The 446,448-nt window shown below is 68.2% G+C and carries 426 protein-coding genes, 2 tRNA genes, 1 other RNA gene and 1 pseudogene (2 of these 430 only partly in view); 225 read left to right on the plus strand and 205 right to left on the minus strand.

Annotated features, from left to right (window positions below; all coding sequences use genetic code 11):
• From GFK26_RS29925 to GFK26_RS29935, 3 genes are all read left to right on the plus strand, one after another.
• On the plus strand, positions 1-1,203 hold the 3' portion of the coding sequence (locus GFK26_RS29925) for a PrkA family serine protein kinase (RefSeq protein WP_153285155.1). The gene continues 720 nt to the left of window position 1, outside the view; only the last 1,203 of its 1,923 coding nucleotides appear in the window; its start codon lies off the left edge, out of view; the stop codon is at positions 1,201-1,203.
• Between the two features lie 81 nt (positions 1,204-1,284).
• Positions 1,285-2,577: a YeaH/YhbH family protein gene (locus tag GFK26_RS29930; RefSeq protein WP_153285156.1), complete on the plus strand. Its 1,293-nt coding sequence runs from the start codon at positions 1,285-1,287 to the stop codon at positions 2,575-2,577.
• Entirely contained in the window at positions 2,574-4,157 is a 1,584-nt protein-coding gene (locus tag GFK26_RS29935) for a SpoVR family protein (protein WP_228121807.1), read from the plus strand. The genes GFK26_RS29930 and GFK26_RS29935 overlap by 4 nt, the downstream gene beginning before the upstream one ends.
• An 8-nt stretch (positions 4,158-4,165) precedes the next feature.
• On the opposite strand, the gene aroQ is transcribed toward GFK26_RS29935, so the two are convergent.
• Both aroQ and GFK26_RS29945 read right to left on the minus strand, forming a co-directional pair.
• Positions 4,166-4,606, minus strand: a complete 441-nt coding sequence (gene aroQ / locus GFK26_RS29940) for a type II 3-dehydroquinate dehydratase (RefSeq protein ID WP_056582929.1) — start codon at positions 4,604-4,606, stop codon at positions 4,166-4,168.
• Between the two features lie 46 nt (positions 4,607-4,652).
• Entirely contained in the window at positions 4,653-5,651 is a 999-nt protein-coding gene (locus tag GFK26_RS29945; RefSeq protein ID WP_153286150.1) for a LysR family transcriptional regulator, read from the minus strand.
• 172 nt (positions 5,652-5,823) lie between these two features.
• Between GFK26_RS29945 and GFK26_RS29950 the strand changes: the two genes are divergently transcribed.
• Genes GFK26_RS29950 through GFK26_RS29995 form a run of 10 tightly spaced genes read left to right on the plus strand, consistent with a single transcriptional unit; the run spans position 5,824 to position 12,986 of the window.
• On the plus strand, positions 5,824-6,507 hold the full coding sequence (locus tag GFK26_RS29950) for a Rieske (2Fe-2S) protein (RefSeq protein WP_153285157.1): 684 nt from the start codon (positions 5,824-5,826) through the stop codon (positions 6,505-6,507).
• A gap of 18 nt (positions 6,508-6,525) precedes the next feature.
• Entirely contained in the window at positions 6,526-7,371 is an 846-nt protein-coding gene (locus tag GFK26_RS29955; RefSeq protein WP_153285158.1) for an aromatic ring-hydroxylating oxygenase subunit alpha, read from the plus strand.
• 53 nt (positions 7,372-7,424) lie between these two features.
• Positions 7,425-8,015 carry a glutathione S-transferase family protein gene (locus tag GFK26_RS29960; protein WP_416222577.1) on the plus strand — a complete coding sequence of 197 codons (591 nt, stop codon included), beginning with the start codon at positions 7,425-7,427 and terminating at the stop codon, positions 8,013-8,015.
• A gap of 52 nt (positions 8,016-8,067) precedes the next feature.
• A complete protein-coding gene (locus tag GFK26_RS29965; RefSeq protein WP_101492101.1) occupies positions 8,068-9,174 on the plus strand; it encodes an S-(hydroxymethyl)glutathione dehydrogenase/class III alcohol dehydrogenase in 1,107 nt (368 codons plus the stop codon).
• A gap of 19 nt (positions 9,175-9,193) precedes the next feature.
• On the plus strand, positions 9,194-10,126 hold the full coding sequence (locus GFK26_RS29970) for an alpha/beta fold hydrolase (RefSeq protein WP_153285160.1): 933 nt from the start codon (positions 9,194-9,196) through the stop codon (positions 10,124-10,126).
• On the plus strand, positions 10,123-11,007 hold the full coding sequence (gene fghA, locus GFK26_RS29975; RefSeq protein WP_153285161.1) for an S-formylglutathione hydrolase: 885 nt from the start codon (positions 10,123-10,125) through the stop codon (positions 11,005-11,007). Before GFK26_RS29970 ends, fghA begins: the two co-directional genes overlap by 4 nt.
• Before the next feature lie 37 nt (positions 11,008-11,044).
• A complete protein-coding gene (locus GFK26_RS29980; protein WP_153285162.1) occupies positions 11,045-11,548 on the plus strand; it encodes a GNAT family N-acetyltransferase in 504 nt (167 codons plus the stop codon).
• A 27-nt stretch (positions 11,549-11,575) separates the two neighbouring features.
• Entirely contained in the window at positions 11,576-11,971 is a 396-nt protein-coding gene (locus tag GFK26_RS29985) for a VOC family protein (protein ID WP_228121808.1), read from the plus strand.
• A complete protein-coding gene (locus tag GFK26_RS29990; RefSeq protein ID WP_153285163.1) occupies positions 11,968-12,360 on the plus strand; it encodes a TfoX/Sxy family protein in 393 nt (130 codons plus the stop codon). The genes GFK26_RS29985 and GFK26_RS29990 overlap by 4 nt, the downstream gene beginning before the upstream one ends.
• Positions 12,357-12,986, plus strand: a complete 630-nt coding sequence (locus GFK26_RS29995) for a 3'-5' exonuclease (RefSeq protein ID WP_153285164.1) — start codon at positions 12,357-12,359, stop codon at positions 12,984-12,986. Before GFK26_RS29990 ends, GFK26_RS29995 begins: the two co-directional genes overlap by 4 nt.
• A gap of 18 nt (positions 12,987-13,004) precedes the next feature.
• On the opposite strand, the gene GFK26_RS30000 is transcribed toward GFK26_RS29995, so the two are convergent.
• A complete protein-coding gene (locus GFK26_RS30000) occupies positions 13,005-13,733 on the minus strand; it encodes an alpha/beta fold hydrolase (RefSeq protein WP_153285165.1) in 729 nt (242 codons plus the stop codon).
• A gap of 167 nt (positions 13,734-13,900) precedes the next feature.
• On the opposite strand from GFK26_RS30000, the gene GFK26_RS30005 reads away from it, so the two are divergent.
• The 6 genes from GFK26_RS30005 to GFK26_RS30030 all read left to right on the plus strand — a co-directional run bounded on the left by GFK26_RS30005 (position 13,901) and on the right by GFK26_RS30030 (position 19,329).
• Positions 13,901-14,227, plus strand: coding sequence for an ArsR/SmtB family transcription factor (locus tag GFK26_RS30005; RefSeq protein ID WP_153285166.1), 327 nt, complete (start codon positions 13,901-13,903; stop codon positions 14,225-14,227).
• A gap of 308 nt (positions 14,228-14,535) precedes the next feature.
• Positions 14,536-15,822, plus strand: coding sequence for an arsenic transporter (locus GFK26_RS30010; protein WP_153285167.1), 1,287 nt, complete (start codon positions 14,536-14,538; stop codon positions 15,820-15,822).
• Between the two features lie 42 nt (positions 15,823-15,864).
• Positions 15,865-16,296 carry an arsenate reductase (glutaredoxin) gene (gene arsC, locus GFK26_RS30015; RefSeq protein WP_153285168.1) on the plus strand — a complete coding sequence of 144 codons (432 nt, stop codon included), beginning with the start codon at positions 15,865-15,867 and terminating at the stop codon, positions 16,294-16,296.
• Positions 16,280-16,999: an arsenical resistance protein ArsH gene (gene arsH / locus GFK26_RS30020; RefSeq protein ID WP_153285169.1), complete on the plus strand. Its 720-nt coding sequence runs from the start codon at positions 16,280-16,282 to the stop codon at positions 16,997-16,999. The genes arsC and arsH overlap by 17 nt, the downstream gene beginning before the upstream one ends.
• A 149-nt stretch (positions 17,000-17,148) precedes the next feature.
• The gene (locus GFK26_RS30025) at positions 17,149-18,174 is read left to right on the plus strand and encodes an AraC family transcriptional regulator (RefSeq protein WP_153285170.1); all 1,026 of its coding nucleotides are present in this window, start codon (positions 17,149-17,151) and stop codon (positions 18,172-18,174) included.
• 63 nt (positions 18,175-18,237) lie between these two features.
• Positions 18,238-19,329 (plus strand): hypothetical protein, encoded by a 1,092-nt coding sequence (locus GFK26_RS30030; protein WP_153285171.1) that lies wholly within the window; start codon positions 18,238-18,240, stop codon positions 19,327-19,329.
• Between the two features lie 26 nt (positions 19,330-19,355).
• On the opposite strand, the gene GFK26_RS30035 is transcribed toward GFK26_RS30030, so the two are convergent.
• Positions 19,356-20,552: an ABC transporter substrate-binding protein gene (locus tag GFK26_RS30035; protein ID WP_153285172.1), complete on the minus strand. Its 1,197-nt coding sequence runs from the start codon at positions 20,550-20,552 to the stop codon at positions 19,356-19,358.
• Between the two features lie 187 nt (positions 20,553-20,739).
• Between GFK26_RS30035 and GFK26_RS30040 the strand changes: the two genes are divergently transcribed.
• From GFK26_RS30040 to GFK26_RS30065, 6 genes are read left to right on the plus strand one after another with little or no spacing between them, the layout of a single operon-like run.
• Positions 20,740-22,002, plus strand: coding sequence for a dienelactone hydrolase family protein (locus GFK26_RS30040; RefSeq protein ID WP_153285173.1), 1,263 nt, complete (start codon positions 20,740-20,742; stop codon positions 22,000-22,002).
• Positions 21,999-22,964, plus strand: a complete 966-nt coding sequence (locus tag GFK26_RS30045; RefSeq protein ID WP_153285174.1) for a PDR/VanB family oxidoreductase — start codon at positions 21,999-22,001, stop codon at positions 22,962-22,964. The genes GFK26_RS30040 and GFK26_RS30045 overlap by 4 nt, the downstream gene beginning before the upstream one ends.
• A gap of 24 nt (positions 22,965-22,988) precedes the next feature.
• Entirely contained in the window at positions 22,989-24,356 is a 1,368-nt protein-coding gene (locus GFK26_RS30050; RefSeq protein WP_153285175.1) for an aromatic ring-hydroxylating dioxygenase subunit alpha, read from the plus strand.
• Complete coding sequence (locus GFK26_RS30055; RefSeq protein WP_153285176.1) at positions 24,353-24,841, plus strand: aromatic-ring-hydroxylating dioxygenase subunit beta; 489 nt, start codon at positions 24,353-24,355, stop codon at positions 24,839-24,841. Before GFK26_RS30050 ends, GFK26_RS30055 begins: the two co-directional genes overlap by 4 nt.
• Positions 24,838-25,431 carry a cysteine hydrolase family protein gene (locus GFK26_RS30060; RefSeq protein ID WP_153285177.1) on the plus strand — a complete coding sequence of 198 codons (594 nt, stop codon included), beginning with the start codon at positions 24,838-24,840 and terminating at the stop codon, positions 25,429-25,431. Before GFK26_RS30055 ends, GFK26_RS30060 begins: the two co-directional genes overlap by 4 nt.
• Positions 25,428-26,213 carry an SDR family oxidoreductase gene (locus GFK26_RS30065; protein ID WP_153285178.1) on the plus strand — a complete coding sequence of 262 codons (786 nt, stop codon included), beginning with the start codon at positions 25,428-25,430 and terminating at the stop codon, positions 26,211-26,213. The genes GFK26_RS30060 and GFK26_RS30065 overlap by 4 nt, the downstream gene beginning before the upstream one ends.
• A 7-nt stretch (positions 26,214-26,220) precedes the next feature.
• Here the strand turns inward: GFK26_RS30065 and GFK26_RS30070 are convergent, their stop codons facing one another.
• Positions 26,221-27,198 (minus strand): helix-turn-helix domain-containing protein, encoded by a 978-nt coding sequence (locus tag GFK26_RS30070; protein WP_153285179.1) that lies wholly within the window; start codon positions 27,196-27,198, stop codon positions 26,221-26,223.
• Between the two features lie 146 nt (positions 27,199-27,344).
• On the opposite strand from GFK26_RS30070, the gene gnd reads away from it, so the two are divergent.
• Positions 27,345-28,769 (plus strand): decarboxylating NADP(+)-dependent phosphogluconate dehydrogenase, encoded by a 1,425-nt coding sequence (gnd, locus tag GFK26_RS30075; RefSeq protein WP_153285180.1) that lies wholly within the window; start codon positions 27,345-27,347, stop codon positions 28,767-28,769.
• Positions 28,770-28,811: 42 nt separating this feature from the next.
• Here the strand turns inward: gnd and GFK26_RS30080 are convergent, their stop codons facing one another.
• Complete coding sequence (locus GFK26_RS30080; RefSeq protein ID WP_194273977.1) at positions 28,812-29,486, minus strand: response regulator transcription factor; 675 nt, start codon at positions 29,484-29,486, stop codon at positions 28,812-28,814.
• Positions 29,487-29,937: 451 nt separating this feature from the next.
• On the opposite strand from GFK26_RS30080, the gene GFK26_RS30085 reads away from it, so the two are divergent.
• From GFK26_RS30085 to GFK26_RS30105, 5 genes are all read left to right on the plus strand, one after another.
• A complete protein-coding gene (locus GFK26_RS30085; protein WP_153285182.1) occupies positions 29,938-35,565 on the plus strand; it encodes a DUF5801 repeats-in-toxin domain-containing protein in 5,628 nt (1,875 codons plus the stop codon).
• Positions 35,566-35,648: 83 nt separating this feature from the next.
• Positions 35,649-37,457, plus strand: coding sequence for a type I secretion system permease/ATPase (locus tag GFK26_RS30090; protein WP_153285183.1), 1,809 nt, complete (start codon positions 35,649-35,651; stop codon positions 37,455-37,457).
• Entirely contained in the window at positions 37,454-39,178 is a 1,725-nt protein-coding gene (locus GFK26_RS30095; protein ID WP_153285184.1) for a type I secretion system permease/ATPase, read from the plus strand. Before GFK26_RS30090 ends, GFK26_RS30095 begins: the two co-directional genes overlap by 4 nt.
• A 27-nt stretch (positions 39,179-39,205) precedes the next feature.
• A complete protein-coding gene (locus tag GFK26_RS30100; protein ID WP_153285185.1) occupies positions 39,206-40,579 on the plus strand; it encodes an HlyD family type I secretion periplasmic adaptor subunit in 1,374 nt (457 codons plus the stop codon).
• A 3-nt stretch (positions 40,580-40,582) separates the two neighbouring features.
• Positions 40,583-41,923 carry a TolC family outer membrane protein gene (locus GFK26_RS30105; protein ID WP_153285186.1) on the plus strand — a complete coding sequence of 447 codons (1,341 nt, stop codon included), beginning with the start codon at positions 40,583-40,585 and terminating at the stop codon, positions 41,921-41,923.
• A 7-nt stretch (positions 41,924-41,930) separates the two neighbouring features.
• Here the strand turns inward: GFK26_RS30105 and GFK26_RS30110 are convergent, their stop codons facing one another.
• Positions 41,931-43,025 (minus strand): PA0069 family radical SAM protein, encoded by a 1,095-nt coding sequence (locus tag GFK26_RS30110; RefSeq protein ID WP_153285187.1) that lies wholly within the window; start codon positions 43,023-43,025, stop codon positions 41,931-41,933.
• A 134-nt stretch (positions 43,026-43,159) separates the two neighbouring features.
• On the opposite strand from GFK26_RS30110, the gene GFK26_RS30115 reads away from it, so the two are divergent.
• From GFK26_RS30115 to GFK26_RS30135, 5 genes are all read left to right on the plus strand, one after another.
• Positions 43,160-43,753, plus strand: a complete 594-nt coding sequence (locus tag GFK26_RS30115) for a GbsR/MarR family transcriptional regulator (RefSeq protein WP_153285188.1) — start codon at positions 43,160-43,162, stop codon at positions 43,751-43,753.
• 68 nt (positions 43,754-43,821) lie between these two features.
• A complete protein-coding gene (locus GFK26_RS30120) occupies positions 43,822-44,253 on the plus strand; it encodes a thiol-disulfide oxidoreductase DCC family protein (RefSeq protein WP_153285189.1) in 432 nt (143 codons plus the stop codon).
• Positions 44,254-44,282: 29 nt separating this feature from the next.
• Positions 44,283-45,239 carry an SAM-dependent methyltransferase gene (locus GFK26_RS30125; RefSeq protein ID WP_153285190.1) on the plus strand — a complete coding sequence of 319 codons (957 nt, stop codon included), beginning with the start codon at positions 44,283-44,285 and terminating at the stop codon, positions 45,237-45,239.
• A complete protein-coding gene (locus tag GFK26_RS30130; RefSeq protein WP_153285191.1) occupies positions 45,236-45,853 on the plus strand; it encodes a DUF4166 domain-containing protein in 618 nt (205 codons plus the stop codon). The genes GFK26_RS30125 and GFK26_RS30130 overlap by 4 nt, the downstream gene beginning before the upstream one ends.
• A 7-nt stretch (positions 45,854-45,860) precedes the next feature.
• Positions 45,861-46,205, plus strand: a complete 345-nt coding sequence (locus GFK26_RS30135) for a DOPA 4,5-dioxygenase family protein (RefSeq protein WP_153285192.1) — start codon at positions 45,861-45,863, stop codon at positions 46,203-46,205.
• Here GFK26_RS30135 and GFK26_RS30140 read toward each other — a convergent pair.
• Positions 46,202-47,551 (minus strand): aromatic ring-hydroxylating dioxygenase subunit alpha, encoded by a 1,350-nt coding sequence (locus GFK26_RS30140; RefSeq protein WP_153285193.1) that lies wholly within the window; start codon positions 47,549-47,551, stop codon positions 46,202-46,204. The genes GFK26_RS30135 and GFK26_RS30140 overlap by 4 nt on opposite strands.
• A 25-nt stretch (positions 47,552-47,576) precedes the next feature.
• Complete coding sequence (locus GFK26_RS30145) at positions 47,577-48,512, minus strand: Bug family tripartite tricarboxylate transporter substrate binding protein (RefSeq protein ID WP_228121809.1); 936 nt, start codon at positions 48,510-48,512, stop codon at positions 47,577-47,579.
• A 162-nt stretch (positions 48,513-48,674) separates the two neighbouring features.
• On the opposite strand from GFK26_RS30145, the gene GFK26_RS30150 reads away from it, so the two are divergent.
• Positions 48,675-49,502, plus strand: a complete 828-nt coding sequence (locus tag GFK26_RS30150) for a helix-turn-helix domain-containing protein (protein WP_153285195.1) — start codon at positions 48,675-48,677, stop codon at positions 49,500-49,502.
• Positions 49,503-49,512: 10 nt separating this feature from the next.
• On the opposite strand, the gene GFK26_RS30155 is transcribed toward GFK26_RS30150, so the two are convergent.
• Positions 49,513-50,169 carry a glutathione S-transferase gene (locus tag GFK26_RS30155; RefSeq protein ID WP_153285196.1) on the minus strand — a complete coding sequence of 219 codons (657 nt, stop codon included), beginning with the start codon at positions 50,167-50,169 and terminating at the stop codon, positions 49,513-49,515.
• 91 nt (positions 50,170-50,260) lie between these two features.
• Here GFK26_RS30155 and GFK26_RS30160 point away from each other — a divergent pair, with 91 nt between their 5' ends.
• The 3 genes from GFK26_RS30160 to GFK26_RS30165 all read left to right on the plus strand — a co-directional run bounded on the left by GFK26_RS30160 (position 50,261) and on the right by GFK26_RS30165 (position 52,579).
• A complete protein-coding gene (locus GFK26_RS30160) occupies positions 50,261-51,481 on the plus strand; it encodes a polyhydroxyalkanoate depolymerase (protein WP_153285197.1) in 1,221 nt (406 codons plus the stop codon).
• Positions 51,482-51,554: 73 nt separating this feature from the next.
• Positions 51,555-51,680: a hypothetical protein gene (locus GFK26_RS34515; RefSeq protein ID WP_257214726.1), complete on the plus strand. Its 126-nt coding sequence runs from the start codon at positions 51,555-51,557 to the stop codon at positions 51,678-51,680.
• A 251-nt stretch (positions 51,681-51,931) separates the two neighbouring features.
• Positions 51,932-52,579 carry a GNAT family N-acetyltransferase gene (locus tag GFK26_RS30165; RefSeq protein ID WP_153285198.1) on the plus strand — a complete coding sequence of 216 codons (648 nt, stop codon included), beginning with the start codon at positions 51,932-51,934 and terminating at the stop codon, positions 52,577-52,579.
• Here the strand turns inward: GFK26_RS30165 and GFK26_RS30170 are convergent.
• Complete coding sequence (locus GFK26_RS30170; protein ID WP_153285199.1) at positions 52,576-53,478, minus strand: LysR family transcriptional regulator; 903 nt, start codon at positions 53,476-53,478, stop codon at positions 52,576-52,578. The two genes, GFK26_RS30165 and GFK26_RS30170, sit on opposite strands and share 4 nt — an antisense overlap.
• A gap of 85 nt (positions 53,479-53,563) precedes the next feature.
• On the opposite strand from GFK26_RS30170, the gene GFK26_RS30175 reads away from it, so the two are divergent.
• Both GFK26_RS30175 and GFK26_RS30180 read left to right on the plus strand, forming a co-directional pair.
• Complete coding sequence (locus GFK26_RS30175; RefSeq protein ID WP_228121810.1) at positions 53,564-54,676, plus strand: adenosine deaminase family protein; 1,113 nt, start codon at positions 53,564-53,566, stop codon at positions 54,674-54,676.
• Between the two features lie 8 nt (positions 54,677-54,684).
• Entirely contained in the window at positions 54,685-55,668 is a 984-nt protein-coding gene (locus tag GFK26_RS30180; RefSeq protein ID WP_153285201.1) for a Bug family tripartite tricarboxylate transporter substrate binding protein, read from the plus strand.
• 31 nt (positions 55,669-55,699) lie between these two features.
• Here the strand turns inward: GFK26_RS30180 and GFK26_RS30185 are convergent, their stop codons facing one another.
• Complete coding sequence (locus GFK26_RS30185; RefSeq protein WP_153285202.1) at positions 55,700-56,158, minus strand: CBS domain-containing protein; 459 nt, start codon at positions 56,156-56,158, stop codon at positions 55,700-55,702.
• A gap of 148 nt (positions 56,159-56,306) precedes the next feature.
• On the opposite strand from GFK26_RS30185, the gene GFK26_RS30190 reads away from it, so the two are divergent.
• Together GFK26_RS30190 and GFK26_RS30195 are read left to right on the plus strand one after the other, a co-directional pair.
• The gene (locus tag GFK26_RS30190; RefSeq protein ID WP_153285203.1) at positions 56,307-57,617 is read left to right on the plus strand and encodes an O-acetylhomoserine aminocarboxypropyltransferase; all 1,311 of its coding nucleotides are present in this window, start codon (positions 56,307-56,309) and stop codon (positions 57,615-57,617) included.
• Between the two features lies 1 nt (position 57,618).
• Positions 57,619-58,425, plus strand: coding sequence for an alpha/beta fold hydrolase (locus tag GFK26_RS30195; protein ID WP_153285204.1), 807 nt, complete (start codon positions 57,619-57,621; stop codon positions 58,423-58,425).
• Between the two features lie 28 nt (positions 58,426-58,453).
• Here GFK26_RS30195 and GFK26_RS30200 read toward each other — a convergent pair whose 3' ends face one another.
• Entirely contained in the window at positions 58,454-59,119 is a 666-nt protein-coding gene (locus GFK26_RS30200) for an NAD-dependent epimerase/dehydratase family protein (RefSeq protein WP_153285205.1), read from the minus strand.
• A 21-nt stretch (positions 59,120-59,140) separates the two neighbouring features.
• Entirely contained in the window at positions 59,141-59,533 is a 393-nt protein-coding gene (locus GFK26_RS30205) for a thioredoxin family protein (RefSeq protein WP_373696548.1), read from the minus strand.
• Between the two features lie 89 nt (positions 59,534-59,622).
• Between GFK26_RS30205 and GFK26_RS30210 the strand changes: the two genes are divergently transcribed.
• Positions 59,623-59,991, plus strand: coding sequence for an Mpo1-like protein (locus tag GFK26_RS30210; RefSeq protein ID WP_153285206.1), 369 nt, complete (start codon positions 59,623-59,625; stop codon positions 59,989-59,991).
• A 13-nt stretch (positions 59,992-60,004) separates the two neighbouring features.
• Here the strand turns inward: GFK26_RS30210 and GFK26_RS30215 are convergent, their stop codons facing one another.
• Positions 60,005-61,204 (minus strand): YihY family inner membrane protein, encoded by a 1,200-nt coding sequence (locus GFK26_RS30215; protein ID WP_153285207.1) that lies wholly within the window; start codon positions 61,202-61,204, stop codon positions 60,005-60,007.
• Positions 61,205-61,280: 76 nt separating this feature from the next.
• Between GFK26_RS30215 and GFK26_RS30220 the strand changes: the two genes are divergently transcribed.
• On the plus strand, positions 61,281-61,703 hold the full coding sequence (locus GFK26_RS30220; RefSeq protein ID WP_153285208.1) for a DUF2069 domain-containing protein: 423 nt from the start codon (positions 61,281-61,283) through the stop codon (positions 61,701-61,703).
• Positions 61,700-63,136: an FAD-binding oxidoreductase gene (locus GFK26_RS30225; RefSeq protein ID WP_153285209.1), complete on the plus strand. Its 1,437-nt coding sequence runs from the start codon at positions 61,700-61,702 to the stop codon at positions 63,134-63,136. Before GFK26_RS30220 ends, GFK26_RS30225 begins: the two co-directional genes overlap by 4 nt.
• 140 nt (positions 63,137-63,276) lie before the next feature.
• On the opposite strand, the gene GFK26_RS30230 is transcribed toward GFK26_RS30225, so the two are convergent.
• The 3 genes from GFK26_RS30230 to nthA are packed head-to-tail and all read right to left on the minus strand — an operon-like array spanning position 63,277 to position 64,969.
• On the minus strand, positions 63,277-63,654 hold the full coding sequence (locus GFK26_RS30230; protein WP_153285210.1) for a nitrile hydratase accessory protein: 378 nt from the start codon (positions 63,652-63,654) through the stop codon (positions 63,277-63,279).
• The gene (gene nthB, locus GFK26_RS30235) at positions 63,651-64,316 is read right to left on the minus strand and encodes a nitrile hydratase subunit beta (RefSeq protein WP_153285211.1); all 666 of its coding nucleotides are present in this window, start codon (positions 64,314-64,316) and stop codon (positions 63,651-63,653) included. Before nthB ends, GFK26_RS30230 begins: the two co-directional genes overlap by 4 nt.
• Positions 64,313-64,969 carry a nitrile hydratase subunit alpha gene (gene nthA / locus GFK26_RS30240; RefSeq protein ID WP_153285212.1) on the minus strand — a complete coding sequence of 219 codons (657 nt, stop codon included), beginning with the start codon at positions 64,967-64,969 and terminating at the stop codon, positions 64,313-64,315. The genes nthB and nthA overlap by 4 nt, the downstream gene beginning before the upstream one ends.
• Positions 64,970-65,005: 36 nt before the next feature.
• Between nthA and GFK26_RS30245 the strand changes: the two genes are divergently transcribed.
• The 4 genes from GFK26_RS30245 to GFK26_RS30260 all read left to right on the plus strand — a co-directional run bounded on the left by GFK26_RS30245 (position 65,006) and on the right by GFK26_RS30260 (position 67,897).
• Complete coding sequence (locus tag GFK26_RS30245) at positions 65,006-65,845, plus strand: thymidylate synthase (RefSeq protein ID WP_153285213.1); 840 nt, start codon at positions 65,006-65,008, stop codon at positions 65,843-65,845.
• Between the two features lie 5 nt (positions 65,846-65,850).
• Positions 65,851-66,369: a dihydrofolate reductase gene (locus GFK26_RS30250; RefSeq protein ID WP_153285214.1), complete on the plus strand. Its 519-nt coding sequence runs from the start codon at positions 65,851-65,853 to the stop codon at positions 66,367-66,369.
• Positions 66,366-67,493 (plus strand): phosphatidate phosphatase App1 family protein, encoded by a 1,128-nt coding sequence (locus GFK26_RS30255; RefSeq protein ID WP_153285215.1) that lies wholly within the window; start codon positions 66,366-66,368, stop codon positions 67,491-67,493. Before GFK26_RS30250 ends, GFK26_RS30255 begins: the two co-directional genes overlap by 4 nt.
• Before the next feature lie 164 nt (positions 67,494-67,657).
• Complete coding sequence (locus tag GFK26_RS30260) at positions 67,658-67,897, plus strand: hypothetical protein (protein WP_119557875.1); 240 nt, start codon at positions 67,658-67,660, stop codon at positions 67,895-67,897.
• A 23-nt stretch (positions 67,898-67,920) separates the two neighbouring features.
• Here the strand turns inward: GFK26_RS30260 and gdhA are convergent, their stop codons facing one another.
• From gdhA to GFK26_RS30275, 3 genes are all read right to left on the minus strand, one after another.
• The gene (gene gdhA / locus GFK26_RS30265; RefSeq protein WP_153285216.1) at positions 67,921-69,264 is read right to left on the minus strand and encodes an NADP-specific glutamate dehydrogenase; all 1,344 of its coding nucleotides are present in this window, start codon (positions 69,262-69,264) and stop codon (positions 67,921-67,923) included.
• 206 nt (positions 69,265-69,470) lie between these two features.
• On the minus strand, positions 69,471-70,490 hold the full coding sequence (locus GFK26_RS30270) for a TRAP transporter substrate-binding protein (protein WP_153285217.1): 1,020 nt from the start codon (positions 70,488-70,490) through the stop codon (positions 69,471-69,473).
• Positions 70,491-70,537: 47 nt separating this feature from the next.
• Positions 70,538-71,320: an IclR family transcriptional regulator gene (locus GFK26_RS30275; RefSeq protein ID WP_099796050.1), complete on the minus strand. Its 783-nt coding sequence runs from the start codon at positions 71,318-71,320 to the stop codon at positions 70,538-70,540.
• On the opposite strand from GFK26_RS30275, the gene GFK26_RS30280 reads away from it, so the two are divergent.
• Genes GFK26_RS30280 through GFK26_RS30305 form a run of 6 tightly spaced genes read left to right on the plus strand, consistent with a single transcriptional unit; the run spans position 71,319 to position 76,279 of the window.
• Positions 71,319-71,513: a hypothetical protein gene (locus GFK26_RS30280; RefSeq protein WP_153285218.1), complete on the plus strand. Its 195-nt coding sequence runs from the start codon at positions 71,319-71,321 to the stop codon at positions 71,511-71,513. The two genes, GFK26_RS30275 and GFK26_RS30280, sit on opposite strands and share 2 nt — an antisense overlap.
• Before the next feature lie 24 nt (positions 71,514-71,537).
• Positions 71,538-72,521 (plus strand): TRAP transporter substrate-binding protein, encoded by a 984-nt coding sequence (locus tag GFK26_RS30285; RefSeq protein ID WP_153286153.1) that lies wholly within the window; start codon positions 71,538-71,540, stop codon positions 72,519-72,521.
• 36 nt (positions 72,522-72,557) lie between these two features.
• Positions 72,558-73,019 (plus strand): type II 3-dehydroquinate dehydratase, encoded by a 462-nt coding sequence (locus tag GFK26_RS30290; protein ID WP_153285219.1) that lies wholly within the window; start codon positions 72,558-72,560, stop codon positions 73,017-73,019.
• Entirely contained in the window at positions 73,016-73,582 is a 567-nt protein-coding gene (locus GFK26_RS30295; RefSeq protein ID WP_153285220.1) for a TRAP transporter small permease, read from the plus strand. The genes GFK26_RS30290 and GFK26_RS30295 overlap by 4 nt, the downstream gene beginning before the upstream one ends.
• Complete coding sequence (locus tag GFK26_RS30300) at positions 73,579-74,859, plus strand: TRAP transporter large permease (RefSeq protein ID WP_153285221.1); 1,281 nt, start codon at positions 73,579-73,581, stop codon at positions 74,857-74,859. Before GFK26_RS30295 ends, GFK26_RS30300 begins: the two co-directional genes overlap by 4 nt.
• Positions 74,860-74,863: 4 nt before the next feature.
• A complete protein-coding gene (locus GFK26_RS30305; RefSeq protein ID WP_153285222.1) occupies positions 74,864-76,279 on the plus strand; it encodes an ELWxxDGT repeat protein in 1,416 nt (471 codons plus the stop codon).
• Here the strand turns inward: GFK26_RS30305 and GFK26_RS30310 are convergent.
• The 9 genes from GFK26_RS30310 to GFK26_RS30350 form a co-directional block, all read right to left on the minus strand.
• Complete coding sequence (locus GFK26_RS30310; protein WP_153285223.1) at positions 76,260-77,192, minus strand: alpha/beta fold hydrolase; 933 nt, start codon at positions 77,190-77,192, stop codon at positions 76,260-76,262. The genes GFK26_RS30305 and GFK26_RS30310 overlap by 20 nt on opposite strands.
• A 14-nt stretch (positions 77,193-77,206) precedes the next feature.
• Entirely contained in the window at positions 77,207-78,376 is a 1,170-nt protein-coding gene (gene pqqE, locus GFK26_RS30315; protein WP_153285224.1) for a pyrroloquinoline quinone biosynthesis protein PqqE, read from the minus strand.
• Entirely contained in the window at positions 78,354-78,623 is a 270-nt protein-coding gene (gene pqqD, locus GFK26_RS30320; RefSeq protein WP_153285225.1) for a pyrroloquinoline quinone biosynthesis peptide chaperone PqqD, read from the minus strand. Before pqqD ends, pqqE begins: the two co-directional genes overlap by 23 nt.
• A complete protein-coding gene (pqqC, locus tag GFK26_RS30325) occupies positions 78,620-79,297 on the minus strand; it encodes a pyrroloquinoline-quinone synthase PqqC (protein ID WP_416222578.1) in 678 nt (225 codons plus the stop codon). Before pqqC ends, pqqD begins: the two co-directional genes overlap by 4 nt.
• 73 nt (positions 79,298-79,370) lie before the next feature.
• Entirely contained in the window at positions 79,371-80,291 is a 921-nt protein-coding gene (gene pqqB / locus GFK26_RS30330) for a pyrroloquinoline quinone biosynthesis protein PqqB (protein ID WP_153285227.1), read from the minus strand.
• A 57-nt stretch (positions 80,292-80,348) separates the two neighbouring features.
• Positions 80,349-80,423 carry a pyrroloquinoline quinone precursor peptide PqqA gene (pqqA, locus tag GFK26_RS34730; RefSeq protein WP_013539171.1) on the minus strand — a complete coding sequence of 25 codons (75 nt, stop codon included), beginning with the start codon at positions 80,421-80,423 and terminating at the stop codon, positions 80,349-80,351.
• A gap of 36 nt (positions 80,424-80,459) precedes the next feature.
• On the minus strand, positions 80,460-82,685 hold the full coding sequence (locus tag GFK26_RS30340; RefSeq protein ID WP_153285228.1) for a PQQ-binding-like beta-propeller repeat protein: 2,226 nt from the start codon (positions 82,683-82,685) through the stop codon (positions 80,460-80,462).
• 91 nt (positions 82,686-82,776) lie between these two features.
• Positions 82,777-83,838: a ThuA domain-containing protein gene (locus GFK26_RS30345; RefSeq protein ID WP_153285229.1), complete on the minus strand. Its 1,062-nt coding sequence runs from the start codon at positions 83,836-83,838 to the stop codon at positions 82,777-82,779.
• Between the two features lie 159 nt (positions 83,839-83,997).
• Positions 83,998-85,005, minus strand: a complete 1,008-nt coding sequence (locus GFK26_RS30350; protein ID WP_153285230.1) for a TRAP transporter substrate-binding protein — start codon at positions 85,003-85,005, stop codon at positions 83,998-84,000.
• A 141-nt stretch (positions 85,006-85,146) separates the two neighbouring features.
• Here GFK26_RS30350 and GFK26_RS30355 point away from each other — a divergent pair, with 141 nt between their 5' ends.
• Entirely contained in the window at positions 85,147-85,929 is a 783-nt protein-coding gene (locus tag GFK26_RS30355) for an IclR family transcriptional regulator (RefSeq protein WP_153285231.1), read from the plus strand.
• A gap of 110 nt (positions 85,930-86,039) precedes the next feature.
• On the opposite strand, the gene GFK26_RS30360 is transcribed toward GFK26_RS30355, so the two are convergent.
• From GFK26_RS30360 to GFK26_RS30425, 14 genes are all read right to left on the minus strand, one after another.
• Positions 86,040-86,753, minus strand: coding sequence for a response regulator transcription factor (locus GFK26_RS30360; RefSeq protein ID WP_194273979.1), 714 nt, complete (start codon positions 86,751-86,753; stop codon positions 86,040-86,042).
• Positions 86,754-86,985: 232 nt separating this feature from the next.
• Positions 86,986-87,216 carry a hypothetical protein gene (locus GFK26_RS30365; protein WP_153285233.1) on the minus strand — a complete coding sequence of 77 codons (231 nt, stop codon included), beginning with the start codon at positions 87,214-87,216 and terminating at the stop codon, positions 86,986-86,988.
• Between the two features lie 74 nt (positions 87,217-87,290).
• Entirely contained in the window at positions 87,291-88,154 is an 864-nt protein-coding gene (locus tag GFK26_RS30370) for an intradiol ring-cleavage dioxygenase (protein ID WP_153285234.1), read from the minus strand.
• Positions 88,138-89,187, minus strand: coding sequence for a branched-chain amino acid ABC transporter permease (locus tag GFK26_RS30375; protein ID WP_153285235.1), 1,050 nt, complete (start codon positions 89,185-89,187; stop codon positions 88,138-88,140). Before GFK26_RS30375 ends, GFK26_RS30370 begins: the two co-directional genes overlap by 17 nt.
• Before the next feature lie 23 nt (positions 89,188-89,210).
• Positions 89,211-90,074 carry a branched-chain amino acid ABC transporter permease gene (locus GFK26_RS30380; protein ID WP_153285236.1) on the minus strand — a complete coding sequence of 288 codons (864 nt, stop codon included), beginning with the start codon at positions 90,072-90,074 and terminating at the stop codon, positions 89,211-89,213.
• Positions 90,067-90,792, minus strand: coding sequence for an ABC transporter ATP-binding protein (locus tag GFK26_RS30385; RefSeq protein WP_153285237.1), 726 nt, complete (start codon positions 90,790-90,792; stop codon positions 90,067-90,069). The genes GFK26_RS30380 and GFK26_RS30385 overlap by 8 nt, the downstream gene beginning before the upstream one ends.
• A 157-nt stretch (positions 90,793-90,949) precedes the next feature.
• Positions 90,950-91,669, minus strand: coding sequence for an ABC transporter ATP-binding protein (locus tag GFK26_RS30390; RefSeq protein ID WP_153285238.1), 720 nt, complete (start codon positions 91,667-91,669; stop codon positions 90,950-90,952).
• 12 nt (positions 91,670-91,681) lie between these two features.
• Positions 91,682-92,935, minus strand: a complete 1,254-nt coding sequence (locus GFK26_RS30395) for an ABC transporter substrate-binding protein (protein ID WP_153285239.1) — start codon at positions 92,933-92,935, stop codon at positions 91,682-91,684.
• A gap of 48 nt (positions 92,936-92,983) precedes the next feature.
• Positions 92,984-94,051: a maleylacetate reductase gene (locus GFK26_RS30400; RefSeq protein ID WP_153285240.1), complete on the minus strand. Its 1,068-nt coding sequence runs from the start codon at positions 94,049-94,051 to the stop codon at positions 92,984-92,986.
• A gap of 20 nt (positions 94,052-94,071) precedes the next feature.
• Positions 94,072-95,046, minus strand: a complete 975-nt coding sequence (locus tag GFK26_RS30405) for a tripartite tricarboxylate transporter substrate binding protein (RefSeq protein ID WP_153285241.1) — start codon at positions 95,044-95,046, stop codon at positions 94,072-94,074.
• 32 nt (positions 95,047-95,078) lie between these two features.
• Complete coding sequence (locus GFK26_RS30410; protein WP_153286154.1) at positions 95,079-96,542, minus strand: aldehyde dehydrogenase family protein; 1,464 nt, start codon at positions 96,540-96,542, stop codon at positions 95,079-95,081.
• A gap of 157 nt (positions 96,543-96,699) precedes the next feature.
• Positions 96,700-97,707 (minus strand): hydroxyquinol 1,2-dioxygenase, encoded by a 1,008-nt coding sequence (locus tag GFK26_RS30415; protein ID WP_153285242.1) that lies wholly within the window; start codon positions 97,705-97,707, stop codon positions 96,700-96,702.
• Positions 97,708-97,734: 27 nt separating this feature from the next.
• The gene (locus GFK26_RS30420; RefSeq protein ID WP_153285243.1) at positions 97,735-98,244 is read right to left on the minus strand and encodes a hydroxyquinol 1,2-dioxygenase; all 510 of its coding nucleotides are present in this window, start codon (positions 98,242-98,244) and stop codon (positions 97,735-97,737) included.
• 156 nt (positions 98,245-98,400) lie between these two features.
• A complete protein-coding gene (locus GFK26_RS30425) occupies positions 98,401-99,351 on the minus strand; it encodes a LysR family transcriptional regulator (protein WP_153285244.1) in 951 nt (316 codons plus the stop codon).
• 204 nt (positions 99,352-99,555) lie between these two features.
• Between GFK26_RS30425 and GFK26_RS34080 the strand changes: the two genes are divergently transcribed.
• From GFK26_RS34080 to GFK26_RS30435, 3 genes are read left to right on the plus strand one after another with little or no spacing between them, the layout of a single operon-like run.
• Positions 99,556-99,732, plus strand: a complete 177-nt coding sequence (locus GFK26_RS34080) for a hypothetical protein (RefSeq protein ID WP_194273980.1) — start codon at positions 99,556-99,558, stop codon at positions 99,730-99,732.
• Between the two features lie 9 nt (positions 99,733-99,741).
• A complete protein-coding gene (locus GFK26_RS30430; RefSeq protein ID WP_153285245.1) occupies positions 99,742-99,987 on the plus strand; it encodes a hypothetical protein in 246 nt (81 codons plus the stop codon).
• Between the two features lie 10 nt (positions 99,988-99,997).
• Positions 99,998-100,249 (plus strand): general secretion pathway protein GspL, encoded by a 252-nt coding sequence (locus tag GFK26_RS30435; RefSeq protein WP_153285246.1) that lies wholly within the window; start codon positions 99,998-100,000, stop codon positions 100,247-100,249.
• 12 nt (positions 100,250-100,261) lie between these two features.
• Here the strand turns inward: GFK26_RS30435 and GFK26_RS30440 are convergent, their stop codons facing one another.
• Genes GFK26_RS30440 through GFK26_RS30450 form a run of 3 tightly spaced genes read right to left on the minus strand, consistent with a single transcriptional unit; the run spans position 100,262 to position 103,882 of the window.
• Positions 100,262-102,022: a cytochrome c biogenesis protein DipZ gene (locus GFK26_RS30440; protein ID WP_153285247.1), complete on the minus strand. Its 1,761-nt coding sequence runs from the start codon at positions 102,020-102,022 to the stop codon at positions 100,262-100,264.
• Between the two features lie 27 nt (positions 102,023-102,049).
• Positions 102,050-103,414, minus strand: coding sequence for an ATP-binding protein (locus GFK26_RS30445; RefSeq protein ID WP_153285248.1), 1,365 nt, complete (start codon positions 103,412-103,414; stop codon positions 102,050-102,052).
• A 48-nt stretch (positions 103,415-103,462) separates the two neighbouring features.
• A complete protein-coding gene (locus GFK26_RS30450; protein WP_153285249.1) occupies positions 103,463-103,882 on the minus strand; it encodes an organic hydroperoxide resistance protein in 420 nt (139 codons plus the stop codon).
• A 193-nt stretch (positions 103,883-104,075) separates the two neighbouring features.
• Here GFK26_RS30450 and GFK26_RS30455 point away from each other — a divergent pair, with 193 nt between their 5' ends.
• A complete protein-coding gene (locus GFK26_RS30455) occupies positions 104,076-104,816 on the plus strand; it encodes a response regulator (protein ID WP_153285250.1) in 741 nt (246 codons plus the stop codon).
• 372 nt (positions 104,817-105,188) lie between these two features.
• Positions 105,189-106,211, plus strand: a complete 1,023-nt coding sequence (locus GFK26_RS30460) for an alpha/beta fold hydrolase (protein WP_153285251.1) — start codon at positions 105,189-105,191, stop codon at positions 106,209-106,211.
• A gap of 14 nt (positions 106,212-106,225) precedes the next feature.
• On the opposite strand, the gene GFK26_RS30465 is transcribed toward GFK26_RS30460, so the two are convergent.
• Positions 106,226-107,164 carry a formate dehydrogenase accessory sulfurtransferase FdhD gene (locus tag GFK26_RS30465; RefSeq protein ID WP_194273981.1) on the minus strand — a complete coding sequence of 313 codons (939 nt, stop codon included), beginning with the start codon at positions 107,162-107,164 and terminating at the stop codon, positions 106,226-106,228.
• Between the two features lie 106 nt (positions 107,165-107,270).
• Between GFK26_RS30465 and GFK26_RS30470 the strand changes: the two genes are divergently transcribed.
• From GFK26_RS30470 to GFK26_RS30545, 16 genes are all read left to right on the plus strand, one after another.
• A complete protein-coding gene (locus GFK26_RS30470; RefSeq protein ID WP_153285252.1) occupies positions 107,271-107,867 on the plus strand; it encodes a DUF3305 domain-containing protein in 597 nt (198 codons plus the stop codon).
• The gene (locus tag GFK26_RS30475) at positions 107,860-108,495 is read left to right on the plus strand and encodes a DUF3306 domain-containing protein (RefSeq protein WP_153285253.1); all 636 of its coding nucleotides are present in this window, start codon (positions 107,860-107,862) and stop codon (positions 108,493-108,495) included. Before GFK26_RS30470 ends, GFK26_RS30475 begins: the two co-directional genes overlap by 8 nt.
• Positions 108,455-110,530 carry a 4Fe-4S dicluster domain-containing protein gene (locus GFK26_RS30480; protein WP_153286156.1) on the plus strand — a complete coding sequence of 692 codons (2,076 nt, stop codon included), beginning with the start codon at positions 108,455-108,457 and terminating at the stop codon, positions 110,528-110,530. The genes GFK26_RS30475 and GFK26_RS30480 overlap by 41 nt, the downstream gene beginning before the upstream one ends.
• The gene (locus GFK26_RS30485; RefSeq protein WP_153285254.1) at positions 110,527-111,144 is read left to right on the plus strand and encodes a TorD/DmsD family molecular chaperone; all 618 of its coding nucleotides are present in this window, start codon (positions 110,527-110,529) and stop codon (positions 111,142-111,144) included. The genes GFK26_RS30480 and GFK26_RS30485 overlap by 4 nt, the downstream gene beginning before the upstream one ends.
• A gap of 123 nt (positions 111,145-111,267) precedes the next feature.
• Positions 111,268-111,492 (plus strand): formate dehydrogenase, encoded by a 225-nt coding sequence (locus GFK26_RS30490; protein WP_153285255.1) that lies wholly within the window; start codon positions 111,268-111,270, stop codon positions 111,490-111,492.
• A gap of 9 nt (positions 111,493-111,501) precedes the next feature.
• A complete protein-coding gene (locus tag GFK26_RS30495) occupies positions 111,502-114,477 on the plus strand; it encodes a formate dehydrogenase subunit alpha (protein ID WP_153285256.1) in 2,976 nt (991 codons plus the stop codon).
• 9 nt (positions 114,478-114,486) lie between these two features.
• A complete protein-coding gene (gene fdh3B / locus GFK26_RS30500; protein WP_062470938.1) occupies positions 114,487-115,107 on the plus strand; it encodes a formate dehydrogenase FDH3 subunit beta in 621 nt (206 codons plus the stop codon).
• A gap of 14 nt (positions 115,108-115,121) precedes the next feature.
• Positions 115,122-115,355, plus strand: coding sequence for a hypothetical protein (locus GFK26_RS30505; RefSeq protein WP_153286157.1), 234 nt, complete (start codon positions 115,122-115,124; stop codon positions 115,353-115,355).
• A 12-nt stretch (positions 115,356-115,367) separates the two neighbouring features.
• Positions 115,368-116,636: a formate dehydrogenase subunit gamma gene (locus GFK26_RS30510; protein ID WP_153285257.1), complete on the plus strand. Its 1,269-nt coding sequence runs from the start codon at positions 115,368-115,370 to the stop codon at positions 116,634-116,636.
• On the plus strand, positions 116,633-117,016 hold the full coding sequence (locus tag GFK26_RS30515; RefSeq protein WP_153285258.1) for a hypothetical protein: 384 nt from the start codon (positions 116,633-116,635) through the stop codon (positions 117,014-117,016). Before GFK26_RS30510 ends, GFK26_RS30515 begins: the two co-directional genes overlap by 4 nt.
• Positions 117,017-117,166: 150 nt before the next feature.
• The gene (gene glp / locus GFK26_RS30520) at positions 117,167-118,420 is read left to right on the plus strand and encodes a gephyrin-like molybdotransferase Glp (RefSeq protein ID WP_153285259.1); all 1,254 of its coding nucleotides are present in this window, start codon (positions 117,167-117,169) and stop codon (positions 118,418-118,420) included.
• Entirely contained in the window at positions 118,417-120,339 is a 1,923-nt protein-coding gene (locus GFK26_RS30525; protein WP_153285260.1) for a molybdopterin biosynthesis protein, read from the plus strand. The genes glp and GFK26_RS30525 overlap by 4 nt, the downstream gene beginning before the upstream one ends.
• A gap of 38 nt (positions 120,340-120,377) precedes the next feature.
• Positions 120,378-121,208 carry a substrate-binding domain-containing protein gene (locus tag GFK26_RS30530; RefSeq protein WP_153285261.1) on the plus strand — a complete coding sequence of 277 codons (831 nt, stop codon included), beginning with the start codon at positions 120,378-120,380 and terminating at the stop codon, positions 121,206-121,208.
• Positions 121,209-121,278: 70 nt separating this feature from the next.
• Positions 121,279-122,772, plus strand: a complete 1,494-nt coding sequence (locus GFK26_RS34735) for an ABC transporter permease (RefSeq protein WP_153285262.1) — start codon at positions 121,279-121,281, stop codon at positions 122,770-122,772.
• A 215-nt stretch (positions 122,773-122,987) separates the two neighbouring features.
• The gene (gene xth, locus GFK26_RS30540) at positions 122,988-123,773 is read left to right on the plus strand and encodes an exodeoxyribonuclease III (protein WP_153285263.1); all 786 of its coding nucleotides are present in this window, start codon (positions 122,988-122,990) and stop codon (positions 123,771-123,773) included.
• 5 nt (positions 123,774-123,778) lie between these two features.
• Positions 123,779-124,306, plus strand: coding sequence for a hypothetical protein (locus tag GFK26_RS30545; RefSeq protein ID WP_153285264.1), 528 nt, complete (start codon positions 123,779-123,781; stop codon positions 124,304-124,306).
• Positions 124,307-124,462: 156 nt separating this feature from the next.
• Here the strand turns inward: GFK26_RS30545 and ntrC are convergent, their stop codons facing one another.
• From ntrC to GFK26_RS30605, 12 genes are all read right to left on the minus strand, one after another.
• On the minus strand, positions 124,463-125,992 hold the full coding sequence (gene ntrC, locus GFK26_RS30550; protein ID WP_153285265.1) for a nitrogen regulation protein NR(I): 1,530 nt from the start codon (positions 125,990-125,992) through the stop codon (positions 124,463-124,465).
• Between the two features lie 26 nt (positions 125,993-126,018).
• Positions 126,019-127,098: a nitrogen regulation protein NR(II) gene (gene glnL / locus GFK26_RS30555; RefSeq protein ID WP_101491999.1), complete on the minus strand. Its 1,080-nt coding sequence runs from the start codon at positions 127,096-127,098 to the stop codon at positions 126,019-126,021.
• An 11-nt stretch (positions 127,099-127,109) separates the two neighbouring features.
• On the minus strand, positions 127,110-127,634 hold the full coding sequence (locus GFK26_RS30560; protein ID WP_153285266.1) for a hypothetical protein: 525 nt from the start codon (positions 127,632-127,634) through the stop codon (positions 127,110-127,112).
• 146 nt (positions 127,635-127,780) lie between these two features.
• Positions 127,781-129,196, minus strand: coding sequence for a type I glutamate--ammonia ligase (gene glnA, locus GFK26_RS30565; protein WP_153285267.1), 1,416 nt, complete (start codon positions 129,194-129,196; stop codon positions 127,781-127,783).
• A 147-nt stretch (positions 129,197-129,343) separates the two neighbouring features.
• Positions 129,344-130,144 carry a competence/damage-inducible protein A gene (locus GFK26_RS30570; protein WP_194273982.1) on the minus strand — a complete coding sequence of 267 codons (801 nt, stop codon included), beginning with the start codon at positions 130,142-130,144 and terminating at the stop codon, positions 129,344-129,346.
• Entirely contained in the window at positions 130,141-131,040 is a 900-nt protein-coding gene (locus tag GFK26_RS30575; RefSeq protein ID WP_153285269.1) for an EI24 domain-containing protein, read from the minus strand. Before GFK26_RS30575 ends, GFK26_RS30570 begins: the two co-directional genes overlap by 4 nt.
• 54 nt (positions 131,041-131,094) lie before the next feature.
• Entirely contained in the window at positions 131,095-132,069 is a 975-nt protein-coding gene (locus GFK26_RS30580; RefSeq protein ID WP_153285270.1) for a sterol desaturase family protein, read from the minus strand.
• A 22-nt stretch (positions 132,070-132,091) separates the two neighbouring features.
• Positions 132,092-132,910, minus strand: a complete 819-nt coding sequence (locus GFK26_RS30585; protein WP_153285271.1) for a polysaccharide deacetylase family protein — start codon at positions 132,908-132,910, stop codon at positions 132,092-132,094.
• Positions 132,894-133,901, minus strand: a complete 1,008-nt coding sequence (locus tag GFK26_RS30590) for a YncE family protein (RefSeq protein WP_153285272.1) — start codon at positions 133,899-133,901, stop codon at positions 132,894-132,896. The genes GFK26_RS30585 and GFK26_RS30590 overlap by 17 nt, the downstream gene beginning before the upstream one ends.
• A gap of 105 nt (positions 133,902-134,006) precedes the next feature.
• A complete protein-coding gene (locus tag GFK26_RS30595; RefSeq protein WP_153285273.1) occupies positions 134,007-134,750 on the minus strand; it encodes a pseudouridine synthase in 744 nt (247 codons plus the stop codon).
• 61 nt (positions 134,751-134,811) lie between these two features.
• On the minus strand, positions 134,812-136,548 hold the full coding sequence (ggt, locus tag GFK26_RS30600; RefSeq protein ID WP_153285274.1) for a gamma-glutamyltransferase: 1,737 nt from the start codon (positions 136,546-136,548) through the stop codon (positions 134,812-134,814).
• A 59-nt stretch (positions 136,549-136,607) separates the two neighbouring features.
• Positions 136,608-138,203, minus strand: a complete 1,596-nt coding sequence (locus GFK26_RS30605; RefSeq protein WP_153285275.1) for a class I SAM-dependent methyltransferase — start codon at positions 138,201-138,203, stop codon at positions 136,608-136,610.
• A gap of 144 nt (positions 138,204-138,347) precedes the next feature.
• Between GFK26_RS30605 and GFK26_RS30610 the strand changes: the two genes are divergently transcribed.
• The gene (locus GFK26_RS30610) at positions 138,348-138,554 is read left to right on the plus strand and encodes a hypothetical protein (protein ID WP_056573549.1); all 207 of its coding nucleotides are present in this window, start codon (positions 138,348-138,350) and stop codon (positions 138,552-138,554) included.
• Between the two features lie 47 nt (positions 138,555-138,601).
• Here GFK26_RS30610 and GFK26_RS30615 read toward each other — a convergent pair whose 3' ends face one another.
• From GFK26_RS30615 to GFK26_RS30625, 3 genes are all read right to left on the minus strand, one after another.
• On the minus strand, positions 138,602-139,096 hold the full coding sequence (locus tag GFK26_RS30615) for a CBS domain-containing protein (protein WP_153285276.1): 495 nt from the start codon (positions 139,094-139,096) through the stop codon (positions 138,602-138,604).
• 153 nt (positions 139,097-139,249) lie between these two features.
• Positions 139,250-139,687 (minus strand): PPC domain-containing DNA-binding protein, encoded by a 438-nt coding sequence (locus GFK26_RS30620; protein ID WP_153285277.1) that lies wholly within the window; start codon positions 139,685-139,687, stop codon positions 139,250-139,252.
• A gap of 28 nt (positions 139,688-139,715) precedes the next feature.
• Positions 139,716-140,054, minus strand: coding sequence for a hypothetical protein (locus GFK26_RS30625; RefSeq protein ID WP_153285278.1), 339 nt, complete (start codon positions 140,052-140,054; stop codon positions 139,716-139,718).
• Positions 140,055-140,267: 213 nt separating this feature from the next.
• On the opposite strand from GFK26_RS30625, the gene GFK26_RS30630 reads away from it, so the two are divergent.
• Entirely contained in the window at positions 140,268-141,050 is a 783-nt protein-coding gene (locus GFK26_RS30630) for a glutaredoxin family protein (protein ID WP_228121811.1), read from the plus strand.
• Between the two features lie 15 nt (positions 141,051-141,065).
• On the opposite strand, the gene GFK26_RS30635 is transcribed toward GFK26_RS30630, so the two are convergent.
• From GFK26_RS30635 to GFK26_RS30655, 5 genes are all read right to left on the minus strand, one after another.
• Positions 141,066-144,467, minus strand: a complete 3,402-nt coding sequence (locus GFK26_RS30635; RefSeq protein WP_153285279.1) for an efflux transporter outer membrane subunit — start codon at positions 144,465-144,467, stop codon at positions 141,066-141,068.
• Positions 144,455-145,780, minus strand: a complete 1,326-nt coding sequence (locus GFK26_RS30640; protein ID WP_153285280.1) for a hypothetical protein — start codon at positions 145,778-145,780, stop codon at positions 144,455-144,457. Before GFK26_RS30640 ends, GFK26_RS30635 begins: the two co-directional genes overlap by 13 nt.
• Before the next feature lie 22 nt (positions 145,781-145,802).
• On the minus strand, positions 145,803-147,092 hold the full coding sequence (locus GFK26_RS30645) for an HlyD family efflux transporter periplasmic adaptor subunit (RefSeq protein ID WP_153285281.1): 1,290 nt from the start codon (positions 147,090-147,092) through the stop codon (positions 145,803-145,805).
• Positions 147,093-147,609: 517 nt separating this feature from the next.
• Complete coding sequence (locus GFK26_RS30650; RefSeq protein WP_228121812.1) at positions 147,610-148,164, minus strand: ureidoglycolate lyase; 555 nt, start codon at positions 148,162-148,164, stop codon at positions 147,610-147,612.
• 107 nt (positions 148,165-148,271) lie between these two features.
• Entirely contained in the window at positions 148,272-149,138 is an 867-nt protein-coding gene (locus tag GFK26_RS30655) for a c-type cytochrome (protein WP_153285282.1), read from the minus strand.
• Positions 149,139-149,212: 74 nt separating this feature from the next.
• Between GFK26_RS30655 and GFK26_RS30660 the strand changes: the two genes are divergently transcribed.
• From GFK26_RS30660 to ctaD, 3 genes are read left to right on the plus strand one after another with little or no spacing between them, the layout of a single operon-like run.
• Complete coding sequence (locus GFK26_RS30660) at positions 149,213-149,635, plus strand: c-type cytochrome (RefSeq protein ID WP_153285283.1); 423 nt, start codon at positions 149,213-149,215, stop codon at positions 149,633-149,635.
• On the plus strand, positions 149,632-150,573 hold the full coding sequence (locus GFK26_RS30665) for a cytochrome c oxidase subunit II (RefSeq protein ID WP_153285284.1): 942 nt from the start codon (positions 149,632-149,634) through the stop codon (positions 150,571-150,573). Before GFK26_RS30660 ends, GFK26_RS30665 begins: the two co-directional genes overlap by 4 nt.
• Positions 150,570-153,077: a cytochrome c oxidase subunit I gene (gene ctaD, locus GFK26_RS30670; RefSeq protein ID WP_153285285.1), complete on the plus strand. Its 2,508-nt coding sequence runs from the start codon at positions 150,570-150,572 to the stop codon at positions 153,075-153,077. Before GFK26_RS30665 ends, ctaD begins: the two co-directional genes overlap by 4 nt.
• A gap of 6 nt (positions 153,078-153,083) precedes the next feature.
• On the opposite strand, the gene GFK26_RS30675 is transcribed toward ctaD, so the two are convergent.
• Both GFK26_RS30675 and GFK26_RS30680 read right to left on the minus strand, forming a co-directional pair.
• On the minus strand, positions 153,084-153,746 hold the full coding sequence (locus GFK26_RS30675) for a UdgX family uracil-DNA binding protein (protein ID WP_153285286.1): 663 nt from the start codon (positions 153,744-153,746) through the stop codon (positions 153,084-153,086).
• Positions 153,743-154,243: a DUF421 domain-containing protein gene (locus GFK26_RS30680; protein ID WP_153285287.1), complete on the minus strand. Its 501-nt coding sequence runs from the start codon at positions 154,241-154,243 to the stop codon at positions 153,743-153,745. The genes GFK26_RS30675 and GFK26_RS30680 overlap by 4 nt, the downstream gene beginning before the upstream one ends.
• A gap of 186 nt (positions 154,244-154,429) precedes the next feature.
• On the opposite strand from GFK26_RS30680, the gene GFK26_RS30685 reads away from it, so the two are divergent.
• Positions 154,430-156,211: a thiamine pyrophosphate-requiring protein gene (locus GFK26_RS30685; protein ID WP_153285288.1), complete on the plus strand. Its 1,782-nt coding sequence runs from the start codon at positions 154,430-154,432 to the stop codon at positions 156,209-156,211.
• Between the two features lie 36 nt (positions 156,212-156,247).
• On the opposite strand, the gene GFK26_RS30690 is transcribed toward GFK26_RS30685, so the two are convergent.
• On the minus strand, positions 156,248-156,739 hold the full coding sequence (locus tag GFK26_RS30690) for a hemerythrin domain-containing protein (RefSeq protein ID WP_153285289.1): 492 nt from the start codon (positions 156,737-156,739) through the stop codon (positions 156,248-156,250).
• 323 nt (positions 156,740-157,062) lie between these two features.
• Here GFK26_RS30690 and GFK26_RS30695 point away from each other — a divergent pair, with 323 nt between their 5' ends.
• On the plus strand, positions 157,063-157,215 hold the full coding sequence (locus tag GFK26_RS30695; protein WP_153285290.1) for a hypothetical protein: 153 nt from the start codon (positions 157,063-157,065) through the stop codon (positions 157,213-157,215).
• 16 nt (positions 157,216-157,231) lie between these two features.
• On the plus strand, positions 157,232-158,434 hold the full coding sequence (gene clsB, locus GFK26_RS30700; protein WP_153285291.1) for a cardiolipin synthase ClsB: 1,203 nt from the start codon (positions 157,232-157,234) through the stop codon (positions 158,432-158,434).
• A gap of 34 nt (positions 158,435-158,468) precedes the next feature.
• On the opposite strand, the gene GFK26_RS30705 is transcribed toward clsB, so the two are convergent.
• Genes GFK26_RS30705 through GFK26_RS30715 form a run of 3 tightly spaced genes read right to left on the minus strand, consistent with a single transcriptional unit; the run spans position 158,469 to position 159,960 of the window.
• Entirely contained in the window at positions 158,469-158,786 is a 318-nt protein-coding gene (locus tag GFK26_RS30705) for a hypothetical protein (protein WP_153285292.1), read from the minus strand.
• The gene (locus GFK26_RS30710) at positions 158,783-159,739 is read right to left on the minus strand and encodes an alpha/beta fold hydrolase (protein ID WP_153285293.1); all 957 of its coding nucleotides are present in this window, start codon (positions 159,737-159,739) and stop codon (positions 158,783-158,785) included. The genes GFK26_RS30705 and GFK26_RS30710 overlap by 4 nt, the downstream gene beginning before the upstream one ends.
• Complete coding sequence (locus GFK26_RS30715; RefSeq protein WP_153285294.1) at positions 159,736-159,960, minus strand: hypothetical protein; 225 nt, start codon at positions 159,958-159,960, stop codon at positions 159,736-159,738. Before GFK26_RS30715 ends, GFK26_RS30710 begins: the two co-directional genes overlap by 4 nt.
• Positions 159,961-160,256: 296 nt before the next feature.
• Here GFK26_RS30715 and GFK26_RS30720 point away from each other — a divergent pair, with 296 nt between their 5' ends.
• Entirely contained in the window at positions 160,257-160,571 is a 315-nt protein-coding gene (locus GFK26_RS30720) for a proteophosphoglycan ppg4 (RefSeq protein WP_153285295.1), read from the plus strand.
• Positions 160,572-160,602: 31 nt separating this feature from the next.
• Positions 160,603-161,241 (plus strand): L,D-transpeptidase, encoded by a 639-nt coding sequence (locus tag GFK26_RS30725; RefSeq protein WP_153286160.1) that lies wholly within the window; start codon positions 160,603-160,605, stop codon positions 161,239-161,241.
• A gap of 18 nt (positions 161,242-161,259) precedes the next feature.
• Here the strand turns inward: GFK26_RS30725 and GFK26_RS30730 are convergent, their stop codons facing one another.
• Positions 161,260-162,036, minus strand: a complete 777-nt coding sequence (locus tag GFK26_RS30730) for a metallophosphoesterase family protein (RefSeq protein ID WP_153285296.1) — start codon at positions 162,034-162,036, stop codon at positions 161,260-161,262.
• 161 nt (positions 162,037-162,197) lie between these two features.
• Here GFK26_RS30730 and GFK26_RS30735 point away from each other — a divergent pair, with 161 nt between their 5' ends.
• From GFK26_RS30735 to GFK26_RS30755, 5 genes are all read left to right on the plus strand, one after another.
• Entirely contained in the window at positions 162,198-163,097 is a 900-nt protein-coding gene (locus GFK26_RS30735) for a nucleotidyltransferase (RefSeq protein WP_153285297.1), read from the plus strand.
• Positions 163,087-163,431 (plus strand): nuclear transport factor 2 family protein, encoded by a 345-nt coding sequence (locus GFK26_RS30740; protein ID WP_153285298.1) that lies wholly within the window; start codon positions 163,087-163,089, stop codon positions 163,429-163,431. The genes GFK26_RS30735 and GFK26_RS30740 overlap by 11 nt, the downstream gene beginning before the upstream one ends.
• Positions 163,432-163,645: 214 nt before the next feature.
• Complete coding sequence (locus tag GFK26_RS30745; protein WP_153285299.1) at positions 163,646-164,071, plus strand: CBS domain-containing protein; 426 nt, start codon at positions 163,646-163,648, stop codon at positions 164,069-164,071.
• A 58-nt stretch (positions 164,072-164,129) separates the two neighbouring features.
• The gene (locus GFK26_RS30750) at positions 164,130-164,714 is read left to right on the plus strand and encodes a YSC84-related protein (protein ID WP_153285300.1); all 585 of its coding nucleotides are present in this window, start codon (positions 164,130-164,132) and stop codon (positions 164,712-164,714) included.
• Positions 164,711-165,622 (plus strand): arginase family protein, encoded by a 912-nt coding sequence (locus tag GFK26_RS30755; RefSeq protein ID WP_228121813.1) that lies wholly within the window; start codon positions 164,711-164,713, stop codon positions 165,620-165,622. The genes GFK26_RS30750 and GFK26_RS30755 overlap by 4 nt, the downstream gene beginning before the upstream one ends.
• A gap of 46 nt (positions 165,623-165,668) precedes the next feature.
• Here GFK26_RS30755 and mrdA read toward each other — a convergent pair whose 3' ends face one another.
• The 16 genes from mrdA to GFK26_RS30835 all read right to left on the minus strand — a co-directional run bounded on the left by mrdA (position 165,669) and on the right by GFK26_RS30835 (position 184,765).
• Entirely contained in the window at positions 165,669-167,645 is a 1,977-nt protein-coding gene (gene mrdA, locus GFK26_RS30760; RefSeq protein WP_153285301.1) for a penicillin-binding protein 2, read from the minus strand.
• A gap of 186 nt (positions 167,646-167,831) precedes the next feature.
• The gene (locus GFK26_RS30765; protein ID WP_153285302.1) at positions 167,832-168,557 is read right to left on the minus strand and encodes a GntR family transcriptional regulator; all 726 of its coding nucleotides are present in this window, start codon (positions 168,555-168,557) and stop codon (positions 167,832-167,834) included.
• Between the two features lie 58 nt (positions 168,558-168,615).
• A complete protein-coding gene (locus GFK26_RS30770) occupies positions 168,616-169,377 on the minus strand; it encodes an aspartate/glutamate racemase family protein (RefSeq protein WP_153285303.1) in 762 nt (253 codons plus the stop codon).
• Positions 169,378-169,400: 23 nt separating this feature from the next.
• Positions 169,401-170,828 carry a dihydropyrimidinase gene (hydA, locus tag GFK26_RS30775; RefSeq protein WP_153285304.1) on the minus strand — a complete coding sequence of 476 codons (1,428 nt, stop codon included), beginning with the start codon at positions 170,826-170,828 and terminating at the stop codon, positions 169,401-169,403.
• Positions 170,829-170,874: 46 nt separating this feature from the next.
• Positions 170,875-171,603 (minus strand): aspartate/glutamate racemase family protein, encoded by a 729-nt coding sequence (locus GFK26_RS30780; RefSeq protein ID WP_153285305.1) that lies wholly within the window; start codon positions 171,601-171,603, stop codon positions 170,875-170,877.
• Between the two features lie 19 nt (positions 171,604-171,622).
• On the minus strand, positions 171,623-172,948 hold the full coding sequence (locus GFK26_RS30785; RefSeq protein WP_416222524.1) for an MFS transporter: 1,326 nt from the start codon (positions 172,946-172,948) through the stop codon (positions 171,623-171,625).
• Between the two features lie 221 nt (positions 172,949-173,169).
• Positions 173,170-174,396, minus strand: coding sequence for a pyridoxal-phosphate-dependent aminotransferase family protein (locus tag GFK26_RS30790; RefSeq protein ID WP_153285306.1), 1,227 nt, complete (start codon positions 174,394-174,396; stop codon positions 173,170-173,172).
• 45 nt (positions 174,397-174,441) lie between these two features.
• Complete coding sequence (locus tag GFK26_RS30795; RefSeq protein ID WP_153285307.1) at positions 174,442-175,212, minus strand: fumarylacetoacetate hydrolase family protein; 771 nt, start codon at positions 175,210-175,212, stop codon at positions 174,442-174,444.
• A gap of 42 nt (positions 175,213-175,254) precedes the next feature.
• A complete protein-coding gene (locus GFK26_RS30800; protein WP_228121814.1) occupies positions 175,255-176,049 on the minus strand; it encodes a 2-keto-4-pentenoate hydratase in 795 nt (264 codons plus the stop codon).
• Positions 176,025-177,410 carry an amidase gene (locus GFK26_RS30805; protein ID WP_153285308.1) on the minus strand — a complete coding sequence of 462 codons (1,386 nt, stop codon included), beginning with the start codon at positions 177,408-177,410 and terminating at the stop codon, positions 176,025-176,027. Before GFK26_RS30805 ends, GFK26_RS30800 begins: the two co-directional genes overlap by 25 nt.
• Before the next feature lie 11 nt (positions 177,411-177,421).
• Complete coding sequence (locus GFK26_RS30810; protein WP_153285309.1) at positions 177,422-178,714, minus strand: TRAP transporter large permease; 1,293 nt, start codon at positions 178,712-178,714, stop codon at positions 177,422-177,424.
• A complete protein-coding gene (locus tag GFK26_RS30815) occupies positions 178,711-179,364 on the minus strand; it encodes a TRAP transporter small permease subunit (RefSeq protein ID WP_153285310.1) in 654 nt (217 codons plus the stop codon). The genes GFK26_RS30810 and GFK26_RS30815 overlap by 4 nt, the downstream gene beginning before the upstream one ends.
• Positions 179,361-180,416: a TRAP transporter substrate-binding protein gene (locus tag GFK26_RS30820; RefSeq protein ID WP_153285311.1), complete on the minus strand. Its 1,056-nt coding sequence runs from the start codon at positions 180,414-180,416 to the stop codon at positions 179,361-179,363. Before GFK26_RS30820 ends, GFK26_RS30815 begins: the two co-directional genes overlap by 4 nt.
• A 184-nt stretch (positions 180,417-180,600) precedes the next feature.
• On the minus strand, positions 180,601-181,422 hold the full coding sequence (locus GFK26_RS30825) for an IclR family transcriptional regulator (RefSeq protein ID WP_153285312.1): 822 nt from the start codon (positions 181,420-181,422) through the stop codon (positions 180,601-180,603).
• A 260-nt stretch (positions 181,423-181,682) separates the two neighbouring features.
• Entirely contained in the window at positions 181,683-182,972 is a 1,290-nt protein-coding gene (locus GFK26_RS30830; RefSeq protein WP_228121815.1) for a putative bifunctional diguanylate cyclase/phosphodiesterase, read from the minus strand.
• 260 nt (positions 182,973-183,232) lie between these two features.
• Entirely contained in the window at positions 183,233-184,765 is a 1,533-nt protein-coding gene (locus tag GFK26_RS30835) for a sensor domain-containing diguanylate cyclase (RefSeq protein ID WP_153285314.1), read from the minus strand.
• A 210-nt stretch (positions 184,766-184,975) separates the two neighbouring features.
• Between GFK26_RS30835 and GFK26_RS30840 the strand changes: the two genes are divergently transcribed.
• From GFK26_RS30840 to GFK26_RS30855, 4 genes and pseudogenes are all read left to right on the plus strand, one after another.
• Positions 184,976-186,025: an SAM-dependent methyltransferase gene (locus tag GFK26_RS30840; protein WP_153285315.1), complete on the plus strand. Its 1,050-nt coding sequence runs from the start codon at positions 184,976-184,978 to the stop codon at positions 186,023-186,025.
• Between the two features lie 113 nt (positions 186,026-186,138).
• Positions 186,139-186,815, plus strand: a pseudogene (locus tag GFK26_RS30845) (DUF1295 domain-containing protein).
• A complete protein-coding gene (locus GFK26_RS30850) occupies positions 186,812-187,432 on the plus strand; it encodes a DUF6134 family protein (protein ID WP_194273983.1) in 621 nt (206 codons plus the stop codon). Before GFK26_RS30845 ends, GFK26_RS30850 begins: the two are co-directional and overlap by 4 nt.
• Positions 187,429-187,860 carry a DUF2177 family protein gene (locus GFK26_RS30855; protein ID WP_153285316.1) on the plus strand — a complete coding sequence of 144 codons (432 nt, stop codon included), beginning with the start codon at positions 187,429-187,431 and terminating at the stop codon, positions 187,858-187,860. Before GFK26_RS30850 ends, GFK26_RS30855 begins: the two co-directional genes overlap by 4 nt.
• Here the strand turns inward: GFK26_RS30855 and GFK26_RS30860 are convergent.
• Positions 187,823-188,479, minus strand: a complete 657-nt coding sequence (locus GFK26_RS30860) for a ChrR family anti-sigma-E factor (protein WP_153285317.1) — start codon at positions 188,477-188,479, stop codon at positions 187,823-187,825. The two genes, GFK26_RS30855 and GFK26_RS30860, sit on opposite strands and share 38 nt — an antisense overlap.
• Before the next feature lie 2 nt (positions 188,480-188,481).
• The gene (locus GFK26_RS30865) at positions 188,482-189,066 is read right to left on the minus strand and encodes a sigma-70 family RNA polymerase sigma factor (RefSeq protein ID WP_153285318.1); all 585 of its coding nucleotides are present in this window, start codon (positions 189,064-189,066) and stop codon (positions 188,482-188,484) included.
• Between the two features lie 179 nt (positions 189,067-189,245).
• On the opposite strand from GFK26_RS30865, the gene GFK26_RS30870 reads away from it, so the two are divergent.
• The 6 genes from GFK26_RS30870 to GFK26_RS30895 all read left to right on the plus strand — a co-directional run bounded on the left by GFK26_RS30870 (position 189,246) and on the right by GFK26_RS30895 (position 196,928).
• Positions 189,246-190,640 carry an NAD(P)/FAD-dependent oxidoreductase gene (locus GFK26_RS30870; RefSeq protein WP_416222525.1) on the plus strand — a complete coding sequence of 465 codons (1,395 nt, stop codon included), beginning with the start codon at positions 189,246-189,248 and terminating at the stop codon, positions 190,638-190,640.
• The gene (locus tag GFK26_RS30875) at positions 190,637-191,431 is read left to right on the plus strand and encodes a DUF1365 domain-containing protein (protein WP_153285319.1); all 795 of its coding nucleotides are present in this window, start codon (positions 190,637-190,639) and stop codon (positions 191,429-191,431) included. Before GFK26_RS30870 ends, GFK26_RS30875 begins: the two co-directional genes overlap by 4 nt.
• Positions 191,428-192,654 (plus strand): SAM-dependent methyltransferase, encoded by a 1,227-nt coding sequence (locus GFK26_RS30880; RefSeq protein ID WP_153285320.1) that lies wholly within the window; start codon positions 191,428-191,430, stop codon positions 192,652-192,654. The genes GFK26_RS30875 and GFK26_RS30880 overlap by 4 nt, the downstream gene beginning before the upstream one ends.
• 133 nt (positions 192,655-192,787) lie before the next feature.
• A complete protein-coding gene (locus GFK26_RS30885) occupies positions 192,788-193,300 on the plus strand; it encodes a sigma-70 family RNA polymerase sigma factor (protein WP_153285321.1) in 513 nt (170 codons plus the stop codon).
• Complete coding sequence (locus GFK26_RS30890; protein ID WP_194273984.1) at positions 193,293-194,282, plus strand: FecR family protein; 990 nt, start codon at positions 193,293-193,295, stop codon at positions 194,280-194,282. Before GFK26_RS30885 ends, GFK26_RS30890 begins: the two co-directional genes overlap by 8 nt.
• A 99-nt stretch (positions 194,283-194,381) precedes the next feature.
• Positions 194,382-196,928: a TonB-dependent siderophore receptor gene (locus tag GFK26_RS30895; RefSeq protein WP_228121816.1), complete on the plus strand. Its 2,547-nt coding sequence runs from the start codon at positions 194,382-194,384 to the stop codon at positions 196,926-196,928.
• A gap of 181 nt (positions 196,929-197,109) precedes the next feature.
• On the opposite strand, the gene GFK26_RS30900 is transcribed toward GFK26_RS30895, so the two are convergent.
• The 5 genes from GFK26_RS30900 to ompA form a co-directional block, all read right to left on the minus strand.
• Positions 197,110-200,361, minus strand: coding sequence for an EAL and GGDEF domain-containing protein (locus tag GFK26_RS30900; RefSeq protein WP_153285323.1), 3,252 nt, complete (start codon positions 200,359-200,361; stop codon positions 197,110-197,112).
• Positions 200,362-200,626: 265 nt separating this feature from the next.
• Positions 200,627-201,011: a transfer-messenger RNA gene (gene ssrA, locus GFK26_RS30905) on the minus strand.
• A 12-nt stretch (positions 201,012-201,023) separates the two neighbouring features.
• Positions 201,024-201,695, minus strand: a complete 672-nt coding sequence (locus GFK26_RS30910; protein WP_153285324.1) for an HAD-IA family hydrolase — start codon at positions 201,693-201,695, stop codon at positions 201,024-201,026.
• Positions 201,692-202,420, minus strand: a complete 729-nt coding sequence (ubiG, locus tag GFK26_RS30915; RefSeq protein ID WP_153285325.1) for a bifunctional 2-polyprenyl-6-hydroxyphenol methylase/3-demethylubiquinol 3-O-methyltransferase UbiG — start codon at positions 202,418-202,420, stop codon at positions 201,692-201,694. The genes GFK26_RS30910 and ubiG overlap by 4 nt, the downstream gene beginning before the upstream one ends.
• A gap of 129 nt (positions 202,421-202,549) precedes the next feature.
• Positions 202,550-203,200, minus strand: coding sequence for an outer membrane protein OmpA (ompA, locus tag GFK26_RS30920; RefSeq protein ID WP_101492498.1), 651 nt, complete (start codon positions 203,198-203,200; stop codon positions 202,550-202,552).
• Positions 203,201-203,424: 224 nt separating this feature from the next.
• On the opposite strand from ompA, the gene gyrA reads away from it, so the two are divergent.
• The 21 genes from gyrA to mnhG all read left to right on the plus strand — a co-directional run bounded on the left by gyrA (position 203,425) and on the right by mnhG (position 225,832).
• Positions 203,425-206,070 carry a DNA gyrase subunit A gene (gyrA, locus tag GFK26_RS30925; protein ID WP_153285326.1) on the plus strand — a complete coding sequence of 882 codons (2,646 nt, stop codon included), beginning with the start codon at positions 203,425-203,427 and terminating at the stop codon, positions 206,068-206,070.
• Positions 206,067-206,654 (plus strand): DUF2059 domain-containing protein, encoded by a 588-nt coding sequence (locus GFK26_RS30930; protein ID WP_228121817.1) that lies wholly within the window; start codon positions 206,067-206,069, stop codon positions 206,652-206,654. The genes gyrA and GFK26_RS30930 overlap by 4 nt, the downstream gene beginning before the upstream one ends.
• A gap of 6 nt (positions 206,655-206,660) precedes the next feature.
• Complete coding sequence (gene serC, locus GFK26_RS30935; RefSeq protein ID WP_153285327.1) at positions 206,661-207,791, plus strand: 3-phosphoserine/phosphohydroxythreonine transaminase; 1,131 nt, start codon at positions 206,661-206,663, stop codon at positions 207,789-207,791.
• Positions 207,792-207,815: 24 nt separating this feature from the next.
• On the plus strand, positions 207,816-208,937 hold the full coding sequence (gene pheA, locus GFK26_RS30940; protein WP_153285328.1) for a prephenate dehydratase: 1,122 nt from the start codon (positions 207,816-207,818) through the stop codon (positions 208,935-208,937).
• An 18-nt stretch (positions 208,938-208,955) separates the two neighbouring features.
• Positions 208,956-209,849 (plus strand): prephenate dehydrogenase, encoded by an 894-nt coding sequence (locus GFK26_RS30945; protein ID WP_153285329.1) that lies wholly within the window; start codon positions 208,956-208,958, stop codon positions 209,847-209,849.
• A 1-nt stretch (position 209,850) separates the two neighbouring features.
• Positions 209,851-211,869 carry a bifunctional 3-phosphoshikimate 1-carboxyvinyltransferase/cytidylate kinase gene (locus GFK26_RS30950; protein WP_153285330.1) on the plus strand — a complete coding sequence of 673 codons (2,019 nt, stop codon included), beginning with the start codon at positions 209,851-209,853 and terminating at the stop codon, positions 211,867-211,869.
• Positions 211,870-212,101: 232 nt separating this feature from the next.
• Complete coding sequence (gene rpsA / locus GFK26_RS30955; protein WP_056582667.1) at positions 212,102-213,790, plus strand: 30S ribosomal protein S1; 1,689 nt, start codon at positions 212,102-212,104, stop codon at positions 213,788-213,790.
• A gap of 81 nt (positions 213,791-213,871) precedes the next feature.
• Positions 213,872-214,198, plus strand: coding sequence for an integration host factor subunit beta (locus tag GFK26_RS30960; protein WP_056582668.1), 327 nt, complete (start codon positions 213,872-213,874; stop codon positions 214,196-214,198).
• Positions 214,199-214,255: 57 nt separating this feature from the next.
• Positions 214,256-214,591, plus strand: a complete 336-nt coding sequence (locus tag GFK26_RS30965; RefSeq protein WP_153285331.1) for a LapA family protein — start codon at positions 214,256-214,258, stop codon at positions 214,589-214,591.
• The gene (lapB, locus tag GFK26_RS30970) at positions 214,581-215,768 is read left to right on the plus strand and encodes a lipopolysaccharide assembly protein LapB (RefSeq protein WP_153285332.1); all 1,188 of its coding nucleotides are present in this window, start codon (positions 214,581-214,583) and stop codon (positions 215,766-215,768) included. The genes GFK26_RS30965 and lapB overlap by 11 nt, the downstream gene beginning before the upstream one ends.
• Before the next feature lie 137 nt (positions 215,769-215,905).
• A complete protein-coding gene (locus GFK26_RS30975) occupies positions 215,906-216,238 on the plus strand; it encodes a ComEA family DNA-binding protein (RefSeq protein WP_153285333.1) in 333 nt (110 codons plus the stop codon).
• Positions 216,239-216,400: 162 nt separating this feature from the next.
• Complete coding sequence (locus GFK26_RS30980; protein WP_153285334.1) at positions 216,401-217,369, plus strand: TRAP transporter substrate-binding protein; 969 nt, start codon at positions 216,401-216,403, stop codon at positions 217,367-217,369.
• A gap of 25 nt (positions 217,370-217,394) precedes the next feature.
• On the plus strand, positions 217,395-217,904 hold the full coding sequence (locus tag GFK26_RS30985; RefSeq protein WP_153285335.1) for a TRAP transporter small permease: 510 nt from the start codon (positions 217,395-217,397) through the stop codon (positions 217,902-217,904).
• Entirely contained in the window at positions 217,897-219,198 is a 1,302-nt protein-coding gene (locus GFK26_RS30990) for a TRAP transporter large permease (RefSeq protein WP_153285336.1), read from the plus strand. The genes GFK26_RS30985 and GFK26_RS30990 overlap by 8 nt, the downstream gene beginning before the upstream one ends.
• 34 nt (positions 219,199-219,232) lie before the next feature.
• Entirely contained in the window at positions 219,233-219,613 is a 381-nt protein-coding gene (gene crcB, locus GFK26_RS30995) for a fluoride efflux transporter CrcB (RefSeq protein WP_194273985.1), read from the plus strand.
• A gap of 77 nt (positions 219,614-219,690) precedes the next feature.
• Positions 219,691-222,669: a monovalent cation/H+ antiporter subunit A gene (locus GFK26_RS31000; RefSeq protein WP_153285337.1), complete on the plus strand. Its 2,979-nt coding sequence runs from the start codon at positions 219,691-219,693 to the stop codon at positions 222,667-222,669.
• Complete coding sequence (locus GFK26_RS31005; RefSeq protein ID WP_056582686.1) at positions 222,669-223,019, plus strand: Na+/H+ antiporter subunit C; 351 nt, start codon at positions 222,669-222,671, stop codon at positions 223,017-223,019. Before GFK26_RS31000 ends, GFK26_RS31005 begins: the two co-directional genes overlap by 1 nt.
• Positions 223,016-224,722 (plus strand): monovalent cation/H+ antiporter subunit D, encoded by a 1,707-nt coding sequence (locus GFK26_RS31010; RefSeq protein WP_153285338.1) that lies wholly within the window; start codon positions 223,016-223,018, stop codon positions 224,720-224,722. Before GFK26_RS31005 ends, GFK26_RS31010 begins: the two co-directional genes overlap by 4 nt.
• Positions 224,719-225,210 (plus strand): Na+/H+ antiporter subunit E, encoded by a 492-nt coding sequence (locus GFK26_RS31015; protein ID WP_153285339.1) that lies wholly within the window; start codon positions 224,719-224,721, stop codon positions 225,208-225,210. Before GFK26_RS31010 ends, GFK26_RS31015 begins: the two co-directional genes overlap by 4 nt.
• Positions 225,207-225,485 carry a K+/H+ antiporter subunit F gene (locus tag GFK26_RS31020; protein WP_153285340.1) on the plus strand — a complete coding sequence of 93 codons (279 nt, stop codon included), beginning with the start codon at positions 225,207-225,209 and terminating at the stop codon, positions 225,483-225,485. Before GFK26_RS31015 ends, GFK26_RS31020 begins: the two co-directional genes overlap by 4 nt.
• On the plus strand, positions 225,482-225,832 hold the full coding sequence (mnhG, locus tag GFK26_RS31025; protein WP_153285341.1) for a monovalent cation/H(+) antiporter subunit G: 351 nt from the start codon (positions 225,482-225,484) through the stop codon (positions 225,830-225,832). The genes GFK26_RS31020 and mnhG overlap by 4 nt, the downstream gene beginning before the upstream one ends.
• An 18-nt stretch (positions 225,833-225,850) precedes the next feature.
• On the opposite strand, the gene GFK26_RS31030 is transcribed toward mnhG, so the two are convergent.
• The gene (locus GFK26_RS31030) at positions 225,851-226,846 is read right to left on the minus strand and encodes an ABC transporter substrate-binding protein (RefSeq protein WP_194273986.1); all 996 of its coding nucleotides are present in this window, start codon (positions 226,844-226,846) and stop codon (positions 225,851-225,853) included.
• Between the two features lie 119 nt (positions 226,847-226,965).
• On the opposite strand from GFK26_RS31030, the gene GFK26_RS31035 reads away from it, so the two are divergent.
• From GFK26_RS31035 to GFK26_RS31060, 6 genes are all read left to right on the plus strand, one after another.
• Positions 226,966-227,646, plus strand: coding sequence for a TetR family transcriptional regulator (locus GFK26_RS31035; RefSeq protein WP_099795911.1), 681 nt, complete (start codon positions 226,966-226,968; stop codon positions 227,644-227,646).
• Positions 227,647-227,726: 80 nt separating this feature from the next.
• Positions 227,727-228,539, plus strand: coding sequence for an ABC transporter permease (locus GFK26_RS31040; protein WP_153285342.1), 813 nt, complete (start codon positions 227,727-227,729; stop codon positions 228,537-228,539).
• The gene (locus GFK26_RS31045) at positions 228,536-229,585 is read left to right on the plus strand and encodes an NAD-dependent epimerase/dehydratase family protein (protein WP_153285343.1); all 1,050 of its coding nucleotides are present in this window, start codon (positions 228,536-228,538) and stop codon (positions 229,583-229,585) included. Before GFK26_RS31040 ends, GFK26_RS31045 begins: the two co-directional genes overlap by 4 nt.
• A gap of 10 nt (positions 229,586-229,595) precedes the next feature.
• Entirely contained in the window at positions 229,596-230,426 is an 831-nt protein-coding gene (locus GFK26_RS31050; RefSeq protein ID WP_228121818.1) for a GNAT family N-acetyltransferase, read from the plus strand.
• Positions 230,427-230,438: 12 nt separating this feature from the next.
• Entirely contained in the window at positions 230,439-231,506 is a 1,068-nt protein-coding gene (locus GFK26_RS31055) for a dihydrodipicolinate synthase family protein (RefSeq protein ID WP_153285345.1), read from the plus strand.
• Positions 231,503-232,294 carry an ABC transporter ATP-binding protein gene (locus GFK26_RS31060; protein ID WP_153285346.1) on the plus strand — a complete coding sequence of 264 codons (792 nt, stop codon included), beginning with the start codon at positions 231,503-231,505 and terminating at the stop codon, positions 232,292-232,294. The genes GFK26_RS31055 and GFK26_RS31060 overlap by 4 nt, the downstream gene beginning before the upstream one ends.
• 21 nt (positions 232,295-232,315) lie before the next feature.
• On the opposite strand, the gene GFK26_RS31065 is transcribed toward GFK26_RS31060, so the two are convergent.
• The 7 genes from GFK26_RS31065 to GFK26_RS31095 form a co-directional block, all read right to left on the minus strand.
• A complete protein-coding gene (locus tag GFK26_RS31065) occupies positions 232,316-233,338 on the minus strand; it encodes an XdhC family protein (RefSeq protein ID WP_153285347.1) in 1,023 nt (340 codons plus the stop codon).
• A 16-nt stretch (positions 233,339-233,354) separates the two neighbouring features.
• Positions 233,355-234,050, minus strand: coding sequence for a CoxG family protein (locus tag GFK26_RS31070; RefSeq protein ID WP_153285348.1), 696 nt, complete (start codon positions 234,048-234,050; stop codon positions 233,355-233,357).
• A gap of 33 nt (positions 234,051-234,083) precedes the next feature.
• Complete coding sequence (locus GFK26_RS31075; protein WP_153285349.1) at positions 234,084-235,298, minus strand: vWA domain-containing protein; 1,215 nt, start codon at positions 235,296-235,298, stop codon at positions 234,084-234,086.
• 177 nt (positions 235,299-235,475) lie between these two features.
• Positions 235,476-236,378 (minus strand): AAA family ATPase, encoded by a 903-nt coding sequence (locus GFK26_RS31080; protein WP_153285350.1) that lies wholly within the window; start codon positions 236,376-236,378, stop codon positions 235,476-235,478.
• A gap of 58 nt (positions 236,379-236,436) precedes the next feature.
• A complete protein-coding gene (locus tag GFK26_RS31085; RefSeq protein ID WP_153285351.1) occupies positions 236,437-237,228 on the minus strand; it encodes an FAD binding domain-containing protein in 792 nt (263 codons plus the stop codon).
• Between the two features lie 25 nt (positions 237,229-237,253).
• Entirely contained in the window at positions 237,254-239,692 is a 2,439-nt protein-coding gene (locus tag GFK26_RS31090) for a xanthine dehydrogenase family protein molybdopterin-binding subunit (RefSeq protein WP_153285352.1), read from the minus strand.
• Between the two features lie 14 nt (positions 239,693-239,706).
• Positions 239,707-240,204 (minus strand): (2Fe-2S)-binding protein, encoded by a 498-nt coding sequence (locus GFK26_RS31095; protein ID WP_153285353.1) that lies wholly within the window; start codon positions 240,202-240,204, stop codon positions 239,707-239,709.
• A gap of 191 nt (positions 240,205-240,395) precedes the next feature.
• Here GFK26_RS31095 and GFK26_RS31100 point away from each other — a divergent pair, with 191 nt between their 5' ends.
• Complete coding sequence (locus GFK26_RS31100) at positions 240,396-241,559, plus strand: helix-turn-helix domain-containing protein (RefSeq protein WP_153286169.1); 1,164 nt, start codon at positions 240,396-240,398, stop codon at positions 241,557-241,559.
• A gap of 13 nt (positions 241,560-241,572) precedes the next feature.
• Here GFK26_RS31100 and GFK26_RS31105 read toward each other — a convergent pair whose 3' ends face one another.
• The 8 genes from GFK26_RS31105 to GFK26_RS31140 all read right to left on the minus strand — a co-directional run bounded on the left by GFK26_RS31105 (position 241,573) and on the right by GFK26_RS31140 (position 249,593).
• Positions 241,573-241,950 (minus strand): nuclear transport factor 2 family protein, encoded by a 378-nt coding sequence (locus GFK26_RS31105; RefSeq protein ID WP_153285354.1) that lies wholly within the window; start codon positions 241,948-241,950, stop codon positions 241,573-241,575.
• A 91-nt stretch (positions 241,951-242,041) separates the two neighbouring features.
• Positions 242,042-243,535, minus strand: a complete 1,494-nt coding sequence (locus GFK26_RS31110; RefSeq protein ID WP_153285355.1) for a M81 family metallopeptidase — start codon at positions 243,533-243,535, stop codon at positions 242,042-242,044.
• On the minus strand, positions 243,532-244,812 hold the full coding sequence (locus GFK26_RS31115; protein ID WP_153285356.1) for a Zn-dependent hydrolase: 1,281 nt from the start codon (positions 244,810-244,812) through the stop codon (positions 243,532-243,534). Before GFK26_RS31115 ends, GFK26_RS31110 begins: the two co-directional genes overlap by 4 nt.
• 28 nt (positions 244,813-244,840) lie before the next feature.
• On the minus strand, positions 244,841-245,548 hold the full coding sequence (locus tag GFK26_RS31120; protein ID WP_153285357.1) for an ABC transporter ATP-binding protein: 708 nt from the start codon (positions 245,546-245,548) through the stop codon (positions 244,841-244,843).
• Positions 245,549-245,705: 157 nt separating this feature from the next.
• Complete coding sequence (locus GFK26_RS31125) at positions 245,706-246,473, minus strand: ABC transporter ATP-binding protein (RefSeq protein WP_101492529.1); 768 nt, start codon at positions 246,471-246,473, stop codon at positions 245,706-245,708.
• Entirely contained in the window at positions 246,470-247,441 is a 972-nt protein-coding gene (locus GFK26_RS31130; RefSeq protein WP_153285358.1) for a branched-chain amino acid ABC transporter permease, read from the minus strand. The genes GFK26_RS31125 and GFK26_RS31130 overlap by 4 nt, the downstream gene beginning before the upstream one ends.
• On the minus strand, positions 247,438-248,298 hold the full coding sequence (locus GFK26_RS31135) for a branched-chain amino acid ABC transporter permease (protein ID WP_099795893.1): 861 nt from the start codon (positions 248,296-248,298) through the stop codon (positions 247,438-247,440). The genes GFK26_RS31130 and GFK26_RS31135 overlap by 4 nt, the downstream gene beginning before the upstream one ends.
• An 89-nt stretch (positions 248,299-248,387) precedes the next feature.
• Positions 248,388-249,593, minus strand: coding sequence for an ABC transporter substrate-binding protein (locus tag GFK26_RS31140; RefSeq protein WP_153285359.1), 1,206 nt, complete (start codon positions 249,591-249,593; stop codon positions 248,388-248,390).
• 218 nt (positions 249,594-249,811) lie between these two features.
• Here GFK26_RS31140 and GFK26_RS31145 point away from each other — a divergent pair, with 218 nt between their 5' ends.
• Positions 249,812-250,576 carry a FadR/GntR family transcriptional regulator gene (locus GFK26_RS31145; protein ID WP_099795891.1) on the plus strand — a complete coding sequence of 255 codons (765 nt, stop codon included), beginning with the start codon at positions 249,812-249,814 and terminating at the stop codon, positions 250,574-250,576.
• 12 nt (positions 250,577-250,588) lie between these two features.
• Here the strand turns inward: GFK26_RS31145 and GFK26_RS31150 are convergent, their stop codons facing one another.
• Both GFK26_RS31150 and GFK26_RS31155 read right to left on the minus strand, forming a co-directional pair.
• On the minus strand, positions 250,589-251,068 hold the full coding sequence (locus GFK26_RS31150) for a GNAT family N-acetyltransferase (RefSeq protein ID WP_228121819.1): 480 nt from the start codon (positions 251,066-251,068) through the stop codon (positions 250,589-250,591).
• On the minus strand, positions 251,068-252,051 hold the full coding sequence (locus tag GFK26_RS31155; protein ID WP_153285360.1) for a LysR family transcriptional regulator: 984 nt from the start codon (positions 252,049-252,051) through the stop codon (positions 251,068-251,070). Before GFK26_RS31155 ends, GFK26_RS31150 begins: the two co-directional genes overlap by 1 nt.
• Before the next feature lie 106 nt (positions 252,052-252,157).
• Between GFK26_RS31155 and GFK26_RS31160 the strand changes: the two genes are divergently transcribed.
• Both GFK26_RS31160 and GFK26_RS31165 read left to right on the plus strand, forming a co-directional pair.
• The gene (locus tag GFK26_RS31160) at positions 252,158-253,513 is read left to right on the plus strand and encodes an aspartate aminotransferase family protein (RefSeq protein WP_153285361.1); all 1,356 of its coding nucleotides are present in this window, start codon (positions 252,158-252,160) and stop codon (positions 253,511-253,513) included.
• A 22-nt stretch (positions 253,514-253,535) separates the two neighbouring features.
• Positions 253,536-255,053 (plus strand): CoA-acylating methylmalonate-semialdehyde dehydrogenase, encoded by a 1,518-nt coding sequence (locus tag GFK26_RS31165; RefSeq protein ID WP_153285362.1) that lies wholly within the window; start codon positions 253,536-253,538, stop codon positions 255,051-255,053.
• Positions 255,054-255,072: 19 nt separating this feature from the next.
• On the opposite strand, the gene GFK26_RS31170 is transcribed toward GFK26_RS31165, so the two are convergent.
• Genes GFK26_RS31170 through GFK26_RS31190 form a run of 5 tightly spaced genes read right to left on the minus strand, consistent with a single transcriptional unit; the run spans position 255,073 to position 260,492 of the window.
• Entirely contained in the window at positions 255,073-256,461 is a 1,389-nt protein-coding gene (locus GFK26_RS31170) for an FAD-dependent oxidoreductase (RefSeq protein ID WP_153285363.1), read from the minus strand.
• 9 nt (positions 256,462-256,470) lie between these two features.
• On the minus strand, positions 256,471-257,040 hold the full coding sequence (locus tag GFK26_RS31175) for a phosphonate degradation HD-domain oxygenase (RefSeq protein WP_153285364.1): 570 nt from the start codon (positions 257,038-257,040) through the stop codon (positions 256,471-256,473).
• Positions 257,041-257,042: 2 nt separating this feature from the next.
• Positions 257,043-258,491, minus strand: a complete 1,449-nt coding sequence (gene phnY, locus GFK26_RS31180; protein WP_153285365.1) for a phosphonoacetaldehyde dehydrogenase — start codon at positions 258,489-258,491, stop codon at positions 257,043-257,045.
• Between the two features lie 26 nt (positions 258,492-258,517).
• Positions 258,518-259,744, minus strand: coding sequence for a phosphonoacetate hydrolase (gene phnA, locus GFK26_RS31185; protein WP_153285366.1), 1,227 nt, complete (start codon positions 259,742-259,744; stop codon positions 258,518-258,520).
• A gap of 1 nt (position 259,745) precedes the next feature.
• Positions 259,746-260,492 (minus strand): phosphonate utilization associated transcriptional regulator, encoded by a 747-nt coding sequence (locus tag GFK26_RS31190; RefSeq protein ID WP_153285367.1) that lies wholly within the window; start codon positions 260,490-260,492, stop codon positions 259,746-259,748.
• 164 nt (positions 260,493-260,656) lie between these two features.
• Between GFK26_RS31190 and GFK26_RS31195 the strand changes: the two genes are divergently transcribed.
• From GFK26_RS31195 to GFK26_RS31230, 8 genes are all read left to right on the plus strand, one after another.
• Complete coding sequence (locus tag GFK26_RS31195) at positions 260,657-261,694, plus strand: putative 2-aminoethylphosphonate ABC transporter substrate-binding protein (protein ID WP_153285368.1); 1,038 nt, start codon at positions 260,657-260,659, stop codon at positions 261,692-261,694.
• 77 nt (positions 261,695-261,771) lie between these two features.
• Positions 261,772-262,914 carry a putative 2-aminoethylphosphonate ABC transporter ATP-binding protein gene (locus GFK26_RS31200; RefSeq protein ID WP_153285369.1) on the plus strand — a complete coding sequence of 381 codons (1,143 nt, stop codon included), beginning with the start codon at positions 261,772-261,774 and terminating at the stop codon, positions 262,912-262,914.
• On the plus strand, positions 262,911-264,635 hold the full coding sequence (locus GFK26_RS31205) for a putative 2-aminoethylphosphonate ABC transporter permease subunit (protein ID WP_153285370.1): 1,725 nt from the start codon (positions 262,911-262,913) through the stop codon (positions 264,633-264,635). Before GFK26_RS31200 ends, GFK26_RS31205 begins: the two co-directional genes overlap by 4 nt.
• 52 nt (positions 264,636-264,687) lie before the next feature.
• A complete protein-coding gene (locus GFK26_RS31210) occupies positions 264,688-265,818 on the plus strand; it encodes a 2-aminoethylphosphonate--pyruvate transaminase (protein ID WP_153285371.1) in 1,131 nt (376 codons plus the stop codon).
• Positions 265,819-265,857: 39 nt separating this feature from the next.
• A complete protein-coding gene (locus GFK26_RS31215) occupies positions 265,858-266,649 on the plus strand; it encodes a helix-turn-helix domain-containing protein (protein ID WP_153285372.1) in 792 nt (263 codons plus the stop codon).
• Between the two features lie 144 nt (positions 266,650-266,793).
• Complete coding sequence (locus GFK26_RS31220) at positions 266,794-267,540, plus strand: hypothetical protein (protein WP_153285373.1); 747 nt, start codon at positions 266,794-266,796, stop codon at positions 267,538-267,540.
• A 40-nt stretch (positions 267,541-267,580) separates the two neighbouring features.
• The gene (locus GFK26_RS31225; RefSeq protein ID WP_153285374.1) at positions 267,581-269,305 is read left to right on the plus strand and encodes a pectin acetylesterase-family hydrolase; all 1,725 of its coding nucleotides are present in this window, start codon (positions 267,581-267,583) and stop codon (positions 269,303-269,305) included.
• Between the two features lie 106 nt (positions 269,306-269,411).
• The gene (locus GFK26_RS31230; RefSeq protein ID WP_153285375.1) at positions 269,412-270,854 is read left to right on the plus strand and encodes an MFS transporter; all 1,443 of its coding nucleotides are present in this window, start codon (positions 269,412-269,414) and stop codon (positions 270,852-270,854) included.
• A gap of 7 nt (positions 270,855-270,861) precedes the next feature.
• Here GFK26_RS31230 and GFK26_RS31235 read toward each other — a convergent pair whose 3' ends face one another.
• A complete protein-coding gene (locus GFK26_RS31235) occupies positions 270,862-272,151 on the minus strand; it encodes an SUMF1/EgtB/PvdO family nonheme iron enzyme (protein WP_153285376.1) in 1,290 nt (429 codons plus the stop codon).
• A gap of 162 nt (positions 272,152-272,313) precedes the next feature.
• Between GFK26_RS31235 and GFK26_RS31240 the strand changes: the two genes are divergently transcribed.
• Positions 272,314-272,925: a TRAP transporter small permease subunit gene (locus tag GFK26_RS31240; protein ID WP_153285377.1), complete on the plus strand. Its 612-nt coding sequence runs from the start codon at positions 272,314-272,316 to the stop codon at positions 272,923-272,925.
• A gap of 23 nt (positions 272,926-272,948) precedes the next feature.
• Positions 272,949-274,802 (plus strand): TRAP transporter large permease, encoded by a 1,854-nt coding sequence (locus GFK26_RS31245; RefSeq protein ID WP_153285378.1) that lies wholly within the window; start codon positions 272,949-272,951, stop codon positions 274,800-274,802.
• Positions 274,803-274,944: 142 nt separating this feature from the next.
• On the opposite strand, the gene GFK26_RS31250 is transcribed toward GFK26_RS31245, so the two are convergent.
• The 4 genes from GFK26_RS31250 to xseB all read right to left on the minus strand — a co-directional run bounded on the left by GFK26_RS31250 (position 274,945) and on the right by xseB (position 279,217).
• Complete coding sequence (locus tag GFK26_RS31250; protein WP_153285379.1) at positions 274,945-276,027, minus strand: TRAP transporter substrate-binding protein; 1,083 nt, start codon at positions 276,025-276,027, stop codon at positions 274,945-274,947.
• Between the two features lie 130 nt (positions 276,028-276,157).
• On the minus strand, positions 276,158-278,002 hold the full coding sequence (dxs, locus tag GFK26_RS31255; protein ID WP_153285380.1) for a 1-deoxy-D-xylulose-5-phosphate synthase: 1,845 nt from the start codon (positions 278,000-278,002) through the stop codon (positions 276,158-276,160).
• A 22-nt stretch (positions 278,003-278,024) separates the two neighbouring features.
• Complete coding sequence (locus tag GFK26_RS31260) at positions 278,025-278,939, minus strand: polyprenyl synthetase family protein (RefSeq protein ID WP_153285381.1); 915 nt, start codon at positions 278,937-278,939, stop codon at positions 278,025-278,027.
• A gap of 11 nt (positions 278,940-278,950) precedes the next feature.
• Positions 278,951-279,217 carry an exodeoxyribonuclease VII small subunit gene (gene xseB / locus GFK26_RS31265; RefSeq protein ID WP_153285382.1) on the minus strand — a complete coding sequence of 89 codons (267 nt, stop codon included), beginning with the start codon at positions 279,215-279,217 and terminating at the stop codon, positions 278,951-278,953.
• Positions 279,218-279,487: 270 nt separating this feature from the next.
• Between xseB and GFK26_RS31270 the strand changes: the two genes are divergently transcribed.
• From GFK26_RS31270 to GFK26_RS31305, 8 genes are all read left to right on the plus strand, one after another.
• Positions 279,488-280,633: an aromatic ring-hydroxylating oxygenase subunit alpha gene (locus GFK26_RS31270; protein ID WP_153285383.1), complete on the plus strand. Its 1,146-nt coding sequence runs from the start codon at positions 279,488-279,490 to the stop codon at positions 280,631-280,633.
• Positions 280,634-280,695: 62 nt separating this feature from the next.
• Complete coding sequence (locus tag GFK26_RS31275) at positions 280,696-281,628, plus strand: DMT family transporter (RefSeq protein WP_228121820.1); 933 nt, start codon at positions 280,696-280,698, stop codon at positions 281,626-281,628.
• 53 nt (positions 281,629-281,681) lie between these two features.
• The gene (locus GFK26_RS31280; protein WP_153285384.1) at positions 281,682-282,590 is read left to right on the plus strand and encodes a sulfurtransferase; all 909 of its coding nucleotides are present in this window, start codon (positions 281,682-281,684) and stop codon (positions 282,588-282,590) included.
• Positions 282,587-283,168 carry a DUF2796 domain-containing protein gene (locus tag GFK26_RS31285; protein WP_153285385.1) on the plus strand — a complete coding sequence of 194 codons (582 nt, stop codon included), beginning with the start codon at positions 282,587-282,589 and terminating at the stop codon, positions 283,166-283,168. Before GFK26_RS31280 ends, GFK26_RS31285 begins: the two co-directional genes overlap by 4 nt.
• A 4-nt stretch (positions 283,169-283,172) precedes the next feature.
• Positions 283,173-283,922, plus strand: a complete 750-nt coding sequence (locus tag GFK26_RS31290) for an ABC transporter ATP-binding protein (protein ID WP_153285386.1) — start codon at positions 283,173-283,175, stop codon at positions 283,920-283,922.
• A complete protein-coding gene (locus GFK26_RS31295) occupies positions 283,919-285,181 on the plus strand; it encodes an ABC transporter permease (protein WP_153285387.1) in 1,263 nt (420 codons plus the stop codon). Before GFK26_RS31290 ends, GFK26_RS31295 begins: the two co-directional genes overlap by 4 nt.
• 2 nt (positions 285,182-285,183) lie before the next feature.
• Positions 285,184-285,810 (plus strand): DUF3299 domain-containing protein, encoded by a 627-nt coding sequence (locus GFK26_RS31300; protein ID WP_153285388.1) that lies wholly within the window; start codon positions 285,184-285,186, stop codon positions 285,808-285,810.
• A gap of 159 nt (positions 285,811-285,969) precedes the next feature.
• A complete protein-coding gene (locus tag GFK26_RS31305; RefSeq protein ID WP_153285389.1) occupies positions 285,970-288,372 on the plus strand; it encodes a DUF3300 domain-containing protein in 2,403 nt (800 codons plus the stop codon).
• A gap of 37 nt (positions 288,373-288,409) precedes the next feature.
• Here GFK26_RS31305 and GFK26_RS31310 read toward each other — a convergent pair whose 3' ends face one another.
• Both GFK26_RS31310 and GFK26_RS31315 read right to left on the minus strand, forming a co-directional pair.
• Positions 288,410-289,681 (minus strand): glutamate carboxypeptidase, encoded by a 1,272-nt coding sequence (locus tag GFK26_RS31310; protein ID WP_153285390.1) that lies wholly within the window; start codon positions 289,679-289,681, stop codon positions 288,410-288,412.
• Positions 289,682-289,828: 147 nt separating this feature from the next.
• A complete protein-coding gene (locus tag GFK26_RS31315) occupies positions 289,829-290,737 on the minus strand; it encodes a sulfite exporter TauE/SafE family protein (RefSeq protein ID WP_153285391.1) in 909 nt (302 codons plus the stop codon).
• Positions 290,738-290,751: 14 nt separating this feature from the next.
• On the opposite strand from GFK26_RS31315, the gene GFK26_RS31320 reads away from it, so the two are divergent.
• The 4 genes from GFK26_RS31320 to GFK26_RS31335 all read left to right on the plus strand — a co-directional run bounded on the left by GFK26_RS31320 (position 290,752) and on the right by GFK26_RS31335 (position 293,386).
• Complete coding sequence (locus GFK26_RS31320) at positions 290,752-291,516, plus strand: AraC family transcriptional regulator (RefSeq protein WP_153285392.1); 765 nt, start codon at positions 290,752-290,754, stop codon at positions 291,514-291,516.
• A gap of 140 nt (positions 291,517-291,656) precedes the next feature.
• Positions 291,657-291,956: a hypothetical protein gene (locus GFK26_RS31325; RefSeq protein WP_153285393.1), complete on the plus strand. Its 300-nt coding sequence runs from the start codon at positions 291,657-291,659 to the stop codon at positions 291,954-291,956.
• A 4-nt stretch (positions 291,957-291,960) separates the two neighbouring features.
• Positions 291,961-292,335: a DUF2845 domain-containing protein gene (locus GFK26_RS31330; protein WP_153285394.1), complete on the plus strand. Its 375-nt coding sequence runs from the start codon at positions 291,961-291,963 to the stop codon at positions 292,333-292,335.
• A 235-nt stretch (positions 292,336-292,570) separates the two neighbouring features.
• Complete coding sequence (locus GFK26_RS31335; protein WP_153285395.1) at positions 292,571-293,386, plus strand: class I SAM-dependent methyltransferase; 816 nt, start codon at positions 292,571-292,573, stop codon at positions 293,384-293,386.
• 7 nt (positions 293,387-293,393) lie between these two features.
• On the opposite strand, the gene GFK26_RS31340 is transcribed toward GFK26_RS31335, so the two are convergent.
• Genes GFK26_RS31340 through GFK26_RS31350 form a run of 3 tightly spaced genes read right to left on the minus strand, consistent with a single transcriptional unit; the run spans position 293,394 to position 294,829 of the window.
• Positions 293,394-293,744, minus strand: a complete 351-nt coding sequence (locus GFK26_RS31340; protein WP_153285396.1) for a DUF2200 domain-containing protein — start codon at positions 293,742-293,744, stop codon at positions 293,394-293,396.
• Between the two features lie 54 nt (positions 293,745-293,798).
• The gene (locus GFK26_RS31345) at positions 293,799-294,119 is read right to left on the minus strand and encodes a hypothetical protein (protein WP_153285397.1); all 321 of its coding nucleotides are present in this window, start codon (positions 294,117-294,119) and stop codon (positions 293,799-293,801) included.
• Positions 294,116-294,829 (minus strand): helix-turn-helix domain-containing protein, encoded by a 714-nt coding sequence (locus tag GFK26_RS31350; RefSeq protein ID WP_153285398.1) that lies wholly within the window; start codon positions 294,827-294,829, stop codon positions 294,116-294,118. The genes GFK26_RS31345 and GFK26_RS31350 overlap by 4 nt, the downstream gene beginning before the upstream one ends.
• A 203-nt stretch (positions 294,830-295,032) precedes the next feature.
• Here GFK26_RS31350 and GFK26_RS31355 point away from each other — a divergent pair, with 203 nt between their 5' ends.
• From GFK26_RS31355 to GFK26_RS31420, 14 genes are all read left to right on the plus strand, one after another.
• Complete coding sequence (locus tag GFK26_RS31355) at positions 295,033-296,187, plus strand: NAD(P)/FAD-dependent oxidoreductase (RefSeq protein WP_153285399.1); 1,155 nt, start codon at positions 295,033-295,035, stop codon at positions 296,185-296,187.
• Positions 296,188-296,231: 44 nt separating this feature from the next.
• Positions 296,232-297,683 (plus strand): M81 family metallopeptidase, encoded by a 1,452-nt coding sequence (locus tag GFK26_RS31360; protein ID WP_153285400.1) that lies wholly within the window; start codon positions 296,232-296,234, stop codon positions 297,681-297,683.
• A 38-nt stretch (positions 297,684-297,721) separates the two neighbouring features.
• Positions 297,722-299,302 carry an ABC transporter substrate-binding protein gene (locus GFK26_RS31365; RefSeq protein ID WP_153285401.1) on the plus strand — a complete coding sequence of 527 codons (1,581 nt, stop codon included), beginning with the start codon at positions 297,722-297,724 and terminating at the stop codon, positions 299,300-299,302.
• A 15-nt stretch (positions 299,303-299,317) separates the two neighbouring features.
• On the plus strand, positions 299,318-300,253 hold the full coding sequence (locus GFK26_RS31370; protein WP_153285402.1) for an ABC transporter permease: 936 nt from the start codon (positions 299,318-299,320) through the stop codon (positions 300,251-300,253).
• 25 nt (positions 300,254-300,278) lie between these two features.
• Positions 300,279-301,196, plus strand: coding sequence for an ABC transporter permease (locus GFK26_RS31375; protein WP_194273988.1), 918 nt, complete (start codon positions 300,279-300,281; stop codon positions 301,194-301,196).
• A 16-nt stretch (positions 301,197-301,212) separates the two neighbouring features.
• On the plus strand, positions 301,213-302,247 hold the full coding sequence (locus GFK26_RS31380) for an ABC transporter ATP-binding protein (protein ID WP_153285403.1): 1,035 nt from the start codon (positions 301,213-301,215) through the stop codon (positions 302,245-302,247).
• Positions 302,244-303,245, plus strand: coding sequence for an ABC transporter ATP-binding protein (locus tag GFK26_RS31385; RefSeq protein WP_153285404.1), 1,002 nt, complete (start codon positions 302,244-302,246; stop codon positions 303,243-303,245). The genes GFK26_RS31380 and GFK26_RS31385 overlap by 4 nt, the downstream gene beginning before the upstream one ends.
• A gap of 313 nt (positions 303,246-303,558) precedes the next feature.
• The gene (locus GFK26_RS31390) at positions 303,559-305,013 is read left to right on the plus strand and encodes an N-acyl-D-amino-acid deacylase family protein (RefSeq protein WP_153285405.1); all 1,455 of its coding nucleotides are present in this window, start codon (positions 303,559-303,561) and stop codon (positions 305,011-305,013) included.
• Between the two features lie 234 nt (positions 305,014-305,247).
• On the plus strand, positions 305,248-305,787 hold the full coding sequence (locus tag GFK26_RS31395; protein WP_153285406.1) for a MarR family winged helix-turn-helix transcriptional regulator: 540 nt from the start codon (positions 305,248-305,250) through the stop codon (positions 305,785-305,787).
• Between the two features lie 6 nt (positions 305,788-305,793).
• Positions 305,794-307,386, plus strand: a complete 1,593-nt coding sequence (locus GFK26_RS31400) for an ABC transporter substrate-binding protein (RefSeq protein WP_153285407.1) — start codon at positions 305,794-305,796, stop codon at positions 307,384-307,386.
• 130 nt (positions 307,387-307,516) lie between these two features.
• On the plus strand, positions 307,517-308,458 hold the full coding sequence (locus tag GFK26_RS31405) for an ABC transporter permease (protein ID WP_153285408.1): 942 nt from the start codon (positions 307,517-307,519) through the stop codon (positions 308,456-308,458).
• Positions 308,459-308,489: 31 nt separating this feature from the next.
• Complete coding sequence (locus tag GFK26_RS31410; protein WP_153285409.1) at positions 308,490-309,440, plus strand: ABC transporter permease; 951 nt, start codon at positions 308,490-308,492, stop codon at positions 309,438-309,440.
• Positions 309,441-309,442: 2 nt separating this feature from the next.
• The gene (locus tag GFK26_RS31415) at positions 309,443-311,074 is read left to right on the plus strand and encodes a dipeptide ABC transporter ATP-binding protein (RefSeq protein ID WP_153285410.1); all 1,632 of its coding nucleotides are present in this window, start codon (positions 309,443-309,445) and stop codon (positions 311,072-311,074) included.
• A 67-nt stretch (positions 311,075-311,141) separates the two neighbouring features.
• Entirely contained in the window at positions 311,142-312,527 is a 1,386-nt protein-coding gene (locus GFK26_RS31420) for an amidase (RefSeq protein WP_153285411.1), read from the plus strand.
• Between the two features lie 10 nt (positions 312,528-312,537).
• On the opposite strand, the gene GFK26_RS31425 is transcribed toward GFK26_RS31420, so the two are convergent.
• The 5 genes from GFK26_RS31425 to GFK26_RS31445 form a co-directional block, all read right to left on the minus strand.
• The gene (locus GFK26_RS31425; protein ID WP_153285412.1) at positions 312,538-312,756 is read right to left on the minus strand and encodes a hypothetical protein; all 219 of its coding nucleotides are present in this window, start codon (positions 312,754-312,756) and stop codon (positions 312,538-312,540) included.
• Between the two features lie 130 nt (positions 312,757-312,886).
• Positions 312,887-313,792 (minus strand): ZIP family metal transporter, encoded by a 906-nt coding sequence (locus tag GFK26_RS31430; RefSeq protein ID WP_153285413.1) that lies wholly within the window; start codon positions 313,790-313,792, stop codon positions 312,887-312,889.
• A 113-nt stretch (positions 313,793-313,905) separates the two neighbouring features.
• Complete coding sequence (locus GFK26_RS31435; RefSeq protein WP_153285414.1) at positions 313,906-314,805, minus strand: dienelactone hydrolase family protein; 900 nt, start codon at positions 314,803-314,805, stop codon at positions 313,906-313,908.
• Between the two features lie 102 nt (positions 314,806-314,907).
• Complete coding sequence (locus tag GFK26_RS31440; protein ID WP_153285415.1) at positions 314,908-315,663, minus strand: aspartate/glutamate racemase family protein; 756 nt, start codon at positions 315,661-315,663, stop codon at positions 314,908-314,910.
• A 21-nt stretch (positions 315,664-315,684) separates the two neighbouring features.
• Positions 315,685-316,575 carry a transporter substrate-binding domain-containing protein gene (locus GFK26_RS31445; protein ID WP_153285416.1) on the minus strand — a complete coding sequence of 297 codons (891 nt, stop codon included), beginning with the start codon at positions 316,573-316,575 and terminating at the stop codon, positions 315,685-315,687.
• 202 nt (positions 316,576-316,777) lie between these two features.
• Here GFK26_RS31445 and GFK26_RS31450 point away from each other — a divergent pair, with 202 nt between their 5' ends.
• Positions 316,778-318,004, plus strand: coding sequence for a D-amino acid dehydrogenase (locus tag GFK26_RS31450; protein WP_153285417.1), 1,227 nt, complete (start codon positions 316,778-316,780; stop codon positions 318,002-318,004).
• Here GFK26_RS31450 and GFK26_RS31455 read toward each other — a convergent pair.
• The 6 genes from GFK26_RS31455 to polA all read right to left on the minus strand — a co-directional run bounded on the left by GFK26_RS31455 (position 317,937) and on the right by polA (position 327,287).
• Positions 317,937-319,511 carry a PepSY domain-containing protein gene (locus tag GFK26_RS31455; RefSeq protein ID WP_153285418.1) on the minus strand — a complete coding sequence of 525 codons (1,575 nt, stop codon included), beginning with the start codon at positions 319,509-319,511 and terminating at the stop codon, positions 317,937-317,939. The two genes, GFK26_RS31450 and GFK26_RS31455, sit on opposite strands and share 68 nt — an antisense overlap.
• Before the next feature lies 1 nt (position 319,512).
• Entirely contained in the window at positions 319,513-321,678 is a 2,166-nt protein-coding gene (locus GFK26_RS31460) for a TonB-dependent receptor (RefSeq protein ID WP_153285419.1), read from the minus strand.
• A 117-nt stretch (positions 321,679-321,795) separates the two neighbouring features.
• Positions 321,796-322,155, minus strand: a complete 360-nt coding sequence (locus GFK26_RS31465; protein ID WP_153285420.1) for a DUF2946 family protein — start codon at positions 322,153-322,155, stop codon at positions 321,796-321,798.
• A gap of 42 nt (positions 322,156-322,197) precedes the next feature.
• The gene (locus GFK26_RS31470; RefSeq protein ID WP_153285421.1) at positions 322,198-323,100 is read right to left on the minus strand and encodes a LysR family transcriptional regulator; all 903 of its coding nucleotides are present in this window, start codon (positions 323,098-323,100) and stop codon (positions 322,198-322,200) included.
• Between the two features lie 22 nt (positions 323,101-323,122).
• Positions 323,123-324,409, minus strand: coding sequence for a M20/M25/M40 family metallo-hydrolase (locus tag GFK26_RS31475; RefSeq protein ID WP_153285422.1), 1,287 nt, complete (start codon positions 324,407-324,409; stop codon positions 323,123-323,125).
• A 55-nt stretch (positions 324,410-324,464) separates the two neighbouring features.
• Positions 324,465-327,287, minus strand: coding sequence for a DNA polymerase I (polA, locus tag GFK26_RS31480; RefSeq protein WP_153285423.1), 2,823 nt, complete (start codon positions 327,285-327,287; stop codon positions 324,465-324,467).
• 97 nt (positions 327,288-327,384) lie between these two features.
• Between polA and GFK26_RS31485 the strand changes: the two genes are divergently transcribed.
• The 3 genes from GFK26_RS31485 to GFK26_RS31495 all read left to right on the plus strand — a co-directional run bounded on the left by GFK26_RS31485 (position 327,385) and on the right by GFK26_RS31495 (position 329,722).
• Positions 327,385-327,759, plus strand: a complete 375-nt coding sequence (locus GFK26_RS31485) for a hypothetical protein (RefSeq protein WP_153285424.1) — start codon at positions 327,385-327,387, stop codon at positions 327,757-327,759.
• Between the two features lie 73 nt (positions 327,760-327,832).
• A complete protein-coding gene (locus GFK26_RS31490; protein ID WP_153285425.1) occupies positions 327,833-328,882 on the plus strand; it encodes a homoserine kinase in 1,050 nt (349 codons plus the stop codon).
• A gap of 9 nt (positions 328,883-328,891) precedes the next feature.
• Positions 328,892-329,722 (plus strand): BPSS1780 family membrane protein, encoded by an 831-nt coding sequence (locus tag GFK26_RS31495; RefSeq protein ID WP_101492597.1) that lies wholly within the window; start codon positions 328,892-328,894, stop codon positions 329,720-329,722.
• A 37-nt stretch (positions 329,723-329,759) separates the two neighbouring features.
• Here GFK26_RS31495 and GFK26_RS31500 read toward each other — a convergent pair whose 3' ends face one another.
• Complete coding sequence (locus GFK26_RS31500) at positions 329,760-332,213, minus strand: UvrD-helicase domain-containing protein (RefSeq protein ID WP_153285426.1); 2,454 nt, start codon at positions 332,211-332,213, stop codon at positions 329,760-329,762.
• A gap of 204 nt (positions 332,214-332,417) precedes the next feature.
• Between GFK26_RS31500 and GFK26_RS31505 the strand changes: the two genes are divergently transcribed.
• Positions 332,418-333,071, plus strand: coding sequence for an OmpW/AlkL family protein (locus GFK26_RS31505; RefSeq protein ID WP_153285427.1), 654 nt, complete (start codon positions 332,418-332,420; stop codon positions 333,069-333,071).
• 220 nt (positions 333,072-333,291) lie between these two features.
• Positions 333,292-334,269, plus strand: coding sequence for a GMP reductase (locus GFK26_RS31510; protein WP_153285428.1), 978 nt, complete (start codon positions 333,292-333,294; stop codon positions 334,267-334,269).
• A gap of 45 nt (positions 334,270-334,314) precedes the next feature.
• On the opposite strand, the gene GFK26_RS31515 is transcribed toward GFK26_RS31510, so the two are convergent.
• Positions 334,315-335,181 carry an alpha/beta hydrolase gene (locus GFK26_RS31515; RefSeq protein WP_153285429.1) on the minus strand — a complete coding sequence of 289 codons (867 nt, stop codon included), beginning with the start codon at positions 335,179-335,181 and terminating at the stop codon, positions 334,315-334,317.
• Between the two features lie 88 nt (positions 335,182-335,269).
• Here GFK26_RS31515 and GFK26_RS31520 point away from each other — a divergent pair.
• A tRNA-Ala gene (locus GFK26_RS31520) sits at positions 335,270-335,345 on the plus strand.
• 75 nt (positions 335,346-335,420) lie between these two features.
• Here the strand turns inward: GFK26_RS31520 and GFK26_RS31525 are convergent.
• The gene (locus GFK26_RS31525) at positions 335,421-336,128 is read right to left on the minus strand and encodes an SDR family NAD(P)-dependent oxidoreductase (protein ID WP_153285430.1); all 708 of its coding nucleotides are present in this window, start codon (positions 336,126-336,128) and stop codon (positions 335,421-335,423) included.
• Positions 336,129-336,278: 150 nt separating this feature from the next.
• Here GFK26_RS31525 and GFK26_RS31530 point away from each other — a divergent pair.
• A tRNA-Lys gene (locus tag GFK26_RS31530) sits at positions 336,279-336,354 on the plus strand.
• 124 nt (positions 336,355-336,478) lie between these two features.
• The gene (locus tag GFK26_RS31535; protein WP_153285431.1) at positions 336,479-336,766 is read left to right on the plus strand and encodes a hypothetical protein; all 288 of its coding nucleotides are present in this window, start codon (positions 336,479-336,481) and stop codon (positions 336,764-336,766) included.
• A gap of 5 nt (positions 336,767-336,771) precedes the next feature.
• On the opposite strand, the gene GFK26_RS31540 is transcribed toward GFK26_RS31535, so the two are convergent.
• Positions 336,772-337,773: an alpha/beta hydrolase gene (locus GFK26_RS31540; protein WP_153285432.1), complete on the minus strand. Its 1,002-nt coding sequence runs from the start codon at positions 337,771-337,773 to the stop codon at positions 336,772-336,774.
• 90 nt (positions 337,774-337,863) lie between these two features.
• On the opposite strand from GFK26_RS31540, the gene GFK26_RS31545 reads away from it, so the two are divergent.
• Positions 337,864-338,901, plus strand: coding sequence for a DUF2272 domain-containing protein (locus GFK26_RS31545; RefSeq protein WP_228121821.1), 1,038 nt, complete (start codon positions 337,864-337,866; stop codon positions 338,899-338,901).
• 24 nt (positions 338,902-338,925) lie between these two features.
• On the opposite strand, the gene GFK26_RS31550 is transcribed toward GFK26_RS31545, so the two are convergent.
• The 3 genes from GFK26_RS31550 to GFK26_RS31560 all read right to left on the minus strand — a co-directional run bounded on the left by GFK26_RS31550 (position 338,926) and on the right by GFK26_RS31560 (position 340,225).
• Positions 338,926-339,180 carry a DUF3297 family protein gene (locus GFK26_RS31550; protein WP_153285433.1) on the minus strand — a complete coding sequence of 85 codons (255 nt, stop codon included), beginning with the start codon at positions 339,178-339,180 and terminating at the stop codon, positions 338,926-338,928.
• A 64-nt stretch (positions 339,181-339,244) separates the two neighbouring features.
• A complete protein-coding gene (locus tag GFK26_RS31555; protein WP_153285434.1) occupies positions 339,245-339,709 on the minus strand; it encodes a ribonuclease HI family protein in 465 nt (154 codons plus the stop codon).
• A gap of 48 nt (positions 339,710-339,757) precedes the next feature.
• Positions 339,758-340,225, minus strand: coding sequence for a DUF4124 domain-containing protein (locus GFK26_RS31560; protein ID WP_153285435.1), 468 nt, complete (start codon positions 340,223-340,225; stop codon positions 339,758-339,760).
• Between the two features lie 162 nt (positions 340,226-340,387).
• Between GFK26_RS31560 and GFK26_RS31565 the strand changes: the two genes are divergently transcribed.
• Positions 340,388-341,338: a hypothetical protein gene (locus GFK26_RS31565; RefSeq protein WP_153285436.1), complete on the plus strand. Its 951-nt coding sequence runs from the start codon at positions 340,388-340,390 to the stop codon at positions 341,336-341,338.
• Between the two features lie 182 nt (positions 341,339-341,520).
• Positions 341,521-341,904 carry a GFA family protein gene (locus tag GFK26_RS31570; RefSeq protein ID WP_416222526.1) on the plus strand — a complete coding sequence of 128 codons (384 nt, stop codon included), beginning with the start codon at positions 341,521-341,523 and terminating at the stop codon, positions 341,902-341,904.
• A gap of 19 nt (positions 341,905-341,923) precedes the next feature.
• Here GFK26_RS31570 and GFK26_RS31575 read toward each other — a convergent pair whose 3' ends face one another.
• Positions 341,924-342,193, minus strand: a complete 270-nt coding sequence (locus GFK26_RS31575) for a hypothetical protein (RefSeq protein ID WP_228121822.1) — start codon at positions 342,191-342,193, stop codon at positions 341,924-341,926.
• 54 nt (positions 342,194-342,247) lie between these two features.
• Complete coding sequence (locus GFK26_RS31580; RefSeq protein ID WP_153285438.1) at positions 342,248-343,147, minus strand: LysR family transcriptional regulator; 900 nt, start codon at positions 343,145-343,147, stop codon at positions 342,248-342,250.
• A gap of 105 nt (positions 343,148-343,252) precedes the next feature.
• Here GFK26_RS31580 and GFK26_RS31585 point away from each other — a divergent pair, with 105 nt between their 5' ends.
• Together GFK26_RS31585 and GFK26_RS31590 are read left to right on the plus strand one after the other, a co-directional pair.
• Complete coding sequence (locus tag GFK26_RS31585; protein WP_153285439.1) at positions 343,253-344,419, plus strand: mandelate racemase/muconate lactonizing enzyme family protein; 1,167 nt, start codon at positions 343,253-343,255, stop codon at positions 344,417-344,419.
• A 30-nt stretch (positions 344,420-344,449) separates the two neighbouring features.
• Positions 344,450-345,439, plus strand: a complete 990-nt coding sequence (locus GFK26_RS31590) for a tripartite tricarboxylate transporter substrate-binding protein (RefSeq protein WP_153285440.1) — start codon at positions 344,450-344,452, stop codon at positions 345,437-345,439.
• Between the two features lie 46 nt (positions 345,440-345,485).
• On the opposite strand, the gene GFK26_RS31595 is transcribed toward GFK26_RS31590, so the two are convergent.
• The 4 genes from GFK26_RS31595 to GFK26_RS31610 all read right to left on the minus strand — a co-directional run bounded on the left by GFK26_RS31595 (position 345,486) and on the right by GFK26_RS31610 (position 348,442).
• On the minus strand, positions 345,486-345,812 hold the full coding sequence (locus GFK26_RS31595) for a DMT family transporter (RefSeq protein ID WP_228121823.1): 327 nt from the start codon (positions 345,810-345,812) through the stop codon (positions 345,486-345,488).
• Between the two features lie 152 nt (positions 345,813-345,964).
• Entirely contained in the window at positions 345,965-347,032 is a 1,068-nt protein-coding gene (locus GFK26_RS31600; RefSeq protein ID WP_153285441.1) for an ABC transporter substrate-binding protein, read from the minus strand.
• A gap of 91 nt (positions 347,033-347,123) precedes the next feature.
• Positions 347,124-347,516, minus strand: a complete 393-nt coding sequence (locus GFK26_RS31605; protein WP_153285442.1) for a hypothetical protein — start codon at positions 347,514-347,516, stop codon at positions 347,124-347,126.
• Positions 347,513-348,442, minus strand: a complete 930-nt coding sequence (locus GFK26_RS31610; protein ID WP_153285443.1) for a ParA family protein — start codon at positions 348,440-348,442, stop codon at positions 347,513-347,515. The genes GFK26_RS31605 and GFK26_RS31610 overlap by 4 nt, the downstream gene beginning before the upstream one ends.
• Before the next feature lie 303 nt (positions 348,443-348,745).
• Between GFK26_RS31610 and GFK26_RS31615 the strand changes: the two genes are divergently transcribed.
• Positions 348,746-349,030, plus strand: coding sequence for a helix-turn-helix domain-containing protein (locus GFK26_RS31615; RefSeq protein ID WP_153285444.1), 285 nt, complete (start codon positions 348,746-348,748; stop codon positions 349,028-349,030).
• Here GFK26_RS31615 and GFK26_RS31620 read toward each other — a convergent pair.
• A complete protein-coding gene (locus GFK26_RS31620) occupies positions 349,027-349,311 on the minus strand; it encodes a hypothetical protein (protein ID WP_228121824.1) in 285 nt (94 codons plus the stop codon). The two genes, GFK26_RS31615 and GFK26_RS31620, sit on opposite strands and share 4 nt — an antisense overlap.
• A 172-nt stretch (positions 349,312-349,483) precedes the next feature.
• Between GFK26_RS31620 and GFK26_RS31625 the strand changes: the two genes are divergently transcribed.
• Positions 349,484-350,482 carry a LysR family transcriptional regulator gene (locus GFK26_RS31625; RefSeq protein WP_153285445.1) on the plus strand — a complete coding sequence of 333 codons (999 nt, stop codon included), beginning with the start codon at positions 349,484-349,486 and terminating at the stop codon, positions 350,480-350,482.
• Positions 350,479-350,943, plus strand: coding sequence for a GNAT family N-acetyltransferase (locus tag GFK26_RS31630; RefSeq protein ID WP_153285446.1), 465 nt, complete (start codon positions 350,479-350,481; stop codon positions 350,941-350,943). The genes GFK26_RS31625 and GFK26_RS31630 overlap by 4 nt, the downstream gene beginning before the upstream one ends.
• 14 nt (positions 350,944-350,957) lie before the next feature.
• On the opposite strand, the gene GFK26_RS31635 is transcribed toward GFK26_RS31630, so the two are convergent.
• Positions 350,958-351,302 (minus strand): hypothetical protein, encoded by a 345-nt coding sequence (locus GFK26_RS31635; protein ID WP_153285447.1) that lies wholly within the window; start codon positions 351,300-351,302, stop codon positions 350,958-350,960.
• A gap of 87 nt (positions 351,303-351,389) precedes the next feature.
• Positions 351,390-351,875: a DUF2165 family protein gene (locus GFK26_RS31640; RefSeq protein WP_153285448.1), complete on the minus strand. Its 486-nt coding sequence runs from the start codon at positions 351,873-351,875 to the stop codon at positions 351,390-351,392.
• Positions 351,876-351,970: 95 nt separating this feature from the next.
• On the opposite strand from GFK26_RS31640, the gene GFK26_RS31645 reads away from it, so the two are divergent.
• Positions 351,971-352,324: a hypothetical protein gene (locus GFK26_RS31645; RefSeq protein WP_153285449.1), complete on the plus strand. Its 354-nt coding sequence runs from the start codon at positions 351,971-351,973 to the stop codon at positions 352,322-352,324.
• A gap of 6 nt (positions 352,325-352,330) precedes the next feature.
• Here GFK26_RS31645 and GFK26_RS31650 read toward each other — a convergent pair whose 3' ends face one another.
• The 6 genes from GFK26_RS31650 to GFK26_RS31675 all read right to left on the minus strand — a co-directional run bounded on the left by GFK26_RS31650 (position 352,331) and on the right by GFK26_RS31675 (position 358,113).
• Positions 352,331-352,963 (minus strand): FABP family protein, encoded by a 633-nt coding sequence (locus tag GFK26_RS31650; protein WP_153285450.1) that lies wholly within the window; start codon positions 352,961-352,963, stop codon positions 352,331-352,333.
• A gap of 79 nt (positions 352,964-353,042) precedes the next feature.
• Positions 353,043-353,468 (minus strand): hypothetical protein, encoded by a 426-nt coding sequence (locus GFK26_RS31655; RefSeq protein WP_153285451.1) that lies wholly within the window; start codon positions 353,466-353,468, stop codon positions 353,043-353,045.
• An 18-nt stretch (positions 353,469-353,486) separates the two neighbouring features.
• Positions 353,487-354,815, minus strand: coding sequence for an adenylosuccinate synthetase (locus GFK26_RS31660; RefSeq protein ID WP_228121825.1), 1,329 nt, complete (start codon positions 354,813-354,815; stop codon positions 353,487-353,489).
• Between the two features lie 10 nt (positions 354,816-354,825).
• The gene (locus tag GFK26_RS31665) at positions 354,826-355,797 is read right to left on the minus strand and encodes a VWA domain-containing protein (protein WP_153285452.1); all 972 of its coding nucleotides are present in this window, start codon (positions 355,795-355,797) and stop codon (positions 354,826-354,828) included.
• A gap of 44 nt (positions 355,798-355,841) precedes the next feature.
• The gene (locus GFK26_RS31670) at positions 355,842-356,786 is read right to left on the minus strand and encodes a protein kinase family protein (protein WP_153285453.1); all 945 of its coding nucleotides are present in this window, start codon (positions 356,784-356,786) and stop codon (positions 355,842-355,844) included.
• Positions 356,787-356,802: 16 nt separating this feature from the next.
• Positions 356,803-358,113: a hemolysin family protein gene (locus tag GFK26_RS31675; RefSeq protein ID WP_153285454.1), complete on the minus strand. Its 1,311-nt coding sequence runs from the start codon at positions 358,111-358,113 to the stop codon at positions 356,803-356,805.
• A 23-nt stretch (positions 358,114-358,136) separates the two neighbouring features.
• On the opposite strand from GFK26_RS31675, the gene GFK26_RS31680 reads away from it, so the two are divergent.
• The gene (locus tag GFK26_RS31680; RefSeq protein WP_153285455.1) at positions 358,137-358,988 is read left to right on the plus strand and encodes a symmetrical bis(5'-nucleosyl)-tetraphosphatase; all 852 of its coding nucleotides are present in this window, start codon (positions 358,137-358,139) and stop codon (positions 358,986-358,988) included.
• A 22-nt stretch (positions 358,989-359,010) separates the two neighbouring features.
• Here the strand turns inward: GFK26_RS31680 and GFK26_RS31685 are convergent, their stop codons facing one another.
• The gene (locus tag GFK26_RS31685) at positions 359,011-360,564 is read right to left on the minus strand and encodes a M20/M25/M40 family metallo-hydrolase (protein ID WP_153285456.1); all 1,554 of its coding nucleotides are present in this window, start codon (positions 360,562-360,564) and stop codon (positions 359,011-359,013) included.
• A 138-nt stretch (positions 360,565-360,702) separates the two neighbouring features.
• On the opposite strand from GFK26_RS31685, the gene GFK26_RS31690 reads away from it, so the two are divergent.
• Complete coding sequence (locus GFK26_RS31690; protein WP_153285457.1) at positions 360,703-361,674, plus strand: LysR family transcriptional regulator; 972 nt, start codon at positions 360,703-360,705, stop codon at positions 361,672-361,674.
• 33 nt (positions 361,675-361,707) lie between these two features.
• Here GFK26_RS31690 and GFK26_RS31695 read toward each other — a convergent pair whose 3' ends face one another.
• On the minus strand, positions 361,708-362,223 hold the full coding sequence (locus GFK26_RS31695; protein WP_228121826.1) for a response regulator transcription factor: 516 nt from the start codon (positions 362,221-362,223) through the stop codon (positions 361,708-361,710).
• A gap of 234 nt (positions 362,224-362,457) precedes the next feature.
• Between GFK26_RS31695 and GFK26_RS31700 the strand changes: the two genes are divergently transcribed.
• Positions 362,458-363,495, plus strand: a complete 1,038-nt coding sequence (locus GFK26_RS31700; RefSeq protein WP_153285458.1) for an AraC family transcriptional regulator — start codon at positions 362,458-362,460, stop codon at positions 363,493-363,495.
• Here GFK26_RS31700 and GFK26_RS31705 read toward each other — a convergent pair.
• From GFK26_RS31705 to GFK26_RS31735, 7 genes are all read right to left on the minus strand, one after another.
• Positions 363,492-364,457, minus strand: coding sequence for an ABC transporter substrate-binding protein (locus GFK26_RS31705; RefSeq protein WP_153285459.1), 966 nt, complete (start codon positions 364,455-364,457; stop codon positions 363,492-363,494). The two genes, GFK26_RS31700 and GFK26_RS31705, sit on opposite strands and share 4 nt — an antisense overlap.
• Before the next feature lie 36 nt (positions 364,458-364,493).
• The gene (locus GFK26_RS31710; RefSeq protein ID WP_153285460.1) at positions 364,494-365,636 is read right to left on the minus strand and encodes a c-type cytochrome; all 1,143 of its coding nucleotides are present in this window, start codon (positions 365,634-365,636) and stop codon (positions 364,494-364,496) included.
• 1 nt (position 365,637) lies between these two features.
• Entirely contained in the window at positions 365,638-366,426 is a 789-nt protein-coding gene (locus GFK26_RS31715; RefSeq protein ID WP_153285461.1) for an ABC transporter ATP-binding protein, read from the minus strand.
• Positions 366,420-367,487 carry an ABC transporter permease gene (locus tag GFK26_RS31720; protein WP_153285462.1) on the minus strand — a complete coding sequence of 356 codons (1,068 nt, stop codon included), beginning with the start codon at positions 367,485-367,487 and terminating at the stop codon, positions 366,420-366,422. Before GFK26_RS31720 ends, GFK26_RS31715 begins: the two co-directional genes overlap by 7 nt.
• Entirely contained in the window at positions 367,484-368,488 is a 1,005-nt protein-coding gene (locus tag GFK26_RS31725; RefSeq protein WP_153285463.1) for an ABC transporter substrate-binding protein, read from the minus strand. The genes GFK26_RS31720 and GFK26_RS31725 overlap by 4 nt, the downstream gene beginning before the upstream one ends.
• A gap of 28 nt (positions 368,489-368,516) precedes the next feature.
• Positions 368,517-369,341, minus strand: a complete 825-nt coding sequence (locus GFK26_RS31730) for a class II aldolase/adducin family protein (RefSeq protein ID WP_153285464.1) — start codon at positions 369,339-369,341, stop codon at positions 368,517-368,519.
• A gap of 153 nt (positions 369,342-369,494) precedes the next feature.
• On the minus strand, positions 369,495-370,604 hold the full coding sequence (locus GFK26_RS31735) for an LLM class flavin-dependent oxidoreductase (RefSeq protein WP_153285465.1): 1,110 nt from the start codon (positions 370,602-370,604) through the stop codon (positions 369,495-369,497).
• Positions 370,605-370,628: 24 nt separating this feature from the next.
• Between GFK26_RS31735 and GFK26_RS31740 the strand changes: the two genes are divergently transcribed.
• The 5 genes from GFK26_RS31740 to GFK26_RS31760 are packed head-to-tail and all read left to right on the plus strand — an operon-like array spanning position 370,629 to position 375,256.
• Positions 370,629-370,826: a hypothetical protein gene (locus GFK26_RS31740; RefSeq protein WP_153285466.1), complete on the plus strand. Its 198-nt coding sequence runs from the start codon at positions 370,629-370,631 to the stop codon at positions 370,824-370,826.
• On the plus strand, positions 370,823-372,055 hold the full coding sequence (locus GFK26_RS31745) for an acyl-CoA dehydrogenase family protein (RefSeq protein ID WP_153285467.1): 1,233 nt from the start codon (positions 370,823-370,825) through the stop codon (positions 372,053-372,055). The genes GFK26_RS31740 and GFK26_RS31745 overlap by 4 nt, the downstream gene beginning before the upstream one ends.
• A complete protein-coding gene (locus GFK26_RS31750; RefSeq protein WP_153285468.1) occupies positions 372,052-373,023 on the plus strand; it encodes an ABC transporter substrate-binding protein in 972 nt (323 codons plus the stop codon). The genes GFK26_RS31745 and GFK26_RS31750 overlap by 4 nt, the downstream gene beginning before the upstream one ends.
• Positions 373,020-373,619 (plus strand): cysteine dioxygenase, encoded by a 600-nt coding sequence (locus tag GFK26_RS31755; RefSeq protein ID WP_153285469.1) that lies wholly within the window; start codon positions 373,020-373,022, stop codon positions 373,617-373,619. Before GFK26_RS31750 ends, GFK26_RS31755 begins: the two co-directional genes overlap by 4 nt.
• Positions 373,616-375,256, plus strand: a complete 1,641-nt coding sequence (locus GFK26_RS31760; protein WP_153285470.1) for a rhodanese-related sulfurtransferase — start codon at positions 373,616-373,618, stop codon at positions 375,254-375,256. The genes GFK26_RS31755 and GFK26_RS31760 overlap by 4 nt, the downstream gene beginning before the upstream one ends.
• 70 nt (positions 375,257-375,326) lie before the next feature.
• Here GFK26_RS31760 and GFK26_RS31765 read toward each other — a convergent pair whose 3' ends face one another.
• From GFK26_RS31765 to GFK26_RS31800, 8 genes are all read right to left on the minus strand, one after another.
• A complete protein-coding gene (locus GFK26_RS31765) occupies positions 375,327-376,802 on the minus strand; it encodes a DEAD/DEAH box helicase (protein WP_153285471.1) in 1,476 nt (491 codons plus the stop codon).
• 130 nt (positions 376,803-376,932) lie between these two features.
• Positions 376,933-377,826, minus strand: coding sequence for a neutral zinc metallopeptidase (locus tag GFK26_RS31770; protein WP_153285472.1), 894 nt, complete (start codon positions 377,824-377,826; stop codon positions 376,933-376,935).
• 122 nt (positions 377,827-377,948) lie between these two features.
• Entirely contained in the window at positions 377,949-378,515 is a 567-nt protein-coding gene (gene dcd, locus GFK26_RS31775; protein ID WP_153285473.1) for a dCTP deaminase, read from the minus strand.
• Positions 378,516-378,595: 80 nt separating this feature from the next.
• Complete coding sequence (gene guaD, locus GFK26_RS31780; RefSeq protein ID WP_153285474.1) at positions 378,596-379,882, minus strand: guanine deaminase; 1,287 nt, start codon at positions 379,880-379,882, stop codon at positions 378,596-378,598.
• Positions 379,883-379,987: 105 nt separating this feature from the next.
• Complete coding sequence (locus tag GFK26_RS31785; RefSeq protein WP_153285475.1) at positions 379,988-381,103, minus strand: BMP family ABC transporter substrate-binding protein; 1,116 nt, start codon at positions 381,101-381,103, stop codon at positions 379,988-379,990.
• Positions 381,104-381,211: 108 nt separating this feature from the next.
• Positions 381,212-383,749, minus strand: coding sequence for a penicillin acylase family protein (locus GFK26_RS31790; protein WP_153285476.1), 2,538 nt, complete (start codon positions 383,747-383,749; stop codon positions 381,212-381,214).
• A gap of 95 nt (positions 383,750-383,844) precedes the next feature.
• A complete protein-coding gene (locus GFK26_RS31795) occupies positions 383,845-384,654 on the minus strand; it encodes a helix-turn-helix domain-containing protein (protein WP_153285477.1) in 810 nt (269 codons plus the stop codon).
• A 94-nt stretch (positions 384,655-384,748) separates the two neighbouring features.
• The gene (locus GFK26_RS31800; protein WP_153285478.1) at positions 384,749-385,702 is read right to left on the minus strand and encodes a LysR substrate-binding domain-containing protein; all 954 of its coding nucleotides are present in this window, start codon (positions 385,700-385,702) and stop codon (positions 384,749-384,751) included.
• 104 nt (positions 385,703-385,806) lie between these two features.
• On the opposite strand from GFK26_RS31800, the gene GFK26_RS31805 reads away from it, so the two are divergent.
• Complete coding sequence (locus GFK26_RS31805; RefSeq protein WP_153285479.1) at positions 385,807-387,099, plus strand: MFS transporter; 1,293 nt, start codon at positions 385,807-385,809, stop codon at positions 387,097-387,099.
• Here GFK26_RS31805 and GFK26_RS31810 read toward each other — a convergent pair.
• On the minus strand, positions 387,060-388,127 hold the full coding sequence (locus GFK26_RS31810) for an adenosine deaminase (protein WP_153285480.1): 1,068 nt from the start codon (positions 388,125-388,127) through the stop codon (positions 387,060-387,062). The genes GFK26_RS31805 and GFK26_RS31810 overlap by 40 nt on opposite strands.
• A gap of 232 nt (positions 388,128-388,359) precedes the next feature.
• Between GFK26_RS31810 and fabA the strand changes: the two genes are divergently transcribed.
• The 3 genes from fabA (at position 388,360) to GFK26_RS31825 (ending at position 390,612) form a co-directional block, all read left to right on the plus strand.
• Positions 388,360-388,875, plus strand: a complete 516-nt coding sequence (gene fabA / locus GFK26_RS31815; protein ID WP_056574156.1) for a 3-hydroxyacyl-[acyl-carrier-protein] dehydratase FabA — start codon at positions 388,360-388,362, stop codon at positions 388,873-388,875.
• Between the two features lie 10 nt (positions 388,876-388,885).
• Positions 388,886-390,106 carry a beta-ketoacyl-ACP synthase I gene (gene fabB, locus GFK26_RS31820; protein ID WP_153285481.1) on the plus strand — a complete coding sequence of 407 codons (1,221 nt, stop codon included), beginning with the start codon at positions 388,886-388,888 and terminating at the stop codon, positions 390,104-390,106.
• 104 nt (positions 390,107-390,210) lie between these two features.
• Positions 390,211-390,612 carry a nuclear transport factor 2 family protein gene (locus GFK26_RS31825; protein ID WP_153285482.1) on the plus strand — a complete coding sequence of 134 codons (402 nt, stop codon included), beginning with the start codon at positions 390,211-390,213 and terminating at the stop codon, positions 390,610-390,612.
• A gap of 6 nt (positions 390,613-390,618) precedes the next feature.
• On the opposite strand, the gene GFK26_RS31830 is transcribed toward GFK26_RS31825, so the two are convergent.
• The 11 genes from GFK26_RS31830 to GFK26_RS31880 all read right to left on the minus strand — a co-directional run bounded on the left by GFK26_RS31830 (position 390,619) and on the right by GFK26_RS31880 (position 404,945).
• Positions 390,619-390,996, minus strand: a complete 378-nt coding sequence (locus GFK26_RS31830) for a hypothetical protein (protein WP_153285483.1) — start codon at positions 390,994-390,996, stop codon at positions 390,619-390,621.
• 85 nt (positions 390,997-391,081) lie between these two features.
• A complete protein-coding gene (locus GFK26_RS31835; RefSeq protein ID WP_101492674.1) occupies positions 391,082-392,251 on the minus strand; it encodes a BMP family ABC transporter substrate-binding protein in 1,170 nt (389 codons plus the stop codon).
• Between the two features lie 53 nt (positions 392,252-392,304).
• The gene (locus GFK26_RS31840; RefSeq protein ID WP_056574139.1) at positions 392,305-393,225 is read right to left on the minus strand and encodes an ABC transporter permease; all 921 of its coding nucleotides are present in this window, start codon (positions 393,223-393,225) and stop codon (positions 392,305-392,307) included.
• Between the two features lie 2 nt (positions 393,226-393,227).
• Positions 393,228-394,388: an ABC transporter permease gene (locus tag GFK26_RS31845; RefSeq protein ID WP_153285484.1), complete on the minus strand. Its 1,161-nt coding sequence runs from the start codon at positions 394,386-394,388 to the stop codon at positions 393,228-393,230.
• Positions 394,375-395,922 carry an ABC transporter ATP-binding protein gene (locus tag GFK26_RS31850; protein ID WP_153285485.1) on the minus strand — a complete coding sequence of 516 codons (1,548 nt, stop codon included), beginning with the start codon at positions 395,920-395,922 and terminating at the stop codon, positions 394,375-394,377. Before GFK26_RS31850 ends, GFK26_RS31845 begins: the two co-directional genes overlap by 14 nt.
• Before the next feature lie 99 nt (positions 395,923-396,021).
• Positions 396,022-397,419 (minus strand): NCS2 family permease, encoded by a 1,398-nt coding sequence (locus GFK26_RS31855; RefSeq protein ID WP_153285486.1) that lies wholly within the window; start codon positions 397,417-397,419, stop codon positions 396,022-396,024.
• A gap of 77 nt (positions 397,420-397,496) precedes the next feature.
• A complete protein-coding gene (locus GFK26_RS31860) occupies positions 397,497-398,492 on the minus strand; it encodes a LysR family transcriptional regulator (RefSeq protein WP_153285487.1) in 996 nt (331 codons plus the stop codon).
• 94 nt (positions 398,493-398,586) lie between these two features.
• Positions 398,587-401,046, minus strand: coding sequence for a xanthine dehydrogenase molybdopterin binding subunit (xdhB, locus tag GFK26_RS31865; protein WP_153285488.1), 2,460 nt, complete (start codon positions 401,044-401,046; stop codon positions 398,587-398,589).
• A gap of 2 nt (positions 401,047-401,048) precedes the next feature.
• Positions 401,049-402,665 carry a xanthine dehydrogenase small subunit gene (gene xdhA, locus GFK26_RS31870; RefSeq protein ID WP_153285489.1) on the minus strand — a complete coding sequence of 539 codons (1,617 nt, stop codon included), beginning with the start codon at positions 402,663-402,665 and terminating at the stop codon, positions 401,049-401,051.
• Between the two features lie 187 nt (positions 402,666-402,852).
• Positions 402,853-403,632 carry a sulfite exporter TauE/SafE family protein gene (locus tag GFK26_RS31875; protein ID WP_153285490.1) on the minus strand — a complete coding sequence of 260 codons (780 nt, stop codon included), beginning with the start codon at positions 403,630-403,632 and terminating at the stop codon, positions 402,853-402,855.
• Between the two features lie 401 nt (positions 403,633-404,033).
• Entirely contained in the window at positions 404,034-404,945 is a 912-nt protein-coding gene (locus GFK26_RS31880) for a LysR family transcriptional regulator (RefSeq protein WP_153285491.1), read from the minus strand.
• An 87-nt stretch (positions 404,946-405,032) separates the two neighbouring features.
• On the opposite strand from GFK26_RS31880, the gene GFK26_RS31885 reads away from it, so the two are divergent.
• From GFK26_RS31885 to GFK26_RS31925, 9 genes are all read left to right on the plus strand, one after another.
• Positions 405,033-407,192: an indolepyruvate ferredoxin oxidoreductase subunit alpha gene (locus tag GFK26_RS31885; protein WP_153285492.1), complete on the plus strand. Its 2,160-nt coding sequence runs from the start codon at positions 405,033-405,035 to the stop codon at positions 407,190-407,192.
• Positions 407,193-407,209: 17 nt separating this feature from the next.
• Complete coding sequence (locus tag GFK26_RS31890) at positions 407,210-408,841, plus strand: indolepyruvate oxidoreductase subunit beta family protein (protein WP_153285493.1); 1,632 nt, start codon at positions 407,210-407,212, stop codon at positions 408,839-408,841.
• 14 nt (positions 408,842-408,855) lie between these two features.
• Complete coding sequence (locus GFK26_RS31895) at positions 408,856-409,854, plus strand: Bug family tripartite tricarboxylate transporter substrate binding protein (protein ID WP_153285494.1); 999 nt, start codon at positions 408,856-408,858, stop codon at positions 409,852-409,854.
• 21 nt (positions 409,855-409,875) lie between these two features.
• Positions 409,876-410,322, plus strand: coding sequence for an acyl-CoA thioesterase (locus GFK26_RS31900; protein WP_153285495.1), 447 nt, complete (start codon positions 409,876-409,878; stop codon positions 410,320-410,322).
• A 208-nt stretch (positions 410,323-410,530) separates the two neighbouring features.
• Positions 410,531-410,809, plus strand: a complete 279-nt coding sequence (locus tag GFK26_RS31905) for a hypothetical protein (RefSeq protein ID WP_194273990.1) — start codon at positions 410,531-410,533, stop codon at positions 410,807-410,809.
• Positions 410,810-411,098: 289 nt separating this feature from the next.
• On the plus strand, positions 411,099-411,314 hold the full coding sequence (locus tag GFK26_RS31910) for a hypothetical protein (RefSeq protein WP_153285496.1): 216 nt from the start codon (positions 411,099-411,101) through the stop codon (positions 411,312-411,314).
• Positions 411,315-411,641: 327 nt separating this feature from the next.
• Positions 411,642-412,274 carry a hypothetical protein gene (locus tag GFK26_RS31915; RefSeq protein ID WP_153285497.1) on the plus strand — a complete coding sequence of 211 codons (633 nt, stop codon included), beginning with the start codon at positions 411,642-411,644 and terminating at the stop codon, positions 412,272-412,274.
• Between the two features lie 24 nt (positions 412,275-412,298).
• The gene (gene mgtA, locus GFK26_RS31920; protein WP_153285498.1) at positions 412,299-415,064 is read left to right on the plus strand and encodes a magnesium-translocating P-type ATPase; all 2,766 of its coding nucleotides are present in this window, start codon (positions 412,299-412,301) and stop codon (positions 415,062-415,064) included.
• Positions 415,065-415,153: 89 nt separating this feature from the next.
• On the plus strand, positions 415,154-415,870 hold the full coding sequence (locus tag GFK26_RS31925) for an MgtC/SapB family protein (protein WP_153285499.1): 717 nt from the start codon (positions 415,154-415,156) through the stop codon (positions 415,868-415,870).
• Here the strand turns inward: GFK26_RS31925 and GFK26_RS31930 are convergent, their stop codons facing one another.
• The 4 genes from GFK26_RS31930 to xdhC all read right to left on the minus strand — a co-directional run bounded on the left by GFK26_RS31930 (position 415,871) and on the right by xdhC (position 421,266).
• Positions 415,871-417,313, minus strand: a complete 1,443-nt coding sequence (locus GFK26_RS31930; RefSeq protein ID WP_153285500.1) for an NAD-dependent succinate-semialdehyde dehydrogenase — start codon at positions 417,311-417,313, stop codon at positions 415,871-415,873.
• Positions 417,314-417,488: 175 nt separating this feature from the next.
• Positions 417,489-418,835 (minus strand): glycerate kinase type-2 family protein, encoded by a 1,347-nt coding sequence (locus tag GFK26_RS31935; protein ID WP_153285501.1) that lies wholly within the window; start codon positions 418,833-418,835, stop codon positions 417,489-417,491.
• Positions 418,836-418,905: 70 nt separating this feature from the next.
• A complete protein-coding gene (locus GFK26_RS31940) occupies positions 418,906-420,117 on the minus strand; it encodes a urate hydroxylase PuuD (RefSeq protein WP_153285502.1) in 1,212 nt (403 codons plus the stop codon).
• A 342-nt stretch (positions 420,118-420,459) separates the two neighbouring features.
• Complete coding sequence (gene xdhC, locus GFK26_RS31945; RefSeq protein WP_153285503.1) at positions 420,460-421,266, minus strand: xanthine dehydrogenase accessory protein XdhC; 807 nt, start codon at positions 421,264-421,266, stop codon at positions 420,460-420,462.
• Between the two features lie 53 nt (positions 421,267-421,319).
• Here xdhC and GFK26_RS31950 point away from each other — a divergent pair, with 53 nt between their 5' ends.
• The gene (locus GFK26_RS31950) at positions 421,320-421,823 is read left to right on the plus strand and encodes a hypothetical protein (RefSeq protein WP_153285504.1); all 504 of its coding nucleotides are present in this window, start codon (positions 421,320-421,322) and stop codon (positions 421,821-421,823) included.
• Between the two features lie 2 nt (positions 421,824-421,825).
• On the opposite strand, the gene uraH is transcribed toward GFK26_RS31950, so the two are convergent.
• Positions 421,826-422,176, minus strand: coding sequence for a hydroxyisourate hydrolase (gene uraH, locus GFK26_RS31955; RefSeq protein WP_070061690.1), 351 nt, complete (start codon positions 422,174-422,176; stop codon positions 421,826-421,828).
• Between the two features lie 107 nt (positions 422,177-422,283).
• Between uraH and GFK26_RS31960 the strand changes: the two genes are divergently transcribed.
• From GFK26_RS31960 to GFK26_RS31980, 5 genes are all read left to right on the plus strand, one after another.
• Positions 422,284-422,958, plus strand: coding sequence for a GntR family transcriptional regulator (locus GFK26_RS31960; RefSeq protein ID WP_056574067.1), 675 nt, complete (start codon positions 422,284-422,286; stop codon positions 422,956-422,958).
• An 8-nt stretch (positions 422,959-422,966) separates the two neighbouring features.
• On the plus strand, positions 422,967-423,929 hold the full coding sequence (gene puuE, locus GFK26_RS31965; protein ID WP_153285505.1) for an allantoinase PuuE: 963 nt from the start codon (positions 422,967-422,969) through the stop codon (positions 423,927-423,929).
• Complete coding sequence (uraD, locus tag GFK26_RS31970) at positions 423,926-425,713, plus strand: 2-oxo-4-hydroxy-4-carboxy-5-ureidoimidazoline decarboxylase (RefSeq protein ID WP_153285506.1); 1,788 nt, start codon at positions 423,926-423,928, stop codon at positions 425,711-425,713. The genes puuE and uraD overlap by 4 nt, the downstream gene beginning before the upstream one ends.
• A gap of 23 nt (positions 425,714-425,736) precedes the next feature.
• Positions 425,737-426,963 carry a M20 family metallopeptidase gene (locus GFK26_RS31975; RefSeq protein ID WP_153285507.1) on the plus strand — a complete coding sequence of 409 codons (1,227 nt, stop codon included), beginning with the start codon at positions 425,737-425,739 and terminating at the stop codon, positions 426,961-426,963.
• Between the two features lie 185 nt (positions 426,964-427,148).
• Positions 427,149-428,849 (plus strand): S-layer protein, encoded by a 1,701-nt coding sequence (locus GFK26_RS31980; RefSeq protein WP_153285508.1) that lies wholly within the window; start codon positions 427,149-427,151, stop codon positions 428,847-428,849.
• Between the two features lie 26 nt (positions 428,850-428,875).
• Here the strand turns inward: GFK26_RS31980 and GFK26_RS31985 are convergent, their stop codons facing one another.
• The 5 genes from GFK26_RS31985 to GFK26_RS32005 form a co-directional block, all read right to left on the minus strand.
• A complete protein-coding gene (locus tag GFK26_RS31985; protein ID WP_153285509.1) occupies positions 428,876-430,384 on the minus strand; it encodes a PepSY-associated TM helix domain-containing protein in 1,509 nt (502 codons plus the stop codon).
• A complete protein-coding gene (locus tag GFK26_RS31990; RefSeq protein ID WP_416222527.1) occupies positions 430,381-430,677 on the minus strand; it encodes a DUF3649 domain-containing protein in 297 nt (98 codons plus the stop codon). Before GFK26_RS31990 ends, GFK26_RS31985 begins: the two co-directional genes overlap by 4 nt.
• Positions 430,678-430,682: 5 nt before the next feature.
• Entirely contained in the window at positions 430,683-433,160 is a 2,478-nt protein-coding gene (locus GFK26_RS31995) for a TonB-dependent siderophore receptor (RefSeq protein WP_228121827.1), read from the minus strand.
• A gap of 154 nt (positions 433,161-433,314) precedes the next feature.
• Positions 433,315-434,292, minus strand: a complete 978-nt coding sequence (locus tag GFK26_RS32000) for a FecR domain-containing protein (protein WP_153285511.1) — start codon at positions 434,290-434,292, stop codon at positions 433,315-433,317.
• Between the two features lie 21 nt (positions 434,293-434,313).
• Positions 434,314-434,817, minus strand: coding sequence for a sigma-70 family RNA polymerase sigma factor (locus GFK26_RS32005; RefSeq protein WP_153285512.1), 504 nt, complete (start codon positions 434,815-434,817; stop codon positions 434,314-434,316).
• Positions 434,818-435,069: 252 nt separating this feature from the next.
• Here GFK26_RS32005 and GFK26_RS32010 point away from each other — a divergent pair, with 252 nt between their 5' ends.
• The 3 genes from GFK26_RS32010 to GFK26_RS32020 are packed head-to-tail and all read left to right on the plus strand — an operon-like array spanning position 435,070 to position 438,101.
• Positions 435,070-436,563 (plus strand): NCS1 family nucleobase:cation symporter-1, encoded by a 1,494-nt coding sequence (locus tag GFK26_RS32010; protein ID WP_153285513.1) that lies wholly within the window; start codon positions 435,070-435,072, stop codon positions 436,561-436,563.
• A 27-nt stretch (positions 436,564-436,590) separates the two neighbouring features.
• On the plus strand, positions 436,591-437,328 hold the full coding sequence (locus GFK26_RS32015) for an aspartate/glutamate racemase family protein (RefSeq protein ID WP_153285514.1): 738 nt from the start codon (positions 436,591-436,593) through the stop codon (positions 437,326-437,328).
• 14 nt (positions 437,329-437,342) lie between these two features.
• Positions 437,343-438,101 carry a GntR family transcriptional regulator gene (locus GFK26_RS32020; protein ID WP_153285515.1) on the plus strand — a complete coding sequence of 253 codons (759 nt, stop codon included), beginning with the start codon at positions 437,343-437,345 and terminating at the stop codon, positions 438,099-438,101.
• An 18-nt stretch (positions 438,102-438,119) separates the two neighbouring features.
• Here GFK26_RS32020 and GFK26_RS32025 read toward each other — a convergent pair whose 3' ends face one another.
• Complete coding sequence (locus tag GFK26_RS32025) at positions 438,120-438,911, minus strand: TetR/AcrR family transcriptional regulator (protein WP_228121828.1); 792 nt, start codon at positions 438,909-438,911, stop codon at positions 438,120-438,122.
• 62 nt (positions 438,912-438,973) lie between these two features.
• Between GFK26_RS32025 and GFK26_RS32030 the strand changes: the two genes are divergently transcribed.
• The 3 genes from GFK26_RS32030 to GFK26_RS32040 all read left to right on the plus strand — a co-directional run bounded on the left by GFK26_RS32030 (position 438,974) and on the right by GFK26_RS32040 (position 442,922).
• Positions 438,974-440,032, plus strand: coding sequence for an SDR family oxidoreductase (locus tag GFK26_RS32030; protein ID WP_153285516.1), 1,059 nt, complete (start codon positions 438,974-438,976; stop codon positions 440,030-440,032).
• Positions 440,033-440,048: 16 nt separating this feature from the next.
• The gene (locus GFK26_RS32035) at positions 440,049-441,305 is read left to right on the plus strand and encodes an alpha/beta hydrolase family protein (protein WP_153285517.1); all 1,257 of its coding nucleotides are present in this window, start codon (positions 440,049-440,051) and stop codon (positions 441,303-441,305) included.
• Positions 441,306-441,431: 126 nt separating this feature from the next.
• A complete protein-coding gene (locus GFK26_RS32040; protein WP_153285518.1) occupies positions 441,432-442,922 on the plus strand; it encodes a nucleobase:cation symporter-2 family protein in 1,491 nt (496 codons plus the stop codon).
• A 5-nt stretch (positions 442,923-442,927) separates the two neighbouring features.
• Here GFK26_RS32040 and GFK26_RS32045 read toward each other — a convergent pair whose 3' ends face one another.
• Entirely contained in the window at positions 442,928-443,785 is an 858-nt protein-coding gene (locus GFK26_RS32045; protein WP_153285519.1) for an aldo/keto reductase, read from the minus strand.
• Between the two features lie 272 nt (positions 443,786-444,057).
• Between GFK26_RS32045 and GFK26_RS32050 the strand changes: the two genes are divergently transcribed.
• From GFK26_RS32050 to GFK26_RS32060, 3 genes are all read left to right on the plus strand, one after another.
• Positions 444,058-445,149 carry a tartrate dehydrogenase gene (locus GFK26_RS32050; RefSeq protein WP_153285520.1) on the plus strand — a complete coding sequence of 364 codons (1,092 nt, stop codon included), beginning with the start codon at positions 444,058-444,060 and terminating at the stop codon, positions 445,147-445,149.
• Between the two features lie 182 nt (positions 445,150-445,331).
• Entirely contained in the window at positions 445,332-446,282 is a 951-nt protein-coding gene (locus GFK26_RS32055; protein WP_153285521.1) for an ABC transporter permease, read from the plus strand.
• Positions 446,279-446,448 carry the 5' portion of an ABC transporter permease gene (locus tag GFK26_RS32060; protein WP_153285522.1) on the plus strand. It continues 715 nt past the right edge of the window, so 170 of the gene's 885 nt are visible here — the first part of the coding sequence; the start codon lies at positions 446,279-446,281; the stop codon falls past the right edge of the window. Before GFK26_RS32055 ends, GFK26_RS32060 begins: the two co-directional genes overlap by 4 nt.

Raw genomic sequence — 446,448 nt, forward strand, 5'->3', positions numbered from 1 at the left:
TACGCCTACTCCGGCGGCCTGTGCCTGGCCAACCAGGGCCTGCTCGAGTTCGTGGAAATGTTCAAGGCGCCCATCAAGGTGCTGCACCCGCTGCTCACGGCCACGCAGGAAAGCAACTTCAAGGGCACCGAAGGCTTCGGCGCCATTCCCTTCGACGGCATCGTGCTGGCGCACAGCAACGAGAGCGAGTGGAAGGCGTTCCGCAACAACAAGAACAACGAGGCTTTCCTCGACCGGATCTACATCGTCAAGGTGCCGTACTGCCTGCGCGCCTCTGAAGAGATCAAGATCTACGAGAAGCTGGTGCGCAACTCCTCGCTGGCCAAGGCCCCGTGCGCGCCCGGCACCTTGCGCATGATGGCGCAGCTGTCGGTGCTCACGCGCCTGAAGGAGCCCGAGAATTCCAGCACCTTCAGCAAGATGCAGGTGTACGACGGCGAGAACCTGAAAGACACCGACCCCAAGGCCAAGTCGATCCAGGAGTACCGCGACTACGCGGGCGTCGACGAAGGCATGAGCGGTGTGTCGACGCGTTTCGCCTTCAAGATCATCTCCAAGGTGTTCAACTTCGACAGCACCGAGGTGGCCGCCAACCCGGTGCACCTGATGTATGTGCTCGAGCAGCAGATCGAGCGCGAGCAGTTTCCGCCGGAAACCGAGCAGAAGTACATCAGCTACATCAAGGAGCTGCTGGCGCCGCGCTATGCCGAGTTCATCGGCAAAGAGATCCAGACCGCCTACCTGGAAAGCTACAGCGAGTACGGCCAGAACATCTTCGACCGCTACGTGACCTACGCCGACTACTGGATCCAGGACCAGGAGTTCCGCGACGTGGACACCGGCGAAGTGTTCGACCGCGCCTCGCTCAACGCCGAACTCGAGAAGATCGAGCGGCCCGCCGGCATCGGCAACCCGAAGGACTTCCGCAACGAGATCGTCAACTTCGTGCTGCGCGCACGGGCCGGCAACGCGGGGCGCAACCCGGCGTGGACCAGCTACGAGAAGCTGCGCGCAGTCATCGAGAAGAAGATGTTCTCGAACACCGAAGAGCTGCTGCCGGTGATCAGTTTCAACACCAAGAGCAGCGCCGACGAGCAGAAGAAGCACGAAGACTTCGTGACCCGCATGGTCGAGAAGGGCTACACGGCCAAGCAGGTGCGCCTGCTCTGCGAGTGGTACCTGCGCGTACGCAAGAGTTCGTAGCGGACAGCGGGAACAACGGGCGCGTGCGACGGACCTAACCATCGCACCGCCCACCGTTTTGCAAGGAGCTTTGAAAACATCGTGGCCATCCTGCAGCAGATCATCGATCGTCGGCTCTCGGGCAAGAACAAGTCCATCGGCAACCGCGAGCGCTTTCTTCGGCGCTACAAGGGGCAGATCCAGGAGGCGGTGCGGCGCGCGGTCAGTGGGCGCAACATCCGCGAACTGGAGCAAGGCGAAGACGTGACCCTGCCGCGCCACGATGTCTCGGAGCCGGTGTTCGGCCATGCGCGCGGCGGCGACCGCGAGTATGTGCACCCCGGCAACCAGGAGTACCTCAAGGGCGACCGCATCGCGCGCCCGGAGGGCCAAGGCGGCGGCGGCTCGGGCAGCGGCGAAGCGAGCGACAGTGGCGAAGGCGAGGACGACTTCGTCTTTCGCCTCACGCGCGAGGAGTTCATGCGCGTCTTTTTCGACGACCTGGCGCTGCCGCACCTCGTTCGCACCCAGATCGCCGAAGTGCCCGAGTGGAAGAGCCATCGCGCCGGCTTCACGAGCGACGGCACGCCCAACAACCTGCACGTGGTGCGCTCCATGCGCGGCGCGCTCGCGCGACGCATTGCGCTGGGCGGCGAACCGCGCAAGGAGCTCAAGCGCCTGGAGGCGCACCTGCTGGTGCTGAAGGCGCATCCGCAGGCCGAGACGGCGCTGATCCAGAAGGAAATCCGCGAGACCGAGGAGCTCATCGCCGAGCTGCGCCGCACCATGCGGCACGTGCCCTACATCGACCCGATCGACCTGCGCTACCGCAACCGCGTGAAGACGCCCGTGCCCAGCGCCAAGGCCGTGATGTTCTGCCTCATGGACGTGTCGGGCTCGATGGACGAGGCGCGCAAGGACATGGCCAAGCGCTTCTTCATGCTGCTGTACCTGTTTCTCACGCGGCACTACGAGCGCATCGACCTCGTGTTCCTGCGCCACCACACGCAGGCACAAGAGGTGACCGAGGAAGAGTTCTTTCACGCGACCGAAACCGGCGGCACCGTGGTGTCGAGCGCGCTGGTGCTCATGGACGAGATCATCAAGGCCCGCTACGCCAGCGGCGAGTGGAACGTGTACGGCGCCCAGGCCAGCGACGGCGACAACTGGCACCAGGACAGCGGCCGCTGCCGCGAGCTGCTGGTCGACAACATCCTGCCCGTGGTGCGCTACTACGCCTACGTGCAGGTGGCCGAGACCGAGCAGAACCTGTGGCAGGAGTACCAGCAGCTCGAGGGCGTCGCGCCCAACTTCGCGATGCGCAAGGTGTCGGACGCACAAGACATCTACCCGGTGTTCCGCGACCTGTTCAAGAAGGAAGGGGTGCCCGCATGATCACCACCACCGAACGCCCTCCCGGTGCCCCCGTCCTGCCGCGCAGCACCGACCTACCCACCTCCCGCCTGGAGCGCCTGCCCAGCCCGTCCGACTGGACCTTCGAGCTCATCGAGACGTACCACACCGAGATCGCGAAGACCGCGAGGAGCTTCGGCCTGGACACCTACCCGAACCAGCTCGAGGTGATCACGGCCGAGCAGATGATGGACGCCTACGCCAGCGTGGGCATGCCCATGATCTACAGGCACTGGTCGTACGGCAAGCAGTTCATCTCCACCGAGAAGAACTACAAGCGCGGCCACATGGGACTGGCCTACGAGATCGTCATCAACTCCGATCCGTGCATTGCCTACCTCATGGAAGAAAACACCATGGCCATGCAGGCCCTGGTGATTGCGCATGCGGCCTACGGGCACAACAGCTTCTTCAAGGGCAACTACCTGTTCCGCATGTGGACCGACGCGTCGTCGATCATCGACTACCTCGTCTACGCGCGGCACTACATCGCCGAGTGCGAGGAGCGCCACGGCCTCGATGCCGTGGAAGACCTGCTCGACTCCTGCCATGCGCTCATGAACTACGGCGTCGACCGCTACCGCCGTCCGCAGAAGCGCTCGCTGGCCCAGGAAAGCGCGCAGCGCGCCGACCGCGAGCGCCACATGCAGCAGCAGGTGAACGACCTGTGGCGCACGCTACCTCGCAAGAGCGAACAGGCCACCGAGTCGGAAGCCGAAGCCGCACGCCGCTTTCCGTCGGAGCCGCAGGAGAACCTGCTCTATTTCATCGAGAAGAACGCCGCCCTGCTCGAACCGTGGCAGCGCGAGGTGGTGCGCATCGTGCGCAAGATCGCGCAGTACTTCTACCCGCAGCGCCAGACCCAGGTCATGAACGAAGGCTGGGCCACCTTCTGGCACTACACGCTGCTCAACACCATGTACGACCGCGGCCAGCTGGACGACGGCTTCATGATGGAATGGCTCAGCTCGCACACGAGCGTGGTGTTCCAGCCGCCCGTGGGCCACCGTGCGTACAGCGGCATCAACCCGTATGCGCTGGGCTTCAAGATGTTCACCGACCTGCGCCGCGTCTGCGAGAAGCCGACCGAAGAAGACCGCCGCTGGTTCCCCGACTACGCGGGCACCGACTGGGTGAAGACGCTCGACTACGCCATGCGCAACTTCAAGGACGAGAGCTTCGTCGGCCAGTTCCTGAGCCCGAAGACGATGCGCGATTTCCGCCTGTTCGCCATCCGCGACTACCAGAGCGAATCGGAGCTCGAGGTGTCGGCCATCCACGACGACAGCGGCTACCAGGCGCTGCGCGAATCGCTGTCACGCCAGTACGACATCGGCAACCGCGAGCCCGACATCCAGGTCTGGAGCGTCGCCACGCGCGGCGACCGCTCGCTCACGCTGCGCCACACGCAGCGCAACAACCTGCCGCTGAACGACAGCGCCGAAGAAGTGCTGAAGCACGTCGCAAGGCTCTGGGGCTTCGACGTGCACCTGGAAAGCGTCGACAGCGGCGGCCGGGTCAGCCGCAGCTGGAAGGCTGCTGCGCCCAAGCAGAACTACTGAGGAAAGGGTCAGGGCACCAGCGCGGCGATGGCCAGCGTGTAGCCCTTCACCCCCAGCCCCACGATGATCCCGCGCGCCGCGGGCGAGATGTACGACTTGTGGCGAAACTCTTCGCGTGCATGCACGTTCGAGATGTGCAGCTCGATCAGCGGCACGCTCGCGCCCTTGATGGCGTCGTGCAGCGCGATCGACGTGTGGGTGTAGGCACCCGGGTTCATCACCACGCCCAGCATGTTGCCGGCGGCCACCTCGCGGCCTGCCTCCTGCACCCAGTCGATCAGCACGCCTTCGTGGTTCGACTGGCGGCATTCGATTGCCACGCCGAGCTTGGCACCCGTTTCATGGCACAGCCGCTCCACGTCGGCGAGCGTGTCGCGGCCGTACTGTTCGGGCTCGCGCGTGCCGAGCAGGTTGAGGTTGGGGCCGTTGAGAACGAGGATTTTCTTCATGATGGATCGGTGAAGGAAGCAACCGGATGCCGGCAGATGGCCAAGATTATGGGCGCGCCGCCGGCCGCGCCCGCCGTGCCGAAGGCGACACCGCAGCAGTCGAGCCCACGTAGTGGTTGTACGAGCCGATGTCCGCCACGCAGCGCGCCATCAGGTCGACGAACGCGCGCAGCTTCTGCCCCATGTAGCGCTGCCGCTGGTAGGCGCAGTACAGCCGCCGCGCCTCCGGCGGCCACTGCGGCAGCACCGGCACCAGCACGCCCTGCGCCACTTCGGGGCCCGCAAAGAACACCGGCAGCGGCGCAATGCCCAGGCCGTCGATGCAGAAGGTCTTCATCACCCAGTGGTCGTTGGTCTCGAAGGCCGGCTCCGTGCGCACCACATGGCGGCCCGAGGCCTGCTGCGACACCAGCCGCAGCGGCGACGGTGGCCCCGACGGCTCGCGCATCGCGATCATCCGGTGCTGCGCCAGCGCCTCGGGCGTCTGCGGCGTGCCGTGCCGCGCCAGGTACTGCGGGCTCGCGTACAGACCGTAGGCCAGCCGGCCCAGCAGCTTGGCGACCAGGTCCGGCAAATCGGGTGGCGCCGAGCCGACATAGCAATCGACCTCGCCGATCTGCGGGGCCTGCACCCCGTTCGCCACGTCGAGCTGGCAGCGCACGTTCGGGTGCGATTCGAGAAAGATCCGCACCACATGGCAGACGAAGGAGGTGCTGAACTGCGTGTCGGACAGCAGCGTGAGCCGCCCCGACACCCCGCCCGTGAGCTCCTGCACCTCGGTGCGCGCCGTTTCCAGCCGGCCGCTCACCTCCCCGAGCAGCCCCTCGCAACGTGCGAAGAACGCACGCCCGGCCTCCGTCGGCGCGATGCGGCGCGAGCTGCGCAGCAGCAGCTGGGCGCCCAGCAGTTCCTCCAGCCGTGTGAGCTGGCGGCTCAGCGTCGCCTTCGACACGCCCGACAGGCTCTCGGCCTTGGTGAGGCTGCCGCTCTTCATCACGAGCACGAAGGCCTCGACCAGCGCGAGGTCGATGCGCCCGGCGCTCATGAATGCCACCGCGGTGGGCGTCGTCGTTGCAGGAATGAAAAGGAGCGTCTTGGCATGGGGCTTTCATCGGTGCGGCGGACACGCTACGGTAGGCGGCACCGCCGACAAGGGCATGGCCGATGCTATGCCGGTTTGCGGCACCCTTTCTCGCTGCCCCCACGATCAAAGACCCATGAATCCTTCCGCCGTATCACAGGCCTGGCACCCCGTCGCTCCCTCCGCCGAGGTGCGCGCCGGCGCCAACATCGTCGCCGGCTTTGCGCAAGGCCAGGAGCTCGCGCTGTGGCGCGCGGCCGATGGCTCACCCCAGGCCTGGGAGAACCGCTGCCCGCACCGCAGCGTGCGCTTCACGCTCGGCCAGGTGACCGGCGGCGACCGCCTGGCCTGCGCGTACCACGGCTGGCAGTACGAGGCCGGCAGCGGCGCGTGCGTGCGCATCCCGGCACACCCGGCCATGCAGGCGCCGCGCAATGTCTGCGCCAAGGTGTTCGCCACGGCGGATGCCGCGGGCATGCTGTGGGTGCGCCTTGCAGCCGATGGCCCGCCGGCGCCGGCTGAACTGGCCGATGTCGTTCCCGCCGACTGGCACCTCGCCCGCACGCTGACGCTGCGCGTGGCCGCGTCCGAGGTGCGCGATGCGCTGGCGCAGCACGGCTTCACATCGGCAGCAACGCCCGATGCATGGCAAGGCACGCTGGGCGAATCGCCCGTCGCCGCGCTGCTGCTCGACGCCCAGCCGCAGTTGAGCTTCCTGCACCTGTGGACCGACGCAGCCCCCGGCTCCGACGCAATGGCCCGGGTGCACCTCGCAGCGCGCCAGCTGCGCAGCGCCATCGAAGCCGCGTCATCGCACTGAAAAGAAGAAAGAAAAAACATGCCCTTCGTCACCGACGATCCCAACATGCTCGACGACTGGCTCGTCGTCGGCCCCGCCGGCGGCTTGCCCCGCACGACACGGCTGCTCGGCGAAACCCTGCACCTGCACGCCGATGCCGACGGCACGCCACACGCCCTTCTCGGCAACGACGCGCTGACCGTTCAATCGCGCTACGGCTTCCTCTGGGTCTGTCCCAGCGGCCGCCCCGCACGGCCGCTGTTCGCCTTCCCCGAGCACGAAGAGCCCGGTCGCCGCCTCGTCGATTGCGGCGGACTCGGCGTGGCCGTGTCGGGCCTGCGCGTGATCGAGAACTTCCTGGACATGGCGCACTTTCCCTTCGTGCACCCCGACTACCTCGGCAAGGTGCCGCACACCGAAGTCGCCAAGTACAACGTCGAGGTCGATGCCGCCACCGACGAGATCTGGGCCACCGACTGCCGCTTCTGGCAGCCGCGCGCCTCGGCCGCCCACGACACGGGCAGCGAGGTGTTCTACAAGTACCGCGTGATGCAGCCCTTCTCGGCCATGCTCTACAAGTCGAGCCACCGGCCCGACAAGCTCGACGCCATCGGCCTGTTCCTGCAGCCCGTGGACGACGAGCACGTCATCGCCCACACGCTGCTCGCCTATTTCGACGACGTGTCGACCGACGCCGAGCTCATCGCGTTCCAGCACACGATCTTCGGGCAGGACAAGCCCATTCTGGAGAACCACGCCTTCAAGCGCATGCCGCTCGAAGGCCGCGCCGAAACGCCCACGCGCGGCGACACCACCTCCGTCACTTACCGCCGCTGGCTGCGCGAGCGCGGCATGCGCTTCGGCACCGCGAGGGCCGCCGCGTGACCATCAAGCTCTACGACTACCCGCTTTCAGGCAACTGCTTCAAGGTGCGCCAGATGCTGCTGTGGCTCGGCGTGGACCACGCGAGCGTGCCGGTCGACTTCCATCCCGGTCGCGAGCACAGGTCCGCAAGATTTCTCGAGCAGATCAACCCGCTCGGCCAGCTCCCGGTGATCGACGACGAAGGCTTCGTTCTGCGCGATGCACAAGCCATCCTGGTTTACCTCGCGAGCCGCTACGACGCATCGCAGCGCTGGTACCCCGCCGACCCGAAGCTGCGCGGCCAGGTCGCGATGTGGCTCGCCATGGCCGACGAGATCACGCGCACCGCCTCGGCCGCCCGGCTGCACGACGCGCTGGGCTACACGCACCTGGACATCGACGCCTGCCGGCGGGGCGCGCGCGCGGCCTTCCGCGTGCTCGACGACCACCTCGCCGAGCAGCATGCCGCCACCGGCCTGCGCTGGCTCGCCGCCGCGCCCGAGCCGACCATTGCCGACCTCGCCTGCTTTCCGTACGTGGCGCTGGCGGGCGAAGGCGGCCTCTCGCTCGACGAGTTTCCCGCGCTGCGCCGCTGGGTCTGGGATTTCCGTCACCTGCCCGGTTTTGTGGGCATGTCGGGTATCTTCCCCGCTGGCCCCGCCTGAAGGCGCGCCTGAGTATCCTTGACCCCTTCCGCTCTCTGAAGAACCGAATCCCATGAAAACCAAAGCCGCCGTCGCCTGGCAAGCAGGCCAACCCCTCACCATCGAAACCGTGGACCTCCAGGGCCCGAAGTTCGGTGAAGTGCTGGTCGAGATCAAGGCCACCGGCATCTGCCACACCGACTACTACACGCTCTCGGGCGCCGACCCCGAAGGCATCTTTCCTGCCATCCTGGGCCATGAAGGCGCGGGCATCGTGGTCGACGTCGGCCCCGGCGTCACCACGCTGAAAAAGGGCGACCACGTCATTCCGCTGTACACGCCCGAATGCCGCCAGTGCAAGTTCTGCCTGAGCCGCAAGACCAACCTGTGCCAGCTGATCCGCGGCACGCAGGGCAAGGGCCTCATGCCCGACGCCACCTCGCGCTTCAGCCTCGACGGCAAGCCCATCTTTCACTACATGGGCACCAGCACTTTCAGCAACTACACGGTCGCGCCCGAAATCTCGCTGGCCAAGATCCGCGAAGACGCGCCCTTCGACAAGGTCTGCTACATCGGCTGCGGCGTGACCACCGGCATCGGTGCGGTGCTCTTCACGGCCAAGGTCGAAGCCGGTGCGAACGTCGTGGTGTTCGGCCTGGGCGGCATCGGCCTGAACGTGATCCAGGGCGCCAAGATGGTGGGCGCCGACAAGATCATCGGCGTCGACCTCAACCCCGAGCGCGAAGCCATGGCCCGCAAGTTCGGCATGACGCACTTCATCAACCCCAAGACCACCGAGAACGTGGTCGACGCCATCGTGCAGCTGACCGACGGCGGCGCCGACTACAGCTTCGAGTGCATCGGCAACACGCAGGTGATGCGCCAGGCGCTGGAATGCACGCACAAGGGCTGGGGCCGCAGCATCATCATCGGCGTGGCCGAGGCCGGCGCCGAGATCAGCACGCGCCCGTTCCAGCTGGTCACCGGCCGCAAGTGGGAAGGCTCGGCCTTCGGCGGCGCGCGCGGTCGCACCGACGTGCCGAAGATCGTCGACTGGTACATGGAAGGCAAGATCAACATCGACGACCTGATCACGCACACCATGCCGCTCGAAGACATCAACAAGGGCTTCGATCTGATGAAGCGCGGCGAGTCGATCCGCGGCGTCGTTCTTTACTAAAGCCGAGGAGGCGCCCGCCATGAACCGCATGGAACCCTTGCGCACCATTGAAGCGGGCGTCCTCGAAGTCGCCTATTACGAAACCGGCCCCGCCGACGGCCCGCCCGTGCTGCTGATGCATGGCTTTCCGTACGACATCCACACGTACGCAGAGGTCGCGCCGATGCTGGCCGCGCAAGGCTGCCGCGTCGTCGTGCCGTACATGCGCGGCTACGGCGGCACGCGCTTCCTGAGCGACGCCACGCCGCGCTCGGGCGAACAGGCGGCGTTCGGCGCCGACCTGCTCGCGCTGCTCGATGCGCTGAAGATCGAGCGCGCCGTGCTCGCCGGCTACGACTGGGGCGGTCGCGCCGCCTGCGTGGTCGCAGCGCTGTGGCCCGAGCGCTGCGCAGGGCTGGTCTCGCTCAACAGCTACAACATCCAGAACATTGCGAAGGCGATGGAGCCGGACACCGCCGAGAACGAGCACAGCCTCTGGTACCAGTACTACTTTCACAGCGAACGCGGCCGCGCCGGCCTTGCGAAGGACCGCAACGCGATCGCGAAACTGCTCTGGCAGCTGTGGTCGCCGACGTGGCAATTCGACGACGCCACCTTCGCGCGCAGTGCCGCCGCCTTCGACCACCCCGACTTCGTCGACGTGGTGATCCATTCGTACCGCCACCGCTTCGGCCTCGTGCCCGGCGACCCGGCCTATGCGGACATCGAGCGCCGCCTCGCCGCACAGCCGACGATCACCGTGCCCGCCATCACCTTCGACGGCATCGACGACGGCGTGCGACCGCCCGCCGATGCCTCGGCCCATGCGCACCGCTTCAGCGGGCCGCGTTCGCACCGCCTCGTGCCCGGCGCGGGCCACAACCTGCCGCAGGAAGCACCCCGCACCTTCGCCGATGCCGTGCTTGAACTCGTGCCCGCACTGATGCGCAGCCAGACGACCTCTTCTTCATGACCGACACCACCCCGACACTCCTTTCCGAACACCACGCCTTCGGCGGCGTGCAGCGCTTCTTCGAGCACCGCTCGCACGAAATCGGCCTGCCGATGCGCTTCTCGGTCTACCTGCCGCCGCAGGCCTTGACTGCCGGCAAGCCCGTGCCCGCCCTGCTCTACCTCGCGGGCCTGACCTGCAACGAGGAAACCTTCGCGGTGAAGGCCGGCGCGCAACGCATGGCCGCGAGCCTGGGCCTGGCGCTCGTCGCACCCGACACCAGCCCGCGCGGCGCCGGGCCCGAAGGCCTGCCGGGCGCGAAAGACAGCTGGGACTTCGGCATCGGCGCCGGCTTCTATCTCGACGCCACCGCCGAGCCATGGGCCACGCACTGGCGCATGGAAAGCTGGATCGTCCACGAGCTGCTGCCGCTCGTGACCCAACACCTGCCCATCGACGGCCAGCGCCTGGGCATCTTCGGCCACTCGATGGGCGGCCACGGCGCGCTCACGCTGGCGCTGCGGCACCCGGGGCGCTTCCTGTCGCTCTCGGCCTTCGCACCGATCTGCGCGCCCACCCAGTGCCCGTGGGGCCAGAAGGCCTTCGCCGGCTACCTGGGCGAGCCCAGCGACGACCGCGCGCAGTGGCTCGCGCACGACGCCAGCGCGCTGATGCAGTCGCAGACCGTGGCGCCCTATCCGCAGGGCGTCCTCATCGACCAGGGCCTGGCCGACAAATTCCTCGCCGAGCAGCTGCACCCCGAAGTCTTCGAGGCCGCCTGCTTCGCCGCCGGCCAACCGCTCACGCTGCGCCGCCATGCGGGCTACGACCACGGCTACTACTTCATCCAGAGCTTCATGGCCGACCACATCGCGCACCACGCGCAGACGCTGAACGGCTGAACGCAAAGGGGTGCGGTTCGCACCCGGCGTGGCTATCATGGTCCGCATGTCTGCCGCCGAGATTCCCGCCTTCGAGTTGCGCTCGCGCGATGGCGGCGCCGAAGAGAACATGGTGCTCGCCGGCATCTGGCGCCGCGCCTGGGTGTCGGCCAACCGGGGCGCCGCCCACGTCGAGCCCATCGGCCACTGGCTGCGCCGCGTTCAGACCGAATTCATCCCGCCCGCCGACGTGGTGCTCGCCGAGCGCGACGGCCAGGTGCTGGCCTTCATGGTGCTGCTCACGGCGCGCGAGTACGTGGCCCAGTTGTTCGTCGAACCGCACCTGCGCAGCCAGGGCCTGGGCAAGGCGCTGCTCGACGAGGCCTGCGTGCGCATGCCGCACGGCTGGCGGCTGCACGTGGCCGTCACCAACACCGAGGCGCAGCGCTTCTACGAACGCTACGGCCTCGTGCGCGGCGTGGTCGACCGGCACCCGGGCAGCGGGCGCGAACGCATCGCCTACCATTGGTCGCCTGCCCGCGCGCCCTGGCGCACGGGCTGACACCGCCCTCTTCCTTCTTCTTTCCTCATGCGCATCCGCATCGATCACATCGCCCTCTGGACCACCGATCTCGAACGCTGCAAGCGCTTCTACGTCGACTACTTCGGCGCCACCGCCGGCGCGGGGTATGTCAACCCGACCAAGGGCTTCGCCTCGTGCTTCCTGAGCCTGGGCGACGGCGCGCGCATCGAGGCCATGACCACGAGCACCCTGTCGCCCGTGGTCGCCGAGCCTGGCGCGCAACGCATGGGCTGGACGCACCTCGCGATCTCGGTCGGCTCCGACGCCGAAGTCGATGCGCTCACGCAGCGGCTCAAGGCCGACGGCTACCCGCTGCTCGACGGCCCGCGCCGCACCGGCGACGGCTACTACGAGAGCGTGGTGCTCGACCCGGACGGCAACCGCATCGAGATCACTTCATGAGTGTCTTTGTCCAGAGCCTGCACGAGACCTTCGAACGCCTCGGCCGCATCGAAACCCGCCGCATGTTCGGGGGCCATGGCGTGTGGCACGAGGGCCGCATGATCGCGCTCGTCGCCAAGGACACGCTGTACCTCAAGTCCGATGCCGGCAGCGCCGCGCACTTCGACGCGCTGAACCTGCCGCCCTTCACCTACGTGCGCGCGGGCAAGGAGATGCCGATGTCGTACCGGCTGGCGCCGGCCGACCTGTTCGAAGACCGCGAGGAAGCCGCCCGCTGGGGCCGCCTCGCCTACGAAGCCGCGCTGCGTTCGGGCCAGCCGCCGAAGCAGAAGAAGACCAAACCCCAACCCAAGACAACCCCCAAGGCCGCGAAAGCGAAGACCCGGTGAACGAACAGAACAACGACAACAACCCCAGCCACCGGCTCCCTCCGCTGCCTGAGCGCGAACAGATCGCGCTGCTCGACCCCTTCGACAGCCTCGAACTGAAAGACATCGTGGTCGTATCTTCGCTGGCCGAGGCCGAACGCGCCGCAGACGAATTGCTCACGGCCGGCGTGGCCGGCTTCGACACCGAGTCGCGCCCCACCTTCGCCAAGAACGAAGTGTCGACCGGCCCGCACGTGGTGCAGTTCGCGACGCGCGACACGGCCTGGCTGTTCCAGCTGCACCGCGACGAGTGCAACCACGTGGTCGCGGGCCTGCTCGCCTCCACCGAGCTGCGCAAGGTCGGCTTCGGGCTCTCGAGCGACCTGTCGATGATCCGCCTGCGCCTGGCCATTGCGCCGCAGGCCGTGTTCGACATCGACGACGAGTTCCGCCGGCGCGGCTACCGCCGGTCGGTCGGTGTGAAGACGGCGGTGGCGCTCATGTTCAACCAGCGCTTCGCCAAGTCGCGCAAGGCGACCACGTCGAACTGGGCGCACAAACAGCTCAGCGAATCGCAGATCCGCTATGCGGCCAACGACGCCTATGCGTCGCTGCGCGTGTTCGACGCGCTCTTTCCGAACGGCTGACCGAGCGCGCGGCGTCCGTCAGTCGCGCCCCGCTTCGAGGATCGCCTGCGCCAGCCGCAGCGGGTTCGAGAAGAACATCTCGTGGCTGCCCGGGCACTCCACGAGCCGGAACAACCCGAGCCGCTCCGACAGCCGCGGATGCCACGGCAGGCTGTGCGGCAGCGCCGTGTCCTGCAGGCAATTGACGTACGACTTGCCCAGCGCCAGCGCCGCCAGCGGCTGCTGCAGCCGGATCTTGTCGGTGAAGGTGCGGTACGGGTGCGGATTGAGCTGGTCGTAGGCGGACTGCGCCAGCGCCAGGTCGGCGTCGTTGATGAAGGCCTCGCGCCAGATCTCGAACGGCAACGTCACCGCGTTGTCGTTGGCTGCCGCCACCGCGTCGAACATGCTCACGTAGTGCGGCGGCACCATGTCGTTGAGCGCTTCGCCATCGAGCGGCACGAAGGCGTTGATGTAGACCAGCCGCCGCAGCCGCGCCGCGATGCGGTCGGCCACACCCGAAATCACCATGCCGCCGTAGCTGTGGCCCACGAGGCGCACCTGCGTGAGGTCCTTGCCCTCGATGTAGCGCACCACCGACGCGATGGCGTCCTCGAGGCTGGTGCTCGTGCGGCTGTCGCCGGGGTTGTTGCCTGCCACGGTGGGGCAATGCACGGTGTGGCCGGCCGCGCGCAGGCCGTCGGCCACGGCCTCCATTTCGGCGCCGGTGTGCCAGGCGCCGTGAACCAGAACATAGATGTCGGACATGGGTGTCTCCTTCGTTGGATACGTCGGTGGGTGAGGGGCCGACGCGACTGTAGAAAAAACGGTGCATCGCGGATGGCCGCTGCCTGCCACCCTGATGGCCGATTCGCGCCACCGGCCTTTTGACTTCGTGGGTTGCCTCGATTCAATAATTCAAAGATACTTGAATAATGGAAGAAAACGATGTGGTTCGCGCCTTGGGTGCACTCGCGCAACCCGTGCGCTTGCGGGTGTTTCGTGCCTTGGTGGTGGCGGGGCCCGACGGGCTGACGCCGGGTGCGCTGACTGAAGCGCTGGCGGTTTCGGCCACGGGCCTGTCTTTTCACCTCAAGGAGCTGGTGAACGCGAGCCTGGTCTCGCAGGAGCGCCAAGGGCGCAACCTCATCTACCGCGCGTCGTTCGAGCGGATGAACGGCCTGCTCGGCTACCTCACCGAGAACTGCTGTCAGGGGGAAGCCTGCCTTCCGGCGACTGCTACTCAGGCCTGCGACTGTTGACATGAAAACTTGGGCTGTTGCACGCCGCGTGCGTGCGCTCTGGCGTGCTCCCGCCGACGGGGCACCTTGCTCCGCGAATGTCCTCCGCCCTTCGGGCTCCCCCTTGATTTCGCTGCGCAAGGCACCCCATCGACGTGAGCGTTGTTCGCAACGTTCGTTGATGGGCGAGCACCAGCAGCGTGCCCCTGTGCACAGGGCACTGGGTGCTTCCCGCAGCGAAATCAAGGAGGAGCCGAAGGCGGGGGACATTCGCGGAGGGAAGCACCCGGTGGCCTGTGCACGCGCCCTGAACAACAACAAGAACTGACATGACCACAGCCCTCCTCATCTTCGCCTGCACCTTGGTGCTGGTCATCTGGCAGCCCCGCGGCCTCGGCATCGGCTGGAGCGCCATGCTGGGCGCCATCATCGCCCTGCTCTTCGGTGTCGTTCAGCTGGCCGACATCCCCGTGGTGTGGGGCATCGTCTGGAACGCCACCGCGACCTTCATCGCGGTCATCATCATCAGCCTGCTGCTGGACGAAGCCGGGTTCTTCGAATGGGCCGCCCTGCACGTGGCGCGCTGGGGGCGCGGCAACGGCCGCCGGCTGTTCGCCTTCATCGTGCTGCTGGGTGCCGCGGTGTCGGCACTCTTTGCGAACGACGGTGCGGCGCTGATCCTCACGCCCATCGTGATGGCGATGCTGGTGGCGCTCGGCTTCCGGCCCGCCGCCACGCTTGCCTTCGTCATGGCCGCGGGCTTCATTGCCGACACGGCCAGCCTGCCGTTGATCGTGTCGAACCTCGTGAACATTGTGTCGGCCGACTTCTTCAAGATCGGCTTCAACGCGTATGCCTCGGTGATGGTGCCCGTGAACCTGGTGGCCGTGCTCGCGAGCCTGGGCGTGCTGCTGTGGTGCTTCCGGCGCGACATTCCCGCGCGCTACGACATGGCCCGCCTCAAGAACCCCGCCGATGCCATTCGCGACCGCGACACCTTCCGCGCCGGCTGGGTCGTGCTCGCGCTGCTGCTCGTGGGCTTTTTCGGCCTGGAGCCACTGGGCGTGCCGGTGAGCGCCGTGGCCGCCTTCGGTGCGGTGATCCTGCTCGCGGTGGCGGCACGCGGCCCGGTGATCGGCACACGCCAGGTGCTGCGCGGCGCGCCCTGGCAGATCGTCGTCTTCTCGCTGGGCATGTACCTCGTGGTCTACGGCCTGCGCAACGCGGGGCTGACCGGCCAGATCGCCACGCTGCTGAACCTGTTCGCACAAGGCGGCGTCTGGGGCGCGGCGATGGGCACCGGCTTTCTCGCGGCAGTGCTTTCCTCGGTGATGAACAACATGCCGACCGTGCTGGTCGGTGCACTGTCGATCGAAGCCTCGGGCGCGGTCGGCATCGTGAAAGAGGCCATGGTCTATGCCAACGTGATCGGCTGCGACCTCGGCCCGAAGATCACGCCCATCGGCAGCCTCGCCACGCTGCTGTGGCTGCACGTGCTCGCCAGGAAGGGCATGACCATCACCTGGGGCCACTACTTCCGCATCGGCATCGTGCTGACCCTGCCCGTGCTGGCCGCGACACTCGCCGCGCTGGCATTGCGCCTCAGCCTCGGCTGACCCCTTTCATTTTTCTCTCTTCTTTTCTCCAACGAGCCAGCCATGAGCGACATCACGATCTATCACAACCCCGCCTGCGGCACGTCGCGCAACGTGCTCGCGCTGATCCGCAACACGGGCGACGAACCCACCGTCGTCGAGTACCTGAAGACCCCGCCCGACCGCGCCACGCTCACGCAGTTGATCGCAGCGATGGGCGTGCCCGTGCGCGACGTGCTGCGCCAGAAAGGCACGCCCTACGACGAACTGGGCCTTGGCGATCCGCCCTGGAGCGACGAACAGCTCATCGACTTCATGTTGCAGCACCCGATCCTCATCAACCGCCCCATCGTCGTTACGCCACTGGGCACGCGCCTGTGCCGGCCGTCCGAAGAAGTGCTCGACATCCTGCCGAAGCCGCAGCAAGGCGCGTTCGCCAAGGAAGACGGCGAAGCCGTGATCGACGCGAAAGGCCAGCGTGTCGCCAAGCCCTGACCTCCCCCAGCTCGACGCCGATGCGTTCCGCGTTCCCCGCCTGCAGGAGCTGCTGCCCGCGGCACGCGCCACGCATGCGCCGCGCATCCTGCTGCTGTACGGTTCGCTGCGCGAGCGCTCCTACAGCCGCCTGCTGACCGAAGAGGCCGCGCGCCTGCTGCGCGCGATGGGCGCCGAGCCCCGCATCTACGACCCACGCGGCCTGCCCCTGCCCGACGGCGAACCCGAAGACCATCCGAAGGTGCAGGAGCTGCGCGACCTCGCACAGTGGGCCGAGGGCATGGTGTGGACCTCGCCCGAACGCCACGGCGCCATGACCGGGATCATGAAGGCGCAGATCGACTGGATTCCGCTGGCCGTCGGCTCCGTGCGGCCCACGCAGGGCAAGACGCTCGCGGTGATGGAGGTGTCGGGCGGCTCGCAGTCGTTCAACGCGGTGAACCAGCTGCGCGTGCTGGGCCGGTGGATGCGCATGATCACCATCCCCAACCAGTCGTCGGTGGCCAAGGCCTTTCTCGAGTTCGACGACGCGGGCCGCATGAAGCCCTCGCCGTACTACGAGCGCGTGGTCGACGTGATGGAAGAGCTGGTGAAGTTCACGCTGCTCACGCGCGACTGCGCGGACCACCTGGTCGACCGCTACAGCGAGCGGCGTGAGAGCGCCGAGGCGCTGTCCAAGCGCGTCAACCTGCGCAGTATTTAGATACAAGCCCGGCAAGCTTCTTGCAACGGGGACGCCCGTTGCCCGGGCAATTCCCATGGCGGCGCGCGGCGCACCGACGTAGATTCCGGCGTAGAACTTGAGCGTCCGTCGCCGTCGCTTTCCCCCACTTTGGCCCCGCAGGAGTGTCCATGGACGCATGGTCGAGTCAGCAACTGTCCCCGCTGTACAGGCGCGAGGTCTTCCGCTCGCGCGAGGCCGAAGAGACCGACGCGCGCGTGGCCCGCGAACTGAAGCCGCACCGCAGCGCATGGGGCGCAGGCGATGTCGATGCCATCTTCTGCCGCGCCGAGATGAGCGCACTGTCGCTGTGCATCCTGCGCTACGGCTGCGACGTCGACATCGAGCCCGACGCGCTCGGCAAGTTCGTGCTGGTGCAGATGCCGCTGCGCGGCCGTGCCGACATCCACACCGGCGGGCAGACGCTGCAGATCCATCCCGGCCAGGGCGCCATCATTTCCGCCCACAAGCCGGTGCGCCTGCGCTGGCATGCCGACTGCGAACAGCTGATGCTGAAGATCGAACTCAGCCGCCTGCAAGAGGTGGCGCGCCACGCCTTTGCGCTGCGCGGCACCGACACCGTGGGCGAGATCGATTTCGACATGCCCCTGCGGCTCGACGACGCGGCCGGCACGCAGTGGTGCCGCATGGTCGCGAGCCTGGCTTCGCTGCTGCCGCCGACGGAGTTCGAGCGCTACGACCCGCGCTGGCTCGCGCACTGCGAAGACAACCTCATGCTCTACCTGCTGTGCCACCGGCCCAACTCGGTGCTGCAGCAACATGCCGACGCGCAGCGCGGCACCGAAGAGACCAGCCTGCGGCAGCTGCGCCTGGCCGAAGAGTTCATGCGCGAGCGGCTCGACGCGCTGTTGTCGCTCGAAGACGTGGCCCAGGCCGCGGGCGTCACGCGCCGCGGCCTCGCCCTGCTCTTCCGACGCTACCGCGACCTCTCGCCCGGCGAGGTGCTGCGCAACATGCGCCTCGATGCCGCGCATGCGCAACTGGCGCGGCACGACGGCGCCAGCGTCACCGAGGTGGCGCTGAACTGCGGCTTCTCGCACCTGAGCCGCTTTGCCGCCTGCTACCGCGAGCGCTTCGGGCAGCTGCCGCGCGACACCGTGCAAGGCACTTCGCGCCTTTCCGTTTCGAGGCATTGAGCGGAGGCGGGACGCGCCGCAGTCCTGCACCGCAGGGCGCGCGATGTCTGGTAGAAAACCCTCATGACCGGCTCACTCGCGGCTTCCCTTATCGACCTCGCGCTCGGACTGAAGCTCTCAGCGGCCGACAAGGCCGCCAGCAACCGCTTCTCGCTGGAAGGCGCGAGCTGCCAGCCGGGACCGGACGGTGGACTCGAGATCCGGATACAGCGCATCGAGGCCACCGCACTGCAGCTTGCGTCCGGGCCGTTCGTGCTGGAGATCGGCCGCATCGCCGTCCACGACCTCGTGGCGCAGATACGAACCGACGCCGGCGCGGCGCGCCTGGATGCCGTGCAGGCGCGCGAAGTCGAATGTGCGGGCTTGAAGCTGCAGGGCCCCTTGATCCTGGCGCCGCACGTGCGCAAGGCAGACGACGCCTCGCTGACGCCAGACGACGCATGGCGCCTCGACCCGCTCGGCCAGGCCGAAGGCACGGTCCGCGCACAGATCGCCGATGCGCACCTGCTCTTCGACGCCGACGTGACGGTGCCGATCCGGCACGGGCAGATCGACTTCAACGATGCGACCGTCGAACACGTCGGCCCCGACTCGCGCATGGGCATCAGCCGGCTGGGACTGTATGTCGATGCGCCCAACGGGCGCAGCTACCTGTACCAGTTCGCGTCGGCGCCGCTCGCCGGTGTGGAGTTCGAGCACCGCGGCGCGCTGCTGGGCTCGTGGGTCTCCGGGCGCGGCAAGCTGCAACTGCAGGCATTTGTCGAATCTGCGCTGCGACAAGGCCGCGACAACCTCGACCCGGGCTTGACCACGCAGGCGCGCCTGTTGATGGCCCGCACCGGGCTCTCGGGCGAGGTCCGGCTCGGCGATGGGCTGCTCGCCATGCCAGGCCTGCAGGTGCATCTGCAGGGGCGCGCTGAAGGGGCCAATGCCATCGCGCTGCACTCGAAGTCCGCCGGCCGCGGCTTGACTGCGGACATTGCTTCGCTGTCGGCGCGCGACGCCGCAACGACATGGAAAGGCGCGCAACTCGGCTTCGACGCGTTGACGGGAAAGCTCAAGGTGCAGCTGCTGGTCGAAGGGCCGCCCATGCGCTTCGTGCTCGAACTGGAAAACGGCAAGCTCACGACGCCTCGATTTGCGTCGCCGCACTGAGCGGCGGGCCACGCCGATCGCGCGCCTCAGGACTTCATCGCGCACTGCACGGCCGTGCGGTCCTGGTAGCGCTCCAGCACGGTGCCGATCACCTTGTTGGCGATGCGCCCGCTCGCGTCCTTGGCGATCACGCGCAGGTAGTAGTTCTGGATCGGGAAGTTGTTCGACCCGTAGCGGAAGTCGCCGCGCACCGACTTGTAGTTCGCCGCCTTTATCGCCTTGAGCAGCGCGGGCTTGTCGGCCACCTTGCCGCCGACGTCGCGCACGGCCGCATCCATCGCCATGAGCACGTCGTAGGCCTGACCGGCATAGAACGACGGGTTACGCCCATTGTTCTGCTGACGGAACGCGGTCACGAAGCGCTGGTTGGCGGCGTTGTCGAGGTCGAACGACCAGTGCGCGGTGTTGAACAGCCCCAGCATCGGCTCACCGACGGCGGGGATCATGTCTTCGTCGGCCGAGAAGGCGGTGGAGATCAGCGCCACGTCTTTCGACAGCCCGGCACCGACGAACTGCTTGATGAAGCTCACGCCCATGGCGCCGGGTAAAAAGAAGTACAGCGCGTCGGGCTTCGATGCGCGAATCTGCGCCAGCTCGGCCGAGTAGTCGAGCTGCCCGAGCTTGGTGTACAGCTCGTCGCCCACGCCGCCCTTGAAGGTGTGCTTGAAGCCGTTGATGGCGTCCTTGCCGCCTGGGTAGCTGGGCGCGATCATCGCGACCTTCTTGAAGCCCTTGTCCGAGGCGAACTTGCCGGCCGACTCGTAGTACGCGTCGTTCGGGTACGAGGCGCCGAAGAAGTACGGGTTGCAGCGCGCGCCCGAGTAGTCGCTCGGACCGGTGTTGCTCGACAGGTAGGGCACCTTGGCCGCGAAGAGCGGCGGGCCGACGGCCAGCGCGACCGACGAGCCGACCGGCCCGGTGAACAGGTCGATCTTGTCGCGCAGCAGCATGCGCTCGACCACCTGGCGCGCCATCTCGGGGTTGCCTGCCGTGTCGGCCTCGACGAACTCCACCGGCACGCCGCCGAGCTTGCCGCCCAGCTGCTTCATCGCGACCGCGAAGCCGGCCTTGGCCTCGGCACCGCCGACGGCGAAGGGGCCGGACAGGTCCATCGCCAGGCCGACTTTCACGGGCTGCGCGGTCTGGGCCTGTGAGGGCAATGCCAGCGCGCCCACCAGGACGGTGAGCGCGCACAAGACGGATCGGGGCGTGGCCTGCGACATGAAAGATCTCCTCGGAGTGAGTTCGTTGAACGTGGGGGCAGCAGAAATTCAGGCCGCAGTCTCTGTGCGGCGGTGATGCCCCGCTATCCGTTTCGTGCGGCGCAAACCGCTGCACGAAATGGACAGACAACGCCCCGGCGCGCTCCCCAGAATCGCCGCCGACCCCACCACTTCGAGAGACGAACCGATGAGCGACACCATCGACATTCCCACCGGCGACGGCACCCAGACCTTTCGCGGCTACCTGGCCCTGCCGGCCTCGGGGCGCGGCCCCGGCATCGTGCTCTGCCAGGAGATCTTCGGCATCAACGACTACGTGCGCGAGGTGGCCGACCTCTACGCCGAAGAGGGCTACGTGGTGCTCGCGCCCGACCTGTTCTGGCGCATGGAGCCCGGCGTCGAGCTGGGCTACTCGCCCGAAGACTGGCAGCGCGCCTTCGGCTTCTTCCAGAAGTTCGACATCGAAGCCGGCGTGGCCGACGTCACGGCCAGCGTGAAGGCGCTGCGCGCGCACCCGGCCTGCACCGGCAAGGTCGGCGCGCTGGGCTTCTGCCTCGGCGGCAAGCTGGCCTACCTGGCCGCCGCGCACTCGGGCGTGGACGCGGCCGTGGGCTACTACGGCGTGGGCATCGAAGGCGCGCTCGACCTCGTGCCGAAAATCGAATGCCCGATCGCCCTGCACTTTGCGGAGCTCGACCAGTTCTGCCCGCCCGAGGCCCGCGCCCAGGTGCTCGAAGCCTTCGCCGGCAAGCCCGATGCGCAGATGTACGTCTACCCCGGCGTCGACCATGCGTTTGCGCGCACCGGCGGTGACCATTTCGACAAGCCCTCCACGCTCATGGCGCACCAGCGCTCGATGGCGCTGTTCAAAGACGCGATCGGCCCGGTGTACGACCTCTCGGCGCTGTGGGACAAGCACTGCGAGTACGAGTTCGCCACGCGCGACGTGGTCGCCACCATGGCCACGATGGTGAGCGAGCCCTACGTGAACCACATCCCGACCATGACCGGCGGCGTGGGCGCCAAGGAACTGTCGCGCTTCTACAAGCACCACTTCATTCCGAGCACGCCGCCCGACACGCGGCTCACACCCATTTCGCGCACCGTGGGTGCGACGCAGATCGTGGACGAGATGCTGTTCAGCTTCACCCACACGGTCGAGATCGACTGGCTGCTGCCGGGCATCGCGCCCACCGGCAAGCCGGTGGAAATTCCGCTCGTGGCCATCGTGAAGTTCCGCGGCGACAAGCTGTACCACGAGCACATCTACTGGGACCAGGCCAGCGTGCTGGTGCAGATCGGCCTGCTCGATCCGAAGGGCCTGCCCGTGGCCGGCGCCGAGACCGCACGCAAGCTGGTCGACGAAACGCAGCCGTCGAACACGCTGATGCCGCGCTGGGAAAAATCGACCGGGCTTACCATCGCCGACCCGGCGCTGCCCTTGGGATGAGCGGCGACTCCGACATGCTGGCGCTGGTCGTGGACGCGGTCACGCCGCTCACGCCGACCATCAAGGCCTTCGTGCTGCGTTCGGCCAACGGCGAGCCCCTGCCGCCGTTCGCGCCGGGCGCGCACCTGGGCGTGCAGGTGGTGCAGACCAACGGCCACGCGGGGCAGCGCGCCTACTCGCTCGCCAAGCCGCACGACGGCTCGGACCGCTGCGAGATCGCGGTGCTGTGCGAGCCCCAAGGCGCAGGCGGTTCGACCTGGATGCACGCGCTGCAACCCGGCGCCGCGCTGGCCGCGCACGCGCCGCGCAACGACTTCGCGCTGCACGCGGGCAACACGCCGCCGCTGCTCCTTGCGGGCGGCATCGGCATCACGCCGCTGCTGTGCATGGCGCGCTCGCTGGCGGCCGACGATCGCCCCTTCGAATTCGTCTATGCCACGCGCAGCGAGGACGCCACGGCCTACCTGCACGAGGTGCGCGCGCTCGGTGGCACGGTGGTGCACGACGGCGGCGACCCCGCGCGCGGCCTCGATCTGCGTGCCCTGCTGGCCGCGCCCGTGCCCGGCCGCCATCTGCACGTGTGCGGTCCGCGCGGCATGGTGCAGGCCGTGGTCGACACCGCCCGCGCGCTCGGCTGGCCCGACGACCACGTGCACTTCGAACTCTTCGCCGGTGCCATCGAACAGGCGGGCGATGCGCCCTTCGAGGTGCGCACGCTGCGCTCGGGCAAGACACTCACCGTGCTGCCCGACCAGAGCCTGCTCGACGTGCTCATCGCCGCGGGCCTGGACCCGCTGTACGACTGCCGCCAGGGCGACTGCGGCGTGTGCGTGGTCGACGTGGTCGAGGGCGTGCCCGACCACCGCGACCACAACCTCAGTCCGCGCGAGAAGGCGGACGGCAAGACCCTGTGCACCTGCGTGTCGCGCGCGAAGACGCCGCTCCTGGTGCTCGACATCTGATGACGTTTCAGGAGACCCCACCCGATGAATTCCGTGATCCCCATCATCCCCATCGCGGCGACAGACCCGATCGACATCCAGTCGCTCGTGCAGCCCGACCGCGTGCACAAGCGCGTCTACACCGACCCCGCCATCTTCGAGCTGGAGATGGACCGCGTGTTCGGCCAGGCCTGGATCTACATCGGCCACGAAAGCCAGGTGCCCAAGCCCGGCGACTACTTCACCACGCGCCTGGGCCGCGAGCCCGTGGTGATGGTGCGGCACACCGACGGCCAGGTGCATGTGATGTTCAATCGCTGCCCGCACAAGGGCGCCAAGCTCGTGCCCGACGGCAGCGGCAGCGCCGGCAAGTTCCTGCGCTGCCTGTACCACGGCTGGACCTTCAAGTGCGACGGCAGCCTGCTGTCGGTGCCGCTGCGCAGCGGCTACGAATGCACCGCGCTCGACCTGAAAGACCCGCAGTACGGCGTGCGCAAGGTGGCGCGCGTGGCCACGCACCGCGGCTTCGTGTTCGCCAGCCTGTCGGAAGACGGGCCGGAGTTGAAAGAATTTCTGGGCGGCGTGGCCACGTCGCTCGACAACTTCTGCGACCGCGCGCCCGAGGGCGAAGTGGAAGTGGCGGGCGGCGTGCAGCGCGTGGTCCAGCGCAACAACTGGAAGATCTTCTTCGAGAACCTGCACGACACCATCCACGCCGTGGCCACGCACGAGTCGTCGTGGCGTGCGGCCAAGGAAGAGCACGAATCGATGCCCGCCGGCACGCCCAAGCCCTTCGAGGTGGTGATCGTCGACGGCAACGGCGAACCGCTGGAGTTCTGGGAGAAGCTGGAGCTCAAGGGCTACGACCACGGCCACGGTTTCATGGAAGGCATCTTCGTGCCGCCGACCGACCCGGTGAGCCTGGCCTACGTGGCCTCGCTCGAAGCTGCGAAGGGTGCCGAGCGTGCCGACGAGATCCTGCGCGTGAACCGGCACAACACCATCGTGTACCCGAGCTGCTCGCCGCACACCTCGTTCCAGCAGATTCGCGTGATCCGGCCGCTGTCGGTGGACCGCACGCTGGTCGAGATCTTCAGCTTCCGGCTCAAGGGCGCGCCCGAGGCCACCTTCCAGCGCACGCTCAAGTACACCAACATCGTCAACGCGCCCTCGTCGAACGTGATGTCCGACGACCTGGAGGCCTACAACCGCGTGCAGGAAGGCCTGGGCTCCGACGGCGGCGACTGGGTCAGCATGCACCGCGCGGCCGGGCGCGACCAGCCGCTGCCGGGCGGGCGCGCATCCAACGGCAACAGCGAGATGCCCTCGCGCAACATGTTCGCGGCGTGGGCCGGGTACATGGGTGTCGACACGGGTGTCGAGACGAACGAACAGACCGGGAGCGCCGAATGAACTTCCGCGACTGGAACGAACAGCAGGACCTCACGCAGTTCCTGCACCACGAGGCACGCCTGCTCGACGAGCACCGCTGGGACGAGTGGCAGAAGCTCTTCACGCCCGACGGCCTGTACTGGGTGCCGTTGGTGCACGGCCAGGTCGACCACCTCAACCATGCGTCGCTGTTCTGCGAGGACGCGCTGCTGCGCTCGATGCGCGCGCGGCGGCTCGAGCAGGCGCGCGCCTATTCGCAGCAGCCGCCCACACGCACCGTGCACGTGCTGGGCAACATCGCGCTCGAGTCGCGCGACGACGATGCGGTCTGCACCGTGCGCTCGACCTTCCTGCTGCTGGAGTGGCGCAAGACCGAACAGCGCACCTTCGGCGGCAGCGTGCGGCACACGCTGCGCCGCGCCGACGACGGCTGGCGCATCCAGACCAAGCGCATCGACCTCGTCAACTGCGACGCGCCGCACGAAGCCCTGCAGGTGTTCCTGTGAAGGCCGCGCTGCTGGCGATGCATTACCAGAACGACGTGCTACACGTCGACGGCAAGGTGCGCGTGGGCGTGGCCGCCGACGACCCCGCGCGCCCGCGCCTCATCGCCTCGGCCGCGCGGCTCATCGCCGGTGCGCGCGCGAACGGCGTGCCGGTGATCTTCGTGCGCATCGCCTTCGCACTCGACTACGCCGACTGCCTGCGCAACTGCATGCTGTTCCGGCGCGTGGCCGAGAGCGGCGCGGTGCAGGAAGGCAGCTGGGGCGCCGGCTTCTACGACGAACTCGCGCCGCTGCCGGGCGAAGCCGTCGTCACCCACAAGCGCAACAACCCCTTCTGGGCCAGCGGGCTCGAAGAGGCGGTGCGTGCCACCGGTGCCAGCCGCTTGTACGTGGCCGGCATCGCGACCAACCACGTCGTCGAGCACGGTGCGCGCCACGCGAGCGACCTGGGCTACGACGTGGCGGTGGTCGCCGACGCCTGCAGCACCGCGCAGGCGCACCTGCAGGCAGCGAGCCTCGAAACCCTGGCGATGCTCGCGGACGTCGTGCGCGTGGACGATGCGGTCGCGCAGATGGGAGGCCGGCCATGACGACACTGCAAGGCAAGGTCGCGATCGTGACGGGCGCCGCCGCGCTGCTGGGCAGTGCCATCGTGCGCGCCTTCGCGCAAGCCGGTGCGCGCGTGGTGGCGGTTGACATCGACACGGCGCGCGGCGCGGCGCTGGCGGCCGACGTGGGCGCGGGCTGCCGTTTCGTCGCCTGCGACATCGCCTCGGACGACGCGCTCGATGCGCTCGTGGCCGGCACGCTGCGCACCGAAGGCCGCATCGACTTCCTCATCAACAACGCGGTGGTTTACGGCGACGCGGGATTGAATGCCACGCGCGCCGACTGGCTGGGCGCGCTGAACGTCAACCTGGTCTCTGGCGCGATGCTGGTGCAGAAGACCGCCGACGCGCTGGCCGCGCACGGCGGCGCCATCGTGAACATGGGCAGCGTCGGCGGCAAGTTCGGCGCGGCGGGCCGGGCGCTGTACCCGGCGGCCAAGGCGGCCACCCTGCAGCTCACGCGCAACCAGGCCGCCACGCTGGCGCCGCGGGGCGTGCGCGTGAACTCGGTGTCGCCGGGCTGGACCTGGTCGGACGCGCTGTCGCGCATGACGAACGGCGACCGTGCACGCGCCGACCGCGTCGGCGCGCCGATGCACCCGCTGGGCCGCGTAGGCGACGGCGACGACGTGGCGCAGGTGGTGCTGTTCCTGTGCTCGGACGCGGCGCGCTTCGTCACCGGTGCGGACATCCCGGTCGATGGCGGCTTCTCGATGCTGGGGCCAGACCAGGGGCGGTCGGCGCGGGACTGGTTCGAGGCGTAGCAGCGGTTCAGCCGCGCGACTGCCGCAGCGCGCCCGGCGTGCCGCCCAGGTGGCGGCGGCACAGGCGCACGAAGTGCGACGCATCGGCCAAGCCGACGCGCAGGCCGATCTGCGCCACGCTCAGGCGATCGAAGCGCGCATCGGCCAGCATGCGCTGCGCCACCTGCATGCGGCAGGCGGCCAATGCGTTCGCGAAGGTGGTGGCGCCTTCCCCTGCTCCACCGCCTTCCGCGAGGCAGCGGTGCAGGCTGCGCTCCGAAATACCGAGCCCCTGCGCCACGGCCGCGGCCGTGAGGCCCGGCTCGGCGTGGCGCTCGCGCGTGGCGTCGCGCACACGCTGGCGCAAGGCCGCGCGGCCACAGGCGTCGGGCACCGCCACGCCAGGACCGAGTGCCAAGGCCAGCAACCCACCGAGCTGGTCGGCCAGCAACGCCGCCGGCAGCGGCGGCCGCAGGGCCACTTCAGGCGACAGCGCCCGGGCAAAGCTGCTGAGCGCCGCGCCCCAGCCGCTGTGCCCGTCGATGCGGCGCGCCACGTGATCGCCGGCATCGGGCAGCCACGACTCGACCCACGCGGTCGACAACTCGATCGACACGGTGTCGGCCGACTGCTGCAGGTGGAAGGCGTAGCAGCGCCGCGAATCGACCAGCACCGCGTCGCCGGGCAGCAGGCGCGCCGAGCGTTCCTCCTGCACCGCGACCCAGGGCGAGTCGGCCTTGCACAGCAGGTAGTAGTAGTTCTGGCGGCTGTGGGCGATGGCGCGGCGCGTGCGGTACACGTCTTGCGCGCTGCCGCGCACCCGGTTCACGTGCAGCGGCCCGAGCGGTGCGGATTCGAGCGAGGCGCCGAAGCCGCCGCTCACCGGGCTGCTCACGTCCATCTCGAGAAAGCCCTCGCAGACCGCGCCGATCCAGTAGTCCAGCCGCTGCGGCGGCGGCACCGCGTCGGTCGACCAGGTGTGGATCGCGGCAGGGGTTGCGGGCATGGCGGCGGAAGTCATTCCGCCAACATAGCCAGCCCCGACCCGTTTGCCAAGCGGGTATAGACGCCCTCCGACGCCGCGCCGCGCGGGCGCCCGGCACAATCACCGGCTACTTTTTCCAACTGCACATGCACGAAGGGCCCGCACACATGAGCAAGCAGCAAAGCGATTTCGGATTGATCGGCCTGGCCGTGATGGGACAGAACCTGGTGCTGAACGTGGAAAGCCGCGGCTTCCAGGTCAGCGTCTACAACCGCACCGAGGCCACCACCGAGGCCTTCATTGCACAGAACCCGGGCAAGAAGCTCGTGGGCGCCAAGACGCTCGAGGAGTTCGTTCAAAGCCTGGCCAAGCCCCGCAAGATCCAGATCATGGTGAAGGCCGGCGCGCCGGTCGACCAGGTGATCGAGCAACTGATTCCCCTGCTCGAGAAAGACGACATCGTCATCGACGGCGGCAACAGCCTGTACACCGACACCGAACGCCGCGACGCCTACCTGGCGACCAAGGGCCTGCGCTTCATCGGCGCGGGCGTGTCGGGCGGCGAAGAAGGCGCGCGCAAGGGGCCGTCGATCATGCCGGGCGGGCCGCTCTCGACCTGGGAGGTGATGAAGCCGATCTTCGAGAGCATCGCGGCCAAGGTGGACGGCGAGCCCTGCGTGATCCACATCGGTCCGGGCGGCGCGGGCCACTACGTGAAGATGGTGCACAACGGCATCGAGTACGGCGACATGCAGCTGATCTGCGAGGCCTACAGCCTGTTCAAGGCCGCGGGATTCACGACCGACGAGATGGCCGCGATCTTCAACGAATGGAACGAGGGCGAGCTGCAGAGCTACCTGATCCAGATCACCGCCAAGGCGCTCGAACAGAAAGACCCGGAAACCGGCCAGCCGGTGGTCGACGTCATTCTCGACAAGGCAGGCCAGAAGGGCACGGGCCAGTGGACGCTGCTGAATGCGGCCGAGAACGCGGTGGTCATCAGCACCATCAACGCCGCGGTCGAGGCGCGCGTGCTGTCGTCGCAGAAGAAGGCGCGCGTGGCGGCCAGCCAGCTGCTGCACGGGCCGGTGCCCGCGCTGTCGCTCGAGAAGCAGGCCCTCGTGGCCAAGGTGCACGATGCGCTCTATGCCTCGAAGGTCATCAGCTACACGCAGGGCTTCGACCTCATCCAGACAATGGGCGAAAAGAAGGGCTGGAAGCTCGACCTCGCGGGCATCGCGTCGATCTGGCGCGGCGGCTGCATCATCCGCGCGCGCTTTCTGAACCGCATCACCGACGCCTTCCGCACCGACCCGGCGCTGGGCAACCTGATGCTCGACCCGTTCTTTCAGGACCTGCTGAACCGCACGCAGCAGAACTGGCGCGAGGTGGTGGCACTGGCGGTGAGCAATGGCATCCCGGTGCCGGCCTTCAGCGCCTCGCTGGCCTACTACGACAGCTACCGCACGGCACGGCTGAGCGCGAACCTGCTGCAGGCGCAGCGCGACTTCTTCGGAGCGCACACGTACGAGCGCGTGGACAAGCCTGAAGGCCAGTTCTTCCACACGGACTGGCCCGAAGTCATCGAGTAAGCAGCGCCCTTCCCCGGCACCGGCACTGGTGCCTGCGGCGGATCAGGCGAGATGCCAGCGCCGGCTGTGCGGCCCCTGCTTCGCGAACACGTGCGCGAGATGCTTCTTGACCGTGTTGACGCTGATGCCGAGCCGCTCGGCGATCTGCTTGTTGGTCATGTCCCGGTGCATCAGCGACAGCACCTCCTCTTCCCGCGCGGTCAGCCGGACGGCCGGCGTGGTCCCACCGGACGCCCGCCGTCCGCCGCTGGCCTTCGATCGCAGCAGGGACAGGTACAGCGCCTGCAGCACCGGACCCGGAAAACCCAGCGCGCCTGCCAGCACGGCATCCAACGAGTGTGCGAGCTGCTCTGCGCTCGCGGCCCACTCGATGCTGCCGCGCGCCTGGCTCCGGATCGCCGCGTCCAGGCCCAGCAGCGAGGGCGCCTCCCAGCCGAGGAGCCAGTCGGTGGCTGCAAAGCGGCGGCGCAGATCGCCCAGCCGGTTGACGCTCTCCGGCGAAATCAACGCGATGTCCACCAGCAGCAGACGAGGTGCCTGCGGCCGGCAGAGGACTTCCAGTTCGGCGAGGCTGTTCATCTGCGCGTACGCGACCTCGTACATCCGCCCGACCCGGTGCCGCGAGGCCAGCAGGCCCAACCCGAACAGCGGGGGTGCGCGGCTGGGGCCGGTGGCGACGAGCACCGGCACGCGGACGTCGGCCGACGGGCGTGGCATGTCGAAGAAGGCGGGTTGAAAACGCTCCGATGCCCAAAGCTCGGATGGCGCGGATGGCGCCGGGGGAGCGAATGGCGACAGGGGACGCAAGCCTTGCATGACCGCCAGCGGATCGGCGTTCCAAGTGGGTGGCCCAACAGACGACAGTGGGACTTGTTCCATGGTTTCCCTCCGCGGTGCTCATGGGGAAGGCAGGCGGATCGTAATGATAAAGACCACAACTTTTTGAGGACAGGTCCGCGGCGCTCGCAAGGTATCAAAGGGTAAGGACGTGCGGCCGGCACGGCGCATCACCCTGTGGGTGACAACTTTTATCCTATGGACGGGGCGCGGCCCTGAGGTTCAGCATCCTTGTCTGCTGATAAGTGAACGTGGTTGATCGCCAGCGAGCGCACGTCAATTCGGGAAGCACAGACTCCTATCGGCGCCCTTTTCCAAACAAGGAGTTCCTATGGCTGCGCTAAACCTGACGACGGGCTCGACCGTCACCCTCGATGAATCCGCCAACTTGCAGAACCTTGCCGCTACTCCCGCTGCGCCCGGCGACAGTAACGACAATGACATCTCCGCAAGTTCGCTGCCCACCGCCTTCAGCACCCGCCTGACCGCCCAAGGCGCAGGCACGGCCATCAACGCGGCGTTGAGCGGCTACAACGGGACCAACACCGGCACCAACGCCTTCACGTTCACCGTGACGGGCACGGTCACCGACATGTCGTTCACGGACGCCAACGGCGCACCGCTCAATGGCCAGGACAGCGGCCTCAACACCGCCGACGGCGAAGACATCTTCCTGTACACCGACACGACCAACAACAACGTCGTCTACGGAAAGACCGCCCTCAATGTCGTCGTGTTCGCCGCCTACCTCGAGGAGACGGGAACCCCGGTGAGTGGCGCCAAGATCTGGACCGTTCAATACGAAGCGATATCGAACCCCGATGCGACCAACGCCGACGACCCGGTCGACCTGACGGACAAGATCTTCGTCAGCGTGAGCAAGGACACGGAGTTCAACCTCGCGGACGCGCCCTCCGGCCAGAACCTGTTCCTGATGTTCACGACGGACACGCCGACGATTGTCGATGGCCGGATCACCAACGTGTCGATCATCGCGACCGGCAGGGACCCCGCCAACCAGTCCGGTGCCAACTTCAACAGCACCGCCGACGACATCAACATCAACACCGGCGACACGATCAACACCAGCAAGGCCGGTGGGCCGACCACGTTCGGCACCAACAGCCAGATGATCACCGAGCAGGAAGGCATCCGCTTCACCTTCGTGACCGGCGCCAGGGCGGACGTCACCATTCCGAACCTGGACCAGAACGAGGCCGACCTGGAGTCGAACATCGACTTCACCGGCATGTTCGGCGCGACGACGGCCGACTTCGACGTGGTGCAGCTGCAAGGCGGCAAGAGTGCCCAGGTCAGGATCTCCGCCTTCAGCACGGCGGTGGAGTCGGGCAACAGCTTCGTCGAGGGCTACGCGAACGACACGATGATTTCGATCACGAGCGTGCGCGTGCTCGACTCCGCCGGGAACGTGCTCGAAACCTACTCGGCCGGTGCCGAGGGCGCACTGAGTTCGACCCTTGCCATCAGCATCACCGGCGGCATCGCGACCATCACCGGCGTCGTGGCCGGCCAGTCGATCGAATACACGACGACAGCGAACCACAACCGCGTGCTCATCGAAAACGGGGCGGCCCTCGATGCGTCGGGCAACACCCACGCGGACTTCGACATCGGGGGATTCCGGCTGCTGAGGTCGTCCACCGCCACGGCGGAGATCGGCTCGCAGATGATCTTCGAAGACGACGGGCCGAGCATCGCGGTGGCCGATACGGCGCCCCCTGACGCCTTGACCGTCGACGAGACGGTTCTGGCGACCAATGCCTCGGCCAACTTTGCCGACAACTTCTCCAGCACGCCGAGCTACGGTGCAGACGGCGCGGGCACGGTCACCAGCGCCTTCGCACTGAGCCTGAAGACCAGCGGCGCAGACTCCGGCCTGGACGACGTGGCCACCGGCAACAGCGTGTTCCTGTTCCTCAACGCCTCGGGCGTGGTCGAGGGGCGCCAGGGCACGGACGCCGTCGCAGCGGCCACAGGCGACATCGTCTTCACCGTGAGCGTGAGTGCCACCGGCACGGTCACGCTCGACCAGGTGCGCGCCATCGTGCATCCGAACACCAGCAATCCGGACGATTCGAAGACGCTCGCCGCGGCCGACCTGATCGTGCTGACGCGCACCGACACCATCACCGACCAGGACGGCGACCAGGCGATGAGCTCGGACTTCCTGAACATCGGCCAGGCCCTGAACTTCGAGGATGACGGGCCGAGCATCGGGGTGGCCGACACCGCACCTCCTGACGCACTGACGGTGGACGAAACCATCCTGGCCACCAACGCCTCGGCCAACTTTGCCGACAACTTCTCCAGCACGCCGAGCTACGGCGCGGACGGCGCAGGCACGGTCACCAGCGCCTACGCACTGAGCGTCAAGAGCGCGGGCGTCGCCTCGGGCCTGGTCGACACCCTGACCAACCAGAGCGTGGTGCTGACCCTCACCGCCGGCGGCGTGGTCGAGGGACGTACCGCCATCAGCGGTGCGCTGGTCTTCACCGTGAGCGTCAGCGCCACCGGCACGGTCACGCTCGACCAGCAGCGTGCGATCGTGCATCCGGACACCAACAACCCGGACGATTCGAAGACGCTGTCTGCGGCCGACCTGATCGTGCTGACGCGCACCGACACCATCACCGACAAGGACGGTGACCAGGCCATGGGCTCGGACTTCCTGAACATCGGACAGGCCCTGAACTTCGAGGACGATGGGCCGAGCATCGTGGTGGCCGACATCGCACCTCCTGACGCGTTGACGGTGGACGAAACCATCCTCGCCACCAATGCGTCAGCCAGCTTCGCCGACAACTTCTCGAGCTCGCCGAGCTACGGCGCGGACGGTGCGGGCACGGTCACCAGCGCCTACGCACTGACCCTGAAGACCAGCGGCGCGGACTCCGGCCTGGACGACGTGGCCACCGGCAACAGCGTGTTCCTGTTCCTCAACGCCTCGGGCGTCGTCGAGGGGCGCCAAGGCACGGACGCCGTGACAGCCGCCACAGGCAGCATCGTCTTCACGGTGAGCGTCAGCGCGACCGGCACGGTCACGCTCGACCAGCAGCGTGCCATCTTGCACCCGGACACCAACAACCCGGACGATTCGAAGACGCTCGCCGCAGCCGACCTGATCGTGCTGACGCGCACCGACACCATCACCGACAAGGATGGCGACCAGGCCACGGGTTCGGACTCGCTGAACATCGGACAGGCCCTGAACTTCGAGGACGACGGGCCGAGCATCGGGGTGGCCGATATCGCGGCGCCTGACGCATTGACGGTGGACGAAACCATCCTCGCCACCAACGCCTCGGCCAACTTCGCCGACAACTTCTCCAGCACGCCGAGCTACGGCGCGGACGGCGCAGGCACGGTCACCAGCGCCTATGCGCTCAGCGTCAAGAGCGCGGGCGTCGCTTCGGGCCTGGTCGACACGCAGACCAACCAGAGCGTGGTGTTGACGCTGACCGCCGGCGGCGTGGTCGAAGGGCGTACCGCCATCAGCGGTGCGCTGGTCTTCACCGTGAGCGTCAGTGCTGCGGGCCTTGTCACGCTGGACCAGCAGCGTGCCATCGTGCATCCGGACACCACCAACCCGGACGACTCGAAGACGCTGTCTGCGGCCGACCTGATCGTGCTGACGCGCACCGACACCATCACCGACAGGGACGGCGACCAGGCCATGGCCTCGGACTTCCTGAACATCGGACAGGCCCTGAACTTCGAGGATGACGGGCCGAGCATCGGGGTGGCCGACACCGCGCCTCCTGACGCCCTGACGGTGGACGAAACCATCCTCGCCACCAACGCGTCGGCCAGCTTCGCCGACAACTTCTCCAGCACGCCGAGCTACGGCGCGGACGGCGCAGGCACGGTCACCAGCGCGTACACGCTGGGCGTCAAGAGCGCGGGCGTCGCCTCGGGTCTGGTCGACACCCTGACCAACCAGAGCGTGGTGCTGACCCTCACCGCCGGGGGCGTGGTCGAAGGGCGTACCGCCATCAGCGGTGCGCTGGTCTTCACCGTGAGCGTCAGTGCTGCGGGCCTTGTCACGCTCGACCAGCAGCGTGCGATCGTGCACCCGGACGCCACCAACCCGGACGATTCGACGACGCTGTCTGCGGCCGACCTGATCGTGCTGACGCGCACGGACACCATCACCGACAAGGACGGCGACCAGGCCATGGGCGCGGACTTCCTGAACATCGGCCAGGCCCTGAACTTCGAGGACGACGGGCCGACCATCGTGGCCCGCACCGACCTCATCTATTCGAACACCAGCAACCCGGCGCCCGGCGGCACGGGCGTCTTCGACTACGAGATCGGCGCCGACGCACGGTCGAGCTACAGCCTCACCAACTCCGACTTTTCAGCGATCACGTTGACCGGCACGGTGGGCAGTGCGGCGATCGGCAGCCCGACGGTGACCTGGACCTCCGAGACGGCGACGGGCGCCTCGTTCGCCGTGAGCTTCAGCTACAAGCCGGACCCCAGTTCAGCCACCACCACCAACGCCACCGGCACGCTGAGCTTCGACAAGGTGAACGGCACCTACTCGCTCACGCTGAATGCGCCCATCGCGGGCTTCAACACCGTCTCGACCGGCCAGGCCCTGGGCTTCACCGGCTACACGCTGGGGACATCGACGGTCGACCAGACGCAGCCCGACGTGTCGGTGGCCCAGTTGAGCAGCAACTTCTTCGTGCAGTTCACCGGCTACAACGAGCCGGGCGGCGGCACCGGTGCCAAGAACATCCAGGCGATCGCGCCGGCAGCCCCGTTGGGCACGGCCAATGGAACCGCGTTTGCGAACGGCGAACTGTTCAAGCAGGAAGGGACGTGGGTGAGCGTGTCCAACCAGGCCAACGGCGTGGCGAGCGACACGATCCAGCAGGGCGAGGTGCTGGACCTCGACTTCTTCGCCGCGAACCCGTTCGGCTTCGCGACCACGACGCCGACCACGCAGGCGGCCGGCATGTTCCTGAAGTTCGACGGCATCGGCAGCGAGGACCTGGTGCTCGTGCTCAAGCTGGTGGACCCGGACGACGGCAGCCGCACGACGAAGGCCATCATCATCGACAACGCCGACATCATCAAATTCGGCGGCACCATTCCGGCCCCGTACAGCATCGTGCTCGACAACAACGATGGCGCCATCATCATCGAGTCGAACGACTTCAACACCGGCACCGAAAACTACGTCATCGAAGGTGCGCAACTGCTGGTGTCGACCGAAGACGTGACGGGCACGGCCATCAACCTCAACCCACTGACCGGGGCCGGCGGCGGCAGCACCACGTTCCAGGAATTTTCGGGAACGCCTGGCACGGCCAATCCCGAAGCGGCCACGACCGACAACGACGTCATCAAGATCTCGGACATCGGGTTCGTCACGCTCAACAGCGGCCAGCTCGACGCCAGCCTGCAGTTCTCGCTGGCGGTCCAGGACGCCGATGGCGACGCCACCGCGACGCAGGTGCTGGACGTCGGCATCGTCGGCGGCACCGTCTTCACCGGCGGTGCGGACAACGAGTCGATCCAGGGCAGCGCGGGCAACGACACGCTCAACGGCGGCGCCGGCAACGACACGCTGACCGGTGGACTGGGCAAGGACGCGCTCACCGGCGGCGACGGCAACGACGTGTACGACTTCAATGCCGTGGCCGAGAGTCCGGCGGGTGCCAACAAGGACGTGGTCTCCGGCTTCACGAGCGGCGCGGACACGATCGACCTGTCGGGCATCGACGCCATTTCGGGCAACGCGAACGCGAACGATGCGTTCAGCTACCTGGCCGGTGCGGCGTTCACCAACGTGGCCGGGCAGCTGAGGTTCGACGTCGCCACCCAGACGCTTCAGGCCGATGTCGACGGCAACGGCGGCGCCGACTTCGAAGTGCAGCTGGTCGGTGTCGTGGCGCCGCCACCGCTGGGCGACCTCGTCGTGTAGGCCCAGGCAATGCGTTGAAGCGAGGGCGGCCATCATGCCAACCGCCCTCGTCCCCGTGATCGAAGTCGAATGAGCGAGGTGGTATGAAGCCTCCGGAAAAATCGGGCGAATTGCGGCAAGCGGTGACGGCGCTGCGCCCCTACGTCGTGCGGGCGGCCTGGTTCAGCGTGTGCGCCGGCCTTCTGCTGCTGGCGCCGAGCGCGTACATGCTGGAGGTGTACGGGCGCGTGCTGAACAGCCGCAACGCGTTCACGCTGGCCATGCTGACGCTGCTGGTGCTGGCTGCCTACGGCCTCATGGAAGTGCTCGACTGGGCCCGCGCGCAGGTGATGTACCAGGCCGCGCAGGCCCTAGACCAGGCGATGCGCAACCGCGTGTTCGTCGCCGTCTTCGACGCGGGTCTCATGCGGGTGCCGGGCGGAACGGTGCAGCCGCTCAACGACCTTCGGACCTTGCGCGAATTCCTGTACGCGCCGCCGTTGCTGGCGCTCATGGAAGCGCCGGTGTCGCTGGTCTTCGTGGGGCTGATGTTCGCCATCAGCCCGGTGCTGGGATGGTCCGCTGTTGTCGGCTCGCTGCTGCAGGTGTTTGTCGGCTGGCTCAACGACCGCCGCACACGCCCGCCGCTGGTGGCGGCCAACCGGTGCGCGATCGATGCGCAGCAGTACGCCGATGCCGTGTTGAGAAACTCGCAGGTCATCGAGTCGATGGGCATGCAGCAGGACGTCCATCGCCGCTGGATGGGCAAGCGACGCGATTTCCTGCAGCGCGAGGCCGTGGCCTCGGACCACGCCGGCACCTCGCAGGCCGTCAGCAAGTTCCTGCAGGTCACCACGGGTTCGCTGTTGCTCGGACTGGGTGCCTGGCTGCTGCTGAAGAACCAGCTCAACGGCAACGCCGGAATGATGGTGGTCGGATCGATCCTGGGCGGCCGGGCCCTCGCGCCACTGGTGCAGCTCGTGACGCAATGGCGCGTGGTGGTCAACGCCGGCGATGCATGGCGGCGCCTGGACAGCCTGTTGGGCGCGATCGCCCCGAAACCGGACACGATGCCGCTGCCGCCGCCCAAGGGCGCGCTGCAGGTCGAAAGCCTCGTGGCCGGCGCGCCCCCGGGCAACGGCCCGGCCCTCCTGAAGAACGTGGCCTTCAGCCTGGCGCCCGGCGAGGTGCTGGCCGTCGTCGGTCCGTCTGCCGCGGGGAAAACGACGTTGGCGCGCCTGCTCGTCGGCCTGTGGCCCGCGGCGAGCGGCAAGGTGCGGCTGGACGGCGCCGACGTGTTCGCGTGGGACAAGCGCGAACTCGGCCCGCACATCGGCTACCTGCCCCAGGACGTGGAATTGCTCGACGGCACGCTGGCCGAGAACATCGCGCGCTTCGGGGAGGTGCGGCCGGCGAAGGTCAAGGCAGCGGCATTGGCCGTCGACCTGCACGCCAGCATCACGGGCCTTCCGCTCGGCTACGACAGCCCGGTCGGGCCCGAAGGCACCGTGCTGTCGGGCGGGCAGCGGCAGCGCGTGGCATTGGCCCGCGCGATCTATGGCGAGCCCGCGCTGGTGGTGCTCGACGAACCGAACTCGAGCCTCGACGACGCGGGCGACGCCGCCCTGGCAGCCGCCATCCTGACCCTCAAGGCGCGCGGCACGACCTTCGTCGTCATGACGCACCGCACCAGCGTGCTGGCCGTGGCGGACAAGATGCTGGTGCTGAGCGACGGCGTCATGCAGGCCTTCGGCCCGCGCGACGAGATCCTGGCGGCGCTGCGGCAGGCCGGCGACCAGGCGGCGGACCGGACACGCAAGGCAGCCCACAGCGCGGCATCGCGGCATCGCGATGCCGTCGCTTCGCCCGGCAACGCCGCGAGCATCGCGCTTCAGGCGCACCCACGGCCATGAAAACCCCTGCGTTCTTCCACCGCAGCGAGCTGGGGCGCGCGCTTTGGGGATTCCGACGGGAGTTCCTGCTCGTCGGCGCGTTGAGCTTCCTGACCAACCTGCTCATGCTCGCGCCGACCCTCTACATGCTGCAGATCTTCGACCGCGTGCTGTCCAGCCAAAGCGAGATGACCTTGCTTGCGGTGTCCCTGATCACGCTGCTGCTTTTCGGCGCACTGGCCTTGTCGGAATGGCTGCGCTCGCGCCTGCTGGTGCGGGCCAGCCTGCGCTTCGACCGGCAGCTGAGCACGCGGGTGTTCAACGGGAGCTTCCGCGCCTACCTTGGGCAGTCGGCGTCCGTCGCGCCCCGGCCGTTCGCCGACCTGAGCCAGATCCGCCAGTTCCTGACCGGCCAAGGCATCTTTGCGCTCTTCGATGCCCCCTGGACGCCGATCTACATCGCGGTGATCTTCTTTCTTCATCCCTGGCTCGGCATGCTGGCGCTGGCGTTCGCGCTGGTCCAGGCCGCCCTGGCGTGGTTCGGACAGCGGCGGACCGTTGCGCCGTCGGAAGCGGTCCTGCAAGCCACGGGCGAGACGATGAGCGAGCTGCAGGGCAAGCTTCGCAACGTCGAGGTGCTCGAGTCGATGGGCATGGTGGGCGCGCTGCAGACGCGCTGGAACCGCCAGCATGCGGCCAGCATGGACAAGAGCACTCGCGCGCAGGGCCTGGTGCATCGCGTCGCCGGCTGGAGCAAGTTCATCCGCTACAGCCAGCAGTCGCTCGCGCTGGGCGCGGGTGCGCTGCTGGTGATCGATGGCCAGTTGTCGCCGGGCGCCATGATCGCGGCGAACGTGCTGATGGGCCGCGCCCTGGCGCCGATCGACCAGCTGCTCGGCGCGTGGCGGGGCTTCGTCTCCTGCCGCTGCGCGTTCCAGCGTCTCGACAGGCTGCTGGCCGACTTCCCCGAGCAGCCCCCTGCCCCCTCCCGCGCCACACCGACCGGCCAGATCAGCCTGCAAGGCGTCTTTGCAGGGGCTGCGGGGCGCGCAACGCCCATCCTGAAGAACATCTCGTTTGCGATCCCCGCAGGCACCGTGGTCGCGGTGCTGGGGCCGTCGGGCTCGGGCAAGTCCACGCTGGTGAAGGTCATGGTGGGCATCTGGGCCGCATCGCGTGGCGCGGTGCTGCTCGATGGTGTGCCGATCGGCGGCTGGAACCGCTTCGAACTGGGTCCGCACCTGGGCTATCTGCCGCAGGACGTTGAACTGTTCGGCGGCTCCATTGCCGAGAACATCGCGCGGCTCGGCGAGGTCGACTCGCGCAAGGTCATCGAGGCGGCCAGCAGCGCCGGCCTGCACGAGACGATCCTGCACTTTCCCAAGGGCTACGACACCCCCATCGGGGACGCGGGCCACCTGCTGTCCGGCGGGCAGAGGCAGCGCATCGGACTGGCGCGGGCGCTCTATGGCGACCCGTCGCTCGTTGTTCTGGATGAACCGAATGCCAACCTCGACGACGCCGGCGAAGCCGCGCTGCTGCGCGCCATCCGGGAGTTGAAGGCCAAGGGAAAAACGGTGCTGCTGGTGACGCACCGCCAGGGCGCGGTGGGCGTGGCCGACCGCCTCATGGTGCTGAGCGACGGCGAACTGACGGCCGACGGACCGCGCGATGCCGTGCTCGCGTCGCTTCGCCGACCTCCGCCTGCGGTGCGGCCGGCGGCCCTGGTGCAGTCGGCTTGACTCGATTCATCCCGGAGGGAGTTCCACATGGCCCAACCCAACCTTCTCAGAGACGTGACGTCCGCCCCCTCGCCGGCCGCAGACGAGCGATCGAAGAATGCCGATGTCCAAGGCCTCGGCACCGAGTTCGGACGCGCAGGACGGATCGGCGTGTGGGCCTTGGCCGCCGGGTTCGGCGGCTTTCTGTTGTGGGCTGCGTTTGCGCCGCTCGACGAGGGCGTGCCGAGCCAGGGGCTGGTCTCCATCGACACGAAGCGCAAGGCAGTGCAGCACCAGATCGGCGGCATCCTCAAGGAGGTGCGGGTCGGCGAAGGCGACCAGGTGCAAGAGGGCCAGTTGCTGTTCAAGCTCGACGACGCCGCGGCCAGGGCGAGCTTCGAAACCGTGCGGCAGCGCTACCTCGGGTTTCGCGCCATCCAGAGTCGCCTGCTGGCCGAACAGGGCGGGCTGGACACCATCGACTTCCATCCCGACTTGCAGGCCGCGGCCAAGGACCCGCTGATCCGCCAGCAGATGTTCAACCAGGAACAGCTGCTCCGGTCGCGCCGCGCCGCCTTGCGCGCCGACCTGCAATCGATCGAGGAAAACATCCAGGGCCAGCAGGCCTTGTCGCAGGCCTACACCAGCATGCTGGGCAGCCGCCGGACCCAGCTGTCGCTGCTCGGCGAGGAACTGACCCAGACGCGCAAGATGGTCGCCGAAGGGTATGCGCCGCGCAATCGCCAGCTGGAGATGGAACGCCAGCTCGCGGAATCGAGCACCTCCATTGCCGAGCTCATCGGCAACACGGGCCGGGCCCGGCGCTCGGTCGCCGAGCTTCGCCAGCGTGCCATTGCGAGGCAGCAGGAGTACCACAAGGAAGTGGAAACGCAGCAGGCGGAAGTCAGCCGCGAGGTGCTGGGCGACTTCGAGAAGTTCGTCGCCTTGCGCGACGAACTGGGCCGCACCGAGATCCGCTCGCCCGCTTCAGGCCAGGTGGTGGCGCTGGTGGCGCAGACCGTGGGCGGCGTGATCGCACCGGGACAGAAGCTGATGGACGTGGTGCCCGCCAACGAGCCCCTGCTGCTTGAAACGAGGGTGCCCCCGCACCTGATCGACCGCATCCACGCCGGCATTCCGGTGGACGTGCGCTTCACGAGCTTCGCCCATTCCCCGCAGCTCGTGGTGCAGGGCCAGCTGGTGTCGGTCTCGGGCGACTTGTTGACCGACCCCCAGACCAACGCGAGCTACTACCTGGCGCGGGTGGCGGTGACGCAGGAGGGCCTGAAGAAGCTGGGCAAGCGCTCGCTGCAGCCGGGCATGCCGGTCGAGGTGGTGTTCAAGACCGGCGAGCGCTCGCTGCTCGTGTATTTGCTGCATCCGCTCACCAAGCGCATCGCCGCCTCCATGACGGAAGAATGACCCGTGAAAAAGAACGCGCGGGCATTCACCGCTGTTGCCGCTGCTGCCGGCCTTCTCTGCGGGCCGGCCTGGTCGATCGACCTGTCGCAGGCGTATGGCGAAGCACTGGCCCAGGACGCGACGATCCGGTCGGTGCGGGCCGCCACGGACGCCCGGCGCGAGCGCCTGCCGCAGGCCCGCGCGCAACTGCTTCCCAACCTGTCGGCCAGCGTCTCGCGCCATCGGAACTGGCTGGACAGGACCTCGCCTGACGCCTCGGGGCAGCTCGTCACGTCCAACCTGCGCTACACCAGCAGCAGCGAGGCGCTGACCTTGAGGCAGCCCCTTTTCCGCATGTACCAGATGGCCGACTACCGCCAGGCGCAGGCGCAGGTCGACGATGCCGAGGCCATTCTGGAGCGCGAACTGCAGAACGTCGGCGTGCGGGTGAGCGGCGCTTACTTCGAAGCTTTGCTGGCCGAGGAGCATCTCGCGCTGGTGCTCTCGCAGAAGACGGCCTACACGACCCAGTTCGATGCCGCGCAGAAGCGGCTCGGCGCGGGTTTCGGCACGCGCACCGACATCGATGAAGCGCGCGCGGCACTGGACCTCAACGTGGCGCAGGAACTGGAGGCGCGCCAGAATCTGGACTTCACGCGCAGGCAACTCCAGAGCCTGGTCAATCGCCCGATCGACGGGCTCGCGCCGCTGGACCCGTCGAGGATGCAGCTCGTTCGGCCCACACCCGACCGGGTGGAAGACTGGATCGCGCAGGCCGAGCTCACCAGCCCGGAGCTTCAGTCGCTCGCTGCCCAGGTGGAAGCCGCAAAGCATGAGCTGGACAAGGCGCAGGCGGGCCACTACCCGACCCTGGACGCCGTCGCCCAGTGGTCCCGCAACGACAGCGACACGATCACCAGCATCAAGACCCGCTACACCAACCGGTCGATCGGCGTGCAGCTCACCATTCCGCTGTACTCGGGCGGCTACGTGAGTTCCACCGTGAGGCAGGCACTCGCAAACCAGCAGCGGGCCGAAGAGACCCTCGAAGCCTTGCGCCGCGACCTGGGGGTGCGGCTGCACCGCGAGTTCCGCGGCGTGACCGAAGGCGTGTTGAGGGTCAAGGCCCTGGAGCAGGCGGTGCGCTCCGCGGAGCAGGTCGTCCTGTCGAACCAGCGCTCGTTCGAGGCCGGCAGCCGCACCTTGCCTGACGTGCTGAACGCGGACCAGCTGAAGGTCTCCGCCCAGCGTGATCTGGCGCAGGCCCGTTTCGTCTACCTGCTGTCGCGGATACGGTTGCAGGCCCTCGCGGGCGGCGCCAAAGCCGACGTCATCGACGAGATCAACGGCTGGCTTACGCGCTGACCTGCCCTCAGAACAGATTGCCCTGCCCTTGTGCGCCCGGCGGCCGGAAGGCCGAGGTGTCGAGTGCAATCCGCTCGCGGTTGAAGCCCAGCCGGTTCGTCGCCTTCTGGAAGCGCTGATGAATCAGGTCGGCCCACAGGCCGCTGCCCTTCATGCGCGTGGCGAAGTCGGCGTCGTAGTCCTTGCCGCCGCGCATCTCGTGGATGCGCGCCATGACGCGCTCGGCGCGCTGCGGGTAGTGCAGCGCGAGCCATTCCTTGAAGAGCGGCGCCACCTCCCACGGCAGGCGCACCACGGTGTAGAAGGCGCTGCGCGCGCCGGCCTCCCAGGCGGCTTCGAGCACCTGCTCCATGTCTTCGGTGATGAACGGAATCTGCGGTGCCAGGCTCACGCCCACCGGCACGCCGGCCTCGGCCAGCGTGCGGATGGTGCGCAGCCGCCGGTGCGGCGCGGCGGCGCGCGGCTCGAGCTTGCGCGCCAGCTCGCCGTCGAGCGTGGTGACCGTGACGTACACGGCCGCAAGCCGGTCGGCCGCCATCGGCGCGATCAGGTCGAGGTCGCGCTCCACGGCGCTCGACTTGGTGACCAGCGCAAACGGATGCCGCACTTCGCTCAGCAGCTCGATCACGCCGCGCGTGAGCCGCAGTTCGCGCTCGATGGGCTGGTAGCAATCGGTCGCGGTGCCGATGGCGAGGTTGCTGGGGCGGTAGCTCTTGCGCCCGAGTTCGGCGCGCAGCACCTCGACGAGGTTGCGCTTGGCGATGAGCTTGGTCTCGAAGTCGAGGCCGGGCGAGAGGTTCAGGTAGCTGTGCGTGGGCCGCGCAAAGCAGTAGATGCAGCCATGCTCGCAGCCGCGGTAGGGGTTGAGCGAGCGGTCGAACGGAATGTCGGGCGACTCGTTGCTGCTGAGCACCGACTTCACGTCTTCGAAGCGCACCTCGGTGGCCAGCGGCAGCAGTTCGGCGGCCTCGGCCTCGCCCTCTTCGAGCGTGCCCCAGCCGTCGTCGAAGGCGTCGCGCTCGTCTTTGGAGAACCGGTGCGCGAGCCGCGTGGCCGCGCCACGGCCTTTGACGATGTGGATGGGAATCTGGGCGGCGGGCATGGCGAATCCTTGGAAGGAGGCAGGAAACAAGTTGAATAACTGTTTATTCATACAGTATTTCACTTTTGACCCGACCATGCCGAGTTTTTTGTTTCTGTCTTGACAGAAATTAAGGAATTCCTAAACTCGACGCCATGGAACTCACCGACATTCAACGCAAGTTCGTTCTGCACTGGGGCGAGATGGGCTCCATGTGGGGCGTGAACCGCACGGTCTCTCAGATCCACGCCCTGCTGTTCGCGCACGGCAAGCCGATGCACGCCGAAGAGCTGTCGGAAACGCTGGGCGTGGCCCGCTCCAACGTCAGCAACAGCCTGAAGGAATTGCAGGCCTGGAACCTCGTGCGCATCACCCACACGCTGGGCGACCGGCGCGACTACTTCGAGACCAGCGTCGATGTGTGGGAGCTGTTCCGTACGGTGGTGCGCGAGCGCAAGGAGCGCGAGTTCGACCCCACCATCCGCGTGCTGCGCGAGATCGTTGCCAGCCCCGATTTCCAGAAGGAGCCGCCCGACGCGCAAGACCGCATCCGCTCCACCATGGACCTCATGACCAAGCTCGCCACCTGGGCCGACGAGATGCTGCGGCTGTCGCCCGGCACGCTCGACAAGGTGCTCACGCTCGGCGCCAGCGTGCAGAAGTTCGTGCGCGGCGACAGCGCACCGCCACCGCCCCCCGACAAGGGCGACGACCCCGATGCGCACCACGCCAGCCTGCCGATGATCTGAGAAAGGCCGAGTCCTTTTTTTGCCTTCTTATTTCTGTTTTGACTGAAATATCGAGAACCAAGAACGCCATGGCCCGCTTCGCCCCCGCCACCTACCCGCTCACGGTTTATTTCGACGCCACCTGCCCGCTGTGCACGGCCGAGATGGGCGCCATGCAGGCGCGCGACAGCGCCGGCCGGCTGCATCTGGTCGACTGCTCGTCCGCCGGTTTCGCGGACGGCCCGGCGCCACGGGACGCGCTGATGCGTTCGCTGCACGCGGTCGATGCCGCAGGCCAACTGCGCGTGGGCGTCGACGCCATCCGCGCCTGCCGCGCGGCGGTGGGCCTGCCGGCCGGCGGCGCCGTGCTCGACCTGCCGGTCGTCGGCCGGCTGGCCGACCGCGCCTACGCGGTGCTGGCCCGCAACCGCTACCGGCTGCCGCGCTGGCTGGTGCTGCGGCTCGCGGGGCACGGTGCGATCGCGCCAACCACCTGCGCCGACGACCACTGCAAGCTCTGAAAAAACGCACATCGCCTGAAGGAGTTTCGATGCCCGACGTCTTCCAGCCCGACTTCCGCCTGCCCGGCACCGCGCGCACCACGCCGCCCGCGGTCGAAGGCCACGTGAGCCGCGAGGACACGCAGGACTACTTCACCGAGGTCGCCGACGACTACCGCGCCTGGAGCCCCAGCTACAACATGCACTTCGGCTTCTGGCGCCTGGGCCTGAACCCGCTGCGGCGTGAAGGCATGCTGATCGAGATGAACCGCACCGTCGGTCGCGCACTGCGACTCGACATGGCCACCACCGGACCGCGCTGCGTGCTCGACCTCGGCTGCGGCGCTGGCGCCACCTCGCGCACGCTGGTCGGCGACGACCCTGCGCTGCATGCGGTCACCGTGACCAACGTGCCGGTGCAGAACGGCATCGCCGCGCGGCTCGACGCGCGGGCCGGCGTGGCCGATCGCGTCGCGCACGTCGAAGCCGACTACACCCGCACCGGCCTGCCCACCGCCCAGGCCGATGGCGCCTGGGCGCTCGAAAGCGCCTGCTACGCCGAAGGCACCGCCAAGGCCGACTTCGTGCGCGAGGCGGCGCGGCTGCTCAAGCCCGGCGCGCGGCTGGTGGTGGTCGACGGCTTCCTGCTGCGCCGTCAGCCGGGCCGCCTCGCAGGCTGGCTGCACCGCCTGTGGGCCGACAGCTGGGCCGTGCCCACGCTGGCCGTGCGCGAAGACTTCATTGCGGCGCTGCGCGCCCACGGCTTCGAGGACATCGAAGTGAAGTCGCTGCGCTGGCGCGTCGCGCCCAGCGCGCTGCACATTCCCGTGCTGGCCACGCGCTTCACGCTGGCCGAGCTGTGGAAGGCGCGCGGCAAGCTCAGCCCGTGGCGCCGCAAGCACATCGTGGCCAGCTACTGCGCGCTTGCGCTGGGCATGTTCTGGCGCGACTTCGACTACGCCATGGTGAGCGCCACGCGCAAGGCCGACGAAAGCGCCGCTGCATGAGCGCCACGCCGCTGATCCAACAAGCGCTCGGCCCCGCATGGGCGCACCTCGGCGACGTGATCCGACGGCACTACGCGATGACGCCGTTGTCGGCCGAGCATGTGTGCGTGCGCGGCGCCATGCACGAGGTGCACCACGCGCCGTGGGCCGCGCTGCTGATGCCCTTCGGCCGCCTCGTCGGCGCGCTGGTGCCGCACACCGGCACCGACGTGCCGATCGAGGTGCACTACCGCTGCCGCGCCGACGACCCGCACCTGTACTGGGACCGCATCTTTCACTTCGCGGGTCGTGCGCCCTTTCACTTCCGTTCGCACATGGAAGCCGCGCCTTCGCAAGGCGGCGAGGTGATCGAGTTCGTGCGCTTCGGCATCGGCATGCGGCTGGCGGTGAGCGCCGAAGACGGCGCACTGGTGTTCCGCGACAAGGGCTACATCTGGCGCCTTGCGGGGCTGCGCATTCCGCTGCCGCTGGGCCTCTTTCTCGGCACCGCCTATGTCGAGGAGCGGCCCGATCCGTCCGACCCCGACCACTTCACGATGAAGATGCTGCTGCGCCATCGCTGGTTTGGCGACGTGTTTCGCTACAGCGGCCGCTTCCGCCTCGGTTCACAATGAACGCACCATGCGCCGCCCCGAAAACCTCTACGCCCAGTACCACGCCCACATCTACTTCGCGCCCGACACGCTGGCGCAGGCGCGCGAACTCAGCGAGCGCGCCGGCCGCGAGCTGATGGTGGTGGTCGGCCGCGTGCACGAACGCCTCGTCGGCCCGCACCCGCACTGGAGCTGCCAGCTGGCCTTCGACGCCGCCGAGTTCGACGAGGTCATCGGCTGGCTGGACGCCCACCGCAATGGCCTCGATGTGTTCGTGCACGGCGTGACCGGCGACGACTTCGCGGACCACACGACGCATGCGATGTGGCTGGGCGAAGAGAGCGCGCTCGACCTGCGGATGTTCCGGCGCTAGGCCGCATCGCGGCAGGCCGCGTTCTGCGTTTCAATTTCGGCGTCCGACGCGCCGCCGTGCACCTTGAAGAACTGCGCGCCCTCGACCTTCTGCCCGATGGCCTTCTCATACGCCGCGCGCACATCGTCAGGCTGCCCGGCCTGCCCGAAGAAGTCCTTCAGGTACGGCCCCAGCAGCGGATGCGCAGCCAGTTCGGCGCGCGGCAGGCCATGCAGCATCTCCTCACGGCAGGCCGACGGCAGGCACACGTCGCGGTTCTTTTCGGGGTCGCGAATCAGCCCCTTGGGCTCGTGCGACGGATCGGCCTGCATTGATTCGAGTTCTTCAAAAAAGCGCCGACGCATCATCACGATGCCCTTGTCGCTCTGGCCCAGCTTCTCGCGCGTGCGGTCGGTCACGGTGCCCTGCCCCACCCACACCACGAAGTCCTGGTTGGCGACATGGCTGGTGATCCAGCGGCCCGTGACCGGGTCCTTGATGGGGCCGTACCACGAGGGAATGCGCTCCTGCACATAGGGCTCCTGCTCGTTGGGCACGCGGCTGAGCACCCACAGCACGCTCAGCGTGTGGTGGTCGTCGATGGGCACGCGCCATTCGAAGTGATGGCCGAGGAAGAAGCCGTTGGGCCACAGCGTGACGCGGCCGGTGGTCCACATCACGTTGTCTTCGCGCTCGCCGCCACGCAGGCGCTTGTAGACGAAGCCGTGCTCGAACTCCTCGAAGGCCAGCTTCAGGTGCGTGGGCACGTAGGGGCCTTCGTCGCCCTGCAGCCGCGTGGTCCAGTTGTTGTGCGTCCACTCGAAGTGCACGGGGTCGATGGAGTTCTCCTGGCACTGGAACCAGTTGCAGGGAATCTCGGCGAACACGGCCTGCGCGAAACCGTTCCTGCAGTTGAAGAGTTCCCAGTCGGGCAAGAGCGGCGCGGGCTGCGGGCCCATGTAGGCCCACAGCAGGCCGGCCTTTTCCTGCACGGGGTAGGCCTTGATCTTCGTGTTCTTGCGCATGCGCGCGTCGGGGTCCAGCGTTTCTTCAAAGGGCTGGTGGATGCACTGGCCGCTCGTGTCGTACTGCCAGCCGTGGTAGCTGCAGCGCAGGCCGCACTTCTCCACGTAGCCGTACGACATGTCGGCGTTGCGGTGCGGGCAGCGGCGGTCGACCAGGCCGTAGTTGCCGCTCAGGTCCTTGTAGAGCACCAGGTCCTCGCCGAGGATGCGCAGCGGCTTCACGGCCTTGTCGTCGAACTCGCTGGCACCGGCAATCGGGTGCCAGTAGCGGCGCAGGTAGTCGCCCATGGGCTTGCCCGGACCGACTTCGGTCAGCACGCGGTTCTTTTCTTCGCTCAACATGCTTCGTCTCCTTGTCTGTCTGTCGTCAATCGGCGCGGATGCCGAACTCGCGCACCAGCCTGCCGAAGCGCTGGTCGTCGTCGCTGATCTGCTGTGCCAGCACGGACGGCGCGCCGCCCACGGGCTCGATGCCCAGCGCGGCCATGCGGGCCTGCACGTCGGGCATCTTCAGGATCTCGTTGAAGTGGCGGTTGAGCGTCTGCACGACCTCGGCCGGCATCGCCTTCGGCCCGAGCAGGCCCATCCAGGCGCTCACGTCCATGTCGCGATAGCCCAGCTCAAGAAACGTGGGCACGTTGGGCATCAGCTTCGTGCGCTGGCGCTCGGCCACGGCCAGCGGCACGAGCTTGCCGGCGGTGATGTGCCCCGCCACCGCGCCCGGCGTGATCCAGCCCACGCTCACGTGGCCGCCCAGCGTGTCGTTGACCACCGGCGCCACGCCGCGGTACGGCGCATGCGCGACGGCAATGCCGGCGTCCTTGTTGAAGAGCTCGCCCGCGATGTGCATCGGCGAGCCCGCACCCGGCGTGCCGTAGGTGAAGGTCTTGCCGGCCTTGGCACCGGCGACGAGCTGCGCCACGTTCTGGATGCCGCTCGTGGGCGCGGTGACCATCAGCACCGGGATGTTGCCGGTCTTCACGATGGGGGTGAAGTCTTTCACCACGTCGTGCGCCACGCCGGGGCCGGCCTTCAGCACGTGCTGCGCGATGGGAAAGGTGCTGGGCGTGAACAGCAGCGTGTAGCCGTCGGCCGGTGCCTTCGCGACCCAGGCGTTGCCGATCATGCCGCTCGCGCCGGGGCGGTTGTCGATCAGCACCGGCTGGCCGACGCGCTGCGCGAGCTTCTCGGCATAGGCGCGCGCGATGGCGTCGGTGTCGCCGCCGGCCGGGTAGGCGACGACGATGGTGATCGGCTTCGCGGGCCACGACTGTGCCAGGGACGCCGTGGCGGCACACAGCAAAAGAATGGCTCCTGCAGCGGCACGGAGCGCGTTTCGGTGGTGAAAAATGAGGTGGTTTTCCTTCTCGATGGGACGACGTGGGGTGTCATCGGACTGTAGGAATGCCATCGCGCTGCCAGAAGATATAGTTTCACTGAGTGAACCTTTTTCTTTGGAGGCGGCATGTCAGACACCACCGGTGCGCAGAGCGTGAAGTCGATCGACGCACTGCGCCGCGGGCTCGACGTGATGCTGGCGATCCAGCGTGCATCGGCCGTCACGCTGCAGGAGCTGCACCGGCAGACCGGTTTGTCGAAGGCCACGCTGCTGCGCATCCTGAAGACGCTGCAGCAGGCCGGCTGGGTGGAGCGCAACGAGTTGGAGAAGCGCTACGTGCCCACCTCGGCCACCGGCCAGTCGGGCGCCGCAGCGGCGTGGCGCACGCGGCTCACGGCCCTGGCCGCATCGCCGCGTGCCACGCTGCAGCGGCTGGTGCCGTGGCCGATCGACCTCGGCGTGCGCGACGGCACCGCCATGCTGATCCTCGACACCGACCGGCCACGCAACGGCCTCGCGGTGAACTACCGCGCGCTGGGCTTTCGCCCGCCGATGCTGCTGTCGTCGCTCGGGCGTTGCTACCTTGCGTTCTGTCCCGAAGACGAGCGGCGAGAAATCCTCGCCGCACTGGCGCGTTCACCGAACGATTTCGACCGCGGTGCGCGGCGCCCCGACAGCATCCGCCGCATGGTGGCGCATGCGCGCGACCAGGGCTACGCGGCGCGCGACCCCACGTCCACCAGCCTCGATTCGCCCGACCGCTTCGGCGCGGTGTCGGTGCCGGTGCGGCTGGGCGATCAGGTGGTGGGTTGCCTCAGCTGCGCGTGGCTGCCGACGGTGAAGAGCGAGCGCGAGATCGTGACGGCGCACCTGGGCGACCTGCAGCAGGCCGCGCAGAGCATCGAGCGCCGGCTGCGACAGGACGGGCTCGGCCTGCCGCCCGCGAGCCCCTGAAGAAGAAGCGTCAGAACTCGGCCTCGAGCTCGTCGATCTCGTCGGGCTCCTGCAGCGCGGCGGCCACCCACTCCGTCATGGCGGGCAGTTCCATCACGCGCTTGCAGTACGCGGCGCAGGTGCTGTCGAGCGCCACGTCGTAGCTCAGGAAGCGCGTGACCACGGGCGCGTACATCGCGTCGGCCATGCCGGGCTGCTTGCCGAACAGGAAGGGGCCGCCGTAGGCCTTGAGGCACTCGCGCCAGATGGCGACGATGCGGTCGATGTCGCCCTGCGCGCGCGACCACACCTTGAAGTTCTTGAAGCGGGCCTTGATGTTCATCGGCAATGCGCCGCGCATTGAGGCAAAGCCCGAGTGCATCTCGCCGCAGATGGCGCGGCAGTGCGCGCGTGCCGCGGCGTCGGCGGGCAGCAGGCCGGCCTTCGGCTTGATCTCGTGCAGGTACTCGCCGATGGCCAGCGTGTCCCACACCTTGATGCCGCCGTGCTGCAGCGAGGGCACCAGCATCGACGACGACAGCAGCAGCATCTCGGCCTTCATGGCCGGATCGTCGGGCGGAATGACCTTCTCGCTGAAGTCCAGCCCCGCGAGCCTGCACATCAGCCAGCCGCGCAGCGACCACGCGCCGTAGTTCTTGCTGCTGATCGTGAGAACGGGTTTGGCCATCGCGACACTCCTTGGACGATGCCAAGTGTGTGCAAGCGCCGTGCCATGAGATGCAATGCTTGTTGGCCCACAACTTGCCTGCAACCGAAGCATGCTGTACCGCGCTTACCAGAACCAGACCGACCTGCTCTCGCCATGGCGACTCACCGCGCAGTACCTGGGCCGCGCACTCTGGCAGGACGACACCGATCGCACCGCGCTGCGGCGCATGGCCGCACGCTGCGAGGTCTTCTCGCGCATGCGGCTCACCCACACGCGGCCCGACTACGGCATCGACTCGGTCATGGTCGACGGCACTGAGGTGCCCGTGCATGAAGAGGTCGCGCTGGTTTCGCCGTTCGGCACCTTGCTGCACTTTCGCAAAGCGCACACCGATGCGGTGCACCCGCGCGTGCTGCTGGTCGCACCACTGTCGGGCCATTTCGCGACCTTGCTGCGCGAAACCGTGCGCACCCTGCTGCGCGACCACGACGTGTACCTGACCGACTGGCACAACGCGCGCGACGTGCCGCTGTGGCAGGGCGGCTTCGGGCTCGACGACTACACGCTGCAGCTGGTGCGCTTCGTCGAGGCCATGGGCCCGGGCGCGCATATGGTGGCCGTGTGCCAGCCCTGCGTGGCCGCGCTGGCCGCGACCGCGCTCATGGCGGAAGACGACCACCCGGCCACGCCGCGCAGCCTCACGCTGATGGCGGGGCCGGTCGACTGCCGCATCAACCCGACCGGCGTGAACGTGCTCGCAACCAGCAAGCCCATCGAGTGGTTCCGCCGCAACCTCATCAGCCATGTGCCGTGGCCGCATGCGGGCGCGATGCGGCGCGTGTACCCGGGATTTTTGCAGCTCACGGCCTTCATGAGCATGAACCCCGAGCGCCACAAGAAGCAGTTCGAGGACATGGAGCGCCTGCTCGTCGAAGGCGAGCTCGACAAGGCCCGCACCATCGCCGACTTCTACGACGAGTACCTGGCGGTGAACGACCTGCCGGCCGAGTTCTACCTGGAGACCGTCGAGCGCGTGTTCCAGACCTACGACCTGCCGCGCGGCGTGCTCACCGTGGGCGGGCGCACCGTGAACCCCGCGGCGATCCGGCGCACCGCACTGCTCACGGTGGAAGGCGAGCGTGACGACATCTGCGCGGTCGGCCAGACCGTGGCCGCGCAGGACCTGTGCACCGGCATCCGCCCGTACCTGAAAACGCACCACCTGCAGGCCGGCGTCGGGCACTACGGCGTGTTCAGCGGCAGCAAATGGAACACGCAGATCTACCCGCGCGTGCGCGAGACGATCCACGCGGCCGACGAACTCCACTGAACGCAACCCAATCTGGCAAAGACCGCGGGGGCTTTGGTTGCCCGAACGCCCCCGGCTTCCTACAATCGACCCTATGAACGTCATGGTTTTCATTGCCGGTTTCGATCGCACGGCGGCCTGCGCGGCCCCGGGCGATGCGCGCGTGCGCGCGCCCGCCGCAATGACGGCGAGGTCGCAGCAGACCCTCGCACATCCCTGAGCCCGGCGGTCAGCCTCCTTTTTTCTTCAGCGCACATCGACCGTCGGGCACCTGCCCCCCGCGGTCGCGCGCCCCGGCCCTGATCGACTGATCAGCCTGGGCGACGCACCACTTCCCCAGCGTCCGACCTTCTTTCCCGCCTTCGGCCCCGTGCCGCGTGGAAGAGCCTCGTCCGCTTCGTCGTCGTGTTTCGTCGTGAGGATTTCCCCGTGGTGGCTCTTGCCTGCTCCCCTTTTGTTTCTTCGCCCGCCTTGCCGCCCTGGCCCGCGTGGCTCTCGTTCGACGCGCTGCGCCGCCACTTCCTGCGCCCGGCCGAGCTGCGCATCGACGTCGACCCGAAGAAGGGTCGCCCGAGCGAGCCGCTGACACCCGTGTACGAGCGCATGCGCGCCATGGGCGACCGCGTGCAGGACCTGCCCGCGCTGCGCCTGGACGACCCCGACCTGCGCGCGCGCTTTCGCGAGGCCGACGGCGAGACCTACGTGTACATCGAGGACGTGCGCCACCAGCGGCTGGTCGGCTACACGGTGTTCAACCGCCTCATCGAACTCGACCGCCGCGCCGACCGCCACCTCCGCGCGCCGCATTCGCAGTACGACCCCGCCTACCAGCGGCGCGGGCTGGCCACGGCCGTGTACCGCTGGGCGCTCGGCAGCGGCATGTGCCTGATGAGCGGCGCGCGCCAGTCGCCGGGCGCGCATGCGCTGTGGCTGCGCCTGGGGCGCGACTACACGACGGGTTTTGTCGACCTGCGCGAGAAACGCCTGAGTTATCTCGGCAACGAGGTGGACGGCGACACGCTGTCGCAACTGCACACGCGCATGTTCATGCTCGGCGAAGGCTGGACGCTGGAACGCTTCAGCAGCGAAACGCGCATGGCGATGCTCGAAGCGGCCTAAGCCTGCGGCAGCCGCTCACGCAGGAACCCGATGAGCTCCTGCGCCGCCACATTGCGCATCGGCCCCGGCAGGTAGGCCAGCACCACGCGCCGCTCGATGCGTGGCGCCGACAGCGGCACCACGGCCAGCTCGGGGTCGCGCAGCGACGAGGTGTACAGCCGCGGCATCAGCCCCAGCGCCTGCCCGCTGCGCACCAGCGCGTAGAGCGTTTCGGAATAGCTCACGCGGTACGGCTGCGCGCCCTGCGCAAACTGCGCGCGCGCCGGGTCGCCCAGCGCCGGCATGCTGCCGCTTTCGAACAGTACGAGGCGCTCGCTGCCGATGGCCTCCCAGCGCGCCTCGCCGGCCGCGGCCAGTGCATGGTTGCGCCGCACCACCAGCACCAGCGGGTCGCGGAACAGGTCGATGCATGCCAGCCCGCCCGGCGGTTCGGTGATCGCGGCCACGGCCATGTCGAGCTGGCCGCTGCGCAGCTCGGCCAGCAGCACCGTGGAAGGCGCGTCGCGCCAGGCCAGCTCCACCTCGCCGCGCTGCTGCAGGAAGTCGGCCGCCGCCGCCGCGACGCGCGCGCTGGCCGAGGGGATCACGCCCACGCGCACGTAAGCCCGGCCGCGCTGCACCGTGCTTTCGATGTCGCGCAGCGCCACCTCGAAGGTGTGGACGAGAAAGTCGGTGCGCGCCAGCACCTCGGCGCCGACGGGCGTGAGTTCGAGCCGGTGGGTGGAGCGGGTCAGCAGCTCGGCGCCGAGCAGCTTTTCCATCTGCTTGATCGCGTTGCTCAGCGCGGGCTGCGTGATGGCGAGCCGGCGCGCCGCGCGTCCGAAGTGCCCTTCCTCGACCAGCACCGAGAAACACTGCAGCTGGCGCAGCGTGAGCGCACGCAGGGGCAAGGCGGCCATGGGCGTCCTGGTTATCGATTCAATGAATCAAATTATAGAAATTCAAAATTTTCCTTATGAGCACGCACTGCCTAGACTGCGCCGCATGACCCTTGCCGCGCCCACGCCCGCCTCCGCTCCTTTCGCGCTCGAAGCGATGCTGCGCGAGATTCCCAAGGTGGAGCTGCACTGCCACCTCTTCGGCACCGTGCGCCACGCCACCTTCCGCCAGCTCAACCAGCGCGCCGGCGCGCCGCTGGCCGACGCGGAAATCGACGGCTTCTACACGCGCGGCGAGAAGCCCGTGGGCGTGTTGCGCGTTCTGCGCGCACTCGACGCCCAGCTGGTGCGCAGCCCCGGCGACCTGTACCAGCTCACGCGCGAATACCTGCAGGACGCGGCCTCGCACCAGGTGCGCTACGCCGAGTTCTTCTGGAACCCGACCGGCACGGTGCACGGCTCGGGCATTGCGTACCCGCTCGCGCAGGGCGCCATCGTCCGCGCGATCCAGGACGCACAGCAGGAGTTCGGCATCACCGGGCGGCTCATCGCCGCCATCGACCGCGAAGCCAGTGCCGAAGCGGCCGTGGAGATGGTCGAGTGGGTCAAGGCCCACCGCTGCGACGAAGTGATCGGCATCGGCATCGACTACCGCGAGAACGACCGCCCGCCCGAGCTGTTCGCTCGTGCGTATGCCGATGCGAAGAAGGCCGGCCTCAAGACCACCGCGCACGCCGGCGAGTTCGGCATGCCCTGGACCAATGTGCGCACGGCGGTCGAGTTGCTGCAGGTCGACCGCATCGACCATGGCTACACGGTGGTCGACCAGCCCGACTTTGCGCGCCAGTGCGCCGAGCGCGGCGTGATCTTCACGGTCGTGCCGACCAACTCGTACTACCTGCGCACGCTGCCGCCCGAACGTTGGGCTATTGACCACCCCATCCGCCGCATGCCCGGCCTGGGCCTGCGCATCCATCCGAACACCGACGACCCGACGCTGCACCAGGTCACGCCCACGGGCGCCTGGCTGATGATGGTGCGCGACTTCGGCTTCGGCCTGGACGACCTGCGCGGCTTCATGCACAACGGCCTGGACGGTGCGTGGATCGACGACACGCAGCGCCGCCAGTGGCGCGCCGAATGGAGCGCCGCCTTCGACGCGCTGCGCGCCCGCCTGCCCTCCGAACCCACGCCTTCCGCCACTCCTTTCCCCGGATGAACCCCGCCATGACCACGAACCGCCGCCTGATCCTTGCTGCCGCCGCACTCTGCGCCGCCCTGCCCACGGGCGCCTTCGCCCAGCAGGCCTGGCCCGCTGCCAAGCCCCTCACGCTGATCGTTCCCTACACGGCCGGCGGCAGCGTGGACGTCAACGCCCGCCTCGTGGCGCAGCGTTTGGGCGAGCGGCTCAAGCAGTCGGTGGTGATCGAGAACGTGAGCGGCGCGGGCGGCGCCATCGGCGTGGCCAAGGCCGTGAACGCGGCGCCCGACGGCTACACGCTGGTGGTCGGCCCCGACAGCGCCATCGCCATCGGCCGGCTGGTCAACCCCTCGGCCTTCCGCTTCGATCCGCTCAAAGACCTGGCGCCCGTCGGCCTGCTCAACACCGCGCCGATGGTGCTGGTGGCGCGCCCCGGCCTCGACGTGCGCAGCTACGCCGACTTCGTGAAGCTCGCCAAGGCGCAACCGGGCCACTACAACTACGCCACCTCGGGCGTGGGCACCGTGCTGCAGCTGGCGATGGAACTGCTCAAGGAGCGCAGCGGCATCTTCGTGACGCACGTGCCCTACCGCGGCGGTGCGCAGATTGCCACCGACGTCATCGGTGACCAGGTCGACCTCGCGATGCTGGTGAGCACCAGCGCCATTCCGCATGTGAACGGCAAGCGCCTGAAGGCATTGGGCATCACCGGCAGCCAGCGCCTGCCGGCGCTGTCGCAGGTGCCCACCTTCAACGAGATGCCCGGCCTCAAGGGCTACGACATGGTGAGCTGGACCGGCATCTTCGCGCCCGCGAAAACGCCGCCGGCCGTGGTGGCGCGGCTCAACCAGGAACTGAATGCGGTGCTGCAGGAGGAAGGCGTGCGTGCCAAGCTGGCGGAGCAAGGCGCGTTGCCGGGCAGCGGAACGCCGGAGGCGTTCGGGAAGTTCGTGCAGTCGGAGTTCGCACGAAACAAGAAAATCGTCGAGACCGCCAACATCAAAGAGTAGCGGTCAATCGGCCGGCGGCTGACTGTAAGGCTCAGCCGGCCTTTTCGTTGCTCTCGTCTTCCGGCCAGTCGCGGATGTAGGCCTTGAGCATCTTGTTCTCGAAGTTCTGCGCGTCAACCACGGCCTTGGCCACGTCGTAGAAGCTGATCACGCCCATGAGCATGCGCTTGTCCATCACGGGCATGTAGCGCGCGTGACGCTCCAGCATGATGCGGCGGATTTCGTCGAGGTCGGTTTCCAGGGTGCAGGTGACCGGCGCATCGTCCATGGCCTTGCGCACCAGCGTGGTCCCGACCTGGCCGCCGTTTTTGACGACGGCCATGATCACTTCACGGAACGTGAGCATGCCGACCAGGTCGCCGTGCTCCATGACCACCAGCGAACCGATGTCCTTCTCCGCCATGGTCTGGGCGGCTTCCGCCAGCGGGTCGTCGGGCGTGATGGTGAAGAGCGTGTTGCCCTTGACGCGAAGAATGTCGCTGACTTTCATGGTGGTGCTCCTCTCGGGGATTCGTCGTTCTCGGCGTCGTGCCAATTTGAATATAGCCCACAATCGACGCCGACCCGAACGCCCCTGTCGCCTGTGCATGCATTGCACGCGTAACGGGGCATTGCGAAGAGACAACAGAAAGGCCTTCATGCCCGGTTATTCCGACCCCGGTTTCGACACCCTCGCGCTGCACGCCGGCGCCGCCCCCGACCCCACCACCGGTGCGCGGGCCGTTCCCATCCACCTGACGACTTCGTTCGTCTTCGAATCCAGCGACCACGCGGCTGCGCTCTTCAACCTGGAGCGCGCGGGCCACGTGTATTCGCGCATCAGCAACCCGACCAACGCGGTGCTGGAGCAGCGCGTGTCGGCGCTCGAAGGCGGCATCGGCGCCATTGCCACGGCCAGCGGCCAGGCCGCGCTGCACCTGTCGGTGGCCACGCTGATGGGCGCGGGCTCGCACATCGTCGCCAGCACCGCCTTGTATGGCGGCTCGCAGAACCTGCTGCACTACACGATGCGCCGCTTCGGCATCGACACCACCTTCGTGAAGCCCGGCGACCTCGATGGCTGGCGCGCCGCGGTGCGGCCCGAGACCAAGCTCTTCTTCGGCGAAACCGTGGGCAACCCGGGCCTCGATGTGCTCGACATTCCCGCCGTGAGCGACATCGCCCACGAAGCCGGCGTGCCGCTGCTGGTCGACTCCACGCTCACCTCGCCCTACCTCATCAAGCCCTTCGACTGGGGCGCCGACCTGGTCTACCACTCGGCCACCAAGTTCCTGTCGGGCCACGGCACCGTGATCGGCGGCGTGGTGGTCGACGGCGGCAGCTTCGACTGGGAGAAATCGGGCAAGTTCGCCGAGCTCACGCAGGCCTACGACGGCTTCCACAACATGGTGTTCAGCGAGGAAAGCACCGTCGGCGCCTTCCTGCTGCGCGCGCGCCGCGAAGGCCTGCGCGACTTTGGCGCGTCGATGAGCCCCCACACGGCGTGGCTCATCCTGCAGGGCATCGAGACGCTGCCGCTGCGCATGGAGCGCCACATCGACAACACGCAGAAGGTGGTCGAGTTCCTGGCCACGCACCCGTTCGTGTCGCGCGTGGGGCACCCGCTGATCGAATCGCACCCGAGCCACGCGCTCGCGCAGAAGCTGCTGCGCCACGGCGCGCGCGGCGCCGGCGCGGTGTTCAGCTTCGACATCAAGGGCAGCCGCGCGCAGGGCAAGGCCTTCATCGAGGCGCTCAAGCTGTTCAGCCACCTGGCCAACGTGGGCGACTGCCGCAGCCTGGTGATCCATCCGGCCAGCACCACGCACTTCCGCATGACCGACGAGGCGCTCGCGGGCGCGGGCATTTCGCAGGGCACGATCCGCCTGTCGATCGGCCTTGAAGACCCGGCCGACCTGATCGACGACCTGAAGCGCGCGCTGAAGGCCGCGGAAAAGGCGGGGGCCTGAGATGCACTACACCGTCAACGGCCACGCCACCTACTGCTACACCGCCGGCAAGCCCTTCGATGCGGCCAAGCCCACGGTGGTGTTCATCCACGGCGTGCTCAACGACCACAGCGTGTGGATTTTGCAAAGCCGCTGGTTCGCCAACCACGGCTGGAACGTGCTGGCGGTCGACCTGCCGGGCCACTGCAAGAGCGCCGGCGCGCCGCCGGCCAGCGTGGAAGACGCGGCGCAGTTCGTCATCGCGCTGCTCGACGCGGCGGGCGTGCAGAAGGCCGCGCTCATCGGCCACAGCTTCGGCTCGCTGATCGCGCTCGAAACCGCGGCGCGCGCGCCCGAGCGCATCACGCAGCTCGCGATGGTCGGCACGGCCTACCCGATGGTGGTGTCGCCCGCGCTGCTCGAAAGCTCGGTGAGCGACCCGCAGCGCGCCATTGCCATGGTCAACACCTTCTCGCACTCGCTGCTGGCGCCGCCGCCGTCGTCGCTCGGCCCAGGCACGTGGCTGTACGGCAGCTCGCGCGCGCTGATGCGCCGCGTGCTCGCGAGCAACCGCGAGGCCAATGTATTCCACATCGGCTTCAAGGCCTGCAACGACTACGCGAACGGCGAAGCCGCGATCGAGAAGGTGCAGTGCCCGGTGCTGTTCCTGCTCGGCGACGCCGACCAGATGACGCCGCCGCGCGCCACCAAGGCATTGGTGAGCAAGGCGCGCAATCCCAAGGTGGTGACGGTGCACGCCGGCCATGCGCTGATGAGCGAGGCGCCGGACGAGGTGCTGTTCGCGCTGCGCGACTTCGTCGCGGGCTGAAGAACGGCGAAGAACGCTGGGCGGTGTTTCAGCTGCCCAGCGCGTTGATGTCCGCCGGGTCGAGCAGCACCTTGCGCGCGCCTTTACGCGCCACCGTGAGCATCGCGCGGCCCACCTTCTCGGTGGTGGTCACGCGGTCGGGCCACCAGCGGTGGGCCAGCCCGAGCACGGGCTTGAGTACGACGATCGCGGCCTGGTACAGCGGCGTCTTAGAACGCACGCCGTGCAGCGGCTGGATCATCCCGGGCCGGAACATGTAGGACGCGCGAAACGGCAGGCGCATCAGCGCGTTCTCGGTCGCGCCCTTCACGCGCGCCCACATGCGTTCGCCGCGCTCGCTGCTGTCGGTGCCCGCGCCGGTCACGTAGGTGAAGGTCATGCCCGGGTTGAGGCGCGCCAGCACGGTGGCCGCGGCCATCGTCAGGTCGTAGGTGATGCGCTTGTACTCGGGCTCCTTCATGCCCACCGACGACACGCCCAGACAGAAGAAACAGGCATCGAAGCCCGTCAGCTGCGGCTCGATGGCGCGGTAGTCGTACATGTCGGTGTGCACCAGGTCCTGCAGCTTGGGATGCTGCTGCCCGGTGGCGCTGCGCCCCACGGCCACCACGCGTTCCACGTCGGGCGCCAGCAGGCACTCGCGCAGCACGCCCTGCCCCACCATGCCGGTGGCGCCAAAGATCAGGATGTTCATGGGAGGGAGGCTCCGAAGGGGTCAGACCGCGAAGGCCGCGGGCTTTTTCTCGAGCACGGCCAGCAGCAGGTCGACGTCGAGGCTGGAAGGTTGCGGCGGCTGCAGCGCGCCCAGCAGGCGCGACAGCGTCTCGATGTGCGGCAGCAGCGGGCCCAGAAAGCGCGTGCCGTCGGCACCCGCTACCAGCAGGGTCGGAAAGGTCTCGACGTCGAAGGCGTCGGCGATCTCGGCGTGGTCCTCGATGTCGACCCAGGCGAAGCGGAACTGCGGGTGCGCCTTCGCCAGCTCGGCCAGCAGCGGCCGGTAGTCGCGGCAGGTGCCGCACCATTCGGCGCAGAGGCAGACGACCCACAGCGCGTTGGCATCGGCGGAAGAAGCGGCGGGGACGGCGGGAACAGCGCTCAAAGTGGACACGGTGAAGGTGGGATGGCGAACCCGGGTGGTGCGTCCGCAGGCTCGTGGCTATTATCAACAAAGCCCCTGCGGGGCGCAGGAGACACGCGATGAACACTTCCACCCCTGCCGCGCCGGTTGCGCCGGACGCGCCGGACGCGCCGGCCACGGTCGATCCGCGCCGCTTCACAAGCTTTGCCGAGTTCTATCCCTTCTATCTGACCGAGCACGCCAACGTCACCTGCCGGCGGCTGCATTTCGCGGGCTCGACGATTTCGCTGCTATGCCTCGTGGCCCTGGTAGTCACGCTGAATCCGTGGTGGCTGCTGGCCGGGCTCGTGGCGGGCTACGGCTTCGCCTGGGTCGGGCATTTCGGCTTCGAGAAGAACAGGCCGGCCTCGTTCAAGCGCCCGCTGTATTCCTTCATGGGCGACTGGGCGATGTACCGGGACATCTGGGCCGGGCGCGTCAAGATCTGACGTTCCTGGATTTCTAGATCAGCAGCACGTCGCCCAGCCGCAACGTGTGCAGTGGGCCCTTCTGCCACAGGTCTTCGAGCGGCTCGGCGCGCGGCATCAGCAGCTCGCGCAGCAGCGGCTCGATGGGCGTCGACGGGTCGGCCAGCAGCACGTAGCGCGGGTCTTCGTTGGCGGACTCCTCCGCCAGCGGCGCGATCCAGTCGAGCCGCACCAGCGTGTCGATCACCGGCACCAATTGCAGCCCGTCGACCCGCATGCGCGCCAGCAGCTCGCTCGCGCCCATGCCCTTGGCGGGCGAGGCCTGCGCGCGCGCCAGGTGCTGCAGCACTTCCATCGCGAGCTGCATCGGCCAGCCCGCCGCGCCGCCCCGGCGCGCCACGCCCACCAGCAGGCTCGGCAGGTAGGCCGCGATGACGGCGCCCAGCAGCACGATCACCCACGCCACGTAGATCCACACCAGCAGGATCGGGAAGGTGGCAAAGGCGCCGTACAGCACCGAATAGGTCGGCACCAGGCTCAGGTAGTAGCCCAGCACGCGCTTGGCGATCTCGATGGCGGCCGCCACGAAGAGGCCGCCGGCCCAGGCGTGCGACCAGCGCACCGTGGTGTTCGGCACGTAGTGGTACAGCGCGGCCATGCCGGCCGCGAGCAGCACGAATTCGAAGGTGTCGAAGACCAGCTTGACGATGCTCACGCCCACCACGCCGCGCGAGGCGGTGAACACGTACGAGGTGGTCGACAGGCTCACCGCAAGGATCAGCGGCCCGAGCGTGATGGTGGCCCAGTAGATGAGCACCCGCTGCGCGAACGGCCGCGGCGTGCGCACGCGCCAGATGTTGTTGAGCGTCTTGTCGACAGTGAGGATCAGCGCAATGGCGGTGATCAGCAGCACCACCAGGCCCGCGATGCCCAGGCCGCCGGCCTTGCTCGCGAACTGGTTCAGGTAGCCCAGCACCTGGCGCGCGATGTTGTCGGGAATCAGGCTCTCGATCAGCCAGCGCTGCAGGCGGCCCTGCATGGTGGCGAACATCGGGAACACGGTGAACAGCGCGAGCGCCACCGTGAAGAACGGCACCATCGCGATGGTCGTGGTGAAGGTCAGGCTGCTGGCCGTGAGGCCCAGGCGGTCTTCGCGGAAACGCTCGCCCAATACCGCTGCGGTGTTGCGCCAAGGAAAGCGCGAAAGATCCCTCCAAAGCTGCCTGCGATTCATGGCCTTATCATGCCATCCGCTCTTCCAGAGGCGCGCTGTACGCGATGCGCCTCCCCTTCTCTCTTTCGCCGCCACCGTGTCCGACACCCCGCTTCCTCCCTCTTCCGTCCGCGCCACCCGTTGGTTTGCCGTGGGCAGCCTCGTCGGCCTGATCGTGCTGGGCCTGGCCTGGGAGCTGTGGCTGGCGCCGCTGCGCCCGGGCGGCTCGCTGCTTGCGCTCAAGGTGCTGCCGCTGGTCATTCCGCTCGCGGGGCTTTACAAGAACCGCATGTACACCTACCGCTGGGTCAGCCTGATGATCTGGCTCTACTTCACCGAGGGCGTGGTGCGCGCCTGGAGCGACACCAACGGCGTGGGGCAAATCCTTGCGCTCATCGAGGTGCTGCTGTGCCTCGTGCTCTTCGCGGCCTGCGCGTGGCATGTGCGCCTTCGCCTGCGTCACGCCAAGGCCGCTGCTGCCGCTGCATCTGCCCGTCAACTGGAAGCTTCCGCCCAATGACTTCTTCTGCCACCCCCACCGCGTTGATCGACCAACTGCGCGCCATCGTCGGCGCCTCGCACGTGCTGAACGAGGGCGACCTCACCGCCTACGAGCAGGACTGGCGCAAGCGCGCGCGCGGCAAGTCGCTGGCCGTGGTGCGCCCGGCCAATGCACAGCAGGTGGCCGACGTGGTCAAGGCCTGCGCCGCAGCCGGCACGGCCGTCATTCCGCAGGGCGGCAACACCGGCCTGGCGGTCGGCTCCATTCCCGACGACAGCGGCACGCAGGTGGTGCTGAGCCTGCAGCGCCTGAACGCGATCCGCAGCATCGACGCCGCCAACCTCACGATGACCGTCGAGGCCGGCTGCATCCTGCAGACGCTGCAAGAGACGGCCGAGAAAGCCGGCTACCTGTTTCCGCTGAGCCTCGCGGCCGAGGGCAGCTGCACCATCGGCGGCAACCTCGCGACCAACGCCGGCGGCACGCAGGTCGTGCGCTACGGCAACACGCGCGACCTGTGCCTGGGCCTGGAAGTGGTCACGCCGCAGGGCGAGATCTGGGAAGGCACGAGCGGCCTGCGCAAGGACAACACCGGCTACGACCTGCGCGACCTGATCGTCGGCAGCGAGGGCACGCTGGGCATCATCACCGCCGCGACCATGAAGCTGTACCCGTTGCCCGCCGCGCAACTCACGGCCTGGGCGGCCGTACCTTCGCTGGACCACGCGGTCACGCTGCTGGGCCTGGCGCATAAGCACCTGGGCTCGGGCCTCACGGGCTTCGAGGTGATGGGCAAGTTTGCGCTGAGCCTGGTCGACAAGCACATGCCGCAACTCCGCGTGCCCTTCATCAAGGACGAGGGCGTGCCTTACTGCGTGCTGCTCGAGAATTCCGACAGCGAGTCCGAAGACCACGCCCGCGCGCGCTTCGAGGCGCTGCTCGAAACCGCGTTCGAAGACGGCTGCGTGAGCGACGCGGTGGTGGCCGAGAACCTCACGCAGGCGCACCAGCTCTGGCACATCCGCGAGAGCATTCCGCTGGCGCAGGCCGAGGAAGGCCTGAACATCAAGCACGACATCTCGATCCCGGTGTCGCGCATTCCGGCCTTCGTGGAAGCGACCGACGCGCTGCTCCAGCGCGAGATCGCCGGCGTGCGGCTGGTCAACTTCGGCCACCTGGGCGACGGCAACCTGCACTACAACGTGCAGGCGCCGGAGAACATCGACACCAAGGCCTTCCTGAAGAACGAGGAAGAGCGCATCAACACGCTGGTCTACGACGCGGTCGAGCAGTTCGGCGGCTCGTTCTCGGCCGAGCATGGCGTGGGCTCGCTCAAGGTCGACAAGCTCGAGAAGCACAAGTCGCCGGTGGCGCTGGAGATGATGCGGGCGATCAAGCGTGGGCTTGATCCGAAGAACATCCTCAACCCCGGGCGCGTCATTCGCGTTTAAGGCTTCCGGGTATTTCTCCCTCCCCTCCCGGGGGAGGGCCGGGGTGGGGGCACGCGGCGCTCGATTTGGCACTGTGCCGAATACGGGGGCAGCCCCCATCCCAACCTTCCCCCAGCGGGGGAAGGAGCAACACCCGACACTCAGCCCGGAAAGTCTTCGCCGCGCAGCTCGATCGGCTGCCCATGCGGCGTGCGCTCCGCCGCGTGATCCCACGCGTGGCGATAGCGGGCCAGCTCGTCGTCGGAACTCGCACCCTTGCGGGCCACAAGCCCTTCAAGCGCGGCGAGCCAGTGGCGGTAGTAGGTGTCGCCCGTGTCCGGGTCGCCCGCGGCTTGCGCGGCAGCAATCTGCGTGGCCAGCGCCTCGGCCCACTCGATCCAGCTGAACAGCCCGCGCTCATGCAACGCCAGCGTCATCGCGAAGGCTTGCGCCTCCCATGGCTCCCTGAACACCGGCCCGTCGGCGTCGCGCGGCATGCCCGGGGCGAGTGCGAGCGGCGGCATGTCGTTCGCCTTCATGCCGCAGGCTCCAGGTAGCTTTCCCACGCATCGACCGACACGGCGAGGTTCTGGCGCGGTGCGTCGGCGCCCCACAGTTCGGCTTCGTCGAAGACCACGGTGTAGAGCCATTGCGGCTGCTCGCCCAGGCCCTGCGCATTCGCATCGGCGAACACGTGTGCGCCGTGGATGTGTTCGATCATGCCGCGCTTGCCCTGCACGTAGCCCGGCAGGCGCGTGTGGTGGTCGATGCGGCCGAGGTGCATGCGCACGGCCTGGCCAACCGCAAAGCGTGCGGGCGCCGGTGCGGGGCGTTCGGTGGCGGAGCCCTTGGCGAGCACGGCGGGCACGTTCGCGGCCTGCAGCACGCGGGCGACCGGTGCGGGCGGATGCCTCATCTCGCCGGACGCGATCTCGTCCGGGAAGACCTGGCCGCGCTGCAGCATCAGCTGCTCCAGCGCGCCGAGCCAGATCTGGTAGTAGCTCAGGTCACGGTAGTTCGGCAGCGTCTCGCGCACGGCACGGCTCGCATCGATGTTCCAGGAGCCGGTCGCGCCCATGGCCAGCGTGAGGGCCAGCGCGCGCGGCTCCCAGGCGCCATGGAACAGCTCGCCCTCGGGTTCGGGCGTGACGGGGCCGAAACCGGGTTGCCCGCCGAGGTCGGCGTGGGTCGTGTAGGTCATGCAGTACTCCTTGCAGACGGCGCCTCGACCACGCGCGTGCCGATCATCGAATCGCGCGAAACCAGCGCGGCCAACTCGTCCTCGCTCCAGCCCTCGGTGCCGGCCGGGCGCTGCGGGATCACGAGGTAGCGCACCTCGGCGGTCGAGTCCCAGACGCGGATGCGGGTGTTCTCGAGCAGCGTGGTGCCGAAGTCGGCCAGCACGCCGCGCGGGTCTTTCACGGCGCGCGAGCGGTACGGCGCGCTCTTGTACCAGGTGGGCGGCAGGCCGAGCACGGGCCAGGGGTAACAGCTGCAGAGGGTGCAAACGACCATGTGGTGCTGGTCGTCGGTGTTCGCCACCGCGACCATGTGCTCGCCCTGGCGGCCCGTGTAGCCGAGCGAGGCGATCGCCGCCGTGGCATCGGCCATCAGCCAGTCGTGAAACTTCTGGTCGACCCACGCCCGCGCCACCACCCGTGCCCCGTTGCGCGGCCCGATGCGGGTCTGGTAGGTGTCGATCAGCGCATCGAGCGCGGCGGGATCGATGTAGCCCTTTTGGGTGAGCACGCTTTCGAGGGCGCGCACACGCAGGTCCATCTCGCCGAGTTCGCTGTGGTCGTGAGAGTGGTCGTGGGAGTCGTGGGAGTCGTGGGAGTGGTCATGGCCGGTCATCGGCCGATGCTAGCGCCGCCCCGTAAAATTCCCAACATGACCTCGTCCACCCGCCCCATCCGCTCCCAGTACGAAGACTTCATGCGCCATGTCGACACCCATGGCGTCTTCAAGAGCGACCGCACGGGCACGGGCACCAAGAGCGTGTTCGGCCACCAGATGCGCTTCGACCTGAACGAGGGCTTTCCGCTGGTGACCACGAAGAAGGTGCACCTCAAATCCATCATCCAGGAACTGCTGTGGTTCCTGACCGGCTCGAGCAACAACAACTGGCTCAAGGAACGCGGCGTCACCATCTGGGACGAATGGGCGCGCGAAGACGGTGACCTGGGCCCGGTGTACGGCGTGCAGTGGCGCAGCTGGCCCACGCCCGACGGCGGCCACATCGACCAGATTTCCGACGTCATCAAGACCCTGAAGACCAACCCCGATTCGCGCCGCATCATCGTGAGCGCCTGGAACGTGGCCGAGCTGTCGAAGATGGCGCTCATGCCCTGCCACGCCTTCTTCCAGTTCTACGTGGCGCCGCCGCAGGCCGAAGGCGAGCGCGGCAAGCTCAGCTGCCAGCTCTACCAGCGCAGCGCCGACATCTTCCTGGGCGTGCCCTTCAACATCGCCAGCTACGCGCTGCTCACGCACATGGTGGCGCAGCAGTGCGACCTCGACGTGGGCGACTTCATCTGGACCGGCGGCGACTGCCACATCTACAGCAACCACGCCGAGCAGGTGAAGCTGCAGCTCAGCCGCGACCCGTACCCCTACCCCACGCTGAACATCAAGCGCAAGCCGGATTCGATCTTCGACTACCAGTACGAAGACTTCGAAGTGCTCGATTACAAGCACGGCGATCCGATCAAGGCGCCGGTGGCGGTGTGAGCGCCATGAGTGCCGCCACACCCCGCATCCACCTGATCTTCGCGCGCGCCGCCAACGGCGTGATCGGCGCGAACAACACCATTCCCTGGCACCTGCCCGAGGACATGGCGCACTTCAAGCAGCAGACGCTGGGTGCGCCGGTGATCATGGGCCGCAAGACCTGGGACTCGCTGCCGCCGCGCTTTCGTCCGTTGCCGGGCCGCCAGAACATCGTGATCACGCGGCAGGCCGACTGGGCCGCCGATGGCGCGCAGCGTGTGGGCAGCGTGCAGGAAGCGATCGCGTTGTGCGAAGCGCTGGAGCTGCCCGATGCCTGGGTGATCGGCGGCGCACAGATCTACGCCGAAGCCGAACCGCTGGCTCAGCGCGCCGTGGTCACCGAGATCGCACGCGACTACGAAGGCGATGCGCACGCCCCCGTGCTCGACGCCGCCGTGTGGCGCGAGACGCAGCGCGAATCGCACGTCTCGGCCAAGGACGGCCTGCCCTTCAGCTTCGTGACCTACGAACGCATCGCGGCATGACGACGCCGCCTCGCAGGTCCGGCAGCTCGCCGCGGCTCTCGCGGCGCACCGTGCTGGCCGGTGCCGCCCTGCTCGCCGGCCTCGCGCCGCTGCAGGCCCTGCATGCCGCCGGACCATTGGAGTCCGACGAAGAGGCGCTCTTCATGCCCGGCACCGCGCGCCCCACCGCCGACGGCCGGATCGAGGTCGATGTGCATGCCTGGGTGTTCGAGCGCGAACAGCGCTGGGGCCTGGACGCCGCGCTCGCGCGCTACCTCGGCATGAACCTGAAGAAGCTCACGCCGGCCGCGCGGCTGCGCTTCAGCCAGCGCACCGCGCTGTTCCATGCCGAGTCGGAAGAAGACAAGGTGATCGACGTCGTCTTCGACGGCTCGGCCACGCGCCTCACGATGCCGCCCACGGGCGCCGACGGCCGCAGCAACCTGCGCGCGGTCCTCGAGGCCTCGCACATCCCGGCGTCGCAGGAGTGGCTGCCTTTCCACGGCGTGACCGGCCCGGGCGAGCTGCTGCCGCGCTTTCGCGGCCGCGCGCAGATCGTGCCGGCGCAAGGCGTGTCGGTCATCTCGGACATCGACGACACCATCAAGCGCACGCAGGTGCGCGACCGGCGCGAGATGCTGCTGAACACCTTCGCGCGCCGCTTCGAGGCCGCGCCGGGCATGGCGGCGTACTACCGCGCGCTGGCGCAGGCGCCCGGCACGCGCTTTCACTACCTCTCGGGCAGCCCGATCCAGCTGTACCCCGCACTCACCGATTTCATTCGCGACGCCGACTTTCCCGCCGGCAGCATGCACCTGCGCGAGAGCACGACCTGGCGCACGCTCATTCCCAGCGGCGAAGAATCGCGCGCGCACAAGCTCGGCGCGATCGAGCGGCTGCTGGCCGAATTTCCGCAGCGCCGCTTCGTGCTCGTGGGCGATTCGGGCGAGGCCGATCCCGAGATCTATGCGCAGGTGTTCCGCGCGCATGCGCAGCGCATCGACGGCATCGTGATCCGCGACGTGACCGACGAGAACCGGCTGTCCGATCGCTACCGCGCGACCTTTGAAGGCATCGATCCGGTGGCCTGGCATCTGCTGCAGGCCGACACCACGGCATGGCCGATGCAGGCGGCCCTGCGGTAGCCGGACACGCCAGAAACAAAGCGGCACACCGCCACCGTTTGCGCTTGCAAAAAGAACACTTCGGTACACGCAAAAAGGCATGCCCGGCGCAGGGTTTACACAGCGCTGATTGTTTGTGCGCACAATGGTCGAACCGCCCTCCCCTCAACCCAAGGAGACGACCCATGTCCATGGAATTTCTTCGGACCATCGCCGAGCAGAAATTGCCATACGTCCTCCACACGCCCGCTGACATCGACAGGCTGCGCGTGCTGCGTGCCGCCGAACTCGTGACTGCCTTCATTCCGCCGTCGGAGCACGCGCCCGACGAGCGCGCGATCCGTCAGCTGGCCCAGGTGGAATCCATCACCGCGAAGGGCCGCCTGGCACTGAACAAGGCGACCTCTTCGTTCATCGAGCTCTGAGCGCCCGGGCCTGAACGCTCAGGTCAGACGACGCCCTGCGCCAGCATCGCATCCGCCACGCGCACGAAGCCGGCGATGTTCGCGCCGTCCACGTAACTCACGCTGCCGTCGGCACGCGAACCGTAGTGCAGGCACGACTCGTGGATGCCCTGCATGATCTGCAGCAGGCGCGCATCGACCTCGTCACGCGTCCACACCAGCCGAGCCGCGTTCTGGCTCATCTCCAGGCCCGACGTGGCCACGCCGCCCGCGTTGCTCGCCTTGCCCGGCGCATACAGCACGCCGTGGCCTTCGAGCACCTTCACAGCCTCGATGGTCGAGGGCATGTTGGCGCCTTCGGCCACGCACACCACGCCGTTCTTCACCAGCGTGCGCGCGTCTTCCTCGTTGAGCTCGTTCTGCGTGGCGCTGGGCAGCGCCACGTCGACCGGCACGTGCCACGGCGTCGCGCCGGCCACGAAGCGGGTGCCGGTGCGCTCGGCATAGTCGCTCACGCGGCCGTAGAGGTGGTTCTTCACGTCCATCAGCACGGCGAGTTTTTCGGGCGTGAAGCCGTCCTCGTCGACCACGGTGCCGCTCGAGTCCGACACGGTGACCACCTTGGCGCCCAGCGCCATGGCCTTCTCGATGGTGTACTGCGCCACGTTGCCCGCGCCCGAGACGCTCACGCGCAGGCCGTCGAAGCTGCGACCCTTGCGCTTGAGCATTTCCTGCGCGAAGTAGACGTTGCCGTAGCCGGTGGCTTCGGGGCGAATGAGCGAGCCGCCGAAGCTCAGGCCCTTGCCGGTGAACACGCAGTCGGCGCGGTTGGTGAGCTTCTTGACCATGCCGGCCATGAAGCCGACCTCGCGCCCGCCCACGCCCACGTCGCCGGCCGGCACGTCGGTGTCGGCGCCCACGTGGCGGAACAGCTCGGTCACCAGCGCCTGGCAGAAGCGCATCACCTCGCCCTGGCTCTTGCCCTTGGGGTCGAAGTCGGCGCCGCCCTTGCCGCCGCCCATGGGCAGCGTGGTCAGCGCGTTCTTGAAGGTCTGCTCGAAGGCGAGGAATTTCAGGATCGACAGGTTCACCGACGGGTGAAAGCGCATGCCGCCCTTGTACGGGCCGATGGCCAGGCTGTGCTGGATGCGGAAACCGCGGTTGACCTGCACTTCGCCGTGGTCGTCCACCCAGGAGATGCGGAACATGATCACGCGCTCGGGTTCGACCAGCCGTTCCAGCAGGCTGTGGCTCGTGTACTTGGGGTGCTTTTCGATGTACGGCCAGAGGCTTTCCATGACTTCGGTCACGGCCTGCAGGTACTCGGGCTGTCCGGGGTTGCGTTGTGCGACGTGTGCGAGGAACCCCCCGGCGGATGCGTGCTTCATTCCAATCCTCTGTTTTCCAAAACGGTGCATAACCTTATGCGAATCCTGCATTTTGCCGGATTGGAGAACCAGATTGAGGCGAAAAGCCCTCAGAAGGTGCGTCGATTGGGCGGCGGGCGCAGCGACGCCCCAATTTGAAACACAGCGGGGCCGGGCGACACACCTGTCACCCGGCCCCCGCATCTGCGCTCGGTGCGTTTTTGCTGCTACTTGCGCGCCTTCTCGATCTCCGCCATCAGCTCCTTGACGGTGGCCTCGCCGACCGACGCGGTGTACTTGTCGATCACCGGCTTCACTTTGGCGCGCAGCTTCGTCATCTCTTCGGGCGGCAGCTCGGAGACGGTCATGCCGGCCTTCTTGAGCGCGTCGAGCGCGCTGTCGGCGGCGCCGCGCGAGGCCTGGCGCTGGAACACGGTCGCTTCGGCGGCGGCCTCGTTGACGATCTTCTTCTCGTCGGCGCTCATGCCGTCCCAGGTCTTGCGGCTGATCAGCAGCGCCTGCGGGTTGTAGATGTGGCGGGTCTGGGTGATGTACTTCTGCACTTCCGCGAACTTGGACGACAGGATGGTCGTGTTCGGGTTCTCCTGGCCGTCGACCGCCTTCTGGTCGAGCGCGGGGTACAGCTCGGGGAACGGCAGCGGCGTGGCGTTGGCGCCCAGCGCGTTGAACATGTCGATGTAGATCGGCGACTGGATCACGCGGATCTTCAGGCCCGCGATGTCGTCGGCCTTGACGATCGGGCGCTTGCTGTTCGTCAGGTTGCGAAAGCCCAGGTCCCAGTAGCCCAGGCCGTGCAGCGCCTTGTCTTCGAGCTTGGCCATCATCTTCTGGCCGAAGGGGCCATCGGTGACCACGTCGGCTTCCTTGCCGCTGTTGAAGAGGAACGGGAAGTCGAAGGCCGCGAACTCCTTCACCTGCGCCGACAGGATGCCGGCGTTGAGCACCGTCATCTCCACCGTGCCGCCCTGCAGCGCCGACACGGTCTGCAGATCGCCGCCGAGCGTGCCGCCGGGGAACAGCTTCACGGTGATCTTGCCGCCCGACTTCGCGGCCACGAGGTCGGCGAACTTCTGTGCGCCCTGCGCCTGCGGATGGCCGGCCTGGTTCTGGAACGCGAACTTGATGGTGCGCTCCTTGAGCTGCGCGAACGCGCCGGGAGCGGCGAACGCGAGGGTCGCCGCCACGGCGGCCAGCAGCAAGGTGCGCTTCGAATGCTTCGTCTTCATGGTGATGTCTCCTTCTCTTTTCTGGGGGGTGGTGAAACCGGCAGGGCCTACGCCCTCTTCTTGAACAACGCCGAGGCCCCGCTGGCGCGCGCCACCTCTTCGGCGGCCTGGCACAGCGCCGGCCCGAGCGCTTCCATGCGTTGCGGCGTGAGCCGCACCGACGGGCCCGCGATGGTGACGACCCCGATCGCCGTGCCGTCGGCGCCGAACACGGGCGCGGCCATGGCGGTCATCGCGGGGGCGAACACCTCGTTGATCATGCTGAAGCCGCGCTGGCGCGCCGCCTTCACGAAAGCCATCACGGCCTTGAGCGACGTGGGCGCCTTGGGGCCGAAGTCTTCGGGCTTGCCCAGCCCCTTCTTGGCAACCAGCGCCATGGCGTCGTCCTCGCCCATGGTCGACAGCCACGCGTGCCCGGCCGCGCTGCACGAAAGCGCGACCGACAGGCCCATGTCGGGGTCGTAGCGCAGGCCGTGCGTGGCGCCCTGCGCCTTGGCGACGAAGGTCAGGTCTTCGCCGTCGACCACCGCCAGGCGCACGAGCTCGCCCGAGGTCGAGGCCAACTGGTCGAGCAGCGGCTGCGCGATGTCGACGATGCCCGATCGGCTGAGGAACGACAGGCTGATCGACACCAGCTTGATCGTCAGCACGTAGTGGCCGTCGCGCGCCTCCTGCCGCACGTAGCCGCAGCGGATGAGCTCCGCGAGTAATCGGTGCGATGCACTCAAGGGAATCTGCAATTCGCTGGCCAACGCCGACAGCGCGCACCCCTCGGGATGCTCCGCCAGATGTTCCAGCACCTTGAAGCTGCGTTCCAGTATTCCGCTCATGTCGTCCTCCGGGTGTCGTCTCGTCAACGCGGGCGATGAGGCCCGCCGCTCGTGGGTCGCCAGCGTAGCAGAACTCGGGGAAGGGATTTCCATTATGGAAATTCTTTCCAACAAAAATACGATCGCCTCCATCCTGCGTTTTTTCTTCACCTCTGTTCCCTCTTTCTTCCCCTTTTTCTTCCTTCCCGCCTGAGGACCCTTCGTGAAACTTCTTCGTATGCTTGCCGTGGCCGGCCTGTGCGCCGGCCTCACCGCCCCGTCGTGGGCGCAGCAGGAGCGCGTGATCCGCTTCGGCCACCTCAACAACGCCGACCATCCCGTGAGCTTCGGCGTCAAGCGCTTCGCCGAGCTGCTCTCGGCCAAGAGCGGCGGCAAGATGAAGGTGCAGGAGTTCCCCGCCTCGCAGCTGGGCAACGAGATGCAGCAGCAGTCGGCGCTGCAAGGCGGCGTGCAGCAGATGTCGGCACCGGCCACCACCTCGCTGGCCGGCATCGTCAAGGAGTTCGGCCTCGTCGACTTCCCCTTCTCGGTGAACAACTTCGCGCAGGCCGATGCACTGCTCGACGGGCCGCTGGGCCAGGCATTGATCGCCAAGCTCCCCGAGAAGGGCCTCGTTGCTCTGGGCTACTGGGACTTGGGCTTTCGCAACGTGACGAACAGCAAGCGCCCGATCGCCAAGCCTGAAGACCTCGAGGGTTTGAAGATCCGCGTGATCCCCAACCCCGTGTTCCTCGAGACCTTCAAGGCCTTCAAGGCCAACCCGGTGCCGATGCCTTTCGCCGAGCTGTACGGTGCGCTGGAAGCCAAGGCGGTCGATGGGCAAGAGAACCCGTATGCGGTGATCCTGTCGAACAAGTTCTACGAAGTGCAGAAGTTCGTGAGCGCCACGAACCACGTCTACGCCGCCAACATCGTGCTGGTGAGCAAGAAGTTCTGGGACTCGCTCACGCCGGCCGAGCAGAAGATGATGAACGACGCGGCCAACGAGGCACGCGGTTATCAGCGGCAAGTCAGCCGTGCGGCTGCACAGAAGTCCGTCGGCGAACTGCAGGCCAAGGGCGCGCAGTTCAACGAACTCAGCACGCCCGAGCAGAAGCGCATGCGCGAGATCGCCAAGCCCGTCGTCGACAAGTTCGCCGCCCAGTACGACCCCGCCATCGTCAAGCTCTACAACGACGAGCTCGTACGCATCCGCAAGTAAACAAGCAAGCCAGTCAGTCCCTCACCGAAGCTCCCCATGAAGATCCTCGTTCTCCACGGCCCCAACCTCAACCTGTTCGGTCGCCGCGAACCCCACATCTACGGCAAGACCACGCTCGCCGAAATCAACGCGCAGCTGCAGGCGCTCGCCGTCGAACTCGGCGTGACGCTCGAAACCATCCAGTCGAACCACGAAGGCGACCTGATCGACTTCCTGCACGCCCACATCGACGATGCGCAAGGTGCGCTGGTGAACCCCGCCGGCCTCACGCAGCACGGCGTGCCGCTGCATGACGCGATCAAGGCGATGCCGTTCCCGACCATCGAGGTCCACATGTCCAACATCGCCGCGCGCGAGGCATGGCGTGCGCATTCGATCATCTCGCCGGCGGTGAAGGGCACGGTCCAGGGCCTGGGTCCGCTGTCGTACCTGGCCGCGCTGCGCGCGCTGGTCGACATGCAGCGCCAGGCGCAAGCGCAAGCACAGGCCTCCGCATGACCCGCTGGCTCGACCGGTGCTGCACCGGCATCGAGGCGCTGATCGCGGCCGCGCTCGCGGTCATGGTCGTGCTCGTGTTCGGCAACGTGGTGCTGCGCTACGGCTTCAACTCGGGCATCACGGTGTCCGAGGAAATCTCGCGCTGGCTCTTCATCTGGATGACCTTCCTGGGCGCCGTGGTGGCGCTGAAGGAGCACGGCCACCTGGGTGTCGACATGGTGGTGCAGAAGCTGCCGCCCATCGGCAAGAAGATCTGCCTGGCCGTCGGCCATGCGGTGATGCTCTACATCGTCTGGCTGCTGCTGCAGGGCAGCATCGCGCAGGCGCGCATCAACTGGGACGTGACGGCGCCCGTCACCGGTGCGTCGATGGCCATCGTCTACGCCGCGGGCATCGTGTTCTCGGTGCTCGCCGGGCTCATCCTGGCGCTCGACCTGCTGCGCCTGCTCACGGGCCGCATCGCCGACCATGAGCTGGTGATGGTGCAGGAGTCGGAAGAAGCGGTGCAACTGCAGCAGATCCTGGGGTCGCAGGGCGCCAAGGAACCGGGGGCACGGCCATGACCATCCTCGTCTTCGTCGGCTCGCTGCTGCTCGCCATGGCGATGGGCATTCCCATTGCCTTCTCGCTGCTGGCCAGCGGTGTCGCGCTGATGTGGCACCTCGACCTGTTCGACGCGCAGATCCTCACGCAGAACGTGATCGGCGGCGCCGACAGCTTTCCGCTGCTGGCCGTGCCCTTCTTCATGCTCGCGGGCGAGATCATGAACGTGGGCGGGCTGTCCAAGCGCATCGTCGACTTCGCGCTCGCGCTCGTCGGCCACGTGAAGGGCGGCCTGGGCTACGTGACCATCATGGCCGGCTGCCTGCTGTCGGCGCTCTCGGGATCGGCCGTGGCCGACGCCGCCGCGCTCACCGCGCTGCTGCTGCCGATGATGGTGCGCGCGGGCCACGACAAGCCGCGCGCGGCCGGCCTCATTGCGGCCACCGGCGTGATCGGCCCCGTGATCCCGCCGAGCATCGGCCTCGTGATCTTCGGCGTGGCGGCCAACGTGTCGATCTCCAAGCTGTTTCTCGCGGCCATCGTGCCCGGGCTGCTGATCGGCGGCGCGCTGTGGATCACCTGGGCCTGGCTGGTGCGGCGCGAAAAGATCGTGCCGCCGCCGCGCAAGTCGTCGGCCGAGATTGCCGCCGCCTTCCGCAACGCGCTGTGGGCGCTGATGCTGCCGGTGATCATCCTCGTGGGCCTGCGCATGGGCGTGTTCACGCCCACCGAGGCCGCGGTGGTGGCCGCCGTGTATGCGCTCTTCGTGTCGACGGTGGTGTACCGCGAGATCACCTGGAAAGACCTGTACGCCATCTTCGTGAACGCGGCCAAGACCAGCGCCATCGTGATGTTCCTGATCGCCGCGGCCATGGTGAGCGCCTGGCTCATCACGGTGGCCGACCTGCCCTCGAAGATCGTGGGCATGCTGCAGCCGTTCATGGACAACCGGATGCTGCTCATGATCGCGATCATGGTGCTCGTGATGGTGGTGGGCACGGCCATGGACATGACGCCGACCATCCTCATCCTCACGCCCGTGCTCATGCCCGTGGTGAAGGCGGCCGGCATCGACCCCGTGTACTTCGGCGTGCTGTTCATCATCAACAACTCGATCGGCCTGGTCACGCCGCCGGTGGGCACGGTGCTCAACGTGGTGGCGGGCGTGGGCAAGATCTCGATGGACGACGTCACGCGCGGCGTGGTGCCGTTCATGCTGGCCGAGTTCGCGATCCTGTTCCTGATGGTGGCGTTTCCGCAGCTGGTGATCGTGCCGGCGCGGTGGTTCGGGGGCTGAGCCGATGCGCGCCCTCTGCCTCGCCGCGCTCGCGCTGTTCGCGAGCCTGCCCATCGCCGCCCAAGACCTTGCGCAAGACCCCGAGCGCGAGGTGCTGCCCGAGCAGCGTCAGCGGCTGGCCTTCATCGCGCCCTCCGGCCTCGCGCCGCTGAGAAGCGGCAAGGCGGTGTTCAGCGCCTTTCACGTGACGATCGGCCAGGAGCTGTGGGTCACCGACGGCAGCAACGCGGGCACCACGCTGCTGAAGGACATCCGCCCGGGCTTCCGCGGCTCGTTCCCCGCCGGACAGGTCGCGTTCAAAGGCCACGTCTACACCACGGCCACCGACGGCGCGAGCGGGCTCGAACTGTGGCGCACCGACGGCACCGCCGCCGGCACGGCGCAGGTGATCGACCTGCGCCCCGGCGGGGAAGGCGCGATGCCCAACGAGCTGACCGTGTTCCGCGACGCGCTCTACTTCGTGGCCGACGACGGCCAGACCGGCTTCCAGGTGTGGAAGACCACGGGCGATGCGAAGGGCACCACGCGCGTCTCCGCCGTCGACGCCGGGCCGCGCGCCCTCACCCGCCAGCTCACCGTGGCCGGGTCGCGCCTGTTCTTCACCGCGACCACGCGCACGCAGGGCCACGAGCTCTGGGTGACCGACGGCACGCCCGAGCACACGCGCCTCGTGAAAGACATCCGCCCGGGCCTGGAGGACGCGGGCATCCAGAACCTCACGGCCGTGGGCAACGACGTGTACTTCACCGCGCACGACGGCGAACACGGCGTCGAGCTGTGGAAGAGCGATGGCACCGAACACGGCACCCAGCTCGTGAAAGACTTGCGCCCCGGCGCCGCGCCCTCGCGGCCCGCGCATCTCGCGGCTGTGGGCCGCACGCTGTACTTCTCGGCCGACGACGGCGTGCACGGCATCGAGCTGTGGAAGACCGACGGCACCGCGAAGGGCTCGGTGCTGGTGAAGGACATCCGGCCGGGCCCGAGCGGCTCCGTGTCGAGCGCGATCGCCGTGATGGGCGGCAAGCTCTACTTCGCGGCGACCGACGGCGTGTCGGGCGCGGAGCTGTGGCGCAGCGACGGCTCGGCCGCGGGCACGGTGCGCGTGAAGGACATTGCACCGGGCGCGGAGAACGGCTCGCCGGCGCGCCTTGCCGTCATCGGCACGCGCCTGTGGTTTGCGGCGAACGGCGGCGGTGGCCGTGGCGTCGAGCCGTGGACCAGCGACGGCACGACGGCCGGCACGCGCGCCGTGGCCGACCTCGCCGCGGGCGAACGCCACGCCATGCCACTGGGCTTTCGTGCGCTCGGCGACGCGGTGCTCTTCGTCGCTGACGACGGCTATGGCAACGACCGACTGTGGTCCCATCGCAAGGACAAGGTGACGTTGATCGGCGACTCGCTCAAGGCGCGGCTGCGCTGATGCCGAAGGCCTGCGTGGCTGCGTAGTCACGCAAGGCCTGCTGCATGGCCGCCGCGATGGCCGGGTGCGTCGGATCGTGGCCCGCGGCCTGCGCCCACTGCAGCGGCGCGCCCAACACCTGCGCCAATGCCTGCGCGCCCTCGGGCGGACACAGCGCATCGTGCGTGCCATGCACGATCAGCGTGGGAACAGCAGGCAATGCGGCGCAGCGCTGCAGCAGCGTGGGCGCATCGAGCCAGCAGCCATGCCGCAAATAGTGGCTCTGCACGCGGTAACGCGCGACGAGCCGCGGCAGCATCGCCTCGTCGAGCGGCGGTGCGACACCGCCGGTGGCGAGGCGCTGTTCCCAGTCGAACCATTGACGCGTCAGCTCGCACTGCCGCGCCCAGGTGCCATGCGCGAAGACCTCGGCGATCGGCACCGTCACCGGGCACCGCCGTTGCTCGGCCTCGTCCCACAGCGCGCGCCATGCAGGGCCGTCGTGCTGCAGGGCGCCAGCGAAGAGCGCGAGGATGTCGCTCTCTCGCGCGAGGAACACGTTGCGCAGCAGCAGGCCCGCGACGGCCTCGGGTGCATCGAGCGCATGCATCAGCGCCAGCGTGGCGCCCCACGAGCCGCCCACCACCAGCCATCGGTCGATGCGCAGGTGCGCGCGCAGCAGCTTCAGATCAGCCAGAAGATCGGCGAGCGTGTTGTGTTCGATCGATCCTGCGGGGGTGCTGAGGCCCGAACCGCGCTGGTCGGGGCAGACGATGCGGTAGTGCGCCGGATCGAAGTCCCGGCGCAACAGCGGCGAGCAGCCCGAGCCCGGCCCGCCATGCAGCACCACCACGGGCAGGCCTGCGCGGTTGCCGTGCTCCTCGACATGCATCACATGCCCGCCGCCCAGAGGCAGGCGATGAGTGATCGTCATCGGCGCGTGCCTGCTCAAGCTGACGCGTTCGCGTCGGTGCGAAAGACGAGTTCGCCCGCGCGCCGTGCGCCCGGCACGAAGCGGATCGGCGTGCCGACGTCGCGCGGATCACCCGCCGCCTTGACCATCGCCTCGACCTCGTCATGCCGCGGACTCTTCGGGCACACCGGGTCCGTGGCCGCCGCGTCGCCGGTCAGCAGGAAGGCCTGGCAGCGACAGCCGCCGTGGTCCTTCTCCTTCTCGTCGCAGCTCTGGCAGGTGCTGCTCATCCAGCCCGTGCCGCGGTAGGCGCCGAAGGCCGGGCTCTCCTGCCAGATGCTGCGGATGCTGTGCTCGCGCACATTGGGAAAGTCGAGCCCGGGCAGCATGCGCGCGCTGTGGCACGGCAACGCCACGCCGTCGGGCGCGACCACGAGGAACACGCTGCCCCACCCCGCCATGCAGGGCTTGGGCTTGCCCTCGGCGTAGTCGGGCACGACCCAGAGGATCTTCATGCGGCCGTCCAGGCGCGGGCGATGGGTTTCGACCACCGCCTCGGCCGTGACCAGCATGTCGCGCGAGGGCATCAGCATCTCGCGGTTGCGCCAGGCCCAGCCGTAGTACTGCACGTTGGCGAGTTCGAGAAAGTCGGCTTCCATCGCCTCGGCCATCTCGATGATGCGGCCCACGTGCGGCAGGTTGTAGCGGTGCATCACGCAGTTCAGCACCATCGGGTAGCCGAGGTCCTTGATGGTGCGGGCCACGCGCTGCTTGAGGTCGAAGGTCTTCGTGGAGCTGAGGAAGTCGTTGAGCTCGCGGCTCGAATCCTGGAATGACAGCTGGATGTGGTCCAGCCCTGCTTGCTTCAACGTTTCGGCGCGCTGCGGCGTGAGGCCCACGCCCGAGGTGATCAGGTTGGTATAGAAGCCGAGCGCGTGCGCCGCCGCGACCAGCTCGGGCAGGTCGTCGCGCAGCAGCGGCTCGCCGCCCGAAAAGCCCAGCTGCACCGCACCCATTGCACGTGCCTCGCGGAACACGCGGATCCATTCGTCCGTGCCCAGCTCTTCGCGGTAGCGCGTGTAGTCGACCGGGTTGGAGCAGAAGGCGCAGTGCAGCGGACAGCGGTACGTCAGCTCGGCCAGCAGCCACAGCGGCGGCTTGGCCGCGACGCTGGACTGCAACTCAGCGGATCCAGTGGCGTCCATGGGCCTGCTCCAGAAATTCGAGCACGTCGGCATGCAGGTCGCTCTCGCCGAAGGTGTGCTCCAGGTCGGCCACGAGCGCGGCCACCGAAGTCTTGCCGTCGCAGCGCTGCAGGATCTCGGCCGCCGGCCCGTTGAGCTTGATCATGCCTTCGGGGAACAGCAGCACGTGGCACTGCTGCGCCTCTTCCCACTGCATGCGGTACATCGAGGTGAGCGCCGGCTGGGCATCGTCGGTCCATGCGGTCATGGCTGCTGTTCTTTCGGAAGGTCGTCGGGGTAGGCCTTCTCGATCGCGTCGAGCATGGCCCAGAGGATGTCGAGCTTGAAGCCCAGGATGTGCAGCGCGCGCTGCTGCCGCTCGCGCGTGGTGCACCACTGCATCGCCACTTCGAGGCCGTGCTCGACGTCGCGGTCGGCCAGCGGAATGCGGCTGCGAAAGTAGTCCAGGCCCGAGGTGTCGATCCACGGGTAGTGCGTGGGCCAGCCCGCGAGCCGGTCTTTATGGATGCGCGGCGCGAACATCTCGGTGAGCGACGAAATCACCGCCTCCTGCCACGGCGCCGTGCGCGCGAAGTTGACGTAGGCATCGACCGCGAAGCGCACGCCGGGCACGACGAGCGCGTGCGACTCGAGCACCTCGCGCGCCAGGCCCGTGGCAATGCCCAGCCGGGTCCAGATCTCGATGCCGCCCGCGTTGGCGCCTTCATGGTCGCCGTGCCCGTCGTGGTCGAGCATGCGCACCACCCAGCGCCGGCGCGTGGCGCGGTCGTCGCAGTTCGAAAGAACGGCCGCATCCTTCACCGGAATGCGGCACTGGTAGTAGAAGCGGTTCGCCACCCAGCCGCGCACTTGGAAAGGCTGCAGCTCGCCCGCATTGAGCCGGCGGTTGAAGGGATGGTGGCTGTGATAGCGCGACTCCATGGCGCGCAGCCTCGCTTCGAATTCCTGCGGGGACCATGGGTCTTGCTGCTCTTGTTTGTCTGCTGTCACGTGTTCAGATCTCCAGCGTCATGCCGTCGAACGCGACCTCGATGCCGCGCTGCACGAGCTGCGCGCGCTCCGGGCCGTCTTCGTCGAGGATGGGATTGCTGTTGTTGATGTGGATGAGCACCTTGCGTTGTGCAGCGCAGGCGTCGAGTGCTTTCAGCATGCCGGGGCCGTGCGGCCCATCGCACTGTGGCAGGTGGCCCATGTCGGCCGCGTGCTTCTTGCCGAGGCCGGCCGCCACCATTTCGTCCTCGGTCCAGAAGGTGCCGTCGACGAGCACGCAGTCGCAGGCGTCGAGGCTGCGGCGCTCGGCCTCGCCGACCTGCGCCAGGCCCGGCGCATAGAGCACGCGCTTGCCGGTGGCGGGGTCTTCGATGAGCACTGCGGCGTTCTCGCTGCGCGCCTCGGTCTGGCGGCGCGGCGAATACGGCGGCGCCTTGCCGGGCACGGGCAGCGCCTGCAGCCGCAGGCCGGCGATGTCGTGCCAGGCGCCACCGCCGGGCTCGAGCGACAACGGGTGCCAGGTCACGCCGCAGTAGCTGTCGAGCGTGCGCAGCAGCGGCAGGCTGCCGGTGAGGTCGTCGTGCGCCTCGGGCGTGCAGTACAGCTGCAGCCGCTGCCCTTCACGCAGGCTCAGCAGGCCTGCGACGTGGTCGATTTGAGAGTCCATCAGCACCACCGCCTCGATCGGCGAATGGCGCAGTCCGTGGCGCGGCCACAGGGCCGGCGAGGCGCGCAGTTGCGCGCCGAGGTCGGGGGACGCGTTCAGCAAGATCCAGCGTTCGCCATCGGCCGACACCGCAATCGAACTCTGCGTGCGGGGCGTGGCCCGCACCTGTCCGCTTCGCTGGCCGGCGCACAGGCGGCAATTGCAATTCCATTGAGGGAAGCCACCGCCCGCTCCCGAACCCAGCACCAGAATCTTCATGGGGGCCCAACAAAAAAACGGCACCGGCGCAAGGCCGGTGCCGTGTGGGGGCCGCGCTCAGCGCGCGGAAATGTACATCGTGATTTCGAAACCGAAACGCATTTCTTCAAACTCAGGCTTGCACCACTTCATCGCATTGCTCCTTCAGGGTTGGGGTTGAGGGACATTTCAATAAACGACGATCTTTCCCGTCGGGCGCGGGCTATGGCAGTCGTTGTAAAAGTATTCGCCCGGCGTGTCAAAGGTGTGGGTCTGCGACTGGCCCGGGGACAGCCTCAGATTGAACCTTCCTTCGAAGAACTGCGTGGCGCAATGGGTGTTGGCGTTGGTGGCCGGATTCGTGAAGGTCACGACGGTGTTCACCGGCACGCGCATGAAGGTCGGCGTCATCGCATTCACGGCCGTCGACTCGGTCGCGCCGGGTTCGTTCGTCGGCGTCTGCACGCGCGCCAGGAACACGGTGTTCGGGGTCGGCAGTGCCGCGCCCTCCACCGCCTGGCCCGACACGGGCCGCCGCACCATGGGCGGTGTCGGCGTGGCGGCCGCGGTCACCGCGCCGCCGACCTTGAAGGCCCACAGCCGGTCGCCGCGCGGTGCCGAGTCGCCGTACGGAATGCCCGTGCCGCCCGAGAACACCGCGATGTACTGCTCGCCGTCGATCTCGTAGGAGACCGGGCTCGCGCTGATCGCCGCGCCGGTCTGGAAGCGCCACAGCTCGGTGCCGTCCTGCGCATCGAGCGCCAGCAGGTTGCCGTCGGGCTGGCCGATGAACAGCAGGTCGGAGGCCGTGCTCAGGATGCCGTTGCCGTGCGCCACCGAGTACGGCAGCGGCTTCTTCCACTTGACGAGGTTGGTGCTCGGGTCGACCGCCACGACCGCGCCGGTCATGTAGGTGCCCGGCGGACGCAGGCCGTTGCTCGACTCGCTGAGCGAGTGCGCCGCCGACACGTAGCCCATGCCCGTGTAGACCAGGCCCGTGCGCTGGCTGAACGACTGGTGGTTCCAGTTGGCACCGCCGCCGTGGCCCGGGATGGAGAGGATCGGCACGTCCCAGTGCGCGTCGTACAGGCAGCCCTTGGTGTAGTTGGGCACCGCGCGGTTCGGGTCGCCCGGAATCGCCGTGCCCAGCGGCTGGTCGACGATGCAGGTCTCAGTCCAGGCGCCCTGGCGCGGCAGAGGCTGCGTGGGCCAGCTGGCCTGGCGGGCGTCCTGCTTCACGGGCACTTCGTCGATGCCCAGCGGCGCGCTGCCGTCCTTGCGATCGAGGATGTAGTACATGCCCGTCTTGCTGCCGTAGATGACGACCTTGCGGTCCTTGCCGTCGATCTTCACGTCGGCGAGCACGGGCGACATCACGTTGTCCATGTCCCAGATGTCGTGGTGCACCGACTGGAAGTGCCACTTGTACTCGCCGGTCTTGAGGTCGAGCGCGACGATGGAGTTGGCGAACAGGTTCTGGCCCGGACGGCTGCTGCCGTTCTGCGACGAACCGCCGCGCACGTTGCCGAAGGTCCAGTACACCAGGCCCAGCTCGGGATCGACGGCGGGATGGATCCACGGCGTCGCGCCGGTGCGGTCGCTCTCGGGTGCGCCGCCCCAGGTGTCGTAGCCCAGCTCGCCCGCGCGGGGCACGCCCCAGAACGTGGTCAGCACCTTGCCGGTGAGCGCGTCGGCCGAGAACGCGGCGCCGCGGTTGCCGTCGTTGGTGCCCAGGTAGAGGCGCTTGTCGTGATAGACCAGCGCGACCTTCTGCAGCGCGCCCTTGTAGTCGGGGTCGGTGCTGCTGGTCGGGTACTGCTTGATCCACTCCACGGCGCCGGTGTCGGTGCGCAATGCCACGAGGCGGTTGCCGGTGGCGACGGTGAACACCAGGCCCAGGTCCTTCGCGACGGCCACGCCGCGGCGCGTGATGCCGCCGTAGGGCGTGGTCCACTTCCACTTCGTGACGCCGGTCTTGCCGTCCACTGCGACCACGTTGCCCAGCGCCGACTCGATGTAGAGCACGCCGTCGACGACGACGGTGGTGCTCTGGTTGTTGCCGGTGGTCATGCCGCCTTCGATCGGGTTGACCCAGGCGCCGCCGAGTTGCGTGACGAGGCCCTTGTTGATCTTGCGCAGGCTCGAATAGTTCTGGTTGCCCAGGTTGCCGCCGACCTTCGGAAAGTCCTTGTCGCCGGCGGTGCAGCAGTCCGACAGATCGGACGCAGGCGCGGCGGCGGCCGGTGGCGATGCAGGCGGTGCGCTGGCAGACGGTGGCGGCGGGGCGGGCGCTGGCACCACAGGCAGCACGGGCGTGCCGCCACCGCCGCTGGAGCCGCCGCAGGCGGTGATCAGCAACGGCGATGCGAGCACGCCGCACGAGATCAGCAGCGTGACCAATGATTTTTTCTTCATGGATGTCTCTACTCGGTGAACGTTGGAACAGGGGTGTTCGAAACGACCGGTGGCGCGCGCATGGCGCGGCACCGGCCCCGGGAGGTCGTGCTTATTCAGTGGTGCAGAAAGGTGTCAGGCCCATGGCCGACTTCACGCCTTGCACGACGAGCTTCTGGAACTCGATGGCGCCCACGCCCGACAGGTCGGCGGTGAACGAATGCGCGTTGTGCCCGAGGGTCGTGAGCCATGCGCGGCCGCCGTCGTAGTACTGGCACCACGCGACCGGATGGAAGTCGGCGTGGCCGGGATGCGGCGCGGAGGTGAGCGGCTTCAGCGTCGAGGTGTCGACCTTGGCCAGGAACTTCACCTTCGTCGGGAAGGGCATCAGGTTGTACCACTCGTCCTGGAACGAGAAGCGCTTGGGCACGTCCTTGGTCGAAGGGTCGTCCGAGACGATCTCGACGTCGCCCGCGCGGTTGGGTCCGTGGTTGTAGAAGTTCGCGTTGCCCAGCAGGCCTTCGTAGTACGGCCAGTTGTATTCGGCGCCGAAGGCGTTGTGCAGGCCGACAAAGCCGCCGCCGCGGCGCATGTAGTTGCGCAGCGCGGTGCGCGCGGCGTCCTGGCTGGTGCTCACGGCGCCGTTCCACAAGGTGTCGCGGTTCGAACTTGCGAAGATGATCGCCTTGTAGTTGTTGATGCGGCTGCTCAGCACCGACACGTCCTCGGTCCAGTCGACCGTGATGCCCTCGGCCGACAGCATGCGCAGCAAGCCCGCCTGCATCACGTTGTCGGTGTTCATCGTCGGGTTCAGCCCGGCCGCCATCGGCGTGCCGAGCACGGCATGGCGCGGTCCCGCGGTGCGCGAGTAGATCAGCACGCGGTCGGGCGTGCTGGCGAAAGCGCCCCAGTCGTTGTAGCACTTGGGGTTGGTGCCGCGGCACACGTTGTAGTACGCGTCGAAGCTGTCGTCGACCTCCGCCACCGGTTCGGTGGGCGGCGGCACTTCGTCGGTCGGTGCGGGCGGCGGTGCCGATGCAGCGGGCGCGGGCGCCACGGGCAGGAACGGCAAGGCCGCGCCGCCGCCGCCGTCGCCTCCACCGCAGGCAGTCAATGCCAGCGCGAGCGCGGCGGCCGATGCAAGTCCGAAGGGAAAGGATCTGGAATGTTTCAACGGAGTCTCCTCTTGGTGGTCAATGGCGGAATCGGACGGGCGCACGCGCCCAGCACGTGTCGCTGCGCCGCGGGTGGCGGCAGGCGCAGACGTGGGAGTGACGGAAATTGCCGGCGGGACCGAAGAAGGAATTCGTCGTCCGCCGTGGGTGGGGACGCGCTACTTGCGGATGCGCGCGAGCTCGTCGTTGTAGAGCTTGACGATGGCGGGGTCGTACTGGGCGGCGAACTTGTCGATGACGGGCTTGGCGATGTCGCGCATGCGCTTCTGCTCGGCGGCGCTGAGTTCGTTGAACTGCGCGCCCTTGGCCTGCAGGTCGCCCACGGCCTTCTGCGCCGCAGCGCGGCTCACCTGCCGCTGGTAACCGCGTGCCTCGTTGGCCGCGTCGTTCATCATCTTCTGCTCGGCCGGCGTGAGCGAGTCCCAGAACTTCTTGCTCACCAGCACGATGTTGGCGGCGTAAACGTGGTTCGTGGCGCTCACGAACTTCTGCACTTCATAGAACTTGTTCGACAGGATCACCGCATACGGGTTCTCCTGGCCATCGACCGCCTTGGCTTCGAGGGCGCCGTACAGCTCGGCAAAAGGCATCGGCACCGGGTTGGCCTTGAAGGCCTTGAAGGTCTCCAGGAACACGGGGTTGGGGATCACGCGGATCTTCAAACCTTCGAGGTCTTCAGGTTTGGTGATCGGGCGCTTGCTGTTCGTGACGTTGCGAAAGCCCAGGTCCCAGTAGCCCAGAGCGACGAGGCCCTTCTCAGGGAGCTTGGCGATCAATGCTTGGCCGAGCGGACCATCGAGCAGTGCATCGGCCTGCGCGAAGTTGTTGACCGAGAAGGGAAAGTCGACGAGGCCGAATTCCTTGACGATGCCCGCGAGCGATGTGGTCGCCGGCGCCGACATCTGCTGCACGCCGCCCTGCAGCGCCGACTGCTGCTGCATCTCGTTGCCCAGCTGCGAGGCGGGGAACTCCTGCACCTTCATCTTGCCGCCGCTCTTGGCCGAGAGCAGCTCGGCAAAGCGCTTGACGCCGAAGCTCACGGGATGGTCGGCGTTGTTGAGGTGGCCGAAGCGGATCACGCGCTCCTGCTGCGCCTGCGCAACGGCAGGAACGACCAGGGCGAGGGCGAGGCCGGCGGTGGCCAGCGAGCGGTAAAGCGTTCTCAAAGTTGTTCTCCAGCTTGCGATGTGAGCGATCCATGCCGGGGCGCCAAGAAGCGCCTCCGACCCCAGACGGCGCGATCTTATCGATTTAGTGGAAAATCTTTCTACTAGTGAAAACACTTGGCAAAATGCTAGAGTCGTCTCATGACAGCCATACTCGAACGCAGCTTCAAAGTGCTCGAACACCTCTCCGGCCACCCCGAAGGCCGCGCGCTTTCCGCGCTGTCTGCCGAGCTGGAAATGCCCTTGAGCGCCACCCATCGCCTGTTGAGCGAACTGGTGCGCTGCGGCTACGTGCGGCAAGACCAGAGCCATGGCGACTACATGCTGACCATCAAGCTGGTGTCGCTGGGCCTGAGCTTCCTGAGCAACAGCGGCATCGTCGATGTGGCGCAACCGCTGCTCGACCGGCTCGCGGTCGAATCGGGCGAGCTGGTGCGGCTGGCGGTGGTCGACGGCGACGAACTCACCTTCGTCGCGAAGGCGCAAGGCGCCACGCGCGGGCTGCGCTACGACCCGGACATGGGCCTGTCGGTGAACCTCTCGTGCAGCTCCGCGGGCCACGCGTGGCTGTCGACCATGACGGACGAACAGGCGCTGCAACTCGTCGCGAAGCAGGGCTTCGGCCAGCCGGAAGACTTCGGCCCGAAGGCGCCGACCACCATGAAGGCGCTGCTCGTGTTCTTGCGTGCCACACGCAAGCGCGGCTTCTCGATGATCAACGAGGTGTTCTCCCCCGCCATGACTGCCATGGCCGCGCCGGTGCGCGGTGCGCACGGCGGCGTGATCGGCGTCATCACCATCGCGGGGCCGCTGGTACGGCTCACGGAAGAACGCATGCTCGCGCTGGGCCCGCAGCTGCTGGCCGCGGCGGACGACGTGGCGCGGGCCAGCGGCGCGTCCGCGCTGTTCAAGCGCAGGGCCTGAAGGCCCGCCGGGTCGTCAGTCGACCTTCACCTGAAACAGCACGAAGCCCGTGCCGCCTGCGGGCTGAACGGCGGCGCAGGCCACCATCGCGGCAGGGGGCCGGTGCGTCATCACTCCCTGCGTCGGTCGTGCGCGCGCTCCAGCGTGTAGCCCACCCCGTAGAGCGAGCGCACCCGGAATTCGTCGCCCACGATCAATCCCAGCTTCCTGCGCACGCGGGACACCAGGGCGTCCAGCGAACGGCTGGCGCTCGGCTCTCCGCCGCCGCGGGGCCCCTGTGGCATTTGCTGGCGCGACACCGGTGTGCCGAGATAGCGCACCAGCAGGCGGGCAATCTCGAATTCGCTGGGCGTCATGATGGTTTCGCGGCTCGCGTACTCGACCGCCAAACGGCTGCGTACGAGCTGGAACCCGTAGAGGCTCCGCGGCTCGACGTTCCTCCGCAAGGACTTCCGGCCGCACAGCGCCGACACCCGCGCCACGACCTCTTCGGGGCTCCAGGGACTCACAAGGAAATCGTCGATGTCGAACAACGACACGCGCGACGCATCCAGCACGGCCCGTGAGCGGGTCAGCACAACCACCGGCACCGTCGCCGAACGGCTGGCGCCGATGCCGAACAGGATTTCCGGCAGCGCGCACGCCATCGCCTCGCCCATCAGCAGGAACAGCCCGACGCCTGGCATCGACGCGGCCTCCATCAGATCTTCCTCGTTCACGACACACAACGGGCTGTAGCCGACGTCCTTCAACCGGCTTCGCAGCCAGTCGATCTCTTCGTCGGAATCCGTCAGCACCACCACGCGACCGTTTTTCTGTTCCACCCTGCCCACCATCGATTCCCTTTTCATCGCGCCATGCCGCTCGCCATGGAGTGGAATGTATTAACGTTTGTGGACAGTCGACAGGGAAAAGTGCCGTTATTGACCAACGGAAACAGGTAGGCCCCTTCTTTTGTCATCATGTGCAAACAAACGCACACTTATGAAGCCCGGCCCCATCGGCACGAAGCGACGCAATCTCGAATCAGCCTTCCATTCCACGAAGGCCGAGCCTTCAAGCGCTCGTGGAAGTGCCTTCCGACGCCTTTGCCGCCTTGCGCGCAGACAGCCTTTCGAGCAGCCCGACAAGCCAGCACATCGGGCAGCCGCGCAGCAGCAGCAAGGCGCCGATGAGCGCCGGCGGTGCGATCCAGGGATGGGCGGACGACAGCAGCACGGCCAGCGCGATGAGCGCCAGGGCTCCGGCGCCGCGAAGCAGATGCCAGGTGATGGAAACGGGACACATGGTGCAGGGCTCCTTGGGGATGGACACCTGACATGGAGGCGGCGAAACGCCGAAACGGTTCGGTCGCAGGCCCCTCAACCCGCGGCCGGCTCGAGCACGAACGCGAAGTCCAGCGTGTGGAACGGCCCGTCCTGCACGCTGCCGTCGGGCGCGCGGCCCGGGGCATGCGTCGCGAAGTCGCCGATCAGCGAGCTGCGCACGCCGAACACCGCATCGCTGTCGAGGTACGCATCGCCCTCGCGGAAGACGTGCGTGATGAGCGTCTCGTAGCCCGGCGCCTGCACCATGAAGTGCACATGCGCGGGCCGCCACGGATGCCGCCGGGTCGCGCGCAGCATCGCGCCCACCGGCCCGTCGGTGGGAATCGGATAGGCCACCGGCGCCACGCCGCGAAACCACAGCCGCCCTTCGGCGTTCGTGCGGAAGACCGCCCGCCCCTGCGCGTGATCGCCGGGCCGCTGCACGTCGTAGAAGCCTTCGGCATCGGCCTCCCACACATCGACCACCGCATCGGCGATGGGCTCGCCATCGCGCCCGCGCACCGTGGCTTCCACGAACAGCGGCTCGCCCACCGCCCCAGCGGCGATGTCGCTGCCCAGCGGCAGCTGCGGCGCATCGGCCACATGGAAGGGGCCGAACACGGTGGCCTCGGTGGCCTGCGGGCTCTTCGCGTGGTTCATCGCCACCGTGAGCATCGACAGGCCCAGGGTGTCCGACAGCAGGATGAACTCCTGGCGCTGTGCGTCGCACTTCTGGCCCGTGGCGGTGAGGAAGTCGATGCCGGCGGCCCACTCGGCCTCGGTCAGTTTCACCTCGCGCGCAAAGTCGTGCAGGTGGCGCACGAGCGCCGACAGCACTTCCTTCAGCCGCGCGTCCTCGCACCCGGCCATGCGGTCGATCACCGCGGCGGTAATGGTGTGTTCATCGATGTTGCGCATGGGCGTCGGGCTCCAGGTCGGAAGAAGAAGGCGCGTGCGGCCGCGTCATCAGGCGCCGCTGCGTCGGGAACAGGGACCAGGCCCAGCGCTGCTGCGCCCAGCCCCACAGCCCCTGCTTGAAGAAGAGTGTGACCACGATGGCCAGCAGCCCGAGCCCGAGCAGGTACCAGGTGCCGTAGTCGCTGAAGAACTTGTTCAGCGCCCAGAACACGAGCGCGCCCACCAGCGGCCCTTCGATGCGGCCGATGCCGCCGATCACCACCATGAAGATCGCGAAGGCCGTCCAGTTCGGCGCAAAGGCCGCGTCGGGGCTGATGCGCAGGTTGCCCACGAAATAGAGCGCCCCCGCCAGCCCGGCGCCGAAGGCCGCCACCACATACACCGCAAGCTTCATGCGCGCCACCGGAATGCCCTGCGATTCGGCGGCCATCTCGTTGTCGCGAATCGCCAGCAGCGCCAGCCCGAAGCGGCTACGCAAAAACAGGTAGACCAGCGACACCGCCGCCACCACGCAGCCCAGCGCCATCCAGTAGGTGACGCTCTCGCGCGTGGCGCGCTCGATGCCGCGCAGCGCCGTGAGCGTGGTGCCCGAGCCGCCGCCCACCACCGACACGTTGGCAAAGCTGAGCCGGAACACCTCGGCGATCACCCAGGTGCCGATGGCGAAGTAGCCGCCCGACAGCCGGAACGCCACGAAGGACACCGGCACCGCGATCAGCGCAGCGGCCAGTGCGCCGAGCGGAATCGCCACGAACGGATTCACGCCCGCGAAGTTGCCGAGCATCAGCATCACGTAGCCGCCGAAGCCGAAGAAGGCCTGCTGCCCGATGCTGACCATGCCGCCGTAGCCGGCGAGCAGGTTCCACATCATCGCGAAGATGAAGTAGCAGGCGATCTCGACGAACTCGCGCATCCAGCTCGGCTCGCCCCAGAACGGAAGGCTGGCCGCCAGGACCACGAGCGCGCTCGCCACCCACAACGCCCAGCGGCTCGCAGCGGTGCTGCACCTCACCTCGAAATATGTGTTCGCCATGATCGTTTCAATGGTTTCGGGCCTCAGCCACGGGTCTTCGGAAACAGTCCCTGCGGCCGCAGCACCAGCACCGCGAGGAACACGAGATGGCCGAACCAGATGCCCCAGCCCGGGTCGATGCGAAAACCGATCTGCTGCGCGATGCCCAAAATCATGGCGCCGGCCAGCGTGCCCCAGAACGAGCCCATGCCGCCGATGATCACGGCCTCGAAGGCGAACAGCAGCAGCAGCGGACCGTCCGACGGCGACACCGTGGTGCGCATGCCCTGCAGCGCACCGGCGATGGCGATGAGCACGAAGGCGATGCCCGTGGCCAGCGCGTAGACCTGCTTGGCCTTCAGGCCCATCAGCTCGGCGATCTCGCGGTCGTCGGACACCGCGCGGAAGGTGCGGCCCAGCGGCGTGCGCGCGAACATCCACTGCATCGCCGCGGTGGCCGCCACCGCGACCGCCAGGATCACCAGCGGCAGCGCCCCCAGCGCCAGCGCATCGCCCAGCGGCACCGACGCGGTGGCCAGCGCACCGACCGCGATGGCGCGCGGGTCGGCCGAGAACAGCTCCAGCAGCAGGTTCTGGATCACGATCGACAGGCCGAAGGTCACGACCAGCGAAGGCAGCGGGTCCTTGCCCAGCGTGCCGTTGAGCACGTGGCGCTGCAGCAGGTAGCCGAAGCCGAAGGCCAGCGGAAGCACCGCGAGCACCACCAGCCACGGCACCGACGCGCCGGTCATCGAGACGCCGGCGATCACCGCGAAGGCGCCCAGGATGATGAAGTCGCCCTGCGCGGTGTTGGTCAGCCGCATGACGCCGAACATCAGCGACTGGCCGAGCGCGAACAGCGTGTAGAGGCCGCCGAGCAGCACGCCCTGGAGCAGGGTTTCAAGCATGGGAGTCCTCGATGCCGACGCTGCCGAAATAGGCCTGCGAAATCTGCTCGGCCGTGAGTTCGTCCGAGCGCCCCGTCAGCGACACGCGCCCGTCCTGGAAGCAGTACACGCGCTGCGACACCTGCCGCGCCATGCGCACGTCCTGCTCCACGATCACGACCGTCATGCCCTCCCCCGTGATGGCCGGCATGGCCGCGTAGATTTCGCGGATGACGACCGGCGCCAGGCCGAGCGACAGCTCGTCGCACAGCAGCAGCTCGGGGTTGCTCATGAGCGCGCGGCCCAGCGCCACCATCTGCTGCTGCCCGCCCGACAGCGAGGTGGCGGGCTGGCGCCGCTTCTCGGCCAGGATCGGGAACAGGCCGTACAGGCGCTGCAGGTTCCACGGCCCCGCGCGGCGCGGCGTGGCGCCCATCAGCAGGTTCTCTTCCACGCTCAGGCTCGGAAACAGGCGCCGGCCTTCCGGCACCATCGCCAGGCCGCGCCGCACGATATCGCCGGGCGGCAGGCCACCGATGGGGTCGCCCTTGAAACGGATCGCTTCAGAGGGCGCGCGCAGCAGGCCCGTGAGGCTTTTCAGGAAGGTCGACTTGCCCGCGCCATTGGCGCCGATGATCGCCACCAGCTCGCCGGCCGAGAGCGTGAAGTCGATGCCGAACAGCGCCTGCGCATCGCCGTAGAAGGCCTGCAGGGCGTGGGTGTCGAGCAGTGCGGTCATGGTCTTTTCTCCCTCCCCTCTTACTCCCTCTCCCTCTGGGAGAGGGTTGGGGTGAGGGCTGGCGGCGATGGCAAGGCACACGGCGATTCAAAGGCCGATGCCCTCACCCTGGCCCTCTCCCAGAGGGAGAGGGAAAAACACGGGGGCGCAACGTGGTTCATGCCTCGATCCCCATGTACACCCGCCGCACCTCCGGGTCATTCATCACCGCGCGCGGCGCGCCTTCCGCGAGCTGCTGCCCGAAGTTGATGACGAACAGCCGGTCGGCCAGCGACAGCAGCGCATGCACCACGTGCTCGATCCAGATCATGGTCACGCCGCGCGCCTTGATGCGCTTGAGTTCCTCCACCAGCACGGCCGCCTCGGGCTCGGTGAGCCCGCCCGCGATCTCGTCGAGCAGCAGCAGGCGCGGCTTGGTCGCGAGCGCGCGCGCCAGCTCCAGCCGCTTGCGGTCGAGCAGCGTGAGCCCGCCGGCCGGCTTGTTGGCGTGTGGCGCCAGGCCGGTCTGGCCCAGCACCTCGTGCGCTGTTTCCCACGCCTCGCGCTCGGACTGCTGGCCGCCGAAGCAGGCGGCGGTGACGAGGTTCTCGAACACGCTCATGTGGCCGAAGGGCTGCGGCACCTGGTAGCTGCGGCCGATGCCGGCGCGACAGCGCTGGTGCGGGCGCAGCCGCGTCACGTCGCGGCCCGCGTATTCCACGCGGCCGGCATCGACGCGCGCGTCGCCCGAGATCAGGTTGAACAGCGTGGTCTTTCCCGCGCCGTTGGGCCCGAGGATGCCCAGCGTCTCGCCCTCTGTCACCGACAGCGTGATGCCGTCGGTGACCTTGAGCGCCCCGAAGGACTTGCTCACCCCATGCAATGCGAGCAGCGTCATGGCAGCGGTCACTCAGAGCAGGCGCAGCGCGCCGCCGGTGGGAATCGCTTTCGCGGCCTCGTTGTTCACCAGCGTCAGCTCCACCTTGCGCTGCTTTCCCTTGCCCCATTGGCCGAGCACCAGCGGCGTCTTGCTGACGTTCTTGAACGGCCCCTGGCCGCCCCACTTCACGGGGCCGACCACGGAGTTGATCGAGGTCGCGGCCACGGCGTCGCGCACGTCGCCGGCCTTCAGCGACTTGGCACGCGACAGCGCGTTCGCCGCCACCTCGAACAAGGCATGCGCAAAGCCGATGGGTTGTGTCCACTGCTTCTTCGTGCCGGCCTCGTAGGCCTCGGCCAGCGCCTTGGCGCTTTGCTGCGTGAGGCTGGAGCTGAACGGATGCGACGGGCTCCACCACACCTCGGTCGAGAGCCCGTCGCCCAGTTCGCCCAGTGCCTCGATGGCGCCGGGGAACAGCAGCGCCTTGCCGAGCGTGATCACCTTGGGCTTGAAGCCCTGCTGCCGCGCCTGCGTGAGAAAGGTCTTGGCGTCGGGCGGAATCACCACGCCGGTGACGATCTCGACGTTGTCGCGCTTGAAGGCCGCGATCTGCGCGCTGAAGTCCTGCGTGCCGTTCTGGAAACGACCGGGATCGGTGAGCGTGAAGCCCATCTGCGCGAGCGGCTTCGGAAAGCCCAGCTCCTTGTCGCCCCAGGCGTTGCCGTCGCCGTCGTTGGGGAACAGCCCACCGACCTTCTTGTTGGTGGCCACGGTCTTCCAGCCGGCGGTGAAGGTGGCAATGACGTCCTCGAGCCCCCAGAACACGTGGTAGGTCCAGTTGAAGCCCTTCGCGGGGTCGCCCTTGCGGCCGAAGAACCACGGCTGCCACGGCACCACGCTGGAGATGCACGGCACTTCGTTGAGTTCGCAGGCATCGCTCACCGGGTTGGCGGTCTCGGGCGTGCCGGCCGTGAGCACGAGCGCGACCTTGTCCTTCAGGATCAGGTCGTTCGCCACCTCGCCCGCGCGGTTGGGGTTCGACTGGCTGTCCTTCAGCACGATCTGCACGGCGTACTTCTTGCCGCCCACAGAGATGCCCTCCTTGAAGGCGACCTTCATCTGCTCGATCACCCATTTGTCGGCCTCGCCGAAGGGCGCGAGCGGCCCGGTCTGCGGCGACACGTAGCCGATCTTGAGCGTATCGGCGGCGAACACCAGCGGCGTGGCGCCCGAGGCCACGAGTGCGGCGGTGGCCTGCGTGAACTGTCTGCGGTTGAATGTCATGGCTGTCTCCTTCGTTGTTCGTGTGTGTCTCTGCGCCCGCGCCGTGGGCTAACCCGGCGGCTCGCCGTCGAAGGCGCGTTGCAGCAGCGCGCGGATCGCATCGCGCTCGGCCGGGCCGAAGGGCCGCGGGTTCCAGTAGGGGTTGGCGACGGCGATGTCGGCCGCGCGGTCGAGGTCGGCAGCGCGCATGCCGATGTCCTTCAGCGCCACCGGCGCGCCGTTGTCGCGTGCCAGCGCATGGACCGCCGCCGGCGCCGACACGCCGCCGAGCGCGCGTGCAATGCGCGCCATGGCGCGCGGCGCGGCCTGCGCGTTGAACGCGAGCGCGTGCGGCAGTACCACCGTGTGCACCTCCGCGTGCGGCAGGTTGAAGCTGCCGCCCAGCGTGTGGCACAGCTTGTGGTGCAGGGCCATGCCGACCGCGCCGAGCACGCCGCCGCAGAGCCAGGCGCCGTAGAGCGCGTCGGAGCGTGCGGCCAGGTCATCGGGCTGGATGCGGATGGCCGGCAGCGCGCGTGCGAGTGCGGCAATGCCCTCCTCGGCCATCAGGTCCATCACCGGGTTGCTGTCTTGCGCGTACAGGCCTTCGGCTGCGTGCGCGATGGCGTTGATGCCGCTCGTCACGCTCAGGCCCACGGGCAGCGTGCGCGACAGCTCGGGGTCGTAGATCACGGTGCGCGGCAGCACGCGCGGGTCCTTGCCGGTCTTCTTCAGGCCGTTCTCGGTGAGGCCGTAGATCGGCGTCATCTCGCTGCCCGCGTAGGTGGTGGGAATGGCGACGATCGGCAGCCCGGACTCCAGCGCGATGGCCTTGCCCAGCCCCGTGGTGGAGCCGCCGCCCAGCGCCACGGCGCAGTCGGCGCCGAGCTGGCGCGCCAGGTCACGCGCTTCACGCGCCGTCTCGACGGGCACATGCATCACCGCGCGGTCGAACAGGCCGGCCGCCTGCGCACCGAGCGACGCCGCCACGCGCTCGGCCTGCGGGCGCTGCTCGGGCGTGCAGAGCACCAGCGCCCGCTTCGCGCCCAGTGCATCGATCTCGCGCGCCAGGTGGCGCAGCGAGCCGACGCCGAAGACCACGCGCTGCGGATGGGTGGTGTGGATGAAGTCATGCATCGCGTGCACTTTCTTTCTGGCTACTCGAGGCTCAGCCGGCGATCGCGCACCAGCCGGCCCCACTTGTCCTGCTCGGTGCGCAGCACGGCGGCGAACTGCTCGGGCGTGTTGGCGATGCCCGTCAGGCCCTGTTCGCGCAGCCGCTGCTGGAAAGCGGGTTCGGTCACGATCTTGCGCACCTCGGCCTGCAGCCGGTCGACCACGGCGCGCGGCGTGCCGGCCGGGGCCAGCAGGCCGACCCAGGAGTTCACCTCGAAGCCGGGGTAGCCGCTCTCGGCCACGGTCGGCACGTCGGCATAGGCGGGCACGCGCTGCGCGCCGGTCTGGGCCAGGGCGCGCAGCCGGCCCGCGTTGACATGCGGCTGGGCCAGCACGGCCGAGAGAAACATCATCTCGACCTGTCCGCCCAACAGGTCCTGCTGGGCCGGACCACCGCCGCGGTAAGGGATGTGCGTGACGAAGGTGCCGCTCACCGCCTTGAAATACTCGGCCGTGAGGTGGTTGCTCGAGCCCGGTCCGACGCTGGCGTAGTTGAGGCGCCCCGGCTGGGCCTTGAGCTGGCCGACGAAGCGCACGAAGTCCCTGGCCTCGACCTTCGGATTGACCACCAGCACCAGCGGGTTGCTCGCCACCTGCGTCACGGGCTGCAGGTCTTTGGCGATGTCGAAGCTCAGCTTGGGATAGACCAGCGGATAGGTCGCGTAGCTGTCGAACACCATCAGCAGCGTGTGGCCGTCGGGCGCCGCGCGGGCCACCTCGGCGCCGGCCAGCGTGCCGCCGGCGCCGCTGCGGTTGTCGACGATCACCGTCTGGCCGAGCGCGGCCTGCAGACGCGGCTGCAACTGCCGCGCGACCGTGTCGACGATGCCGCCCGGCGGAAAGCCGACGACCAGCCGCACGGGCTTGGAAGGCCAGGCCGGCGTCTGCGCTTGTGCAGCCATTCCGAACAGCAAGGTGCAGGCGACCAGGGCCCGGGAAAGGATCGAGAAGGACATCGTGTGCGCCCGTGGGTTGATAGAGGAAAAACTCAGCGCACGAAGTGCGGCGGGATCTGCGCGTCGACGTTGACCCACACGCTCTTGACCTGCGTGTACTCGCGCATGGCGTCGAAGCCCATCTCACGGCCGTAGCCGCTCTGGCCCACGCCGCCGAAGGGCGAGCCGGGGTTCACGCGCTTGTAGCTGTTGATCCAGACCATGCCGGCGTGCAGGTCGCGCGCCACCTTGTGGGCGCGCTGCAGGTTGTTCGTCCACAGGCCGCTGCCCAGGCCGTAGTCGGTGCCGTTGGCGATCTGCATCGCCTCTTCGTCGGTCTTGAAGGTGAGCACGGTGACGAAAGGGCCGAACACTTCTTCCTGCGCCACGCGGTCCTGGTAGGACTTCGCACGCACCACGGTCGGCGCCACGTAGCAGCCCTGCGCCAGGTCGCCGCCCGGCGAGGTGCCGCCGGCCAAGACCTCGCCGCCCTGTTGCTGCGCCACCTCGACGTAGCTCAGCACGCGATCGCGGTGCTGGGCACTCGTGAGCGGGCCCATCTCGGTGTTCTCGTCGAGCGGATTGCCCAGGCGGATGGATTGCGCCAGCGGAATGAACTGCTCGAGAAACGCATCGGCGATCTTCTCGTGCAGCATCAACCGCGAACCCGCGATGCAGGCCTGCCCCTGGTTGTGAAAGATGGCCCACGCGCTGCCGTTCACGGCGGCCCGCAGGTTCGCGTCCTCGAACACGATGTTGGGGCCCTTGCCGCCGAGCTCGAGCTGCACCTTCTTCAGGTTGCCCGCGCTGGCCTGCACGATGCGCCGGCCGGTGGCGGTGCTGCCGGTGAAGGCGATCTTGGCGATCTCGGGATGCTCGGCGATGTACTGGCCCGCCACGCTGCCCAGGCCCGGCAGCATGTTGACCACACCGGGCGGCACGCCGGCCTCGGCCATCAGCTCGGCGATGCGCAGCGAGCTGAGCGGCGTGATCTCGGCCGGCTTCATCACGATGCAGTTGCCGGCCGCGAGCGCGGGCGCCATCTTCCAGCTCGTGAACATGAGCGGAAAGTTCCACGGCACGATCTGCCCGACGATGCCGACGGGCTCGCGCAGCGTGTAGTTGAGAAATCCCTCTTCCACCGGAATGGTCTCGCCCTGGAACTTGTCGGCCATGCCGCCGAAGTAGCGGAAGCACGCGGCGGTGCGCGGCACGTCGAGCCGGCGCGAGTCGCGGATCGGGTGGCCGGTGTCGAGCGATTCGAGCCGCGCGAGTTCTTCGCCGTTGGCCTCGATGAGGTCGGCGAGTTTCAACAGGATGCGGCCACGGTCGGCGGCGGCCATGCGGCTCCACTTCGGGAACGCACGCTTCGCGGCGGCCACGGCCTTGTCGACGTCGGCCTTGCCGGCCAGCGCGACCTGGGCGATGGGCGTGTTGTCGTGCGGGTTCAGCGTGGCGAGGGTCTCGCCGGATTCGGCGTCGACGAAGCGGCCGTCGATGAAGAGTTGGTGGCGGATGGGCGTGCGCAGGCCTGCCTGAGCGGCGATGTCATTGGGCTTCATGTTTTTGCATTCCTCCCCCTCCCCTTGGGGAGAGGGTTGGGGTGAGGGAGCGACGGTGGCTCGAACACCACCCTCACCCCAGCCCTCTCCCGCACGCGGGAGAGGGGGCCATTCAGAACTGGACCGGAATCTCCGGGCTCTCGCCCTTCTGGATCTCGAAGACCAGGCTCGGCGAGCCGTTCTCCCACACCAGCAGCATCGAGCGCTTCGGGCTGAAGCCCTGGTGGCGGCAGTAGGCGGGCATGGCGGCCATGTCGCCGGCTTTCATGATCACGCGGGCCATGGGCTTGCCGGTGTTCTTGTCGCCGCAGTCCCAGTGGATCTCGTCGGTCATCTGGAAGAACCACTCGACGCGGTCGTTGCCGTGAATGATCGGCAGGATGTGCTCCTCGGTCGTCGGGCACATGTAGCTGTGCTTCACCACCGAAGTGAAGCTCGGGTTCCACGTCACCTGCGAACGGCTCAAAAAGCCGAAGAGGTTGAAGGCGTGCACCTCGTTCTCGAAGCCGGGCTCGGGGTGCAGCTCGGGCTGGGCCTGCGGCACGTCGGCGAAGGCGCGGTTGATGGGTGCGCCGCGTTCGTCGCTGCGCAAATCGAGGTCGCCCTTCAGGCCCACGCAGCGCTTGGCCAGCTCGCGCGCCCGGGTGATCTTGGCGGTGTTGTTGCCGCTCTTGCGGCCGTAGGCCGAGCCAGTTTCCTGCGGCGCGGCGAACGGGTCGAAGCTCTCGTTGGTCCAGTCGTCGAGCATGGCCTCGAAGGTGGCGCGGATCTGCGCGGTGGGGAAGTTCTCGAGCAGGTCGATGCCCGCGTCCTTCATGGTGCCGTTGAAGCTGCCGGCGTACAGGTCGACCGAGTCGTAGTGGTTGATGGTGCCGAACACGTTGTCGAAGTTGACCCAGCCATAGAAGAAGCCCCAGGCCACGTCGCGCATCAGCGCGCGCAGGTAGCTGCCGGCGTCCATGGTGTGGCTCATGGGCCGCCCGTCACGGGTCTTCCAGGTGATGTGGGCAAAGTACTCGTCGCGGCGAAAGCCGAAGCTGCCGAGCGAAAAATCCTTGTAGCCGAGCGTGGCGTCGGGCTGCGATGCGAGGACCTTGGCGAGTTCTGCGGGTGCGTTCATGGTGTGGCTCCTGGATGGCGGGTGCGTTCAGTGCGTCTGGCAGATGTCGGCCCACTTCTCTACCGAGAGGTCGCCCTTGCAGGTCTGCAGCACGATCACGCCGGGATCGCCGGCCACGCGGAACTGGTAGGCCGTGTTCTTCGGCAGCAGGCCCTGGTGGCCGCGCGAGAGCTTCATCCAGCCCATCTTCTTGCCCTGGGGTTCGCCCTTCACAAGCACGGCGCCGTTCTTCTCGGTGTCGGCCACGGCCTGGGCCGCATCGAGCTGCACGAGGTGCACTTCGACCTCGCCGTCCATCACCAGCGCGAACTCGTCGTGTGCGCTCGTGTACCAGGGCGAGGTGCCTTCGGCGCGCAGCGTTTCCAGCACGTAGATCTGGTTCTGGCCGAACACGACCTTCTCGTAGGGCTTGCTGATGCTGGCGATCTCGAAGCAGTTGGAGAACGCGTAGTGGCGCACGTCGTCGTCGATCGGCTCGACGTGGCCTTTCTCGAAATGCTTGAGGGACCCGAAGCGGGTCTGGTATGCGACGGTCATGGGTGTCTCCTGAAGTGCCGACGGTGCAGCGTGGCGGCTGCGATGTGTGCACTGTAGGAAACGAAGGGCCACAGCGGTAGGCCCGAAACGCGGGCCGCATTGTTCGGCAAATCCGTTCAATGCACAGGGTTTACCCCGGAACGGAGCGCGTTCGCGTCAGGCGTCCCAGATCAGGCCCGGCGGCAGCAGGCCGCGTTCGATCATGGCCGCGTCCCACGGCGGCACCTTCGAGAACGCATGGGTCAGGTGCTCGATGAACAGCCGCAGCTTGAACGCATTGCGCGAGGTGCCCGCGTACACCGCGCTCAGCGAGAACGACGACAGCTGGTGCGCCGGCAGCACCACTTCCAGGTCGCCGCGCAGGATCGCCTCGCCGGCCACCAGCGTCGGCAGGCAGACGATGCCGGCGTGCTCCATGGCGTACTCGCGCAGCAGGTGGACGCTGTTGGTGAGCAGCGCGGCGCTCATGTACATCGTGACGTGCTCACCGGCGTGGTGAAAGGTCCAGCGGTCGCGCGTGGGGTAGCCGGAGTACAGGCCGAGCGTGTGCTTGTGCAGCTCGCGCGGGCTCGCGGGCCGGCCGTGCGCGCCCAGGTACTCGGGCGTGGCGCAGAACACGCGGCGCACCGGGAACAACGGGCGCGACACCAGCTCGGTCGAGGCCGCCGGAAAGATCTGCAGCGCGCAGTCGACCCCCGCCTTCACCGGATCGACCACCGCGTCGCTCACGATGAGCTCGAGGTGGATGTCCGGAAAACTCACCTGGAAGGCCCGCAGCAGCGTGGCGAAATGCCCCAGCACGAAGCCGGTGAGCGCATGCACGCGCAGCGTGCCGGTCGGCCCGTCCTTGGCGTCGCGCATCTGGTCCATGATGTCGTTCGCCCGGCCGACCAGCTCCACGCAGTCGCGCAGGAAGGCCTGCCCCACGTCGCTGAGCCGGACCACGCGCGTGCTGCGGTGGAACAGCGGCGCGCCGACATGGTCTTCGAGCTGCTTCACGCGGCTGGTCACCACCGACTTCGACACCCGCAACTGGCGCGCGGCCTCGGCAAAACTCTGGGTCTGCGCGACCCGCACGAAGGTCTCTATGTTCTCGAGGCGGTCCATGGGGCATGCACTGTAGCGGGTCCGCGGCGGCGGCCGGTCGGCCGCACGGGTGTGAAGTACTGCGCAATCCCGCAGAGAGATTGACTGCGCCCCTCTCAATTCGCTCACAAATGTGAGCATTTCCATGTGAGATCGTTAATTCGGCGACTATTGTCCAGCCCTCAGGCACCCGAGGTGCACAAGAAATCACAGCAGGGAGTTCCCATGACCCGATTCACCAAATCCACCCAATCCACGATCACCGTGATGCTCGCGCTGGCGGCCTCCGTTCTCATGAGCGCCTGTGTGCACCACCACGCGCCACCGCGTGCGGAGCCCGGGCCCGCGCACAAGGGCGGCAACTTCTGCCCGCCGGGCCAGGCCAAGAAGGGCAACTGCTGATCGCCCGCGATGCTGAATCCGTTTCTGCGGGACATGACGCCCGACGAACTGCCGACCGGCAACGCACGGCCAGTCGGCATCGCGCTGCTGCCCGTGCTGGCGTACGTGCTCGTGGCCGTCGCCTTCCTGAGCATGTCGGTGGCCGTGCCGAGCCTGGCCGTGGCCTGCCTCTTCGCGACCGCGGCGGCCATGTCGCTGGGCGCGGGCGTGGTGCTCGGCATGAGCGTCTGGATCTTTCCGCAGCTGTCGCGCTGAGGGCAGCTGCATGAGCACGTCCAACGCTTCCGTCTTTCGCGTCCAGAGCTGGCGCACGACCCTGCTCGCGGCCTCGGTCGTGCTGCTGATCGTGATGGCGCTGCTCATGAAGTGGCTCGTCGAGCTGCAGGTGGAAACCGCGCAGGAGCGGCAACTGCGCGAAGCCGTGGCGCGCGAGGCAGACGCCCGCTGCTATGCGCTGCCCACGCGCCAGGAGATCGACACCTGCCGGGCCGTCAACGCAGCGCGCGTCGCGCCCTGACGTCGGCCGCGCTCAGCCGAAGGTGAACGCGTAGGCCTGCGCGTCGGCGTCGAGAAACTCGATCTCGAACAGGCGCTCCCTGCCGCCACCCGACTGCCGCACCAGCTGGTACAGCTTCTGCGCATCGACCACGCCGCGGCCCTGGGCATCGGTGTCGGCGCCGTGGTCCGCCAGCGGCGGCTGGCCGTCGACCCGCACCGTGAAGCGGACCGGTTTTCCGTCGGCCATCGGCCCCAGCACCAGATGCAGGTCGCGCGCTTTGAAGCGGTACGCGATGCGGCCGTTGGCGTGGTTCAGCACGGCACGCTCGGCCTCCACGGTCCAGTCGCCACCCAACGCCCATTGGTTGGTGCGCAGCATTGAAGCCGCGGACTCGTAGGCCTTCGCACGGTCACGCGCGATGCCGCCGGGTGACGCAAAGCCGTGCGCGCGGGCGTGGCCCAGGTAGGTTTCGCCGGACTGCGCCGGCTCGGCGCCGGGCGCGGCCTGCGTGCCCTGCCCCAGCGGCGCCACCAATCCACCGGCGACCTGGGCCTGTCCGGCCTCGGCCAGCAGCTGCTGGATGACCTGCTCGGCCTTGTCGTAGCGGTTCTCGCCGAACTGGTGATGGCGGATGCGCCCCTGCGCATCGACGAAATAGAACGCCGGCCAAGCCTGGTTGTCGAAGCCGCGCCAGATGGCAAAGTCGTTGTCCAGCGCCACCGGGAACCCGATGCCGAGGTCTTTCACGGCCTTGCGCACGTTGGCCGGGTTCTTCTCGAACGCGAACTCCGGCGCATGCACGCCGAGGACGACCAGGCCCGCGTCCTTGTACTTGTCGGCCCACGCGCGCACGTAAGGCAGCGTGCGCAGGCAGTTGATGCACGAATAGGTCCAGAAGTCGATCAGCACGACCTTGCCGCGCAAGGCCTCGGACGTGAGCGGCGGCGAGTTGATCCACCCGGTCGCGCCGGCCAGCGACGGCAGGTGGCCTTCGACGCGGAGGTTGCGCGCGGGCACCGGCGCCGGGCGGGCGTCCGAGACGCGCACGAAGCCGGCGTCTGCGCGCTGCGCCTGCGGCGTGTCTTTGCGGAGCGTGTCCACCAGCGCCTGCTCCAGGGTCGACGTGGTGCCCAGCGACAGGCGCGCGAGCCAGCCGGTGTCCAGCCCCAGCGCGATGGCGGCCACGCCCGCCAGCACCGCCGCGCCGGCGACGCGCCGCACGCCTTCGCCGGTCGGCAGCGTGCGCTTCAGCGCCGCGAGCAACCGGCCGCCTGACAGCAGCGCCACCGCGAGCGACGTGCACGCGCCAACCGCATAGGCGAGCAGCAGCAGCGAAGTGCCGACGCTCGCGCCGTTGAGCGCCGCACCCGTCAGGATCAGTCCGAGGATCGGCCCCGCGCACGGCGCCCAGAGCAGGCCCGTGCCCACGCCCAGCCACAGCGGCGAAAACACCGAGGCCTGCGGCCCCTCGGACAGGCGCAGGCCCAGCGCCACCAGCGGCCGGCTCAGGCGGTCGGCCACGCGCGGGAACAGCAGCGTCGCACCGAACAGCGCGAGCAAGGCCATCGCGGCATAGCGCCCGTATTCGTTGAGCGTGACGATCCAGCCACCGCCCACCGCCGCCAACGTGGCGACCACGGCAAAAGCCAGCGCCATGCCGACGAGCATCGGCAGGCCGTGCGAGCGGAACGGGCGGTCGGCGCGCGCGAACACGAAGGGCAGCACCGGCAGGATGCAGGGGCTGAGGATCGTGAGCACCCCGCCCAGGTAGGCGATGAAGAGGATGAGCATGGTGATGTGTGAGGTGTCGGTTGGAGTTCAGCGGGCGGGCGTGGCGGCCAACGCCAGCCGCGCCTCGAGCCCGCCTTCGGCGCGGTTATGCAGCGTGAGTTCGGCGCCCATGGCCATGGCCAACTGGTGCGCAATGGCCAGGCCCAGGCCCGTGCCGCCGGTGCTGCGATTGCGCGAACTTTCGACGCGGTAGAAGGGCTTGAGCACCGCGTCGAGTTCGTCGGGCGGAATGCCCGGGCCGTTGTCGCGCACGCTCACCACGAGGCGGCCGCCCTCGCCTTCGGCCTGCACGCGCAGCGTCACGTCGGTGCCGAACTTCAGCGCGTTGTCGATCAGGTTCATGAGGATGCGGCGCAGCGCGTTCGGACGGCTCACGATCGGCGCGCCGGCGCGGCCTTCGAGCCGCACCTGCTGGCCCACGTCTTCGTAGTCGGCCACCATGCTTTCGAACAGCGCATCGGCGTCGATGCGCAGCGGCGGCTCGGTGGCGCCGTGGAGCGTGCGCGCATAGGTCACGCCTTCGCGCACCAGCGCGTTCATCGCGTCCAGGTCCTGGCGAAATTTCTCGCGGTCGTGGGTGTCGTCCATCAGGTCGGTGCGCAGGCGCATCCGCGTGATGGGCGTCTGCAGGTCGTGCGAAATGGCCGCCAGGATCTCGACGCGCTCCGACATGTAGCCCGCGATGCGCTGCTGCATGGCGTTGAAGGCGCGCGCCGCGTGCGCCACTTCGGTCGGGCCCTCTTCCGCCAGCGTGCGGCTCTTCAGGTCGGGGCCGAGCTGGTCGGCCGCCGCGGACAGCTGCGCGAGCGGCCGTGTCACCAGCCGCACTGCGACCCAGGCGCACACCGCCAGCACCAGCAGCTGGCCCACCAGCAGCCACATCACCCAGCCCGACACCGGCATGCCCACGCGCATGGCGTGCACGACCACGGACGACCCGTCGCCCAGCCGCACCTCGATCTGCAGGCCCTCGGGCGGCCAGGCCACCTCGCCGACCTTGACGACGGGGAACGGGCGCATCGCATCGACGATGGCCGCCGCAAACTGCTGCGACGCCTGCGAGGCGGGCGCGCCGCCCTGCGCATTGCCGCCCAGCACGAAGCGGTAGTTGCGCCGCTCCAGCTTGTCGAGCCAGCCGGTGCGCTCCGCCGCGGGGAGCCGGTCGAGGATGGCGACCGAGCTCGCGATGTCGCGCTCGATGCCGATCATCATCAGCTCGCGAAGCGCCATGTTCCGCTCGTAGCGGATCGCGGCGAAGGTGAGCAGCTGCGCGATCGCCAGGCCCACCACGATGATCAGCGTCACGCGGGCATACAGCGAGCCGGGCAGCAGCCGGCGCCAGCGGGGCGCGGTACCGGATGGGTTCGCAACAGGGTTCGCGGAAGTGGACATGGACAGCTTCGTCGGTAGGCGGCGTGGCGATGCGTCAGCGCAGCGGGCTCACACCAGGTGGATGGCAACGTCGATGTTGCCTCGGGTTGCCTTGGAATAGGGGCAGGTCTGGTGCGCGGCCTCGGTGAGGGCCTGCGCCACCTCTCGGTCCAGGCCCGGCAGGCTCACGTTCAGGCGCGCCTGCAGGAAGTAGTCGCCGCCCGCCGTGCCCAGGTCGACCTCGGCATCGACGGTCAGGTCGGGCGGCAGTGCGACCTTCATCTTGCCGGCCGCCTTGCCCATCGCGCCGATGAAGCAGGCCGACCAGCCGGCCGCGAACAGCTGCTCGGGGTTGGTGCCGGTGCCGGCGCTGCCGGGCGACGAGAGCTTGATGTCCAGGCGGCCGTCCGAGCTGCGCGCCTCGCCGTCGCGGCCTCCCGAGGAGGTGCGGGTCTTGCCGGTGTAGAGGACTTTGTCGATGCGGGTCATGAAGGTTCCTTGGGTGCAGGAGGGTTGAAAACGGACGGATTGTTGGGCCGCTTTCCCCCTGCCGGATCGCCTTCTGTATGCCTGTGTATCTGCGCCGGAAACCCACACACTACGTTTCCAACGGCGCCCCCCTGCACCCCGCCGGAACGCTACATTGCGGCTGCGGCGCCGTGCCGCCACTGTCCACCCTGCCATGACGCCCAAGACCTCCGACCACATCCTCATCGTCGACGACGACCGGGACATCCGCGAACTGCTCACCACCTACCTGGTGAAGAACGGCTTGCGCGTGGTCTCGGTGCCCACCGGGCGCCACATGCGCGCCGCGCTCGAGGCGTCGGGGCCTTTCGACCTGATCATCCTGGACCTGATGCTGCCCGGCGAAGACGGGCTCACGCTGTGCCGCGACCTGCGCACCGGCAAGTACAAGGCCACGCCCATCCTCATGCTCACCGCGCGCAGCGAGGAAGCCGACCGCATCCTGGGCCTGGAGATGGGCGCCGACGATTACCTGGCCAAGCCCTTTTCCGCGCGCGAGCTGCTGGCGCGCATCCGCGCCGTGATGCGGCGCACGCGCATGCTGCCGCCGAACATGGGCAGCGTCGAGCCCTCGCAGCAGCTGGGATTCGGGGAGTGGCAGGTCGACACCGTGGCGCGCCACCTGATCGACGATGCGGGCGTGATGGTGGCGCTGAGCGGCGCCGAGTACCGGCTGCTGCGCGTGTTCCTCGACCACCCGCAGAAGGTGCTCAGCCGCGACCAGCTGCTGAGCCTGACGCAGGGGCGCGAAGCCGAGCTCTTCGAGCGCTCCATCGACCTGCTCGTGAGCCGTCTGCGCCAGCGCCTGCGCGACGATGCGCGCGAGCCCCGCTACATCAAGACCGTGCGCAGCGAAGGCTACGTGCTCGCTTCGGCGGTCGAAGCGAGAGACTGACCGACGCCACGCTCTGGCACTGCGTCGGGTGGCGCAGCTCGTGCGCGAACCCGCCTGCAAAGAACAGCAGTGCGAACCAGAGCTTCTTGAATCCGCGAGAGCGCGTCATGGGGGTTTCCTTCGGGCGATGCGTGAGTGGATGACGGGCGGATTGTTGGCCGCCTTTTCACCGCACAACGGGCATTGCGTATGCCTGTGTATCTCCACCTGAAATCGACACACCACGTTGCGTTGAGGCGGCCTCGCACGCCTGCGATTGAAATTTAGTGTGGCCGAAACCGGCGCAGATACAGAGGCATACACAAGCCGGTCAGGGAGCGGACTTCGCGCCGAACAATCGCGCCGTCAATCCCTTCGAACCCAGGAATTTCCATGACCACATCGCTCTTTCTGCCGCGCCGTTCGTTCCTCGGCAAGGCCGCACTCGGCCTCGCCGCCACGCAGCTGACGTCGATCGTTCCCGCCTTCGCCCAATCTGCCAGCACCGGCAGCACCAAGCGCCTCGAGCCCCTGAAGAGCATCGACGCCGGCAGCCTGCGCATTGGCTACTACGAGGCCGGCCCGGCCGACGGCGCGCCGGTGATTCTTCTGCACGGCTGGCCCTACGACATCCACATGTTCGTCGACGTTGCACCGCAGCTGGCCGCCGCGGGCTTTCGCGTCATCGTGCCGTACCTGCGCGGCTACGGCACCACGCGCTTCCTGTCGGCGGACACGCCGCGCAACGGGCAGCAGTCGGCGGTGGCCGTCGACATCGTTGCGCTGATGGATGCGCTGAAGATCCCCGTCGCCACCGTGGCCGGCTGCGACTGGGGCGCGCGCACCGCGTGCATCATGGCCGCGCTGTGGCCGGAGCGCGTGAAGGCGCTGGTGTCGGTCAGTGGCTACCTCATCGGCAGCCAGGAGGCCGGCAAGGCGCCGCTGCCGCCGCAGGCCGAGCTGCAGTGGTGGTACCAGTACTACTTCGCGACCGAACGCGGCCGTGCGGGCTACGAGAAGAACCGCCACGACTTCGCCAAGCTCATCTGGCAGATCGCCTCGCCGAAGTGGAACTTCGATGCCGCCACCTTCGAGCGCAGCGCCGTGGCCTTCGAGAACCCCGACCACGTCGCGATCACGGTCCACAACTACCGCTGGCGCCTCGGCCTGGCCGAGGGTGAGGCGAAGTACCAGGCGCTGGAGAACCGGCTCGCCCAGGCGCCGGTGATCGGCGTGCCCACCATCACGCTCGAAGGCGACGCCAACGGCGCGCCGCATCCGCAGCCGAGCGCGTACGCGAAGAAATTCTCGGGCCGTTACGAGCACCGGCTGGTCAGCGGCGGCATCGGCCACAACCTGCCGCAGGAAGCGCCCGAGGCGTTTGCGAAGGCGGTGATCGACGTGGCGCGCGGGTAAGCCGCGCACGCCCCTCAGTCGGCAGTGAGTGCCTGCGCCTGCACCTGCGCGTTCGCCTGCGGCTCGGCGTCGAAGCGCTCGAACCCGCAGTAGCACAGGAAGTGGCGGTTGGCGGCGCGGCCGAACAAGGTCATGCCGAGCTTGCTGGCCAGCTCGTGCCCCATCGCGGTGACGCCGTTGCGCGAGACGATGATCGGCACGCCCATGTGGGCCGACTTCATCACCATCTCGCTGGTCAGCCGACCCGTGGTGTAGAAAATCTTGTCGCCGCCGTCGATGCCGTGCACCGCCATCCAGCCGGCAATGGAATCGATGGCGTTGTGCCGGCCGACGTCTTCCACGAACACCAGCATCTCGGTGCCGCGGAACAGCGCACAGCCGTGCACCGAGCCCGCATGCCGGTGCACGCTGTGGCGCGATTTCATGAGTTCGAGAATGCGCAGCAGCGTGCCCTGCGCGATGCGCGCCGACTGCGCGGTCGGCAGCCGCACGGCGCCGATCTGGGCCATGGCATCGCCGAACACGGTGCCTTGTCCACAGCCCGTGGTCACGACCCGGTGCGCGGTTTTTTCGGCAAGGTTGGCGATGCCCGCGTGCGTTTTCACCGCCGCCGCCTCCACGCTCCAGTCGACGTCGATGCTCTCGACGTCGCTCGCGCGCTGCACCAGGTTCTGGTTGAGCAGGTAGCCCAGCACCAGCAGCTCGGGCGCGGCGCCCAGGGTCATGAGCGTCACGAGTTCGCGCTTGTCGACGAAGACGGTCAACGGCCGCTCCGCCGGGATGTCGATGTCGCGGCGCTCGCCGTGCTGGTCGACGATCTCGATGCGGCGCAACAGCGGGCCGCGCGCCGGGTTCAGGCGCGGCGCGTCGGCGCGCCGGGGCAGCGCCACGGCGTCGAAAGCCAGCGGTGCTTCGTTCGCGTCGTCTGCTTCGTCTTCATCAGGTGGGGCCATGCAGGAATGCTACGACACCGCGCTGGTGCGGCATGCCCGGGTTTTCGCGTCGGCGATCGAGGGGTACTGCGCGCAGACCCGCGTGCCATCGGCTATGGTTCGGCCCATGCTCTCCTCGGACACCCCCGCGCCAGCCACCGCGCCCACGGGCCGCCCGACGCTCGACGTCGCGGTGGTCATGCGCCGCGAACGCCTGCATGGCCCGTCGAGCCACTGGCAGCCCTGGCGCTGGACGCTCGACAGCGTGCAGCCCGACGAGCCCGGCTTCGGCACCGGACCGCGCCTGCTGCGCGACGACGGCGGCGCGCAGCAGTGGCTGCACCCCGGCTTCAAGGTCGAGCTGTTCCGCGACGAGGCCGAGGGCTACCACCTCAACGCGATCACGCCGACGCCGTGCTGGTTCGTGCTGTGGCGCATGGACGAGGAAGCGACGCTGTCCACGGAACCCATTCCGCGCCCGGTCGTGGTCACGCTCAGCTACTACGAGGCCGGGCGCTGGCTCGATGCGCAGGAAACCGTCGAGCAGGTGCCGGCCCCCGCGGAGGTGGTCGACTGGGTGCGCGCCTTCGTCGACGAGCACTACGTGATCGAGCCCAAGCGCCGCCGGCGGCCCGAGAGCTTCCGGTCGCTGGTCGACCGTTTCGGCAACGCCGCGAGCGTGTCGACCGAGAAAAAGCGCGGACGGGGTGCGGGCGATGTCTGAGGGTTTTCTCGGACGCTGGTCGCGCCGCAAGCAGGAGGTGCGCGCGGCCGAGGCCGTCGTGGAAGAGAAAGAAAAGGCGCCGCCGGCAGATGAACCCGTGCCGGCGCCCGGCCTCGTTGCGGCGCCGGCCGCCCTGCCGCCCGAAGCCGACCCGGACGGCGCGCCGCCGTTGACCCTTGCGGACGTGGACGCGCTGGGCATCGAGTCCGACTACACGCCCTTCCTCACGAAGCAGGTGGCGCCCGAGGTCAAGAACGCGGCCTTCCGCAAGCTCTTTGCCGATCCGCATTTCAATGTGATGGACGGCCTCGACACCTACGTCGACGACTACTCCCAGTCCACCCCCGTGCCCGAGAGCGTGCTGCGCCAGATGGCCAGCGCCAAGTTCCTCAAGCTCTTCGACGAAGAGCCCAAAGACGCCGAAGCCACCGAAGACATTCCCCCTGAAACCCCCGACGCCATCGAGGCGACGGACGTGGCACAGTCCCAGGATCCCGCAACGCTTCCCAGCCCGCCGGTTGCCCCGATGCAACCCGCCAGCCAAGAAACCGATGACCACCACGCTGATTTGCGACTGCAACCAGACGATGCCGCTCGAGCCGAAGACGCTCGGCGCGGCACTGGCTGAAACCCTCCCGCTGCATTCGTCGCTGTGCCGCCGCGAGGCGACCTCTTTCCAGCGCGCCATCCAGTCCGGCGACGACGTCGTGGTCGCCTGCACCCAGGAAAAAAGGCTCTTCGGCGAGCTCGCCACGCAGACGCCCAACGCCACCTCGCCGATCCGCTTCATCAACATCCGCGAGACGGGCGGCTGGAGCCGCGACGCCAAAAGCGCGATGCCGAAGATCGCCGCGCTGCTGGCAGCCGCAAGCCTGCCCGAGCCCGACCCCGTCTCGACCGTGACCTACACCAGCCAGGGCCGGCTGCTGATCATCGGCCCGCTCGACGCCGCCGAGCGCGCGGCGGCGCTGGTCGGCGACACGCTCGACGTCACCCTGCTCGCGCAGGGCCCCGGCGCAGCCGGTGGCGCCCAGGCGCGCCGCTGGCCGGTGATTGCCGGCCGCATCGATTCGCTCAAAGGCTGGCTCGGCGCCTTCACGCTGCGCTGGACGCGCGACAACGCGATCGACCTCGACCTGTGCACCCGCTGCAACGCCTGCGTGGTCGCCTGCCCCGAGCAGGCGATCGGGCTCGACTACCAGATCGACAACGCACGCTGCACCTCGCACCGTGACTGCGAACGCGCCTGCAGCGTGGCCGGCGCCATCAATTTCAGCCGGGAGGCCCAGGCGCTCGATGCGGCCTTCGACCTCGTGCTCGACCTCGGCACCGCGCCGCAGATCGACTGGCACGCGCCGCCGCAAGGCTACTTCCACCTGCCCGGCGGCGTCGCGCAGGCCGAGGGCCTGCAGACCTTGCTGCGCCTGCGCGAGCTGGTCGGCGAATTCGAAAAGCCCAAGTTCTTCGACTACAAGCAGAAGCTCTGCGCGCACAGCCGCAACGAAGTGGTCGGCTGCAACGCCTGCGTCGACGTGTGCTCGGCCCACGCCGTGAGCAGCGACCCGCAACGCCAGCGCATCGTGGTCAACCCGAACCTGTGCGTCGGCTGCGGCGCCTGCACCACGGTGTGCCCGACGGGCGCACTGGGCTACACCTACCCGCGCGCGCCCGACCAGGGCCTCAAGCTGCGCAAGCTGCTCGGCACCTATGTCACCGCGGGCGGGCGCGATGCCGCGCTGCTGCTGCACAGCCAGGAAGGCGGCCAGGCGCTGCTCGAACAGCTCGGGCGGCAGGCACAGCTGGGCAAGGCCCAGGGCGTGCCGGCGCGCGTGATTCCGGTCGACCTCTTTCATGCGGCCAGCACCGGCATCGACCTGTGGCTCAGCGCGATTTCCTTCGGCGCCTCGCAGGTCGCGGTGCTGTGCACGGGCGAAGAAGCGCCGCAGTACCTCGCCGCGCTCAAGCAGCAGATGAACGTCGCGCAGGCGCTGTTGCTGGGTCTGGGCTACACCGGCACGCACTTCCACGTGATCGAGGCCGATTCGCCCGCCGTGCTGGACGCCGCGCTGGCCGGCTTGCGCACGACCACGCAGCGCGTGCCGGCCACGGCCGCCCGCTTCGCCGTCGGCGCCGACAAGCGCGACCGGCTCGAGATGACGCTCGATCACCTGATGGGCGCGGCCCCTGCCCTGCAGACGCCCGGCGCACCGCTGGCTTTCGCGCTGCCGACCGGATCGCCGCTGGGCGCCATCGCGGTCGACAAGGACAAATGCACGCTGTGCCTGGCCTGCGTCAGCGCCTGCCCGTCGGGCGCGCTGCTGGACAGCCAGAGCGCGCCGCAGCTGCGCTTCATCGAGAAGAACTGCGTGCAGTGCGGCCTGTGCGAAATCACCTGCCCCGAAGACGCCGTCTCGCTCGTGCCGCGCCTGCTGGCCGCGCCCGAGCGCAAGCAGCAGGTGCTGCTGAACGAGGCCAAGCCCTGGGCCTGCATCCGCTGCAGCAAACCCTTCGGCACGCAGAAAGCCATCGAGGCCATGCTCGGCAAGCTGGCCGGGCATGCGATGTTCCAGGGCGAAGCGCTGGAGCGCCTCAAGATGTGCAGCGACTGCCGCGTCATCGACCTGTACAGCGCCACCAACGAAGTGAAGATCGCCCCGCTATGAGCCAGACCTTTCCCGCCACGTCCGCACTCGACGAGGAGGTGGCCCGGGCCGAGCTCTACGGCCTGCTGGCGCGGCTCTGGTACGCCGCGCCCGATGCCGGGTTGCTCGAAGCCTTCCAGGTGGCGCCCACCGAGGCGCCGGCCGCGGGCGGCTTTCTGGAGGAACCGTGGCGCCAGCTGGTCGGCATCGCGCGCGACACCAGCGCAGCGGCTGCATACGAGGAATACGACGCGCTCTTCGGCGGCATCGGCAAGCCCGAGGTGCTGCTGTTCGGTTCGCACTACCTCAGCGGCTTTCTCAACGACAAGCCGCTCGTGCAGCTGCGCAACGACCTCGACCGGCTGGGCCTGGCGCGCACCGAGACCACCTACGAAACCGAGGACCACATCGCCTGCCTGTTCGAGGTCATGCGCTACCTGATCGCCGGCGAGGACGTGGCGGTGGCCAACCTCACGCAGCAGCAGGCCCTCTTCTCCAGACACATCCAGCCCTGGCTGCCGGCGCTCTGCGATGCTGTGTCGCAGCATCCGCAGGCCCGGTTCTACGCGGCCCTTGCCGTCTTCACGCGCGCGTTCGGCGATGTCGAGGCGCAGGCCTTCGACATGCTGGACTGAGAAGGTGTGAACGAACGAATGCAAGGGGTATTCAGGTTGCTCACACCTTGTTGCTGGTCTAGTATCCACAAGGCCGACCGGGTTTCCCCTCTCTCGTCGCGCCCAGCCACTCCTGGAGTCACTATGCAGGACAGCCAAAACACCGGCATCAAGCCGGCCTCCCGCCGCGGATTTTTCATCGGTGCCGCCACCGCCGGCGCCGCCGCGGTGGCCGTCACCTCGCTGCCGAACATGGCCGAGGCGCCCGTCGCCGCCGTCGCCCCCTCTTTGCCGCCCCCGCCCGAAAACGGCGGTGGCTATTCCCTGAGCGAACACGTCAAGCGCTACTACGCCACCACGTCAGCCTGAGGAGACCCCGTGCTTCTGACCAGAAAATCCCCAGGCACCGCGAGCCAGCGGGCCTCCGACGCGTCGCCCTTCGTTCACAGCTTGCGGCGCGGCCTCGCGAACGCCTTGCCGACGATGGACCGCCGCGCCTTCCTGCGGCGCTCCGGCCTCGGCGTCGGTGTGGGCCTGGCGGCCAGCCAGCTCACGCTGATCCAGAAGGCCAAGGCCGCGGACGGCCGGCCCACGGCCATCGGCGCCGGCAAGATCGAAGTGAAACGCACCGTGTGCTCGCACTGCTCGGTCGGCTGCGCGTCGGACGCCGTGGTCGAGAACGGCGTGTGGGTGCGGCAGGAGCCCGTGTTCGACTCGCCCATCAACCTGGGCGCCCACTGCGCCAAGGGCGCGGCGCTGCGTGAACACGGCCACGGCGAATACCGCCTGCGCTACCCGATGAAGCTCGTCAACGGCAAGTACGAGCGCATCAGCTGGGACACCGCACTCGACGAAATCACCGCCAAGCTCAAGGAACTCACCAAGGCCAGCGGGCCTGACGCGATCTACTGGATCGGCTCGAGCAAGCACAGCAACGAGCAGGCCTACCTGCTGCGCAAGTTCGTGAGCTTCTTCGGCAGCAACAACTGCGACCACCAGGCGCGCATCTGCCACTCGACCACGGTCGCGGGCGTGGCGAACACATGGGGCTACGGCGCCATGACCAATTCGTACAACGACATGCGCAATTCGAAGATTGCGATGTACATCGGCTCGAACGCGGCCGAGGCGCACCCCGTGAGCATGCTGCACATGCTGCATGCCAAGGAAAACGGCTGCAAGATGATCGTGGTCGACCCGCGCTTCACGCGCACGGCGGCCAAGGCCCACGAGTACGTGCGCATCCGCTCGGGCTCGGACATCGCGTTCCTGTTCGGCATCCTGCACCACATCTTCAAGAACGGCTGGGAAGACAAGCGCTACATCAACGACCGCGTCTACGGCATGGAAGAAGTGCGTGCCGAGGTCATGAGCAAGTGGACGCCCGACAAGGTCGAAGAGGCCTGCGGCGTGAGCGAAGCCCAGGTGCTGAAGGTCGCCACGATGCTCCACGAGCACCGCCCCGGCACCGTGGTGTGGTGCATGGGCCAGACGCAGCACACCATCGGCAACGCCATCGTGCGGGCGTCGTGCATCCTGCAGCTGGCGCTGGGCAACGTGGGCAAGTCGGGCGGCGGCACCAACATCTTCCGCGGCCACGACAACGTGCAGGGCGCCACCGACGTCGGCCCCAACCCCGATTCGCTGCCGGGCTACTACGGCCTGGTCGAAGGTTCGTGGAAGCACTTCGCCGCCACCTGGGGCGTCGACTTCGAATGGATCAAGGGCCGCTTCGCATCGCCCGCGATGATGAGCAAGCCCGGCATCACGGTGTCGCGCTGGATCGACGGCGTGCTCGAGAAGAACGAGCTCATCGACCAGGACTCGAACCTGCGCGGCGTCTTCTACTGGGGCCATGCGCCCAACTCGCAGACACGCGGCCTCGAGATGAAGCGGGCCATGGACAAGCTCGACCTGCTCGTCGTGGTCGACCCGTACCCGTCGGCCACGGCCGCCATGGCCGCAATGCCCGGCCGGCCCGAAGACGCCAACGCGAATCGCGCGGTGTACCTGCTGCCCGCGTGCACGCAGTTCGAGACCAGCGGGTCGGTCACGGCATCGAACCGGTCGGTCCAATGGCGCGAGAAGGTCATCGAGCCGCTGTGGGAAAGCCGCACCGACCACATGATCATGCAGCAGTTCGCCGACCGGCTGGGCTTCGGCAAGGAGCTCAGCAAGAACTACAAGATGCAGAAGGTCAAGGGCATGGACGAGCCCGTGCCCGAAGACATCCTGCGAGAAATCAACAAGTCGTGCTGGGCTGTCGGCTACTCGGGCCAGAGCCCCGAGCGGCTGCAGGCGCACATGCGCAACATGGCCGCCTTCGACGTGCGCACGCTCAAGGCCAAGGGCTCCGTGAAGGACAAGGTCAACGGCTACGACATCTCGGGCGACTACTTCGGACTGCCCTGGCCCTGCTACGGCACGCCCGAACTCAAGCACCCCGGCTCGCCGAACCTGTACGACCCGTCCAAGCACGTGATGGACGGCGGCGGCAACTTCCGCGCGAACTTCGGTGTGGAGCGCAACGGCAAGAACCTGCTGGCCGAAGACGGTTCCTACTCGAAGGGCGCCGACATCACCACCGGCTACCCCGAGCTCGACCACCTGCTGCTCAAGAAGCTCGGCTGGTGGGACGAACTCACCGAGGCCGAGAAGCCCAAGGCCGAAGGCAAGAATTGGAAGACCGACAGCTCGGGCGGCATGATCCGCGTGTTCATGAAGAACCACGGCTGCCACCCCTTCGGCAATGCCAAGGCGCGTGCGGTGGTGTGGAACTTTCCCGACGCGATTCCGCAGCACCGCGAGCCGCTGTACGGCACGCGCCCCGACCTCGTCGCCAAGTACCCGACCCACGACGACAAGATGGCCTTCTGGCGCCTGCCCACGCTCTACAAGACCGTGCAGCAGAAGAACATCGCCGACAAGATCGCCGAGAAATTCCCGTACATCATGACCTCGGGCCGGCTCGTGGAATACGAAGGCGGCGGCGAGGAAACGCGCTCCAACCCCTGGCTGGCCGAGCTGCAGCAGGAGATGTTCATCGAGATCAACCCGAAGGTCGCGGCCGAGAAGAACATCCGCAACGGCGAGCGCGCCTGGGTGCACACGCCCACCGGCGCCAAGCTCAACGTGCAGGCCCTCGTGACCGAGCGCGTGGGGCCCGACACGGTGTTCATGCCCTTCCACTTCTCGGGCCGCTGGCAGGGCGAAGACCTGCTGGCGTACTACCCGAAGGGCGCCGCGCCCATCGTGCGCGGCGAGGCCATCAACACCGGCACCACCTACGGCTACGACAGCGTCACCATGATGCAAGAGACCAAGACCACGGTCTGCAACATCGAGAAAGCATAAGGAATCACCATGGCAAGAATGAAGTTCGTCTGCGATTCCGAGCGCTGCATCGAATGCAACGGTTGCGTCACGGCCTGCAAGAACGAGAACGAGGTGCCCTGGGGCGTGAACCGCCGCCGCGTGGTCACGCTCAATGACGGCCTGCCGGGCGAAAAGTCGATCTCGGTGGCCTGCATGCACTGCTCCGATGCGCCCTGCATGGCGGTGTGCCCCGTGCAATGTTTCTACCGCACCGACGAGGGCGTGGTGCTGCACGACAAGGACGTGTGCATCGGCTGCGGCTACTGCTCGTACGCCTGCCCCTTCGGCGCGCCGCAGTTCCCGTCGCAAGGCACCTTCGGCGCACGCGGCAAGATGGACAAGTGCACCTTCTGCGCCGGCGGCCCCGAGGCCAACGGCTCCGAAGCCGAGTTCGAAAAGTACGGCCGCAACCGCCTGGCCGAAGGCAAGCTGCCGGCCTGCGCAGAAATGTGCTCGACCAAGGCGCTCTTGGCCGGCGACGGCGACGTGGTGGCCGACATCTTCCGCACTCGCGTCGTGCACCGCGGCACGGGCGCCGAAGTCTGGGGCTGGGGCACGGCCTACGGCTCGCAACAGGCCGGCACGCCGCCCACCGGAGGCACCAAGTGAAGCGCGCGGTCGTGATGCTCGGCGCGCTCGCTTCGGGCGCGATGCTGCTCGCAGCCTGCGGCGAGAAGCCGCAGACGAACGCCGAGGGCGTCAAGTACGACGCGGTGCCCTGGAGCGGCACCGGCACGCAGGCCAACACCGGCACGGTCTTCACCGCGCCCGGCTGGAAGGTGGGCGACAAGGCGTCGTGGGAGCAGCAGATCAAGACGCGCTCCAACGGCCAGAACGAGTACACCCGAACGAACTGAACCGGAGGCCGCATGAGCGTCACCATTCGCACCAGGCAGGCGTTCCACGCGCTGCTGGCGACCGCGCTCCTGGGCAGTGCAGCCATGACGCTGGCCCAGGAGGCCAACCAGGCCCCGGCCGCGAGCGGTGCTGTCACCGCCGCGCCCGCGTCGCCCGCTTCGTCTGCCCCGGCAGCTGCGACAACGCCTGCGCCGAAGGCCGAAGGCGGCATCCGCAGCCAGAACATCTTCGAGGTCAAGCCCGAAGCCAGTGCCGACCCGAACTACCTCAACCAGACCAACGGCGAGCGCAACAAGGTGCAGCCGGGCAACAACGCGCCGATGTGGCGCCAGGTGAGCGGCGGCGTCACCGGCTACAGCAGCCTGCCCGTGAGCGAAGCGCCCGAGGCCGGCAACCTGATCCAGGGCTTCGTGCAGTACCCGGGCTCGCGCTTCACCAACGCCGGCGAAGCCTGGCGGCAGGTGCGCAACAACTGGATCATTCCGTACGGCGCGGCGCTGCTCTTCGTCACGCTGCTGGCGCTGGCGATCTTCTATTTCACGCGTGGACCGATCCGCCTGCATGGCAAGGAAACGGGCCGCAAGATCGAGCGCTTCACGCCGTTCGAACGCGCCACGCACTGGTCGAACGCGCTGGCCTTCGTCACGCTCGCGGTGTCGGGCATCGTGATGGCCTTCGGCAGGTTCTTCCTCTTGCCGGTGCTGGGCAGCACGCTGTTCGGCTGGCTGGCCTATGTGCTCAAGACCGTGCACAACTTCGTGGGGCCGCTGTTCGTGGTGACCACGCTGTTCATGATCTTCACCTTCATCCGCAGCAACTGGCCGAGCAAGGACGACCTCACCTGGCTGCGGCACGGCGGCGGCCTGTTCGGGGGCAAGGAGCCCGCGTCGCACCGCTTCAATGCCGGCGAGAAGGCGGTTTTCTGGGGCGGCGTGCTGTTCCTGGGCAGCATCGTCATTGCCTCCGGCCTGTTCCTCGACAAGCTGCTGCCCGGCTTCGTCTACACGCGCGGCGAGATGCAGGTCGCGCACATGGTGCATGCCGTGGCCACGCTGCTCATGATGGCCATGATCATGGGCCACATCTACATCGGCACGCTGGGCATGACCGGCGCCTACAAGGCGATGCGCGAAGGCTATGTCGACGAGGCCTGGGCGCGCGAGCACCACCGCCTCTGGTACGACGACATCGAGGCCGGCAAGATCCCCGCGCAGCGCTCGCAACCCACCGGCGCCCCGGAGCCCGCACGGCCGGCGACGGCGCAAGGAACCTCCGTATGAAGCACACATTGACCCTTCTGTGCACGCTGGCCGCAGCGTCCGCATTCGCCAAGCTCCCGCCGCTCTCGCCCGAAGCCCAGGCCAAGGCCGCCGAGACCGCCGCCCGCACCGCGTGGACCGCCAAGACCGACGGCTACCTGCTGTGCAAGTCGCAGGACCAGGTCGCGGCCAAGTACCGCGCCAGCGCCGAAGCCGCGGGCAAGCCGGCACCGGCCGCGGTGGCCACGCCGCCGTGCGTGGACCCCGGCCCCTACGCCGCGGCGCCCAAGCCCGAGGTCAAGCCCATCGAGGCGTCGGGCGCCCACTCCCCGGCCCCCACGGCCGCGGCGCCGCCGAGTTCGAACCAGACGTCGGCCCAGACGAATCCCGCACCCAAGTAGCAGGCCGACGGCGCACCGCGCAGGCACGAGCGCAATCGAAAAAAAGAGACCGAGCACGGCTCGCCGGCACTTGCCGGTGTGGCCGCTTTCGCGTGCGACCGGGTGTTGTGCCCGACAACGCCAGCGACATCCAACTTCTATACTGGCCCGATGCCCCCACCCGAACGAACTGCCTCGACCGATGTGCGCATGCGCGGCTTCACGCAGCGCGCCGAGGTGCCCACCGCCCTCGCCTGGATCGACGCCCACACGCCCCTGCTGTCCGGTGAATCCGTGGCGGTCGACGAGGCCACGGGACGCGTGCTGCTGGATGAGGTGATCGCGCCCATCGCGGTGCCCGAGTTCGATCGCGCGGCCATGGACGGCTATGCGCTGCGCGGCGGCGAAAGCACCGGCGCCGGCGAATACAACCCGCTGGAATTTCCGATCGTGGGCCACGCGTGGCCAGGCCGGCCTTTCGACGGCGACGTGCCCGCAGGCGCAGCCGTCCGCATCATGACCGGCGCCCCGGTGCCGCAAGGGCTCGACGCCGTGGTGCCCGCCGAATACGCGAGCGAACACGACGGGCGCCTGGCCATCACGCGCGCCGTCGCGCCGGGCCAGCACGTAGGCCACATCGGTGAAGACATCGCGCGCGACAGCACGGCGCTGCCCGCGGGCCGCCGGCTGCGCCCGCAGGATGCGGGGCTGGCGGCGTCGCTGGGCCTGGCGCAATTGCAGGTGGTGCGCGGGCCGCGCGTGCGGCTGCTCGTCACGGGCAATGAAGTGCGCGCGCCCGGCACGCCCAAGGGGCCCTTCGAGATCTACGACGCCAACTCCGTGACCTTGCGCGGGCTGGTCGCGCGCGACGGCGGCGTGCTCGAGTCGCACCAGCGGTTGGGCGACGACCCGCAGGTCATCGCGCAGGCGCTGGCCGCACCGGGCGCCGACGTGGTGCTCATCTCCGGCGGCTCCAGCGTGGGCGCCGAGGACCATGCGCCGCGCCTGCTGGCCGAACTCGGCGAGCTGGCCATCCACGGCATCGCGATGCGGCCCTCCAGCCCGGCCGGCATGGGGCGCATCGGCGACACGCTGGTGTTCCTGCTGCCGGGCAATCCCGTTTCGTGCCTGTGCGCCTACGACTTCTTTGCCGGCCGCGCGATCCGCCGGCTCGGCGGACGGCCCGCCGACTGGCCCTACCCGCGCACGCGCGCCACCGTCGCACGCAAGATCGTCTCGCAAGTGGGGCGCGTCGACTACGTGCGCGTGAAGATCGGCAGCGACGGCGTGGAACCGCTCGCGCTCTCGGGTGCGTCGGTGCTGAGCTCGACCACGCGGGCCGACGGCTTCGTGATCGCCCCCGCCGAAAGCGAAGGCTTCGGGCCCGGGACCGACGTCACTGTTCATCTGTACGAGTGCCTGTGAAAGCCCAATCGCAATTTCTCGATGTCGTCACGCGGGACGAGGCCGAGCGCCGCTTCCGCGAACACCTGACCCTCGCGCCGCTGGGCCGCGAGACACTTCCCCTGCACGCGGTGCTGGGCCGTGTGCTGGCCGACGACGTGGTCGCGGCCATCGACGTGCCCGGCTTCGACCGCTCCAATGTCGACGGCTTTGCCGTGCAGGCCGCCGACACCTGGGGCGCGATGGAAGAACAGGTGCGCGCGCTGGCCCTCGTGGGCGAGACGCTCGCGCCCGGCATCGTGCCGCAGCGCGAGGTGACGCCCGGCCACGCGACCGCGATCGCCACCGGTGGCATGCTGCCGCGCGGCGCCGACGCGGTGGTGATGGTGGAACACACCGACCTCGACCACGGCGACGTGCAGGTTCGCCGCGCCGCCACGGCGGGCGAGAACGTCAGCTACGCCGGCACCGACATCGCACGCGGCGAAACCGTGCTGCGCGCCGGCCAGCCGCTGAGTTCGCGCGAGATCGGCGTGCTCGCGGCGCTGGGGCTGGCCGAGGTCGGCGTGTACCGCAAGCCGCGCGTCGCCATCTTCTCCACGGGCAACGAGATCGTCGCGCCCGGCGCACCGCTGCCGACGGGCGCCGTGTACGACTCCAACGCCGCCATCATCGGCGCCGCGGTCGAGGAACTGGGCGGCGAGCCCGTGCGGCTGGGCGTGATTCCGGACGACGAGGCCCTGCTGTCGGCCGCCCTCGCACGCGGGCTCGAATGCGACGCCGTGGTCTTTTCGGGCGGCACCTCCAAGGGCGAAGGCGACCTGTCGTACCGCGTGGTGGCAGCCCTCGGCGACCCGGGCGTCGTGGCGCACGGCGTGGCGCTCAAGCCCGGCAAGCCGGTGTGCCTGGCGGTCACGGGCGGCAAGCCGGTCGTGATCCTGCCGGGCTTTCCGACCTCGGCCGTCTTCACCTTCCATGAGTTCCTCGCGCCCGTGATCCGCGCCTTTGCGGGCCAGCCGCCCGAGCGGCGCGAGCACGTGACGGCCACGCTGCCCCTGCGCGTGAACTCCGAGCGCGGGCGCACCGAATATTTGCTCGTGGGCCTCGTGCCCACCGACGACGGCCTGGCCGCCTACCCGATGGGCAAAGGCTCGGGCTCGGTCACCACCTTCAGCAGCGCGGACGGCTTCATCACCATCGGCCAGCACACCGAGATCCTCGATGCCGGCGCGCCCGTGCAGGTGCAGCGGCTGGGCCAGGGGCTGGACGCCGCCGACCTGATCTTCATCGGCAGCCATTGCGTGGGCCTCGATTGGCTGGCCGGCGAACTGATGCGCCAGGGCCTGCGCATCAAGGCCATGAACGTGGGCAGCACAGGCGGGCTGATGGCCGCGAAGCGCGGCGAATGCGACGTGGCGGGCATCCATCTGATGGACCCGGCGACCGGCGTCTACAACCAGCCGCTGCTCACCCCGGCGCTCGAACTGGTGCCGGGCTACGGCCGCATGCAGGGCATCATCTACCGCCCGGGTGACGCACGCTTCGAGGGCCTGGACGCCACTGCGGCCATCGCCGCCGCGACCACGCAGCCCGGCTGCACCATGGTCAACCGCAACGCCGGCAGCGGCACGCGCATCCTCATCGATCGCCTGCTCGCCGGCACGAAGCCGCCCGGCTACGGCGTGCAGACCAAATCGCACAACGCGGTGGCGGTGGCCGTGGCGCAAGCGCGCGCCGACTGGGGCCTGGCCATCGACACCGTCGCGCGGCAGTACGGCCTGGGCTTCATTCCGGTACAGGAAGAGCGCTACGACTTCGCCGTGCCCAAGGCGCGGCTGGCGCGTGCGCCCGTGCAGGCCTTCGTTGCGTTGCTGCAGTCGGCGGCGGCGCGCGAGGCGCTGGGCCGGTTGGGCTTTCGCGTCGTCGAACCCGCCGCCTGATCACAGAACTGCTTCTTCCACTCACAAGGACCTCGACGATGGCTTTGCGCAGACGCTTCACCCTCCTCGCCCTCGCCGGCGCGCTCGCCGGCACGTTGCTCGCGCCGATCGCGCAGGCACAGGACAAGTTCATCGTGCTGGCGTCGACCACCTCGACGGAACAGTCGGGCCTGTTCAAGCACCTGCTGCCGCAGTTCACCAAGGCGACGGGCACCGAGGTGCGCGTGGTGGCCGTGGGCACCGGACAGGCGCTGGACATGGCGCGACGCGGCGATGCCGACGCGCTGTTCGTGCACGACCAGCCCGCCGAAGAGAAGTTCGTCGCCGAAGGCTTCGGCCTCGCGCGCCAGGCGGTCATGTACAACGACTTCGTGCTGATCGGACCAAAGTCCGACCCGGCCGGCGTGCGCGGCAAGGACATCGCGGTGGCGCTCAAGCGCCTGGGCACCACAGGCACGGCCTTCGTCTCGCGCGGCGACAAGAGCGGCACCCACTCGGCCGAGCTGCGCCAGTGGAAACTCGCCGGCATCGACCTTGCAACCGCCAAGCCTGCCGGCTACAAGGAATGCGGCTGCGGCATGGGCCAGGCGCTCAACATCGCGGCGTCGACCAATGCCTATGTGCTGTCCGACCGCGGCACCTGGCTCAACTTCAAGAACCGCGCCGACCTGGGCATCGTGGTCGAGGGCGACAAGCAGCTGTTCAACCAGTACGGCGTGATCGTCGTGAACCCGGCCAAGCACCCGCACGTGAAGAAAGACCTGGCGCAAGGCTTCGCCGACTGGGTGGTGTCGCGCGACGGGCAAGCCGCCATTGCCTCGTACAAGATCGGCGGCGAGCAGCTCTTCTTCCCGAACGCGGGCCAGTGAGCGGCGCTCCGGTCGATGACGGGCCGCGCGACAGGCAGGGCCTCGCGGTGGCGATGAAAGCCGGTCGTCGATGAACACCATGACCGAAGGCTGGGCGCTGGCCTGGCGACTCATCGCCGCCGCCGACCCCGAACTCGTGCGCATCACGGCGCTCTCGCTGCAAGTGAGCGCGACGGCCTGCCTGATCGGTGCGCTGTTCGGCCTGCTGCTGGGCGCCTGGCTCGCGGTGGCGCGGTTCCCGGGGCACGCGCTGGCCGTGTGGCTGGTGAACACGCTGCTCGCGCTGCCCGCGGTGGTGGTGGGCCTGCTGGTGTACCTGCTGCTCTCGCGCTCGGGGCCGCTGGGCCAGCTGGGCATCCTGTTCACGCCGTCGGCGATGGTGGTGGCGCAGGCCGTGCTCGTCACGCCGCTGATCGCCGCGCTGTCGCGCCGGCTCGTGATGGCGGCGCTGGCCGATGGCGGCGACCAGCTGCGCTCGCTGGGCGCCGGGCCGCTCGCCACGTCGCTGTTGATGCTGGTGCACGACCGGATGGGCGTGGCCACCGTGCTGCTCACGGCGTTTGCGCGCGCCATCGCCGAGGTCGGCGCCGTGATGATCGTGGGCGGCAACATCGCCGGCGTCACGCGTGTGATGACCACCACCATCGCGCTGGAGACCAGCAAGGGCGACCTTGCACTGGCCCTGGCGCTGGGCATCGTGCTGCTGGCGGTGGTCGGTGCGGTCAACGGCGCCATCGGACTGCTGCAGTGGCTGGCCACGCGGCAGCCGAACGCCGCGGCGCAAGTGAAGCCGCATGCAGTGCACCGGACGCCCGCTCCGCGCACGCACGTTGCCACCGAGGCGACACCGCTGATCCGGGCCGAGCGGGTCACGGTGCGCTTCGGCCAGGTGATCGCGCTCAACGAGGCATCGCTGACGCTGCACCGGGGCGACCGGCTCGTGCTCGTCGGTGCCAACGGCTCGGGCAAGACCACGCTGCTGCGGCTGCTGCATGGCCTGCTGCCCTGCGAAGGCCGCTGCGAGCGCCTGCCGCTGCAACCCCAGGGCCGACTTCCACGGGCGGCCATGCTGTTCCAGCGCCCCTTCCTGTTGAGCCTCTCGGTGTGGCGCAATGTCTGGATCGGCCTGTGGCTGTCCGGCGTGCCGGCCGCCGAGCGCAACGAGCGTTGCGGACTGGCGCTGGCACGCGTAGGACTGCTGGACCATGCGCAGCGCTCGGCGCGTTCGCTGTCGGGCGGACAGCAGCAGCGCCTGGGTCTGGCACGCGCCTGGGCGCTGCAGCCGGACATCCTGTTCCTGGACGAACCGACGGCCAGCCTGGACCCCGGCGCCAAGAACGAGATCGAGGCCCTCATCGAAGAGGTCGCCCGCAGCGGCGTGACCCTCGTGATGAGCACCCACAACCTCGGCCAGGCCAAGCGCCTGGCCACGCGCGTCGCGTATCTGCATGCGGGCCGCATCGTCGTCGACCGGCCGGTGGCGAACTTCTTCAACGCAGAAGATCTGCCGCCCGAGGCGGACCAGTTCCTGCAGGGTGAACTGGGCTGGCACATCCAGCCCTGACGCCGGCGGTCTCTTGCGCTTGCGCACCCATGCTTCCGCTTACACGGCACCCCGATCCGTCGAGGCAAAATACCGCGATGGAAATCACTGTCGCGGTCTCGCTGCCGACATTCCTTCCGGGTCTGGGGGCGCCACTGCTTTCGCCTGCACGAAGACCTCACCGACCGGCTGCGAACGCACGGCCGACACCCGATCACTGAATACGCAGAGCCCTCATGAAAATAGCCACCTGGAACGTCAACTCCCTCACCGCGCGCCTGCAGCATGTGCTCGACTGGCTCATCGCCAACCCGGTCGATGTGCTGTGCCTGCAAGAGCTCAAGATGACCGACGACAAGTTTCCGCTCGAGGTGCTGAAGTCGGCCGGCTACGAAGCAGCGGTGTTCGGACAGAAGACCTACAACGGCGTCGCCATCCTCAGCCTCGCGCCGGTGCGCGACGTGGTGAAGAACATCGAGAACTTCGCCGACGAGCAGTCGCGCGTGATCGCCGCCACCATCGACACGCCCTCGGGCCCGCTGCGCGTGGTGAACTGCTACTTCGTGAACGGCCAGGCGCCCGGCAGCGAGAAGTTCGCCTACAAGATGTTGTGGCTCGACGCGCTGCACAACTATCTTGCGCGTGAACTCGCGGCGCACCCCAACCTCGTGCTGCTGGGCGACTTCAACGTCACGCCCGAAGACCGCGACAGCTTCGATCCGGTGGGCCTGAAGGAAACGATCCACCACACGACCGAGGAGCGCAACCACTTCAAGGCGCTGCTCGGCCTGGGCCTGACCGACAGCTTCCGCATGTTCGAGCAGCCCGAAAAAAGCTATTCGTGGTGGGACTACCGCATGCTGGGCTACCAGAAGAACCGCGGCCTGCGCATCGACCACATCCTCGTGAGCGAGCCGTTGCTGCCGCGCGTGAAGGGCTGCGTCATCGACCGCGTGCCGCGCAAATGGGAAAAGCCGAGCGACCACGCGCCGGTGGTGCTCGAACTCGGCCCGGGCGCCTGACGGCCATGACGACGCCGATCGCCGCGCGCCTGGCCCGTTCCGCCGCGATCGCCGCCGCGGCGCTCGCGCTGGCCGCCTGCTCGGTCCTCAAGCCGGGCGGCGGGTCGGGAAGCCCGGCCAGCACATCACCGGGCGGCGCAACCGCCACAGAAGGCAGCCGCGACGTGCCGACCGTGCGGCTCATCACCGCGCAGACGCCCGCGATCCGCACCTACCGCAAGACCGGCGCGCGCCACATCTACAAGGCCTACGCCAGCCGCATCTACAAGGGCAAGATTCCGCCGCTGGTGTATGCCGTGGTCGTGGTCGAAACGGAGATCGATGCAAACGGCAAGATCACCAACGTGACCTTCAGCCGCGTGCCCAGCCACGCGCCCGAGGTGCCACCGATGATCGCGGACCTGATCAGGGCGACCTCGCCCTTGCCCAGCCCCGGCAAGCTGGGCGGCCACACCTACGTCGACACCTGGCTCTGGGACAAGAGCGGCAATTTCCAGCTCGATTCGCTCACCTTGGGCCAACGCAGCCGGTAACTTGGCACACCCCCAGGCTGCGCGCACTTCGTGTCGCTACGCCAACCCCCTTGCAGGGGGCGATACCAGCGGCCCGGCAAAGCCGGTTCCGCGGTATCCCTGGAAGGGTTCAAGTGCGCGTTGGCAGGTCGTAAAAAAGGCCCGTAGAGGGCCTTTTCATTCGATACCGAGTTCCTGGATTTTCCGGGTGATGGTGTTGCGCCCGATGCCCAGCTTCTGGGCCGCCTCGATGCGCCGGCCGCGCGTGTTGGCCAGCGCGGTGAGGATCAGCCGCGATTCGAAGCGGCGCGTGAGCACGTCCCACACGTCGGTGCGGCCTGCGGCGAGCAGGGCCTGAGCTTCGGCTTCGAGGCCGCTTTCCCAGGCGCTGGGGCCGGCGGGTGCGCCTGGCACCACCTCGGGGACGGCCACAGCCGGCACTGACGCGTCGCGCTCGACAACAGCCAACGGCGCCGCCGCAACAGCCTGCACGGGCGCCGCAACCTCGGCCACGGCCGCATGCACGTCCGCCCCACTGACCGCCATCACTTCGGGCGGCAGGTCCTTCGACTCGATCAGCTGCGCGGGCGCCATCACGGTCAGCCAGTGGCAGATGTTCTCCAGCTGGCGCACGTTGCCCGGGAAGCCGAAGGTCGCGAGCTTGGCGAGCGCGGCGTCGGAGATGCGCTTGGGCTCGACGCCCAGCTGGCGCGCGCTCTGCTGCAGGAAGTGCCTTGTGAGCGCGGGCACGTCTTCACCGCGTTCGCGCAGCGCGGGCAGGCGCAGGCGGATCACGTTGAGGCGGTGAAACAGGTCTTCGCGGAAACCGCCGAGCTTCACGCGCTGCTCGAGGTCCTGGTGGGTGGCGGCGATGACGCGCACGTTGGCCTTGACCGAGTTGTGGCCGCCCACGCGGTAGAAATGGCCGTCGCTGAGCACGCGCAGCAGGCGTGTCTGCAGGTCGAAGGGCATGTCGCCGATTTCGTCGAGGAACAGCGTGCCGCCCTCGGCCTGCTCGAAGCGGCCGCGGCGCATGGTCTGCGCGCCGGTGAAGGCGCCGCGCTCGTGGCCGAAGAGTTCGCTCTCGAGCAGGTCTTTGGGAATGGCGGCGGTGTTGATCGCCACGAAGGGACCGTTGGCGCGTGGCGAGTGCTTGTGCAGCGCACGCGCCACGAGTTCTTTGCCCGAGCCCGATTCGCCGGTGATGAGCACCGTGACGTTGCTCTGCGAGAGCCGGCCGATGGCGCGGAACACGTCCTGCATCGCGGGCGCCTGGCCGAGCATCTCGGGGGCGGCGACCATGCGCTCTTCGGACACTTCCTCGCGCTGGCTTTCGTCGACGGCGCGGCGGATGAGTTCCACGGCGCGCGGCAGGTCGAAGGGCTTGGGCAGGTACTCGAAGGCGCCGCCCTGGAAGGCCGAGACCGCGCTGTCGAGGTCGGAGAAGGCGGTCATGATGATGACCGGCAGGCCGGGGTGCTTGGCCTTGATCTTGTCGAGCAGGTCGAGCCCCGAGCCGCCCGGCATGCGGATGTCGCTCACCAGGACTTGCGGGCCCTGCTGCTCGTCGCCCTCGGCCTGTTCGAGTGCGGCCAGCACTTCGCGTGTGTTCGTGAAGCTGCGCGTGGGCATGTCTTCGCGCAGCAGTGCCTTCTCGAGCACGAAGCGTATCGATTGGTCGTCATCAACTATCCAGATCGGCTTCATGCATCTCCTCTGTTGCCGGGGCTGCGCTAGGGCAGCGGAATCAATATCTTGAAATCGGTTCGGCCCGGGACGCTGTCGCACTCGATCACGCCGTGATGCTGCTGCACAAAAGTCTGTGCAAGCGTCAACCCCAGCCCGGTTCCGCCTTCCCTGCCCGAAACGAGCGGATAGAAGATGCGGTCCTTGATCGTGTCCGGCACACCCGGTCCATTGTCGATGACATGCAATTCCAGTGCCAATCGATACCACTGCTTGTTGAAGATCACTTGTCGGGCAACGCGCGTCTTGAAAGTGATCTGCGCATCGCCCGCCGCGCGGCGCTCGGCCAGGGCCTGCGCCGCGTTGTGCGCGATGTTGAGCGTGGCCTGGATGAGCTGCTCGCGGTCGCCGCGGAACTCGGGAATGGAGACGTCGAAATCGCGCTCGATGTGCAGGTCGCGTGAGAACTCCGCCAGGATGACCGAGCGCACGCGCTCGCACACCTCGTGGATGTTCACGTCGCCCACCACGTGCGGGCGACGGTGCGGCGCCAGCAGCCGGTCGACCAGCGTCTGCAGCCGGTCGGCCTCATGGATGATGACCTGGGTGTATTCGATGAGGTCGCGCGACTCGACCTCCATCTGCAGCAACTGCGCCGCGCCGCGGATGCCGCCCAGCGGGTTCTTGATCTCGTGCGCGAGGTTGCGGATGAGTTCCTTGTTGGCCTGCGCCTGATCGATGAGGCGCTCTTCGCGGTCCTGGCGCACCTGCTGCTCCAGCGGCGACATCTCGATGATGAGCTCGCCCTTCTTGTCGCCGTGCGCCAGCGTGACCTGCACGGGCATCAGCTCGTGGTTCACACGCCGCAGAAAGGCCTCGTAGCGCAGCGTGGCGAAGTCGTTGCTGCTGGCACCGTCGAGCGCCGTGCGCAGCACCTGCGGCTCATGGAAACAGGCACCGAACTGCGAGCCCTCGAGCGTGCGCCGCGAGGTGCCCAGTGCATCCTCGAGGCCTGCGTTGGCAAACAGCACCGAGCCGTCGCTGTTGACCACCGCGATCAGCGTGGACAAGAGGTCGAAGGCGCGAAAGCGCGGAGTGGCGCCAGTCGCCTTCTTCCCGAACACCATGGTGACGCCGCTTACTGCGCTTGCGGCTTGCCGGGCAGGCGGCCGATTTCGCGGCGGATGCCGGCGATGTCGCTCTCGTTGCGCGCGAGTTCGGCCTTCATTTCAGCCACGCGGTCGAGGTACTTCTGGTAGTTGCGGCCTTCACTGCCCTGCTTCTCGGGCTCGCCGTTGTTGTATTCCTTCTTGAGCTCGGTCTGGCGGGCTTCGGCCTTGCGCAGCTCGGTTTCGAGCACCGAGCGCGCCTCGCCGTCGCGGGCGCGCTGATCGACGCCTTCGACACGCGGGCTGCCTGCCGGGGCGCGCGCGGCTGAAGAACCGCCCGAGCCCGACGACGACGCACTGCCACCGCCCGAAGGCTTCGTGCCCTGCACGACGGTGACGTTGCCGCCTTCCATGACCTTGCAGCCCTTTTGCTGGGCCACGGTGGCGTTGTTGGTGTACTCGTTGCCGCAACGCCAGACGCGCTCTTGCGCGAGCGCCGCCGGGGCGGTGGCGAACGAGGCGGCGGCCAGGAAAATCAGGGAGACAGTCTTCATTTGATTCCGGAGAGGGCGCGACAAACGCGCATTTTGATGCAATTCGGGCGCCCTCACGATGGGATGTTCCGCACCAAGGAAAAAGGACGGCCGGGGCCGTCCTTTTGTCTTACCTGCCCGCCGAGACGGGCTGGGTATTGCGCTTTTTACAGCGAGTAGTACATGTCGAATTCGACCGGATGGGTCGCCATGCGGAAGCGCGTGACTTCCTGCATCTTGAGGTCGATGTACGCGTCGATGTACGAGTCGGTGAACACGCCGCCCTTGGTCAGGAACGCACGGTCCTTGTCCAGGTTTTCCAGAGCCTGGTCCAGGCTGTGGCAGACGGTCGGGATCAGCGCGTCTTCTTCCGGCGGCAGGTGGTACAGGTCCTTGCTGGCGGCTTCGCCCGGATGGATCTTGTTTTCCACGCCGTCCAGGCCGGCCATCAGCAGTGCAGCGAAGCCCAGGTACGGGTTCATCAGCGGATCGGGGAAGCGCGCTTCGACGCGGCGGCCCTTCGGGTTGGCCACGAACGGGATGCGGATCGAGGCCGAGCGGTTCTTGGCCGAGTAGGCCAGCTTCACCGGGGCTTCGAAGCCGGGCACCAGGCGCTTGTAGCTGTTGGTGCCGGGGTTCGTGATGGCGTTCAGGGCACGGGCGTGCTTGATGATGCCGCCGATGTAGTGCAGCGCGAAGTCCGACAGGCCTGCGTAGCCGTCGCCGGCGAACAGGTTCTTGCCGTCCTTCCAGACCGACTGGTGCACGTGCATGCCGGAGCCGTTGTCGCCGACGATGGGCTTGGGCATGAAGGTGGCGGTCTTGCCGTAGGCGTGGGCCACGTTGTGGATCACGTACTTCTGCAGCTGGACCCAGTCGGCGCGCTGGACCAGCGTGCTGAACTTGGTGCCGATTTCGAGCTGGCCGGCGTTGGCCACTTCGTGGTGATGCACTTCGACCGGGATGCCCAGCGATTCGAGCACCAGGCACATTTCCGAGCGCATGTCGTGCAGGCTGTCGACCGGGGGCACGGGGAAGTAGCCGCCCTTGACTGCGGGACGGTGGCCGCTGTTGCCGTGCTCGTATTCCTTGTCGGTGTTCCACGAAGCTTCTTCGGAATCGATCTTCACGAAGCAGCCCGACATGTCGTTCTTCCAGCGCACGCCGTCGAACACGAAGAATTCGGGTTCCGGACCGAAGAAGGCGGTGTCGCCCAGGCCGGAAGCCTTCATGTACGCCTCGGCGCGCTTGGCGAGCGAGCGCGGGTCGCGCTCGTAGGCCTTGCCGTCGGCCGGATCGATCACGTCGCAGGTCAGGATCAGCGTCGTTTCTTCGAAGAACGGGTCGATGTTGGCGGTGTTCGGGTCGGGCATGAGCTGCATGTCCGAGGCTTCGATGCCCTTCCAACCGGCGATGGACGAACCGTCGAACGCGTGGCCCGAGGTGAATTTGTCTTCATCGAAATGCGACACAGGCACGGTGACGTGCTGTTCCTTGCCGCGGGTGTCGGTGAAGCGCAAGTCGACGAACTTGACCTCGTTTTCCTTGACGAGCTTGAGTACATCGGCGACGGTCTTTGCCATCAGTTTCTCCTGAGTTGGATGGTGGTTAGGAATACGGGAACGGAAGGATGCAGTTTCTGTGCCATTGTCACCCCGCCGGATGAGGCCCGGGTGACGGCCCAGGGGCTGCCGGAAAAGGAATTAATCACCAAACTGGTGCGATACGAATTAACGCACCAATTCGGGGCCAAGCTTCGCATCAAAGCTGTGCAAGCCTTCGATCAGCTGGCCATAGGCAGCATCGAGCCGCGCGGGGTCGCCCTTGACGCCCAGCTCGATGTGGCGCCCGTACTGGGGGTGATCCACGCTGGGGAGGCTGAACACCTTGATGCCGGCGTGGGCCTCTTCGATGGCCTGCATCAGCGGCGTGAGGGTGGCTTCCATCGCACCGAAAACGATCACGGACTTCTCGGCGATGGCGTTGCGGGTGAACAGATCGGCATAACGGCTGTCGAGCACCGACTCGATCATCGGCCAGGCCATGACCGGAAAGCCCGGCACGAAATGCACGTGCTCGACGCTGAAACCGGGAATCTTGTTGTACGGGTTGCGGATGATCGACGCGCCCTGCGGAAACACGCCCATGTTCAGGCGGTGGATGTTGTCGGGCCGGTCGGGCTCGTAGGGCACGCCCTGCTCCTGGGCGGTGTCCTGCATGCGCTCGCGGATCAGCACTTCGGCCTCGGGATGCAGTGCCAGCGGCACGCGCAGGGCCTGGGCGGCGCACTGGCGGGTGTGGTCGTCGGGCGTGGCGCCGATGCCGCCGGTCGAGAACACGATGTCGCCGGAGGCAAAGGCGCGCATCAGGGCCGCGGTGATCCGCGTGGGCTCGTCGCCCACGTACTCGGCCCAGCCCAGCTGCAGGCCGCGCGCGGCCAGCAGTTCGATGACCTTGGCCATGTGCTTGTCGGCCCGCTTGCCGGAAAGAATCTCGTCGCCGACGACGATGAGACCGAATGCGCGTGTCATGGTGAACCCCATTGAGAAAGAGCGGCCTTGTTGGCCTCGGTGGCTTCGGCCGCCTCGAGGGCCAGCGCGTCGCCGCTGCCGGTTTCGGGCTGCAGCGCTGCGCGCTGGGCGCGCATCTGGGCCAGGGCGTCCAGGCAGTAGTGGGCGAACCAGAGCGCCGAGAAAGCGAAGACCAGCGTGTAGATCCAGATGGCGATCGGCACCAGCACGAAGAAGGCGGCGGCGAACAGCAGGCCCGAGGCCCAGACGATGCTCGGCGCGGCGCCCAGGTAGCCGCACAGCACGCCGATGCACAGCAGCGGCAGCCGGTGGGCGCGCAGCAGCGCGGCGCGTTCTTCAGGGCTGGCGTGCTCGGCCAGCGCGTCGAAACTCATCACCCGGTAGGTCAGCCAGCCCCAGATCAGCGGCGGCAGGATCAGCACCAGCGGCGGAATGAGCCACAGCGGCATCGACACCACCAAGGCGATCAGCGCCAGCACGGTGGCGGCGAGCGAGCGCATCACGCTGCCGAAGAAGGAGGCGCCCTTCTTCTGCTCAAGCGTCGGAAAGCGCCGTTCGGCCACGAGCTTGGTGAGCGCCGGCGCCATGAAGCCGGCCACGATCAGCAGCGACAGCACCACGATGAGCGGCGTGACGCCGAACACCACCACCAGCGGCGCCAGCGCGGCCGTCACATCGCTCGAGAACAGGCGCCCGATCCAGGCCCAGAAGCTGGACAGCAACGGCCAGGCGTCGAGGGCTTCGCGCGTCCAGACGACGGCCGCGTCCCAGTAGAAGTAACCGAGCCCCGCGGCCAGCAGCACCATGAGCGCCAGTGGCAGGAGCGACAGCACGATCACGCGCGGGAGCATGCAATAGGCCACCGCGCGCCAGAAGGAGTCGAGGAGCAGGCGCATGAGGTTCGAGGATAACGTAAGGCTTCTGCGCCCTGGCCGTCCCTCGCAGCGCGCTCAGGCGCGGCCGAACAGCCGCTTCAGCCCCAGCCACTGCTGCGACCAGAAGCCCTGGCCGTAGTCGCGCGGCCGGCCGTCGGCGCCGGGTTCGACCTGGTCGCGGATGCCGGTCGGGTCGTAGCGGTTCTCGAAGTTGGCGGTGCGAAAGAGCATGTCCCACCAGGGCAGCAGCACGCCGAAGTTGTGGCCGCCCAGCGTGCTCTTGCCGTGCGATTCGTGGCCCAGCCCGATGCTGTGGTGCAGCCGGTGAAAGCGCGGGCTGACCCACAGCCGCTCGCCGATGGCACCGAAGCTCAGCCGCAGGTTGGCGTGCTGCAGGCTCTCGCTGAGCTGGGTGAAGGCCACGACGGCGATGAACTGGCCCGGCGCCACGCCGATCAGCTGCGCCACGATGACGATGAGCGTGTCGTGGATCACGTCGTCGAGCAGGTGGTTGCGGTCGTCGCTCCACATCGTCATCTGGCGCTGCGAGTGGTGCAGCGAATGCAGGCTCCACCACGCGTTGAAGTGATGCTGGCCGCGGTGAATCCAGTAGCCGACAAAGTCGAGCACCACGAGGTAGATGGCAAAGGCCACCCACGGCACGTCGGTCACGCCGGGCCAGACCTCGTCCAGGTGAAAGGTGCCCCACCCCGCCATGCGCAGGCTGCCGAGCAGGTCGTCGAACAGCGGCTGCAGCGTGAAGAACAGCGCCAGCCGGAACAGGCCCAGCCGGTGGATCAGCGTGTAGAGCACGTCGATGCGGATCGCGCGGCGGTCGGTCACGGGCTCGACCGCGCGCCAGCGCTGCAGCGGGCCGATCACGGCCAGCAGCACCAGAATCTGGACCACGCCGACCAGCAGCCAGCCGGTGGCGTCGAAAGCGTCCTCGGCCCAGCCGCCCAGGCCGATGGCATACACCAGCGGCTGCACGGCGGTCTCGAAGAGCCAGCCCTGCATGGCGGAAAAAACGTCGGTCAACCAATCGATCACGGCACGAACTCGGGGTCAGAAATCAGGGGTGGGATGCGATCCAGGCGCGGTAGTCCGGGTGCTGGCGCAGCGTGCGGAAGCAGAAGCCCTTGGCCTTCAGCCCGACGATCAGCGGCTCCAGGTTGGCGGGCGCCCACGGGTCCTTGCGCGACCAGATGCCCAGGTGCGCCAGCAGGATGTCGCCGGGGCGAATGCCCGCGAGCGCCTGCGTTAGCAGTTTGGGGTTGCTGAACGCCTCGCTCGGCAGCTCGTCGCCCAGGAAGCCGGCGGGCGACCAGCCCACGTGCGCATAGCCGCAATCTTTGGCGGCTGCCAGCAGCGCGGGCGAGGTCTTGCCGCCCGGCGCGCGGTACAGCGGCAGCGGCTTCTTGCCGGTGATGGCGGCCAGCCGGTCGGACGACTTGCGGATGTCGGCGCAGTACTGGGCCGCGCTCCAGACCGACTCTTTCCCGGTCTGCGGGCCGGCCGACGGCTTGATGCGAAAGCTGGGCGGCGTGCCCTTGACGTCGCCGCGCCAGTAGGCGTGGTCGTAGGTGTGCGAGCCGAACTCGTGGCCTTCGGCCGCCCTCGCCTTCCACCACGGCGCCCAATGGTCGTCCAGGCTGTCGCCGTCGGTCTGGGTGCGCTCGGCGGCGGCGAAGAAGGTGACGCGCACGTCCTGGCGCTTGAGCACGTCGGCCACCAGCGGGGCAATGCCCATGTGGCCGGTGTCCAGCGTCAGGTAGACGGGTTTGTCGCAAGCGGCCTCTTGTGCTCCGGCCGCCGGCATGGTGGCGCAGGCCAGCGCCGCGACAGCCAAGGCGACGCCCGCGGCGCGCACCCGCTCAGGTCCGCTTCGCATGGTCCAGCGTCCAGACGCCGTGCGGCGAGCGGCCGACGTTCACCTGTCGCACGACCTTCTGGCTCGCCAGGTCGACCACCGTGAGCTTCTTGGCCCAGCGCGAGGTCACGTACAGCGTCTTGCCGTCGGCCGACACGTCCATGCAGTCGGGGCCGCCCGGCACGTTGTAGGTCGCAACGACCTTCAGCGTGGTCAAGTCGATGCGGCTGATGCTGTTGGCCACCCGGTTGCTCACGAACACGGTCTTGCCGTCGCCGGCCGAGCGGAACGCGTGGGCGCCCTTGCCGGTGGGAATCTTGCCGACCAGCTTGGGCTGGGCGCCGGCCACGTCGAACACCTGCACGCCGTCGCTGCCGGTGAGGCCCACGAGCAGCGTCTTGTCGTTGTGGGCGCCGAAGATGTCGGCCGGCATGGCGCCGGTGGCCATGCGCCAGCGGACGGTCTGCGTCGGCAGGTCGACCGCAATCAGCTCGTCGCTGTCCTGCATGGTGACGTAGGCCACGGTGCTGGTGTTGTCGATCCAGATGTGGCTGGGCGTCTTGCCGGTGGCGATGCGCTTGGCCAGCTTCAGGTCCTTGCCGTCCCAGCGGTACACGTCGACGTGGTTCAGGCGGTTGGCCGCCGTGACGAACCACTTCATGTCGCGCGAGAACTGCAGCTGGTACGGATCGATGATGCCGTACACCACGCGCTGCACCTCGGCCGTGCGCGGGTCCAGGAAGGTGAGCGAGTCACCCGCCGAATTGGCCACGATGACCGACTTCTCGTCGGGCGTCATGTAGATGTGGTGCGGCTCCTTGCCGGTGGGAATGCGCTGCTTCTCGGTCCAGTCGACCGGGTTGATCACGCTCACGCTGGCGTCCAGCGAATTGAGCACAAAAACCGGTGGGGGGGCCGGCGGCGCCGCCGCGGCGGGGAGGGTCACCAGGGCTGTCAGGCAGGAGAAAAGGAAGGCCGCAATGCGGCCGTTCGGGCAGGCAGGAAGTCGCAAGGGAAGGTTCCGGGAGAGAGTTAACAATCTTAACGGTCGAACCCGACGAACAGCTGACCGCCGACACCCCCTCCCCCGCTGTCGGACCCGGCGCCTTGACCTATGTCAAGCGGCGGCCCGGGGCACCGGCGCCCGCAGCTGGGCCACCTGCTCGGCCGTGAGCCAGCGCCATTGGCCCGGCGCCAGGTCGTCCGGCAACGCCAGGCCGCCGATGCGCGAACGGTGCAGCCCTTCGACCCGGTTGCCGACCGCGGCCAGCATGCGCTTGACCTGGTGGTACTTGCCCTCGGTGAGCGTGAGCCGCAGGTGCAGCGGGCTGTCCGATTCGCAGGCCGCCGCGCGCACGGGCTTCGGATCGTCGTCGAGCACCACGCCGGCCAGCAATTTGGCGATCTGCGCCTCGTCGATCGGGTGCTTGGCCGTCACCTCGTAGACCTTGGGCACGTGGTGCTTGGGCGAGCCCATCTTGTGGATGAACTGGCCGTCGTCGGTCAAGAGCAGCAGGCCGGTCGTGTCCTGGTCGAGCCGGCCGATGGCCTGCACGCCCTGCACGGCGCCCTTGTTGGGCCGCAGCCGCAGCGGCGACGGCAGCAGCGTGTAGATGCTCGGGTAGGTCGAGGGCTTCTGCGAGCACTCGGTGCCGGCCGGCTTGTGCAGCATCAGGTAGGCCTTGTCGTGGTACGCCCACTCGGTGCCCTGCACGGTGAACAGCAGGCCTTCGGGGTCGAGGTCGGCAAAGGGGTCGGTCACGGCCGCGCCGGCAATGCTCACGTGGCCTTGCTGGACCAGGCCCGCGCACACGCGGCGGGTGCCGAAGCCCTGGGTATAGAGGATGTCTTGCAGGTGCATGAAAAATGAAAAAAGCGGCCGTGCCGACAGGGGCACGACCGCCTTCAAGTGTGCCGCAGGTTCAGTACCCGGCGGCCAAGCCCGTGTTGCGGCGCGGATCGTTGGCGCCGTAGAAGCGATTCGCGCCCACCGGTTTGCCGCCCAGCGAAGGCGCGCCGACGATGATCGCGGCCATGTGGTTGGCCGGCTGCGGCACGCCCAGGTTGTGGCCCATGTCGGTCAGGATCTTGCGGGTGTCGGGGCTGATCGCGAAGGTCTCGACGTTGGTCACGTCGGGCAGCCACTGCTGGTGGAAGCGCGGCGCATCGACGGCTTCCTGCACGTTCATGCCGTAGTCGACCACGTTCAGGATGGTGTGCAGCACGGCCGTGATGATGCGGCTGCCGCCGGGCGTGCCGACCACGAACACCGGCTTGCCGTCTTTCGACACGATGGTCGGGCTCATCGAGCTCAGCGGACGCTTGCCCGGCTCGATCTTGTTGGCCTCGCCCTGCACCAGGCCGTAGAGATTGGGCACGCCGACCTTCGAGGTGAAGTCGTCCATCTCGTTGTTCAGCAGCACGCCGGTCTTGTCGGCCGTGACCTTGGCGCCGAACCAGTCGTTCAGCGTGTAGGTCACCGACACCGCATTGCCCCACTTGTCGGTGATCGAGTAGTGCGTGGTGTTGCTGCCTTCATGCGGCGCCACGCCGGGCTTGATGTCCTTCGACACGCCGGCCTTCTTGGGGTCGATGGCGGCGCGGATCTTCGCGGCGTAGCCCTTGTCGAGCAGGCGGTCGAGCGGGTTCTTCACGAAGTCGGGGTCGCCCAGGTAGCTGTTGCGGTCCACGTAGGCGTGGCGCATGGCTTCGATCTGGTAGTGCACCGACTCGGCCGAGCGGAAGCCCAGGTCCTTCAGCGGATAGCCCTCGAGGATGTTGAGCATCTCGCAGATGATCACGCCGCCCGAGCTCGGCGGCGGCGCCGACACCACGCGGTAGCCGCGGTAGTCGCATTCGACCGGCGCGAGTTCGCGCGTCTTGTACTGGTCGAGGTCGGCCTGCGTGATGATGCCCTTGCCGGCCTGGCTCGACGCCACGATCGCCTTGCCGACCCAGCCCTTGTAGAAGCCGTCGGTGCCCTTGGCGCTGATTTCCTTCAGCGTCTTGGCCAGGTCTTTCTGCACCAGCTTCTGGCCGACCGCGAAGGGCTCGCCCTTGTTCAGGAAGATCGCACCGGAGACCGGGTCTTTCTTGAAGTCGTTGGTGGCCGTGAGCAGCATGTCGATGTCGCCCTGCTCCAGCGCGAAGCCCTTGTCGGCCAGCTGGACCGATGGGGCGATGAGGTCGGCGCGCTTCATCGTGCCGTACTTCTCGCGCGCGTATTCCATGCCCGACACCGAGCCCGGCACGCCCACGGCGAGGTGGCCGTTGGTGCTGAGGCCCTTGACGACGTTGCCGTCCTTGTCGAGGTACATGTTGGCCGTGGCAGCCAGCGGGGCCTTCTCGCGGAAGTCGAGAAAGGTCTTGCGGCCGTCGGCCAGCTGCACGGTCATGAAGCCGCCGCCGCCGAGGTTGCCGGCGGCCGGATACACCACCGCCAGCGCATAGCCCACGGCCACGGCCGCATCGACCGCGTTGCCGCCGCGCTTGAGCACATCGACGCCGACCTTGCTGGCCAGGTGCTGCGCGCTCACGACCATGCCGTGCTCGGCCGCGACCGGCGCCTGCGACGCGGCCTGCGCGCCGCCGGCCGCCGCCAGGGTGAGCGCGGCCGCGACGGCCGCGCGCAAGGTGGGGGTCCACTTGAAGTGCTGCATGGAAAAGTCTCCTCTGTGCGTTGGATGAAGAATGAGGGAGGGGCGAAGGGTGTGTGCCGTCAGGCCGTGAGCAGCGCCTTGCGCCGCAGGCTCTGCAGCGCCTGCGCGACCTGCTCCTGCGAAAAATCGTGAAGCGCCGACGGCTCGGTCAGCGGCTGGTCGTCCTTGAGGAAGCGCAGGCGTCCGGCGCGCACCTCGTCGAGCAGGAAAGCGGCCAGCGCTTCGTGGGTGTGCGCCCCGTCGAGCAGCGGCAGCAGGCTGCGCTCGAGCACCGAGAGCGACACCGGCTCGTGCCACTGGTTGCAGACGACGGCCGTCGCTTGCGACGCGGGCACGCCGGCCACCGCGCGGCGCACCGGCTCCAGCACCTGCGGCAGCGCGGACACCGATGAAACCGCCGGCACCGGCGTGCGCCGGATGCGCAGCGCGCCCAGGATCAAAAGCTCCTCGAGCATGGCGAGCACGATGGGCTCGACGGCCGCGCGCGGTTCGCCGGTGAGCGTTACCACCGCGGCCAGCAGCGCCTCGGTCGACATCGAACACGGATAGCTCGCATCGAGCGCCTGCGCCACCGCCTTGTGCGCCGGCAGCCGCAAGGTGACCTTCAGGTCGCGCAGCGCGGTGCAGGGCTGCTCGCGCGCATCCATGGTGAGCGCATCACCACCATCGACGCGGAAGAGGCCGGCGAACTCCAGCGCGCGCAGGCGGGGGACTTCGAGCCGGTAGCGGATGTTCGCGGCGTTGCCCTGCTTCACCAGCAGCGTCTGGCGGAAGGTGCGGTTGACGAGAAAGTCGAGGTACTGCTCCATCATCACCTGGCTGCCGCCGCATTCGCGCAGCAGCGGGTCGCGCACCTTCTCGCCGTAGTTCTGCACGAACATCGTCGAGGGCTCTGCGTCGCACAGGTAGGCCAGCCCGCGGGCCTCGGCACGCGCGACGAACTCCTTGAAATAGCAGGGCTCGTTGCAGGGCTCCAGGAACTCGTGCAGCAGGTAGTAGTTGCCGGAATTGCGAACGATCGGCATCGTCTCTTCGAGCGTCTTCTTGAGCACGCTGTCGGGCCGTGCCGACTGCTCGAGAAACTCGAGCATGCCGCGCGCGTACGAGAGCTTTTCTTCGGGCGTGTCGCGCGGGCCGCCGCGCAGGATCATCGCGTCGCGCACGATCTCGCGCGCCTTCCAGCCCGGGTAGACGTTGTAGCTCACGTACACCACGCCATTGGGCGCGAGGTTCTCGGCGCACACGCGCAGGATGGCGTCCTGCACCGGCCCCGGCACCCAGCTGTAGACGCCGTGGCAGACGATGTAGTCGAACTCGCCGAACGAGGCGTCGATGTCGGCGATGTTGAAGGTCTTGAGCTCGATGTTCGACAGCCCCGCGTGGTCGAGCGCCGCGGCGCCCTGGGCCACCTGCACGCGCGACAGGTCGACGCCCACCGCGCGCGCCTCGGGGTGGCGCACCGCGAACGGAATCAGGTTGCCGCCGGCGGCGCAGCCCAGCTCCAGCACGCGCGCCTTGCGGGGCGGCGGCGCATCAAGGCCGAACAGGAAGGCCAGGGCTTCCAGGTGCTCCACGGCGGATTGGGGGAACGGGTGCGAGTCGTAGGGCACCGCATCGTAGTAACTGGTGAGCGTGGAAGTCAGAGAGTCCGGCACGAACGTCCTTTGGGGAGCGGAAGGGGCTGCGGCAGTGCTCGCAGACTATAGCCCCGCGCCCCGGCAAAAAGAAGCCGGCGCTCCTCGACACGCCCGCCCCTCGCCGTGGACCCGTGCGCCCACGCGACTCTTTAGAATGGCCCGATGAACTGGCGCATCACTCTGTTTCCCCTGGCTTTGGTCATTGCCGGCTGCTCGTCGCCGCCCAACCAGATCGTTCCCTTCCGCGACGGTGTGCTGCGCGCCATGACCTACACGCAGGCCTCCGACTACTGCAGCGCCAAGGGGCAAGACCCCAAGTGGCTGGGCAAGGCCCCCGCCGAATCCGGCGTGCTGTTCCAGTGCCAGTGAGCCGCTGAAGCCGGAGGGCCGAAGCCGGCCCCCGCGACTCTTTTTCCTCAGCTCTTGCGGGTGCGCTTCGTCTGCCCGCCGCCTGCCGGGCCGCTGGCCGCCGACTGACGGGAACGGTCAGGCTCCGCCGGTTGCGAAATCTGTCCCAGCCGTTCGCCGGTTTCGGACGTGTCGCCCTTCGCGGCCGCATCCCCCAGCGTCAGCACGCCGACGAGGCGCCGCTCGCGGTCCACCACCGGCAGGCGGCGGATCTGCAATTCGCCCATCGTGCGCAAGGCTTCCTCCACGGACACATCGTCGAAACACCAGCGCACCTGCCCGCTCATGATGGCGTCGAGGTGGGTGGTTTCCGGCGGCAGCTTCTGCGCCACGCCGCGCACGGCGATGTCGCGGTCGGTGACGACGCCCACGAGCCGCTCGCCGTCGCACACGGGCAGCACGCCCACATCGAGTTCTTCCATCGCCTGGGCGGCGTCGCACAGCGTGTCGGTGGGCGCGGCGGTGCGTACGCCGCGCGTCATGAGTTCGTTGACCTGGGTCATGGTGGCTCCTTGGTGGTGTGCGTCGGCCTCGCAGGCGACCACCCGCGATGGAAAAACCGGCGCAACGTCAAACCACCGTAGCCCCGCGTCGCGGGGCCGGTGTCAGGCCATGAACGGCATCGGCGTGGGAATCGACTGGCGTGCGCCTGCGGCTCAGGCGTCGATGTCGATGAGGGCCAGGCCGCTCTCGCGGTCGCAGGTCTTGCGCAGGTAGCCCGGCGATTCGACCAGCAGCACCTCGAGCGTGGGCTGCACGGTGGCCTGCAGCACATGGCCGCCGATCGTGCTGCCGTCGCGCCGGCCCAGCACGGCGTGCGCATGCACCGTGGGCTGGTCGCCATCGAGCGCGACGTCGCCGTTGAGGGACAGCACCTCGACCTGCTCCCCGACGGGAATGCGCTCGTATTCCTTGCGCTCCCAGTCGAAGTACCCCAGCACCGCCCCGCGCAGTGCACCGATCGCGCTGAAGCGGCTGGCCGACAGCCCGTGCGTCTTCGCAAACTCTTCGAGCAGGGGCATGACTTCGTCGCCCGTCTCGAACACCAGGGCGATGGTCCGCTCGGGGCCGGCGTTGAGGATCTTGGATTTCATGGCGGGGCGGGTCCTTTCGATGGTCGGGTCAGCGCGGGGAGTTCTGCTTGCAGTCCTCGGCGGTGCCCCGGCAGTCGTCTTGGCGCGAGGGCGCACCGGGATCGTCGGCACGCGGCTTGTTGCTGTCCTTGTCTTCGCCGGCGGGCTTGGGGTCGACCGGCGGCTTTTTCACCAGGCCGGGATCGCGGTCGGGCGGCGCGGGCTTCACCAGCCGCGGATTGCCATGGGCAGGCGGCTTCACGAGGAACTCGGAGTCGGGCTGTGCTTCAGGCCGAACCGGTGGGGGTGGCGGCTTGTCGGCCGGCTGCGCGGCAACCGGAGCGGCGATCAGCACCGCAAGAACCCCGAGGGCGAGGCGTGAAGTCACTGTGGATTTCGTTGAATTGCGCATGGCGTTCACCCATGCGCCGAAGGTTTCACCGGCGCGGTCCGGGCGGTGTAGGCCTCCTTCGCCAATGGCCGCAAGTCAGCGACCCCGTGCCCGGGCATTCCGTCAGGCAAACATGACATCGTCCGACAGGACGCAGGCCGCTGCCGCGCGCCAATCGGGCGACCGATCCGACCGACGGAGCACCACCCCATGTCCACACGAACCGCCGACCACGCCGCCACCGACAAAACCGCCACGCTGTACCGCATGGTCATGCCTGGGCACATCTGCCCCTTCGGCCTGAAGGCGCGCTTCCTGCTGCGGCGCAAAGGCTACGCGGTCGACGACCGGTGGCTGAAAACGCGCGAGCAGACCGACGCCTTCAAGGCCGAGCAGCAGGTGAAGACCACGCCGCAGGCCTTCATCGACGGGCGCCGCATCGGCGGCTACGACGACCTGCGCCGCCACTTCGGCCTCGCGGTGCGCGAGCCCGGCGAGACCTCGTACCGGCCGGTGATCGCGGTCTTCGCCGTGGCGCTGCTCATGGCCGGCGCGAGCCTGCTGGCGGCGGGCCAGACGCTGGCGAGCCCGCAGCTGCTGTCGTCGTTCATCGCCTTCGCGATGTGCATCCTGGCGCTGCTCAAGCTGCAGGACGTGGAGAGCTTCTCGACCATGTTCCTCAACTACGACCTGCTGGCCCGGCGCTTCGTGCTGTATGCCTACCTCTATCCGTTCGCGGAGCTGCTGGCCGGCGTGCTGATGGTGGCGGGCCGGCTGCACGCGGTGGCGATTCCCGTGGCGCTGTTCATCGGCAGCGTGGGCGCGGTGTCGGTGCTCAAGGCCGTGTACGTCGACCGGCGCGAACTCAAGTGCGCCTGCGTCGGCGGCAGCAGCAACGTGCCGCTGGGCTTCGTGTCGCTGACCGAGAACCTGATGATGGTGGCGATGGCGCTGTGGATGCTCGCCGGCACCGCCGGCACCGCCGGCGCGTGACCGGCCAACGCCACCCTAGGCCCGGTCCCAGCCCCCGCCGAGCGCCTTGTACAGGTTCACGGAATTCACCGCCGCCTTCAGCTGCAGTTCGATGAGCTGCTGCTGCCCGGTGTACAGCTCGCGCTGCGCATCCTGGCTCGAGAAGTAGTCTTCCATGCCGCTGCGATAACGCGTGCGCGAGATGCCGGCCACCTTCTCGAGCACCTGCACGCGCGCCTGCTGCGCCTCCAGCTGCGGCTGCAGGTGGTCGCCGGCGATCAGCGCGTGGGCCACCTCGCGAAAGGCCACCTGCGCCGCGGATTCGTACCCGGCCATCGCGGCGGCCAGCCGCTCCTGGTTGGCGCTGACGTTGGCGGACCGGCGCCCCCAGTCGAAGATCGGCAGCGACACGCCCAGCACGCCGGCCCAGCTGCTGTTGCCGCTGGCGAGCAGGGTTGACAGCTCCTTGCTGACGCCGCCGGCCAGCGCCGTGAGCGAGATGGTCGGCAGCATCGCGGCCTTGGCCGCGCCCACGCCCGCGTTGGCGGCCTCGACGCGCGCGTACGCCGCGAGCAGGTCGGGCCGGCGCTGCAGCAGGCTCGACGGCAGCCCGGCCGCCACCGGCGCCGTGGAGCGCTCGGGCCAGGGCCGCGCGGTGCCCGTCTCGGGCGGCACGGCGCGCCCGACCAGCACGTTGAGCCACTGCAGGTCCTGCGCGACACGCATGCGGTATTCCTCCTGCCGCACGCGCGCGTTCTGCAGCAGCGACTGCACCCGGTACACGTCGAGCTGCGCGGCGCCGCCGACAGCGCGGGCGCGCCCGATCATGTCGGCGTTGGCGTTCAGCGCGGTCTCGTTGGCCATGGCCAGCGCGAGCAAGGCGCGGTCGGCGCGCAGCGTGAGGTAGGCATTCGACACCTCGCCCACCAGGTTCATGCGCGCGGCGGCATGGTCCTTGTCGCCGGCCTCGGCGAGCGCGCCGCTTTGTTGCGCAGTGCTCTGCTGCCGGCCGAAGAAGTCCAGCTCGTACGACATCACGCCCGCCTGGATGTCGAAGCTGTTCGACACGCGCCCGTCCGACGGCAGGTTGCCGACCGGGCTGAGCGAGCCCTGCGGCGTGGTCTGCGCCCGCTGGCCGTGCGCCGACAGGCCCACCTGCGGGAACAGCGAGGCACGGCTGCCGGCATAGGTGGCGCGCGCCTCGCGCGCCTTCGCGGCGTAGACGCGCAGGTCGCGGTTGTTGTCGAGCGCCGTGGCGATCAGGCCGCGCAGTTCCTCGTCCTGCACGAAGCTGCGCCAGTCCGCCGGCTGCGCGTCCGGCGCCGTGGCGCCGGCCGGCCATTGCGAGGGCACCGCGAGGTCGGGCTCCTTCATCGGCGGCGTGAGGTTGCATCCGGTCGTCACCAGCAGGATGCACACGGCCAGCACCGCGAGCAGCAGCCGCAGCGACAGCCGCGCGAAGCCCGCGCCCGGCGCGCGCATACCCGCGCTCGCGAACAGCGCCGAAGCGGCCTGCCAGGGCCGCACCTGCACCGCCACGTGGCTCGGCGGCACGTTGAAGACGTGGCGCACGAGGTGTTCGCGCTGCGCCTCGGTGGCAGCAAACTTCAACTCGGCCCCCGCCCTGCCGCGCGCGGCGAGGTGGGCCGACAGCCAGCCGATCGGCTCGACATGCACCTCCAGCGGCTGCCCGACGCGCAGGCGCTTCAGCAGGCCCCGGCCTTCGAGCAATGCGCCGTCGGTCGCGATGTTGACGAAACGCGACTCGCCCTCGCCCGCGGCGGTGCGCACCCGTGTCAGCGCGCGCCACGGAAAGCGCTCTTCCTGCTGCGGACGCGGCAGGTCGACGCAGGCCATGAGCGCGCCCAGGCACAGCACCAGCGCGATGCCGGTCCACACGAGGTTGAGCTGGTCGCCGGGCGTGAGCGCCGCGCCGCTCAGCGCCGCCATCGCGGCCGCGCCCTGCAGCGCCACGAGCAGGCCGCCGAAGACGGCCACCAGCTTCCAGTGCACCACCGTGCGCGAACGGTCGAGTCCCTTGGCCGTCACCTTGAACGGATGGCCGAAGGGCTTGAGCATCGCGCGGGCCAGCGTGCTGCTCACGGCCATTGCCGCCACCAGCTGGCTCACCTCGCTGAACACGGGCAGGCAGCGCCGCTGGCTGATCCAGTAGCTGTAGGCCCAGAACATCATGAGCGTCGGCAGGCCGTAGGCCGCAAAGGCCTGCGGCGTGGCGTGGAAGGCCGACACGCCGGCATACCAGTACAGCGCCGGCGCCAGCAGGACCAGCACCATGAAGGGCTTGCCCAGCCAATGCAGCAGCCCGTGCAGGAAGTGCAGCCGCGCCGGCAGGCTGTAGCCCCGGCCGAGCAAGGGCCCGTTGGGCAACAGCGCGAGCTGCACGGTGCCCAGGCACCAGCGGCTGCGCTGGTTGATGTAGTCGACGATGCTCTCGGCCGACAACCCGTTCGACAGCCGCTCGCCCAGCCAGCGCGTGATGCGGCCCCGGCGCAGCAGCAGGTAGGTGGTGTGGATGTCCTCGCACACGCTGCCGACCGGGAACCCGCCCGCCTCGGTGATCGCGTCGCGCCGCACGATGAACGAGGTGCCCACGCAGAAGGCCGAATCGACCGCGTCCTTGGCGGGCTGCAGCACGTCGAAGAACACGCGCTGCTCGTCGACCCAGCTGTCGGTGGCGCGCAGGTTGTGCTGGATGGGGTCGGCGTTGTAATAGAACTGCGGCGTCTGCACCAGCCCCACACGCTTGTCCTCGAACAGGCCGAGCATGCGGTAGACGATCTGCCGCTGCGGCGCGAAGTCGGCGTCGAGCACGAGGATGAACGGCGCATCGGTCACGCCCGCGGACAGGCGCAAGCCGTTGTTGAGGTTGCCGGCCTTGGCGTGGCTGTTGTCGGGCCGCCGCGCGTAGTGCACGCCGCGGCGCTCGCAGTAGTCGCGCAGCCAGTCGCGCCGCGTGTCGTCGAGCACCCAGACGTTCAGCCGCGGGTAGTCGATGGCCTGCGCGGCGATGATGGTTTTCTCGAGCACGGCCAGCTCTTCGTTGTAGGTGCAGATGAAGACGTCGACCGCCGGCACATCGTCACCGCGAGCGCGCAGCGCGGCCTCGCCCCGGTCGGCCTGCGCGCGGTTGTCGCGGCGCCGCATGAGCATGTGGATCGACATCAGCGTGTAGACGATGGCCGTGAGCTCGAAGCCCAGGAACACCCAGGCGAACAGGGTTTCGAAACCCAGGTCCGACGGCGGCATGGTGGCGACGATGCGCCAGACGGCGTAGCGCATCAGCAGCAGCGCCGTCAGCGCGCCGAACAGCACGCGGTGGGTGATGCGGTCCACCCTCGCCCAGGTCATGAGGAGCAAGGCAAGCCCCCCGACCAGTGCGTTGAGCTGGAATTCCGGAGTGGCGATCAGGCTGGACATGATGGAACGGCTCCCGAGGCAAGGGTCTTGCCGGTGAAAGGGTTGAAGCCCGTGGCGGCCAGGGCGATCCAGGCGGTCGCGCCCAGGTGGGGCCAGCGGTAGTAGAAGAAGTCGGCCCCCGTCGAATCGGGGCCGATGGCCAGGCCGGTGGAGATGCGCGCGCCCGGCGTGGCGTAGTACAGGCCGTTGCCGGCGCGCTGCGCGGCGAGCAGCTGCCACAGCGCTTCGGGCGCCGCGCCCTTGCGCGCCACCAGCGTGGCGGCGGCCTGTGCGCTGCCTTCGGTCCAGATGCCGTCGGGCTCGCGCGAGAAACCGTAGCCCGCGCCGGAGCGGTGGTGCTTCTCCACCCAGTCGAGGCTGCGCACCCAGGCGCACGAGCCCTCGGGCGCCGCGAGCACCGGCCACAGCTGCGCGTCGAGGCCGGAGCCATCGGTGGAGACGGTCGCGCCGTCCTCCTTGGTGCCGATGTGAAAACGTTGCTCCGACGGGTTCCACATGCGGCGCACGAAATCGAGCGCGGTGCGCGCCTGCCTCTGCTCCGCCGCGTCAGGCTGGCCCTCGGCCCGCGCGGCCCGTGCCGCCCACGCCGCGGCCATCGCGATGTCCAGGTTGTGCTCGGTCGACTTCCAGGTCTGCGCGCGCTGCGCGTGGTCCCAGCCGTGGCGTCCGCCGTTGTAGCCGTCGGGGCCGTTCTTGGCGCGCGTGTTCTGCTCGGTCCAGGCCAGCAGCCGGCGCGCGGTCGCCAGGTAGGCGGGCGTCGGCTCGGCCTGGTGCAGGTTCAGCAGCAGCAGCGCGGCCCAGGCCACGTTGCCGGTGGCGGTGCTCACCTGGTACGCATCGGCGATCCATTGCTTGCGCCCGGCGTCCCAGCGGCCCGGCAGCGCGGGCTTTTCTTCAGTGACCGGCCCGGCGCGGTAGGCGTTGCGCACGCGCCCGTCGGGCATCGACTGGTCGTGCGCCACGGCCCGCACCACGGCATCGCCGATGCGCCGTGCGGCAGCGCGGTCGCCGCACGCCAGCAGCGCGATGCCGGCCAGCGCGTTGTCGTAGGTGAAGGCAGCGCCCGCCAGCGCGGGTTCGAAGGGCGGCTCGCCGGGCGCATTCGTGGTGCGGTAGCTGGTCAGGAACAGCGGCCCCGACGCCGCGCCGCCCTGGTCGTGCGCGACGGCGCGCCGCAGCCCGTCGCAGCTGTCGCGCGCAAGGGCCTGCTGTGTGGCGCCGGGCGAAGGCGCAGCGGCAGCCGCAGCGCCGGCCAGCGCGATCGATGCAGCGGCGCAGCGCGCCCCTGTGGCGAGCGAAAGACGAATCGGCATGGTGTTCTCACCTGCTGTGCGCTCAGGCCTTGGCAAGGCTGGCGGAGACCACCTTGCCCGGCACGCACAAGGTCTGTCGGCTGCCGTCCGCGGACTGCGGCGGCTCGGCCGCCTCGATGCGCGCCACGGCATAGATCGAGCCCTGCTCCGCAAAGGGGAAGGGCACGCTGTAGGTGCTCTGCAGCGCATCGGAGGCCACGGGCAGCAACTGCTCGACGCGCGCCGGCACCGCGACGTTCTCCGCCACCTTCACATCGAGCATGGAGCCGACGCTCAGGCGCTTGGCCAGCCGCGCGGGAAACACGGCGATGACGCCGATGCGGCTGCAATCGGTCACGCGCACCAGCGACGCACCCGCCGTGACATACGCGCCTTCGGGCGTCAGCACGGTGTGCACCATGCCGGGCTGGGTGGCTTTCACTTCGTAGGCGGCGAGCTTTTCGACGCGGCGGCGCTCTTCTTCCTCGAGCTGCGAGATTTCCTTGAGCTGCTTGAAGATCGCGGTGCCGTCCTGGCGCGCGCGGTCGGTGCTGTTGCGCAGCGCTTCGCGCCGGCTCGCGAGCGTCTGGAACAGGCTGTTGCCCCCGGTGCCCACGAAGGCGCCCTGCCCCGCGCTCGCCACGGTCTGCGCCTGCCCCGCGAAGGCCTGCTCGGCCACCGCCGCAGCGGCACGGGCGGTGCTCAGCTGCGCCTCGGACGCGTTCATCACCTGTTCGCTGATGGCGCCTTCTTTCAGCAGCGCCTCGTTGGTGCGCACCTTGTTCTCCTGCTCGGCGACCATGCTGTGCGCCACGTCGCGCTGGCGCTGCGCGATCTCCCAGGCGTCCCAGGTCTGCGCCAGCGAAGCCTGACGCGTCACCTGCGCCTGCTGGCCGATGGAGCGCATCTCCTGGCTGTCGGACTTGTACTGGTTGCCCAGCTGCGCCATCTGGCTCTGCAGGCCGAGGCGCTGCGTGGTCAGCGTGGTGAGGATCTCCTGGCTGACGGTCGGGTTGCGCACGGTCGCCACCAGCGTGCCGGGCAGCACCGCGTTGCCCGAGCGCACCGCCATCTGCGTCACCACGCCATTGATCGGCGAAGTGACGATGCCGACCGGCGCCTGCAGCACGGCGCGCGTGGCCTGCGAGGACAGCAGCGGCTCGACCAGCGTGGCGACCATGAGCCACAGCACGAAGGCCAGCAGCGCATAGCCCGCCAGCCTGGGAACGAGGGCGCCTCGCTGGCGCCGCCGCCGGCCCCGCACGGCACGCGGCCTGGCATGCACGGCCGCGTGCGGTTTCGACGCAGAAGGAATGGGTCTGGACACTGGCATAACCACCTCTTGAAAACATCGACGGCGGGCCTTGAACGGCACACCCCTTTGGTGAAGAAAGAGACTGACTCAAGCCTCCCCACCCCTCTTCCGCGCCTTCGATTTTTCGTGCTGCGGTGCAATAAAGTTACGCCCAAAGCGCGGTCCGAGCTGCTTCCGGGAGAAACAAGATGTGCGAACTTCACATTTACTTTTGGGCCGCGGACCGGGCGAAGTCCTACATTGGTTCTGCTGCGGCGGGGGGTTGACACGAACCGGGCGCCCCGGCACGCCGGCATGCCGCGCGATCGCGTTTGTCTCGGAAGCGCGCAGGTGTCGCGAGGGCGCAAGCCGAGGAGGCCGTCGGCCCGGGGCGCCCTGCAAAAAACGCGGCGTGTGCGCCGCGCTCAACAGACCGTAACGATATTGCCGCGAATGGTCACAGCCGCCGCGACGGCGTGTGGCGGGCGCGCATCAGCGATGGCGGCCGCGGCGCGGTTCCAGCGAGCGTTGAGCCCGTTGAGCCCCTTGAGCCCGCTCAGTCCGCAAGACGGACGCGCACCTCACACCCCGGCGGCACAAAGATCTCGTCGCAGTTCGGACCGACCCCGCCGCGGTCGATCACCACGAAACTGGCCGTCTGCTGCGTGACCACCAGCGGGTGGTGCCAGACGCCGCGCGCATAGTTCACGCCCTGCCGCCCGTCGGTGACGAAGGCGCGAATGTCTTCCACGCGCACCGTGTCGCCCGCCGGCGCCACGACCACGAGAAAGCGGCTGCCGTCCATCGGCACGAAGGCCTGGCTGCCCAGCGGGTGGCGCTCCAGCATGCGCACGGGCAGCGGCATCGCATAGGGCTGCGTCTCGAAGATGTTCACCAGCACGCGGCTGTCGCCGGGGCCCGGGTCGACGCGCGCCAGGTCGTGGAAGCGCGTGGTCATGCCCGCGTTGATCGACATCGAGCGGCTGTGCGCGCTCTCGATGACGTCGCCGAACGCGGCGAAGGCCTCGCGCGTCAGCGGCTGCGCGACGAGCGCGAGCGACGCGGGCGTGCCCGGCGCCGGGGGCAGGAAGGTGGGGCTGGCAATCGTCAACGGAAACTCCTCGGCATGGGGTCCAACTGTATGACCAGTATCCGCGTGAAGCGTCCACGCAGCTCGACGAGCACATGGCGATCATCGAGGCGCTCACGCACCCCCGCTCAATCCAGCGTCGCCAGGTAGGCCGCGATGTCGCGCGCGTCCGCTTCGGTCACGCCCATCTCGGGCATCGCGGTGCGCGGATCGACCGTGTGCGTGTGGCGCAGCCATCGCACCATGTGCTCGGGCGTGTTGGCGAGCTGGCCGGCGATCATGTCGCGCCGTGCGACTCCGGCCAGCGACGGCCCCACATGCGGCGACGAGCCCGTGACGCCGGGAATGACGTGGCACGCATTGCACGCGTACTGGGACAGTGCCCGCTGCCCGCGCCGGACGCTGTCGCCGATGCCGTCGCCGGCGCGCGGCCCCGGCGCACACGTCGGCCCGGATGACGCACCGGGCGATAACGTCACCTCGCCCGCCTGCGCCTGGGCTTCGTACTGCTGCGGCGTCATGTCGGGCAGCTGCTGCAGGAACGCCACGAGCGCCCACAGGTCGTCCTCGGAGAGCCGGTACTCCCAGGCCGGCATGCCGCTCATGCGGATGCCGTTCTTCGTGACCCAGTAGAGCTCGCGCGCGTGCCAGCGCTGGCGCGCATCCACCAGCGGGCCGGGCAGCGGTTGCATGCTCTTGCCGATGTCGCCCTGCGCCACGCCCGGCGCGCCATGGCACTGCACGCACTTGGCGCGGTAGCAGGCGGCGCCGCGCGTCACCAGTTGCGCGTCGTCCAGCGGCGGCGGACGGATGTCGCGGGCGCGCAGGCGCACCGACTGGCGCATCGCCGTCTCGAGCAGCGTGTGCACGGGCTGGTAGTGCGGCGTGTTCGCGGCCACGTCGTACAGGCCGCCGAGCACCACGCAGGCAGCGCCGGCCAGCGCCGCCGCGCCCAGCGCCGCGACGGTGAGGAGAAACGTCTTGGTCGTCCCCATTTGGCGGCATTGTCCGACGCGCACCCGCGCCGCCGTGTCGGCGCAAGCCGCGTCCGCACTCGCAGAATCCGCCCATGGCCGCCCCCGCCGCCGATCGTTGCGCAGCCCACGCCTTGCCTTCCCGCCGCACGGCCGCCGGGCTTCTGCTGCTCGCCGTACTTGCCGGCGGCTGCGAAGTCGGCGAGCGCCCCCTGCCTTACGGCGATGCGTCCCCGGACCAGCGCCTGTCGGGCCAGCGCCTGCTCGCGCAGTACCAGTGCGGCAGCTGCCATGCCATCCCGGGCGTGGCTGCCGTCCGCCAGCAGACGACCGGCCCCGTGCTCGCCGCCTTCGGCCGGCGCAGTTACATCGCGGGCCACGTGCCCAACCGGCCCGACACGCTCGCGCACTGGATCGCCGACCCCGCCGCGCTCGTGCCCGGCACGCCGATGCCCGCGATGGGTGTCTCGCCCAGCGACGCGCGCGACATGGCGGCCTACCTGCTGGCGCTCGAATGACCGGCGCCACGCCCCAGTCGGCACTGCACTCGGCCGGCCCGGTCGCCGACACGCTGCTGGGCGTCACCGGCCTGCTCAGCGCGGGCGCGGCGCTGATCCTGCTCGGCGTGATGGCGCTGCTGGTGGTGGCGGTGCGCCGCCGCGAAGGCACGCTGAACGTGCGGCTGTGGCTGCTCGGCGGCGGCGTGGTGTTTCCGGTCGTGGTGCTCACGGCGCTGTTCGCCTACAGCGAATGGCACCGCCCGCCGTGGCAGCCCGTGCCGCCGAAAAACGCGCTCATCGTCGGCGTCACCGGCCACATGTGGTGGTGGGAGGTGCGCTACCGCGACCCCGCCACGGGCGCGGAGGTGGTCACGGCGAACGAGATCCGCATTCCCGTCGGACGCCCCGTGTACTTCGGCCTCGGCAGCGCCGACGTGATCCACAGCTTCTGGATCCCCGCGCTCGGCGGCAAGATGGACATGCTGCCGGGCCGCGTGCAGCACCTGCGGTTGCAGGCCGACCGCCCCGGCGTGTGGCGCGGGCAGTGCGCCGAATACTGCGGCGAGCAGCATGCGCGCATGGCGCTGCATGTGGTGGCGCAGGCGCCCGCCGAGTTCGACGCCTGGCTCGCCGCGCAGGCGCGCCCCGCCGTGCCGGCGGAAGCGCTGTCGCCTGCGCTCGCACGCGGGCGCGAGGCCTTCCTGGCGAACCGCTGCAACGCCTGCCACACGGTGCGCGGCGTGAGCGAAACCAGCCGCCTCGGACCCGACCTGACCCATGTCGGCAGCCGGCTCTACCTGGGCGCGGGCACCGTGCCCAATGACGCCGACGGGCGCGCCGCCTGGGTCGCCCACACGCAGGCGCTGAAGCCCGGCGCGCGCATGCCGTCGTCGCACGCGCGCCTCGACGACGCCACGCTGCGGTCCATTGCCGACTGGCTCGGCCATCTCGAATGAACGCGACCACCGAACGCCCCGACGGCGAACGCGAAGCGCTGGAGCGCGCATGGCGGGCGCCGCGCGGCTGGCGGCTGCTCTCGGCCGTCAACAACACGCACATCGGCGTGTTCTACATCGCCACGGCCATGCTCTTCTTCGTGCTCGCCGGCGTGCTCGCGCTGGTGATGCGCACGCAGCTGGCCGTGCCCGACAACGACCTCGTCGATGCGCGCACCTACAACCAGCTGTTCACGATGCACGGCACCGTGATGATGTTCCTGTTCGCGGTGCCGATCGTCGAGGCGGTGGCGGTGTACCTGCTGCCCGGCATGCTCGGTGCGCGCGACCTGCCGTTTCCGCGCCTGTCGGCCTATGCCTTCTGGACCTATGCCATCGGCGGCATCGTGTTCTTCTGCACGATCTTCTTCGGCGAGGCGCCCGATGGCGGCTGGTTCATGTACCCGCCGCTCACGGGCAAGGAGTTCTCGCCCGGGCGCGGCGCCGACTGGTGGCTGCTGGGCATCGGCTTCATCGAGATCTCGGCCATCGCGGGCGCCATCGAACTCATCATCGGCGTGCTCTTCACGCGCGCGCCGGGCATGACGCTCATGCGCATGCCGGTGTTTGCGTGGGCCATGCTGGTGAGCGCGCTGATGATCGTGTTCGCCTTTCCGGCGGTGATCGCGGCCACGATGCTGCTGGAGGTCGAGCGCGCCTTCGGCTGGCCCTTCTTCATGCCCGCGCGCGGCGGCGACCCGCTGCTGTGGCAGCACCTGTTCTGGTTCTTCGGCCACCCCGAGGTCTACATCATCTTCCTGCCCGCGGCGGGCATGGTGTCGATGATGGTCGCCACCTGCGCGCGCACGCCGCTCGTGGGCTACCGCGCGGTGGTGATGGCGCTCATCGGCGTGGGCGTGGTGAGCTTCCTGCTGTGGGCGCACCACATGTTCACGGCCGGGCTGGGCGGCGTGCCGATGCTGCTGGTGTCGGCGGCCAGCTTCGTGGTCGCGATTCCGAGCGGGCTGCAGGTGTTCGCGTGGATCGCCACCTTCTGGCGCGGCCGCGTCACGCTGGACACGCCGACGCTCTTCCTGCTCGGCTTCCACTTCATCTTCGTGCTCGGCGGGCTCACGGGCGTGATGGTGGCCGTGCTGCCCTTCGACTGGCAGGCGCACGACAGCTACTTCATCGTGGCCCACCTGCACTACGTGCTGATCGGCGGCATGGTCTTTCCGCTGTTCGCGGGCTTCTACCACTGGGCACCGGTGTTCAACGGACACAGGCTGTCAGAGCGCGCCGGGCGCTGGGTCTTCGGCCTGATGTTCGGCGGCTTCAACCTGGCGTTCTTTCCGATGCACATCGCCGGCCTGCTGGGCATGCCGCGCCGGGTGGCGACCTACCCGGGCGACCTCGGCTGGAACGGCCTGAACCTGGCATCGACCGTCGGCGCCTTCGTGCTCGCGGGCGGCGTGCTGCTGTTCTTCATCGACGCGCTGCGCACCATGCGGCGCCCCGAGCGTGAGCACGGCAACCCCTGGGGCGCGGGCACGCTCGAATGGCTGCCGCAGCGCGACTACGGCGTGCGCAGCATTCCCGAGGTCGATTCGCCCTACCCGCTGTGGCAGCAGCCGTCGTTGCCGCAAGAGGTCGAGCGCGGCCACCACTGGCTGCCGGGCACGGTCTTCGGCGGGCGTGAAACGCTGGTGACCAGCGTGCGCGCCGCGCGGCCGGTGCAGCTGCTGCGCCTGCCCACCGACGGCTGGCTGCCCGTGGTCGCGGCGGCGGGCACGGCGGGCTTCTTCCTGCTGCTCACGGTGTCGCAGGCGGTGCTCGCCTTCGGCTGCGGCGCGGTGGCGATCGTCGCCATGCTCTGGTGGCTCTGGGAGGCCGACCAGGCGCCGTCCGCGCTGACCGCCGATGTGGGGCATGGCGTGCACCTGCCGGTGATGGCCACCGGCCGCAACTCGCATTCGTGGTGGGCCACGGTGGTGCTGGTGGCGGTCGACATGACGATCTTCTCGTCGCTCGTGTTCTCGCACCTGCACCTGGCGATGGCCGCCGAGGTCTGCCCGCCGCCGGGCGCCGCGCTGCCCGCGCTGCAATGGCCGTTGGTCTCCGCGCTGCTGTGGCTGGCCGGATCGGGCGGCATCGCATGGGCCGGCCGCCTGCTCGACGACCCGCGGCCGCAGCGCCAGCGTGCGCTGCGATGGCTCACGGTGCTGGCGCTGTGCTGCACGCTGGGGGCGGTGGCGATCGATCTCGCCAGCCACAGCCGCGCGGGCCTCGACCCGACCGACCAGGCCTGGAGCGCGACCGTCGGCATGCTGCTGGGCTACGAGGCCTTCCATGCGGCCGTGCTGCTGTTTGCAGGCGGCTTCGTGCTGGCGCGCTCGTGGCGCGGCAAGCTGCAGCCCGTGGCGCGCGCCAGCCTCGACAACACGCGGCTGCTGTGGCACTGCGCGACGGCGCAGGGCGTGCTCGGTGCACTCGTCGTGCAGGCGGCGCCGCGCCTTCTGGGTTGAAGCCGGTCAGGCCAGCGCCGGCGCGCGCTTGCGACGCTCGCGCGCCACGGGCTCGAACAGCTCGGAGGCCACGGCCAGGTCTTTCAGCCAGGCCGCCCACGCGGCTTCACGCTGCGCCGGATCGCCGCGCAGCAGCGCCGACGGGTGCAGCGTGATCAGCACACGCAATCCGTCCTCGCGCGCGAGCCACTGCCCGCGTTCGCGCGTGACCGCCACGTGGCGCCCCAGCAGCGAACGCGCCGCGACACCGCCGAGCGCGAGCAGCGCGCCGGGCCGCACCAGGCCGATCTCGCCCTCCAGCCATTGCAGGCACGCATCGGCCTCGCGCTGCGCCGGCGTCTTGTGGATGCGCCGTTTGCCGCGCAGTTCGTACTTGAAGTGCTTGACCGCGTTGGTCACGTAGAGCTTGTCGCGCGACCAGCCCAGCTCGGCCACCGCGCGATCGAACAGCCGACCCGCCGGGCCCACGAACGGACGGCCCTGCAGGTCTTCCTTGTCGCCCGGTTGTTCGCCCACCACCATGAGGCGCGCGCGCACCGGCCCTTCGCCGAACACCGACTGCGTGGCGCGCGCGCCGAGCGGGCAATCGCGGCAGGCGTTGGTCGCCTCGCCCATGGCATGAAGCGCCACGGTGGCGGACTTCGTGCTGCGCGCGTCGCGAGGCGTCATTGCGCTCCTCCGGATTTCTTGTAGGTCAACACACTGAGTTCGCCGTCGCCCTCCAGCCGCGCCACACGGACCTCGGACAGATCGTCAATGCCCTTCTCGCGCAGCTTTGCCATCAGCTCTTCCACCGTGATCAGCTCGCGGCGCAGCGTGCGGTGCACGATGTGGCCGTGCCTCACCAGGGGCTCCGGCCGTGGCGCGAGAAAGCGCCACACCCACGGCGAGTGATAGCTCGCCCAATCGAGCAGGTAGTTCCAGGTGACCAGCGTGAAGATGAGCACCAGCCCGTCGCCGATGGTCTTGTAGTCGCCCTGCATCGCGTTGCTCGACGCGTCGGCGATGAGCACCACGAACAGCAGGTCGGCCACGCCCAGCGAGCCGACGTCGCGGCGCAGCAGGAAGCGGAACACGATCAACAGGGTCCAGTAGATCGCCGTTCCCCGCAGCACCATCTGCCACGGAGGTTGTTCAAGTCGGAACAGCTCCAGCATCGCGTCCATCCACCCATGGTCGACGGTTCCTCGCCGCCGCCGGTCGGAAGGTGCGGTGCACGCGCGTCAGCCAACTCCTGCACGCACTTCATCCCTTCTCCGGTGAGCGGGGTGCGGCTTTGGCCGAAAGGTCCGGCTTTCACCTGCGCCTGCGCCGGCGCAGCCGTTCACCTTTTCCCACCATGGAGCATTCCGATGAAGACCACCGTCAGCGACTTCGTGATCCAGCGCCTGCACGACTGGGGGGTGCGCCGTGTGTACGGCTACCCCGGCGACGGCATCAACGGACTCATCGGCGCGCTCGACCGCTTCGAAGGCCCGCTCGACTTCGTGCAGGTGCGGCACGAGGAACTGGCCGCCTTCATGGCCGCCGGCGACGCCAAGTTCTCGGGCGAGGTCGGCGTGTGCCTGGCCACCTCCGGGCCCGGCGCGATCCACCTGCTCAACGGCCTGTACGACGCCAAGCTCGACCACCAGCCGGTGGTTGCGCTCGTGGGGCAGCAGCAGCGCAGCGCGCTGGGCGGCGACTACCAGCAGGAGGTCGACCTCGTGTCGCTGTTCAAGGACGTGGCGCACGAGTTCGTGCAGATGGCCACCAGCGCCACGCAGGCGCGCCACCTGATCGACCGCGCCATGCGCATCGCGCGCGACCGGCGCGCCGTCACCTGCGTGATCTTTCCCAACGACGTGCAGGACCTGCCCGCCGTGCCGGCTCCGCCGCGCGAACACGGCACGGTGCACACCGGCATCGGCGCCACCGCGACGGCGCAGGTGCCGCCCGACGACGCGCTCGCGCAGGCCGCCGACATCCTCAATGCCGGCGAGCGCGTCGCCATCCTGGCCGGCGCGGGCGCGCTGCATGCGACCGACGAGCTCATCCACGTGGCCGAGCGCCTCGGGGCCGGCATCGCCAAGGCCCTGCTCGGCAAGGCCTGCGTGCCCGACGACCAGCCCTATGTGACGGGCGCCATCGGCATCCTCGGCACGCGCGCGAGTTCGCGCCTCATGGAAGGCTGCGACACGCTGCTGATCGTCGGCTCGTCGTTTCCGTATGCCGAGTTCCTGCCGCCCGAAGGCCGGGCGCGCTGCGTGCAGATCGACACCGACCCGCGCGCGATCGGCCTGCGCTATCCGGCCGAACTGGGGCTGGTGGGCGACAGCCGCGCCACGCTCGCGGCGCTGCTGCCGAAGCTGGAGCCCAAGCCCCATGGCGCGTGGCGGCGCGGCATCGAGGACGACGTGGCGCAGTGGTGGCGCGTGCTCGAAGCCCGCGCGCACGTCGAGGCCTCGCCGATCAATCCGCAGCGCGTGTTCTGGGAACTGTCGCCGCGCCTGCCCGAGCTGGCGGTGCTGACCTGCGACAGCGGCACCAGCGCGCACTGGTACGCGCGCGACGTCAAGCTGCGCCGCGGCATGAAGGCCAGCCTCTCGGGCGGGCTGGCGTCGATGGGGCCGGCCATTCCCTATGCGATTGCCGCCAAGTTCGTGCACCCCGACCGGCCAGTGGTCGCCATGGTCGGCGACGGCGCGATGCAGATGAACGGACTCAACGGCCTCATCACCATCGCGCGGCTGTGGCGCGACTGGGCCGACCGCCGGCTGGTCGTGATGGTGCTCAACAACCGCGACCTGAACCTCGTCACCTGGGAACAGCGCGTGCTCGGCGGCGACCCGAAGTTCGAGGGCTCGCAGACGCTGCCCGACTTTCCGTACGCACGCTTCGCCGAGATGCTGGGCTTGGGCGCAGTGCGGGTCGACACGCCCGAGGCGATCGGCCCCGCGTGGGACGCCGCCTTCGCGGCCGACCGGCCCATGCTGCTCGAGATGGTGACCGACGCCGCCGTGCCGCCGCTGCCGCCCGACGTGTCGATGGCGCAGGCGCGCGCGTACGTGTCGGCGCTGTGGCAGGGCGACCCCGAGGCGCTGCGCACGCTCAAGGCCGTCGTCAGGGAGTACTGGGCCAGCCTGCGGGCCTGAGAGGCGCCGAGGCTGGCAGGGGGCGGTCGCGGTGGCTCAGGCCATCGCGCCGAGTTCTTCCATGAGCTCTTCCTTGCGCTGCGCGAGCTGCTCGCGCATGGCGACGAGGTCGAGGCCGCGCGCCGCGCGCGCCTTCACGAAGATCTCGTTGCGCTCTTCCTTCACGTGGTGGTCGATGTACTCGCCCAGCACGATCACCTTGGCGTCGAACTTCTCGTCGATCTCGGTGGCCTCCTGGATCTGCGCGATCAGTTCCTTGGCGCTGGCGTGTTCCACCTCGGCTTCGTCGAGCAGGTCGGTTTCCTTGATGGCGGCGCGCAGCGCGGGGTAGAAGATTTCTTCCTCGATCTGCGCGTGGACGGTGAGCTCCATGCAGATCTCGTTGGCCAGTTCGCGCTTCTTCTGTTCCGCGGAGGCGGCGCGCGATTCGGCCAGTTCGCCGTACGTCTTGAACATCTTCTTCACGTGGCGGTGGTCGGTGTCGAGAAGGCTGCAGGCATCGGGTTCGTTGCGTCGGGTCGTGGGCATCGTGGGCTCCATGGGTTGAAGGAATAAAGGATGAAAGAAACGAAACGGAGATCGCACGATGGAATGCCACGGCAGGGCACGGCGTAGGAAAGCTCCGTACCCGCGTGGCGGCGCACGGCGCAGGCTGCAACAACTCGCAACGCCGCCCACGGCGCGCGCCGCATGCCTTGCGTGCCCTGCGTGCGCCGCGTGCCGGCCTCGTCCGACCCGCAGGCGGTGCGCGGGCCTGACACGGCGACGGTGCGGGCGCGCTAGCGTCGGTGGGACGGCGCCGTCCCGACCTCTGATCGCCGGCCGGCCGCCTTTTCGAAAGGAGCTTTCCGATGATCCGCAAACTCGCTTCCGGCCAGTACCGCCTCTATGCCCGCAAGGTCGACCCGCAGACGGGCAAGCGCCGCAACCTGGGCACCTTCGACTCGCGCGAGGACGCCGAGCGGCACGAGCGCGAAGTGCAGTACTTCAAGCGCCGCCACTGACCCGCAGGCACCCGGCATGAAGCGCTCGGACTGGACCCGGGGCAACGCGGCGCAGTTGCTGGAAAACGGCGACGCCTTCTTTCCGCGCGTCTTCGAGGCCCTGGGCCAGGCCCGGCAGCTGGCCTTGCTGGAAACCTTCATCCTCAAGGATGACAAGGTCGGCCGGGCCCTGTGCGACGCGCTGTGCGGGTGCGCCGGGCGCGGCGTGCGCACCGTGCTCACGATCGACGGCTTCGGCTCGCCCGGGCTCTCCGAGGGCTTCCTCGGCCGGCTCACCGGGGCCGGCGTGCAGGTGCGCATCTTCGACCCGGGCCGCTCGCTCTTCGGCCAGCAGCTGAACCTGCTGCGGCGCATGCACCGCAAGCTGGTGGTGGTGGACGACGCCGTGGCCTTCGTCGGCGGCATCAACTTCTGCGCCGACCAGCTGCTGGACTTCGGCGAGATGGCCAAGCAGGACTACGCGGTGGAGCTGCGCGGGCCGATCGTCGGGCGCATCCGCGCCTTCATGCAACGCACGGCGAACACCGACGGGGCCCCGCCGCGGGCCCCGGTGGCAAGGGCGAGCACGGCCGCCGTGCTGTTCGCGGCCCGCGACGACAAGGCCTCGCCCGACGGCATCGAGAAGATCTACCGGCAGGCGATTCGCACGGCGCGCTCGCGCGTGTGCATCGCCAACGCCTATTTCTTTCCGGGCTACCGCCTCTTTCGCGACCTGTGCCGCGCGGCCGGGCGCGGCGTGGAGGTGAAGCTATTCCTGCAGGGCATGCCCGACATGAAGTCGGTGCGCTTTGCCGCGCGGCTGCTCTACGGCCACCTGCTGCGCGCGGGCGTCGAGGTGCACGAGTACTGCGCCCGGCCGATGCACGGCAAGATCGCAATCGTGGACGACGGCTGGGCCACCGTCGGCTCCAGCAACCTCGACCCGCTGAGCCTGGCGCTCAACATGGAGGCCAACGTGGTCGTGATCAGCCGGTCGTTCAATGCCCAGGTGGCCGCGCGCCTCGCCATGCTGGAAACCCACTGCGAGCCCGTGCGCCAGGACACGTTGCCGTTCTGGAACCGGTGGCCGCCGCTGGGCAGTTTCATCGTGTTCCATGTGCTGCGCTGGGTCTCGCGCGTGGGCGCTTGGCTGCCGCGCCGGCCGCAGCGCGTGAAGGCCCTGGGCGGCCGCGCAGACGCCGGACAGGGCCCTCGCCACCGTGCGCCGCCGCTGCGGTGACGCGCGCGCACCGCCCGTGCGCCCGGGCCCGTGTCTAGGCGCAGGTGTTGACGACGATGCGCAGCACCTCGACGCGCTCGGGCAGTTCGATGAGGAACTCCGGGTCGCGCGGCAGGTGGTGCACCGCGTTCGGATCGCCCCCGGTGAACGCGCGCATGGCCGCCACGTCGCGCCAGTAGGAGGTGGTGACGAACTCGGTCTCGGTGGCGCGGTCTTCGCGGAACAGCTGCACCGCGAGGGCCGTCTTGAGCAGCGGCGGAATGCCTTCCACCTGCAGGTAGCGCTCGTAGGCGTCGGCGCGGTCGCGCACGACGCGGCCGCGCCAGATGCGCGCGATCGTGGCGGCGCTCATACCGGCACCCCTTCGATCGTCCGGGCCGAGGGCACCGGCAGATGCCGCTCCAGGAAGTCGCGCAGCCGCGGCAGCACCTCGGCCAGGTGCGTCTCGAGCAGCCAGTGCCCGCCATCGTCGAACGAATGGAACTGCGCGTCCGGCAGGTCGCGCAGGTAGGCGCGGCCGGCCTCGATCGGCATGTAGCCGTCCTGCGGTCCCCACAGGATCAGCGTGGGCGGGCGGTAGGTGCGCAGGTACTCCTGGTAGCGGGGAAACCATCGCAGGTTCTCCTTGAGCCCCTTCATGAGGCCCAGCGCAATGCCGCGCCGCGCGGGCGTGTTCATCAACTGCCAGTGAAGGCGCCAGAGATCGGGCGCGAGCCGCGGGGCGACGCGCGACGCCACCTCGCCGATGAACTCTTCGCGAAAGCCTTCTTCGCTCACGGCGCGCTCCAGCACCGCGAGGTGGGCGGGACTCGGGTCGTTCCAGTACGCCTGGATGGCGGCGTACTTCGGTCCCAGCGTGTCTTCGTAGATGTCGCCGTTCTGGATGATCAGCGCCGTCACGCGCCCGGAACGCCGGATCGCGTGACGCAGGCCGATCTGCGAGCCGTAGTCGTGCAGGTACAGCGCGTAGCGGCGCAGTTCAAGTGCGGCAGTGAAGCGGTCGAGAAAGTCCGCGTAGCCGTCGAAGTCGTACGTGAAATGTTCATCGGGCGTGCCGCTGTAGCCGAAGCCCGGGAAATCGGGCGCCACCACGCGCCAGCGGTCCGCCAGCGCGGGCATCAGCGCGCGGTACTGGTACGAAGAGCAGGGGTAACCGTGCGGCAGCAGCAGAACGGGCGCCCCCACCGGGCCGGCCACGCGGTAGAAGACCTCGACGCCGTCGATCTGCAACGTGCGGTGCGTCACCGCGGTCGTGCCGGCGGCCGCCGATGCAGGCGCCGCACGCGCGCCCGCCGGGGCGCTCATGGCCTCGTGCCGCCGCCCCGGCGGGACTGGCTCTGGTTGCCGCTGCCGAGCTGGCTTTCACGGTCGTGGCGGCTTTCGGGCGTGCGGCGCGGCTCGTTGCGCGGCGTGAGGGGCTGGTGGCCGGCCTTGTTGTGGTCGGCGGAGCGGTTCTCGCGGCCTTCGTCGTCGTTCGGGTCGTTCGGGTCGTTCGGGTCATTCTTTGGGGGATTGGGATTCGCCATCTCGGCTCCTTGAAATCGTGAGAAGTGCAAAGGCAAAGGGAGAGAGGCTTCTTTGTGGTCCCGCGCGCCGCGCGCGCATGTGGGAGGAGGCCGACCCCGGCTGTCGTCCTCGCCGCGCGACGCCGCGCGACGCAACAACAGCCCGGCCGCGCCAGCGCGCCACGTACTGCGTTTCCTACGCTGCAGGTCGCCCATCCCTGACAACACGCCGCCCCGACCTGCCTAGTCTGCGCAAGGTCAGCCATGAGATTTGCAATCCGGCGCTCGGCAGCTGGCATCTTCCTTTGGAGACCACCATGACCCTCTCACGTCTTTCCACGCTCCTGGCTTCCGGCACCCTCGTCCTGGCGGGCGTGGCTTTCGCCCAAGGCAATCCGCCCACGACGGCACCCGCCAATCCCGCCACCGGGGCCGGGCAGCAAAGTCCCACGGGCGGCCCGATGGGCACCACCGGCACGACGCCGCAGAACACGCAGAGCGGCAGCACCATGTCGTCGCCGCCGAGCACCGGCAGCACGGGTTCTAGCACGATGAACACACCCGCCCCCAGCACCGATTCGACGACCATGGCCGCCAACGAGCCGCGGCCTGCGCGTGCCGACCGCAACTGAGCCCGGCGGGCGGCCTGCGGCATCGCCGCCCGTGAAGCGCGCGACCCCGTTCAGGGTCGCGTCGTTCGCGGGGGTGGTGCTGGCCGTGGCGCTGGCGGGCCTGCCGCCGCAGCCCGCCAGCGCCGGGCCGCTCCCCGCGGCTGAACAGTTCGCCCAGGCGGCCGCTGCCGCCGGCGACAACCTGGCGCAGCCCTTTGCCGTCATCGACAAGACGGCCGCGCGCCTGTACCTGTTCGACGGCAAGGGGCGCATGACCGCGTCGTCGCCCGTGCTGCTCGGCTTGGCGCGCGGCGACGATTCGGTCCCCGGCATCGGCACGCGGCCCATGGCCGATATCCGCGCCGAGGAGCGCACGACGCCCGCGGGGCGCTTCAACGCCGAACCGGGCACCAACACGGCAGGCGAAGACATCACCTGGATCGACTACGACGCCGCGATCTCGATGCACCGCGTGCGCGCCACGAACAAGAGCGAGCAGCGGCTGCAGCGGCTCGCCTCCGCTACCGTGAGCGACAACCGCATCTCGTACGGCTGCATCAACGTGCCGGCCGCGTTCTACGACCGGCATGTGAAGCCGATGTTCGCGAGCCGGGGGCGCGCGGTCTATGTGCTGCCCGAGGTGGCGTCGCTCGACGCGCGGTTTCCGTTCCTGCGGGCGGCCGGCAACTGAGGGGCGCAGGCCTTCGGCCTAGGGTGCCGGCGGCGCCTCGGCAGCGGCGGGCTCGCGCGGCAGCTCGTACAGGAAGAAAGGCGGCGCGTCGGGCCGGCTGCGCTGCAGCAGCGGCTTGGCCACGTTGTAGACGGGCACGCCGCTGATCGTGCGCCCCTGCGGCGTGCCCCGGTGCGCATGGCCGTGGAACACCGCATCGATCGGATAGCGCACCAGCGGGTCTTCCAACCGGCTGCTGCCCAGGAACGGATAGATCTCCACCGGCTCGCCTTCGACCGTGCCGACCACGGGCGCGTAGTGCAGCAGCGCGATGCGCCGCCGCGTGCGCAGCTTGGCCAGCGCCGATTCGAGCTTCATCGCCTCGTTCAGCGCCTCCTGCACGAACAGCTTGATCGCGGGCTCACCCCACGCGCCCAGCGCGCCGCGGCCGAAGCCGCCGCCGAAGCCTTTCACGCCCGCGATGCCCACGCCTTCGATCTCGCACACCGAGCCGTCGAGCACGCGCACGCCGGCGTGCGCAAGCGTGGAGGTCACCACTTCGGGCGTGCCCGATTCGTAGTCGTGGTTGCCCAGCACGGCGACGATGGGAATGTGCACCGCGCCCAGTTCCTCGGCGAGCACGCGGGCTTCTTCTTCGGTGCCGTAGTCGGTCAGGTCGCCGCACAGCAGCAGCGCGTCGGCTTCTTCGTTCGCCTGCGCGAACAGGCTGCGCAAGGTGCCGCCGGCATCCTTCTGGACATGTATGTCGCCGACGGCGGCGAAGCGGATGTGGGAGGAGGATTTGGGCGTGGGCATGGGTGATCCGGTCGATGGCGCTTCAAACGTGGGAACCAGCCTGTACCCCGCCGCGCGCGGCCGTCATCGGCCTCCTCCCGCAGCGGCTGTAGGCGCCTGCCGACGCGCGATGGGGCCGTTGGCTTTGCCCTTGCGCAGCCTAGTGGCGCGACCTTTCATGCATGCCATCCACCACCACGCTCGCCCCTTCGCTCGAGGAAGAAGTTCCGCCCCGCGTGGCCGATTTCTACCGACAGAGCCTGCGTGCCCTGCGCGATGCGGGCATTCCCTTCCTGGTGGGCGGCGCCTTTTCGCTGGCCTGCTACACGGGCATCCGCCGCGTGACGAAAGACCTGGACCTGTTCATCCTGCGCGAAGACTTCGAGCGCATCGCGCAGTTGATGCAGCAGCACGGCTGGCGCACCGAACTCACCTATCCGCACTGGCTGGCCAAGGTGTACGACGGCGATGCGTTCATCGACCTGATCTTCAACTCTGGCAACGGCGTGACGCCGGTCGATGCGCGCTGGTTCCACGGCAACTGCCGCGCCGACGTTCTGGGCGTGCCGGTGCTGGTGGCCAACGTCGAGGACAGCCTGCTGTCCAAGGCCTTCATCATGGAGCGCGAGCGCTACGACGGCGGCGACATCGCCCACCTGCTGCTGGCCCGCGCCGATCGGCTCGACTGGGCCAGCCTGCTGGAGCGCTTCGGCCCGCACTGGCGCGTGCTGCTCACGCACCTCACGCTGTTTGGCTACATCTACCCCGGGGAGCGCCACCGCATTCCCGACTGGGTGATGGCCCGCCTGATCGATCGCCTCACCGACGAAATGCACGGCCCGCCGGCACCATCGCAGCGCCAGGTGTGCGCAGGCACCCTGCTGTCGCGCGAGCAGTACCTGCACGATGTCGAACAGGCCGGCTACGTCGACGTGCGCCTCACGCCGGCCAGCGGCATGACGGAACGCGACGTGGCGGTGTGGACGCGGGACATCGATCACGCTCCCGCAGCGCCGCGTGACCCCGCCGCCCCCACTGATGACAGGGAGCAACCCCATGTAGGAGGTTCCCATGGACGATGACAACCTGTGGCGCATCGAAGAACAGTTCTGGTCCGCGGGCCTGGACTTCTACGAACAGCACCTGGCGGAACATGCGCTGATGGTGTTCCCCGCCCCCGCGGGCGTGCTGGATCGCGCGGCGACGCTGGCGTCGATCCAGTCCGGCAGCCGCTGGGTCCACGCCAATTTCGAAAAGCGGCAACTGCTGCGGCCCACCGACCACGTGGCCGTGCTGGTCTATTCGGTGACGGCGTCGCGGCATGAAGGCGTGGCCTACCGCGCGTTGTGCAGCTCGACGTACGTGAAGCAAGGCGATGCGTGGCTGCTGAGCTTGCACCACCAGACGCCGCAGTGAGGAGATCGCCCGGCGCGCCTCGTGCGCCTCGCGTGCATCGCGCGCAGGCGACACCCGTGCGTGCTTCCTTTGCACCACCGGCTTTTCGGTGGTTGTCCTACAGATCGGGCCGCGCAGAAGACTAGACCTGTACCTGCACCGGCCCGGGCCGTGTGCGCCCCGATTCATTGCCGCCGACTGCGGCGCCCCACTCTCTTTTTTCAAAGGATTCCAGATGCGAAAAGTCAACGCTGTGATGACCCGCGATGTCGAGGTCATCAGTCCCGACGCCACCATCGCCGAAGCGGCCCGACGCATGCGCGACGGCGACTTCGGGATGATGCCCGTGGGCGAGAACGACCGCATGATCGGCGCGATCTCGGACCGGGACATCGCCATCCGCGGCATCGCCGAGGGACACGACGGCAACGCCAAGGTGCGCGACGTCATGTCGGACGGCATCCGCTGGGCCTACGAGGACGACGCCGTCGATCATGCGGCGCAGCTCATGGCCGAGCACCAGGTCCGGCGCCTGCCCATCGTCGACCGCGACAAGCGGCTCGTGGGCATCCTGGCGCTGGCCGATGTCGCGGTGAAGGAGCGCAAGGCCAAGCCGGCCACCGAAGCGCTGTGCGGCATCTCGCAACCCGTCGAGGCCTGAGAAGGTCCCGCACCACCGTTTCCTTCCCTTCCCTTCTGTCTTTCCCGGAGGATCTGCCATGCACGTCGCACCTTCCCGCCTGCTTGCAGCCGCTGCCATCGCGTCCACCCTCGCCGTGACCGGCTGCACGGTCACCCGCCCCACCGGAGCGGCGAACGACGTCCCGGCGTCGTCGGCATCGGCCATCGACGCCCAGGTCGATGCGTCGCTGTCCAGGCTCTATGACACCGTTGCCGGTTCGCGCGCGATGGTCGCGGGCGCCCAGGGCGTGCTGGTCTTTCCTTCCGTGGTCGGCGGCAGCCTGGGTGTCGGGGCCGAATACGGGCGCGGCGCCCTGCGCACCGGTGGCCGCACGCAGGCCTACTACAGCACGACCGCCGGCTCCATCGGCTTCCAGGCCGGAGCCCAGTCGAAGGCCGTCTTCTACGTGTTCAATTCCAAGGAGGCACTGGACAAGTTCCGCCAGAACCGCGGCTGGACCGTGGGCGCCGACGCGACCGTCGCGCTGGCACGCTACGGCGCCAACGGCGTCATCGACACGAGCACCTTCCGGCAGCCCGTGGTCGCTTTCGTGATGACCAATGTGGGGCTGGAAGCCGGTGCCTCGGTGCAGGGCGCGAAGGTGACGGAAATCCGGCCTTGAGCCTTGCGATGGGCTTGCCGACGCTGCGCCCTGCCATTGTCGAAGCCCCGTCCACGCTGGGCCTGGCAACGGACGGGGTGGAGCGCTTGCCCGACCGGCTCCTTGCACTCGGCCTGGCGCGGCGTCTCCATGCACGCCGCGCCGGCCGGCTGGCGGTGCCGGCGAAGAACCCCACGCCCGATCCCGAGACGGGTACGTTGAATGCCAGCGCCATCGCGGCGTGGTCGCCCCGGCTCGCCGACGCGGTGGAAGCGGTGCTGGACGCGGGCGAATTTCCGATCGTTCTGGGCGGTGATTGCACGGTCGTGCTGGGCTCCATGCTCGCGCTGCGACGGCGGGGCCGCTACGGCCTGTTCTTCATCGACGGCAATGCCGATTTCTTCCAGCCCGAGGCGGAACCTCACGGCGAAGGCGCATCGATGGACCTGGCCTTCGTCACCGGCCACGGCCCGCCGCAGCTCACCGACATCGAAGGTCGCGGTCCGCTGGTCCGTCCCGAAGACGCGGTCGCATTCGCCTACCGCGATCACAAGGACCAGGAAGACTACGGAAGCCAGCCGCTCCCCCAGGAACTCAAGGCGATCGACCTTCCCGCCGTGCGCGCCATGGGCATCGAGGCCGCCGCGCGCGACGCGGTGGCGCACCTGACGCGAGCGGAACTGGACGGCTTCTTCATCCATCTGGACGCCGACTGTCTCGACGACGCCCTCATGCCAGCCGTCGATTTCCGCGTGCCGGGCGGGTTGTCGTGGGACGAACTGGCGACCGCGCTCCGGGTGGCCCTGGCGAGCGGCAAGGCCGTCGGCCTGGAGGTCACCATCTACAACCCCCGCCTGGATGCGGACGGCAGCGCGGGGCGCGGCCTGGTCGACGTGCTGGCGGCGGCGTTCGGAACAGCAGCGTCCTGAAAAGCCCGTGGTCGCCTCGGCTGTGCGCCGAAGGCTCCGCGTCCCCTCAGAGCACCGACGCTTCACCCGCCGCTGCATCGTCCTCCCGCATCGGCACCTCGCTGGCCACCAGGGGCGTGCCGAGGGGCGCGCCGGCCTTCCCGACCTGGACCGCCGCCATGTCGGCGTCGTTCGGGTACTGGTCCGCAATCCAGTAGTCGAACACCCGCCGCACGATGGGCGCCGCATGCGCCGCGCCGAAGCCCGCGTTCTCGACGACGGCCGCCACCGCGATGCTCGGGTCTTCGGCCGGGGCGAACGCCATGTACAGCGCGTGATCGCGCTGGCGCGCATCCAGCGCCTTGCCGCTCGCGCGCGCTTTCGCACTCAGGCCCACGGCCTGCGAGGTGCCCGTCTTGCCCGCCGAGGTGTAGGCGGCGCCGGCAAACACGCGGGTGCCGGTGCCGCCCCGGGTGACCGCCACCATCGCGTCGCGCACCACCTGGACGTGCTTGCGCGCGTAGCCCAGGTCCTGGGCCGGGGGCTGCACCTGCCGCACCACCTGCCCGCTCGCCGTGTCGCGGATCGCACGCACCAGGTGCGGCTGGAAGCGCACGCCGCCATTCGCCAGCGTGGCGTTGGCCGAGGCCAGCTGCAGCATCGTGAAGCTGTTGTAGCCCTGCCCGATGCCCAGCGAAATCGTCTCGCCCGGGTGCCAGGTCTTCATGTCGGCGCGCCGGTAGGCCGCGCGCTTCCACGCCTTGCTCGGCAGCACGCCGCGCGATTCGCCCTGCAGGTCGATGCCGGTGAGCTGTCCGAAACCCAGGGGCGCCATGAAGTCGTGGATCAGGTCGACGCCCATCTCGGCGGCCAGCGAATAGAAATAGGTGTTGCTCGACAGCTGGATGGCGCGGTGCATGTCGACGCCGCCCAGTCCGCCCCGATGGCTGCGGAACGTGCGCCCGCCGAAGTTGTAGAAGCCCGGGTCGTTCTCCACCTTGTCGGCCGCGCGTTTGCCGGTCTGCAGCGCCGCCATCGCCATGAAGGGCTTGTAGGTGGAGCCCGGCGGATACGTGCCGCGCAGCGCGCGGTTCAGCAGCGGGTTGTCGGGCGACTCGATCAGCGCCTTCCAGCTCTGCGTGTCGATGCCTTCGACGAACAGGTTGGGGTCGAAGGTGGGCTTGCTCACGAAGGCCAGCACCTCGCCCGTCTTCGGGTCGATGGCGACCAGCGCGCCCCGGCGCTCGCCGAACATGTCTTCCACCAGCTTCTGCAGCTTGATGTCGAGCGACAGGACCACCGTCTGGCCCGGCCTGGCGGGGTGACGGGCCAGGCGGCGGACCGCGTGCCCGCCTGCCGAGGTTTCCATCTGCTCCACGCCGGTCTGGCCGTGCAGCGCGTGTTCGTAGCTCTGCTCGATGCCGACCTTGCCGATGTAGTCGGTACCCCGGTAGTTGGCGCGCTCGTCTTCGGCCCAGTCGTCCATGGCGGTCTTCTCGCGCTGGTTGATGCGGCCGATGTAGCCGATCACGTGCGCGCCCACCTCGCCGTGCGGATAGCTGCGGAACAGCCGCGCCTTGATTTCCACCCCGGGGAAGCGGTAGCGCTGTGCCGCGAAGCGCGCCACCTCTTCATCGCTCAGGCGGGTGCGGATGGGAAGCGAGTCGAAGCTGCGCGAATCTTCGCGCAGGCGCTGGAAGCGGCGACGGTCCTTGGGCGTCACTTCGAGCAGCGCACCCAGCTCGTCGATGACCGTGGTGATGTCGTCCACCTTCGACGGCGTGATCTCCAACGTGTAGGCCGCGTAGTTGGACGCGAGCACCACGCCGTTGCGGTCCAGGATCTGCCCGCGGTTGGGCACCACGGGCACGATCGCCGTGCGATTGCTCTCGGCCCGGTCCGACAGCGTTTCGTGGCGCACCACCTGCAGGTAGACCAGCCGTGCGCCGATCAGTCCGAATCCGAACAGCACCGCGCAGCCGACCACCACCACGCGGCGGCGAAAAAGGGCGAGCTCGGCGGCGGCATTGCGGATTTCATTCATCTGGCGAAGGGGGAGAAGGGAGGAAGGAACAGAAGGGGCGGAAAAGCCCGATAGGAGGCCCTCCTCGCCCGAAGGTTCCGCCCCTCGGCTGTCATTCGACGAATGAATGCGCCCGGAAGTCAGCCCGGCCTCGCGCAGCGTTGCGCAGACAGGGCGGCCCCGGGTCCGCCGCCGCCCGCTACCGCCTCAGCTGAACACGCTCTCCAGGTCGACCTCTTCGGCGCTGTCGTCCAGCTTCAGGCTCTGCTCGATGTGGTCGAGGTGATGCAGCATGAGCTTCTCGGCGCGCGCGGCGTCGCCGCGGTTCACGGCGGCGACGATTTCCTCGTGCTCGTCGGCACGGCAGCTGGTGGCCGTGGGCGCGTCGTACAGCGAGATGATCAGGCAGGTCAGCACCGACAGCTCGCGCATCGAGCGTGCCAGTGCCGAGTTGCCGGCCAGCTCGGCCAGCAGCACATGGAACTCGCCCGACAGCCGCACGATGGCGCGCTTGTCGTCGCGGCGGCGCGCGTCGGCCTCGAGCTCGATGTGGCGTTGCAGGCGCTCCCGCTTGGCGTCGTCGAGCGTGCGGATGAGCCGGCGCAGCACGCCCGGTTCGATGAGGCGGCGCGCCTCGAACACATCCTGGGCCTGCTCGATGGTGGGCTTGGCGACGAAGGCGCCGCGTTGCGGCACCAGCTCGACGATCTGTTCGTGCGCCAGCCGGGCCAGCACCTCGCGCACCTTGGCGCGGCTGGTCGCGAAGATCGTGGCCAGCCGGTCCTCGCCCAGCTTCGTGCCCGGCGCGAGACGGTGTTCCAGGATGGCGGCCGAAATCTTCTCGGCGATCTCGTCGACGCTGTGTTCGCGTGCGGTGGTGGCGCCAGTCGCGCCGTTCGCGCTGGTCTTGCGGGCTGGGGCTTTGGTGGGCATCGGCGCCGATTCTATCGACGCCCCCTCCAGGCTGCAGTGCGCCACGGGGCCCACAACCTCAGCCAGCGGCGCGTGCGCCGTCGCGCGCCAGCAGCCGCGCCAGCGCCTCGGGCAGCCCCTGGTTCGGCTTGATCGGCGGCGGTGCAAAACTGCCCAGCCGCGCCGGCGCGGGCGCCAGCGACACGAGCGTCTGCGCATGGCACACGGCGCTCGACACGCCGTCGACCACCGGCACCGGAATGCGGTCCTTGATCGAGCGTGCCAGGCCCGCCAGCGGTGCGCCGGCAATGATGATCACGTCCGCGCCGTCGTCCTCGATGGCCGACATGCACAGGGCCTCCAGGCGCTGGCCGTGGTCGTCCTGCACGTGGCCGATGTCCTTGAGCGGACCGTCGAGGCTGCGGATGCTCGCGAGCCGGTCGATGAGGCCGTTGGCCTGCACGCACTCGCGGTACCACGCCGTGATGCGGCGCGAGATCGCGATGATCGAGAAGCGCTTGCCCAGCAGGCACGCACTCATCAAGGCCGCTTCGGTGAGGCCGACCACGGGAATGTCGAGCGCCTCTCGCAAACCGTCGATGCCGGGGTCGCCGAAGGCCGCGACCACGATGGCGTCGTGCCGCGTGTGGTGTTCGGCCGCGAGCGTGGCCGCCGCGTACGCGCCGATCAGCGACTCGAAGCGCGTCTCGATGTAGGCCACGCCGAAGGGCGCCGTGAGCACCTCGATGCGCGTGTCGCTCGCGGCCGCGCGGCGGGCTTCGGCCGCGATCAGGTCGGAGACGCTTTGCGAGGTGTTGGGGTTGATCAGCAGCAGGTTCATGGCAATGTCTCCAGGCGAAGGGCTCAGGCGGGCCGGCGGCTCGGCAGCAAGGTGGGCTCGCCCCGGCGCAGGAATTCTCCGCGTCCGGCGCGCGGATGAAAGCGTTCGCCGTCCCACACGACCTCGCCGCGCGCCAGCGTCAGCGCCGGCCAGGCCTTCACCTCGATGCCTTCATAAGGCGTGTAGTCGACGTCGTGGTGCAGGTCGGCGTTGCGAATCGCGCGCGGCGTGGTGCCCCAGACCACGAGGTCGGCATCGGCGCCGACAGCGATCGTGCCCTTGCGCGGGTGCAGCCCGTAGGCCTTGGCCGGGTTGGTGGACGTCAGCTCGACGAACTTGTTGATCGTGATGCGGCCGTCGAGCACGCCATGCGAAAACAGCAGCGGCAGCCGCGTCTCGATGCCCGGAATGCCGTTCGGGATGTGGCGGAACGCTACCTCTTCGCCGCCGGGCTTCTTGCCCTCGGGCGCGTCGTAGCGGAACGGCGCGTGGTCCGACGAGAAGATCGTGAAGAGCCCATCGGACAGCCCGTTCCAGATCACCTGCTGGTTCTCGCGGTTGCGCGGCGGCGGGCTGCAGACGCAGCGCGCGCCCTGGTAGCTGTCGTCGATGCCCAGGTCTTCCGCGGTCAGGAACAGGTACTGCGGACAGGTTTCGGCGAACACGCTCAGGCCGTGCGCGCGCGCCCAGCGGATCTGCTCGACGGCTTCGCGCCCCGACACGTGCACGATCATGATCGGCACGTCGACCAGCTCCGACAGCGCAATGGCGCGGTGCGTCGCCTCGCGCTCCACCAGCATCGGCCGCGAGTGCGCGTGAAAGCGCGGCGCCGTGCGCCCGTTGGCTTCGAGCCGCTTGGTCAGCCACTCGATGCAGTCGGCGTTCTCGGCGTGGATCATGGCCATCGCGCCCTGCTCTCTTGCCACCGACAGCACGTCGAGGATCTGGCCGTCGTCCAGCTTCAGATCGTCGTAGGTCATGTAGATCTTGAACGAGGTGTAGCCCTCGGCGATGAGCTGCGGCAACTCGTGCTTCAACACCTCTTCGGTCGGGTCGCTCACGATCAGGTGGAAGGCGTGGTCGACGTGGGCGCGGCCCTCGGCGCGCTGGTGGTAGTCCTGCACGGCGGCACGCAGCGACTGGCCCTTCTGCTGCGCGGCGAACGGGATCACGGTGGTTGTGCCGCCGCAGGCCGCGGCGCGCGTGCCGGTGTCGAAGTCGTCGGCCATGCGCACCGGCGGCTCCATTGGCTGGTCGAGGTGGCAGTGGGCGTCGACGCCGCCCGGCGTCACGTAGCGGCCGGCGGCGTCGATCTCCTGCCGACCGGGCGGCAGGCCGAGGCCCAGCTGCACGATGCGGCCGTCGCGAATGCCGATGTCCGAATCGAAGGTGTCGCTGGCGGTGGCAACGCGGGCGTTGCGCACCACGAGATCGAGGTCGCGGAAGGTCATGGTCTTTCTGTGCTTTTCTGTCTATGTCTGGCGGGATCAGTGGGTCTCAGGCTTTCGCGTCGAACAGCCGGCCCCAGCCCTTCACGGCGCTCGGATCGACGCCGACCGTCTTCAGCGCGCGCCAGACCACGGTGGCCACCGAGTCGTAGATCGGGATGCCGAGCTCGCGCTCCATCTCCTCGACCAGCTGCGCGCCGCTCAGGTTGGTGCACATGATCGTGATGGCGTCGGGGCGCTGCTGCGCCACCTCGCGCAGCATGCGGCGCAGCGTGTCGGGCTCAACCTCGCTGAACGAGAAGTTCACCGTCAGGTCCAGATGCCGCTCGGCCACGCAGTCGATGCCGATGCCCGCGTAGTTGGCAACGATGCGCTGCTGCACGTCGTCGACATACGGCGACACCAGCCCCAGCGTGCGCGCGCCCTGCGCGGCGAGCAGCTCGTTGAGCGCCAGCACCGAGGTGGTCGCCGGAATGCCCGTCGCTTCGGTGATGCGCGCGCACAGCGCCTGGTCTTTCTCGAAGCCGAGCCAGCTGGCCGAAGTGCCGCTCCAGCAGATCGTGTCGACGCGCGCATCGGCCAGCAGCCGTGCGGCCTCGAGGATCTTGCGGTCGTCGAACTGGTTGAGCGACGCGTCGCGCATCGAGATCTCGGTGACGGTGAAGCGCGAGAAATGCGCCGAGACGCCGGGCACGCCCGCGACCATCGCGCTGGTCAGCGGCTCGAGCGCGGTGTTCGACGAAGGCGTGAGCACGCCGATGAGTTTGCGAGGGGTCATGGGAGTCGGGTGGGTGGTGTCAGACCGGCAGCTTCTTGCTGTAGTCGATCAGCATCGTGGAGCAGACGAAGAGGCCCGCGCCGGCGGCCGTGAACAGCATGAGCGCCATGAAGTACGAGCCCGTGGCCTGCACGATGAGGCCGACCACGATCGGCACGCCGATGCCCGCCACGTTGCCGCCGAGGTTCATGGTGCCGCCCAGGAAGCCGACCTTGGCGCGCGTGCCGAGGATCGAGGGCACGCACCAGAACAGGCCGCACCAGCGCAGGAAGAACAGCGTGACCGACAGCAGCACGACCACGGCGACCGGGCTCGTGATCTGCGTCACCATGAAGATGGCGACGGTCGCGATGATCGACGAGATGCCGAACAGCGTGCGCAGCACCTTGCTCTGCGAGGCGCCGGCGGCCATCCATTTGTCGGCCAGCCAGCCGCCGAACATTTCGCCGACGAAGCCCGAGAAGAACATGATGAACACCGCGCCGCCCATCTGCTTGATGTCGAAGCCGTGCACCTTCGACAGGTAGTTGGGCATCCACGTGAGCAGGCCGTAGAACAGCGCGTTGAAGCACATCCAGCCGAAGAACATGCCCCACACCGAGCGGTAGCGGAAGAAGTCGAGCACACGGCCGCTTGCATCGGCCGATTCCTTGGCGGCATCGGCGGCATGGCTGGCCTCGATGTAGCGCGCCTCGGCTTCGTTCACGCCGGGGTGCTGGCGCGGATGGTTGCGGATGTAACTCCAGGCGAAGTAGCCGGCGATCACGGTGCCGACACCGGCGACGACGAAGGCCGTGCGCCACGAGCCGAACAAGGCGATCAGCCCCGAGATCAGGATCGCGCCGAGCGCCGCACCCAGCGGCGCGCCGCCGTCGAGCAAGGTGGCGCCGCGGCCGCGTTCGGTCTGCGTCATCCAGATGCCGTTGAGCTTGCCGCCCGCGGGGTAGATCGGCGCTTCGGCCGCGCCCAGGCCCAGCCGCGTGAGCAGCAACGGCACCCAGCCCGTGCAGACGGCGGCGATGGCCTGGAAGAAGCCCCAGCCCACGGTGGCGCCGGCGATGACGACGCGCGGGCCGAAGCGGTCGGCCAGCATGCCGCCCGGGATCTGCATCAGCGCATAGGTCCAGAAGAACGAGCTGAGCAGCAGGCCCTGCACGGCCGGGCCGATGTCGAACTCCTTGGCGATCAGCGGCATGGCCACCGAGAGCGAGGCCCGGTCGATGTAGTTGATCGAGATCAGGAACAACATCATCAGGAAGATCTTCCAGCGCACCTTGGTGGGCTGGAGTGCGGCGTCGGGTGCTGCGGCGGTCGCCTTGGCGCCGTCCGTCATGGTGTTTTGCATCGGCTTGTCTCCTTGCAGTGGCACGGATGCCAGCTTGCAAGGAAACGACCCGGCACGCTGGCGAACTTTGCAGTCGCGGGTCGGGAGCTGGTCCGGGCCAGTACACCACCGAGGCTGTGGAGCGGAATTTAGGCTTTGTCGAAATTAACGTCAACAGCAATGTCGACAATCTTGTTTACGATAATGGCAAACACCTAGCCCGCAGCCCCTTCCCGACGGGGTCACGCGGCGTCGACGGCCGGTGTTTCCGCAAAGTACGCCATGGCCGCGAGCACCCCGCTGCCGGCCAGCGGCACGCCCGCCAGCTTGAAACCCATCTCGACGCCGGTCAATGCGGCCATCAGCGTCAGGTCGTTGCAGTCGCCCAGGTGGCCGATGCGGAACATGCGGCCCTTGAGCTTGCCCAGGCCGGCGCCCAGCGACAGGTCGAAGCGCTGGTGGATGAGGCGGCGCAGCGCGTCGGCATCGACGCCCTGCGGCGTGATGACGCCGGTCAGCACGGGCGAGTGCACACGCGCGTCGGCGCACTGTGTCGGCAGGCCCCAGGCCTGCACGGCGGCGCGCACGCCGCGGCCCCAGCGCTGGTGGCGCGCGAAGATCACGGGCAGGCCCTGCTCGAGCACCATGTCCAGCGCCTCGCTGAGGCCGTACAGCAGGTTCGTGCTCGGCGTGTAGGGCCAGTAGCCGCCCTGGTTCATCTCGATGATCTCGTCCCAGGCCCAGAAGGCCTTGGGCAGGCGCGCCGTCTTCGCCACCTCGAGCGCCTTGGGCGACACCGCGTTGAAGCTGATGCCCGGCGGCAGCATGAGGCCCTTCTGCGAGCCGCTGATGGTGACGTCCACGCCCCATTCGTCGTGCCGGTAGTCGGCGCTCGCGAGCCCCGAGATGGTGTCGACCATCAACAGCGCCGGATGGCCCGCCGCATCGATCGCGCGGCGCACCGACGCGATGTCGGAGGTAACGCCGGTCGAGGTCTCGTTGTGCACCACGCACACGGCCTTGATGTGGTGCGTGGTGTCCTGGCGCAGCCGCTGCTCGATGAGGTCGGCCTGCACGCCGTGGCGCCAGCTGCGCGGCAGGCCGGTTTCGTCGCTGCCTTCGAGCGCGAGGAACTCGGGCTCAAGCCCTAGCCGGCGCGCCATCTTCTGCCACAGCGTCGCGAAGTGGCCGGTCTCGAACATCAGCACGTGGTCGCCGGGACTCATCACGTTGACGAGCGCCGCCTCCCACGCGCCGGTGCCGGACGCGGGATAGACGACGACCGGGTGCCGGGTCTGGAACACCTGCTGCAGCCCGCTGATGACCTTCTTGCCCAGCGTAGCGAACTCGGGCCCACGGTGGTCGATGGTCGGCAGGCTGATGGCCCGCAGGATGCGGTCGGGCACGGGGCTGGGGCCCGGAATCTGCAGGAAGTGGCGGCCGCTGGGATGGTTGTCGAGGGCGATCATGGGTGTTGTCTCCGTTCTGTGTTCTGGATGGGTGGAAGAAAGGTTCTAGAGCTGCACCGACGCGTGGCCGATGCCCGGGAATTCAGCGGTGACGAGGTCGCCCTCGCCCGCTTCGAGAATGCCGACCCACGTGCCGGTCGTGACCACCGTGCCGGCCGCGACGGTCTCGCCGTGGCGCGTGGCATGGCGCAGCCACGCGGGCAGCAGCCAGGCGGGGTCGCCGAGCGAATGCGTGCCGCGGCGCATCACGGTCGCGCGCGCGCCGATGCGCACCTCGCACGCTTGCGCAGCCCAGTCGCGTGCAACGAAAGGCACCCACTCGCCGAGCACCAGCGCGCCGTGCGATTGCAGGTCGGCCAGCTTGCACAGCGCGGGCGCGTCGATGGCCTCCTGCCAGCGCGAGTCGACGACCTCGATCGACACCGCCATCGCATCGACGAGGGCGCGGGCATCGTCGGCAGACAGCGTCGATGCCAACGCCGCATCGACATCGCGCCCGATCCGCAGCGCGATCTCGGCCTCGATGCCGCGCATGTGGAACGGCCAGTCGCCCGCCGTTGCCGGGCTGGGCCACACGCCGCGCGGCGGCAGCGGTGCGTGGGTCAGCACCGCATCGCGCGACGGGCCGCCGGCTTTCCAGTAGTGGGGCGGCGCCGTGCCGAACCAGCCGAGCGCCTGCGCCACCTGCTGCTGCACGGCGTAGGCATCGTCGGCCTGCGTGAGCAGGCCGGCCACTTCTGCCGCCGGGCACGCGACGTGTTCACCGCGCGCACGAACCAGCGCGCCGGCGACAACTTCGATTCTTGAAAGGGACATGTCGGTGGCCTCCAGTGATCCCAGAAAAAAAGAACAAGACATTCAGAAGCTCGCGCGCAACGGCGCGAGCCCCTTCACCTCGACCCGCACGGCCGTGCCCTGCGAGGCGAACAACATGCCGGTGCACGAACCGGTCGTCACGACCTGGCCGGCCCGCAGGCCTTCGCCCCGGGCCGCGCCCTGGTTGGCCAGCCACACGAGCAGCGCACCGACGTCGGGGTGCGTGTGCTCCCCGACCGTGTGGGCGACGACCTGCTCGTCGAAATGCATCACGACTTCGGTCTGTGCCAGGTCGAGCCACGACCGATCGAAAGGCGCGGGCTCGCCGAGCACCAGGCCGCCGTGGCACAGCAGGTCGGCCAGCAGTGCCGAGGGGCTGGCGTCGAGCCAGTCGACCAGGCGGGTCTCCGCCACCTCGATCACGGGCAGCACCGCCGCGATGGCATCGGCGACCTCGCCGCGCGTGTAGGGCGCCGCGCGCGGCGGCAGGTCGGCGCCGAGGCGAAATGCAATCTCGGCCTCGACACCGCGCAGATGCCATGCGCCGCCGACCAGCGACGCGCCGCCCGCCACCAGCCCTTCGGCCGGCAGCGGCGCGCACGCGGGCTCGCGGCCCGGCGCGCTCGCGCCGACCTTCCAGCCGCCGACCGCGCCGAGCGCCGCCAGCGTCGCGTCCTGGATGGTGTAGGCCGCGCGCCGGTCGTGCAGCGGCAGCAGCGAGGACATCACGCGCCGGCCGTCGCGCCGCGCGCGGCACAGCGCCTGCGCGGCCTCGGCCGGCAAGAGCTGCGGCGCGACGGCCTCGGCCAGCGTCACAACGCGGGGAAGCGCAGCCACGGATGGGCCTGTTCGAACGAGCGCGCCAGCGCGAGCAAGGCGTCGTCCGCCCCTTCGCGCGCCACGAGCTGCACGCCGACGGGCATCGATCCCGCAAAGCCGCAGGGCAACGCGATGGCGGGCAGGCCCACGGCGTTCGCGAAGCCGGCGAACACCGCGTGGCCGCGCGGGCCGACCTCGCGCCCGTCGATGCGCGTCGGATGCGTCTCGCGGGCCGGCCACGGCAACGCGGCGGCCGCGGGCGTGAGCAGGAAGTCGTAGCGGTCGAACAGCTGCGCGAGCGTGTTGCGCAAGCGCTCGGCCTCGTACAGCAGCTCGAACAATTCCGACGCGCCGGCCTTGCGGCCGTTCTCGGCATTCGCCTGCATCGCCGGGCCGAACAGCGACGGATCGAAGGGCCGGCTCGACAGTTCCTGCGGATGCGCCACCAGCCATGCCAGTCCGACCTGCGCCAGCAGCGGCCAGCGCTGGTTGACGGCCTCGACGAGGCCGAAGTCCTGCGCCGTCGTGACCTCGTGGCCGAGCGCCGCCATGTGGCGCGCGGTCGCTTCGGTCAGCGCCGCGATCTGCGGATCGACCGGGTGATCGCCGAAGCGTGGAATGAAAAGAATGCGCGCGCGTTGCGGGCCCGCGCCCTCTTCCACCGGCCGGTCGCCGATCACCTGCATCACCGCGGCCACGTCGGCCACGCTGCGCGCGATCGGGCCCGCGACCTCGAAGCCGAGAAAGATCGGCGGCAGCCCATCGCCGCGCGGCACGCGTCCGCGCGAAGGCTTGAAGCCGACGAGGTTGGTGTGCGAGGCCGGCCGGCGGATCGAACCGCCGCCGTCGGTGCCCAGCGCGATCGGACAGCCGCCGGCGGCCACCAGTGCCACCGCGCCGCCCGACGAACCGCCGGGCGTGAGCGTCGGGTCCCACGGGTTGCCGGTGGGGCCGAACACCGGGTTGTCGGTGTAGCCCTGCATCGTGAACTCGGGCACGTTGGTCTTGCCGAAGATCACGGCGCCGGCTTCGCGCAGCTTCGCCACCGGCAGCTCGTCGCGCTCGGCCACGCCGCCGGCCAGCGCGCGGCTGCCCCAGTGCGTCGGCAGGCCGCGCACCTGCAGGTTGTCCTTGATGGTGACGGGCACGCCGTCGAGCGCGCCCAGCGCCCGGCCGCTGCGCCAGCGCGCGGTGCTTTGCCCGGCCGCGTGCGTGGCGCCTTCGCTGTCGAGCGTGATGAGTGCGTTCAGCCGCGGGTTGACCTCGGCGCTGCGCTGCAGGCAGGCATGCAGCGCGTCGGTCGGGGTGAACGCCGCCTCGCGATAGCCGGCCGCGAGCTGCGCCGCATCGAGTTGCCAGAGCGGTGTGGTGGTGTGCATCGGGGCGTGCCTCACATGTGCGCCGGCAGCCACGTCACCAGCTGCGGCACGGCCATCAGCAGCAGCGTGAACGCGATCATGATCAGCGCGTACGGCAGCGCACCCCAGATCGCATCCTGGATACCGCCCTTGTCGGGACGGATGCCGTGCACCACGAACAGGTTCATGCCCACCGGCGGCGTGATCAGGCCCAGCTCGCACATCAGCACGATGAAGATGCCGAACCAGATCGGGTCGATGCCCACGGCAATCGCGATCGGGTAGGTGATCGGGATCGTCGCCACCTGCATCGACAGCACGTCCATGAACATGCCCAGGACCAGGTAGAACACGATGAGCGCCAGGATCAGCCCGGTGGCCGACAGGCCCTGGCTCGCGACCCACTTCGTCATCGCTTCGGCCACGCCCGTGAGGCTCACCGTCAGGTTGAGGATGAAGGCGGCCACGACGATCAGCAGGATCATGCCGCTCACGCGCGCCGTCGAGATGAAGCAGTTGCGCAGCAGCTCCCAGTTGAGCTTGCCCGACTGCCACACGAAGCCCAGCGCCGCGAGCACGCCCAGCGCCGCGCTCTCGGCCGCCGTGGCGATGCCGAAGTACAGGCTCCCCATCACGATGCCGAACACCACCGCCGGCGGCACCAGGTGCACCAGCACGCGCAGCCGTTCGCGCAGCGGCACCTTGGGCTCGCGCATCGCGTTGCCGCTGGCCAGGCTCGAGATGGCGATCCACAGCATGAAGCTCAGCGTGAGCAGCAGGCCCGGGATGATGCCGGCCACGAACAGCTTGCCGATCGAGTTGTTGGTGAGCGAGCCGTACACGATCATGTTCACGCTCGGCGGAATCAGGATGCCCAGCGTGCCGCCCGCGGCCAGGCTGCCCAGCGACGCGCGCATCGGGTAGCCGCGCCGCTGCAGCGACGGCAGCGCCACCGTGCCGACCGTGGCCGCGGTGGCCACCGACGAGCCCGAGGTCGCCGCGAACAGCGCGCAGCTGCCGATGTTGGTGTGCAGCAGCCCGCCCGGCAGGCGGCCCAGCCACGCCGACAGCGCGATGTACATGCGGTCGGCGATGCCCGAGCGCAGCAGCAGCTCGCCGAGCAGCACGAACAGCGGCACCGAGGTGAGCAGGCTCTCGTTCTGCACGCCCCACACGACCGGCGCGATCGAGTCCATGAACGGGGCGCCGTAGGCGGCAATGCCGCCGATGATGCCGATGGCCGCCATCGACACCGCGATCGGCAGGCCGAGCAGCATCAGGGCGAGCATCGCGAAGAATGCGAATCCGATCAGGGCAATGTTCATGGTGCGGCTCCTTCGGCCTGCTGCCGTGCCTTGAGGTCGTCGAGTTCTTCCTTGAGCTCTTCCTTCGCGCTCTTCGGATGGAAGTCGCTGTTCAGCGTGCGGATGTCGCCGCTGGCCAGCAGCCGCGTCGCGCGCCAGGCCAGCGCGCAGGCCACGCCCGCGAAGATCACCAGGCCCGCGTACCACACGCCCTGCGGAATGATCAGCGGCGTGGCCCAGGGCGTCTGCGCGGTGCTGCGGTAGGCCGTCGTGTCCTGGATCACCTTGAACGCGACCCAGGCGATGAACAGCGAGAACACCGCCAGCGAGACGATCGAGAGCCAGTTCAGCAGCGCCTGCACGCGCGGCGGGAAGCGCTCGTGGAACACGTCCACGCGGATGTGGTTGCGCCCCAGGAGCGACAGGCTGAAGGCCAGCGTGGAGCCGACCGCCAGCGCATAGCCGCCCAGCTCGTCGGCGCCCTGCAGCGAGATGTTGAACAGCTTGCGCGAGATCGTCTCGATGGCGACGACGAAGGCCAGCCCCAGGAAGATCGCGCCGAAGGCCGTGGCCAGCACGGTCTCCATGCGGGTCCTGAAGTCGGCGCGCCGGGTGCGCGCAGAGGCCGCCGTGGCGGATTGCCGGTCGCGGGTCATGGCGACGCTGTTCATTGCAGGCCCAGCACCGGTGCCACCGTCGCCTGCCAGGTCTTCAGGCAGGTGGGGTTCGACTTGTTGCACACCTCGGCCCACACCGGCAGCGACACCTTGGTGACGGCGCCGCGCAGCAGTTCGGTGTCGGCGGGCGCGACGGGCACATCGACCAGCTTGAACTTCTTGCCGGTGGTGCACGGGTCCTTGCCGGCGTTGCAGTTCAGCGCGTCCTTGAAGAGCTCTTCGGAGTAGGTCCACATGTCGTCGCTCAGCGTGTCGAAGGCCTGCTTCATCTTGACCTTGGCATCGGGCGCCAGCGCGTTCCACGACTTCATCGTCATGCCGTAGCCGTTCAGGGCCATCTGGAAGCCGATCGGCATCTGGTGCGTCGTCACCTCCGGCCAGCCCGCCGAGTTGGCCGAGCTGGGCCCGGTGATGGCGCAATCGACCACGCCCAGCGACAGCGACTGGTGCGTGTCGGCGAACGACACCGGCACCGGCGTGCCGCCCACCATCTCGATGAACTTGGCCAGGTTCTGGTCGTACACGCGGACCTTCAGGCCCTTGATGTCGGCCAGCTTGGCGATCGGTTTCTTGCAGAAAAGAATCTGCGGGCCGAAGGGCCACACGGCCAGCAGCTTCACGCCGAACTGCGCCTGCAGGCGCGCATCGACCGTGTCGAAGTAGGCCTTGGCCACCTTGCGGCCCGTGGCGTAGTCGGGCGCCGCGCCGACCAGGTCCAGGCCGAGGATCGTGGGCTCGTCGCGCGAGTTCTGCGACACGCGCAGCGACACGATGTCGAACAGGCCTGCCTTCATCACGCGCAGCTGCTCGGTGTCCTTGATACCCAGCGTGTCGATGGGCTTGTAGTCGACATCGATCGGCAAGCCGGTGCGGGCCGCGAAGTTCTCGAAGAAAGGCTGCTCCTTGTTCTTCTGGAGCAGGCCGGTGGCCAGCGGCTGGCCGATGGCTTTCATCTTGATGCGGTCTTGCGCGTGGGCCGCGGGCAACGCGAGCACCACGGCCAAGGCAACTGTGGCGAAGGACTTGAGGCGAAGGTGGAACGGCATGAAAACTCCAGCAGAGGTAAGTGGGAAGGAACGGGGCGGCATCGAAAGAAAGACGTGCCATTGAATCCCGCAGCGGCGCCGCGCAGCGGACTATTCCGCTGCGTGGGACAGTCGAAAAAACTGGTTTGGAATCAAGCACTTGGCGCGTTGCGCCAGTGGAAGATGCGCCGAGGGCGCAGGGCCTTCAGCGACCGCCGTAGGCGGCGGTGATCTCGTCGGCGGCGGCGCGCACGGTGGCGCCCAGGTGCAGGAAGTCGGTGCTCTTGATGCGCTGCGTCGGGCCGACCAGCGAGATCGCGCCGAAGGGCTGGCCATGCTCGTCGCGGATGGCCGCGGCAATGCAGCGCAGGCCGACCGCGTTCTGCTCGTCGTCGATCGCATGGCCCGCGCGGCGCACCTCGCCCAGCGTTTCGTGCAGCCGCGAGGCGCGCGCGATCGTGTTGTTCGTGAGCTTGGGCAGGCCGTAGGTGCGCAGGTACTGCAGCACATCTTCTTCCGACATCGCGGCGAGGATCGCCTGCCCCATCGCGGTGCCATGCAGTGGTGCACGAAAACCCGGCTTGCCGATGGCGCGCATGAGTTCGCGGCTCTCGACCTGCGTGACGAACACGATGTCGCCCAGGTCGGCGATGCCCAGGTTGATGCTCTCGCCGGTGCTGTCGCGCAGCCGGCGCATCACCGGCAGCGCCAGGTGCGCGATGCGGCGGCGCCGCCCGAAGGCCGCACCGACCGAGAAGCAGCGCACGCCCACGTACCAGAGGTTGGTCTCGCGATCGAACTGCACGAAGCGCCGCTGTTCGAGCGTGGTGAGCAGCCGGTGCGCAGTGGACGACGACAGCCCCGTGTGCGCCGCGATGTCGACGAGCCGGAAGCCTTCGTCGTCCTCCGCGAGGAGTTCGAGCAACTGCATGGCGCGCGTGAGCGACTGCACGGTGCTGTCGTGGTCGCGGTCGATGCGGGTGACCTTGGGGGCCTTGGCGGGGGTGCGCGGCGAGCTGGCTGTCATGGCGGGCCTTGTGCAAATTGCGTGCCATCCGGCCTGCCCGTCCGGCACGCCATCCGGTGGCCGATGGTCTGCGACAACGTCCGCGTCAAAAACAGTGTTTACACCAATGTTGACATTTTTTGATAGCCCGGCGGGTGGTGCGCCCTCCGGGCCGGGAAAGGACGTCGGCCGGCCTTCTTGCGCCCCCTTGGGGGGCGCAGCAGGGTCGCGACGCCCCGAAGTGGGGGGACGTGCGCGAGATCAGGGAGTTGCGCGACGCCTTACACGCCGCTGCCCTGAGGATGGGTCGCGGCCTGTTCGCGGCCCCACGGCGGCGCGCACTCGAACCCGGCCACCCAGCGCTGCATCTGGTCGGCCGGCATCGGCTTCGCGATGCCGTAGCCCTGGGCCAGCGTGCAGCCCATGGCAAGCAAGGCTTCGCCGTGGTGCAGCGTCTCGACGCCTTCGGCCACGGCCGTGCGCCCGAGTGCCTTCAACAGCAGCAGGATGCCCTGCACGATCGCGCGGTCGGCCTCGCTGTCGAGCATGTCGCGGATGAACGACTGGTCGATCTTGACCGACGACACCGGCAGCTGGCGCAGGTACGTGAGCGACGAATAGCCCGTGCCGAAATCGTCGATGGCCACCGCCACGCCGAGCGCCTGGCACGCCTCCACGAAGCGGGCCACCGTGGCGAACTGGCTGATGGCCGTGGTCTCGAGAATCTCGAGCTCCAGCGCCCCGCGGCCGAGCTTCGGGTACTGCGCCAGTTGCTGCGTGAGCCGGTCGACGAAGTCGTGGCGCATCATGTGCAGCGGACTCACATTGACGCTGACCGACATGCGCAGGCCCGCCTCGAGCCAGTCGTGCAGCTGCCGCAATGCCGTGGCGACGACCCACTCGCCGACCTGCTCGGCCAGCGCGTCGTCCTCCAGCAGGGGCACGAAATGGATCGGCTGCAGCAGGCCGCGCTGCGGATGGTTCCAGCGGATGAGCGCCTCGGCACCCACCACCACGCCGCGGCGCATGTCGACCTTGGGCTGATAGCACAGGAAGAACTCGCCCTGCACCAGGCCTTCCTGGATGCGCTGGCGCTGGCGCACCACCTGTGCGTCGGCCTGCGCCTGCGGGGCGTCGAAATAGTGCACCTTGCCGTCGGCGGCACGCTTGGCGAAGAAGGCCGCATGCTGGGCGTCGCGCAGCGCGAGTTCGGGCGCCGGGCCGCTGCTGTCCATCAGCCGCGCACCGAGGCTGGCGCACAGGTCGGCGGTGTGCCCCCGCCATTGCCAGGGTTCGGCCAGCGCGATCAGGATGCGCTCCAGCACCTCGTGGCATTGCGAAAACCCGAGCCCGGCGAAGACGGCCGCGAACTCGTCTCCGCCGATGCGCGCCGACAGCGACTCGCGCGGCAGTTGGGCCTTGATGCGACGGGCCGCCTCGACCAGCGCGGCATTGCCGCCCGCCATGCCCAGGCGCTGGTTGAGTTCGCGGAAGCGATCGAGGTCGATGTCGCAGACGACAGCAAGGCGCTTGCCGGCGCGCGCCCAATCCGCGATGAGCGGAGCCAGCACCTCGTCCGGAGGAAGGCGCCTCAACGCTTCGTCGGGCGACGAGATGACATGAGCGGACTCGTTCGGCACAGGTGGGCGTTCCGAAAATCAAAAGCGGCTGTTGCCCGGATTCAGCCTGCCCGAGCCGGCCATGGCAAGGTATTTTTCGCGGACGGCCTGCACGAACGGGATTCCCTGGTTCTTGCTACCACCAAAGAACTCCTCCTTGCCATCGGCAGTCGGCAGTCGGGGGCCATCGTCGAGTGGATTCGGGGGCCTGTTTACGCAGCCGCCGGCCGCATCGCCGTGCACACGCGATTGCGCCCTCCCATCTTGGCCGCGTACAAGGCCTTGTCGGCGGCCTGGACCAATTCCTTCGGGGGTCCCGAGGTCAGTGCGGGGCTGAACGCATCCACACCGGCGCTCAGCGTGACGAAGCCGTCGGGGGTTCCGGCGTGCACGATTTCCAGGTCGCGAACCGCGGTGCGGATTCGCTCCGCCAGGACGGCGGCATCGGCCACATCGGTATTGGGCAAGAGCACGGCCAGCTCCTCCCCGCCGTAGCGGGCGGCAAGATCTCCCGGACGGCGCGATGCAACGCTTGCGATCGTGCGCCCGATCGTCTGCAGGCACTCATCCCCGGCCGTATGGCCGTAGATGTCGTTGTACTGCTTGAAGCAATCGACATCGATCAGGATGAGCGCCAGGGTGCTCGCGTTGCGCATGGCTCGGCTGAATTCGCTGTCGAGCGCCACGTCGAACTGCCGGCGATTTGCCAACCCCGTGAGACCGTCCTCCATGGCGAGGGTGTTCAAGGTCTTGTTGAGCGTCTCCAGCGCGTCGCGCGCCCGCAGCAGTTCGGCCTCGGACTTGCTTCGCAGTTCCATCTGCCTGACCAGCCGCCATCCCACGAAGCCGACGATCAACGTCAGCAGCGTGACGCCGCCCGTATGCCAGAGCGTTTCGCGCCACCAGGCAGCCAGGATCTCGTCCTTGGAGAGGGCCGCGGCAACGAACAGCGGATAGTTGGCAAGACGCCGGAAGCTGTTCAATCGCGTGACGCCGTCCTGCGCCGATTTGATCTCGGCCGTTCCTGCCGGGCCCTGGGTTGTATAGGCCTGGAAGAGCCCCGTTCCCAGCATGCTTCGTCCGACCATGTCGGTGCTGTACGGCCGGCGAGTCATCATCGTTCCGTTTTCGAGGATCAGCGCAACGGCGCCGGCCTGCCCGATGTCGAGGCTTTCATAGAACTTCAGGAAGAACGCGACCTCGATCGTCGCGAGCGCCACGCCGGCGAAGCTGCCGTCCGCGTGGTTGATGCGCCGGGACACGGGAACGAGCAGTTTGCCGTTGGTCCGGCTCTTCACCGGAATCCCGATGTGCGGTCCGCGGTCCTCGTGCTCGCGATGGAAGACGAAATACTCCCGGGTCGCGTTGTTCAGGTTCTGCGGCGGGATCTGCCGGGAGTTCGCGACCCAGTTTCCGTCCTTGTCGTAGACGTGAATTCCGTCCAGTTGCGGGAGTTCGGCCACCTGCATGGCGAGCACCGTGCGAAGCCGCGCGACGGCGGCCGGCTGCGTGCCGTCGTGTTCGATGCGCTCGACGATGCCGACCAGCGCAGTGTCTGCCTGCTTGATCGTGTCATCTGCCTGCTGCGCCATGGCACGCGCCAGGTTCGACGCCGCGACGCTCATCTGCTGAAGCTGCTCCGCGCGCGAATTCCAGCTGTTCCAGCAGTCGAGCGCCACGAGGGCCAGGCAAACGACGGTCACGAAGGCTGTCGTTCGAAAAGTGATGGAGGGTCGGCGAAACACGGTGTCCTTCCGGGGCAGCGGCATCTGGAGCGCTGGCGCGACTTTGACACATCTCCGGGCGGATTCGTCGCTTTTGCCCGGTCGGCTGTGCGGCGCAAACAGGCCGATCGCCCATCGCCCCGATTTCCGCGCACTTGAGCCGCCCCCAGTGATCCATTGCGGCCGCCCTGGCGTAGGAAGAGAAGACTCTCTCTTCCTGCACCCACCGCCATGCCCCAAGCCTCCAGCACCTCGACTGCCATCCATTGGGTTGAACAGGGCCTGGTGCCCGACGGCGCCGTTCGGCTGGGCGTGCGGCGGCTGCTGCGCCAGCGCCTGGTCGAACTGGACAGCGGCGACCCGGAAGCCGTGGCCCGGCGTTCGGAGGCATTTTTCGATGGATTGCGGGAGGCGCCCTTGGCCCTGCTGCCCGAGAAAGCCAACGAGCAGCACTACGAATTGCCCGCCGAGTTCTTCGCAGGCGTGCTGGGGCCGCACCGCAAGTACAGCTGCTGCTGGTGGCCTGAAGGGGTGCAGACGCTCGAGCAGGCGGAGGCGGCAGCCCTGGCCGAAACCTGCGCGCGTGCCGGCCTGGCGGATGGGCAGCGCATCCTGGAGCTGGGCTGCGGCTGGGGTTCGCTGAGCCTGTGGATGGCCGAGCACTTTCCGGGCGCCCACATCACGGCGGTCTCCAACTCGCACTCGCAGCGGCTGTTCATCACGGCCGAGGCCGCCGCACGCGGCCTGGGCAACCTCGAGGTGATCACCTGCGACTTCAATGACTTCGAGACCGACGAGCGTTTCGACCGCGTGGTGTCGGTGGAGATGTTCGAGCACCTGCGCAACTGGCCGCGCGCCTTTTCGCACGTGGCCCGCTGGTTGCAACCACAGGGGCGGTTCTTCATGCACGTCTTCGTTCACCGCGAAGCGCCCTACCCGTTCGAGGCGCGCGATGCCAGCGACTGGATGAGCCGCCACTTCTTCTCCGGCGGCATGATGCCCGGCGACGATCTCGCGCTGCGCTGCCAGGACGACTTGCGCCTGCTGCACCGCTGGCGCTGGGACGGCCGCCACTACGCGCGGACCTCGGCCGCCTGGCTGGCGTGCATGGACGCCCGGCGGGCCACCCTGATGCCTCTGCTGGCCGCCGTCTACGGAGAGCGCGACGCGCCGGTGTGGTGGACCCGCTGGCGGCTCTTCTTCATGTCGGTGGAAGAGCTGTTCGGCTACGCCGAGGGCAGCCAGTGGTGGGTCGGCCACTACCTCTTCGAGAAACGGTGATGCTGTCGCTCGCCTGCCTGGGCCTGGCGATTGCCCTCGCCGTGGCGCTGCCGGTCTGGGTGTTCAGCATCGGGGTGCGCGACGCCAGCCTGGCGGACCGGATCTGGCCCCTGATGATCGCGGCGCCGGCGCTGGCCTACGCAGGCGCCCACGCGCGCGTGCTCGATGCCCGCGGCGCCTGGATGCTCGGTCTGCTGCTGCTGTGGGCCTGCCGGCTGGCGCTGCACATCGGGCGTCGCAACTGGGGCCACGGCGAAGATCGCCGCTACCAGGCCATGCGTGCGCGCAACGAACCGCACTTCGGCCTGAAGAGCCTTTACCTCGTGTTCGGGCTCCAGGCGGTGCTGGCATGGATCGTCGGCTGGCCGCTGCTGGCCGCGTTCGCGCACCCGTCGCCGCTGACTTGGCTGGACGTGCTGGCCCTGCTGCTGGCCGGCGGCGGCGTGGTCGTCGAGGCCGTGGCCGACGCCCAGCTCGCCCGTTTCCTGCGCGGCCCGCGCCGCGAGGATGCGGTGATGGACCGCGGCCTCTGGGCCTGGTCGCGCCACCCCAACTACTTCGGCGAGGCCTGCGTCTGGTGGGGCCTGGGGCTGGCCGCGCTGTCGGCGGGCGGAGGGCGGTGGCGTGGTGCCTGGTGTCTCCGCTGCTCATGACCGGCCTGCTGCTCAAGGTGTCGGGCGTGGCGCTGCTGGAGCACGACATCGCCGAGCGCCGGCCTGCCTACCGCAGCTACGCGGCACGCACCAGCGCCTTCATTCCCTGGCCGCCGCGGCGCGGCGCCCGGCCATGAAGCGCCGCGCCGTGGGGCTGATGCTGGGGCTGGCGACCTGCCTGGCCGCGGCTCAGGAAGCCGACGAGGAAGCGGGCGAATGGCACTTCACCGCCACGCTCGACGGCAAGCCGATCGGGACCCATCGCTTTGTGGTGGGCGGCACGGCGGCGGCGCGCAGCGTCGACAGCCGCGCCCTGTTCACCGTGCGCGTGCTCGGCATTCCTGTGTACCGCTATCGGCACCAGGCCGAGGAGCGCTGGGCCGGTGACTGCCTGCGCGAGTTGCGCACCGAAACCGACGACGACGGCACCCGCCAGCAGGTCGCGCAGCGCTTCGACGGCGACTGCCCGATGAGCTTCGCCTACTGGAATCCCCGGCTGGTGAAACAGCAGCGCCTGATCGACCCCCAGACGGGCAAGGCCGAGCCGGTGCGCTTCGAGCCGCTGCCCGATGCGACCCTCGAGGTCCGCGGCCAGCCCGTGCGTGCGCGCGGCTGGCGACTGCAGACGGCGCAACAGCGCATCCGCATCTGGTATGCCGCCGACAGCAAACGCTGGATCGGACTCGACGCCGACACCAAGGGCGATCACCAGCTGAGCTACCGACTGACCTCTTCTCCACGGAGCACCCCATGAAGCCATCCCCGCGCACCCTGCTCGCTGCCTACCTGTGGGCGCTCGTGTGTTTTCTGGTGCTCGATGCCGTCTGGCTGTCGGTCATGGGGCCCCGCCTCTACCAGCCCGCACTCGGTGCGCTGATGGCGCCGCAGGTGGACTGGACGGCGGCCGTGCTGTTCTATGCCCTCTACCTGGTCGGCCTCGTCGTCTTTGCGATCGCACCGGCGCTGGAGGCCGGCGAGCCCGCCGCGGCGTGGCGTCGCGGCGCGCTGTTCGGGCTCGTGGCCTACGCGACCTACGACCTGACGAACCAGGCCACGCTGCGCGACTGGCCCTGGGCCGTCACGGCCGCCGACCTGGCCTGGGGCACGGCCGTGAGCGGCGTGTCGGCGTGGGTCGCGGCGCGCCTCACATCCCGACCAGCGCGCCGAAGAAACGTGCAATAGCCCCGTCGAAGCGCAGCCGGCCGTCCAGCGAGGCCAGGCAGATGCATTCGCTGCCGTCCTGGACCACCGGCTGGTGGTTGATCTCGGCATCGGCCGCATCGAAATCGCCGGCGCCGAACAAGGCCCGGCCATCGTGGAAGCGGCCATGCAGCACCTGGGTGAACTCCTGCCCCTGGTGCGTGTGCTGCGGCAGGTACTTGCCAGCCGCGATGCGCAGCAGAAAGACGTTGGCCTCCGGGGCCTCGGGCACCGTCACACGGCTCCAGCGCATGCCGGGGCCGATCCAGCGCCAGGGCGTGGCACTGCAGTGCGCAAGCGCGCGCGGCCAGCGCGCACCGGGTGGCAGCGGCGGGGGCGCGCTGACCCGCACGGGGGTGGGTTCAGCGCCTTCATGCGCTTCGATCCGGGCCCAGGTGCGCGCCAGCGCATCGTCGGCCAGAGGGGCCTCGGCCAGGTCGTCGAGCAGGAGGCCGCCCACGACATCGAGGGCGCGCGCCCGCTCGCGGCACAGCGGGCACAGTTCCAGGTGGCTGGCCAGAACCAGTCGCATGCCAGCCGGCATGTGGCCGGAGGACCGGGCCAGCAGCAGGTCGTCGTCGGGGTGGTGTCGGATGTCCATCGTCAATGTTCCAGCAGGCGGCGCAGTTGGGCGACCGCCAGGCGCACGCGCGACTTCACCGTGCCCAGCGGAATGCTCAGCTGGGCCGCGATGCGGGCATGCGGCGCGTCTTCAAAATAGGAAAGGTGCAGCACCTGCTGCTGCTCGGGCGGGAGCAGGCGCAGGGCGCCGCGCAGGCGTTCGCTCAGGCGCGCGTCGTGCAGCTGGTCTTCGACGGCCGGTTCTTCCGACTGCAGCAGGTCGAAATCGAACGCGTCGTCGGCCGACTGCACGCCCTGGCGCCGCCGCAGCGCATCCACGCGCAGGTTCCGCGCGACGGCGAAGATCCAGGTCGTGGCGGCCGCCCGGGCCGGATCGAACAGCGCAGCCTTGCGCCAGACCGTGACCAGCGCTTCCTGGGCCAGCTCTTCGGCCTGGATGGCCGGGCTGCCGCTGTGCATCAGGTAGTGCTTGATGCGCGGCGCGAAATGCGAGAACAGCTGCGCGAACGCGTCCCGGTCCTGCCGCTGCGCCACGGCCACCATCGCCTGGGCCCAGAGATCGTCGGGGCGGGCTGGCGGCGGCGAATCGGGCGAGACAACGGTCAAGAGGGACGCTCGGCGACTGCGGGGCACCGGAGTGCCCGCAGAGGGGTTGGACGGATCGGGGGCAGCGGCCATGTCCTGTTGTACGCAAAGGAGCGGCGTTCGGATCATCGCAGCGACACGCGGGCAATCCAAACGATCGTTTCATGCGTACAGGCAGCACGACTCGCCAAAGGCTCCCCATGCTGCCTCCTCCCGCCCCGCTTGCCCCGCCTGCCGCCTTGCCGATGCCTGCTTCGGTGCCCTCGGGCCAGCGCATCGCCGTCGTCGGCACCGGCATCGCGGGCCTGTCCTGCGCCTGGCTGCTGTCCCGGCGCCACGAGGTCACGGTGTTCGAGAGCGAGCCCCGGCCGGGCGGCCACAGCCATACCGTGGACGCGCCGGGCCGGGACGGCACGGTGCCGGTGGACACCGGCTTCATCGTCTACAACGAGCCCGCCTACCCGAACCTCACCGCGTTGTTCCAGCACCTGGCAGTGCCGACCGCGGCCTCGGACATGTCGTTCGCCGTGAGCCTGGACGCCGGGGGGCTCGAATACGCGGGCACCGACCTGCGCGGCCTGTTCGCACAAAAGCGCAACCTCGCGCGCCCCCGCTTCTGGGCCATGCTGCGCGACCTGCTGCGGTTCTACCGCGAGGCACCGCGCGATGCGCAGGTGGCGGGCGACCAGGCGCTCGACGACTACCTGGACGCCCACGGCTACGGCCGCGCGTTTCGCGACGACCACCTCTACCCGATGGCTGCGGCCATCTGGTCCACGCCGGCAGCGCAGGTGGGCCGCTATCCGGTCGCCGCCTTTGTGCGCTTCTGCGAGAACCACGGGCTTCTACAGGTCAGCGACCGCCCGACCTGGCGCACCGTGGTGGGCGGCAGCCGCGAATACGTGCGGCGCCTCAGCCAGCCTTTCGCCGACCGCATCCAGCTGGACCGGGCCGTGCTCGAACTGCGTCGCGAGCCGACGGGTGTGCGGCTTCGCACGAACGCCGGCTGGTGGCCCGAGCGTTTCGACCAGGTGGTGCTGGCCACCCATGCGGACCGCTCGCTGGCGCTGCTCGACGCGCCCAGCGGTGCCGAGCAGGCCCTGCTCGGCGCCCTTCCCTACAGCCGCAACCTGGCCGTGCTGCACCGCGACCCCGCCCTGATGCCGGCGCGGCGCGCCGTGTGGTCGAGCTGGAACTACCTCGGCACGCGCGGCAGCGGTGCGGCCCCCACGGTGACCTACTGGATGAACCGGCTGCAGCCCCACCTGCCGCAGGGCGCGGCGGCCGAGCCGCTGTTCCTCACCCTGAACCCGGCGGCCAGCCCGCGGCCCGAGCACCTGATCCGCACCGAGGTCTACGACCACCCGCTGTTCGATGCCGCGGCCCTGGCCGCGCAGCGCCAGCTGTGGCAGCTGCAGGGCCAGCGCCGCACCTGGTTCTGCGGCGCCTACTTCGGCGCCGGCTTCCACGAAGACGGATTGCAGGCCGGCCTGGCCGTCGCCGAAGCGCTCGGCGGCGTGCGCCGGCCCTGGCGCGTGGCGCAGGAGTCCGGGCGCATCCACCTGCCGCAGCGCGCGCAGACCGTCGCCTCATGAACGCGCACGAAGGCTCGGCGCTCTACGTCGGACGGGTCATGCACCAGCGGCTGCGGCCGAAACGGCACCGGCTGAGCTACCGGGTCTACAACCTGCTGATCGACATCGACGAGCTGCCGCAGCTGCACGCCCGCTTGCGCTGCTTCTCGGTGGACCGGTTCAACCTGTTCAGCTTCCATGCCGCCGACCATGGCGACGGCTCGGGGAGCGATCTGCGGGCCCAGGTGGAGGCGCGGCTGCGCGAGGCCGGCCTGCCGACCGGTGGCGCGATCCGGCTGCTGGCCATGCCGCGGCTGCTCGGCCATGTGTTCAACCCGCTGAGCGTCTGGTTCTGCCATGCACCCGGCGGCGCGCTGCAGGCGCTGCTGTACGAGGTCAACAACACCTTCGGGCAGCGGCACAGTTACCTGATCCCGGTCGCTGACGACCATGGTGCGCCCGTTGTCGACCAGCACTGCGACAAGCAGATGTACGTCTCTCCCTTCAACGGCATGGACCTGCACTACCGGTTCCGCATCGCGCCGCCGGGCGAGGCGGTGTCGGTCGGCATCAGCGTGCACGACGCCGCCGGCGCCGTGCTCAACGCGCGGCTCGACGGCCAGCGTGCGCCCTTGAGCGACCTGGCGCTGCTGCGCGTGTTCATCACCCATCCGCTGCTGACCCTCAAGGTGGTGGCGGCCATTCACTGGCAGGCGCTGCGCCTGTGGATCAAGCGCGTGCCGCTGCATCCGCGACCGGCTGCTGCCCCCGATCGCGACCTCACCATCGTTTCCTCGAGCAAGACCCCATGAGCCTGACCACGCCTTCCGCCCCCGCCCTCGACGCCGCTCCGGTCTTCTCGCCGCTGCGCCGGGTGCTTGCCCGCACGCGTTTCGGCCGGTTGACCCTGAGCCTTCCGGGCGGCCGGTGCATCGAGGTGGCCGGCCGCGAACCCGGGCCGCATGCGAGCCTGCGCCTGCTGAGCTGGCGCCCGCTGCTGCGCCTGGCGCTGCAAGGTGATCTGGGGCTGGCGCTGTCGTTCCGCGATGGCCAGTGGGACAGTCCCGACCTGCTGGCCCTGTTCGAGTTCGGCCTGGCCAACGAGTCGGCCTGGGGATCGCTGCTCAAGGGGCGCACGCTGACGCGCTGGGCTGCGCGGCTGCGGCACCTGACCCGCAGCAACAGCCGGCGCGGAAGCCGCCACAACATCGCGTTCCACTACGACCTGGGCAACGCGTTCTACCGGCACTGGCTGGACGACAGCATGCTGTATTCGAGCGCGATGTTCAGCGACGCCGACGACGACACGCTGGAAGCCGCCCAGGCGCGCCGGCTCGCGGCCATCGCCGACATGCTCGACACCCCGCAAGGCGCCGACGTGCTGGAGATCGGCTGCGGCTGGGGCACGCTGGCCGCGAGCCTGGCCCGCCGGCACGAAGCCCGCGTCACCGGCGTCACGCTGTCGAGCGAACAACTGGCCTTCGCCCGCGAACGCGCGCAAGACTGGGGCGTGGCCGACCGGGTCGACCTGCGGCTGCAGGACTACCGCGACGTGCAGGGCCGCTTCGACCGCATCGTGTCCATCGAGATGATCGAGGCCGTCGGCGAGGCCTACTGGCCCACCTACTTCGCCACCTTGCGCGAGCGCGTCAAGCCCGGTGGCGTCGTGGTGCTGCAGGCCATCACGATCGCCGATGCGCAGTTCGACAGCTACCGCCAGGGAGCCGATTTCATCCAGCACTGCATCTTTCCCGGCGGCATGCTGCCCAGCCCGCGCGTGCTGCGGGAACAGGCGCAGCGCGCGGGGTTGGTGATCGAGGCTTCCCATTGCTTCGGCAAGGACTACGCGCGGACCCTGGCGGAGTGGCACCGCCGCTTCCTCGCGGCCTGGCCGCAGATCGAGCCGCTCGGTTTCGACGCCGCGTTCAAGCGCCTGTGGACCTACTACCTGTCCTACTGCGAGGCCGGCTTCCGCGCGGGGCTCGTCGACGTCGGGCTCTACCGGTTGCGCGTGGCTGAAGCAGGACCGGGCTGATCGGTCGGTGCGTCGCTCCTGATGGGCGCCGGTGCTGTCGCTTGCGAACCAGCCGGACCGAGGGGTGCCGGCAGCGCGTGCGAATTGGCCCGACTAGAATGAGAGTAATTCTCATTCTCTCCCTCCTGGTTTCATGCCCTCCCCCGCTGTGGTCGCCCCGATCGATGCGCTCTATCGCGAGCACCGCGACTGGCTGCTGGGCTGGATGCGGCGCCGCCTGAACGATGGCCACATGGCCGCGGACCTGACGCAGGACACCTTCGTGCGCGTCATCGTCGGCGGCCAGGCCCCGGTGCTTCAGGAACCGCGCGCCTACCTCACCACGCTGGCGCAGCGTGTGCTCTACAACTTCTGGCGCCGACGTGAACTGGAGCGCGCGTGGGTCGAGGCGCTCGCGACCCAGCCGCAGGAGCTGGCACCTTCCCCCGAAACCTGCGCGCTGGTGCGCGAGGCCCTCGAGACGCTGGACCGATGGCTCGATGGCCTGCCTTCCAAGGCGCGCGAGGCCTTCCTGTTGCGCCGGCTCGAAGGCCTCGCACATGGCGAGATCGCGCAACGCATGGGTGTCTCGATTTCCACGGTCGAGCGCTACATCAAGCAGGCCGTCGTGCACCTGTACACCTGCCCGGTACAGCCCGATGCCTGAAAGGGCGCCGCTGGATGCGGCCACGGAACAGGCGATCGACTGGCTGGTGCGGCTCGACTCGGGCCACAGCAACGACGGGGACCGACAGGCTTTCGAGCGCTGGCTCGGCGCGGCGCCTGCGCACGGCGCCGCATGGACGGCACTGCAGCAGCGGCTGAACCAGCGCCTTTCGCCCGCGCTCAGCCAGTTGCAGGCCTCCGGGCACGCGGCGCCCGGCGTGCGTGCGTTGAGCGCGCCGCCCGATCGTCGCGCACGCCGGCGCGCCCTGCTGGGCGGCGCCGCGGCGGCGCTTCTGACCGCCACGGGCGGCGGGCTGTGGGCCGACCGGCGCGCGCCGCTCTCGGCATGGACTTCCGACCTGCGCACCGGCACGGCCGAGCGGCGGCGCTTCGCGCTGGCGGACGGCAGCGACCTGCTGCTCAATGCGCGCTCGGCGGTCGACCTGGATTTCAGCGGAACGCAGCGCCGGGTGCGGCTGCGCGCGGGCGCGCTGATCGTCCACGCGGTGGCCGACGCACACCGGTCCTTCGTCGTGCACAGCGCGCAGGGCACCGTGCAGGCATTGGGCACGCGCTTCATGGTGCAGCAGGACGAGGGCCGCACGCTGGTCTCGGCGCTGGAACACAGCGTGCGCCTGAGGGCGCGGCACGACAGCGCAGCCGTCGATCTGCGCGAAGGCGCCAGCGCATGGATCGAGGCCGACCGCATCGCGCCGCTTGCCACGGCGCGCGTCGATCCGAGCGCCTGGTCCACCGGCGTGCTGGAAGTGCACGACCAGCCCCTGGGCGAGGTCATCGATGCCCTGCGCCCCTACACGCCCGCCATCCTGCGGGTCAGCCCCGAGGCGGCGCGGGTCGGCGTCTACGGCGTCTATCCGCTGGACCGGCCGATGGACGCACTGCAGGCCCTGGTGGACACCCTGCCGCTGCGCGTGCGCCGCTGGGGCGACTGGGTGGTGCATGTGGACGTGCGCGCCGCATGAATCAGACATCGGCACGCATCGGCTGAGGGGTTTGCGCCCCCTCGCGGGTCATACGGGGTTGAACGCTTCGATCCACCAGAACCGCCGAGAAAGTCCGACGTGCCACTGTCCCTCCTTCCTTCCCCTGCCCGCCCGTCGGCCGGCAGCCGCCCGACCGACCGCAGGACCACGCTGGCCCTGGCGGCGTTGCTCGCATGCGCCAGTGCGTCATCGTGGGCACAGACCCCGCCAGCCGCCGCGCCCGTGGCCGCTTCCGCCGATGTCGTGTCGGAATGGAACCTGGCGGCCGATGAACTGGGCATCGTGCTGGCGCGCATTGCGCGTCTGAGCGGCCGCACCATCAGCGCCGCGCCGGCCCTCGTGGCCGGACGGCGCGCCAACGGGGTGCAAGGCCGGTTCACCGTGGCGCAGGCGGCGCAGCAGGCGCTGTCGGGCAGCGGGCTGGCACTGGCACAGACACCGGGCGGCACGCTGACCGTTGTTCCTTCCGCCAGCGGTGCGACGCAGGCTGCAGGCGCTTCCGAGTCAGGCACGACGCTGGCGGAGGTGCGCGTGACGGCACAGGCCGAGCGCCCGGGCATCACGGAAGGCACGGGCGTCTACACCGCCTCCGGCCCGACGGGCGTGGCCACCGGCCTCGGCCTGAGCCTGAAGGAGACGCCGCAGTCGGTCAGCGTCATGACCCAGCAGCGCATGGAGGACGAGCACCTCACCAGCATCAGCCAGGTGCTGGCACGCACGCCGGGCCTGTCCACCAACGTGCTCGGTACCGAGCGTTCCAGCGCCAGCGCGCGCGGCTACGCGATCAGCAATTACCAGCTGGACGGCATCAGCACCCACACCGAATTTTTGGGACTCGACGCGCTGCCTTCGCAGAGCATCGCCGACATGGCGCTGTACGACCGCATCGAGGTGCTGCGCGGCGCCTCGGGCCTGACCACGGGCGCGGGCGATCCGTCCGGCATCGTCAACATGGTGCGCAAGAAACCCACGGCCGCGTTCCAGGGCGTGGCGGAGGCCAGCATCGGTTCGTGGGGCGACCGGCGAGGAATGATCGACCTGTCGACGCCGCTGAATGCGTCCGGCACGGTGCGCGGTCGACTGGTCGCTGTTCACCAGGAAGGAGGCAGCTTCATCGATCACTACAAGAAGAAGAAGGACGTGGCCTATGGCGTGGTGGAAGCCGACCTGACGTCGTCGCTCAAGCTCACCGCGGGCATCGACCACCAGGAGAACCGCTCGCGCGGCTCGCTGTCGTACCTGGGCTACCCGCTGTTCAACAGCGACGGCGAGCAGACCGATTTCCCGGTGTCGTTCAGCGGCGCCAGCCGCCACAACCGCTTCAACACCAATTCCACCAGCGGGTTCCTGGCGCTGGAGCAATCGTTCGCCAACGACTGGAAGCTCAAGCTCTCGGCCAACTACCTGCGCTCGCAGCAGCGCGAAGACTCGGTCTACCTGGCGGTCAGTGCGGGCCTCTTCGACAAGGCCACGGGCGATGGGCTGCGGCTCAACGGCGAGCGCCGCGACTACAGGCTGCGCAACAAGACCGTGGACCTGAAGCTGGGCGGTCCCTTCAGCCTGTTCGGCCGCCAGCACGAGGTGGTGTTCGGTGCCGACTACACCGACTTCCAGAGCCTGACCGACGGCAGCTTCGACACATCGGGGCTCAATGGCGCAGCCGTCAACATCTACCGCTGGAACCACAGCGGCGTGCCCGTCTTCGGCGAGCGCTTCGTCACCTTCGACAGCACGCGCCGCCAGACCAGCCTGTACGGCGCCGGCCGCTTCGCACTGGCCGACGGGCTCAAGCTCATCGTCGGGGGCAAGCTGCTGAACTACGACAGCAACTACGTCACCCACACCACGGCCGGCTACAACGAGCGCTCCCCGTCCTCCGAGCGGCGCGTGTTCACGCCCTACGCCGGGCTGGTGTACGACCTGAGCGCCCACCACACGCTGTACGCGAGCTTTGCCACGATCTACAACCCGCAGACCTCGATCGACCGCAACGGCGTACTGCTCGATCCACAGGAAGGCAACACCTACGAGGCCGGCATCAAGAGCAGCTTTCTCGATGGCCGCGTGACGGGCAGCGCCGCCGTCTACCAGATCCGCCAGGACAACCTCGCGGAGCCGGACCCGGGTCACTTCATTCCGGGCACCACCAACACGGCCTCGCGCCCCATCCAGGGCGCCCGGACGAAGGGCATCGACCTGGAATTCAACGGCACGCTGGCCCCGGGCTGGAACCTGAGCGCGTCGTACAACTACAGCCACTCGCAGGACGCCACCGGCAAGCGCGTCAACACCACCTTCCCGCGCCAGATGGCCCGCGTCTGGACGACCTACCGCCTGCCCGGCGCTTGGCGCCGGCTCACGCTGGGCGGCGGTGTGGACTGGAACAGCGGCATCCACTACACGGGCGAGGCTTGGCAGATCGAGCGCAGCGTCACGGCGCGCCAGCGTGCCTATGCGGTGGCCAGCCTGATGGCACGCTACGACGTCAACGACCAGCTCTCGGTCACGCTCAATGTGCAGAACCTCTTCGATCGCAAGTACATCGCGTCGATGTCGGGCTGGTGGTATTCGGGCATGTACGGGGCACCGCGCAACGTGCAGCTGACCGCCCGCTACAAGTTCTGAGCCTGCGGCTTGCGGCGAGCCGTTCGTTCTCCATCAACGCGCGATGCCGATGGCGATGACCTCGCCTTCAGGGCCGAGCCGAGCGTCGCCGCCCAAGAGGTTGATGGAGCAGCGGCAGCGGCAGCGGCAAGAGAGTCGAAAGTGCCGGATGCCGCCGATGTTTGGCCCGCTGGATGCAGGGTCAATTTTTGGTGGCAACCGGATGCGAGGCCCCTTGGTTTCTGCGCGAGGCGATGAGTTCGTGTACTTGCGAAGCCGGCACCGGCCGTGCGAAGAGATAACCCTGCGCCTCGTCAAACCCTTCCTCCCGGATGATCTGCAACTGCGCCTCGGTCTCGACGCCCTCCACAGTGGTCGCGATGCCCAGGCTCGCGCCGATGCCGGCCACGGCCCGGATGATCGCGAGCGACTTTCTGTCGGGCAAATCGGCGATGAAGCTGCGGTCCACCTTGATCTTGTCGAACGGAAAGCTGCGCAGGTAGCCCAGCGACGAGTACCCGGTTCCGAAATCGTCCATTGCGATCTTCACGCCCAGTCGCCGGATCTGCCGCAGGGTGCGCAGGTTCTTGTCGTCGTGGCCGAGCAGCACGGACTCGGTGATCTCGAGTTGCAGGCGCGAAGGGGACAGCGCTGAAGCATCGAGCGCATTCCTGATGGCCTCGACCAAGTTGTCCGCGCCGAACTGGACCGGCGACAGGTTCACCGCCACACCGATCCCGTCGGGCCAGGTGGCGGCCTCCCGACAGGCTGCGCCGAGGACCCATTCGCCAAGTTCCACGATCAACCCGGTCTCCTCCGCGATGGGAATGAAGTCAGCCGGCGAGATCATCCCGCGGTCCGGGTGGCGCCAGCGCACCAGCGCCTCGAAGGCGGTGCAGCGATTGGAGGCGAGACTCACGAGCGCCTGGTAGTGGACCTCGAACTCCCCGCGGGCGAGTGCCTCGCGCATGGAAAGCTTCAAGGCCTGGCGCGTCTGCAGGTGGGCGTCCATGCTCCTGGCGTACCTCTGGAGGCTCCTTCCCCCGGCGGCCTTGGCGCGATGCAGTGCCACGGCAGAGGCACGCTGGATCTCATCGATGGTTTCGCCGTCGTCCGGCGCCAGCGCGACGCCGACACTGGCCCCGATGCTCACCTGGTGTCCATCGAGCTCGAAGGGCTCGAGCAGGACGGCCATCAGGCGCCGCGCGATCTCGATCGCCGCGTCGGGATGCGGCAGTCCGAAGCAGCCGATCGCGAATTCGTCCGCACCGAGTCGCGCGAGCGCGTACTCGTCGCCGGCGAGCCCAAGCCGCAGCCGCTGCGCGACCTTCTGCAGCAAGGTGTCGCCCGCGGGATGGCCGTAGGCGTCGTTGACGGACTTGAAACCGTCGAGGTCCAGTGTCAGCACGGCCACCGAGGTCTTGTTGGCGCCAACATCGTTCAGGTGTCGCTGCACCGTCTCGCCGAATGCGAAGCGGTTGGGCAGACCGGTGAGAACGTCGTGGCGGGCCATGTGAGAGACCTGGCGCTGGGCCTGCAAGCGCTCTTTCTCCGCCTTGCGACGAGCGGTGGTGTCGCGAAAGAAGATCGACAGGCCCCCTTCGGTCGGCGAGGCATGAACCTCGAGCCATACCTGCGTCACGGGCACGAATTCCTCGAACGACACCGCCTTGCTGTCCGCGATCGCCCGCCGGAAGTAGTCGCCGAACAGGCTTTCGACCTCGGCGGGATAGAGGTCCCACAGCCTTGTGTTCACGGCCTCCTCGCCGAGCTTCAGGAACCGGCGGGCGTTCTCGTTCATGTACGTGATGCGCCATGCAGGGTCGACAACCAGCACGCAGTCCATCGTGTTCTCGAGAACCGCCGAGAGCCGGATCGCCGCGCTTTCGGCGCGCTGCTGCGCCACCACGGCATCGTTGCGCGCAGCCTTGGCCTCGGTGATGTCACGCCAGATGCTCACCATCCGGATCGGCACGCCCGATGCGTCCAGTACCGGCGCACCGATGACGTCGAGCCATCGGTGCACGCCCTGGGCATCGACGGCATCGACCTCCAGTCTGGATGTGCCGCCGGCGCGCACCACATCGAACATGGCGCTCAGTTTTCGAAGCCGGCCTTCGGGAAAAATCGTCTCGAGCGCCTCGCGGCTTGCCAATTCCGAGACATCGAGCCCGATCATCCGCCGCGCCGCCTTGTTCATCAGCAGCGTGTTGCCCGACAGGTCCAGCATGCTGATGCAATCGGGGCTGCTGTCAAAGATGCTCCGAACCGAAGCTTCGCTCTCGCGCAGTGCGGATTCAGCCGCGCGCCGCTCGGTGACGTCGAGAATGGAGCCGGCATAGCCGAGGAGCCCGCCGTCAGGTGCGAGCCGGGGCGCCCCGGTGTCGATGACCCAGGCCCAGCTGCCATCGGACCGTCGCAGCCTGTATTCGAGTTGAACCGGCATCCGCTGTGCGGTCGCCGTTTCAAACAGCGTCAGCACCGACGCGCGGTCTTCGGGATGGATGGCCCGGCTCCAGCCTCCGCCCAGCGACTCGGTTTCCGTCTGCCCCGTCACCTCGAGCCAAAGCCGGCTGTGGTAGGTCGCCTCGCCGTTTGGGTCCGTGAGCCACATCATCACGGGCACGCTGTCCGCGATGAGACGGAACAGAGACTCGCTCTCGCGCAGCGCTTCGATGGCGATGCGACGCTGATGAACGTCTTCGAGCAGCCCGTACCAGCGCACGATGGCGTCGTTCTCGTCGCGACGGGGGGCCGCCCGAGCCCTGAACCATCGGTACCGTCCGTCCAGGGCGCTCAGCACCCTGTATTCGGCATCGAAGGGAACGCCGCGGGTCACCGAGTCGACCCACTGCGTTCTGACGCGATCGAGATCGTCGGTGTGCAAGGCGCTTTCCCAGCCCGTGCCCAGCGTCTTCTCGACCGAATTGCCGGTGAGCGCCGGCCAGCCCGGCCCGACTTCGGTGACCGCGCCTGTGGCATCGGCGGTCCAGGTGATCTGCGGGTGCAATTCGACGAACGAGCGGTAGTGCGCTTCGCTGGCCCGCAGCACCCGCTCCGCCGTGCGCAGTTCGGTCACGTCGGAGATCACGACCACGAGCAGCCTGCCGCCAGAATCCGAGAGATCGACCGCTTTTTTGAACGTGACCAGGGTTCGGGTCGATCCGTCCTCCGTGGTGATCTCTTCCTCGAAACTGCGGCTCTCGCCGCTCGCGAGTATCTGGAGATCCAGCGTCCTGATCCGATCGGCCTGCGCGCGGGGCAGGAAATCGTGATCTGTCTTGCCTCGTGCTCGATCGAGCGAGACGTTGAGCAGCTCGCAGGCCCGCCGATTGAGATGCACGAACCGCGAGTCCTCGTCCTTCACGATGACCGCCTGGCCGACCCCATCGAGGATCGCGGCCATTTGGACCAGCGGATCAGCGGGCTGCCGTGCTGCGCGGGGCTCACTCATGTCGATGTCTCCTGTCTGGAATGCTCACAGGTTTGCCATCGTAGCCCGGAGGACGCCCGGGGGAGTCTTCATTTCATCTACGCTGCAACGTTCGAATCTACTGCGCGCTCAGATGCTCTGCACTCGCCGGTCCGCCCGGGCTTGTTCCCCAATCTGGCCTTGGCTGCCCTCAAATCTCGTCGGACGTCCTCGCACGACAAGGACCCACGCGCCAATGAAAAAGGGCGTTCGCTGAATCTCAGTGAACGCCCTTGGACGTTGTATGTGGTGGAGCTGGGGGGATTTGAACCCCCGTCCGCAAGCCTTCATCGCGCAGTTCTACATGTTTAGTGATCTGATTTAAGTCTCGCTTCCGGAGTCGCGCAGTCACACGCTAAACCGGACGCCAGCACCCTATTTTCTCGCCCCGACCCAAGGTACCCGGATCGGAGCCAGCCCATGTAATTATCTTTGCAGCCGGGAGGTCAGGATTGCTCCAGACCCCCTTGCCCAGCCCATCGGCCTGCTGTTGCAAAGCTCACTGGCAATTAAGCAGCGAGTGCGAAACGTTCGTCGTTTGCAGTTAGTTTGTTTGAATCTGTTTTACGAGCGCATTCAGCTCGACATGCCCCGCTGCGACTCCGAACCCACGTCGAAACCAGTGCAGCCCCAAGCGACCCATTTTAGGCGCTATTGAGTAACTTCAAGAGCTCAAGGGGTGAAGAGATTGAAGCATCGGCCTGCCACAGGGTCGAATCGGCCTCCGAACCCATGTAACCGTAGGTAGCGGCGACCGTGCGCATGCCTGCGGCGCGGCCCGCGATGATGTCGCGCTCGTCGTCTCCCACGTAGATGCAGGCCTCGGACGCCACACCCAGGCGGCGTGCCGCTTCGTGCAGCGGCTCGGGGTGCGGCTTGGAGAACGGCGTGGTGTCGCCGCTCACGATGGCGCCCGCAGTCGCGAAGAGCGGCATTGCAGCAGTCAGCGGATCGGTGAAGCGGGCCGACTTGTTGGTGACCACGCCCCAGCGCAGGCCGCGCTCGCGCAACGCCTCGATCAGCGGCACCACGCCGTCGAACACCAGGGTGTTGAGCAGCATGCGGCGCTCGTAGGCGACGTAAAACTCTTCGCGCAGTGCATCGAACTCGGGGGCGTCGGGGGTGAGGTCGAACGCCACGCCGAGCATGCCCCGGGCGCCAGCGCCGGCCAAGGGGCGGTAGCGCTCCAGCGGATACGAGGCCAGGCCGCGGTCGGTGCGCATCTTGTCGGCGGCGGCGCCGAGGTCGGGCGCGCTGTCGATCAGCGTGCCGTCGAGGTCGAACAGGATGGCCCGGGTCGTCGCGTTCCCGATCATCCTTGCGCCTCCGGCAGCGCCGGCTTCTGGGTCGCGAAGAGGTAGTTGACGCTGGTGTCGGCGCTGAGCCAGTAGCGCCGGGTCAGCGGGTTGTGTTCCATGCCCCGTGTGTGGCGCAGGTCCAGGCGGGCGGCGCGGCAGTAGCCGGCCAGCTCGCTGGGACGGATCAGCTTGGGGTACTCGTGCGTGCCGCGCGGCAGCATGCCCAGGACGTACTCGGCACCCACGATCGCCAGCATGAAGGACTTCAGGTTGCGGTTGATGGTCGAGAAGAACACCCAGCCGCCCGGCTTCACCAGGGTGGCGCAGGCCTGGATCACGGACGCCGGATCGGGCACGTGCTCCAGCATTTCCATGCAGGTGACGACATCGAAGCTGCCGGGCTGCTCGGCCGCCAGCGCTTCGGCACTGACTTCGCGGTACTTGACGCCACGCGTCCCAGCTTCAAGCGCATGCAGTTGGGCGACCTTGAGCGCCTTGGTCGCCAGGTCGATGCCGAGCACGTCGGCACCCTTACGCGCCATCGAATCGGCCAGGATGCCGCCGCCACAGCCGATATCGACTACACGTTGGCCCGAAATAGGCGCAATACCGTCAATCCAATCGAGTCGCAATGGATTGATTTCGTGCAACGGGCGGAATTCGCTCTCCAAATCCCACCACCGATGCGCAAGCTCCGAAAACTTGGCCAGTTCGGCCGGGTCTGCATTCACGTGTTCTGTCATACGGCAATTATGAAGCGAGCAAAGCCCGACTCGAAAGCAATGGGCTTGCGTCAGGCCCGACTGCAATTTCGTCAGGCATAAAAAAACCCCGCCGAGGCGGGGTTTTCATTCGTCGATGGAATCGATCGATCAGTTGGCGCGGGTGCCAACCACTTCGATTTCCACGCGACGGTTCTTGGCGCGGCCTTCCTTGGTGCGGTTGTCAGCCACTGGCTGCTTCTCGCCCTTGCCTTCGGTGTAGACGCGGTTGCGTTCGATGCCCTTCGAGACCAGGAAGGCCTTGACGGCTTCGGCGCGACGCACCGACAGACGCTGGTTGTATGCGTCGGTACCGATGGAGTCGGTGTGACCCACAGCGATGATGACTTCGAGGTTCACGCCACGGATCTTCTCGACCAGGTCGGTCAGCTTGGCGCGACCTTCGGGCTTCAGAACCGACTTGTCGAAGTCGAAGAAGGCGTCAGCAGCGAAGGTGACCTTCGAAGCAGCGACTTGTGCGGGAGGCGGAGCAACCGGAGCGCCAGGCGTGGGAGCCACAGCAGCCGGGCCAGCCGGAACCAGAGCACCGTCGCAACCGGCGGCAGCCGTTGCGGGCGTCCAGTTGGCATCGCGCCAGCACAGTTCGTTCGTGCCATTCTTCCAGACGAGTTCGCCGGTGCCGTTTTGCCAGTTGTCGATCGTAGGACCGCCGTTCGCAGCGGTGACACGGGTCTGCGCGCCGGCGGCAGTGGCGAGCGCAGCGACTGCAAACATCATCGCCACTTTATTCAGTTTCTTCATGGTTCTCCTCTTGGGGAAAAAGCCGCAGCCGCGCTGCGAATCAAGGACGCTTTAAGTGACCACCACCCAAAACGTTGAGACGATTGTGCCATAGGGTCTTTGGCAAACAGGCCGCTGGACGCCCCCGAAGCGTAGGACGGAGGCGGAATAGAGCCCTTGTGTTGCGGCGGTGCGACACCCCTCACAGCGTAAAATTTCGCCTTCCTGCCGCCAGCCTCTAGCTCATGACCTCCTTCGCCAAAGAAACCCTGCCCATCAGTCTCGAAGAGGAAATGCGCAGCAGCTACCTCGATTACGCCATGAGCGTGATCGTCGGCCGGGCGCTTCCCGACGCCCGCGACGGCCTCAAGCCGGTGCACCGCCGGGTGCTGTACGCGATGCACGAGCTCAACAACGACTGGAACCGGCCGTACAAGAAGTCGGCCCGTATCGTCGGCGACGTGATCGGTAAGTACCACCCGCACGGCGACCAGTCGGTTTACGACACCATCGTCCGCCTGGCCCAGGACTTCTCGATGCGCCACATGCTGGTCGACGGCCAGGGCAACTTCGGGTCGGTCGACGGCGACAACGCGGCCGCAATGCGTTATACGGAAATCCGGCTGGCCAAAATTGCGCACGAAATGCTGGCGGATATCGACAAGGAAACCGTCGACTTTCAGGACAATTACGACGGCTCCGAAAAAGAACCGAAAGTTTTGCCCAGCCAGCTGCCGAATTTGCTGGTCAATGGCTCCGGCGGTATTGCGGTCGGCATGGCCACGAATATCCCGCCGCACAACCTGAATGAAGTGGTGGATGCGTGCCTGTATCTGCTGCGCAATCCGCAGGCCACCATCGACGAACTGATGGAAATCGTGCCGGCGCCGGACTTCCCCACCGCCGGCATCATCTACGGCATCAACGGCGTGAAGGACGGCTATCGCACCGGCCGCGGCAAGGTCGTGATGCGCGCCAAGTGCCACTTCGAGGACATCGACCGCGGCCAGCGCCAGGCGATCATCGTTGACGAGCTCCCCTACCAGGTCAACAAGAAGACGCTGCAGGAGCGCATGGCCGAGCTGGTGCACGAGAAAAAAATCGAAGGCATCAGCCACATCCAGGACGAGTCCGACAAGTCGGGCATGCGCCTGGTGATCGAACTCAAGCGCGGCGAAGTGCCCGAGGTCGTGCTCAACAACCTCTACAAGCAGACGCAGCTGCAGGACACCTTCGGCATCAACATGGTGGCGCTGGTCGATGGCCAGCCCAAGCTGTGCAACCTGAAGGACCTGATCGAGGTCTTCCTGCAGCACCGCCGCGAAGTGGTCACGCGCCGCACGGTCTTCACGCTGCGCAAGGCCCGCGAACGCGGCCACGTGCTCGAAGGCCTGGCGGTGGCGCTCGCCAACATCGACGAGTTCATTCGCATCATCCGCGAATCGCCCACGCCGCCGGTCGCCAAGGCCGAGCTCATGACCCGCAGCTGGGACAGCAAGCTGGTGCGCGAGATGCTCACGCGTTCGCGCGCCGACGGCGGCGTGATCAACGCCGATGACTACCGCCCTGAAGGCCTTGAGCGCGAATACGGCATGGGCGGCGACGGCCTGTACCGCCTGTCTGAAACGCAGGCGCAGGAAATCCTGCAGATGCGTCTGCAGCGCCTGACCGGTCTCGAGCAGGACAAGATCGTCGCCGAGTACAAGGACGTCATGGCCGAGATCGACGACCTGCTCGACATCCTGGCCAAGCCCGAGCGCGTCTCGATCATCATTGGCGACGAACTCGGCGAGATCAAGCAGGAGTTCGGCCAGTCGAAGGTCGGCGCCCGCCGCAGCCTGGTCGAGCACAGCGCCTACGACCTCTCGACCGAAGACCTGATCACGCCGACCGACATGGTCGTCACGCTCTCCCACAGCGGCTACATCAAGAGCCAGCCGCTGGGCGAGTACCGTGCGCAAAAGCGCGGTGGCCGCGGCAAGCAGGCCACGGCCACGAAGGAAGACGACTGGATCGACCAGCTCTTCATCGCCAACACGCACGACTACATCCTGTGCTTCTCGAACCGCGGCCGGCTGTACTGGCTCAAGGTGTGGGAAGTGCCGGCAGGCTCGCGCGGCTCGCGCGGGCGTCCCATCGTCAACATGTTCCCGCTGCAGGAAGGCGAGAAGATCAACGTCGCGCTCGCCCTCACTGGCGAGAAGCGCACCTTCCCGGCCGACCAGTACGTGTTCATGTCGACCTCGATGGGCACGGTCAAGAAGACGGCGCTCGACGAATTCAGCAACCCGCGCAAGGGCGGCATCATTGCCGTGAACCTCGATGAAGGCGACTACCTCATCGGCGCGGCACTCACCGACGGCAAGCATGACGTGATGCTGTTCAGCGACAACGGCAAGGCCGTGCGCTTCGACGAAGAAGACGTCCGCCCGCTGGGCCGCAACGCCCGCGGCGTGCGCGGCATGTCGCTGGAGCCGGGCCAGGGCGTGATCGCCATGCTGGTGGCCGAGGACGAGCAGCAAAGCGTGCTCACCGCCACCGAAAATGGTTACGGAAAACGCACAAGCATTACCGAATACACCCGTCATGGCCGCGGAACCAAAGGCATGATCGCGATTCAACAGAGTGAGCGCAACGGCAAGGTCGTTGCCGCCACGCTCGTTCATGCGGACGATGAGATCATGCTCATCACCGACAAGGGTGTGCTCGTGCGCACCCGTGTGGCCGAGATTCGCGAACTGGGTCGGGCGACGCAAGGCGTCACGCTGATCGGGCTCGACGAAGGCGCCAAACTCAGCGGGCTTCAACGCATCGTCGAAAACGACGCGGTCGGCGAAAGCGAGCCGGACGCAGACGACACTTCCACATCTTCAACGGAGAATCCTCAGTGAAAAAACAACTCAAGCTCGCACTCCTGACCGCCGCCCTCGCCGGCTCGTCCATGGCCGCCATGGCCCAGGACAAGGCCACGCTGATCAAGCAGTTCATCGAGATCCAGCGCCCCGGCATCGAATCGCTGGCACGCGGCCTGATCGAGCAGTCGAGCGCCCCCATCGCGCAAGCCGGTTCGCAGTACCTGCAGACGCAAGTGCCCGAAGCCAAGCGCGAGGCCGCCGCCAAGGCCGCTGACGCCGAGCTGAAGAAGTACTTCGACGACGCCTACCCGGTCGTGCGCGACAAGGCCGTGCAGATCGCCCCTGGCGCCCTCACGCCCATCCTCGAGCAGAACTTCACCGAAGACGAGCTCAAGCAGCTGCTGGCCTGGATCAACTCGCCCCTGAGCAAGAAGTACCAGGAACTGAACCCGAAGATGCAGACCGCTCTGACGGAAAAGCTGGTGACCGACACCCGCGCCACCATCGAACCCAAGATGCGCGCACTCGACACCAACGTCGCCAAGGCCCTCGGTGCTCCGACCGACGGCGGCGCAGCTCCCGCCAAGGCGCCCGCCGCCAAGGCTCCTGCCAAGAAGTAAAGCAACGTGACCCAGCAGCAGACGCCGGCCGGCAAGCGCCCCTACAACTTTTCGGCCGGTCCGGCTGCCATGCCGGAGGCGGTGCTTCAACGCGCCGCTTCCGAGATGCTCGATTGGCAGGGCAGCGGCATGAGCGTGATGGAAATGAGCCATCGCGGCAAGGAATTCGGTGCCATCTGCACCCAGGCGGAAGCCGACATCCGCACGCTGCTGGCCATCCCCTCGCACTTTCACATCCTGTTCATGCAGGGTGGCGGCCTTGGCGAAAACGCCATCGTGCCGTTGAACCTGTCGCGCGGCGCCGCCGCCGACTTCGTCGTCACGGGCAGCTGGAGCGCCAAGTCGCACAAGGAAGCGCAGCGCTACTGCACGGCTCGCGTGGCCGCGAGCAACGTCGACAACCAGCACACGAAGCTGCCCGATCCCGCGCGCTGGCAGCTGTCCGCCGATGCCTCGTACGTGCACGTGTGCAGCAACGAAACCATCAACGGCATCGAGTTCCAGCAATTGCCCGACCTGGCCGCGCTTGGCAGCAAGGCGCCGCTGGTCATCGATTTCTCGTCGCACGTGGCCTCGCGCAGCGTCGACTGGAGCCGCGTGGGCCTGGCCTTCGGCGGCGCCCAGAAGAACCTCGGCCCCGCCGGCCTGACCATCGTGGTCGTGCGCGACGACCTGCTGGGCCACGCCCTCGAAATCTGCCCGAGCGCGTTCAACTACAAGACCGTGGCCGACAACCAGTCCATGTACAACACCCCGCCGACCTGGGGCATCTACATGGCGGGGCTCACGTTCCAGTGGCTGCTGCAGCAGACCGAAGGCGGACTCACCGGCATCGCCGCGATGGAGCAACGCAACATCGAGAAGGCGACGCTGCTCTACAGCTTCATCGACGGCTCCGACTTCTACGCCAACCGCATCGACGCAAGCTGCCGTTCGCGCATGAACGTGCCGTTCTTCCTGGCCGACGAAAGCCGCAACGAAGCCTTCCTGGCCGGTGCACGCGAAGCCGGACTGCTGCAGCTCAAGGGTCACAAGTCGGTCGGTGGCATGCGGGCGAGCATCTACAACGCCATGCCGCTGGCAGGGGTGCAGGCCTTGGTGGCCTACATGAGAGAATTCGAGCGATCGCATGCGTAGGCGCATGCCCTGTTGCTCGCACCGATGACCGCCTCTGCCCCCACACCACCCACCTCCCCCGACAATTCCGAAAGCTTGGCCGATCTGCGCGTGCAGATCGACTCGCTCGACCAACGGCTCCTGAGCCTGCTCAACGAGCGCGCCCATGTGGCCGAGCTGGTCGGCGAGGTCAAGAAGCGCGAAGGCACGCCGTTCTTCCGCCCCGACCGCGTTGCCGCGGTCATCGACAAGATGCAAAGCAGCAATGGCGGTCCGCTCAAGGACCTCCATGTCGCAGCCATCTGGCGCGAGATCATGTCGGCCTGCCTGGCCCTCGAGTCGCCGCAGCGCGTGGCCGTGCTCGGCCCCGAAGGCACCTTCTGCGAACAGGCCGCCATCGAGTACTTTGGCGGCGCCGCCGACCTGATTTACTGCGCCAGCTTCGACGAGGTGTTCCACGCCACGGCAGCAGGCAGCGCCCAATACGGCGTGGTCGGTGTCGAGAACTCGACCGAAGGCGTGGTCACGCGCTCGCTCGACCTGTTCCTGCACTCGCCCACCCATGTCGTCGGCGAAGTCAGCCTGCTGGTGCGCCATCACCTGATGCGCAGCAGCAATTCGCTCGAAGGCGTCGAGGCCGTGCTGGCCCACCCGCAGGCGCTGGCGCAGTGCCAGACCTGGCTGTCCAAGCACCTGCCCAACGCCGAGCGACGCGCCGTGTCGAGCAACGCCGAAGGCGCGCGCCTCGCGGCCACTAACCCGGCCTGGGCCGCGCTGGCCGGCGAACGCGCCGCCACCCGCTTCGGCCTGCACATCGTGGCGCACGCCATCCAGGACGACTCGTACAACCGCACCCGCTTCTCGGTGATCTGCCTGCCGCAGACGCTGGCCATGCCGCCGGCCTCGGGCAAGGACTGCACGAGCCTCATCGTCTCGGTGCCGAACCGGCCCGGCGCAGTGCACGACCTGCTGGTGCCGTTGAAGGCCAACAACGTGTCGATGACGCGCTTCGAGTCGCGCCCCGCACGCACCGGCCAGTGGGAGTACTACTTCTACATCGACCTCGACGGCCACCCCTCGCAGCCCAACGTGGCCGCGGCACTGGCCGAACTGCGCGGCCTCTGCGCCTTCTACAAGGTGCTCGGCGCCTACCCGATCAAAGCCTGAGCCGAACGGACCGACGCGATGTTCGAGCAACTGGGATTGATCGGCTGCGGCCTCATGGGCGGCTCCTTTGCGCTCGCGCTCAAGCGCGCGAAGCTGGTGAAACGCGTGGTCGGCTACAGCAAGTCGCCCTCCACCACTGAGCGGGCGCGCCAGCTCGGCGTGATCGACGTGGCGGCGCCCTCGGCGCTGCTGGCGGTGTCCGGCGCCGACCTCGTGCTGCTGGCGGTGCCGGTGGCCGCCTCGGAAGCCACCTTCAAGGCCATCCGCCACGGCATCTCGGCCGACACGCTGGTGATGGACGTGGGTTCGACCAAGGGCGACGTGATCGAAGCCGCGCGCAACGGCCTGCAAAAGCAATTCGCGAACTTCGTGCCGGCGCACCCGATCGCCGGCAAGGAAGTCTCCGGCATCGAGCACGCCGAAGCCTCGCTGTTCACCGGCCGCCAGGTCGTGCTGACCCCGGTCAAGACCACGCTGCGCTCGAACGTGCAGCGCGCCTCGCAGGTGTGGAGCGGCATCGGCGCCAACGTCGTCACCATGACGCACGAAGCGCACGACGCCGCTTTTGCCGCCGTGAGCCATCTGCCGCACCTGTTGGCCTTCGCGTACATCAATGCGCTGACCGCACAGCCCGAAGGCGACCGCTTCCTGGACCTGGCCGGACCGGGCTTTCGGGACTTTTCGCGCATCGCCGCCAGCGATCCGGTCATGTGGCGCGATGTGCTGCTGGCCAATCGCGAGCAGGTGCTCCAACAATCGAGGGCTGTCCGGCAGGCGCTCGACGATCTCGAAGCGCTGATGACCGCCGGCGACCTTCAGGGGCTGGAGCAATCCATCGCCTCCGCCAGCAAGGCGCGCGCGCGTTGGAAGCCGAATGCGAGTTCCGACGCCTCGGCCCTGCAGGACAGCTGACATGTTCTCGACCGCTTTCCTCGATCTTCCGCCTCTCGTGGGCGCCGCCGGCACGGTCCGGCTGCCGGGCTCCAAGAGCATCTCCAACCGCGTGCTGCTGCTGGCCGCGCTCGCCAGCGGCACCACGACGATCCACGACCTGCTCGATTCCGACGACACGCGCGTGATGCTCGACGCCCTGCGTGCGATGGGCTGCGGCATCGAACCGGCCGGCAGTTCGCTGCGCATCACGGGCTTGGGCCGCAAGCTCCCGCCGGCGATGGACGCCACGCTGCTGCCGCTGTTCCTGGGCAACGCCGGCACGGCGATGCGCCCGCTGACCGCGGCGCTGTCCCTGCTCGGCGGCGAGTTCGAACTCAGCGGCGTGCCGCGCATGCACGAGCGCCCGATCGGCGACCTGGTCGACGCCCTGACGCAGCTCGGCTGCCGCATCGACTACCTCGGCAACCCCGGCTATCCGCCGCTGCGCATCCATCCGGTGTCGCACGACGAACTGGCACTCGGCGCGCCGATCCGCGTGCGCGGCGACGTGTCGAGCCAGTTCCTCACCGCCCTGTTGCTGGCGCTGCCGCTCGCCGCAGCCAACGACATCGTGATCGAGGTCGTCGGCGAACTGATTTCCAAGCCCTACATCGAAATCACGCTGAACCTGCTGGCGCGCTTCGGCATCACGGTGCGGCGCGACGGCTGGGAGCGTTTCACCATTCCCGCCGGCAGCCGCTACAGCTCGCCGGGTGAGATCCACGTCGAGGCGGACGCCTCGTCTGCCAGCTATTTCATAGCACTCGGCGCCATTGCAACGGGCGTTTCGGGCCAGAACGGCATCCGGATCGAAGGCGTCGGCGCGGCCTCGATCCAGGGCGACATCCGTTTCATCGATGCCGCCGCGCAAATGGGTGCGCTGGTCGACAGCGGCCCGAACTGGCTCGAAATCCGCCGCGGCGCCTGGCCCCTCAAGGCCATCGACCTCGACGCGAACCACATCCCCGATGCGGCCATGACGCTGGCCGTCATGGCGCTGTACGCCGACGGCCCCAGCACGCTGCGCAACATCGCGAGCTGGCGTGTGAAGGAAACCGACCGCATCGACGCCATGGCCAACGAGCTGCAGAAGCTCGGCGCGACGGTCGAGGCGGGGCCGGATTTCATCCGCGTCCATCCGCTGCCGGCTGCCGGATGGCGGCCCGCCAGCATCCGCACCTATGACGATCACCGCGTCGCCATGTGTTTTTCGCTCGCGGCCTTCAATTCGGCCGGCGTGGCGGTGCGCATCCTCGAACCGCACTGCGTCGCCAAGACCTTCCCCGACTACTTCGAGACCCTGTTCTCGGTGGCCGAGGCTGCCGAGGTGCCCGTGATCTGCATCGACGGCCCGACCGCCTCGGGCAAGGGCACGCTGGCCGCCGAGGTGGCGCGCCTGCTGGGCTATCACTACCTCGACTCGGGCTCGCTCTACCGCGTGACCGGGCTCGCCGCCCGCCGCGCCGGCCTGGAGGCCACGGCCGCGAACGAGGCGCAGATCGCCGCCCTCGCGGCCGCCCTGCCCCTGCAGTTCACCGAGGGCAAGGTGCTGCTGGCCGGCGACGATGTGAGCGACGACATCCGCACCGAAGCCGCCGGCATGGATGCCTCGCGCGTCTCCGCGCTGCCGGCCGTGCGCGAGGCGCTTCAAGACCTGCAACACCGCTTTCGCCGCCTGCCCGGCCTCGTGGCCGACGGACGCGACATGGGCACCGTGATCTTCCCCGACGCGGCGCTCAAGGTGTTCCTCACGGCCGGTGCCGCCCAGCGCGCCGAACGGCGGCATAAGCAGTTGATTTCAAAGGGTATTTCGACTACACTCGACAGTCTTCGCTCCGACTTGGAAGCACGTGACGCCCGGGACTCTTCCCGCAGCGTCGCCCCTCTGAAGCCGGCGCAGGACGCTCGCCACCTCGACAACTCCCAGCTGTCCATCGAACATTCGATCGACACGGTGTTGAACTGGTGGCAAGAAATTCAACCGTTCAAGTCCGCTTGAGCGGATTGAAGTGCAGCCTTTCAAGTCCGCTTGAAAGGCTTGCGTCTCCCGGGTGTTCCGGGTGGCGCCTACCGCTCCAGCAGGCTCCTTCCGCGCGACAGCGCACTGGCCTGCTGGTTGTTCCACCAACCGGGCTCATGCCCACAACCTAACCGCCGTCTACAGACCTCCAGCAGCCGCACGCAATTTCGCAAGAGCGCCTGCCAACCCTGCCTGACGGAAGGAACCATAAATGTCTGAATCTTTTGCCGACCTATTCGAAGAGTCCCTGAAGCGTTCCGAAATGCGCAGCGGCGAGGTCATCACGGCCGAAGTCGTGCGCGTCGAACACAACCACGTCGTCGTCAACGCTGGTCTGAAGTCCGAAGCGTATGTGCCGATCGAAGAGTTCAAGAACGACAAGGGCGAACTCGAAGTCCAGGCCGGCGATTTCGTTTCCGTTGCCATCGGCAGCGTTGAAAACGGCTACGGCGACACCATCCTCTCGCGCGACACCGCCAAGCGTCTGGCTTCGTGGCTCGCCCTCGAGAAGGCCCTGGAATCGGGCGACTTCGTCACCGGCACCACCAGCGGCAAGGTCAAGGGCGGCCTGACCGTTCTGGTCAACGGCATCCGTGCATTCCTGCCGGGTTCGCTGATCGACACGCGTCCGATCAAGGACCTGACCCCGTACGAAAACAAGACCCTCGAATTCAAGGTCATCAAGCTCGATCGCAAGCGCAACAACGTCGTGCTGTCGCGCCGTGCCGTGGTCGAAGCCAGCATGGGCGAAGAGCGCGCCAAGCTGATGGAAACCCTGAAGGAAGGCGCTGTTGTCCGCGGCGTGGTCAAGAACATCACCGAATACGGTGCGTTCGTGGACCTCGGCGGCATCGACGGCCTGCTGCACATCACCGACATGGCATGGCGCCGTGTTCGCCACCCGAGCGAAGTCGTTCAGGCCGGCCAGGAAATCACCGCCAAGATCCTCAAGTTCGACACCGAAAAGAACCGTGTCTCGCTGGGTCTCAAGCAAATGGGTGACGACCCGTGGATGGGCGTTTCGCGCCGCTACCCGCAATCGACCCGCCTGTTCGGCAAGGTCACGAACATTGCCGACTACGGCGCGTTCGTCGAACTCGAACCCGGCATCGAAGGCCTGGTGCACGTCTCCGAAATGGACTGGACCAACAAGAACATCGCTCCGAACAAGATCGTCTCGCTGGGCGACGAAGTCGAAGTCATGGTCCTGGAAATCGACGAAGACAAGCGCCGCATCAGCCTGGGCATGAAGCAGTGCAAGGCCAACCCGTGGCAAGAGTTCGCGCAAAACACGAAGCGTGGCGACCGCGTCAAGGGCCCGATCAAGTCGATCACCGACTTCGGCGTGTTCGTGGGTCTGGCTGCCGGCATCGACGGCCTGGTTCACCTCTCGGACCTCTCGTGGAACGAAACCGGCGAAACCGCCGTTCGCAACTACAAGAAGGGCCAGGAAGTCGAAGCGATCGTGCTGGCTGTCGACGTCGACCGCGAACGCATCTCGCTGGGCATCAAGCAGCTCGACAGCGATCCGTTCACCACGTTCACCACCGTGAACGACAAGGGCCAGATCGTGACCGGCAAGGTCAAGACCGTGGACGCCCGCGGCGCTGAAATCGACCTCGGCGAAGACATCATCGGCTACCTGCGTGCTTCGGAAATCTCGCGCGACCGCGTTGAAGATGCCCGCAACGTGCTCAAGGAAGGCGACGAAGTCACGGCCATCGTGGTGAATGTGGATCGCAAGACCCGCAACATCCAGCTGTCGATCAAGCAGAAGGACATGGTTGACGAACAAGGCGCCATGGCCAACCTGAGCCAGCAGTCGGCACGCGAAAACGCGGGCACGACCAGCCTGGGCGCCCTGCTGCGCGCCAAGCTCGACAACAGCGACAACAAGTAAGCTGAGTCCGAAGACAGAGGCAGGCCCCCCGGGGCCGCTCTGTCTTTTTTTTCGTCCACGTTTTTCGTTTATGTTTGGCCTATGACCCGCTCAGACCTCGTCGAAGAACTCGCCGCCCGTTTCGCACAGCTCACGCACCGCGATGCCGAATACGCCGTCAAGACCATCCTGGACGCGATGAGCGACGCGCTGGTGCGCGGCCACCGCATCGAGATCCGTGGCTTCGGCAGCTTCTCGGTCAACCGCCGTCCGCCACGCATCGGCCGCAACCCGCGTTCGGGCGAGAGCGTGCAGATTCCCGAGAAGCGCGTGCCGCACTTCAAGCCGGGCAAGGCGCTGCGCGAAGCCGTCGACGCGAAGACCGCCGAACTCGATGCAGGCAAGGAAGCCGCCGGCCGCAAGGCCTGATGGCAGGGCTGCCCCGATGGCTGCAAACGTAGAATCGTCCCGCCAACGGGAACGCGCATGAAATACCTCCTGTGGCTGCTCAAGGCAGCCATTTTTTTTACGCTCTTCGCCTTCGCGCTGAACAACCAGCACGACGCGACCGTCTACTTCTTCTTCGGAACCCACTGGCGCGCGCCGCTGGTGCTCGTCGTGCTCGCGGCCTTTGCCGGCGGGCTCGTTGTGGGTGCGCTCGGCATGCTGCCCGGGTGGTGGAAGCACCGCGCCGCCGCAGCCCAGGTGCCTGCGGTTTCCGAAGCCCCCTCGCCCGCGCCGCTGGCTGCCGCCACCGCCTCCGCGACCGTGCCGTCCATCTCGGCCACCGACCTTCCCGCCGTACGTCAACATGGACTTTGATCCCAGCTGGCTGCTGATCGGCCTGCCCGTCGCCTTCGTGCTGGGCTGGCTCGCATCGCGCTTCGACATTCGCCAGCTCAAGCTCGAGAACCGGCAGGCGCCCAAGGCCTACTTTCGCGGCCTGAACTTCCTGCTCAACGAGCAGCAGGACCAGGCCATCGACGCCTTCATCGAGGCCGTGCAGAACGACCCCGACACGCAAGAGCTGCACTTCGCGCTCGGCAACCTGTTCCGCCGCCGCGGCGAGTACCAGCGGGCCGTGCGGGTGCACGAGCACCTGCTGGGCCGCGGCGACCTGAGCCGCGCCGACCGCGAACGCGCCCAGCATGCGCTGGCACAAGACTTCCTGCGCGCCGGTCTGCTCGACCGCGCCGAGGCCGCACTGCAGAAGCTCGAAGGCACGCGCTACGAAAACGAGGCCCGGCTCGCGCTGCTGGCCATCTACGAACGCTCGCGCGAGTGGGCCCAGGCCGCCGACGTGGCGCAGAAGCTCGACGAGTCCGACCAGGCCAGCTACAGCACGCGGCGCGCCCATCACCTGTGCGAGCAGGCCAACGAACGCGTCGCAGCGGGCGACCTGCCGGGCGCCAGCGACCTGCTCACGCAGGCTCGGGCCCTGGCACCGCAAGCCCCGCGGCCGGCCATCGACACCGCCACCCTGCAGCTGCGCAACGGCGAAGCCGCCGCAGCCTTCGACACGCTCGAAGGACTCAGCGACACGGCGCCGCTGGCGCTGCCGCTGTACGCCGCGTCACTGCAAAAGGCGGCCGTGGCCGCGCACCGAGAAGGCGAGGCGCTGGCGCTGCTGCAGCGGCGCTATGCCGAGTCGCCGTCGATCGACGTGCTCGAAGCGATGATCGCGCTCGGCGGCACACCCGATGCCACGCCATCGGACGCGACCGACGCGCCCACCGAAGCCCCCACGCCGCGCGACAGCTACATCGCCCACCTCGCGCACCAGCCCTCGCTGGTCGCCGCCTCACGCTGGCTGGCCGGCGAGCGCTTCGAGCACGAGCAGTTCCATCCGCAAGTGCAACGCGCGCTCGACCAGGCCACCCGGCCGCTCATGCGCTACCGCTGCGCGGCCTGCGGCTTCGAGGCGCACCAGTACTTCTGGCACTGCCCCGGCTGCCAGGCCTGGGACAGCTATCCACCGCGTCGCGTGGAAGAACTCTGACCACGGTTCTGAACAATCGTCACACGGGGCCCTGGGCCCCGTTTTCACGTCAACTGGTGCGCGCGCCCTCTCGTTGAGCCGAAGCCGATATTCCTGTCGGCTTAGTCATACCAACAATTGAAGAGGGAGTTTTCACCATGTTCAAGAAAATCATCGCCACGCTCGCCATGTGCTTCGCGGCCGTCTCGTTCGCCGCGGTCGACGCCAACAAGGGCAGCGCCGCCGACCTCGACGGCCTCAAGGGCGTCGGCCCCTCGCTGTCCAAGCGCATCCTCGACGCCCGCAAGGAAGGCGAGTTCAAGGACTGGCCCGACCTCATGCAGCGCGTGAAGGGCGTGAAGGAAAAGAGCGCGGCCAAGCTGTCGGCCGAGGGCCTGACGGTCAACGGCCAGAGCTTCGACGGTGCTGCAGCACCTGCCAAGGCGGGCAAGACCGCCAAGGTGGCCGAAGCGAAACCCGCCAAGCAGTGACAGCACCCTGAAACCAGGAAACCGCCCCCGAGGCGGTTTTTTTACGCCCGCACTTTGTGCCGCATCGACGCCACATGGCAGGGAAATGCCTCAGCGAATGGCCCGGAATTTGCACGTATGCTTTTCTTTCATCCAGCTTTAACCACATTCCGGAGCGCGTTCATGAATCACAAGTTCGGCATGGCCCTGGCGGGCCTCACCTTCGGCGCCGCCGCCTTCGCGCAAACCAAGTGGGACCTTCCCACCGCCTACCCGACCACCAACTTCCACACCGAGAACATCACGCAGTTCGCGAGCGACGTGGACAAGGGCAGCGGCGGCAAGCTCAAGATCACGGTGCATGCCAATGCGTCGCTGTTCAAGGCACCCGAGATCAAGCGTGCGGTGCAGGGCGGCCAGGCGCAGCTCGGCGAAATCCTGCTGGTGAACTACCAGAACGAATGGCAGATGTTCGGCGCCGACGGCATCCCCTTCCTGGCCGACAGCTACGACGCCGCCTGGAAGCTCTACCAGGCACAGAAGCCCGCGCTCGAAAAGAAGCTGGGCGAACAGGGCATCCAGCTGCTGTACGCCGTGGCATGGCCGCCGCAGGGCATCTTCGTGAAGAAAGAGATCGCCTCGGCCGCCGACCTGAAGGGCGTGAAGTGGCGCGCATACAGCCCCGCCACCGCGCGCATCGGCGAGCTCGTGGGCGCGCAACCCGTCACCGTGCAGCAGGCCGAGCTGTCGCAAGCCATGGCCACGGGCGTGATCGAGTCGTACATGTCCTCGGGCTCCACCGGCTACGACACCAAGACCTACGAGTACATCAAGAACTTCTACGACACCCAGGCCTGGCTGCCGAAGAACGCGGTGCTCATGAACAAGAAGGCCTTCGACGCGCTCGACAAGCCCACGCAGCAGGCGCTGCTCAAGGCGGCGGCCGATGCCGAGAAGCGCGGCTGGGACACCTCGAAGAAGAAGAACGTCGAGTACCTCGATCTGCTCAAGAAGAACGGCATGACGGTGCACGTGCCCTCGGCGCAGCTCAAGGCCGACATGAAGAAGGTCGGCGACACCATGATCAAGGAGTGGACCGAGAAGACCGGCCCCGAAGGCCAGGCCGTCGTCGACGCCTACAAGAAGATGTGATCCGGCTTCGCACGCACGGCACCCGATGCGCAAGACGCTGGATTTTCTCTACCTGAGCGCCGCCGCCCTGGCGGCGCTTTTCATGATCGGCCTGCTGGCGATGGTGCTGCTCTCCATCCTCGGCCGGCAGCTGCACTTCAACATTCCCGGCATCGACGCCTACGCCGGCTACCTGATGGCCGGCGCAGGCTTCCTGGCGCTTGCGCACACGCTCAAGCGCGGCGAGCACATCCGCGTGACGCTGGTCATGCAAAACCTGCCGCCCGCGGCACGGCGCTGGCTCGAACGCTGGGCCATGGGCGCCGCAGCGCTGCTCGCCCTGCTCTTTGCCTGGTACAGCGTGCGCCTGGTCTGGCAATCGCTCGACTACCAGGACATCTCCACCGGCAACGACGCCACGCCACTGTGGATTCCGCAGCTGTCGATGGCGCTCGGCGCCATCGTCTTCGCGATCGCGTCGCTCGACGAGTTCGTGATCGAGTGGCGCGGCCGCCCGGCCCAGTCCGCCGAAACGGAGGCGCTGCGCCATGAGTGACATCGCCATTGCCGGCCTGCTGATCGCCGCGCTGTTCCTCATCCTGGGCAGCGGCGTGTGGATCGGCCTCACGCTGTCGGGCGTGGCGTGGATCGCCATGCAGATCTTCTCGTCGCGCCCCGCGGGCGACGCCATGGCCGTGACCATCTGGGGATCGGCCTCGAGCTGGACGCTCACGGCGTTGCCGCTGTTCGTGTGGATGGGCGAGATCCTGTTTCGCACGCGGCTGTCGCAGGACATGTTCAAGGGCCTCGCGCCCTGGATGCAGGCCCTGCCCGGCCGGCTGCTGCACACCAACGTGGTGGGCTGCGCGGTGTTCGCTGCGGTGTCGGGCTCGAGCGCAGCCACCTGCGCCACCATCGGCAAGATGAGCCTGCCCGAGCTCAAGCGCCGCGGCTACCCCGACGACATGGTCATCGGCACGCTGGCCGGCGCCGGCACGCTGGGGCTGCTGATCCCGCCCTCGATCATCATGATCGTGTACGGGGTGAGCGCCGACGTGTCGATTGCACGCCTCTTCATCGCGGGCGTCATCCCCGGCATCCTGCTGGCGCTGCTGTTCTCGGGCTACATCGTGGTCTGGGCGCTGCGCAACCCCGACAAGGTGCCGCCCGCCGACGCGAAGCTGCCCTTCGTCGAGAAGCTCTGGGCCTCGATGTCGCTGATCCCGGTGGCGCTGCTGATCCTGTCGGTGCTGGGCTCCATCTATGCCGGCATCGCCACGGCCACCGAGGCGGCGGCTGTGGGCGTGGTCGGCGCCATGGTCATCTCGGCCGCGCAGGGCTCGCTCACCTGGCACAGCTTCAAGGAAGCGCTGCTCGGGGCCACGCGCCTGTACTGCATGATGGCGCTGATCCTCGCGGGTGCGGCCTTCCTCACGCTGGCCATGGGCTACATCGGACTGCCGCGCCACCTGGCCGAGTGGATCGGCTCGCTGGGGCTGTCGAAGTTCCAGCTGATCCTGATGCTCGCCGCGTTCTACGTCGTGCTGGGCTGCTTCCTGGACGGCATCTCCATGGTGGTGCTGACCATGGGCGTGATCATGCCGACCGTCATCGCGGCCGGCATCGACCCGGTCTGGTTCGGCATCTTCGTCGTGCTGGTGGTCGAGATGGCGCAGATCACGCCACCGGTGGGCTTCAACCTGTTCGTGCTTCAGGGCATGACCGGGAAAGATCTGCTCTACATCGCGCGCGTCACGCTGCCGATGTTCGGACTGATGGTGGCGGCGGTGCTGCTCATCTACTTCGTGCCGCAGCTGGTGACGTGGTTGCCCCAGCAAATGGCGCCCTGAACTCGAGGGGCCGCGACCCACCGACAATAGGCCCATGCTGCTTCCGGCTCTTGCAATCTGTCTCGGCGCCTCGTGCGGCGCCCTCGCCCGATGGGGCCTGGGCCTCTGGCTCAACACCGGCGGTCCGGTGCCCTACGGCACGCTGGCCGCCAACCTCGTCGGCGGCTACTTCGTCGGCGTGGCCGTGGCCGTGTTCCAGGCGCTGCCGCAACTCGACCCGGTGTGGCGCCTGCTGCTCATCACCGGCTTCCTCGGCGGGCTCACGACCTTCTCGAGCTTCTCGGCCGAAGTGGTCGCGCTGCTGCTCGGCGGACGGCCGCTGCTGGCGCTGGGCACCGGCCTGCTGCACCTGTGCGGTTCGCTGGTGCTGACCTGGCTGGGCATTCGCAGCGTGCAGCTCGTGCTGGCTTCGTGACAGCGACAAAACTGCCCGCGCTCCTGCGGTTATAGACAGGGGCTTCGCAGAGGGTCGATCGATAGAATCGACCCCCAATGCCCCTCGCCCTTCTCGTCGCACTCCCCTTTCTTGCCAGCGTGCTGGCCGCGTTGATGCCGTCCAACGCGCGCAACCGGGAGTCGACCCTCGCAGGGCTCGTCGCATTGGGCTGCGCCATCCAGGTCGCATGGCTCTTTCCGCAGATCTCGCACGGCAACGTGCTGCGGCAAGAGATCGAGTGGCTCCCCGCCCTCGGCCTGAACCTCGTGTTCCGCCTCGACGGCTTCGCGTGGCTGTTCTGCATGCTGGTGCTGGGCATCGGCGCGCTGGTGGTGCTCTATGCGCGCTACTACATGTCGGCCTCCGACCCGGTGCCGCGCTTCTTCTCGTTCTTCCTCGCGTTCATGGGCGCGATGATGGGCGTGGTGCTCTCGGGCAACCTGATCCAGATGGTGCTGTTCTGGGAGCTCACCAGCCTCTTCTCCTTCCTGCTCATCGGCTACTGGCACCACCGGCGCGACGCGCGGCGCGGGGCGCGCATGGCGCTCACCGTCACGGGCGCGGGCGGGCTGTGCCTGCTGGCCGGCGTGCTGGTGCTGGGCCGCATCGTCGGCAGCTACGAACTCGACATCGTGCTGGTCTCGGGCGACATCATCCGCGCGCACGCGCTGTACCCGGTGGCGCTGGTGCTGATCCTGCTCGGCGCGTTCACCAAGAGCGCGCAGTTCCCGTTCCATTTCTGGCTGCCACGCGCCATGGCCGCGCCCACGCCGGTGTCGGCCTACCTGCACTCGGCCACCATGGTGAAGCTGGGCGTGTTTCTCATGGCGCGCCTGTGGCCGGTGCTCTCGGGCACCGAGCAGTGGTTCTGGATGGTCGGCGGCGCGGGCGCGATCACGCTGCTGCTGGGCGGCTTCGCGGCGATGTTCCAGCGCGACCTGAAGGCGCTGCTGGCCTACTCGACCATCTCGCACCTGGGCCTCATCACGCTGCTGCTGGGCCTGAACAGCCCGCTGGCGGCGGTGGCGGCGGTGTTCCACGTGATGAACCACGCGACCTTCAAGGCCTCGCTGTTCATGGCCGCCGGCATCATCGACCACGAGACCGGTACGCGCGACATCCGCAAGCTCAGCGGCCTGATGCGGCTCATGCCCATCACCGGCACGCTGGCCATCATCGCCAGCGCCTCGATGGCCGGCGTGCCGCTGCTCAACGGCTTTCTCTCGAAGGAAATGTTCTTCGCCGAGACGGTCTTCATCCAGGCCACGCCCTGGATCGACCTCAGCCTGCCGGTCATCGCGACCATTGCGGGCATCTTCAGCGTGGCGTACTCGGCGCGCTTCGTGTTCGACGTGTTCTTCGGCCCACCCTGCGGCCCCGACGTGCCCAAGCCGCCGCACGAACCGCCGCACTGGATGCGCGTGCCGGTCGAGTTTCTGGTGCTGCTGTGCCTGGTGGTGGGCGTGGCGCCGGCCTGGTCGGTCGGGCCGATGCTCGCGGCGGCGGCCACGCCGGTGGTCGGCGGCACGCTGCCTGAATACAGCCTGGCCGTGTGGCACGGTTTCAACCTGCCGCTGATGATGAGCTTCGTCGCGCTCGCGGGCGGCGCCGCGCTCTACCTGCTGCTGCGCCGCCCGCTGGGCAGCGGCCGCCTCGAACGCACGCCGCTGCTGCACCGCTTCGACGGGCAACTCATCTTCGAACACCTCATCGCGCTGCTGAGCGAGGCCGGCCGGCGCAGCCGCCGCCTGTTCGGCACGCGCCGCCTGCAATGGCAACTGCTGTGGCTGGTGGTGGTAGCGGTGGCGGGTGCAGCGGCGTCGCTGTGGGCCACGCCAGCCGACCGCGGCACGCGCGAGCTGCTGCCGTTCTCGCCGATGTTCGCGATGACCTGGCTCATCGGCTGCATCTGCGCCGTGGCGGCCGCGTGGCAGGCCAAGTTCCACCGGCTCGCGGCGCTCATGCTGGCCGCGGGCGCCGGGCTGGTCTCGTGCGTCACGTACATCTGGTTCTCGGCACCTGACCTCGCGCTCACGCAGCTGGTGGTCGAGGCCGTGACCACGGTGCTGATCCTGCTGGGCCTGCGCTGGCTGCCGATGCGCAGCAAGGACGTCATCCAGCCTGCGCGCGCACGGCTGCGGCCCTGGGGCCGGCGCGGGCGTGACCTGCTAGTGGCCACCATCGCCGGCTGCGGCATGGCGGCGCTGGCCTGGGCCCTGATGACGCGCACCTTCCCGCAGAGCATCTCGCCCTTCTTCCTCGAACGCGCGCTCACCGAAGGCGGCGGCACCAACGTAGTCAACGTGATGCTGGTCGACTTCCGCGGCTTCGACACCTTCGGCGAGATCACCGTTCTGGGCATCGTGGCGCTCACCGTGTATGCGCTGCTGCGGCGCTTCCGGCCCGCCATCGAATCGATGGCGCTGCCCATCCAGCAACGCCTGCAGGTCGACGATGGCAGCAGCGACCTGCTGAACCCGCGCCGCGCCACCGACTCCGCCATCGGCTACCTGATGGTGCCGGCCGTGCTGGTGCGCCTGGTGCTGCCGGTGGCCGTGCTGGTGTCGGTGTACTTCTTCATGCGCGGCCACAACGCGCCCGGCGGCGGCTTCGTCGCGGGGCTGGTGATGTCGGTCGCGCTGGTGCTGCAGTTCATCGTCTCGGGCACCGAGTGGGTCGAAGAGCACCTGCGCATCTACCCGCGCCGCTGGATCGCCATCGGCCTGCTGTTCGCACTCGCCACCGGCGGCGGCGCGCTCGTCTTCGGCTATCCCTTCCTGACCACGCACACCGCCCACCTGCACGTGCCGCTGCTGGGCGACATGCACGTGCCCAGCGCCCTCTTCTTCGACATCGGCGTGTTCGCGCTGGTGCTCGGCGCCACCATGCTGATCCTCACCGCGCTGGCCCACCAGTCCATCCGAAGCCACCGCTGGGCCGACGAACAGGAAGAGAAAGAAGCGGAGGCGCGCGCCGCCGCCGAAGCCGAGGAAGCCGCTGCTGCGGCTGCGGCCATCACCGGAGGGGCCCGCTGATGGAAATCGTGCTGGCCATCGCCATCGGCGTGCTCACCGGCTCGGGCGTGTATCTGCTGCTGCGCCCGCGGACCTTCCAGGTCATCATGGGCCTGACGCTCATCTCGTACGCCGTCAACCTGTTCATCTTCAGCATGGGCCGGCTCAAGGTCGACAGCGAGCCGGTGCTGGTCGAAGGCTTCAAGGCCACGCTGGCCAACACGGCCGACCCGATGCCGCAAGCCTTGGTGCTCACCGCCATCGTGATCGGCTTCGCGATGACCGCGCTGTTCCTGGTCGTGATGCTCGCCTCGCGCGGCCTGTCGGGCACCGACCACGTGGACGGTGAAGAGCGGGAGGCCGTGGAATGAACGACCTCTTGCACCTGCTCGACCGCTTCCTCGAGTTCAGCATGCCGCACCTGGTGGCGGTGCCGATTCTCGTGCCCATGCTCACGGCGGCGCTGATGCTGCTGATGAACGAGAACCGCCGGCGCACCAAGTCGTTCCTCAGCGTGGTCTCGGGCCTGATCGGCCTGCTCGCTGCGCTCGCGCTGCTGCGCTGGGTGAACGCGGCCGACACCGGCGGCGGCCCGGGCTCCATCGGCGTGTACCTGCCGGGCAACTGGCGCGCGCCCTTCGGCATCGTGCTGGTGGCCGACCGGCTCTCGACCATGATGGTCGCGCTGACGGGCGTGGTCGCCTTTGCCGCATCGATCTACTCGACCTCGCGCTGGGACCGCGCGGGCGTGCACTTTCATCCGCTGCTGCAGCTGCAGCTCATGGGCCTGAACGGCGCCTTCCTCACGGGCGACCTGTTCAACCTGTTCGTGTTCTTCGAGGTGATGCTCGCGGCCTCGTACGGCCTGCTGCTGCACGGCTCGGGCCAGCTGCGCGTGCGCGCCGGCCTGCACTACATCGCGATCAACCTTGCGGCCTCGTCGCTGTTCCTCATCGGCGCGGCCATTCTGTACGGCGTGACCGGCACGCTCAACATGGCCGACCTGGGCGCGCGCATCGCCGAACTGGCACCGGGCGACCGCGGCCTCGTGCACGCGGCCGCGGCCATCCTGGCCACCGCGTTCTTCGCCAAGGCGGGCGCGTGGCCGCTCAACTTCTGGCTGGTGCCGGCCTACAGCGCGGCCGTGTCGCCGGTGGGCGCGGTGTTTGCGCTGCTCACCAAGCTCGGCGTGTACACCGTGCTGCGCCTGTGGACCGTGCTGTTCGCGCCCGACACCGGCGCCTCGGCGGCCTTCGGGCAGGCCGCGCTGGTGAGCGTCGGGCTGGCCACGCTGTTCGTTGGCGCCATCGGCATCGTCGGCACGCAACGGCTGTCGAACCTCGCGGGCTTCAGCGTGCTGGTGTCGGCGGGCACGCTGCTGGCCGCCGTCGGGCTCGGCGATCCGGCCGTGTGGGCAGGCGCGCTGTACTACATGCTGAGCTCCACGCTCGCGGTGGCGGCGTTCTTCCTGCTGATCGACATGATCGAGCGCTGGCGCAACGCGGGCATGAGCGTCGCGCCGCACGAAGCGGCGGGCAACGCGCCCTTCCTGGCCGAAGACCTGCGCGCGCTCAACGACGTGAACCTCGACGACGACGCGCAGGCGCTCTACGGCCGTGCCATCCCGGCGGGCGTGGCTTTTCTCGGCCTGAGCTTCATGCTGTGCACACTGCTGCTGGCGGGCCTGCCGCCGCTGTCGGGCTTTGTCGGCAAGTTCGCCATGCTCTCGGGCCTGCTCGACGCCAAGGCCGTCACCACCGCCGGCTGGACCTTCCTCGGCCTGCTGATCGTCGCGGGCTTTCTCTCGCTGATCGCGCTGAGCCGCACCGGCATCCGCCATTTCTGGACGCAGCACCATCCCACCATGCCCTCGCTGCCCGCACTCGAGGTGCTGCCGGTGGCCGCCCTGCTCGCAGCCTGCGTCGCGCTCACGGTGTGGGCCGAGCCCGTGATGCAGCACGCGCAAGCCACCGCCGGCGGCCTGCGCACGCCCACCGCCTACCGCGAGGCCGTGCTCGGCGCCAAGCAGAAGCCCAACCCGGTGCCTGCGAAGAAAGAGGAGGCCAGGCCATGAAGCGCTTGATGCCTTCCCCGCCGCTGTCGTTCGCGCTGTTCGTCATCTGGCTGCTGCTCAACCAGTCGCTCGAAGCGGCTACGCTGCTGTCGGCCGCGGTGCTCGCCATTGCCGTGCCGCTGATCACCAAGGGCCTGCGGCCCGCCAGGGTGCGCATGCGCCGGCCCGGCGTGGCGCTGCGGCTGTCGTTTCTCGTCACCTTCGACATGCTGAAGTCGGCGTACGACGTGGCGCGGCTGCTGCTCACGCGCCGCACCGCCGACATCTCGGCGCGCTTCGTGCACATTCCGCTCGACATGCGCGACCCCAACGGCCTGGCCGTGCTCGCGATGATCATGTGCCTCACGCCCGGCACCGCCTGGGGCGAGGTGTCGTTCGATCGCACCATGCTGCTGATCCACGTGTTCGACGTCGAGGACGACGCGGCCTTCATCGCCATGATCAAGACCCGCTACGAACGTCCGCTGATGGAGATTTTCGAATCATGACCCCTGTTCTCTACTGGGCCCTGAAGGCCGCGCTGTTCCTGCTCGCCGTGGCCATGCTGTGCGCCCTGTTCCGCCTGCTGGCCGGACCGTCCGCGCAAGACCGCGTGATGGCGCTGGACTGCCTCTACATCAACGGCATGCTGATGATGCTGGTGCTCGGCATCAACTACGCGAGCAGCGTGTACTTCGAGGCGGCGATGCTGGTGGCGCTGTTCGGCTTCGTCGGGTCGACTTCGATCGCGAAGTTTTTGCTGCGCGGGGAGGTCATCGAATGAGCGCCGCTGCCCTGCCCCTGTGGGCCGAGATCATCACCGCCGTGTTCGCGGTGCTGGGCGCGGCCTTCGCGGCCATCGGCTCCTTCGGCCTGGTGCGCCTGCCCACTTTTTTCCGCCGCATCCATGCGCCCACGCTGGGTGCCACGGTGGGCGCCTGGTGCCTGACGGTGGCCACCATCGCCTACTTCTCGGTGCAGGGCTTCAGCCTGTTCCTGCACGCGATGCTGATCGTGCTGTTCATCGTGCTGACGGCGCCGATCACCACCATCTTCCTGATGCGTGCTGCCCTCTTCCGCGAACGGCAGAAGGGCAACCCGAAGGTGCCGCCCGCCGCGAAGTCGGACTGAGGCGGCTTTCTTCTCCGATCAGTTGGGCGCCATGCGCACGCCCTTGTCGAGGAACTCGTTGGTGAACAGCGTCGCGGGGTCGTAGGCCTTGTCGATGCCGATCAGCGAGGACACGAGGTCGTAGTCGGCCTTCACGCGTGCACCGTCGAACGCGCCGAGCGCCACCTTCGTCGTGGTGTCGTCGCGCATCAGCTGCTTGATGCGCATCCATTGGTCGCGCTGGTTGTCGGGCGTGAGACCGCTCACGCTGGCCTGCAGTGCCTGCAGGCAGGGCTCGAAGCTCTTCACGCAGGCGTCGTAGGCGCGCTGCGTCACGGCCACGAACTTCTTCACCTGGCCCGGGTTCTTCGCAAGGTACGGGCCGTTCACGATCAGCGAGTTGCCGTACACGTTCACGCCGGCATCGCGCCACGGCTGAAAGCCCAGGTCGGCGCCGAACTCGCGCGCCTTCAGGTCGTGCTCGTTGTAGAAGTCGCTGATGATGTCGACCGACTTGCTCTTCAGCGCCGCCACCTTGGCCTGCGGGCTCACGTTGACGAAGCTCACGCTGGCCGGGTCGAGCCCCACCTTCTTCGCGAAGGCCGGCCACATGAGGCGCGCGGCGTCGCCGGGCGGGTTGCCGATCTTGCGGCCCGCGAAGTCCTTCGGGCCGTTGATGCCCGACGACTTGAGCCAGTAGAAGCCCTGCGGGCTGTTGGCGTAGATGACCATCACGGCCTTCACGTCGGCGCCCTTGCCCTTGGCCTGGATCGTGGTGGGCAGGTCCGAAATGCCCAGGTCACTGCCGCCCGTGCCCACGCGCTGCGCCGACACGGCCGAGCCCTTGCCGGCCTCGATGTTCAGGTCGATGCCCGCCTCTGTGTACCAGCCCTTGGCCTTCGCAAAATAGATCGGCGCATGATCGGCCGTGGGTGTCCAGTTGAGCATCAGGCTCATGGCATCGGTCGCAAATGCGGCGGGGGCCGAGGCCATCAACAGGGCAGTGGCGCCGGCGGCCGACAACAGCTTTTTCATGCGGATCACTCCAAAAGAAGGTAAAAACAGGTCCTGAAATTTATATTACCAACTGTTTGGTTGACAAGCAATCCAGATCATCCAGACCGCGTTGCCACTGCCGGGAGAATCAAAACACCATGACCGCCACCAGCCCTACCCGCACCGCCCGCAGCACCGTTGCCACGAAACGCGAGCGCGACCCCGTCGCCGCCAAGCAGGCCCTCATCTCCGCCGCGGTGGCCGAGTTCGCCACCAAGGGCTTCGCGGGCGCGCGCGTCGACGAGATCGCCGCCAACGCCGGGGTCAACAAGCAGCTCGTGTATCACTATTTCGACAGCAAGCAGGGGCTGTACCTGGTCGCGCTCGAATCGGTCTATGCCGAGATCCGCGAGAAGGAACAGAAGCTCACGCTCGACGAGCTCGAGCCGCTCGAAGCCATGAAGCAGCTGGTGGCCTTCTCGTTCGACTACCTGGCCGAGCACCCCGAGTTCATCGCGCTGCTGGCCGACGAGAACCGCAACCACGGCGCGCACCTGCGCGAGTCGGAGCGGCTGCAGAAGATGCATTCGCCCTTCATCGAGATGCTCGAGGCCACGCTCAAGCGCGGCGTGGCGGCGGGCGTGTTCCGGCCCGACTTCGATGCGATCAACCTCTACATCTCGATCGCCGGCATCTCGTATTTCTTCTTCTCCAACAACCACACGCTGTCGGCGATCTTCGGCAAGCCGCTGGACGCACGCGGCGCGCTGCTGCAGCGCCGCCGCCACGTGATCGAGTTCGCGCTCAATGCCTTGCGGCCCGACAAAGCCGCCGCATGAAAATTATCAACTAGTTGGTTGACTCGGGTCGTGGCGACTCCTATGATTCGCCGCATTGCTTCCTCGACCCAGGAATTGAGATGACGACACCTGATGGCGCTCTGGCGCTCCCCGCACCTGCGCCCTTGTCGGGCGAGCGCCCCGAATGGCAGCGCTGGGCCCTCGTGGTCGCGGTGCATCTGGCGGGCATCGCGCTGTGGGAGCTGGCAGTGCGCGTCTTCGCGATCCAGCCCTTCATCCTGCCGGCGCCGTCGAAGGTGCTGGCCACGCTGGCCAACCCGAACTACAGCTGGCTCAAGAACACCGGCGTCACCGCGCTCGAAGTGTTCGGCGGCTACGCGCTGGGGCTGGTGCTCGGCATTCTTTGCGCGCTGCTCTTCATCACCAGCAAGCGGCTGATGCTGCTGGTGTTCCCGCTGCTGGTCACGCTCAACATGATCCCGAAGGTGGCGATGGGTCCGCTGGTGATCGTGTGGTTCAGCTACGGCATCGGGCCGAACATCCTGATCACGTTCAGCCTGTGCTTCTTCCCGATCCTGCTGACCACCATCCGCGGGCTCAATGAGACCGAGCCCGAACTGCTCGACCTCGTGCGCGCGCTCAAGGGTTCGCGCTGGCAGCTGTTCCGCTACATCCAGCTGCCGGGCTCGTTGCCGTACGTGTTCTCGGGCATGAAGGTCGCCACCATCCTCGCCGTCGCGGGCGCGGTGGTGGGCGAGTTCATCGCCTCGGAACGCGGCCTGGGCTATCTGATGATTCAGGTCCAGGCCTCGCTGGACACGCCCGCGGTCTTCATGGCCGTGCTGCTCATCACGGGCCTGGGTGTGCTGCTCTATCTGCTGGTGCTTCTGCTGGAGCGCCTCTTCATCACCCAGGACGCAAGAATCCAATGACCTCCACGCCTGTCCTCGACGACCTGCCCTTTCCCGAGCGCTTCGAGAGCGAAGCCGCACTTGAAGACTACCTGGCCACGCCCTCGCGCGACCTCGTGCGCGACATGGCCTGCCTCGACGGCGACCTGATGATCCTCGGCGTCGGCGGCAAGATGGGCCCCACGCTGGCCCGCCTCGCCAAGAACGCCATGCCCGGTCGCCGCGTGATCGCCGTCGCCCGTTTCAGCGAAGCCGGCGTGCGCGAAGCCCTCGAAGCGCACGGCATCGAGACCCTCGCCTGCGACCTGCTCGACCGCGCCGCCATCGCCGCGCTGCCGCCGTGCGCCAACGTCGTGTTCATGGCCGGCCGCAAGTTCGGCGCCGACGCCGACAACCCGCTGACCTGGGCCATGAACGCGCACGTGCCCGCGCTGGTGGCCGAGCACTTCCACGCCTCGCGCATCGTCGCCTTCTCGACCGCCTGCGTGTACCCCTTCGTGCCCGTGACCAGCCAGGGCGCGAGCGAGAGCGACGCGCCCAACCCGCCCGGCGAATACGCCAACTCGTGCGTGGGCCGCGAGCGCATGTTCGAGTACTTCTCGCAGCGCCACAGCACACCGGGACGCCTGTTCCGCCTGAGCTACGCCATCGACCTGCGCTACGGTGTGCTGGCCGACGTGGCGCTCAAGGTGTGGCGCGGCGAGCCGGTCGACGTGACCATGGGCCACGTCAACGTGATCTGGCAGGGCGACGCGAACGCGCAGGCGCTGCGCTGCCTCGCGGCGGCCACGGTGCCGACCTCGCCGCTCAACGTGAGCGGCCCCGAGACCACGTCGATCCGCTGGCTCGCCGAGGAGTTCGCGCGCCAGTTCGACAAGCCCGTGACGATCAGCGGGCAAGAGGCGCCGACCGCATGGCTCATGAACACCGGCGAGGCCGAGCGCCTGTTCGGTTACCCGCGCGTGCCGCTCGCGCAGCAAATCCGTTGGGTGGCCGACTGGATCTCGCGCGAGCAGCGCCAGTACGGCAAGCCGACCAAATTCGAATCGCGCGACGGCAAGTACTGAGCCCATGACCATGCCCGCCGTCGAAGCACTCTCGTCGATCACGCCCGGCATCGCCCCGATGCTCGACGCGCTGGTTGCCGCGAGCGGCTGGAACCAGACCGCGCACGACTGGCGGCTGTTCGAGCGGCTCGGCACGGTGCATGGCGTACGTGATGGCGAGGGCCAGCTCATCGCCAGCGGCGCCGTGCTGCCGATGGAAGGCGTCGCCTGGATCAGCATGATCCTCGTGATGCCTGCCGCGCGCGGGCAAGGCCTGGGCCGTGCGGTGTTCGCGCGCTGCCTCGACACGGTGAAGGCCGCCGGCCTTGTTGCGATGCTCGATGCCACGCCGCAGGGCGAACCGCTCTATGCGAGCTTCGGCTTCACGCCGTTGTGGCGCCTCACGCGCTGGCAGCGCGAGTCTGCACCGGCCACCGCGTCGCTCAGCGCAGACAAGCCAACGCTCGACAACCTCGCCGCGCTCGACGCGCAGGCACTGGGCTTCGAGCGCCCGGCCGTGCTCGCCGACCTGCTCGGCCGCGACGACAGCCGCTGCGTGCGCAACGGCCTGGGCTTCGGCCTCGTGCGTGCGGGGCGCACCGCGCACCACATCGGCCCGCTGCTGTCGTCCGACGAAGCCGTCGCCTCCGCGCTGCTGACGCAGGCTGCGCGCGGCATCGACGGCCGCATCTGCATCGACGTGCCCGACGATCGCAAGGCCATGACTGCCGCGCTGTGCGCCGCCGGCTTCACGCCCCAACGCAGCTTCACGCGCATGGCGCTGGCCACGCGCGACGGCGCGCAGCCACCCACTGGACACCCCGTCTTCATCCACGCCATCGCCGGCCCCGAGTTCGCCTGAGGACCTTCGCCCATGTCACTGAACCGCTCCGACCTTCCCACCGACGTGCTTGCCCTGCTGTCGCAAGGCACCGTCATTCCGGCGCATCCGCTCGCACTCGACGCGCATCGCCAGCTCGACCGCCAGCGCCAGCGTGCGCTGACGCGCTACTACGTCGATGCCGGCGTCGGCGGCCTCGCGGTGGGCGTGCACACCACGCAGTTCGCGATCCGCGAACGCGGCCTCTACGCCACCGTGCTCGAAGCCGCGATGCAGGACCGGCTGGCCTGGAACGATCGGGCGATGGCGATGATCGCGGGCCTGTGCGGCCCGACCGCGCAGGCGCAGGCCGAGGCGCGCACCGCCGTGGCTCTCGGTTATCACGCGGGACTGCTGAGCCTCGCAGCACTGGCCGGCTCGTCGGAAGACGCGCTCATCGCCCACTGCGAGGCGGTGGCGCAAGAAATCCCGCTGATCGGCTTCTACCTGCAGACCGTCGTCGGCGGCCCGGTCCTGTCGAGCGACTTCTGGCGCCGCTTCGCGCTCATTCCGAACGCGCTGGCCATCAAGGTCGCGCCTTTCAATCGCTACCGCAGCATCGACGTGGTGCGTGGGCTGGTCGATGCGCGCGCCGAGGAGCGCGTGTTCCTCTACACCGGCAACGACGACCACATCGTGCTCGACCTCGCGCTGCCCTTTGCCGCGATGCGCGACGGCGCGCCCGTGCAGGTGCGCTTTCGCGGCGGCCTGCTGGGCCACTGGTCGGTGTGGACGTCGAGCGCCGTGCACCAGCTGCAGCAGATCAAGGCCGAGCTGGCCGCCCATGGCGGCGCGTTGAGCCCCGCCCTGCTCGCGCTCGATTCGCGCGTGACCGACTGCAACGCCGCCTTCTTCGATGTGGCGAACAATTTCCACGGTTGCATCGCGGGCTGCCACGAGGTGCTGCGGCGCCAGGGTCTGCTCGAAGGCATCTGGTGCCTCGATCCGGAAGAAGGCCTCGGCCACGGACAGTCGGCGGAGATCGATCGCGTCTACCGCCAGCACGGCGACCTGGCCGACGACGCCTTCGTGCGCGACAACCTGGCGCGGTGGCTGGCATGAGCGCGGTGCTCGCACCACAGCAGGAAGCGCCGCTGATCCGCATGCGGCAGCTGCGCAAGGTCTACCGCAAGCGCAACGAAGAATTCCTCGCGGTGTCCGACGTCACGATGGACGTGCATGCGGGCGACATGATCTCGCTGGTCGGCCCGTCGGGCTGCGGCAAGTCGACGCTGCTGAAGATTCTGTCGGGCCTGCACGGCCACGACGGTGGCACGCTCGAGATCGGCGGCCCTGGCGGTACGGGCTTCAACGCGGGCCGCGATGTCGGCATGGTGTTCCAGCAGCCGCTGCTGCTGAAGTGGCGCACCATTCTGGAGAACGTGCTGCTGCCCGCCGACATCCTCGGGCTGGACCGCAAGGCCGCCAAGACGCGCGCACACGAACTGCTCGACATGGTCGGCCTCACGGGCTTCGCCGACAAGCTGCCCTACGAACTCTCGGGCGGCATGCAGCAGCGCGCCGCCATCGCGCGCGCGCTCATCCACGACCCGAAGCTGGTGCTCATGGACGAGCCCTTCGGCGCGCTCGATGCGCTCACGCGCGAGAAGATGAACCTGGAGATGCTGCGCATCTGGGAGCGCAGCCGCAAGACCTTCATCGTGGTCACGCACAGCATCCAGGAGGCGGTGTTCCTGGGCTCGCATTGCGCGGTGCTCACGGCCGGCCCGGCGCGCATGGCCGACTTCTTTCGCATCGAGTTGCCCGAGCCGCGCAAGCTGCATGTGAAGACCAGCCCCGAGTTCGGCGAGTACGTGCGCCGCATCTACGACCTGCTGGGCGTGGACTGACGCCTCGCCCCGTAGTTCAGCTCAGCTGGGTTGCAGCTGCTGGATTTCCTTGGCGCGCGCCACTTCCATTTCGCGCGGCAGCGTCACCGCGTTCTTCACCGCAAGAATCTCCGCCATCACGCTCACCGCGATCTCGGGCGGCGTCTTGCTGCCGATGAAGATGCCGATGGGCCCGCGCAGGCGCGCGAGCGATTCGGCCGTCTGGTCGAAGTGCTCGATCATGCGGTCGCGCCGCGCGTCGGCATTGCGGCGCGAGCCGATGGCGCCCACGTAGAAGGCTTCGCTCTGCAGCGCTTCGAGCAGCGCGAGGTCGTCGAGCTTGGGGTCGTGCGTGAGCGCGACCACGCAGCTGCGGCGGTCGGGCCGGAAGGCCAGCACGGCGTCGTCGGGCATCTCGGTGGTGATCGTCACGCCGGACAGCGTCCACGCGGTGCGGTACTCGGCGCGCGGGTCGCACAGCGTCACGGCGAAGCCGCTGAACTTGGCCATGGTCGCGAGGTATTCGGCGAGCTGGCCGGCGCCGATCAGCAGCATGCGGTACTCGGGGCCGAAGGTGTTGGTGAGCTCGGTGTCGTTCACCGTGAGCTCGTCGGGCGCGGTCGCCTCGGCCAGCCGCACCGCGCCGGTGGCCAGCGTCACCGTGCGGCGCATGAGCTTGCCGCGTTCGAGTTCGGCGACCAGCGTGTCGAGCGTGTCGGCGTCGGGCGCGTATTCGAGCAGCAGCTCGAGCGTGCCGCCGCAGGGCAGCCCGAAGCGGTGCGCCTCGTCGGCCGTGATGCCGTATTTGACGAGCGCGGGCGGCGCGCCCAGCGGCACGTCTTCGCCCTTGCCGTGGGCATGGCTGTAGCGCGCGATGAGGTCGTCTTCGATGCAGCCACCCGAGACCGAGCCGACCACGGCGCCGTCTTCGGCCAGCGCCATGATCGAGCCCACGGGCCGCGGCGACGAGCCCCAGGTGCGCACCACGGTGGTCAGCAGCGCGCGCTTGCCGGCACGCCGCCAGTCGCGCAGCGTGCGCAGCACCATGACATCGAGGTTTTCCATGACAAGACCTTGTGCGTCAGGCGGCGTCGCCGGGGGTGGATGCGTCGTCGCCGTCCTTCTTGCCGAAGCCCATCTTCTTCATGAGGCCCGACATCACGCCGGCCTTCTCGGCGGGCGCCTCATCGGCCGATGCCTCCGCGGGCGGTGCGGGCGGCGGGCCATATCGGCTTTGCATCTCGGCCTCGAAGCGCTTGAAGAAATCGTCGGCGGTGGACTTGGCCGCACCGTCGATCAGGCGTTGGCCGAGCTGTGCGATCTTGCCGCCGACCTGGGCCTGCACGGTGTAGTCGAGTTCGCAACCTGCGGGTGCTGGTGCGGCTTCGGCTGGCACAGCGGCCACGGCCTCAGCGGCGGGTGCGCCCTCTGCGGCAGGTGCACCGTCGGCCACGACGGGCGCCGCATCCGCAGCACCAGACAGCGGCTTGAGCGACACGCTCGACGAGCCCTTGGCGAACCCCGCCACGCCGCCCTGCCCCTCGAAGGTGAGCTTGTAGCCGTCGGGCGCGACGATGTCCGACAGCATCACCTTGCCGCTGAACTTGGCCGACACCGGGCCGATCTTCACGGCCAGCGCCACGCTGTAGGTGTTGTCGCCCGTGAGCTCGAACTTGTCGCAGCCGGGAATGCACTTCTTGAGCGTCTCGGGGTCGTTGAGCGCTTCCCAGGCCTGTTGTTGGGTGACGCCGAGGCGGCGGTTTCCGAGCATTTCCATGGTGGGTTTCCTTTGTTCTTCCTGAGTCCGGTCCTAGCGGCTGGCGCGCATCAGCGCGGCCAGGCTGGCGGCCAGCTGTTCCAGTGCATTCAGATTGTGGACCGCCAGCATCGCGTCCGCATGGCGGTGCAGCACGGCGGCCCCACGCGCCAGAGGGGCGTAGCCCTCGAAGCGCAGCAGCGGGTTGAGCCACAGCAGGCGGCGCGAATGGCGCTTCAGCCACTGCAGCTCGGTTTCGAGCTGCGCCGGTTCACCGGTGTCGAGCCCGTCGCTGATCACCAGCACCAGCGTGCGGCGACCGATGAGCCGGCGCGCATGCGACTGGCGCAGCTCGGCCAACGAACCGCCCAGCCGCGTGCCGCCCGCGAAGTCGTCGATCGCCAGGCTGGCGGCCTCCAGCATGGCGTCGGCATCGGCCAGCCGGAAGGCCGGCGTGAGGTCGGTCAGCCGCGTGCCGAAGGCGAACACGTCGCGCCGGCCAGCGCGACGCGTGGCGGCATGCAGGAAGGCCAGCAGCAGGCGGGCGTAGCGCTCCATCGAGCCCGACACGTCGACCAGCACCAGCAGCGGCAACGGTTGCTCGCGCCGCGCCAGCCGGGGCAGTCGCAGGATCTCGCCGCCGGTGCGGGCCGCCTCGTGCAGCACGCCGGGCCAGTGCATGCGGGCGTGCGCGCTGCCCGCATCACCGGCCGGGCGCAGGCGGCGCGTGGGCAGCCGGGGCACCGGCAGCGTGATGTCGCGCGCCAGCCGCTCGACCAGCCGGTACTCGGCCGCGCCGAGCGCGTTGAAGTCGGCATGCTGCAGCCGCTGGCGGTCGCTGGCCGTCATGGCGGCGTCGAACTTGATCTCCTCGTCGGGCTTGGACGGCGCCGCGGGCTTGACGGCATCACGCGGCGGGCTCAGCGCCTCGCGCACGCGCGGGCGGCGCTTGGAGGGTTCGGCCTTGCCTTCGGCGCTGGGCAGCATCTGGGCGAGCAGCTTGTTGGCCAGCTCGGGGTCGCGAAACCACGCGTCGAAGAGTTCGCGGAACACCAGCCGGTCTTGCTCGCGACTGACCATCACGGCCTCCATGGCGGCGCTCAGGTCGAGCTTGTCTTCGACGCCGACCCACGTGATCGCCTCGGTCGCGAGCGCGATGCGCATGGCGTCGGTGCGCACGCCGGCGCGGCGCAATGCGCGGCCGAAGGCGGCGATGTTGCCCGCCAGCTTGCCGCTGCGGACGTCGCCGAGTTGCTGGATGCCGGCCATGTATGTGCCGCGTGCTCAGAAGGTGTAAATGAATCCGGCGTGGCCGAGCAGCCCGCCCAGGCGCGCCTCCTCAAGGCGCAAAGCGCAGCCATAGCTTGGGCTATGGCGAGCATTTGCAACGCCGAGGGGGCATGTCTGGGCGGGATGAGCGGGCATGGTGGGTTCGTTCGCACCTTCTCAGCTCGCGAGCGGTTCCTCGGGCCTCAGCAGGTCGGAGGCCAGCTCGTGCGTCAGCGCCGCCACGTCGTCGCGCTGCTTGAAGAGGATGCCGGCGGTGTCGACGACCACTTCGGGGTCGAGTTCGACGGTGTCGAGCGCGATGAGCGCCCGCGCCCACTCCACGCTTTCGGCAATGCCGGGTGCGCGCTGGAAGGCGTTGACGAACGGCGCCGCGCGCAGCCGCGCGACAAAAGCGGCCACCTGCGCCGACAGCGTCTCGCCGGCCTGCGGCACCTGCGCGCGCACGATGGCGAGTTCACGCTCGCGCTCGGGATAGTCGAGCCAGTGGTAAAGACAGCGCCGCTTCACCGCATCGTTCAGCTCGCGCGTGCGGTTGCTGGTGAGCAGCGTCACTGGCGGCACCACGGCGCGCACGGTGCCCAGCTCGGGAATGCTGACCTGGTACTCGCCCAGGTACTCGAGCAGGAAGGCTTCGAAGGGCTCGTCGGCGCGGTCGACCTCATCGATCAGCAGCACGGCACCGGGTGCGGGCGTCTGCAGCGCCTGCAGCAGCGGACGGCGGATCAGGTAGTGCGGCTGGTAGACCTCGGCTTCGACATCGCGTGCCGCACCCGTGGCTTCGGCCGCGCGCATGTGCAGCAGCTGCGCGGCGTAGTTCCATTCGTACAACGCCTCGCGCTGCTCCATGCCGTCGTAGCACTGCAGGCGCAGCAACTCGCGCTGGAGCGCGATCGACAGCGCCTTGGCCAACTCGGTCTTGCCGACACCGGGTTCGCCTTCGAGCAGCAACGGGCGCTGCAACTTGAGCGCGAGGAACACCGCGGTGGCCAGGCGGCGGTCGGCAAAGTAGCCGGCCTGCATCAAACCGTCGGAAAGGGCGTCGATGGTCGGAAAAGTCATGGCGAAGCGTAGCGGAAGACGCGCGGGTGTCGCGCCTTCCGGTGGGCGGCTGGCGGCTTCAGCCGAGTGCCTTGGTCACGGCGCGCTGCGTGAGCACGCTGATCAGGTTCGCGCGGTAGGCGGCCGAGGCGTGCAGGTCGCTGTTCAGGTCGCTCGCGTCGATCTTCACGGCGGCAGCTGCCGCGGCGGTGAAGCTCTTGTTGAGCGCGTCTTCGAGCCCGGCATGGCGGAACACGCCGTTGCCCGCGCCGGTGACGGCCACGCGCACGCCGCTGTCGTACTGCGCCAGGAAGATGCCGACCAGCGGGAAGTTGGAGGCCTTCTGGCGCAGCTTCTCGTACACGGCGCGCTTCGGAATGGGGAAGCGGATCGCGGTGATCAGCTCGTCTTCTTCGAGTGCCGTGGTGAACAGGCCCTGGAAGAAGTCGTCGGCGGCGATTTCGCGCTTCGACGTGACGATGGTCGCGCCCGACGCCAGCACGGCGCTCGGGTAGCACGCCGCCGGGTCGTTGTTGGCCACGGAGCCGCCGACGGTGCCCATCGCGCGCACCTGCCGGTCTCCGATGCGCGACGCGAGGTCGGCCAGCGCGGGGTACGCGGCCTTCACGTCGCCATGGTTCGCCACGTCGAGGTGGCGCGACATGGCGCCGAGGGTGACCGTGCCGCCATCTTTCTTGATGCCGGTGAGTTCCTTGATACCGCTCAGGTCCACCAGTTGCTCAGGCGCGGAAAGCCTGAGCTTCATGGAGGCGAGCAGTGTCTGACCGCCGGCGAGCGGCTTGGCGCCCGCGGCGATGAGTTTGGCCGCATCGGCCACGGTGGCTGGCCGTTCGAGAGTGAAGGCGTACATGGTGTGTGAGTCCTTCTGTTGTTGTTCAGGGCGCGGGACGGCCTTGGGTGCTGGCAGCGAGCGAGGGTGCTTGCGCATCCTGCGGCGTGCTGCCCTTTTGCATCGCTTCCCAGACGCGGCTGGACGAAGCGGGCATGTCGAAATCCTTGACGCCGAGCGGCGCCAGCGCGTCGAGCACGGCGTTGATGACCGCCGGCGGCGAACCGATGGCGCCCGCCTCGCCGCAGCCCTTGGTGCCCAGCGGGTTGTGGGTGCACGGGGTGCACACGGTGTCGAGCTTGAACTGCGGGAAGTCGGCGGCGCGCGGCATGGCGTAGTCCATGAAGCTGCCGGTGAGCAGTTGGCCGGTCTCGTTGTCGTAGACGCAGTTCTCGAGCAGTGCCTGGCCGATGCCCTGCACCAGCCCGCCATGCACCTGGCCCTCGACGATCATCGGGTTGATGATGGTGCCGAAGTCGTCCACCGCGGTGAAGCGGTCGACCTTCACTTCGCCGGTCTCCTTGTCGATCTCGACCTCGCAGATGTAGGTGCCGCCCGGGAAGGTGAAGTTGGTCGGGTCGTAGAAGGCGGTTTCGTTCAGGCCCGGCTCGAGCTTGTCGAGCGGGTAGTTGTGCGGCACGTAGGCCGTGAGCGCCACCTGGCCGAACGGGATCTTCTTGTCGGTGCCCTTGACCGTGAACTCGCCGTTGGCGAACTCGATGTCGGCATCGCTCGCTTCCATGAGGTGCGCGGCGATCTTCTTGGCCTTGGTCTCGATCTTGTCGAGCGCCTTCATGATGGCCGCGCCGCCCACCGAGATGGAGCGCGAGCCGTAGGTGCCCATGCCGAAGGGCACGCGGCCGGTGTCGCCGTGCACCACGTCGACGTTGTCGACCGGGATTCCGAGGCGCGCCGCGACGACCTGCGCGAAGGTGGTTTCATGGCCCTGGCCGTGGCTGTGCGAGCCGGTGAACACCGTCACGCTGCCGGTCGGGTGCACGCGGATCTCGCCGCATTCGAACAGGCCCGCCCGCGCGCCGAGCGCGCCCGCGATGTTCGACGGCGCGATGCCGCAGGCCTCGATGTAGCTCGAATAGCCCATGCCGCGCAGCTTGCCCTTGGCCTCGGTCGCCGACTTGCGCTGCGCATAGCCTTCGACGTCCGCCAGCACCCGCGCCTTGTCCATGCACGCATGGAAGTCACCGGTGTCGTACTGCAGCGCCACGGGCGTCTGGTAGGGGAAGCTGGTGATGAAGTTGCGCTTGCGGATCTCGTCCTGCCCCAGGTTCATTTCCCAGGCGCAGCGCGACACCAGTCGCTCCAGCAGGTAGGTGGCTTCGGGCCGCCCTGCCCCGCGGTAGGCATCGACCGGCGCGGTGTTGGTGAACCACGCATCGACCTCGACGTAGATCTGCGGCGTCGTGTACTGGCCCGCGAGCAGCGTGGCGTACAGGATGGTCGGCACCGCGGTCGAGAAGGTCGACAGGTAGGCGCCGAGGTTGGCGTCGGTGTGCACGCGCATGGCGAGGAACTTGCCTTGACTGTCCATCGCCATTTCGGCGTGGCTCACGTGGTCGCGGCCGTGCGCATCGGACAGGAAGCACTCCGAGCGCTCCGCCGTCCACTTGATGTTGCGGTTGAGCTGCTTGGCGGCCCAGGTGAGGCACACGTCTTCGGCGTACAGGAAGATCTTGGAGCCGAAGCCGCCGCCCACGTCGGGCGCGATCACGCGCACCTTGTGCTCGGGCAGGCCCAGCACGAAGGCCGTCATCAGCAGGCGTTCGACGTGCGGATTCTGGTTCGACACATAAAGCGTGTAGTCGTCGGTGCCGCGGCTGTAGCTGCCGATGGCCACGCGCGGCTCGATCGGGTTGGGAATCAGGCGGTTGTTGACCAGGTCGAGCTTGGTGACGTGCGCCGCCGTGGTGAACACGTTGTCAACCGCCGCCTTGTCGCCGAGCACCCACTTGTAGCATTGGTTGTCGGGCGCTTCGTCGTGCAGCGTGGTACTGCCGGTCTTCTTGGCAGCGTCGGCCACGCTCACGAGCGCGGGCAGCACGTCGTAGTCGACCACCACGGCTTCGGCCGCGTTCTTGGCCTGCTCGACCGTCTCGGCCACCACCATGGCGACGTGGTCGCCCACGTAGCGCACCTTCTTGATCGCGAGGATCGGGTGCATCGGCTCCTTCATGGGGGTGCCGTCGGGGTTGTTGATGAGCCAGCCGCAGGGCAGCCCGCCCATCTTTCCTTCGATGTCCTTGCCGCTGAAGATGCCGACGACGCCGGGCATCTTCGAGGCCTCGGTGATGTCGATCGACTTGATCGTGGCGTGGGCGTGCGGCGAGCGCACGAAGACCGCATGGCTCTGGTTGGCCAGCGTGATGTCGTCGGTGTAGTTGCCCGCTCCGGTCAGGAAGCGATAGTCTTCCTTGCGGCGCAGGGCCTCGCCGATGTGCGGCAGGTTGGAGAAGTCGGAAGCACCCATGATGCGGCTCCCTTTCAGGCGGTGACGGTTGTCTTGACCGGGGTGCCCGAGGCCATGGCCTCGCCACCCATCTTCACGGCCTTCACGATGTTCTGGTAGCCCGTGCAACGGCACAGGTTGCCCTCGAGCAGCTCGCGGATTTCCGATTCGCTCGACTTGGGGTGGTGGGTGCACAGGTCGATGGCGCTCATGACCATGCCCGGGGTGCAGAAACCGCACTGCAGGCCGTGGCACTCCTTGAAGGCCGCCTGCATGGGGTGCATGGTGCCGTCGGCTTCGGCAATGCCTTCGATGGTGGTGATGTCGGCACCGGTCGCCTGCGCGACAAGGATGTTGCACGACTTGACCGCGCGACCGTTCAAGTGGACCGTGCAGGCGCCGCACTGGGCGGTGTCGCAGCCGACGTGGGTTCCGGTGAGGTGGAGGTGCTCGCGGATCGCGTGCACAAGGAAGGTGTTCGGTGGGGCGTCGACCGTGACCGGACGGCCGTTGACCTTGAAAGCGACCTGCATGTGGCTGTCTCCGTGGAAGGTGATGGCTGGTTCAGCGGGCCATCTTGGATGCCGCTCTTTCGCACTATCCTAGGCAAAAACCCTTGACACTTGCACAGACCGCGGGAAATTCTCAAAATGAAACAGCTTGTCGTCCGGCGAGCCCGGAAAAGCCGCCCGCCCTCCCCGCGCGAAGAAGAATCCTCATGATGATGTCCGCTTCCGCCGCCCCGCCGCCCATCGAGCGTTCATTGGCCATTGCGCAGGCGCGCCGTGAGCTGATCGAAGGCGACGGCCCGCGTCCGCGCACCGCCGCGCGGGTCGACCCGGGCATCACCCGCTCCTGGCAGCGTTGCCTCGAAGCCGGCCGCCGGCCCCAGCAGCGCGTGAGCTTCGACCCCGTGAGCCGCACCGCCAGCCGCGATGTCACGGAATGCAACCGGGCGCTGGTCACGGCGGCGCGTCCGGTGATCGAACGGCTCTCGCGGGCCATTGCCGACACCCGCTATTTCGCCATCCTGACCGACGCCCGCGGCATCGTGGTCGACGTGGGCACCCTGCCCGACGGCACCGACCCCGCCGCCCGCTACGCGCGCGACATCGGGCGCATCGGCGTGGACCTGTCCGAAAACGCGATCGGCACCAGCGCCATCGGCACGGCGCTGGCCGAACAGGAATCGGTGTGGCTGCACCGGGGTGAACACTTCTTCGACGACACCAGCGTGTACAGCTGCGCCGGCGCCCCGCTCTTCGGTCCGCGGGGCGACTGCATCGGCATGCTCGACCTCACGGGCGTGCAGGTGGTCGAGCGACCCGAACTGCGCCACCTGGCCACCATGTCGGCCCGCAGCATCGAGAACCTGCTGGTGCAGCGCGAGCCCTGCGAGCTGCTGCTGCGGCTGCTCTGGCCCGGTTGCCCGAGCAGCGAGACCACCGAAGGCCTGCTGTGCATCGACGCGGTCGGCCACGTCACGGGCGCCAACGCGGCGGCGCGGCAGATGCTGCACCAGCCGCTGGCTTGCCATCCGGGTGGCCTGCATTTCAACGACCTGTTCGCGCTGCCGCTGCACATGATGTTCGACGCCGCCCGGCGCGGCGATGCGACGCTCGAGGTGCCGCTGTGGTCGGGCCTGCGGGTGCAGGTGCGAGCCCAGCGCGGCGGCAGCGAGCATGGTGATGTGCCGGGCATGCCCGACATGACGGGCACAGCGACCGATGGCCGCCCCCGCCTGCGCGACGTGGAAACCGCGCTGATCCGCAAGGCGGTGACCGATGCGCGCGGCAATGTGGCCGAGGCGGCGCGCACGCTGGGCATCAGCCGTGCGACCGTCTACCGCAAGCTCTGGCGCGGCCGGCCCGCGGGCACGTCGGACTGATCCAGCGCGCCTTTCAGGCGCCGACAGGCACCTTGTCGAGAAAGCCCGTCACCGCGCGCAGCTTGCCCGCATCGACCTGCGCAAAGTCGGTGCCCTGGATCAGGTCGTCGGCGCCGCTCGGGCCCAGCGTCCACGAAAAGCGCAGGTTGTCGCCGTGCGCCTCGGCCTTGCCGAGCAGGTGAAAGCGAAAGCCCGGGTAGCGCTGGTGCACCGCGCCGACCAGCGCACTGATCTGCTCGCGGCCGCTGGCCTGCGCCATCGGGTCGACGTAGCGGGCGTCGGCGGTCCAGGCGGATTCGATGAGCGCGGCGCGGCGCTCGTCGTCGGTCTCGTTCCAGACGGCGATGTAGCCCGTGGCGATGGCATGGGCGTCGTGGAGGGCGGTGTTCATGGCGACTGTTCCTTTCGAGGGTTCGACCCGCAACAGCGCGGGGTGAAGGAATGGTCGCGGGGCACGCGCCGCGCGTCGATGACGTGGCAGGTTATGCGGGCACGTCCATCGTCGCGTTCGCATCGAGCGGAAACACCGGCCGACGCACCTGGCTGAACGGGAACAGGCTGTAGTCCGAACTGGTCACGCCCGGGCTGTCGCACTCCACCAGCGCCGCCGACATCGGCTCAAACACCGGCCGGCAGTACATGCGCGACTTCAGCAGCAGGAAGCGCTCTTTGCGCGGATCGAGCCCGGCGCATTCGAACACGCCGATGTCCCACGGCTCCTGCGTGCGCTCGGTGACGACGATGCGTGCTGCGCCGATGTCGAACAGCACGGTGCGGCCCATGCTGCTGCGCTGGCCGGTGTAGGTGGGGCCGGTGATCACGTACTCGCCGTCGCTGATGGTTCGCACGACGCCGGTCAGTTGCACCGGCGTCTTCGCGAGGCCGATGCCTTCCAGAGACACCTTGTTGCCCAGCGCCACCGTCACCTCGGCGCCCTCGCCCGCCGCGACCAGTGCGGCCACTGCCTCGGGGTCGCACAACGGCCCGACGCCGATGCCGTCCAGGCCCTGCGCCAGCGCTTCCTGCAGCACGTCCATCGTGTCGCAGCTGCCGCCCGACATGCAGTTGTCGCCGTGGTCGAGCAGCAGCACCGGACGCGTCGCGCCACCGGCGATGAGCTTCGCGCGCGCGACCGATGCGGCCAGCGGCTCGCTGCGGTAGATGAAGGCTTCGCGCTCGGCCCACATCTGCGCCGCGATGCGGTCGGCCGTGGCCTGCGCGCGCGCGGGCGATTGCGCATCGACCACGATCACGCTCATGCACGGCGCCGTGATGTCCGACAGCGAGAAGCCGGCCAGGATCGACACCGCCAGCGACTCGGATTCTTCCGCTGCGCGCGCCGCCTCGATGGCCCGCTGCATCGCGCCCGTGAACGAGGCGCTGCGCAGCGTGTGCGCCATCAGCGGCAGCTGGCGCCAGCGCATGTGCGGCTGGCTGCGCTTGGCGAGCAGGTCGAACAGCAGGCGACCGGCGTGCTCGCCGGTCTCGTACATGTCGACGTGCGGGTAGGTCTTGAAGCCGACGATCACGTCGGCGTTCTCCACCATCGCGGGCGTCACGTTGGCATGCAGGTCCAGCGCCACGCCGATCGGCACACCGGGCGCCGCGGCGCGCAGGCGCACCAGCAGGTCGCCTTCGCCGTCGGTGCTGTTCTGCGCCACCATCGCGCCGTGCAGGTCGAGCAGGATCGCGTCGCAGCCCGGCGCCGCATCGACGATGCATTGCGTGAGCGTCGTGTAGGCCTGCGCATCGACCGGCCCGCTCGGGTTGGCCGAGGCCGACACCGGCGTGACGACCTCGGCGCCCGCAGCTTCGGCCAGATCGATGAAGGCCGACATCGCGGTGCGCATGCCCTTGTTGTCGGTGTAGGCCTGTTCGCCAAAGGTCGGGCCGTCGGGGCCGAAGGCCGCGAGCGGCGTGGGCACGGGCGAGAAGGTGTTGGTCTCGTGGTTGAGACGCGCGATCAGGACTTTCATGCAGCGACTCCCGCGCTCTGCAGCATCGCCTGCAGCAGCACGTTGCAGCCGGCTTCGAGGTGGTCGGGCTGTGCGTCTTCGATCTCGTTGTGGCTGATGCCGTCCAGGCAGGGCACGAAGATCATCGCCGCGGGGCACACGCGCGCGAGGTACACGGCATCGTGGCCGGCGCCGCTGATCACGTTCATCCACGTCATGCCCTGGTCCTGCGCGGCCTCGCGCACGGCCGACACCAGCGCGGGCGTGAACGGCTGCGGCGGGAAGTACACGACCTGCTCGACCGTTGCCTCGACCTTGCCCTTGGTCGCGATGCGCTGCACGGCTTCTTTCAGCCCCGCGTCCATGGCCGACAGCACCACGTCATCGGCCGCGCGCAGGTCGACGCTGAGCTTCACGCGGCCCGGGATCACGTTGCGCGAGTTCGGGTAGTTGTCGATCCAGCCGACGGTGCCGCGCCCGTGCGGCGCGTGCGCGAGCGCGATGCGGTTCACTTCGACCACGAGTTCGGCGGCGGCGAGCAGCGCGTCTTTTCGCAGCTCCATCGGCGTGGGGCCGGCATGGGCTTCCATGCCCTGCACCACCACGTCGTACCAGCGCTGGCCCAGCGCGCCCTCGACCACGCCGATGACGCGCTCGTTGGCTTCGAGCACCGGGCCCTGTTCGATGTGCGCCTCGAAGTACGCGCCCACCGGCGAGGTCGCCGCCGAGGCGGGCACGGCGCCCGCATAGCCGATGGCCGAGAGCGCATCGGCCACGCTCACGCCTTCGGTGTCGCGCTGCGCGAGCGCATGCTCCAGCGTGAAGGCGCCTGCGAACACGCCGGAGCCCATCATCACGGGCACGAAGCGCGAGCCTTCTTCGTTGGTCCACACCGCCACTTCGACCGGTGCCTCGGTTTCGATGCCCGCATCGTTCAGCGCGCGCACCACCTCGAGCCCGGCAAGCACACCGTAGTTGCCATCGAACTTTCCGCCCGTGGGCTGCGTGTCGATGTGGCTGCCGGTGGTGATGGGCGGCAGCGCGTTGTTGCGGCCCGCGCGACGCGCAAAGATGTTGCCGATGGCGTCCACGCGCACCTCGCAGCCGGCCTCGCGCGCCCAGCGCGTGAAGAGGTCGCGGCCTTGTCGATCGAGGTCGGTGAGCGCGATGCGGCACACGCCGCCCTTCTCGGTGGCGCCGAGTTGCGCGAGCTGCATCAGCGAGTCCCAGAGGCGCTGGCCGTTCACGCGCAGCGCGCGCACGTCGGGCGCGGTGGAAAGTTCGTTCTGTGTGTTCATGGTTTTTGACAACGAATGGATGGCGGGTTCAAGCAAGACCTACGCCCAGATAGCGGTCTTTCACGTCGTGGTCGGCCATGAAGGCGGCATTGCCGGCCTCGTGCACGATCACGCCCTGCTCCACGATGTAGTGGCGGTCGGCCAGCTGCACGCAGACCTCGAGGTTCTGCTCGACCAGCAGGATGGCCACGCCCGCGGCCTTGATGGTCTTGAGCTGCGCGACGATCTCTTCCACGATCACCGGCGCCAGGCCTTCGACGGGCTCGTCGAGGATCAGCAGGCGCGGGTGGTTCATGAGCGCGCGGCCGATGGCCAGCATCTGCTGCTCGCCGCCCGACAGCTGCCCGCCGCCGTTGCGCCGCCGCTCCTTCAGGCGCGGAAAGATGCGGTAGATGTCGGCCAGCTGCCAGGGCGAATCGCGCCGCAGGCCTAGCAGCAGGTTCTCTTCCACCGTGAGCAGCTTGAAGATGCCGCGATGCTCGGGCACCAGGCACACGCCGCGCGTGGCGATGCGGTGCGGCGGCTGGCCCGCGATGTCGGCGCCCTGGAAGCGCACGCGCCCGCCGGTCGGCGTGACGGCGCCCGCAATGCTCTTGAGCGTGGTCGACTTGCCCGCGCCGTTGCGGCCCAGCAGCGTGACGAGTTCGGCCTCGCCCACCGTGAACGACACGCCCTGCAGCACGTGGCTCTTGCCGTAGTGGGCGTGCAGTGCTTCGACTTCGAGGATGTTGCTCATTGGGTGACCTTCGCAGGACGGTGACTCTTGCTCCTTCCCCTTCCGGGGGAAGGCTGGGATGGGGGCAGGCAGAGCGCTCGATGGATACGCCGCTTGCCCCCACCCCCACCCTCCCCCGGAAGGGGAGGGAGTAATACCCTGGCGCAAGACCGGGCGCTCATGCCTTGCCCCCAGTGATCATGTTGCCGAGATATGCCGTGCGCACGCGCGCATCCGACCGGATGTCGCCCGGCAGCCCCTCGGCCAGCACGCGGCCCAGTTGCATGACGGTCACGGTGTCGGAGATGTCCATCACGATGTTCATGTTGTGCTCGATCAGCACCACGGTATGCGCATCGCGCAGGCTGCGGATGAGGTGCTTCATCTCGTCAAGGTCGTCGATGCCCATGCCCGAGGTCGGCTCGTCCAGGAAGATGGCCTTGGGCTTCGCCGCCAGCGCCATGCCCACTTCGAGCCGGCGCTGCTGGCCGTGCGAGAGCACGCTGGCGGCCGTGTCGGCCAGCCGTTCGAGGCCGACGCGCGCGAGCACCTCGGCGACCGTGTCGGCACACGCACGCTCGCCGATGGGTGCGCGCCAGCAGTTCATGGCCTGGCGCGGCGCGATGCCCTGCGCCGCCACGCGCAGGTTCTCCCGCACCGACAGGCTGGGGAACAGGCTCGTGACCTGGAACGAGCGTGCCATGCCGCGCTGCACGCGTTTGTGGTCGGGCTCGCGCGTCACGTCGTGGCCGTCGAACACGATGCGCCCGCCCGTGGTGGTACCGGTGCCCGTGAGCATGTGGAACAGCGTGGTCTTGCCCGCGCCGTTGGGCCCGATCACCGAGTGCACGGTGTTGCGCTTGATCTTCAGGTCGACGCCGCCGAGCGCGGCGAACTTGCCGTAGTGCTTGGTGACGCCGATGGCTTCGATGAGGATGTCGCTCATGCTTTTTCTCCCTGTGCCAGCGGCGCCTTGTCCGCAGGCGACGTCTTGCGGAACACCCGGCGCCAGGCGCTTTCGCCCAGGCCCCAGAGGCCGCGTTGCATGCCGATGCTCACGCCGATCAGCAGCAGGCCCAGCAGCAGCAGCCAGCGCGGCCACAGCGTGGAAAGCCAGTCGGCCAGCAGCACGTAGAAGGCAGAGCCCAGCACCGAGGCGAAGAGGTTGCCGGTGCCGCCGATCACGGTGATGACCAGGATCATTTCGCTCGTGTGGTACTCGGCGTTCGACAGCGGCGCGATGCCGGTCATCATCGCGTGCAGGCCGCCGGCCAGGCCGGTGACGGCGCCCGAGATCACGAAGGCCAGCAGCTTGAAGCGCTTCAGGTCGTAGCCCACGGCGGCGGCGCGGTCCTCGTTGTCGCGGATGGCGAGCAGCGTGCGGCCGAAGACCGAGTCGGTCACCTTCAGCAGCAGCGCGAACGCGATGAGGAAGATCACCGCCACGAAGGCGTAGTACTTCCACGGCGTGTCCATGAAGGCCGGGCGCGGCACGTCGAGCAGGCCGTTGTCGCCGCCCGTGAGACCCGAGGCCGTGTAGGCCACGAAATAGAACATCTGCGCAAAGGCCAGCGTGAGCATCACGAAGTAGGTGCCGCGCTGGCGGATGGCGACCCAGCCGACCACCGCCGCGCCCAGCGCGCCCATGCCGATGGCGGCGAGCAATGCCAAAGGCATCGGCAGCTGCAGCCGCGTGAGCAGGATCGCGATGGTGTAGCTGCCCAGCCCGAAGAAGATGCCCTGGCCGAACGAGAGCAGCCCGGTGTAGCCCAGCAGCAGGTTGCAGCCCAGGGCCGCGAGCGCGTAGATGAGCACTTCGCTCGCGAGCGAGCCCGAGCGCATGAACAGCGGCAGCGCGAGCGCGACGATCAGCGCCAGCAGGAAGGTGTATTTCTTTGGCACGGCGGCGGTCATCCTCTGCGGCCGAGCAGGCCATGCGGGCGCAGCAGCAGCACGGCGCCCATCGCGATGTAGATCATCAGGCTCGCCCCCGGCGGCCAGATGGTGCTCATGAGGCTCTGCACGATACCGATCAGCACGCCGCCCACCAGCGCCCCGCTGAAGCTGCCGAGCCCGCCGATCACCACCACCACGAAGGCCACGCCCAGCGCTTCGACGCCCATGAAGGGCTCGGCCCCGCGGATGGGTGCGGCCAGCACGCCGGCCAGCGCCGCCGTGGCCGCGCCGAGCGCGAACACCAGGCTGAACACGCGGAACACGTTGATGCCCAGCAGCGAGACCATCTCGGTCGATTCGCTGCCCGCACGCACCGCGCTGCCCAGGCGCGTGCCTTCGAGCACCCACCACAGCAGCACCGCGAGCACGGCGGTGAAGCCGATCACGAAGAGCCGGTACTTCGGGTAGATGAAGCTGCCCCACATCACCACGCCCTGCAGCAGGTCGGGCGTGGGCACGCTGTTGCCCAGCGGGCCCCAGAACACGATGACGATCTCCTGCACCGCGAGCGCCAGGCCCACGGTCACGAGGATGTGGAACTCGTGCGGCTTGGCGTACACGCGGCGCAGCAGCAGCTTCTCGGCCAGCCAGCCGAGCGCGCCGACGAACAGCGGCACCAGCACGAGCGCGGCCCAGAAGTTGAGGCCCCACTGCATGGCCTGGAAGCACAGGTAGGCGCCCAGCAGGTAGAAAGCGCCGTGCGCGAAGTTCACGAAGCGCAGCAGGCCGAACACGATGGACAAGCCAACGGCCAGCAGGAAATACAGCATGCCGATGCCGATTCCGTTGATGGTCTGGAGCAGGTAGACGGACATAGGTGTCGTGGGGAGGTGGCAAACGTGCAGGCGGCCCACGCCCTGCCCGCGCCGCAAACGACGCGAACGGAGCGCGAGGCCGGGCGGCGTCAGGCCAGCTTGCAGCCGGTCTTGTCGACGGGCAGGAAGGATTTGCCGGAGCTGATCACGTCGACGTAGTCGGCCGAGTTGGCCATCTTCGACTTCGCCTTGCCCTTGAGCAGGTAGTAGTCCTTGATGACCTGGTGGTCGGCCTTGCGGATTTCTTCCACGCCCGTGAGGCCGTCGAACTTCATGCCTTCGAGCGCGGCGATCACGGCCTTCTGGTCGACCGTGCCGGCTTTCACGATGCCGTCGATGAGGATCTTGGTGCAGATGTACGAACCGGCCAGGCTGTAGTTGGGCACGATCTTCAGCTTGTCGGCGGTGCGCTTCACGAGGTCCTTGTTGAGCGGCGTGTCGACCGTGTGCCAGTACTGCGCACCGAAGTAGACGCCGTCGCACAGGTCGGCGCCCAGCTCGTCGAACTGCTCCAGGCCCGAAGCCCAGGCCATGAGGATCGTCATGTTCTTGTGCATGCCGAAGCTCACCGCCTGGCGCAGCGCGGCCGACGACTGCGCGCCGAAGTTCAGCAGCAGCAGCACGTCGGGCTTGGCGGCCATGGCGTTGGTGAGGTAGCCGCTGAACTCCTTGTCGTTGAGCGAGTGGTAGCTGTTGCCCACATGCTCGATGCCCTTCTCCTGGAAGATGGCCTTGGCCGCGCTCAGCAAGCCGTCGCCGAACACGTACTGCGGCGTGATCGTGTACCAGCGCTTGGCCTTGGGCATCGACGCGATCAGCGGGCGCACCGTCTGCTCGATGGCACCGAAGGTGGGCACCGACCAGCGGAAGGTGGCGGGGTTGCAGTCTTTACCCGTGATCTCGTCGGCGCCCGCGGTGGTGATGAACAGGCCGCCGGCCTTCTCGGCTTCCTTGCCCATGGCCAGTGCTTCCGACGACAGGATGCCGCCCGCGAAGAACTTGGCGCCCTGCTGCTGCGAGGCTTCCTGCACCTTGCGCACGGCGGTGGCCGGCTTGCCTTCGGTGTCGAGCAGCGTGTAGGCCAGCGGACGGTTCAGCACCTTGCCGTACTGCTCGATTGCCAGCCTGGTGCCCAGGTCGGCGAACTTGCCGTTGGCCGCGAAGGCACCCGACATGGGCACCGGTGCACCGAAGCGGATCACGTCGGTGGCCTGGGCGATGGCCGAGCGGTTCATCAGGAGCGAGGCCGGGGCGGCCGACAGGGCGGCGAGCTGAAGGAGTTGTCTGCGTTGCATGGGGTTCTCCGGTCGTGAGGTGTGGAAAGTGGGGGGAAGAAAACACAGTGCCTGCGATCGCCGGCAATTTAAGCGGATAAATAGGATTAATATGCTGGTAAAAACCCGCTAGCAAGCCCCGTGCCCCAACCCAACCCGACCCTGCCGATGACGCCGTTAAGATCGCGCGCTGTTGCGCATCCCGCGCATCTCCCGATGTGCATGGATGGAGCGTTTTGATGAGAGTGGGGCACAACCCTCCGAAGCGGCAAAAGCTCTCGGACGTCATCGTTGAAGACGTCAAGCGATGGATCGTTGCCGAGCGCAAGCAGCCCGGCGACCGGCTACCGAACGAGAAGGAACTGATCGAGCTCTTCGGCTATTCGAAGAGCACCGTGCGCGAGGCGCTGAAGGCGCTCGAGGTGCGCGGGCTGATCTCGATCCGCACCGGCCCCGGCGGCGGCGCGTACCTGCAGCAGGTGTCGGTCGACCATGCGTCGGAGCCGCTGCGCAACTTCCTGCACTTTCATCACCTCGACGGCCACCACATCTACCAGCTGCGCAAGGCGCTGGAGCCCGAACTGGCCGTGAGCGTGGTCGGGCGGCTCACGCCCGAACACTTCACAAGGCTCGAAGAGAACGTGCGCCTGTGCACCATCGAGCCCACCAACGAAGACGAGTTGCGCACCCAGCGCGAGGCCGAGCTGGCCTTTCACACGATGCTGGCCGAGGCCTGCCCCAACCCGGTGCTGTCCTTCATGTGCCGCTTTCTCAACGACCTGCTGCGCGACCTCGTCGTCTACAAGAAAGCGCTGGACCACCACCACTTCGGCGAGACCAATGTGGACTACCACACGCAACTGCTGGCGGCCTACCGCAAGGAAGATGCGGACGAGGTGCGGCGGCTGATGGCGGAGCACATGGTGGATGCGGAGCACCACATGCATGAGATGGAAGCGCACATCGGGGCGAAGCATCTGCTGCTGCCCAGCGGACAGCGATAGCACCACAAAGGTCTAGAAGACCTTGCGAAACCGCTCGGCCCTGCCGAAGCGCACGGCGACGGTGCCGTTCGCTTCGAATCCGCAGCGAAGGTAGAACGACCCGGCGTGCGGATTGCCGGTGACGTGGAGTGCCGACGCACCCTGGCGCCGGGAAAGCTCGACACAGTGCGCGACCAATGCCTTGCCGATGCCGCGACGCCATGCCTCGGGCTCGACGAACAATCCATCGAGTTCGGCGCTGCCGTCATCGTTGGGCAGCACGACAGCGAATCCAGCCGTCACGCCATGGATCTCTGCCACGAACACCCGGCCATCGACGATCTGGGCTAGAGGCAGTTCGATGGCGTCCGGGTCGGACTGAATCGCCTCGCGATCGCCAGGGTTCGCGAGCGATGCGCGCCGCTGCAAGTCTTCGAGTGCCCGGTGTTCCGATGCAAGTGCAGGGCGAATACGCAGTGGTGTTTCGGTCATCTTGGCTGGTTTCAGTGCCATCAGATCTTCTTCGGACCGCCATGCGCCTGCTCCAGGCACGCCTGAAACGCCAACACCGCCCGTGAAGGCTTCGGCGATCGCCGCAGCAGGCTCACGAACCGGCACGCATAGTTGAAGCGCGCCGGCAGCACCGCCTTCATCAGCCCACGCTGCTCGAACACCTGCGCGTAGTGGTCGGGCAGAAAGCCCAGGAAGCGCCCTGACAGGATCAGCGTCGCAATCGCCTCCTGGTCGAACCCCGTCGCCTTGCGCGACAGCCGCGCGCGGTGGCTCAGTTCCATGTTCGGCGAGTGATACCCCAGCCCGGCGAAATGATGCTCGCCGAGCTTCGACCACGTGAGCTTGCCGTGCGGGCTGTCGAACAGCGGATGCCCTTTGCCGCAATACAGCAGCATGGTTTCGTCGAACAGGTCGGCGTAGACCAGGCTCTTCGAGCTGCGGTGCGCCGGGATGATGCCGATCTGGAAGTTGCCCTCCAGCACGCCCTGCTCGATGGCGTTGATCGAGCCCACGTGCACCGCCAGGTTCACCTCGGGCGCGATCTCGGTGAAGCGCGCAATGGCCTCGCCGATGCGCGCCTTCGGGTTGGTCGCGGTCTTGTCGAACAGCGCCACCTCGAGCTGGCCGCCCATGCGGTTGTGGATGTCGTCGATGCTGCCGCGGAAGGCGTCGACCGAGGCCAGCAGGCGCAGCGTCTCGTCGTACACGCGCTGGCCCTCGGCCGTGAGCGCAAAGCCCGCCCGGCCGCGCCGGCACAGCACGAGGCCCAGCCGCGTTTCCAGGTCTTTCACGTGGCGGCTCACGGTGGAAGTGCCGATGTTCAGTTCCAGTTCGGCTGCCGCCATGCCGCCGCAGTCGACCACGCTCTTGAACACCTTGAGCAGGCGCAGGTCCATGTCGCTGAGCTGCCCTAGGACGGCGCGGTTGCGGGTGCCCTGGGCACTGGTTTCGGTAGCGGGCGAGGCCTTTGCCTTTACTTGCATGGATCGTCAAGTGAACATTGATATTGCGCCATTCTCCACACTGAAGGCTCTGCGAACAATCGGCACATCCCTTCACCCCCGGAGCCCGCCCTGCGCGGGATGCGCCATGACCCTCGCCACACCCGCCATCGAACCCACGCCTACCGCGCGCACCGACGCCGCCTGGCTCGAGGCGCACTGGATGCCCTACACCGGCAACCGCAACTTCAAGGCCGATCCGCGGATCATCGTGGAGGCCAAGGGCGCCTACTTCACCGACAACGACGGCCGCAAGATCTTCGACGGCCTGTCGGGCCTGTGGTGCTCGGGCCTGGGCCACGGCCGCCCCGAGATCACCGAGGCGGTGAGCCGCCAGATCGCCAAGCTCGACTACTCGCCCGCCTTCCAGTTCGGCCACCCGCTCTCGTTCGAGCTGGCCAACAAGATCAAGGAACTGACGCCCGCCGGCCTGGACTACGTGTTCTTCACCGGCTCGGGCTCCGAAGCCGCCGACACCTCGCTGAAGATGGCGCGCGCCTACTGGCGCACCAAGGGCCAGGCCGGCAAGACGCGCCTCATCGGCCGCGAGAAGGGCTACCACGGCGTGAACTACGGCGGCATCTCGGTGGGCGGCATCGCGGCCAACCGCAAGCTGTTCGGCCAGGGCGTCGAGGCCGACCACCTGCCGCACACGCAGCTGGCGGCCAACGCCTTCACGCGCGGCATGCCCGAGAACGGCGCCGAGCTGGCCGACCGCCTGCTCGACCTGATCGCGCTGCACGACGCCTCGACCATCGCGGCCGTGATCGTCGAGCCCTTTGCCGGTTCGGCCGGCGTGGTGATTCCGCCGAAGGGCTACCTGAAGCGCCTGCGCGACATCTGCACGGCGCACAACATCCTGCTGATTTTTGACGAAGTGATCACCGGGTTCGGCCGCTGCGGCGCGCTCACGGGCGCCGATGCCTTCGGCGTCACGCCCGACATCATGAACATCGCCAAGCAGGTCACCAACGGCGCGCAGCCGCTGGGCGCCGTGGTCGCCAACAAGGACATCTACGACACCTTCATGGCCGCCGGCGGTCCCGAGTACATGCTCGAGTTCCCGCACGGCTACACCTACGGCGCGCACCCCGTGGCCTGCGCCGCCGGCATCGCCGCGCTCGACGTGCTGCAGAAGGAAGACATGATCGGCCGCGTGCAGACGCTGGCCCCGCACTTCGAGAACGCCGTGCACAGCCTGAAGGGCAGCAAGCACGTCGCCGACATCCGCAACTACGGCCTCGCCGCCGGCATCACCATCGCCGCGCTGCCGGGCGAGCCCGCACGCCGCCCCTACGAGATCGCGATGAACTGCTGGAAGAAAGGCTTCTACGTGCGCTACGGCGGCGACACGATCCAGCTCGCCCCGCCGTTCATTGCCGAGAAGGCCGAGATCGACCGCATGGTCAATGCGCTCGCAGACGCCCTCGCCGAAACCAACTGATCCCCTTTCGAGATACCCAGACATGCAACACGACAAGAACGTCACCGCCACCATCGGCCACTTCATCGACGGCAAGCACGTCGGCGGCGGCAGCCGCGTGCAGCCGGTGTTCGACCCCGCCACCGGCCTGTCGGCCAAGAGCGTCGCGCTCGCCGACAAGCTCACGGTCGAGCAGGCCATCGCCGCGGCGCAGGCCGCCTTCCCGGCCTGGCGCAACACGCCGCCGCTGAAGCGCGCCCGCGTGATGAGCCGCCTGAAGACGCTGCTCGAAGAAAACGCCGACACCATCGCCGCGCTCATCACCGCCGAACACGGCAAGGTGCTGGCCGACGCGCACGGCGAGCTGCAGCGCGGCATCGAGAACGTCGAGTACGCCAGCTACGTGCCCGAGCTGCTCAAGGGCGAGCACAGCAAGAACGTCGGCCCGTCGATCGACTCGTGGAGCGAGTTCCAGGCGATGGGTGTCGCGGCCGGCATCACGCCGTTCAACTTCCCCGTCATGGTGCCGCTGTGGATGTGGCCGATGGCCGTGGCCTGCGGCAACACCTTCGTGCTCAAGCCCTCGGAGCGCACGCCCTCCTCCACGCTGTTCATGGCCGAACTCGCGCTGCAGGCCGGCCTGCCGCCGGGCGTGCTCAACGTGGTCAACGGCGACAAGGAAGCGGTCGACACGCTGCTGACCGACCGCCGCGTGAAGGCCGTGAGCTTCGTGGGCTCGACGCCCATCGCCGAATACATCTACACCACGGGCACGGCCCACGGCAAGCGCGTGCAGGCGCTCGGTGGCGCCAAGAACCACGCAGTGGTGATGCCCGATGCCGACATCGGCAACGCGGTGAGCGCGCTCATGGGCGCGGCCTACGGCTCGTGCGGCGAGCGCTGCATGGCGATCCCGCTGGTGGTGGCCGTGGGCGACGCCACGGCCGATGCGGTGGTCGAGGGCCTGAAGGTCGAAATCGCCAAGATGAAGGTCGGCCCCGGCACCGACAACGGCAACGACATGGGCCCGCTGGTCACCCAGCCGCACTTCGAGAAGGTCAAGGCCTTCGTCGACGCGGGCGTGGCCGCCGGCGCCAAGCTGGTGGTCGACGGACGCGGCGTCCAGGTCGAAGGCCACGAAGGCGGCTACTACCTCGGCGCCTGCCTGTTCGACCACGTGAAGCCCGGCATGACGATCTACCAGGAAGAGATCTTCGGCCCCGTGCTCGGCGTGGTGCGCGTGAAAACGCTGCAAGAGGCGATGGACCTGATCGACGCGCACGAGTACGGCAACGGCACCTGCATCTTCACGCGCGACGGCGAGGCCGCGCGCTGGTTCAGCGACAACATCCAGGTCGGCATGGTCGGCATCAACGTGCCGCTGCCGGTGCCCGTGGCGTACCACTCGTTCGGCGGCTGGAAGCGCTCGCTGTTCGGCGACCTGCACGCCTACGGCCCCGACGCCGTGCGCTTCTACACCAAGCGCAAGACCGTCACGCAGCGCTGGCCCTCGGCCGGCGTGCGTGAAGGGACGATGTTCTCGTTCCCGTCGAATCGCTGAAGCGATCGATAGCTGCGGGTCAAGCCTTGTCGGCTTTTCCCGCGGCGTTGGCGAGCTTGCTGAGCAAGCGGTCCACCAGCCATGGCTGGCGGTCCTCATCCTCAGCGCGTTCCTTGCGGCGGATCGCGTTGCGCACGACGATCGAGCCCACGTAGCGCATCGGCTCCGGCGGAAAGTAGCCCAGCGGCCCGGCCGTGATCGGGCTGCGCGTCCATGCGTTGTCCTGGTCGAGCACCAGCGACGACAGGATCTGCCCGCCCATGTAGGTCGGCCCCACCCCATTGCCCGAGTAGCCGAAGCCGTAGTAGATGTGCGGCGCGCCATCGAGCTTGCCGAAGAACGGAAAGCCCGTCACCGAGCGGTCCGACGGGCCGTTCCAGCTCGCGGTGATCGGCGTGTTGCTCAGTGCCGGGAAGAAGGAATGCAGGGCCTGCGTGAGCTCGGCCTCGTACGGCGAGCGCTCGTCGAACACCTTGGCCATGCGACCGCCCCACGCGAAGGTGTTGCCACCCTTGCCCAGCATGATGCGGCCGTCGACCGTGCTGCGGTAGTAGTACACGAAGGTGCGCGAGTCGAGCACCGACACGCCGTCGGTCAGGCCGATCTGCTGCAGCAGCTCGGGGCAGCGCTCGGTGATGATCATGTCGCTCGACACGATGGCGATGGTCCGCTCGAACTGCGGGAAGCGGCTGGCCATCCACGCGTTCATCGCGAGCACCAGTTTCTTCGCGCGCACGCGCCCGGTCGGTGTGCGCACCACCACGGGCTGGTCGGTGCTGAAGTCGAGCATCGGCGTGCGCTCGTGGATGCGGATGCCCATGGCCAGCGCCACGCGCCGCAGCCCGCGCACCAGCTTGCCTGGATGCACGGTGGCGGCGATCGGCGAGTACACGCCGGCCAGGTTGCGCGCCGAGCCCGAGCGCCGCGCCACTTCGTCGGGCGGCAGCGCGTGGTACGAATGAATGCCGCGCGCTTCCAGCGCCTGCATCATCGGATCGAGCGTGCCGATCTGCGCCTGCGAGGTCGCGGTGTAGAGCGTGCCGTCGCGCCGCAACTCGGCGTCGATGCCGTGCGCGGCGCAGAAGTCGGCGATGTGCCCCACCGCGGCTTCCGACGCCTTCACAAGGCGCACGGCCTCGTCTTCGCCGAACAGCCGCCGCAAGGTCAAAAACTTGGCTGACCACGTGAGCAGGCAACCGCCGTTGCGCCCGCTCGCGCCGGCACCGCAGAGGTCGCTTTCGAGAATGACGATGTCGAGCGCAGGCGCCTGCAGCTTGGCCTGAATGGCCGTCCACAGGCCGGTGAAGCCGCCACCGACGATGCAGACGTCAGCGGTGGTTTCACCTTGCAGCGCCGGGGCCAGATCGCCGTCGTTGAAGAGCGCTTGTTCGATCCAGAAGGGGCGCATCCGTGTGCCTTAGGCGGTGAGGGCTTGCCGGTACTCGGCGGAACTGATTTCGAGATGGCGCACGAAGTGTGCGAGGCCGGGCATGTCGGCATCGGCCAGCTTGGCCGTGTCGTCCCACTGCCGCAGGCGCACCGCATCCATCGCGTACGGCAGGGCCTCGAAGGCCCGGGCCTGCGCCTCGTCGAACACGCCACCCTGCAGTTGCAGGCTGCGCTTCGAGTCGGCCGACAGCGCCTCCAGGTAGCCGGGCACACGCGCGCACAGAAAACGCTTGGCGTCCACGTGCAGCCTGATCGGCTCCAGCGTGGCCGGGCCGAACAGCGCACGCAGGAACGGCAGGCAGCGGTACTGGTGCAGGTCGTCCAGCCCCTGCTGCGTCGGCGTGCCGCCGAAGTCGTGCAGCAGGTGGCCCAGGTCGTGCAGCAGGGAGGCGGCGATCAGCGCGCTGTCCGCCCCCTCCTGCTCGGCCAGGTGCGCCGACTGCAGCGCATGCTCCAGCTGCGTGACAGGCTCGCCGTCGTACTGCGCGTGGCCCTTGGTCTCGAAGAGGCCGACGATGTCGGGAATGCTGAGGCTCATGGTTACCAGGGCAGCGAGTAGGTCTTGGTGTTGGTGAAGCTCTTCATCGCCTCGAGCACGCCTTCCTTGTAGCCCAGGCCCGAGTCCTTGATGCCGCCGAAGGGCGTGAGCTCCAGGCGGTAGCCCGGCACTTCGCGCACGTTCACGCTGCCCACGTTCAGCTCGCGGATGAAGCGCGTGATGTAGTCCAGCCGGTTGGTGCAGATCGACGACGACAAACCGTAGGCCGTGCCGTTCGAGATGCGGATCGCCTCGTCGATGTTCTTGAAGCGGATCACCGGCGACACGGGGCCGAAGGTCTCCTGCTTGGCGACGGTCATCTCGGGGTCGACGTGGTCGAGCACTGTCGGCGAATAGAGCGCGCCGCGGCGTTCGTTGCCGTACAGCAGCCTGGCGCCGGCCGCAATGGCTTCATTGACCACGGCTTCGAATTGCTTCGCAGCCGCTTCGTCGATCACGGTGCCCATGTCGGTGTCCGGGTCCATCGGGTCGCCGTACTTCAGCGCGCGGGTCTTCTCGACCAGCAACTCGACGAAACGGTCCGCGACCGATTCGTGCACCAGCATGCGTTTCACGGCGGTGCAGCGCTGGCCCGAGTTCTTGTAAGAACCATTGGCAGCGAGCGTGGCCGCTTCTTCGATGTCCGCGTCTTCCATCACGATGATCGGGTCGTTGCCGCCCAGCTCCAGGATCTGGCGCTTGTAGGTGGCCTTGCCTGCGATGTACTTGCCGATGGGCACGCCACCCGTGAAGGTGACGAGGTCGACATCGGCATTGGTCAGCAGCTCGTCGGCGATCTCCTTGGGGTCGCCGGTAAGCACCGACAGCATCTGCGGCGGCAGTCCGGCTTCGTACAGGATGTCGGCCAGCAGGAAGGCCGTGAGCGGCGTCTTCTCGCTGGGTTTGAGCACGATGCGGTTGTTGGTCGCAATGGCCGGCGCCACCTTGTGGATCACCTGGTTCAGCGGGTGATTGAACGGCGTGATGGCAGTGATGGCGCCCAGCAGCGGCTCGCGCATCGTGTAGACCTTGCGGCTCTTGCCGTGGTGCGTGAGGTCGCACGAGAACACCTGGCCGTCGTCGACCAGCGCCTGGTTGGCGGCGAACAGCAGCACGTCGGAGGCGCGGCCCACTTCGTACAGCGAGTCCTTGCGCGACAGGCCCGACTCGAGCGTGATGGTGCGCGACATCTCGTCCAGGCGCGAAGCGATGATCTCGCCGGCGCGCATGAGGATCTTGTAGCGCTCGTAGCGCGTGAGCGTGGGCTTGTAGTCGCGGGCGATGCGCAGGGCGTTGCGCACGTCGTCCAGCGTGGCCTTGGGCACGGTGGCGATCACTTCGCCGGTGTACGGGTAGGTGACGTCGATGGTGCGGTCGCGGTGGACTTTCTCTCCGGCGATGCGCAGGGCTTCGCGGTGGACAGTGCCTGGCTTCAGGATGGCTTGGCTCATGAATGCTCCGTGTGGTCCGTGTGTTTTCAGCGTGCGTGGTTCAGGGCAAGGTCGAGCGCATCGAAGTTGCGCAGCCGGCGACCGGCGGCAATGCCTTCGACCGGGCGGTTGCAGATCAGCGGCACCTTCTGCTCGGACACACCGCCGTGCGAGCGCAGCGGCACTTCGAGTGCCGACAGGTCGTGGCGGCTGGCGGCCGTGCCGATGACGGTGCTCTGCTCGCTCACCACCACGATGTCGCCGATGCGGTCGGGCGGCAGCTCGAAGCGCTGTGCGGCTTCCTTGCGCGAGAGCACGAGTTCCATGCCCGGGATGCCCTTGATGCGTTCGATCCAGCCCGGCACGCTGGCTTCGTCGGGGGCGTACACCGTGGCGAAGGAACCGAGCGCGCCGTGGTGCACCACGTACGGGTCGGTGATCGGCAGGATCACGCGGGCCGTTTCAGCGCCGTACCAGTCGTCGAGCACGTCCTGCAGATAGATGACGTTGGGCGAGCCGTCGGCACCGTGCTTGTCGTTCATGCCGTGGTCGGCCGTGAGCACGATGGTGGCGCCCAGCGCGTCGAGCTGCGCGAGGTAGCCGTCCATCATTTGATAGAACGCGTTGGCTGCGGGGCTGCCCGGCGCGGCCTTGTGCTGTACGTAGTCGGTGGTCGACAGGTACATGAGGTCGGGGCGCTGCGATTCCATCAGCTTCACGCCCGCGGCGAACACGAACTCCGAGAGCTCCGCGCTGTACACCGAGGGCACCGGCATGCCGACCATGTCGAGCACGTTGTCGATGCCGTTCTCTTCCATCGTCACCTGGTCCGACTTCTCCGACGAGAAGCAGATGCCCTTCATCTTGTGGCCGAGCAGCTTGCGCAGCTTGTCCTTGGCGGTGATCACCGCGAGCTTGGCGCCCGCGTCGGCAAAGGCGGCCAGCACGGTGCCGGCGCGCAGGTACTTGGGGTCGTTCATCATCACTTCCTGACCGAGCTCGCGGTCGAAGAAGTAGTTGCCGCAGATGCCGTGCACCGCAGGCGGCGCACCGGTCACGATCGACAGGTTGTTGGGGTTGGTGAACGAAGGCACGACGCAGTCGGCGAGCAGGTCGGCGCCGTCCTTGCGCATGCGGGCGATGTACGGTGCCACGCCGGCTTCGATGGCTGCGTCGAGGTAGGCCGGCTCGCAGCCGTCCACGCACACGACCACGATCGGACGGGCCATCCAGCGATAGCTCCTGGCATTGACTTCAAGTGTCTCCGGTGTCATTTCAGACTTCCTTTTGGGGTGGGTGGTTCGGGGTAACGGGGGTGTTGCTGGCGATGGCCGCATCGCCGTCGATGCGACCGAAGGCCTTGTGCATGCGCGCGCGGCTGCCGGCCACGTGGTCGCGCAGTGCGCGCCCGGCCGTGTCGGCGTTGCCGCTGGCAATGGCGTCGACGATGTGGCTGTGCTCGTCGGCCGAGACCCGCAGGCCGCCGCCGCTGTCGAGCGCACGCATTCTGAAAAGGTGCAGCTCCTTGACGAGCCGCTTGTAGGTCTCGGTGAGCTTCTTGCTGCCGGCCGTGTCGAGCAGGATCTCGTGGAACTGCAGGTTGAGCTGCGCGTACTGCTCCACGTCCTGCGCCTGGGCCGCCGAGCGCATGGCGTCGACCATGGCGCGCAGGCGCTCCACCGCGTCGGGCTGGATGGCCAGCGCCACGCGCCGGCCGATGATTTCTTCGAGCGCCTCGCGCAGTTCGTAGATCTCGTCGGCTTCCTCGAATGCGATCTCTCGCACGAAGACACCGCGGTTCTTCTCGTTGCGCACCAGGCCCGCCTCTTCCAGCGCGCGCAGCGCCTCGCGGATCGGGCCGCGGCTGGTGTTGAAGCGCAGCGAGAGCTCGCTCTCGTTGATGCGGCTGCCCACGGGGAGCTCGCCCGTCATGATCAAACGCTCGATTTCTTCCTGCATCAGCATCGGCAGCGAGCTGGACTGGAGGAACGCGAGGGCGGCGGAGTGATTGCTGGTGACCATGGGGCGTATTTTCCCGAAGGATCGTCAACTGTCAACAATTTTTTATTGACAGTCGGCAATCAGCAACCTACATTGCAAACACCGGACGGCGTTGGACACCTTCGCGCCGGCGCCAGCCCCTCACTCACCCTCTTCAGTGACAGCCAGCCTTTCAGGAGAAACAGATGACGATGAAACAAAGCACGCGCCGTCTCACGGCCGCCCTGTGTGTTGCAGCCCTCGGCCTCGTGTCCGGCAGTGCGTGGGCGCAAAAGACGCCGCTCCTGGTCTACACGGCGCTCGAAACCGACGCCATGAAGCTCTACAAGGACGCCTTCGAGAAGGCCAACCCTGACATCGAGGTGAAGTGGGTGCGCGACTCCACCGGCATCGTCACCGCCAAGCTGCTGGCCGAAAAAGCCAACCCGCAGGCCGACGTGGTGGCCGGCCTGGCCGCCAGCAGCCTGGCGCTGCTGCAGCAGGAAGGCATGCTGCTTCCTTATGAGCCCAAGGGCTTCAAGGAGTTGAACCCTGCGTACTCCGACGCCGCCCGCCCGCCCGCCTGGGTCGGCATGGACGTCTGGGCCGCCACCATCTGCTTCAACCATGTCGAGGCCAAGAAGCTCGGCCTGCCCAAGCCCGAGAGCTGGAAGGACCTGACCAAGCCCATCTACAAGGGCACGATCTCGATGCCGCATCCCGCCTCCAGCGGCACCGGCTACCTCGATGTGTCGTACTGGCTGCAGAACCTGGGCGACGCCGAAGGCTGGAAGTACATGGACGCGCTGCACCAGAACATTGCGCAGTACGTGCACTCGGGCTCCAAGCCCTGCAAGCAGGCGGGCGCGGGCGAGTTCCCCATCGGCATCTCGTTCGAGTTCCGTGCGCACCAGGTGAAGAAGTCGGGCGCACCGGTCGACCTGATCTTCCCGAAGGAAGGCCTGGGCTGGGACATCGAGGCCACGAGCCTCATGAAGACCAGCACGAAGCTGGCGCAAGGCAAGCGCTTTGCCGACTGGATGGCGAGCAAGGAAGCCAACCAGATCAGCGCACGCTGGTGGGCCGTGGTCGCCTACCCGGGCGTGGTCTCGAAGCTCGAAGGCATTCCTGAGAACTACGAGAAGCTGCTGGCCAAGAACGACCTGAACTGGGCCGCCAAGAACCGCGAACGCATCCTGGCTGAATGGAGCAAGCGCTACGAAGGCAAGGCCGAACCCAAGTAAGCCCGACGGCATCCCCCGGTTTTCAATTCAAGGGTGCCGCCGCAACGGGTGACGCCCTCCAACGACGAGTGCGAAAAATGGACATGACCGACACCCGCTTCATTGCCAGCCAGTTGACCCCCACCACCGCCCCGCCCGCGGCCCTCGAGATCGTCGGCGTTCGCAAGGACTTCGAAACCTTCAGCGCGCTGCGTGACGTGCACCTGCGCGTGAACCCCGGCGAGATGCTGTGCTTTCTCGGCCCCTCGGGCTGCGGCAAGACCACGCTGCTGCGCATCATCGCGGGCCTGGAGACGCAGACCGCCGGGCAGATCCTGCAGAACGGCAAGGACGTCTCGTGGCTCTCGCCCGACAAGCGCGACTACGGCATCGTGTTCCAGTCGTACGCGCTCTTTCCCAACCTGTCGATCGCGGACAACGTGGGCTACGGCCTCGTCAACAGCCGCGCGAAGCGGGGCGAGATCAAGGCGCGCGTCGACGAGCTGCTGAAGCTGGTCGGCCTGCCGACCTCGGGCGCCAAGTACCCGAGCCAGCTCTCGGGCGGCCAGCAACAGCGCGTGGCCCTGGCCCGCGCGCTGGCCACGCGGCCCGGCCTGCTGCTGCTCGACGAACCGCTGTCGGCGCTCGACGCGCTGGAGCGCATCCGCCTGCGCGGCGAGATCCGCCGGCTGCAGAAGCAGGTCGGCATCACGACCATCATGGTCACGCACGACCAGGAAGAAGCGCTCTCGATGGCCGACCGCATCGTGGTGATGAACCACGGCGTGATCGAGCAGGTCGGCACGCCGATGGAAATCTACGAGCAGCCGGCCACGCCCTTCGTGGCCGACTTCGTGGGCAAGGTCAACGTGCTGCGCGCGGTGGCGCTGGGCAACCAGCGCTTCCAGGTCGGCGACATGGAGCTGCAGTGCGACGCCTGCGACGGCGCCTTCGAGCCCGGCGACGACGTCAACCTGTACCTGCGCCCCGAAGACCGCGCGGTGGAGCACCTGCAAGACGACACGCCCAACCGCCTGCAGGCCAAGGTCACGAAGGTCGAGTTCCTGGGCGGCCTGTGTATCGCCGAAGTGACGGCCGATGCGCTGCACGGCCAGGTGCTGGGCCTGCACTTCTCGCTGAACCAGCTGCACGACCTGGACATCCGCGAAGGCAACACGATCGACATCGCGCTGCGCGCCAACCGCATCCGCGCCTTTGCCGCGCGCCCGGCCAAGCCATGAACACGCTGGCACATCCCCGCCCTGCGTTGGCCGCACGCCCTGCCCTGCGCTGGAGCCGCGACGAGACCATCGCGCGCGCCATCCTGTTCGTGGTGATGGCGATGCTGTTCGTGTTCCTCGTTGCGCCGCTGCTCACCATCCTGGCGCACGCGGTGCAGGACAAGAACGGCAACTTCGTCGGCCTGGCCCACTTCATCACCTACTTCCAGACACCGAGCCTGCTGCGCGCGGCGTGGAACTCGGTGTGGGTGTCGGCCGCGGTGGTGATGATCTCGGTGCCCACGGCCTTCGTGTTCGCCTACGCGCTCACGCGCAGCCGCATGCCGGCGCCGCTGAAGGCGGTGTTCCGCCTCATCGCGCTCATTCCGCTGCTGGCGCCTTCGCTGCTGTCGGCCATTTCGTTCGTGCAGTGGTTCGGCAACCAGGGCGCGCTCAAGTTCCTGCTGGGCGGCGCCTCGATCTACGGTGCGCCCGGCATCATCCTGGCCGAGGTCTACAACACCTTTCCGCACGCGCTGATGATCCTCGTCACCGCGCTGTCGCTGGCCGACGGCCGGCTGTACGAGGCGGCCACCGCGCTGCGCACGCGGCCCTTGCGCCAGTTCATGACGATCACCCTGCCCTCGTGCAAGTACGGCCTGATCAGCGCGGCCACCGTGGTCTTCACCTACGTGGTGAGCGACTTCGGCGCGCCCAAGGTCATCGGCGGCAACTTCAACGTGCTGTCGGTCGACGTGTTCAAGCAGGTGGTCGGGCAGCACAACTTCTCGATCGGCGCGGTGGTGGGCATGCTGCTGTTGCTGCCGTCGATCATCTCGTTCGTGATCGACTACGTGGTGCGGCGCAAGCTGAAGGCGCAGCTCACGGCGCGCTCGGTGCCTTACACCCCCAAGCCCCGCAAGGTGGCCGATGCCGTGCTCACGCTGTTCTGCACCGTGGTCTGCGGCCTGCTGCTGGCGACCATCGGCATGGCGGTGTACACCTCGGCGATCTCGCTGTGGCCGTACGACCTGTCGTTCACGCTCAAGCACTACCACTTCGTGCTCATCGAGAGCGACATGGCCGCTGCCTACGGCAACAGCCTGATGGTGGCGATGGTGACGGCGGTGGCCGGCTCGCTCATCGTGTTCGTGGGCGCCTACCTGATCGAGAAGACGCGCAACCTGGGCCTCATGCGCAAGGGCATGCACCTGATGGCGGTGCTGTCGATGGCGGTGCCGGGCCTGGTGCTGGGCCTGGGCTACGTGATGTTCTTCAACCATCCGTCCAACCCGCTGAACTTCTTGTACCAGACGATGGCGATCCTGATCATCTCGATGGTCGTGCACTACTACACCTCAAGCCACCTCACGGCGGTGACGGCGCTCAAGCAGATCGACAACGAGTTCGAGGCCGTGTCGGCCTCGCTCAAGGTGCCATTCTTCAAGACCTTCCTGCGCGTGACGGTGCCGGTGTGCCTGCCGGCCATTCTCGACATCGGGCGCTACTTCTTCGTGGTGTCGATGGCCAGCCTGTCGTGCGCCATCTTCCTGTACACGCCGGAGACCATCCTCGCGTCGGTCGCGATCATGCACCTGGACGACGCCGGCGACATCGGCCCGGCCGCCGCACTGGCCAGCCTGATCGTCGTCACCTCGACGCTGGTGTGCATCGCCTACGCCCTGCTCACGCGCGTGCTGCTCGCACGCACGCAGGCCTGGCGCAACCTCAGCCGCGGCTGAACGATTCCTTTCACCTTTCGCCCCTCATCCCCTTTCCCTGCCTGGAGACACCATGAGTCAAGCCGCCCACCCCATCCTGCTCACGCCCGGCCCCCTGACCACCTCGGACCGCACCCGCCAAGCGATGCTGCGCGACTGGGGTTCATGGGACGCCGACTTCAACCAGATCACGGCGCGCATCCGCAAGGAAGTGCTGAACATCGTGCACGGCACGGGCACACATGAATGCGTGCCCCTGCAAGGCAGCGGCACCTTCTCGGTCGAAGCGGCCATCGGCACCCTCGTGCCGCGCAACGGCCATGTGCTGGTGCCGAGCAACGGCGCCTACTGCCAGCGCCTCGCCAAGATCTGCAAGGTGCTGGGCCGCAAGCTCACGACCATCGACTACACCGAAGAGAAGCAGGTCTTGCCCGCCGACGTCGACCGCGCACTCGCGGCCGACCCCAGCATCACCCACGTCGCAGTCGTGCACTGCGAAACCGGCGCCGGCGTGCTCAACCCTTTGCACGAGATCGCGCTGGTCGTTGCCAAGCATGGGCGCGGCCTGATCATCGATGCGATGAGTTCCTTCGGCGCGCTGGACATCGACGCACGCAAGACGCCGTTCGACGCCGTGGTCGCAGCTTCAGGCAAGTGCCTCGAAGGCGTGCCGGGCATGGGCTTCGTCATCATCAAGCGCAGCACGCTCGAGCAATGCGAAGGCAACTGCCACTCGCTGAGCATGGACCTGTACGACCAGTGGGTCTACATGGAGAAGACCACGCAATGGCGCTTCACGCCGCCCACGCACGTGGTCGCCGCGCTCGACACCGCCATCGCGCAGTACATCGAGGAAGGCGGCCTGCCCGCGCGCGGTGGACGCTACACGCGCAACTGCAAGGCGCTCATCGACGGGCTCGCGACGCTGGGTTTCCGCAGCTTCCTCGACCCGGCCATCCAGGCGCCGATCATCGTCACCTTCCACGCGCCCGACGACGCCAACTACGACTTCAAGACCTTCTATCAAGAAGTGAAGAAGCGCGGCTACATCCTCTACCCCGGCAAGCTCACGCAGGTCGAGACCTTCCGCGTGGGCTGCATGGGGCACTTCGGCGACGCAGGCATTCCGGGTGCGGTGGCGGCCATTGCCGACACGCTGAAGGCCATGGGCATCCGGCAGGTGACGGCGGCCGTCGCGGCATGATGCCGGCCGGAGGGCGCGGGGCCCCTCCGAAGGACGCCCATGACCGCACAGAACTTCCTGCATCTCTGGGACCGCAGTTTTCTCTACGTCACGCCGGCCATCGAGTCTGACCTGACGGCCCGCTCGTCGGTGACGCTGCTGGCCTCGGTCAGCGGCCATCCGTTCCGGCTGGAGGCCGCCGACGGCACGCGCGCGCTGTGCACGGCCGCGCTGGTGGCGCCGGGCACGCAGCGGCGGCTGTATGTCGACGGCTGCGGGCTGCTGTCGCTCAACCTCGATCCGGGCTCGATCGCCTACCGCACGCTCTCGCGGTGGATGGGCGCGCGGGGCATCCTGCCGATCGATGCGCAGTGCTTCGGCCGGCTGCGCGACAGCTTCGAGGCGGCACAGTGCGGGGCGCTGGCCGAGCACCACCTGCAATCGCTCAGCGCACGGATGGTGGAAGCCGTCACCGGCCGGCCCGAGCCTGCGGGCGGGCTCGATCCGCGCATCGACAACGTGATGCGCGTCGCCCGTTCGCATGCCGGCCCGTTGCCGCTGCAGGAGCTGTCCGAGGTGGCCTGCCTGTCGCCCGACCGCCTGACCCACCTGTTCCGCGAGCAGGCGGGCGTGTCGATCAAGAACTACCTGTTGTGGGCCAAGGTGCGCCGCTCGGTGCAGCAGTTCGCCAGCGGCCGGCCGCTGGCCGGGATCGCGCTGGACGGCGGCTTCGCCAGCGCGGCCCACATGAGCCGCACCTTCCAGTGTTCGTTCGGCCTGCCGCCCTCGTTCCTGTCGCGCCGGGTGTGCGTGACGGCGGACGAACAGGCGGAGCGCGTCTGGGGGCAGTGAGCGCAGTGCAACACGGTTGCATCGCTGCGCATTTCTCGTTTGTACCTAGAACCTTAGCGGCTGCATGAAAGTGGGCGCCGCAGTCCCTGTCTACGCTTCCCGGGTGACGGAAACGAACAAGACAAGAGACAAGAGAGGTTCCCGGTGCGCTCCCGCTTATCGACATCCGCCAGGCTCGGCCTCGGCGCCGCCACCCTGCTGACGGCGCTCGGCGCCTGGTTCTTCTTCGCCGACCCGGACAGCCATGCCGCCACGCGCGACACGGCCGCTGCCGCTGCGGCCTCCGCCCACGCACAGGCCGCGCCGCGGGAAGGCGTCGTGCTCGCCCGGCGCGCGCCGGTCTACACGCCCTTTGCGCCGGGTGCGTCGCCATACCAGACCTCGGCCGGTGCGCGCGAGCGCGGCCTGGACCTCGTGCAGCTGCGGCGCGACCTGGCCGGCACCGGCAAGGACGTGGCGCAGGAGGTGGACCGCATCGTCGCGCTTGCACGCTTCCGGGACCGCATCAACACGCTGGCGCAGATGCTGCCGAACCTCGGCGACGAGGAGCGGCGCGACGAGTCGTACGCGATCTTGGAGCAGCTGCCCCGGCACGTGGCCAACGGCGAGATCCTGCCCGTGGAGGCCATCGCATCGACGCGCGCGCTGATCCAGATCGGCGAGCCCGACCCCACCATTCGCGACGCGCTCACCAAGCAGCTGACCGAGTCATTGCAGGCGCACGCGCGGCAGAAGGTCGGCCCCGCGCCCACCACCGAACCGCGCTACCAGAGCTACACGCAGGCCAGGAACCAGATGGCCGGCGAGGTGCAAGCCTCCGTGCAGGACCCCGATGAACGACAACGGGTGATGGCGCGCAGAGAGCTCGAGATCCGAAGTCGCCACTACTGAATCCGAATCCTTCATCGCAAAAAATCAGGAGCCACACAACATGAAGCAGGTGAGAGTTCTCTGGAAAATCGCGGCCGCGCTGGCCGTCTCGCTGTCAGTGGCCGCGGCCAGCAGCGCCTCGACACCCGAACAGGAAAGCAGCGCGCCCACCCTCTCCGCACAACGCAGCCGGGCCGATGCGCAGGCCTTCATCGACGAGGCCACGCGCAAGTACAACGCGGGCCTCACGACCAGCGCCAAGCCCGGCCAGACCATCGTGCCCGCCGCGGGCCCCAACTGGTCGGCCGACCTCGACACCTGGGTCGAGTACACCTTTCCGGCCAGCTCGGGCGCGTCGTGCATGAACGGCACGCCCTACCGCATGTACTACAAGGTCTCCTCCGATGCCGGCATGCGCGACAAGGTGCTGGTCGACTTCGAAGGCGGCGGCGCGTGCTGGGACTTCGAGTCGTGCCGCCCCGACGCCGCGACCGGTGCAGCCAACCCCGACGGCCTGCCCTCGGGCTACATCCAGGGCGACGGCATCGTGTCGAACACCGCGCTGCTGCTCACTTCGCCGGTGCTCGAGGGCAACACCCTCCTCGTCGAGGCCGCTGCGCGCCTGCTCTTCGGACGCGGCTCGGGCAAGCTGGACGACGGCTGGTGGGGACGCCTGTGGCAGACGACCACGGCGCCGGAAACCCAGAAATGGACGAAGGTCGTCTTTCCGTACTGCACGGGTGACGTGTCCGCCGGCGCGAGCTTCCGCGCGTTCGACGACCCGGCCGCACCCGGCGACGCGACAAAGACCAAGTACCTCAACTTCAACGGCCTGAACAACGTGCGCGCGGCCATGAAGTTCTTGCAGGACCACCAGTTCACGCAGAGCCTCTCGCAGCGCGGCTACCTGCAGCAGCTGCTGGTGTATGGCGGCAGTGCCGGCGGCTACTCTGCGCAGTTCAACTACCCGATGATCCGGCAGGCGCTGGCCGGCGAGAAGACGCGCGTCGCGCTGCTCAACGACTCGGGGCCGCTGTTGACGGCGCCGGTCTACGGCACGGGCGAGACGATCCCGGCCGCCGACCTGGAGAAGACACCCGCGGCCAAGTTCTGGCAGCTGGCCAGCCACACCTGGGGCTTCTTCCAGCAGCCGCTGGCCGCCGACCTGCGCGTGCCCGGCCATCCCGAGTACGCCGAGCAGGCCAGCGGGCTCATCGCGCGGTGGGAGAAGACGACGGGCAAGAAAGTCGACATCACCAAGGCCACCGGCGGCACCACCGGCAACTTCAGCAAGGTGCTCTCGCAGCGCTACCCCGTCGACCGCTTCGGGCTGTCCACCTTCCAGCAGGACCAGGTCATCTCGCGCTTCTTCTTCATCGGCGCGCAGAACGCCGAGGTCGTGGGCCTCGAAGGCTCGGCGCTGCGCGATGCGAAGCTCAAGCTCTTCCGCAAGGAGCTGGACCTGGTGCGTGCCGACCTCGGCCCGCTGCCCAACTTCGGCTACTACATGCCGTGGTCGCGCTACCTCGTCATCGGCAGCCACGTGACGACAGCGCTGACCTTCGCGGGCACCGAGACCACGCGCGCCGCGAACATCCGCGATGACGGCGGTCGCATCCAGCCGGCCTTCGACGGCGACGTGGGCCACTTCCTGAACAACCTGCTGAGCGTGAACACGCTCGACGCCGAGCCTGTGCTGAAGGAGGTGGGACCGGAAAAGGCCGAGTCGCTCAACCTGGCAGGCGTTGTCGGCTGGCTGCTGGCGCTGTTCAACGTGTTCGGCTGACCGGCGCCGAAGACCCCACGGCAGCGCATCCGCAGCCCATGCATCGCGGACCATGGCCGGCGTGGTCCTACAGCGTCGGGCGCGGCAGCCGCCCAGAATGCTGCGCATGACGGTTCTGCGCAGCGACATCCCTGCCCGCCTGGACCGCCTGCCGTGGTCGCGCTGGCATTGGCGCGTGGTGATCGCGCTGGGCGTGGCCTGGATTCTCGACGGCCTCGAGGTCACGCTGGTGGGCTCCATCGGCGCGGTGCTGGAGCGGCCCGACACGCTCGGGCTCACGGCGGGAGAGATCGGCTGGTCGGGCTCGATCTACATCGCGGGTGCGGTGATCGGCGCGCTGGTGTTCGGCCGGCTCACCGACCGGCTGGGGCGCAAGAAGCTCTTCCTGCTCACGCTGGTGGTCTACACGCTCGGCACGCTGGCCACGGCCTTCTCGCCCAACTTCGCCTTCTTTGCGCTGTGCCGCTTCGTCACGGGGCTGGGCATCGGCGGCGAGTACGCGGCGATCAACTCGGCCATCGACGAGCTCATTCCGGCGCGCGTGCGCGGGCGCGTCAACCTTGCGATCAACGGCAGCTTCTGGATCGGTGCGGCGCTCGGCGCGGCGCTGAGCCTGGTGCTGCTCGACGCGCGCGTGATCGGCCCGGTGTGGGGCTGGCGCGCCGGCTTTGCGCTGGGCGCGGTGCTGGCGGTGGCCATCCTGCTGGTGCGACGCCATGTGCCCGAGAGCCCGCGCTGGCTCATCGCGCACGGACGCGCCCAGGAGGCCGAACGCATCGTCGCGGACATCGAGCGCGAAGTCGAAGTGCAGCATGGGTCGCTGCCCGCCGCGCAAGGCCATGTGATGTACACCGCCGCGCGCCGGAACAGCCCGCCGATGCGCGAGGTGGCGCGCGTGCTGCTGCGCCGTTACCCGGCACGCAGCATGGTGGCGGTGGCGCTCATGGTGTCCCAGGCGTTTTTCTACAACGCGATCTTCTTCACCTACGCGCTGGTGCTCACGCGCTTCTACGGCGTGGCCGAAGGCCGCGTGGCGCTGTACATCTTTCCGTTCGCGCTGGGCAACGTGCTCGGGCCGCTGCTGCTGGGTCCGCTGTTCGACAGCGTGGGCCGGCGCAAGATGATCGCGCTGACCTATGTGCTGGCCGGCGTGGGCCTGGCGCTCACGGGCTGGGCCTTCATGCAGGGCTGGCTCGACGCGCGCAGCCAGGCGCTGTGCTGGTCTGCGGTGTTCTTCCTGGCGTCGGCGGCGGCCAGTTCGGCCTACCTGACGGTGAGCGAGGTGTTCCCGCTCGAGATGCGCGCCATGGCCATCGCGATCTTCTACGCCATCGGCATGGGCGCGGGCGGCTTCGCGGCGCCGGTGCTGTTCGGCCTGCTGATCGAGACGGGCAGCCGCGGCGCGGTGATGGTGGGCTACCTGATCGGCGCCGTGCTGGTCATCGTCGCAGGGCTGCTGGCGCTGCGCTACGCGGCCGATGCGGAACGCAAGCCGCTGGAAGAAGTGGCGCCGCCGCTGTCGTCGGAAGCGGGCGGCGAACGGCCCTGACGGCGCGCTACAGCGCGCAGGTGCGGAAGCCAAAGAAGCCGTCGTCGCTGTCGGGCAGCGCAAAGCCACGTCGACGCGGCGAGCGCAGCCGCGCACGGGTCGCGAACGAGGCGCCGCGCAGCACGCGCGCCCGGCCGAAGGCGGCCACCGGGTCGAACTCGCCACCCGCGCTCCACGGATCGGCCCGGAAACCCGGCCAGGGCTGCAGCGTGCCTGCCGTCCACTCGTGCACGTCGGCCCAGCGGAAGCCGCGTCGCGCGGCCGTGTGGGCCGCGATTTCCCATTCGACCTCGGTCGCGATGCGCCGGCCGGCCCAGCGCGCCCAGGCGTCGGCCTCCCACCAGCTCAGGTGCACGGCGCTGTGGTGCCCGGCCGCGCGCACGGTGACGCCGAAGCGCTGCTGCAGCACCGAGCCGCCCGTGCCATTGCGGGCCACGCCGATCTGCTCCACGTGGCGTGGGCCGCGTCGGCCTTCGGTCTGCGCGGCGAGCCAGCGCCAGCCGTCGCCGTGCCACAGCTCCTCGCGGTCGTAGCCGCCGTCGTCGACGAACTGGATGTACTGGTCCCAGGTGACGGGCTGGGCGTCGATCTCGAACTCGGGCACATCGACGCGGTGCGCCGCGCCTTCCTGCGCGAACAGGAAGCCGCTGTGCTCGGGCAGGCCGAGCTCCCAGCGCGTGGCCGGCAGCAGCAGCGGCTCGTGCGTGACGGCGATGGGTGCCGGCTCGATGTTCAGCGGCAGGCCCAGCGTCTGCGCCAGCACCACGAGCTGTTCACCGCGCAGGTCTTCATGGAACAGCGCGAGCCGGTAGAAGTACAGGCCGGCATCGGTCTCGGCGGCGTTCTCGAGCAGTTCGAGCGTGCTCTCGAGGGTTTCGAGCAGGTAGGCCTTGGTCTGGCCCAGGCCCGGCAGGTCGGGCGACCCGCTGCGCTCGGCGGCGCCCTGGGCGGGGTTCCACCAGTCGTCGGCGTCGGGGTCGATGGCGGCCAGCCGCGTGGGGCGCACGGGGCAGTCGATGCCGAAGGCGCGCTGGGTGTTGCGCCCGATCCACCATTCGGCGAACCAGCCGATGTGGCCCGCCAGCCAGACCGGAGGCAGCACGCCCGGCTGCTGCGGCACGCGCATGCTTTCGCCCAGCGCCTCTTCGAACAGGGACAGCAGGTGCAGCGTGTGGTTGCGGGCGTCGATGAGGGCCAGCGAGAGCAGGTCGCGGCCGGCGCGGCGCATGTCGGGGGAATCGATCGACAGCGGGCCCGCTGCCGCCGGGGCCGGTGGAGGGCGCGGAGTCTGGGCCATGCCGCATTATGGCCACCCCTGCGGCCCTGGGTAGGCCCCGAAAGAACTTTCCCCGTACACCGATAGAATCCGTGCCGCCTCTTGCACCCGACCCGTTGGCACACAAAGCCAGTGCGTCGGGTGCCGTCGTATCGGGGCATCCAATACAAAAATGGAGATGTAATGCAAGGCTTGCTCAAGCTGTCCCGGGCCATTGACTGGCTCAATGCCCAGGTCGGCAAATACGCCATCTGGCTCATCCTGGCCGCCACGGTGATCAGCGCCATCAACGCGATCGTCCGCAAGGTCTTCAACACCAGTTCCAACGCCTTCCTCGAAGTGCAGTGGTACCTGTTTGCCTGGTCGTTCCTGGTGGCCGCCGGCCTCACGCTGCTGCAGCGGGAACACGTGCGCATCGACGTGGTGAACAGCCGCCTGTCCAAGCGCACGCAGGTGTGGATCGACATCGTCGGCTTCACCCTCTTCCTGACGCCGCTATGCATCACGGTGCTGTGGCTGTCGATGCCGGTCGTGATCCAGATGTACCAGTCGGGCGAGATGTCCGGCAACTCGGGCGGCCTGATCCGCTGGCCCGTGTGGGTGGCACTGCCGGTGGGCTTCGTGCTGCTGATGCTGCAGGGCTGGTCGGAACTCATCAAGCGCATCGCATTCCTGCGCGGCGAAGGGCCTGACCCGATGGGCCGCCTGACCGACAAGACCGCCGAAGACGAACTCATCGAGGCGCTGCGTCGCCAGGCCGAGGCGGACGCCGCCGCGGCCAAGCCCCAGCACTGAACGGCCAAGGCAGAAAAGACACCATGGAATTCATTGTTGCCAACTTCGCCCCGATCATGTTCGCGGGGCTGATCTGCTTCCTGCTATTGGGCTTTCCCGTCGCGTTCAGCCTGGGCGCCTGCGGCCTGTTCTTCGGACTCGTGGGCATCGAGCTGGGCGTGTTCCAGTCGTCCGTCATGGCCTGGCTGCCGCAGCGGCTCATCGGCATCATGGCCAACGACACACTGCTCGCGGTGCCCTTCTTCACGCTGATGGGGCTCATATTGGAGCGCAGCGGCATGGCGGAAGACCTGCTCGACACGGTCGGCCAGGTGTTCGGCCCGATGCGCGGCGGCCTCGCCCTGGCGGTGATCTTCGTCGGCGCTCTGCTGGCGGCCACCACCGGCGTGGTGGCGGCTTCGGTCATCTCGATGGGCCTGATCTCGCTGCCCATCATGCTGCGCTACGGCTACGACCGGCGCCTGGCCAGCGGCGTGATCGCCGCCTCGGGCACGCTGGCGCAGATCATCCCGCCCTCGCTAGTGCTGATCATCATGGCCGACCAGCTCGGCAAGAGCGTCGGCGACATGTACAAGGGCGCCTTCCTGCCCGGCTTCATGCTGATGGGCATGTATGTGCTGTACGTGGTGTTCCTCGCCATCTTCAAGCCCGCGCAGGTGCCCGCGCTGCCGCCCGAGGCACGCACCTTCCGCGAACCCAACGGCGGCGGCGGCTACGCCTCGCTGGTGGGCATCACCGCGCTGTCGGCCGTGGTGGCCGTGTTCCTGGCGCGCAACATGGAGACCGTGCACACCTGGTTCCAGGGCGAGCCCGTGACCTTCGTGGCCACCGACGAAAAAGTCGTGGTCGCCATGTGCGGCGGCGTGTTCGTCGCGCTGGTCATTGCGCTGATCAACAAGGGCCTCAAGCTCAACCTGCTGTCGCGCTTGGCCGAACGGGTCACCTTCGTGCTGATCCCGCCGCTGCTGCTGATCTTCCTGGTGCTGGGCACCATCTTCCTGGGCGTGGCCACGCCGACCGAAGGCGGCGCCATGGGTGCCATGGGCGCGCTGGTGATGGCCTGGGTGCGCCGTCGCATGAGCTTCTCGCTGCTCAAGCAGGCGCTGGGCTCGACCACGCGGCTGTCCAGCTTCGTGATGTTCATCCTGATCGGCGCGACGGTGTTCAGCTTGGTGTTCCAGGCCGCCGACGGCCCCATCTGGGTCGAGCACCTGCTGACCTCGCTGCCTGGCGGCCCGGTGGGCTTCCTGATCGCGGTGAACGTGCTGATCTTCTTCCTGGCGTTCTTCCTCGACTACTTCGAGCTGTCGTTCATCGTGGTGCCGCTCTTGGCCCCGGTGGCGCACAAGATGGGCATCGACCTGATCTGGTTCGGCGTGCTGCTGGCGGTGAACATGCAAACGTCGTTCATGCACCCGCCCTTCGGCTTCGCGCTGTTCTTCCTGCGCTCGGTCGCCCCCGAAAAGCAGTACGTGGACCGCGTCACGCAGAAGGTCATGGAGCCCGTGACCACGATGCAGATCTACAAGGGCGCGATTCCCTTCGTGCTGATCCAGCTGACGATGGTGGGCGTGCTGATCGCGTTCCCGCAGATCGTGACGGGCAGCCTCGACAAGGAAGTGAAGGTCAACCTCGACGACATCGGCGCGCAGATGCGCGACAGCCTGAAGCCCGAGGAAGGCGCACCGCCGGCCGACCCGTACGGCGGCGCGGAAGAGTCCGAGCCGAAGGTCGAAGTGCCGGGCGCGGAAGGCGCGGCACCTGCGGCACCTGCAGCGGCCCCGTCGTCGGCGCCCGAGCCAGCGGCCGAGACCGGCGAGAGCGATCCGATGAAGGCGATGCAGGACGCATTGAAGTCGCCGCCGCAGAAGCCCTGAGCGGCCTCCCCGCTCCAGTCACCAAGCCCCCGACCCCGGGGGCTTTTTTCATGTCCGCGCGAAAGCAGCGAACCGCGCGCGCCAACGAAAAAGGCCGGCCTGCTTGCGCAGACCGGCCTTTGGATGAAGCCTCAGCAGATCGTCAGATCTTGACCGAGTTCATGTACTGGTTGAACGGGTACTCCGAGAAGCGGTTCCACAGGATCTGGTCGCGCTGGAAGGCGCGCATGTCCTGGTGGATCTTCTTGAACTCGGGCGACTTGCCTTCGTGCAGCGCGAACACTTCCATCGAGGCCTTGAAGCCGGCGTCCATCACGGCCTTCGGGAAGGCCTTGAGCTGCGTCTTGGCAGCCACGAGGCGCTTCAGGGCGACGGGGTTGTAGGCGTCGTACTTGGCGGTCATGTCGCGCGCGGCGACCTTGGTCGCGGCATCGAGGATGGCCTTGTTCTCGTCCGACAGCTTGGCGAAGGCCTTGTTGTTGATGAAGAACTCGAGGTCGGCGCCGCCTTCCCACCAGCCGGGGTAGTAGTAGAACGGGGCGACCTTGTTGAAGCCCAGCTTTTCATCGTCGTGCGGGCCGACGAATTCGGCCGCGTCCAGCGTGCCCTTTTCGAGCGACTGGTACACGTCGCCGGCCGGCATGTTCTGCGACACCACGCCCAGCTTGGCCATGGCCTCGCCGAACACGCCGCCGCCCATGCGCATCTTCAGGCCCTTGAGGTCTTCGACGGTCTTGATTTCCTTGCGGTACCAGCCGCCCATCTGCGTGCCGGTGTTGCCGGCGCTGGCGGTGCGGAAGTTGTACTGCGCGAAGAAGGCGTCGAGCAGCTTGCGGCCGTTGCCGTACTCTTTCCACGATTCGTTCTGGCGCGCCGTGAGGCCGAAGGGAACGGCGCAGCTGAACGCGAAGATCGGGTCCTTGCCGGTGAAGTAGTAAGCGGCGGATTGCGCCATTTCGAGCGTGTCGGCCTGCAGGGCATCGACCACGCCGAACGCGGGCATCAGCTCGCCGGCGGGGTGGACCGAGATTTCGAACTTGCCGCCGGACAGGGCCTTGACCGTCTTCGAGAGCGTTTCAGCGCTGCCGAAGATGGTGTCCAGGGAGCGGGGGAAGCTCGAGGCCAGGCGCCAGCGAACCGCGGCCTGCGCATGGACGGCAGGTGCGATGCCAGCGGCCAAAACGCCGGCGATGCCCGCGTTTTTGATGAGGGAACGACGATCCATTGAATTCACTCCGAGTGCTTTGGAAAAAACAAAACGCGGCTTGTGACCGCGTCAGGGACTTTTGTGAGTCCTTTTGATTGTAAAAACGCGCTTACAGGTGACTGGCGGGGGTTTACCCTGCGCCCTCTTGTCAAACGAAGCGTTTCTTGATCGCGGCGGCAATGCCGTCCGCATCGAGACCGATCGATGCGAGCAGCTTGGCCGGATCGCCGTGCTCGATGAAGCGGTCGGGCAGGCCCAGCTGCAGCACCGGCTTCTGGACACCGGCAGCCACCAGGGCCTCGAGCACCGCACTGCCCGCGCCGCCCATGATGGCGCCTTCTTCGAGCGTGACGAGCGCGTCGTGCGTGCCCGCGACCTGCAGCAGCAATTCGACGTCGAGCGGCTTGGCCCAGCGCATGTTGACCACGGTGGCGTCGAGCGACTCGGCCGCCGTGAGCGCCGGGTACAGCAAGGTGCCGAAGGCGAGGATGGCGATGCGCTGGCCTTCGCGGCGAATCTCGCCCTTGCCGAAAGGCAGCGCGTCGAGCGTGAGGTGCGGCGTGGTGCCGGCGCCCGCACCGCGCGGATAGCGCACGGCCACCGGGTGGTTCTGCTCGTAGGCGCTCGTCAGCAGCTGGCGGCACTCGCGCTCGTCGGCCGGGCAGGCGATGCTCATGTTGGGAATGCAGCGCAGGAACGGGATGTCGTAGGCACCCGCATGCGTGGCACCGTCGGCGCCCACCAAGCCCGCGCGATCGAGCGCGAACACCACAGGCAGGTTCTGGATCGCCACGTCGTGGATCAGCTGGTCGTAGGCGCGCTGCAGAAAGGTCGAGTAGATCGCGACCACCGGCTTCAGGCCCTCGCAGGCCAGGCCGGCCGCGAACGTGACCGCGTGCTGCTCGGCGATGCCGACGTCGTAGTAGCGGTCGGGGAAGCGCTTCTCGAACTCCACGAGCCCCGAGCCTTCGCGCATCGCGGGCGTGATGCCCACGAGGCGGCCGTCGTGCGCCGCCGTGTCGCACAGCCACTGGCCGAAGACCTGCGTGAAGGTCTGCTTCGCGGCCGTGGTCGACTTGACCAGGCCGACCTGCGGATCGAACTTGCCGGGGCCGTGGTAGGCCACCGGGTCGGCCTCGGCGAGCTTGTAGCCCTGCCCTTTTTTCGTGACCACATGCAGGAACTGCGGGCCGTCCAGGTGCTTGAGGTTCTCGAGCGTGGGCACCAGCGAATCGATGTCGTGGCCGTCGATCGGGCCGACGTAGTTGAAGCCGAACTGCTCGAACAGCGTGGCCGGCACGACCATGCCCTTGGCATGCTGCTCCAGGCGCTTGGCCAGCTCGAACAGCGGCGGCGCGTTGCGCAACATGCTCTTGCCGACGTTCTTGGCGGCGGCGTAGAAATTGCCGCTCATGAGCTGCGCGAGGTAGCGGTTGAGCGCGCCCACCGGCGGGCTGATCGACATGTCGTTGTCGTTCAGGATCACCAGCAGCTTGCAGTCGCACACGCCCGCGTTGTTGAGCGCCTCGAAGGCCATGCCGGCCGTGAGCGCGCCGTCGCCGATGATGGCCACGGCATGGCGCTTCTCGCCCTTCTGCTTGGCGGCCATGGCCATGCCGAGCGCGGCCGAGATGCTGGTCGACGAGTGGGCGGTGCCGAAGGTGTCGAACTCGCTCTCGCTCCTCTGCGGAAAGCCCGAGATGCCGCCCAGCTGGCGCAGCGTGGGCATGCGCTCGCGCCGGCCCGTGAGGATCTTGTGCGGGTAGGTCTGGTGGCCCACGTCCCACACCAGCCGGTCGTGCGGCGTGTTGAACACATGGTGCAGCGCCACCGTCAGCTCGACCGTGCCGAGGTTGGAGCTCAGGTGACCGCCGGTGCGCGAGACGTTGTCGAGCACGCAGGCGCGCACCTCGTCGGACAGCTGCTTGAGCTGGGCCCGGTCGTACTGGCGGATCGGCGAAGGGTCGTGGAGAGTGGGAAGCAGCGGAGCCATGGAGGTGGGTTCTTTTTTCTTCTCAGCGGTCGCGGTCGACCACCATGTGGGCCAGGGCGCGCAATGCGGCAGTGTCGGGCAAGCCGCTCTTGTTCAGCGCGGCAATCGCGTCGGCGAGCAATTGGCTCGCCTGCGCGCGCGCGCCGTCCAGGCCGAGCAGCGACACGTAGGTGGGCTTGTCGGCCGCGGCATCCTTGCCGGCGGTCTTGCCCAGGGTGTGCGAGTCGGCCGTGACGTCGAGGATGTCGTCGACCACCTGGAACGCCAGGCCGATGGCGGCGCCGTAGTCGCGCAGCGCCGCCAATGCGACCGGCGACACGGTGCCGCAGGCGGCGCCCATCTCGACGCTGCCTTGCAGCAGCGCGCCGGTCTTCAGGCGGTGCATTTCGCGCAGCTGGGCTTCGTTCAGTGCGATGCCGACGCTGGCCAGGTCGATCGCCTGGCCGCCGGCCATGCCCTGGCTGCCGGCCGCTCGCGCCAGCAGGCGGCACAGCAGCGCCTGCATCGCGGCGGGCACCTCGTCGCCCTCGGGCGCGAGCAGTTCGAAGGCCAGTGCCTGCAGCGCGTCGCCCGCGAGCAGCGCGTCGGCCTCGCCGAACTTCACGTGCACCGTGGGCTTGCCGCGGCGCAGCACGTCGTTGTCCATGCACGGCAGGTCGTCGTGCACCAGCGAATAGGCGTGGATGAGTTCGGTGGCGCAGGCCGCACGCAGCGCGGCGTGGGCGTTGCCGCCGACCGCTTCATTGGCTGCGAGCACCAGCAGCGGCCGCAGCCGCTTGCCGCCGTCGAGCACGGCATAGCGCATGGCGTCGCCCAGCAGCACCGGCGCATCGACGCCGACCCAGCGCGACAGCGCCGCTTCGACCGTGGCCAGATGCGGCTCGGCCCAGTTGGCCAGCGTCTTCGCGTCCCAGGGAGTGGTGGCGGTGGAAGTCATCGGGACGGCGCTCATTCGGCCGTCCAGGGCTTGAGGCTGCCGGCGTCGAGCACCTTGATCTGGTCTTCGACCGCCTGCAGCTTGTCGCGGCAGAAGCCGAGCAGTGCGGCGCCGCGCTGGTAGCTGCCCAGCAGCTGGTCCAGCGGCAGCTGGCCCGATTCGAGTTCTGCAACCAGTTGTTCCAGTTCCTGGAGCCCGGCTTCGTAGCTGGCGGGCAGCGGGCCTGTGTCGGGCGTCGCCGCCGGGCGGGTCGTGGAAGGAGAAGGCACCTTGGGCATGCAACGAATCGTGGATGAAACGAAGCATTTTAGGGCGGGGGCGCAACGAACCGCCGAGCGGCCCGCGCACGCCCGCGTTGCCCTTTGCAACACCCTGTATGACGCCCGGCGATGCGAGGCAAAACCCCGGCGGGCGCAAAAATGCCCCCCGGGTACAATCCCCGCTTCCCCCGCCGGTCACGCCGGCACACCTCTTCGGGCCGTCACCCATGCAGACGGCGCCTTCCGTTTTTCTTTTTTCTCCCTGTGGGGAGCTTGGTCAGGTCCTCCATGTCTGATTTAAGTCTTCAACTGCAGCAGGCCGCGAGCCAACTTCCAGTTACCGCGTATTTCGACGAGGCCTTGTACGCCCGCGAAATGCAGAACCTTTTTGCGCGAGGGCCCCGCTACGTCGGGCACCGACTGGCCGTGCCCGAGCCAGGTGACTTCCACACCCTGCCGCAAGAACACCAGGGCCGCGCGCTGGTCCACACGCCCAAGGGCGTGGAGCTCATCTCGAACGTCTGCCGCCACCGGCAGGCCCTCATCCTGCAGGGCCGGGGCCAGCTCGACGCGCAGACCGGCGGCAACATCGTCTGCCCGCTGCACCGCTGGACCTACGCCGCGAAAGACGCGCGCACCACCGGCACGCTGATCGGCGCCCCGCATTTCGACCAGGACCCGTGCCTGAACCTGCACAACTACCCGCTCACCGAGTGGAACGGCCTTCTGTTCGAGAAGAACGCCGACGGCAGCGGCCGCGACGTGGCGGCCGACATGGCCGGCCTGGGCCCGCAGGCCGACCTCGACTTCTCGGGCTACGCGCTCGACCGCGTCGAGCTGCACGAGTGCAACTACAACTGGAAGACCTTCATCGAGGTCTATCTCGAGGACTACCACGTCGGCCCGTTCCACCCCGGCCTGGGCAGCTTCGTCACCTGCGACGACCTGCGCTGGGAGTTCAAGCCCGAGTTCTCGGTGCAGACGGTGGGCGTGGCCAACCGCCTGGGCCGCGCGGGCAGCCCGGTCTACCAGAAGTGGCAGGAGCAGTTGCTCAAGTACCGCGACGGCAAGCCGCCGAAGTACGGCGCGATCTGGCTCACCTACTACCCGCACGTGATGATCGAGTGGTACCCGCACGTGCTCACCGTGTCGACGCTGCACCCGGTGAGCCCGACCAAGACGCTCAACATGGTCGAGTTCTTCTACCCCGAGGAAATCGTCGCCTTCGAGCGCGAGTTCGTCGAGGCCCAGCAGGCCGCCTACATGGAAACCTGCGTGGAAGACGACGAGATCGCCGAGCGCATGGACGCCGGCCGCCGCGCGCTCATGCTGCGCGGCGACAACGAAACGGGCCCTTACCAGAGCCCCATGGAAGACGGCATGCAGCAGTTCCACGAGTGGTACCGCAACGCCATGCAGCAACCACCCGTCTGACCCTCGCCTCTCTCGCCCCGCACCCGCCGGGGCTTTCTTTTTTCTGATCTGGATATCAATCGATGCAAGCGCTGTGGATGGTGCTCGGGGCCTTTCTGTTCGCCACCATGAGCGTGGTCGTGAAGATTGCCTCGGAATGGTTCAACAGCGGTGAGATGGTCCTGGGGCGCGGCCTCATCGGCATCGTGTTTCTCTGGCTGCTGGCGCGCAACCGCGGCACCTCGCTCGCCACCAAATACCCCGGCATGCATGCCTGGCGCAGCACCATCGGCGTGGTGTCGCTGGGCGCATGGTTCTATGCCATCGCCCACATGCCGCTGGCCACGGCGGTCACGCTCAACTACATGAGCAGCGTGTGGGTCGCGGCCTTCCTGGTCGGCGGTGCGCTGCTGGCCTGGGTGCCGGTGCCCGGGCGCGACGGCCGCATCGAGCGCCCGCCGCTGCAGGGCCCGCTGGTGATGACGGTGCTTGCGGGCTTTGCCGGCGTGGTGCTCATGCTCAAGCCCACGGTCGGCGGCGGCGACGGTTTTGCCGGCATGCTGGGCCTGCTGTCGGGCGTCACGGCCGCCTTTGCCTACATGCAGGTGGTGGCGCTGTCGCGCATCGGCGAGCCCGAGCTGCGCACGGTCTTCTACTTTGCGGTGGGCTCCGCCGTGGCCGGCGCCTTCGCCACGGCCGCGACCGGGTTTTCGGGCGGCAGTTCGTGGACGTGGCAGCATGCGCTGTGGCTGCTGCCGATCGGCCTGCTGGCTGCTCTCGGACAGCTGTGCATGACCCGCGCCTACGCCACCGCGAAGACCCAGGCGGGCACACTGGTGGTCGCCAACCTGCAGTATTCGGGCATCGTGTTCGCGGCCTTCTACAGCGTGGTGCTGTTCGACGACCGCATCGACGCCACCGGCTGGGCCGGCATGGCGCTGATCATCGCCAGCGGCATCGCAGCCACGGTGCTGCGCCAGCGGGCCGTGCCGAAGGCGCCGGCCGAGGAACACTGAACGCAGCAGCCACGGCACCCATCGCCGATCATTTTTTCGAAGGAGCTCTCGCCATGTACACCACCCTCATCTCCGTCGAACAACTGAGACAGCTGCGCGAGGGCGACTCGCCCCTCATGGTGTTCGACTGCAGCTTCGAGCTCATGAAGCCCGAAGCCGGCGCGCAGCTGTATGCCGCCGCGCACATCCCGGGCGCGCAGTACGCCAACCTCGACACCGACCTCAGCGCCAGGCATGGCCTGCCGGGCGCACACGGCGATGTGGTGGTGGCACAGGACGACGGCGTGCCCGCCTCGGGCGGACGCCACCCGCTGCCCAGCCGCGAGAAGTTCGCGACGTGGCTGTCGTCGGTGGGTTTCTCCAACGAGATGCAGGCCGTGGTGTACGACCGCAACGGCGCCAACTACTGCGGGCGCCTGTGGTGGATGCTCAAGTGGATGGGCCACGACGCCGTGGCCGTGCTCGACGGCGGCCTGCAGGCCTGGCAGGCCGCGGGCGGCGAAGTGACCGACCGCGAAGAGCCCGCGCGCTTTCAGTCGAACTTCGTACAGGGCGAGCCCTTGGCGAAGCTCGTCACTACCGACACTGTGTTGCGTCGACTCGGCCAACCTGACCAGCAGCTGATCGACGCACGGGCCGGCGCACGATATCGCGGCGAGGTGGAACCTCTGGACCCGATCGCGGGTCACATCCCCGGGGCCCTGAACCGGCCCTTCGCCGACAACATCGGTCCCGACGGCAAGTTCAAGCCCGCCGCGCAACTGCGCGCCGAGTTCGAAGCACTGCTTGCAGGTCGCGATGCGGCGACCGTCGTCCACCAGTGCGGCAGCGGCGTGAGCGCCGTGCCCAACCTGCTCGCGATGCAGATCGCGGGGCTCGGGACGACCGCGCTCTATGCCGGCAGCTGGAGCGAATGGAGCAACACGCCGGGGCTGCCGACCCGGCAAGGCGCAGAACCATGATGCATACCCGACTTCGACGCATTTCATCCGGCTTCGCATTGGCCGCCGCCGCATTGCTCGCGGCCGCCGCCCTTCCCGCCCAGGCCCAGCAACAGCACGCGCATGTGCATGGCCAGCTCAAGCTCGACGTGGCGATCGACGGGCCCACCATCGTGATTGCCATGGAATCGCCGCTGGACAACATCGTCGGCTTCGAACGCGCGCCCAAGACCGACGCCGAGAAGAAGACCGTCGAGGCCGCCATCGCCCAGCTGCGCGCGGCCGACAAGCTGTTCACCATCGACCCCGCCGCCAACTGCAAGCTCGGCCCCGTCGACCTGCGCTCCGGCGCGCTCGGCCTGGGCAACCCCGACCCCGCCGAATCGAGCGGCCACGCGGACCTCGACGCTTCTTTCTCCTTCAACTGCACCCAGGCCGCCGCCGCGAAGTTCATCGACGTGAACCTGTTTCCGGCCTTCAAGGGCGCACGCCAGATCGACGTGCAGATCGCCAGCGCGCAAGGCCAGTTCAAGCGCCAGCTGAAGCGCCCGAGCGGCGCGCAGGCCGCGCAGCCTTCCCGCCTGACGCTGGGCAAGTGACAGCGTGAGCACCGCCCCGCAGGCCGACACCACAGCGCCCTTGCGCGTCGTGCTCGCCGCCGAAGCCCTGCGCTTCACCTGGCCCGGCGTGAAGACACCGTGCATCGACATCGAAGCCCTGCGCATCACGGCGGGCGAATCCGTGTTCCTGCACGGCCCGAGCGGCTGCGGCAAGAGCACCTTGCTGTCGCTGCTGGCCGGCGTGCTGGTGGCCGACGAAGGCCGCGTCACGCTGCTGGGCCACGACTGGTCCAAGCTCTCGGGCACGCAGCGCGACCGCTGCCGTGTGGCGCACGTGGGCTACATCTTCCAGCAGTTCAACCTGCTGCCCTACCTGAGCGTGCTCGACAACGTGCTGCTGCCCTGCCGCTTCTCGGCGCGGCGCGAGGCGCAGGCTGCGCGCAACGGCAGCTCGCGCGATGAAGCGGAACACCTGCTCGACCAGATGGGCCTGGACCGCACGCTGTGGAAGCGCCAGGCGCTGCAGCTCTCGGTGGGCCAGCAACAGCGTGTGGCCGCGGCGCGCGCGCTCATCGGCCAGCCCGAGGTCGTGATCGCCGACGAGCCCACGTCCGCACTCGACGAAGACCGGCGCGAAGCCTTTCTCGACGTGCTGCTCACGGCCTGCGCCGTGAACCACAGCGCGCTCGTGTTCGTGAGCCACGACCAGCGCATCGCGCCACGCTTCGCGCGGCACGTGCTGCTGCCGGAGATCAACCGTGCGGCAAGCAGCGCGATGGCGGTGGACGCATGAAGGCGTTGTTCTCCATTGCATGGCGCAGCGCCTGGAACCGCCGCTTCACGCTCGCGCTCACCGTCTTCTCGATCGCACTGTCGACCTTTTTGCTGCTCGGCGTCGAGCGCATCCGCACCGAGCTGCGCGAGAACTTCGCGTCGTCGGTCTCGGGCACCGACCTGATCGTCGGCGCGCGCACCGGCTCCACGCAACTGCTGCTGTACTCGGTGTTCCGCATCGGCGCGGCCACCAACAACATCTCGTGGAAGAGCGTGCAGGCGCTGCAGGCGCACCCCGGTGTCGACTGGGTGGTGCCGCTGTCGCTGGGCGATTCGCACCGCGGCTTCTCGGTGCTTGCGACCACGCCCGAGTACTTCTCGCACTTCCGCTACGGCGACCGCCAGACATTGAAGCTGCGCGAAGGCAAGCCCTTCGACGCGCTGTTCGATGCCGTGGTCGGCGCCGAAGTGGCCGACAAGCTCGGCTACCACGTGGGCCAGAAGATCACGCTGGCGCACGGCAGCGGCGAGCTCAACGTGGCCGAGCATGCCGACAAGCCCTTCACCGTGGTGGGCGTGCTCGCGCGCACCGGCACGCCGGTCGACCGCACCGTGCACATCGGCCTCGCGGCGATGGAAGCCATCCACCTCGAATGGGTGGGCGGTGCGCCGATGCCGGGCGTGAAGATTCCGGCCGAGCAGGTGCGCAAGTTCGACCTCACGCCCAAGAATGTGACGGCCGCGCTGGTGGGCCTGAAGAACCGCGCCGCCGTGTTCGGCGTGCAGCGCTGGATTTCGACCTACACCGGCGAACCGCTCATGGCCATCCTGCCCGGCGTGGCGCTCGACGAACTGTGGAGCGTGATCGGCATCGGCGAGAACGCGCTGCTGCTGATGTCCGCATTGGTCGCGCTCGTGAGCCTTGCGGGCTTGGTGTCGGTGGTGATGGCCGGCCTGAACGAACGCCGCCGCGAGCTCGCCGTGCTGCGCGCCGTGGGCGCGGGCCTGCGCCATGTGCTGGCGCTGCTCGCACTCGAAGGCGCGCTGGTCACCGTGCTGGGCGTGCTGCTCGGCGTGACCATGACGGTGCTCGGCATCGCCCTGCTCTCGCCATGGCTGCAGTCGCAGTTCGGACTGACACTGAGCCTGTCCGAACCTACACTGAACGAATGGCTGCTGACGGCGAGCCTGCTGGTCGCGGGCTGGCTCGCGAGCCTGCTGCCCGGCATCCGGGCCTATCGCCTGTCGCTGGCCGACGGCCTTTCTCCGAGAATCTGACCATGACGAAGACCCCTACACCCCGCGTGCTCACCGCCCTGTCGGTGCTGCTGGCCGGCGCCGGCCTCGCAGCCGCCGCCTGGGCCGCCGACCCGGCACCGAAGGACACCACCGCGACCAACCCGCTCGGCGGCAAGCCGGCTGCAGCCGCACCGCAGGCCGCGTCGGGCCAGCCGCGCCAGATCAGCTGGGAAGAACTCGTGCCCAAGGACTGGGACCCGGCCAAGGCCTTCAAGGGCATCGACCTGAGCACGCTCGACGACGGCGACCCGCGCGCCAACGAGCTGCTCATGAAGATGCAGGAGGTGTCGAACAACGCGCCCACCAACCCCGCGCTCAACGGCGTGGAAGTGAAGATCCCCGGCTTCATCGTGCCGCTCGAAGAGGCCAAGGGCGAGGTCACCGAGTTTCTGCTCGTGCCCTACTTCGGCGCCTGCATCCACACGCCACCGCCGCCGGCCAACCAGATCCTGCACGTCATTCCGCAGAAGGGCGCCAAGTTCCGCGCCATGGACACCGTGTGGGTCACCGGCAAGCTGCAGACGCTGCGCAACGACTCGATGATGGGCGTGAGCGGTTACCACGTGAAGGCGAGCAGCGTGACCAAGTATTCGGGCGGCGCCAAGTAACAACGCGTTCGCGAGGTCTCGTGGTCCTGCGCCGACAGGACAGGCGGCGCACCGCCGACACAGACCGTTGCATCACAGGCGCAGGCTCTGTCATCGCCTGCCCTGGCCCGCCGTTGAAGGAGTTCCGGGCACCACGCCGGCGTCTTCAGGACATGCCAGATGACACCCTCTCCCCGCCTCCCCCTGCTTCAGCGGCGCCTCATGGCCTCGCTGTGCGTCGCAGCGTTGTTCATTGCAGGCTGCGACAAGCCTGCGCCGCCGCCTCCAGCCGCTGCTGAAGCACCCGCCGCCGCACCTGCGCCCGCCGCGGCCCCGGTGCCGGCCGCCTACACACCGCCCTCGGCCGAGCAGCTCTACCAGCTGGTCGCGCCCATCGCGCTGTACCCCGACAAGCTCGTCGCGCAGGTCCTGGCCGGCGCCACCTATCCCGAGCAGATCACCGCGGCGCACGACTGGCTGCAGCAGAACCGCACGCTCAAGGCCGGCCCGCTCGCCGACGCGGCCAACCAGCAGCCGTGGGACCCGAGCGTGAAGTCGCTGACCGCGTTCCGGCCCGTGATGGAGCAGATGGCCGGCAACATCGCATGGACCGAATCGCTGGGCAAGGCTTACTACAACGACCCGGCCGACGTGATGAACGCGATCCAGGTGATGCGCCAGCGCGCGTCGAAAGCCGGCCGCCTCAAGAACAACGACAAGCTGCGCGTGGCGCGCGCCGCGACGCCGTCGAACTACACGCCCGCACCCGACATGCAGCCGATGTACGCGGGCCCTGCGGTGATCGAGCCGCCCGAAGAGTTCATCACCATCGAGCCCGTGCAGCCCGACGTGGTGTACGTGCCGCGCTACGACCCGCAGGTGGTGTACGACATGCCCGTGCCCGTCTACCCCGGCTATGCCTATGCACCGCCGCCCCCACCGCCCGAGCCCGGCTACAGCCGCGGCCAGGTGGCCGCCGTGGGCGCCCTCGCTTTCGGCAGCGGCGTGATCGTCGGCTCGGCGCTGGAGCGCCACGGCTGGGGCTGGAACGCCTGGAACATGAACTGGGGCGCACCGCGCTGGCGCGACCGCGCGGCACCGCCGCCGCCCGCCTACCGGCCTGCGGTCGTCTACAACAACAGCACGTACGTCTCGCGCTCGACCACCGTCGTCAACAACGTGCGCAACGTCTACAACAACAACTACGGGAGCGATCGCAACGCCCCGCCAACCGGTGCGGCGGCATGGCAGGCCGCGCAGCAACAACAACAGCAGCTGCAACAACAACAGGCACGCGCCCAGCAGCAACAGGCGCTGATGCAGCAGCAGGTGACCCAGAACCAGTTGCGCGAACAACAGCAGGTGCAACAGGAACAGGCACGGCGCCAACAACAGGCGCAGCAGGAGCAGGCCTTGCGCCAGCGCACGGACCAGCAAGAGCAGGCGCGACGCCAGCAGATGCAGCAGCAAGCGGCCCAGAACCAGCAGCGCCAACAGCAGCAAGCCCAGCAGGAACAGGCGCGCCGCCAACAGCAGACGCAACAGGAACAGGCACTGCGGCAACGCCAGGATCAGCAGGAACAAGCCCGTCGCCAGCAGATGCAGCAACAGCAGGCCACGCAGAACCAGCAGCGCCAACAACAGGCGCAGCAGGAGCAGGCACGACGCCAGCAGCAAGCGCAACAGGAACAGGCGCTGCGTCAACGGCAGGACCCGCAGGACCCAACCCGCCGCCAGCAGATGCAGCAACAGCAGGCCGCACAGAACCAGCAACGCCAGCAACAGGCGCAGCAGGAGCAGGCCCGGCGTCAGCAACAAGCCCAACAGGAACAGGCAGTGCGCCAACGCCAGGACCCGCAGGACCAGGCCCGTCGCCAGCAGATGCAGCAACAGCAAGCGGCTCAGAACCAGCAGCGCCAGCAGCAGCAGCAGCAGCAGCAGCAGCAGCAGCAGGAACAGGCGCAGCGGCAACGCCAGGACGCACAACAAGAACAAGCCCGGCGGCAACAGGTGCAACAGCAACAGCAACAAGCCCAGCAAGAACAGGCGCGTCGCCAGCAGCAGGCGCAGCAACAGGAACAAGCATTGCGCCAACAACGCCAGGACCAGCAGGAACAAGGCCGACGCCAACAGATGCAGCAGCAACAAGCGCAGCAGGAGCAGCTAAGGCGTCAGCAGGAACAACAGCAGGCCCAAGCCGCCCAGCAGCAGCAACGTCAGGCGCAGCAACAAGCCCAGCAGGCTCAACAACAGGAGCAGGCCCGTCGTCAGCAGCAGATGCAGCAGCAACAACAGGCACAAGCGCAGGCCGCGCAACAGCAACGTCAGGCCCAGCAGGAACAGGCGCGCCAGCAGCAGATGCAACAGCAGCAAGCCGCCCAGGCTCAACAACGCCAACAGCAGGAGCAGATGCAGCGCCAGCAGATGCAACAACAACAGGCGGCGCAGAACCAGGCGCGCCAGCAACAGCAACAACAGGAACAGATGCGACGCCAGCAGGCGCAGCAGCAGCAAGCCCAGGCTCAGGCCGCAGCAGCCGCCGCGCAGCGCCGCCGCCCGGGCGATCCTCCGGGGCAGCAGTGAACCCGCGGCCTCTGCCGCGGGCGCACCACGCGCTGCCTCAGTTCTTGCCGATCTCGGTCAGCAGCCGCGTCACGAGGTACAGGCGCGGCACGATCGAGTCGACCTCGATGTACTCGTCGCGTGCGTGGTAGCCGAAGCCCGCGAGGCCGAAGCTCTCGACCACCGTGGCCTTGCCCGAGCGGCCCGCGAAGCCCGCGTCGGTGCCGCCGCCGGTCATCGGCGTCAGCGCCAGTTCGCGGTCGAGCTCCTTGTAGATCGCCTGCGCCTTCTCGGCCAGCGCACGGCCCTTGGCGCCCGCGACAAACGCCGGGCGGCCCACCTCGACCTTCACCGTGGTCTCGGTGTCGGGAATCAGCTTGCCGCTGGCGATCTTGGCCTGCAGCGCCTCGGTGAGCTTCTTCTCGGCGCCGGGCTGCGTGATACGGATGTCGCCCAGCGCCTGCGCCTTCTCGGTGATCTGGTTGATCGGGCCGGTGGCGCGCGCCACGGTCCAGTTCAGCGTCACGCCGGGGATGTCCTTGGCGAGGTCCTTCGTCTGCAGCATCTGGTACGACAGCTCGTACAGCGCGTTGCGGCCCAGCTCGGGCGCGGCACCGGCGTGCGCGGCACGGCCCTTCACCTCGAGCGTGGCCTGCGCGATGCCGGCCGCGCCGAGCAGCAGCGACTCGCCCTTGGCCACGGCCTTCGCGGCCGTCGGCTCGAAGGACAGCACCGTGTCGTGCAGGTCGGCCGTGGTGGCGATGAGCTCGCCCGAGCCCACCGAGCCCACTTCTTCGTCGGGATTCACGAGCACCGTGAGCGTGTCGTAGTCGCGCCAGCTGGCGTCGGCCAGGATCTTCAGCGACGCCATCATCACCGCGAGGCCACCCTTGTCGTCGGCAATGCCGGGGCCGTAGATGCGGTTGCCGTCCACCTTGTAGGGCTGGCTGTTCAGGATGCCCGGCGCGTACACCGTGTCCATGTGGCCCTGCAGCATGATCTTGCGCTTGCCCGTGCCCTTGATCGTGCCGATGACGATGTCGGCACCCGCGCCGGCCGAAGCCTTGCGGCGCTCCGTCTTGAAGCCGGCCGCCTTCAGGCGCCCTTCGATCACGTCGGCCATCTTCATCAGGCCGTCGACGTTCAGGCTGCCCGACTCGATCGACACCATTTCCTTCAGGTTGTCGATGACGGCGGGTTGCGCCTTCTCGGCAGCAGCGAGCAGCTTCGCATCGGGGGCCGCCTGCACGGAGGCCGCGGCGCCGAGCGCGAGGCCGCAGGCCAGGGCGATGGAACGCAACGAGAAGAATGCCGAAGTACGCAGGGTCATGAGAGTCTCTTTTCTTGGAGTGATGGAGGGCGGGCGCCAGCATAGCGACATGGCGGTCGAAGCGGCGCAAATCGGCGACAGCAAGGGGCCGGCGAGCGAAGGCCCCTTCGACGTCGCCGTCGGCAGTGACCTGAGCCGGCCACGCGCTCAGCGCACCACCATCGCCCCGAACACCACGATCAACAAGGCCAGGTAGACCTTGGCGTGGACGCGGTCCGGGATGCGCCCGATCCACAGCGCGGCGACGCGAATGCCGATCCACGAGCCCACCACGAGCGTCGCTGCCGCGCGCACATCGACGTACCCCAGATACCACGGCCCGAACGCGGGCGTCGAGGTGGCGGACAGGGCCACGTAGGTGGCCGTGCCGGCCAGCGCGACAGGCAGCGACAGCGGGTTGGCCATGGCCGTCGCGCGGCTCATCTCGATGCCGCGACGGCGCATGAGGGGCACCGTCATCACGCTGCCGCCGACGCCGAGGAACGCAGCCACCCAACCGATCACCAACCCCGACAGCGCCGTGGCGGTGAAAGAAGGCGGCGCCTTGCTCGCCACGGTCGGCGAAAGAAAGCCGGGCCGGAGCCAGCAGTCCCCGATCGTCAGCGCGAGGTACGCCGCGAATGCCCATCGCAGCCATTCCCCATGGACCGCGGTGGCCGCCAGCGCCCCCAGCACCGCGCCGGCACCGATCACGCCCAGCAGCGGCCTGACTTGCGACCAGTCCAGCGTCCCGGCGCGCTGATGGCGCCACGTGGCGAGCAGCGCGCCGAAGATCATCACGCAGGTGGACGTGGCCACCGCGATCTGCATGGCCGACTGCCCGACGGCGCTGTCGGCGGCATTCAGCTGCGACAGGAGCTGGTAGAGCAACGGCACCACGACGAAGCCACCGCCGAAACCGAACAGCACGGTGGTGACGCCCGTCAGGCCTCCGCACACCATCAACAACACATACAACGACACAGGCCACTCCATCGAGACAGAAGCCTTGAGGCTAGAACCGTGTGGCTTGGCGCGCATGCGCGCTTCGGTCAACAATATTTGTGTTTCCGCCAACTCCCCGATCCGCTGTGCGCAACCAATCCCTCGACAGCCTCGACCTCACACCGCGTGCCGTGCTGGCCATCGGCACCGACTACGCACCGGGCACCGTGCTCGACACGCACAGCCATCGCCGCGCCCAGTTTCTCTACGGCGCCACCGGCCTCATGGAGGTGGGCACGGACGATGGCGCCTGGGTCGTCCCGCCGCACAGCGGCGTCTGGATTCCGGCCGGCAAGCCGCACCGGGTGAAGATGGTCGGCGTCAGCACCCGCAGCCTCTACATCGAGCCGATCGCTGCACCGCGCGGTGGTTCATCGTGCGAAGTGCTCGCGGTGTCGCCGTTGCTGCGGCAGCTGCTGATCGAGGCCATCGATGTGCCCGCGCTGTACGACGAGCGAGGTCGCGATGGCCTGTTGATGTCGCTGGTGTTGCAGGAGGTTGGCCGCGCCGCCGCATTGCCGTTCTTTGCGCCGCTGCCCAGCGAGCCACGCCTGGCGGCTTTGTGCATTGCGTTCCTGCACCAGCCCGACGTGCGCACCTCCCCACTCGCCTGGGCACGGCAACTGCATCAGAGCGAACGCACCTTCAGCCGGTTCTTTCGCCTGCAGACCGGCATGACCTTCGCTGAATGGCGAACCCAGGCGTGCCTGCTGTCGGCCATGGCCCAGTTGGCGATGGGCCATCCGGTGACCGCCGTGGCGCTTCAACTGGGCTACGACAGCCCGGGCGCTTTCTCCACGATGTTCAGAAAGAAGCTGGGGCAGACGCCGTCGGCGTTCATGGCGGCTTGACGGGTTGCCAGCCGCCACGCGCCTGGGTAAGACGAGACGGAAACCGCGCTAACATTTCGCCGGCTCCGCCGCTCCACCCGGGCCGGACGCTTGAGAGGACCGCGCAAAATCCAGGGTGTCACTGCAAATGGAGCGTCCCGATGTGGAGCATCCTGGCCGATCTTGTCGTCGGCATCTTCGATTTCGTTCTCGATGTCCTGTTGTTGCGCAGTGTGCGCGACAAGCGCGGTCACCGGAAGCGCAGCGTGGCGGAAGACAGCCTCGCGGTCGCACGCTTCGATTTCGTCACGCTGGTTTTCATCGCAGGCGTGAGCGCCAGCCTGATGCTGCTGCTGGCGTTCGCCTTCGACGTACCGACAGGCTGGAGCGTGGCGATCGGCCTCACCGTCGGCGCGGTCTGGGGTGTCTGGCGGTATGCCCAGCTGATTCGCGAGCGATGAACGCATGACGCACAAGGAACGTTTCGCACGTATCGCCACCGGGCTGTCGATCGCCGCAGCCGCCTGGCTGGCCTCCGGCTGCGCCTCCGCCCAGTCCCTCGCCTGCAACGGCTACCTTGTCGGCAAAGGCGCATCACCCGCGACCTTGCTCCAGACCTGCGGCGAACCGGTCTATCGGCAGGCGGTTTGTGTGCCGATGGTGCAGCTTGGCTGGGTGCTCACGCCGTTTCGGCCGGGCGGCCCTGAAGCCGTACTGGCCAACCAGTGCGTGCCGATGGAAGAGTGGACCTACGACCGCGGGCCGGGCACCTTCTTCGGCATCGTGCGCCTCTACAACGGCACGATCGAATCGGTGCGCGATGGGGACCGCGGCCGTTAGGGCGTCAAGGCCAGCCCCTCGGCAAGCCGGAAACGCCCGGCAACATCTCCGGTACCCACTACAGGGGAGGACGCCCGCGGAACGGCGTTGACGACGATGCCTGGCAGGGCCACCATGGCCCAGCGTCCCCGTCACGCATGCCCAGACAGGCACGGACTCGTTGGAGCAAGGGAGCAGGCTCGCTCTGCGATGAATGGTCAAGCCATGCACTGCTCAGAGCTTTCAAGGAGTTCCCATGGCTGCCGAAAGCGACAAGGTGTTCGCGGGCTCGATCCCCAAGTTCTACGACACGCTGATGGTCCCCCTGATCTTCGAGGGCTACGCCGTCGACGTCGCAGCACTGGTCGCGGGGTTCTCGCCCGGCGCGGTGCTGGAAACAGCGGCCGGCAGCGGCGCGGTCACGCGGATGCTCGCACCCCTGCTCGGCGCCGACGCGCGCTACGTGGTGACCGACCTCAACCCCGCCATGCTCGACTACGCCTTCACGCGCCAATCGGCCGACAGCCGCATCGAATGGAAGCAGGCCGACGCGCTCGCCCTGCCGTTCGAGAACGCCTCCTTCGATGTAGTGCTCTGCCAGTTCGGTGCGATGTTCTTCCCTGACCGGGTCGCCGGCTACAGCGAGGCGCGTCGCGTGCTCAAGCCCGGTGGTCGCTTCGTGTTCAGCGTCTGGGACCGCATCGAAGAGAACGAATTTTCCAACGACGTCACCCAGGCCGTCGCCACCGTGTTTCCGGACGACCCACCGCGGTTCCTCGCGCGCACGCCGCACGGCTACCACGACGTCGCACTGATCCGCGAAGACCTGGGCCGCGCGGGGTTCACCGACATCGAGATCAAGACGATCGAGAAGCAAAGTCGCTCGCCCTCTGCCAGCGAGGTGGCCATGGCCTACTGCCAGGGAACGCCGCTGCGCAACGAGATCGAGGCGCGCGATGCGAGCCTGCTACAGCTCGCAACCGACCGTGCAGCTGAGGCGATTACCAGCCGACATGGCATGGGGCCGGTGGTCGGGAAGATCCAGGCGCACGTCATCGTGGCGACGGCTTAGACGCGCCCTACGCCCGCAGGATCTTCTCGATCGCCTTGCCCTTGGCCAGTTCATCGACCAGCTTGTCCATGTAGCGGATCTTCTGCATCAGCGGGTCTTCGACTTCTTCGACGCGCACGCCGCACACCACGCCCTTGATCAGGGCGCTGTTGGGATGCAGCGCGGGGGCCTGGGCGAAGAAGGTCCTGAAATCGTTCTGCTGCTCGATCTGCTGCTGCAGCCCCGCCGCGTCGTAGCCGGTGAGCCAGCAGATGACTGCATCGACCTCTGCCTTCGTGCGATGCTTGCGCTCCGCCTTCTGGACGTACATCGGGTAGACCTTGGCGAACGGCATCGAGAAAATCTTGTGCTCGGGCATCGTCATTGCTTCTTCATGTCGGTCGGACGGTCGATTCTGGTCAGGTGCTCATGGCTACGGATACCACACGACCGAGCACCCCTCCTCGAATGCGCCTTCGTAGTGTTTCCGGAACGCGTGCATCTGAGGATCGTTCAGCGCCTCGACATCCACCGGGCGCCCTGCCCAGAGGCGAAGGTCGACGAATCCGAATTTCGCAAGTTCCGACGCCGCATCCTCTTCGCGAGGGACATCTTCACTTTGCGCCAGGAAGAGCATGAGCTTGTGTCTGCCACCCACGGCCGGTGCATCCCACGCGAAATCACAGACGCCGCTGTAGGTCGCTTCGGCGCCGTAGACATAGACCCTGATCTTGCCGGCCGGCGACGAGCTCACCGCTTCCCGCCCCGTCCCGCCTTCTTCGCCCCCACGGTCTTGCGCGCCGACTTCAACGCCGGCGCCTCCCTCGCCGACTTCATGTGCCCGCTCTCCCCCGACGTCATGCCCACGATCTTCGCAAGCTGGCGGCTCACGCTCACGTACGCATGCCCGAGGCGGCTGTCGAAGTACAGCGAATCGCCGCGCGCCAGGCGCACGACCTCGCCGTTGTCGAAGTGCACGTCGATCTCGCCCGACAGCACGTACGCGAACTCTTCGCCCGTGTGCCGCACGAAGTCTTCGGGGCCGTTGATGCGGCGCGCGTGCACGGTGCCGACGATGGGGCTCATCTGCTTGCCGGCGGCGGTGGTGCCCAGGAACTCGTAGGCGATGGCCAGGCCCTTGTAGACCACGCCCTTGCCCGCGCGCGTGACGACCGGGCCGTCGAACTGTTCGGGCTTGACGCCGGCGCCCGCGAACATGGCGTTCATGTCCATCTCGAGCGCGCGGCCCAGTGCGGTGAAGTTCTCGTAGCCGAGCGCGAGCTGGCCGCGCTCGGCGCGCGAGATGGTGGTGATCGACACGCCGGAGCGCTCGGCCAGTTGCGCCAGCGTCCAGCCGAAACGCTTGCGCGCGGTGCGCAGGCGATGGCCGAAAGTGGTGCGGTCCAGCGTGGGCGGCTCTTCCTTCGGCTTCGCCCCGGCCCGGTTCCCTGTGTGTGGAGTCACGCTTGGCTTTCTCTAGGTTGCCGGGTGATTCTGCCAGCCCCGCGCCCGGCCGGCCACGCACGGCGCGATGGGCCCGGCACGCGTTTTGCGTATGCGCAAATTGCGTGTACGCAAATTTCACCGCGCTGGTGCACCCATGGTTTCCCCTTGGTCGACGCAAATCAATTTGCGTATCCGCAAATTTCTACCTACACTTTTCGGCGATGACAACCAACACAACCACCCCTGTCGTGGCCGACTACCTCGTGATCGGCGGCGGCATCGCCGGGGCCTCCGTGGCCCATTGGCTCGCCCCGCATGCCGGCGTGATCCTGCTCGAACGCGAGGCCCAGCCGGGCTACCACTCCACCGGCCGTTCGGCCGCACTCTTCATGGAAAGCTACGGCACGCCGCAGGTGCGCGCCCTCACCATGGCCAGCCGTGCCTTCCTCGAACACCCGCCCGAAGGCTTCGCCGAGCACCCGCTGCTCACGCCGCGCGGCGCGATGATGGTCGCGGGCACCGAGCATCTGCACGAGCTCGAAGCGCACTGGGAGCTGCTGCGCGCGATGAACGTCGGCGCCCAGCGCCTCGACGGCGAACAGGCGCGCGAGATGGTGCCGGCGCTGCGCCCCGAGCAGGTGGCCGGCGCGGTGTACGAGCCCGATGCCTCCGACATGGACGTGCACGCCATCCACCAGGGCTACCTGCGCGGCATGCGCCAGGCCGGCGGCAAGCTGGTGTGCGACGCCGACGTCACCGCCATGGAGCGCGTGGGCGACCGCTGGCGCGTGACGGCCGGCGGCACGGTGTACGAGGCGCCCGTGGTGCTCAACGCGGCCGGCGCATGGGTCGACACGATCGCGCAGCTGGCCGGCGTGCGCCCGCTGGGCATCGAGCCGCGCCGCCGCTCGGCCTTCATCTTCGCGCCGCCCGAGGGCCAGAGCGTCGCGCACTGGCCCATGGTGTTCGCCGCCGACGAGGGCTGGTACATCAAGCCCGACGCGGGCATGTTGCTCGGCTCGCCGGCCAACGCCGATCCGGTCGAGCCGCAGGACGTGCAGCCCGAAGAGATGGACATCGCCATCGCCATGCACCGCATCGAAGAGGCGACCACGCTCGCCATCCGCCGCCCCACGCGCACCTGGGCCGGCCTGCGTTCCTTCGTGGCCGACGGCGACCTGGTCGGCGGCTTTGCGCCCGACGCGCCCGGCTTCTTCTGGGTTGCGGCGCAAGGCGGCTACGGCATCCAGACCTCGGCCGCCATGGGCGAGGCCTGCGCCGCGCTGGCACGCGGCCTGCCGCTGCCCGAGCGCATCGCGGGCTTCGGGCTCACGGCCGAGATGCTCGGCCCGCAGCGGCTGCACACGGCCGGCTGATCCGTTCCTTCCCCCACAACGAACCCTCTCCACGAGAAATCACCATGCGTGTCTTCAGTGCCTCCCTTGCGACCGAAACCAACACCTTCGGCCCGATGCCGACCGGCCTCGCGTCCTTCAAGGACCGCGGCTACTTTCCCGCCGGCCAGCATCCCGATGCGCTGACGATCTATTCGGGTCCGCTGTGGGCCGCGCGCATCCGCGGCAAGGAAACGGGCTGGACGCTGCTCGAAGGCATGGTGGCGGGCGCGCAGCCCAGCGGCATCACCACGCGCCACGCCTACGAAACGCTGCGCGACGAAATGCTGAACGACCTGCGCGCGGCGCTGCCGGTGGACATGGTGCTGCTCGGCCTGCACGGCGCGATGGTGGCCGACGGTTATGACGACTGCGAAGGCGACATGCTGGTGCGCGTGCGGGAGATCGTCGGCCCCGACGTCATCGTCGGCGCCGAGCTCGACCCGCACAACCACCTCACGCCCGCCATGGTGGACAACGCCAACGTGATGGTCTCGTTCAAGGAGTACCCGCACACCGACGTGCTCGAACGCGGACTGGAGCTGGTCGACATCTGCGCCGCGGCGGTCGAAGGCAAGGTCAAGCCGGTGGTCGCGATGGTCGACTGCGACATCATCGTCACCGTCCATACCTCGCGCGAACCGGCGCGCAGTTTTGTCGAGCGCATGCAGGCGCTCGAAGGAAAAGACGGCGTGCTCTCGGTCTCGCTCACGCACGGCTTCTCGTGGGGCGACGTGCCCGAGATGGGCACCAAGGTGCTGGTGTACACCGACGGCGACCAGGCCAAGGCCGATGCCCTGGCGCGCCAGTTGGCCGACGAAGTCATCGCCATGCGCGACGGCCTCACGGTCAACTACCCCAGCATCGACGACTCGCTCGACCAGGCCCTGGCCTTCGACGGCGGCCCCGTGGTGCTGGCCGACGGCGCCGACAACCCCGGCGGCGGTGCGGCGAGCGACTCCACCTTCATCCTGCGCCGCATGCTCGAGCGCGGCATCACCAACGCGGCCCTCGGCCCGATGTGGGACCCGATCGCCGTGCGCATCGCCTTCGACGCCGGCGTGGGCGCGAAGCTGCAGATGCGCATCGGCGGCAAGATCAGCCCGCTGTCGGGCGATCCGCTCGACCTCGAATGCACCGTGAAGGCGCTGCAAGAAGACCTGGTGATGACGGGCCTGTCGAACACGCCCACGGCCATGGGCGACTGCGCGCTGGTCGAGGTCAACGGCATCGAGATCGTGCTGATCACGCGGCGCAACCAGGCCATGGGCACCGACATGTTCACGCAGCTGGGTTGCGACCTGGCCGCCAAGAAGATCGTCGTGGTCAAGTCGTCGCAGCACTTCTATGCGTCGTACTCCCAGGTCGCAAAGCACGTGATCTACGCCGGCGCACCGGGCGCGGTGACGCTCGATCTCACGACGCTGCCGTACCGCAAAGCACGCCTGCCCAAGTGGCCCATCGGCGTCGCTGCCTGAACTCCCTCTTCTTTCGCTACCCCACCGGAGAACCGACGATGAAACGACGAACGCTTGCCGCCCTCGCTGCCCTGGCCCTTTCGGCCGCCAGCCTTCCCGCGCTCGCCCAGACAACGCCGCCCAAGACACTGAAGGTGGTGGCGCATGCCGACCTGAAGATCCTCGACCCGACCTTCACCACGGCCTACATCTCGCGCAACTTCGGCCACATGGTGTACGACACGCTGTTCGCACAAGATGCCACCGGCAAGCCGCAGCCGCAGATGGTCGAGAAGTACACGACCTCGAAGGACGGCAAGCAGTGGAGCTTCACGCTGCGCCCGGGCCTGAAGTTCTCCGACGGCGCCGCCGTGACCTCGGCCGACGCCGTGGCGTCGCTGCAGCGCTGGGCCGCGCGCGACAGCCTGGGCCGCGCCATGACGGGTGTCGGCGCCGAGTGGAAGGCAACCGACGCGCGCACCCTCACGCTCACGCTCAACGAGCCCTTCGGCATGGTGCTCGACGCGCTGGCCAAGCCCTCGGGCTTTCCGCCGGTGATCCTGCCCGAGCGCATCGCCAAGTTGCCAGCCGCCTCGCCGCTGACCGAGGTCGTCGGCTCAGGGCCCTTCATCTTCAAGCGCGACGAATGGGTGCCGGGCAACAAGACGGTGTTCGTGCGCAACCCGAACTACGTGGCGCGCAGCGAGCCGCCGAGCGGCCTGGCCGGCAGCAAGAAGACCACGCTCGACCGTGTCGAATGGCTCTACCTGCCCGACGCCAACAGCGCCGTGTCGGCGCTCAAGCGCGGCGAGGTCGACTACATCGAGCAGCTGGCGCCCGACTACATCGCGCCGCTGCGCACCGACAGCAACATCAAGATCGGCTCGGGCGGCGCCTACCAGGGCTTCCTGGTCATGAACCAGCTGCACGCGCCTTTCGACAACCCCAAGGTGCGCCAGGCGCTGCTGCAGGCCGTGAACCAGGAACGCTTCGTCGCGGCCATGGGCTTCCCGCTGGACATGCGCATGGCCTACTGCGCCACCTACTTCATCTGCGGCAGCCCCAACGACACCTCGGCCGGTGCGGAGCCTTTCCGCAAGGCCGACGTGGCCAAGGCGAAGAAGATGCTCGCCGACGCCGGCTACAAGGGCGAGAAGGTGGTGCTGATGGTGCCCAGCGACGTGCCCTACCTCAACGCCGAGGCACTGATGGCCGCACAGACCATGAAGAGCATCGGCCTGAACGTCGATGCACAGACCATGGACTGGGCCTCGATCGGTGCGCGCCGCGCCAAGCGCGATGCGCCCGACGCCGGCGGCTGGAACATCTACGTCACGGTGGCCGGCGAATTCGACGTCAACTCGCCCATCAGCAATGCCTACCTGGGCGCAGCCTGCGGCAACACGCTGCCCGGCTGGCCCTGCGACAAGAAGCTCGACGAACTGCGCACCGCCTGGCTGAAGGAAACCGTGCCGGCCAAGCGCAAGGAACTGCTCGACGCCTTCCAGACCCGCGCCTACGAGGCCGTGCCGTACATCAACGCCGGCCAGTACTCGGCCGCGTTCGCGGCGCGCGCCAGCCTCAAGGGGCTGGACAAGATGTGGGCCGGCATGCCCACCGTCTGGGTGCTCGACAAGTAAGCCGCCGCGCACGCCATGGGCTACATCGTTCGACGCTTTCTTTCCACGCTGCCGGTGATGGCGGTGGTGGCCGTGGTGGTGTTCCTTCTGATCCACCTGTCGCCGGGCGACCCGGCCGCGCTCATCGCGGGCGACCTCGCCACCACCGAAGACATCGACAAGCTGCGCGCCGCGCTCGGCCTGAACCTGCCGCTGTGGCAGCAGTTCGGGCTGTGGATCGGCAAGATCTTCACGGGCGACCTGGGCACCTCGATCTTCACGCAGGTGCCCGTGACGCAGCTGCTCGGCCAGCGGCTGGAGCCGACGGTGTCGATCGCGGCACTGACCATGCTCATCACGCTGGTGACGGCCGTGCCGCTGGGCACGCTCGCGGCCTACTTCGCGGGCACCTGGATCGACCGGCTGGTGATGCTGTTCGCGGTGCTGGCGTTCTCGGTGCCGGTGTTCCTCATCGGCTACCTGCTGGTCTACACCTTCGCGGTGCAGCTGCCGTGGTTTCCGGTGCAGGGCTACGTGAACTTCTCCGAAGGCCCCGGCGCCTGGCTGCGCGCGCTGGTGCTGCCCTGCGTGAACCTGGCGCTGGTGTACATCGCGCTGGTGACGCGCATGACGCGCGCCACCGTGCTCGAGGTGCTGCACGAGGACTACATCCGCACCGCGCGCGCCAAGGGCCTGGGCGTGCTGCCGGTGCTGGGCCATGCGCTGCGCAACGCGGCCATTCCCATCGCCACGACGATCGGCGCGGGCATCGCGCTGCTCATCGGCGGCGTGGTGGTCACCGAAACGGTGTTCGCCATTCCGGGCGTGGGCCGGCTCGTGATCGATTCGGTGCAGCGCCACGACTATCCGGTGATCCAGAGCGTGCTGCTGCTGTCGGCGGGGGTGTACGTGCTGATCAACCTGCTGATCGACCTGAGCTACCGCCTGTTCGACCCGCGCATCCAGTACTAGAACAAAGAACGAGCCCCACGACGCCATGTCCACTGCCCTGCCCTTGCGCGAGGTCGATGCGCCGGTGCCCACCACCGCCGTCGCAGACTCCGCCGAAGACCTTCCTTTCGTACCGCCGCGCTGGCGCTGGGTGCGCAAGCACCCGACGCTGATCGTCGGCGCGCTGCTGCTCATCGTGGTGGCCGCACTGTCCATCGCCGCGCCCTGGATCGCCACCCACGACCCGCAGGACATCGACCCGCTGGCGCGCATGCAGACGGCCTCGGCCGAGCACTGGTTCGGCACCGATGCACTGGGCCGCGATGTCTTCAGCCGCGCCGTGTGGGGCGGTCGCGTCTCGATGATCGTCGGCGCCTCGGTCGCGGTGCTCGCCACTTTCTTCGGCATCGTGCTGGGCCTGGTGTCGGGCTTCGTGCGCTGGGCCGACGGCCCGATCATGCGGGTGATGGACGGGCTCATGGCCATCCCCGGCATCCTGCTGGCGATTGCGCTGATGGCCGTGACGCGTGCCAGCCTCACCACGGTGATCATCGCCATCACCGTGCCCGAGATTCCGCGCGTGGTGCGGCTGGTGCGCTCGCTCGCGCTCACCTTGCGCGAGCAGCTGTTCGTGGAGGCCGCGCACGCGGTCGGCACGCGGCTGCCGGTGATCCTCGTGCGGCATGTGCTGCCGAACATCGTGGCGCCGCTGATCGTGCAGGCCACCTTCGTGGCCGCCGCCGCCGTGCTCACCGAGGCCGCGCTGTCCTTCCTCGGCGTGGGCGTGCCTTCGCAGACGCCGAGCTGGGGCAACATGATGGCCGAGGGTCGCAACTTCGTGACCGTGGCGTTCCACATCATCCTGTACCCGGGCCTGCTGCTGGCGGCCACGGTGCTGGCGATCAACCTGCTCGGCGACGGCCTGCGCGATGCGCTCGATCCGCGCCTGGCGCGGCAGCTGTGATGAAGAGGAACGCCCCATGACGATCCACATGTCCCAGGCCACCCTCGCCCCCGGCGAGCCGCTGCTCGAGGTCGACAACCTGCGCACCTACTTCAACACGCTCGCGGGCACCGTGCGCTCGGTCGACGGCGTGTCGTACACCGTGCGCGCGGGCCGCACGCTCGGCGTGGTCGGCGAATCGGGTTGCGGCAAGAGCGTGACCGCGCTGTCGATCCTGCGGCTGGTGCCCACGCCGCCCGGCCGCCACATGGGTTCCGTGCGCCTGCGCGGCACCGACCTGATGCAGCTCAGCGAACGCGAGATGCGGCAGATCCGCGGCAACCGCATTTCGATGATCTTCCAGGAGCCGATGACGTCGCTGAACCCGGTGCTCACCGTGGGCCGGCAGATCGCCGAGACGGTGCAGCTGCACCAGAAGGCCAGCCGCGCCGAGGCACTGCAGCGCGCGGTCGAGATGCTGCGGCTGGTGCAGATTCCCGAACCCGAGCGGCGCGTGAACGAGTACCCGCACCAGCTCTCGGGCGGCATGCGCCAGCGCGTGATGATCGCGCTGGCCCTGGCCTGCAACCCCGAGGTGCTGATCGCCGACGAGCCGACCACCGCGCTCGACGTGACCATCCAGGCGCAGATCCTCGACCTCATCAAGCGGCTGCAGAAAGAGCTGGGCATGGGCGTGGTGATGATCACGCACGACCTCGGCGTGGTGGCCGAGAGCTGCGACCGCGTCGTTGTCATGTACGCCGGCAAGAAGGTGGAAGAAGCCGACGTGATCGACCTCTTCGACCGCCCGCTGCACCCCTACACGCGTGCGCTGATGGCCTCGATGCCCGCCATGAGCACATCGAGCGCGCGGCTGCACGAGATTCCGGGCATGGTGCCCGCCGCGCACGAGCTGGGGCACGGCTGCGCCTTTGCCGCGCGCTGTTCGCAGGCACGCGAACGCTGCCGCCGCGAAACACCGCCGCTTTCCACGCAGGGCGACGGGCACGTGGTGGCCTGCTTCGCGGTGCAGGAGCAATGGGCCGACGAGGCTGCCGAGGTGAGCGCATGACGACGACAACGACAACATCCACCAACGCACCGCTCCTGCAGGTGCGCGAGCTGCGCAAGCACTACATCTCGCCGCGCCGCTGGCTGCGCCCGACCAAGCCGGCGATCCAGGCGGTCGACGGCGTGTCGTTCAACGTGGGGCACGGCGAGACGCTGTCGCTGGTCGGCGAGTCGGGTTGCGGCAAGACCACCACGGCCAAGTCGGTGATGCGGCTGGTCGAGCCCACCTCCGGCTCGGTGCAGCTCAATGGCGAAGAGCTGCTGACCCTGTCCGCGAACGCGATGCGCCAGCGCCGGCGCGACCTGCAGATCATCTTCCAGGACCCGTACGCCTCGCTGAACCCGCGCCTCACGGCCGGCGACATCGTGGCCGAGCCGCTGCGCAACTTCGGCGACGTGTCGCTGGCCGAGCGGCGCGAGCGCGTGCAGTGGCTGTTCTCGCGCGTCGGCCTGCGGCCCGAGGCGGCAAAGAAGTTTCCGCACGAGTTCTCGGGCGGCCAGCGCCAGCGCCTGGGCATTGCGCGCGCGCTGGCGCTCAACCCCAAGCTCATCGTCTGCGACGAGCCCGTGTCGGCGCTCGACGTGTCGGTGCAGGCGCAGGTGGTCAACCTGCTGATGGACCTGCAGGCCGAGTTCGGCATCGCCTACCTGTTCGTGGCGCACGACCTTGCCGTGGTGCGCCACATCAGCCACCGCGTGGCCGTGATGTACCTCGGGCACATCGTGGAGATCGCCGACCGAGACACGCTGTTCTCGGCGCCGCGCCATCCGTACACCGAGATCCTGCTGTCGGCCGTGCCCGTGCCCAACCCGCGCACGCCCGCACGCCGCCTGCTGCTGCAAGGTGATCCGCCGAGCCCCGCCAATCCGCCTTCGGGCTGCCGCTTCCACACGCGCTGCCCGATGGCGCAGGCCGTGTGCAAGGAGAAGACGCCTGAGCTGACGGAACGGCCTTCGTCTTCCAAGGGCGGGCACTGGGTGGCTTGCCACTTTCGCTGAGATGAAGGTTGGGGCGCCGCTGGTTCAGGGCGACGCTCCCGCCGACGGGGAACCTTGCTCCGCGAATGTCCCCCCGCCCTTCGGGCTCCTCCTTGATTTCGCTGCGCAAGGCACCCCATCGACGTGAGCGTGTTCAGAGCACTGGTTGATCAGCGCGCACCAGCTGCGCGTCCCGTGCGCAGGGCACTGGGTGCTTCCCGCAGCGAAATCAAGGAGGAGCGAAGCGGGGGACATTCGCGGAGGGAAGTACCCGGTGTCCTGTGCACACGCCCTGAACCACGCGCTCTTGAAATGAACACATGAAAGGACCGACATGAAACCCACCACCCACTACGACCTGCTGATCCAAGGCGGCACCGTCATCGACGGCACCAAGGCCCCGCGCTTCGACGCCGACGTGGGCATCGTCAATGGCCGCATCGCCGCCATCGGCAATCTCGCAGGCCACACGGCCGACCAGACGCTCGACGCCACCGGCCGCATCGTCGCGCCGGGCTTCATCGATTCGCACACGCACGACGACCAGGCCGTGCTGTCGCAGGCGCAGATGCCGTTCAAGGTGTCGCAGGGCGTGACCACGGTGGTGGCGGGCAACTGCGGCATCAGCGCCGCGCCGCTGCGTGCCGACATGGACCTGCCCATGCCGTTGAGCCTGCTCGAAACGCCGGCCGAAGACCGCTTCACGACCTTCGCGGCCTACCTGGACGCACTGCGCGCCACGCCCTCGTCGGTCAACGTGGCGGCGATGGTCGGCCACTCGACCTTGCGCGCCGTGACCATGTCCGACCTCGACCGGCCCGCCACCGCGCAGGAGATCGCCGCCATGCAGGCGCTGGTCGAAGAAGCGATGCAGGCCGGCGCCATCGGCCTGTCGACCGGCACCTTCTACCCGCCGGCGGTGAAGGCCACGACCGAAGAGATCATCGAGGTCGGCCGCCCGCTCACGTCGCGCAAGGCGCTGTACGTGACGCACATGCGTGACGAGAGCGACCGCGTGATGGACTCGCTGGAAGAAACCTTCCACATCGGCCGCGCACTCGACATTCCGGTGGTGGTGTCGCATCACAAGGTGCAGAACACGCAGAACTTCGGCAAGACCAAGGTCACGCTGCCCTTCATCCAGGAGGCGATGAAGCACCAGTGCATCGGCCTCGACTGCTACCCGTACACCGCGGGCTCCACCATGATCCGCACCGACCGCGGGATGATGGACGGCCGCGTGCTCATTGCCTCCAGCGTGCCGCACCCCGAGTGCGCGGGCCGCGACCTGAAGGACATCGCGGCCGAATGGGGCGTGTCGGGCGAAGAGGCAGCCTTGCGCCTGTCGCCCGGCAGCGCCATCTATTTCATGATGGACGAGGACGACGTGCAGCGCGTGCTCGCCTTCGACGAGACCATGATCGGCTCCGATGGCATCCCGCTGGGCGACAAGCCGCATCCGCGCCTGTGGGGCACCTTCCCGCGCGTGCTGGGCCACTACAGCCGCGACGTCGGGCTGTTCCCGCTGGAGACGGCCGTGTGGAAGATGACCGGGCTCACGGCGCGCAACTTCGGACTGCACGAACGCGGCGCGCTCAAGGTCGGCCATCACGCCGACGTGGTGGTCTTCAATGCCGCCACGGTGCGCGACACCGCGAATTACGAAACGCCGACCGAGCCCGCCGAAGGCATCGATGCGGTGATCGTGAACGGCGCCGTCACCTGGCGCCACGGCGTGCACAGCGGCGCGCGCAACGGGCAGGTGATCGTGCGCAAGGACGCGGTCTGACACCTCGCGCCACGGCGGCACCTGCATGGCGCCCGCCCTCGCATCCTGGTGCATGCGCAGCACCGGATCGGTGAACACACCGGGCCTCACGGGCCCGGTTTTTCTTTCTCTTTCTCCCTCTGACCCTGTGGCGGTGCGAACCTAGGGGATTTCCCTCGACAGCTGGCCCGGAGCTTGCGTAGTTCGTCCACATAGTTGAACATTTCAACTATTGAAGACTTCTACCAACCCGCCATGCACGCCCCGCTTCGCCTGAAGAACGACTACCTCAACGTGCTGATCGACCTGGCGTCGCAGCGCACGCGCGACCGCGGCTCGCGCATCTACGAGATCGAACTCGGCCTGTCGATCCGTGACGTGCGGCTGCTGCGCATGATCGGCGCCGAGCCCGGCATCACCATGGGCCAGCTGGTGCAGACCTGCGGCATCGAGAAGACGCTGGTCTCCAAGCTGGTGAGTTCGCTGGTGCAGCGCAAGCTGGTCGAGCGCCAGATCGGCACCGAGGACGCGCGGCAGATCCGCCTGTGCCTCAGCAAGACCGGCGTCGACATGGTGCTGCGCGCCGAGCCCATCGGGCACGAGATGGAAGCGCGCTTTCTCGACTGCCTGAGCGTCGCCGACATCGAGAACCTGCGCCGCATCATGCACAAGCTCATCGACGCCGAAGAAGGCTCGCGCGACATCTTCGAATTCCTGCTGGTGCAGCTGCGCGAAAGCAAGGAACCGGCCCCGTCTTCCTCTCCCGCGTCTTCCGCTCCCTCCCGAAAGAAGTAAGGCTCCATGGCAATCCATTTTTCACCGCGCCGCGTCGCGGCGGCTTCCCTGTCGGCGCTCGCTTTGTGCTTCGCCGCCACCGCCCCCGCCCAGACCGTGCTTCGCACCGTGCCCTCGTCGGATTTGAAGATCGTCGACCCGATCTGGACCACCGCCAACATCACGCGCAACCACGGCCTGATGATCTACGACACCCTCTTCGCGATGGATGAGAAGGGCGTCATCAAGCCGCAGATGGTCGACAAGTACAGCGCGAGCGCTGACAACAAGGTCTGGAGCTTCACGCTGCGCCCGGGCCTGAAGTTCCACGACGGCGCACCGGTCACCTCGCAGGACGTGATCGCCTCGCTGGCGCGCTGGGCCAAGCGCGACACGCTGGGCCAGAAGATGTACGAGGCGATGGACAGCATTGCCGCCGACGGCCCCAACGGCTTTCGCATGACGTTCAAGCAGCCCTTCGGCGTGGTGCTCGATGCGCTCGGCAAGCCCAACCCGCTGGTGCCTTTCATCATGCCCAAGCGCGTGGCCGACACGCCCGCCGACAAGCAGATCGACGAGATGGTCGGCTCCGGCCCCTTCACGCTCGCCAAGGAAGACTTCCGCCCCGGCGACCGCGTCATCTACCGCAAGAACACCGCCTACGTGCCGCGCAAGGAGCCCGCCTCGGGCCTGGCCGGCGGCAAGGTGGTGCACGTCGACCGCGTCGAATGGGTGATGCTGCGCGACCCGCAGACGCAGACCAATGCGCTGCTCAACGGCGAGGTCGACATGCTCGAGACCGTGCCGTCGTCGGGCTACACCGGCATGCGCACCAACGACAAGATCGAGCTGGTCGACGTGATGCCGGCGGGCCCCTTCACGGTGCTCTACAACCACAAGGTGCCGCCCTTCAACAACCCGAAGGCGCTGAAGGCCGCGATGCTGGCCATCAACCAGGAAGCGATGCTGCGCGCGCAGGTCACCTTCCGCGATTTCTACAAGCCCTGCGCGTCGATCTACCTGTGCGGCTCGCTCTACGCGAGCGACAAGACCGGCTTCTACACCGGCAAGCCGCAGTTCGAAGAAGCACGCAAGCTGCTCAAGGAATCGGGCTACGACGGCAAGCCCGTGGTGCTCATGCTGCCGGGCGATGCGCCCGCGCTGAACAAGCTGCCCGCGGTGTACGGCCAGCTGCTCAAGCAGGTGGGCTTCAACGTCGACGTGCAGACCACCGACTGGGCCACGCTCGTGACCCGGCGCACCAAGAAGGACCTGCCCGAGAACGGCGGCTGGAACGCCTTCATCACCTTCTGGGGCGGCGTGGACGCAAGCAGCCCCATCAGCTACAGCCCGCTGACCGGCAACGGTGACCAGGGCTACTTCGGCTGGCCCGTGGTGCCCGAGCTCGAGGCGCTGAAGTCGAAGTTCATCGCCACCGCCGACCTCGCGCAGCGCAAGGAAATCGCCACGCAGATCCAGCAGGTCGTGCTCGAGCACGGCGTGCTCGCGCCGCTCGGCGAAGCCAAGGCGCCCACGGCCGTGCGCCGCGGCACGATCACCGGCCTGCTGCCGTCGCCGGCGGTTCTGTACTGGAACGTGCGCAAGAAGACGGCGCCGTAAGCCGACGGGCGCTACCGCCCCCTCCCCTTTCTGATCGACACCCCTGACCGGCTGCGCCTTGCGTGGCAGCCGGGCGGGACTTCCTTTGCCCGCGCCGGACGCCCGGCCCTTCGTCACGGACCTGATTCACATGCTCCACTTCCTGTTGCGCCGCGGACTGGCCACCGCGCCCGTGCTCCTGATCGTGGCCGTCATCGTCTTCCTGCTGCTGCGCATGACGCCCGGCGACCCGGCCGCGGCCATCGCGGGCGACTCAGCGAATGCGCAGGACATCGCGCGCATCCGCACCCAGCTGGGCCTGGACGCATCGATCGTCACGCAGTTCGTGCATTGGCTCGGCCAGGTGCTGCGCGGCGATCTGGGTTACTCGTTCTTCTACCGGATGCGCGTGACCGACCTGATCGGCCAGCGCCTGGAGCCCACGCTCTCGGTGGCGGCGGTGACGGTGGTGCTCACGGTGCTGATCGCCGTGCCGATCGGCGTGCTCGCGGCCTCGCGGCGCGGCGGCCGGCTCGACCGCTTCATCATGGGCGCCTCGGTGCTCGGCTTTTCAGTGCCGGTGTTCGTGGCCGGCTACGTGATGATCTGGCTGTTCTCGATGCAGCTCGGCTGGCTGCCCTCGCAGGGCTACCAGCGCATCGGCGACGGCATCGGCCCGTGGCTGCGCCACCTCGCGCTGCCCTGCGTCACGCTGGCCGTGATGTACGCGGCGCTCATTGCGCGGGTCACGCGCGCGGCGGTGTCGGAGGCGCTCACCGAAGACTACGTGCGCACCGCGCGCGCCAAGGGCATCTCGGAGTGGCGCATGCTGCTGCGCCACGCGCTGGCCAATGCGGCCGTGCCGATCGCCACCGTCATCGGCCTGAGCGTGGCGGGCCTCATCGGCGGCGTGGTGGTCACCGAAACGATCTACGCGATCCCCGGCCTCGGCCAGCTCACGGTGGACGCCGTGCTCTCGCGCGACTACCCGCTGATCCAGGGCATCACCCTCTTCTTCTCGCTGGTCTATGTGGTGGTCAACCTGCTGGTCGACCTGAGCTACCTGCTGCTCGATCCGCGCATCCGCTACTGACAGCCTTCCTCCGACTTTCGAAAGCCTCGCCATGACTTCGATTTCCCTGCGCGACGACGCGCCCACCTCGGCCGCGGTTCCTCCCGCCGCGCCGCGCGCCCCAACCCGGTCGCTGCTGCGCCGCCTGCTCGCCAACGGCGCCGTGCGCGTCGGCGGCGCCCTGCTGGTCGCGATGCTGGTGCTGGCGGTGGCCGCGCCCTGGCTGTACACCATCGACCCGAACGCGATGGACCCGGCGAACTCGCACCTGCCGCCCGGCACGCGCACCGAGTTCACCACGCTCGCGGGCGACAGCTTCGAACGCTTCTTCCCGCTGGGCACCGACAGCATGGGCCGCGACCTGTGGAGCCGCACGGCCTACGGGGCGCGCATCTCGCTGTCGGTGGGCGTGGCGGTGGCGCTGGGCTCGGTCGCGTTCGGCCTCGTGGTGGGCATGGTCGCGGGCTACTTCCGCCGGCTCGACGGCGTGATCATGCGGGTGATGGACGGGATGATGGCCATCCCCGGCATCCTGTTCGCGATCGTGCTGGTGGCCGTGTGGCGGCCCAGCCTGCTCACCGTGATCCTGGCCATCGTGGTGCCCGAGACGCCGCGCGTGGCGCGGCTGGTGCGCTCGGTGGTGCTGTCGGTGCGCGAGGAGCCGTATGTGGAGGCGGCCGTCGCGCTCGACACACCGACCTGGAAGCTGATGCTGCGCCACATCCTGCCCAACACGGTGGCGCCGCTGATCGTGCAGGGCACCTTCATCTGCGCGGCAGCCATGCTGGTGGAGGCCGTGATGTCCTTCCTCGGCATCGGCCTGCCGTCCGACGTGCCGACCTGGGGAAACATCATGTCCGAAGGCCGCACGCACTTCACCTCGCATCCGTCGACCGTGCTGCTGCCCGGCTTCTTCCTGGCGCTCACGGTGCTGGCCGTGAACATGCTCGGCGACGGCCTGCGCGATGCGCTCGATCCCAAGTTCAAACCGCGCGGAGGCTGACCATGACATCCACCCCTTCTTCGGCCTCCGCCGCACCTTGCCTCGTGGTGCGCGACCTCGCCATCGACCTGCCCGCCGGTGCCGACCGCGCGCATGCGGTGCACGGCATCTCGTTCGACGTGATGCCCGGCCAGGTCGTGTGCCTGCTCGGTGAATCGGGCTCCGGCAAGTCAGTCATCGCGCAGGCCGCGATGGGCCTGCTGCCCGCGTCGCTGCGGCCCTCGGCCGGACGCATCGAGGTTCAGGGCGAGAACGTGCTCGCGGCCGATGCGAAGCGGCTGCGCGCCCTGCGCGGCGCGCGCATGGCGATGGTGTTCCAGGAGCCGATGACCGCGCTCAACCCGGTGATGCGCTGCGGCGCGCAGGTCGACGAGATCCTGGCCGAGCACACGACGCTGGGCGCCGCCGCGCGCCGCGAGCGCGTGCTCGCCATCTTCGAGCGCGTGCGCCTGCCCGAGCCCCAGCGCATGTACGACGCCTACCCGCACCAGCTCTCGGGTGGGCAGCGCCAGCGCATCGTGATCGCCATCGCGCTGATCCTGCGCCCCGCATTGCTGATTTGCGACGAGCCCACCACCGCGCTCGACGTGACCACGCAGGCCGAAATTCTTTCGCTCATCCGCGAGATGCAGCAGGAGAACGGCACCGCCGTGCTGTTCATCACGCATGACTTCGGCGTGGTCGCCGACATCGCCGACCAGGTGGTGGTGCTGCAGCTGGGCCGGCAGGTCGAGAGCGGCCCGAAGGACGAGGTGCTGCGCCGGCCGAAGGAGGCCTACACGCGCATGCTGCTCGACGCCGTGCCGCGGCTGGCGCCGGTGCTGCGCGCGCCGGTCGAAGCCAAGGCGCCGCTGCTCGATGCGCGCGGCGTGGGCAAGGTCTACCGCACGGGCAGCTGGCCCGGCAAGCGCCGCACGGTGCATGCGGCAGCCGACGTGTCGCTGAAGCTGCATGCGGGCGAAACCGTCGGCATCGTGGGCGAATCGGGCTCGGGCAAGTCGACCGTGGCGCGCTGCATCGCGCGGCTCATCGAGCCGACCGACGGCGACATCCGCGTGCCGGGCATCGAGGGCTCGCGCGGCGCGCAGCGCTCGGCGTTCCGGCGCATGGTGCAGGTCGTGTTCCAGGACCCGAACCGCTCGCTCAACCCGCGCCGCACGGTGGGCCAGTCGATCGTCGAGGGACCGGTGAATTTCGGCGTACCGCACGCCAAGGCCTGGCAGCGCGCCGAGGAGCTGATGGCGCTGGTGCGGCTGCAGCCCGAGGTGCTGCACCGCTACCCGAGCGAGTTTTCGGGCGGCCAGCGGCAGCGGCTGTGCATTGCGCGCGCGCTGGCCTGCGAGCCGCGCGTGCTGATCGCCGACGAGGCCGTGTCGGCGCTCGACGTGTCGGTGCAGGACCAGATCCTGAAGCTGCTCGCGGAGATCCAGCAGCGGCTGTCGATCGGCATTCTGTTCATCACCCACGACCTGCGCGTGGCCAGCCAGATCTGCGACCGCCTCATCGTGATGCACAAGGGCCGCATCGTCGAAGAAGGCAGCGCGCACGACGTGCTGCTGTCACCGCGCGAGGCCTACACGCGCACGCTGCTGGCCGCGGCGCCCGGCCAGGGCTATGCGTTCGGAGGCGGCTGAACGCCGTCGCCCGCCCCCTGTCTTTTCAACCCACCTTCATCCAACCACCCAAAGAAGAAGCGAAGCCATGACCACACCCCTGTACGAACTCAGTGCCCTCCAGCTGCTCGAACACTACCGTGACCGCGCCTTGTCGCCGGTCGAGGTGACACAGGCCGTGCTCGCGCGCATCGAGCGCTGGGAGCCGCACATCCACGCCACCTACGGCCTGGACGCCGAGGCCGCACTCGCATCGGCCCGCGCCTCGGAGGCACGCTGGGCGCAGGGCAAGCCGCAGGGCGAGCTCGACGGCGTGCCGGTCACGCTGAAGGAGAACATCGCCACGCGCGGCACACCCACGCCGGTGGGCAGCGCGGCCACCGTGCTCGCGCCCGCCGCGGCCGACGCCCCCGCCGCCGCACGCCTGCGCGAAGCCGGCGCGGTGATCGTGACCAAGACGACGATGCCCGACTTCGGCTTCCTCGGCGCGGCGCCGTCGAGCTTCCATGCGCTCACGCGCAACCCGTGGGACCTGGGCCGCAACACCGGCGGCTCGAGCTCGGGCGCCGGTGCTGCCGCCGCCGCGGGCTACGGCCCGCTGCACCTGGGCACCGACATCGGCGGCTCGGTGCGCATTCCGGCCAGCTTCTGCGGTGTGTTCGGCCTGAAGCCCAGCCACGGCCGCATCCCCGTCGACCCGCCCGCCGCCGCGCGCGTGATCGGCCCCATGACGCGCACCGTGGCCGATGCCGCGCTGCTGATGCAGGTGGTGACGCGCCCCGACGCGCGCGACTACATGAGCCTGCCGCCGAACGACTTCGCATGGCAGCAACTCGAGCGCAACGTGAAGGGCCTGCGCATCGGCCTGTGGACCGAAACCACGGGCGACTGGCCCATCGATGCGGAAGTGAAAGAGGCCGTGCTCGCCGCGGCCCGCCTGTTCGAGCAGGCCGGCGCCATCGTCGAGCCGCTGGCCGACTGGACCACGCTGGACATGCGCATGGGCATGGCTCACTTCTTCACGATGCGCTGCCGCGTCGACCTGGCCGCAATGCCGCCGGAACGCGCAAAGCTCGCGGCCGGCTACATCCATCAGGCGGCGGAGTTTGCGGCCTCGCTCACACCCGAAGACACCTTCCGTGCCTTCACGCGCATGCAGGCGCTGCGCGCAGCCACCGTGGCGGCCACGCAGCCCTTCGACTACGTGCTGTCGCCTGTGTCGCCGGTGCTGCCGTTCGCGGCGGACGCGATCAACAGCGGCTCGGAGAATCCGCTCAAGGATTCGCACTTCACGTCGGTGTTCAACCAGTCGGAACAACCGGCCGCGTCGATCAACTGCGGGCATTCCACGAGCGGCCTGCCGATCGGCCTGCAGATCGCGGGGCGTCGCTTCGACGACCTGGGCGTGCTGCAGATGGCGCGCTTCTACGAATCGGTGCGTCCGGCGCAGGCGCGCTGGCCTGAACCAGCCTGAACCAAACGAATCAGTCCGGCGCGTTCATCACGCGGTCGAACTCTTCGTCGGCCGGCACGTTGTCGGCATCGAGTTCGCTGGCATCGGTGAGGTCGATGCCGGTTTCGTCCGACAGGTCGTCGGACGCATCGGCTTCGAGTTCCTCGAAGTCGTCGGCAGGCGTGTTGTCCTCTTCGTCGTCTTCGGACGACGAGGCGGAGCGCGCGGTGGCATCGGCTTGGGGCGTCATGATCGAATTCCTCGGCAGATGAGTGAACGGCCCTCTATGGTGCGCCTGTTTTGCCCATTGCGGGGGATCGAAGGCCTGACGGCGGTGTCGGAAAGTTTCCCGTCACGCACCGCCCTGCCGGCAGGGCCGGTCAGTCCTTGTGGACGTGGCCGTGCTCGCCGTGTCCTTCGTCGTGGCCATGCTCATGGCCATGCTCGCCGTGCGCGAGCCGGCTCACGAGCGTGACCAGCAGGATGCCCGCTGCGAGCCACGCGATCTGCGCCGCGGTCTGGCGCGCCGGCAGGCGTTTCTGCAGCTGCGGAATCAGGTCGGCCAGCGCGACGTAGACGAAGCTGCTGCCCGCCAGCACCAGGAAGTACGGCAGCCAGCCATGCAGCTGGTCGACCAGCCACCAGCCCGCGATACCGCCGAGCATGGTCATCGTGCCCGCGAGCGACACCTTCACCAGCGCCGCGCGCGAATTGGCCGAACTCTGGCGCAGCACGACGAGGTCGCCGATGTGGTGCGGCACTTCGTGTGCGAGCACGGCCAGCGCGGCCACGAGGCCCAGGCGGATGTCGGCGACGAAGGCCGAGGCGATCAGGATGCCGTCGCCGAAGCAATGCACGCTGTCGCCCGTGAGCACGGCCCAGCTGCCGCCGCCCGTGGGCGATGTGTGATGGTGGGCGTGGCCGTGTGAATGACCGTGATCGTGGCCATGGTGATCGTGCGCTTCGCCCTTCGCGGGTGCGACGTCGCCATGGTGGTGCTCATGCCCGTGGTGCCACAACTCGGCCTTGTCGAGCAGGAAGAAGAACACCAGCCCGAACAGCAGCACCGCGAACAGCAGCGCGGGCTCGATGCGGCTTTCGAAGGCCTCGGGCAGCAGGTGCATGAAGGCCGTGGCCAGCAGCGCGCCGGCCGCCAGGCTCAGCAGGTGCTGCGGGTTCACGCCGCCGCCGCCGCTGCGCACGCCCACGCGCAGCAGCAGGGCCGCGAGCCAGACGCTTCCGATGCCGGCGACCAGGGTCGCCACGAGAATTACTATCAAATTCATAGCTGCTTGCGCAAAAGTGGCCGCCGTTACGGCCGTGTTCCGTTCATTAAAAGAGAAAGGCCGTCACTTCGGACGGCCTTCGGCGGAGGGTGGCTACGGGGCGCCGTCTTCAGTCAGGCGACACCATTGGCTTTGAACCAGGCCGTGGCACGCTGCCAGCCGTCGTCCGCGGCGCTCTTGAGGTAGCTGGGACGGTAGTCGGCGTGGAACGCGTGGCCTGCTTCGGGGTACACGACGAAGCTCGATGCCTTGGCCGCCGGGGTTCCAGTGGCCAGAGCAGCTTTCATCTTATCAACCGTGTCAAGGGGGATGCCCTGGTCTTTTCCGCCGTACAGGCCGAGCACCGGCGCCTGCAGGCTGGCGGCGATGTCGATGGGGTGTTTCGGCTGCAGTTCGCTGGCCTGCCCGACCAGCCGGCCGTACCAGGCCACGCCGGCCTTGACCTTGCCCGTGGCCGCATACAGCCACACGATGCGCCCGCCCCAGCAGAAGCCGGTGATGCCGGCCTTGCTGGTGTCGCCGCCGTTGGCCTTGGCCCAGGCCAGCGCGCCGTCGAGGTCGGCCATGACCTGCGCGTCGGGCACCTTGCTGACGATGTCGGCCTGCAGCTTCGGGATGTCGGTGTAGCCGCGCGGGTCGCCCTGGCGCGCGTACAGCTCGGGCGCGATGGCCAGGTAGCCGAGCTTGGCGAAGCGGCGGCAGGTGTCGGCGATGTACTCGTGCACGCCGAAGATTTCCTGGATCACCAGCACCACCGGCAGCCCGGTCTTGCCGGCGGGCGCGGCGGCGTAGGCCGGCACCTCGAAGCCGTTGACGGTGTACTTGATGGGGCCGGCCTTCAGGCCGTCGGCCGGGGTCGAGATGGCCGTCTGCGCGGCCACCGGCAGCACGGCGGCGGCGTAGCCGACACCGATGGCGGCCTTGAGCGCAGTGCGGCGCGTGGCCCCCTGCTCGGTGCTGTCGCCGGGGCGCAGCGAATCGAATTCGGAACGGTTGTCGTCGAAGGAGGTCATGCAAAGGCTCCGGTTGAATCGTCTGACAAGGGGGTGTGGCGTAGAAAAACGCACGCCGCAATGTAGGCGAAATCGGGCCGGGCCGTGTGACGGGGCGGTAAATCAGCTGGGCAGTTGCTGTGTGCCGTAGGCCCGCCGTGCCAGCGCCTCGGCCAGCACCTGGGCCGGGTCGACGAGCCGCAGCCCCGCCACCGCGGCCGAGCCCTGCAGGCCCAGCGGCACCTCGGTGCAGCCCATGATGATCGTGACCGGGCCGTGCCGTTCGGCCAGCCGCAGCGCGACCTCGGAGAAGCAGCGCTCGGCCAGCGGCAGGTTGCCGGCTTTCACGCCGTCGAAGATGCCGCGCATGATCGTCTGGCGCTCGTCGGCCAGCGGCACGTGGCAGCCCAGGCCGGCCTCGGCCAGCGCCTCTTCATACAGGCGCACGCGGTAGGTGCCTTCGGTGGCCATCAACGCCACCTCGGTTGCGCCTTGCGACGCCAGTTGCCGTGCGGTCTCGCGTGCCATGTGCAACAGCTCGACCTGCGGAAAACGCTCCTGCAGGCTCGCATGCCAGGCATGCGCCGTGTTGCAGGCGATGGCCACCGCGCGGCTGCCGAGCGCGGCCAGCCGGCCCAGTGCCTGCAGCATCGGTTCGAGCGGCTGGTGCGCGCCCTGCTCGCCCGAGGCCAGCGCGCCGGTGCGGTCGGGCACCGGCACCTGCGCCAGCCAGTGTTCGGGAAAGGACTGGTCGCGCACCGGCTCGCCGCGCGCACGCATCTGCTGCGCGCAGGCCTGCACGAAGAGCCGGACGAAGTCGGCGCCCGCCGCGGGGCCCATGCCCCCGAGGATGCCGACGACCTGTGTGGCTGCGACCATGTCTTTCCCTTCTTCCCTCGATCAGGTCGCGGGCTTGTCGCTGAAGGCCTTGAGGTTCTCTTTGAGCTGGTCGCTCATCGGCAGGTTCAGCGGCACGTTCTTCGGCGGGATCGGCTGCATGAACCACTTGGTGTAGAGCTTCTCGAACTCGCCGCTCTTCATCATCGCGATGAAGGTGTCGTCCACCAGCTTCTTGAAGGCCGGGTCGTCCTTGGGCAGCATGCAGGCGTAGGGCTCGACCTGCAGCGACTCGCCCACCACTTCGTAGTCGGCCGGGTTCTTCGAATTGGCGATGAGGCCGAACAGCAGGATGTCGTCCATGGCGAAGGCCACGGCGCGGTCGTTCTCGACCAGCAGGAACGCGTCGGCGTGGTCCTTGCCGAGCACGATGTCCATGCCCAGGTTCTTCTCGGCGTTGTACTTGCGCATGACCAGCGCGTTGGTGGTGCCGGTGGTGCTGGCCACGGTCTTCTTCGCGAGGTCGGCGTAGTCCTTGACCTTCGAAGACTTCTTCGTCAGCAGGCGCGTGCCCGTGTAGAAGTGGTTGACCGCAAAGGCCACGTCCTTGCCGCGCGCGGTGTTGTTGGTGGTGGAGCCGCACTCCAGGTCGACGGTGCCGTTGGTGATCAGCGGGATGCGGTTCTGCGAGGTGACCGCCATCAGCGAGACCTGCAGGTTGGGCTTGTTCAACTTCTTCTTCACCGCCTCGACCACGGCGTTGGAGAGTTCCACCGAAAACCCGATCGGCTTGCTCGGGCCGTCCAGGTAGCTGAAGGGCACCGACGACTCGCGGTACGCGAGCGTGATCTTGCCGGACTCGGCGATCTTGGCGAGCGTGTCGGCAGCCTGTGCGGCCGGTGCAGTGAAGAGGACCGCGGCAGCCAGGGACGCCATCAAAACGGAGAGTTTCATTCGAGCCTTCATTCGGTTGGATTGAACAGACAACCAGTGTAAGAAGGAGTGACACATCGGGACAATTCCAATTAACCCCGGGGTCATGCCCAAAGGTTATGGGCTGGGTTCTTTTGGCATTTCCGGGCGGCGCGGGGCGCCTCTACAGTCGCACGCTGTCTCTTCTGTTCCCTTTCTTCTTCACTTCCGGAAAGTTGCCCCCATGCATGTGTGCGTGCTCGGCGCCGGCATCGTGGGCCTGGCGACCGCCTGGCAACTCGAGCGCCAGGGCCACCAGGTCACGGTGATCGACCGCGCGGCGCCCGGCGCGGGCGCCAGCGGCGGCAACGGCGCGCAGCTCAGCTACTCGTACGTGCAGCCGCTGGCCGATCCGTCGATCTGGACGCAGCTGCCCAAGCTGCTGTTCTCCCCCACCTCGCCGCTGAAGCTGCGCCCGCAGCTCGACCCGCTGCAATGGCGCTGGGGCCTGGCCTTCCTGGCCGCGTGCAACGCCGCGACCTCGCGTGACACCACCGCGCAGCTGCTGGCACTGGCGGCCGCGAGCCGCACGGGCTTCGAGGCCATGCAGGCCGACATCGCGCCCGACTGCGATTTCTCCGCCACCGGCAAGCTGGTGCTCTATGCGAGCGCAGCGTCGCTCGAAGGGGCGAGCGCACAGGTCGCGCTGCAGCGCACGCTGGGCAGCGAACAACGCATCGTCACGCCCGACGAGTGCGTGGCCATCGAGCCCGCGCTCGCGGACTACCGCGGCCAGATGGCGGGCGCGGTCCACACGCCGAGCGAATGCGCGGCCGACTGCCTCAAGGTGTGCGCCGAGCTGATGCGCGCACTGAGCGCGCGCGGCGTGCGCTTCATGCTCGGCGCCGACGTGCACGGCTTCGCACGAAGCGAAGGTCGCGTGGCGGCCGTGCAGACGAGCGAAGGCGACATCCAAGCCGATGCCTTCGTGATGGCGCTCGGTTCGGCCTCGCACAAGCTCGGTCGTGCGCTCGGCGCCTACCTGCCGGTGTACCCGCTCAAGGGCTACAGCATCACGGTCGATGTCGACCCCGCGCCCGGCGCGGCGCCGCGCGTGAACGTGACCGACAGCGCGCGCAAGGTCGTCTTCGCGCGCATCGGCTCGCGCCTGCGCGTGGCCGGCATGGCCGAGCTCGTGGGGCACGACGCGAGCATTCCGGCCACGCGCATCGAGACGCTGGCCGACGCCACGCGCGCCGTGTTTCCGCGCGCGAGCCGGCTGGCCGAACTGCATCCCTGGACCGGCATGCGCCCCGCCACGCCGAAGGGCCTGCCGATCATCGGACGGCTGCCGCACGCGCCGTCGAACATGCTGTTCAATACCGGCCACGGCGCGCTGGGTTTCACGCTGGCCTTCGGTTCGGCGCAGCGGATCGCGCAGGCGCTGGACGCGGCCCCGTCGCGCGCCTGAGCTTGCGGCCCAGCCGCCGCCATCCGATCACCACGCCGGTCGCGCTCAGCAGCGCACCGCCGACGCTCAGCGCGACCAGCAGCAGGTCCCACAGCGGACGGCGTTCGAGCAGCGGCAGCCAGTCCCAGCTGTGCAGCATGGCGAACAGCCAGCGGCTCCAACGACGCGTGCTGTCGCTGCGGCCGAGCACGGCGCCGGTCTGAGGATCGACGTGAACCCAGGTGGCGTGCGCGTCGGCGAACACCACGCGCCAGATGGGCAACGGCTTCTCGCTGCCGCCAGTCATGGTGTGCGCGTCGCGCGTGTAGTAGTGGCTGTCGTAAGCGGTGAGCACGTCGATGCGCGCGACCGGGTCGGGCAGCAGTTGCGCGGCGGCGGTGCGCAGCGCCTCGGGGTCGATCTGCTGCGGCTGCGCGCTGGCCGCGTCGCGCACCAGCGGCCGGCCGCTGGCGGTGCTGGCCAGCACCAGCGTCTGCCCTGCCGCGCGGACCCAACGCAGTTCGCGGATGTCGCCACGCGTTGAAACCAGCAATGCAGCAGGCGCCGCATCGCCTGCGTCTGCAACAAGCGGCCCGCCCTGCATCGCCGCCATCCGCAACGCTGGCGCGCCGCTGTCGAACACGCGCCAGGGGTTCATCGACATCAGCCCGCTGAAGATCCACGTCAGCGTGACGAGCGCGAACAGCAGCCCGCTGATGTGATGCCAGCGCATCATTGCGCCCTGGTACGGCGAGTGCGAGCCGCTCTTGTAGGTGCGCCGGAAGCGCCAGCGCATCACGCCCACCACCGTGCCCGTGAGCGTGACGGCGATGCCGACGATCGACAGCCAGTTGACGATGTCGGCCCAGTAGCGGTCCAGGCCCGTGCCGCGCAGCGGGTACAGCCAGTGGATCCATGCGCCGGCGTAATTCCACAGCCGCTCGGCGCGCGGCGCGTCGCGCACCACCTCGCCGGTCTGGCCCGAGATGTACAGCCGCGTGGCCTGCGCATCGACCAGGTCGACCACATGCAAGGGGCGGTGCGCGTCGAGCCCGCGCGAATGGGTGAATGCGTCTTCGTCGATGGTGCCCCGGTACCTGAGCAGCACGCCCTCGCCCCCATAGGTCTGCGCGCTCACCAGCGCACGGGCACGGTCGACCTCGCGCAGCACCGCGCCGGTCTGCGCATCGACGACGACCACGCCGCGCCCCGGCGGCGACCGGCGCGCACCGGGCTCCGCAGCGCGCGCCGGCACCGCGAGGTACACAGGCTGCCCACCGCTGGCGACGGCGAGCCGCAGGTCCTGCAACGGCCCCGCAATGCCGGCCGCGTCGAGCGCCTGCCGCGGCCCCAGCAAGGGCGCCGCCGCATCCAGCGGCGGCAGGTGCTGCAAGCGCTCGGCCTCGGTGAGCTTGGGATAGCCCACGTACATCATCACCAGGCCCGAGACGAACCACATCGCGAAGAAGGCGCAGACGACCACGCCCAGCCAGCGGTGGATCAGGAACAACCAGCGTTTGGCATGCATGTCAGAAGCTCACGCGCAGCGAGACGTCGGCCGTGCGCGGCGCGCCGAGGTAGGCAAAACCGGCGCCGACGTTCGCGGCATACACGCGGTCGGTCGCGTTGCGGATACGCCCCACCACCGTGACGGTGCGGTTCACCTGCCAGCTCAACCCGAGGTCGAGCAGCGTGTAGCCGGGCCAGTGCATGGTGTTGGCCGCATCGGCGTACACCTTGCCCACGTGCCGCACGCCCGCCGTGGCCTGCAGGCGCGGCGTGAAGGCGTACGACACCCAAAGGTTCGCAACCACCGCCGGCGTGTTGGTCGGCGTGCGGCCCGCGAGCGACACGCCGCCCTGGCGGAACTGGTCGTAGCGCGCATCGACATACGTGAGGTTGCCCTGCAGCGACCACTGCGGCGTGGGCTGCAGCCCGAGCGCCAGCTCCACGCCCTTCGACGACTGCTCGCCGACGAGCACCGTGAGCGTGCTGTTGGCCGGGTCCTGTGTCGCGATGTTGGTGCGGCGGATGCTGTAGGCCGCGAGCGTGGCCGTGCCCTTGCCCTGCCAGAAGTCGAGCTTGGTGCCGACCTCGACCTGCCGGCCGGTGGTGAGCTCGCTGTTGTTGCGCACGTCGGCGAACGAGGCGGTCGAGAGCACGCCCGAGGGCGGATCGGCCGCCGTCGCGTACTGCGCGTACAGATTGGCGCCGGGCGCGAAGTCCCACACCAGGCCGATGCGGCCGGTGGTCGGCTGGTAGCCACGATGGAAGGTGGCGGGGTTCGCCGCGTCCACGGTGCGGCGGTTGGTCAGGTCGAGGTCGATGCGCTCATGGCGCAGCGCCGTCACGAGGTGCAGCGATGGGTGCAGCGCGGTGCGGTTCTCCAGGTACAGCGCGGTGGTCCGCACCTTGTTGTCGCGATCGGGGCGGAAGCCCGGCATCATGCCCGGCACGTCGAAGAAGCGCTCGGTGGCAAAGACGTACGGGTTCACCGTGCTCACGGTGCCGGGCAGGCTGTTGGGAAAGCGCGTCTGGCGGTTCACGCTGAAATCCAGCCCGAAAGACCAGTCGCTCTTCAACCCGCCGAGCTGCCCCTTGTAGATGCCCTCGATGCGGTTGCCCCACACGTCCTGGTCGTGCCGCTGCAGCAAGGCACCCGAGCGAATGACCGCCGTGTTGCGCGCGTTGTAGCGGTAGTTCTCGACGTTGCGGTAGTCGCGCAGCGCGTCGTAGGCATAGAAGGTGTTCCTGAACTGCAGCGCGTCGCTGGCCTGCCACTCGGTGACCGAGCGCAGCCACTGCACGCGCTGCGCGTAGAGGCCATCGGCGCTGTTGTAGTTCTTGAAGCGCGTGCCGCGGTCGATGCGCATCTCGCCGCCCGCCGGGTTCAGCACCGGCGTGCCCCAGTAGGGCCGCCTGACCTCTTCGTCCTGGTATTCATAGGCCAGCGTGTGCTTCAGGCCGCCGCCGAAGTCCGACAGCAGCGAGGCCGCGAGCTGCGTCGACTGGTTCTTCGTGCCGTCGGTCCAGCCGTTGGCGTCGCGGTGGTTCACGTCGATGCGCGCGTAGTGGCTGCCCGCGCCGCCGTCACCGGCGATGCGGCGGTTCAGGCCGAAGGAGGCCTCTTTCAGGTGCTGCGTGCCCAGGCGCAGCTGCGCTTCGGCGAAGTCGCTGCGCTCGGGCGCCTTGGTGATGTAGTTGATCGAGCCGCCCAGCGCGCCCGAACCGAACAGGAAGCTCGACGGGCCGCCGATGGCTTCGACGCGGTCGTAGATCCAGCTGTCGACCGGCCGGGCCGCAATCGAATACTGCAGGTTGATGCCGTTGAACAGCTGCGCGATCGACCCGCTGCCGAAGCCCCGGTAGCTCACGCCGACGTTGCCGGGCGCGTCGTGCGCGGTCACGCCAGGCACCGCACGCAGCGCCTCCTGCGTGTTCTGCGCACCGCGCGCGTCGAGCACTGCGCGGTTCACCACCGTGATGGAGGCCGGCGTCTCGCGCGGCGTGAGGCCCAGGCGGCTCGCGGTGTCGGCGGGCGTGTCGAGGTCGAGCCGGCCGTTGGGGCGCGGGGCGTCGTCGGCCACCTCGATCAGGGGCAGCAAGGACACGGGGGTCTGTGCGTGAACAGGCGCGCTGACGGCGCCGAACAAGGCAAGCAGCCCCAAGGAGGGGGCACGGGACAGGATAGGCATGGCATCTCTCTTGCGGCGGCGCTGGCGAAAACGAAGGCGCACAGCGCCGGCCGCACAACGACCGGGAACGCACCGCGCGGCCGATTCAGGCGGCGTCAGGTGCAGGAACGACGAAGCTCAGGAGAGATGCGGGGGCGGCGCTCGCGCCGGCGGCGGCGAGGCCGTGGCTGCCGCGAGGCGGGCAGCGGGAATCGATTGCAGCGCGCGGCCCAGCGGCAGCGGCGTGGGCAGCGTCACCTGCACGGTGGCCGGCGGCGGTCCGGAGACCATGCACAGCGGACAGTCCATGGCCGCCATGCCGACTTCGGTCGCGCCGTCGTCGCCCTGCACGATGAGCTTGACGGTGCCCGCAGCGGAACACACCAGCTCCATCGCCTGCGGATTCACGAGCGGCGACGCGCCCGCAATCAGCAGCGACGCCATGAACCACGCCAGCACCAGGCGGTGCATTGCGAAGAAGGTTCGAAGGGCGTGCATGGGCGCGAATTATGGCGCGAGGCGAATGCCCCGCATCTTTTCTCAGGCGGTCTGCTCGATCGCTTCGCGCATGCAGCGCGTGATGCCGCGCACCGCGACCGAATCGGGCCGGCCCGCGAAACGCAGCGCGCGCACCGGCACCGGAATGTGCGGCTCCAGCGTCAGCACATCGACCTTGGCATGGTCGGCCGAGCGCGCCGTGCAGCCGTCGACCAGCGCCACGCCCAGCCCGTGGTGCGCCATGGCCAGCGCCGCGTGGTAGGTCTGCACCGTGACCACGGCCTGCTGGAAACCCACGCCCGCCTGCCGGCAGGCCTGGCTCAGGCTGGTGCCGACCGGGTCGCGGCCGTCGAGGCCGATCACCGGGCGGTCGATGAGGTCGTGCAGCGCCACCGAGCCGTTGCGCACCAGCGCGCGCGGCAGCATGCCCTTGGGCGCGACGCACACCATGCGGCTGTCGGCCAGCGTCTCCTGCGTGAGCGAGGGATGCACCGCGGGACTGAAGGCAAAGCCCACGTCGGCCTCTTGCAAGAGCAGCGCCGACATGATCTGCGGCGAGTGCAGCGACTCGACCGTGATCGCATAGCCCGGGTGCATTTCGCGGAAGGCCTTGAGTGCGCGCGGCAGGATTTCGTAGCTCAGCGCGAGCACGCTGAGGATGCGCAGCTCGCCGGTGTCGTTGCCTGCGCGCAGGTTGGCCGCCAGCCGCTGCACCTCGTCGAGCTGCGCAAACAGCCGCTCGATGTGCGGGTACAGCGTGAGCGCCTCGGTGGTCGGCGTGAGCCGCCCCTTGGTGCGCTGGAACAGCGGAAAGCCCAGCTGCAGCTCGGCATGCTGCAGCGTGCGGCTCACGGCCGGCTGCGTGATGTTGATGAGCCGCGCGGCCGCGCTCACGCTGCCCGCGAGCATGATCGCGTTGAAGACCTCGATGTGGCGCAGCCGCATGGCCGACAGTCGTCGGGGGCGGTCAGCGAACGGTGGTCTTGCCGGTGGCGATGTCCATCACCATGCGCACGCCGAGGTACAGGCGCGGCTCGATCGAATCGATCAGCACGTACTCCGCGTCGGCCGAGTGCGCGCCGAAGCCCTGCAGGCCGAAGCGCTCGATGACCGGCGCCTTGGTCTTGAGCGAGGCAAACGCCGCGTCGGTGCCGCCGCCGGCCGCCTTGTCGTCGGCGCCCAGCGGGCGGCCCAGCTCGTCCTTGTAGATGGCCTGTGCATGCTTGGCGAGCGCGCGCGACGCGTCGGTGGCCTCGAGCGGCGGACGGCGGCGTTCGAACTTGAGCTCGACCTTGGCCTCGGGCACGAGCTGCTTCTTCACGCGCTCATTCACCTGCTGCTCGATGCGGTCGTAGTCGGACACCTTGAGCACGCGCACGTCGGCGCCCGCGGTGGCGCTGGCCGGAATCACGTTGCGGTTGGAGCCCGACTTCGAGATGGTCCAGTTCATCTTCAGGCCCGTGGCCGGGTCGGACAGGTCGCGCATCTGCAAAATTTGATGCGACAGCTCGTACAGCGCGTTCACGCCCAGCTCGGGCGCCGAGCCCGCGTGCGAGGCCTTGCCCGAGACGTTCAGCGTGACCGAGGCGATGCCCGCGGTGGCCAGCGAGAGCTTGTCGTCCTTGATGGATGCGCCTTCGAACGACAGCACGGCGTCGTGCTCGCCGCCCAGCTTGGTCAGCAGCGCGCGCGAACCCGGCGAGCTGATTTCCTCGTCGCCGTTGATCAGCACGGTGAGCGTGCCGTAGTCCTTGAACTTCAGCGTCTGCAGCATCGACACCAGGTGCGTGATGACGGCCACGCCCTGCTTGTCGTCCGAAATGCCCAGGCCGTAGGCCTTGTCGCCGTCGATGCGGAACGGCTGCTTGTTGAGCATGCCCACGGTGTAGACCGTGTCCATGTGCGCGATGAGCATGATCTTCTTGGTGCCCGTGCCCTTGAAGGTGGCGCGCACCACGCGGCCTATTTTCTCGGGCGTGTCTTCCATGCGGTAGGCGTCGGCGCTCGGGTCGATGAGCTCGACCTCGCCGCCCAGCGCCTTGAGCTTGCCGGCGATGAGGTCGGAGATTTTCTCGAGGCCTTCGAGGTCGCGGCTGCCCGACTCGATGGAGACCAGCTCCTTCAGTGTCTCGAGCAGCGCGGGCTTTTCCTTGGCGGCGAGCGCGGCGATGCGGGCATCGGGCGCGGCAAAGGCGGTGCCGAGGAAGGCCGCGCAGACGGCGGCGAGCAGGAAGGTGCGGGGCTGGAGTGTCATGGACTTGCTTCTTGTTTCTGTCGTTTGTCTCGTACGTGAGCGAATGGATCGTCGATCAGTGGGCCTTGTCCCAGTTGGGGCCGATGCCGATCTCGGCGAGCAGCGGCACCTTGAGCGCCGCCACGCCGGCCATCAGGCGCGGGATTTCGGTGCGCACCCATTCGACCTCGGCCTCGGGCACTTCGAACACCAGTTCGTCGTGCACCTGCATGATCATCTTGGTGGCGCGCTTCTCTTCGTCAAGCACGTTCTGCACCTTCACCATGCTGAGCTTGATGAGGTCGGCCGCCGTGCCCTGCATCGGCGCGTTGATGGCCTGCCGTTCCGCAGCCTTTTTGCGAGGGCCGTTGCCGCCGTTGATCTCGCTCAGGTAAAGGCGTCGGCCGAATGCGGTCTCAACGTAGCCGTGCTCCCGCGCAAACTCCACGGTCTCATCCATGTACACCTTCACGCCCGGGTAGCGTGCAAAGTAACGTTCGATGTACGAGGCCGCGGCCTTGGTCTCGATGCCCAGGTTCTTCGCCAGCCCGAAGCTGCTCATGCCGTAGATGAGCCCGAAGTTGATGACCTTGGCGTAGCGGCGCTGCTCGCTCGACACCTGATCGGGCGTGGTGCCGAACACCTCGGCCGCCGTGGCGCGGTGCACGTCGACGCCGTCGGTGAAGGCACGCAGCAGCGACTCGTCGCCGCTGATGTGGGCCATGATGCGCAGCTCGATCTGCGAGTAGTCGGCACTGGCGATCACGCGGCCCGCCGGCGCCACGAAGGCTTCGCGCACGCGGCGGCCTTCGGGCGTGCGGATCGGGATGTTCTGCAGGTTGGGGTCGTTGCTGCTCAGGCGGCCCGTGACGGCCACGGCCTGCGCGTAGTGCGTGTGCACGCGGCCGGTGCGCGGGTTGGCCAGCTGGCCGAGCTTGTCGGTGTAGGTGCCCTTGAGCTTGGACAGGCCGCGGTGCTCGAGGATCTTGGCGGGCAGCGGGTAGTCTTCGGCCAACTTCTCGAGCACTTCTTCGTCGGTGCTGGGCGCGCCGCTCGGCGTCTTCTTGACCACGGGCAGGCCCAGCTTGGTGAAGAAGATTTCGCCGATCTGCTTGGGCGAACCGAGGTTGAAGGGCTGGCCCGCGATCTCGTAGGCCTCCGACTCCAGCGCCATGATGCGCGTGCCCAGGTCGTGGCTCTGCGCGGCCAGCGTGGGGGCGTCGATCAGCACGCCGTTGCGTTCGATGCGGTACAGCGCCTCGCTCGAGTCCATTTCGAGCTGGTAGATGAAGCCCAGTTTTTCTTCCTTCTGCAGCTGGGGCCACAGGGTGCGGTGCACGTCGAGCGTCTGGTCGCTGTCCTCGCACGAGTATTCGGCGGCCTTGGCGATGTCGACCTGGCTGAACGAGATCTGGTGCGCGCCCTTGCCGCACAGGTCTTCGTACGAAATGCCGCTGCGCCCCAGATGGCGCTCGGCCAGCGACGACAGGCCGTGCGGCCGGTGCACCTCGAGCACGTAGCTCTGCAGCATGGTGTCGTGCGCGTAGCCCTGCACCTCGATGCCGTGGTTGGCGAACACGTGGCGGTCGTACTTGATGTGCTGGCCGAGCTTCTTCTTGTCGGCGTTCTCGAGCCAGGGCTTGAGCCTGGCGAGCACCTCGTCGATCGGCAGCTGCGCGGGCGCGTCGGGGTAGTTGTGCGTGAGCGGAATGTAGGCGGCCTCGCCCGGTGTGACGCTGAAGCTGATGCCCACGATCTGCGCGACCATTTCGTCGAGCGAGGTGGTCTCGGTGTCGATGGCCGTGAGTTCGGCGGCCTCGAGCCGGGCGAGCCAGGCGTCGAACTGTGTCCACTCCAGGATGGTGTCGTACTTCAGGTTGCTCGCGGGCGCGGCGGCCTCGAGCGCGCCCAGTTCGGTGCTCTCGTCGAACAGCCCGCCCTGGTCGGCGCTCGCGGCGCCGCCGCGGGCCTTCTGCTTCTTGAGGTTTTCCTCGATCAGCTCGGGCGGCACTTCCTGCGCTTCGAGCGACTTGACCAGGCTCTTGAAACCGAACTTCTCGTAGAAGGGCTTGAGCGCGTCCGTCTGCGGCGCGCCGACGGGCAGGCCCTCGAGCGAGGGCAGGCCTTCGACATGGCCGTTCAGGTCGCAGTCGGTGCGGATCGTGACGAGGCGCTTGCTCAGCGGCAGCTTGTCGAGCGCCTGGCGCAGGTTTTCGCCGGCGGCGCCCTTCACTTCGGCGGCGCGTTCGATCAGCGCGTCGAGCGAGCCGTATTCGAGCAGCCATTTGGCGGCGGTCTTGGGGCCGACCTTCGGCACGCCGGGCACGTTGTCGACCGTGTCGCCGATGAGCGTCTGGTAGTCGACCATGAGGCTGGGCGGCACGCCGAACTCGGCCGTCACGCCGGCGATGTCGCGCTTCTTGCCGTTCATCGTGTCGATGATGGTGATGTGCTCGTCGACCAGCTGGCTCAGGTCCTTGTCGCCGCTGGACACGATCACCTCGACGCCCTGCGCGGCCGCCACCTTGGCGAGCGTGCCGATCACGTCGTCGGCCTCGACGTCGGGCACCGTGAGCACGGGCCAGCCCATCAACTTCACCACTTCGTGGATGGGGTCGATCTGGCTGCGCAGGTCGTCGGGCATCGGCGAGCGGTTGGCCTTGTACTCGGGGTACCAGTCGTCGCGGAAGGTCTTGCCGGGGGCGTCGAAGATGCAGGCCGCGTAGTCGGCGCGCACCTCGCGGCGCAACGCGGTCATCATGTTGATCATTCCGCGAATGGCGCCGGTGGCGGGGCTCTTCGGGTCGCCGGGCACGGCGCGCAGATCGGGCATTGCGTGGAAGGCCCGGTACAGGTAGCTCGAGCCATCGACGAGCAGCAGCGTTTTCTTGTCGGTCATCGGGGCATTTTGCCGTGCCCGGACCGGCGTCCGGAACGACACCAGGGTCGGCCGGCGGCCGACACGCCGCCAGCGGGTGCACGCCTACAATCTGCGCATGCCTAGCTCCCCACTCCTGGTCGCCCGCCGCATCCTGCTGGCGCTGGCTTTCGCCACCCCCGTTGCCGCGCTTGCGCAGGCGCCGGCCGCGCCCGCTGCCAAGCCGGCACCGGCGGAACCGCTACAAAATCAGGAGCAGGCCGACGGCCGACGCAACCAGAAGGTCGAGCACCTCCACACGGAAGACAGCGGTGCCTCGGTCGACGAGGTGCGCTATGGCGGCCGCACGCAGAGCATCAACGTCAAGCCCAAGTCGAACATGCCCGGTTACGAAGTGCTGCCCAACGACGGCGGCAGCGCCCGCCCCGGCACGACGGGCGACGCGAACAGCGGCGGCAACGGCCCGCGTGTCTGGAACGTGCTGAAGTTCTGACCGTGACGTCGTCGTTCTCCTTCCCGCCCTCCCTCTTTTCTCCCGCAGCCGCCGTCCGGCGCTGAGCATCGCCATGGCAGTTTTTACCGAAGTCCAGTTCGGCGAGGCACACGCGCTCGTCCAGCGTCTTGGCATGGGCGCCCTGCGCGAACTGCGCGGCATCGAGGGCGGCATCGAGAACACCAACTACTTCGCCACCACCGAATCGGGCGAGTTCGTGCTGACGCTGTTCGAGCGCCTGAGCGCCGAGCAGCTGCCGTACTACCTTTGCCTGATGAAGCACCTGGCCGGTGCCGGCCTGCCGGTGCCCGCGCCCGTGGCCGACCCCGCCGTGGCGCAGCCGACCGGCCATGCGCTGTCGATTCCCGCGCAGGCGCCCTGCGAGCTGCTGCACCGCGTGGCCGGCAAGCCCGCGGCGCTGGTGCAGAAGTTGTCGGGCCGCAGCGAGCTGGCCCCCACGGCCGCCCATTGCGCCGAACTGGGCGCCATGCTGGCCCGTATGCACCTGGCCGGGCGCGACTACCCGCGCATCCAGCCGAACCTGCGCGGCCTGCCCTGGTGGAACGAAACCGCCCCGGTGGTGCTGCCCCACATGGACGAGGCGCAGTCGGCGCTGCTGCGCGCCGAGCTGGCCTACCAGAACCATGTCGCAGAATCGTCGGCCTACGCGGCGCTGCCGCGCGGCCCGGTGCATGCCGACATGTTCCGCGACAACGTGATGTTCGCGACCGACGGCGCGCCCGATGCGCCGCCGCGCCTCACGGGCGTGTTCGACTTCTACTTCGCCGGCACCGACACCTGGCTGTTCGACCTGGCCGTGTGCCTGAACGACTGGGCCATCGACCTGGCCAGCGGCCGGCATGACGCCGCCCGCGCCGACGCCCTGCTCGCCGCCTACGAAAGCGTGCGTGCGCTGAACGCCTCCGAGCGCGCCCTGCTGCCCGCCATGCTGCGCGCCGCCGCGCTGCGCTTCTGGATCTCGCGCCTGTGGGACTTCCACCTGCCGCGCGAGGCCAGCATGCTCAAGCCCCACGACCCGACGCACTTCGAGCGCGTGCTGCGCGAGCGCGCCACCCACCCGCACGCCATCGCCCACGTCCTCGAGCCGTTGATGGCCGCCTGACCCTACCCAATGAAACTCAACCTCGTGCCGGCGCGCACCGGCTTCGTCTGGGTCCGCCTCGGACTCAAGACCTTCTGGCGCCAGCCGCTGGCCTTCATCTCGCTGTTCTTCCTGCTGATGGCGATGATCTCGACGGCGTCGATGCTGCCGGTGCTCGGCAGCGTGCTCGCGCCGATCCTGCTGCCCTTCCTGACGCTCGGCCTCATGGTCGCGTCCTCGGTGGCCGCGAACGACAACGCCGACGGCCTGGGCAACGCGGGCGACCTGCAGCGTCCCACGGGCTCGGCGATGTTCATCGCCGTGTTCGACGCCATGCGCACCGAATGGCGCTCGCTGGTGGTGCTGGGCGTGATCTCGGCCGTGTACTTCGTGCTGGCCGTCACGCTGACGGCGCTCATCGACGGCGGGCAGCTCATGCGCGCCTACCTGTTCGACGAAACGGTGACGCCCGAGGTGATGAAGAGCAGCGAGTTCCTCACGGCGCGCACGCTGCTGATGTGCCTGAACCTGCCGCTGTCGCTGGCCATGTGGCATGCGCCCGCGCTGGTGCACTGGCACCGCGTGGAGCCGGTGAAGAGCATCTTCTTCAGCATCGTCGCGCTGTTCCGCAACTTCGGCGCCTACGCGCTGTTCGGCCTGGCGTGGTTCGGCGTGTTCATGCTCGCTGGCATCGCCATCGGCCTGCTCGCCACCGTGCTGATCGGCGTCGGCGCCATGGGCTCCGACGGCGCAGCCCTGGCGATCGGCAACATCCTGATGATCGGCACGGCGCTGGTGCTCGCGGCGATGTCGCTGGCTTCGACCTGGTTCACCTTCCGCGACAGCTTCGACGCGAACTGAGCCGCGAATTGCCCGCCCTCGCGGGCGGGCGTCGGCTTCAGACCGGCGTGAGCTTCGCCACCGACAACGCCAGCCACTTCACGCCGTGGCGCGCGAACTTCACCTGCGCCCGCGCGTCGTCGCCGGTGCCTTCCAGCGCGGTCACCGTGCCCTCGCCGAACTTGTTGTGGAACACCTGCATGCCCGAGCGCAAACCGTGCGAGGGCGCGGTCTTCTGCGGCGGCACGGGCGGGCTGGCGAAGGTGTCCTTGCCGGCGCTGCTGCCGCCTCCGCTGTAGCGGTTGCCGCCGCCCCCACCACCACCGTAGCCACCGGCACCGCCGCGCGTGCTGCCGTAGCCGCCGCCATAGCCGAAGGCCGAGGGCGCAAAGCCCTGGTTCTTCGGCGTGAGCCACTTGAGCGCGCTTTCGGGCAGCTCGTCGAAGAAGCGGCTCTTGACGTTGTAGCGCGTCTGGCCGTGCAGCATGCGCGTCTGCGAATGGCTCAGGTACAGGCGCTTGCGCGCCCGCGTGATCGCCACGTACATCAGGCGGCGCTCTTCCTCGAGGCTCTCGAAATCGCTCATCGAGTTCTCGTGCGGGAACAGGCCCTCTTCCATGCCGGTGATGAACACGCAGTCGAACTCCAGGCCCTTGGCGGCGTGCACGGTCATGAGCTGCACCGCGTCCTGCCCGGCCTGCGCCTGGTTGTCGCCCGACTCGAGCGCCGCGTGCGTCAGGAAGGCCGCGAGCGGACTCAGCGTTTCGCCTGTTTCGGCATCGGGCGCCAGCGGCTCGTCGAGCACGGGGCGGGTCAGGTCGATGCCCTGGCTGGCGAGCGACTGGCGCAGCTCGTCGACTGGCAACGCCACGGCGTCGCGGCCGAAGCCTTCCTGCGTGACGAAGCTTTCGGCCGCGTTCACGAGTTCGTCCAAGTTCTCGAGGCGGTCGGCGCCTTCGCGGTCGGCCTTGTAGTGTTCGACAAGGCCGCTGTGGTCGAGCACCAGCTCGATGATCTCGCGCAGGCTCACACCTTGCGTCTGCTCGCGCAGCACGTCGATCTTGGCGACGAAGGCCGTGAGGTTCGAACCGGCCTTGCCGCCGACCGCGCTCACCGCGTCGTGCAGCGAGCGCCCCGCGGCGCGCGCCGCGTCCTGCAGGCTTTCGAGCGTGCGCGCGCCGATGCCGCGCGGCGGGAAGTTGACAACGCGCAGGAAGCTGGTGTCGTCGTCCTTGTTCTCGAGCAGGCGCAGGTAGGCCAGCGCGTGCTTGATTTCGGCGCGCTCGAAGAAGCGCAGGCCGCCGTACACGCGGTACGGCACCGAGGCGTTGAACAGCGCCGTTTCAATCACCCGGCTCTGCGCATTGCTGCGGTAGAGCACGGCCATTTCCTTGCGGTCGAAGCCGTCGCGCACCAGCTGGCGCATCTCTTCGACCATCCACTGCGCCTCGGCGAGGTCGGTGGGCGATTCGTACACGCGCACCGGTTCGCCCGGACCCTGCTCGGTGCGCAGGTTCTTGCCCAGGCGCTTCTTGTTGTGGCTGATGAGCTCGTTGGCCGAGTCGAGAATGTTGCTGTAGCTGCGGTAGTTCTGCTCCAGGATGATCTGGTGGCGCACGTTGAACTCGCGCACGAAGTCGGTCATGTTGCCCACGCGCGCACCGCGGAAGGCATAGATGCTCTGGTCGTCGTCGCCCACGGCGATCACGCTGTTGTGCTCGCCCGGCGTGAAGTGGCCGCCGGGAGCGGTGTGGCCCGAAAGCATCTTCAGCCACGCGTACTGCAGGCGGTTGGTGTCCTGGAACTCGTCGACCATGATGTGGCGAAAGCGCCGCTGGTAGTGCTCGCGCACCGGATCGTTGTCGCGCAGCAGTTCGTAGCTGCGCAGCATCAACTCGCCGAAGTCGACCACGCCTTCGCGCTGGCACTGTTCTTCATACAGCTGGTACAGCTCGACCTTCTTGCGGTCGTCGTCGCTGCGCGCTTGCATGTCGCCGGGGCGCAGGCCGTCTTCCTTGGCACCGGCGATGAACCACTGCGTCTGCTTGGCCGGAAAGCGCTCGTCGTCGACGTTGAACTGCTTCATGAGGCGCTTGATGGCCGAGAGCTGGTCTTGCGTGTCGAGGATCTGGAAGGTCGAGGGCAGGTTGGCCAGCTTCCAGTGCGCGCGCAGCAGGCGGTTGCACAAGCCGTGGAAGGTGCCGATCCACATGCCGCGCACGTTGACGGGCAGCATCGAGGTCAGCCGCGTCATCATTTCCTTGGCGGCCTTGTTGGTGAAGGTGACGGCCAGGATGCCGCCGGCGGACACCTGCCCCGTCTGCAACAGCCACGCGATGCGGGTGGTGAGCACCCGCGTCTTGCCGGAGCCGGCACCGGCGAGGATGAGCGCGTTGCCCGCGGGCAGCGTGACGGCAGCAAGCTGCTCGGCGTTGAGGTTGTTCAGCAACGGCGAGGCAGGGCCGCCCGCATCGGCTGCGGACGCGCCGGAAAACAGGTCGTGAGGGAGCATGGGGCCCATTGTAGAAAGCTGCCCCGTGGCGGGCGCCGCCGGGCCCGGGTGACCTTGCGGGCATGACATGGATCAAGGCAGGACGCGCTTGCCTGCGCGGGCCTGCCGCGCTTGCGGCAGATCAAGCGGCACGCCCCGGCCCGGCGGGAGACTGCCTTCCAGTTGCCGGCCCTGCGCGCCGGCCGTCACTGGAAAACAGAACACATGCAAAAGAAACTCGCCCCCGTCTGCATCGCCGCCCTGCTCGCCGCCACGACGGCCCTGCCGGCCACGGCACAGGAAACGCAAGGCAACTGGCTGGTGCGCGCCCGCGCCGTGTACCTGAAGCCGGCGAACCACTCGGCCCCGGTGGCCGACCTGTCGATTCCGGCCGACGCCATCACCATCAACAGCAAGACCATTCCCGAGCTGGACATCACCTACTTCTTCACGCCGAACATCGCGGCCGAACTGGTGCTGACGGTGCCGCAGAAACAGACGGTCACCGTGCAACAGAGCGCGCTGGGCGGGCCCGTGGACATCGGCACCTTCAAGCACCTGCCGCCCTCGCTGATGCTGCAGTACCACTTCATGCCCACCGCGAAGATCCGCCCTTACGTGGGCGCGGGCCTGAACTACACGCGCCTGAGCAGCGTCAACCTGCAGGTGCCGACGGTCGGCCGGCTTCAGCTGCAGAACGAAAGCTTCGGCTTTGCGATGGGCGCCGGCGTCGACATCGAGGTGGCGAAGAACACCTACCTCAACCTCGACGTGAAGAAGTTGCGCATCCGCAGCGCCGTGAACATGAACGGCGTGCAGTTGTCGACCGTGAAGGTCGACCCGTGGCTGTTCGGCGTGGGCATCGGCTACCGGTTCTGACGAAGAACCGCACTGCGGTCGTCGGGTATACGAAGCAACCCATAGGGTCAATACGACCCGGCAACTTGCGCATCACCGCCATGGCCGTAAAATCAATCACCGGGCCCAAGTTTCTTGCGTCCGGTTTTTTTTGGCCGTCATTTTCATGACGCGACCGCGAGAACCGGCCGGACCAAGCGCTCATTCGTTCCACTCAACGATTCCTTTCAGGAGCCTGGTCATGCAAATCTTCGATTACGACAACATCCTTCTGCTGCCGCGCAAATGCCGCGTGGAAAGCCGCTCGGAATGCGACGCCAGCGTCACGCTGGGCGAGCGCACCTTCCGCCTGCCGGTGGTGCCTGCCAACATGAAAACGGTGGTCGACGAGTCGATCTGCCTGTGGCTCGCACAGAACGGCTATTTCTACGTGATGCACCGCTTCGACCTGGACAACATCCAGTTCGTGAAAGACATGCAGGGCAAGGGCGTGTTCGCCTCGATCTCGCTGGGCGTGAAGAAGCCCGACTACGACACGGTCGACCAGATGGTCGCCCAAGGCCTCGTGCCCGAATACATCACGATCGACATTGCGCACGGCCATGCCGACAGCGTGAAGAACATGATCGGCTACCTCAAGGCCAAGCTGCCGAAGTCGTTCGTGATCGCCGGCAACGTCGGCACGCCCGAAGCCGTGATCGATCTGGAGAACTGGGGCGCCGACGCGACCAAGGTCGGCATCGGCCCGGGCAAGGTCTGCATCACCAAGCTCAAGACCGGCTTCGGCACGGGCGGCTGGCAGCTGTCGGCGCTCAAGTGGTGCGCGCGCGTGGCGACCAAGCCGATCATTGCCGACGGCGGCATCCGCGACCACGGCGACATCGCCAAGAGCATCCGCTTCGGCGCATCGATGGTCATGATCGGCTCGCTGTTCGCGGGCCACGAAGAGTCGCCGGGCAAGACGGTCGACGTCGACGGCGCGCTCTTCAAGGAGTACTACGGCTCGGCCAGCGACTTCAACAAGGGCGAGTACAAGCACGTCGAAGGCAAGCGCATCCTCGAGCCCATCAAGGGCAAGCTGGCCGACACGCTGGTCGAAATGGAGCAGGACGTGCAGAGCTCGATCAGCTACGCGGGCGGCCGCACGCTGATGGACATCCGCAAGGTCAACTACGTCACGCTGGGCGGCGCCAACGAGGGCGAACACCTGCTGATGTGAGCGCGACGGGCGGCCTGTCCGCCCGTCTTTGCCCCGTCTTTTCTTTCAGGCCTCGAGCAACTGCACTGCGTAGCGGTGCAGCGCGTGCGCCGGATGGGCCAGCGCATCGACCACGCCGAAGTGATCGAGCCCCGGCAACACCTCGCACACCGGCACGGTGTGGCGGCCCCAGGCCTCTCGGATCATCGCGTTGTGGCGCAGGAACTCGGCGCTCTCGTTGCCCCCCACTGCCGCATAGAGCTGGCCGCGCGCCGGCGCAGGCCACAGTGCCGGGCTTGCGCGCCGCGCGTCGGCATCGGTGAGCTTCAGCGTGTGCTCGAGGAATGGCGTGCGCTGCAGCGGCCGCAGGTCGAACAACCCCGACACCGACAACGCATTGCGCACGAGCTGCGCGGGCAGATCGGGTGCCACCGCCTTCCAGTCGCAGGCCAGCAACGCAGCCGCCATGTGGCCGCCCGCGGAATGCCCAGCGACGGTGATGCGCGACGGGTCGCCGCCATACGCCGCCACATGGCGCCACGTCCATTCGAGCGCTCGCACCATCTGCAGCAGGATGCCCGGCACGGTCACCGGCTGGTCGACCGGGCCCGGGCACAGCGCGTAGTTGGGCTGCACCACGCAGATGCCGCGGTCATGGAACGCGGGGCTGATGAACGAATGGTCTTTCTTGTCCATGGCGCGCCAGTAGCCGCCGTGGATGAAGACCAGCACCGGCGCATCGGGCACGGGCGCCGGGAAGACATCGAGCGTTTCGTTCGGACCGGTGCCGTAGGGCACATCGATGCGGCACGGCAGCGTGTCGCGCGCCGCGGCGGAATCGCGGGCCCAGCGCGCGAAGTACGCGGGGTGGTCCTTCACCCGCGCCAGGTTGTTGTACATGCCTTCCAGCCAGGCGGGATCGTGCGCTTCCATGCGGTGCTTGCTCCTTGTTTTTCCAGCCGGCATCTTGGCACGACAGCGTGCATGGAAAGGCGCAGCTCGATAAAATGCGAGCTGTGTTGGGGGGGTAGCTCAGCTGGGAGAGCGCCGCGTTCGCAATGCGGAGGTCGTGAGTTCGATCCTCATCCTCTCCACCAACCGACCCAGCAAAAAGGCCTTGGCAATCGCCAAGGCCTTTTTCGTTTGCAGCTGTGCGTTGTCGACGGGGAATATCAGGCGTCGAGCGTCAGGTGCTGGCCGTGCAGCGCCGCGGCGCCCGGCGACGCCAGGAAGCCGATGGTCTGCGCCGCGACCGTCGTGGAAACCCACTCCGCCGGATTCGCGTCGGGCATCGCCTGGCGGTTGGCCGGCGTATCGAGCACGCTGGGCGCGACGCTGTTGATGTTCACGCCGTGCGGCGCGGCCTCGGCCGCCATCGATTCCACGAGCCGCTGCAGCGCGCTCTTCGATGCGATGTAGGCCGCCATCGCCGGCAGGCCGCGCGCCGCCACCTTCGCCGTCACCGCGATGATGCGGCCCGCGCGGCGCTCGATCATCGAAGGCAGCACGGCCTGCGTCACGGCGACGAACGACCAGGCGTTGAGGTTCATCATCCGGTCCCAGCTCTCGCGCGTGAGCGCATGCGTCGCCTCGCCCATCTCGAAGCCGCCGGCGATGTGCACCAGCGCATCGACGCGGCCGAAAGCCTGCAGCACCTGGCCGGTGAGCGCGGCCATGTCGGGCGCCGAGGTCACGTCGCCGGCGAGCAGCAGGTGCTGCGAGTTGTCCAGGCCCGGAAAGACTTCAGCCAGGCGGCCGGCGTGGTGGTCGACCAGCGCAAGGCGTGCGCCCTGCTCAAGAAAGTGCTGGGCCACGGCCCGGCCCAGTGCGCCCGCAGCGCCGGTGATCACGACATGGGGGGTGTTGCTTGCATCGCTCATTGAAAACTCCTCGGATAGGGGGTGGGGCCAGGCCCCGACGGTCGCGCATCCTAGCGCTCTCGTACAAATGTGCAGAAAGTTTTTGAAGTGCCAAAAAGATTGGTATATACTCGTGGTCTTGCCAGAAAACACTAACGGTTTTCAAAGCAAGGGCTCTTAGCTCAGTTGGTAGAGCAGCGGACTCTTAATCCGTAGGTCGAGTGTTCGAGTCACTCAGGGCCCACCAACCAACATCGCGGAAACGCTGAAAAGCCTGCTACCCACAAAGTAGCAGGCTTTTTTCATGGTGCGTTCGCTTGTACGTTTGCTTGCGTCAACGCTACCCTTCGCAAGCCCTTGCCCGACATCCCGTGAAGAAATCCAAACCCGCGTCATCGCCGACCTCCTTCGACCTCAAGCAGCACTGGCATTGGGGCCGCGGCATGCGCCAATTGCGCATTGCCGACTTCCTCAAAGACGGTCGCCTGCTCGTTCCCGGCGACCTCACGGGCGAAGGCCCGGCCACCGATGACGGCACCGGCGCGCTGCGCACCGTGGGCGGCGTCCAGGTCGGCAGCGCCGACTACGCCACCGGCCTGATGTGGGTCGGCCGCAAGCTGCGCGAAGGCGATCTGCCAACCAAGAAGCCCCAGGACTGACTGGGTTACGGCGCGGTGACGCGCCGAAGAAACTGCAGCGAGCGCTCCAGTGCAAGCCGCCCCGGTGCATCGTCGAGGTTGAACTGGTACTCGTGCGGCAACGCCGGCGTCTGGTCGGCGGGGAAGAACAGGCTGTCGACCTGCACGCCCTTTGCCACCAACGTCTCGGCCATCGACCGAGACTGCCCTTCGAGCGGATCGCCGTTGCCCGCGGTGATGAACGACGGCGGAAAAGCCCCGGTCACATAGCGGCGCACCGACGCGGTCTCGAAGGCCGGCGCCTGCTGGAAATCCTTGCTGCCGCTGTACGACCAGAACACGGTCCGCAGGAAGCCGCCGAACGCACCGTCGAGCCTGGCCTGCGACGCGTCGTAAGCGCCGCAGTGCAGCAGCATGCCGCGCAGCTGCTCGCGCGCGATGGTGAGCGTGACGCCGACCGCTTTCGCGTACCCGGGCACGGCCACGGCATTCGCGACCTGCGCGACGATGTGGGCGCCCGCCGAGTCGCCGGCCAGCACGAGCCGCGTCGGGTCCACGCCGAGCCTTGCCGATTCCCGCACGAGATAGCCCAGCGCCGTGTTCACCTGCCGCACCGGCACCGGGTAGCCCTGCCCAGGCGCGATCGAATAACCGACAGCCACCACGGTGTAGCCCTGCCCCGCCAGCACGCGCGCGTAGTTGGCCACGTCGCGCCGATGGCCCGAGACCCAGGCGCCGCCGTGCACCCACACCACGGTGGGCAAGGGCCGGTCGTCCGCGGAGGTTGGGCGGAAAACGTCGAGGTAGGCATCTGCGTCGCCCTCGTCGTAGTGCTGGTCGAACACCGCCGCGATGCCGGGCGGCACGTGCTTTTGCAGCGACTGCGATGCGGCGTCCGATCCCTTGCCGAAGGCGTAGCGAATCATCAGCGCCGACGGCCACGGGCTCCACTGGAACGCGGCATAGCCCGCGATCACGAGGCCGATGACAACGCCGAGAACGGACAGCAGGATGTTCTTGAGCTTCACGGTGCAGCGCCTGCGCCGGAGAGCCCGGCGCTTCAGGGAGCGCCCCGCATTCTGCTTGCCAGCAGCAGGGGCCCGCTATGCTCGCGCCACATGTCGCCACGGCCCACCGCTCACAGACCCACGCTGCGTCGCGCCACGCACACGCTGTGCGCGGCCCTGGCGCTGATTGCAGCACCCACCTTCGCATCGGCCGCCGTCGGCTGCCTTGCCACGGCCTCGCACATTCCGCCACCGCCTCGCGCCCTCGCGATGGCGGCGCTGGCCCGGCACGAGCACACCGCCTTCGGCAGCCAGACCATGGACGCCGAAGGCCGGCTCACCGAGTCCGGCTATTCGGAAGCGGAAGACACGCGCTATCCCGCCGGCGCGCTGCCCGCATGGCAACGCGTGCTGCGCTACTGGCGCGCGGTCGATCCGTCGAACGAGCGGCTGCCGTCTCTCGTGCGCTTCGGCGCCGTGCGCGCAGCCGACCGCGCGCTGCTGACCGAGGCGTTGAACCAGGCGAGCACGGCGCGCCTGCAAGGCCTGGGCGTCGGCCCCGACCAGGGGCTGGATTCGTCGGACCAGCGCGCCATCGAAACAGCCCTGCAACGCGTCGCGGTGATCGACACACCCTGGTCCGCCGCGTTCATCAGCTGGGTCGCGCGCGAGGCCGGGCTCGGCGCGGACGAGTTCGTCTTTTCCGAGGCCCACGTCGACTACGCGGGCGCCGCATGGCAGGCCGGCATCGACGAGGCCGCGGGCCGCGCGACACCGCAGGCCCTGCGCGCCTGCGACCTGATGCGCACGTCGCCGCGTCCGGGCGACCTGGTCTGCCACGCACGTGGCGCGCGCGGTGCGTCGCTCGACCGTTTCGCAAAGATCGGCGAGCTGCTCGCCGGTCGCCCCACGGGCGGCGCCGCATTGCCGATGCACTGCGATGTGGTGGTGAACGTGGACGATGCGGGCTTCGACGCCGTCGGCGGCAACGTGCTGCAGTCGGTCACGCTGCGGCGCCTGGCCTTCGCACCCGGCACGCGACTGCTGGACCCGAGCTACCTGCCCGAAGGCTGCACGACGGGCAGCGCGGCGTGCGTCGATCGCCACATGAGCCGGCAGCCGTGGTCGCTGCTGCTGCAGTGGCGTTGAGAGAGCGCAACGCGCCCCAACGGGTCAGTCGCGGTAGTACACCTCGACAGCGCCCTTGAGCTTGATCAGCAGCGGATAGCCCTTGCGGTCCAGGGTGCGGCCGGCGGGCACCTTGATCCAGCCTTCGCTGATGCAGTATTCCTCGACGTCCAGGCGGTCCTTGCCGTTGAAGCGGATGCCGATGGGGTGCTCGAAAATGGCGGGAATGTGGTGCGGACTGCGCGGATCGGTCGACAGGTGATCGGGCAATGCGGGCTTGGAGGTGGCTTCGTCGGTCATGGCAAACGGGTTTCTGAATCGACCCGAATGATAGAACCTGCCGCCCTGCCCGCCCCGAGTGCTTCTAGCGGCGCTTCTTCCACGCCTTGGGCGGTGGCTTCGGCCCGAAGCCCAGCGCGGCCCGTGCGAGCGCGTCGGCCTCGGCATTGCGGTGGCGCGGAATCCATTGCACGTGCGCCTCGTCGAAGCCCTGCAGCAGTGCGCGCGCCTCGTCGAACAGCGGCGCCATGCGCACGATGGGCCGCACATCGGCACCGCCACTCAACTGCTCGACCAGCGTGCTGTTGTCGCTGTAGGCCTGCACGGCCGTGGCGCCGCGTGCCTGCAACTCGCGCAGCGCAAGCGTGAGCGCCCGCAGTTCGGCCTCGTTGTTGCAGCCCGTGGTGTGCGTGGCCTGCGAGAAGGTGTGGCGCGTGCCGTCGGGCTGCGTGATGACGACGCCAATGCCCATGCGACCGGGGTTCGGCATGGCGCTGCCGTCGCAGTGGACGACCCACGGAAGAAGGCGCTCCGGCGCGGCAACAGTCATGAAGAAAAAGAAGGAAGCGAAGGAAGCGAAGGAAAGCGGCGAACGCGCTCAGCAGTTGTTGCGCTTGATGCCCGCGAGATTGCACGGCCGCTGGCCGGGCGGTGGACCGGGGTCGCGCGAAGGACGCGGTGGCCGGTGATAGCCGGGGCGCGGTGCGCCGTAGTACGGATCGCCGCCCCAGATGTAGGTCGGCCCCGGATCGACCGCAGGCGCCTCGCCCACCGGGTAGCGCGGAATGATCGCCGGGCCCGAAGGCGCGGGCGGCGGCGGCGATGCGGACGGCGCCGCGTAGGCGGGTCGGCGAGGCTCGGCCTCTTCGCCGGGCGCGCGCGCCGGTGCCGGCGGCGGCTCGTCGATCCGCAACTGCCGCGACTGCCGGGTGCCCGACGGGCAGGCGCCGTCGGTGTAGACGATGCGGCCGTCGGCATCGGTGCAGCGCACCACCTCCGCCTGCACGGCCGGTGCGGCCGCGACGAGCCAGAGCAGAGAAACGAAAAGGAAAGGGGGCGAGCGCATGGAGACGCTGGTTGTAACAGTGCGCGGGCGCGCGAACAAGCGAAAGTAGAGCCGCAGCTTCCTGTCGCCAGGCGTTCCCTAGGCGACAGGCGCACCCGGCGGACTTTGCCATCATCGTCCGTTCGATTGACGCCCGCCGCTGGACACACGGAGCCCCCACCCATGACCTCGCCTTTCTCCACCACCGCCCTGGGCCTGTGCGGCCCGCTGCGCCAGCCGCGCCAGATGCTGGCCGACCAGACCTACGACGACCACAAGTCGATCCACGACGACGCCACGGCGGAAAACCTGGGCCTGCGCGCCGGGCCGATCGAGGGACCGACGCACTTCAGCCAGTTCGACCCGCTGCTGTTCCACGTGTTCGGCCAGGCCTGGTTCGAGACCGGCTGCATCAGCGCCCATTACCAGAACATGGTGGTCGAGGGCGAATCGGTGCGCGCCTTTGTCGACCTGCCCGCGCCCGGTGCCACCTTCGTGCGCCTGCGCGCCGAGAAGGCCGACGGCACGCCGGTGCTGACCGGCACCGCGTCGGTGGGCGATGCATCGCAGCATCCGCACGAGCTGCCCCAGCGCATCGCCAAACTGCGCCCAGCCCAGGGCCTGGTCATCAACCGCGACCTGCGCGTGGGCCAGCGCGGCGCCGTCGTCGAGAAGATCCGCATGGGCTTCGACCAGCACATGGGCGACCACTACCCCTTCACCCTCGCCGACAAGCTCAAGGCCATCACCGAGCCCTGCGACTGGTACACGCCCGAAGGCGGCCAGCGCTCGCCGTGGGGCCGCGCGATCATTCCGACCGAGATGATCAGCGTGCTGCTCGGTTCCACCAGCGCCGAGGCCCAACTGAGCGGCCGCAAGCCCGCCGTGGGCCTGTTCGCCGGACAGGAGATTCGCCTCGTCAAGGGCCCGCTCTTCGTCGACCAGGACTACGAACTGGAGCGCGAGATCATCGCGCTGAGCGAAAGCGCGCGCACCGAGTCCGTGTGGATACGCACCCAGGTGTACGAAATGCCGTCGCGCACGCTCGTGGCCGAGATGATCCTCAATGGCGCGACGATGAAGGCGTCGTATCCGAACTACGAAGCCGAAGCCAAGGAACTCGGTCTGGCCTGAGCGCGTGACCGCGTGACCGCGTGACCGCGGTATTGGCCCCGATTCATCGGGGCAGAATCCGATCTTTTGGGTGCCGTATGCCAGCTGTACTTGAAGGAGGTTGCCTCTGCGGCAAGGTCAGATTCCGTACGACCCAGCCGCCGCTGCGCACGTTCGCCTGCCATTGCACGTTCTGCCAGCGCATGACCGGCACGTCCTTCTACGCCGAGTCGCTCTTTCCGATGGACGCCGTGCAGTTCAACGAGGGCGAGCTTCGGCAGTACGAACATCGCTCGGACGGCAGCCACAAGAAAGTCTTCGTCCACTTTTGTCCCTCGTGCGGCACGACGATGGGCCTGACCTTCGAACGCTGGCCCGAGGTCCGCGCCATCTCGCGCGGGTGCTACGACGATCCGAACGCGGTCGAACTCACGAGCCACATCTGGACACGTTCTGCGCAAAGCGGCGTGGCCTTGCCGGCCGATGTCGACTGCTTTGCCAGGGCGCGCGCCACGGCCGATGGCGTGCCGGAAGTGGCCTTGAGGTACGACGCACCGGCCCTGGCTCGGCAGGACGACGGGGCCTGAACCTTGGCGTCAGCGGCCCTCAGCCGCGATGGGCTCGGCGACGGCGAAGCGCCACGGCCAGGCAGAAGACAGAGACGCACGTCAGCAGGCCCGCGAGCACCGACCACGCGGCGCCGGCCCCGATGAGATTGGCGCCGTCAGCCGCAACGCAACTCGATGCGGCCGCCTCGATGCAATCCCTGTGCTTGTAGTAACGCTCGTAGAACGCCCACCAGAAGAAGCCCGCCGCCGCGGCGAATGCAACGCAGAGGATGGCGGGCCGGGTGATGGAAAGGGGCGTTGTGGTCATGGCGTCGAGCTGCGATCTCGCATCGCATCGGAGGCTGGGGCAATCATCACGCGATCACCCACCGCTCGCGGCGTTCCAGAACGCATTCGCGGCCTTCCCCAAAAGCTCGCTGTCGCGATAGAGCCTTACTTCCAGCGGCACTTCCCACGCGTGGTCCGCCGCGGCAACCAGCCGTCCCTGGTTCATATCGTCGTCCACCAGCGTCTGCGGCAACCACGCGATGCCCCTGCCGTCCAGCACCATCGTTCGAAGCACAGAGGCGAGATGCGCCGTGAAGACGGCCTGCGCGGGAACCGACTCCAGCCTTCGGCCGATCACGGCGCGCATGATGCGTCCCAGCCCTGATTCTTCCGAGTACTGGAGCATCGGAACTGCGGCGTCGCCCCGCCGCGCGAGCTGATGACGCGCGTGGCCCTCCCCGTCCGGCGCCGACACCGGAATCAGTAGATCCTCGCCGATGCGGGTCGACCTGTACGGCTCCGCGTCCAGCGCCCCTTGCGCCTTGCTGTGCGCGTGGCTCAGCACAAACTGGACCTTGCTTTGCAGCATCAGTGCTTCGCAACGCTGAAGCACGTCCGACATCAGCTGCACCGGCCCGAGCGTCGTGTTCGATTCGAGGCTTCGCAGCCATCGCGGTAAAAAAGTGAACGAGAGCGCGTGCGTGGACGCGATGCGCAAGGTGACAGAACTGGCCTCGGCCACCTTCCTGGCGTCGCCCGGCACCCGCGCGACGCGGGCGATCAATTCCTGCGCCACGCCGGTGAACCATTCGCCGGCCTCGGTCAGCTGGGCGGGTTGCGAACGCCGGTCGAAAAGCTCGGCGCCGATCCACTCCTCCAGGGCACGAATGCGCCGGCTGAATGCGGGCTGGGAACTGTGGCGGTCCTGCGCGGCGCGCGAAAAGTTTCCCGTGGCAGCCAGGGCCATGAAGTCTTCAAGCCAGATCAGATTCATGTGCGGTTCGTCCAGTGCATGAAAGCAGCGAAAAGGAGCATTGGCCCAAACATCCGGTACGGCGGACCATGGCGGCTCTCAATCAGAAGTTCCCTGGAGCCCGTCATGAAGATCGTCGAAATCCGCGAGAAAACCATTCCCATCAGTTCGCCCATCCGCAACGCCTACATCGACTTTAGCAAGATGACGCTGAGCCTTGTCGCGGTGATCACCGACGTGATCCAGGGCGGCAAGCCGGTGGTCGGCTACGGCTTCAATTCGAACGGCCGCTACGGCCAGGGCAAGCTGATGCGCGAGCGGTTCATTCCGCGCATCCTCGAAGCCGCCCCGTCGTCGCTCGTCGACGACACGGGCGACAACCTCGACCCGCACAAGATCTGGAACACCATGTTCACCAACGAGAAGCCCGGCGGCCATGGTGAACGCTCCGTGGCGATCGGCACCATCGACATGGCGGTGTGGGACGCCGTGGCCAAGATCGAAGGCAAGCCCCTCTTCCAGCTGCTGGCCGACCGCTACGGCGACGGCAAGCCGAATCGCAAGATTTTTGTCTACGCGGCGGGCGGTTACTACTACCCCGGGCAGGACCACCGGAAGCTGCAGGACGAGATGCGCAGCTACATCGACCGCGGCTACACGGTCGTCAAGAAGAAGATCGGCGGTGCCTCGCTCGACGAAGACCTTCGCCGCATCGACTCGATCATGGAAGTGCTGCAGGACGGCCAGAAACTGTGCGTGGACGCGAACGGGCGCTTCGACCTGGAGACCGCCATCGCCTACGCCAAGGCGCTGTCGCAATACGACCTGTTCTGGTACGAGGAGCCGGGCGACCCGCTTGACTTCGAACTCCAGGCGGCGCTGCGCAACTTCTACAAGAACCCGATGGCCACGGGCGAAGATCTTTTCTCGATGCAGGATGCGCGCAACCTCATCCGCTACGGCGGCATGCGCCCCGACCGCGACTGGCTGCAGTTCGATTGCGCGCTGAGCTACGGCCTCGTGGAATACCTGCGCACGCTCGACATGCTCAAGGAGCACGGCTGGTCCGCCAGCCGCTGCATTCCCCATGGCGGCCACCAGATGTCATTGAACATCGCCGCGGGGCTCGGGCTAGGCGGCAACGAGTCCTACCCCGACCTGTTCCAGCCGTTCGGCGGTTTCCCCGATGGCGTGAAGGTGGAGAACAGCCATGTGACGCTGCCCGACCTGCCCGGCATCGGCTTCGAAGGCAAGGCCGACCTGTACCGCGAGATGCAGGCGCTGTCGGCCTGACGTTCGCAAAAAACCCAAGGAGACAAGACCATGACGCGATACAGATTCCACCTTTGGCGCTGCGGCGCCGGCCTCGCCGCGCTCGGATTCGCTTCGCTGGCATGCGCCGAATTTCCGGACAAACCCGTCACGCTGGTCGTGCCCTTTTCTGCCGGCGGTCCCAGCGACAAGATCGCCCGGGACCTGGCCGAGGCGCTTCGCAAGCCGCTGGGCCAGACCGTCATCATCGAAAACGCCGCCGGCGCGGGCGGCACGGTGGGCTCGGCCAAAGTGGCGCGCGCCGCACCGGACGGCTACACGCTGCTGGTGCATCACATCGGCATGGCCACCGCGCCGGCCCTGTACCGCAAGCTCAGCTATAAGGTGCCGGACGATTTCGAAACCCTGGGTGTCATCAACGAAGCGCCTTCGGTGCTGATCGGCAAGCCGAGCCTCGCTGCCGGCAACTTCGCCGAGCTGCGCCAGTGGATCGCGTCGAACGGCGGCAAGGTGAACCTCGCCAACGCCGGGCTCGGTTCCGCGTCGCACCTGTGCGGCCTGATGCTCCAGGGCGCGCTGAAGACGAGCATGACGCCCGTGCCCTACAAAGGCACCGCGCCGGCAATGACCGACCTCATCGGCGGCCAGGTCGACGTGATGTGCGAACAGGCGACCAACGCGGTGCCGCAGATCGAAGGCAGGAAGGTCAAGGTCTACGGCATCACCAGCTTGCAGCGGCTACCGCTCGCCGCGCTGAAGGACACGCCGACCTTGTCGGAAGCCGGACTGAAGGACTTCAACGTCCAGGTCTGGCACGGCGTGTACGCGCCGCGCGGCACGCCTGCCGCGGTGCTCGCCAAGCTCAACGCCGCACTGCGCACCGCGTTGAAAGACCCGGACCTGATCAAGCGGGAAGAGGCGCTCGGCCTCGCCGTCGTCAGTGACGACCGGCTCGACCCTGCCGGCCACAGGAAATACCTTGAAGCCGAAAAGGCCCGGTGGTCGAAGGTGATCAAGGACGCTGGCGAATACGCCGACTGATGCGGCAAGGGCCGGCGGGCGGCACTCCCTCGCCGGTCCGCGCACGTCAGCGTTCAGGCACGGGCCGCTTCTTCTGCGCGGACCTCGGCGCCTCGCTGCGCGCCAGCCACAGTCCGCTCGCCACGATCAACGCGCCGCCGCCCAGCGTCCATGCATCGGGCGCGGCCCGCCAGAACACCCAGTCCAGCACCAGCGCCCACGCGAGGGCGCTGTATTCGAAGGGCGCGATGGCAGCGGCCTTCCCGTGGCGGAAAGCCTCGGCAATCGCCAGCTGGCCCAGAAAGCCGCTGATGGCCAGCCCGGCGAGCAACCCCATGTGCTCGGCCTTCAAGGGCATCCATTGCGGCACCGACAGCAGGCGAAGAAGGCGCATGCCAACAGCATCGCAGCGATGCCGCGCAGGGTTCCGGTCGATTGCATGGTCAGGTGGTTGTCTCGCGGCAGTGACCGGAGTCAGGGGACTTGTTCTTGACCGCCGAGCATAGGCGCGGCGAACGTCGGGTCGTGTCCCCCTCTGCCGGCCCGCTACCGGCACTCGTTCCAGTACCCGTCCGGATTCGCCTCCAGCGGCGTGGCGATCCGCTTGAGCGACGTGCGGCCCTGCGCGTCCTTCGCGACAACGAAGACGTGCCCGTCCTGCACCGGGAAACCGTTGCGCAGGAACTTGAAGCCACTGCGCACCGACGAAAAGTCGGCCTCGTTGAGTGCGTTGCGCAAGGCACCGCGATCGGCGACCGAGCCCTTGGTCTCCTTCAACGCACGGTCGATCAGGAGCGCCGCGTCGAAACCTTGCGCGGCGTACTGCGAGGGGATGCGACCGTGCTTCTTTTCAAAAGCGGCAACGAACGCCTTGCTCGTCGGGCTCGGCAGGTCGGGGCCCCAGACCGCGCCGGTCAGCACATGGAGCGCGGCATCCTTGAGCAGCGGCAGCGTCGTGCCATCGACCGTGCCGACCGTCAACAAGGGCAACTTGCTCAGCAGACCCGAGCGGTTCATCTGCTGGATGAAGTTCACGCCCATGTCGCCCGGCAGGAAGGCGACCACCGCGTCGGGCGCGACGCGCTTGATCTGCGCCAGCGCTGCCGCGTAGTCGGTCTGCTCGGGTTTGACGTAGATTTCGCTGACCACCTCGCCCGAGTAGTAGCGCTTGAAGCCCCGCAGCTGGTCCTTGCCCGACGCGTTGTCGGGCGCCACGAACAGCGTCTTCCAGTAGCCCTTGTCGACCGCGTACCGCCCCACGATCCCGGCCTGGTACTCGTCCTGGTACGAGGCGAAGACGAATTTGTTGTTGCACTGCTTTCCGGCGATCGGAGCAGGGCCGGCATTCGAGCCGACGAACAGCACGCCCGCCCTGGCCATCGGTTTGGCGATGGCCATCATCACGTCGGAGAAAGTCACGCCGGTGATGACGCTGAGCTTGTCGTTCTCGATGAGGCGCTGCGCGAGTTGCGCTCCGAGTTCGGAGTTGTGTAAAGAGGCCCCTTGGGACCTCTCTTTTTGACTCCTCCACCTTAGCGACCACTCGTTGGTCGAATTCCGTTTGCCAGCAGCGCAGATATCACAAATCCAGTGGTTCTCGGCCGACGAACACATGTCGAGGTAAGGGCATACGCCTCAACGTTTCGCGTCTTCTTCGCCACAAGTTACGACGTCCGCAGAGGCGGGGCTATCAATGCGGACGAACTCAACCAGTTCCCTTGATAGCTTCCGAGCGAAGCCTCGCGCCAACTGTGGCCTCGATAATCTTGTCGCGAAGTGTCTCAACCTTGTCCTGCTTGAGCACCGGCACATCGAGATGCCTAGCAATTTGATCCAAGGTCTTCTTGGTCTCGAAGGCAGTCTCCATGAACTGAGAGGCCTCCGCGCGACTTGGGAACATGGTCAGTTTCGCCACAAGGCTGTTGAGGTCGACCAACGTCTCAGGCGAGATCTCCTCCTTGGATCTGCGACGAATGACCTTAATCTCGATGTCGCAGTTCGGATCGATTAACCGAGAAATTTCGTCCTCGGACATCCGCTCAAGGGCTCCTGCCAAACGCCTCAACGCTGACGCCGCCGTGAATGAGGAGTAGCTCATAGCTCCTCCAAGAGCTTCTCGAACTCATCAACCACTGCTTCAATCTCATTAACAATATCCGAGTGGGTATTGTTCGAGTAAGCATTCAGCACCACGGGCATGAGGTTCTGTGGCGCATCCCCGAAGATGGTCTTGTTTTCGCGAAAGTAGTTGTCGAGCGTAGAAACTCCTAGCCGCTTCGTTTGCGAGATGAACTGCCGCTGCGCCGAAATCGGCTGCCCGCTTGTGATCTGGATCATGGTGAAGATAACGCCGAGAATCTGTGGCGATATTTTGAGATTGTCCTCGTCTGGTCCGGCGAACTCGTTGAAGTCCTTCACGAGCTCCTTGACGCTGCGCTGTAGGTAGTCGATGCCCAAGGTGGACAGATAGTCCGGTTTTGCCGGTATCAGAATTTGCTCGCTTGCAACAATCGCATTCTTGGTGACGATGTTGAAGTTTGGCGGGCAGTCGATCAAAACAATGTCGTAATCCTCGCTTTCTGCGATAGCTGCAATTGCCTGCCGCAGTTGCCCGTGGACTTTCAAGTAATTTCGCTTCGAAGCTGACATGTTGACGCCGCCCAAAAGTGTCGCCAGCTCTAAGTCCACATTGATCAACCCGAGATGCGAGCAGATCAGGTCGATCTTTCCCCCATTGCGTCGGACGATCCCGTTAACAGCAGGTGGAGTTATGACGAAGTCAGTAAGGGGTGGTGGCTCCTTACCTTGGCTGATGACGTCGAACCATGACTTGATGGTTTTACCAGCCTTGTAGTTCGTATCCCAGTCGTCGGGTGTGACGAAAGAGAAGGTCAGACTGGCCTGCGCATCGGTGTCAATCAACAGCACTTTTTTTCCTCGCCACGCTAGCTCACTAGCGATATTGGCAGTCACGGTCGTCTTGCCGACGCCGCCTTTGTAGTTGATGACCGAGACGATATGCATTTCGAGTCCTAGTGAAAGTTAGCTGGACATTATGTAGGACTCCTTGGCCGAGGACACATGAAAATCTCCGACACGGCAATCGGCCGTACCTTCGTGAATTGGGCACAGACTCAGAGCGATCGTCACACCCTGATTGAGTCGGCACAGCTAATGAAGAACAGCCCGTGGCGAGCGTCAAAAACTGCATCTGATCTTTGACCGTTATCGTAGCGTTGTCCAAAAAATAGGAGCACCGGGTAACGTCGAACTTCTGCTACTAGCAAATGGCACCCGCCTGTGTCAGTAAGCAGTGACAATCCTCAAATGGCCCAAGGAAAACGAATTTCTTCCGACATCGGAGACGACGCGATCCAAGCGATCAAGGCGTTCGGTGCTGCCGCCAAGCTGGCGCGCACAACGGCTGGCGAGGGCCAAGCGGTTGCCGCTGCGCGCTTGGGCGTTCATGTCCAGACGATCGCGCGGATCGAATCGGGTGAGCCGGGCGTTGCCATCGGGCACGTGCTCGGCATGCTGGCGCTCTACGGCATCTCGACCACGTTGCAGCAACCGGCGGAGAACGGCGAGCGCCCCACCGGTCGGCCCGGCTAGGTATCGCCAACGACAGCACGCAGCGACTGCAGCGTGGCTTCGGCCGTTTCGATGCGCCGCTGCAGCTCTTCATTGACCAGCCGCACGAGCGCGCCGAGTTCGGTGCGCGTCGGGTACACCTCGTCGGTGTCGTTCACGTGTTGCGGCACGATGAGTTTCTCGATGCACGCATACGCGCGTCGCACCGTGTGAAAGCTGTCGAGGTCATCGCAGGCCTGAAGGGCGAGCGATTCGGCGCAGAGAGTTGCCGAGGATTCGGGGAGCAAGGGAGCGAGCGCCATCAGGCCTCCAGGAGGTGAGCGCAGAGATGCTTCGGGAGACCAAGCCCGGCCGCGCCTCCCAGGCGCAGCGGCCGCAGTATAGCCACGCACCTCCGCCCGATTCACAGCGCAAAACCGGGATGCCCCTACGACCCGTGCCCCCTCCCCCGATGCTGGAACAATGGGCCGATCTATGGATGGTCTCGATCTCATCAAAACGTTCCGCGAAGTCGCGTTCCGGCGCAGCTTTTCCCGCGCGGCCCTGTCGTTGGGCATGTCCAAGGCGACGGTCAGCCGCTATGTGGCCGAGCTCGAATCGCGCAGCGGCGTGCGCCTGCTCAACCGCTCGACCCGCTCCCTGAGCCTCACCGACGCAGGCGAGGTGCTGCTGGAGCGCAGCACCGAGCTGGTGACGATGGCCGAGAACACGCTCAACGACCTGCAGGCGCACGGCTCGCACCCGCGCGGCCGGCTGCGCATGAGCGCACCGCACGGTCTCATTGCGGGCTGGCTCTCGGACGTGATTGCGGAGTTCATCAAGCTCTATCCCGACGTGTACGTGAGCCTCAATTTCACCAACCACGACATCGACCTGATCGAGGCCGGCATCGACATCCACCTGACGGGCGGGCGCATCGACGACATGAACCTGATCGTGCGCCGGCTGGTGCGCTTCGACATGGTGGTGTGCGCGTCGCCCGCCTACTGGGCGCAGCGCGGCATTCCGCAGGTGCCCGAGGACATGGCCCGGCACGACGTGCTGAGCTATTCGCCGATGCCCACGACGAGCCTGCCTTTCGAAACCGACGGCCAGCCGCACGAGGTGGCGGTGCACAGCCGCATGGAGGCCAACGACGCGGTCGCGTTGATCGAGCTGGCGCTGCGCGGCGTGGGCGTGGCCTATGTGCCCGAGCCACTGGCGCAGTCGCACCTGGAGCGCGGCGCGCTGGTGCCGGTGCTGCGCGACCACATGCCGCACGAGCACTGGCTGTACGCCGCCTACTCGCAGCGCCGCCACAACAGCGCGGCGATGCGCGCGATGCTCGACTTCCTCGAAAAATCGATGGGGCCGGTGCCCGAGCCCCTGCCCGCTGCCGTGCCGGTGGCGCTGCCGCCGTGCGGCACCACCGCAGCCGCCATGGCGGCGCGCGACTCACTCGTTTCCAACGGAAAGGCTCCGCTCACCCCATGACCTCGCCCGCGCTCGTGATCCGCCCGCCGACACCCGACGACTTCGCCGCCTGGAAGCCGCTCTGGGACGGCTACAACGCCTTCTACGGCCGCGAGGGCGCCACGGCCTTGCCCGACGCGGTCACGCAGGTCACGTGGCAGCGCTTCTTCGATGCGTACGAGCCGGTGCATGCGCTGGTCGCCGAACGCGACGGGCAGTTGGTGGGGCTGGTGCACTACCTGTTCCACCGCAGCACGACGCGCATCGAGCCGACCTGTTACCTGCAGGACCTGTTCACGCAGTCGTCCGAACGCGGCCGGGGCGTGGGCCGCCAGCTCATCCAGGGTGTGTACGACGAGGTGCGGCGCGCAGGCGGGTACCGCGTGTACTGGCAGACGCACACGACCAACGCGGCGGGGCGGATGCTCTACGACAAGGTCGCGAAGCACGAGGGCTTCATCGTCTACGCGACGATGGTCTGAGCCCGCGCTGACGATCAGTACTTGATGGTGATGCCGGCCTTCACGCCGGTGTTGGCCTTGCCGTCCGAATGCGCGCCGCCCGAGAAGGAGACGTCGCCCCCGGTCTTGGCGCCCACCGAATAGGTGGGCCGCTTGCCCGAGGTGTCGGTGCCGGCCTCCAGGGCGCTGCCGTCCGGGCGCTGCACGCCGACCGTGGCGCCGTTGGTGCGGGCCGAGGTTTCGGTGGAGTCTACGTTGGGCGTGATGTAGGCCGTGCCCTTCTCGTCACTGTCGATCGGCACTTTGATGGGCTCCGCGGGGGCCACGCCGGCCGCTGCGCAGGCAGCCACACCCAGGAACGCAAGAATCACTCTGTTCATGGGCACTGATGGTGGGGGCTGGCCGTTACGCGGGCTGTGGGGGTGGCCTCCCCTGCCGCGTAGGACAAGGGCGGTGTTTTCGCGGCTTCAGTGCCATGACATGTTGAACAGGAAGAACGCCGCCAGCACCCACAGCAGCAGCACGAGGTGCGTGAGCTGCAAGCCTTCTTGCCGAATCCAGTAGCCGAACCACAGGCCACCCAGGTGCATCGCGAGGAGGAATGCGGCAAAGCCGGCCAGCCCCAGGTTGAGCCACGGCCGCGCGACGGCCAGGTCGCCGCCGACGACCAGCGCGGCACTGCCCGCCCAGAACGCCAGCGCCGCGCCGAGTTGCAACGCCAGCACCACACCCAGCGCCGTGCGATGCAGCGCCACTGATCGGATCGCACGTGTCAGCAAGGGCGTCTCGATGGCGGGTTCGTCGTGCAACGGCGCCATCGACATCGTGCCGCCGACCGCGAACGCCGAGCCCGCAAAGCCGCGCCAGTTGTTGCGCACGGCAATCGAAAGCCACAGCGCCATGCCCAGCGCGTGAAGGGACTGGAACAGCCAGACGGAGGTAGGGAGATTCATCGGGGCGCCTGTGGCATTAAATATCAAAGATTATTCTTTGATATTGATGCGCCCGCCGGTCGGCGGTCAAAGTCCCTCAACGAAGGTCGAACGCCATGAACACCGCCACCACCCCGCCCGGCCCGTCGCCCGAGGCGCTCGAGCGCCTGCTGGCCGCGGGCCGCGACAGCGCCCTGCTGCGCATGAGCCTTGCGCTGGCGCATCACCGGCGCGACGACGCGCCCACGGCGCTGATGCATGTGGAGAAAGCGCTGGCTTTCGACCCCGAGTTCACGGCCGCGTGGCGGCTGCAGGGCCTGCTCGCGCTGGCGCTCGGCGACGCCGCGAAGGCCGAGGCCTCGTTCGCGCAGGCGCTGGAGGTGGCGCAGCGGCGCGGGGAGCTTCAGCTGGTGAAGGAACTCACCGTGCGGCTGCGGCGCCTGCGCACGCCGAAGCCAGCTGCAGACTGACCTGCGTCAGCCCGCCATCTTCGCCAGCGGATTGAGCCCTGGCTCGCCGACGCGCGTGAGCGTGTTGCGGTCGGTGTGATGGAAGGGCTCGGCCTGGCCCTGGATCTGCATCACGGTGTCCTGGTCGTACGACCAGGTGCCGTCGGCATTGATCGTCACCGTGATGTTCCACGCCAGCGTGGTGAAGGCGCGTTCGATGAACGGGTTCGACACGATGCCGTTCACCAGGCTGCCGTGCTCGGCGCTGAGCGTGAACTGCGTGTCGCCGGGCTTCACGTGCCCGCTGGCCATGGCCACCTGTCCGCGCGGAATCGCCAGCGTGTGGAACACAGTGCCGGTGGCCGGCTCCCACAGCCAGTAGCCGACCTGGTCGTGGTACATCTTCGTGAGGCCGGGCTTGTGGATGTAGGTGTGGTAGCGCAGACCGTACAGCAGCTGCGGGCCGTTGGTCTGCGCGTCGATGGGCTGCAGCTCGTAGTGCTCGACATACACCTGCGTCTTCGGGCCCTCTTTCTTCGGCTTGACGTCGACGCCCTTCATGCCCTCCCAGATGCCGGCCATCGCTCGCAACGGGCCGAGGTTGGCGAGCGTGTCGGGGTCGGCCGGGGGTTCGGTGTAGATGTCTTCGGGTGTGGTCATGGGGTTTGTCGTGGGAGGAAGAAAACGGAGAGAAGCTTTTCGGTTCTGATTCTGCTTGAGCACTGCAGCGGTCAGGTCGTCAGAGCGTGTCCCACACCTGCACGAGCCCGACGAGGTGCACCACGCCGTACACGAAGCACACGAGCGAGCTCCAGACCCAGAAGGCGTTGAGGCGGCGCCGGTCGAACAGCCACATCGCGACTGCGGCGAGCCCGCGCAGCAGGTACACGGCGGTGATGGCGGGCAGCACCAGGGCCTGCGAGGGCAACGGCTGCAGCACCCCGGCGCCCGCGAGCGCGTAGGCGGCCCACACACCCAGCATGCCGGCAATCACCAGCGTCACGGCCACGGGGTACAGATGGCCGGCCTCCGCGCTCGCGGCCATGCGCTCGCCGGCGCCGAAGAAGCGGTACCAGGCCGGGCCGCCGAAGATGATGCAGAGGTGCAAGAGCGCGGCGATGGCGCTCAGCACGGCGCCGGCGATCAGGAAGAGGTTGGGGGTCACGCAGGCTTTCTTGTCAGGTCAACACAGCAGGTCGCGCGCACGGACAGCCTCGCGCACCGGGCCGAACGCACCGAAGCGCACGGGCAGGCCGCTGAGGGCTTCCGCACGCCGGACCCAATCTGCCGCGCTGGCGACAGGGTTCGGTTCGTACAGGGGCTGCGCGCCTTCCAGCAGACGGGTCAGTGCGTGCTGGTGGTCGAGGTCGGGCGCGTCGCTCAGCGGCAGCGACGACAGCGTGCGGCCGTCGGCGCCGCGGTAGCCGGCGCACCACCGCAGGTCGGCGTGCGCAACCGCATCGAGGTGGCTCGCGAGCAGCCCGTCGAGCGGTCCGGCGGCGGCGAGCGCGTAGCGCAGCAGCACGGCGTCGGGGTGGCCGCGTCGGAACGCACCCTGCCAACCCTCGTCGGCGTTGTGCGGCTCGGCCAGCCGCGCATCGAGCCTATGGTCGTGCGTGGGCAGCGGCCCGGCGCCGTGCCGCGTGAGATGGCTGCGCAGCACGCCCAGATGCTGCACGGGCGCCGCGATGCCCGCGTCGCGCAGCACAGCCTCGACCGCGGCGGCGGAGACGGTGCTCCAGGTGGTGTGCGGATGAAAGCCGCGCCACTCGTCGAGCAGCACGCCCTGCGCGCCTTCGAAGAGCACGGTGCCGGGCAGCGCGAGCCGTTCGCCGATGGCGTCGGCACTTGCCGGAGGCGACTGGCGCAGGCACGGCTGCACGGCGTCGAGCCAGCGCTGGGCGAGCGAGGCGTCGGCGAGCGCGGCCAGCTCCTGCGCGGCATCGGCCGACGAAGCCGCCGCGTTCGCGAACTCGCGGTGCAGCGCGACGCGCACGGCTTCGAGCTTGTCGAGCGTGCGCGTCGCGTGAACCAGATCGCCGTAGTGCAGCGTCGTTTCGGGCACTGCCAGCGCTTGCCGCACGGTCTCGCCCACGCCGACGCCGCAGCTGCCGTGCGCCGCCGCGCCGCGCGACCACTCGCGCAAGCGGCCGGCGGCCTGATGGAACGGCGTGGTCACGCGGCAGCGCGCATCGATGAACAAGCGCGCGAACGCGTCAGGCACGCCCGCGCGCTGCAGCACCTCGGCCTCGACGCGCAACGCAGTCGGGTGCACCACCACCGGGCTCGCCAGCACGGTCGCCACGCCGGCATGGAAGCTGCCCGCGCCGAACTGGGAGAAGGTGTGGTGGCGGCCGTCGGCCAGCACCACGTTGTGGCCGGCCTGCGCGCCGCCGTTGAAGCGCACGACCGTGTGGGCACCCCAGGCGTCGCACAGGAAGTCGGTGAAGCGGCCCTTGCCGCAGTCGCCGAAGCCGAGACCGAGCAGCGAGACGTAGCGCGTGGAAGTCAACAGCGGGCCATCAGCCGAAGAGCCGCTTCCACCACGAACTGCGCGCGCCGTTGCCCGCGACGGGCGTGGCACGGCGTGGTGCGGTCGGATCGAGCAGCGCGGCGTAGCCGTCGAGCGCGTGCAGCACGCCGCGCACGCGTTCCTTCGCCATGCCGGTGCCGCCCATCACGCCGGCCAGGGCGTCGAGGTTGGGCACGGCCTTCTCGGTGAGCGCGACGATGCCCGCCGCGACCGCGCAGGCGTCGTCGGGCGAGTCCATGCAGATCACGTGGTCGCCGAGCAGCTCGCGCCAGCGCGGCTCGCAGCGGCGGCGGCGTTGCGCATCGGGAATCAGGAAGAACAGGTGCGTGGTCTCGGCCGCGGCGGCGATGACCTCTTCGATGGGAATGTCCTCGTCGAGCTTCTCGCCGATGAGCCCTTCGACCTGGTGGCGCGACACGGCCGGGTACGGCAGCTCGTCGCCGGTGACGAACAGGTAGCCGCGCTTCTTGCGCTTCACCCAGCAGTCCATGTCGGTGTGCTGCGCCATGACGTAAAAGGCGAGCTCGTAGCTCTCTTCGCCGCTGCCCCCGCCGCCGCCTTCGAGGTAGCTCCAGGTGAGCCACTGGTCCATGAGGTTGGCGGTCGATTCGAACTGGCCCACCTGCAGCGGCGCCTGGTCGGAGGTGGCGTCGCCGATGGCCATGAACAGCAGCTGGGGGTCGGCCACGCCACAGTCGGTCAAGAGCTTCATGAAGGTGGGCAGCTCGCGGCGCGCCAGGGTCTGCGGGATGTTGCCCATCGAGCCGGTGACGTCGAGCGCGAACACGATGCCCAGCGAGTTCGGGTGGTCGGCGTTGTCGCGCGACTCGCGCACCTTGAGCCCCTGCGGGTTCATGAGCATGTGCGTGGCGGTCTGCTTGAAGACCTCGCTGCCGGGCTTGGCGGCGCGGTCGGCCACGATGGCCGCGTGGGCGGCGTGCGAATAATTTCCGTAACCCATGGAGGTGCTCCTTCGTGCGAGGAAAGTGAAAGGCTGGCCGCTGGCTAGCGAACCGGCGCGGGGTCGAAATGAACGAAGCGCGACGGCCCGAAGGCCTCGCGCGAGGCGGCCGACAGTGCCTGCTCGATGCCCTGTGCGCCCAGGCGTTCGCAGGCGATGGCATCGTCGCTGCATTCGCGCAGCAAGGCGGCGAGCGGTGCGGGCACAGCGCCATCCGAGAGCAACGCGCGCACGCTGCGCGCCGACGCCATCAGGTCACGCCCGATGGCGCCCCCCGACACGTCGGGCTTCGCCTGCGACCAGCCGATGAGCAGCACACCGTGGTCGCGCGGATGCACGAGTGCATGCGCGGGCGTGATCGCGCGGTGCGTCCAGCCGGCGCCGTGCACGAAGGCCAGCACCTCGAGCATGCGCCGCCAGAGCCAGACGGCATGGCGCGCGTCGATGCCTTGCGGGCTGTTCGCCTGCTGCACCTCTTGCAGGCTGCCCCAGAAACCGGTCGGGTGCCGCAGCACGAGCGCCTGCCGCTCACCGTCGCCGAGGCCTTGCGCCACGCCCAGGCCCAGCGGCTGCGGCAGCCGCCGCGTGAAGTAAGCCGCACCGGCCACCGACAGGGCTTGCAGCGCCTGCAGCACGGCGGCCTCGCGTGCCAGCACGGCGTCGCCGGCCGCGTCACGCGCAAGCTTGATCGTCACGCGCTCGGGCACGGCGCCGAGCCGTTCGGCGAGCAGCACGTCGCTGTGCTCGCCGTGGCCCAGCGGGGCGAGCACGCGGTAGTGCGCGCCGCGCCACTGCAGGAGGCGGCCGGTGTCGGTGAGCTGCGGCGCATTGGCGCGCCGCCAGGCGGCGCGAAAGCTCTCGCGCTCGACGGTTTCGGTGCCGCGCGTGATGGTGGCGCCGCAGTAGCCGCAGTGGACGGTGCGCCAGCGCGCCGCGCGCGGCAACGGCGCCGAGCATTGGGGACAACTCAGTGCAAGCAGCGACAGCATGGCCGCGCCCTCCTCTTCAGTCTTCTTGTGGCGCGGCCGGGTCCGGCGAGGCCAGGATGCGGTCGATGCGGCGCCCTTCGAGCGCCACGATCTCGAAGCACCAGCCCGCGCAGTCGATGTGCTCGCCCACGGCGGGCAGGTGGCCCGACACGGACATCAGCAGGCCGGCCACGGTGTTGTAGCGGCCGCGCTCTTCGTCGGGCAGCTCGCGGATGCCCAGGCGCGCGCGCAGTTCCGACACGGGCATGAGGCCGTCGAGCTCCCACACGCCGTCGGCGCGCTGGTGGGCCCAGGCGTCGGCCTGCATGCCGGGCTGCAGCTCGCCGGTGATGGCTTCGAGCAGGTCGCGCGGGGTCATGAGGCCCTGCACCACGCCGTACTCGTCGACCACGAACACCAGCCGGCCGGCGCGCGTGCGGAACTGCTCGAGCAGCTCCATGCCGGTGAGCGTCTCGGGCACGAACACGGCGGGCGTGGCCTCCTGGCCCAGCACGCCGTCGTGCGCGGAACCCAGGCGCAGCAGGTGCGCCACGCTGATCACGCCGACCACGTCGTCCAGCGAATTGCGGCACACGGGGTACCACGAATGCACGAGGTTGAGCGCCGCGGCGTCGGCCACCTTCTGCAGCGCCTGCGCGACGGTGTTGGAGGCGTCGAGCCATTCGATGTCGGCGCGCGGGATCATGAGCGACGACAGGCGGCGGTCGTCCAGGTGGAACACGTTGCGCACCATCTGGTGCTCGTGCTGCTCGATGACGCCGGCGTCCACGCCTTCTTCGAGGCTGGCCGAAATTTCTTCTTCCGTGACCGAGCGCGCGGCGTTGGCGTCGATGCGCAGCAGCTTCAGCGTGGTGGCGGTGGCGCCGGCCAGCAGCCACACGAAAGGCTTGGCGCCCTTGGCCAACCCGCGCATGGGGCGCGCCACGAAGCGCGCCACCGGTTCGGGGTACAGCTGGCCGATGCGCTTGGGCACCAGCTCGCCGAAGATGATGGTGAAGAAGGTGATGCAGGTCACCACCAGCGCAGTCGACGCGATGCTGGCGGAGGCCGCGCCCATGCCGACGCTTTCCATCCACACCGCGAGCGGCCCCGCGAAGGCGGCCTCGCCGACGATGCCGCTGAGCATGCCGATGGAGGTGATGCCGATCTGCACGGTCGAGAGGAATTGCGTGGGCGATTCCATCAGCTTCAGCGCGGCCTCGGCGCCGGTGTCCCCCGTTTCGGCCAGGGCCGCGAGGCGTGCGCGGCGGCTGGTGGAAAGGGCCATTTCGGACATTGCGAACACCGCATTGAGGGTGGTCAGCAAGGCCAGCAGGAAGACATCCATGAACAGAGGGGGAAAATGAGGGAATGTCACTTTACTGTATCGGCGACGTCCAGGGCTGCGATGCCCCCCTGGGCCGACTGCTCGACAAGATCGATTTCTCCCCCAGCCGCGACACCCTCGTGGTGCTCGGCGACCTGGTGAACCGGGGCCCCGATTCGGCCGCGGTGCTGCGCCGCCTGCAAGGCTACGGCGCCTCGGCGTTGAGCGTGCTGGGCAACCACGACCTGCACCTGCTGGCCGTGGCGCACGGCGTGCGGAAGGGCGGCCGCAAGGACACGGTGGCCGATCTGCTGGCCGCGCCCGACAGCGAGGCGATGCTCGACTGGCTGCGCCAGCAGCACATGGCGCTGCACATGCAGGTCGGCGGCGGCGACCTGCTGATGGTGCACGCCGGCGTGCTGCCGCAGTGGACGGTGGGCGAAACGCTGGCATTGGCATCAGAGGTCGAGTCGGTGCTGCGCGGCCCCGCACTGGGCGACTTCCTGCACGAGATGTACGGCAACACGCCCGACCACTGGGACGACGCGCTCACCGGCCATGCGCGGCTGCGCGTGATCGTCAACGCGCTGACCCGGCTGCGCTATTGCACGCCCGAGGGCGTGATGGAGTTCGAAAGCAAGGACGGCGCGATTCCCGGCCCCGAGGGCTTCCTGCCGTGGTTCGACGTGCCGGGTCGCAAGACCGCCGCGGCCACCGTCGCCTTCGGCCACTGGTCGACGCTGGGCTGGCTCTCGCGGCCCGACCTGCTGTCGACCGACACGGGTTGCGTGTGGGGCGGCTGCCTCAGTGCGGTGCGCTTCGGCGCGACGCTGGACCAGCGCGAGCTGATCCAGGAGAAGTGCGAGCAGGCGCAGAAGCCCGGCAAAGGGGCTTGAGCGACACGGGGCTCGTTCGGGCTCAGAACCCGTGCGTCATCAGCGCGTAGACCGTCTGCACGCCGGTCACGTAGTTGCCCATGCGCAGGTTCTCGTTCGCCGCGTGCTGGTTGTTGTCGGCGTTCACCAGCGGAATGATCGCGAACGGCACCTGCAGCACGCGCACGATTTCCGCCGTCGGCACGGTGCCGCCCATCATGCGGATGCGCACCGGCTCGGGCGAGGTGCCGAAGGTGTCGGTCAGCGCCTTGTAGGCCCACTGGCCGATCGGTGAATTGATCGGCGAGCCCGCCGCGTCGGCGCCCTCGCTGCGGTAGCTGAAGCTTGCGATCTTGTCGTAGCGGGCGCGCTCCTCGTCGGTCGGCGCGGCCTTCACGAGGTGGTAGCCCTGCTTGACGATGTGCGCCTCGATCAGCTTGCCCAAATAAGGCGCGTCGGAGTCGGGCGTGGTGCGCAGGTCCATCTCGGCTTCGGCCTTGTCGGGGACGATGTTCGCCACCTTGTCGCCCACGGCCGCCGAGGCCATGCCGCGCACGTTCAGCGAGGGGTACTGCATCGCCTCCTGGTAGTTGGCGCCGACCTTGTCGGTGCGGGCGATGCCCAGCCGGCGCTTGAGCGCGGCCTCGTCGTCGGGCACGGCGGCCATGATCTTGCGGTCGGCCTCGCCGATCTTCACGCGGTCGTAATAGCCCGGCACGGTCACGCGGCCGGTGTCGTCCTTCATCGTGGCCAGCAGGCTGGCGAGGCGCTGCGCCGGGTTGGGCGCGTAGTTGCCGTAGTGCCCGCTGTGCAGCGGCACCTTGGCGCCGTACACGGTGAGCCGCGCGTCGGCCGCGCCACGGTTGCCGAACACCAGCGTGGGCCGGTTGGTCGCGTGCATGGGGCCGTCGTGGATCACGATGGCGTCGCTGCGCAGCAGTTCGCGGTGCGCCTGCATGACCTGGCTGATCGACGGTGAGCCCTTTTCTTCTTCGCTGTCGAGGATCACCTTCACGTTGACCGCCGGCTGGCCGCCGCCGGCCTTCAGCGCGTCGATGGCCGCCAGCAGCATCATGATCGGGCCCTTGTCGTCGGCCGAGGCCCGGCCGAACACGCGCCACTCGGGGTCGAGCGGGCCGCTGAAGAGCGGGGCCGAATCGATCTCTTCCCACTCGCCCTTCTCTGTCTTGCGCTTGAGCACGGGCGTCCACGGGCTCTTTTGAGCCCACTGCGCGGGAATCACGGGCTGGCCGTCGAGGTGCATGTAGAACAGCACCGTCTTGCGCGCCGGGTCGCTGCCGGGGATCTCGGCGAAGAGCATCGGCTTGCCGTTGTTGGGCAGTTGCTTCGTCGTGAAGCCGCGCTTGCGGAAAGCCTGCTCCAGCCAGTCGACGTTCTTGCGGATGTCTTCCGGCACGGTGGCGTCGTTGGGCAGGGCCAGCAGTTCGAAGTACTCGCGGTAGGTGCCCTGCGCATGGCGCTCGGCCAGGGCCGGCGAGAGTTCGGCCGACTGCGCGAGGCCGTGGCCCAGCAGCAGGAAGGCCGTGGGCACCAGTGCGATCAGGCGACGGGGATAGCGAGGGAGAGTGGTGGGCATGGATGTCAGCGCAGAAGGGAGCAAGTCGAAGTGCGAGGTTTCCACTCAGCATAAAAAGCGCGCACCTTTTCAGCAATTGCTATTTTTTCGAGCTACCTTTGCATTTCCCGCAAACCTCGCGCACCTCATCCCCTCCCCATGCCCAGCCGTCGCCTGCAAGAAACCTCGCTGCGCTACTTCCTCGAAGTGGCCCGCACCGGCTCGCTCACCGAGGCCGCCGTGCGGCTCAACGTCAGCATCTCCGCCGTCAGCCGCCAGGTCGCCACGCTCGAAACCTTGATGGGCGTGCCGCTGTTCGAGCGCCGCCCGCGCGGCATGGTGCCCAGCGCCGCGGGCGAGCTGCTGGCGGCGCACGCCCTGCGCGGCGCGCTGGAGGCCGAGCGCGTGCTGTCGGACATCCAGGCGCTGCTGGGGCCGCTGAGCGGGCGCGTGCGCATCGCCTGTTCGTCGGGCTTTGCCAACGAGTTCCTGCCGCGCACCATCGCGGCGTTCCGGGTGCAGTACCCGGGCGTGCGGTTCCGGCTCGATGCCGCGGGCCCGACGCAGGTGAGCGACGCCGTGCTGCTCGGTGAAGCCGACATCGGCCTCACCTACAGCCGCGCGGCGGTGCGCGGCATCCGGGTCGAGCATCGCCAGCCGGCGTCGGTGTTCGTGATCATGCGGCCCGACCATGCGCTGGCGAAGTCGCGCAGCGTGACGCTGGCGCAGATGCATCCCTTTCCCATCGCACTCAGCAGCCCCGAGAACACGGTGCGCCAGCTGTTCGACGTGGGCTGCAGCAACCGCGGCCTCGTGTTCGAACCCGTGCTGGTCAGCAACCGCTTCGAGGCCATCGCCCACTTCGTGCTGCAGGACGGCGGCCTGGGCATCACGGGCGAGATCACGGTGCGCGACCGCCTGCAGCGCGGCGACCTGGTGGCGGCCGAGATCCGCGAGCCCGGCATGCGCGGGCGATCGGTCGAGTTGCAGACGCTGGCCGATCGCACGCTGCCGGAGGTGGTGCGCACCTTCCTGGCTTACCTGCGGGAGCAGTTGCCGGCGCCGGGGGCAGCAAAAAGGACACGTAAAGCATCGGAGCCGGGAAAGTCGCGCACGCGCGAAGCGGCCTGAGCCGGGCAACGCCGCCGGCTCACGTCCGCTTGCTCAGTTGCGCGCAGGCGTCGAAACAGGAAACCGGATCACCCGCCGCTGCGTCGCACCCGACGGCCGCAGCAGCCCGCGCTGCGTGGCCTCGTGCACGGCCTGGGTGCGCGAATGGACCGACAGCTTGCGGTAGATGCTCTTGATCTGGCTGGCGACGGTGCTGTCGGAGCGATGCAACGCTTCGGCCACGCGCCGGTTGCTCCAGCCCTGGGCCACGAGCTCGAGCACCTTGAGTTCGCGCGGCGAGAGCAGGCCCTCGTCGCAGGACGCTTTGTGCGCCCTGTCGAGCCCATGGGCTTCCAGCGCAGCGTCCTCGATGCCGTACAGGATCTGCCGCGCCGTGCGCGCGGCCGCCCACACGTCGCCGCGCTCGACCGCCGCCATCAGGTTGGCCAGCTCCGGCTGGTTGGCTTGTGCAAAGAGCCGCGCGGCGGCGTTCGCGGCCACCGCCGGGCTCAGGGGCGGTCCGTCGTCCAGTTCCGAAATGGCACGCAGCTCGGCGCTTCCTTTGGACATGTCAATGCTCGCTAGGTCGATCAATGCGGGGGGAAAGTAAACCCGGCGTCCCTGTGCAATGAAATGCCATGCAGAACGCCTGCTGCGAGCCTGAGGTCGCTTTGTAAACAGCCTTGACCGTGCGTCTCAGTTCTTGGGAGAATTTCGCCGAATTTGTGATTTTTTAACGCTTAGTTAGTACTATTTGGCGAAAATGGCTTGCCTCTCCCCCTTGGCGCCGTTCCGACCTCGCCCATGACCCACCCCGACGCCACGGCCCTCGAACGCCCTCTCTCGCCCCCGGGCGTGGCGCACAGCCACTTCGATGTGCTCGCAGAGCCGCCCGACCGGCAGTTCCTGGCCTGGCGTGCGCGTGTCGGCCATGTGATGGACGCCGTGCCCTCGCGCGATGCGCTCGCGCGTCCATTCAACGCCGCGATCGACCGCTACGACGTGGGCGGCCTCGTCTTCACCGACTGCCGCTCCGACGCACTGCTGATGGAGCGTTCGCTGGCGCGCGTGTCGACCGACAGCGTGCGCGACTTCGCCTTCCATGTGTTCGAGCACGGCCGCATGGACGACGTACAGATTCGCGCCGCGCCGCGCGCCCCGCGCAAGGGCGAACCGCCGCCGGCGCCTGCCGGCACGATCACCCTCCTCGCGCTGGACATGAACCAGCCGGTGCGCATGCGGCGCAGCGATTGCCGCGTTCACACCTTCTTCGTGCCGGGTGCGCTGGTGCAGGAAACCTTCCCCGACCCCGAGGCCCTGCACGGCCGCATGCTCGCCTGCACCACGCCGGCCGCGCGGCTCGCGGCCGCGCACGCGATCTCGCTGGCGCGCCACATCGGCGGCATGACGCCCGCGGCGGCCCAGAGTGCGGTGCGCACGGGTGCGCAGCTGGCGGTGTCGGCCTTCGGCAAGCAGGCGGGCTTCGAGGGCAATGCGCGCGCCGCGGCACGCGCCGCCATGTTCGACCAGGTGCGCCGCCATGTGCAGACCCACCTGCACCGCGCCGACCTCACACCCGAGAGCGTGCTGGCCGCGCTGCAGCTGCCGCGCCCCACGCTGTACCGCATGTTCCAGCACGAAGGCGGGCTGGGCAGCTACATCCGCGGCCTGCGGCTGCGCCAGGCGGCGAGCGACCTCGCACGCTACCCGCACGTGATGGTGACCGACGTCGCCTACGGCGCGGGCTTTGGCAGCGCCTCGGATTTCAGCCGCGCCTTTCGCCGCACCTACGGCATCGCGCCGCAGGACTTCCGTGTGCAGGCGCTCGAGCGGCGCTTCTAGGCGGCTGCGTTGAAAAAGCCCGTGTCGAACGTGCCCTTCACGTCGAGCGGCTGCTTGATGAGCCCCACCTGCCGGTAGAAATCGGCCGTGCCCTGCTGGTCGGCGATGACCTGTGCGTCGATGGAAATCCACTGCTGCTGGCGGCGCTCGAACTGCAGCTTCGCCGCCTCGGGCGGGATGCCGATGATGCGTGCTAGCGTGGCCGAAAACGCATCGACGTTGCGGTATGACCAGCGCTGCGCCTTCACCACGCGCTGCAGAAAGTCCTGCAGCACCGGTCGCTTCGCGGCAATGGCGGCATCGGTCGCGGCGAGGTAGCTCAGCCCCGGCAGCAGGCCGCGCCCGCTGACCAGCACGCGCGCATGGCGGCTGATTTCGGCCAGCGCGGTGTAGGGCTCCCACGTGGCCCACGCGTCGACCGAGCCTTGCGTGAGCGCGAGCTTGGCATCGGCCGGTGCGAGGAAACGCAGGTTCACGTCCTCGGGCTTCAGCCCCGCCGCGGTGATCGCCTTGAGCGTGACGTAGTGGCCGATGGAGCCGCGGTTGGTGGCGATGCTCTTGCCCTTGAGCTCGGCCGCCGTCCTCAGCGGTGAATCGGGCCGCACCAGCACCGCCGTGCCGTAGGCATCCGAGCGGTTCGCACCGATGGCCTTGACGCGCGTGCCGGCCGCGAGCGCGAAGATCAGCGGCGCATCGCCGATGGGGCCCGAATCGACCGCGCCCGCGTTGAGCGCTTCGGCCAGCGGCGCGGCGGCCGGGAACTCCGACCACTGGATGTCGTAGCCGAGCCCTCCGAGCCCGCCCGCCGCTTCGAGCAGCGCGCGCAGCCCGCCCTTCTGGTCGCCGGCCTTGAGCACCGGGCGGCCTTGCGCGCGGACGAAGGCGGGCAAGGTGGCGGTCGTGGCAGCGGCAACAGCGCCAGCAAGCAGCTGGCGGCGTGATCGGTCGAGGTGCGAGGTCATGGTTGGTTCTCTGTAGAAAGCGATGAAAAAAGGAAATCAGTGGATGAAGCCGCCCTTGACGAAGCGCACCGGCTCGGCGTCCATGCGGGCGATGAGCGCGCCGAGGCCGTCGAGCGGCAGCACAGAGCCTTTCGCCGTGCCAGCCGGTGGGCTGCCGCTGCGGCACAGCAGGTCGTCGTCGGACCAACCGTCGTGCCCCGGCTGGCCGCGCACGCGCAGCCAGCCGTCGCGGTCGGCGATGAGCTGCATGCCCGCGAGCTGGTCGGTGCCCGCGATGAGCGCCAGCGCCTCCCACGCGGCCGGTGAATCGGCGACGCAATCGGACGTGACGCCCGCTGCATTCGACACAGGCGGCAGCAGCTGCACCGTCACCAGCCGCGGGTCTTCGCTCGGCGCGACGGCGCCTGCCACGACGCGCACACGCTGTCCGCGCCAGTGCGCGAGCGACCGGGGCGCCTGCGCGCCGCAGCGCACCGCCATGTCGGGCAGGCCGACGGGCTGCGGCCAGTGGCCCAACGCACGCAGGCTCTGGCCCGCGCCCTGCGCCTTCATGTAGTCGATCAGCGCCCAGGCATCAGCCGCGTCGAGCGCGCCACCGAAGCCGGGCATGGTGGCCGTGCCGTGGAGCACGCGCCAGAGCAGGTCGCCATCGGCGCGACGCCACAGCAGCGGGCCCGTGAGGTTCGGCGGCCACACGGCGAGCGAGGCCGCGAGGGGCCCTTCGCCCTTGCCGTCCGCGCCGTGGCAGTTCACGCAGTGCTGCGCGTAGAGCACGCGCCCCTGCGCGATGGAGACGGCCGTGAAGCCGGTCGGCGACGCCTGGAAACTCGTCGGCGTCGCAGGCACGAGCACGACGTTCGCGTGGGGCCACGGTGCGACGATCAGCAGCATCGGCACCAGCGCGAGCAGGTACCAACGCGGACGCTGCCAGACCAGCGCAATCAACAGCAGCAACAGCACCACGCCCATGCACACCAGCGTCCACGCGAGGCTGCGCGCCTGCCCCAGGTCGATCAGCAGGTTCTCGCCCGACAGCCGGTGCGCCCACGGCCATGCCGGCTGGCCGTGCACCCTTTGCACGAGCCCGAGCGCATCGAGCACGCGCAGCAATTGGAGTTGAGCGCCTTGAAGCAGACCGATCAGCAGGTTGAGCCAATCGGCCTCGGGCTTGCTGTTCATGTCACCAGGTGGCGTCGAGCCCCAGATGGCGCAGCGCTTCGTGGCGCAGTTCTGCCAGCCGCGCATGGCCGCGATGCCGCGGGTACGGCAGGTCGACCACGAGTTCCGCCGCGATGCGCGCCGGCCGGTCGCTCAGCACGATCACGCGGTTGGCGAGAAACAGCGCTTCTTCCACGTCGTGCGTCACCAGCAGCGCCGAGAAGCCCGCGCGCTGCCACAGGTTGACGAGCTCGCTCTGCATCGCGATGCGCGTGAGCGAATCGAGCTTGCCCAGCGGCTCGTCGAGCACCAGCAATTGCGGATCATTGACGAGCGCACGCGCCAGCGCCACGCGCTGCGCCATGCCGCCCGAGAGCTGGTGCGGAAAGGCTTTCGCGAACTCCGTGAGGCCGACGAGCTTCAGCGCCTCGTCGACGCGCCCGCGCTGCGTCTTGAGCACACCGCGCGCCTGCAGGCCGAGCGCCACGTTGTCCCACACGCTGCGCCAGGGGTAGAGCGTCGGGTCCTGAAAGACGACGATGCGCGACGGATCGGGCCGCGTGATGGGCACGCCGTCTTGCGTGATGCGCCCGGCCGTCGCGGGCTCCAGCCCGGCCACGAGCCGCAGCAGCGTCGACTTGCCGCAGCCGCTCGGCCCGAGCAGCGCGACGAACTCGCCGGGCTTCACGCGCAGGTCGATGTCGTCGAGCACCTGCAGCGGACCCGCCGGCACGTCGAACCAGTGGCTCACGCCGTGGATGTCGATCTGCGCGCCGGCCTGGCGCACGTCGGCTTCAGCGGTGGCTACCATTTCACGGTCCCCTTCTGCCACGACAGCACGCGGTCGCGCACCTTGAACAGCAGCGTGATCAGGCCCGAGCACAGCAGCGCCATGACGATCAGCGCGGCGTACATGTTCGAATACGAAGCCCAGCCCTGCGCCCACGAGAGGTAGAAGCCCAGCCCGGCCTTCACGCCCATCATCTCGGCCGTCACCAGCACCGAGAACGCGGCGCCGAGCCCCATGAACAGGCCCACGAACACCTGCGGCAGCGCGGCAGGAATCGCCACGCGCAGCACCAGAAAGCGCTCGCTCGCGCCCATGGTGCGCGCCACGTCGTAGTAGTTGCGGTTGACGCCGGCCACGCCCGACCACGTCAGCACCGCCACCGGAAAGCCCGTCGCCAGCGCGATGAGGAACACGGCCGCCGCGTAGCTCGACGGAAAGAAGAAGAACGCCAGCGGCAGCAGCGCCGAGGCCGGCACCGGCCCCACGAAGCGCAGCACCGGATGCACCCAGTAGCCTGCGATGCGCGACCAGCCGATGGTCACACCCGTGAGAAAGCCCGCGAGCGCGCCCAGCACGAAGCCATGGGCAAGCAGCCGCGCCGAATGCGCCAGGCTTTCGCCGAGGCGGCGCCAGTCGTCGATGTAGGTTTCGATGAGGCTCTGCGGCGGCGCGAAGAACGGCGTGGGCAGCAGCGCGAGCTTGGCGGTCGCGATCTCCCAGAGGGCGAACAGCACGGGCAGCGCGACCAGCCACGGCCCGGCCGGCCGCAGCGTGCGCGCGACGCGGCCCGCACGCGTGCCGAGCAGCGCCACGAGCAGCAGCGCCGCGCCGACGGCGATGGCGGCAATGCCGAACTCGTCGGTGTAGGCCCAGTCGCTGAAGCCCACGGCCTTGTTGGGCCAGTAGATGGTGAGCAGGCCCAAGGCGACCCAGCCCGCGCTCGCGAGCGCGCCAGTCCGCCAGAAGCCTTCGGCGGGGCGCGCGAACACGTCGGCTGGTGCGGCCTTTTCGATGCCTGGGCGGCGCCAGTTGCCCGGCGCCGGTGGTGGTGCCTCGAGCACCCGATCAATGACGGCGCTCATGCCAGCGGATCGAAAGACACGTGCTCGGCGAAGCGCGCCGGGTCGGTGGTCTTCTTGAGCACGCCGACGCTGCGGAAATCGCGCGCATAGAACTCCACCTCGTTGCGCAGGTTCTTGCCCAGCGGGTGGTGGTTGTGCGTGAGCGTGCCCAGCAGCGCGCGCAGGTCTTCGACCGGCACCTTGGGCGAGTACTTGGCGAAGAGCTTGGCCGATTCGTTCGGGTTCTCGGCCACGAAGTCGGAGGCCTGCGCGATGGCACGCACCAGCGACGCAACGGTCGCCTTGTCCTTGCGCACCAGCTCGCCGCGCGCGCCGACGATGCAGCAGACCTTGGCCTTGTACTCGCCCGAGAGGTTGCTCGCGAGCTCGACGAAGGTGCCCTGGTTGCGCTTCTCGATGAGGTACACGTTCGGATCGCCGTCGGCAATGGCGTGGATCTCGCCCTTCTTCACCGCGATGTCGAGCAGGTCGGCCGGGTACTGGCGCCAGGTGACGTCGCGGTCGGCGTCGATGCCGTTCTTGGCCAGCAGGATCGAGAAGAAGTTCTTGCCCGGGCTTGCGATGTCCGACACGCCGATGATCTTGCCCTTGAGGCTCGCCAGGCTGGTGGCGCCCGCGGCCTTGGCGCCCACGAGGCGCACGCAGCCGCCGTGCGAGCTGCCGACGATCTTCACGTCGAAGCCCGATTCGAGCGGCTTGAGCCAGCGGTGGATCATGCCCACGGCGGCGTCGGCCTTCGCGGTGGCGAGCGATTCGAGCAATTGGTCGGTCGAGCCTGTGTAGTTGACGAGGTCCACCTGCAGGCCGTTGCGCTCGAAGTAGCCGCGCTCCTGCGCCACCACCACGGGCGAGAGGCAGAACGCGGCGGCGTTCCAGGCAAAGGTGAGCTTGCGCGCCTGCTGCGAGAAGGCCTGCGAGGCAATGAGGCCGCCCGAGGCGACCACGGCGGCGGCAGCGCCGGTGCGCAGCACGCTGCGGCGGGAAAGAAGGGATGCGTTCATCGGGAAAGGCTCCGGGGGTTCGTCGTCGTCAAAGCAGGAGTTCGGGTTCGGCCTCGACCAGGCCTTCGTACAGGCTGTCGAAGGAATGGATGGCGCCTTCGGGCCCGCCGATCTGGCCGTGCGTGTGGCGCGCGGTGGCCTCGTCGATCGGCTGCGGCGTGCCCGCGGCCTCGGCCAGCAATTGCGTGTGGCAGGCGTTGTCCAGCGCGATGTACCACCACGCGGCGGCCTCCACGGTGGGGCCCGCCGTCAGGATGCCGTGGTTCTTGAGGATCGCGCCCTTCTTGTCGCCCAGCGCACGGGCAATGCGATCGCCCTCGCTGGTGTCGACCACCATGCCGGTGAAGTCGTCGAACAGCGCCACGTCGTCGTGGAACACGCAGGCGTCTTGCGTGAGCGTGTCGAGCTTGCGGCCCAGCGTGGACCAGGCCTTGCCGTAGGTCGAGTGCGTATGGGCGGCGGCCACGATGTTCGGGTTGTGCTCGTGGATCGCGGCGTGGATGGCGAAGGCGGCCCTGTTGAGCGGCCGATCGCCGACGACCGTCTCGCCCTTCGCGTTGACGAGCAGCAGGTCGGACACCTTGATGCGCGAGAAGTGCACGCCCAGCGGGTTGACCCAGAAATGGTCGGTCAGCTCGGGGTCGCGCGCCGTGATGTGACCGGCCAGGCCCTGCGCGAAGCCGAAGCGCGCGAACAGGCGGAAGGCGCCGGCGAGGCGCTCCTGCCGGTGGCGGCGCTCGGCCTGCACGGTGGGGCGCGGCGGGATGGGGTCGAACCAGTGCTTTTGCTGGGGGTTCGCGTGGAGCTTCAGCGGTTGCGCTGTATGGCGGTCGATGGAGAGAACGGCACTCATCGGATTCCTCGTGTTCGGTTTTTTGGTTTTTGCTCCTTCCCCCTCTGGGGGAAGGCTGGGATGGGGGCACGACGGCATCAAAGCCATGACGGTGTTCGAGGCCGCGAGCCCCCACCCCTGCCCTCCCCCGGAAGGGGAGGGAGAAAGACCGAATCAGGCTGCCTTGCGAACGGAGGCCGCGCGCTGCGCGACCAGTTCACGCGTGCGCGGAATCAACTCACGCCCATAGTCCGTCGCGTCTTCCAACGGATCGAAGCCGCGAATCAGAAACGTCGTCACGCCCAGGTCGTAGTAGTCGAGCAGCGCATCCGCGACCTGCTCCGGCGTGCCGACCAGCGCGGTGCTGTTCGAGCGCCCGCCGATCTCTTGCGCGACCGCCGTCCACAGCCGCTTGTCGAGCCGCGAGCCCTTCTCGGCCGCAGCCAGCAGGCGCTTGGCGCCCTCGCTCTGCTGCGGCCCGCCGCGGTTGTAGCCCTGCACCACGCGCAGGCGCTTCGTCTCCGCCAGGATGTTTTCGGCGCGCGCCCAGGCGGCGTCTTCGGTCTCCGCAAGGATCGGACGGAACGACACCGAAAAGCGCACGCTGCGCCCGTGCTTGGCGGCCTCGGCGCGCACGCGCGTCGTGAGCTCGCGGGCCTGGTCGAGCGATTCGCCCCACAGCGCGTACACGTCGGCGTACTTGCCTGCGACCGGAATCGCGGCCTCCGACGCACCGCCGAAGTACACGGGCACGTGCGGCTTGCCGTTGCGTGTCTGCACCGGCTTCACCTCGGAGAACGCGTTCTGGAAACGGTAGTGCGCGCCTTCGTGGTCGAAGGGCTTCTCTGCCGTCCACACCTTGTGCAGCACCTCGAGGTATTCGTCGGTGCGGGCGTAGCGCTGGTCGTGGTCGAGCCAGTCGCCGTCGCGCTGCTGTTCTTCGTCGGAACCGCCTGAGATGTAGTGCACGCCGAGCCGGCCGCCGCTGAACTGGTCGAGCGACGCGAACTGCCGCGCCGCGAGCGTGGGTGCCACGAAGCCCGGGCGGTGCGCGAGCATGAAGTGGATGCGCTCGGTCACCGAGGCCGCGTAGGCCACCGTGAGCGTGGCGTCGGGGCTGGTGGAATGGTGCGGCACCAGCACGCGGTCGAAGCCGGCGTTTTCGTGCGCCTGCGCGAAGGCGCGCACGTAGTCGCGGTCGAGGGCCGGACCCTTGGCGGCGTGGATCTCCGAGACCTTCTGGCCCTGGATCATGCCGATGAATTCAACGTCGTTCTGGCTCATGGTGTCCTCGTGGATGCGGATGGAATGAAGGGATCAGGCGGCGGGCAGCCGCAGCAGGTTTTCGAAGTCATGGCTTGTGTTCTTTCTTCTTCACTCACGTTCGAGGAGAAGCGAGACCGTACCGAGACGGGCCCCGAAAACGAACGCAGAAAAACGAATTTGGATATGCGCGATGCATCCTTCGCGCACTGGCAGTGGGCCTTTACCGTGCGGGCACCATGAGTGCACTCCCCTTGCGCCGCACGCCGGCCGTTCCCGACACAGACACCCCGACCTCCGTCGACCCTGCCGTGCTGGCCCGCCTGTCGGACCAGTTCGCGTCCACGGCGGCCGACCACGACCGCAGCGGCGCCTTTCCGCGGCAGAACTTCGAGGCGCTGCAGGCGCACGGGCTCATCGGCCTCGTCGCACCCGCCGCATACGGCGGCGGTGGCGCCACGCTGGCCACGGCGCGCCGCGTGATCGCGGCGGTCGCGCGCGGCGAGCCTGCCACCGCGCTGATCCTCACCATGACCTACCTGCAGCACCAGGCGCTCGCACGCCGCGAGAGCCGCTGGCCCGCGCACCTGCGCGAGCGCGTGGCACGCGATGCGGTGGCGCACGGCGCGCTCATCAACGCGCTGCGCGTGGAGCCCGCGCTGGGCTCGCCGGCGCGCGGCGGCCTGCCCGGCACGGTGGCGCGGCGCACGCCCGAGGGCTGGCGCATCGACGGCCACAAGCTCTACACGACCGGCATCGAGGGCCTGTCGTGGCTCGCGGTCTGGGCGCGCACCGACGAGGCCGCGCCGCGCACCGGCGTCTTCCTCGTGCCGCGCAACGCGCCCGGCATCCGCGTGATCGCGAGCTGGGACCACCTGGGCCTGCGCGCCTCGGGCAGCCACGAGGTGGTGTTCGAAGACGTCGCCATTGCCGCCGCCCACGCCGTCGACCTGCGCGCGCCCGCCGACTGGGCGCCCGGCGCCGGCAGCCAGACCGACATCGACGCCCATGCGGCGCAGCAGGCCTGGATGGTCGTGCTGCTGGGCAGCCTCTACGACGCCGTGGCACGCGCCGCGCGCGACTGGCTGGTCGACTTTTTGAACCGGCGCGCGCCCGGCAGCCTCGGCGCGCCGCTGGCCAGCCTGCCGCGCGTGCAGGAGCAGGTGGGCGAGATCGAGGCGCTGCTGCGCACCAACCGCGTGCTGCTCGACGACGCAGCCGCCGCGGTCGACAGCGGCCACACGCCGCCCGCCGCCGACAGCGGCCTGCTCAAACACACCGTGACCACGCACGCGATCCGCGTGGTCGAGCTGGCGCTGCAGCTGAGCGGCAACCACGGGCTCACGCGCCAGAACCCGCTCGAACGCTACTATCGCGACGTGCTGTGCAGCCGCATCCACACCCCGCAGAACGACGCGATATTGGTCGCGGCGGGCCAGCGTGCGTTGCAGGCTTTGGGAGGTGCGGCATGAGCGCGCAGCAACTCTCCCGCCGCGCCTGGCTTGCGCAGGGCGCCGCGTTGTCGCTGGCCGCGGCCAGCCCGCTGCGTGCGGTGGCGCAGCCCAAGGCCACGCTGGTGCTCGGCGACCAGGCCGGCGGCCTGCGTTCGCTGTTCGAAGCCTCCAAGGCCCTCGACGACGCACCCTTCGCCTACCGCTGGGCCAACTTCCAGGGCGCTGCGCCGCTGTTCGAGGCGCAGCGCAGCGCCGCGGTCGACACCGCGATGGCCGGCGACCTGCCGGTGCTCGCGGCGGCTGTCGGCAAGACGCCGCTGAAGATCGTCGCCACGCGCGTCGGCAAGGCCGAGTCGCTGGGCATCGTGGTGCAGCCCGACTCGCCGCTGCGCAGCGTGGCCGACCTGCGCGGCAAGACGGTGATCGTCTCGTCGGCGCGCGGCAGCATCTCGCAGTACCAGCTCTACGGCGCGCTCGAAGAGGCCGGCGTGCGGCGCGACGAGGTCACGGTGAAGTTCGTGCTGCCCACCGACGCGGCGGCCGCGTTCGCGTCGAAACAGATCGACGCCTGGGCCATCTTCGACCCCTACTACGCGATCGCGCTGCAGCAGGGCGGGCGCATCCTGCGCGACGGGCGCGGCATCAACACGGCGCTGGGCTTCATCACCGCGAGCGAGCATTCGCTGGCCGATGCGGCCAAGCGCGAGGCCATCGTTCAGTTTCTCGACCGGCTCGCGCGTGCGGGCGACTGGGCGCTGGCCAACCCCGAGGCGTATGCGCAGGCGTACAGCCAGCTCACGCGGCTGCCGATCGCGTCGGCGCGCCTCATCACGGCGCGCGCCTCGGTGGCGGGACGTCCGGTGAGCGAGGCGGACATCGTCGCGCTGCAGACCGTGGCCGACCGCTCGGCGCGCGACGGTATCCTTCCTGTGCGCGTGGACGTGCGCGCCATTACCGACACCCAACTCTGGAAACGCCCCGCATGATTGCTCCGCTGCGCGATTTCGTCGGCGCCTTCGGCCGGCTGCTCGACAGCCAGCCCGACGAGCCGCGCATCCTGTCCGAAGGCGGTGCGCTGCTGCGCACGCTGGTGGCGCGCGACGACTGGCTGCCCGACGCCTTCGCGGTGGCCGACCCGACCTACTACCAGCAGTTTCTGCTGCACGCCGACAGCACCGAGCGCTTCTCGGTCGTGAGCTTTGTCTGGGGACCGGGCCAGGCCACGCCGATCCACGACCACACGGTGTGGGGCCTCATCGGCATGCTGCGCGGCGCCGAGTACAGCCAGCCTTACGCACTCGATGCTGACGGCACCGCGCGGCCCCAGGGCGAGCCGGTGCGGCTCGACGCGGGCCATGTCGAGGCCGTGTCGCCCACCGTGGGCGACCTGCACCGCGTGCACAACGCGCACGCCGACCGGGTGTCGATCAGCATCCACGTGTACGGCGCCAACATCGGCGCCGTGCGCCGCCACACCTATCCGGCTGAAGGCGGGCGCAAGCCCTTCGTCTCCGGCTACTCCAACACGCTGCTGCCCAACCTGTGGGACCGCTCCGCCGAACTCCGAAACACTGCCGCATGACGACGACTGCCATCACCGCTTCTTTTCCCTTGCTGCCCTTCGCCACGCTGCGCGAACGGCTGATCGCGCGCGAAGAAACCGCGCTGCTCGACCTGCGCGAGGAAGACCCGTTCGCGCAGGAGCACCCGCTGTGGGCCGCCAACCTGCCGCTGTCGCGCATCGAGATCGAGGCGTGGCGGCGCATTCCGCGGCGCGACACCTTCATCGTGCTGTACGGCGCGCACGGCGGCGTCGATCTCGCGCCCGCCGCGGCACGCACCTTCGCCGCGCTCGGCTACACGAACGTGCACCTGCTCGACGGCGGCCTCGAAGGCTGGCGCGCGGCGGGCGGCGAGCTGTTCCGCGACGTCAACGTGCCGAGCAAATCATTCGGTGAACTGGTCGAACACAAGCGGCACACGCCTTCACTGTCGGCGCCCGAGGTGAAGGCGCTCATCGACAACCGCGCCGACGTGGTCGTGCTCGACGCGCGCCGCTTCGACGAATACCAGACCATGAGCATCCCCTCGGCCACCAGCGTGCCCGGCGCGGAGCTGGTGCTGCGCGTGCGCGAACTCGCGCCCGACCCGGCCACGCGCGTGATCGTGAACTGCGCGGGCCGCACGCGCAGCATCATCGGCACGCAGTCGCTCGTGAATGCGGGCATCCCGAACCCGGTGGCGGCTTTGCGCAACGGCACCATCGGCTGGAAGCTCGCGGGCCAGGTGCTCGACCACGGTGCAGGCCGGCAGGCGCCGGCCGCAGTGTCGGTAGCCAACCGCGCACAGGCACAAGCCGACGCGCGCCGCGTGGCCGACGCCGCGGGCGTGCGCCGCATCGCCCTCGACGCACTCGACACGCTCGAAGCCCCAGGCCGCACCGTGTACCGCTTCGACGTGCGCACGCCCGAGGAATACACGGCCGGCCACCTGCCCGGCTTCGCGAGCGCGCCTGGGGGACAGCTCGTGCAAGAAACCGACCATCAGGTGCCGGTGCGCGGCGCACGCATCGTGCTGGCCGACGACGACGGCGTGCGCGCCTCGATGAGCGCGTCATGGCTCGCGCAGATGGGCTGGGAGGTGTACGTGCCCGATGCGGTGCCGCCGGCCGCCGCGCTCAGCGAGACCGGCACGCCGACGTCGGCCTACCCGCCCGTCGCGGCCACGGTCGCCGAGATCGCACCCGAGGCGCTGGCCGAGTTGCTGAAGCAGCAGCCCGCCACCGCCGTCATCGACGTGACCACGAGCGCCAACTACGTGAAGCGCCACATTCCCGGCGCCTGGTACGCGATCCGCGCGCAGCTCGCGCAGGCGATCGACCACAAGGCCATCCCGTCCGCGCCGCGCTACGTCCTGACCTGCGGCAGCAGCCTGCTCGCACGCTACGCCGCCGCGGACCTGCGCGCCCTGCTCGACGCACGCGGCCAGCGCGATGTGGAAGTGCAGGTGCTCACGGGCGGCAACACCGCATGGTTCGCCGCCGGACTGCCAGCCGAGACCGGCGAGACCCGCCTGGCCACCGCCCGCACCGACCGCTACCGCCGGCCCTACGAAGGCACCGACGCGCCCGCCGAGGCCATGCAGGCGTACCTGGACTGGGAGTACGGGCTGGTGGAACAGCTGGGGCGCGACGGCACGCACCACTTTCGCGTGGCCTGAGCGCGCAGAGCGCAGGCGAAAAAAAACCGGGCACTGCCCGGTTTTTTCTTTCACTGTGCGAGCCCCGGGTTCAACCCGGCTCGGCCGCCTTGAACAGTGCCGCGACCTTGCGCTTGCTCTTGATGTTGCTCGAGATGCCGCGTGCGGGCGAGGCCTTGGCCGACGCTTCCCAGGCCGGTGCGGCCTCGCGCTCGCCCGATTCGTAGGGCTTGTCGAAGAACGGATCGCGCGGTGCGGACGGTGCGCGGTGCGGGCGGCCGCCAGCGCTGCCGCTCGTGCTGCGACGGGGTTCCACGTCGCGGCGTTCGCGCGGCTGGTCGAGCACGTCGCGTGCGTCGCCGGCTTCGCCTTCTTCGCGCCAGTGGCGGCGTCCGTCGTTGATGCGACCGCGCGGGCGGTCTTCTTCGAACTCGACGGGTTCGAGCTCGATCTTCTTCTTGATCAGCTTCTCGATGTCGGCCACCAGGCGCGCATCGTTGCCGCCGCTGGCGAAGCTCACGGCCAGGCCCGAGGCGCCGGCGCGGCCCGTGCGGCCGATGCGGTGCACGTAGTCTTCGGCGTTGAACGGGATGTCGAAGTTGAAGACGGCGGGCACGTCCTTGATGTCGAGGCCGCGGGCCGCAACGTCGGTGCACACCAGCAGGTCGACTTCGCCGGCCTTGAACGAGGCGAGCGCCTTCAGGCGTTCGTCCTGGCTCTTGTCGCCGTGCAGTGCGGTGGTACGCAGACCGTCGCGCTCCAGCGAGCGTGCGAGGCGCGCGCAGCCGAGCTTGCTGTTGACGAACACGAAGGCCTGCGTGATGCCGCGCTGCTTGACGATCTGCTTGAGCGCACGGCGCTTGTCGTCGTCGGAGACGCTGTAGAAGTGCTGTTCGACGGTGGAGGCCGTTTCGTTCGGCCGCGCCACTTCGATGGTGACCGGGTTCTGCAGGTAGCTGCTGGCCAGCCGCTTGATCTCGGGCGAGAAGGTGGCCGAGAACAGCAGCGTGGTGCGCTGCTTGGGCAGGTAGCTCAGGATGCGCTGCAGGTCAGGCAGGAAACCGATGTCGAGCATGCGGTCGGCTTCGTCGAGCACGACGTATTCGACCTGGTTGAGCACCGCGTTCTTGGCTTCGATGTGATCGAGCAGCCGGCCCGGCGTGGCCACGAGCACTTCGACGCCCTTCTTCAGCTCCAGCGTCTGCGGCTTCATGTCGATGCCGCCGAACACGACCGTGCTGCGCAGGTTGGTGTACTTGGCGTACAGCTTGACCTGTTGCGCGACCTGGTCGGCCAGTTCACGCGTGGGCAGCAGCACCAGCGCACGCACCGGATGCCGCGCGGGCGAGGTGGAGGCGTTTTCGTGCTTGAGCATGCGCTGGAGCAAGGGGAGCGAAAACGCCGCCGTCTTGCCGGTGCCGGTCTGCGCGGCACCCATCACGTCCTGGCCTGAAAGCACCACCGGAATGGCCTCTGCCTGGATGGGCGTCATGGTCTCGTAGCCCATTTCGGCCACGGCGCGGGCCAGCGGTTCTGCCAGCGAAAGATTGGAGAAGGACATTGTCATTGAGCCTTCTATTGTCGCATTGCCGCAAAAAACGGCAGTGACAACGAAACGACAACGTCCGCAAAGCGCGAATTGCTATTTATTCAATAGCAAAAAACCCAATGAATCCGGGGCCCTCAGGACACAATCTTTACAGATTGCGCGCGTTGAAGGTGTCGCAGGACTTCATTTCACCCGTCTGATAGCCCGTGCCGAACCACCGTTGGCGCTGCGCGCTGGAGCCGTGGGTGAAGCTGTCGGGCACCACGGCGCGGCCTGCGGAACGCTGCAAGGCGTCGTCGCCGATCTTCTGCGCGGCGTTCATGGCGGCCTCGATGTCGCCCGGGTCGAGCCACTTCTTCGACTCCTGCGAGTGGTGCGCCCACACGCCCGCGAAGCAGTCGGCCTGCAGCTCGACGCGCACGCTGATGGCGTTGTTCTGCGACTGGCTCAGGCGCCCGCGCATGCCGTCGACCTTGGCGGTGATGCCGAGCTCGTCCTGCACGTGATGGCCGACCTCGTGCGCAATGACGTAGGCCTGCGCAAACTCGCCCGGTGCGCCGAGCTGGTTCTTGAGCGTGTCGTAGAACGCGAGGTCGATGTAGACCTTCTTGTCGCCCGGGCAGTAGAACGGCCCCATGGCCGATTGACCGGTGCCGCAGGCCGTGGGCGTGGCACCGCGGAACAGCACGAGCCGGGGCGCCTGGTAGGCGCCGCCGTTCTTGCGGAAGAGATCGGTCCAGACCACTTCGGTGTTCTTGAGTACGGTCGAGACGAAGGCCGCTTCGCGGTCGCCGGTGGGCGGCTTGGGCGCGGGGCCTTGTTGCTGTTGCTGCACCTGGGCCGGACTGCCACCGCCGCTGAGCAGGCTCAGCACGGTGAGCGGATTGATGCCGAAGACCCAGCCCGCGATGAGCGCGACCGCGATGGTGCCGATGCCGATGCTGCGGCCGCCAAACAGGCCGCCGCCACCACCACCACCGCCGCCCCCACCGTCACGGCGGTCTTCGACGTTGTCGGATTGTTCGTTGCCTTCCCATCTCATCGCAGTCTCCTTGCCGGCTTGCTGATCGGCGTATTTGCCGGAACGTCGCAGGATGGTACTTGGCCTGACGGCCGGTGGCGTAACCGGCGGTCAGGAGGCGCGCATCAGTGCGTCAGTGCGCGTCAGGTCTTGGGCAGCGTGACGCCGCGCTGGCCCTGGTACTTGCCGCCGCGGTCCTTGTAGCTGGTTTCGCAGACCTCGTCGCTCTCGAAGAACAGCACCTGTGCGCAGCCCTCGCCCGCGTAGATCTTGGCGGGCAGCGGCGTGGTGTTGCTGAACTCCAGCGTCACGTAGCCTTCCCATTCGGGCTCGAACGGGGTCACGTTGACGATGATGCCGCAGCGCGCGTACGTGCTCTTGCCCAGGCAGATGGTGAGCACGTTGCGCGGGATGCGGAAGTACTCCACCGTGCGTGCCAGCGCGAAGCTGTTCGGCGGAATGATGCAGTAGTCGCCGTGCATGTCGACGAAGCTCTTCTCGTCGAAATTCTTCGGGTCGACCACGGTGCTGTGGATGTTGGTGAAGACCTTGAATTCAGGCGCGCACCGGATGTCGTAGCCGTAGCTCGAGGTGCCGTAGCTGATGATCTTGTGACCGTTGCTCTCGCGCACCTGGCCCGGTTCGAAGGGGTCGATCATTCCTTCGTTTTCGGCCATGCGCCGGATCCATTTGTCGCTCTTGATGCTCATATGCGCTCGCTGATGCTGCTGCGGGGGAATCGGGGCCGAATTGTGGCATGGCGCCCTGCGCGCCCTCCCCCCGGCGCCGTTCAGCCCGCCTGCGAAATCACCGTGCGCTCGACCAGCCGGTCGTCGCCCAGCACGATCATCGCGAACAGCAGCTCTTCGAGGTTGTTGGCCAGCGAGGTCTTGCGCGCCAGCAGCGGCGTGGCGGACGGGTTCAGCACCAGGAAGTCGGCCTCGCAGCCCGGCTGCAGGTTGCCGACCACGCCGTCGAGCCCCAGCGAGCGCGCGGCGCCGCCGGTGTGGTGCCACCACAGCCGCGAGGGCGCGATGCTCAGGCCGGTCTTGCTCTGGCCTTCACGGCCCACGTAGTAGGCGGCCAGCATGGTGTGGAAGGGGCTGAAGCTGGTGCCGCCGCCCACGTCGCTGGCCAGGCCGTACGGCTGCTCGAGGCGGTCGGCCGCGCCGAAGTCAAAGAAACCGCTGCCCAGGAACAGGTTGCTCGTGGGGCTCACGGCGGCGGCCGTCTTCGTCTCGTGCATGAGCGCACGGTCGGTGTCGTCCAGGTAGATGCAGTGGGCGTACACAGCGCGTTCGCGCAGCAGGCCGAAGTCGGCGTACACGTCGAGGTACGAGCGCGACTTCGGGTACAGCTCGCGCGCCCACTTCACCTCGTCGCGGTTCTCAGCCACGTGCGATTGGATCCAGGTGTCGCCGTACTTTGCGGCCAGCTCGCCGGCACCGCGCATCTGCGCGTCGGTGCTGGTGGGCGCAAAGCGCGGCGTGATGGCGTAGCCCAGGCGGTCGACGTTGTGCCACTTGCGGATCAGCGCCTCGGTGTCGACCAGGCTCTGCTCGGTGTCGTCGCGCACGCCGTCGGGCGAGTTGCGGTCCTGCAGCACCTTGCCGGTGATCATGCGCAACTGGCGGCGCTGCGCGCTCTCGAAGAAGGCGTCGACCGAGGCGACGTGCGAGGTCGCGAAGGTCAGCGAGGTGGTCACGCCGTTGCGCAGCAGCTCGTCGAAGAACACGTCGGCCACCACGCGCGAATGCGCAGGGTCGGCAAACTTGGCTTCCGCCGGGAAGGTGTAGTTCTCGAGCCAGGGCAGCAGGCCGGCGGCGGGCGCGCCGATGATGTCGGTCTGCGGGTAGTGCACGTGCATGTCCACGAAGCCCGGCGCGAGGATGCGGCCCGGCAGGTGGGTGGTGTGGGCGCCGGCATGGCGCTGCGACACGTCGGCATGGCTGCCGGCGTCGAGCACGCGCTGGCGGCCGGTGCTGTCGGGGGCGACGACCAGCAGGCCGTCTTCATCGAAGACAGGCAGGCCGGCGGCATCGAATCGCAGGAGGGAGGCGCGGTAGGCTTTTTTCATCGTGGATGCGGAGGGTAATCCAGCCCCGGACGGCGGGAATTTCCCTGCGCGTATGAGTGCTATACGCGGAACGCACTCTTCAGACGCAGGGACAGGGGGCGGCGTTCAGCGGCTCACCCGCCCCTGCACGCCCTCGGCGAGCCAGTTCATCTGCAGGATCTGCTCGTCGCTCAGCTGCGCGCCCTTGGCGATCGCAACGCGGCTTTCGTTGTCGCGCACGTCGCCCGCCACCGCACGGAACGGCTGCAGCTTGCCCGCCGCGATGTCCTGCTGGCGCGCCAACACCTCCTGCTGCACGGCCTTCGGCACCTTCGTGCCGAAGTCGCCGACGCGGATCATTCCTTCCTTCACGCCGCCCCAGAGGTTGCCGCTCTTCCAGGTGCCGTCGAGCACCGCCTTCGCGCGCTGCGTGTAGTAGCCGCCCCACTGGTGCGTGACGGCGACGATCTGCGCGTCGGGCGCGATCTTGCGCATGTCGGAGTGATACGCCACAGCCATCTTGCCGCGCTCCTGCGCAGCGGCCATCACGGCGGTGGAGCCCGTGTGGAAGGCGAGCACGTCGGCGTTCTGGTTGAACAGCGCCATCGCCGCGTCGCGCTCCTTCGGCGGATCGAACCACGCGTGGAGCCACACCACGATCACCTTGGCCTTCGGGTTCACCGAGCGCATGCCGAGCGTGAAGGCGTTGATGCCCTGCAGCACCTCGGGAATCGGAAAGCCCGCCACGTAGCCGGCCACGTTCGTCTTCGTCATGCGCCCGGCCGCGATGCCCGCGAGGTAGCGGCCCTCGTAGTAGCGGGCATTGGCGGTCGCCACATTGGGCGCGGTCTTGTAGCCGGTGATCGACTCGAACTTCACGCCGGGAAAGTCCTTCGCGACCTTCAGCGTCGGCTCCATGTAGCCGAAGCTGGGCGTGAAGATCAGCTGGCTGCCCTGCTGCGCGAGGTCGCGGATCACGCGCTCGGCATCGGCGCCCTCGGGCACGTTCTCGACGAAGGTGGTGTTCACGCGCGGGCCCAGCGCCGCCTCGACGGCCTTGCGGCCCTCTTCATGCTGGCGCACCCAGCCGGCATCGGTGACCGGCGTGACGTAGACAAAGCCGACCTTCAGCGCGTCCTTGGCCTGCGGCGGCTTCGGCGGTGCGGTCTGTGAAAAGGCGGGGGATAAAAAACAGGCGGTCACCCACGCCAGAACGGCGCGGCCCGCGAGGTTTTTGTACATGGTGGTCCTCTACATGGCCCCGGAAATGACAAACCCCGCCGCAGGCCGGGGCGCCTGATGCGGGGTCGGGATTTTAGTGTGGCGCCGCCTGCGCGCCGTGCGCAGGGCCTATTCGCTCACCACCGCGCTGCGGTAGGCCGCGTCGCCCTTGATCTCGGCTTCGGAGAACGGCACCTTGAGCCACTTCCCGGCGCTGTAGGCGCGGGTGTAGTCGGCGTTGTGCGCCGAGGCCGGGTCGTCCGACTGCGAGAACGTCAGGAAGGTATGGGCTTCCACGCCGCTTTCAGGGAACCGCACGATCTGCATGTAGCTGTTGCCGTTCGGGTTGCCGTCCATGGTGTAGCCGCCCTTGTCGAGACGGTTCTCCGAGCACGCGATGGTGAAGTAGCCCGGGCCGCCGCAGCCGCCGTACAGCGGGATCTTCTGGCCGCCTCGGGTGGCGAACAGGTAGTCGCCGCGCTGCGCATCGAGTGCGAAGCCGCTGGCCTCCACGCGTGCGACAGCCGCGCCGAAGGCCTGCTGCAAAGCACTCGCGGCGCCCGCCTTCAGATCGCGTGGCGTGTGGATCGGATCGCTCGCGCTGAACGGCACGTTGTAGAGCGTGGCCGACGACTGCAGCGCCGCACGGTTCCAGAACTCGTCCCAGATGTGGGCGCCGCGCGCGCCGGTCACGCCGGTGTTGTTCCAGGTTCGCAGCGCCGCGCAGGCCGGCCCGGTGTCCACATCGCGTCCGATGGCTGCGCCGCCTTGCGGATCGGTCGCCACGCTGATCGTCGCCGTCGCGCACACCATGGCCAGCGCCTGGTCCTTGAACAGCTCGGCCGTCAACACACGGCTGTTGAGCACCATCTGCTTGACGATGTCGGACGTGGCCACCTTGCCAGCGTAGTTGTCGGTGCCGTCGAGGCGCCCCTGCGCCATGAGGTTGCCCAGTCGCGTGCGGAAGGTCACGGGGTCGGTGCCGGCCGGCCCCATGATGTCCGGGAAGCCGGTGAGCGGCGCCTTCGGGTTCGCCAGCCAGTAGCTGTCGTTCATGTTGGCCACGTAATCGTCGCGCAGCAGGCTCGGCATGCGGGCCGCACCGATGGCGCCCTTCTGCGCCGAGTCGGCGTCGGTCTGCCAGTCGCACTCGCTCTTCGAGCCGTCGAAGAACGGCACGCGCGGCAGCGAGCCGCCGGCCGCGGTGCCCAGCGGCGTCGTGCAGCTGGCCACCTGGGTGGGCGACACGTTGGGAATCGCGCCGATGTCGGCATACCAGGCCTTGGCCGCGCCGCGGCCTACCGCCACGGTGTTGACCCACGGAATGGCGGCTTCCTCGCGCTGGATGGCGATGAACTCGTCGAGCGACTTGGCCTGGTTCCAGCGCAGCCAGTTCTTGAAGGTGCGGTAGTTCTCGCCGTTGATGTCGCGGATCGCGAAGGCCGTGGTCTGGCTCCAGGCGAACGGCGCACCGAAGGCCGTGAGGTTGACCATCGGTCCGTACTCCGACTTGTAGAGCGTGCGCGTCACCGGCGCCACGCTGCCGTCGGCCTGCTTCACGTTGACGGTGATGTTCAGCGCCTGCATCTTCACGGCCTTGCCGTCGCGCATGTAGCTGGTCGGGTCGCCCGCCGCGAGTTTCAGTTCGTAGAAGCCGAAGCGCCGCGCGGTCGACACCGTGTGACTCCACGCGATGTTGTCGTTGAAGCCGATGAGGATCACCGGGATGCCGAGGAACGAGGTGCCGCTGATGTTGAGCTGGCCCGGGATCGTGAGTTGCGCCTGGTAGAAGCGGTCGGGCCCGCGCCAGTACCAGTGCGGGTTGCCGAAGAGCAGCGGACTGCTGTCACCGGTCGCGGCCGTGCCGAAGCCGATCATGTTGCTGCCCACGCCCTCCTTGCCGCCGACCTGCAGCTCGGGCAGGGGCACGCTGACCGCCGCCAGCTGCAGCGCGGCCTTCTTTGCGCCGCTGCGCGCGGCCATCTTGGTGGGCGCTGCCGGTGCGGGTGCGATCGCATTGGCGATGTTCGGCAAGAAGTTGCTGTAGCCACCCGCGAGGTTGGCCGCGTACATGCGGCGGTAGATGTCCTCGGCGGTGATGGGCTTCACCCAGGCTTCGCTGCGGCAGGCTTCGTGCGCCGTGCCGCTGGCCTTCACGTCGCGCACGTAGCGGTTGTAGCCGGCGGCGAAGCCCTCGACCAGTTGCTTCAGGTTGTCGGGCTGGGCCGCGATCATCTTCGTGAGCACATCGGCCGAGATCACCTGCTTGTGGAAGAAGTCGGAGTCGATGTTCTTCGGCCGCGCGATGGTGCTGCTGGCCACGAGCTGCGCGTCGCCGCCGAGGTACTGCGAACGCTCGCCGCGGTAGGTCAGGAACGAATCGGCCATCGTGCACAGGTCGTCTTCGGCCTGCGCAAAACCGTAGCCGTAGCCCACGCCGGGCCAGTTGTCGGCCTTGATGTGCGGCACGCCCATCGCGGTGCGGCGGATCTCGGCCTTGTAGGTGCCTTCGGCCGGTGGGTTGGTGGGCGGGTTGCCGGCGCCGGGAAAGAACGGGAACCCGCCGCCCCCTCCTCCACCACCGCCGCCGCAGGCGGTGAGCATGGCCGCCGTGGCCAGCGCAAGCAGGGACAGCGGCATGGCGCCGCGCGAGGATGTCTGTCTCATGGATGTCTCCGGTTGATGCTCTCTTGATGGAGCTCCGCCAGCTTAGGCAGGGAGACCGGCTGCGGCTTGAACGCAGCCGCTGTCCTGCGGGAGACTCAGTGGACGGTCGCGTCGCCCCACGCGTGCGACGCGTGCGCGTCGGCCGTCACGCGCACCTGGTTCGCTAGGAACGACGGCGACAGGCCGAAGTAGCGCTGAAAGGTGCGGCTCATGTGCGCCGCGTCGGTGAAGCCGCTGACCAGCGCCACGTCGGTCAGCGGGCGGCGTTCGGTGAACTGCTGCACCGTGCGGCGCACCTTGGTCCACAGCGCATAGCGCTTGATCGACACGCCCACCTGCTGCGCGAACAGATGCGTGAGCCGGTCGGGCGAGAGGAAGGCGAGCGCCGACAGCTCGCGCAGCGGAATCTGCCCCGCATGCGCGCGGATGGCCTGCAGTACACGCTCGATGCGGGGGTCGATGGCCGCCTTCAGCTCGGGGCTCTCGGTGATCGACGTGACCAGCGTCGAACTCAGCCTCTGCAGGCGCCGGTCGGACAGCGCGCCATGCTGCGCCGGTTCGAAGTCGTCGCGCGTGCGACCGAAGCGGCGCGCATCGATCGGCTGGATGCCGTGGCCGCCCATGTGCCGCGACAGCATGCGGTAGGCGCTGGAGGCCGGGTCGAGGTTGAGCGACAGCAGCCCGCAGCCGTCGACGTCGAGGCGGCGCGACACATGCGGCGCCACCAGCGCGGCGGTGCAGCGCACGCGCGTACCGTCGACCGCCTCGAGCGTGAAGGGGCGGCCGCTCACCGACGCCAGCAGCGTGGCCGACGAACGGGCCGTGAGTCCCGACTGGATCGCCGGGGTGATGTAGAGGAACCTGTCGTCCCACAGGTGCAGGGAGTTGTGCCGCGTAATGGTCATGCCGCCTCGCTTGGTCTTGTCTCTTGCGCTTGTCTCGCGGCGGATTCTCACGCATTGCGGCCACGGCCCCGGCAAGGGCCCGCGCTCAGCGGGGTCAGCGGGGCTGCACCGTCTGCAACTGCGCGTGCTGGCGCACCGCCTCCAGCAGCAGCGTGGCCAGCCGGCTCGCCGGCGCCTCGGCGCGGGCCTGCGCGCGGTACAGCACGAGCGAGATCTGCGGCAACGCCGGCAGCGAAAGCACCGAGCGGTCGAGCGTGCGCACATGCGAGGGCAGCCCGAACGGCGTGCGCACGGTCAGGCCCAGGCCGGCCGAGGTCGCGGCCCACAGCGCGGCCAGGCTGGCACTTCCGAAGGCGCGGCGCCACGGCAGGCCGGCGCGGTCGAGCGCGGTGATGACGATCTCGCGCAGCGGGCACGGGGCGTCGAGCATGATGAGCGGCAGCGGCTCCTTGCTCTTGACCGCGCGAACGCCCGCGCGGTGCTCGCGCTCGGTCCACCAGGGCGCATCGACGCGCTCGGGCGCGGTCGGGCCGATCCACAGCAGCGGCAGCCGCGCCACGCGCTCGGCATACGGCGACAGCGGCTGGTCGCCCGCGTCCCATGCGAGTGCCAGGTCGAGCTGGCCGAGTTCGAGCCGCTCGCGCAGCTCGCCACTGCGGGCCACGCAGGCCTCGATGCGCACCTTGGGGTGTGCGCGCGCAAAGCGGCCGAGCACGGCGGGCAGCAGCGTCTCGCCGAAGTCTTCCTGCAGGCCCAGCCGCACCCAGCCCTGCAGGTCGACGCCGCGCAGGGCGGCGCTGGCCTCGTCGTTGAGTTCGAGCATGCGGTGCGCGTAGGCCAGCAGCGTTTCGCCGGCATCGGTGAGCGCCAGGCCCCGGCCCTCCTTGCGGAACAGCACGGTGCCGGCCTGCGCCTCCAGCTTCTTGAGCTGCGCGCTCACGGCCGAGGTCGAGCGGCCCAGCTTGTCGGCCGCGCGCGCATAGCTGCCGAGCGCCATGCCGGTGGAGAAGGTGCGCAGCACGTCGAGATCGAACATCACCTGGGTCATTGCAGTCCTTGCGTCGGTTCTTTCATCGTCCTGAATTTCGGGACGATTCACCCATTATTTTCTGATTTTCAAAACCTTTGCGGCGGCGGACACTGCGCCGCAACATGACACATTCGACCGTTTCTTCCCCCGCGTTTTCACCCCGCCACCGCTGGAAGGTGCTCTCCGCCGGCGTGGCCGCCAACGCGGCCTTCTCGGTCGCCTTCAGCGGCATCCCCATGACCGCCGTGCTCATGCGCACCGGCTACCAGCTCGACAACGCCGCGCTCGGCCTGGTGCTCGGCCTCATGGGCCTGGGCATCGCCGTGAGCGAGCTGCCCTGGGGCCTGCTGACCGACCGCTGGGGCGACCGGCCCGTGCTGCTGGCCGGGCTCGGCAGCACGGCGATCGCGCTGGTGGCGATGGCGCTGTGGGCTGCGCCTGGGCACGGCCACATTCCCGGCCTTGGCGTGCTCGGTGCGGGGCTGCTGCTGGTCGGTCTGCTCGGCGGCAGCGTGAACGGCGCCAGCGGGCGCGCGGTGATGACCTGGTTCGACGCCAGCGAGCGCGGCCTCGCCATGAGCATCCGACAGACCGCTGTGCCGCTGGGCGGCGGCATCGGTGCGCTGGTGCTGCCTTTCGTCGCCCTGCACTTCGGCTTTGCCGCGCTGTACGGCCTGCTCGCGCTGCTGTGCGCGCTGAGCGCGGCGATGAGCTGGGCCTGGGTGCACGAGCCGCCCATTGCGCCTCGTCATGCAAACGCAGAAGCTGCCGCGCCGAAGTCCGGCCCGCTGCGCGATGTGCGCGTGTGGCGCATCGTGGCCGGCATCGGCATCCTGTGCGCGCCGCAGTTCGCGGTGCTCTCCTTCGGCACGGTGTTCCTGCACGACTTCGGCCATGTGGGGCTGGGCACGATCACCGCCGCGATGGTCTTCGTGCAGATCGGCGCGATGGCGATGCGCGTGTGGAGCGGCCGCTGGACCGACCGCCGCCGCAACCGCCCGGCCTACCTGCGGGCCTGCAGCGCGCTCAGCGTGGCGCTGTTCGCGGGCCTGGCTGCGCTGGTGATGGCGGCGGGCACCGAGGCGCCATCACCCGCGCTGCGCGGGGCGCTGATCGCGCTGCTGGCCGTGAGCGGCGTGTGCGTGTCGGCTTGGCACGGCGTGGCCTACACCGAGCTGGCCACGCTGGCCGGCGCGGCGCGCGCCGGCACCGCGCTGGGCATGGCGAACACCAGCGTGTTCCTCGTGTGCTTCGTCACGCCCTTCTCGATTCCGCACCTGCTGGCGCTGCAGGGCTGGCCGCTCGTGTGGCTGGCGGCCAGTGCGTGTGCGCTGGTGGCCGTTCCGTTGCTCGCGCCACGGATCGCCGTGGCGAATCAGAAGGTCGCGAAGACGGCGTTGAGCCGGTCGACGTAGGCGCGCTTGGCCGCCGCGTCGATGAAGCTGCCCTCGAAGCTGTTCGCCGCGAGCTGCCAGGCCTGCTGCACGCCGAGCCCCGTCGCTGCAAAGGTCTGCGTGAAGTTCTGGTTCATGTAGCCGCCGAAGTAGGCCGGGTCGTCCGAATTGACGGTGGCGACCAGCCCCGTCTCGAGCAGCGCGCCGAGGTTGTGCTGCGACAGGTCGGGGAACACGCACAGCTTGAGGTTCGACAGCGGGCACACGGTGAGCGGAATGCGGTCTTGCGCCAGCCGCTTCATCAGCGCCGGGTCTTTGGCGCTCTGCACGCCGTGGTCGACGCGCTCGACCTTCAGCACGTCGAGCGCGCTCCACACGTAGGCCGGCGGGCCCTCTTCGCCCGCATGTGCGACGAGGTGGAAGCCCAGCTCGCAGCAGCGCGCGAACACGCGCGCGAACTTCTCGGGCGGGTGGCCGACCTCGCTCGAGTCGAGCCCCACGCCGATGAATTTGTCGCGGTACGGCAGTGCCTGCTCCAGCGTCTCGAAGGCTTCTTCCTCGCTCAGGTGGCGCAGGAAGCACAGGATGAGCGAGGCGCTCACGCCCAGCTTCGGCAGCGCATCGACACAGGCGCGGTGCAGGCCGTTGACCACCGTGTCCATCGCCACGCCGCGCGCCGTGTGCGTCTGCGGGTCGAAGAACATCTCGGTGTGCACCACATGGTCGGCGGCGGCGCGCTCCAGGTAGGCCCAGGCCATGTCGTAGAAGTCCTGCTCTTTCAGCAGCACGCTGGCGCCGGCGTAGTAGATGTCCAGAAAGGTCTGCAGGTTGGTGAAGGCGTAGGCCTTGCGCAGTTCTTCGACGCTGGCATACGGAATCGAGACACCGTTTCGCTGCGCGAGCGCAAAGATCAGCTCGGGCTCGAGCGAGCCTTCGATGTGCATGTGCAGCTCGGCCTTGGGCATGGCGCGCAGCAGCTCGGGCAGGCGTTCGGCGGGAATGCGCTGCGCGAAGCTCGGGTCGAACAGGGGGCGGCTGAAATCGGTCATGGGCGTGGGAAATCGACGTTGTGATCGCGCACAGCATAAGGGCAGACACCCTGCGCGGCATCTCCGAAAACGTATACGCTGCCCACCCCTTTTCCCCCAAACTGATCTGGGTCAAATCGGGCCGCGCAGGATGCGATAGGCTTGGACCCCGGCAGGCCCGGCATCGGGTGTGTTCCCTCCAATCCGCGCCCAGCGTGCTTTTATGCCCTGGCGCCGTCCTTGATCGAATCGCATGACCCTACAAAACGCCTTCACCCGCGAAGACCTGCTGCGCTGCAGCCGCGGCGAACTGTTCGGCCCCGGCAACGCACAGCTGCCCGCCCCGAACATGCTGATGGTGGACCGCATCACCCACATCAGCGCCGAGGGCGGCACCTATGGCAAGGGCGAACTCACGGCCGAACTCGACATCACGCCCGACCTGTGGTTTTTCGCCTGCCACTTCGAGGGCGACCCGGTCATGCCGGGCTGCCTGGGCCTGGACGCCATGTGGCAGCTGGTCGGCTTCTTCCTTGGCTGGCAAGGCCTGCCGGGCCGCGGCCGCGCCCTGGGCTCGGGCGAAGTGAAGTTCACGGGCCAGGTCTTGCCGACCGCCAAGCTCGTCACCTACAGCATCCAGATCAAGCGCGTGCTCAAGGGCAAGCTCAACCTGGCCATCGCCGACGGCTCGGTGAGCGTCGACGGCCGCCAGATCTACACCGCCGAGGGCCTGCGGGTCGGCGTATTCACTTCCACCGACAACTTCTGAGGGTTTCGCCATGCGACGCGTCGTCATCACCGGTCTGGGCATCGTTTCGTGCCTGGGCAACGACAAGGAGACCGTCTCCGCCAACCTGCGCGCCAGCCGCCCCGGCATCCGGTTCCAGCCGGCCTATGCCGAGATGGGCCTGCGCAGCCAGGTGGCCGGCTCCATCGACCTTCCCCTCGAAGACCTCATCGACCGCAAGCTGTATCGCTTCGTCGGCCACGCGGCGGCGTATGCCTACCTGGCCATGAAGGACGCCATTGCCGATGCCGGCCTGACCGAGGAGCAGGTGTCCAACCCGCGCACCGGCCTCATCGCCGGCTCGGGCGGCGCCTCCACGCTGAACCAGATGGAAGCGCTCGACCTGCTGCGCGAAAAGGGCGTCAAGCGCGTCGGCCCCTACCGCGTGACGCGGACCATGAGCAGCACCGTGTCCGCCTGCCTGGCCACGCCCTTCAAGATCAAGGGCCTGAACTACTCCATCGCGTCGGCCTGCGCCACCAGCGCGCACTGCATCGGCAACGCCATGGAGCAGATCCAGATGGGCAAGCAGGACATCGTGTTCGCCGGCGGCGGTGAAGAAGAGCACTGGACCCAGTCGTTCCTGTTCGACGCCATGGGCGCGCTGTCCACCAAGTACAACGACACGCCCGAAAAGGCCTCGCGCGCCTACGACGCCGGGCGCGACGGTTTCGTCATCGCCGGCGGCGGCGGCATGGTGGTGGTCGAGGCGCTCGACCACGCACTGGCACGCGGCGCAAAAATCTACGCCGAAATCGTCGGCTACGGCGCCACCTCCGACGGCTACGACATGGTCGCGCCCAGTGGCGAAGGCGCCGTGCGCTGCATGCAGATGGCCATGTCCACCGTCGACACGCCCATCGATTACCTCAACACCCACGGCACCTCGACGCCCGTCGGCGACGCCATGGAAATGAAGGGCGTGCGCGAGGTCTTCGGCGACAAGGCGCCGGCCATCAGCTCCACCAAGAGCCTGTCGGGCCACTCGCTGGGCGCCGCCGGCGTGCACGAGGCGATCTACTGCCTGCTGATGATGGAAGGCAACTTCATGGCCGGCTCCGCCAACATCGAAGCGCTCGACCCCGAAGTGGCCGACATGCCGATCCTCACCGCGACGCGCGAGAACGCCACCGTCGACACCGTGATGAGTAACAGCTTCGGCTTCGGCGGCACCAACGCCACGCTGGTGCTCAAGCGCTGGAAGGACGCGTAAGAAGAACGCCTGCCGGCCCCGTCGCGCTTGCGACGATGGGCCCGCAGGTGCTTCGCTAGACTGGGTTTTCCGTGCTTCCATCCACCGCGCGAGGAGACAGACCCATGGCGATCGACAACACCCTTTCCACCTGGCACCGGCTCGTCAAGTCACGCGACGTCGCGGGGCTCGATGCCCTGCTGGCCGACGACGCCGTCTTCCTGTCGCCCGTGGTGCACCGGCCGCAGGTCGGCAAGGCCATCACCCAGCAGTACCTCGCCGCGGCGTTCCAGGTCTTCTTCAACGAGAGCTTCCGCTACGTGCGTGAGCTCCAGGGCCCGAACGATGCGGTGCTCGAGTTCGAACTCGAGCTGGACGGCATCGCCATCAACGGCGTCGACATGATGAAGTGGAACGCCGACGGGCAGATCACCGAGTTCAAGGTGATGCTGCGCCCGCTGAAGGCAGTGAACCTGATCCACCAGAAGATGGCGGCGCAGTTGCAGGCGGCTGCCCCGCAAGCCTGAGCCCGCTCAGGGGCAGGCCAGTTCCGTCTTGGCCACGGCACACAGCCGTGCTTTCTCGGGCACGGGCAACGTGAACCCCGGCATCAACCCGTCCAGCCGCAGCACCGCCGGGTAAAGCCGCGCATCCTGCGGGTTCTTGCGGTAGGCGCGCAGCACCAGCTGCTGGCCTTCCTTGCCGCAATGCTGGCGCTGCTGGCGCGCCACTTCCTTGTCGTGCGCCGACCCGTCGCCATTGAATTCGCCGGCGAAGTGAAAGCACATTTCCGCATCGTCCACAGCCTTGCGCAAGCGCTGCTCGTCTTTCGAGAACGTCGGCGGTGCGGCGAACGACATCGACACGGCCAGCAGTGCCGCACCTGCGGCCATGACTCCTTGCAGCTTCATGAGATGAACCTCTTGTCCGAATGAAAAAAGGGCCGTCCGCAGACGACCCTTCTCGTGGCAATCGCCGAAGCGATCGATCCAATGATTACTTCTTGTCGCCGCCCGGCACCTTGCCTTCGACGCCCTTGACGTAGAAGTTGACGCCCGACAGGAACTTGTCGTCGGCGACCGCGTCCTTGGCGATCAGCTCCTTGCCGTCCTGGCCGACGATCGGGCCCTTCCAGATCGAGAAGCTGCCGTCCTTCAGGCCCTTCTTGATTTCGTCGACCTTGGCCTTGGTTTCGGCCGGCACGTCTTCGGCGATCGAGACGATGTCGATCGCGCCTTCCTTCACGCCCCACCAGGTCTGGCCGGTGGCCCACTTGCCGTCCAGCGCGTCTTGCGTGGTCTTGATGTAGTACGGCGCCCAGTTGATGATGGCCGAGCCCAGGTGGGCCTTCGGGCCGTAGGCGGTCATGTCGGAGTCCCAGCCGAAGGCGCGCTTGCCCTTCTCTTGGGCGGTCTTCAGCACGGCCGGCGAGTCGGTGTTCTGGAACAGCACGTCGGCGCCGCCGTTGATGAGGGCGGTGGCGGCTTCGGTTTCCTTGGGCGGGCTGAACCACTCGTTCACCCACACGACCTTGGTCGTGATCTTCGGGTTGACCGACTGCGCGCCCAGCGTGAAGCTGTTGATGTTGCGCAGCACTTCGGGAATCGGCACCGAGCCGACCACGCCCAGCGTGTTGCTCTTGGTCATCGAACCGGCGATCACGCCGGCCATGTACGCGCCTTCGTAGGTGCGGCTGTCGTAGGTGCGCATGTTCTCGGCGGTCTTGTAGCCGGTGGCATGCTCGAACTTCACGTCCTTGCTGTCGTTGGCGACCTTGAGCATGGGTTCCATGTAGCCGAAGGTGGTGCCGAAGATCAGCTTGTTGCCCTGGCCCACGAAGTCGCGGAACACGCGCTCGGCGTCGGCCGACTCGGGCACGCTTTCGACAAAAGTGGTCTTGATCTTGTCGCCGAATTCCTTCTCGAGCGCCTTGCGTGCGTTGTCGTGCGCGAACGACCAGCCGCCGTCGCCCACGGGGCCGACATAGGCGAAAGCGATGTTCAGCGGAGCGGCCGGTGCAGGGGCCGGAGCGGCTGCGGGCGCCGGTGCCGGCGGTGCAGCGGGAGCGGCCGCCTCTTCCTTCTTGCCGCAGCCGATGAGGGCCGCCGAAGCCACCGCGGTGAGTGCCGCGAGCTTGAGCAGGGAACGCTTGTTCAGATCATTCATTGTCGAAAATCCTCAGAAGAAAAGGACGGGTTGGCAAAAAAACGAGAACGCGATTATGAGCCGGGGTAGAACGGTTTCCCCATCGACGCCGGCATGTTGATGCGGATGAAGGCGGGGTTGCGCGAGATCAGCGCCAGCACCACGATCGGCGCGATGTACTGGGCCATGCTGAGGAACTGCGAGGGCACGTCGACACCGCTGCTCTGCAGGTGAAAACCGAGCATCGAAACACCGCCGAACAGGTAGGCGCCGAGCAGCACGCGAATGGGCCGCCAGGTGGCGAAGGTGGTCAGCGCCAGCGCGATCCAGCCGCGGCCGGCAACCATGCCTTCGACCCACAGCGGCGTGTACACGGTCGACAGGTACGCGCCCGCCAGCCCGCACAGCGCGCCGCCCGCGATCACCGCGAGGAAGCGGATGCGCCGCACCGGGTAGCCCAGTGCATGCGCCGACTCGGGCGACTCGCCCACCGAACGCAGCACGAGGCCGGCGCGGGTGCGGTACAAGAACCAGATGAGCCCGATGGTCAGCAGCACGGCCACGTACACCATCGGGTGATGCCGGAACAGCGCCGGGCCGGCCAGCGGAATGTCGGCCAGCACGGGAATGGCGAAGGGCGTGCTCTCGGGCAGCTTGGCCTGCACGAAGCTGATGCCGGCGAAGGCCGAGAAGCCGACGCCGAACAGGCTCAGCGCCAGGCCCGTCGCGTACTGGTTGGTGTTGAGCCAGATCACGAGCACGCCGAAGAACGCGGCGAGCAGCGCACCGGCCGCCATGCCGGCCAAAAAGCCGAGCCAGGGGTTGTGCGTGATGACCACCGTCGCAAAGCCCGCGATGGCGGCGCACAGCATCATGCCCTCGGCGCCGAGGTTGACGATGCCGGCCTTCTCGTTGATCAGCAGGCCCAGCGCCGCGATGGCGAGCACGGTGCCCGCGCTCAGGGTCGAGCCCAGCAGGAGTGCGTAGCTTTCCATGGTCAGTGACCCCCTTCGGTGGCGCGTGTCGTGGCCTGTACAGGTGCGGTGATCGGCGTGCTGGCCTGCAGCGAGGCCGTGGTCATGGTGGCGGTCGCGGCCTTGGCGCCGGCCTTGCGGCGGATGCGGTAGGCGATGAGCGTGTCGCAGGCCAAGAGCGTGAACAGCAGCAGGCCCTGGAACACGCCGGTGAGCGACTTCGGCAGGCCCAGGCGCGACTGCGCGAGTTCGCCGCCGATGTAGAACATGCTCATCAGGATGGCCGAGAAGATCATGCCCACCGGATGCAGCCGCCCGACGAAGGCCACGATGATGGCTGCGAAGCCGTAGCCCGCGGGCACGTACGGCGTGAGCTGGCCGATGGGTCCTGCCACTTCGAGCGCGCCCGCCAGGCCGGCCGCGCCACCCGAGGTGAGCAGCGCGATCCACACGGCGCGGCGTGCCGAGAAGCCGGCATAGCGCGCCGCCGCGGGCGCCAGCCCGCCGACCTGCTGCGCGAAGCCCGCCCGCGTGCGGAACAAAAACACCCACAGCGCGCCCGCGCCGACCAGCGCGATGATCAGCCCGATCGACACGCGCGAGCCCTTCATGAGCCGCGGTATCTGCGTCACCGCCTCGAAGGTCTTGGTCTGCGGAAAGTTGTAGCCCTGCGGATCTTTCCAGGGGCCGAAGACCAGGTAGCTCAACATCAGCGTGGCCACGTAGACCAGCATCAGGCTCACGAGGATTTCGTTGGCGTTGAACTTGTCGCGCAGGAACGCGACGATGCCCGCCCACACCATGCCGCCGGCGATGCCCGCCAGCAAGATGGCCACGACGATCCAGCTGCCGGTGCTCTTGTCGGCCAGCAGCGCCACGCCGCCCGCCGCGATGGCGCCACAGACGAACTGCCCTTCGGCGCCGATGTTCCACACATTGGAGCGAAAGCACACGGCCAGGCCGAGTGCAATGATGAGCAGCGGCGTGGCCTTCACCATCAGCTCGCCGATGGCGTAGCCGCTCTTGATCGGTTCGTAGAAGAACACCTGCAGACCCTTGACCGGGTCCTTGCCGAGCGCGGCGAACAGCGCCACGCCGATGAGCACGGTGATCAGCAGCGCCAGGATCGGCGAGGCAAAGCTCCAGAAGCGCGACAGCTCCGGGCGGGGTTCAAGCTTGAGCATGCGCGCCCTCCTTCTTGTTGTTCTTGTCAGGCTGCATCTGCGGCCACAGGCCGCTCATCCATTCGCCGATCTGCGGCAGCGTGGCCGCCGCGCGGTCGATCGAGGGCGACAGCCGCCCTTTGGCAATCACGTGCAGCCGGTCGCAGATGTTGAACAGTTCGTCGAGCTCCTCGCTGATCACGAGCACGGCGCAGCCGGCGTCGCGCAGCGCGAGGATCTCGGCATGGATGAGCGCGGCCGCGCCCACGTCCACGCCCCAGGTCGGCTGCGAGACGATGAAGAGCTTGGGGTTGGCGTCGATCTCGCGGCCGACGATGAATTTCTGCAGGTTGCCGCCCGACAGCGAACGCGCCGCCGCGTTCGGGCCGCCGGCCTTCACCTTGAAGCGCTCGATGATGGAACGCGCCTGCTTGTCGAGTTCGGCGGTGCGGATCCAGCCGCCCTTGCCCACCGCATTGCTGCGCGTGAGCAGCAGGTTGTGCGCCAGGCCCAGCGTGGGCACGGCGCCGCGCCCCAGCCGTTCCTCGGGCACGAAATGCAGGCCCAGCGCGCGCCGCGCACGCGGGCGCAGCCGACCGGCCGGCTGGTCGAACACGCGCACCATGGCGGGCTCGGCGCGCACGTCCTCGCCCGAGAGCGTGTACAGCAGTTCCTTCTGGCCGTTGCCCGAGACGCCGGCGATGCCGACGACCTCGCCCGCGCGCACGTCGAACGAGATGCCGTCCAGGTCGACGCCGAACTGGTCTTCGCGCGCCAGCTTCAGGCCCTGCACGCGCAGCGCCACCGCGCCGGCATGCAGCGGGCGGTGCTGCAGCGGCGGCGGCTCGCTGCCGATCATGAGGCGCGAGAGCGATTCGGTGCTCTCGTTGCGCGGGTTGCACACACCTGTGACCTTGCCGCCGCGCAGCACGGTGCAGGCGGTGCACAGCTCCTGGATCTCGTGCAGCTTGTGGCTGATGTACAGGATGCTGCAGCCTTCCGAGGCCAGCTTGTTCAGCACGCCGAACAGGCGGATGACCGCCTGCGGCGTGAGCACCGAGGTCGGTTCGTCGAGGATGAGCAGCTTGGGGTTGGTGAGCAGCGCGCGGATGATCTCCACGCGCTGCATCTCGCCCACCGACAGCGTGTGCACGGGGCGCGCGGGGTCGATGTCCAGGCCGTACTCGCTGGCCTTGGCCGTGATGCTGCGGGCCACTTCGGCGAGCGCGAGCGACTTGTCCAGGCCCAGCCAGACGTTCTCGGCCACCGTGAGCGTGTCGAACAGGCTGAAGTGCTGGAACACCATGCTGATGCCTAGCGCGCGCGCCTGCTGCGGGTTGCGCAGGTTGACCGCCTGGCCGTCGAAGGTGACGGTGCCTTCGTCGGGCTTGACCGAGCCGTAGATGATCTTCATCAGGGTCGATTTGCCCGCACCGTTCTCTCCGAGCACGGCATGGATTTCGCCGGGCTGCACGGCCAGGGAGATGTCGCTGTTGGCCACCACCGCGGGGTACCGCTTGGTGATGTGCGCCAGCTGGAGTCTGGGGGTTGTCATGCCGGGTTTCGTGGGTTTGTCTCGTTCAACTGCAACAAGCGGGGACAGCTATGAGTTTAATAGCGCCCCCGCGACCATCGGCGCCCGACGGCGCTCGGTTCAGTGTCCGCCGATGTAGGCGAACTTGAACAGGAAGATCGCCGCGATCACCCAGACCATCGCATGCACTTCCCGTGCCCGGCCGGTGCACAGCTTGAGCACGGCGTAGGTGATGAAGCCGAAGGCCAGGCCGTTGGCGATCGAGTAGGTGAAGGGCATGGCCAGCGCCGTGACGGCAGCCGGGATCACCTCGGTCGTGTCTTCCCAGTCGAGCTCGACCAGGTCGCGCAGCATCAGGCAGCCCACGAAGAGCAGCGCCGGTGCGGTGGCGTAGGCCGGCACCGAGCCCGCCAGCGGCGAGATCATCAGGCAGGCCAGGAACAGCACCGCCACCACCACGGCCGTGAGGCCGGTGCGGCCACCCGCTTGCACGCCGGCTGCGCTCTCCACATACGCCGTGGTGCTCGAAGTGCCGAGCAGCGAGCCCGCGAAGATCGCGCCGCTGTCGGCCAAGAGCGCCTTGTTCATGCGCTCCATCTTGCCGGGCACCAGGAGGCCCGCGCGCTTGGCCACGCCCATCAGCGTGCCGGTGGCGTCGAACATCTCGACCAGGAAGAACACCAGCACCACGTTGAGGATGCCGCCCTTGAGCGCGCCGAGGATGTCCAGCTGCATGAAGGTCGGTGCGATGGACGGCGGCGCATCGAACACGCCGTGGAACTTGTTGCCGCCAAAGAAGAACGACAGCACCGTCACCAGCATGATCCCGATCAGGATCGCCCCGCGCACCTTCAACCGATCGAGCGCCACGATGACGAGAAAGCCGATGGTCGCCAGGATCACGGGCGCCGAGTGCAGGTCGCCCAGCGTGACGAAGGTGGCCGGCGAGGCGGCGACGATGCCCGCGCTCTTCAGCGCGATGAGCGCCAGGAACATGCCGATGCCCACGGTGATCGCCGTTCGCAGCGACTGCGGTATGCCCGCGATGAACAGCTCCCGCAACCCGGTGACCGTCACGATCAAGAAGAGGCAGCCCGAGATGAACACCGCGCCCAGCGCGACCTGCCACGTGTAGCCCATGCCGAGCACGACCACGTAGGCGAAGTAGGCGTTCAGGCCCATGCCCGGCGCCATGGCGATCGGGTAGTTGGCGTACAGGCCCATGATCAACGTGCCGATGGCTGCGATCAGGCAGGTGGCGACGAAGACGGCGCCCTTGGGCATGCCCGCGTCTCCGAGGATCGACGGGTTCACGAAGATGATGTAGGCCATCGTCAGGAAGGTCGTCAGCCCTGCGATGACTTCGGTGCGCACGGTGGTGTTGTGCTCGCTCAGCTTGAAAAAGCGTTCCAGCAGACCGGTGTTGGCCGGTGCGGCGGCCGCACGCAACGGTGCCGCCTCGGTGGCCCCGGCGGCCCGGGGAGTGGTGGCCTTGGGCACCTCTTCATACCTGTTCATTTCGCTTGTCTCCAGCTGTTGTATGTGGCGGTTTTGTTCATCGTTGCCTCGGTCGCGACGCCGGCGCGACGGAGGGCTCAGGGAGGATCGGGAATCGGCTCAGCCGGCAGGGTTCGCGCGGCGGCAGCAGGTGCGGCATCGAAGCCGGGCCGCAGCGACGCCGCCACGCCCTTGATGCATTCGCGCAGCCAGCGCGCAGAGCTCGACGAATGCGTGCGTTCGTGCCAGAGCTGGTAGTACATGAGGCGCGGCAAGGCGGCCGGGCACTCGAGGATCTTCAGGGGCAGCCGTGCGGCAAAGCGCTCGCAGTACTGGCGCCCGGTGGTCAGCACCAGCAGGCTCGACGCCACCATGTCGGGAATGAGGCTGAAGTGCGCGCAGCGCGCCGTGATGTTGCGCTGCCGGCCCAGCTCGTCGAGCATCTGGTCGATGATGCCGCGCCCGCCCGGGTGCATGGGCGTGGGCGCGATGTGCTCGGCCGCGAGCCAGGTTTCCAGGTCCCACCCGCGGCGCACGGCCGGATGGTCCTGATTGACCAGCGACACCACCTCGTCGCCGAAGAGGCGCGCCATGTGCAGGTCTTCCGGCGGCTTGAGCCAGTTGCCGATCACCAGGTCGACCTGCCCGAGCGCCAGGTGCCCGTGGTAGTCCGAATCGGGCGAGAGCGCGTGGATCTCGATCTGGCACAGCGGCGCCTCGCGCTTCACCTGCGCCACCAGCAGCGGCAGGAACAGCGGGTCCATGTAGTCGCTGGCCGCGATGCGGAAGGTGGTGGCCGCCGACTGCGGCTCGAAGCCCCGCGCATCCGAGAACAGCATCTCGGCCGCCCGAAGAATGCTGGCCGCGGGCTCGATCATGCGCAGCCCCGCGTCGGTCGGCACCATGCCCGAGCCCGAGCGCACCAGCAGCGGGTCGCCCGACAGCTCGCGCAGGCGCTTCAGCGCGGCCGAGACGGCCGGCTGGTACATGCCCAGGCGGATGGCGGCGCGCGAGACGCTGCGGTCGGTCAGCACGGTATGAAGCACCCGTATGAGATGAAGATCGATCTTGTCGAAAAGCGCCTGGTCTCTCATGGCTGTTCACACCTTTCTTGTCTGTGCGAACAGTTATACAGCGCAACATTTGGAGAACGGAAGGACGCTCGGACCGTGCGAGCACGGCCGGTGCTCATTCGCCAGAGGCTGCCTGCACCGCGGTCAGGGCGCGGAGGATGGATTCGCTCGTGGCCGGCGCCTTCAGCGGCGGATCGACCCGGTGCCCGCCCGCGGCCGACACGGCATCGCGGATCGCGAAGAACACCGAGAACGGCAGCAACAGCGGCGGTTCGCCCACGGCCTTGCTGCGGTGGATCGAGTCTTCGACGTTCTGGCCCTCGAACAGGCGCACGTTGAACACCGGCGGGCAGTCGTTGGCCGTCGGGATCTTGTAGGTGCTGGGCGCGTGCGTGGTGAGCTTGCCGCTCGCCGGATGCCACACGAGTTCTTCGGTCGTGAGCCAGCCCATGCCCTGGATGAAGGCGCCCTCGACCTGGCCGATGTCCACGGCCGGGTTCAGCGACTTGCCCGCGTCGTGCAGGATGTCGGCGCGCAGCAGCTTCCATTCGCCGGTGAGCGTGTCGACCACCACTTCGCTCACCGCCGCGCCGTAGGCGTAGTAGTAGAACGGGCGGCCCTGCATCTTGTCCTTGTCCCAGCTCAGGCCGGGGGTGGCGTAGAAGCCGTCGGACCAGAGCTGCTTGCGGTCGAGGTAGGCCTCGCCCACGACAGTGCTGAAGGCCAGCGTGCGGCCGTTCACTTCGACCTGGTCGTTGGCAAAGCGCACGTCGGCGGCGTTGCCGCCGTGACGCTCGGCGGCGCAGGCGGCCAGGCGTTCGCGGATCTGGCGCGCGGCATCCTGCGCGGCCTTGCCGTTCAGGTCGGCGCCGGTCGATGCGGCCGTGGCCGAGGTGTTGGCCACCTTGGTCGTGTCGGTCGCGGTGACGCGCACGCGCTCGAAGCTCACACCCAGCTCGTGCGCCACCACCTGCGCCACCTTGGTGTTCAGGCCCTGGCCCATTTCGGTGCCACCGTGGTTCACGAGGATCGAGCCGTCGGTGTACACGTGCACGAGTGCGCCGGCCTGGTTGAAGTGCTTCACGTTGAACGAGATGCCGAACTTCAGCGGCGCCAGCGCCAGGCCACGCTTGAGCACGACGCTTTTCTTGTTGAAGGCGGCGATCTCTTCGCGGCGCAGGCGGTAGTCGCTGGTGGCTTCCAGCTCGGCCACGAGTTCGTGGACGATGTTGTCGGTCACGGTCTGGCGGTACGGCGTGACGTTGTTCTCGCCCTTGCCGTAGAAGTTGACGCGCCGCACGTCGAGCGGGTCGCGCTTCAATTCACGGGCCACCGAGTCCATGATGTTCTCGATGGCAATGGCGCCCTGCGGGCCGCCGAAGCCGCGGAACGCGGTGTTGCTCTGCGTGTTGGTCTTGCCCGAGAAGCCGTGCATGCTCACGTTGGGCAGCCAGTAGGCGTTGTCGAAGTGGCACAGCGCGCGCGTCATCACCGGGCCCGACAGGTCGGCCGAATGGCCGGCGCGCGAGACCATGGTGATCTCCGCGCCGAGGATGCGGCCCTCGTCGTCGTAGCCCACGTCGTACTCGTACCAGAAGCAGTGGCGACGGCCGGTGATCATGAAATCGTCGTCGCGGTCCAGGCGCAGCTTCACGGGGCGCTGCAGCTGGCGCGCCGCAATGGCCGCCACGCAGGCAAAGATCGCCGACTGCGATTCCTTGCCGCCGAAGCCGCCGCCCATGCGCCGGCATTCGACATGCACTTCGTTCGAGGACAGGTGCAGCGCATGCGCCACCAGGTGCTGCATCTCGCTCGGGTGCTGCGTCGAACAGTGGATGTGCAGCGTGCCGCCCTCTTTCGGAATGGCGTAGCTGATCTGGCCTTCGAGGTAGAACTGTTCCTGCCCGCCCACGTCGAGCGTGGCGCTGTGGCGGTGCGGCGCCTTCGCGATGGCGGCGCGCACGGCGGCCTCGTCGCCTTCGTTGGCGGCCCCGCCGCTGCGCACGATGTGCATCGGAGGCACCACGTACTGGCCGCGCGCATGCGCGTCCTGCGGCGTGATCACGGGCGGCTGCGCCTCGAGGGTGATCGCGTCCTTGGCCTTCGCGGCGGCGCGGCGCGCGGCATCGCGGGTCTCGGCGATCACGGCGAACACGGGCTGGCCGAGGTAGCGGATCTGGCCGCCGTCGTTCACGGGCAGCAGGATCGGGTCGTCATGGACGATCGAACCGCAGTCGTTGGTGCCGGGGATGTCGTCGGCGGTGAGCACTGCGACCACGCCGGGCATGGCGCGGATGGCGTCGAGCGACAGCGCCGTCACGCGGCCGTTGGCCACGGGCGACAGGCCCAGCGCGCAATGCAGCGTGCCGGCGAGTTCGGGAATGTCGTCGATGTAGGTGGCCTCGCCGGCCACGTGCAGGTGCGCCGACTCGTGCGGGCGGCTGATGCCCACGCGCATGCCGCGGTCGTGCGCCAGCGCTTCGGCGCCCACGTCGATGCGGGCGGCGGTGTTCTTCAGGTAGTCGGCAAAGGCCTCGGCGGGCTGCAGCAGGCGGGCGTCGATGGGTTTGTTCATGGTCAGAGTCCTTCCGCCGCCACCTTGGCAACGACATGGGGCATCACGCTCCACACGCTGGTTTCCTCGAGGGACAGCGCGTCCTGCGTGCGGGTTTCGAGCCACAGGCGCTGGATCAGGTTCTGCGCCACCTGCAGGCGGTAGTCGGCCGAGGCCCGCATGTCCGACAGCGGCTTGAAGTCTTGCGCCAGCGCCAGCTTGGCGGTCGCCACGCTGGCCTGCGTCCAGGGCTTGCCGACGAGCGCCGCTTCGGCATTGGCGGCGCGCTTGACGGTGGCGGCCATGCCGCCGAAGGCCAGGCGCACGGCCTTCACGGTGTCGCTGCCGTCGGCTTCCAGTTCGATGGCGAAGCCCGCGCACAGCGCCGAGATGTCGCAGTCGAAGCGCTTGCTGATCTTGTAGGCGCGCACCTGGCGGCGCATGGCCGCCAGCGGCACGGCCAGGCCCTGCACGAACTCGCCGGGCTGCAGCTGGTTCTTCATGTAGTCGAGATAGAACTCGGGCAGCGGCATGCGGCGCACGGTGTCGCCGCGGCGCAGCTCGATCTGCGCGTCGAGCGACATGAGCACCGGCGGCGAATCGCCGATGGGCGAGCCGTTGGCGACGTTGCCGCCCATGGTGCCGGCATGGCGGATCGGCGGCGAGGCAAAGCGCAGCCACACGTCGGCGAGGCTGGGCACGCGCTCGACCAGCGCGCCGAAGGCGGCTTCGAGCGACGCGCCGGCGCCGATGTAGAGCTCGTCGGCACGCTCTTCCACCGTCTTCATTTCGGCCACGTCGCCGACATAGATGATGTCGCCGAGGTCGCGGAACTGCTTGTTGACCCACAGGCCGACGTCGGTCGAACCCGCGAGCAGCTGCGCGCCCGGCTTCTGCACGCGCAGTGCGGCGAGCTGGGCGATGGTCTTGGGCGCGTGGAAGTGGTCGATGCGGGCGCCGAGCGGGGCCGCGTAGTCGAGGCCGTCGTTCTTCAGCGCGGTGAGCGCGGCCACCACGGGCGCGGTGTCCAGGCGCACGGCCGGCAGGTCGAACATGCGCTGGCCGGCATCGAGGATCGGGCGGTAGCCGGTGCAGCGGCAGAGGTTGCCCGACAGGTCGTCGGCCAGCTGCTGGCGCGTGGGCTGCGTGCCCTCGGCTTGGTGGTGTTCGTAGGTGGCCCACAGCGACATCACGAAGCCCGGGGTGCAGAAACCGCACTGCGAGCCGTGGCAGTCGACCATGGCCTGCTGCACGGGGTGCAGCGGATGGACGGCGTGCTTGGCGGTGGGTTCCGTCTTGGGCTTGCACTGCGATGCGCACTGGCCCTTCAGGTCTTCGACCGTGAACAGCGCCTTGCCATGCAGCGTGGGCAGAAACTGGATGCAGGCGTTGACGGTCTGCAGCTGCAGGCCGTCGACCGCGCCGGGTGCGTGGGCGTCGGTGGCCAGCTCGCCGATGACGACGGTGCAGGCGCCGCAGTCGCCTTCGTTGCAGCCTTCCTTGGTGCCGGTGCAGCGTGCGTCTTCGCGCAGCCAGTCGAGAACGGAGCGGGTCGGATGGACCCCGCTGACGTCGACGATCTTTCCGCGATGGAAGAAGCGGATCGGTTGAATCGGTGTGCTGCTGCTCTCGGTGCTCATGCTTTTTTCAGGCTCGTGGGCGGCCCGTCGTGGGCCAGTCATGGACGTTAGCGGCTTGCGTGGGGTCTTGCATACGGGCACGCCCATAACGCGTATGTGAGGGTCGGTATGCCACGTCCGGGGAAACCCTTGGATTGACGCTGCAATTCCCGGGCCACGCCGGAAGCCGAGGGTTTTCAGCCTTTTTTCAGGCGTTCGCGATCGCGGTCCAGGCGGTGGCGAGCAGCGTCACGCCGGCCACAAACAACAGCCCGGCGACCAGCCATTGCAAGGTGCGCGGCTGCAGCTTGTTGGGCAGGCGGTGGTGCAGCCGCGTCGCGGCGTAGACCACGGGCATGGCGCAGCCGGCGAGCAGCGCCGAGTGCCACGAGAAGTGGCCGGTGGGCACCACGATGACGAGCCGCACGAGCGAGTTGAAGGCGAACATCAGCAGCAGCGCGCGGCGCACGAGTTCGCGGTCCAGCGGCTGGCGGTACATGTGGAAGACGATGGGCGGGCCGGAGGCGGAAAACAGCCCGCCCAGCACGCCCGAGAGCCCGCCGATGAGGGCGAAGCTGGTGCGGCCCGACACGGCGGGCAGCGGCTTGCCCTGCAGCAAGAGCAGCACGGCGCAGATCAGGATCGACACGCCCAGCAGGCCCCGCAGCCAGTCCACGGCGCTGCCGCTGAGCCACACGAGCAGCATGAGCCCGACGATGACGCCGACGGTGCTGCCGTTGAGCGCGGGCTTCATGAGCTGCCAGGGCACGGGGCCGGGGCGCGCGCGAAAGTAGGTCCAGGCATTGAGGAGGCTCAGCACGGTCGCGGCATTGGCCGCATCGTTCACGCTGGCGATGTCGAACACTGACACGAGGCCCAGCAGGATGAGGCTGAACGCAAAGCCCGTGAGGTTCTGCGCATAGGTGGCCAGGCCCACGCAGGCCATGAAGATCAGGACCGGGACGGCCCCGGAAAGAATCGCTTGCACCTCGATGCCGTCAGTGCGCGCCGAGGCTGGCGGGACGTTGGAAGGAGGCGGAGGAACGGGGATGCGGGACGGACATGCGGACGGGGATCGGGGACTTAGGCGCGAGGCGGGAGCGCTTGAGAATAACGCGTGTGTTCGGGGCGCGTGCCCAGGCCACCGGGTACTTCCCTCCGCGAATGTCCTCCGGCCTTCGGCCTCCCCCTTGATTTCGCTGCGGGAAGCACCCAGTGCCCTGCGCACGCCGAGCGCTGTCGTAGTGCTGGCCCGATCAACGACCGCACTGAAAACGCTCACGTCGATGGGGTGCCTTGCGCAGCGAAATTAAGGGGGAGGCCGCAGGCCGGAGGACATTCGCGGAGCAAGGTACCCCGTCGGCGGGAGCGTCGCCCTGGATAACTCGATCAGCGCTCCGAGAACAAGGCCACGATCACCTGCCGCAACCACCGGTTGCCCGGGTCGGCCTCGAAGCGCTTGCTCCAGTGCAGCGACACCGTGAAGTCGCGCAGCGGGAACGGCGGCTCGACGATGGCGTAGCCGCCTTCGGCCGCGAAGCCGCGCGCGATGTTGCGCGGCATCACGACCGCGAGGTCGGTGGCGCGCACGATGGCGGGCAGCACCATGAAGTGCTCGGTCGTCAGGCGCAGCCGGTCTTCGAGGTTCAGCAGCTGCAGGATGCGCAGCGTGTCGGCATGGGTGCGCACGGCCACGTAGTCGAGTTCGTGCAGCGCGGCGAGCAGCGCCTGGCCGCTGCGCCGGCGCTTCACGAAGGGATGGTCGTGGCGCAGCAGCACGATGTAGCGGTCTTTCAGCAGCTGGGCGCGCTGGGTGTCCTCCACGTGCGGCAAAAAGCCGAAGGCGAAATCGACCTTGCCGCTGTCGAGCGCGGTGGCAATGTCGCCCGGGGCGAGCGGCAGGGTCTCCACGCGCACGCCCGGCGCCAGCTCGCGCAGCCGCGCCATCAGCGCAGGCAGGAAGCGGCCCTCGCCGATGTCGCTCATGTGGATGCGGAACAGCTTGCGCGAGGCGGCGGGCTCGAAGCGCTCGGGCTCGCTCAGCGCCTGCTGCAACATGGCCAGCGCCGACTGCACGGGCACGGCCAGCCGCTCGGCGCGCGGCGTGGGCGCAACGCCGCCGAGGCTGCGCGTGAACAGCGCGTCGCCCAGCAGCAGCCGCAAGCGCGTGAGGCCGTGGCTGGCCGCGGGCTGCGTGAGGCCCAGCGCCTCGGCGGCGCGGCTCACGTTGCGGGTGCGGTAGACGGCGTCGAACAACCGGAGCAGGTTGAGATCGACCGCGTCGATATGCACGCTATTCATATTCGATAGCTGGCTCATTGCATTGAAGTATGACGCAGGCCCGCCCACACTCCCGCGTTCTCCTCACGACAAGAAGCACGAGACACGATGGAAGTTTCATTCAGCAAGGAAGTGGAAATGCTGCGCCTGGGCGCGGGCGACACCTTCCACGGCGAGGGCATCCTCGCGATCACCAAGGGCCTGCTGCAGTCGGGCGTGGCCTACGTCGGCGGCTACCAGGGCGCGCCGGTGTCGCACCTGCTGGACGTGATGGTGCAGGGCAAGGCGTACATGGACGAGCTGGGCGTGCACGTCGAGGCCTGCTCCAACGAGGCCTCGGCGGCGGCGATGCTCGGCGCGTCGATTCACTACCCGCTGCGCGGCGCGGTCACCTGGAAATCGATCGTCGGCACCAACGTGGCGGCCGATGCGCTGTCGAACCTGTCGTCGCCCGGCGTGACCGGCGGCGTGCTGATCGTGGTGGGCGAAGACTACGGCGAAGGCGCCAGCGTGATCCAGGAGCGCACGCACGCCTACGCGCTCAAGTCGAGCATGTGCCTGCTCGATCCGCGGCCCGACCTGGGCGTGATGGTGCGCATGGTCGAGCAGGGTTTCCAGCTGTCGGAGGCGTCGAACATGCCCTGCCTGATGGAGCTGCGCATCCGCACCTGCCACGTGCGCGGCAGCTTCGACTGCAAGGACAACATCGCGCCCGCCGTGTCGACGCGCGCGCTGATGGACGAGCCCGCGGGCTTCGACTACATGCGCCTGGCGCACCCGCCCGTCACCTTCCGCCACGAGAAGCTCAAGGGCGACGAGCGCATGCCGGCGGCGCGCCGCCACATCGTGGCGAACGGCCTCAACGAGCTGATGCCCGGCCAGCGTCACCCCGACCTGGGCATCGTGGTGCAGGGCGGCCTGTACAACGCGCTGATCCGCAGCCTGCAGCAGCAGGGCCTGGCCGATGCCTTCGGCGACACCGACATCCCGATCCTCGTGCTCAACGTGACGTATCCGCTGGTGCCCGAGCAGGTGGCCGATTTCTGCATCGGCAAGCGCGCGGTGCTGGTGGTGGAAGAAGGCCAGCCCGAGTACATCGAGCAGGACATCGCCACGCTGCTGCGCCGCCGCGACATCCAGACGCCGCTGCACGGCAAGGACCTGCTGCCGCAGGCCGGCGAGTACGGCGTGGAGGTGCTGTCGGGGGGTCTCGCGGCCTTTGCCGAGCGCTACCTCGGCGCGAGCGAAGCCGCCGCGTCGGCGCAGGCCTGGCTAGCGGGCAACCGCGAACGCCGGGAGGCGGTGGCGCGCCGGCTCGATGCGCCGCTGCCCAACCGCCCGCCGAGCTTTTGCGTAGGCTGCCCCGAGCGGCCGGTGTTTTCGGCGCTCAAGCTCGCGCAGCAGGAGACGGGGCCGGTGCACATCGCAGCCGACATCGGCTGCCACGCCTTCGGCACCTTCGAGCCGTTTTCGATGGGCCACTCGATCCTCGGTTACGGCATGAGCCTGGCGAGCCGCGCGGGCGTGGCGCCGATGATGAACCGGCGCACGCTGTCGATCATGGGCGACGGCGGCTTCTGGCACAACGGCCTGCTCACGGGCGTGCAGAGCGCGCTGTTCAACGACGACGACGCGGTGCTGCTGATCTTCAAGAACGGCTACACCTCGGCCACCGGCACGCAGGACATCATCTCCACGCCCGACGACGAGATCAAGGAACGCGCCGTCGACAAGCAGCAGAGCCTGGTCGACAAGAACCAGACCATCGAGGCCACGCTCACGGGCCTGGGCGTGAAGTGGATGCGCACCGTCACCACCTACGACGTGGAGCGCATGCGCAAGACGCTCACCGAAGCGCTCACGAGCGACTTCAACGGCCTGAAGGTGGTGATCGCCGAGGGCGAGTGCCAGCTGGAGCGGCAGCGCCGCATCAAGCCGTGGATCGCCGGCCTGCTGAAAAAAGGCAAGCGCGTGGTGCGCGTGAAGTACGGCGTCGACGAGGACGTGTGCAACGGCGACCACGCCTGCATTCGCCTGTCGGGCTGCCCCACGCTCACGCTGAAGGACAACCCCGATCCGCTGAAGGTCGACCCGGTGGCCGTGGTCATCGACGGCTGCGTGGGCTGCGGCCTGTGCGGCGCCAACGCGCACGCGGCCACGCTGTGCCCGAGCTTCTACCGGGCCGAGGTGGTGCAGAACCCGAAATGGCACGAACGCCTGTTGCACGGCCTGCGCGGCGCGATCGTCGGCGCGCTGCGGCCCGCATGAGAAGAAAGAACCGAGACATGGAACAGAACCGACAGAACCGCCCGTTGACCCTGCTCGTCTGCGCCCTCGGCGGCGAAGGCGGCGGCGTGCTCACCGAATGGCTGGTCGACACCGCGCGGCACGCAGGCTACGCGGCGCAGAGCACGTCGATCCCCGGCGTGGCGCAGCGCACCGGCGCCACCACCTACTACATCGAGGTGTTCCCGGTGCCGATGGCGCAACTCGGCGGGCGGCGCCCGGTGTTCAGCCTGAGCCCCGTGCCGGGCGCGCTCGACGCGATCGTCTCGTCGGAGCTGCTGGAGACCACGCGCCAGATCGGCAACGGCATGAGCGCGCCGCTGCGCACGCTGGTCATCAGCTCGTCGGCGCGCGTGCTCACCACGGCCGAGCGCATGGTGCCCGGCGACGGCCGCGCCGACGCGCAGCGCCTGATCGACGTGGTCAAGGCCTTCAGCCGCGAGCACCACGTGCTCGACATGGGCGGCATGGCGCGCGAGGCCGGCACGGTGGTCAGCGCCGTGATGCTGGGCGCGATCGCGGGCAGCGGCCTCTTCCCGTTTCCGCGCGAAGCCTACGAACGCGCGGTGCGCGGCGGCGACGCGGCCGCGCCCGACAAGCTCGGCAAGATGGCCGCCGCCAGCCTGCGCGGCTTTGCCGCCGCCTTCGAGGCCGTGCGCGCGCCGCGTGCCCAGGCCGCCTTCGTGCAGGGCGTGCTGGCCAGCGACGACACGCGCGACGCACCCCCGACACCGCAGGCGCTGCCCGACGACGTGGCGCGCCGCTTTCCGCCGGCCGTGCACGACATGCTCGCGCTCGGCCATGCGCGGGTGCGCGACTACCAGGACGGCGCCTACGCCGCGCTGTACGCCGAGCGCCTCGCGCGGGTGCTCGAGGCCGAGCGCGCCGCCGATCCGTCGGGCGCGCAGGGCTTCGCAGTCACGCGCGAAATGGCGCGCTGGCTGGCGCTGTGGATGGCCTTCGACGACATCGTGCGCGTGGCCGCGCTGAAGGGCCGCGCCAGCCGCGCGCGCCGCGTGCGCCAGGAAGTGCGCGCGGGCGACGAAGACATCGTGAAGGTCTTCGACCACTTCAAGCCCGGCGCACCCGAGTTCGCGGCGCTGCTGCCGCCGTCGCTCGCGCGCCGTGTGACGGCATGGGACCGTGGCCGCCAGTCGCGCGGACTGGCGCCGTGGGCGCTGCCGCTGCAAGTGGGCAGCCATTCGGTGCTCGGCATGGCCTCGCTGCGCGTGCTGGCCTCGCTCACCTGGCTGCGCCGGCGCGGCAGCCGCTTTGCCGAAGAGCAGGCGCTGATCGAACGCTGGCTCGCCGCCGTCGAGACCGGCACGCGCACGCACTGGGCACTGGGCCGCGAGCTGGCGCTGTGCGGCCGGCTCATCAAGGGCTACGGCAGCACCAACGAGCGCGGCAAGCACAACCTGCTGCACGTGATCGACGAACTCGCGGGCCGCGCCACGCTGGAGCCCACCGCGCGCGCCGAGGCGATTGCCGCGGCGCGCGAGGCCGCGCTCGCGGACGAAGGCGGCAAGGCGCTCGACGCCGCGCTCACGCGCCACGGCGCCGCGCCGCGCCCGGTGCAGGCGCAACCCATCCGCTGGATGAAGCAGCCCAAGACAACGACCACGACCTGAGGAGACAAAGAACCATGACCCCACGCCCCACCGCTGCCCCGTCGACATCGCGCCGCCTGCTGCTGGCGCTCGCATTGGCGAGCACCGCCTTGTGCGCGCCTGCCGTGCACGCCGACACCTGGCCGTCCAAGCCCATCAAGGTGATCGTCAACTTCCCGGCCGGCGGCGCGGCCGACCAGCTTGCGCGCGCCATCTCGCAGCCGCTGCAGGAGGCGCTGAAGCAGCCCGTCGTGATCGAGAACCGCGGCGGTGCCAACGGCAACGTCGGCGGCGAAGCCGTGGCGCGCGCGGCGGCCGACGGCTACACGCTGCTCATGAGTTCGGGCGGCATGGTGTCGGTGAACCCGCACCTGTATGCGCGCATGAGCTTCGACCCCGCGAAGGACCTGATGCCCGTGGCCGCCGCCGCGCGCGTGCTAGTGTTTCTGGTCACGCGGCCTTCGCTGCCGCCGACCGACGTGAAGTCGTTCATGGCCTACCTCAAGACCAACCCCGGCAAGCTCTCGTACGGTTCGCCGGGCAACGGCAGCTCGCCGCACCTGGCGGGCGAGATGTTCAAGAGCCAGGCCGGCCTGTTCGCGCTGCACGTGCCCTACCGCGGCGCCGCACCCGCGCTGCAGGATTTGCTGGCCGGCCAGATCGACTACGCCTTCGACCCCGGCATCGGCCTGAACCAGGTGCGCGCCGGCAAGCTGAAGCTGCTGGCCGTGGGCAGCCCGCACCGCTCGTCGCAGTTCCCCGACGTGCCCACGCTCGACGAGGCCGGCCTGCGCGGCTTCGACGCCGACACGGTGTTCGGTTTCTACGCACCGGCCGGCACGCCGCCCGAGGTGGTGGCGCAGCTCAACACGCAGATCAACCGCGCGCTCGCGCTGCCCGCAGTGAAGGAGCGCATCGCGGCCATCGGCGGCGAACCGGCGCCGGGCACGCCGGCCGACTTCCAGCGCCGCGCGGCAGCCGACTCGCAGCGCTTCGGCGCGCTGATCCGCGAGCGCGGCATCAAGGCCGACTGACGGGCCTAGGACAATCGACGGATGAACAGCACCACGTCTTCTCCCGACGCTTCCGGCAAGGAAGTCGTCTACACCGCGCGCGTCGAGTTCGGCGACTGCGACCCGGCCGGCATCGTCTGGTTTCCCAATTTCTTCCGCTGGATCGACGCGGCTTCGCGCCACTTCTTTGCCGAGTGCGGCGTGCCGCGCTGGGAAGAAACCGCGCAGACGCTGGGCGTGATCGGCACGCCGCTGGTCGACACGCACACGCGCTTCGTCAAGGCGGCCAGCTACGGCGACACGCTGCAGATCGCGGTGCGCATCACCGAATGGCGCGACAAGAGCTTCGTGCAGACCTACCGCGTGACGCGCGGCGACGACCTGATCCTCGAATGCGAAGAGGTGCGGATCTTTGCTGCGAAGCGCGAAGGCGGCGGCATCCGCGCGGTGCCGATTCCGCCAACGATCCGCGCGCTCTGCACGGGCTGAGCAGCAGGGCCCGCAGGCTCAGGCTGCATCGGCGGACAGGCACATCGGCATAGGCCGTCCTGCCCATGGCATCCCCCCGTCAGGGGATGCACCATGGGCGCAGAGGCCGACAGCGCCGCCCTCCTGCGAAGGCTCCCATATCTTCGGTATCGCCTGACACAACTTCTTGCGCTTCACTACGGCCCTTGGTCCATGCAGAGGAGTCACGATGCCCCGACCCAGCCTTCACAGCGCGAGCATCACGCTGAAATTGCCCTTCGACATGAGCGCCGCGCAAGAAGTGGCGGCCCTGCGCGCCGCGGGCATTCCGGTGGACGACCTGGGCAATGCCATCTCGGGCTTCCTGTTCGTGCGCTTCGGCGACGGCTGGCGCGGCGACTCGAACATCTACCGCTGGTTTCCGAGCCCCATCGAACGCAGCGCGACCGAGGCCCAGCTCCACGCCGCGCGACCCCGGCGCAGCCTCTCGCTCCAGGCCAAGGGTTGACGCTGGCAATGATGCGGTGCAACAATCCGGAAATCATCATTTCGGAGCCCCGTGCGTGGACAGTGCCAGTTGGATCAGTGACAAGACGCGTGCCTCGGCAGGCGTGACACCCCCGGCCCTCTAGCGCAGGCAGCTCCCGCGCTTGCGGCCGCCGTGTCCGCAGCGCGAACCCCTTGCCCCACGGGCAAGCGGCTCCCCCTACCGATTCCCGTTGTTCTTCGTCGCTGACTTTGTCAGTCAGCTTGCGTGCGTCCGTGCGCGAGGCCCTTCAGCGTGAAGGAGCCTTGTCATGCGCCAGTTTCAAATTCGTCCGTTGCATCCGCAGACGCGACCGTCGCACGGTCGCCCGTCGGCGCACGCCGCTGCGCCTGCACGCGTGAGCCCCGCACCGCACCTCGACGACGAGCAGGCCCTGGACCGCGCCGCCGCGCTGTGGACCACGCGCCGCATCCGCAGCTTCCTGCTGTTGCTCGAACAGCCCGGCCACGGCACGACGCGCCGCTGAAGCCCGCCCCTGCCACTCTCACCGAACAGGAGGCCCCCATGGACCCGGACCCTCGCTTGCGCCGCTGTGCGCCGCCTTCTTCCATGCCCGACCGATCCCCCATTCACCTCGCAGCCTGCCGCGCTGCGGAGGAGCGCCGCCGTCTGACTGCTGAGTAAGCACGTCGTCACGGGCGTTTCTTCCTTCGCGGCGCGCCGCACCCGAAGGAAAAACGCCCATGACCCGCGAACGCCTGCGGCGTGTCGTGCGGACGGCCACGGCCGCCCGTTCCACCGCCCGCCCCTTCCCTTCCGCCGCCCCGCACCCAGCCACGCCTGGCTCGCGACCTTGTGCGGCCTGGCCGCCGCACAGACCCACGCCGCTGGCGGACACCATGCGGTGGACGACGCCGCCATCCTCGATCCGGGCCAGTGCCAGATCGAGACCTGGGGCGGCCAGCGCCTCGTGCATGTCGGCCCGGCCTGCCGTGTCGGCCCGGTCGAGCTGGGCCTGAACCTCGAACGTGAGCGCAACGCCGACGGCCGCACCGTGCGCGCCGGCCCGCAGATCAAGTGGGCCTTTGCGCTCACCGACACGCTGAGCACCGGCGTGCTGGCCTCGGCCACGTGGCAACGCAGCACAGAAGACCGCGCCTCGCTGCGCCTCACCGACAGCAGCGTGGTGATCCCCGTCACCTGGCAGTTCGACGACGCATGGCGCGCCCACCTGAACCTGGGGCGCGACTTCCATCGCGCACAGCCGAGCACCAGCCACTCGGGCGCGGCGCTCGAATGGGCCGCACTGCCCGCGCTGTCGCTCGTGGCCGAGCGCTTCCGCGAAGGCGGACGCAACGCCTGGCGCGCCGGCCTGCGCTGGACGGCCAGCCCGTCGGTCAACGTCGATCTCAGCCACGCACGCGACCTGCGCCACGGCGGCCCGCGCGGCTGGACGCTGGGCCTCACCTGGGCGTTCGCTCGCTGAGCGCCCCCACACAGGAGAAGAAAAATGAAGAACGTCCTGAAGTCCTTTTTCGAAAGCTTCCTGCGCAGCCGGCACATGCTGCATCACTTCGAGCGCTGGCAGACGCTGTTGAGCGCCAAGCCCAGCAGCCTCGGCTCGGCCGCGATGCCGCCCGAGATCGCCAAGGCGCTGGCCGCCGCCTCGCACACCGACGCAGGCGAAGTGCTGGTGCGCCTGGACAGCTCGACGCAAGGCCTGACCGAAGCGCAGGCGCTGGCGCTGCGCAAGCGGCTGGGCAGCAACGAGGTGCGCCACGAGCAGCCGCTGCCGTGGTGGAACCTCCTGTGGCAGTGCTACCGCAACCCCTTCAACCTGCTGCTGACGGTGCTCGCGCTGGTCTCCTACATCACCGAGGACACGAAGGCCACGGTGGTGATCGGCAGCATGGTGCTGCTGTCGACCGTGCTGCGCTTCCTGCAGGAGTCGCGCTCCAACCAGGCGGCCGACCGGCTCAAGGCGATGGTCAGCAACACGTCGACGGTGCTGCGCCCCGCGCCCGGCGAGAAGGCCGGACGCGCAAGTGACGACGGCTTCGACCTCGCGAACGCCGGCACGCAGCGCATGGAAGTGCCGATGCGCGACCTCGTGCCCGGCGACGTGATCGCGCTGTCGGCCGGCGACATGATCCCGGCCGATGCGCGCCTGCTCTCGGCGAAAGACCTGTTCATCAGCCAGTCGGCGCTCACCGGCGAATCGATGCCGGTGGAGAAGTTCGCCGCCACCGCGGCCGACCACCAGGCCGGCGTGCTGGAGCGCGACAACCTGCTCTTCATGGGCACCAACGTGATCAGCGGCACCGCCACGGCCGTGATCGTGCACACGGGCGAGCGCACCTTCTTCGGCGCGCTGGCACAGCGCGTGAGCGCGAACTACCGAGGCACCACCGCCTTCCAGGCCGGCATCAACCGCGTGAGCTGGCTGCTGATCCGCTTCATGCTGGTGATGGCGCCGCTGGTGCTGGTGATCAACGGCGTGACCAAGGGCGACTGGTGGGAGGCGGCGCTGTTCGCGCTGTCGATCGCGGTCGGTCTCACGCCCGAGATGCTGCCGATGATCGTGACGGCCACGCTGGCCAAGGGCGCGGTCGTGATGTCGCGCCAGAAGGTGATCGTGAAGCGCCTCGAAGCCATCCACAACTTCGGCGCGATGGACGTGCTGTGCACCGACAAGACCGGCACGCTGACGCAGGACCGCATCGTGCTCGAACGCCACACCAACGCCTGGGGCGAAGACTCCGACCACGTGCTGCAGCAGGCCTACCTCAACAGCTTTCACCAGACCGGGCTGAAGAACCTGCTCGACAAGGCCGTGCTCAGCCACGCCGAAGTGCAGCTCGACGCGCAGCTGCAGACCCGCTGGCGCAAGGTCGACGAGGTGCCCTTCGATTTCTCGCGCCGCCGCATGTCGGTGGTGGTGGCGCACGGCGACGACGAGCACCTGCTGATCTGCAAGGGCGCGCTCGAAGAGATCCTGTCGGTGTGCACCTCGGTCGAACGCGGTGCCGAAGTGCTCGCGCTCGACGCCGACGTGATGGCGCGCATCCACCGCGTGGCCTCGGAGCTCAATGCCCAGGGCCTGCGCGTGGTGGCGGTGGCCAGCCGCACGCTGCATGCCGACGCGCGCAAGCCGGCCTACAGCGTGGCCGACGAAGCGGGGCTCACGCTGCTGGGCTACGTGGCCTTTCTCGATCCGCCGAAGGAATCGACTGCGCCCGCGCTGCTGGCTCTGGCCGCGCACGGCGTGGCGGTGAAGGTGCTGACCGGCGACAACGAGCTGGTCACGCGCAAGGTCTGCGGCGATGTCGGCATCGACGCCGGGCGCATGGTGCTGGGCCACGAGGTCGAGCGCATGAACGAGGCCGAGCTGCGGCAGGTGGTGGAAATGCGCCAGGTGTTCGCCAAGCTCACGCCCGCGCACAAGGAGCGCATCGTGCAGGCGCTGCATGCCAACGGCCACGTGGTCGGCTTCATGGGCGACGGCATCAACGACGCGCCCGCGCTGCGCGCCGCCGACATCGGCATCTCGGTGGACGGTGCGGTGGACGTGGCCAAGGAATCGGCCGACATCATCCTGCTCGAGAAGAGCCTGATGGTGCTGGAGCAAGGCGTGATCGAAGGCCGCCGCACCTTCGCCAACATGCTCAAGTACATCAAGATCACGGCCAGCTCGAACTTCGGCAACGTGTTCTCGGTGCTGGTGGCCAGTGCGTTCCTGCCCTTCCTGCCGATGCTGCCGCTGCACCTGCTGGTGCAGAACCTGCTGTACGACGTGTCGCAGATCGCGATCCCGTTCGACAACGTGGACGAGGAATTCCTGAAGACGCCGCAGCGCTGGAACCCGGCCGACCTGGGCCGCTTCATGGTGTTCTTCGGGCCGCTGAGCTCGGTGTTCGACATCCTCACCTACACCGTGATGTGGTTCGTGTTCGCGGCCAACACGCCGGAGCACCAGACGCTGTTCCAGTCGGGCTGGTTCATCGAGGGCCTGCTGTCGCAGACGCTCATCGTGCACCTGATCCGCACGCGCAAGATTCCGTTTTTGCAAAGCCGTGCGGCCTGGCCGCTGCTGGCCATGGGCGCGGCGATTGCCGCAGTCGGCATCTGGCTGCCGATGGGGCCGCTGGCGCACTACTTCAAGCTGCAGGCGCTGCCGCTCTCGTACTTCCCGTGGCTGGTGCTGATGCTGGTCGGCTACGCGACGCTGACGCAGGCGGTGAAGGGCTGGTACGCGCGCAGGTACGGCTGGCAATAAGAACAGGCATCACCCGGCGAACGCAGGATTGCGGCTGTCACACAAGGCCGCTACCCTGCGCCGCACACAGAAGATCAGGAGGATCACTCATGGAAGCCATCCGCAACATCAACCTGCCTTCGCTGCTGAACACCTTCATCAGTGTGGGCGCGGCCTTTCTGCTCGGCTCGCTGATCGGCTTCGAACGCCAGATGCGCCAGCGCACCGCGGGGCTGCGCACCAACACACTCGTGGCCGTGGGCGCCGCCGTGTTCGTCGACATGGCGGCCCGCCTGGGCGGCCCCGACGGCTCGGTGCGCGTGGTCGCCTACGTGGTCTCGGGCATCGGCTTCCTGGGCGCGGGCGCGATCATGAAAGAAGGCGCCAACATCACGGGCCTGAACACGGCGGCCACGCTGTGGGGCTCGGCTGCGGTGGGCGCCTGCGCGGGCGCCAACCTGCTGGGCGAAGCGCTGATCGCGGCACTCTTCGTGCTCGCGAGCAACACGTTGCTGCGCCCGGTGGTGAACCGCATCAACCGCCGCCCGGTGCACGAGGAATCGAGCGAGGCGACGTACACGGTGCGCGTGATCTGCTCACGCGCGGCGCGGCCCGAGGTGATGGACCAGCTGCTGGTGCAACTGGAAGCCGCGAACTACCCGGTGCGCGACATCGACCAACACGCCTTCGGGCAGGCCGACACGGAGATTGCTGCGACGCTCTACGCCACCGCGGTCGAGCCCGAAGAGCTCGACCAGGTGATTGCAGAGCTGGAAACGCTGGAAGGTGTCCAGCAGGCGTTCTGGAACGCCTCCGCCGAAGACTAGTTAAACGCCGAGGATCGAAACAGCCTTGGTGTTCAAGTACGCCTCGATCGCCTCGGGACCGCCTTCCGAACCGTAGCCCGAATCCTTCACGCCGCCGAACGGCATTTCCGGCGAAGGCGTGGCGGGCTGGTTGATCCACAGCATGCCGAGCTCGAGCTTCTGGCTCAGCAGGTGCGCGCTCTTGATCGACTTGGTGAAGGCATAGCCGGCCAGGCCGAAAGGCAGGCGGTTGGCTTCGGTGATGGCTTCTTCGAGCGTGTCGAAGCCGCGGATCGCGGCGATGGGGCCGAAGGGCTCGTTGTTGAACACGTCGGCGTCCAGCGGCACGTCGGTGATGACGGTGGGCGCGAAGAAGTTGCCGGTGTCGCCGACGCGGTCGCCGCCGGTCGCGATGGTGGCGCCCTTCTTGCGCGCGTCTTCCAGCACGTGGGCCATGGCCGTGAGGCGGCGGGCGTTGGCCAGCGGGCCGAGGTTGGTGCCTTCGGCCAGGCCGTCGCCCATCTTCAGGCCTTCGGCGTGCTTGACCAGCAGGCTCGCGAACTCATGGCGCAGGCTGTTGTGCACCAGGAAGCGGGTCGGCGAGATGCAGACCTGGCCCGCGTTGCGGAACTTGGCGGCACCGGCGGCCTTGACGGCCAGTGCCACGTCGGCGTCTTCGGCCACGATCACCGGGGCATGACCGCCCAGTTCCATCGTGACGCGCTTCATGTGCGAACCGGCCAGCGCGGCCAGTTGCTTGCCGACCGGGGTGGAGCCGGTGAACGTGACCTTGCGGATGATCGGGTGCGCGATCAGGTAGCTCGATATTTCCGCGGGGTTGCCGAACACGAGGCCCACGACGCCGCCCGGAATGCCGGCGTCGACAAAGGCCTTCAGCAGCGCGGCCGGCGAGGCCGGGGTTTCTTCGGGCGCCTTCACCAGGAAGGAGCAGCCGGTGGCGAGCGCGGCGCCGAGCTTGCGCACGATCTGGTTGACGGGGAAGTTCCACGGCGTGAAGGCCGCGACCGGGCCGACCGGCTCCTTGATGACCAGCTGCTGCGCGGCCAGGTTGCGCGAGGGCACGATGCGGCCGTACACGCGGCGGCCTTCGTCGGCGAACCACTCGATGATGTCGGCGGCGGCCATCATTTCGACCTTGGCTTCGCCCAGCGGCTTGCCTTGCTCCTGCGTCAGCAGCTTGGCGATGTCCAGGGCGCGTTCGCGGATCAGGCCGGCGGCGCGGCGCATCACGGCGGCGCGTTCGTTGGCGGGCGTGTCGCGCCAGGCTTCGAAGCCGCGCTGGGCGGCGGCCAGGGCACGGTCGAGGTCGACGATGCTGGCGTGCGCCACCTTGCCGATGGCCTTGCCGGTGGCGGGGTTCAGCACGTCGAGCGTCTTGCCGTCGGCGGCGTCGACCCATTGGCCGTCGATCAGCAGGCGGGTGTCGGTGTAGGTGGCGGTCATGGCGAACTCTTTCCTTCGAGGACTGGATGGTGAAAACGAAACGGGAAATCGGGCGCGCGGCGCGGCACCCCGTGGGGGTGGGCATGCGACAACGGCGGCCAAGCGCCGCCGGGGGCCGTAGATTAACCTGAGTTCACAAAGCTTGCCCGCGGCCCCGTTGGAGGCCTGAGCACGCCTACAGCACGAGGATCGCGCGGAAGTCGTTGACGTTGGTGTTCGTCGGACCGGTCACGAACAGGTCGCCGATGGCGTCGAAGTAGCCGTAGGCGTCGTTGCGGTCGAGGTGGTCGGAGAGCTTCTTGCCCTGCGCCGTGGCGCGCGCCAGGGTGTCGGGCGTGACGAAGGCGCCGGCGTTGTCTTCCACGCCGTCGATGCCGTCGGTGTCGGCGGCCAGCGCCCACACCTGCGGCTGACCCATGAGCGCACCCGACAGGCCCATGCAGAACTCGCCGGCGCGCCCGCCGCGGCCCTTGGCCTGGCCGGGTTGGCGCGGGCGGATGGTGACCGTGGTTTCGCCGCCCGACAGGATGACGCAGGGCCGCGCAAACGGCGCACCGCGCAGCGCCACGGCCCGCGCGAGCGCCCCGTGCACCTTGCCGACTTCGCGCGATTCGCCTTCGATCTCGTCGCTGAGGATGTGCACCTCGAGGCCGGCGGCGCGCGCGGCCGCGGCGGCGGCTTCGAGCGACTGCTGCGGCGTGGCGATCATGTGCGTGCTGTGGCCGGCGAACGCGGCGTCGTCGGGCTTGGGGGTTTCGAGCGCGCCGCTTTCGAGCTGCGCGCGCACGGGCGCCGGCACCTCGATGCCGTAGCGGTCGAGGATGGCGAGCGCGTCGGCGCAGGTGGTGGCGTCGGGTACGGTGGGGCCGCTGGCGATCACGGCCGGGTCGTCGCCGGGCACATCGCTGATGGTGAGCGTGACCACGCGCGCCGGTGCGCAGGCCGCCGCAAGCCGGCCGCCCTTGATGCGCGACAGGTGCTTGCGCACGCAGTTCATTTCGCCGATGTGGGCGCCGCTGTCGAGCAGCTGTTTGTTGATGCGCTGCTTGTCGGCCAGCGTGAGGCCGTCGGCCGGCAGTACCAGCAGCGACGAGCCGCCACCGGAGATGAGGCACAGCACGAGGTCGTCGGCCGTGAGGCCCTGCGTGAGCGCCAGGATGCGCTCGGCCGCCTGCTGGCCGGCCGCGTCGGGCACGGGGTGCGCGGCCTCGACGAGCTCGATGCGCTGCGGCACGCCTGCGGGGCGCGGCGGAATGTGGTCATAGCGCGTGACGACCAGGCCCGACAGCGGGGCATCGGCCGGCCACAGCGCTTCGAGCGCCTGCACCATCGAACCGCCGGCCTTGCCGGCGCCCAGCACCACGGTGCGGCCCTTGGGCGGCTGGGGCAGATGCGCACCCAGCGTGGACAGCGGCAGTGCGCGGTCCACCGCCACGCGGTACAGGTGTTCGAGGAAGGCGCGCGGGGCTTCGCGCGGATCGGGCGTAGCGGCGATGGCTGAGGGCGAGGTCGATGCGGTCATGGCTTGCGTGTTGTCTCCATTCGGCGATTGTGCGACGACCGGCGGCCCGCCCTTGCAGGCCGCTGCGCCCCTAGTTCGTCTTGGCGCCGGCCTGGAACCAGCGGCTGATGAGCGCCCGCTCGTCGTCGGTGATGTTCGTCGCGTTGTTCATCGGCATGATCTTGGTCACCACGACCTGCTGGTAGATCGCCTGCGCATGCGCCGTCACCTGGTCGGGCGTGTCGACGCGCACGTTCTTCATCTGCACGGCCGCGCCGTGGCACATGTAGCAGCGCTGCTCCAGCACCTTCTGCACGTCCTGGTAGGCCACGGCGGGCACGGCCTGGGCGGCGCTGGCCGCGACCGGCGCCACCGGCTCGGGCTTCATCCACACGATGGTGAGGCCCAGCACCACGATGCCGACCATGGCGTAGGGCAGCGGGTTGCCCGCGTTGCCCAGCTTGAAGCGGTGGCGCACCACGAAGAACTGCCGGATGGCCGCGCCGCCGAGCATGATCAGCAGCAGCACGATCCAGTTGTACTTGTGCGTGTAGGTGAAGCTGTAGTGGTTGCTCAGCATCGCGAACAGCACCGGCAGCGTGAAGTAGGTGTTGTGCACGCTGCGCTGCTTGCCGCGCTGACCGTGCACCGGGTCGACCGGCCGGCCTTCGCGCAGGGCCTTCACGTTCTTGCGCTGGCCCGGGATGATCCAGAAGAACACGTTGCCGCTCATGGTGGTGGCCATCATGGCGCCCACCAGCAGGAAGGCCGCGCGGCCCGCGAACCACTGGCAGGCCAGCCAGGTCGCGAAGACGATGAAAATCGCGATCAGCACGCCGACGATGGTGTCGCCGTTCTTGCGGCGCCCGAAGATCTGGCAGATGGCGTCGTAGACCATCCAGAACACGACGAAGAAAGCCAGCGCCACGGCAATGGCGGCGCCGGGCTGCCAGTCCATCTTGCTCTTGTCGATGAGGTACGTGCTCGCGTTCCACAGGTACGACATCGTGAAGAGCGCAAAGCCCGTGAGCCACGTCGAGTAGCTCTCCCAGTACGACCAGTGCAGGTGGTCGGGCAGCTTCTTGGGCGCCAGCGCGTACTTCTGGCTGTTGTAGAAACCGCCGCCGTGCACGGCCCATTGCTCGCCGCCCACGCCCTTGTCGAGCGATTCCTGGTCTTGCGGCTTCTCGAGGCTGTTGTCCAGCATCACGAAGTAGAAGGAGGCGCCGATCCATGCGATGGCGGTGATGACGTGGACCCAGCGCAGCAGCAGGTTGGCCCAGTCGAGGTAGTAGCTTTCCATGTGCTCTCTCGCATCAGATATGAATGAACCTACTGCGCGTCCCGATCTCGCATCTGCGGTCCTCACCGTACGGGCGTACGGTTCCGGTCCTCGATGCGACCTCGGGTCGCTCGCTACGGTTCCTTCACATCTGCGTAACCCTTTTGGCGCGTGAGGACGCCATCAAAGGGAGGTTTCAGCCTGCTCACCACTGCGGGCGCTGTAAGCAGAGAAAGTGCCGCGAACGCAGGTCCGTTGAAAACGACCTCGCTCCGCTGCGGCTTGTTGTGGACCGAAAGTGTATACAGTTTTGACACGAGGCGGGATGCTTTTTGCGGCGTTGCCGCCAAGGGAAAACCCTGTTCAGCCCAGCGATTGCAACAACTGTGCCGCCACGGCCACCGCGATCACCTCGGGCTCCTTGCCCGTGATGCCGGGCACGCCGATCGGGCAGGTGACGCGCGCCAGCTCGTCGGCCGTGAAACCGCGCGCCTCCAGCCGGTGGCGGAAGGTGGCCCACTTGGTCTTGCTGCCGATGAGGCCGATGTAGGGCAGGTCGTTGCGCGTGCGCAAACGCTTCAGGCAGGCGATGACGATGTCGAGGTCTTCGGCGTGGCTGAAGCTCATGATCAGCACGCGGCTGCCGGGCGCGAGCGCGGCCACCGCGTCCTGCACAGGCTCGGAGTGCTCGGTGTCGATCTGCGCGGGCAGCGCGTCGGGGAACACGCCGTCGCGGCTGTCGATCCAGCGCACCGAGAACGGCAGCACGGCCAGCAGGCGAGCCAGCGCGGCGCCCACGTGGCCGCCGCCGAACAGCGCCACGGGCTCGAGCTGGGCGACCAGTTCTTTCTGCAGCGCGGGCGCGTCGGCCGCGCCGATGCGCCGGTAGGTCAGGAACATCACGCCGCCGCAGCACTGCCCCAGGCTCGGGCCCAGCGGGTAGCGCTGCACGCCGTCGAGGCTGCGCGTGCCGGCCAGGATCTCGCGTGCTTCCTGCGTGGCCTGGAACTCGAGCTGCCCGCCGCCGATGGTGGCCGTGAGCCCGTCGGCCCACACGGCCATCCAGGTGCCGGCCTCGCGCGGGGCCGAGCCCTGCGTCGATTCGACGCGCACCAGCACCGCGTCTTCATGGCGAAGACGCGCCAGCAATTGATCGACCGCACCGTTCATGGTCGATACCTTCGGTTGCCTGCGCCTTGAAGACTCACGGTATAACCCCGGCGATGATGACGAACCGCCAGCTTACGCCGCGCCGCCTCGCCTGGGCAGCGACTGTTCTTTCCGCCTTGTGGCTCGCCGGCTGCGGCTCGACGGGCTCGGTGCCCGGCCAGCTGAGCGGCACCAGCAGCGCACAGGGCAGCGGCCCCGCACCGCGCGCTTCGAGCGCGGCCACCGCGCGCGACTACCGCCGCGACGCCGCCCGCCACATCTACAACGCCAACGCCTCGCGCATCTACAAGGGCCAGATGCCGCCCCTGCTGTACGCGGTCGGCACCTTGCAGGTGAACCTCGACACCGGCGGCAAGGTGGTCTCGATGCACTGGATGCGCGCGCCCAAGCACGCGCCCGAGGTGATCGCCGAGATCGAGCGCACCGTGCTGCAGGCCGCGCCCTTCCCGCCCGCCCAGCGCCTGGGCGCGGTCACGTGGACCGACACCTGGCTGTGGGACAAGAGCGGGCGCTTCCAGCTCGACACCCTGACCGAAGGTCAACAGCAAGGCGACTGACCTCAGGAGCCGCGGTACGTGGAGTAGCTCCACGGGCTCACGAGCAAGGGCACGTGGTAGTGCTGGTCGGTGTGCGCCACGCCGAAGTCCAGCGCCACCTTGTTCAGGAAGTTCGGCTCCGGCAGCGTCACGCCGCGGGCCTTGAAGTAACCCGCCACGTCGAACACCAGCCGGTAGGTGCCGACCTTGATCGAGTTGTTGTCGTACAGCGGGCCATCGCTGCGGCCGTCCGAGTTCAGCGTGAAGCGCTTCACCAGCGTCGCGGCGTCGCCGTCGGTGGTGTACAGCGCCACCTCCATGCCGGCCGCGGGGCCGCCGTGCATCGTGTCCAGTACGTGAGTGCTCAAGCCCATGGGGCGCTCCTTCAAAAGTGGTGTCGGATCGTTGAGATCGTGGAGACCAGGGGGTCGGGAAATTCCGGTGGACAAAAGTGTATACAGTTACCGGCTTTGGGTCTATCATGAAAAACATGGAGTCCTCCACCACCCGTTCGATCGTCGATGCCCTCACGAAGGCCATCGTCGAGCACCGCCTTCAGCCCGGCACCAAGCTCGCCGAGCAGAAGCTGGCCGATCACTTCGGCGTGTCGCGCACGCTGGTGCGCCAGGCGCTGTTCCAGCTCTCGCAGAACAAGCTGATCCGGCTCGAGCCGGCACGCGGCGCCTTCGTGGCCGCGCCCGCCGTCGACGAGGCCAAGCAGGTGTTCGCCGTGCGCCGCATGCTCGAGGCCGAGATGACGCGCGCCTTCGTGCGCAGCGTCACGCCGGCCAAGATCAAGGCGCTCAAGGAGCACGTGGCGCTCGAGAAATCGGCCGTTGGCGGCGAAGACGTGTCGGGCCGCACCGAGCTCTTGGGCGACTTCCACGTGCGCATGGCCGAGCTCATGGGCAACCAGGTGCTGGCGCAAATATTGGGCGAGCTGATCTCGCGCTGCGCCCTCATCACGCTCATGTACCAGAGCACCAGCGCTGCCGAGCACTCCAACGACGAGCACGCCGACATCGTGAAGGCGCTGGCCGCACGCGACGAAGAACTCGCCGTGCGCCTCATGACCGAGCACCTGGAACACGTCGAGGCCAACCTCACCTTCGACCGCAAGGTCCCGACCAACGACATCTCCCTCGCGCTGTCCTGATCCACACCATGACCGTCTACGACACCACCCAGCCCTACCCACGCGACCTCGTCGGCTACGGCCGCAACCCGCCCCACGCCCGCTGGCCCGGCGGCGCGCGCGTGGCGGTGCAGTTCGTCCTCAACTACGAAGAAGGCGGCGAGAACGCCACGCTGCACGGCGACGCGGGCTCGGAGCAGTTTCTTTCCGAGATGTTCAACCCGGCGAGCTTCCCCGACCGGCACATCAGCATGGAAGGCATCTACGAGTACGGCTCGCGGGCCGGCGTGTGGCGCATCCTGCGCGAGTTCGAAAAGCGCGGCCTGCCGCTCACCGTGTTCGGCGTGGGCATGGCGCTGGAGCGCTACCCCGAACTCACGGCAGCCTTCAAGGAACTCGGCCACGAGATCGCCTGCCACGGCTGGCGCTGGATTCACTACCAGAACCTCGACGAAGCCACCGAGCGCGAGCACATGCGCCTGGGCATGGAGGCGATCGAAAAGCTCACCGGCGAGCGCGCGCTCGGCTGGTACACCGGCCGCGACAGCCCCCGCACGCGCCGCCTCGTGGCCGACTACGGCGGCTTCGAGTACGACAGCGACTACTACGGCGACGACCTGCCCTTCTGGATGAAGGTGCAGAAGACCGACGGCACGGTGGTGCCGCAGCTCATCGTGCCCTACACGCTCGACGTGAACGACATGCGCTTTGCACTGCCGCAGGGCTACTCGCACGCCGACCCGTTCTTCCAGTACATGAAGGACACCTTCGACGCGCTGTACGCCGAAGGCGACCCGAACGGCGACGACAGCCCCAAGATGATGAGCATCGGCATGCACTGCCGCCTGCTCGGCCGCCCCGGCCGCATCACGGCGCTGCAGCGTTTCCTCGATCACATCGCCACGCACGACAAGGTCTGGGTCTGCCGCCGCGTCGACATCGCGCGCCACTGGAAGCAGGCGCACCCCTTCGAAGCCGGAGCCGCATCATGAGCCCCCCTCTCCTCACCCTTGCCCAACTCAACGCCGCGGGGCCGGCCGCTGCCGTCGCCATGCTCGACGGCGTGTACGAACACTCGCCCTGGATCGCGCAGCGCGCGCTGGTGCAGCGCCCCTTCCGCTCGCTCGCGCACCTCAAGCACGCGCTGGTGCAGGCGCTGGCCGCGTCGTCCGCCGATGAGCAGATCGGCCTGATCCGCGCCCACCCCGAGCTCGCCGGCAAGGCCATGGTCAGCAAGACGCTCACGGCCGAGTCGACCAACGAGCAGAACAAGGCCGGCCTGACCGACTGCACGCCCGAAGAGTTCGCGCAGATCCAGAAGCTCAACGCCGACTACAACGCCAAGTTCGGCTTCCCGTTCATCCTGGCCGTGCGCGGCCCGCGCGGCACGGGTCTGGCCAAGCGCGAGATCATCGAGACCTTTGCGCGCCGGCTGCACAACCACCCGAGCTTCGAACTCGGCGAGGCCCTGCGCAACATCCACCGCATCGCCGAGATCCGCCTGAACGACAAGTTCGGTGCCGACGTCACGCTCGGCAACGACGTGTGGGACTGGCAGGAGCAGCTGTCGGTGCACACCGACCCCGGCTATGCCGAGAAGGGCCAGCTCACCGTGACGTACCTGACCGACGCGCACCGCGCCTGCGCCGCGAACATCTCGGGCTGGATGCGCGACTGCGGCTTCGACTCCGTGCACATCGATGCGGTCGGCAACGTGGTCGGCCGCTATGAAGGCGCCAAGCCCGATGCCAAGACCCTGCTCACCGGCTCGCACTACGACACCGTGCGCAACGGCGGCAAGTACGACGGCCGCCTGGGCATCTTCGTGCCCATGGCCTGCGTGCGCGAACTCAAGCGCCAGAACCGCCGCCTGCCCTTCGCCTTCGAAGTCGTCGGCTTCGCCGAAGAAGAAGGCCAGCGCTACAAGGCCACCTTCCTCGGCTCGGGCGCGCTCATCGGCCACTTCGACACGCGCTGGCTCGACCAGAAGGACGCCGACGGCATCACCATGCGCGAGGCCATGCAGCACGCGGGCCTGCAGGAAGAAGACATTCCGAAGATCCAGCGCGACCCGGCGCGCTACCTCGGCTTTGTCGAGGTGCACATCGAGCAGGGCCCCGTGCTCACCGAACTCGACCTGCCGCTGGGCATCGTCACCTCCATCAACGGCAGCGTGCGCTACGTGGGCGAAGTCATCGGCATGGCCAGCCACGCCGGCACCACGCCCATGGACCGCCGCCGCGACGCCGCCGCGGCCGTGGCCGAACTCATCCTCTACACCGAGCAGCGCGCCGCAAAAGACGGCGACTCGGTCGGCACCGTCGGCATGCTCGAAGTGCCGAGCGGCTCGATCAACGTCGTGCCCGGCCGCTGCAAGTTCAGCCTCGACCTGCGCGCGCCCAACAACGCACAGCGCGACGCGCTGGCGAACGACGTGGTCGCCGCGCTGAAGGACATCTGCGAACGCCGCAGCGTGCGCTACGAGCTCGAGGAAACCATGCGCGCCGCCGCCGCGCCGAGCGCACCGGCGTGGCAACAGCGCTGGGAACAAGCCGTCGATGCACTGGGCATTCCCCTCTTCCGCATGCCCAGCGGCGCCGGCCACGACGCCATGAAGCTGCACGAAGTGATGCCGCAGGCCATGCTCTTCGTGCGCGGCATCAACTCGGGCATCAGCCACAACCCGCTCGAGTCGAGCACCAACGACGACATCCAGCTCGCCGTGCAAGCGTTCCAGCTCCTGCTGGACAACCTCGCCGCCGAACAAGCCCACTGACCGATTACAGAAGAACAGCCACCATGACCGACTACGCCAAACTCGACGCCTGGATCGACGCCCACTTCGACGAGGAAGTGCAATTTCTGCAGCAACTGGTGCAGGTGCCCACCGACACGCCGCCCGGCAACAACGCGCCCCACGCCGAGCGCACCGCCGAGCTGCTGAAAGACTTCGGCCTCGACGCCGAGAAGCACGCCGTGCCCGCGCAAGAGGTGAAGGACTACGGCCTCGAGTCGATCACCAACCTGATCGTGCGCCGCCAATACGGCAACGGTGGCCGCACCGTCGCGCTCAACGCCCACGGCGACGTGGTGCCGCCCGGCGAAGGCTGGACGCACGACCCGTATGGCGGCGAGATCGTCGATGGCAGCCTGTACGGCCGCGCCGCCGCCGTCAGCAAGAGCGACTTCGCCAGCTTCACCTTCGCGCTGCGCGCGCTCGAAGCCGTGGCCAAGCCCACCAAGGGCAGCATCGAACTGCACTTCACCTACGACGAAGAGTTCGGCGGCATCCTCGGCCCGGGCTGGCTGCTCGAGAAGGGCCTGACCAAGCCCGACCTCATGATCGCGGCCGGCTTCAGCTACGAAGTGGTCACCGCCCACAACGGCTGCCTGCAGATGGAAGTGACCGTGCACGGCAAGATGGCGCACGCCGCCGTGCCCACCACCGGCATCGATGCGCTGCAGGGCGCCACCAAGATTTTGAATGCGCTGTACGCGCAGAACACGCTCTACCAGCAGGTCACGTCGAAGGTCGAGGGCATCACGCACCCCTACCTGAACGTGGGCCGCATCGAAGGCGGCACCAACACCAACGTCGTGCCCGGCAAGGTCGTGTTCAAGCTCGACCGCCGCATGATCCCCGAAGAGAACCCGGTCGAAGTCGAAGCCAACATCCGCCAGGTGATTGCCGATGCCGCCGCCGAGAGCGCGGGCATCACGGTCGACATCAAGCGCATGCTGCTCGCCAACTCGATGAAGCCACTGGCCGGCAACCAGCCGCTGGTCGATGCGATCCAGAAGCACGGCGGCGAGCTGTTCGGCGAACCCATCAAGGCCATGGGCACGCCGCTGTACACCGACGTGCGCCTGTACGTCGAGGCCGGCATTCCGGGCGTGATCTACGGCGCCGGCCCGCGCACCGTGCTCGAGTCGCACGCCAAGCGCAGCGACGAGCGCGTGGTGCTCGAAGACCTGCGCCGCGCGACCAAGGTGGTGGCACGCACGCTGAGTGATCTGCTGGCCTGAACACTCTGAAACGGGACTGAAAGCGCACGCCTTAGGGCGTGAACTTTCATCGCAGTTTCATCGAACCGTCACGACAGGATTTCAGACTCCGGGCTTCTCCGGCGGACGCGCTGTCATGCGCTCCGCCTCATTGAAATCCCGAAGCGGCGGCCAGCCATGCGCTGGCCGTTGCTGTTTGTGTCGCCATGAAAATCCTGCCTCCCGCGCCCCGCTTTCGCTCGTCCCTTTTCTCGACCCTCGCGCTCGGCGCGGCCCTGCTGACCGCGTGCGGCGGCGGCTCCGGCGGCGGTGCACCGTTCGCCGGCCTGCCCATCGCACCGCCGGCCCCCGCACCGGCGCCCTCGCCCGCCACACCGCCGCCGCCACCGGCCGCGCCCGCCGGCCGCTGGACCGTCGGCGACCTGCATGTCCACACCATCCAGTCGGAGGACACGCAGCAGATTTCCACGCTCGACCAGGTGCTCGCCAAGGCCTTCGACACCTTCGGCCTCGACTGGGTCGCGCTCTCGGACCACTTGCGCATGTCTTCCTATGACAACGACGGCCGCAAGCTCGACCCGGCGATCCCGTTCTCGCGAGGCATGGCCCTGTATCAGGTGCCGCGCATCAAGGCACTGCAGGCCGGCGGCAAGTACGCCGACAAGACGATCTTCGCGTCCTTCGAGTGGGACATGGCCACGCACGACCACGGCAACGTCGGCATCCTGACCGACAGCCCGATGTCCGACGCGGCGCTCAAGGCCGTGAGCCAGTTCGAGTACCTGTTCACCAACCGCGACCCCGCGCTGTTCCCGGCCTCCGACGTCGCGGCCTGGAACGCCAAGGACGCACGCGCCTCCACGACGCACGAAGACGTGCTCAAGGCCATCGCGTGGCTGAAGAAGAACTACCCCGACTCCAGCTACCTGCAGATCAATCACCCCTCGCGCAGCCCCGGCAAATACACGGCCACCCAGTTGCGCGAGATGAACGACGCCGCGCCCGACATCGTGTTCTCGCTCGAAGGCATGGTCGGCAACCAGATGGAGCCCGACCGCGGCGGCTACGAGAGCGCTTACACGCCGGCCAACCTGCCCTCGCGCACCTACGGCGGCGTCGACTACCTCGTCGCCAAACTCGGCGGCACCTGGGACGCGCTGCTGTCCGAAGGCCGCCACATCTGGAACACGGCCGATTCCGACTACCACTTCACGACCTCGAAGGGCCTGTACAGCAGCGGCTACGCGCCCGGCGAGTACGCGAAGAACCACCTGTGGGGCGACATCAAGGACCCGAAGTCGCTGCTCACGGCGATGCGTTCGGGCAAGCTCTTCGCGGTCAACGGCAGCCTCATCAACGCGCTCGACTTCAAGGTCCAAAGCGCCAAGGGCGCCGGCGAGATGGGCACCGAAGTGAGTGCCAAGCCGGGCGAAGACCTGAAGATCACGATCCGCTTCAAGAGCCCCGAGCGCAACAACTTCGAGTACCAGCTCGGCAGCGGCGTGTATGCCAACGTGAAGCCCGTGGTCGACCACATCGACCTCATCGCCGGCGACGTCACCGGCCGGGAACTCCCGGGCACGCCCGGCTACGCGCGCGACACCAACCCGACGACCCGCGTGGTGAAACGCTTCACCCGCGCCGACTGGACGCTCGACACCGAAGGCTACTTCGCAGTGACCTACACGGTGAAGGCCGGCAACAACCAGTACTTCCGCCTGCGAGGCACCAACCTCGGCACCGACGTGCCGAACGAAACGGCGGGCGGCGAGCCGCTGTTCGATGCGCGCACGCCCACACCGGCCGGCGACGATCCGGTCACGCGCTTCAATGCGATCAATGCGCGCAACTACAGCGACCTGTGGTTCTATTCGAATCCGGTGTTTGTGAAGGTGGCGGGGCAGTAAGCAGACACGCACCAGCGCAGCCGGGACTACGCGGCTCGCTGCTTCGAACGCCCAATGCGCATCGCGATGCCCGCCAGCACCAGCGACACGCCCCACAGCGCGATGTCGAACCCGGTGAATCCCCCACGCTCGCGAAGCCCCATCACCACGCCCACCCACGGCAACACCGCCAGCAAGGCAGCGCCCGCCGCGAACAGCTCGACCCACGCACGCTGAACGGGCCTGGCGATCGCGAAGATCAACACCAGCGCCCAGGCGATGAAGAACAGGTGAATCTCCCATTCGCGCCGGTCCACGAGGGCCAGCGGCAGCAGCCGGTTGCCCCAGAGGAACGCCGCCATCGCCACGGGCAGCCCCGCGATGGTGGCGACGTTGAGCCGCTCCACGAGCCGGAAACCGAACGTCGGCTTGTCGATGGCCGCCTGCTTCACGCGCCGCTTGACGGTCCACAGCACCAGCCCGGTGGCCACCATCGCCGTTCCCGCCAGGCTCGAGAGAAAGAACAGCCAGCGCGTCGCGGCATCGGCAAAGCGCGCCACATGCAGGCCGTACAGCACGCCGCGGGTTTCGGCCGCGGGTCCGGCCTGATCCCTGATCTGCTGCAACGTGCCGCTCGGGCCGTCGAACACCAGGTAGCGCGGGCTGACGGACACACGCCCCGCATCACCGCGCACGACACGCACCTGCGACGCGGCATCGCCCGGGTGGTCGACGATCACGCGCGCCACGCTGTCCGTGCCCCAGCGCTGCTGCGCCTCGCGCACCATCGCGCCCACATCGGCCAGCTTGCCTGTCACGCCGCTCGGTGCGCCGGGCGGCAGAAGCGCCGTCATTTCGGCACGCAGCGCGGGGCGTATCTGCGCGGCTGAAGGCGCGCGGTCGGCGCCCCAGGGCATGTACAGCGTCATGAGCGTCACCAGGCCGGTGTAGGTGATCATCAAATGAAACGGCAGCGCGGTCACCGACACCGCGTTGTGCGCATCCAGCCATGAGCGCTGGCCCTTGCCCCGGCGGAAGGTGAAGAAGTTGGTGAAGATCTTCTTGTGCGTGATCACGCCGCTGACCAGCGCGACCAGCATGAACATGGTGGCCAGGCCCACCAGCCAGCGCGCCGCCACGCGCGGCAGGTAGTGCAGCGAGAAATGAAAGTAATAGAAGAACTCGCCGCCGTCGGTCGCGCGCGCGGCCAATGGCTGGCCCGTCAGCGGGTCGAGCACGGCACGACCGTCGATCTCGCCGATGCGCCACGACGCGGCCACGACGTTCGTGCGCGCGCCCGCCAGATCGATCACCCATCGGGTGGCGCCCGGCGCCAGCACCTGCAAGGTGGCGACGGCCCGCGCAGCGCTGTCCGCGGCCACCGGCGCTTGCGTGAGCGCCGGCAGTTCGGGGCGCATCCATTGCGAAATTTCTTCGCGGAAGTAACTCGCCGCGCCGGTCAGGAACATCGCGTAGAGCAGCCAGCCGAAGAGCAGGCCGGTCCAGGTGTGCAGACCGGCCATGGCCTGGCGCAGGCGGGGTGCGGCAGCGCTCATACGGCGGCCTCCGCCCAGACCTTGCATGCCATGGCCAGCAGCGGCAGCGCGACCGCGGCCAGCCCCAGCCACGCACGCAGCGCGCTGCGCGCGGCGAACACCCAGATCACCGCGCCCGCGTACACCAGGAAGCTGGCCTGCATGCCGGCGAGCACGGCCTCGACAGTGCGCATGGGCAGCGCCAGCGCCGCCACACTGGTCAGTGCCGCGAGCGCATAGCCGCCGAACAGCGCGGCCACGATGCGCGACAGCAAGGCGGCCCGGCTGCTGCGGCGCGCGGGGGCACGCAACACGGGCATCAGAACCGGTAGAGCGCGCTCAGGTTGGCGGTGCGCTCCGCGCTGCGGTAGCAGATGCTTCCGTTGCAATCCAGCAGCGACTGCTTGTTCAGCAGGTTGTTGAGGTTGAGCGAGACGCGCCAGGGCCCGCGGTCGAAGCCGAGCGCCAGGTCGACCATCGCGATGCTCGGGTTCGTGATGTTGGCGTTGCCGGTGTCCCAGGCCGAACGCGCCTTGCCGAGGTAGCGCACGCCGAGGGCGGCAAACGCGCGGGTCGAGTCACCCACCGGGAACGAATACTTGCCCCACACCGAGGCGCTGTGCTTCGGTGCGCTCATCTGCGGCAGGCCCAGGTCGCCGTCGTTGCTGCGCGTGATGCGGGTGTCCAGGTAGGTGTACTGGGCGATGAGGCTGATGTTGTTCGTCACATCGGCCCGGGCTTCGAGTTCGAGCCCGCGCGACCTGACCTGGCCGGTCTGGATGACTTCTCCGGGCGCTTGCGGCGCGGCCGTGGTCACGTTGCTGCGCACGATGTCGAACACCGAGGCCGTGTAGCTGGCGTTCTTTGCGGTCGGCTGGTAGCGCACGCCGGCTTCGATCTGCCGGCCCTTCGAAGGCTTCAGCAGGTTGCCGTTCAGGTCCTTGCCGATCTCCGGCGAGAAGGACGTGGCGTAGTTCGCATAGGGCGCCCAGCCGGAGTCGAACAGGTACACGACACCGACGCGGCCGGTGGTGGCACTGGCCGAGGTGTCGTAGATCTCGCTGCTGTCGCCGGTCTTGCCGAAGGTGCGGGTGCCCGTGGCGTCCGCCTTGTCATGCCGCACGCCGGCCGTGAGAACCCAGCGATCCCATTTGATCTGGTCCTGCAGGTAGAGGCCGACCTGCTTCGTCGGCACCCGGTCGACATACGGGTCGGCGGCCGGTGCGAGCGGCCGGTGCATGTACACGGGCGCGAACAGGTTCATCGGCGACAGCAAGGGGCGGTCGTACGGGAACTCGTCGGTGGTGCGCGACTTGGCGTAGTCGACACCGGCCAGCAGGGTGTGCTTCAGCGGGCCGCTGTCGAAGCGCGCCTGCACGCGCGTGTCGAGCAGCAGGCCCTTCCAGTGCGTTTCGCGCGGCGAGAAGCTGCGGCCGAGCGTGTAGCCGTCGGCGCGCAGGCCGCGCGGGAACACGTTGGTCTCGGAACGGTCGAGCTCGCTGTAGCGCATGCTCTGCTGCACCGACCAGGTGTCGTTGAAGCTGTGCTCGAACTCGTAGCCGAGCATCTTGTTGTCGCGGCGCCAGCGGTTGTCGTCACCGCCGACGTTCACGCGCGGGCTCGGCTGGCCGAACACGCCGGGCTGCTCCAGCTGGTTCTGCCAGGCGTAGGCCTGGTTGTCCTTCTGGTAGCGCCCGAGCAGCGTGAGCTTGGTGCTGGCGTTGGGCTGCCATGTGAGGGCGGGCGCAATGAAGAGGCGGTTGTCGCGGTCGTGGTCCAGGCGGGTGTTCGACTCGCGTCCCAGCATGGTGAGGCGGTAGGTCCAGTCGCTGTCGCTGCCGAGCGCGCCGGAGAGGTCGGCCTTCAGTTGCTTGCGGTTGTAGCTGCCGTACTCGATGCCGATCTCGCGCAGGGTGTCGGCGGTCGGGCGCTTGCTCACGGCGTTGACCATGCCGCCCGGCGGCATCTTGCCGTAGAGCACCGAAGCCGGGCCGCGCAGCACTTCGAGCCGTTCGAGGCCGTAGGGTTCGATGGGCGCCGCATAAGAGCGACCCGACGTGAGCAGGCCGTCCATGAAGACGCCGGCGGTGCCGAGTTCGAAGCCGCGCAGCAGCGAGAACTCGTCGACCGCCCAGGGCTTCAGGTTCGGCGTGACGCCGGCGGTGTAGCGCAGCGCCTCGTCGAGCGACTCGGCCTTGCGGTCGCCGATTTCGTCGGCGGTGATCACGGAGACCGACTGCGGGTTCTCGATGAGCGCGGTGTCGGTCTTGGTGGCCGTGACACTGCGCCGCGCGACGTAGCCATTGACCCGACTGGTGGGCGTTTCGCGCTCGGTCGCGGCGGTCACCGTCACGGGCGACAGCGTGGCGGCGGTGTCGCCCGCACCGCTGCGCACGGGCGCGCTCGCCTTGCGCAGCACCGAGCCACCGCTGCCGCTGCCGATCACTTCATAGCCGCTGCCGCGCAGCACCTGCTCGAAGCCTTCCTGCGCGGTGTAGCGCCCGCGCAGCCCGGGGCTGCGCAGCCCGGCGAGCGTGCCGGGTTCGAAGATCAGCGGCACGCCGGCGGCGGCCGCGTACTGCGCCAGCACATCGGCGAGCGGGCCGGCGGCAATCGCGAACTGGCGTGCACTGGTGCCCGCCGGCTCGGCCGCGAACAACACGGGCGTTGCCGCCAGCGCGCCGATGCCGATGGCGCCACCCAATGCCATGCGGACGGCCGCGTGGACTGCGGTGGTGGTGAGGGCGACCGTGAAAGTCCCGAGGTGCCGGTGCCGGCGCGCGTGCTGCGATCCCATGTGTCTGCGTCCTTTGGTGTCTGTGATGGCGGGCGAGCGCATCGGCATCGATGCGTCGTTCCCTCTCACACCGGACGAGACGAAAAAAGTGATCACCCGCGCGCGAATTTTTTTCGACCTGCGAGGCGGTCGTGCAGAAAGGCCGCGAACGCCACTAGCGCGGCGCCACGGTGACCCAGTACCGCGTCGTCTGCTCGATGCGCAACGGCAGCGAGCGCGCCAGCAGCGCGAGCCCGGCGTCGGTGTCGGCCAGCGACACGGCGCCCGACACCCGCAGGTCGGCGACCGCCGGATGGCAGCGCAGCACGCCGCTGCGGTAGCGGCCCATTTCGGCGACGACGTCTTCCAGCCGCATGTTCCGTGCGAGCAGCATGCCTTGCTCCCACAGCGTGGCGCTGTTCTCCACGGCGGCCTCGGTGCCGATGCGACCAGTTTCGAAATCGGCCTGCGTGCCGGCCCGCAGCACGCGTGACGCGCCGTCCATCGGGCGGATGTCGACGGCCTGCTCGATCACCGCGACACGGGTGGTGTGCTCGTCGAGGCGGCGCACGCTGAAGCGCGTGCCCAGGGCCCGCACCGTGCCCTGCGGCGTCTGCACCACGAACGGCCGGTACGTGGGCGACGGGTCGGCATGCGTGGTGACGAGAATCTCGCCCGCCTGCAGGTGGATGCGCCGTTCGGCGGCGGTGAACACGATGTCGACCGCGCTGGCGGTGTTGAGCACCAGCTGCGAACCGTCCGCCAGCACCATCGACTTGCGCTCGCCGGTGGCCGTGGCGACGTCGGCACTCCACTCGCGCCAGGGCATGTGGCGCCACGCGAGCCAGCCGGCCGGCGCGGCCAGCAGCAGCGCGCCCAGCATGCCCATGCCGCGCCGGCGGCTGGGTCTTTGCAGGGCCTGGAAGGTGTCCTTGCCGATGTCGGGCGGCACTTGCGCGAACACGCCCAGCATCGCCTCGGCCCGCGCCCAGGCCTGGCCGTGCGCGGGGCTCTGCTGGCGCCAGCGCTCGAAGCTGGCCTGCGCACGCGCGGCGTCGTCGCCGTAGCGCAGGGTCAGGAGCCAATCGGCGGCTTCACTCAGCAGCGCCGGGTCGGGCGCCCCATTGGCCTGCAGCGGCGGCGGGCGGTTCATCGCGTTCGGGCCGTGCGCCGCTCAGGCCACGGACATGCAGGCGACCAGCGCCTTGTGGATGTGGCGGCGCACCGTGATCACCGGCATGGCCATGCGCTCGGCGATCTGCGCGAGCGTGAGCTCCTCGAACTGCGCGAGCAGGAAGACCTGCCGCGTGCGCGCCGGAAGGCTGGCCAGCATCGCCTCGATGCGCAGCAGCGATTCGATGATGAGCATGCGGGCTTCGGGCGAAGGCGCCTGCGGCTCGGGCAGGTGCGCAATCGCCTCCAGGTAGGCGCGCTCCACCTCGCGCCGGCGCCAATGGTCCGCCACCAGCCCCTTGGCGACGTGCGTCAGGAACGCGCGCGGCTCGTCGCCGAGCGATGCGGTGCGCGAGGACACCATGAGCCGCACGAAGGTGTCGTGCGCCAGGTCGGCCGCATCGCAGGCATCGCCCAGGCGGCGGCGCAGCCACGCCAGCAGCCAGCCGTGGTGATCGCTGTAGAGCGCTTCGATGGGGGTGACGGAAGGTCCGGCCGCGGGCATGGAGGGCAGTTCTGGAAAGCGGGCTTGGAACGACTGAAATGCGAACCGTTCGCAATTGTAATGGTTTAGTTCTTCCGTGGGGGTCGCCCGGCCACCACCGTTGCGCCGCATGCATCAGGGAATCTACGGATATATGATTCGTCGCATGGTCTTGATTGGGTTCAATTTTTGTATACAAATAACGCACCCATAAAGACGGCGCGAAATTTGCGTCAAAAAGTCCCTCATCCCAACCATGACCGAGGAAAGACCATGAGCACAGTCGCCAGCCATGCCCCCGCCGGGGCCAGCGAAGCCGGCATCGCGCCGCACGCGGAATCGAACGCCCTCATCAAGCCGGGCTACGACCCGCGCCTGACCAACGAGGACCTCGCGCCGCTCAAGAAGCAGACCTGGGGCCAATACAACATCTTTGCGTTCTGGATGTCCGACGTGCACAGCGTGGGCGGCTACATCACGGCCGGCAGCCTGTTCGCGCTGGGCCTGTCGAGCTGGCAGGTGCTGGTGTCGCTGCTGGTGGGCATCGTGATCGTGCAGTTCTTCTGCAACCTGGTGGCCAAGCCCAGCCAGGTGACGGGCGTGCCCTACCCCGTGGTGTGCCGCGCCTCGTTCGGCGTGCTGGGCGCCAACATCCCGGCCATCATCCGCGGGCTGATCGCGGTGGCCTGGTACGGCGTGCAGACGTACCTGGCGTCGGCGGCCTTCATGGTGCTGGCGCTGCACATGGCGCCGAGCCTGGCGCCGTATGCCGACGTCGCGCAGCACGGCTTCGTCGGCCTCTCGGCCCTGGGCTGGGTGGCGTTCATGGTCATGTGGGTGCTGCAGGCCTTCGTGTTCTGGCACGGCATGGAAGCCATTCGCAAGTTCATCGACTGGGCCGGCCCGGCGGTGTACGTGGTGATGGCGGTGCTGTGCGGCTGGCTGGTGTGGAAGGCCGGCTGGCAAAACATCGACCTGAACCTGGGCGGCATCAAGTTCCAGGGCTGGGACGCGCTGCCCGTGATGCTCTCGGCCATTGCGCTGGTGGTGAGCTACTTCAGCGGCCCGATGCTGAACTTCGGCGACTTCTCCCGCTACGGCAAGAGCTTCGACGCAGTGAAGAAGGGCAACTTCTGGGGCCTGCCGATCAACTTCGTGTTCTTCTCGCTGCTGACGGTGATCACCACCGCCGCCACGCTGCCCGTTTTCGGTGAACTGATCACCGACCCGGTGCACACCGTGGGCAAGATCGACAGCACCACCGCCGTCGTGCTGGGCGCGCTGACCTTCATGATCGCGACCATCGGCATCAACATCGTGGCCAACTTCGTGTCGCCGGCCTTCGACTTCTCGAACGTGGCGCCGCAGCACATCAGCTGGCGCACGGGCGGCATGATCGCCGCGGTGGGCTCGGTGTTTCTCACGCCCTGGAACCTTTACAACAGCCCCGAGGTCATTCACTACACGCTCGACGTGCTGGGCTCGTTCATCGGGCCGCTGTTCGGCATCCTCATTGCCGACTACTACATCGTGCGCAAGCAGCAGATCGACGTCGACTCGCTCTACACCATGAGCAAGCAGGGCAAGTACTGGTACAGCGGCGGCTACAACCCGAAGGCGATCCAGGCGCTGGTGCCCTCGGCGCTCGTGCCCATCCTGTGCGTGATGGTGCCGACGCTGCGCGGCGCCGCCAACTACGCGTGGTTCATCGGCATGGCCCTGGGCTTCGTGCTCTACGTGCTGCTGAACCGCAACCACAAGACTTGAAACACTGACTGAAGAAGGGAGCGCGCCGTGCGCATCAAGATCATCAACCCCAACACCACCTGGCGCATGACCGAGAAGATCGGTGCCTGCGCCCGCGCGGTGGCGCACGCCGGCACCGAGATCGTGGCCGTGAGCCCGGCCATGGGGCCGGTCTCCATCGAGAGCCATTACGACGAGGCGCTGGCCGTGCCGGGGTTGCTGCAGGAGATCGCGGCGGGCGAGCGCGACGGCATCGATGGCTACGTGATCGCCTGCTTCGGCGATCCGGGCCTGAAGGCCGCCCGCGAACTCGCACGCGGCCCCGTGGTCGGCATCGCCGAAGCGGCGATGCACCTGGCCAGCATGATCGGCAGCCGCTTCAGCGTGGTGACCACGCTGGGCCGCACCATGGGCCAGGCCTGGCACCTGGCCGAGATCTACGGCATGGAGCGCTTCTGCGCCAACGTGCGCGCCTGCGAGCTGCCGGTGCTCGAGCTGGAAGAGCCCGGCTCCAACGCCCGCGAACGCATCGTCGACGAGTGCCGGCGCGCGCTCGAAGAAGACGGCGCCGACTGCATCGTGCTGGGCTGCGCCGGCATGGCCGACCTGTGCGAACACATCGAGCAGGTGCTCGGCGTGCCGGTGATCGACGGCGTGGCCGCGGGCACCAAGCTCATCGAATCGCTCGTGGCGCTGAAGCTGCGCACCAGCAAGCGCGGCGAACTCGCAAAGCCTTTGCCCAAGCCCATCATTGGCGCACTCGAAGGCTTCACGCTGACGCGCTGAAGCACAATCGACGGATGCCCCGCGCCAGTTCCAAACCATCCGCCTCCTCCGCCGCCCCCGTTGCCGCACCGGCCGAGAACGGCACGGCGCCGGCCGACAAGAACAGTTCCATCGAAAGCATCGCCAACGACATCGCCACCGCGATCGTCGAGAAGCGCCTGCCGCCGGGCACCTGGCTGCGCGAAGAGGCGCTGGGCCGCGTCTATTCGGTGAGCCGCACCAAGGTGCGCGCGGCGCTGCTGATGCTGTCGAAGGACAAGCTCATCGAGATGATTCCCGACAAGGGTGCCTTCGTCTGCCAGCCCACGGTGGACGAGGCGCGCGAGGTGTTCGCGGTGCGCCGCATCCTCGAGCGCGAGGTGGTGCGCCTGTTCATCGCCAATGCGCGGCCACGCGACTACCAGACGCTCGAGCAGCACATCAAGTTCGAACGCGCGGCGCTGCGCCAGAGCACGATGGGCACGGTGCGCGAGAAATTGCTGGGCGACTTTCACGTGGCGCTGGCCGAGGCCACGGGCAACCACACGCTGGCCGAGATGGTGCGCGAACTGGTCGCGCGCAGCTCGCTGATCGCGATGCTGTATCACTCGTCGAACGACCCGCACTGCTCGTCCGACGAGCACTCCGACTTCCTGCGCCTGTGCCGCAAGGGCGACGTGGAAGCGGCCGCGACCTGCATGATCGAGCACCTCGAACGCATCGAGGCGAGCCTCGAACTGGGCACCGAAAAGCCTGATCGCCAGCTCGACCTGGTGAAGGCGCTGCTGGCCTGAAAGGGCCCCTGCCTCGACTCAACGTTTGGGCTTGGCTTTCGCCGGGCGCTTCTTGGGCGCGCGCGGAGCGGGGCCTTCCGGTGCGACAGCGACCTCTTTCAGGCGGTCCGCACTTGCAATCAGTCCACGCAGGAACACCATGATCAGCCGCCCCGAGGGATCGGGGCGCGTGCTCATGCGCTGCAATGCCAGCCCGTGCGACAGGGCCATGAAGGCTGCGGCCAGTTCTTCCGGTGCAGCGGGAAGCATGCGTCCGAGCTTGTGGAACAACTGGCCGATCACGCCACCGATTTCGGACCGGTGCCGGTCCCACACCTTCTTGTATTCCTGCGCGAAGCTTTGACTGCGGTTGGCATGCAGCTGAAGCTCGATGGACAGCATGCACCAGTCGGCATCGTGATTGAGTGTGGAAGCCCAGGCTTCCAGCTCGGCAAGCATCTGCTCGGGCGCTTGCCGTTCGTCGCCCATGGCCTTGAAAAGCTGCAGTGCTTCCGCTTCCATGTGCCGGCGCAGCAGTTCCAGCAGGACGTCTTCCTTGCTCGAAAAGTTCGAATAGAAGGCGCCTTGGGAGTAGCCCGCCTTGTCCGCGATGTCGCGGATCGACGCGCCCCCATAGCCGTTCGACACAAACAGCTGCTGCGCGGTTTCGATCAGGCGCTCGCGCGTCTGCGCCCTGCTTTCCTCGCGGGTCAGGCGCGTTTTGGCGGTCGTCGGGGTCATGGCCGAAAAGATATCACATGAACTTTGGATAGCAGCTGGCTGTCTTTCGTCCGCTCGGCGCGCAGCCCGGAAGTCACTTTCAAATATCACTTGATATTCAGGAATGGCAACGCTACATTCAAAACTCGTTTGATTTTTGAAATTCGATTGATATGGAAAAATCCAAGGCCTTGAGAACCGCGTTCGTCACCGGCGCGACCGGCCTTCTCGGCAACAACCTCGTGCGCGAACTGGTCGCGCGCGGCGTCTTCGTCAAGGCCCTTGTTCGCTCGAAGGCCAAGGGACAGCAGCAGTTTGCGGGGATGAAGGGCGTCGAGCTGGTGCTGGGCGACATGGCCGATGTGCGCGCGTTCTCCCGCGCGCTGCAAGGGTGCGACGTGGTGTTCCACACCGCCGCGTTCTTCCGGGACAACTTCAAGGGCGGCAGCCACTGGGCAGAGCTCAAGCGCATCAATGTGGACGGCACCCGGCAGCTCATCGAGCAGGCCCACGCGGCCGGCATCCGGCGCTTCGTGCAGACCTCGTCCATCGCGGTGCTGAACGGCGAACCCGGCGTGCCCATGGACGAGACCTGCCTGCGCGACCTGGCGGATGCCAGTGACGACTACTACCGCAGCAAGATCATGGCCGACCAGGTCGTGCTGGCCTTTCTGGGCACGCACCCGGACATGCATGCGACCTTTGTCCTGCCCGGATGGATGTGGGGCCCGGCCGACATCGGTCCCACCTCGTCAGGACAGTTCGTCAACGATGTGGTGCTCGGCAAACTACCCGGGCTCGTGCCCGGCAGCTTTTCCGTTGTCGATGCCCGCGACGTGGCACAGGCGCAGATCTCGGCCGCGGAACACGGCCAGCGCGGTGAGCGCTATCTGGCAGCCGGTCGCCACATGACGATGCAGGAACTGGTGCCCCTGGTCGGAAAGATCGCGGGCATCCGTACGCCGACACGCCACCTGCCCTTTCCGCTCCTGTACCTGCTGGCGGCCGTGCAGGAGCTCTATGCGCGGGCCACCGGCAAGCCCATCTTGCTCAGCCTGGCCACCGTGCGGCTCATGCGCAAAGAGGCGGGACGCAGCCATTTCAATCACACGAAGAGCGAACAGAAGCTTCAACTGAAGTTTCGCCCGATCGAGCAGACCGTGGCCGACACGCTCGCCTGGTACCGCGGCAATGGCTGGCTGCCCGGTGTGACGACCCGAACCGAATCCTGAACGAAGAAAAAAGACCATGACAAACAGATTGATCCTGAAACTCTCGACAGCCTTCGCCGCTGTTCTTTGCATCGCAGCAGCGCCGCAAGCCTCCGCGGCCCGGAGCCTTCCTGCTGCCAAGGCCGCGCCCAGCATGGCCGAGTTCTGCAACAAGGGCCAAGCGGCGTATCCGGACGGCATCGCTCGCATGCACCCTTCGTTCAAATTCAACATCTGCTGGTGGCTCGAGGATGCCGGCATCGAAGCAAGCACCTTCGACGACATCGCCGCAGCGCTGCCTGAACACACCGGCCCGTCGCAAGCGGTCTGGCAGGCGACGTTCAACACGCCCGCCCAACTGCACCTGGAGCGCGCCCGCGCATTCGAAGCACAAGCCAACAACGCCGCCGCATCGGCCGAATACAAGAAAGCCGCTTTCTACCTGCGGATGAACCGGCTTCCCAAGCGTGTGCCCACGCCCGATCTGCAGGCGACCGAACGCGCCCATGCGCTGCTGGGAAAGCCACTGCAACGCATCGCATTCAAGGCCGGCGCGAAAGAATTCACCGGCTACTTCCGTGCGCCGCCCGCACGGCCGGGCCGCAACGAGAAGCTGCCGGTGCTGGTGATTCTGGGTGGCCTCGACAACCTGAAGACCGAGATGATCCGGCACAGTGATTACTTCATGGGTCGGGGCTTCGCCACCTTCATCGTGGAGAACCCGGACACCGGCGAGAACCCGCTGGCGTTCCGTCCGGAATCGCACGTGATGTTCGACGCCGTGGCCGAGTACATCAAGACCCGCAGCGACCTGGACACGAGCCGGGTGGCCGTGTACGGCTGGAGCATGGGCGGCTACCTGGGAACGCTCGGCGGGCTGAGCAACGACTTCTACAAAGCCGTCGTCAATGTGGGCGGCCCCAGCGATGTGAGCTTTGGACAAGCGCATTGCAAGGTGGCGCCGGCCTGGATCGTCGCGCCCTACACCGTGTTCGCGAACATGAATCCGCAGACCACGCCGCGCGAAGCGATGTGCGCGTACTACGAAGCCTTCCAGCTCTCACGCCAGTTGAAGAACCCCACCGCGGTGCAGCTGCGCAAACCCATCCTCATGGTGAACGGCGCGCTCGAAGACCTCGTCTCCAAAGACGAGCCCGCCGCGCTTTCGGCGCTTGGCTTCAACGTGACGCAACTGGTCTTCGGGGAAGACGGCCACACGGCGGAATCGAACATGAGCGAGCACTTCGAGTTCACGGCGAACTGGCTCATGCGGCGACTGAAGATGGGAGACTGATTCGGGTTTACCTGAATCTGGATTGCCGCATAAATTGTATACAGTTTCGCGTACACAACTGGTGTGCGCGACGGATCTCCGGCGCGCATCACTGCTCCCGTTCCCTCGCCGCGCCAGGAGACAACGATGACGGCAGATTCCCTTTCCAGCAACGTCCATCCCGTGGACCAGCGCCTGCCTTCGGGCAAGCTCGCGGCCCTCGGCCTGCAGCATGTGCTCGTGATGTACGCAGGCGCCGTCGCGGTGCCGCTCATCGTGGGCCGTGCGCTCAAGCTCTCGCCCGACGAGGTCGCGCTGCTGATCTCGGCCGACCTGTTCTGCTGCGGCATCGCCACGCTGATCCAGGCGCTGGGCGCCACGCAGTGGTTCGGCATCAAGCTGCCCGTGATGATGGGCGTGACCTTCGCTTCGGTGGCCCCCATGGTCGCCATCGCCAACGCCAATCCCGGGCAGAACGGCGCGCAGCTGCTGTTCGGCGCCATCATCGGCGCGGGGGTCATCTCGATACTGATCGCGCCCCTGGTGAGCCGCATGCTGCGGTTCTTTCCGCCGGTGGTGACGGGCACGATCATCGCGGTCATCGGCATCAGCCTGATGCGCGTGGGCATCAACTGGATCTTCGGCAATCCCGTGGGCCCGACGGCGCCCGCGCTGGTCGACCCGGTGTACGCCAAGTGGCTGGCCGAGGTCACCTCGCCAGGCAGCTCGATTCCTGCGGTGCCCAAGGGCTTCGCGATCATGCCCACCGTGCCCAACCCCAAGTACGCCGACCTGTCGGGCTTCGGCGTGGCCGCGCTGGTGCTCGTGTCGATCTTGCTGATCGTGAAGTACGCCAAGGGTTTCATCGCCAACATCTCGGTGCTGCTGGGCATCGTGATCGGCGCGGTGGTGGCGTCGATCACCGGCCTCATGACCTACGAGAAGGTCGGCAAGGCCGCCTGGGTCGACGTCGTGCTGCCCTTCCATTTCGGCATGCCGCTGTTCGACCCCATCCTCATCCTCACGATGACGCTCATCATGATCGTCGTGATGATCGAATCAACCGGCATGTTCCTCGCGCTCGGCGAAATGACCGACCGCAAGATCAGCCAGAAAGACCTGGCCAAGGGCCTGCGCACCGACGGCCTGGGCACGCTCATCGGCGGCATCTTCAACACCTTCCCGTACACCAGCTTCTCGCAGAACGTCGGCCTCGTGGCCGTCACCGGCATCAAGAGCCGTTATGTCTGCGTGGCCGGCGGCGTGATCCTGATCGTGCTGGGCCTGCTGCCGAAGATGGCCGCGCTGATCGAGTCGCTGCCCACCGTGGTGCTCGGCGGCGCGGGCCTCGTGATGTTCGGCATGGTCGCGGCCACCGGCATCCGCATCCTGTCGGGCGTGGACTTCAAGACCAACCGCCACAACGCCATGATCGTCGCCGTGGCCATCGGCGTCGGCATGATTCCGCTGATCGCCCCCAACTTCAAGCAGTGGATGCCGCATGCCATTCACTCGCTGATCGAGTCGGGCATCCTGCTGGCGTCGATTACCGCCGTGCTGCTGAACCTATTCCTCAATGGTGCGAAGCACGACGAAGAAGCGGTGATCGCGGCGGCCAAGCACGCCGACGCGCACTGAATGAACTAGATCATCGCCAACGGCGTCTTGCGCTTGGGCACCGGATAGATCCGGTCCAGCGCCGCCAGGGTCGTCGCATCGAGCTGCAGCTCGGCGGCGGCCCTGTTTTCTTTCAGGTGCGCGCTGCGCACCGCCTTCGGAATCGCCGCCACGCCCGGCCGCGCGATGACCGCGGCCAGCGCCAGTTGCGCGGCGCTCACGCCGAGTTCCGCCGCCAGCGCACCCAGCGCCTCGTCGCCCGCCAGCGCGCCCTGGTCGATCGGGCTGTAAGCCATCAGCGGTATGCCGCGTTCGCGCTGCCAGGGCAGCAGGTCGAACTCGGGGCCGCGCTCGCCGAGCGACAGGTACACCTGGTTGGCCGCGCAGGCCGGGCCTTCGCCGATGACCTGCGCCAGCTCCTGCATGTCGTCGGTGTCGAAGTTGCTCACGCCCCAGTGGCCGATGCGGCCGGCCGCCACCAGTTCGTGCATGGCCTCGACCGTGTGCGCCAGCGGGTGGTTGCCGCGCCAGTGCAGAAGGTACAGGTCGATACGCTCCAGCCCCAGCCGCGCCAGGCTGCGCTCGCAGGCCTGGCCCGTGCCGCGGCGGCTGGCGTTGTGCGGGTAGACCTTGCTGACGACGAAGAGCTCGTCGCGCCGCACATCGCCCGCGCGCAGCGCCTCGGCCACGGCCTGGCCGACGACCGTTTCAGCGCCGCCCTCGCCGTACATCTCGGCCGTGTCGATCAGGCGGTAGCCCAGGCCGATGGCCTCGCGCACCGCGGCCACCTCGGCCGCGTGACGGGTGGCGTCTTCGCCCATGCGCCAGGTGCCGAGACCGAGAACCGGCATCTCGCCGCCTGTGGGGAGTGAAAGTGTTCGCATGGGCACGATCGTACGCAGACCCCCACGGCGAGTGGCCGGGCGCGGGTTTTCCGCCCCGAGGCCTTCTAATTTTTCGAAGATCAAGTCAGTTTGATGACCACCAACTGCTGATCTTCCGCCGTGTTTCGACGTTTTTGCCTTCGCATATTGTCAACACCCCGTGGGTGCCAACCCCCATCACGCGCACCCCACCCGCTCCTAGAATTTTTTGACGGCCCGGTGTCACAAGCGTCGGCGCTTTTATCGAAACGGTTCAGGAACAGGTTGAGTCAATGCAGCAGAAGCAAAAGCACAGGATTGCCGTCATTCCCGGAGACGGCATCGGCGTCGAAGTCATGCCCGAGGGCCTTCGGGTGCTCGAGGCGGTGGGTCGGCGCTTCGGCATCGATTTCGCGTACGACCATTTCGACTGGGGCTCCGACCACTATGTGCGCACCGGCCTGATGATGCCGGCCGACTGGGCCGACAAGATCCAGGGCCACGACGCCATCTACTTCGGCGCCGTGGGCGACCCCGCCAAGGTGCCCGACCACATCGCCGTGTGGGGCCTGCTCATCAAGATCCGCCGCGACTTCGACCAGTACGTCAACCTGCGCCCCGTGCGCCTGATGCCCGGCGTGCCCGGCCCGCTGGCGCACCGCAAGCCCGGCGACATCGACTTCCTCGTCGTGCGCGAGAACACCGAAGGCGAATACACCTCGGTGGGCGGCCGCCTGTTCGAAGGCACGCCGCGCGAAATGGCGATCCAGGAGGCCGTGTTCACCCGCGTGGGCGTCGACCGCATCATCGACTACGCGTTCCAGCTCGCCAACCGCCGCAAGCGCAAGAACCTGGTGGCCGCCACCAAGTCGAACGGCATCTCCATCACCATGCCCTACTGGGACGAGCGCCTGGCCGAGATCGCCACGCGCTACCCCGACGTGGCCACCAGCAAGTACCACATCGACATCCTGTGCGCGCACTTCGTGCAGCACCCCGACTGGTTCGACGTGGTCGTGGCCTCCAACCTGTTCGGCGACATCCTCTCCGACCTGGGCCCGGCCTGCACCGGCACCATCGGCATCGCGCCCAGCGCCAACCTGAACCCCGAACGCAAGTTCCCCTCGCTGTTCGAACCCGTGCACGGCTCGGCGCCCGACATCGCAGGCAAGGGCATCGCCAACCCCATCGGCCAGATCTGGTCGGCCGCGCTCATGCTCGACCACCTGGGCGACAACGACCCCGTGTACGCACAGGCCTCGGCCGCCGTGATCTCGGCGATCGAGACGGTGCTGAGCGAAGGTCCGCGCACGCGCGACATGGGCGGCACCGCCAACACGGTGGACGTGGGGCGCGCGATTGCCGAGTGCATCGCTTCGGCATGACGCCGCCCGGCCTTCCTCCTTGCGCTAGACGAAACGCGCTGCGTCCCCGTGCTCAGGGCACTGGGTGCTTCCCGCAGCGAAATAAAGGAGGAGGCCGCAGGCCGGGGGACATTCGCGGAGGGAAGTACCCGGTGTCCTGTGCACGCGCCCTGAACCGCAACGCCAACCGGAGCCACTGAACCATGGGCCTCTTCCTGCTCAAGCGCACCCTGACGCTCCTCGGCACGCTGATCGGCGCATCCGTCATCGTGTTCCTGGTGCTCGAAATCCTCCCGGGCAACGCAGCGCAGATGCTCATGGGCCCCGACGCCTCGCCCGATGCCGTCGCGGCCCTGGCCACCAAGCTCGGCCTCGATCAGCCCGCGTGGACCCGCTACTGGCACTGGATCGCCGGCATGCTCACCGGCAACCTCGGTGACAGCTACGCCTACAGCTCGCCCGTCATCGACCTGATCCTCGAGCGCCTGGCCCTCACCGTGCCGCTGGCCGTGATGGCGATGAGCCTGACAGTCGTCATCGCATTGCTCGTGGGCGTGACAGCCGCCGCCCGCCACAACAAGCTCGGCGACGTCGGCCTCATGGGCATGGCACAGGTCGGCATCGCCATTCCCAATTTCTGGTTCGCGATCCTGCTGATCCTTGTGTTCTCGGTGCAGCTGCAGTGGTTCTCCGCCGGCGGCTTCGAGGGCTGGGGCGAAGGCATCTTCGCGGGATTGAAATCGCTGCTGCTGCCGGCCTTGTCGCTGGCCGTGGTGCAAGCGGCGATCCTCGCGCGCATCACACGCTCGGCGGTGCTCGAGGTGATGCGTGAAGACTTCGTTCGCACCGCGCGCGCCAAGGGTGTCTCGCAGCGCATGGTGCTGTGGACCCACGTGCTGCGTAACGCGATGATCCCGGTCATCACCGTCATGGGCATGCAGTTCTCGGAGCTGCTGGCCGGCACCATCGTGGTGGAGAACGTGTTCTACCTGCCGGGCCTGGGCCGGTTGATCTTCCAGGCCATCAGCAACCGTGACCTGATCGTGGTGCGCAACTGCGTGATGCTGCTCGCGGCCATGGTGGTCATCGTGAACTTCGTGGTCGACGTGCTCTATGCCGTCATCGATCCGCGCATCAAGGCGAGCGACATATGAGCGCCATCCTCTCTCCCGTGGCGCCCGCTTCTGCCGCGCCCCTCGCGCCCGGCTTCTGGCGCCGCGCCATCAAGCACCGCAGCTTCGTCATCGGCGGCGTGTTCGCGCTGCTGCTGTTGCTGGCTGCCTTGATCTCCTTCGTCTGGACGCCCTGGTCGCCCTACGC

Origin of the sequence: Variovorax paradoxus (assembly GCF_009498455.1) — a bacterium.
GTDB classification, from domain to species: Bacteria; Pseudomonadota; Gammaproteobacteria; order Burkholderiales; family Burkholderiaceae_C; genus Variovorax; species Variovorax paradoxus_H.

Coding starts and splice junctions, on each gene's coding strand:
- GFK26_RS29935 (WP_228121807.1), top strand. CDS start 2,574: ATGATCACCACCACCGAACGCCCTCCCGGTGCCCCCGTCCTGCCGCGC.
- aroQ (WP_056582929.1), bottom strand. CDS start 4,606: ATGAAGAAAATCCTCGTTCTCAACGGCCCCAACCTCAACCTGCTCGGC.
- GFK26_RS29945 (WP_153286150.1), bottom strand. CDS start 5,651: ATGAGCGCCGGGCGCATCGACCTCGCGCTGGTCGAGGCCTTCGTGCTC.
- GFK26_RS29950 (WP_153285157.1), top strand. CDS start 5,824: ATGAATCCTTCCGCCGTATCACAGGCCTGGCACCCCGTCGCTCCCTCC.
- GFK26_RS29955 (WP_153285158.1), top strand. CDS start 6,526: ATGCCCTTCGTCACCGACGATCCCAACATGCTCGACGACTGGCTCGTC.
- GFK26_RS29960 (WP_416222577.1), top strand. CDS start 7,425: ATGCTGCTGTGGCTCGGCGTGGACCACGCGAGCGTGCCGGTCGACTTC.
- GFK26_RS29965 (WP_101492101.1), top strand. CDS start 8,068: ATGAAAACCAAAGCCGCCGTCGCCTGGCAAGCAGGCCAACCCCTCACC.
- GFK26_RS29970 (WP_153285160.1), top strand. CDS start 9,194: ATGAACCGCATGGAACCCTTGCGCACCATTGAAGCGGGCGTCCTCGAA.
- fghA (WP_153285161.1), top strand. CDS start 10,123: ATGACCGACACCACCCCGACACTCCTTTCCGAACACCACGCCTTCGGC.
- GFK26_RS29980 (WP_153285162.1), top strand. CDS start 11,045: ATGGTCCGCATGTCTGCCGCCGAGATTCCCGCCTTCGAGTTGCGCTCG.
- GFK26_RS29985 (WP_228121808.1), top strand. CDS start 11,576: ATGCGCATCCGCATCGATCACATCGCCCTCTGGACCACCGATCTCGAA.
- GFK26_RS29990 (WP_153285163.1), top strand. CDS start 11,968: ATGAGTGTCTTTGTCCAGAGCCTGCACGAGACCTTCGAACGCCTCGGC.
- GFK26_RS30000 (WP_153285165.1), bottom strand. CDS start 13,733: ATGTCCGACATCTATGTTCTGGTTCACGGCGCCTGGCACACCGGCGCC.
- GFK26_RS30005 (WP_153285166.1), top strand. CDS start 13,901: ATGGAAGAAAACGATGTGGTTCGCGCCTTGGGTGCACTCGCGCAACCC.
- GFK26_RS30010 (WP_153285167.1), top strand. CDS start 14,536: ATGACCACAGCCCTCCTCATCTTCGCCTGCACCTTGGTGCTGGTCATC.
- arsC (WP_153285168.1), top strand. CDS start 15,865: ATGAGCGACATCACGATCTATCACAACCCCGCCTGCGGCACGTCGCGC.
- GFK26_RS30025 (WP_153285170.1), top strand. CDS start 17,149: ATGGACGCATGGTCGAGTCAGCAACTGTCCCCGCTGTACAGGCGCGAG.
- GFK26_RS30030 (WP_153285171.1), top strand. CDS start 18,238: ATGACCGGCTCACTCGCGGCTTCCCTTATCGACCTCGCGCTCGGACTG.
- GFK26_RS30035 (WP_153285172.1), bottom strand. CDS start 20,552: ATGTCGCAGGCCACGCCCCGATCCGTCTTGTGCGCGCTCACCGTCCTG.
- GFK26_RS30040 (WP_153285173.1), top strand. CDS start 20,740: ATGAGCGACACCATCGACATTCCCACCGGCGACGGCACCCAGACCTTT.
- GFK26_RS30045 (WP_153285174.1), top strand. CDS start 21,999: ATGAGCGGCGACTCCGACATGCTGGCGCTGGTCGTGGACGCGGTCACG.
- GFK26_RS30050 (WP_153285175.1), top strand. CDS start 22,989: ATGAATTCCGTGATCCCCATCATCCCCATCGCGGCGACAGACCCGATC.
- GFK26_RS30055 (WP_153285176.1), top strand. CDS start 24,353: ATGAACTTCCGCGACTGGAACGAACAGCAGGACCTCACGCAGTTCCTG.
- GFK26_RS30065 (WP_153285178.1), top strand. CDS start 25,428: ATGACGACACTGCAAGGCAAGGTCGCGATCGTGACGGGCGCCGCCGCG.
- GFK26_RS30070 (WP_153285179.1), bottom strand. CDS start 27,198: ATGCCCGCAACCCCTGCCGCGATCCACACCTGGTCGACCGACGCGGTG.
- gnd (WP_153285180.1), top strand. CDS start 27,345: ATGAGCAAGCAGCAAAGCGATTTCGGATTGATCGGCCTGGCCGTGATG.
- GFK26_RS30080 (WP_194273977.1), bottom strand. CDS start 29,486: ATGCCACGCCCGTCGGCCGACGTCCGCGTGCCGGTGCTCGTCGCCACC.
- GFK26_RS30085 (WP_153285182.1), top strand. CDS start 29,938: ATGGCTGCGCTAAACCTGACGACGGGCTCGACCGTCACCCTCGATGAA.
- GFK26_RS30090 (WP_153285183.1), top strand. CDS start 35,649: ATGAAGCCTCCGGAAAAATCGGGCGAATTGCGGCAAGCGGTGACGGCG.
- GFK26_RS30095 (WP_153285184.1), top strand. CDS start 37,454: ATGAAAACCCCTGCGTTCTTCCACCGCAGCGAGCTGGGGCGCGCGCTT.
- GFK26_RS30100 (WP_153285185.1), top strand. CDS start 39,206: ATGGCCCAACCCAACCTTCTCAGAGACGTGACGTCCGCCCCCTCGCCG.
- GFK26_RS30110 (WP_153285187.1), bottom strand. CDS start 43,025: ATGCCCGCCGCCCAGATTCCCATCCACATCGTCAAAGGCCGTGGCGCG.
- GFK26_RS30115 (WP_153285188.1), top strand. CDS start 43,160: ATGGAACTCACCGACATTCAACGCAAGTTCGTTCTGCACTGGGGCGAG.
- GFK26_RS30120 (WP_153285189.1), top strand. CDS start 43,822: ATGGCCCGCTTCGCCCCCGCCACCTACCCGCTCACGGTTTATTTCGAC.
- GFK26_RS30125 (WP_153285190.1), top strand. CDS start 44,283: ATGCCCGACGTCTTCCAGCCCGACTTCCGCCTGCCCGGCACCGCGCGC.
- GFK26_RS30130 (WP_153285191.1), top strand. CDS start 45,236: ATGAGCGCCACGCCGCTGATCCAACAAGCGCTCGGCCCCGCATGGGCG.
- GFK26_RS30135 (WP_153285192.1), top strand. CDS start 45,861: ATGCGCCGCCCCGAAAACCTCTACGCCCAGTACCACGCCCACATCTAC.
- GFK26_RS30140 (WP_153285193.1), bottom strand. CDS start 47,551: ATGTTGAGCGAAGAAAAGAACCGCGTGCTGACCGAAGTCGGTCCGGGC.
- GFK26_RS30150 (WP_153285195.1), top strand. CDS start 48,675: ATGTCAGACACCACCGGTGCGCAGAGCGTGAAGTCGATCGACGCACTG.
- GFK26_RS30155 (WP_153285196.1), bottom strand. CDS start 50,169: ATGGCCAAACCCGTTCTCACGATCAGCAGCAAGAACTACGGCGCGTGG.
- GFK26_RS30160 (WP_153285197.1), top strand. CDS start 50,261: ATGCTGTACCGCGCTTACCAGAACCAGACCGACCTGCTCTCGCCATGG.
- GFK26_RS34515 (WP_257214726.1), top strand. CDS start 51,555: ATGAACGTCATGGTTTTCATTGCCGGTTTCGATCGCACGGCGGCCTGC.
- GFK26_RS30170 (WP_153285199.1), bottom strand. CDS start 53,478: ATGGCCGCCTTGCCCCTGCGTGCGCTCACGCTGCGCCAGCTGCAGTGT.
- GFK26_RS30175 (WP_228121810.1), top strand. CDS start 53,564: ATGACCCTTGCCGCGCCCACGCCCGCCTCCGCTCCTTTCGCGCTCGAA.
- GFK26_RS30180 (WP_153285201.1), top strand. CDS start 54,685: ATGACCACGAACCGCCGCCTGATCCTTGCTGCCGCCGCACTCTGCGCC.
- GFK26_RS30185 (WP_153285202.1), bottom strand. CDS start 56,158: ATGAAAGTCAGCGACATTCTTCGCGTCAAGGGCAACACGCTCTTCACC.
- GFK26_RS30190 (WP_153285203.1), top strand. CDS start 56,307: ATGCCCGGTTATTCCGACCCCGGTTTCGACACCCTCGCGCTGCACGCC.
- GFK26_RS30195 (WP_153285204.1), top strand. CDS start 57,619: ATGCACTACACCGTCAACGGCCACGCCACCTACTGCTACACCGCCGGC.
- GFK26_RS30200 (WP_153285205.1), bottom strand. CDS start 59,119: ATGAACATCCTGATCTTTGGCGCCACCGGCATGGTGGGGCAGGGCGTG.
- GFK26_RS30210 (WP_153285206.1), top strand. CDS start 59,623: ATGAACACTTCCACCCCTGCCGCGCCGGTTGCGCCGGACGCGCCGGAC.
- GFK26_RS30215 (WP_153285207.1), bottom strand. CDS start 61,204: ATGAATCGCAGGCAGCTTTGGAGGGATCTTTCGCGCTTTCCTTGGCGC.
- GFK26_RS30225 (WP_153285209.1), top strand. CDS start 61,700: ATGACTTCTTCTGCCACCCCCACCGCGTTGATCGACCAACTGCGCGCC.
- GFK26_RS30230 (WP_153285210.1), bottom strand. CDS start 63,654: ATGAAGGCGAACGACATGCCGCCGCTCGCACTCGCCCCGGGCATGCCG.
- nthB (WP_153285211.1), bottom strand. CDS start 64,316: ATGACCTACACGACCCACGCCGACCTCGGCGGGCAACCCGGTTTCGGC.
- nthA (WP_153285212.1), bottom strand. CDS start 64,969: ATGACCGGCCATGACCACTCCCACGACTCCCACGACTCCCACGACCAC.
- GFK26_RS30245 (WP_153285213.1), top strand. CDS start 65,006: ATGACCTCGTCCACCCGCCCCATCCGCTCCCAGTACGAAGACTTCATG.
- GFK26_RS30250 (WP_153285214.1), top strand. CDS start 65,851: ATGAGTGCCGCCACACCCCGCATCCACCTGATCTTCGCGCGCGCCGCC.
- GFK26_RS30255 (WP_153285215.1), top strand. CDS start 66,366: ATGACGACGCCGCCTCGCAGGTCCGGCAGCTCGCCGCGGCTCTCGCGG.
- GFK26_RS30260 (WP_119557875.1), top strand. CDS start 67,658: ATGTCCATGGAATTTCTTCGGACCATCGCCGAGCAGAAATTGCCATAC.
- gdhA (WP_153285216.1), bottom strand. CDS start 69,264: ATGAAGCACGCATCCGCCGGGGGGTTCCTCGCACACGTCGCACAACGC.
- GFK26_RS30270 (WP_153285217.1), bottom strand. CDS start 70,490: ATGAAGACGAAGCATTCGAAGCGCACCTTGCTGCTGGCCGCCGTGGCG.
- GFK26_RS30280 (WP_153285218.1), top strand. CDS start 71,319: ATGTCGTCCTCCGGGTGTCGTCTCGTCAACGCGGGCGATGAGGCCCGC.
- GFK26_RS30275 (WP_099796050.1), bottom strand. CDS start 71,320: ATGAGCGGAATACTGGAACGCAGCTTCAAGGTGCTGGAACATCTGGCG.
- GFK26_RS30285 (WP_153286153.1), top strand. CDS start 71,538: ATGCTTGCCGTGGCCGGCCTGTGCGCCGGCCTCACCGCCCCGTCGTGG.
- GFK26_RS30290 (WP_153285219.1), top strand. CDS start 72,558: ATGAAGATCCTCGTTCTCCACGGCCCCAACCTCAACCTGTTCGGTCGC.
- GFK26_RS30295 (WP_153285220.1), top strand. CDS start 73,016: ATGACCCGCTGGCTCGACCGGTGCTGCACCGGCATCGAGGCGCTGATC.
- GFK26_RS30300 (WP_153285221.1), top strand. CDS start 73,579: ATGACCATCCTCGTCTTCGTCGGCTCGCTGCTGCTCGCCATGGCGATG.
- GFK26_RS30305 (WP_153285222.1), top strand. CDS start 74,864: ATGCGCGCCCTCTGCCTCGCCGCGCTCGCGCTGTTCGCGAGCCTGCCC.
- GFK26_RS30310 (WP_153285223.1), bottom strand. CDS start 77,192: ATGACGATCACTCATCGCCTGCCTCTGGGCGGCGGGCATGTGATGCAT.
- pqqE (WP_153285224.1), bottom strand. CDS start 78,376: ATGGACGCCACTGGATCCGCTGAGTTGCAGTCCAGCGTCGCGGCCAAG.
- pqqD (WP_153285225.1), bottom strand. CDS start 78,623: ATGACCGCATGGACCGACGATGCCCAGCCGGCGCTCACCTCGATGTAC.
- pqqC (WP_416222578.1), bottom strand. CDS start 79,297: ATGGAGTCGCGCTATCACAGCCACCATCCCTTCAACCGCCGGCTCAAT.
- pqqB (WP_153285227.1), bottom strand. CDS start 80,291: ATGAAGATTCTGGTGCTGGGTTCGGGAGCGGGCGGTGGCTTCCCTCAA.
- GFK26_RS30340 (WP_153285228.1), bottom strand. CDS start 82,685: ATGAAGAAAAAATCATTGGTCACGCTGCTGATCTCGTGCGGCGTGCTC.
- GFK26_RS30355 (WP_153285231.1), top strand. CDS start 85,147: ATGACAGCCATACTCGAACGCAGCTTCAAAGTGCTCGAACACCTCTCC.
- GFK26_RS30365 (WP_153285233.1), bottom strand. CDS start 87,216: ATGTGTCCCGTTTCCATCACCTGGCATCTGCTTCGCGGCGCCGGAGCC.
- GFK26_RS30370 (WP_153285234.1), bottom strand. CDS start 88,154: ATGCGCAACATCGATGAACACACCATTACCGCCGCGGTGATCGACCGC.
- GFK26_RS30375 (WP_153285235.1), bottom strand. CDS start 89,187: ATGGCGAACACATATTTCGAGGTGAGGTGCAGCACCGCTGCGAGCCGC.
- GFK26_RS30380 (WP_153285236.1), bottom strand. CDS start 90,074: ATGCTTGAAACCCTGCTCCAGGGCGTGCTGCTCGGCGGCCTCTACACG.
- GFK26_RS30385 (WP_153285237.1), bottom strand. CDS start 90,792: ATGACCGCACTGCTCGACACCCACGCCCTGCAGGCCTTCTACGGCGAT.
- GFK26_RS30390 (WP_153285238.1), bottom strand. CDS start 91,669: ATGACGCTGCTCGCATTGCATGGGGTGAGCAAGTCCTTCGGGGCGCTC.
- GFK26_RS30395 (WP_153285239.1), bottom strand. CDS start 92,935: ATGACATTCAACCGCAGACAGTTCACGCAGGCCACCGCCGCACTCGTG.
- GFK26_RS30400 (WP_153285240.1), bottom strand. CDS start 94,051: ATGCATGACTTCATCCACACCACCCATCCGCAGCGCGTGGTCTTCGGC.
- GFK26_RS30405 (WP_153285241.1), bottom strand. CDS start 95,046: ATGTCCTTCTCGATCCTTTCCCGGGCCCTGGTCGCCTGCACCTTGCTG.
- GFK26_RS30415 (WP_153285242.1), bottom strand. CDS start 97,707: ATGAACGCACCCGCAGAACTCGCCAAGGTCCTCGCATCGCAGCCCGAC.
- GFK26_RS30420 (WP_153285243.1), bottom strand. CDS start 98,244: ATGACCGTCGCATACCAGACCCGCTTCGGGTCCCTCAAGCATTTCGAG.
- GFK26_RS30425 (WP_153285244.1), bottom strand. CDS start 99,351: ATGGACCGCCTCGAGAACATAGAGACCTTCGTGCGGGTCGCGCAGACC.
- GFK26_RS34080 (WP_194273980.1), top strand. CDS start 99,556: ATGACCCGATTCACCAAATCCACCCAATCCACGATCACCGTGATGCTC.
- GFK26_RS30430 (WP_153285245.1), top strand. CDS start 99,742: ATGCTGAATCCGTTTCTGCGGGACATGACGCCCGACGAACTGCCGACC.
- GFK26_RS30435 (WP_153285246.1), top strand. CDS start 99,998: ATGAGCACGTCCAACGCTTCCGTCTTTCGCGTCCAGAGCTGGCGCACG.
- GFK26_RS30440 (WP_153285247.1), bottom strand. CDS start 102,022: ATGCTCATCCTCTTCATCGCCTACCTGGGCGGGGTGCTCACGATCCTC.
- GFK26_RS30445 (WP_153285248.1), bottom strand. CDS start 103,414: ATGTCCACTTCCGCGAACCCTGTTGCGAACCCATCCGGTACCGCGCCC.
- GFK26_RS30450 (WP_153285249.1), bottom strand. CDS start 103,882: ATGACCCGCATCGACAAAGTCCTCTACACCGGCAAGACCCGCACCTCC.
- GFK26_RS30455 (WP_153285250.1), top strand. CDS start 104,076: ATGACGCCCAAGACCTCCGACCACATCCTCATCGTCGACGACGACCGG.
- GFK26_RS30460 (WP_153285251.1), top strand. CDS start 105,189: ATGACCACATCGCTCTTTCTGCCGCGCCGTTCGTTCCTCGGCAAGGCC.
- GFK26_RS30465 (WP_194273981.1), bottom strand. CDS start 107,164: ATGGCCCCACCTGATGAAGACGAAGCAGACGACGCGAACGAAGCACCG.
- GFK26_RS30470 (WP_153285252.1), top strand. CDS start 107,271: ATGCTCTCCTCGGACACCCCCGCGCCAGCCACCGCGCCCACGGGCCGC.
- GFK26_RS30475 (WP_153285253.1), top strand. CDS start 107,860: ATGTCTGAGGGTTTTCTCGGACGCTGGTCGCGCCGCAAGCAGGAGGTG.
- GFK26_RS30480 (WP_153286156.1), top strand. CDS start 108,455: ATGCCGCTCGAGCCGAAGACGCTCGGCGCGGCACTGGCTGAAACCCTC.
- GFK26_RS30485 (WP_153285254.1), top strand. CDS start 110,527: ATGAGCCAGACCTTTCCCGCCACGTCCGCACTCGACGAGGAGGTGGCC.
- GFK26_RS30490 (WP_153285255.1), top strand. CDS start 111,268: ATGCAGGACAGCCAAAACACCGGCATCAAGCCGGCCTCCCGCCGCGGA.
- fdh3B (WP_062470938.1), top strand. CDS start 114,487: ATGGCAAGAATGAAGTTCGTCTGCGATTCCGAGCGCTGCATCGAATGC.
- GFK26_RS30505 (WP_153286157.1), top strand. CDS start 115,122: ATGCTCGGCGCGCTCGCTTCGGGCGCGATGCTGCTCGCAGCCTGCGGC.
- GFK26_RS30510 (WP_153285257.1), top strand. CDS start 115,368: ATGAGCGTCACCATTCGCACCAGGCAGGCGTTCCACGCGCTGCTGGCG.
- GFK26_RS30515 (WP_153285258.1), top strand. CDS start 116,633: ATGAAGCACACATTGACCCTTCTGTGCACGCTGGCCGCAGCGTCCGCA.
- glp (WP_153285259.1), top strand. CDS start 117,167: ATGCCCCCACCCGAACGAACTGCCTCGACCGATGTGCGCATGCGCGGC.
- GFK26_RS30530 (WP_153285261.1), top strand. CDS start 120,378: ATGGCTTTGCGCAGACGCTTCACCCTCCTCGCCCTCGCCGGCGCGCTC.
- GFK26_RS34735 (WP_153285262.1), top strand. CDS start 121,279: ATGAACACCATGACCGAAGGCTGGGCGCTGGCCTGGCGACTCATCGCC.
- xth (WP_153285263.1), top strand. CDS start 122,988: ATGAAAATAGCCACCTGGAACGTCAACTCCCTCACCGCGCGCCTGCAG.
- GFK26_RS30545 (WP_153285264.1), top strand. CDS start 123,779: ATGACGACGCCGATCGCCGCGCGCCTGGCCCGTTCCGCCGCGATCGCC.
- ntrC (WP_153285265.1), bottom strand. CDS start 125,992: ATGAAGCCGATCTGGATAGTTGATGACGACCAATCGATACGCTTCGTG.
- glnL (WP_101491999.1), bottom strand. CDS start 127,098: ATGGTGTTCGGGAAGAAGGCGACTGGCGCCACTCCGCGCTTTCGCGCC.
- GFK26_RS30560 (WP_153285266.1), bottom strand. CDS start 127,634: ATGAAGACTGTCTCCCTGATTTTCCTGGCCGCCGCCTCGTTCGCCACC.
- glnA (WP_153285267.1), bottom strand. CDS start 129,196: ATGGCAAAGACCGTCGCCGATGTACTCAAGCTCGTCAAGGAAAACGAG.
- GFK26_RS30570 (WP_194273982.1), bottom strand. CDS start 130,144: ATGACACGCGCATTCGGTCTCATCGTCGTCGGCGACGAGATTCTTTCC.
- GFK26_RS30575 (WP_153285269.1), bottom strand. CDS start 131,040: ATGCGCCTGCTCCTCGACTCCTTCTGGCGCGCGGTGGCCTATTGCATG.
- GFK26_RS30585 (WP_153285271.1), bottom strand. CDS start 132,910: ATGCGAAGCGGACCTGAGCGGGTGCGCGCCGCGGGCGTCGCCTTGGCT.
- GFK26_RS30595 (WP_153285273.1), bottom strand. CDS start 134,750: ATGCACCTGCAAGACATCCTCTATACCCAGGGCTTCGGCACCCGCCGC.
- ggt (WP_153285274.1), bottom strand. CDS start 136,548: ATGCAGCACTTCAAGTGGACCCCCACCTTGCGCGCGGCCGTCGCGGCC.
- GFK26_RS30610 (WP_056573549.1), top strand. CDS start 138,348: ATGAACTGGCGCATCACTCTGTTTCCCCTGGCTTTGGTCATTGCCGGC.
- GFK26_RS30615 (WP_153285276.1), bottom strand. CDS start 139,096: ATGACCCAGGTCAACGAACTCATGACGCGCGGCGTACGCACCGCCGCG.
- GFK26_RS30620 (WP_153285277.1), bottom strand. CDS start 139,687: ATGAAATCCAAGATCCTCAACGCCGGCCCCGAGCGGACCATCGCCCTG.
- GFK26_RS30630 (WP_228121811.1), top strand. CDS start 140,268: ATGTCCACACGAACCGCCGACCACGCCGCCACCGACAAAACCGCCACG.
- GFK26_RS30635 (WP_153285279.1), bottom strand. CDS start 144,467: ATGTCCAGCCTGATCGCCACTCCGGAATTCCAGCTCAACGCACTGGTC.
- GFK26_RS30640 (WP_153285280.1), bottom strand. CDS start 145,780: ATGCCGATTCGTCTTTCGCTCGCCACAGGGGCGCGCTGCGCCGCTGCA.
- GFK26_RS30645 (WP_153285281.1), bottom strand. CDS start 147,092: ATGCCAGTGTCCAGACCCATTCCTTCTGCGTCGAAACCGCACGCGGCC.
- GFK26_RS30655 (WP_153285282.1), bottom strand. CDS start 149,138: ATGGGGACGACCAAGACGTTTCTCCTCACCGTCGCGGCGCTGGGCGCG.
- GFK26_RS30660 (WP_153285283.1), top strand. CDS start 149,213: ATGGCCGCCCCCGCCGCCGATCGTTGCGCAGCCCACGCCTTGCCTTCC.
- GFK26_RS30665 (WP_153285284.1), top strand. CDS start 149,632: ATGACCGGCGCCACGCCCCAGTCGGCACTGCACTCGGCCGGCCCGGTC.
- ctaD (WP_153285285.1), top strand. CDS start 150,570: ATGAACGCGACCACCGAACGCCCCGACGGCGAACGCGAAGCGCTGGAG.
- GFK26_RS30675 (WP_153285286.1), bottom strand. CDS start 153,746: ATGACGCCTCGCGACGCGCGCAGCACGAAGTCCGCCACCGTGGCGCTT.
- GFK26_RS30680 (WP_153285287.1), bottom strand. CDS start 154,243: ATGGACGCGATGCTGGAGCTGTTCCGACTTGAACAACCTCCGTGGCAG.
- GFK26_RS30685 (WP_153285288.1), top strand. CDS start 154,430: ATGAAGACCACCGTCAGCGACTTCGTGATCCAGCGCCTGCACGACTGG.
- GFK26_RS30690 (WP_153285289.1), bottom strand. CDS start 156,739: ATGCCCACGACCCGACGCAACGAACCCGATGCCTGCAGCCTTCTCGAC.
- GFK26_RS30695 (WP_153285290.1), top strand. CDS start 157,063: ATGATCCGCAAACTCGCTTCCGGCCAGTACCGCCTCTATGCCCGCAAG.
- clsB (WP_153285291.1), top strand. CDS start 157,232: ATGAAGCGCTCGGACTGGACCCGGGGCAACGCGGCGCAGTTGCTGGAA.
- GFK26_RS30705 (WP_153285292.1), bottom strand. CDS start 158,786: ATGAGCGCCGCCACGATCGCGCGCATCTGGCGCGGCCGCGTCGTGCGC.
- GFK26_RS30710 (WP_153285293.1), bottom strand. CDS start 159,739: ATGAGCGCCCCGGCGGGCGCGCGTGCGGCGCCTGCATCGGCGGCCGCC.
- GFK26_RS30715 (WP_153285294.1), bottom strand. CDS start 159,960: ATGGCGAATCCCAATCCCCCAAAGAATGACCCGAACGACCCGAACGAC.
- GFK26_RS30720 (WP_153285295.1), top strand. CDS start 160,257: ATGACCCTCTCACGTCTTTCCACGCTCCTGGCTTCCGGCACCCTCGTC.
- GFK26_RS30730 (WP_153285296.1), bottom strand. CDS start 162,036: ATGCCCACGCCCAAATCCTCCTCCCACATCCGCTTCGCCGCCGTCGGC.
- GFK26_RS30735 (WP_153285297.1), top strand. CDS start 162,198: ATGCCATCCACCACCACGCTCGCCCCTTCGCTCGAGGAAGAAGTTCCG.
- GFK26_RS30740 (WP_153285298.1), top strand. CDS start 163,087: ATGGACGATGACAACCTGTGGCGCATCGAAGAACAGTTCTGGTCCGCG.
- GFK26_RS30745 (WP_153285299.1), top strand. CDS start 163,646: ATGCGAAAAGTCAACGCTGTGATGACCCGCGATGTCGAGGTCATCAGT.
- GFK26_RS30750 (WP_153285300.1), top strand. CDS start 164,130: ATGCACGTCGCACCTTCCCGCCTGCTTGCAGCCGCTGCCATCGCGTCC.
- mrdA (WP_153285301.1), bottom strand. CDS start 167,645: ATGAATGAAATCCGCAATGCCGCCGCCGAGCTCGCCCTTTTTCGCCGC.
- GFK26_RS30765 (WP_153285302.1), bottom strand. CDS start 168,557: ATGCCCACCAAAGCCCCAGCCCGCAAGACCAGCGCGAACGGCGCGACT.
- GFK26_RS30770 (WP_153285303.1), bottom strand. CDS start 169,377: ATGAACCTGCTGCTGATCAACCCCAACACCTCGCAAAGCGTCTCCGAC.
- hydA (WP_153285304.1), bottom strand. CDS start 170,828: ATGACCTTCCGCGACCTCGATCTCGTGGTGCGCAACGCCCGCGTTGCC.
- GFK26_RS30780 (WP_153285305.1), bottom strand. CDS start 171,603: ATGACCCCTCGCAAACTCATCGGCGTGCTCACGCCTTCGTCGAACACC.
- GFK26_RS30785 (WP_416222524.1), bottom strand. CDS start 172,948: ATGCAAAACACCATGACGGACGGCGCCAAGGCGACCGCCGCAGCACCC.
- GFK26_RS30790 (WP_153285306.1), bottom strand. CDS start 174,396: ATGATCGCCCTCGACAACCATCCCAGCGGCCGCCACTTCCTGCAGATT.
- GFK26_RS30795 (WP_153285307.1), bottom strand. CDS start 175,212: ATGTCCCTTTCAAGAATCGAAGTTGTCGCCGGCGCGCTGGTTCGTGCG.
- GFK26_RS30805 (WP_153285308.1), bottom strand. CDS start 177,410: ATGCACACCACCACACCGCTCTGGCAACTCGATGCGGCGCAGCTCGCG.
- GFK26_RS30810 (WP_153285309.1), bottom strand. CDS start 178,714: ATGAACATTGCCCTGATCGGATTCGCATTCTTCGCGATGCTCGCCCTG.
- GFK26_RS30815 (WP_153285310.1), bottom strand. CDS start 179,364: ATGAACAGCGTCGCCATGACCCGCGACCGGCAATCCGCCACGGCGGCC.
- GFK26_RS30820 (WP_153285311.1), bottom strand. CDS start 180,416: ATGCCGTTCCACCTTCGCCTCAAGTCCTTCGCCACAGTTGCCTTGGCC.
- GFK26_RS30825 (WP_153285312.1), bottom strand. CDS start 181,422: ATGACAGCCAGCTCGCCGCGCACCCCCGCCAAGGCCCCCAAGGTCACC.
- GFK26_RS30840 (WP_153285315.1), top strand. CDS start 184,976: ATGCCCCAAGCCTCCAGCACCTCGACTGCCATCCATTGGGTTGAACAG.
- GFK26_RS30850 (WP_194273983.1), top strand. CDS start 186,812: ATGAAGCGCCGCGCCGTGGGGCTGATGCTGGGGCTGGCGACCTGCCTG.
- GFK26_RS30855 (WP_153285316.1), top strand. CDS start 187,429: ATGAAGCCATCCCCGCGCACCCTGCTCGCTGCCTACCTGTGGGCGCTC.
- GFK26_RS30860 (WP_153285317.1), bottom strand. CDS start 188,479: ATGGACATCCGACACCACCCCGACGACGACCTGCTGCTGGCCCGGTCC.
- GFK26_RS30870 (WP_416222525.1), top strand. CDS start 189,246: ATGCTGCCTCCTCCCGCCCCGCTTGCCCCGCCTGCCGCCTTGCCGATG.
- GFK26_RS30875 (WP_153285319.1), top strand. CDS start 190,637: ATGAACGCGCACGAAGGCTCGGCGCTCTACGTCGGACGGGTCATGCAC.
- GFK26_RS30880 (WP_153285320.1), top strand. CDS start 191,428: ATGAGCCTGACCACGCCTTCCGCCCCCGCCCTCGACGCCGCTCCGGTC.
- GFK26_RS30885 (WP_153285321.1), top strand. CDS start 192,788: ATGCCCTCCCCCGCTGTGGTCGCCCCGATCGATGCGCTCTATCGCGAG.
- GFK26_RS30890 (WP_194273984.1), top strand. CDS start 193,293: ATGCCTGAAAGGGCGCCGCTGGATGCGGCCACGGAACAGGCGATCGAC.
- GFK26_RS30900 (WP_153285323.1), bottom strand. CDS start 200,361: ATGAGTGAGCCCCGCGCAGCACGGCAGCCCGCTGATCCGCTGGTCCAA.
- GFK26_RS30910 (WP_153285324.1), bottom strand. CDS start 201,695: ATGATCGGGAACGCGACGACCCGGGCCATCCTGTTCGACCTCGACGGC.
- ubiG (WP_153285325.1), bottom strand. CDS start 202,420: ATGACAGAACACGTGAATGCAGACCCGGCCGAACTGGCCAAGTTTTCG.
- ompA (WP_101492498.1), bottom strand. CDS start 203,200: ATGAAGAAACTGAATAAAGTGGCGATGATGTTTGCAGTCGCTGCGCTC.
- gyrA (WP_153285326.1), top strand. CDS start 203,425: ATGACCTCCTTCGCCAAAGAAACCCTGCCCATCAGTCTCGAAGAGGAA.
- pheA (WP_153285328.1), top strand. CDS start 207,816: ATGACCGCCTCTGCCCCCACACCACCCACCTCCCCCGACAATTCCGAA.
- GFK26_RS30945 (WP_153285329.1), top strand. CDS start 208,956: ATGTTCGAGCAACTGGGATTGATCGGCTGCGGCCTCATGGGCGGCTCC.
- GFK26_RS30950 (WP_153285330.1), top strand. CDS start 209,851: ATGTTCTCGACCGCTTTCCTCGATCTTCCGCCTCTCGTGGGCGCCGCC.
- rpsA (WP_056582667.1), top strand. CDS start 212,102: ATGTCTGAATCTTTTGCCGACCTATTCGAAGAGTCCCTGAAGCGTTCC.
- GFK26_RS30960 (WP_056582668.1), top strand. CDS start 213,872: ATGACCCGCTCAGACCTCGTCGAAGAACTCGCCGCCCGTTTCGCACAG.
- GFK26_RS30965 (WP_153285331.1), top strand. CDS start 214,256: ATGAAATACCTCCTGTGGCTGCTCAAGGCAGCCATTTTTTTTACGCTC.
- lapB (WP_153285332.1), top strand. CDS start 214,581: ATGGACTTTGATCCCAGCTGGCTGCTGATCGGCCTGCCCGTCGCCTTC.
- GFK26_RS30975 (WP_153285333.1), top strand. CDS start 215,906: ATGTTCAAGAAAATCATCGCCACGCTCGCCATGTGCTTCGCGGCCGTC.
- GFK26_RS30980 (WP_153285334.1), top strand. CDS start 216,401: ATGAATCACAAGTTCGGCATGGCCCTGGCGGGCCTCACCTTCGGCGCC.
- GFK26_RS30985 (WP_153285335.1), top strand. CDS start 217,395: ATGCGCAAGACGCTGGATTTTCTCTACCTGAGCGCCGCCGCCCTGGCG.
- GFK26_RS30990 (WP_153285336.1), top strand. CDS start 217,897: ATGAGTGACATCGCCATTGCCGGCCTGCTGATCGCCGCGCTGTTCCTC.
- crcB (WP_194273985.1), top strand. CDS start 219,233: ATGCTGCTTCCGGCTCTTGCAATCTGTCTCGGCGCCTCGTGCGGCGCC.
- GFK26_RS31000 (WP_153285337.1), top strand. CDS start 219,691: ATGCCCCTCGCCCTTCTCGTCGCACTCCCCTTTCTTGCCAGCGTGCTG.
- GFK26_RS31005 (WP_056582686.1), top strand. CDS start 222,669: ATGGAAATCGTGCTGGCCATCGCCATCGGCGTGCTCACCGGCTCGGGC.
- GFK26_RS31010 (WP_153285338.1), top strand. CDS start 223,016: ATGAACGACCTCTTGCACCTGCTCGACCGCTTCCTCGAGTTCAGCATG.
- GFK26_RS31015 (WP_153285339.1), top strand. CDS start 224,719: ATGAAGCGCTTGATGCCTTCCCCGCCGCTGTCGTTCGCGCTGTTCGTC.
- GFK26_RS31020 (WP_153285340.1), top strand. CDS start 225,207: ATGACCCCTGTTCTCTACTGGGCCCTGAAGGCCGCGCTGTTCCTGCTC.
- mnhG (WP_153285341.1), top strand. CDS start 225,482: ATGAGCGCCGCTGCCCTGCCCCTGTGGGCCGAGATCATCACCGCCGTG.
- GFK26_RS31030 (WP_194273986.1), bottom strand. CDS start 226,846: ATGAAAAAGCTGTTGTCGGCCGCCGGCGCCACTGCCCTGTTGATGGCC.
- GFK26_RS31035 (WP_099795911.1), top strand. CDS start 226,966: ATGACCGCCACCAGCCCTACCCGCACCGCCCGCAGCACCGTTGCCACG.
- GFK26_RS31040 (WP_153285342.1), top strand. CDS start 227,727: ATGACGACACCTGATGGCGCTCTGGCGCTCCCCGCACCTGCGCCCTTG.
- GFK26_RS31045 (WP_153285343.1), top strand. CDS start 228,536: ATGACCTCCACGCCTGTCCTCGACGACCTGCCCTTTCCCGAGCGCTTC.
- GFK26_RS31050 (WP_228121818.1), top strand. CDS start 229,596: ATGCCCGCCGTCGAAGCACTCTCGTCGATCACGCCCGGCATCGCCCCG.
- GFK26_RS31055 (WP_153285345.1), top strand. CDS start 230,439: ATGTCACTGAACCGCTCCGACCTTCCCACCGACGTGCTTGCCCTGCTG.
- GFK26_RS31060 (WP_153285346.1), top strand. CDS start 231,503: ATGAGCGCGGTGCTCGCACCACAGCAGGAAGCGCCGCTGATCCGCATG.
- GFK26_RS31065 (WP_153285347.1), bottom strand. CDS start 233,338: ATGGAAAACCTCGATGTCATGGTGCTGCGCACGCTGCGCGACTGGCGG.
- GFK26_RS31070 (WP_153285348.1), bottom strand. CDS start 234,050: ATGGAAATGCTCGGAAACCGCCGCCTCGGCGTCACCCAACAACAGGCC.
- GFK26_RS31075 (WP_153285349.1), bottom strand. CDS start 235,298: ATGGCCGGCATCCAGCAACTCGGCGACGTCCGCAGCGGCAAGCTGGCG.
- GFK26_RS31080 (WP_153285350.1), bottom strand. CDS start 236,378: ATGACTTTTCCGACCATCGACGCCCTTTCCGACGGTTTGATGCAGGCC.
- GFK26_RS31085 (WP_153285351.1), bottom strand. CDS start 237,228: ATGTACGCCTTCACTCTCGAACGGCCAGCCACCGTGGCCGATGCGGCC.
- GFK26_RS31090 (WP_153285352.1), bottom strand. CDS start 239,692: ATGGGTGCTTCCGACTTCTCCAACCTGCCGCACATCGGCGAGGCCCTG.
- GFK26_RS31095 (WP_153285353.1), bottom strand. CDS start 240,204: ATGCAGGTCGCTTTCAAGGTCAACGGCCGTCCGGTCACGGTCGACGCC.
- GFK26_RS31100 (WP_153286169.1), top strand. CDS start 240,396: ATGTCCGCTTCCGCCGCCCCGCCGCCCATCGAGCGTTCATTGGCCATT.
- GFK26_RS31105 (WP_153285354.1), bottom strand. CDS start 241,950: ATGAACACCGCCCTCCACGACGCCCATGCCATCGCCACGGGCTACATC.
- GFK26_RS31110 (WP_153285355.1), bottom strand. CDS start 243,535: ATGAAAGTCCTGATCGCGCGTCTCAACCACGAGACCAACACCTTCTCG.
- GFK26_RS31115 (WP_153285356.1), bottom strand. CDS start 244,812: ATGAACACACAGAACGAACTTTCCACCGCGCCCGACGTGCGCGCGCTG.
- GFK26_RS31120 (WP_153285357.1), bottom strand. CDS start 245,548: ATGAGCAACATCCTCGAAGTCGAAGCACTGCACGCCCACTACGGCAAG.
- GFK26_RS31125 (WP_101492529.1), bottom strand. CDS start 246,473: ATGAGCGACATCCTCATCGAAGCCATCGGCGTCACCAAGCACTACGGC.
- GFK26_RS31130 (WP_153285358.1), bottom strand. CDS start 247,441: ATGACCGCCGCCGTGCCAAAGAAATACACCTTCCTGCTGGCGCTGATC.
- GFK26_RS31135 (WP_099795893.1), bottom strand. CDS start 248,298: ATGTCCGTCTACCTGCTCCAGACCATCAACGGAATCGGCATCGGCATG.
- GFK26_RS31140 (WP_153285359.1), bottom strand. CDS start 249,593: ATGCAACGCAGACAACTCCTTCAGCTCGCCGCCCTGTCGGCCGCCCCG.
- GFK26_RS31145 (WP_099795891.1), top strand. CDS start 249,812: ATGAGAGTGGGGCACAACCCTCCGAAGCGGCAAAAGCTCTCGGACGTC.
- GFK26_RS31150 (WP_228121819.1), bottom strand. CDS start 251,068: ATGGCACTGAAACCAGCCAAGATGACCGAAACACCACTGCGTATTCGC.
- GFK26_RS31155 (WP_153285360.1), bottom strand. CDS start 252,051: ATGCAAGTAAAGGCAAAGGCCTCGCCCGCTACCGAAACCAGTGCCCAG.
- GFK26_RS31160 (WP_153285361.1), top strand. CDS start 252,158: ATGACCCTCGCCACACCCGCCATCGAACCCACGCCTACCGCGCGCACC.
- GFK26_RS31165 (WP_153285362.1), top strand. CDS start 253,536: ATGCAACACGACAAGAACGTCACCGCCACCATCGGCCACTTCATCGAC.
- GFK26_RS31170 (WP_153285363.1), bottom strand. CDS start 256,461: ATGCGCCCCTTCTGGATCGAACAAGCGCTCTTCAACGACGGCGATCTG.
- GFK26_RS31175 (WP_153285364.1), bottom strand. CDS start 257,040: ATGAGCCTCAGCATTCCCGACATCGTCGGCCTCTTCGAGACCAAGGGC.
- phnY (WP_153285365.1), bottom strand. CDS start 258,491: ATGAGCCAAGCCATCCTGAAGCCAGGCACTGTCCACCGCGAAGCCCTG.
- phnA (WP_153285366.1), bottom strand. CDS start 259,744: ATGACACCGGAGACACTTGAAGTCAATGCCAGGAGCTATCGCTGGATG.
- GFK26_RS31190 (WP_153285367.1), bottom strand. CDS start 260,492: ATGGTCACCAGCAATCACTCCGCCGCCCTCGCGTTCCTCCAGTCCAGC.
- GFK26_RS31195 (WP_153285368.1), top strand. CDS start 260,657: ATGACGATGAAACAAAGCACGCGCCGTCTCACGGCCGCCCTGTGTGTT.
- GFK26_RS31200 (WP_153285369.1), top strand. CDS start 261,772: ATGGACATGACCGACACCCGCTTCATTGCCAGCCAGTTGACCCCCACC.
- GFK26_RS31205 (WP_153285370.1), top strand. CDS start 262,911: ATGAACACGCTGGCACATCCCCGCCCTGCGTTGGCCGCACGCCCTGCC.
- GFK26_RS31210 (WP_153285371.1), top strand. CDS start 264,688: ATGAGTCAAGCCGCCCACCCCATCCTGCTCACGCCCGGCCCCCTGACC.
- GFK26_RS31215 (WP_153285372.1), top strand. CDS start 265,858: ATGACCGCACAGAACTTCCTGCATCTCTGGGACCGCAGTTTTCTCTAC.
- GFK26_RS31225 (WP_153285374.1), top strand. CDS start 267,581: ATGAAGCAGGTGAGAGTTCTCTGGAAAATCGCGGCCGCGCTGGCCGTC.
- GFK26_RS31230 (WP_153285375.1), top strand. CDS start 269,412: ATGACGGTTCTGCGCAGCGACATCCCTGCCCGCCTGGACCGCCTGCCG.
- GFK26_RS31235 (WP_153285376.1), bottom strand. CDS start 272,151: ATGGCCCAGACTCCGCGCCCTCCACCGGCCCCGGCGGCAGCGGGCCCG.
- GFK26_RS31240 (WP_153285377.1), top strand. CDS start 272,314: ATGCAAGGCTTGCTCAAGCTGTCCCGGGCCATTGACTGGCTCAATGCC.
- GFK26_RS31245 (WP_153285378.1), top strand. CDS start 272,949: ATGGAATTCATTGTTGCCAACTTCGCCCCGATCATGTTCGCGGGGCTG.
- GFK26_RS31250 (WP_153285379.1), bottom strand. CDS start 276,027: ATGGATCGTCGTTCCCTCATCAAAAACGCGGGCATCGCCGGCGTTTTG.
- dxs (WP_153285380.1), bottom strand. CDS start 278,002: ATGGCTCCGCTGCTTCCCACTCTCCACGACCCTTCGCCGATCCGCCAG.
- GFK26_RS31260 (WP_153285381.1), bottom strand. CDS start 278,939: ATGACTTCCACCGCCACCACTCCCTGGGACGCGAAGACGCTGGCCAAC.
- xseB (WP_153285382.1), bottom strand. CDS start 279,217: ATGCCCAAGGTGCCTTCTCCTTCCACGACCCGCCCGGCGGCGACGCCC.
- GFK26_RS31270 (WP_153285383.1), top strand. CDS start 279,488: ATGTCTGATTTAAGTCTTCAACTGCAGCAGGCCGCGAGCCAACTTCCA.
- GFK26_RS31275 (WP_228121820.1), top strand. CDS start 280,696: ATGCAAGCGCTGTGGATGGTGCTCGGGGCCTTTCTGTTCGCCACCATG.
- GFK26_RS31280 (WP_153285384.1), top strand. CDS start 281,682: ATGTACACCACCCTCATCTCCGTCGAACAACTGAGACAGCTGCGCGAG.
- GFK26_RS31285 (WP_153285385.1), top strand. CDS start 282,587: ATGATGCATACCCGACTTCGACGCATTTCATCCGGCTTCGCATTGGCC.
- GFK26_RS31295 (WP_153285387.1), top strand. CDS start 283,919: ATGAAGGCGTTGTTCTCCATTGCATGGCGCAGCGCCTGGAACCGCCGC.
- GFK26_RS31300 (WP_153285388.1), top strand. CDS start 285,184: ATGACGAAGACCCCTACACCCCGCGTGCTCACCGCCCTGTCGGTGCTG.
- GFK26_RS31305 (WP_153285389.1), top strand. CDS start 285,970: ATGACACCCTCTCCCCGCCTCCCCCTGCTTCAGCGGCGCCTCATGGCC.
- GFK26_RS31310 (WP_153285390.1), bottom strand. CDS start 289,681: ATGACCCTGCGTACTTCGGCATTCTTCTCGTTGCGTTCCATCGCCCTG.
- GFK26_RS31325 (WP_153285393.1), top strand. CDS start 291,657: ATGTGGAGCATCCTGGCCGATCTTGTCGTCGGCATCTTCGATTTCGTT.
- GFK26_RS31330 (WP_153285394.1), top strand. CDS start 291,961: ATGACGCACAAGGAACGTTTCGCACGTATCGCCACCGGGCTGTCGATC.
- GFK26_RS31335 (WP_153285395.1), top strand. CDS start 292,571: ATGGCTGCCGAAAGCGACAAGGTGTTCGCGGGCTCGATCCCCAAGTTC.
- GFK26_RS31340 (WP_153285396.1), bottom strand. CDS start 293,744: ATGCCCGAGCACAAGATTTTCTCGATGCCGTTCGCCAAGGTCTACCCG.
- GFK26_RS31355 (WP_153285399.1), top strand. CDS start 295,033: ATGACAACCAACACAACCACCCCTGTCGTGGCCGACTACCTCGTGATC.
- GFK26_RS31360 (WP_153285400.1), top strand. CDS start 296,232: ATGCGTGTCTTCAGTGCCTCCCTTGCGACCGAAACCAACACCTTCGGC.
- GFK26_RS31365 (WP_153285401.1), top strand. CDS start 297,722: ATGAAACGACGAACGCTTGCCGCCCTCGCTGCCCTGGCCCTTTCGGCC.
- GFK26_RS31370 (WP_153285402.1), top strand. CDS start 299,318: ATGGGCTACATCGTTCGACGCTTTCTTTCCACGCTGCCGGTGATGGCG.
- GFK26_RS31375 (WP_194273988.1), top strand. CDS start 300,279: ATGTCCACTGCCCTGCCCTTGCGCGAGGTCGATGCGCCGGTGCCCACC.
- GFK26_RS31380 (WP_153285403.1), top strand. CDS start 301,213: ATGACGATCCACATGTCCCAGGCCACCCTCGCCCCCGGCGAGCCGCTG.
- GFK26_RS31385 (WP_153285404.1), top strand. CDS start 302,244: ATGACGACGACAACGACAACATCCACCAACGCACCGCTCCTGCAGGTG.
- GFK26_RS31390 (WP_153285405.1), top strand. CDS start 303,559: ATGAAACCCACCACCCACTACGACCTGCTGATCCAAGGCGGCACCGTC.
- GFK26_RS31395 (WP_153285406.1), top strand. CDS start 305,248: ATGCACGCCCCGCTTCGCCTGAAGAACGACTACCTCAACGTGCTGATC.
- GFK26_RS31400 (WP_153285407.1), top strand. CDS start 305,794: ATGGCAATCCATTTTTCACCGCGCCGCGTCGCGGCGGCTTCCCTGTCG.
- GFK26_RS31405 (WP_153285408.1), top strand. CDS start 307,517: ATGCTCCACTTCCTGTTGCGCCGCGGACTGGCCACCGCGCCCGTGCTC.
- GFK26_RS31410 (WP_153285409.1), top strand. CDS start 308,490: ATGACTTCGATTTCCCTGCGCGACGACGCGCCCACCTCGGCCGCGGTT.
- GFK26_RS31415 (WP_153285410.1), top strand. CDS start 309,443: ATGACATCCACCCCTTCTTCGGCCTCCGCCGCACCTTGCCTCGTGGTG.
- GFK26_RS31420 (WP_153285411.1), top strand. CDS start 311,142: ATGACCACACCCCTGTACGAACTCAGTGCCCTCCAGCTGCTCGAACAC.
- GFK26_RS31425 (WP_153285412.1), bottom strand. CDS start 312,756: ATGACGCCCCAAGCCGATGCCACCGCGCGCTCCGCCTCGTCGTCCGAA.
- GFK26_RS31430 (WP_153285413.1), bottom strand. CDS start 313,792: ATGAATTTGATAGTAATTCTCGTGGCGACCCTGGTCGCCGGCATCGGA.
- GFK26_RS31435 (WP_153285414.1), bottom strand. CDS start 314,805: ATGACCTCCTTCGACGACAACCGTTCCGAATTCGATTCGCTGCGCCCC.
- GFK26_RS31440 (WP_153285415.1), bottom strand. CDS start 315,663: ATGGTCGCAGCCACACAGGTCGTCGGCATCCTCGGGGGCATGGGCCCC.
- GFK26_RS31445 (WP_153285416.1), bottom strand. CDS start 316,575: ATGAAACTCTCCGTTTTGATGGCGTCCCTGGCTGCCGCGGTCCTCTTC.
- GFK26_RS31450 (WP_153285417.1), top strand. CDS start 316,778: ATGCATGTGTGCGTGCTCGGCGCCGGCATCGTGGGCCTGGCGACCGCC.
- GFK26_RS31455 (WP_153285418.1), bottom strand. CDS start 319,511: ATGCATGCCAAACGCTGGTTGTTCCTGATCCACCGCTGGCTGGGCGTG.
- GFK26_RS31460 (WP_153285419.1), bottom strand. CDS start 321,678: ATGCCTATCCTGTCCCGTGCCCCCTCCTTGGGGCTGCTTGCCTTGTTC.
- GFK26_RS31465 (WP_153285420.1), bottom strand. CDS start 322,155: ATGCACGCCCTTCGAACCTTCTTCGCAATGCACCGCCTGGTGCTGGCG.
- GFK26_RS31470 (WP_153285421.1), bottom strand. CDS start 323,100: ATGCGGCTGCGCCACATCGAGGTCTTCAACGCGATCATGCTCGCGGGC.
- GFK26_RS31475 (WP_153285422.1), bottom strand. CDS start 324,409: ATGACACTCCAGCCCCGCACCTTCCTGCTCGCCGCCGTCTGCGCGGCC.
- polA (WP_153285423.1), bottom strand. CDS start 327,287: ATGACCGACAAGAAAACGCTGCTGCTCGTCGATGGCTCGAGCTACCTG.
- GFK26_RS31485 (WP_153285424.1), top strand. CDS start 327,385: ATGCCTAGCTCCCCACTCCTGGTCGCCCGCCGCATCCTGCTGGCGCTG.
- GFK26_RS31490 (WP_153285425.1), top strand. CDS start 327,833: ATGGCAGTTTTTACCGAAGTCCAGTTCGGCGAGGCACACGCGCTCGTC.
- GFK26_RS31495 (WP_101492597.1), top strand. CDS start 328,892: ATGAAACTCAACCTCGTGCCGGCGCGCACCGGCTTCGTCTGGGTCCGC.
- GFK26_RS31500 (WP_153285426.1), bottom strand. CDS start 332,213: ATGCTCCCTCACGACCTGTTTTCCGGCGCGTCCGCAGCCGATGCGGGC.
- GFK26_RS31505 (WP_153285427.1), top strand. CDS start 332,418: ATGCAAAAGAAACTCGCCCCCGTCTGCATCGCCGCCCTGCTCGCCGCC.
- GFK26_RS31510 (WP_153285428.1), top strand. CDS start 333,292: ATGCAAATCTTCGATTACGACAACATCCTTCTGCTGCCGCGCAAATGC.
- GFK26_RS31515 (WP_153285429.1), bottom strand. CDS start 335,181: ATGGAAGCGCACGATCCCGCCTGGCTGGAAGGCATGTACAACAACCTG.
- GFK26_RS31525 (WP_153285430.1), bottom strand. CDS start 336,128: ATGAGCGATGCAAGCAACACCCCCCATGTCGTGATCACCGGCGCTGCG.
- GFK26_RS31545 (WP_228121821.1), top strand. CDS start 337,864: ATGTCGCCACGGCCCACCGCTCACAGACCCACGCTGCGTCGCGCCACG.
- GFK26_RS31550 (WP_153285433.1), bottom strand. CDS start 339,180: ATGACCGACGAAGCCACCTCCAAGCCCGCATTGCCCGATCACCTGTCG.
- GFK26_RS31555 (WP_153285434.1), bottom strand. CDS start 339,709: ATGACTGTTGCCGCGCCGGAGCGCCTTCTTCCGTGGGTCGTCCACTGC.
- GFK26_RS31560 (WP_153285435.1), bottom strand. CDS start 340,225: ATGCGCTCGCCCCCTTTCCTTTTCGTTTCTCTGCTCTGGCTCGTCGCG.
- GFK26_RS31565 (WP_153285436.1), top strand. CDS start 340,388: ATGACCTCGCCTTTCTCCACCACCGCCCTGGGCCTGTGCGGCCCGCTG.
- GFK26_RS31570 (WP_416222526.1), top strand. CDS start 341,521: ATGACCGGCACGTCCTTCTACGCCGAGTCGCTCTTTCCGATGGACGCC.
- GFK26_RS31575 (WP_228121822.1), bottom strand. CDS start 342,193: ATGACCACAACGCCCCTTTCCATCACCCGGCCCGCCATCCTCTGCGTT.
- GFK26_RS31580 (WP_153285438.1), bottom strand. CDS start 343,147: ATGAATCTGATCTGGCTTGAAGACTTCATGGCCCTGGCTGCCACGGGA.
- GFK26_RS31585 (WP_153285439.1), top strand. CDS start 343,253: ATGAAGATCGTCGAAATCCGCGAGAAAACCATTCCCATCAGTTCGCCC.
- GFK26_RS31590 (WP_153285440.1), top strand. CDS start 344,450: ATGACGCGATACAGATTCCACCTTTGGCGCTGCGGCGCCGGCCTCGCC.
- GFK26_RS31595 (WP_228121823.1), bottom strand. CDS start 345,812: ATGCGCCTTCTTCGCCTGCTGTCGGTGCCGCAATGGATGCCCTTGAAG.
- GFK26_RS31600 (WP_153285441.1), bottom strand. CDS start 347,032: ATGTGTTCGTCGGCCGAGAACCACTGGATTTGTGATATCTGCGCTGCT.
- GFK26_RS31605 (WP_153285442.1), bottom strand. CDS start 347,516: ATGAGCTACTCCTCATTCACGGCGGCGTCAGCGTTGAGGCGTTTGGCA.
- GFK26_RS31610 (WP_153285443.1), bottom strand. CDS start 348,442: ATGCATATCGTCTCGGTCATCAACTACAAAGGCGGCGTCGGCAAGACG.
- GFK26_RS31615 (WP_153285444.1), top strand. CDS start 348,746: ATGGCCCAAGGAAAACGAATTTCTTCCGACATCGGAGACGACGCGATC.
- GFK26_RS31620 (WP_228121824.1), bottom strand. CDS start 349,311: ATGGCGCTCGCTCCCTTGCTCCCCGAATCCTCGGCAACTCTCTGCGCC.
- GFK26_RS31625 (WP_153285445.1), top strand. CDS start 349,484: ATGGATGGTCTCGATCTCATCAAAACGTTCCGCGAAGTCGCGTTCCGG.
- GFK26_RS31630 (WP_153285446.1), top strand. CDS start 350,479: ATGACCTCGCCCGCGCTCGTGATCCGCCCGCCGACACCCGACGACTTC.
- GFK26_RS31635 (WP_153285447.1), bottom strand. CDS start 351,302: ATGAACAGAGTGATTCTTGCGTTCCTGGGTGTGGCTGCCTGCGCAGCG.
- GFK26_RS31640 (WP_153285448.1), bottom strand. CDS start 351,875: ATGAATCTCCCTACCTCCGTCTGGCTGTTCCAGTCCCTTCACGCGCTG.
- GFK26_RS31645 (WP_153285449.1), top strand. CDS start 351,971: ATGAACACCGCCACCACCCCGCCCGGCCCGTCGCCCGAGGCGCTCGAG.
- GFK26_RS31650 (WP_153285450.1), bottom strand. CDS start 352,963: ATGACCACACCCGAAGACATCTACACCGAACCCCCGGCCGACCCCGAC.
- GFK26_RS31665 (WP_153285452.1), bottom strand. CDS start 355,797: ATGGGTTACGGAAATTATTCGCACGCCGCCCACGCGGCCATCGTGGCC.
- GFK26_RS31670 (WP_153285453.1), bottom strand. CDS start 356,786: ATGCTGTCGCTGCTTGCACTGAGTTGTCCCCAATGCTCGGCGCCGTTG.
- GFK26_RS31675 (WP_153285454.1), bottom strand. CDS start 358,113: ATGGATGTCTTCCTGCTGGCCTTGCTGACCACCCTCAATGCGGTGTTC.
- GFK26_RS31680 (WP_153285455.1), top strand. CDS start 358,137: ATGTCACTTTACTGTATCGGCGACGTCCAGGGCTGCGATGCCCCCCTG.
- GFK26_RS31685 (WP_153285456.1), bottom strand. CDS start 360,564: ATGCCCACCACTCTCCCTCGCTATCCCCGTCGCCTGATCGCACTGGTG.
- GFK26_RS31690 (WP_153285457.1), top strand. CDS start 360,703: ATGCCCAGCCGTCGCCTGCAAGAAACCTCGCTGCGCTACTTCCTCGAA.
- GFK26_RS31695 (WP_228121826.1), bottom strand. CDS start 362,223: ATGTCCAAAGGAAGCGCCGAGCTGCGTGCCATTTCGGAACTGGACGAC.
- GFK26_RS31700 (WP_153285458.1), top strand. CDS start 362,458: ATGACCCACCCCGACGCCACGGCCCTCGAACGCCCTCTCTCGCCCCCG.
- GFK26_RS31705 (WP_153285459.1), bottom strand. CDS start 364,457: ATGACCTCGCACCTCGACCGATCACGCCGCCAGCTGCTTGCTGGCGCT.
- GFK26_RS31710 (WP_153285460.1), bottom strand. CDS start 365,636: ATGAACAGCAAGCCCGAGGCCGATTGGCTCAACCTGCTGATCGGTCTG.
- GFK26_RS31715 (WP_153285461.1), bottom strand. CDS start 366,426: ATGGTAGCCACCGCTGAAGCCGACGTGCGCCAGGCCGGCGCGCAGATC.
- GFK26_RS31720 (WP_153285462.1), bottom strand. CDS start 367,487: ATGAGCGCCGTCATTGATCGGGTGCTCGAGGCACCACCACCGGCGCCG.
- GFK26_RS31725 (WP_153285463.1), bottom strand. CDS start 368,488: ATGAACGCATCCCTTCTTTCCCGCCGCAGCGTGCTGCGCACCGGCGCT.
- GFK26_RS31730 (WP_153285464.1), bottom strand. CDS start 369,341: ATGAGTGCCGTTCTCTCCATCGACCGCCATACAGCGCAACCGCTGAAG.
- GFK26_RS31735 (WP_153285465.1), bottom strand. CDS start 370,604: ATGAGCCAGAACGACGTTGAATTCATCGGCATGATCCAGGGCCAGAAG.
- GFK26_RS31740 (WP_153285466.1), top strand. CDS start 370,629: ATGAAGGGATCAGGCGGCGGGCAGCCGCAGCAGGTTTTCGAAGTCATG.
- GFK26_RS31745 (WP_153285467.1), top strand. CDS start 370,823: ATGAGTGCACTCCCCTTGCGCCGCACGCCGGCCGTTCCCGACACAGAC.
- GFK26_RS31750 (WP_153285468.1), top strand. CDS start 372,052: ATGAGCGCGCAGCAACTCTCCCGCCGCGCCTGGCTTGCGCAGGGCGCC.
- GFK26_RS31755 (WP_153285469.1), top strand. CDS start 373,020: ATGATTGCTCCGCTGCGCGATTTCGTCGGCGCCTTCGGCCGGCTGCTC.
- GFK26_RS31760 (WP_153285470.1), top strand. CDS start 373,616: ATGACGACGACTGCCATCACCGCTTCTTTTCCCTTGCTGCCCTTCGCC.
- GFK26_RS31765 (WP_153285471.1), bottom strand. CDS start 376,802: ATGACAATGTCCTTCTCCAATCTTTCGCTGGCAGAACCGCTGGCCCGC.
- GFK26_RS31770 (WP_153285472.1), bottom strand. CDS start 377,826: ATGAGATGGGAAGGCAACGAACAATCCGACAACGTCGAAGACCGCCGT.
- dcd (WP_153285473.1), bottom strand. CDS start 378,515: ATGAGCATCAAGAGCGACAAATGGATCCGGCGCATGGCCGAAAACGAA.
- guaD (WP_153285474.1), bottom strand. CDS start 379,882: ATGAAAAAAGCCTACCGCGCCTCCCTCCTGCGATTCGATGCCGCCGGC.
- GFK26_RS31785 (WP_153285475.1), bottom strand. CDS start 381,103: ATGTACAAAAACCTCGCGGGCCGCGCCGTTCTGGCGTGGGTGACCGCC.
- GFK26_RS31790 (WP_153285476.1), bottom strand. CDS start 383,749: ATGAGACAGACATCCTCGCGCGGCGCCATGCCGCTGTCCCTGCTTGCG.
- GFK26_RS31795 (WP_153285477.1), bottom strand. CDS start 384,654: ATGACCATTACGCGGCACAACTCCCTGCACCTGTGGGACGACAGGTTC.
- GFK26_RS31800 (WP_153285478.1), bottom strand. CDS start 385,702: ATGACCCAGGTGATGTTCGATCTCGACGTGCTGCGCACCTTCTCCACC.
- GFK26_RS31805 (WP_153285479.1), top strand. CDS start 385,807: ATGACACATTCGACCGTTTCTTCCCCCGCGTTTTCACCCCGCCACCGC.
- GFK26_RS31810 (WP_153285480.1), bottom strand. CDS start 388,127: ATGACCGATTTCAGCCGCCCCCTGTTCGACCCGAGCTTCGCGCAGCGC.
- fabA (WP_056574156.1), top strand. CDS start 388,360: ATGACCCTACAAAACGCCTTCACCCGCGAAGACCTGCTGCGCTGCAGC.
- fabB (WP_153285481.1), top strand. CDS start 388,886: ATGCGACGCGTCGTCATCACCGGTCTGGGCATCGTTTCGTGCCTGGGC.
- GFK26_RS31825 (WP_153285482.1), top strand. CDS start 390,211: ATGGCGATCGACAACACCCTTTCCACCTGGCACCGGCTCGTCAAGTCA.
- GFK26_RS31830 (WP_153285483.1), bottom strand. CDS start 390,996: ATGAAGCTGCAAGGAGTCATGGCCGCAGGTGCGGCACTGCTGGCCGTG.
- GFK26_RS31835 (WP_101492674.1), bottom strand. CDS start 392,251: ATGAATGATCTGAACAAGCGTTCCCTGCTCAAGCTCGCGGCACTCACC.
- GFK26_RS31840 (WP_056574139.1), bottom strand. CDS start 393,225: ATGGAAAGCTACGCACTCCTGCTGGGCTCGACCCTGAGCGCGGGCACC.
- GFK26_RS31845 (WP_153285484.1), bottom strand. CDS start 394,388: ATGCTCAAGCTTGAACCCCGCCCGGAGCTGTCGCGCTTCTGGAGCTTT.
- GFK26_RS31850 (WP_153285485.1), bottom strand. CDS start 395,922: ATGACAACCCCCAGACTCCAGCTGGCGCACATCACCAAGCGGTACCCC.
- GFK26_RS31855 (WP_153285486.1), bottom strand. CDS start 397,419: ATGAACAGGTATGAAGAGGTGCCCAAGGCCACCACTCCCCGGGCCGCC.
- GFK26_RS31860 (WP_153285487.1), bottom strand. CDS start 398,492: ATGAGAGACCAGGCGCTTTTCGACAAGATCGATCTTCATCTCATACGG.
- xdhB (WP_153285488.1), bottom strand. CDS start 401,046: ATGAACAAACCCATCGACGCCCGCCTGCTGCAGCCCGCCGAGGCCTTT.
- xdhA (WP_153285489.1), bottom strand. CDS start 402,665: ATGAGCACCGAGAGCAGCAGCACACCGATTCAACCGATCCGCTTCTTC.
- GFK26_RS31880 (WP_153285491.1), bottom strand. CDS start 404,945: ATGAATAGCGTGCATATCGACGCGGTCGATCTCAACCTGCTCCGGTTG.
- GFK26_RS31885 (WP_153285492.1), top strand. CDS start 405,033: ATGGAAGTTTCATTCAGCAAGGAAGTGGAAATGCTGCGCCTGGGCGCG.
- GFK26_RS31890 (WP_153285493.1), top strand. CDS start 407,210: ATGGAACAGAACCGACAGAACCGCCCGTTGACCCTGCTCGTCTGCGCC.
- GFK26_RS31895 (WP_153285494.1), top strand. CDS start 408,856: ATGACCCCACGCCCCACCGCTGCCCCGTCGACATCGCGCCGCCTGCTG.
- GFK26_RS31900 (WP_153285495.1), top strand. CDS start 409,876: ATGAACAGCACCACGTCTTCTCCCGACGCTTCCGGCAAGGAAGTCGTC.
- GFK26_RS31905 (WP_194273990.1), top strand. CDS start 410,531: ATGCCCCGACCCAGCCTTCACAGCGCGAGCATCACGCTGAAATTGCCC.
- GFK26_RS31910 (WP_153285496.1), top strand. CDS start 411,099: ATGCGCCAGTTTCAAATTCGTCCGTTGCATCCGCAGACGCGACCGTCG.
- mgtA (WP_153285498.1), top strand. CDS start 412,299: ATGAAGAACGTCCTGAAGTCCTTTTTCGAAAGCTTCCTGCGCAGCCGG.
- GFK26_RS31925 (WP_153285499.1), top strand. CDS start 415,154: ATGGAAGCCATCCGCAACATCAACCTGCCTTCGCTGCTGAACACCTTC.
- GFK26_RS31930 (WP_153285500.1), bottom strand. CDS start 417,313: ATGACCGCCACCTACACCGACACCCGCCTGCTGATCGACGGCCAATGG.
- GFK26_RS31935 (WP_153285501.1), bottom strand. CDS start 418,835: ATGACCGCATCGACCTCGCCCTCAGCCATCGCCGCTACGCCCGATCCG.
- GFK26_RS31940 (WP_153285502.1), bottom strand. CDS start 420,117: ATGGAAAGCTACTACCTCGACTGGGCCAACCTGCTGCTGCGCTGGGTC.
- xdhC (WP_153285503.1), bottom strand. CDS start 421,266: ATGAACGGTGCGGTCGATCAATTGCTGGCGCGTCTTCGCCATGAAGAC.
- GFK26_RS31950 (WP_153285504.1), top strand. CDS start 421,320: ATGATGACGAACCGCCAGCTTACGCCGCGCCGCCTCGCCTGGGCAGCG.
- uraH (WP_070061690.1), bottom strand. CDS start 422,176: ATGGGCTTGAGCACTCACGTACTGGACACGATGCACGGCGGCCCCGCG.
- GFK26_RS31960 (WP_056574067.1), top strand. CDS start 422,284: ATGAAAAACATGGAGTCCTCCACCACCCGTTCGATCGTCGATGCCCTC.
- puuE (WP_153285505.1), top strand. CDS start 422,967: ATGACCGTCTACGACACCACCCAGCCCTACCCACGCGACCTCGTCGGC.
- uraD (WP_153285506.1), top strand. CDS start 423,926: ATGAGCCCCCCTCTCCTCACCCTTGCCCAACTCAACGCCGCGGGGCCG.
- GFK26_RS31975 (WP_153285507.1), top strand. CDS start 425,737: ATGACCGACTACGCCAAACTCGACGCCTGGATCGACGCCCACTTCGAC.
- GFK26_RS31980 (WP_153285508.1), top strand. CDS start 427,149: ATGAAAATCCTGCCTCCCGCGCCCCGCTTTCGCTCGTCCCTTTTCTCG.
- GFK26_RS31985 (WP_153285509.1), bottom strand. CDS start 430,384: ATGAGCGCTGCCGCACCCCGCCTGCGCCAGGCCATGGCCGGTCTGCAC.
- GFK26_RS31995 (WP_228121827.1), bottom strand. CDS start 433,160: ATGGGATCGCAGCACGCGCGCCGGCACCGGCACCTCGGGACTTTCACG.
- GFK26_RS32000 (WP_153285511.1), bottom strand. CDS start 434,292: ATGAACCGCCCGCCGCCGCTGCAGGCCAATGGGGCGCCCGACCCGGCG.
- GFK26_RS32005 (WP_153285512.1), bottom strand. CDS start 434,817: ATGCCCGCGGCCGGACCTTCCGTCACCCCCATCGAAGCGCTCTACAGC.
- GFK26_RS32010 (WP_153285513.1), top strand. CDS start 435,070: ATGAGCACAGTCGCCAGCCATGCCCCCGCCGGGGCCAGCGAAGCCGGC.
- GFK26_RS32020 (WP_153285515.1), top strand. CDS start 437,343: ATGCCCCGCGCCAGTTCCAAACCATCCGCCTCCTCCGCCGCCCCCGTT.
- GFK26_RS32030 (WP_153285516.1), top strand. CDS start 438,974: ATGGAAAAATCCAAGGCCTTGAGAACCGCGTTCGTCACCGGCGCGACC.
- GFK26_RS32035 (WP_153285517.1), top strand. CDS start 440,049: ATGACAAACAGATTGATCCTGAAACTCTCGACAGCCTTCGCCGCTGTT.
- GFK26_RS32040 (WP_153285518.1), top strand. CDS start 441,432: ATGACGGCAGATTCCCTTTCCAGCAACGTCCATCCCGTGGACCAGCGC.
- GFK26_RS32045 (WP_153285519.1), bottom strand. CDS start 443,785: ATGCGAACACTTTCACTCCCCACAGGCGGCGAGATGCCGGTTCTCGGT.
- GFK26_RS32050 (WP_153285520.1), top strand. CDS start 444,058: ATGCAGCAGAAGCAAAAGCACAGGATTGCCGTCATTCCCGGAGACGGC.
- GFK26_RS32055 (WP_153285521.1), top strand. CDS start 445,332: ATGGGCCTCTTCCTGCTCAAGCGCACCCTGACGCTCCTCGGCACGCTG.